At 71.7% G+C, this 458,494-nt stretch carries 401 protein-coding genes, 1 tRNA gene, 2 pseudogenes and 3 riboswitches (2 of these 407 cut by a window edge); of the genes and pseudogenes, 169 read left to right on the top strand and 235 right to left on the bottom strand.

Annotated elements, in window-relative coordinates; genetic code table 11:
• Positions 1–487, top strand: partial view of an MFS transporter gene (locus HC362_RS25735; protein WP_243086525.1) — the 3' end only. The gene continues 1,217 nt to the left of window position 1, outside the view; the window shows 487 of its 1,704 coding nt (coding positions 1,218–1,704); the start codon falls outside the window, past its left edge; it ends in the stop codon at positions 485–487.
• Between the two features lie 116 nt (positions 488–603).
• On the opposite strand, the gene accC is transcribed toward HC362_RS25735, so the two are convergent.
• From accC to HC362_RS25680, 11 genes are all read right to left on the bottom strand, one after another.
• On the bottom strand, positions 604–1,947 hold the full coding sequence (gene accC, locus HC362_RS25730) for an acetyl-CoA carboxylase biotin carboxylase subunit (protein WP_279240137.1): 1,344 nt from the start codon (positions 1,945–1,947) through the stop codon (positions 604–606).
• A gap of 3 nt (positions 1,948–1,950) precedes the next feature.
• Positions 1,951–2,490, bottom strand: a complete 540-nt coding sequence (locus tag HC362_RS25725; RefSeq protein WP_243086524.1) for a biotin/lipoyl-containing protein — start codon at positions 2,488–2,490, stop codon at positions 1,951–1,953.
• 114 nt (positions 2,491–2,604) lie between these two features.
• Positions 2,605–4,275: an acetyl-CoA carboxylase carboxyl transferase subunit alpha gene (gene accA, locus HC362_RS25720; protein ID WP_243086523.1), complete on the bottom strand. Its 1,671-nt coding sequence runs from the start codon at positions 4,273–4,275 to the stop codon at positions 2,605–2,607.
• An 89-nt stretch (positions 4,276–4,364) separates the two neighbouring features.
• Positions 4,365–4,676 (bottom strand): antibiotic biosynthesis monooxygenase family protein, encoded by a 312-nt coding sequence (locus HC362_RS25715; protein ID WP_209266912.1) that lies wholly within the window; start codon positions 4,674–4,676, stop codon positions 4,365–4,367.
• Positions 4,666–5,010 (bottom strand): antibiotic biosynthesis monooxygenase family protein, encoded by a 345-nt coding sequence (locus HC362_RS25710; protein ID WP_243086522.1) that lies wholly within the window; start codon positions 5,008–5,010, stop codon positions 4,666–4,668. Before HC362_RS25710 ends, HC362_RS25715 begins: the two co-directional genes overlap by 11 nt.
• Complete coding sequence (locus tag HC362_RS25705) at positions 5,007–5,759, bottom strand: SDR family oxidoreductase (RefSeq protein WP_243086521.1); 753 nt, start codon at positions 5,757–5,759, stop codon at positions 5,007–5,009. Before HC362_RS25705 ends, HC362_RS25710 begins: the two co-directional genes overlap by 4 nt.
• Before the next feature lie 45 nt (positions 5,760–5,804).
• Positions 5,805–6,266, bottom strand: a complete 462-nt coding sequence (locus HC362_RS25700; RefSeq protein WP_243086520.1) for a DUF1772 domain-containing protein — start codon at positions 6,264–6,266, stop codon at positions 5,805–5,807.
• Positions 6,263–6,739, bottom strand: a complete 477-nt coding sequence (locus HC362_RS25695; protein ID WP_243086519.1) for an SRPBCC family protein — start codon at positions 6,737–6,739, stop codon at positions 6,263–6,265. Before HC362_RS25695 ends, HC362_RS25700 begins: the two co-directional genes overlap by 4 nt.
• A gap of 13 nt (positions 6,740–6,752) precedes the next feature.
• Entirely contained in the window at positions 6,753–8,042 is a 1,290-nt protein-coding gene (locus tag HC362_RS25690) for a ketosynthase chain-length factor (RefSeq protein WP_243086518.1), read from the bottom strand.
• Positions 8,039–9,340, bottom strand: coding sequence for a beta-ketoacyl-[acyl-carrier-protein] synthase family protein (locus tag HC362_RS25685; RefSeq protein ID WP_243086517.1), 1,302 nt, complete (start codon positions 9,338–9,340; stop codon positions 8,039–8,041). Before HC362_RS25685 ends, HC362_RS25690 begins: the two co-directional genes overlap by 4 nt.
• Positions 9,337–9,771 (bottom strand): cupin domain-containing protein, encoded by a 435-nt coding sequence (locus HC362_RS25680; protein ID WP_243086516.1) that lies wholly within the window; start codon positions 9,769–9,771, stop codon positions 9,337–9,339. Before HC362_RS25680 ends, HC362_RS25685 begins: the two co-directional genes overlap by 4 nt.
• A gap of 285 nt (positions 9,772–10,056) precedes the next feature.
• On the opposite strand from HC362_RS25680, the gene HC362_RS25675 reads away from it, so the two are divergent.
• Complete coding sequence (locus HC362_RS25675) at positions 10,057–10,428, top strand: SchA/CurD-like domain-containing protein (protein WP_243086515.1); 372 nt, start codon at positions 10,057–10,059, stop codon at positions 10,426–10,428.
• A 69-nt stretch (positions 10,429–10,497) separates the two neighbouring features.
• Here the strand turns inward: HC362_RS25675 and HC362_RS25670 are convergent, their stop codons facing one another.
• Positions 10,498–11,190: a GntR family transcriptional regulator gene (locus tag HC362_RS25670; RefSeq protein WP_243086514.1), complete on the bottom strand. Its 693-nt coding sequence runs from the start codon at positions 11,188–11,190 to the stop codon at positions 10,498–10,500.
• A 143-nt stretch (positions 11,191–11,333) separates the two neighbouring features.
• Between HC362_RS25670 and HC362_RS25665 the strand changes: the two genes are divergently transcribed.
• The 3 genes from HC362_RS25665 (at position 11,334) to madM (ending at position 15,529) form a co-directional block, all read left to right on the top strand.
• Complete coding sequence (locus HC362_RS25665) at positions 11,334–14,267, top strand: AMP-binding protein (protein WP_243086513.1); 2,934 nt, start codon at positions 11,334–11,336, stop codon at positions 14,265–14,267.
• A gap of 94 nt (positions 14,268–14,361) precedes the next feature.
• Complete coding sequence (gene madL, locus HC362_RS25660; RefSeq protein ID WP_243086512.1) at positions 14,362–14,763, top strand: malonate transporter subunit MadL; 402 nt, start codon at positions 14,362–14,364, stop codon at positions 14,761–14,763.
• 1 nt (position 14,764) lies between these two features.
• Positions 14,765–15,529, top strand: coding sequence for a malonate transporter subunit MadM (madM, locus tag HC362_RS25655; RefSeq protein WP_243086511.1), 765 nt, complete (start codon positions 14,765–14,767; stop codon positions 15,527–15,529).
• A 29-nt stretch (positions 15,530–15,558) separates the two neighbouring features.
• Here the strand turns inward: madM and HC362_RS25650 are convergent, their stop codons facing one another.
• From HC362_RS25650 to HC362_RS25625, 6 genes are all read right to left on the bottom strand, one after another.
• Positions 15,559–16,029, bottom strand: coding sequence for a DUF1772 domain-containing protein (locus HC362_RS25650; protein ID WP_243086510.1), 471 nt, complete (start codon positions 16,027–16,029; stop codon positions 15,559–15,561).
• A 4-nt stretch (positions 16,030–16,033) separates the two neighbouring features.
• Complete coding sequence (locus HC362_RS25645) at positions 16,034–16,414, bottom strand: SchA/CurD-like domain-containing protein (protein ID WP_209266922.1); 381 nt, start codon at positions 16,412–16,414, stop codon at positions 16,034–16,036.
• Positions 16,414–17,190, bottom strand: a complete 777-nt coding sequence (locus tag HC362_RS25640) for an SDR family oxidoreductase (RefSeq protein WP_243086509.1) — start codon at positions 17,188–17,190, stop codon at positions 16,414–16,416. Before HC362_RS25640 ends, HC362_RS25645 begins: the two co-directional genes overlap by 1 nt.
• Positions 17,187–17,447 (bottom strand): acyl carrier protein, encoded by a 261-nt coding sequence (locus tag HC362_RS25635; protein WP_243086508.1) that lies wholly within the window; start codon positions 17,445–17,447, stop codon positions 17,187–17,189. The genes HC362_RS25640 and HC362_RS25635 overlap by 4 nt, the downstream gene beginning before the upstream one ends.
• Positions 17,444–17,782, bottom strand: coding sequence for a TcmI family type II polyketide cyclase (locus HC362_RS25630; protein ID WP_209266925.1), 339 nt, complete (start codon positions 17,780–17,782; stop codon positions 17,444–17,446). The genes HC362_RS25635 and HC362_RS25630 overlap by 4 nt, the downstream gene beginning before the upstream one ends.
• A 93-nt stretch (positions 17,783–17,875) precedes the next feature.
• Positions 17,876–19,129, bottom strand: a complete 1,254-nt coding sequence (locus HC362_RS25625) for an aldehyde dehydrogenase family protein (protein WP_243086507.1) — start codon at positions 19,127–19,129, stop codon at positions 17,876–17,878.
• 222 nt (positions 19,130–19,351) lie between these two features.
• Between HC362_RS25625 and HC362_RS25620 the strand changes: the two genes are divergently transcribed.
• Entirely contained in the window at positions 19,352–20,890 is a 1,539-nt protein-coding gene (locus HC362_RS25620) for a DUF6002 family protein (protein ID WP_243086506.1), read from the top strand.
• A complete protein-coding gene (locus tag HC362_RS25615) occupies positions 20,887–22,014 on the top strand; it encodes a hypothetical protein (protein ID WP_243086505.1) in 1,128 nt (375 codons plus the stop codon). The genes HC362_RS25620 and HC362_RS25615 overlap by 4 nt, the downstream gene beginning before the upstream one ends.
• On the opposite strand, the gene HC362_RS25610 is transcribed toward HC362_RS25615, so the two are convergent.
• The 3 genes from HC362_RS25610 to HC362_RS25600 all read right to left on the bottom strand — a co-directional run bounded on the left by HC362_RS25610 (position 21,971) and on the right by HC362_RS25600 (position 24,674).
• A complete protein-coding gene (locus HC362_RS25610) occupies positions 21,971–22,825 on the bottom strand; it encodes an AfsR/SARP family transcriptional regulator (protein ID WP_209266929.1) in 855 nt (284 codons plus the stop codon). The genes HC362_RS25615 and HC362_RS25610 overlap by 44 nt on opposite strands.
• 41 nt (positions 22,826–22,866) lie before the next feature.
• The gene (locus tag HC362_RS25605) at positions 22,867–23,700 is read right to left on the bottom strand and encodes a thioesterase domain-containing protein (RefSeq protein ID WP_243086504.1); all 834 of its coding nucleotides are present in this window, start codon (positions 23,698–23,700) and stop codon (positions 22,867–22,869) included.
• A 113-nt stretch (positions 23,701–23,813) separates the two neighbouring features.
• On the bottom strand, positions 23,814–24,674 hold the full coding sequence (locus HC362_RS25600) for an AfsR/SARP family transcriptional regulator (RefSeq protein ID WP_243086503.1): 861 nt from the start codon (positions 24,672–24,674) through the stop codon (positions 23,814–23,816).
• A 379-nt stretch (positions 24,675–25,053) separates the two neighbouring features.
• Here HC362_RS25600 and HC362_RS25595 point away from each other — a divergent pair, with 379 nt between their 5' ends.
• The 3 genes from HC362_RS25595 (at position 25,054) to HC362_RS25585 (ending at position 29,187) form a co-directional block, all read left to right on the top strand.
• The gene (locus HC362_RS25595) at positions 25,054–25,410 is read left to right on the top strand and encodes a hypothetical protein (protein WP_243086502.1); all 357 of its coding nucleotides are present in this window, start codon (positions 25,054–25,056) and stop codon (positions 25,408–25,410) included.
• A 36-nt stretch (positions 25,411–25,446) separates the two neighbouring features.
• Positions 25,447–27,750, top strand: a complete 2,304-nt coding sequence (locus HC362_RS25590; RefSeq protein ID WP_243086501.1) for a TOMM precursor leader peptide-binding protein — start codon at positions 25,447–25,449, stop codon at positions 27,748–27,750.
• A gap of 153 nt (positions 27,751–27,903) precedes the next feature.
• Positions 27,904–29,187, top strand: coding sequence for a histidine kinase (locus HC362_RS25585; RefSeq protein WP_243086500.1), 1,284 nt, complete (start codon positions 27,904–27,906; stop codon positions 29,185–29,187).
• Here HC362_RS25585 and HC362_RS25580 read toward each other — a convergent pair.
• The gene (locus tag HC362_RS25580) at positions 29,123–29,728 is read right to left on the bottom strand and encodes a response regulator transcription factor (RefSeq protein WP_243086499.1); all 606 of its coding nucleotides are present in this window, start codon (positions 29,726–29,728) and stop codon (positions 29,123–29,125) included. The genes HC362_RS25585 and HC362_RS25580 overlap by 65 nt on opposite strands.
• A gap of 122 nt (positions 29,729–29,850) precedes the next feature.
• Between HC362_RS25580 and HC362_RS25575 the strand changes: the two genes are divergently transcribed.
• The gene (locus HC362_RS25575; protein ID WP_243086498.1) at positions 29,851–31,083 is read left to right on the top strand and encodes a cytochrome P450; all 1,233 of its coding nucleotides are present in this window, start codon (positions 29,851–29,853) and stop codon (positions 31,081–31,083) included.
• Positions 31,084–31,119: 36 nt separating this feature from the next.
• Here HC362_RS25575 and HC362_RS25570 read toward each other — a convergent pair whose 3' ends face one another.
• Positions 31,120–32,094: a PstS family phosphate ABC transporter substrate-binding protein gene (locus HC362_RS25570; RefSeq protein WP_243086497.1), complete on the bottom strand. Its 975-nt coding sequence runs from the start codon at positions 32,092–32,094 to the stop codon at positions 31,120–31,122.
• A 297-nt stretch (positions 32,095–32,391) separates the two neighbouring features.
• A complete protein-coding gene (locus tag HC362_RS25565; protein ID WP_243086496.1) occupies positions 32,392–32,994 on the bottom strand; it encodes a TetR/AcrR family transcriptional regulator in 603 nt (200 codons plus the stop codon).
• Between the two features lie 110 nt (positions 32,995–33,104).
• Between HC362_RS25565 and HC362_RS25560 the strand changes: the two genes are divergently transcribed.
• Positions 33,105–34,124 carry an aldo/keto reductase gene (locus HC362_RS25560; protein ID WP_243086495.1) on the top strand — a complete coding sequence of 340 codons (1,020 nt, stop codon included), beginning with the start codon at positions 33,105–33,107 and terminating at the stop codon, positions 34,122–34,124.
• A 12-nt stretch (positions 34,125–34,136) separates the two neighbouring features.
• Here HC362_RS25560 and HC362_RS25555 read toward each other — a convergent pair whose 3' ends face one another.
• The 21 genes from HC362_RS25555 to HC362_RS25455 all read right to left on the bottom strand — a co-directional run bounded on the left by HC362_RS25555 (position 34,137) and on the right by HC362_RS25455 (position 64,974).
• Entirely contained in the window at positions 34,137–34,508 is a 372-nt protein-coding gene (locus HC362_RS25555) for a DUF4260 family protein (RefSeq protein WP_243086494.1), read from the bottom strand.
• Positions 34,505–35,608: an alpha/beta hydrolase gene (locus HC362_RS25550; protein WP_243086493.1), complete on the bottom strand. Its 1,104-nt coding sequence runs from the start codon at positions 35,606–35,608 to the stop codon at positions 34,505–34,507. The genes HC362_RS25555 and HC362_RS25550 overlap by 4 nt, the downstream gene beginning before the upstream one ends.
• The gene (locus HC362_RS25545) at positions 35,605–36,951 is read right to left on the bottom strand and encodes an FAD-dependent monooxygenase (RefSeq protein ID WP_243086492.1); all 1,347 of its coding nucleotides are present in this window, start codon (positions 36,949–36,951) and stop codon (positions 35,605–35,607) included. The genes HC362_RS25550 and HC362_RS25545 overlap by 4 nt, the downstream gene beginning before the upstream one ends.
• Entirely contained in the window at positions 36,941–37,813 is an 873-nt protein-coding gene (locus tag HC362_RS25540; RefSeq protein ID WP_243086491.1) for a 4'-phosphopantetheinyl transferase superfamily protein, read from the bottom strand. The genes HC362_RS25545 and HC362_RS25540 overlap by 11 nt, the downstream gene beginning before the upstream one ends.
• 114 nt (positions 37,814–37,927) lie before the next feature.
• Entirely contained in the window at positions 37,928–38,155 is a 228-nt protein-coding gene (locus HC362_RS25535) for a phosphopantetheine-binding protein (protein ID WP_243086490.1), read from the bottom strand.
• Between the two features lie 4 nt (positions 38,156–38,159).
• A complete protein-coding gene (locus HC362_RS25530; RefSeq protein ID WP_243086489.1) occupies positions 38,160–40,136 on the bottom strand; it encodes an HAD-IIIC family phosphatase in 1,977 nt (658 codons plus the stop codon).
• Positions 40,129–41,217, bottom strand: coding sequence for a 3-oxoacyl-ACP synthase III family protein (locus HC362_RS25525; RefSeq protein WP_243086488.1), 1,089 nt, complete (start codon positions 41,215–41,217; stop codon positions 40,129–40,131). Before HC362_RS25525 ends, HC362_RS25530 begins: the two co-directional genes overlap by 8 nt.
• Positions 41,217–44,219, bottom strand: coding sequence for a type I polyketide synthase (locus HC362_RS25520; RefSeq protein ID WP_243086487.1), 3,003 nt, complete (start codon positions 44,217–44,219; stop codon positions 41,217–41,219). Before HC362_RS25520 ends, HC362_RS25525 begins: the two co-directional genes overlap by 1 nt.
• A 2-nt stretch (positions 44,220–44,221) precedes the next feature.
• On the bottom strand, positions 44,222–44,560 hold the full coding sequence (locus HC362_RS25515; protein WP_243086486.1) for an acyl carrier protein: 339 nt from the start codon (positions 44,558–44,560) through the stop codon (positions 44,222–44,224).
• 35 nt (positions 44,561–44,595) lie between these two features.
• Positions 44,596–46,470, bottom strand: coding sequence for an acyl-CoA dehydrogenase family protein (locus HC362_RS25510; RefSeq protein WP_243086485.1), 1,875 nt, complete (start codon positions 46,468–46,470; stop codon positions 44,596–44,598).
• Positions 46,464–48,239 (bottom strand): acyl-CoA dehydrogenase, encoded by a 1,776-nt coding sequence (locus HC362_RS25505; protein WP_243086484.1) that lies wholly within the window; start codon positions 48,237–48,239, stop codon positions 46,464–46,466. The genes HC362_RS25510 and HC362_RS25505 overlap by 7 nt, the downstream gene beginning before the upstream one ends.
• Positions 48,236–50,035: a fatty acyl-AMP ligase gene (locus HC362_RS25500; RefSeq protein ID WP_243086483.1), complete on the bottom strand. Its 1,800-nt coding sequence runs from the start codon at positions 50,033–50,035 to the stop codon at positions 48,236–48,238. The genes HC362_RS25505 and HC362_RS25500 overlap by 4 nt, the downstream gene beginning before the upstream one ends.
• Before the next feature lie 356 nt (positions 50,036–50,391).
• A complete protein-coding gene (locus tag HC362_RS25495; RefSeq protein ID WP_243086482.1) occupies positions 50,392–52,239 on the bottom strand; it encodes a glycoside hydrolase family 15 protein in 1,848 nt (615 codons plus the stop codon).
• Between the two features lie 125 nt (positions 52,240–52,364).
• Positions 52,365–54,023, bottom strand: coding sequence for a lanthionine synthetase LanC family protein (locus HC362_RS25490; protein ID WP_243086481.1), 1,659 nt, complete (start codon positions 54,021–54,023; stop codon positions 52,365–52,367).
• Between the two features lie 101 nt (positions 54,024–54,124).
• A complete protein-coding gene (locus HC362_RS25485) occupies positions 54,125–54,349 on the bottom strand; it encodes a hypothetical protein (RefSeq protein ID WP_243086480.1) in 225 nt (74 codons plus the stop codon).
• 58 nt (positions 54,350–54,407) lie between these two features.
• On the bottom strand, positions 54,408–57,248 hold the full coding sequence (locus tag HC362_RS25480) for a lantibiotic dehydratase (RefSeq protein ID WP_243086479.1): 2,841 nt from the start codon (positions 57,246–57,248) through the stop codon (positions 54,408–54,410).
• Positions 57,249–57,636: 388 nt separating this feature from the next.
• Positions 57,637–58,626 (bottom strand): thiopeptide-type bacteriocin biosynthesis protein, encoded by a 990-nt coding sequence (locus HC362_RS25475; protein WP_243086478.1) that lies wholly within the window; start codon positions 58,624–58,626, stop codon positions 57,637–57,639.
• A gap of 164 nt (positions 58,627–58,790) precedes the next feature.
• Complete coding sequence (locus HC362_RS25470) at positions 58,791–60,224, bottom strand: tetratricopeptide repeat protein (protein WP_243088815.1); 1,434 nt, start codon at positions 60,222–60,224, stop codon at positions 58,791–58,793.
• 118 nt (positions 60,225–60,342) lie between these two features.
• Positions 60,343–61,329, bottom strand: coding sequence for a pentapeptide repeat-containing protein (locus HC362_RS25465; protein ID WP_347568485.1), 987 nt, complete (start codon positions 61,327–61,329; stop codon positions 60,343–60,345).
• Positions 61,330–61,687: 358 nt separating this feature from the next.
• On the bottom strand, positions 61,688–64,105 hold the full coding sequence (locus HC362_RS25460; protein ID WP_243086477.1) for an ABC transporter permease: 2,418 nt from the start codon (positions 64,103–64,105) through the stop codon (positions 61,688–61,690).
• The gene (locus HC362_RS25455) at positions 64,102–64,974 is read right to left on the bottom strand and encodes an ABC transporter ATP-binding protein (RefSeq protein ID WP_243086476.1); all 873 of its coding nucleotides are present in this window, start codon (positions 64,972–64,974) and stop codon (positions 64,102–64,104) included. The genes HC362_RS25460 and HC362_RS25455 overlap by 4 nt, the downstream gene beginning before the upstream one ends.
• A 110-nt stretch (positions 64,975–65,084) precedes the next feature.
• Here HC362_RS25455 and HC362_RS25450 point away from each other — a divergent pair, with 110 nt between their 5' ends.
• On the top strand, positions 65,085–66,260 hold the full coding sequence (locus HC362_RS25450) for a sensor histidine kinase (RefSeq protein ID WP_243086475.1): 1,176 nt from the start codon (positions 65,085–65,087) through the stop codon (positions 66,258–66,260).
• Entirely contained in the window at positions 66,230–66,904 is a 675-nt protein-coding gene (locus HC362_RS25445) for a response regulator transcription factor (RefSeq protein ID WP_243086474.1), read from the top strand. The genes HC362_RS25450 and HC362_RS25445 overlap by 31 nt, the downstream gene beginning before the upstream one ends.
• Before the next feature lie 28 nt (positions 66,905–66,932).
• On the opposite strand, the gene HC362_RS25440 is transcribed toward HC362_RS25445, so the two are convergent.
• Positions 66,933–67,742, bottom strand: coding sequence for an SAM-dependent methyltransferase (locus tag HC362_RS25440; RefSeq protein ID WP_243086473.1), 810 nt, complete (start codon positions 67,740–67,742; stop codon positions 66,933–66,935).
• 209 nt (positions 67,743–67,951) lie between these two features.
• On the opposite strand from HC362_RS25440, the gene HC362_RS25435 reads away from it, so the two are divergent.
• From HC362_RS25435 to HC362_RS25390, 10 genes are all read left to right on the top strand, one after another.
• On the top strand, positions 67,952–68,347 hold the full coding sequence (locus HC362_RS25435) for a helix-turn-helix transcriptional regulator (RefSeq protein ID WP_243086472.1): 396 nt from the start codon (positions 67,952–67,954) through the stop codon (positions 68,345–68,347).
• Positions 68,348–68,483: 136 nt separating this feature from the next.
• Positions 68,484–69,266: a molybdate ABC transporter substrate-binding protein gene (gene modA, locus HC362_RS25430; RefSeq protein WP_243086471.1), complete on the top strand. Its 783-nt coding sequence runs from the start codon at positions 68,484–68,486 to the stop codon at positions 69,264–69,266.
• 17 nt (positions 69,267–69,283) lie between these two features.
• Positions 69,284–71,470, top strand: coding sequence for an ABC transporter permease (locus HC362_RS25425; protein ID WP_347568483.1), 2,187 nt, complete (start codon positions 69,284–69,286; stop codon positions 71,468–71,470).
• 97 nt (positions 71,471–71,567) lie between these two features.
• Entirely contained in the window at positions 71,568–72,188 is a 621-nt protein-coding gene (locus tag HC362_RS25420; RefSeq protein ID WP_243086469.1) for an XRE family transcriptional regulator, read from the top strand.
• Positions 72,189–72,375: 187 nt separating this feature from the next.
• The gene (locus tag HC362_RS25415) at positions 72,376–73,692 is read left to right on the top strand and encodes an FAD-binding oxidoreductase (protein WP_243086468.1); all 1,317 of its coding nucleotides are present in this window, start codon (positions 72,376–72,378) and stop codon (positions 73,690–73,692) included.
• The gene (locus HC362_RS25410) at positions 73,689–74,117 is read left to right on the top strand and encodes a 2Fe-2S iron-sulfur cluster-binding protein (protein ID WP_243086467.1); all 429 of its coding nucleotides are present in this window, start codon (positions 73,689–73,691) and stop codon (positions 74,115–74,117) included. The genes HC362_RS25415 and HC362_RS25410 overlap by 4 nt, the downstream gene beginning before the upstream one ends.
• Positions 74,114–75,712 (top strand): FAD-dependent oxidoreductase, encoded by a 1,599-nt coding sequence (locus HC362_RS25405; RefSeq protein ID WP_243086466.1) that lies wholly within the window; start codon positions 74,114–74,116, stop codon positions 75,710–75,712. The genes HC362_RS25410 and HC362_RS25405 overlap by 4 nt, the downstream gene beginning before the upstream one ends.
• Positions 75,709–76,650: a dihydrodipicolinate synthase family protein gene (locus HC362_RS25400; RefSeq protein ID WP_243086465.1), complete on the top strand. Its 942-nt coding sequence runs from the start codon at positions 75,709–75,711 to the stop codon at positions 76,648–76,650. The genes HC362_RS25405 and HC362_RS25400 overlap by 4 nt, the downstream gene beginning before the upstream one ends.
• Positions 76,650–77,651 carry a proline racemase family protein gene (locus HC362_RS25395; protein ID WP_243086464.1) on the top strand — a complete coding sequence of 334 codons (1,002 nt, stop codon included), beginning with the start codon at positions 76,650–76,652 and terminating at the stop codon, positions 77,649–77,651. Before HC362_RS25400 ends, HC362_RS25395 begins: the two co-directional genes overlap by 1 nt.
• An 89-nt stretch (positions 77,652–77,740) precedes the next feature.
• A complete protein-coding gene (locus HC362_RS25390; RefSeq protein ID WP_243086463.1) occupies positions 77,741–78,493 on the top strand; it encodes a maleylpyruvate isomerase family mycothiol-dependent enzyme in 753 nt (250 codons plus the stop codon).
• On the opposite strand, the gene HC362_RS25385 is transcribed toward HC362_RS25390, so the two are convergent.
• Entirely contained in the window at positions 78,441–79,733 is a 1,293-nt protein-coding gene (locus HC362_RS25385; RefSeq protein WP_243086462.1) for a Cmx/CmrA family chloramphenicol efflux MFS transporter, read from the bottom strand. The genes HC362_RS25390 and HC362_RS25385 overlap by 53 nt on opposite strands.
• A gap of 460 nt (positions 79,734–80,193) precedes the next feature.
• Between HC362_RS25385 and HC362_RS25380 the strand changes: the two genes are divergently transcribed.
• Complete coding sequence (locus HC362_RS25380) at positions 80,194–80,793, top strand: HD domain-containing protein (protein ID WP_243086461.1); 600 nt, start codon at positions 80,194–80,196, stop codon at positions 80,791–80,793.
• A gap of 45 nt (positions 80,794–80,838) precedes the next feature.
• Here HC362_RS25380 and HC362_RS25375 read toward each other — a convergent pair whose 3' ends face one another.
• Positions 80,839–81,426, bottom strand: a complete 588-nt coding sequence (locus HC362_RS25375) for a TetR family transcriptional regulator (protein ID WP_243088814.1) — start codon at positions 81,424–81,426, stop codon at positions 80,839–80,841.
• A gap of 211 nt (positions 81,427–81,637) precedes the next feature.
• On the opposite strand from HC362_RS25375, the gene HC362_RS25370 reads away from it, so the two are divergent.
• Complete coding sequence (locus HC362_RS25370) at positions 81,638–82,477, top strand: NAD(P)H-binding protein (protein WP_243086460.1); 840 nt, start codon at positions 81,638–81,640, stop codon at positions 82,475–82,477.
• A 16-nt stretch (positions 82,478–82,493) separates the two neighbouring features.
• Here the strand turns inward: HC362_RS25370 and HC362_RS25365 are convergent, their stop codons facing one another.
• From HC362_RS25365 to HC362_RS25355, 3 genes are all read right to left on the bottom strand, one after another.
• On the bottom strand, positions 82,494–83,213 hold the full coding sequence (locus HC362_RS25365) for a maleylpyruvate isomerase family mycothiol-dependent enzyme (RefSeq protein ID WP_243086459.1): 720 nt from the start codon (positions 83,211–83,213) through the stop codon (positions 82,494–82,496).
• Positions 83,214–83,245: 32 nt separating this feature from the next.
• Positions 83,246–84,268 carry a 4-hydroxy-tetrahydrodipicolinate synthase gene (gene dapA, locus HC362_RS25360; RefSeq protein ID WP_279240136.1) on the bottom strand — a complete coding sequence of 341 codons (1,023 nt, stop codon included), beginning with the start codon at positions 84,266–84,268 and terminating at the stop codon, positions 83,246–83,248.
• Positions 84,269–85,090: 822 nt separating this feature from the next.
• Entirely contained in the window at positions 85,091–85,819 is a 729-nt protein-coding gene (locus HC362_RS25355) for an SDR family oxidoreductase (protein ID WP_243086457.1), read from the bottom strand.
• A gap of 65 nt (positions 85,820–85,884) precedes the next feature.
• Between HC362_RS25355 and HC362_RS25350 the strand changes: the two genes are divergently transcribed.
• The 6 genes from HC362_RS25350 (at position 85,885) to HC362_RS25325 (ending at position 91,677) form a co-directional block, all read left to right on the top strand.
• Positions 85,885–86,475 carry a MarR family transcriptional regulator gene (locus HC362_RS25350; RefSeq protein ID WP_243086456.1) on the top strand — a complete coding sequence of 197 codons (591 nt, stop codon included), beginning with the start codon at positions 85,885–85,887 and terminating at the stop codon, positions 86,473–86,475.
• Positions 86,476–86,578: 103 nt separating this feature from the next.
• Entirely contained in the window at positions 86,579–87,238 is a 660-nt protein-coding gene (locus HC362_RS25345; protein ID WP_243086455.1) for a hypothetical protein, read from the top strand.
• Between the two features lie 14 nt (positions 87,239–87,252).
• Entirely contained in the window at positions 87,253–88,329 is a 1,077-nt protein-coding gene (locus HC362_RS25340) for a hypothetical protein (RefSeq protein ID WP_243086454.1), read from the top strand.
• Positions 88,330–88,482: 153 nt separating this feature from the next.
• On the top strand, positions 88,483–88,989 hold the full coding sequence (locus HC362_RS25335; protein ID WP_243086453.1) for a hypothetical protein: 507 nt from the start codon (positions 88,483–88,485) through the stop codon (positions 88,987–88,989).
• Positions 88,989–91,157 carry a DUF6571 family protein gene (locus HC362_RS25330; RefSeq protein WP_243086452.1) on the top strand — a complete coding sequence of 723 codons (2,169 nt, stop codon included), beginning with the start codon at positions 88,989–88,991 and terminating at the stop codon, positions 91,155–91,157. The genes HC362_RS25335 and HC362_RS25330 overlap by 1 nt, the downstream gene beginning before the upstream one ends.
• A gap of 61 nt (positions 91,158–91,218) precedes the next feature.
• The gene (locus HC362_RS25325; RefSeq protein WP_243086451.1) at positions 91,219–91,677 is read left to right on the top strand and encodes a hypothetical protein; all 459 of its coding nucleotides are present in this window, start codon (positions 91,219–91,221) and stop codon (positions 91,675–91,677) included.
• Between the two features lie 108 nt (positions 91,678–91,785).
• Here HC362_RS25325 and HC362_RS25320 read toward each other — a convergent pair whose 3' ends face one another.
• The 21 genes from HC362_RS25320 to hisI all read right to left on the bottom strand — a co-directional run bounded on the left by HC362_RS25320 (position 91,786) and on the right by hisI (position 117,804).
• The gene (locus HC362_RS25320; RefSeq protein WP_243086450.1) at positions 91,786–93,252 is read right to left on the bottom strand and encodes a glutamate synthase subunit beta; all 1,467 of its coding nucleotides are present in this window, start codon (positions 93,250–93,252) and stop codon (positions 91,786–91,788) included.
• Entirely contained in the window at positions 93,245–97,858 is a 4,614-nt protein-coding gene (gltB, locus tag HC362_RS25315) for a glutamate synthase large subunit (RefSeq protein ID WP_243086449.1), read from the bottom strand. Before gltB ends, HC362_RS25320 begins: the two co-directional genes overlap by 8 nt.
• 535 nt (positions 97,859–98,393) lie before the next feature.
• Positions 98,394–99,734, bottom strand: coding sequence for a cytochrome P450 (locus HC362_RS25310; protein ID WP_243086448.1), 1,341 nt, complete (start codon positions 99,732–99,734; stop codon positions 98,394–98,396).
• Entirely contained in the window at positions 99,734–100,933 is a 1,200-nt protein-coding gene (locus tag HC362_RS25305) for a cytochrome P450 (protein WP_243088813.1), read from the bottom strand. The genes HC362_RS25310 and HC362_RS25305 overlap by 1 nt, the downstream gene beginning before the upstream one ends.
• 223 nt (positions 100,934–101,156) lie before the next feature.
• The gene (locus HC362_RS25300; RefSeq protein WP_243086447.1) at positions 101,157–101,888 is read right to left on the bottom strand and encodes a VIT1/CCC1 transporter family protein; all 732 of its coding nucleotides are present in this window, start codon (positions 101,886–101,888) and stop codon (positions 101,157–101,159) included.
• A 102-nt stretch (positions 101,889–101,990) separates the two neighbouring features.
• On the bottom strand, positions 101,991–102,416 hold the full coding sequence (mnhG, locus tag HC362_RS25295) for a monovalent cation/H(+) antiporter subunit G (protein ID WP_243086446.1): 426 nt from the start codon (positions 102,414–102,416) through the stop codon (positions 101,991–101,993).
• Positions 102,413–102,865, bottom strand: coding sequence for a monovalent cation/H+ antiporter complex subunit F (locus tag HC362_RS25290; protein ID WP_243086445.1), 453 nt, complete (start codon positions 102,863–102,865; stop codon positions 102,413–102,415). The genes mnhG and HC362_RS25290 overlap by 4 nt, the downstream gene beginning before the upstream one ends.
• A complete protein-coding gene (locus tag HC362_RS25285) occupies positions 102,856–103,440 on the bottom strand; it encodes a Na+/H+ antiporter subunit E (RefSeq protein WP_243086444.1) in 585 nt (194 codons plus the stop codon). The genes HC362_RS25290 and HC362_RS25285 overlap by 10 nt, the downstream gene beginning before the upstream one ends.
• Positions 103,437–105,128 (bottom strand): Na+/H+ antiporter subunit D, encoded by a 1,692-nt coding sequence (locus HC362_RS25280; RefSeq protein ID WP_243086443.1) that lies wholly within the window; start codon positions 105,126–105,128, stop codon positions 103,437–103,439. Before HC362_RS25280 ends, HC362_RS25285 begins: the two co-directional genes overlap by 4 nt.
• Before the next feature lie 70 nt (positions 105,129–105,198).
• Entirely contained in the window at positions 105,199–105,834 is a 636-nt protein-coding gene (locus tag HC362_RS25275; RefSeq protein WP_243086442.1) for a Na(+)/H(+) antiporter subunit C, read from the bottom strand.
• The gene (locus HC362_RS25270) at positions 105,831–108,953 is read right to left on the bottom strand and encodes a Na+/H+ antiporter subunit A (protein ID WP_243086441.1); all 3,123 of its coding nucleotides are present in this window, start codon (positions 108,951–108,953) and stop codon (positions 105,831–105,833) included. Before HC362_RS25270 ends, HC362_RS25275 begins: the two co-directional genes overlap by 4 nt.
• Before the next feature lie 66 nt (positions 108,954–109,019).
• Entirely contained in the window at positions 109,020–109,967 is a 948-nt protein-coding gene (gene lgt / locus HC362_RS25265; protein WP_243086440.1) for a prolipoprotein diacylglyceryl transferase, read from the bottom strand.
• Between the two features lie 160 nt (positions 109,968–110,127).
• Entirely contained in the window at positions 110,128–110,868 is a 741-nt protein-coding gene (locus HC362_RS25260) for a thioredoxin domain-containing protein (RefSeq protein WP_243086439.1), read from the bottom strand.
• Between the two features lie 117 nt (positions 110,869–110,985).
• Positions 110,986–111,804 (bottom strand): tryptophan synthase subunit alpha, encoded by an 819-nt coding sequence (gene trpA / locus HC362_RS25255; RefSeq protein WP_243086438.1) that lies wholly within the window; start codon positions 111,802–111,804, stop codon positions 110,986–110,988.
• On the bottom strand, positions 111,801–113,078 hold the full coding sequence (gene trpB, locus HC362_RS25250) for a tryptophan synthase subunit beta (RefSeq protein WP_243086437.1): 1,278 nt from the start codon (positions 113,076–113,078) through the stop codon (positions 111,801–111,803). The genes trpA and trpB overlap by 4 nt, the downstream gene beginning before the upstream one ends.
• A gap of 304 nt (positions 113,079–113,382) precedes the next feature.
• Positions 113,383–114,204 carry an indole-3-glycerol phosphate synthase TrpC gene (gene trpC, locus HC362_RS25245; protein ID WP_243086436.1) on the bottom strand — a complete coding sequence of 274 codons (822 nt, stop codon included), beginning with the start codon at positions 114,202–114,204 and terminating at the stop codon, positions 113,383–113,385.
• A 135-nt stretch (positions 114,205–114,339) separates the two neighbouring features.
• Positions 114,340–114,735 carry a DUF2752 domain-containing protein gene (locus HC362_RS25240; protein WP_243088812.1) on the bottom strand — a complete coding sequence of 132 codons (396 nt, stop codon included), beginning with the start codon at positions 114,733–114,735 and terminating at the stop codon, positions 114,340–114,342.
• A gap of 47 nt (positions 114,736–114,782) precedes the next feature.
• A complete protein-coding gene (locus tag HC362_RS25235; protein ID WP_243086435.1) occupies positions 114,783–115,058 on the bottom strand; it encodes an HGxxPAAW family protein in 276 nt (91 codons plus the stop codon).
• Between the two features lie 219 nt (positions 115,059–115,277).
• Positions 115,278–115,916 carry a TIGR02234 family membrane protein gene (locus tag HC362_RS25230; RefSeq protein WP_243086434.1) on the bottom strand — a complete coding sequence of 213 codons (639 nt, stop codon included), beginning with the start codon at positions 115,914–115,916 and terminating at the stop codon, positions 115,278–115,280.
• Complete coding sequence (locus HC362_RS25225; RefSeq protein WP_243086433.1) at positions 115,913–117,433, bottom strand: anthranilate synthase component I; 1,521 nt, start codon at positions 117,431–117,433, stop codon at positions 115,913–115,915. Before HC362_RS25225 ends, HC362_RS25230 begins: the two co-directional genes overlap by 4 nt.
• 11 nt (positions 117,434–117,444) lie before the next feature.
• A complete protein-coding gene (gene hisI, locus HC362_RS25220) occupies positions 117,445–117,804 on the bottom strand; it encodes a phosphoribosyl-AMP cyclohydrolase (RefSeq protein WP_243086432.1) in 360 nt (119 codons plus the stop codon).
• 89 nt (positions 117,805–117,893) lie between these two features.
• On the opposite strand from hisI, the gene HC362_RS25215 reads away from it, so the two are divergent.
• Complete coding sequence (locus tag HC362_RS25215; RefSeq protein ID WP_243086431.1) at positions 117,894–118,526, top strand: TIGR03085 family metal-binding protein; 633 nt, start codon at positions 117,894–117,896, stop codon at positions 118,524–118,526.
• 104 nt (positions 118,527–118,630) lie between these two features.
• Here HC362_RS25215 and HC362_RS25210 read toward each other — a convergent pair whose 3' ends face one another.
• Positions 118,631–118,993 carry a MerR family transcriptional regulator gene (locus tag HC362_RS25210; protein ID WP_243086430.1) on the bottom strand — a complete coding sequence of 121 codons (363 nt, stop codon included), beginning with the start codon at positions 118,991–118,993 and terminating at the stop codon, positions 118,631–118,633.
• A gap of 114 nt (positions 118,994–119,107) precedes the next feature.
• Between HC362_RS25210 and HC362_RS25205 the strand changes: the two genes are divergently transcribed.
• The 5 genes from HC362_RS25205 to HC362_RS25185 all read left to right on the top strand — a co-directional run bounded on the left by HC362_RS25205 (position 119,108) and on the right by HC362_RS25185 (position 122,321).
• Entirely contained in the window at positions 119,108–119,710 is a 603-nt protein-coding gene (locus tag HC362_RS25205) for a DsbA family protein (RefSeq protein WP_243086429.1), read from the top strand.
• The gene (locus tag HC362_RS25200) at positions 119,707–120,222 is read left to right on the top strand and encodes a nucleoside deaminase (RefSeq protein WP_243086428.1); all 516 of its coding nucleotides are present in this window, start codon (positions 119,707–119,709) and stop codon (positions 120,220–120,222) included. Before HC362_RS25205 ends, HC362_RS25200 begins: the two co-directional genes overlap by 4 nt.
• Positions 120,223–120,234: 12 nt before the next feature.
• Positions 120,235–120,555 carry a multidrug efflux SMR transporter gene (locus HC362_RS25195; protein ID WP_243086427.1) on the top strand — a complete coding sequence of 107 codons (321 nt, stop codon included), beginning with the start codon at positions 120,235–120,237 and terminating at the stop codon, positions 120,553–120,555.
• A 52-nt stretch (positions 120,556–120,607) separates the two neighbouring features.
• Entirely contained in the window at positions 120,608–120,976 is a 369-nt protein-coding gene (locus tag HC362_RS25190; RefSeq protein WP_243086426.1) for a multidrug efflux SMR transporter, read from the top strand.
• A gap of 118 nt (positions 120,977–121,094) precedes the next feature.
• Positions 121,095–122,321 carry a serine hydrolase domain-containing protein gene (locus HC362_RS25185; protein ID WP_243086425.1) on the top strand — a complete coding sequence of 409 codons (1,227 nt, stop codon included), beginning with the start codon at positions 121,095–121,097 and terminating at the stop codon, positions 122,319–122,321.
• Positions 122,322–122,394: 73 nt separating this feature from the next.
• On the opposite strand, the gene HC362_RS25180 is transcribed toward HC362_RS25185, so the two are convergent.
• Complete coding sequence (locus tag HC362_RS25180; RefSeq protein ID WP_243086424.1) at positions 122,395–123,300, bottom strand: LysR substrate-binding domain-containing protein; 906 nt, start codon at positions 123,298–123,300, stop codon at positions 122,395–122,397.
• A gap of 97 nt (positions 123,301–123,397) precedes the next feature.
• Between HC362_RS25180 and HC362_RS25175 the strand changes: the two genes are divergently transcribed.
• Genes HC362_RS25175 through HC362_RS25160 form a run of 4 tightly spaced genes read left to right on the top strand, consistent with a single transcriptional unit; the run spans position 123,398 to position 127,614 of the window.
• Complete coding sequence (locus tag HC362_RS25175; RefSeq protein ID WP_243086423.1) at positions 123,398–124,150, top strand: succinate dehydrogenase cytochrome b subunit; 753 nt, start codon at positions 123,398–123,400, stop codon at positions 124,148–124,150.
• Positions 124,147–126,105: a fumarate reductase/succinate dehydrogenase flavoprotein subunit gene (locus HC362_RS25170; RefSeq protein WP_243086422.1), complete on the top strand. Its 1,959-nt coding sequence runs from the start codon at positions 124,147–124,149 to the stop codon at positions 126,103–126,105. The genes HC362_RS25175 and HC362_RS25170 overlap by 4 nt, the downstream gene beginning before the upstream one ends.
• Complete coding sequence (locus tag HC362_RS25165) at positions 126,102–126,842, top strand: succinate dehydrogenase/fumarate reductase iron-sulfur subunit (RefSeq protein ID WP_243086421.1); 741 nt, start codon at positions 126,102–126,104, stop codon at positions 126,840–126,842. Before HC362_RS25170 ends, HC362_RS25165 begins: the two co-directional genes overlap by 4 nt.
• Positions 126,843–126,858: 16 nt before the next feature.
• Positions 126,859–127,614: a class I SAM-dependent methyltransferase gene (locus HC362_RS25160; RefSeq protein ID WP_243086420.1), complete on the top strand. Its 756-nt coding sequence runs from the start codon at positions 126,859–126,861 to the stop codon at positions 127,612–127,614.
• 55 nt (positions 127,615–127,669) lie between these two features.
• Here HC362_RS25160 and HC362_RS25155 read toward each other — a convergent pair whose 3' ends face one another.
• Together HC362_RS25155 and HC362_RS25150 are read right to left on the bottom strand one after the other, a co-directional pair.
• Entirely contained in the window at positions 127,670–128,026 is a 357-nt protein-coding gene (locus tag HC362_RS25155; protein WP_243086419.1) for a DoxX family protein, read from the bottom strand.
• Positions 128,027–128,139: 113 nt separating this feature from the next.
• Entirely contained in the window at positions 128,140–128,499 is a 360-nt protein-coding gene (locus HC362_RS25150; protein ID WP_243086418.1) for a DUF6463 family protein, read from the bottom strand.
• 96 nt (positions 128,500–128,595) lie between these two features.
• On the opposite strand from HC362_RS25150, the gene HC362_RS25145 reads away from it, so the two are divergent.
• On the top strand, positions 128,596–128,781 hold the full coding sequence (locus tag HC362_RS25145) for a hypothetical protein (RefSeq protein WP_243086417.1): 186 nt from the start codon (positions 128,596–128,598) through the stop codon (positions 128,779–128,781).
• A gap of 118 nt (positions 128,782–128,899) precedes the next feature.
• On the opposite strand, the gene hisF is transcribed toward HC362_RS25145, so the two are convergent.
• Genes hisF through hisD form a run of 8 tightly spaced genes read right to left on the bottom strand, consistent with a single transcriptional unit; the run spans position 128,900 to position 134,715 of the window.
• On the bottom strand, positions 128,900–129,658 hold the full coding sequence (gene hisF, locus HC362_RS25140; RefSeq protein ID WP_243086416.1) for an imidazole glycerol phosphate synthase subunit HisF: 759 nt from the start codon (positions 129,656–129,658) through the stop codon (positions 128,900–128,902).
• Positions 129,655–130,071, bottom strand: a complete 417-nt coding sequence (locus HC362_RS25135) for a RidA family protein (protein ID WP_209264898.1) — start codon at positions 130,069–130,071, stop codon at positions 129,655–129,657. Before HC362_RS25135 ends, hisF begins: the two co-directional genes overlap by 4 nt.
• Positions 130,071–130,799 (bottom strand): bifunctional 1-(5-phosphoribosyl)-5-((5-phosphoribosylamino)methylideneamino)imidazole-4-carboxamide isomerase/phosphoribosylanthranilate isomerase PriA, encoded by a 729-nt coding sequence (gene priA, locus HC362_RS25130; protein ID WP_243086415.1) that lies wholly within the window; start codon positions 130,797–130,799, stop codon positions 130,071–130,073. The genes HC362_RS25135 and priA overlap by 1 nt, the downstream gene beginning before the upstream one ends.
• A 20-nt stretch (positions 130,800–130,819) precedes the next feature.
• The gene (hisH, locus tag HC362_RS25125) at positions 130,820–131,476 is read right to left on the bottom strand and encodes an imidazole glycerol phosphate synthase subunit HisH (protein ID WP_243086414.1); all 657 of its coding nucleotides are present in this window, start codon (positions 131,474–131,476) and stop codon (positions 130,820–130,822) included.
• The gene (locus HC362_RS25120; protein ID WP_209264896.1) at positions 131,473–131,637 is read right to left on the bottom strand and encodes a hypothetical protein; all 165 of its coding nucleotides are present in this window, start codon (positions 131,635–131,637) and stop codon (positions 131,473–131,475) included. Before HC362_RS25120 ends, hisH begins: the two co-directional genes overlap by 4 nt.
• Positions 131,634–132,224 (bottom strand): imidazoleglycerol-phosphate dehydratase HisB, encoded by a 591-nt coding sequence (gene hisB, locus HC362_RS25115; RefSeq protein ID WP_209264895.1) that lies wholly within the window; start codon positions 132,222–132,224, stop codon positions 131,634–131,636. The genes HC362_RS25120 and hisB overlap by 4 nt, the downstream gene beginning before the upstream one ends.
• The gene (locus HC362_RS25110; RefSeq protein WP_243088811.1) at positions 132,224–133,357 is read right to left on the bottom strand and encodes a histidinol-phosphate transaminase; all 1,134 of its coding nucleotides are present in this window, start codon (positions 133,355–133,357) and stop codon (positions 132,224–132,226) included. Before HC362_RS25110 ends, hisB begins: the two co-directional genes overlap by 1 nt.
• A gap of 14 nt (positions 133,358–133,371) precedes the next feature.
• Positions 133,372–134,715 carry a histidinol dehydrogenase gene (gene hisD, locus HC362_RS25105; RefSeq protein WP_243086413.1) on the bottom strand — a complete coding sequence of 448 codons (1,344 nt, stop codon included), beginning with the start codon at positions 134,713–134,715 and terminating at the stop codon, positions 133,372–133,374.
• A 160-nt stretch (positions 134,716–134,875) separates the two neighbouring features.
• Between hisD and HC362_RS25100 the strand changes: the two genes are divergently transcribed.
• The 3 genes from HC362_RS25100 (at position 134,876) to ybaK (ending at position 138,027) form a co-directional block, all read left to right on the top strand.
• Positions 134,876–136,519, top strand: coding sequence for an oxidoreductase (locus HC362_RS25100; RefSeq protein ID WP_243086412.1), 1,644 nt, complete (start codon positions 134,876–134,878; stop codon positions 136,517–136,519).
• A gap of 170 nt (positions 136,520–136,689) precedes the next feature.
• The gene (locus tag HC362_RS25095; protein WP_243086411.1) at positions 136,690–137,505 is read left to right on the top strand and encodes an LON peptidase substrate-binding domain-containing protein; all 816 of its coding nucleotides are present in this window, start codon (positions 136,690–136,692) and stop codon (positions 137,503–137,505) included.
• A gap of 24 nt (positions 137,506–137,529) precedes the next feature.
• Entirely contained in the window at positions 137,530–138,027 is a 498-nt protein-coding gene (ybaK, locus tag HC362_RS25090) for a Cys-tRNA(Pro) deacylase (protein ID WP_243086410.1), read from the top strand.
• 13 nt (positions 138,028–138,040) lie between these two features.
• On the opposite strand, the gene HC362_RS25085 is transcribed toward ybaK, so the two are convergent.
• The 4 genes from HC362_RS25085 to HC362_RS25070 form a co-directional block, all read right to left on the bottom strand.
• Positions 138,041–138,751 (bottom strand): hypothetical protein, encoded by a 711-nt coding sequence (locus HC362_RS25085; protein WP_243086409.1) that lies wholly within the window; start codon positions 138,749–138,751, stop codon positions 138,041–138,043.
• 105 nt (positions 138,752–138,856) lie between these two features.
• A complete protein-coding gene (locus HC362_RS25080) occupies positions 138,857–139,642 on the bottom strand; it encodes an ABC transporter permease (RefSeq protein WP_243088810.1) in 786 nt (261 codons plus the stop codon).
• Positions 139,643–139,913: 271 nt separating this feature from the next.
• Positions 139,914–140,933 (bottom strand): ABC transporter ATP-binding protein, encoded by a 1,020-nt coding sequence (locus HC362_RS25075; protein WP_243088809.1) that lies wholly within the window; start codon positions 140,931–140,933, stop codon positions 139,914–139,916.
• Between the two features lie 163 nt (positions 140,934–141,096).
• Positions 141,097–142,551, bottom strand: a complete 1,455-nt coding sequence (locus HC362_RS25070; protein ID WP_243088808.1) for an NYN domain-containing protein — start codon at positions 142,549–142,551, stop codon at positions 141,097–141,099.
• A gap of 245 nt (positions 142,552–142,796) precedes the next feature.
• Here HC362_RS25070 and HC362_RS25065 point away from each other — a divergent pair, with 245 nt between their 5' ends.
• A complete protein-coding gene (locus tag HC362_RS25065) occupies positions 142,797–142,949 on the top strand; it encodes a hypothetical protein (protein WP_243086408.1) in 153 nt (50 codons plus the stop codon).
• Positions 142,950–143,508: 559 nt separating this feature from the next.
• Here HC362_RS25065 and dnaE read toward each other — a convergent pair.
• Positions 143,509–147,054, bottom strand: a complete 3,546-nt coding sequence (gene dnaE / locus HC362_RS25060) for a DNA polymerase III subunit alpha (protein ID WP_243086407.1) — start codon at positions 147,052–147,054, stop codon at positions 143,509–143,511.
• Between the two features lie 234 nt (positions 147,055–147,288).
• Between dnaE and HC362_RS25055 the strand changes: the two genes are divergently transcribed.
• From HC362_RS25055 to HC362_RS25040, 4 genes are all read left to right on the top strand, one after another.
• Positions 147,289–148,617, top strand: a complete 1,329-nt coding sequence (locus HC362_RS25055; protein WP_243086406.1) for a DUF2252 domain-containing protein — start codon at positions 147,289–147,291, stop codon at positions 148,615–148,617.
• Between the two features lie 103 nt (positions 148,618–148,720).
• Complete coding sequence (locus tag HC362_RS25050) at positions 148,721–149,419, top strand: hypothetical protein (protein WP_243086405.1); 699 nt, start codon at positions 148,721–148,723, stop codon at positions 149,417–149,419.
• 46 nt (positions 149,420–149,465) lie between these two features.
• Positions 149,466–150,227, top strand: coding sequence for a thioredoxin domain-containing protein (locus tag HC362_RS25045; protein ID WP_243086404.1), 762 nt, complete (start codon positions 149,466–149,468; stop codon positions 150,225–150,227).
• A gap of 313 nt (positions 150,228–150,540) precedes the next feature.
• Entirely contained in the window at positions 150,541–152,151 is a 1,611-nt protein-coding gene (locus HC362_RS25040) for an alkaline phosphatase D family protein (protein ID WP_243088807.1), read from the top strand.
• Between the two features lie 57 nt (positions 152,152–152,208).
• Here HC362_RS25040 and HC362_RS25035 read toward each other — a convergent pair whose 3' ends face one another.
• Positions 152,209–152,796 carry a dienelactone hydrolase family protein gene (locus HC362_RS25035; protein ID WP_243086403.1) on the bottom strand — a complete coding sequence of 196 codons (588 nt, stop codon included), beginning with the start codon at positions 152,794–152,796 and terminating at the stop codon, positions 152,209–152,211.
• A 178-nt stretch (positions 152,797–152,974) separates the two neighbouring features.
• Here HC362_RS25035 and HC362_RS25030 point away from each other — a divergent pair, with 178 nt between their 5' ends.
• Entirely contained in the window at positions 152,975–154,012 is a 1,038-nt protein-coding gene (locus HC362_RS25030) for a mechanosensitive ion channel family protein (protein ID WP_243086402.1), read from the top strand.
• 26 nt (positions 154,013–154,038) lie between these two features.
• Here the strand turns inward: HC362_RS25030 and HC362_RS25025 are convergent, their stop codons facing one another.
• Together HC362_RS25025 and HC362_RS25020 are read right to left on the bottom strand one after the other, a co-directional pair.
• On the bottom strand, positions 154,039–155,643 hold the full coding sequence (locus HC362_RS25025; RefSeq protein WP_243086401.1) for a Na+/H+ antiporter: 1,605 nt from the start codon (positions 155,641–155,643) through the stop codon (positions 154,039–154,041).
• Between the two features lie 3 nt (positions 155,644–155,646).
• Positions 155,647–156,588 carry an RluA family pseudouridine synthase gene (locus HC362_RS25020; RefSeq protein ID WP_209264881.1) on the bottom strand — a complete coding sequence of 314 codons (942 nt, stop codon included), beginning with the start codon at positions 156,586–156,588 and terminating at the stop codon, positions 155,647–155,649.
• 170 nt (positions 156,589–156,758) lie between these two features.
• On the opposite strand from HC362_RS25020, the gene HC362_RS25015 reads away from it, so the two are divergent.
• Complete coding sequence (locus tag HC362_RS25015) at positions 156,759–158,021, top strand: peptidase M6 (RefSeq protein ID WP_243086400.1); 1,263 nt, start codon at positions 156,759–156,761, stop codon at positions 158,019–158,021.
• Between the two features lie 28 nt (positions 158,022–158,049).
• On the opposite strand, the gene lspA is transcribed toward HC362_RS25015, so the two are convergent.
• Positions 158,050–158,700, bottom strand: coding sequence for a signal peptidase II (lspA, locus tag HC362_RS25010; protein ID WP_243088806.1), 651 nt, complete (start codon positions 158,698–158,700; stop codon positions 158,050–158,052).
• Positions 158,701–158,762: 62 nt separating this feature from the next.
• Positions 158,763–159,593: a TraR/DksA C4-type zinc finger protein gene (locus HC362_RS25005; RefSeq protein WP_243086399.1), complete on the bottom strand. Its 831-nt coding sequence runs from the start codon at positions 159,591–159,593 to the stop codon at positions 158,763–158,765.
• A gap of 481 nt (positions 159,594–160,074) precedes the next feature.
• Between HC362_RS25005 and ileS the strand changes: the two genes are divergently transcribed.
• Positions 160,075–163,212, top strand: a complete 3,138-nt coding sequence (ileS, locus tag HC362_RS25000; protein ID WP_243086398.1) for an isoleucine--tRNA ligase — start codon at positions 160,075–160,077, stop codon at positions 163,210–163,212.
• Positions 163,213–163,374: 162 nt separating this feature from the next.
• On the opposite strand, the gene HC362_RS24995 is transcribed toward ileS, so the two are convergent.
• From HC362_RS24995 to rsmH, 16 genes are all read right to left on the bottom strand, one after another.
• Positions 163,375–164,550 (bottom strand): DivIVA domain-containing protein, encoded by a 1,176-nt coding sequence (locus tag HC362_RS24995; protein ID WP_243086397.1) that lies wholly within the window; start codon positions 164,548–164,550, stop codon positions 163,375–163,377.
• Positions 164,551–164,602: 52 nt separating this feature from the next.
• Positions 164,603–164,887: a YggT family protein gene (locus HC362_RS24990; RefSeq protein WP_173869241.1), complete on the bottom strand. Its 285-nt coding sequence runs from the start codon at positions 164,885–164,887 to the stop codon at positions 164,603–164,605.
• Between the two features lie 64 nt (positions 164,888–164,951).
• Complete coding sequence (gene sepF, locus HC362_RS24985; protein ID WP_209264876.1) at positions 164,952–165,590, bottom strand: cell division protein SepF; 639 nt, start codon at positions 165,588–165,590, stop codon at positions 164,952–164,954.
• A 142-nt stretch (positions 165,591–165,732) separates the two neighbouring features.
• Positions 165,733–166,530, bottom strand: a complete 798-nt coding sequence (locus HC362_RS24980) for a YggS family pyridoxal phosphate-dependent enzyme (protein ID WP_243086396.1) — start codon at positions 166,528–166,530, stop codon at positions 165,733–165,735.
• Positions 166,531–166,533: 3 nt separating this feature from the next.
• Positions 166,534–167,265: a peptidoglycan editing factor PgeF gene (gene pgeF, locus HC362_RS24975; protein ID WP_243086395.1), complete on the bottom strand. Its 732-nt coding sequence runs from the start codon at positions 167,263–167,265 to the stop codon at positions 166,534–166,536.
• A 24-nt stretch (positions 167,266–167,289) separates the two neighbouring features.
• Positions 167,290–168,534: a cell division protein FtsZ gene (gene ftsZ, locus HC362_RS24970; RefSeq protein WP_243086394.1), complete on the bottom strand. Its 1,245-nt coding sequence runs from the start codon at positions 168,532–168,534 to the stop codon at positions 167,290–167,292.
• A gap of 715 nt (positions 168,535–169,249) precedes the next feature.
• A complete protein-coding gene (locus HC362_RS24965; protein WP_243086393.1) occupies positions 169,250–170,116 on the bottom strand; it encodes an FtsQ-type POTRA domain-containing protein in 867 nt (288 codons plus the stop codon).
• Between the two features lie 52 nt (positions 170,117–170,168).
• On the bottom strand, positions 170,169–171,263 hold the full coding sequence (gene murG / locus HC362_RS24960) for an undecaprenyldiphospho-muramoylpentapeptide beta-N-acetylglucosaminyltransferase (RefSeq protein ID WP_209264871.1): 1,095 nt from the start codon (positions 171,261–171,263) through the stop codon (positions 170,169–170,171).
• Positions 171,264–171,269: 6 nt separating this feature from the next.
• Positions 171,270–172,607, bottom strand: a complete 1,338-nt coding sequence (ftsW, locus tag HC362_RS24955) for a putative lipid II flippase FtsW (protein WP_243086392.1) — start codon at positions 172,605–172,607, stop codon at positions 171,270–171,272.
• A 107-nt stretch (positions 172,608–172,714) separates the two neighbouring features.
• Complete coding sequence (gene murD, locus HC362_RS24950) at positions 172,715–174,253, bottom strand: UDP-N-acetylmuramoyl-L-alanine--D-glutamate ligase (RefSeq protein WP_279240135.1); 1,539 nt, start codon at positions 174,251–174,253, stop codon at positions 172,715–172,717.
• Complete coding sequence (gene mraY / locus HC362_RS24945) at positions 174,250–175,314, bottom strand: phospho-N-acetylmuramoyl-pentapeptide-transferase (RefSeq protein ID WP_209264947.1); 1,065 nt, start codon at positions 175,312–175,314, stop codon at positions 174,250–174,252. The genes murD and mraY overlap by 4 nt, the downstream gene beginning before the upstream one ends.
• A gap of 2 nt (positions 175,315–175,316) precedes the next feature.
• On the bottom strand, positions 175,317–176,750 hold the full coding sequence (gene murF, locus HC362_RS24940) for a UDP-N-acetylmuramoyl-tripeptide--D-alanyl-D-alanine ligase (RefSeq protein ID WP_243086391.1): 1,434 nt from the start codon (positions 176,748–176,750) through the stop codon (positions 175,317–175,319).
• Positions 176,747–178,618: a UDP-N-acetylmuramoyl-L-alanyl-D-glutamate--2,6-diaminopimelate ligase gene (locus HC362_RS24935; RefSeq protein ID WP_243086390.1), complete on the bottom strand. Its 1,872-nt coding sequence runs from the start codon at positions 178,616–178,618 to the stop codon at positions 176,747–176,749. The genes murF and HC362_RS24935 overlap by 4 nt, the downstream gene beginning before the upstream one ends.
• A gap of 3 nt (positions 178,619–178,621) precedes the next feature.
• The gene (locus tag HC362_RS24930; RefSeq protein ID WP_243086389.1) at positions 178,622–180,655 is read right to left on the bottom strand and encodes a penicillin-binding protein 2; all 2,034 of its coding nucleotides are present in this window, start codon (positions 180,653–180,655) and stop codon (positions 178,622–178,624) included.
• On the bottom strand, positions 180,652–181,032 hold the full coding sequence (locus HC362_RS24925) for a septum formation initiator family protein (RefSeq protein ID WP_243086388.1): 381 nt from the start codon (positions 181,030–181,032) through the stop codon (positions 180,652–180,654). Before HC362_RS24925 ends, HC362_RS24930 begins: the two co-directional genes overlap by 4 nt.
• Positions 181,033–181,090: 58 nt before the next feature.
• The gene (rsmH, locus tag HC362_RS24920) at positions 181,091–182,062 is read right to left on the bottom strand and encodes a 16S rRNA (cytosine(1402)-N(4))-methyltransferase RsmH (RefSeq protein WP_279240134.1); all 972 of its coding nucleotides are present in this window, start codon (positions 182,060–182,062) and stop codon (positions 181,091–181,093) included.
• Between the two features lie 419 nt (positions 182,063–182,481).
• Between rsmH and HC362_RS24915 the strand changes: the two genes are divergently transcribed.
• From HC362_RS24915 to HC362_RS24900, 4 genes are all read left to right on the top strand, one after another.
• Entirely contained in the window at positions 182,482–183,009 is a 528-nt protein-coding gene (locus HC362_RS24915) for a carbonic anhydrase (protein WP_243086387.1), read from the top strand.
• Between the two features lie 164 nt (positions 183,010–183,173).
• On the top strand, positions 183,174–184,283 hold the full coding sequence (locus tag HC362_RS24910) for a MoxR family ATPase (RefSeq protein WP_243086386.1): 1,110 nt from the start codon (positions 183,174–183,176) through the stop codon (positions 184,281–184,283).
• Positions 184,283–185,761, top strand: a complete 1,479-nt coding sequence (locus tag HC362_RS24905) for a DUF58 domain-containing protein (RefSeq protein WP_243086385.1) — start codon at positions 184,283–184,285, stop codon at positions 185,759–185,761. Before HC362_RS24910 ends, HC362_RS24905 begins: the two co-directional genes overlap by 1 nt.
• The gene (locus HC362_RS24900) at positions 185,758–188,151 is read left to right on the top strand and encodes a DUF3488 and transglutaminase-like domain-containing protein (protein WP_243086384.1); all 2,394 of its coding nucleotides are present in this window, start codon (positions 185,758–185,760) and stop codon (positions 188,149–188,151) included. Before HC362_RS24905 ends, HC362_RS24900 begins: the two co-directional genes overlap by 4 nt.
• Positions 188,152–188,286: 135 nt before the next feature.
• On the opposite strand, the gene HC362_RS24895 is transcribed toward HC362_RS24900, so the two are convergent.
• From HC362_RS24895 to HC362_RS24885, 3 genes are all read right to left on the bottom strand, one after another.
• Entirely contained in the window at positions 188,287–188,715 is a 429-nt protein-coding gene (locus HC362_RS24895) for a DUF3040 domain-containing protein (protein WP_243086383.1), read from the bottom strand.
• 296 nt (positions 188,716–189,011) lie between these two features.
• Complete coding sequence (locus HC362_RS24890) at positions 189,012–189,788, bottom strand: methyltransferase (RefSeq protein ID WP_243086382.1); 777 nt, start codon at positions 189,786–189,788, stop codon at positions 189,012–189,014.
• A 93-nt stretch (positions 189,789–189,881) separates the two neighbouring features.
• The gene (locus tag HC362_RS24885; protein ID WP_243086381.1) at positions 189,882–190,532 is read right to left on the bottom strand and encodes an SAV_6107 family HEPN domain-containing protein; all 651 of its coding nucleotides are present in this window, start codon (positions 190,530–190,532) and stop codon (positions 189,882–189,884) included.
• Positions 190,533–190,809: 277 nt separating this feature from the next.
• Here HC362_RS24885 and HC362_RS24880 point away from each other — a divergent pair, with 277 nt between their 5' ends.
• The 4 genes from HC362_RS24880 (at position 190,810) to HC362_RS24865 (ending at position 196,225) form a co-directional block, all read left to right on the top strand.
• Positions 190,810–191,637: an ATP-binding cassette domain-containing protein gene (locus HC362_RS24880; protein ID WP_243086380.1), complete on the top strand. Its 828-nt coding sequence runs from the start codon at positions 190,810–190,812 to the stop codon at positions 191,635–191,637.
• Entirely contained in the window at positions 191,609–193,786 is a 2,178-nt protein-coding gene (locus tag HC362_RS24875; RefSeq protein ID WP_243086379.1) for a YhgE/Pip domain-containing protein, read from the top strand. Before HC362_RS24880 ends, HC362_RS24875 begins: the two co-directional genes overlap by 29 nt.
• A gap of 52 nt (positions 193,787–193,838) precedes the next feature.
• On the top strand, positions 193,839–194,468 hold the full coding sequence (locus tag HC362_RS24870) for a TetR/AcrR family transcriptional regulator (RefSeq protein WP_243086378.1): 630 nt from the start codon (positions 193,839–193,841) through the stop codon (positions 194,466–194,468).
• Positions 194,469–194,773: 305 nt separating this feature from the next.
• Entirely contained in the window at positions 194,774–196,225 is a 1,452-nt protein-coding gene (locus HC362_RS24865; protein ID WP_243086377.1) for an NAD(P)/FAD-dependent oxidoreductase, read from the top strand.
• A 145-nt stretch (positions 196,226–196,370) separates the two neighbouring features.
• On the opposite strand, the gene HC362_RS24860 is transcribed toward HC362_RS24865, so the two are convergent.
• From HC362_RS24860 to HC362_RS24840, 5 genes are all read right to left on the bottom strand, one after another.
• Positions 196,371–197,450, bottom strand: a complete 1,080-nt coding sequence (locus HC362_RS24860) for a hypothetical protein (RefSeq protein ID WP_243086376.1) — start codon at positions 197,448–197,450, stop codon at positions 196,371–196,373.
• Positions 197,451–197,497: 47 nt separating this feature from the next.
• Entirely contained in the window at positions 197,498–198,439 is a 942-nt protein-coding gene (metF, locus tag HC362_RS24855) for a methylenetetrahydrofolate reductase [NAD(P)H] (protein ID WP_243086375.1), read from the bottom strand.
• Positions 198,440–198,655: 216 nt separating this feature from the next.
• Entirely contained in the window at positions 198,656–199,402 is a 747-nt protein-coding gene (thiE, locus tag HC362_RS24850) for a thiamine phosphate synthase (RefSeq protein ID WP_243086374.1), read from the bottom strand.
• Positions 199,403–199,514: 112 nt separating this feature from the next.
• Positions 199,515–199,889, bottom strand: coding sequence for an Rv2175c family DNA-binding protein (locus HC362_RS24845; protein WP_243086373.1), 375 nt, complete (start codon positions 199,887–199,889; stop codon positions 199,515–199,517).
• A gap of 33 nt (positions 199,890–199,922) precedes the next feature.
• Positions 199,923–201,131 (bottom strand): FAD-dependent oxidoreductase, encoded by a 1,209-nt coding sequence (locus HC362_RS24840; RefSeq protein ID WP_243088803.1) that lies wholly within the window; start codon positions 201,129–201,131, stop codon positions 199,923–199,925.
• Positions 201,132–201,309: 178 nt separating this feature from the next.
• A riboswitch (TPP riboswitch) is annotated at positions 201,310–201,423 on the top strand.
• Here HC362_RS24840 and thiO point away from each other — a divergent pair.
• The 7 genes from thiO (at position 201,419) to HC362_RS24805 (ending at position 209,301) form a co-directional block, all read left to right on the top strand.
• On the top strand, positions 201,419–202,687 hold the full coding sequence (gene thiO, locus HC362_RS24835) for a glycine oxidase ThiO (protein WP_243086372.1): 1,269 nt from the start codon (positions 201,419–201,421) through the stop codon (positions 202,685–202,687). It overlaps the preceding riboswitch by 5 nt.
• Positions 202,684–202,905: a sulfur carrier protein ThiS gene (gene thiS / locus HC362_RS24830; RefSeq protein ID WP_243086371.1), complete on the top strand. Its 222-nt coding sequence runs from the start codon at positions 202,684–202,686 to the stop codon at positions 202,903–202,905. Before thiO ends, thiS begins: the two co-directional genes overlap by 4 nt.
• An 8-nt stretch (positions 202,906–202,913) precedes the next feature.
• Positions 202,914–203,711, top strand: coding sequence for a thiazole synthase (locus HC362_RS24825; protein WP_243086370.1), 798 nt, complete (start codon positions 202,914–202,916; stop codon positions 203,709–203,711).
• A gap of 653 nt (positions 203,712–204,364) precedes the next feature.
• The gene (gene pknB / locus HC362_RS24820) at positions 204,365–206,467 is read left to right on the top strand and encodes a Stk1 family PASTA domain-containing Ser/Thr kinase (protein ID WP_243086369.1); all 2,103 of its coding nucleotides are present in this window, start codon (positions 204,365–204,367) and stop codon (positions 206,465–206,467) included.
• Positions 206,468–206,975: 508 nt separating this feature from the next.
• The gene (locus tag HC362_RS24815; RefSeq protein WP_243086368.1) at positions 206,976–207,764 is read left to right on the top strand and encodes a transglycosylase SLT domain-containing protein; all 789 of its coding nucleotides are present in this window, start codon (positions 206,976–206,978) and stop codon (positions 207,762–207,764) included.
• A gap of 29 nt (positions 207,765–207,793) precedes the next feature.
• On the top strand, positions 207,794–208,648 hold the full coding sequence (locus HC362_RS24810; protein WP_243088802.1) for a deoxyribonuclease IV: 855 nt from the start codon (positions 207,794–207,796) through the stop codon (positions 208,646–208,648).
• Positions 208,649–208,752: 104 nt separating this feature from the next.
• Entirely contained in the window at positions 208,753–209,301 is a 549-nt protein-coding gene (locus HC362_RS24805; RefSeq protein ID WP_243086367.1) for a DUF4396 domain-containing protein, read from the top strand.
• Between the two features lie 24 nt (positions 209,302–209,325).
• Here the strand turns inward: HC362_RS24805 and HC362_RS24800 are convergent, their stop codons facing one another.
• Positions 209,326–209,949, bottom strand: a complete 624-nt coding sequence (locus tag HC362_RS24800; protein ID WP_243086366.1) for a sulfite oxidase-like oxidoreductase — start codon at positions 209,947–209,949, stop codon at positions 209,326–209,328.
• Positions 209,950–210,190: 241 nt separating this feature from the next.
• On the opposite strand from HC362_RS24800, the gene bfr reads away from it, so the two are divergent.
• Positions 210,191–210,679: a bacterioferritin gene (gene bfr, locus HC362_RS24795; RefSeq protein ID WP_209264942.1), complete on the top strand. Its 489-nt coding sequence runs from the start codon at positions 210,191–210,193 to the stop codon at positions 210,677–210,679.
• A gap of 73 nt (positions 210,680–210,752) precedes the next feature.
• Here bfr and HC362_RS24790 read toward each other — a convergent pair whose 3' ends face one another.
• Together HC362_RS24790 and HC362_RS24785 are read right to left on the bottom strand one after the other, a co-directional pair.
• A complete protein-coding gene (locus tag HC362_RS24790; protein WP_243086365.1) occupies positions 210,753–211,004 on the bottom strand; it encodes a (2Fe-2S)-binding protein in 252 nt (83 codons plus the stop codon).
• A 154-nt stretch (positions 211,005–211,158) separates the two neighbouring features.
• Positions 211,159–212,502 carry a 3-deoxy-7-phosphoheptulonate synthase class II gene (locus HC362_RS24785; protein WP_243088801.1) on the bottom strand — a complete coding sequence of 448 codons (1,344 nt, stop codon included), beginning with the start codon at positions 212,500–212,502 and terminating at the stop codon, positions 211,159–211,161.
• A gap of 330 nt (positions 212,503–212,832) precedes the next feature.
• On the opposite strand from HC362_RS24785, the gene HC362_RS24780 reads away from it, so the two are divergent.
• On the top strand, positions 212,833–214,806 hold the full coding sequence (locus tag HC362_RS24780) for an anthranilate synthase family protein (RefSeq protein WP_243086364.1): 1,974 nt from the start codon (positions 212,833–212,835) through the stop codon (positions 214,804–214,806).
• Between the two features lie 47 nt (positions 214,807–214,853).
• On the opposite strand, the gene HC362_RS24775 is transcribed toward HC362_RS24780, so the two are convergent.
• From HC362_RS24775 to HC362_RS24760, 4 genes are all read right to left on the bottom strand, one after another.
• Positions 214,854–215,882 carry a 6-phosphofructokinase gene (locus tag HC362_RS24775; protein WP_243086363.1) on the bottom strand — a complete coding sequence of 343 codons (1,029 nt, stop codon included), beginning with the start codon at positions 215,880–215,882 and terminating at the stop codon, positions 214,854–214,856.
• Between the two features lie 175 nt (positions 215,883–216,057).
• The gene (locus HC362_RS24770) at positions 216,058–216,756 is read right to left on the bottom strand and encodes a response regulator transcription factor (RefSeq protein ID WP_243086362.1); all 699 of its coding nucleotides are present in this window, start codon (positions 216,754–216,756) and stop codon (positions 216,058–216,060) included.
• Positions 216,746–217,978, bottom strand: a complete 1,233-nt coding sequence (locus HC362_RS24765; protein ID WP_243086361.1) for a DUF5931 domain-containing protein — start codon at positions 217,976–217,978, stop codon at positions 216,746–216,748. Before HC362_RS24765 ends, HC362_RS24770 begins: the two co-directional genes overlap by 11 nt.
• 78 nt (positions 217,979–218,056) lie before the next feature.
• Positions 218,057–218,824 (bottom strand): lysophospholipid acyltransferase family protein, encoded by a 768-nt coding sequence (locus tag HC362_RS24760; RefSeq protein WP_243086360.1) that lies wholly within the window; start codon positions 218,822–218,824, stop codon positions 218,057–218,059.
• A 247-nt stretch (positions 218,825–219,071) separates the two neighbouring features.
• Between HC362_RS24760 and HC362_RS24755 the strand changes: the two genes are divergently transcribed.
• Positions 219,072–219,866: an alpha/beta fold hydrolase gene (locus HC362_RS24755; RefSeq protein WP_243086359.1), complete on the top strand. Its 795-nt coding sequence runs from the start codon at positions 219,072–219,074 to the stop codon at positions 219,864–219,866.
• Positions 219,853–220,455: a hypothetical protein gene (locus HC362_RS24750; RefSeq protein WP_243086358.1), complete on the top strand. Its 603-nt coding sequence runs from the start codon at positions 219,853–219,855 to the stop codon at positions 220,453–220,455. Before HC362_RS24755 ends, HC362_RS24750 begins: the two co-directional genes overlap by 14 nt.
• 195 nt (positions 220,456–220,650) lie before the next feature.
• On the opposite strand, the gene HC362_RS24745 is transcribed toward HC362_RS24750, so the two are convergent.
• The 6 genes from HC362_RS24745 to HC362_RS24720 form a co-directional block, all read right to left on the bottom strand.
• On the bottom strand, positions 220,651–221,451 hold the full coding sequence (locus HC362_RS24745; protein WP_243086357.1) for an endonuclease/exonuclease/phosphatase family protein: 801 nt from the start codon (positions 221,449–221,451) through the stop codon (positions 220,651–220,653).
• An 18-nt stretch (positions 221,452–221,469) separates the two neighbouring features.
• Positions 221,470–222,411 (bottom strand): ROK family glucokinase, encoded by a 942-nt coding sequence (locus HC362_RS24740; protein ID WP_209264841.1) that lies wholly within the window; start codon positions 222,409–222,411, stop codon positions 221,470–221,472.
• Between the two features lie 109 nt (positions 222,412–222,520).
• Entirely contained in the window at positions 222,521–222,946 is a 426-nt protein-coding gene (locus HC362_RS24735; protein ID WP_243086356.1) for a DUF5304 domain-containing protein, read from the bottom strand.
• Positions 222,947–223,081: 135 nt separating this feature from the next.
• Complete coding sequence (locus tag HC362_RS24730) at positions 223,082–224,476, bottom strand: ArsA-related P-loop ATPase (RefSeq protein ID WP_279240186.1); 1,395 nt, start codon at positions 224,474–224,476, stop codon at positions 223,082–223,084.
• Positions 224,477–224,598: 122 nt separating this feature from the next.
• Positions 224,599–225,075: an SRPBCC family protein gene (locus tag HC362_RS24725; RefSeq protein ID WP_243088800.1), complete on the bottom strand. Its 477-nt coding sequence runs from the start codon at positions 225,073–225,075 to the stop codon at positions 224,599–224,601.
• A 164-nt stretch (positions 225,076–225,239) separates the two neighbouring features.
• Positions 225,240–226,001: a metallophosphoesterase gene (locus HC362_RS24720; RefSeq protein ID WP_243086353.1), complete on the bottom strand. Its 762-nt coding sequence runs from the start codon at positions 225,999–226,001 to the stop codon at positions 225,240–225,242.
• A 335-nt stretch (positions 226,002–226,336) separates the two neighbouring features.
• Here HC362_RS24720 and HC362_RS24715 point away from each other — a divergent pair, with 335 nt between their 5' ends.
• Entirely contained in the window at positions 226,337–228,151 is a 1,815-nt protein-coding gene (locus HC362_RS24715) for an AMP-dependent synthetase/ligase (RefSeq protein WP_243086351.1), read from the top strand.
• Between the two features lie 33 nt (positions 228,152–228,184).
• On the opposite strand, the gene HC362_RS24710 is transcribed toward HC362_RS24715, so the two are convergent.
• The gene (locus HC362_RS24710) at positions 228,185–228,898 is read right to left on the bottom strand and encodes an NAD(P)H-dependent oxidoreductase (protein ID WP_243086349.1); all 714 of its coding nucleotides are present in this window, start codon (positions 228,896–228,898) and stop codon (positions 228,185–228,187) included.
• 72 nt (positions 228,899–228,970) lie between these two features.
• Between HC362_RS24710 and HC362_RS24705 the strand changes: the two genes are divergently transcribed.
• Complete coding sequence (locus tag HC362_RS24705) at positions 228,971–229,897, top strand: sigma-70 family RNA polymerase sigma factor (protein ID WP_243086348.1); 927 nt, start codon at positions 228,971–228,973, stop codon at positions 229,895–229,897.
• Here HC362_RS24705 and HC362_RS24700 read toward each other — a convergent pair.
• Positions 229,880–231,022, bottom strand: a complete 1,143-nt coding sequence (locus HC362_RS24700) for a glycosyltransferase family 4 protein (RefSeq protein ID WP_243086346.1) — start codon at positions 231,020–231,022, stop codon at positions 229,880–229,882. The two genes, HC362_RS24705 and HC362_RS24700, sit on opposite strands and share 18 nt — an antisense overlap.
• An 88-nt stretch (positions 231,023–231,110) precedes the next feature.
• Here HC362_RS24700 and HC362_RS24695 point away from each other — a divergent pair, with 88 nt between their 5' ends.
• Positions 231,111–232,493 (top strand): glycosyltransferase family 87 protein, encoded by a 1,383-nt coding sequence (locus tag HC362_RS24695; RefSeq protein ID WP_243086345.1) that lies wholly within the window; start codon positions 231,111–231,113, stop codon positions 232,491–232,493.
• Here HC362_RS24695 and HC362_RS24690 read toward each other — a convergent pair.
• From HC362_RS24690 to HC362_RS24670, 5 genes are all read right to left on the bottom strand, one after another.
• Positions 232,447–233,682 (bottom strand): basic secretory family protein, encoded by a 1,236-nt coding sequence (locus tag HC362_RS24690; protein ID WP_243086343.1) that lies wholly within the window; start codon positions 233,680–233,682, stop codon positions 232,447–232,449. The two genes, HC362_RS24695 and HC362_RS24690, sit on opposite strands and share 47 nt — an antisense overlap.
• Before the next feature lie 24 nt (positions 233,683–233,706).
• The gene (locus HC362_RS24685; RefSeq protein WP_243086341.1) at positions 233,707–234,750 is read right to left on the bottom strand and encodes a C40 family peptidase; all 1,044 of its coding nucleotides are present in this window, start codon (positions 234,748–234,750) and stop codon (positions 233,707–233,709) included.
• Between the two features lie 246 nt (positions 234,751–234,996).
• A complete protein-coding gene (locus tag HC362_RS24680; protein ID WP_243086339.1) occupies positions 234,997–236,028 on the bottom strand; it encodes an NlpC/P60 family protein in 1,032 nt (343 codons plus the stop codon).
• 330 nt (positions 236,029–236,358) lie between these two features.
• The gene (locus tag HC362_RS24675) at positions 236,359–237,660 is read right to left on the bottom strand and encodes an NYN domain-containing protein (RefSeq protein ID WP_243088799.1); all 1,302 of its coding nucleotides are present in this window, start codon (positions 237,658–237,660) and stop codon (positions 236,359–236,361) included.
• A gap of 398 nt (positions 237,661–238,058) precedes the next feature.
• The gene (locus HC362_RS24670) at positions 238,059–238,298 is read right to left on the bottom strand and encodes a hypothetical protein (protein WP_243086337.1); all 240 of its coding nucleotides are present in this window, start codon (positions 238,296–238,298) and stop codon (positions 238,059–238,061) included.
• A gap of 277 nt (positions 238,299–238,575) precedes the next feature.
• Between HC362_RS24670 and HC362_RS24665 the strand changes: the two genes are divergently transcribed.
• The 3 genes from HC362_RS24665 to HC362_RS24655 all read left to right on the top strand — a co-directional run bounded on the left by HC362_RS24665 (position 238,576) and on the right by HC362_RS24655 (position 240,453).
• Positions 238,576–239,247 carry a rhomboid family intramembrane serine protease gene (locus HC362_RS24665; protein WP_243088798.1) on the top strand — a complete coding sequence of 224 codons (672 nt, stop codon included), beginning with the start codon at positions 238,576–238,578 and terminating at the stop codon, positions 239,245–239,247.
• Positions 239,244–239,525, top strand: a complete 282-nt coding sequence (locus HC362_RS24660; RefSeq protein WP_209264831.1) for an Lrp/AsnC ligand binding domain-containing protein — start codon at positions 239,244–239,246, stop codon at positions 239,523–239,525. The genes HC362_RS24665 and HC362_RS24660 overlap by 4 nt, the downstream gene beginning before the upstream one ends.
• An 88-nt stretch (positions 239,526–239,613) precedes the next feature.
• Positions 239,614–240,453 (top strand): MerR family transcriptional regulator, encoded by an 840-nt coding sequence (locus tag HC362_RS24655; RefSeq protein WP_243086336.1) that lies wholly within the window; start codon positions 239,614–239,616, stop codon positions 240,451–240,453.
• Positions 240,454–240,473: 20 nt separating this feature from the next.
• Here HC362_RS24655 and HC362_RS24650 read toward each other — a convergent pair whose 3' ends face one another.
• From HC362_RS24650 to HC362_RS24610, 9 genes are all read right to left on the bottom strand, one after another.
• Positions 240,474–241,871: an aminotransferase class V-fold PLP-dependent enzyme gene (locus HC362_RS24650; protein WP_243086334.1), complete on the bottom strand. Its 1,398-nt coding sequence runs from the start codon at positions 241,869–241,871 to the stop codon at positions 240,474–240,476.
• Between the two features lie 254 nt (positions 241,872–242,125).
• A riboswitch (SAM riboswitch) is annotated at positions 242,126–242,243 on the bottom strand.
• 250 nt (positions 242,244–242,493) lie between these two features.
• Positions 242,494–243,177 carry a CbiX/SirB N-terminal domain-containing protein gene (locus HC362_RS24645; protein ID WP_243086332.1) on the bottom strand — a complete coding sequence of 228 codons (684 nt, stop codon included), beginning with the start codon at positions 243,175–243,177 and terminating at the stop codon, positions 242,494–242,496.
• The gene (locus HC362_RS24640; protein WP_243086330.1) at positions 243,174–244,337 is read right to left on the bottom strand and encodes a uroporphyrinogen-III synthase; all 1,164 of its coding nucleotides are present in this window, start codon (positions 244,335–244,337) and stop codon (positions 243,174–243,176) included. The genes HC362_RS24645 and HC362_RS24640 overlap by 4 nt, the downstream gene beginning before the upstream one ends.
• Positions 244,338–244,377: 40 nt before the next feature.
• Positions 244,378–244,794: a nitrite reductase small subunit NirD gene (nirD, locus tag HC362_RS24635; RefSeq protein ID WP_243088797.1), complete on the bottom strand. Its 417-nt coding sequence runs from the start codon at positions 244,792–244,794 to the stop codon at positions 244,378–244,380.
• A 44-nt stretch (positions 244,795–244,838) separates the two neighbouring features.
• Positions 244,839–247,406, bottom strand: a complete 2,568-nt coding sequence (gene nirB, locus HC362_RS24630) for a nitrite reductase large subunit NirB (protein ID WP_243086328.1) — start codon at positions 247,404–247,406, stop codon at positions 244,839–244,841.
• 5 nt (positions 247,407–247,411) lie between these two features.
• Positions 247,412–248,974, bottom strand: a complete 1,563-nt coding sequence (locus HC362_RS24625; protein WP_243086320.1) for an FAD-dependent oxidoreductase — start codon at positions 248,972–248,974, stop codon at positions 247,412–247,414.
• The gene (locus HC362_RS24620) at positions 248,971–251,190 is read right to left on the bottom strand and encodes a molybdopterin oxidoreductase family protein (RefSeq protein WP_279240133.1); all 2,220 of its coding nucleotides are present in this window, start codon (positions 251,188–251,190) and stop codon (positions 248,971–248,973) included. The genes HC362_RS24625 and HC362_RS24620 overlap by 4 nt, the downstream gene beginning before the upstream one ends.
• Before the next feature lies 1 nt (position 251,191).
• Entirely contained in the window at positions 251,192–252,580 is a 1,389-nt protein-coding gene (locus HC362_RS24615; protein ID WP_243086318.1) for an MFS transporter, read from the bottom strand.
• A gap of 91 nt (positions 252,581–252,671) precedes the next feature.
• Complete coding sequence (locus HC362_RS24610; RefSeq protein ID WP_243086316.1) at positions 252,672–253,592, bottom strand: LysR family transcriptional regulator; 921 nt, start codon at positions 253,590–253,592, stop codon at positions 252,672–252,674.
• A 98-nt stretch (positions 253,593–253,690) separates the two neighbouring features.
• On the opposite strand from HC362_RS24610, the gene HC362_RS24605 reads away from it, so the two are divergent.
• The 3 genes from HC362_RS24605 (at position 253,691) to HC362_RS24595 (ending at position 255,384) form a co-directional block, all read left to right on the top strand.
• Positions 253,691–253,939, top strand: a complete 249-nt coding sequence (locus HC362_RS24605; protein ID WP_243086315.1) for a hypothetical protein — start codon at positions 253,691–253,693, stop codon at positions 253,937–253,939.
• Positions 253,923–254,831, top strand: coding sequence for an EamA family transporter (locus HC362_RS24600; protein WP_243086313.1), 909 nt, complete (start codon positions 253,923–253,925; stop codon positions 254,829–254,831). Before HC362_RS24605 ends, HC362_RS24600 begins: the two co-directional genes overlap by 17 nt.
• A 73-nt stretch (positions 254,832–254,904) precedes the next feature.
• Entirely contained in the window at positions 254,905–255,384 is a 480-nt protein-coding gene (locus HC362_RS24595; protein WP_243086312.1) for a VOC family protein, read from the top strand.
• A gap of 21 nt (positions 255,385–255,405) precedes the next feature.
• Here the strand turns inward: HC362_RS24595 and trpD are convergent, their stop codons facing one another.
• The 5 genes from trpD to HC362_RS24570 all read right to left on the bottom strand — a co-directional run bounded on the left by trpD (position 255,406) and on the right by HC362_RS24570 (position 260,922).
• Entirely contained in the window at positions 255,406–256,473 is a 1,068-nt protein-coding gene (gene trpD / locus HC362_RS24590) for an anthranilate phosphoribosyltransferase (protein ID WP_243086310.1), read from the bottom strand.
• Positions 256,474–256,678: 205 nt separating this feature from the next.
• Positions 256,679–258,325, bottom strand: a complete 1,647-nt coding sequence (locus HC362_RS24585; RefSeq protein ID WP_243086309.1) for a ubiquinol-cytochrome c reductase cytochrome b subunit — start codon at positions 258,323–258,325, stop codon at positions 256,679–256,681.
• A complete protein-coding gene (locus HC362_RS24580) occupies positions 258,322–259,392 on the bottom strand; it encodes a Rieske 2Fe-2S domain-containing protein (RefSeq protein WP_243086307.1) in 1,071 nt (356 codons plus the stop codon). The genes HC362_RS24585 and HC362_RS24580 overlap by 4 nt, the downstream gene beginning before the upstream one ends.
• Positions 259,389–260,201 carry a c-type cytochrome gene (locus HC362_RS24575; protein WP_243086305.1) on the bottom strand — a complete coding sequence of 271 codons (813 nt, stop codon included), beginning with the start codon at positions 260,199–260,201 and terminating at the stop codon, positions 259,389–259,391. Before HC362_RS24575 ends, HC362_RS24580 begins: the two co-directional genes overlap by 4 nt.
• A gap of 103 nt (positions 260,202–260,304) precedes the next feature.
• The gene (locus tag HC362_RS24570; RefSeq protein ID WP_243086304.1) at positions 260,305–260,922 is read right to left on the bottom strand and encodes a heme-copper oxidase subunit III; all 618 of its coding nucleotides are present in this window, start codon (positions 260,920–260,922) and stop codon (positions 260,305–260,307) included.
• Positions 260,923–261,164: 242 nt separating this feature from the next.
• Here HC362_RS24570 and HC362_RS24565 point away from each other — a divergent pair, with 242 nt between their 5' ends.
• Positions 261,165–261,578, top strand: coding sequence for a hypothetical protein (locus HC362_RS24565; RefSeq protein ID WP_209264816.1), 414 nt, complete (start codon positions 261,165–261,167; stop codon positions 261,576–261,578).
• Between the two features lie 88 nt (positions 261,579–261,666).
• Here the strand turns inward: HC362_RS24565 and HC362_RS24560 are convergent, their stop codons facing one another.
• From HC362_RS24560 to coxB, 4 genes are all read right to left on the bottom strand, one after another.
• Complete coding sequence (locus tag HC362_RS24560) at positions 261,667–262,962, bottom strand: Ig-like domain-containing protein (protein WP_243086302.1); 1,296 nt, start codon at positions 262,960–262,962, stop codon at positions 261,667–261,669.
• Between the two features lie 138 nt (positions 262,963–263,100).
• The gene (locus tag HC362_RS24555; RefSeq protein WP_209264814.1) at positions 263,101–263,499 is read right to left on the bottom strand and encodes a cytochrome c oxidase subunit 4; all 399 of its coding nucleotides are present in this window, start codon (positions 263,497–263,499) and stop codon (positions 263,101–263,103) included.
• On the bottom strand, positions 263,496–265,226 hold the full coding sequence (gene ctaD, locus HC362_RS24550) for a cytochrome c oxidase subunit I (protein ID WP_243086300.1): 1,731 nt from the start codon (positions 265,224–265,226) through the stop codon (positions 263,496–263,498). Before ctaD ends, HC362_RS24555 begins: the two co-directional genes overlap by 4 nt.
• Positions 265,223–266,158 carry a cytochrome c oxidase subunit II gene (gene coxB / locus HC362_RS24545; RefSeq protein ID WP_243088795.1) on the bottom strand — a complete coding sequence of 312 codons (936 nt, stop codon included), beginning with the start codon at positions 266,156–266,158 and terminating at the stop codon, positions 265,223–265,225. The genes ctaD and coxB overlap by 4 nt, the downstream gene beginning before the upstream one ends.
• Before the next feature lie 462 nt (positions 266,159–266,620).
• On the opposite strand from coxB, the gene HC362_RS24540 reads away from it, so the two are divergent.
• Positions 266,621–268,045: a cysteine desulfurase/sulfurtransferase TusA family protein gene (locus tag HC362_RS24540; protein WP_243086298.1), complete on the top strand. Its 1,425-nt coding sequence runs from the start codon at positions 266,621–266,623 to the stop codon at positions 268,043–268,045.
• Positions 268,046–268,055: 10 nt separating this feature from the next.
• On the opposite strand, the gene HC362_RS24535 is transcribed toward HC362_RS24540, so the two are convergent.
• Together HC362_RS24535 and nadA are read right to left on the bottom strand one after the other, a co-directional pair.
• Positions 268,056–268,946 carry a GNAT family N-acetyltransferase gene (locus HC362_RS24535; protein ID WP_243086296.1) on the bottom strand — a complete coding sequence of 297 codons (891 nt, stop codon included), beginning with the start codon at positions 268,944–268,946 and terminating at the stop codon, positions 268,056–268,058.
• A gap of 70 nt (positions 268,947–269,016) precedes the next feature.
• Positions 269,017–270,195: a quinolinate synthase NadA gene (gene nadA, locus HC362_RS24530; RefSeq protein ID WP_243086295.1), complete on the bottom strand. Its 1,179-nt coding sequence runs from the start codon at positions 270,193–270,195 to the stop codon at positions 269,017–269,019.
• Between the two features lie 260 nt (positions 270,196–270,455).
• Here nadA and HC362_RS24525 point away from each other — a divergent pair, with 260 nt between their 5' ends.
• Complete coding sequence (locus HC362_RS24525) at positions 270,456–270,809, top strand: iron-sulfur cluster assembly accessory protein (RefSeq protein ID WP_114017239.1); 354 nt, start codon at positions 270,456–270,458, stop codon at positions 270,807–270,809.
• A 148-nt stretch (positions 270,810–270,957) separates the two neighbouring features.
• On the opposite strand, the gene HC362_RS24520 is transcribed toward HC362_RS24525, so the two are convergent.
• Together HC362_RS24520 and HC362_RS24515 are read right to left on the bottom strand one after the other, a co-directional pair.
• Positions 270,958–272,343, bottom strand: coding sequence for a hypothetical protein (locus tag HC362_RS24520; RefSeq protein WP_243086293.1), 1,386 nt, complete (start codon positions 272,341–272,343; stop codon positions 270,958–270,960).
• Positions 272,344–272,487: 144 nt separating this feature from the next.
• Positions 272,488–272,700, bottom strand: coding sequence for a hypothetical protein (locus tag HC362_RS24515; protein WP_243086291.1), 213 nt, complete (start codon positions 272,698–272,700; stop codon positions 272,488–272,490).
• Positions 272,701–272,862: 162 nt separating this feature from the next.
• On the opposite strand from HC362_RS24515, the gene HC362_RS24510 reads away from it, so the two are divergent.
• Positions 272,863–273,837 carry a carbohydrate kinase family protein gene (locus HC362_RS24510; protein ID WP_243086289.1) on the top strand — a complete coding sequence of 325 codons (975 nt, stop codon included), beginning with the start codon at positions 272,863–272,865 and terminating at the stop codon, positions 273,835–273,837.
• 355 nt (positions 273,838–274,192) lie between these two features.
• Here HC362_RS24510 and HC362_RS24505 read toward each other — a convergent pair whose 3' ends face one another.
• The 5 genes from HC362_RS24505 to HC362_RS24485 all read right to left on the bottom strand — a co-directional run bounded on the left by HC362_RS24505 (position 274,193) and on the right by HC362_RS24485 (position 278,755).
• Complete coding sequence (locus HC362_RS24505) at positions 274,193–275,152, bottom strand: IS481 family transposase (RefSeq protein ID WP_243083959.1); 960 nt, start codon at positions 275,150–275,152, stop codon at positions 274,193–274,195.
• A gap of 272 nt (positions 275,153–275,424) precedes the next feature.
• Complete coding sequence (locus tag HC362_RS24500; RefSeq protein WP_243086287.1) at positions 275,425–276,111, bottom strand: response regulator transcription factor; 687 nt, start codon at positions 276,109–276,111, stop codon at positions 275,425–275,427.
• Positions 276,108–277,445: a histidine kinase gene (locus HC362_RS24495; RefSeq protein WP_243086286.1), complete on the bottom strand. Its 1,338-nt coding sequence runs from the start codon at positions 277,443–277,445 to the stop codon at positions 276,108–276,110. The genes HC362_RS24500 and HC362_RS24495 overlap by 4 nt, the downstream gene beginning before the upstream one ends.
• 199 nt (positions 277,446–277,644) lie before the next feature.
• On the bottom strand, positions 277,645–277,923 hold the full coding sequence (locus HC362_RS24490) for a hypothetical protein (protein WP_243086284.1): 279 nt from the start codon (positions 277,921–277,923) through the stop codon (positions 277,645–277,647).
• Positions 277,924–277,969: 46 nt separating this feature from the next.
• A complete protein-coding gene (locus tag HC362_RS24485) occupies positions 277,970–278,755 on the bottom strand; it encodes a PspA/IM30 family protein (RefSeq protein ID WP_243086283.1) in 786 nt (261 codons plus the stop codon).
• Between the two features lie 251 nt (positions 278,756–279,006).
• Here HC362_RS24485 and HC362_RS24480 point away from each other — a divergent pair, with 251 nt between their 5' ends.
• Positions 279,007–279,609: a DUF3043 domain-containing protein gene (locus HC362_RS24480; RefSeq protein ID WP_243086282.1), complete on the top strand. Its 603-nt coding sequence runs from the start codon at positions 279,007–279,009 to the stop codon at positions 279,607–279,609.
• On the top strand, positions 279,606–280,280 hold the full coding sequence (locus tag HC362_RS24475) for a methyltransferase domain-containing protein (RefSeq protein ID WP_279240185.1): 675 nt from the start codon (positions 279,606–279,608) through the stop codon (positions 280,278–280,280). Before HC362_RS24480 ends, HC362_RS24475 begins: the two co-directional genes overlap by 4 nt.
• Positions 280,281–280,322: 42 nt before the next feature.
• Here the strand turns inward: HC362_RS24475 and HC362_RS24470 are convergent, their stop codons facing one another.
• Positions 280,323–280,532, bottom strand: coding sequence for a hypothetical protein (locus HC362_RS24470; RefSeq protein ID WP_243086278.1), 210 nt, complete (start codon positions 280,530–280,532; stop codon positions 280,323–280,325).
• 84 nt (positions 280,533–280,616) lie between these two features.
• On the opposite strand from HC362_RS24470, the gene HC362_RS24465 reads away from it, so the two are divergent.
• The 6 genes from HC362_RS24465 (at position 280,617) to sucB (ending at position 289,283) form a co-directional block, all read left to right on the top strand.
• Positions 280,617–281,834, top strand: coding sequence for a bifunctional adenosylcobinamide kinase/adenosylcobinamide-phosphate guanylyltransferase (locus HC362_RS24465; RefSeq protein WP_243086276.1), 1,218 nt, complete (start codon positions 280,617–280,619; stop codon positions 281,832–281,834).
• Between the two features lie 121 nt (positions 281,835–281,955).
• Positions 281,956–283,050 carry a nicotinate-nucleotide--dimethylbenzimidazole phosphoribosyltransferase gene (locus HC362_RS24460; RefSeq protein ID WP_243086275.1) on the top strand — a complete coding sequence of 365 codons (1,095 nt, stop codon included), beginning with the start codon at positions 281,956–281,958 and terminating at the stop codon, positions 283,048–283,050.
• Between the two features lie 148 nt (positions 283,051–283,198).
• Positions 283,199–284,011: an adenosylcobinamide-GDP ribazoletransferase gene (locus HC362_RS24455; protein WP_243086273.1), complete on the top strand. Its 813-nt coding sequence runs from the start codon at positions 283,199–283,201 to the stop codon at positions 284,009–284,011.
• A gap of 169 nt (positions 284,012–284,180) precedes the next feature.
• Entirely contained in the window at positions 284,181–285,758 is a 1,578-nt protein-coding gene (locus HC362_RS24450) for a leucyl aminopeptidase (protein WP_243086271.1), read from the top strand.
• 251 nt (positions 285,759–286,009) lie between these two features.
• A complete protein-coding gene (gene lpdA / locus HC362_RS24445) occupies positions 286,010–287,398 on the top strand; it encodes a dihydrolipoyl dehydrogenase (RefSeq protein WP_243086270.1) in 1,389 nt (462 codons plus the stop codon).
• Positions 287,399–287,459: 61 nt separating this feature from the next.
• Positions 287,460–289,283 carry a 2-oxoglutarate dehydrogenase, E2 component, dihydrolipoamide succinyltransferase gene (sucB, locus tag HC362_RS24440; RefSeq protein WP_243086268.1) on the top strand — a complete coding sequence of 608 codons (1,824 nt, stop codon included), beginning with the start codon at positions 287,460–287,462 and terminating at the stop codon, positions 289,281–289,283.
• A gap of 88 nt (positions 289,284–289,371) precedes the next feature.
• On the opposite strand, the gene HC362_RS24435 is transcribed toward sucB, so the two are convergent.
• From HC362_RS24435 to HC362_RS24425, 3 genes are read right to left on the bottom strand one after another with little or no spacing between them, the layout of a single operon-like run.
• Complete coding sequence (locus tag HC362_RS24435; protein WP_243086267.1) at positions 289,372–289,944, bottom strand: hypothetical protein; 573 nt, start codon at positions 289,942–289,944, stop codon at positions 289,372–289,374.
• A 31-nt stretch (positions 289,945–289,975) separates the two neighbouring features.
• Positions 289,976–291,451 (bottom strand): hypothetical protein, encoded by a 1,476-nt coding sequence (locus HC362_RS24430; protein WP_243086265.1) that lies wholly within the window; start codon positions 291,449–291,451, stop codon positions 289,976–289,978.
• 20 nt (positions 291,452–291,471) lie between these two features.
• Positions 291,472–291,900: a hypothetical protein gene (locus tag HC362_RS24425; protein WP_243086264.1), complete on the bottom strand. Its 429-nt coding sequence runs from the start codon at positions 291,898–291,900 to the stop codon at positions 291,472–291,474.
• A 305-nt stretch (positions 291,901–292,205) separates the two neighbouring features.
• On the opposite strand from HC362_RS24425, the gene HC362_RS24420 reads away from it, so the two are divergent.
• Entirely contained in the window at positions 292,206–292,835 is a 630-nt protein-coding gene (locus HC362_RS24420; RefSeq protein WP_243086262.1) for a GntR family transcriptional regulator, read from the top strand.
• Between the two features lie 291 nt (positions 292,836–293,126).
• Positions 293,127–295,814, top strand: coding sequence for a pyruvate dehydrogenase (acetyl-transferring), homodimeric type (gene aceE, locus HC362_RS24415; RefSeq protein ID WP_243086260.1), 2,688 nt, complete (start codon positions 293,127–293,129; stop codon positions 295,812–295,814).
• Positions 295,815–295,962: 148 nt separating this feature from the next.
• Here the strand turns inward: aceE and HC362_RS24410 are convergent, their stop codons facing one another.
• A complete protein-coding gene (locus HC362_RS24410) occupies positions 295,963–296,064 on the bottom strand; it encodes a methionine/alanine import family NSS transporter small subunit (RefSeq protein ID WP_243086259.1) in 102 nt (33 codons plus the stop codon).
• Positions 296,064–297,590, bottom strand: coding sequence for a sodium-dependent transporter (locus HC362_RS24405; RefSeq protein ID WP_243086257.1), 1,527 nt, complete (start codon positions 297,588–297,590; stop codon positions 296,064–296,066). The genes HC362_RS24410 and HC362_RS24405 overlap by 1 nt, the downstream gene beginning before the upstream one ends.
• Positions 297,591–297,664: 74 nt before the next feature.
• Here HC362_RS24405 and HC362_RS24400 point away from each other — a divergent pair, with 74 nt between their 5' ends.
• The gene (locus HC362_RS24400) at positions 297,665–298,657 is read left to right on the top strand and encodes a YafY family protein (protein WP_243086256.1); all 993 of its coding nucleotides are present in this window, start codon (positions 297,665–297,667) and stop codon (positions 298,655–298,657) included.
• Between the two features lie 50 nt (positions 298,658–298,707).
• On the opposite strand, the gene HC362_RS24395 is transcribed toward HC362_RS24400, so the two are convergent.
• Entirely contained in the window at positions 298,708–299,658 is a 951-nt protein-coding gene (locus HC362_RS24395) for an SDR family oxidoreductase (protein ID WP_243086254.1), read from the bottom strand.
• A gap of 177 nt (positions 299,659–299,835) precedes the next feature.
• Here HC362_RS24395 and HC362_RS24390 point away from each other — a divergent pair, with 177 nt between their 5' ends.
• Positions 299,836–300,357 carry a DUF4240 domain-containing protein gene (locus tag HC362_RS24390; RefSeq protein WP_243088794.1) on the top strand — a complete coding sequence of 174 codons (522 nt, stop codon included), beginning with the start codon at positions 299,836–299,838 and terminating at the stop codon, positions 300,355–300,357.
• 37 nt (positions 300,358–300,394) lie between these two features.
• Here the strand turns inward: HC362_RS24390 and HC362_RS24385 are convergent, their stop codons facing one another.
• A complete protein-coding gene (locus tag HC362_RS24385; RefSeq protein WP_243086253.1) occupies positions 300,395–300,838 on the bottom strand; it encodes a MarR family transcriptional regulator in 444 nt (147 codons plus the stop codon).
• 79 nt (positions 300,839–300,917) lie between these two features.
• Between HC362_RS24385 and HC362_RS24380 the strand changes: the two genes are divergently transcribed.
• From HC362_RS24380 to HC362_RS24360, 5 genes are all read left to right on the top strand, one after another.
• Entirely contained in the window at positions 300,918–302,057 is a 1,140-nt protein-coding gene (locus HC362_RS24380; RefSeq protein ID WP_243086251.1) for an SMP-30/gluconolactonase/LRE family protein, read from the top strand.
• Between the two features lie 43 nt (positions 302,058–302,100).
• On the top strand, positions 302,101–302,988 hold the full coding sequence (locus tag HC362_RS24375) for a TIGR01777 family oxidoreductase (RefSeq protein WP_243086249.1): 888 nt from the start codon (positions 302,101–302,103) through the stop codon (positions 302,986–302,988).
• Between the two features lie 225 nt (positions 302,989–303,213).
• Complete coding sequence (locus HC362_RS24370; RefSeq protein ID WP_243086248.1) at positions 303,214–304,701, top strand: FAD-dependent oxidoreductase; 1,488 nt, start codon at positions 303,214–303,216, stop codon at positions 304,699–304,701.
• 191 nt (positions 304,702–304,892) lie between these two features.
• Positions 304,893–305,129 (top strand): hypothetical protein, encoded by a 237-nt coding sequence (locus HC362_RS24365; RefSeq protein WP_243088793.1) that lies wholly within the window; start codon positions 304,893–304,895, stop codon positions 305,127–305,129.
• A gap of 127 nt (positions 305,130–305,256) precedes the next feature.
• Entirely contained in the window at positions 305,257–306,285 is a 1,029-nt protein-coding gene (locus tag HC362_RS24360) for a DMT family transporter (protein ID WP_243086246.1), read from the top strand.
• Here the strand turns inward: HC362_RS24360 and HC362_RS24355 are convergent.
• Positions 306,200–308,545: a germacradienol/geosmin synthase gene (locus HC362_RS24355; protein ID WP_243086245.1), complete on the bottom strand. Its 2,346-nt coding sequence runs from the start codon at positions 308,543–308,545 to the stop codon at positions 306,200–306,202. The genes HC362_RS24360 and HC362_RS24355 overlap by 86 nt on opposite strands.
• A 158-nt stretch (positions 308,546–308,703) precedes the next feature.
• On the opposite strand from HC362_RS24355, the gene HC362_RS24350 reads away from it, so the two are divergent.
• From HC362_RS24350 to HC362_RS24325, 6 genes are all read left to right on the top strand, one after another.
• Positions 308,704–309,435 carry a hypothetical protein gene (locus tag HC362_RS24350; protein WP_243086243.1) on the top strand — a complete coding sequence of 244 codons (732 nt, stop codon included), beginning with the start codon at positions 308,704–308,706 and terminating at the stop codon, positions 309,433–309,435.
• Positions 309,436–309,626: 191 nt separating this feature from the next.
• Positions 309,627–309,700 (top strand) — tRNA-OTHER (locus HC362_RS24345).
• Between the two features lie 184 nt (positions 309,701–309,884).
• Positions 309,885–310,067, top strand: a riboswitch (cobalamin riboswitch).
• 65 nt (positions 310,068–310,132) lie between these two features.
• Positions 310,133–311,254, top strand: coding sequence for an ABC transporter substrate-binding protein (locus HC362_RS24340; RefSeq protein ID WP_243086242.1), 1,122 nt, complete (start codon positions 310,133–310,135; stop codon positions 311,252–311,254).
• 19 nt (positions 311,255–311,273) lie between these two features.
• Positions 311,274–312,299: an iron ABC transporter permease gene (locus HC362_RS24335; RefSeq protein ID WP_243088792.1), complete on the top strand. Its 1,026-nt coding sequence runs from the start codon at positions 311,274–311,276 to the stop codon at positions 312,297–312,299.
• Complete coding sequence (locus HC362_RS24330) at positions 312,296–313,123, top strand: ABC transporter ATP-binding protein (protein ID WP_243086240.1); 828 nt, start codon at positions 312,296–312,298, stop codon at positions 313,121–313,123. Before HC362_RS24335 ends, HC362_RS24330 begins: the two co-directional genes overlap by 4 nt.
• Positions 313,120–313,929 carry a (2Fe-2S)-binding protein gene (locus HC362_RS24325; RefSeq protein ID WP_243086238.1) on the top strand — a complete coding sequence of 270 codons (810 nt, stop codon included), beginning with the start codon at positions 313,120–313,122 and terminating at the stop codon, positions 313,927–313,929. Before HC362_RS24330 ends, HC362_RS24325 begins: the two co-directional genes overlap by 4 nt.
• An 89-nt stretch (positions 313,930–314,018) precedes the next feature.
• Here HC362_RS24325 and thrS read toward each other — a convergent pair whose 3' ends face one another.
• The 3 genes from thrS to HC362_RS24310 form a co-directional block, all read right to left on the bottom strand.
• On the bottom strand, positions 314,019–315,254 hold the full coding sequence (thrS, locus tag HC362_RS24320) for a threonine--tRNA ligase (RefSeq protein ID WP_243086237.1): 1,236 nt from the start codon (positions 315,252–315,254) through the stop codon (positions 314,019–314,021).
• Positions 315,255–315,516: 262 nt separating this feature from the next.
• Positions 315,517–315,654: a hypothetical protein gene (locus tag HC362_RS24315; RefSeq protein WP_243086235.1), complete on the bottom strand. Its 138-nt coding sequence runs from the start codon at positions 315,652–315,654 to the stop codon at positions 315,517–315,519.
• Between the two features lie 184 nt (positions 315,655–315,838).
• Complete coding sequence (locus HC362_RS24310; RefSeq protein WP_243088791.1) at positions 315,839–319,003, bottom strand: BTAD domain-containing putative transcriptional regulator; 3,165 nt, start codon at positions 319,001–319,003, stop codon at positions 315,839–315,841.
• 197 nt (positions 319,004–319,200) lie between these two features.
• On the opposite strand from HC362_RS24310, the gene HC362_RS24305 reads away from it, so the two are divergent.
• Positions 319,201–321,414, top strand: coding sequence for a tetratricopeptide repeat protein (locus HC362_RS24305; RefSeq protein WP_243086234.1), 2,214 nt, complete (start codon positions 319,201–319,203; stop codon positions 321,412–321,414).
• A gap of 546 nt (positions 321,415–321,960) precedes the next feature.
• Here HC362_RS24305 and HC362_RS24300 read toward each other — a convergent pair.
• The 4 genes from HC362_RS24300 to HC362_RS24285 all read right to left on the bottom strand — a co-directional run bounded on the left by HC362_RS24300 (position 321,961) and on the right by HC362_RS24285 (position 327,867).
• Positions 321,961–323,133 carry a hypothetical protein gene (locus tag HC362_RS24300; protein WP_243086232.1) on the bottom strand — a complete coding sequence of 391 codons (1,173 nt, stop codon included), beginning with the start codon at positions 323,131–323,133 and terminating at the stop codon, positions 321,961–321,963.
• Positions 323,134–323,595: 462 nt separating this feature from the next.
• Entirely contained in the window at positions 323,596–324,972 is a 1,377-nt protein-coding gene (locus tag HC362_RS24295; RefSeq protein WP_243086230.1) for a DUF5685 family protein, read from the bottom strand.
• 230 nt (positions 324,973–325,202) lie between these two features.
• A complete protein-coding gene (locus HC362_RS24290; RefSeq protein WP_243086228.1) occupies positions 325,203–327,422 on the bottom strand; it encodes an NADP-dependent isocitrate dehydrogenase in 2,220 nt (739 codons plus the stop codon).
• A gap of 205 nt (positions 327,423–327,627) precedes the next feature.
• Positions 327,628–327,867, bottom strand: a complete 240-nt coding sequence (locus HC362_RS24285) for a DUF6332 family protein (RefSeq protein ID WP_243086227.1) — start codon at positions 327,865–327,867, stop codon at positions 327,628–327,630.
• 288 nt (positions 327,868–328,155) lie between these two features.
• Between HC362_RS24285 and HC362_RS24280 the strand changes: the two genes are divergently transcribed.
• Positions 328,156–328,842 (top strand): hypothetical protein, encoded by a 687-nt coding sequence (locus tag HC362_RS24280; protein ID WP_243086225.1) that lies wholly within the window; start codon positions 328,156–328,158, stop codon positions 328,840–328,842.
• A 43-nt stretch (positions 328,843–328,885) separates the two neighbouring features.
• On the opposite strand, the gene HC362_RS24275 is transcribed toward HC362_RS24280, so the two are convergent.
• Complete coding sequence (locus HC362_RS24275; RefSeq protein WP_243086223.1) at positions 328,886–330,349, bottom strand: glyceraldehyde-3-phosphate dehydrogenase; 1,464 nt, start codon at positions 330,347–330,349, stop codon at positions 328,886–328,888.
• Positions 330,350–330,545: 196 nt separating this feature from the next.
• Between HC362_RS24275 and arsM the strand changes: the two genes are divergently transcribed.
• Together arsM and HC362_RS24265 are read left to right on the top strand one after the other, a co-directional pair.
• Positions 330,546–331,322 carry an arsenite methyltransferase gene (arsM, locus tag HC362_RS24270; RefSeq protein WP_243086221.1) on the top strand — a complete coding sequence of 259 codons (777 nt, stop codon included), beginning with the start codon at positions 330,546–330,548 and terminating at the stop codon, positions 331,320–331,322.
• A gap of 233 nt (positions 331,323–331,555) precedes the next feature.
• A complete protein-coding gene (locus HC362_RS24265; protein WP_243088790.1) occupies positions 331,556–331,999 on the top strand; it encodes an NUDIX domain-containing protein in 444 nt (147 codons plus the stop codon).
• 97 nt (positions 332,000–332,096) lie between these two features.
• Here the strand turns inward: HC362_RS24265 and glnA (HC362_RS24260) are convergent, their stop codons facing one another.
• Positions 332,097–333,512: a type I glutamate--ammonia ligase gene (glnA, locus tag HC362_RS24260; RefSeq protein WP_243086220.1), complete on the bottom strand. Its 1,416-nt coding sequence runs from the start codon at positions 333,510–333,512 to the stop codon at positions 332,097–332,099.
• 387 nt (positions 333,513–333,899) lie between these two features.
• Here glnA (HC362_RS24260) and HC362_RS24255 point away from each other — a divergent pair, with 387 nt between their 5' ends.
• On the top strand, positions 333,900–334,370 hold the full coding sequence (locus HC362_RS24255) for an RDD family protein (protein ID WP_243086219.1): 471 nt from the start codon (positions 333,900–333,902) through the stop codon (positions 334,368–334,370).
• Between the two features lie 98 nt (positions 334,371–334,468).
• On the opposite strand, the gene HC362_RS24250 is transcribed toward HC362_RS24255, so the two are convergent.
• The 4 genes from HC362_RS24250 to lipB all read right to left on the bottom strand — a co-directional run bounded on the left by HC362_RS24250 (position 334,469) and on the right by lipB (position 337,897).
• Positions 334,469–335,158 (bottom strand): DUF4191 domain-containing protein, encoded by a 690-nt coding sequence (locus tag HC362_RS24250; protein ID WP_209263459.1) that lies wholly within the window; start codon positions 335,156–335,158, stop codon positions 334,469–334,471.
• A gap of 159 nt (positions 335,159–335,317) precedes the next feature.
• Positions 335,318–335,506, bottom strand: a complete 189-nt coding sequence (locus HC362_RS24245; protein WP_209263458.1) for a hypothetical protein — start codon at positions 335,504–335,506, stop codon at positions 335,318–335,320.
• Between the two features lie 385 nt (positions 335,507–335,891).
• Positions 335,892–336,839, bottom strand: a complete 948-nt coding sequence (gene lipA, locus HC362_RS24240) for a lipoyl synthase (protein ID WP_209263457.1) — start codon at positions 336,837–336,839, stop codon at positions 335,892–335,894.
• A gap of 218 nt (positions 336,840–337,057) precedes the next feature.
• The gene (gene lipB, locus HC362_RS24235) at positions 337,058–337,897 is read right to left on the bottom strand and encodes a lipoyl(octanoyl) transferase LipB (RefSeq protein WP_243086217.1); all 840 of its coding nucleotides are present in this window, start codon (positions 337,895–337,897) and stop codon (positions 337,058–337,060) included.
• A 251-nt stretch (positions 337,898–338,148) separates the two neighbouring features.
• Here lipB and HC362_RS24230 point away from each other — a divergent pair, with 251 nt between their 5' ends.
• Complete coding sequence (locus HC362_RS24230) at positions 338,149–339,930, top strand: regulator (protein WP_243086215.1); 1,782 nt, start codon at positions 338,149–338,151, stop codon at positions 339,928–339,930.
• 127 nt (positions 339,931–340,057) lie between these two features.
• Here HC362_RS24230 and HC362_RS24225 read toward each other — a convergent pair whose 3' ends face one another.
• Positions 340,058–341,266, bottom strand: a complete 1,209-nt coding sequence (locus HC362_RS24225; RefSeq protein ID WP_243088789.1) for a sensor domain-containing protein — start codon at positions 341,264–341,266, stop codon at positions 340,058–340,060.
• A gap of 512 nt (positions 341,267–341,778) precedes the next feature.
• Here HC362_RS24225 and HC362_RS24220 point away from each other — a divergent pair.
• The gene (locus HC362_RS24220; protein ID WP_243086213.1) at positions 341,779–344,169 is read left to right on the top strand and encodes an MMPL family transporter; all 2,391 of its coding nucleotides are present in this window, start codon (positions 341,779–341,781) and stop codon (positions 344,167–344,169) included.
• Positions 344,170–344,290: 121 nt separating this feature from the next.
• On the opposite strand, the gene HC362_RS24215 is transcribed toward HC362_RS24220, so the two are convergent.
• Together HC362_RS24215 and HC362_RS24210 are read right to left on the bottom strand one after the other, a co-directional pair.
• Positions 344,291–345,853 carry a GMC oxidoreductase gene (locus HC362_RS24215; RefSeq protein ID WP_243086212.1) on the bottom strand — a complete coding sequence of 521 codons (1,563 nt, stop codon included), beginning with the start codon at positions 345,851–345,853 and terminating at the stop codon, positions 344,291–344,293.
• Between the two features lie 14 nt (positions 345,854–345,867).
• Complete coding sequence (locus tag HC362_RS24210) at positions 345,868–347,334, bottom strand: aldehyde dehydrogenase family protein (RefSeq protein ID WP_243086210.1); 1,467 nt, start codon at positions 347,332–347,334, stop codon at positions 345,868–345,870.
• Positions 347,335–347,562: 228 nt separating this feature from the next.
• Between HC362_RS24210 and HC362_RS24205 the strand changes: the two genes are divergently transcribed.
• Complete coding sequence (locus tag HC362_RS24205) at positions 347,563–348,447, top strand: Gfo/Idh/MocA family oxidoreductase (protein ID WP_243086202.1); 885 nt, start codon at positions 347,563–347,565, stop codon at positions 348,445–348,447.
• On the opposite strand, the pseudogene HC362_RS24200 reads toward HC362_RS24205, so the two are convergent.
• The 3 genes and pseudogenes from HC362_RS24200 to HC362_RS24190 form a co-directional block, all read right to left on the bottom strand.
• Positions 348,401–349,641, bottom strand: a pseudogene (locus HC362_RS24200) (MFS transporter). The gene HC362_RS24205 and the pseudogene HC362_RS24200 sit on opposite strands and share 47 nt — an antisense overlap.
• 46 nt (positions 349,642–349,687) lie before the next feature.
• Positions 349,688–350,113 carry a MerR family transcriptional regulator gene (locus HC362_RS24195; protein WP_243086200.1) on the bottom strand — a complete coding sequence of 142 codons (426 nt, stop codon included), beginning with the start codon at positions 350,111–350,113 and terminating at the stop codon, positions 349,688–349,690.
• Positions 350,114–350,121: 8 nt separating this feature from the next.
• The gene (locus HC362_RS24190) at positions 350,122–351,066 is read right to left on the bottom strand and encodes a putative protein N(5)-glutamine methyltransferase (RefSeq protein WP_243086198.1); all 945 of its coding nucleotides are present in this window, start codon (positions 351,064–351,066) and stop codon (positions 350,122–350,124) included.
• 291 nt (positions 351,067–351,357) lie between these two features.
• Between HC362_RS24190 and HC362_RS24185 the strand changes: the two genes are divergently transcribed.
• The 6 genes from HC362_RS24185 (at position 351,358) to HC362_RS24160 (ending at position 360,827) form a co-directional block, all read left to right on the top strand.
• Entirely contained in the window at positions 351,358–352,374 is a 1,017-nt protein-coding gene (locus tag HC362_RS24185) for a serine protease (protein WP_243086197.1), read from the top strand.
• Positions 352,375–352,543: 169 nt separating this feature from the next.
• Positions 352,544–353,191, top strand: coding sequence for a response regulator transcription factor (locus HC362_RS24180; protein ID WP_209263448.1), 648 nt, complete (start codon positions 352,544–352,546; stop codon positions 353,189–353,191).
• 77 nt (positions 353,192–353,268) lie between these two features.
• Positions 353,269–356,481 carry an alpha-N-acetylglucosaminidase gene (locus tag HC362_RS24175; RefSeq protein WP_243086196.1) on the top strand — a complete coding sequence of 1,071 codons (3,213 nt, stop codon included), beginning with the start codon at positions 353,269–353,271 and terminating at the stop codon, positions 356,479–356,481.
• Positions 356,482–356,566: 85 nt separating this feature from the next.
• Positions 356,567–357,655 (top strand): sensor histidine kinase, encoded by a 1,089-nt coding sequence (locus HC362_RS24170; protein WP_243086194.1) that lies wholly within the window; start codon positions 356,567–356,569, stop codon positions 357,653–357,655.
• A 591-nt stretch (positions 357,656–358,246) separates the two neighbouring features.
• Positions 358,247–360,094: a hypothetical protein gene (locus tag HC362_RS24165; protein ID WP_243086193.1), complete on the top strand. Its 1,848-nt coding sequence runs from the start codon at positions 358,247–358,249 to the stop codon at positions 360,092–360,094.
• Between the two features lie 76 nt (positions 360,095–360,170).
• Complete coding sequence (locus HC362_RS24160; RefSeq protein ID WP_243086191.1) at positions 360,171–360,827, top strand: response regulator transcription factor; 657 nt, start codon at positions 360,171–360,173, stop codon at positions 360,825–360,827.
• Positions 360,828–360,854: 27 nt separating this feature from the next.
• On the opposite strand, the gene HC362_RS24155 is transcribed toward HC362_RS24160, so the two are convergent.
• The 5 genes from HC362_RS24155 to HC362_RS24135 form a co-directional block, all read right to left on the bottom strand.
• Complete coding sequence (locus HC362_RS24155; RefSeq protein ID WP_243086190.1) at positions 360,855–361,868, bottom strand: LacI family DNA-binding transcriptional regulator; 1,014 nt, start codon at positions 361,866–361,868, stop codon at positions 360,855–360,857.
• Positions 361,865–363,538: a glycoside hydrolase family 13 protein gene (locus tag HC362_RS24150; RefSeq protein ID WP_243086189.1), complete on the bottom strand. Its 1,674-nt coding sequence runs from the start codon at positions 363,536–363,538 to the stop codon at positions 361,865–361,867. The genes HC362_RS24155 and HC362_RS24150 overlap by 4 nt, the downstream gene beginning before the upstream one ends.
• A gap of 146 nt (positions 363,539–363,684) precedes the next feature.
• Positions 363,685–364,515 (bottom strand): carbohydrate ABC transporter permease, encoded by an 831-nt coding sequence (locus HC362_RS24145; protein WP_243086187.1) that lies wholly within the window; start codon positions 364,513–364,515, stop codon positions 363,685–363,687.
• A 10-nt stretch (positions 364,516–364,525) separates the two neighbouring features.
• Positions 364,526–365,452 (bottom strand): sugar ABC transporter permease, encoded by a 927-nt coding sequence (locus HC362_RS24140; protein WP_243086186.1) that lies wholly within the window; start codon positions 365,450–365,452, stop codon positions 364,526–364,528.
• A 600-nt stretch (positions 365,453–366,052) separates the two neighbouring features.
• A complete protein-coding gene (locus HC362_RS24135) occupies positions 366,053–367,327 on the bottom strand; it encodes an extracellular solute-binding protein (RefSeq protein ID WP_243086184.1) in 1,275 nt (424 codons plus the stop codon).
• A 321-nt stretch (positions 367,328–367,648) separates the two neighbouring features.
• Here HC362_RS24135 and HC362_RS24130 point away from each other — a divergent pair, with 321 nt between their 5' ends.
• The 3 genes from HC362_RS24130 to HC362_RS24120 all read left to right on the top strand — a co-directional run bounded on the left by HC362_RS24130 (position 367,649) and on the right by HC362_RS24120 (position 371,300).
• On the top strand, positions 367,649–369,235 hold the full coding sequence (locus HC362_RS24130; protein ID WP_243088788.1) for a glycoside hydrolase family 13 protein: 1,587 nt from the start codon (positions 367,649–367,651) through the stop codon (positions 369,233–369,235).
• Between the two features lie 25 nt (positions 369,236–369,260).
• Entirely contained in the window at positions 369,261–370,274 is a 1,014-nt protein-coding gene (locus HC362_RS24125; protein ID WP_279240132.1) for a LacI family DNA-binding transcriptional regulator, read from the top strand.
• Positions 370,275–370,388: 114 nt separating this feature from the next.
• Entirely contained in the window at positions 370,389–371,300 is a 912-nt protein-coding gene (locus HC362_RS24120; RefSeq protein ID WP_243086183.1) for a phosphatase PAP2 family protein, read from the top strand.
• Positions 371,301–371,746: 446 nt separating this feature from the next.
• On the opposite strand, the gene HC362_RS24115 is transcribed toward HC362_RS24120, so the two are convergent.
• Together HC362_RS24115 and glnA (HC362_RS24110) are read right to left on the bottom strand one after the other, a co-directional pair.
• Positions 371,747–374,761, bottom strand: coding sequence for a bifunctional [glutamine synthetase] adenylyltransferase/[glutamine synthetase]-adenylyl-L-tyrosine phosphorylase (locus HC362_RS24115; RefSeq protein ID WP_243086181.1), 3,015 nt, complete (start codon positions 374,759–374,761; stop codon positions 371,747–371,749).
• Positions 374,762–374,981: 220 nt separating this feature from the next.
• Complete coding sequence (glnA, locus tag HC362_RS24110) at positions 374,982–376,343, bottom strand: type I glutamate--ammonia ligase (protein WP_209240726.1); 1,362 nt, start codon at positions 376,341–376,343, stop codon at positions 374,982–374,984.
• 379 nt (positions 376,344–376,722) lie between these two features.
• Here glnA (HC362_RS24110) and HC362_RS24105 point away from each other — a divergent pair, with 379 nt between their 5' ends.
• Complete coding sequence (locus HC362_RS24105; protein WP_243088786.1) at positions 376,723–377,808, top strand: LLM class flavin-dependent oxidoreductase; 1,086 nt, start codon at positions 376,723–376,725, stop codon at positions 377,806–377,808.
• Positions 377,805–378,461, top strand: a complete 657-nt coding sequence (locus HC362_RS24100) for an FMN reductase (RefSeq protein ID WP_243086179.1) — start codon at positions 377,805–377,807, stop codon at positions 378,459–378,461. The genes HC362_RS24105 and HC362_RS24100 overlap by 4 nt, the downstream gene beginning before the upstream one ends.
• A gap of 44 nt (positions 378,462–378,505) precedes the next feature.
• Here the strand turns inward: HC362_RS24100 and HC362_RS24095 are convergent, their stop codons facing one another.
• Positions 378,506–379,222 (bottom strand): hypothetical protein, encoded by a 717-nt coding sequence (locus tag HC362_RS24095; protein ID WP_243086172.1) that lies wholly within the window; start codon positions 379,220–379,222, stop codon positions 378,506–378,508.
• Between the two features lie 678 nt (positions 379,223–379,900).
• On the opposite strand from HC362_RS24095, the gene HC362_RS24090 reads away from it, so the two are divergent.
• Complete coding sequence (locus HC362_RS24090; protein ID WP_243086170.1) at positions 379,901–381,502, top strand: alpha-L-arabinofuranosidase B; 1,602 nt, start codon at positions 379,901–379,903, stop codon at positions 381,500–381,502.
• Between the two features lie 46 nt (positions 381,503–381,548).
• On the opposite strand, the gene HC362_RS24085 is transcribed toward HC362_RS24090, so the two are convergent.
• A complete protein-coding gene (locus tag HC362_RS24085) occupies positions 381,549–381,779 on the bottom strand; it encodes a DUF397 domain-containing protein (RefSeq protein WP_243086169.1) in 231 nt (76 codons plus the stop codon).
• Positions 381,780–381,847: 68 nt separating this feature from the next.
• On the opposite strand from HC362_RS24085, the gene HC362_RS24080 reads away from it, so the two are divergent.
• The 4 genes from HC362_RS24080 to HC362_RS24065 all read left to right on the top strand — a co-directional run bounded on the left by HC362_RS24080 (position 381,848) and on the right by HC362_RS24065 (position 384,848).
• On the top strand, positions 381,848–382,075 hold the full coding sequence (locus tag HC362_RS24080; RefSeq protein ID WP_243086167.1) for a hypothetical protein: 228 nt from the start codon (positions 381,848–381,850) through the stop codon (positions 382,073–382,075).
• A gap of 4 nt (positions 382,076–382,079) precedes the next feature.
• The gene (locus tag HC362_RS24075) at positions 382,080–382,562 is read left to right on the top strand and encodes a DUF6879 family protein (RefSeq protein ID WP_243088785.1); all 483 of its coding nucleotides are present in this window, start codon (positions 382,080–382,082) and stop codon (positions 382,560–382,562) included.
• A 22-nt stretch (positions 382,563–382,584) separates the two neighbouring features.
• On the top strand, positions 382,585–383,430 hold the full coding sequence (locus HC362_RS24070) for a helix-turn-helix transcriptional regulator (protein WP_243086166.1): 846 nt from the start codon (positions 382,585–382,587) through the stop codon (positions 383,428–383,430).
• A gap of 218 nt (positions 383,431–383,648) precedes the next feature.
• The gene (locus HC362_RS24065) at positions 383,649–384,848 is read left to right on the top strand and encodes a protein-L-isoaspartate(D-aspartate) O-methyltransferase (protein WP_243086164.1); all 1,200 of its coding nucleotides are present in this window, start codon (positions 383,649–383,651) and stop codon (positions 384,846–384,848) included.
• An 18-nt stretch (positions 384,849–384,866) separates the two neighbouring features.
• Here the strand turns inward: HC362_RS24065 and HC362_RS35095 are convergent.
• Both HC362_RS35095 and HC362_RS24055 read right to left on the bottom strand, forming a co-directional pair.
• Positions 384,867–384,992: pseudogene (locus HC362_RS35095) on the bottom strand (DUF397 domain-containing protein); the annotation flags it as partial.
• Positions 384,952–385,947: a helix-turn-helix transcriptional regulator gene (locus HC362_RS24055; RefSeq protein ID WP_347568473.1), complete on the bottom strand. Its 996-nt coding sequence runs from the start codon at positions 385,945–385,947 to the stop codon at positions 384,952–384,954. The gene HC362_RS24055 and the pseudogene HC362_RS35095, both read right to left, overlap by 41 nt.
• A 76-nt stretch (positions 385,948–386,023) precedes the next feature.
• On the opposite strand from HC362_RS24055, the gene HC362_RS24050 reads away from it, so the two are divergent.
• The gene (locus HC362_RS24050; RefSeq protein ID WP_243086161.1) at positions 386,024–386,218 is read left to right on the top strand and encodes a hypothetical protein; all 195 of its coding nucleotides are present in this window, start codon (positions 386,024–386,026) and stop codon (positions 386,216–386,218) included.
• Between the two features lie 19 nt (positions 386,219–386,237).
• Entirely contained in the window at positions 386,238–386,435 is a 198-nt protein-coding gene (locus tag HC362_RS24045; RefSeq protein WP_243086159.1) for a hypothetical protein, read from the top strand.
• A gap of 79 nt (positions 386,436–386,514) precedes the next feature.
• Here the strand turns inward: HC362_RS24045 and HC362_RS24040 are convergent, their stop codons facing one another.
• From HC362_RS24040 to HC362_RS24030, 3 genes are read right to left on the bottom strand one after another with little or no spacing between them, the layout of a single operon-like run.
• Positions 386,515–387,519: an ABC transporter permease subunit gene (locus tag HC362_RS24040; RefSeq protein ID WP_243086158.1), complete on the bottom strand. Its 1,005-nt coding sequence runs from the start codon at positions 387,517–387,519 to the stop codon at positions 386,515–386,517.
• Positions 387,516–388,412 (bottom strand): ABC transporter ATP-binding protein, encoded by an 897-nt coding sequence (locus tag HC362_RS24035; RefSeq protein ID WP_243086157.1) that lies wholly within the window; start codon positions 388,410–388,412, stop codon positions 387,516–387,518. Before HC362_RS24035 ends, HC362_RS24040 begins: the two co-directional genes overlap by 4 nt.
• Positions 388,409–388,813 carry a GntR family transcriptional regulator gene (locus HC362_RS24030; RefSeq protein WP_209263425.1) on the bottom strand — a complete coding sequence of 135 codons (405 nt, stop codon included), beginning with the start codon at positions 388,811–388,813 and terminating at the stop codon, positions 388,409–388,411. Before HC362_RS24030 ends, HC362_RS24035 begins: the two co-directional genes overlap by 4 nt.
• Before the next feature lie 247 nt (positions 388,814–389,060).
• On the opposite strand from HC362_RS24030, the gene HC362_RS24025 reads away from it, so the two are divergent.
• The 4 genes from HC362_RS24025 (at position 389,061) to HC362_RS24010 (ending at position 393,028) form a co-directional block, all read left to right on the top strand.
• Positions 389,061–390,257, top strand: coding sequence for an acyltransferase (locus HC362_RS24025; protein ID WP_243088784.1), 1,197 nt, complete (start codon positions 389,061–389,063; stop codon positions 390,255–390,257).
• A gap of 10 nt (positions 390,258–390,267) precedes the next feature.
• Positions 390,268–391,596: a sensor histidine kinase gene (locus HC362_RS24020; RefSeq protein ID WP_243086155.1), complete on the top strand. Its 1,329-nt coding sequence runs from the start codon at positions 390,268–390,270 to the stop codon at positions 391,594–391,596.
• Positions 391,593–392,288: a response regulator transcription factor gene (locus tag HC362_RS24015; protein ID WP_243086153.1), complete on the top strand. Its 696-nt coding sequence runs from the start codon at positions 391,593–391,595 to the stop codon at positions 392,286–392,288. Before HC362_RS24020 ends, HC362_RS24015 begins: the two co-directional genes overlap by 4 nt.
• Positions 392,289–392,410: 122 nt before the next feature.
• The gene (locus HC362_RS24010) at positions 392,411–393,028 is read left to right on the top strand and encodes a CAP domain-containing protein (protein ID WP_243086152.1); all 618 of its coding nucleotides are present in this window, start codon (positions 392,411–392,413) and stop codon (positions 393,026–393,028) included.
• 129 nt (positions 393,029–393,157) lie between these two features.
• Here the strand turns inward: HC362_RS24010 and HC362_RS24005 are convergent, their stop codons facing one another.
• Both HC362_RS24005 and HC362_RS24000 read right to left on the bottom strand, forming a co-directional pair.
• Complete coding sequence (locus HC362_RS24005) at positions 393,158–394,375, bottom strand: S8 family peptidase (protein WP_243086150.1); 1,218 nt, start codon at positions 394,373–394,375, stop codon at positions 393,158–393,160.
• Between the two features lie 119 nt (positions 394,376–394,494).
• Positions 394,495–395,553, bottom strand: coding sequence for a LuxR C-terminal-related transcriptional regulator (locus HC362_RS24000; RefSeq protein WP_243086149.1), 1,059 nt, complete (start codon positions 395,551–395,553; stop codon positions 394,495–394,497).
• Between the two features lie 132 nt (positions 395,554–395,685).
• Here HC362_RS24000 and HC362_RS23995 point away from each other — a divergent pair, with 132 nt between their 5' ends.
• From HC362_RS23995 to HC362_RS23985, 3 genes are all read left to right on the top strand, one after another.
• Positions 395,686–396,153 (top strand): DUF6153 family protein, encoded by a 468-nt coding sequence (locus HC362_RS23995; RefSeq protein ID WP_243086147.1) that lies wholly within the window; start codon positions 395,686–395,688, stop codon positions 396,151–396,153.
• 61 nt (positions 396,154–396,214) lie between these two features.
• Positions 396,215–397,858, top strand: coding sequence for a multicopper oxidase family protein (locus tag HC362_RS23990; protein WP_243086146.1), 1,644 nt, complete (start codon positions 396,215–396,217; stop codon positions 397,856–397,858).
• A gap of 68 nt (positions 397,859–397,926) precedes the next feature.
• Complete coding sequence (locus tag HC362_RS23985; protein ID WP_243086144.1) at positions 397,927–399,678, top strand: NAD+ synthase; 1,752 nt, start codon at positions 397,927–397,929, stop codon at positions 399,676–399,678.
• A 127-nt stretch (positions 399,679–399,805) separates the two neighbouring features.
• Here the strand turns inward: HC362_RS23985 and HC362_RS23980 are convergent, their stop codons facing one another.
• The 5 genes from HC362_RS23980 to HC362_RS23960 all read right to left on the bottom strand — a co-directional run bounded on the left by HC362_RS23980 (position 399,806) and on the right by HC362_RS23960 (position 405,386).
• Positions 399,806–400,084: a hypothetical protein gene (locus HC362_RS23980; RefSeq protein ID WP_243086143.1), complete on the bottom strand. Its 279-nt coding sequence runs from the start codon at positions 400,082–400,084 to the stop codon at positions 399,806–399,808.
• A 239-nt stretch (positions 400,085–400,323) separates the two neighbouring features.
• Complete coding sequence (locus HC362_RS23975) at positions 400,324–401,523, bottom strand: MFS transporter (protein ID WP_243086142.1); 1,200 nt, start codon at positions 401,521–401,523, stop codon at positions 400,324–400,326.
• Positions 401,524–401,709: 186 nt separating this feature from the next.
• Positions 401,710–402,759: an endonuclease/exonuclease/phosphatase family protein gene (locus HC362_RS23970; RefSeq protein ID WP_243086140.1), complete on the bottom strand. Its 1,050-nt coding sequence runs from the start codon at positions 402,757–402,759 to the stop codon at positions 401,710–401,712.
• A gap of 304 nt (positions 402,760–403,063) precedes the next feature.
• Positions 403,064–403,750 carry a TetR/AcrR family transcriptional regulator gene (locus HC362_RS23965; RefSeq protein WP_243086139.1) on the bottom strand — a complete coding sequence of 229 codons (687 nt, stop codon included), beginning with the start codon at positions 403,748–403,750 and terminating at the stop codon, positions 403,064–403,066.
• Between the two features lie 7 nt (positions 403,751–403,757).
• Positions 403,758–405,386 carry an MFS transporter gene (locus HC362_RS23960; RefSeq protein ID WP_243086137.1) on the bottom strand — a complete coding sequence of 543 codons (1,629 nt, stop codon included), beginning with the start codon at positions 405,384–405,386 and terminating at the stop codon, positions 403,758–403,760.
• 171 nt (positions 405,387–405,557) lie between these two features.
• On the opposite strand from HC362_RS23960, the gene panB reads away from it, so the two are divergent.
• The 3 genes from panB to HC362_RS23945 all read left to right on the top strand — a co-directional run bounded on the left by panB (position 405,558) and on the right by HC362_RS23945 (position 408,390).
• Positions 405,558–406,385 carry a 3-methyl-2-oxobutanoate hydroxymethyltransferase gene (gene panB / locus HC362_RS23955; protein ID WP_243086136.1) on the top strand — a complete coding sequence of 276 codons (828 nt, stop codon included), beginning with the start codon at positions 405,558–405,560 and terminating at the stop codon, positions 406,383–406,385.
• A gap of 119 nt (positions 406,386–406,504) precedes the next feature.
• Positions 406,505–407,506, top strand: coding sequence for an ATP-binding cassette domain-containing protein (locus HC362_RS23950; RefSeq protein WP_243086134.1), 1,002 nt, complete (start codon positions 406,505–406,507; stop codon positions 407,504–407,506).
• Entirely contained in the window at positions 407,503–408,390 is an 888-nt protein-coding gene (locus tag HC362_RS23945; RefSeq protein ID WP_243086133.1) for an ABC transporter permease, read from the top strand. Before HC362_RS23950 ends, HC362_RS23945 begins: the two co-directional genes overlap by 4 nt.
• Before the next feature lie 49 nt (positions 408,391–408,439).
• On the opposite strand, the gene HC362_RS23940 is transcribed toward HC362_RS23945, so the two are convergent.
• From HC362_RS23940 to HC362_RS23930, 3 genes are all read right to left on the bottom strand, one after another.
• Entirely contained in the window at positions 408,440–411,820 is a 3,381-nt protein-coding gene (locus HC362_RS23940; RefSeq protein ID WP_243086131.1) for a BTAD domain-containing putative transcriptional regulator, read from the bottom strand.
• A 132-nt stretch (positions 411,821–411,952) separates the two neighbouring features.
• Positions 411,953–412,321 (bottom strand): hypothetical protein, encoded by a 369-nt coding sequence (locus tag HC362_RS23935; protein WP_243086129.1) that lies wholly within the window; start codon positions 412,319–412,321, stop codon positions 411,953–411,955.
• A 170-nt stretch (positions 412,322–412,491) separates the two neighbouring features.
• Positions 412,492–413,400, bottom strand: a complete 909-nt coding sequence (locus tag HC362_RS23930; RefSeq protein ID WP_243086127.1) for a LysR family transcriptional regulator — start codon at positions 413,398–413,400, stop codon at positions 412,492–412,494.
• 159 nt (positions 413,401–413,559) lie between these two features.
• Between HC362_RS23930 and HC362_RS23925 the strand changes: the two genes are divergently transcribed.
• Both HC362_RS23925 and HC362_RS23920 read left to right on the top strand, forming a co-directional pair.
• Positions 413,560–414,504, top strand: coding sequence for an EamA family transporter (locus HC362_RS23925; protein ID WP_243088783.1), 945 nt, complete (start codon positions 413,560–413,562; stop codon positions 414,502–414,504).
• 167 nt (positions 414,505–414,671) lie between these two features.
• A complete protein-coding gene (locus HC362_RS23920) occupies positions 414,672–415,469 on the top strand; it encodes a site-2 protease family protein (RefSeq protein ID WP_243086125.1) in 798 nt (265 codons plus the stop codon).
• Positions 415,470–415,482: 13 nt separating this feature from the next.
• Here the strand turns inward: HC362_RS23920 and HC362_RS23915 are convergent, their stop codons facing one another.
• The 6 genes from HC362_RS23915 to HC362_RS23890 form a co-directional block, all read right to left on the bottom strand.
• Entirely contained in the window at positions 415,483–415,677 is a 195-nt protein-coding gene (locus HC362_RS23915) for a hypothetical protein (protein ID WP_243086124.1), read from the bottom strand.
• A 65-nt stretch (positions 415,678–415,742) separates the two neighbouring features.
• Positions 415,743–417,248, bottom strand: coding sequence for an MFS transporter (locus tag HC362_RS23910; RefSeq protein ID WP_243086122.1), 1,506 nt, complete (start codon positions 417,246–417,248; stop codon positions 415,743–415,745).
• Positions 417,249–417,401: 153 nt separating this feature from the next.
• Positions 417,402–418,043 (bottom strand): hypothetical protein, encoded by a 642-nt coding sequence (locus HC362_RS23905; protein ID WP_243086120.1) that lies wholly within the window; start codon positions 418,041–418,043, stop codon positions 417,402–417,404.
• Between the two features lie 42 nt (positions 418,044–418,085).
• Positions 418,086–418,799, bottom strand: a complete 714-nt coding sequence (npdG, locus tag HC362_RS23900; RefSeq protein WP_243086118.1) for an NADPH-dependent F420 reductase — start codon at positions 418,797–418,799, stop codon at positions 418,086–418,088.
• Between the two features lie 61 nt (positions 418,800–418,860).
• Positions 418,861–419,676 carry a TrmH family RNA methyltransferase gene (locus HC362_RS23895; protein WP_243086116.1) on the bottom strand — a complete coding sequence of 272 codons (816 nt, stop codon included), beginning with the start codon at positions 419,674–419,676 and terminating at the stop codon, positions 418,861–418,863.
• Between the two features lie 19 nt (positions 419,677–419,695).
• A complete protein-coding gene (locus tag HC362_RS23890) occupies positions 419,696–420,844 on the bottom strand; it encodes a sialidase family protein (RefSeq protein WP_243086114.1) in 1,149 nt (382 codons plus the stop codon).
• 299 nt (positions 420,845–421,143) lie between these two features.
• On the opposite strand from HC362_RS23890, the gene HC362_RS23885 reads away from it, so the two are divergent.
• The 11 genes from HC362_RS23885 (at position 421,144) to HC362_RS23835 (ending at position 436,800) form a co-directional block, all read left to right on the top strand.
• Positions 421,144–421,431, top strand: a complete 288-nt coding sequence (locus tag HC362_RS23885) for a hypothetical protein (protein WP_243086112.1) — start codon at positions 421,144–421,146, stop codon at positions 421,429–421,431.
• 202 nt (positions 421,432–421,633) lie between these two features.
• The gene (locus HC362_RS23880; protein ID WP_243086111.1) at positions 421,634–422,440 is read left to right on the top strand and encodes an HlyD family efflux transporter periplasmic adaptor subunit; all 807 of its coding nucleotides are present in this window, start codon (positions 421,634–421,636) and stop codon (positions 422,438–422,440) included.
• Between the two features lie 239 nt (positions 422,441–422,679).
• Positions 422,680–424,797: an NHLP family bacteriocin export ABC transporter peptidase/permease/ATPase subunit gene (locus HC362_RS23875; RefSeq protein WP_243088782.1), complete on the top strand. Its 2,118-nt coding sequence runs from the start codon at positions 422,680–422,682 to the stop codon at positions 424,795–424,797.
• Positions 424,794–427,817, top strand: a complete 3,024-nt coding sequence (locus HC362_RS23870) for an NHLP bacteriocin export ABC transporter permease/ATPase subunit (protein ID WP_243088781.1) — start codon at positions 424,794–424,796, stop codon at positions 427,815–427,817. The genes HC362_RS23875 and HC362_RS23870 overlap by 4 nt, the downstream gene beginning before the upstream one ends.
• Positions 427,818–427,948: 131 nt before the next feature.
• Positions 427,949–429,079, top strand: coding sequence for a substrate-binding domain-containing protein (locus tag HC362_RS23865; protein ID WP_243086109.1), 1,131 nt, complete (start codon positions 427,949–427,951; stop codon positions 429,077–429,079).
• Positions 429,080–429,264: 185 nt separating this feature from the next.
• On the top strand, positions 429,265–430,614 hold the full coding sequence (locus HC362_RS23860) for a sugar ABC transporter substrate-binding protein (protein WP_243086108.1): 1,350 nt from the start codon (positions 429,265–429,267) through the stop codon (positions 430,612–430,614).
• Positions 430,611–431,630: a sugar ABC transporter permease gene (locus HC362_RS23855; protein WP_243086100.1), complete on the top strand. Its 1,020-nt coding sequence runs from the start codon at positions 430,611–430,613 to the stop codon at positions 431,628–431,630. The genes HC362_RS23860 and HC362_RS23855 overlap by 4 nt, the downstream gene beginning before the upstream one ends.
• Positions 431,627–432,493: a carbohydrate ABC transporter permease gene (locus HC362_RS23850; protein ID WP_243086098.1), complete on the top strand. Its 867-nt coding sequence runs from the start codon at positions 431,627–431,629 to the stop codon at positions 432,491–432,493. Before HC362_RS23855 ends, HC362_RS23850 begins: the two co-directional genes overlap by 4 nt.
• A 44-nt stretch (positions 432,494–432,537) precedes the next feature.
• Positions 432,538–433,548 carry a hydroxyacid dehydrogenase gene (locus HC362_RS23845; RefSeq protein ID WP_243086096.1) on the top strand — a complete coding sequence of 337 codons (1,011 nt, stop codon included), beginning with the start codon at positions 432,538–432,540 and terminating at the stop codon, positions 433,546–433,548.
• A 38-nt stretch (positions 433,549–433,586) separates the two neighbouring features.
• Entirely contained in the window at positions 433,587–435,482 is a 1,896-nt protein-coding gene (locus tag HC362_RS23840; protein ID WP_243088780.1) for a DUF2264 domain-containing protein, read from the top strand.
• A 70-nt stretch (positions 435,483–435,552) separates the two neighbouring features.
• On the top strand, positions 435,553–436,800 hold the full coding sequence (locus tag HC362_RS23835; protein ID WP_243086095.1) for an MFS transporter: 1,248 nt from the start codon (positions 435,553–435,555) through the stop codon (positions 436,798–436,800).
• 105 nt (positions 436,801–436,905) lie between these two features.
• Here the strand turns inward: HC362_RS23835 and HC362_RS23830 are convergent, their stop codons facing one another.
• Positions 436,906–437,127, bottom strand: a complete 222-nt coding sequence (locus HC362_RS23830) for a hypothetical protein (RefSeq protein ID WP_243086093.1) — start codon at positions 437,125–437,127, stop codon at positions 436,906–436,908.
• Between the two features lie 132 nt (positions 437,128–437,259).
• On the opposite strand from HC362_RS23830, the gene map reads away from it, so the two are divergent.
• Entirely contained in the window at positions 437,260–438,117 is an 858-nt protein-coding gene (gene map, locus HC362_RS23825) for a type I methionyl aminopeptidase (RefSeq protein ID WP_243086092.1), read from the top strand.
• Positions 438,118–438,243: 126 nt separating this feature from the next.
• Positions 438,244–438,942: a biliverdin-producing heme oxygenase gene (locus tag HC362_RS23820; RefSeq protein ID WP_243086090.1), complete on the top strand. Its 699-nt coding sequence runs from the start codon at positions 438,244–438,246 to the stop codon at positions 438,940–438,942.
• A 29-nt stretch (positions 438,943–438,971) separates the two neighbouring features.
• Here HC362_RS23820 and HC362_RS23815 read toward each other — a convergent pair whose 3' ends face one another.
• From HC362_RS23815 to HC362_RS23800, 4 genes are all read right to left on the bottom strand, one after another.
• Positions 438,972–439,157, bottom strand: coding sequence for a hypothetical protein (locus tag HC362_RS23815; RefSeq protein WP_243086089.1), 186 nt, complete (start codon positions 439,155–439,157; stop codon positions 438,972–438,974).
• Positions 439,158–439,264: 107 nt separating this feature from the next.
• The gene (locus tag HC362_RS23810) at positions 439,265–439,786 is read right to left on the bottom strand and encodes a hypothetical protein (RefSeq protein ID WP_243086087.1); all 522 of its coding nucleotides are present in this window, start codon (positions 439,784–439,786) and stop codon (positions 439,265–439,267) included.
• 20 nt (positions 439,787–439,806) lie between these two features.
• Positions 439,807–441,957, bottom strand: coding sequence for a hypothetical protein (locus HC362_RS23805; protein ID WP_243086086.1), 2,151 nt, complete (start codon positions 441,955–441,957; stop codon positions 439,807–439,809).
• A 25-nt stretch (positions 441,958–441,982) separates the two neighbouring features.
• On the bottom strand, positions 441,983–442,435 hold the full coding sequence (locus HC362_RS23800; RefSeq protein WP_243086085.1) for a hypothetical protein: 453 nt from the start codon (positions 442,433–442,435) through the stop codon (positions 441,983–441,985).
• A gap of 216 nt (positions 442,436–442,651) precedes the next feature.
• Between HC362_RS23800 and HC362_RS23795 the strand changes: the two genes are divergently transcribed.
• On the top strand, positions 442,652–443,845 hold the full coding sequence (locus HC362_RS23795) for an RtcB family protein (RefSeq protein WP_243086084.1): 1,194 nt from the start codon (positions 442,652–442,654) through the stop codon (positions 443,843–443,845).
• Between the two features lie 54 nt (positions 443,846–443,899).
• Here the strand turns inward: HC362_RS23795 and HC362_RS23790 are convergent, their stop codons facing one another.
• Genes HC362_RS23790 through HC362_RS23780 form a run of 3 tightly spaced genes read right to left on the bottom strand, consistent with a single transcriptional unit; the run spans position 443,900 to position 446,069 of the window.
• Positions 443,900–444,472 (bottom strand): TetR/AcrR family transcriptional regulator, encoded by a 573-nt coding sequence (locus HC362_RS23790; protein WP_243086082.1) that lies wholly within the window; start codon positions 444,470–444,472, stop codon positions 443,900–443,902.
• Positions 444,473–444,481: 9 nt separating this feature from the next.
• Positions 444,482–445,861, bottom strand: coding sequence for an amidase (locus HC362_RS23785; protein WP_243086080.1), 1,380 nt, complete (start codon positions 445,859–445,861; stop codon positions 444,482–444,484).
• On the bottom strand, positions 445,848–446,069 hold the full coding sequence (locus tag HC362_RS23780) for a hypothetical protein (RefSeq protein WP_243086079.1): 222 nt from the start codon (positions 446,067–446,069) through the stop codon (positions 445,848–445,850). The genes HC362_RS23785 and HC362_RS23780 overlap by 14 nt, the downstream gene beginning before the upstream one ends.
• 69 nt (positions 446,070–446,138) lie before the next feature.
• On the opposite strand from HC362_RS23780, the gene HC362_RS23775 reads away from it, so the two are divergent.
• Positions 446,139–447,050, top strand: a complete 912-nt coding sequence (locus HC362_RS23775; protein ID WP_243086077.1) for an MBL fold metallo-hydrolase — start codon at positions 446,139–446,141, stop codon at positions 447,048–447,050.
• A 9-nt stretch (positions 447,051–447,059) separates the two neighbouring features.
• Here HC362_RS23775 and HC362_RS23770 read toward each other — a convergent pair whose 3' ends face one another.
• Together HC362_RS23770 and HC362_RS23765 are read right to left on the bottom strand one after the other, a co-directional pair.
• Positions 447,060–447,422, bottom strand: a complete 363-nt coding sequence (locus HC362_RS23770) for a MerR family transcriptional regulator (protein WP_243086075.1) — start codon at positions 447,420–447,422, stop codon at positions 447,060–447,062.
• 83 nt (positions 447,423–447,505) lie between these two features.
• Positions 447,506–448,279, bottom strand: a complete 774-nt coding sequence (locus HC362_RS23765) for an SDR family oxidoreductase (RefSeq protein WP_243086073.1) — start codon at positions 448,277–448,279, stop codon at positions 447,506–447,508.
• Here HC362_RS23765 and HC362_RS23760 point away from each other — a divergent pair.
• Positions 448,278–448,445, top strand: coding sequence for a hypothetical protein (locus HC362_RS23760; protein ID WP_243086065.1), 168 nt, complete (start codon positions 448,278–448,280; stop codon positions 448,443–448,445). The genes HC362_RS23765 and HC362_RS23760 overlap by 2 nt on opposite strands.
• Before the next feature lie 133 nt (positions 448,446–448,578).
• Complete coding sequence (locus HC362_RS23755; protein WP_243086064.1) at positions 448,579–450,108, top strand: sugar transferase; 1,530 nt, start codon at positions 448,579–448,581, stop codon at positions 450,106–450,108.
• A gap of 122 nt (positions 450,109–450,230) precedes the next feature.
• On the opposite strand, the gene HC362_RS23750 is transcribed toward HC362_RS23755, so the two are convergent.
• The gene (locus tag HC362_RS23750) at positions 450,231–451,223 is read right to left on the bottom strand and encodes a GDP-L-fucose synthase (protein ID WP_243086062.1); all 993 of its coding nucleotides are present in this window, start codon (positions 451,221–451,223) and stop codon (positions 450,231–450,233) included.
• Between the two features lie 98 nt (positions 451,224–451,321).
• Here HC362_RS23750 and gmd point away from each other — a divergent pair, with 98 nt between their 5' ends.
• The 4 genes from gmd (at position 451,322) to HC362_RS23730 (ending at position 455,980) form a co-directional block, all read left to right on the top strand.
• Positions 451,322–452,338, top strand: coding sequence for a GDP-mannose 4,6-dehydratase (gene gmd, locus HC362_RS23745; protein ID WP_243086061.1), 1,017 nt, complete (start codon positions 451,322–451,324; stop codon positions 452,336–452,338).
• Positions 452,339–452,502: 164 nt separating this feature from the next.
• Positions 452,503–454,593 carry a DNRLRE domain-containing protein gene (locus HC362_RS23740; protein WP_243086060.1) on the top strand — a complete coding sequence of 697 codons (2,091 nt, stop codon included), beginning with the start codon at positions 452,503–452,505 and terminating at the stop codon, positions 454,591–454,593.
• A complete protein-coding gene (locus tag HC362_RS23735; RefSeq protein ID WP_243086058.1) occupies positions 454,590–455,090 on the top strand; it encodes a hypothetical protein in 501 nt (166 codons plus the stop codon). The genes HC362_RS23740 and HC362_RS23735 overlap by 4 nt, the downstream gene beginning before the upstream one ends.
• Before the next feature lie 41 nt (positions 455,091–455,131).
• Positions 455,132–455,980 carry a glycosyltransferase family 2 protein gene (locus HC362_RS23730; protein ID WP_243086056.1) on the top strand — a complete coding sequence of 283 codons (849 nt, stop codon included), beginning with the start codon at positions 455,132–455,134 and terminating at the stop codon, positions 455,978–455,980.
• On the opposite strand, the gene HC362_RS23725 is transcribed toward HC362_RS23730, so the two are convergent.
• Positions 455,937–457,133 carry a glycosyltransferase gene (locus tag HC362_RS23725; protein ID WP_243088779.1) on the bottom strand — a complete coding sequence of 399 codons (1,197 nt, stop codon included), beginning with the start codon at positions 457,131–457,133 and terminating at the stop codon, positions 455,937–455,939. The two genes, HC362_RS23730 and HC362_RS23725, sit on opposite strands and share 44 nt — an antisense overlap.
• 84 nt (positions 457,134–457,217) lie before the next feature.
• Between HC362_RS23725 and HC362_RS23720 the strand changes: the two genes are divergently transcribed.
• Positions 457,218–458,494, top strand: partial view of an O-antigen polymerase gene (locus HC362_RS23720; RefSeq protein ID WP_243086055.1) — the 5' portion only. The gene runs 256 nt beyond the window's last position; 1,277 of the gene's 1,533 nt are visible here — the first part of the coding sequence; its start codon is at positions 457,218–457,220; its stop codon lies off the right edge, out of view.

Genomic DNA, 458,494 nt, shown 5'->3' with positions numbered 1-458,494 from the left:
GGGTGCCGCCTCCGGTTCGCTGAGCGCCGCTGTCCAGCTCGGCAACGCCACGGGTGCCGCGCTGCTGGGCGTCCTGCTGTTCACACCGCTCGCCAACGCCGCGCCCGACGCGTACGACGGTCACGACAAGCAGCTGCGGACCGAGCTGAGGGCCGCCGGTGTCCCGGCCTCCGAGGCGCGCGAGCTCTCGGCGCAGCTGCGGCCCTGCTTCGTCGACTACGCCGAGGAGGAGAACCCCGACAAACAGCCGAAGAGCTGCGCTCCGGTGTTCGAGCGGGCAGGCAGCGACCCCAGGGTGCAGCAGGCGGTGGACAAGGCGGTGGACGCGGGCCGCGCGGACATGTTCACCGACACCTTCGGCCGCTTCGTGTGGTTCACGGTCGGCGGCCTGGTCGTCGTCGCGCTGCTCGCCCAGACGATGCCGCGCGAGGTGCGGGGCTACGAGAGCTGGGGCGAGGAGAGCGAGACCCAGGAGGCCAAGGGCTGAACCGCCCGGCCCGCACACGGTGGAGCCCCGGCCCTGGGAAGAGGGCCGGGGCTCCAGCGTGTGCGGGGAGATGCCGTGCGGCGGGTCGTGCCGTACGGGTCATGCCGTACGGCGGGTCACCCGCGGGTGTCGAGGAAGGAGGTGATGTGCCGGCCCTCCCGGAAGACGGGGTCGGCGACGATCTCGCGCAGCAGCGGGATGGTGGTGTGCACCCCGGGCCCGGCGATACGGAACTCGGCCAGCGCCCGGTCCATGCGGTCCAGCGCCTCGTCGCGTTCGGGTGCCCAGCAGATGACCTTCGCCAGCAGCGAGTCGTACTGCGGCGGCACCTTCCAGCCGGCCCGGCCGTGGGTGTCCACCCGCACGAACGGGCCGCCCGGCGGGACGAACTCCTCCAGGGTGCCCGGCGCCGGCGCGAAGTCCCGCGCCGGGTCCTCCGCGTTGACGCGGCACTCCACCGCGACTCCGCGCGGCACCAGGTCCTCCTGGGCCATCCGCAGCGCCTCACCGGAGGCGACCCGGATCTGCTCGCGCACCAGATCGACCCCGTAGACCGCCTCGGTGACCGGATGCTCCACCTGGATACGGCAGTTCATCTCCATGAAGGAGAAGCCCTCGTCGTGCACCAGGAACTCGAAGGTGCCGGCGCCGGTGTAGCCGATGGCGCGGGCGCCGCGCACCGCGGCGCGGGCCATGGCCGAGCGCAGCTGCGGGTGCAGCCCGGGTCCTGGGCTCTCCTCGATGAGCTTCTGATGCCTGCGCTGCACGGAGCAGTCACGCTCGCCCAGGTGCAGCACGGTGCCGTGCCCGTCGGCGAGCACCTGCACCTCGATATGGCGGGCGCTGTCGCAGTACCGCTCCATGTAGACGCGGTTGTCGCCGAAGACGGCCTGCGCGGTCGCCCGGGTCTGCCGGTAGGCGGGCAGCAGGTCGGAGGCGTGCCGTACGACGGTCATGCCGCGGCCGCCGCCCCCGGCCGCCGCCTTGATGATGAGCGGATAGCCGATCCGGGACGCCAGATCCGAGGCCTCGGCGGCGCTGTCCACGGTGCCGGGGCTGCCGGGCAGTACCGGCAGCCCCGCGTCCGTCATCAGCGACCGGGCGACCGCCTTGTCGCCCAGCCTGGAGAGCACTTCGGGTCGCGGCCCGATGAACGTCAGCCCGTTCTCCGCACAGATCTCGGCGAAGTCGGGGTCCTCGGACAGAAAGCCGTAGCCCGGGTGCACGGCGTCGGCCCCGGTGCGCAGCGCCGCCTCGATCACGGCCGGCGCCGAGAGATACGACTTGCGGGGTGCTCCGGGGCCGATCTGCACCGCGGCGTCCGCGGCGTGCACATGGCTGCTGTCCTTGTCGGCCGTCGAGTGCACGGCCACGGTGCGGATGCCCAGTTCGCGGCAGGTCCGCATCACACGTATCGCGATCTCGCCCCGGTTGGCCACCAGGACGGTGCCGAATCCCACTGGTCAGGCCCCCTCGTCCGTGCCGTCCGTGGCCTCGTCCGGGTCGATGAGCACCAGCGGTTCGCCGTACTCGACCGGCTCGCCGTCGCCGATCAGAACCTCGACCACGCGCCCGGGCCGGGTGGCCTCCAGCGGGTTCATCAGCTTCATCGCCTCGATGATGCCGAGCTGCTGGCCCTGCTCCACGTGGTCGCCCGGCTGTACGAAGGGGGGTGCGCCGGGGGCGGGGGCGGCGTAGAAGGTGCCGACGAGGGGCGCGCATTCGCGGTGCCCCTCGAGGATCTCCTCTCCGGCGCCCCCCGCGGCGCCGGTTCCCTCCTGGGAGGCCGGGCCGACCAGGGTGGCCGGCCCTCGGTCGCCCTCCCATTCGACCTCCACGCTTGCCGCGCCGAGTGCGATGCGGACCCTGCGGGGCTTGTCCGGCCCTACCCGGACGACCTCCGCGATGCTGCGGCAGATGTCCGCGAGGGCCAGGCCGTTGTTGTCGTAGTCCAGCCCCGCGAAGGTGTCGTCGGAGCCCTGCGTCTGGGTGAGCTCACTCATGAGTGCCTCTCCGTTGGTGATACCGCGCCCCGAAGGGGCGCGGGGAACTGCGCGGGCAACCACAGCAGACCGGCGGCCCGCAAACGTCGGACAGGGCCACCCCCTCCCCGGCCCTCACGACCCCTCCGCGAGTCCGAAGGACCGGAAACGGCGTCTCCGCGCGGTCACGGACTCCTCACCCGGCGCGGAGCGCAACTCGCAAAGGGCGGCGACAACAGCCCTCCGCACGGAGTCGCTCAAAGCAGCCGTATCCGTATGCCCGCCGCCCTCGGGTTCAGGAATGACCCCGTCCACCACGCCGAGCCTCAGCAAAGAAGCCGCATCAAGTGCCAACTCATCGGCGGCGACAGCCGCCTCCGCGGCGTTCTTCCACAGGATCGCCGCGCAGCCCTCCGGGCTGATCACCGAGTAGGTCGCATTCGCGCAGATCAGCACCCGGTCGGCGACGCCCAGCGCGAGCGCGCCCCCGCTGCCGCCCTCGCCGGTCACGACGGCGACCACCGGCACCGGCAGCGAGCCCATCAGCCGCAGGTTCTCGGCGATGGCGCCGGACTGGCCGCTCTCCTCCGCGCTGAGTCCCGGGTAGGCGCCCGGCGTGTCGATCAGGGTGACGACGGGAATCCCCAGCTTGGCCGCCAGCCGCATCAGCCGGGCCGCCTTGCGGTAGCCGGCGGGCGAGGGCATCCCGAAGTTGCGGGCCACCAGTTCGGCGGTGGTGTGGCCCTTCTGGTGGCCGATGACCATCACCGGCAGGTCGTCCAGGCAGCCGATGCCGCCGACGACGGCCGGGCACTCCTCGCCGGCGCGGTCGCCGTGCAGCTCGACGAAGCCGTCCAGCCAGAACCCGATGTGCTCCAGGGTGGTGGGCCGCCCGGCCTCGCGGGCGAGCTGGACGCAGTCCCAGGCGGGCAGCTGGTCCAGCAGCTGGCTGTCGCGGACGACGGGATCCTCCTCGGCGCTGCCCCAGTCCGGTGCCGGGCGGTCGGAGACGGCGAGCAGCCGGGCGAGCCTGGCGCGCAGTTCGCCACGTTCCCACACGTCGTCCACGAGGCCGTGGTCGCGCAGGAATTCGGCGGTCTGGAAGCCGTCGGGCAGCTGCTGCCGGATGGTCTGCTCGATGACGCGCGGCCCGGCGAAGCCCATCCGGGCGCCGGGTTCGGCGACCACCACGTCGGAGAGGGTGGCGAAGGAGGCGGCGACACCGCCGTAAGTGGGGTCGGTGACCAGGGTGACGGTCAGCAGTCCGGCCTCGTCCAGCTCGGCGAGCGCGTTGCTGGTCTTGGCCATCTGCATCAGGGACAGCGCCCCCTCCTGCATCCGCGCACCCCCTGAAGCGGTGACGAGCAGCAGGGGGGTGCGGTCCCGCAGCGCGTGCTCAGCGGCTGTGGTGACCGCCTCGCCCGCCGCGACGCCGAGGCTGCCGCCGAAGAAGCGGAAGTCCATCACGGCCGCCGTGAGGGGGCGCCCTTCGATGCGGCCCCGCACCGCGAGGACCGCGTCCTGCTGGCCGGTCTTGTGGCGGGCCTGCTGGAGACGCTCCGCGTACGGCCGCTGGTCCACGAAGTCGAGGGGGTTGTGCGCGGTCGCTTGCACGGGCAGGGGTTCAACGCTGCCCTGGTCGAACAGCTGCGCTATGCGCGCGGGTGCGTCCAGGCGGGCGTGCGCCCCGCACTCGGGGCACACGTGCAGCAGCCTCTTGTACCGCTTGCCGTAGACGAGGGAGCGGCAGTTGGTGCACGAGACCCAGGAGGGCTGCTGGGTTGGCAGCACGGTCGAAGTTGTCATGGGAATCCCTTGGGGTTTCGCTGAGTTCGGCACCGCCGATTGCGTTGGTCGTGGTTGCTCGCCGTCGCGGCGGGAAGAAATCGCGGCCGTCAGTAGGTGGCGTCCACCTCGTAGATGCCGAACGGCACCTTCAGCCGGGTGTCCCGGTACGGGCGCAGGGGCGCGGTGTCGTCCTTGTGCGCTGCGCCCTCCTCCCACGCGCGGAAGGCCGCCATGTCGGACCAGCGACTGACGACGACGAGCGCGGTGGGGTCTGCCGGGGAGCGCAGCAGCTCGTTGCCGAGCATCCCGGGCACCCGCGCCATCCGCTTGCTGACCTGGTGGTACGCGTCACGCACCGCGGCCAGCTGCTCGTCGTCGTAAGCCGCCTGGTAGACCAGTACCCGGACCTCAGCGGGCATCTGTGCCCGCCTTGCCGGGTACGTGCGCGACGACCGTCATGGTGTTGAAGGAGCCCTGGGAGCGGTAGGGGTGCAGCCGCTCGCGGTGGGCGAGGTGCGCTTCGCTGGTCTCGAACTCGCGGAAGCCGGGTTCGTCCACCCAGTCGCTGACGATGTAGTACGTGGACTCCTCGTCGGCCGACTTGGACAGCCACTGGCCCAGGCAGGCGGGGTGGCCGGTGACGGCCTCGGTGCTGCCGCGCCACACCTTCTCGAAGTCTGCTTCCATGCCGGGGTTGATCTGCATCCGCAGCAGCACCCGGAACTGGCCCTCGCTCGTCGCTTCGGTGGTCACGAGATTCCTCCGTCCACGCCGATGGTGGCGCCGGTGACATAGCGGGACAGGTCGCTGGCCAGCCACAGGATGGCGCCCGCGACCTCGTCGGGGGTGCCGAGCCGGCCCAGCGCGGTCTTGGCGCTGTACCGCTCGATCATGAGTTTCTGCTGGTCCTCGGGCATCTTGTGCAGGTTCTCGGTCTCGATGACGCCGAGCGCGACGATGTTGAAGCGGATGCCCTTGCTGCCGAATTCCTTGGCCAGCGAGCGGTTCAGGCCGACCAGCGCCGCCTTGGTCGCGGTGTAGTGGGAGCGCAGCGGAATGCCCGCCTCCACCGCCTTGGAGCCGATGCTGACCACGGAGGAGCCCTCGCCCAGCAGCGGCAGCGCCGCCTGGATGACCAGGTGGACACCGGTGAGGTTGGTGTCGACGATGCGCCGCCACTCCTCCAACGGCAGCTCGGCGTAGGGGATGTGGCTGATGGCACCGGCGTTGTTGACGACCAGGTCGAGCCGGCCCCAGCGGGTGCGGGCCTCCTCGATCAGGGCGCCGACGCTGTCGGGGTCCGAGACATCGGCGCACACCACGTGGTGGTCGCCGTCGGTCTCCTTGAGGGCCGCCTCCAGCGAGGCGACGGCGTCGCTCTCCTTCTGATAGCAGGTCAGCACATCGGCGCCGGCCTCGGCCAGGGCGAGCGCGATGCCCCGGCCCACTCCCCTGGTACCGCCGGTGACCAGGGCCTTCTTGCCCTTGAGGCCGAGATCCATGAGTTCCTCCGTAAGGGGTCGTTTGTCACAGCAGGTCACAGCGGGTCACAGCAGCAGCGCGAGCGCCGCACAGTTGGCGACCAGCGCGAGGACGGTCAGCGCGCTGCGGCGCTGGTTCCAGGCGCCCCAGCGCCACCGCGGGTCCCGGTCGGCGAAGTCCGCGGGCAGGTTGTCCGGGTCGAGGGTGCGCACCCACTTGTTGACCGGGACGTTCTTGGTGAGCGAGATGACCACGGTGACCGCAGCCAGCACGGCGCCCGCGACGAACAGGCCGCGGGCCCCCGCGTGCGGGCTGACAGCCGCCAGCCAGATGTCTCCGGCCAGGGTGCCGAGCAGGCAGATCGGCATGGCCGGGTCGTAACGGGTGGCGAAGAACGCGTGCGCGTGCACGTACCGGTCGGCGGGCAGCGCCGCCAGCAGCGGCCAGCCGCCCAACTGGGTGCCGAACAGCACCCCGGCGGCCAGCCCGTTGAACAGGACGACGAGCGGGGCGAGATACGCGATCACTGTCCCGCCGCTGCCTTCGCTGCCGCCTCGACCTTCTCCTTGATGAGCTTCATCTGCACCGCGGTGTTGCGGTTCAGATGCGCGGTCATCCCGTCGTCGGTGACCGGCGCGGCTTCCTTCATATGGAAGTCCTGCACCCAGCGCATCCTGGTGCCGTCGCCCTCGGGGAGGTACTCCCAGTAGATGTTCATGTACTCGAACGGCCCGGTCTCCACGCGGTGGGCGCGCACCTGGCGCTTGGCGGGGTCGGGGACCCGCTTGGAGACCCAGCTCCAGACGTTGCCGTCCTCGTCGGGGTGCATGGTGAGCCGGAAGACGATCTCCCTGCCGTCGGCTCCGTCGTTGTCCTCCAGCACCTCGACGGCCGCGTACTCGCTGAACAGGTTCGGCCAGGACTTCAGGTCGTTGGTCATGTCCCAGACCAGATCGATCGGCGCGTCGATGACGATGCTGTTGTCGGTGTGGCCCGCCATGGCGGTTCCCTCCTCAGTTCTCGGGTTGTCCGTGCGGATGCCCCAGCACGAGCGCGGCGTTGAAGCCCCCGTGACCGCGCGCGACGACCAGCGCGGTGCGCAGTTCGGCCTGGCGCGGCTCGCCGAGTACGAGGTCGATCTCGTATCCGGGAGCGGGCGCCGCGGGTCCCGCGGTGTGCGGGACGACCTGGTCGCGCAGCGCCAGCAGCGCGGTGGCGGCGTCCAGCGCCGCTCCCCCGCCGTAGAGCCGGCCGGTCAGCGTCTTGGGCGCGGTGACCGGCACTCCGCGCGGCCCGAACACCTCGGCCAGCGCCTCGGCCTCGGCACGGTCGGCCTCCGGGACGCCGAGCGCGTCGGCGAAGACCACATCCACCTCGGCGGCGTCCAGCCGGGCGTCGGCCAGCGCGGTGCGGACCGTACGGGCCAGCACCGGGCCGCGGTCCGAGCCCGGCGGGGGGTCGAAGGCGGCGGCGTAGCCCAGCACCCGGCCGTAGATCCGGCCGGCGCCGCGGGCCTCGGCCGCCTCGGCGTCCTCGACGACGAGCAGCGCGCCGCCCTCGCCGGGCAGATAGCCGGAGGCGTCCGCGTCGAACGGCAGATAGGCGCGTTCCGGGTCCTGCACGGTGGACAGCTGCCCGGTGGTCAGCTGCGCCGTCAGCCCGTAGGGGCACAGGGAGGCGTCGGTGCCGCCGGTCATCACCAGCTTGGCGCCGGTACGGATCAGCCGCCGCGCCTGGCCGATGGCATCCAGTCCGCCTGCCTGTTCGCAGCACAGCACACCGCAGGGGCCGCGCATCCCGTGCCGGATGGAGATCTGGCCCGTGGTGGCCGCGTAGAACCAGGCGATCGACTGGTAGGCGCCCACCCAGTCGGGGGCGTGCTGGTAGAGGTTCTCCATCTCGTGCTGGCCGAACTCGGTGCCGCCCGAGGAGCTGGAGGTGACCACGGCCATCTCGTACTCGGGCAGTTCGGAGGGGACCACGCCCGCGTCGGCTATGGCGGCCTCGGCCGCGGCCAGCCCCAGGTGGGTCCAGCGGTCGGTCTGCTGGATGAGCCGGCTGGGCACCCGCCCCTTGGCCACGAAGCCGGGCACCTGGCCGGCCAGCCGCACCGGGTAGGGCGCAGGGTCGAACAGGGTGATCCGGTCGATGGCCGAGCGGCCCGCCAGCACCGAGCGCCAGTGCTCCTCGGTGCCGATGCCGGTGGGCGCCAGGACGCCGAGCCCGGTGATGACAGGGGCGCGGGTCCGGGTGGTGACGCCGGTCGCGGAGACGGGCGCGGTGCTCGTCGCGGTGGGGCTCATACGGCGGCCCCCTCGTACGCCACGGCCCCCGCGCGTGCCAGCACGGTGGCGCTCTGGAAGCCGCCGAAGCCGCTGCCGACGCTGAGCACCACGTCCATGGCGTGCTCGCGCGCGGTGCGCGGTACATAGTCCAGATCGCACTCGGGGTCGGCGTTGTGCAGATTGGCGGTGGGCGGGACGACCTGCCGGTCGAGCGCCAGGGCGCAGGCCGCCACCTCGATGGAGCCGATGGCCCCCAGCGAGTGGCCCACCATGGACTTGATGGAGCTGACCGGGACCCGGTAGGCGTGCTCGCCCAGGCTGCGTTTGAACGCGGCCGTCTCATGGCGGTCGTTCTGCTTGGTCCCCGAGCCGTGCGCGTTGATGTAGTCGACCGCTGTGGGGTCGAGCCGGGCCCGGTCCAGGCAGACCCGGATGGCCTCGGCCATCTCCCGCCCGTTGGCCTTCAGTCCGGTCATGTGGAAGGCGTTGCTGCGGCCCGCGTAGCCGACGATCTCCCCGTAGATCCGCGCCCCGCGTGCCTCGGCCGCCGCCTTCTCCTCCAGTACGAGCACGGCGGCGCCCTCGCCGAGGACGAAGCCGTCGCGCTCCGCGTCGAAGGGCCGGGAGGCATGCTCGGGGTCGTCGTTGTTGGGCGAGGTCGCCTTGATGGCGTCGAAACAGGCGGAGGTGATCGGCGAGAGCGGCGCGTCGGTGGCGCCCGCCAGCACCACGTCCGAGCTGCCCTCCTCGATGAGCTGTACGCCGTGCCCGATGGAGTCCAGGCCCGAGGTGCAGCCGGTGGAGATCAGCGCGACCGGGCCCTCGGCGCCGACCTCCCAGGCGACCTCGACTGCGAGGGTGGAGGGCACCATGTAGCCGTACAGGTGCGGCACGCCGTAGGTGTGGTCCACCAGCCAGTGCTTGCCGGCGTCGCTGAGCAGGACATACTCCTCCTCCAGGCCCATGGTGCAGCCCACCGCGCTGCCGATGCTCACACCGGTGCGGGCCGGGTCGGCGGCGGCGAAGTCGTAGCCGCTGTCCTCGACCGCCTCCCTGGCGCTGACGACGGCGAACTGCGCGGCCCGGTCCATCCGCCGGATCTGCCGCGGGGTGAGCCCGGCGGCGACCGGGTCGAAGTCGGCCTCGGCCGCCATCCGGGAGCGGAACTCGGTGGGGTCGAACAGCGAGATTCGGCGGGTGGCGGTACGGCCGTCGGACAGCAGCTTCCAGAACGCCTCCCGGCCCACTCCGCCGGGTGCGACCACGCCGACGCCGGTGACCACGGCGCGGCGCCCTGCGGCTGCCTGAGCGGTCACGAGGCACCGCCGACGGAGGGGTTGGGCTGCTCGGCCCGTGCCACCTTCTCGGTGTCCACATGGCCCAGGTCGGGGCGGGGCGCCAGCGGCGAGAGGTGGAAGGCGGCGTGCGCGGGCTCGGTGCCGGTGTTCACCAGCCGGTGCCGTACGCCGATGGGCACCAGCAGCGAGTCGCCGGGGCCGAGCTGGACGACCTGCCCGTCCATCGTCATCTCCAGCCGCCCGGTGACGATGTGCAGGAACTCCTCGGAGTAGGGGTGGTAGTGCTCGGTGACGTGCTCGCCCGGGGCCAGGCTCAGCACCCCGCCGAAACCGCTGGTGCATCCCGTGGTCTTCGGGCTGAGCGTGGTCCTGATGTCGCCGCCGCGCCGGGTGTTGGCCTCGACGTCGTCGGCGTGCACCCGGACGGTGCGCGTGATCTCGGTGGTCACTGACCCCCGCCTCCTTCGGCTTCCTTGGCTGGTGCCGCCATGTGGTTGGGCCTTCGCCCAGCGCGGGGACCTTGGCAGTCGGCCCTACAACACCGCTCGAACCGCCATCGACGGAGCACGCGCGCCCCGTCAGGGGCGCGGGGAACTGCGCGACAAGCCACAACGCGCCCGCAGCCTGCGGAGGGGAGGAAGGGGCACACCCCCTCCCCAGCGGAGCTCGAGTGCGGGGCGAGTGACATGGGGCCAGATGAGCGGCGGCCCTGTCCGCGACAGCGAGGAGCAGCCATGCCGTTCGCCGCCATCACCTACGACATCAAGGCGGGGTACGAGAAGGAGATCTCCGAGATCTTCGGCAACTTCCGGCGGGTGGGCTCGCCCGTCGTGCAGGACGAGGCGGGCGGCGAGGCGGCGCGCATCCTGTCGACCGCGGTCTTCATCCGGGACGCCACGATGGTCCGGGTCATCGAGTACGAGGGCGACCTGGACGCCATCGCCCGTCACATGGCGACCCAGCCGGGGGTGCGCGAGGTCGAGGAGAAGCTGGCCCCGTATCTGTCCCGGCCCCGCGCGACCGACACCGTCGAGGGTTTCGTCGCCACGTTCCGCCGCTCGCTGCTGACCTGCATGGCGCAGATGTCGGTCAGGGACGCCGCCTGACGCTGCTCATGAGCGGCCATCGGGCCGCGGCGCGCCCGCTCACGGGCCGCCCCTTCACGGACCGCCCCTTCAGGAGCCGACCCGCTCCCCGGCCGGCGGCACCGGACGGCTCAGATGCTTCCAGGTCCGCACCAGGTGGCTGAACTCCTTGACCTGGACGAGGACATGGTCGCGTGCGGCGTTCTCGGCGGCCTCGGCGTCGCCGTCCCTGATGGCGTCGGCGATCTGCCGGTGCTCGGCCAGGGAGCGCCGCATCCGGTCCGGCACCCGCAACTGCAGTCGGCGGTAGGGCTGCAGGACCCTTTTGAGCGCGTGGGTCTGCTGCCGCAGATAGGTGTTGCCGCACGAGTCGTAGACGATGTCGTGGAAGAGGGCGTTGGCGTAGTAGTAGCGGTCGGCGTCGCCCGCGGTCGCGTGTTCCTCGCACTCCCGCAGGGCGCGTTCGAGGTCGTCCAGCGCCTTGTGCTCGATACGGCGCGCCGAGAGCCTGGCCGCCATCCCCTCCAGTTCGGCCATCACCTCGAAGCGCTCGGCCAGCTCCGGGACGCTCAACTCGGTGACGTACGTGCCTTGTTTGGGGCGGATCTGCACCAGCCCGGAGCGCTCCAGCGCCTGCAGGGCCTCGCGGATCGGCGTACGGGAGCAGCCGAACTCCCGCGCCAGCTGCGCCGGGTCCAGGCGCTCGCCGGGCCGGTAGCGGCCGTCGACGACGGCGTTCTCGAGCGCGTCCCGCACGCGCTGGGATTCCGGGACTCGAGCCATGTGCACCTCCGATCCCCCAGGTTATCCGGCTGCTCAGGGGGTAGCGGATGCCACTCATGTGTCCTACGGTTCCGCTGTTATATACATCACGGCGCGTGTTGTATGTGAAGACAGTGGTGTGAGCCCGTGGAGAGGACCTGGAGATGGAACGCCACGACGGCCGCCTGTGGACCGATCTCCGGCAGTTCCCCGGGCGGCACGGCGGCGGACCGGCGGACGGCGGGCCGGCGGACGGCGGACCGGCGGACGGCGGACCGCTGGGCGACGAGCCGGAATCCCCGTTCGACCTCCTGCTCGTCGCCTGCGAGGTTCTGATGAGCGACGTGGGCGAGTCCTCGATGCGGGCGGTCGCGGCGCGGGCCCTGTCCGCGTACGACCGGCTGGACGACGACGGCAAGCGGGCCTTCTTCGCCCACATCACCACGGCGTACGACGTCGACGCCGACCAGGTGCGCGCCGCCTACCACCGCTGGGAGAGCGCCAGGGACGCCGGGCTGCGGGGCGAGGCCGAACTGACCGGGCTCTTCGACGTGGTCGAGCCCGCCCGCCAGCAACTGCTCCGCCGGATGAACCACGCGCCCGACGCCACGCTCGCCCTGGTCGGCATCCGCGCCGACCTGCGCAGGATGCTGCCGTACCACCCGGAGCTGCGCCCCCTCGACCACGACTTCCGCCACCTGCTCACCTCCTGGTTCAACCGCGGCTTCCTCCGGATGTCCGAGGTCACCTGGGACGCGCCCGAGGAGCTCCGCGCGCACCTGCTGCGGGGCGAGCGGGTCCACCCCATGGCGAGCAGCCACGAGCTGCGCCGCCGACTGCTGCCCGACGACCGCCTCGTCCACGCCTTCTTCCACCCGGCCACCGGTGACGTGCCGCTGATCTTCGTGGAGGTCGCGCTGGTGCGCGGCGTACCGGACCGGATCGCCCCCCTGCTGGAGCCCGGTCCGGCGCTCGACCCGGCGCAGACGGACACGGCGGTCCTCTACTCGATCAACAACGCCCTGGACGGGCTGGCCGGAATCTCCTTCGGCAGCTTCCTCATCAAGCAGGTCATCGAACAGGTGGGGGAACAGCTGCCGCACCTGGGCCGGTTCGTCACCCTCTCACCTGTGCCGGGCTTCCGGCGGTGGCTGCATGAGCAGGCCGAGCAGGACCCCGGGCTGCGCGAACTGGCCGGTGAGCTGGATGCCGTGGAGAACACCCAGGGGACGTCCGCCAGGCGGCCCGAAGCGGCCGACATCGAGCGGCTCCGCCCCCGGCTCCTGGCCGCGCTGGCCCGGTACCTCGTCGTGGAGCGGCGCGGCGACGGCTGCCCCCTCGATGCGGTCGCCCGCTTCCACCTGGGAAACGGGGCCTGTGCCTGGCGGCTGAACTGGCCGGCGAACAGCTCACCCGAGGCCTGGCGGCAGTCCTACGGCGCGATGGTCAACTACCGCTACGAGCCCGAGGAGCTGGAGCGCCGGCACGAGGACTACGTCCGGCACCGCACCGTGGCGCTCGGCGGACCGCTGCGGGCCGCTCTCGAGAAAGGAACACCACCCCCCATGCCCCCCTTCACCACCATCCACCGGTCCTTCGCCGAGCAGGCGGAGCAGCGCCCTGACAAGGTGCTGTTCGAACTGCCCGACGGCCGGGGCGTCACCTACCGGGAAACCGCACGCCTCGTGCAACGGATCGCCGCCCGGCTCGCCGCCAACGGGGTGACCCCGGGTGACCGGGTCGCCGTGCAGGTGGACAAGTCCCCGGAGGCCGTCGCGCTGTATCTGGCCACGCTGCAGCTGGGCGGCGTCTTCCTGCCGCTCAACACCGCCTACACCGCTGCGGAGATGGAGTACTTCCTGGGGGACGCCGGGCCGCGGGTGCTCGTCTGCTCCCCGGAGCGCCGGGACCGGTACCGGGACCGGTACGCGGAGCGCGCCGGGGAGGGTCTGGTCGTCGAGACCCTCGGCACGGCAGGTGACGGCAGCCTGCTGGAGGGGGACGGCCGCCACCGGGAGGTCTTCGAGGCCTCGGCCGACGCCCCGGCGGCGATCCTCTACACCTCCGGGACCACCGGGCGTTCCAAGGGCGCCGTGCTCTCCCACGGCAACCTGGCGGCCAACTGCCGGGCGCTGCTGGAGGCATGGGAGTTCACCGCCGAGGACCGGCTCATCCACGCCCTGCCGATCTTCCATATCCACGGTCTGTTCGTCGCCGTGAACATGACTCTGACGGCCGGCGCCTCCATGCACTTCCTGCCCGGGTTCGACGCCGAGGCGGTCGTCGATCTGCTGCCCCGGGCCACGGTGCTGATGGGTGTGCCCACCTTCTACACCCGGCTGCTGAACAGCGACCGGCTCACCGCGGAGGTCTGTGCCCCGATGCGGCTGTTCGTCTCCGGCTCGGCTCCCCTGCTCGCGGCCGACCACCGGGCCTTCGAGGCCCGCACCGGCCACGCCATCCTGGAGCGCTACGGGATGACCGAGACGGGGATGAACACCACCAATCCCTACCGGGACGGGCCGCGCAAGCCCGGCACCGTCGGCAGGCCGCTGCCCGGCACCGAGGTCCGGGTGGTGGACGAGACCGGCCGGACGCTGCCCGACGGCGAGGTCGGCAGCATCGAGGTGCGCGGCCCCAATGTCTTCACCGGCTACTGGCGGCTGCCCGAGAAGACCGCCTCGGAGTTCCGCGGGGACGGCTTCTTCATCACGGGCGATCTCGGCCGTATCGACGAGGACGGCCATCTGTGCATCGTCGGCCGGGACAAGGACCTGGTGATCTCCGGGGGTTACAACATCTACCCAAAGGAGATCGAGGAGCTGCTCGACGCCCATCCGGGGGTGGCGGAGTCGGCCGTGATCGGTGTCCCGCATCCCGACTTCGGGGAGACGGTGGTGGCCGTCGTCGTCCCGGCGTCCGGCCGGCGGCCGGACGAGAAGGAGCTGCTCGGCTCCGTCGCCGAGGACCTCGCCCGGTTCAAGCACCCGCGTGCCGTGCGCTTTGTCGAGGCGTTGCCCCGCAACGTCATGGGAAAGGTGCAGAAGGCCGAGCTGCGCAAGCGCTACGAGGACCTGTTCGCCGCCGCGGACGCCTGACCCCCGGGGCCGGCCACGGCGGACGAGACGACCGGCCCCCGACCCTGTCGATCCCTGATGTCCGTTACTGAAGTCTCTCAGTGTGGAGAAGACGATGGTTCTCTATGGAGTGGCAGCGCTGGCGGTGTGCCTGCTCGTGGGCACGCTCGTCGGTGAACTGCTCGGCGCCGCGGTCGGCGTCGACGCGAATGTCGGCGGAGTCGGCTTCGCCATGATCATGCTGGTGCTGGTGACCCACTGGCTCCGCGGCAGGGGGAAGTTCCCCGAACCCACCGAACAGGGCGTGCTCTTCTGGAGCGCGATGTACATCCCGATCGTCGTCGCGATGGCCGCCACCCAGGACGTGGCCAAGGCGATCACCGGCGGGCCGATGGCGCTCCTGGCGGGGCTCGCCGCGCTCACCGCAGGTGCAGCGCTGGTACCGGTCGTGGCACGGATAGGCGAGCCCGGCGAACCGCTGCCGCCGCTGACCGAGCAGGAGAGGCAGGAGGCCTGAGATGGACACGCTGGTCTCCGTCTTCGAGGAGAACGATCTGATCGTGGCCTTCGCGCTGGTCGGCGGGGTGATGCTGGTCTCCGGATGGCTGTCGAGAAAGCTCACGCGCGGCAGGCTGCAGGGCTCGGCCATCGCCATTCTGCTCGGTCTGGTGCTGGCCTGGTGGGGAGGCGTGGCGACCGGTGGCGAGGACGGGCTGGCCGACTTCGCCGTCTTTTCCGGGGTGGGCCTGATGGGCGGTGCGATGCTGCGGGACTTCGCCATCGTCTCGACCGCGTACGGCGTCGATCTGCGGGAGATCAGGCGGGCCGGGCTGTCCGGCGCGCTGTCCATCCTGCTGGGAGTGCTGGTCTCCTTCGTGGCCGGCGCCGTCGTCGCCGCGTTCTTCGGTTACACGGATGCCGCCTCGCTGGCGACCATCGGCGCCGGTGCGGCCACCTATATCGTCGGGCCTGTCACGGGCACGGCGGTGGGCGCGAGCTCGGAGGTGATCGCGCTGTCGGTGGCCGCGGGCCTGGTCAAGTCGGTGGTGGTGATGGTGGGGACGCCGCTGATCGCCCCGCTGATCGGCCTGAACAACCCGAAGTCGGCCATGGCCTTCGGCGGGCTGCTGGGCACCACCTCCGGAGTGGCCGGCGGGCTGGCGGCGACCGACAAGCGCCTGGTGCCCTACGGCGCCATGACAGCCACCTTCTACACGGGTGTGGGGTGCCTGCTGGGCCCCTCGGTGCTGTATGTGGCACTGCGGGCGCTCGTCGGCGGATGAGCCGGACGGCCGGGCGGCCCAGCCGGACATCAGCCGCCCTGCAGCGCCGCCACCGCCGCGGCGTTCACCACCAGGGCCGTCAGTGCCAGCGCCGTACGCAGCAGGTGCCAGCGGCGCCAGAGGGGGCGAGGGTCCTCCCAGTCGTCGGGCAGCGCGGCGGGGTCCGCCACCGCCTTGACCCGCCGGTTGATGGGAACGTTGCACAGGTGGGAGACGGCGGAGACGCCCAGCAGCAGGACCGCCGCAACGGCGAACAGCACGCGGGCCCAGGTGCCGTCGGCGACGAAGGCGAGGACCACGGCAAGCACGGTCGACGTCAGAACGACCACGGGCATGGTCGGATCCCAGTTGCGGCCCAGCAGTTTGTGGGCGTACACATAGGTGCCGGTCTCCATGGCGAACAGCGCCGGCAGCACGCTGAGCGCCACGGCGAAGAGGACCCCCGCCGTGACGCCGCTGCCGAGGAGAACGGCCACCCCAAGGACAGCGTCCACCCTCATCGGTTCAGCTCCCGGCGGGGTGCGTGTCCACGGTCAGCTGTGCGATGGACCGCATGGTGGCGTCGCGGAAGTAGGCGGCGAACGCCTCAGGGGATGCGGTGTCGCGCTTCTCGGCGAGGTAGGGCTGCAGCTTCTCCTCCAGGATGTGCACGCCCTTCTGCTGGGCCATGTGCTTGCCGACGGCCGCGAAGTCGCCCTCGTAGTGGATGACGCGCACCATCACGTCGTCCTTGATGAAGACGCCGGTACCCAGCAGCCGTCCGGCCTGCTCGCCGTCGTCCCCGGCGAGGTCGGGGGTGTCGACGCGCTTGAAGTTGGCGAAGATCTCCGCGATCTCGTCCTCGTGGCCGGGCTTGACCCGGTAGGTGATCGCCGCGTAGGGCATCAGATTCCTCCATCGACTGTGAGCGTGACGCCGGTGACGTAGCGGGAGGTGTCGCCCGCGAGGTAGAGGACCGCGCCGGCCACGTCGGCGCCGGTGCCCAGCCGGCCCAGCGCCGTCATCCCGGCGAGGCGTTCGACGAGCTGCGGCGGCAGGCCTGCCCCCGGCTCGTCGTCGGTCGCCGTGACCCCGGGCGCCACGGTGTTGACGCGGATGCCACGGCTGCCGACCTCCTTGCACAGCGCCCGGCCGAAGCCGACGAGCGCCGCCTTGGAGGCGGAGTAGTGGGTGCCGAGCGCGCGCCCCCGCAGGGCGACCGAGGCGCCGATGTTGACGATCGAGGCGCCGTCCACGAGCAGTTCGTCGACGGCGCGGGTGACCAGGAACGCCGAGGTGACATTGGAGTCGAGCAGCCGGTGCCACTCGCTCTCGTCCAGGTCCGCGAACTTGCTGTGGCCGTCCACGCCGACGTTGTTGACGAGCACGTCCAGACCACCCAGAGTGGCCCGGCACTCCTCGGCGAGCCGGGCCGTCTCCTGGGAGCTGGTGACATCGGCGCGTACCAGACGGTGCTCGGCGCCGGTGGCCGCCAGTTCCTCGGCCAGGGTGCGCGCGTGGTCACCGGGACTGCGGTGGGCGACGACGAGTCGGGCACCCGCCTGTGCGAAGGCCAGAGCCGTGGTGCGGCCGATGCCCCGGGTGCCGCCGGTGACCAGGACGCGCTTGCCCGCCAGCCCCGGCCCGGGCAGCACACCGGTTTCCGTGCCGGCGGGGCTCATGCCGCATCGGACAGGTTGGCGTTGATCATCTTGAGCAGGAGCCGGGGCGTCTCCGCCTCCACCACGGCGTCGTCGGACAGTTCGACGCCGTACTCGCGCTTGATGACACCGGTCACCTGGAGCAGCGCAAGCGAGTCGTAGCCGAGTTCGAGGAACGGCACATCCAGCGCCGCCTCATCGGCGATGTCCACGTCCTCCGCCTCGCCCGCACACTCGAGCAGCTTCTCGGCCAGCTCGCGCTGGGTGAACTCGCTCACTGGATCCTCCCTGAGTCCTTCGTCCATACGTAGAACGGGTTCGCCATCGCGTCCTTGGGCTCCTGCCAGTTCGGGTCGTAGGGCGACACGCACTGCGCGAGGCGGGTGTTGATGTCGTCGTAGAGGGGGTGGCTGCGGGCGCGGTACAGATTGGGGGTGATGTCCTCGTCCGCCTCGACGAGGTGGAAGTACAGGTCGTGGAAGGTGAAGAGCGTCCGCCGCGCCACGCCCACCATGTGGGGCAGTTCGGTCCCGTCCGACTCCTCGAAGATCCGCGCGATGGAGTCGGCCTTGCCCGGCTCCATGCGCGCCACTATGAGCGTCCGGTGTGCCACCGTCGGCCTCCTTCGGGAAGGTGTTCGCCTCCCGCGCACCGTGCCAGCGCCCTCTACAGCCCGACTCGACCCGCGCCCCAACTGAGCGCGGGACTACCGGAGCGGCCCGGTGATCACGGAGTACCGTTGCGCGGCCTCACGCGAGAGCAACTGCGGCCTCCCCAGCAGCACGCCCTCCCGGCGTACGCCGCTGGCAAGCGCTCCGTACCCGCCGCACGGCTGGTTGCCGTCCTCCACATCGAACGGCGTGTCGTCCCGCAGCACGACGGCGGTACCGAGGGTGCGCCCGCTCAACCGCGGCTCCCCGAAGACGGCGGCGTACATACCGCGTTCCACTTCCAGCGGGTCCCGCGCCCACTCGCGCAGCAGTTCGGGGTCCTCGTAGGGGACGACGCAGAACAGCGGCCCGGCCAACGGGGGCGGGTGGAAGCCGGGGTCCTCGTCGAAGACCAGGAGGGAGGGCTCGACCTGCATCCGCTCCAGGTCGGTACCGCCGCCGGCCACCACCCGGTCGGCGTGCGCTGAGAGGAACCGCGCCGCACCCTGCACCGCCTCCCCGTAGGTGAGCGCGGTCAGTACGGCGTCCGGCCAGCCGCGGGCGCCCACCGTCAGCACGGACAGCTCGGCACGCAACTGCTCGACCAGCGCGTTCAGCCGCAGCCGGTGGACGAACAGCACATCGGGGCAGAGCCGGTCCTGCCCTGAGTTGTGCAGTCTGGCGCGGAGTACGGCGCGGCAGGCGGCGGCCGGTTCCGCGCGGGGGCCGACGATCAGCGGGTTGGGTGCGGGCCCGGAGAGGAGGAAGAGCGGCCCGTCGCCGATCTCGGTCATCAACCCGGTGCCGGCCTCGGCGCTGCCGGTGAAGGCGACGGCGTCCGACTCGGCACACATGGGAGCGAAGTCGCGCTGTGCGGCGTCGGTGAACCGGATACGGGCCGCCAGTCGCGGGGCGAGCCCGCGGCTGATGACGTGGTGCAGCTCGTATGCGGTCTCCCGGATGCGGGGCGCGGGCCGGACCACGACCTCGTCGCAGTAGAGGGCGGGCACCAGACAGTGGCGGACGTAGGAGTAGAGCGCGGTGTGCTGCGGGAGGACGACCGAGACCCGGGCCAGCTGCGGCACTCCCGTGCGGGCCAGCTCCCAGGGCGCTCCGGCCAGCGTGCGCAGGGAGCGCAGCAGTTCGTCGCGTGCGCTGGCGTAGGTGGCGAGCCGGGTGAGGGCGCCCAGCAGTTCGGTACGGCTGCGCAGCAGTGCGGCACCGGCGCCCGCGGCGCTCTCGTGCGCCGCCTCGATGTCGGGCCACGTGCGGGTGAGGGATTCCAGCACAGGCATGGAGGGCTGGGTCATGGACGGCTCCTCGGGCGCGGGTGGGGTCGGGTCCGGCCGGCTTCGACCGGCGCTCGACCCGGCAGGGCTACCTTTCCCTGCGGCTCACCGCCGCATTTCCGAGGAATCACCGATATCGTTCATGTCATATCTGTGACGGTGATTCGAGCTTAAAGGGGGGACGGCGGGGTGTCGAGAGGGCCGTCCCGGGCAGCGGGCGGCCGGACCAGGAGGGGACCGTCCATGACTCTCACCGCGCGCACCGGCCCTGCCGCCTCCCGGCAGCGTACGGCGCCGCCGAACCACGCGGCGTCGCCGAACAGCGCGGCGCCCACCGGAAGCCGGCCGTTGACCGACCACTGGGACACCGTCCGTACCCTGGTGCGCGCCCTGCACGAACGCGCGGCCACCCCGGCGCCCCCTCCGCCGCGGGACGCCGCCGTCTTCACCCCGGACGGTGAACTCCCGCCGCTGGACGGGCCGCTGCGCGCCTACTTGTCCGCCGCCGCGGCACGGGTCGTACGGCTGCCGGACCACCGCGGCACCCGGCTGCACCTGCTCGACCTGTGTGCCGCCCCGGAAGCGCGCTCGGCGCAGTCGGCCGGTGCGCTGCTCGTCGTGGCGCGAGCGGTGCACCACGCACGGTGCACGGGAGAGCGGATCGCGCTGCTGGCGCCCTCCTCGGGCAATGCGGCGACCGCGCTGCGGGACGCGGTACTGCGCGCCCAGCGGTGCGGGCTGGCCCACCCGGACCAGGTGCGGGTGGTCGCGCTGGTGCCCGCCGGCTCCCGGCACAAGGTGGCGGACTCGGCGCTGGCCCGCCACCCCGAGCTGCGCCGCCGCAATCCGCTGGTCTTCTACCACGGTTCGGAGCCGGGCTCGGTGCACGAACTGGCCGCCGCGTACTGCCGGGAGCGCGCACACGCGCTGCGCACCGGTACGGGGGCCGCGCTGTGGTACGTACGCGACCCGGTCGACCACCGCGCTGCCGACGCGCTGCGCGCTTTCGTGGAGCGGGAGGCGCTGGGTGCGGCCGGGGCGGGCGGCCGGGCGCACGCCCAGGCGGTCGCCACCGGATCGGGGCTGCTGGGCCACCGGCTGGGCAGCACCCTGCTGGAACCGGACGGGACGGACGGGGCAGGCAGGACGGGCGAGAGGGACGGGAGGGGCGGGGCAGCCGGAAGGAACGGGACGCCCGCCGCGCGCTATCTGCTGGTGCAGCAGTTGCACACACCCGACCTGGTGCTCCACCTGCTGACCGGCTCGTTCAGCCGCGAAGGGGTACCGCCGTACGCCTACGACCGGGCCCGCCGCCTCCACCACCAGCCCGCCGGAGGCACACCCGACCCGCACTTCCCACGCACCGCCCACCACCCCCAGGAGATCCTGGATCCCACCTTCTTCACCCGCGCCCCCGCCACGGCGCCCGAACTGAGCGCACTGGTGCGCACCCACGGCGGGGACGGGATCGTCGTCTCGCGCTACGAGTGCCTGGCCCGCTATCCGTCCCTGCGGGCCATGCTGCGTCCGGCAGGCGTCGAACTCCCCGCCGATCCGGCACGGCTGGGCGAGTGGTCACTGGTGATGGCGCTGACCGGGGTGCTGAACGCGCTCGACCGGGGCCTGCTCACCGAGCCGGATGTGGTGGTGCACGGCACGGGCTCGTACGGCGTGGACGACCGCCCCCCGGTGCCGGACCCGCTGGCCCGGTACGCGGACTCCGTCGACGAACTGCACGCCGTCCTCACCCGGGCCCTCTCGCCGCGCGGACGGCGGTCATGACGGCGGCACGGGAGCGGCCCGGAGACCGGCCGCTGCCCACCCGCCCTTACGTACTGCCGCGCGGCCGCTACGACGAACTCTTCGAGACCTCGGCCGCCTTGCTCGCGCTGGTGCGCCGGGCCGTGCTGGCGCTGGGCCCCACCTGGCCCGAGCGGCTGGTCGCACTGGGCGCCGACCCCGCCGACCATCCGCCGTACTCGGGCCTGGAGAGCACCGAGACGGACTGCTGCACCATGCTGGCCACTGGCGAGTTCGTGGTCGGCGAGACGGGGCCGCGGCTCGTGGCCCTGGACGCCGGCACCTCCCTCGACAGCGCGGCGGACGTGGCGGTGTTCACCTCCGCGGTTCAGGGGCAGGCCGGTGGGACGCTGTTCGCCCACGACCCGCGGGCCGCCCGCGCCGACGCGCTCGCCGACCTGTGCACACGCCGGGGGCTGCCGCGCTCCGTGGCCCTGGTCGGCCCCGGCTTCGCCCCCGACGACGCACACGACCTACGGCAGCGCGGTTTCACCACCGACCTGCTCGACCACGACCGGCTGCCCGGCGCACTGGGCCGCCCCGGCAGGCCGCGCTACGCGCTGGGGCTGCTGAGCAGTACCCGGCCGGCAGCCGACAAGGAACGCGCACGGCTACGGGACGCGCAGCGCGCGGGGCTGTTGCTGCTGCCGCCGCTCAGCGGCTCACTGCTGGCCGACAGGCGGGCACTCGCCCTCGTCTCCGAGGGGCTGCCCTGGATGACGCACGGTGAGCGGTCCTTGGTGGAACGCCGACTGCCGTGGACGCGGCTCGCCCTGGCGGGCCGCACCTGGTGGCACGGCACCGAGCAGGAACTCCCCGGGCTGCTGCTGGCCCAGCGCGAACGGTTCGTCCTCAAGCGCGCGGTCGCGGGCGCGGGTCCGCTCGTGGCGGGCCACGAGACGGACGAGCCGACCTGGACGGCCGCGGTGCGGCGGGCCTTCCGGGACGCCGACAGCGTGGTGCAGGAGTATGTGCGCCCGGCTCCTGCCCCACTCGCCCTGAGCGCCCGCCTCTTCGCCGACCGCCCGGGCGGCTGCCGCGCCCGGTACCCCCTCGCGGGCGTCAGCCGCCGCGCAGCGCCCTCAGCGGCCCCCCGCTGCCGCTGAAGGCCGCCTCGCGCGCCGCGCCGGTCAGCTCCAGCTCAACCGCCGAGTCGAGCACGGCGCACTGCAGACGCTGGAGGTCGGGTGAGGGATCCAGGCCCAGTTCGCGGGAGAGCACGCCGCGCAGCCGCTGGTAGACCTCCAGCGCGTTGCCTCGTCTGCCGGAACGGTAGAGGGCGAGCATGAGCTGGGCCTGGATGCCCTCGTGCAGCGGATGCTGGGCCGCCAGCCCGGACAGTTCGCCGACCAGTTCGTGGTGGCGGCCCAGGCTGAGGTCCACCTCGATGCGCTGGTTGAGGATGCCCAGGCGTGACTCCTCGAGCCTGGTCGCCTCGATCTCCAGCAGCGGCCCGCACTGCACGTCCACCAGCGCCGGTCCTCGCCACAGCTCCAGTGCGCGGCGGAAGGAGGCGGAGGCGCCCACGAAGTCGCCGGCCTCCAGCGCCCGGTGCCCGGCGCCGGAGAGCCGTTCGAACTCCGAGACGTCGACCATTCCGCCCTGGGTGTCCAGCAGATAGCCGCCGGACTCGGTGACCAGCACGCTCTTGGCGCCGTGCGGCAGATCGGCGGGAAGCCGGTCGCCCAGCGCCGCCGCGATGAGGTTGCGCAGCTGCAGTACGTAGGTCTGCAGTGTGGTCTGGACGCTGCGCGGCGGGGACTCCCCCCACAGCTCCTCCACCAGTGAGGCGACGGAGACCACCTGGTCCGGGTAGAGGGCCAGCAGCGCCAGCACCTTTCTCGGTTTGACCGCGGTCGGGACGACGGAGACCCCCGATTGGACGACCCTGCAGGGTCCCAGCACGCTGATGTCCATCTCTCGCTCCCTTCGGGTGCAGTTGTATGTGATCTTCGGGACTACATGAATGGTTCGGACAGGTGCGAGGCGCGCCGCACCGGTGCGCCGCTGCGCAGTTGTGCCGCGAGCAGCTCGGGCAGCGCGGTGTCGCGTACGAAGAAGTGGCCGCCGGGGACGGAGTGCGCGGCGAACGAGCCGCGCGTCCAGTCGCGCCACTGGGCGACGGCGGCGAGCGGTGCCGCCTCGTCCCGGGTGCCGGCGAAGGCGTGCACGGGGCAGTCGAGCGGCTCGTCCCGGCCGGTGTCCGCCGCACCGCCGACCGCGCGCAGGCTGGCGGCGAGCCGCAGGTCGTCGCGCATGGTGGACAGCAGGGTGCGCAGCCAGTGCGGGCGCTCGAACAGGTAGGAGGGCAGCGTCCCGTAGCGGTTCAGCGCGGCCAGCAGCGCGGCGTCGGGCAGTTCGCTCTGGTCGGTCAGCGGCGTCGGCAGATGCGGCGGCGGACAGGCGCCCAGCCCCACCAGCACCGGCGCGGGACGGCCGGCGTGCCGGACCCGCTGTGCGAAGCGGTAGGCCACCAGGGCGCCCAGGCTGTGCCCGTACAGCGCGTAGGGCTGCTCCAGCAGCGGGCCGAGCTGCGCCTCGAGTTCGTCCAGCAGTCGGCGCGCGTCGGTGATGCGGGGCTCGCGCAGCCGCGTCTCCCGGCCGGGGAGCCGGACCGGCAGCACACATACGCCGGGTCCGAAGCCACGGCGCCAGCGCGCGAAGGTGAGTGCGCCGGCGCCCGCGTGGTGGAAGCAGAACAGCCGTAATCCGTCACCGTCGGGCACCTCGCCCGGTGCGGGCGGTGCGTCCGTCGGCCGCTTTCCGGGAGGTGCCGCGAGATACGCGTTCATCCCTCCCCCCTTCCCCCGTCCCCATGACGGGGCCGGTCGCCGAGGGCCAGATCCTCACGACCGGCACTGGACGACAGCTCGAAGTGGGGTGGACCGGGCCCGTGGAGCGCTCATCACCCCGCGAGACCGGCCGCCTGGCCCGATCCGGAGCCGCGCCAGGCGTCCAGGGCATCCTCGCCCCGGAGAATGGCCTGGTGGAGGCGGTCGATCCGGGGCGAGGGCTCCAGGCCCAACTCCTCGACGAGCGTGCCGCGCAGCCGCCGGAAGGCGATCAGCGCGTCCGAGGAGCGGCCGTCCTGGTGGAAGGCGACCATCAGCAGCGCGTGCAGATTCTCGTAGAGCGGGTAGCGGCCGCGCAGTGCGCACAGCTCGCCCAGCACCTCGCGGTGCCGCCCCATCCGCAGGTCGGCGTCGATACGCCGCTCCAGCGCGCCCAGCCTGCTCTCCTCCAGCCGAGTGGCCTCGATGGACAGGTGCTTGCCGTGCGGGAGGTCGGCCAGCGCGGGGCCGCGCCACAGGGCGAGGGCCGAGTTCAGCAGCCGCGCCGACTTGGCCATGTCGCCCGCCTCGTACGCGGCGTGCCCGGTGCGGGTCAGCCGGGCGAACTCCAGCGCGTCTACGTCGCAGTCGGCGACCTCCAGCTGGTAGCCGCCGTGCCGGGTGGCGAGGATGTCCTTGTCACTGGGCGCGTGCGGGTCGCATGGTGCCGTGGTGCCGGCGCCCGGCAGGGGGCCCGGTGCACCGAGAGCGGCGCGCAGCCTGCGGCGCAGTTGCAGGATGTAGGTCTGGAGCGTGGTGGGGGCGCTGCGCGGGGGGCCGGCCCCCCACACCTCCTCCATCAGGTCGGACACCGGCACGATGTGCCGGCTCTGGAGAGCGAGCAGGGCCAGGATCTGCCGCGGCTTGGCCGCGCTCGGTGCGATCGAGACGCCCGCCGTCTCGGCGTGCAGAGTTCCCAGCACCCTGATGCGCATCTGGGGCCTCCCCGTTGGCGGTTCTGGCTGAAGGTGCCGCTGAAGGCGACGTGCACCGTGAGCGACGTGTAGCCGGAGGCGACGTGCCGTCGAAGCCGTGCCGGAAGACATGTCACCGGATACGAGAGGGAGAATCGCACCCGTCCGCGCCGTGGAACAGTGAGCAACTCACGATCTTGGGGCGGATATCCGGCGGAGGCGGCCATGAGTTTTTCACATGCAGGGTCGTGAAGCCCCCACTGGCACCCGCACCGGGTGCCACTCACACTGCTGTCCTGCGCATCGGACCCACACGATCGGGCCACTCCCCACACCACAGCGTCGCCCCATGAGTCCACGGGGGGCCATGGGTTCCTCTCTCCAGACGGGAGACGTCACGATGTCAGGTCACGCGCTCGCCAAGGTCACCGTCAGCAGCGCGCAGGGCGCCGCGGACTCGGTGGACCAGGACTGGCGCTTCGCCGAGCTGACCGCGCAGTGCTGCCTCGACCCGGCGCTCGCGGTGCGCTACGCGGTCGAACCGCGCAGTGTGCTCGCGGAGTTCGGCATCGCAACCGACGAGCGGACGCACATCCCGGCGCTGCCCAGCGGGCCCGGCGCCGAGGTGACCATCACCAGCCTCAACCCGCGCGACACCGTGGGCCACTCCGCCGCGTGCAGCAGTTGGACGTTCGCGCACCCGGCCGAGCCGGGCCTTCCCCCCGCATCCCTCGCGCCTGCCGAGACAGCCTTCTGACGTCGCACCAGCGCGACAGAAAGCGGGGGACAGGGAATGGAGCTGAACACCGCACTGCCCCTTCTGGGGTTCCGCAAGCATCTGCGCCCGGCCGTGGTACCGGGTGATGCCACCTACTTCGTCTCCGAGCAGGGCGTCACGGCGGTCGAGGGGACCGAGGTGGCCGCGCTGGCACCGCTGCTGGACGGCAGCCGGGACATGGCCGCGCTGGCCAGGGAGACCCGCGGCGTGCTCTCGCCGGGCCGGCTGGGGCGCATCCTGGGCCAGTTGTCGAAGGCCAATCTGCTCGCCGGCTTCTCGCCGCCCTCCGGCTCCGCGGCCGAGGGCGGTGCCGCGCGGGGCCACACCACCCCGGACGCCACCGCGGCGTTCTGGGAGTCCGCCGGGCTCGACGGTGTCCGGGCCGACGCCGATCTGTCGGCGGGACGGGTGCGGCTGCTGTCCGTCGGCGGGAGCGAGGGCGTCGGCGCCGCACGGGAGGCCTTCCGGGCCGCCGGGATCGGACTCGTCGAGCCGGAGGAGTGCACCTCGCACACCCTCACCGTCGTCCTGTGCGAGGACTATCTCTCGCCTGCCCTGGCCGATATCGACGCGGCTCAGCGGCGTGCCGGCCGGCCCTGGCTGCTGGCGAAGCCGTACGGCGTCGAGCCGTGGCTCGGGCCGTTCTTCCAGCCGGGCGAGGGCGCCTGCTGGCACTGTCTGGAACACCGGCTGCGGCACAACAGGAGCGCGCACAGCTATCTGGGCCGGGCGCTGGGCCTGGCCGCGCCGATCAGCCCGCCGCGCGCCCACATCCCCGCCAGCCACGCCTGCGCGCTGCACCTGCTGGCGCTCCAGGCCGCCACTTGGCTGGGCGGGTTCCGCGACCGGCGCCAGTCGTCCGTGTGGGCCCTCGACAGCCTGCGCGGCGAGGGACGGCACCACCCGGTCGAACGCAGACCCCAGTGCCCGGCCTGTGGCGACCCCGCGCTGGTCGCGGCGCGTACGCGACAGCCCGTGGTGCTCACCTCGCGCCCCAAGGTGGCCACCGGCGGCGGTCACCGCTCGTGCTCCAGCGGCGAGATGCTTCAGCGCTACGAGCACCTGGTGGGCGAGGTCACCGGGGTGGTGCGGCTGCTGCGACGCGATCCGCGCTGTCCCGCCGACCTCAACGCATATGTCTCCGGCAGCAATCCGGCGCTGCGCGGCAACGGGGTGCACACGCTGCGGTCCGCGCTGCGCAGCCACAGCGCGGGCAAGGGCGTCACCGAGCTGGACGCCAGGGTCGGGGCGCTGTGCGAGGCGCTGGAGCGGTACTCGGGCACCTTCCAGGGCGACGAGGAGCGCGTCCCCGGGCGGTACGCCGAGCTGGGCGGGGCGGCCGTGCACCCGAACGCCTGCCAGCTGTACGACGAGCGGCAGTTCGCCCGGCGGCGGGAGTGGAACGCCTTCCACTCCCCGTTCCAGTTCGTCTGCGACCCGTTCGACGAGTCGGCGGTCATCGACTGGACCCCGGTGTGGTCGCTGACCGAGCGGCGGCACCGGCTGCTGCCCACCTCGATGCTCTACTTCGCCACCCCGCACCAGGCCGGCGCCCCGGTCTTCGCCCGTGCCGACTCCAACGGCAACGCGGCGGGCAGCAGCCTGGAGGACGCGATCCTCCAGGGCTTCCTCGAACTGGTGGAGCGGGACGCGGTGGCGCTGTGGTGGTACAACCGCACCCGGCAGCCGCAGGTGGACCCGGAGTCCTTCGGCGAGGAGTGGATCGCGCGGATGCGCTCCTCGTACGCCGCCATCGGGCGCGAGTTGTGGGTCCTGGACCTCACCTCGGACCTGGGCATCCCGGTGATGTGCGCGGTCTCCCGGCGCACCGGCGGCGCCCGCGAGGACATCGTCTTCGGTTTCGGCTGCCATCTGGACCCGGCGCTGGCGCTGCGCAGGGCGATGACCGAGATGACGCAGATGCTGCCCGCCGTGCTGGACACCCGGCACAGCTTCGAGGACCCGGTCTTCCGCGACTGGTGCACCCGGCACACCGTCACCGACCAGTCCTACCTCGCACCGGATGCGGACGCCCCCCTTCGGCGCGCCGTCGACTACGCCTACACACCCCGTACGGATCTGCGCACGGACGTGGCGGACGCGGTCGAACTGCTGCGCCGGCACGGTATGGAGCTGTTGGTGCTGGACCAGACGCGGCCCGATCTGGACATCCCGGTCGTGAAGGTTCTGGTTCCCGGGCTCAGGCACTTCTGGGCACGTTTCGCGCCCGGCAGGCTCTACGATGTGCCGGTCCGGCTCGGACGCCGCGCCGAACCCGTCGACTACGAGGGACTGAACCCCGTCCCGGTGTTCGTCTAGCCAATGGTGGCACCCGATCCCCTCGCCTATGCTGAGCAGACCTTCGGCGGGGCGAGGGGAGAGCACGCAGTGAGCTCAGGGGGAAAGCACATCTCTTTACACAGGCAACGACACCGGACGCGCCAGCCGCTGGGGTACGGAGTCGATGTCGCGATGGCTCCCCGTATCGTGCTGACGGTCTTCGTCGTGGCGCTCAGCGGAATCCTGGGCGCCGCCGTGCTGCATCTGCTCACCATCGGCGACTCGTTGAAGCAGATCCTCGTCGGCGGCACGGCCATCGCGGTGATGTTCGGCACCCAGGTGGCCCGTACCACCCAGCGGGGGATGCGGCTGAGCCGCGCCTACCAGCACTGGGTGCTGGCGGTGCAGACGATCTGCACCTTCCTGCCGATGCTGGTGCTGGGAACGGCCTGGGTCGGGCTGCCGGGGCTGCTGGCGGGGTCGCTGCTGCTCACCTTGCGGGCACCCTGGTCGTGGCTGGGGATGGCCGGGTGCCTGGCCAGCGTCGTGCTGGTCACCTCCCTCTCGGGCTGGCCCGCGCTGGAGGTGGCCTACAACGCCGTCTCCACGCTCACCACCTGCGCGGTGGTCTACGGGCTCACCAAGCTGGCCGAGATCGTCATCCAACTGCGCGCGGCACAGCAGGAGATCGCCCGGCTGGCCGTCGAGGAGGAACGGTTGCGCTTCGCACGCGACCTGCACGACCTGCTGGGATACAGCCTCTCCGCGATCACGCTGCGCAGCGAGCTGGCGCACCGGCTGGTGGACGCCGACCCGCCGCGCGCCAAGGACGAGGTGACCCACGTACTGGAGATCTCCCGGCAGGCGCTGGCCGATGTGCGTGCGGTCGCCCGCAGCTACCGCAACATCTCGCTGCCCGCCGAGATCTCCTCGGCCGTCTCGGTGTTCGAGGCGGCGGGCATCGAGGCGGAGGTCGACACGACGCTGGAGAACATCCCGGACTCGGTGGGCACGGTGCTGGCCACCGTGCTGCGCGAGGGGGTCACCAACCTCCTGCGGCACAGCAAGGTGCGGCGCTGCCAGATCACCGTGTGCGGGGACGCGGACTGCGCCGTGCTGCGGCTGGTCAACGACGGCGTCCAGCCGCTCCTGGACCCGCAGGACCCGACCACACCGCGGCCGGACAGCGACGGGGGCAGCGGCATCGGCAACCTGGCAGCGCGGGTGGCCGCGATCGGCGGCAGTCTGGAGGCCGATGTGCGGGAGGACGGCTGCTTCCACCTGGAGGCCCGGATTCCGCACCCGGCCTCCGGCCGCAAGGCTGCCTCCGGGCCCGCCTCCGGACGGCGGCGGCCGGCACCCCCGAGCGCCGGGGCCCCGGCCTCCGCCCCGGCTCCGGCCTCCGGTACGGCTACAGCCAGCCCTGTTCCCGGGCGATCCGCAGAGCGTCCACCCGGTTACGGGCCCCGAGCTTGATGACGATGGCCGTCAGATAGTTGCGAACCGTCCCCACGGACAGGAACAGCCGCCCCGCGATGTCCGCGGCCTCCGCGCCCTCGGCCGCCAGCCGCAGCACCTCCGTCTCCCGCGCCGTGAGCGGGTTCTCCCGCGCCGACCAGGCGTCCAGCGCCAGTTCGGGATCGATGACGCGCTCCCCGGCGCGCACCCGGCGGATGGCGTCGGCCAGCCTGCTCGGCGGCGCGTCCTTGAGCAGGAAACCGGAGACATGGGCTTCCAGGGCGCGGCGCAGATTACCCGGCTGGCCCAGGCTGGTGAGGATCAGCGTGCGGCAGGACGGCAGCTTCTCGTGCACCTCGGCGGCCGCGGTCAGCCCGTCCACGCCCGGCAGATCGATGTCGATGACCGCCACATCGGGGCGGTGCGCGAAGACGGTGGGCAGGATGTCGTGGCCCGAGTCGACCTCGGCGACGATCTCGATGTCCGTCTCGATGTCCAACAGCGCCACCAGAGCACCGCGCACCATGTGCATGTCCTCGGCGAGCACCACTGAGATCATCGTCGAGTTCCCCCGCGGACTCGGGCTGCCTTACGTGCTGTTGGAGACGTGAGGATACCGCGTCGCGCCCTCCACAACACCGGCTCGACCACGATTCGAGGCCAAAGTTCAACAGTGCGTACATGGCCCAGGATTCCGCCGCCCGCGTCCGCGCCCGCTCCTACCCGCCGCCGCGCACTTCGGCCACCGAGATCCCGGACGCCTACGCGCGGCTGCGCGCGGAGGAACCGGTCACCGAGGTCACGCTGCCCAGCGGCGACACCGGGCACCTGGTCAGCCGCTACGACGACGTACGCGCCGTGCTCGCCGACCCGCGCTGCTCACGGGCCGCCACCGTGCTGCCCCAGGCGCCGAAACTGACGGCCGTCCCCTTCGACGCGGGCGGCCTGTTCACCATGGACCCGCCCGAGCACACCCGGCTGCGCGGCCTGGTCTCCCGCGCCTTCACCCCACGCCGGGTCGCGGACCTGCGGCCCCGCATCACCGCACTGGCCGGTGAACTGGCCGACTCCATGGCGGCGGCAGGCAGCACCGCCGACCTGAACGCGGCGTTCGCCTTCCCCTTCCCGGTGGCCGTCATCTGCGAGCTGCTGGGCGTCCCCTACGCGGACCGCGAGCGCTTCCGCACCTGGTCGGACGCCGTACTGTCGCTGACAGCCCACACCCCGGAGGAGATGCTGCGGCACAAACAGGCGCTGCTGGGCTACCTGGGAAACCTGGTGGCCGAGAAGCGAAGGGAGCCGGGTGAGGACCTGCTCAGCGCGCTGGTCGCGGTACGCGACGAGGACTGCGGGCTCGGCGAGCGGGAACTGCTCACCCTCGCCATGACGTTGCTCATCGCGGGGCACGAGACGACGGTCGGAGTGCTGGGCACCTCCGTCTTCACCCTGCTGCGGCACCCGGGCCGGCTGGGTCTGGTACCGAAGGACGACGACGGGCGCGACGAACTCGACGAACTCGTCGAGGAGTTGCTGCGGATCAACCCGATCGGCGACGGCGGGCCGCTGCGGGTCACCACGGAACCGGTCGAGCTCGCGGGGCGGGTGCTGCCCGCCAACAGCGCGGTGATCGCCTCGATCTGCTCGGCGAACCAGGACGGTGCCCGCTTCGCCGACCCGGGCCGCTTCGCCCCGGGGCGCTCCGCCGACCCCGCCCAGCCGCCGCATCTGGCCTTCGGCCACGGCCCGCACTACTGCCTGGGAGCGCCACTGGCCCGCGCCGAACTCGCCATCGCGCTGCGTGTGCTGGCCACCCGCTTTCCCGATATGCGGCTGGCCGCGCCCGTCGAAACGATCAGCATGCACACGGGCCTCCTGGTCAACCGCCTCACGGAGCTGCCGGTGAGGTGGGACTGAGCGCTCCCCCGGACCGGGGGCCGCGGCGGCGATGGGTCACCCGGCCGCTGCCTTGAGCTTCTTGAGGTCCGACTTGAGCTTGTCCTCCTGCTCGGAGCTGAGCGGGATGAACCGGGTGCTCGCCGCTATCTGGGCGTGGTGCCCGACGAAGTACTCGACGAAGTCCTCCACCTCCGGCCGCTTGAGCGCCTTCGCGGCGGGATAGATGAACAGCGGACGGGACAGCGGCTTGTATGTGCCGTCCTGCACGCTCGAGGCGCTGGGAACGACACAGCCGTCCCCGCTGTCGATCATGAGAGATTTGACGCTGCTCTCGTTCTCCTCGGAGTAGGAGAATCCGAAGTAGCCCATCCCGCCCCGGTTTTCGGCCACGCCACGTGCCGTCTCGTTGTCGTCCACGGCGTCGCGGTAGTCGGTACGGGAGGCACCCGCTTTGCCGTTGACAGCCTCGGTGAAGTAATCGAAAGTGCCCGACTCCGTGTCCGGGCCGAAAAGCTTGAGGGGCACGTCGGGGTATTTCGGGTCGACCTGCTGCCAGCTGTCGATCTCGGAGCCCGGTTCCCAGATCTTCTTCAACTGCGCGGTCGACAGGCAGTCCACCCAGTGCACGTTCTTGTTGACCACGACGGTCAGGGCGTCATTCGCGACGGCGAGTTCGTCGTACTTGACGTCGTTCTCCTCGCACGCCGCCTTCTCCGTGTCCTTGATCACACGTGAGGCATCGGCGACGTCCGTGGCGCCCGAACAGAACTTCTTGAAACCCCCGCCGGTCCCTGAGGTCTCCACGGTGACCCGGACATCGGGCTGCTTGTAGCCGTAGAACTGCGCTGCGGCCTTGGACAGCGGAGCGACAGTGCTGGAGCCGTCCACCCGCACACTGCCCACGAGTTTCTCTTCATCAGCCGATCCGCGCCAGACATCGGTGACCCCGCATGCGCTCAGGGCGAGGGCGCCGACAAGGGCCGGCACGGTGCCTCCGATGATCGCTCTCGGCCTCCTGGATGCGTCCATGATTCCCGATCCTTGGTAATAGGCCTGCTGCGTGCGGCTGGCGAGGAGGAAGCTTCTCAGGCGATTCCGGCCAGCCACTCGATAGAAGAGTGGCCGAGCGAATTCCAGGTGCACGGAGTGTGGCCCATGAGTGAACCGCGGACATGGAGACAATCACCCGCCCTTGTCATCGCAGGCGGATCACCATCGCCGCCTGGTCGATCATTGGCCAGACGGCAGGTCGGGGAATTGTTTCCTCACCCACCGTGAAGTGATACCCAAACCTTTGATGCGCGGACCGGATGCGGTTTCCAGAATTCAGCCGCCCTGGCCGTCCTGGCGCGGGGCACCCAGCCCGTCGATGAGCAGTTCGACCATGCGCTGGTTGTACTCGGACCCTTGGCCGGGCACGGGCATGCACAGGTTGGCGACGGCGTACAGCAGGTCGTGTGCGCTGACGTCGTCGCGGATCGCTCCGACGGCCACCGCGGCGTCGAGCAGCGCGGTGAGGGCGGGACCGAGCTTGTCCAGAAAGTATCCCGGCAGGGCCTCGTAGGCCGGGTCGCCCGAGTGGAGCGCCGGAGCCAGCCCCCGTTTGGTACCCAGGAACACCGTGTACCGGCGCAGCCACTCGGCAAGCGCCTCGCGCGGCTCGTGCACGGCACCGAGTTGCGGTCCGGCCGCAGCGCAGGCGTCGATTCCGCTCTGCACCACCGCCTTGACCAGGTCCGAGCGCAGCGGAAAGTGCCGGTAGAGCGTGCCGACGCCGACGCCTGCCAGGTCGGCGATCTCCTTGGCGGGCGCGTCGACACCGGTCGTGTCGAAGACCGCGCGCGCGGCCTCGATGAGGGCTTCCACGTTGCGCTGGGCGTCCGCGCGCCTGCGGCGCGGCGCTCCGGGCTGCCCTGCCTTGCTGGTCATCGTCCCTCCTGTTGCATAACCGGAAAGCCTTTCCGTATAGTTCCGGAAAAGCTTTCCGCTTATCTCAGGTTAGGGCATCACCCGGTGCTCTGCCATGACGTGGAGGAACCATGCAGTACCGCACGCTGGGCCGTACCGGTATCAAGGTGAGCCCCCACGCGCTCGGCACCCTGATGTTCGCCACCCGCATGGGCAACGAGCCCGAGGAATCGGCACGCATCATCCACAAGGCGCTGGACGCGGGCATCAACCTCCTCGACACCGCCGACGCCTACGCCGACTCCGAGGAAGTCGTCGGCAAAGCACTCAAGGGCCGCCGTGACAACGTCGTGCTGGCGACCAAGTTCGGCCTCCCGACCGGCGAGGACCCCAACCAGCGCGGCGCCTCCCGGCGCTGGATCACAACGGCGGTCGAGAACTCGCTGCGCAGGCTGCGGACCGACTACATCGACCTCTACCAGATACACCGCCTGGACCCCGCCACCGACTTCGAGGAGACCCTTTCCGCGCTCACCGACCTGATCCGCAGCGGCAAGGTCCGCGCGATCGGCTCCTCCACCACGCCGGCCTCCGACATCGTCGAGGCGCAGTGGGTCGCCGAGCGACGGAACCTGGAGCGCCTCCGCACGGAGCAGCCTCCCTACTCGCTGCTCGACCGGGGCATCGAGCGAGAGGTCCTGCCCGTCGCGCAGCGCTACGGCATGGGTGTCATGGTGTGGGGTCCGCTCGCCCAGGGGATGCTCACCGGCCGTGTCCGCAGGAGCCAGGAGAACACTCTGATGCGCGCGGGCCTCTTCAAGCACATCACCGACGAGCGCCGCATCGACGTCGTCGAGCAGTTCGTCTCCCTCGCCGAGGAGGCGGGCATGCCGCTGACCCACCTCGCCATGGCGTTCACCCTCGCCCACCCCGGCGTCACCAGCGCCCTCGCCGGGCCGCGCACGATGGCCCACCTCGACGACATCCTCGCCGGTCTCGACGTCCGCCTCTGTGACGACCTCCTCGACCGGATCGACCAGATCGTCCCGCCCGGCACCGACGTCGGCACCCTCGACCAGAACCACATTCCGCCCGCCCTGCAGATGGCGGGTCTGCGCCGCCGCCCTCTCGACGAACGCGCGGCCGCCTGATAGTTCGCACCACTACACGCGGGAGCCGTCCGGGGCGCGGGGGCCGTAGCCGCAGGCGCGGTCGGTGGCGATGTGGGCCAGCCAGCCGCAGGCGGCCACATGGAGGTTGCGGCTGCCCAGCAGGCGGGCCGCGCCGAAGAGGGCGAGGGGGACGCCGGGCGAGTGGAGGACGTTGTAGGGGCGGACCGCGTAAGCGGGGAGCGGGTCGAAGGCGGAGGGCGCCGCTGCGATCCCGTACAGCAGGGCGACGTCGGGCAGCACGGCGCAGGTCCACAGCACGCGGCTGCGGGGCCCGCCCAGTCGGGCGCCCGCGCAGAGTGCCACCGCGCCCACGGTGCCGCTGCAGACCCGGCCCCAGGGGCTGCGCCAGCTCCAGCCGGTCATGTCCGCACCCTCCCCGGGCGGGTCCGGAGCGCTCCGGCGACAGCGCACAGGGCGGCGCGGCGCACCGGGTGGACTCCCAGGTCGCGCAGGGCCGAGCCGAGCAGCAGGGGGCGGACGCGGGCCAGCTGTGCGGGGGCGCCGTGCTCGTCGTCCACGACGAGGAACCGCCGCCGCGCTGCCGGGTCCGCGGCCAGCGCCGCCGCGTCGCTGAGCGGCACGATGTCGTCCCGCAGCGCGGCGACGTAGGTGACCGGCAGGTCCCTCAGCCGGGCCAGTTCGTCGGCCGTCAGCGCCCACTCCCCCAGTTCGGCCGAGGCGCGGCCGGTGAGCCGCCTCAGCGTGTGCGCCGTGGTCGTGGGGAGCCGGGTGTGCCAGTCGTGGTCGAGGAAGAAGTGCCGTACGGGAGCGCCCACCGTGGAGACGCCCACCAGTCGGCGGTCCTCCAGCGCGGCCCGCAGCGCGAGGTGGCCGCCGAAGCTGAGGGCGACGGCGTGGGTGCGGCGGACGTCGGCGCGGTTCGCGAGGCTGTCGAGGAGGGCGCTGATCATTGCGGGTGCCGCGGTGTCGTACGGCAGCGTGTTCTCGCCCACGCCGGGCAGTTCGGTGACCGCGAGGGCTGTACCCAGCGCGGCGGCGCGGGCCAGCAGCGGGGCCCACTGCTCCTTGACGGAGACGATGCCGCCGCACACCAGGATCAGCGGGCGGGGCGCCTGCCGGGACAGACCGGCCGTCCACACCGCGAACCTGCCGCCGCCCGAGGGGGCTTCGACCTCCAGGCGGCCGATGCCGGGCCAGGAGGCGCGCCAGCGGTCGAAGGAGCGGACGCACAGCCGTTGGGCGCGCTCGCGCGCCGGTCCGTCCACGGAGGGGAAGCGGGCCAGCGCATAGTGACGGGCCGCGTCGAGGTGGCGGCCGCGCGCCGCGAGGGCGTCTCCCGCGCGGTTCCAGACGGCGGGCCAGGAGTCGGCGTCGTCGCCGTGGGCGGTGCGGATATGGGAGAGGACGGCGCGGCAGCGGGCGGCCGGGATGCCCTGCGCGCGGGCGTGCAGCGGCGCCAGCGCGCGGAGTTCGGCCAGCGGCGGTGCTTCGATGACGCTCATACGGGCGTCACCTCCTGTGCGCGTGCCGCCTGTCTCAGCGGGGTGTGGCCCGGGAAGTAGGCGGGGGCCAGCACCCGCCTGCGCAGCGCCGGGCTGGCGTCGAGGGCGCGGTAGACGGTACGGCGCAGCGCGGTGGCCGCGGGCGCGGTCAGCGTGAACATCCGCTCCTGCCGCAGCTGGAGCGCGCGCGAGCGGCGTACGTGGGGCTCCCGGCGCCGCTGGAAGAGCTGCAGGGCCGCCAGGAGGGCGCGGCTGTGTGCCCGCCGGTCGCGGCCCAGCGCCTCGGCGACCAGCGGGGCCAACTCCACCGCGTCGGCCAGTGCGTGGTTGACGCCTTGGCCGAGGACGGGCGAGAGGGTGTGCGCGGCGTCGCCGATCAGGACGACTCCGGGTGCCGACCAGCGCGGTACCTCGGCGGTGAAGATGTCCAGCAGTGCCGTGTCCGACCAGCTGTGCAGGCTCGCGCGGGCGGCGGCCCCCGCCTGCGGGGCCAGCCGGTCGAGGCGGGCGTGCAGTCCGCCGAGGCCGCCGGAGCGCAGCGTCCGCAGCCCGCCCTTGGGGATGTTGAGGCCCACCCGGAGCGTGCCGTCCGTGCTGGGCAGGAAGAGGCCGTGGCTGTCCCCCGCGATCCGCACCCGGTAGGCGCGCCGGTCCCAGTCCGCAGGGAAGGGCAGCTTCAGCCACACCACGTCGCGCTCCAGCGGTGTGTGGCGTGCGTGTTCGGCCAATCCGCTCAGTCGGCGTACGGCGCTGTGGCGGCCGTCGGCGCCCACGGTCAGCGCCGCCGTCACCCGTACCGGGCCTGTCGGGGTGTTCGCCCGTACGCCGGTCACCGCGGGGCCGTCCACCAGTAGTCCGGTCACGGTGGCGGGCTCCAGTACGGTGCAGCCGCCCGGCTGCCTGCCGGTCTGTTCGGCGAGCGCCGCCAGCAGGGTGCGCTGTGCCAGCTCGACCGGGTGCCGGTAGCGGTAGGGGAAGTCGGCGAACCGCACGTCGAGCACCCGGTGTCCCGCGTCCTCGATCTCCAGCCGGTCCACCCGGTGTGCCGCCTGCCGTACCCGTTCCCCGACGCCGAGCAGATCCAGCAGCCGTACGCCGTCCGGGGAGACGGACTCGCCCCGGAAGGCCGGGCCCGCACCGCGCGCCGGGTCGCGCTTCTCCAGCAGGACGACGTCGCAGCCCAGCCGCGTCAGCGCCAGCGCGAGGGCCCGGCCGCCGGGTCCGCCGCCGGCCACGCACACGTCCGCGCTCAGCGCGCTCGCCTCCTCGCGCGGCGCTCTCGCTTCCGCGTGCGCTCCCGCTTCCGCACTCGGCACTTCCTCGCCGCGCCTCTCATTCCGCACGGTCTCCCGCCTCCCCCGTCTCCTCCACCAGTGCGGCGATCAGCCCCGCGTCCAGCATGGTGGCCGCCGCCGTGTCGTCCGTATCGCCGAAGCCCGCGTCGAAGAGGGCGACGCTGACGGTGTAGGCCCGGTCCACCAGGCAGGTGTGGAACGCCCATTCGGCGCCGGTGCCGGGCGCCCCGTCGGGCCGCAGCACCTGCACATTGCGGTCCTGCGGGCTGAAGCCGAACTCGGTGAAGCGGAACCGCATGCCCTGCCCGATGGCCTTGCTGTACGCCTCCTTCAGCGTCCACAGCCGCACCAGTGCCGCGTTCCGCCGGTCCTCGGCGATCTGCGCGAGGGTGCGGCGCTCGTAGGGCGTACAGACCTGGTTCTCGGTGCCCAGCCCCAGCATGGGACGGTCCTTGGCCTCCGCGTCGACGCCGATCCAGCCGCGCCGGGTGAGGCCGACGAGCAGCAGGTTCTCGGTGTGGCTGAGGCTGATGTCGATCTGGTCGAGGCCGCGCAGATAGGGCCGACCGCCGGGCTTGTAGGCCAACTCGACGCTCTCGGGCGACGCCTCGATCACGGCGCAGGCCACATGTTTGAGCAGCAGCCGGGAGGCGACGAAGCGGGACCTGACCTGGGGGTGGGTCATCGCCTGGAAACGGGCGTGGTCCCGGCCCAGCAGCGGGCGCAGCCGTGGGTCGTCCAGGTCAGCCGGCAGCCACTCCTCCAGCCGCCCGTGCACGACGACGCTGCCGTGGCGCTCCACCGCCGCACGGACCCGCTCCCAGGGTCCCTCCGGTCCGCTCATCCGCACCGGGTGGGCGAACGCCTCCGCCGTCCGGCCGTCCGTCGCGGGGCCCAAGGTGATCGCCATGCCAGCCCTCCAGGCGTGTGACCACGCCGTCGAGTACGTACGCGCGGCGGCGGCCCGGCGAGCCCACCGCGAGCGTGCCCGGCAGCGCCTGCCGGACGGTCGGGGCGCGGGCGGTCATGCGCCCACCGCCACGGCCCAGATGTCGCGCAGGCTGCGGGCCTGGAGCACGGCGTCCACCGGCACCGGGCGGCCCAACTCGTGCTCCAGCAGCGCGACCAGCCGCAGCAGGTGTACGGAGTCCCACTCGGCCAGCTCGGTCAGCTCCGCTGCCGCGTCGGCGGGCGCGAGCGCCGTTCCGAGATGGATGTTGGCCAGTTCGATCAGTTCTTCGACGGTGCGCATACCCTCACCTCCCTCCCCGCGGGACCGCCGGCTGCCGCTCGTCGGGCAGCCGCAGTCGCAGCCTGATGTGACCGGGCACCGGGGTGAGCCGCCGGAGCGAGTGCCGGAAATGGATCTCGGTGGCCGTCCCTGGGCCGTCGACGGTGGTGAAGCCGTGCCGGGTCCACAGCGTCCGCAGCGCACCGTTGGCACGGGTGGCACTCCAGCGCGCGTGCACGGCGGTGAACCCTGCCTCCCCTGCGGCCCGCAGCAGCCCGCTCACCGTGGCCTCCTCGATGCCCCGGCCCAGCACCCGGCAGCTGAGCACCAGGTTGTCCACCGACAGCCGGCCGGCTCTCGCGCGGGCGAAGACGGCACCGACCACCCCGTCGTCACCGAACCTGTCGGCCGCACGGACGGCCAGCACCACGGCGCCGGGCTCGGCGGCGCGCTGCCGCACCTGCTCGATGCTCAGCCGCTCGCCGGTCAGGTTGAACCTGTTGGTGCGCAGGCTGAGCTGCGCCAGCCTGGCCAGTTCGTGCTCGTACGGTGGAGAGATCTCCACCCGCAGGTCCAGGCTGTCGAGGAACGCGCGGTAGTCGGCGGAGCCGGCCTCGAAGCGCTCGCGGGCCGCCCGCTGGGCGTAGCGCACCGGCCGCAGCCGGTCCTCTTCGGTGAGCGCCGGGGTGTCGAACCAGCCGTCCGCGAGCAGGCGTTCGGCGTGCAGCGCGGGCTCGCCGTCCAGCGGGACCACGGCGGCACCGGGCACGCCGACCCGGACGGTCTCCCGCTCGACGGGCATGTCGTCGGCGAAGACCACCGCCTCCGGTGCGATGCCCAGCCGTTCGGCGATGGTGTGCACGCCCTCGGCCTTGGAGCCCCAGTCGGCCACGACGGTCACGAAGTCGTCGGCGCCCAGGGGGAACTCCGGGTGCTCCGCCAGGGCGCGGGCCACGTCCTGCGGGTCGTTCTTGGTGCAGACGGCGAGCAGCACGCCCTGTGAGGCGAGCTGTTTGACGGTGCGCTGGAAGGCGCCGAAGGCGGCACCGCGCAGGGAGCCGGCCGCGGTGACGCCCTCGGGCCCGTCCTCGGCCAGCACGCCGTCCCACAGGGTGCCGTCCAGATCGAGCACCAGGCACTTCTTCGCCTGGCCGCGCAGTCCGCGGATCAGGTGGGCGGCCTCGCGGGCGTAGCCGGCCAGCAGCTGCGCTGTGCAGTGTGCGTCGGCGTAGGTGCCGAGCCTCGGCTCGTCGGCGCGGACCCCGGCGCTGGTGACCGGCTCCAGATCGAGGACGGCCAACCCGTCGGAGGGGTGTGCCATGTAGAGCAGGTCGGCGTTGAACTGCCGCCACAGTCCGCCCAGTTCCGCCCGCTGCGCCAGAGAGGTGAGCTGGTGGGTGAAGCGGTGCAGCAGGGGCACGGTGTTCAGCACGAGAGTGGCGCCGGGCGGTGCGCAGGCGGCGTGCGCGGCGGCCAGTTCGCCGAGTGCCTTGCGCTGTCTCTCGGCCGCGACGCTCACGTCGATCGGCTGCCAGGGCGCCGCCACCTTGTCCCATACGGTGAGCGGGTCCAGGACGCACAGGGTGACGTCCGGCGCGTGTGCGTAGAGCGGGGAGCCCGGGTCGGCCAGGTCGCCCAGATAGCCGCCTGCCCCGCACACCCGGATACGGGCCAGGATGCCGTGCCGGGCCAGCTGGCCGGTGAGTGCGGGCACCACGTCGCCCACGGTGCCGCGTCCCGTGACGGCGATCCGGACGGTGGGCGTCTCCGGGTGGTGCGCGAGCACCTCGTCCGGGTCGAGCGGGGCGAGCACCCGGCCGGCGAAGTCGAGCTCCTCGGGGGACGCGTCGGCGAGCAGCTCCCGCAGGTCCGGGTAGCCCGTGGCGAGCCGGCCCTGGGCGTGCAGGGTACGCAGCCGGGCTCCCGGCGAGGAGCGCCGGGTTTCCGGCGAGGAGCGCCCAGCTTCCGGCGAGGAGCGCCGCACAAGGTGTCGGTCACGCATCGGGGGCCTCCTGGGGTGCCTCCACGGTGAAGCCGGCCCGGATCCACTTGCTGGACTCGACGGCGAGGGCCAGGGCTCGCTGGGTGGGGGTGAGGCGGGGTAGCAGGCGGTCGAGCTGGAGGAAGACCAGCGCGTTGCCGTTGTTGCCGGTCTCCGCGACACAGGAAACCGGCTCCCACTCGAATCCGTGACCCAGCTCGCTCGTGATCCGCTCGGTCATCCGGCCGCTGAGCTGCGGCGGCAGGAGGTAGTCGACGGTCTCGGGCCGCCAGCCCGAGGCGGTCAGCAGGGTGTCGCGCAGTTCGCGGGCCAGTACGGGCACCCGGTGCTCGACGGCCTTGTAGTCCTCGGTCACCGCAGGAGGCACGGCATCCGGCGAGCGCAGGTCGGCGGCGCCGAACCATTCGACGCGCTGGCCCGGCGGCAGCCCGAGCCCCGCCAGCCGGTGTTCGAGATGGCTGAGAACCGCCTGGGTGCCGGGGCGTCGCGTGCCGCTGACCACCGCGGCTCCCGCGCCGTCACCGAAGAGCACGTAGTTGACGAGCGCGCCGGGCGGCAGCTCGCGGAAGTCCTGGGCCAGGTCGAGGTGTTTGCTGCACACGTCGCCGCCGACCACCAGTCCAAGACCGGACGGGGCGACGGACAGCAGGGCGCGCGCCACGGCGAACGCCTGCACGGCGCCGCCGCAGCCGGACTGCAGCTGGTAGGCGGCGGCGCCCTCGATGCCGAGCCGGTCGGCGAGCAGCGCGGCGGTGGTCGGCATCAGCGCGTCCGGGGTGGCGGTCGCCAGCACGATGAAACCGACCTCGGATGGCTCGGCCCCGGCGTCGGCCAGTGCCCGGTCCGCGGCGTCGGTGCACAGGTCCTCCAGCGTCCAGCGCACCCGGCCGCTGTCCAGGTCGACGGCGAAGTGCCGGGTCCTGGTGCCGATGAACGTCTCGACCCACGCCGAGGGGATGCCCAGGCGCTGGGAGAGCCGGTCGTTGCCGACCGGCTCTCCAGGCAGTGCGGTGCCTGTGCCCAGCAGATGGACGGCTGCGGCTCCCGCCGTGGTGCCTGCCTCGGCGCCGGCGCGGGGCATCAGACGGCCGCCGGTGTCGTCAGCAGGCCGCGCAGATAGGTGGCGAGGGTGCCGATGCTCACCAGGCTGGCGAGCATCTCGGGCAGTGACAGCTCGCCCAGGTCGGGAAAGCGCACTTCCAGCCGGTGCTTGAGTTCCATGAGCATCACGGAGTCGAAGCCGAGGTCGTCGTAAAAGCGCAACTCTTCATTCAGATCGCTGGGGGCCCCACCGACGATTTCGGCGACGACGGTGCGGATGCCGGTGAGGGGCTGCCCCTGCCCGTTGGTTGCGGACTGCGGGTTGGCTGTGGCCGGTCGCGCAGTTCCCCGCGCCCCTGAATGGCTGCCCCGCGAAGCTTGGGCAGGCTGCGCCAGGGGCGCGGGGTGGGCAAGCGCAGCCCCCGTTGCGGGGGACGCAGGCTGCCAGGAGCGCCATTGGGTGGCGAAGACATGGGAGGGCATCCGAACGGTGCGGCGGTCGGCCTCCGCGTAGAGGGGCTCCCACTGCGGGTCGAGCCCGTCCTCGTACAGCCGGGCCACCACTTCGGCAAGCTGCTCGAATCCGGAGGAGACATCGCGGCAAGGCGCCAGCGCAGCTACCCCGCGTGCGGCGGTGATCCTGCGCAGCAGCCCGCACAGCACCGGCTTGGGGCCGATCTCCACGATGTGCGTGGGAGGTTCGGCGCACAGCGAGCCGACGGCCTCCTCGAAGCGCACGGTCGCCGGTATCTGCGCCGTCCAGTAGGCGGCGTCCAGCGCGGTGCCCTCCGGTAGCGGACCGCCGTGCACCGTGGAGTGGAACGGAATCCTCGGCGGCGCGGCACGCACTCCGTCGGCGGTCTCGGCGAATGCCGCGAGCACCGGCTCCATCAGCGGGGAGTGGAAGGCGTGCGAGACGGTCAGCTCGGTGCAGCCGAAGCCGCTCCGCTCCAGCTGTTCCCGGATGCGGGCAAGTCCAGCCCGGTCGCCGGAGAGCACAGTGGCGCCGGGCGCGTTGACGGCGGCGACCGCGCACAGCGGCTCCGCCTCGGCCAGCGCACGCGCCTCCCGCTCGCGGGCCCGGGTGGCGAGCATGCCGCCGCCCTCGGGCAGCGCCTCCATCAGCGCGCCGCGCCGTGCCACCAGCCGGGCGGCGTCGGACAGGTCCAGCCCACCGGCGATGACCGCGGCGGCGAACTCGCCGACGCTGTGCCCGATCACCGCTCCGGGCCGCAGCCCCAGTTCCGTCAGGGTCCTGGCCAGGGCGTACTCGACGGCGAAGAGCGCGGGCTGGGTGAGGCCCGTACGGTGCACCCGTTCGCTGCCGTCCAGGAGCAGCTCGTGCACCGGTGCGCCTGTCCACTCCAGCAGCGCGGCCGACGCGTCCTGGAGGAAACCGCGGTAGAGCGGCGAGCTCTCGTACAGCGCGGCCGTCATCCCCGGGTACTGGGCGCCCTGTCCGGTGAACGCGAAGGCCACGGTGGGCTCCTCGGCCGCCGCGACCGGTTCCGGCATCGTCTCGGCCGCCGTCGCCAGCGCTTGGGCCAGCTCCCCGGGCGTACCGGCGACGGCGGCGAAGTGGCACGGCTGCGCCGCCCGCACCCGGTTGCTCGTGCGGCACAGGGCCGCCAGGTCCCGTTCCCCGGTACGCGCGGCGGCGGCTGCCTGGACGCGGAGGTTGGCGCGCAGCGCTTCGGGCGTGTCGGCCGAGAGGGTGAACACCCCGGGCGCACCCGCGGATTCGGCCGCGGGGAGCGGGGGCGGCGGGCCCAGGACGAGGTGCGCGTTGGTGCCACCCATGCCGAAGCTGGAGACTCCCACCCGGCAGCCGGGTCCCTGCTCCGCCAGCTCCAGCGGCTCCGCGACCAGCTGCATCCGCCGCCTGTGCAGGCCGAGTTGGCTGTTCTCGGTGCCCGCGGGCGGCCCCGGCGGCACGGTGCCGTTGTGCACCGCCAGTACCGCCTTGACCAGCCCCGCCATGCCCGAGGCGCCCTCCGTGTGCCCGATGGCGGCCTTGACCGAACCCAGCGCGAGCGGCACCGCGCGCTGGCCCTGCCGGGCGCCCAGCGCGTCGTCGAGGGCGAGGACCTCGATCAGGTCGCCGAGCGCGGTGCCGGTGCCGTGTGCCTCCACATAGCGGATCTGGCCGGGCTCGGCGCCCGCGCGTACGCGCGCGGCGGTGACGACCTCCCGCTGCGCCGCGCGGTGCGGCGCCATGATGCCGTTGCTGCGCCCGTCCTGGTTGACGGCGCTGCCGTGGATGACGGCGTAGACCGGATCGCCGTGCCGCACCGCCTCGTCCAGTCTGCGCAGCGCCACCACGCCCACGCCCTCGCCTCGTCCGATGCCGTCGGCCTCCGCGGCGAACGGCTTGCACCTCCCGTCGGCTGCGGCCAGCCCGGCCTGCTGGTAGATCTGGTCCAGCGCGGTGCCGATGACCACGTTGACGCCGCAGGCCAGCGCCAGGTCGCACTCGTCGGTCAGCAGCGCGTTGCAGGCCAGGTGCACGGCCACCAGCGACGAGGAGCAGGCGGTGTCCACGGTGAGGCTCGGGCCGCGCAGGTCGAACTGGTAGGCGAGCCGGTTGGCGAGCATGGAGCGCCCGCTGCCGGTGCCGGTACGCGGGGTGATGGCGGCCGGGTCCGCCAGCGCCAGCCGCGCCCAGTCGTCCGCCATGGCGCCGACGTACGTCCCGGTGCGGCTGCCCGCCAGCTCGGGCGGCGGCACCCCGCAGTCCTCAACGGCCCGCCAGGCGCACTGCAGCAGCAGCCGCTGCTGCGGGTCCATGGCGCTCGCCTCGGCGGTGGAGATGCCCAGGAAGCCGGGGTCGAAGGCGTCGGCGTCGGCGAGGAAGGCGCCCTTGGCCCCGCCGCGGAAGCGGGACGGCGGCGGGGCGCCGACCGCGTGCTCGGTGCCGTTCAGCAGCCGCCAGAACGCGGCCGGGTCGGGCGCCCCGGGAAAGGCGCAGTCCAGGCCGACGACGGCGACGGCACGCGGACTCGCCTGCGGCGTCGAAGTGTCGGCGGCATCGGCGCTCGGCATCGTCACACCTCCGCCGGTGCGTCCGGGTCGGGCCGGCCGCCGCGGCTCGCGTACTCCTCGGCCAGGCAGCGGGCCAGCGCCTCGACGGTGGGGTGGTCCCAGGCGACGGTGGGCTCGAGGAAGAGCGCGAACTCGTCCTCGATGTCCCCGTAGAGGCTCAGCGCGGCCACGGAGTCCAGTCCGTACTCGGCGAACGGCGTGCGCGGGTCGATGTCCTCGGCCGGGCGGCCCAGGAACTCCGCCAACCGTGCTGTCAGCCACCGGGTGAACTCGCGCTCCCCCATCGGCGCGTGCGTCCCCGGCGGATCGGGGACGTGGGCTCCGGTCGGTTGCGGCACCATGGCATGCTCCTCGTCCTGCTGCTCGTCGTGGCTTCTCAGCCGGCGAGCGGGGTGTCGTAGAGGTCGTAGCTGCGGGCCTCGTGGTAGCGCGACAGCACCTCGTCCAGCAGGTGTTCCTCCCAGCCTGCGGGCAGCTTGGGCAGCGGGCGGCCGAGCCGCTTGGCGAGCCGGGTGAGGGCGACGGCCGGCCACACCGGGGAGGCGAGGAAGCCGGTCGAGGCGGCGTGCGGGTCCGCGGCACGGTCCGCGCCCTGTCCCGGGCCCGTTCCGGCGCCCTGCCCGGCGCCCTGCCCGGCGCCCTGCCCGGCGCCCTGGTTGCGCCATACGCCCAGGCAGGCGGCGGCGGCCAGCAGCAGTGCGTAGCGGTCGGCCGCCGCGTAGGAGCGCGGGCTGGCCAGTACCGTGCGGTCCTTGGCGGGCATGGCGGCGCACTCCTCCTGGAGGCCGCGCAGTTCCGCCTCCAGCTCGCCGGCCAGCGCCACCAGCGCCTCCCCGTACTCGCCGGTGCGGGCGGCAAGGCCGCTGCCGCCGTCTCCGGCCAGCTCCTCAGCTGCCCCGGCCAGGGAGCACGCCAGCCCGTCCGTCGTCGCCACCAGCTCCAGCAGCTCCGGGTCCAGCGGCGGCAGGGGGTCGCGGATGCGGAACAGCCCGTCGGGAGCGGGGGGTCCGGTGAACCAGGCCGCGCGGGCGAGCCGGGGCAGCTGCGGGATGATCGTCGCCTGGCAGGCGGCGGTGCCGGCGTGGCCGAGGCTGATCATCGGCAGGTCCCGTACGTGCTTCTGGAACGCGCCGTACTCGCCGCCGCGCACATAGAAGTTGGCGCCCAGCACCACCGAGAGGTCGTAGGTGGTATCCGTCAGCAGCTTGGGCAGCAGGTACTTCACGGCCGCCGCGTACACGCTCGTCTCGGCGGGCAGCAGATGGACGGCGCGGGTGGCCGCCAGCGCCAGGCAGTCGCAGATCAGCAGATCGGTGAAGGCGCCCACCAGGGTGGCACGGGCGTGCGGTATCTCCAGTACCGAGCGGTTGTACAGCTGCCGGTTCAGCGCGAAGCTCACGGCCGTACGAAGCGCCGTGTCGCCCCCGCCCAGGATCATCGACGGTACGACGCTGCGGGTGATCTGGAAGGAGCGCAGCGCCAGTTCCACACCGTCGCCCAGCTCACCGACGAGCGCGTCACCGGCCACCGGACAGTCGGTGAACTCGATGCCCGCGTTCTGGCAGCCGCGTACCCCGACGGTGGCATAGCGCGGCAGATAGCGCAGCCGGCCCTCGGGGAGCCGGTCCTTCTCGACCAGCAGCACCGAGTGACTGCGGCTTCCCGCGGCGTCGTCGGTACGGCTGAAGAGGACGAGCCCCTCTGCGCGTACCACGTTGTTGATGACCTGCTTGACGCCGTCGAGCCGGAAGCCGCCCCCCGGTTCCGGAGTCGCGCGGAACTCGTTGCGTACGAAGTCGTTGCCGTGCGCCAGCTCGTGGTAGGCGATGGCCAGCCTGCCGCCGCCCAGCAGCAGTTCGGCCACCCGCCGCTGCTGCTCCTGTGTCCCGGCCGCCCACACGGCCACCGCGGCGAGGAAGGAGGTGGCGCCGTACCCCAGCCCCAGACTGGCGTCCCGCCGGAAGACGGCACGCAGCACCCGGCCCATGGTGTCGACCCGGTCCAGCCTGCCGCCCAACCGGCGGGGCACGAACTCGGCGTTGAGCTGGAAGTCGGCCAGCACATCCTCTGCCTCGGCGAGCAGTTCGCCGCGCTCGTCGGCGGCCAGCAGCGCGTCGATGCCCAGCGGATTGTCCGGGTCGACCGGGTCGCCGAAACGGCGCTCCAGGTCCGCGATCCGGTACTGGATACGGAGCTCTTCTTCGGCCCCGGTGCCTTCGGTGTGCCCGGGGCCCTCGGTCGGAGTCAGCATGGCGGTCCCTCCGCTATGCGGCACGGGAGCAAGGAGAACAGCTCCCCCGCCGCGTACTGTGCGGCCATCCGTTCCAGCAGCCGCTCGTACAGCGGCTCCCGCGCCTCCTCCTCCACCCCCCAGGGCCGCGGCAGCGGCCCGGTACTGCCTGGTACAGCCTCCTCCAGACCGCTCGAGAGCCGGTCCAGCACCGCATGGAGCCACAGTTGCGGCACCTCGCTGTTGTGCCGCCACAACCCCAGGGCGCAGGCGGCGGCGAAGCAGTTGCTGTAGCCGCGCGCCAGCTCGAAGCTCTCGGCCGGCGCCCCGCCCGGCACCAGCCGCGCTGCCCCCATCCGGGCGTGCAACTCGCCGCAGGCCGCCGTCAGGGTGCGCGCCGACCGCGCCGCTGCCAGCAGCCCGGCGTCCCGCGCCGCTGCCCTCTCGAGCGCCGCCGTGTTCCCAGGCAGCGAGCCCAACAGCGTGCTGCCGTGCAGCGCCAGCAGGCTCAGCCGGTCAGGGCGCAGATCCGGCAGCCCGCGCGCGAGGCAGAAGGTGGCCGTCCGGCTGTCGGGCTGCCCGCCGGGCTCCGGATACGCGCGGGCCAGGGTGCGGAACTGCGCGGTGAGCGCGTAGAGGTTCACCATCGTGTTGCCGTCGAAGATGCCCACGATGCGGTGGTCGCGCTCCAGCTTCTGGAACCGCCCGTGCTCGTGGTAGTCGCTGAGGAACGCGCGCGCCCCCAGCACCCCGCGCAGCCGCAGCAGCACCCGGTCGACCATGGTGGGCACCAGGTACTTGGCGACGGCCGAGGTGACGCTCAGCTCGCCCGGCAGCGTGTGGATGCTGCGCGCCGCGACCGCGCTCAGCGCCTCGCCGGCCAGCAGATCGCCGTAGCACTCGGCCAGCGTCCGCCGCACCTGCGGCAGATCCAGCATCCGCCGCCCGTACAGCTCACGCGCGGCCGCGAAACCGTAGGCGAGCCGCAGCCCGTGGTCGGCCGCGCCGAGCGAGAGCGCGGTGCACAGCGAGCGGGTGATCTGCAGGGCCTTCAGTACGGTTTCGGGGCCCTCGCCCTCCCTGCCGACGAGGCAGTCCCGGCCGACCGGCGCGCCGTCGAAGGCGATACCGCTGATGTCGGCGCCCCGGATGCCCAGGGTGGGCACCTTGGGCAGGGTGCGGTACGTGCCCGGCGGCAGCTCCGCCTTGTCGACCAGCAACAGGCTGAAGCCGCGCGGTCCTCCCTCGGGCGCGGTGCGGGCCAGCAGGCAGACGAGGCGGCCACGGGTGGCGTTGTTGATGAGCCACTTCTCGCCGGTGATGCGGTAGCCCTCCGGCGCCCGTTCGGCGACGACCTCGCCGGCCATCAGATCGCTGCCGTGTGCGCGTTCGGTCAGCCCCAGCGAGACGGGCTCCCCCGCACGCACCAGACCGGCCAGCCGCTCGGCACCCGCGCCCTCCTCGGCGACCCAGATGCACACCGCGCCCAGAAAGGTCTTCCCGTGCCCGACGGCACAGGTCAGATCGCGGCGCGCCAGCGTGCGGACCAGTTCCAGCAACTGCGGCAGCCCGGTGAGCTTCCCGCCGTACTGGGCGGGCACGTAGTAGTGCTGGGCGCCGAGCGCGTCGAGCGCGGCGCAGGCTGCTGCGGGGAACTCCTCGGCCTCGTCCTGCCGTGCCGCTGTGGTGTAGGCGAGCGGGCCGCTGCCGTCCTCGGGGTCACCGAGCCGGGCGTCCAGCCGTTCGGCCAGCGGCCAGCGCGCGGCCCGCGCCCGGCCGGGCACCGTCACCCCCGCTCCCGCGCGCCTTTGCGGCTGCCCTCGCGCGCTCCGGCGCCGGCCTCAACGAGCTTGCGCACCTCCGGCGCGACCACCTCGTGCAGCGGCTGTATCTGGCCCTCCAGGAACATCTGCCGCATGGCGCGCCGCTGCAGCTTGCCGCTGGTGGTCCTGCGCACCGTGCCGGGGCGCACCAGCAGCACGTTCTCTGCGGCGACCTCGAACTCGCGGGCCACGCACTGCTGCACGTCAGCGGCGAGCGACGCCAGTTGGGTGTCGTAGTTTCGGCTGGTGCGCACCTCTTGGACGACGACCACATGGTCGCGGTCCGACTCGACCGAGAACGCCGCGCTGGAGCCGAAGAGCGCACTGACCTGCTGCACGCTGCGCTCGATGTCCTGCGGGTACAGATTGCGGCCCGCGACGATCATGATGTCCTTGAGCCGCCCTGTGACGAACAGCTCTCCGCCCTCCAGCACTCCGAGGTCCCCGGTACGCAGAAATCCGTCGGTGCCGTCGGCCATGGTGGCCTGGAAGGCGTACGCGTTGTCCAGCGGCCGGTTCCAGTAGCCGTGCGCCACGCTGTCCCCGCGCACCCACACCTCGCCGACCCGCCCGTGCGGCAGCTGCGTATGGCTCTCCGGGTCGACGATGCGCACCTCGCAGCCGCGCGGAATGCCCGAGCTGACCAGGGTGCGGCTCGGGCTGCCGGGCCGCGCCTCGGAGACCGTGTGGTGCTCCAGGTCGGCCTTGTCGACGGTGCGCTCCAGCGCGGGTGCTCCGGGCGATCCTCCGGAGACCAGCAAGGTCGCCTCGGCCAGCCCGTAGCAGGGGTAGAACGCCGAGCGGCGGAACCCGGCGGGCGCGAACCGCTCGGCGAAGGCGTCCATCGTCTCCGCGCGCACCGGCTCGGCCCCGTTGACGGCCGTCGTCCAGCCGGAGAGGTCCAGCCCGGCCAGCTGCTCGTCGGTGACGCGGCGCAGACACAGGTCGTAGCCGAGGTTGGGGCCGCCGCCCGTGGTGATGCCGTAGGTGCCGATCATGCGCAGCCAGTTGACCGGGCGTTTGACGAAGCTGATCGGCGGCATCAGTACGCCCCTGCTGCCCAGCCACAGCGGGTGCAGCAGGTGGCCCGCCAGGCCCATGTCGTGGTGGAACGGCAGCCAGCCGCCGACCACCGACTCCTGGGTCGTCCGCATCCCCTGCCGGACGGCCTCCTGGTTGGCGAGCATGTTGCGGTGCGTCACCATGACGCCCTTGGGCTCGCTGACCGACCCGGAGGTGTACTGGAGGTAGGCCACATCGTCCGGGAAGAGCCCCGGCTCGCTCCACTCCGGGGCGCCGCCCGGGCCCGCTCCGCCCGTCATCCGGTCGGTCGCCAGACAGACGACCTCGGGGTGGCCGATGGTGGCGAGCAGTTGGGAGACGGCGGAGGCGTTGGCCGAGTCCGTCATCAGATAGCTGACGGCGGCGTCCTTGATGATGTTCGCGACCCGCTCGACGTTCTGCCGGGCACCGCTGGGAGGCGGTGCGGGGACGGCCACGGCTCCGGCCAGCAGGCAGCCCAGGAAGCTGGTGACGAACTGGGTGCCGTCGGTGTGCAGGATCAGCACCCGCTGTCCGTGGCAGCCGTGCTCCTGCAGCCAGCCGGCCAGGTGCAGGGAGCGCGCGCCCAGCTCGCCGTAGCTGAGGGAATCGGCTTCGAGGCCTTCGCCGGGGCCCGGCCGGACGAACTGGTAGGCGGTCGCCTCGGGCCGCTCGTGGATCCTCCGCAGTGCGAGTTCCGTGAAGTTCCTGGGCACAGCCATCATCGCCCCCATAGCCCCGTTGGCGACCCGCCCGACGGGCGGGCCGTTGCAGACGACCGCGAACGCGTCATCTCTGGCCAGAGCTTGACTCGGCCCTCTCGAGCCCCCCTTTATTCACCGTGGACCCTTGCGGATCGGGGGCCGTCGGCTCCTCCCTCCGCACCTGCACGTGCGGCACCATCCAGAGCATTCCGTACGTGGAGAGGGCCTCCCATATCGCCGCCAGTGCTTTCCGCCACACAGTGCCCTCCGGGGTTCGCCGACTGGGCCCCCAGCGTGAGTGCGCCCACTCGTGGACGGCTCGGGTTCGGCACAGGGAGGGGCGCGGCCCTCAAGGGGTGTCATCGGCGACGGCGTCAGCCCGCATGTCCGGTGTGCCCACCCAGCCGGAGCGCCGCGTCGATCAGCGGGACATGGCTGAAGGCCTGCGGGAAGTTGCCGACCAGGCGACGGCGCCCGGTGTCCCACTCCTCCGCGAGGAGGCCCACGTCGTTGCGGAGTTCCAGAAGGCGCTCGAAGAGTCTGCGGCCCTCCGCCGCGCGGCCGATGAGGGCGAGGTCGTGCGCCAGCCAGAACGAGCAGGCGAGGAAGACGCCCTCCCCGCCGGGCAGCCCGTCACCCTCCCCGACTCCGGGGTCGTAGCGCCGTACGAACCCGTCCTCGCACAGCTCCCGCTGCACCGCCTCCACCGTGCCGACGACCCGGGGGTCGTCCGGAGGCAGAAAACCCACCTGCGGTATCAGCAGCAGCGCGGCGTCCAGCTCCCGCGAACCGTAGGACTGGGTGAACGTGTTGCGGTCCGCGTCGTACCCCTTGGCGCACACCTCGCGGTGCACGTCGTCCCGCAGGGCGCGCCACCGCGCCACCGGCGCGTCGAGGCCGAGCCGGGACAGCCGGCGCACCGTACGGTCGGCGGCCACCCATGTCATCACCTTGGAGTGGGTGAAGTGCCGGCGCGGCCCGCGTACCTCCCAGATGCCCTCGTCGGGCTCGCGCCAGTTGGACTCCAGGTAGTTCATCAGCTTCATCTGCAGGATGTGCGTACTGTCGTCACGGACGTCGGGTGTCAGCCCGGAGGTCTGGCCGAGCCACAGCGCGTCGACGACCTCCCCGTACACATCCAGTTGGAGCTGGTCCGCCGCCCCGTTGCCGATCCGGACCGGGCGCGAGCCCTCGTACCCCGGCAGCCAGGCCAGTTCCGACTCGGCCAGTTCCCGCTCACCGGCGACGCCGTACATGATCTGGAGGTTCTGCGCATCCCCGGCCACCGCGCGCAGCAGCCACTCGCGCCAGCGCCTGGCCTCCTCCCGGTATCCGGTGCGCAGCAGTGCGCCCAGGGTGATGGCGGCGTCCCGCAGCCAGGTGTAGCGGTAGTCCCAGTTGCGCACCCCGCCCAGTTCCTCGGGCAGCGATGTGGTGGGCGCGGCGACGATGCCGCCCGTGGGCGCGTAGGTGAGGGCCTTCAGGGTGATGAGGGAGCGCATCACCGCCTCCCGCCAGCGCCCAGTGTAGCTGCACTGCGCCGTCCACTCGGCCCAGAACCGCTCGGTGCCGCGCAGCAGTTCCTCCGCGTCGGGCCTGGGTGGTGCCGGCAGGTGCGAGGGCTGCCAGCTGAGGGCGAGCGCCACCCGCTGTCCTGCCGAGACGGTGAAGTCGGCGTGGGTGGTCAGATCGCTGCCGTACGTCTCGGCCTCGGTGTCCAGCCACAGCGAGTCGGGCCCGGCGACGGCCACTGTGCGGTCGGCGAGGGGCGCTGTGCGGTCGGCGAGCCCGGGGGCGCTCCGTCCGCCCTCCCGCCGCACCCACGGCACGACCCTGCCGTAGCTGAACCGCATCCGCAGCGCTGAACTCATCCGTACCCGCCCGGTCACGCCCTCCACGATCCGCACCAGGCAGGGCGCGGCATGGTGGCGGGGCGGCATGAAGTCGGTGACCCGTACGGTGCCCTCCGGGGTGTCCCACTCGGATTCCAGGATCAGCGACTCACCCCGGTAGCGGCGCCGCGCGGCGGCGGGGCGCGCGGGGCCGCGGGCGGCGGGTGCCAGCCGCCAGAACCCGTGGTCGTCGGTGCCCAGCAGACCCGCGAAGACCGCGGGTGAGTCGAACCGCGGCAGGCACAGCCAGTCCACCGAGCCGTCCCTGGCCACCAGCGCGGCCGTCTGCATGTCCCCGATCAGGGCGTAGTCCTCTATGAGCGTCGCCACCACCCTGCCTCCCCGAAAGCGCCGGCAGCCAGCACAAGTTGTCGCTGTGGAGGCCCACTAGAGCGCGGCTGGGGAGGGGGTGCGCGCCGGTACGTTTCAGCACCGGCCCAGGCAGGGGAGCCGCTTCAGCGCAGGCCCAGGCAGGGGAGCCAGGTACGGTCGCCGCCCGTCGCCGTCAGCATCGCGGCGAGCGCGCCGCCCGCACCCGAGAGGAGCCCGCAGCGCTCCTCGGCGAGCGCCGCCAACTCCTCCTCGTGCGCCACGAGATGGGCCAGCAGCCGGGCCCGCAACCGGGTCGCGGCCGGCAACCGCCCGTGCCGGTGCAGCGCGTCGGCCACCGCCAGCACGCCCGTCGCCCCGTGGCACAGGCCGAGCCGGTCGCCGGGGTGGTCACCGAAGAGGTGGTAGCCCTCGTGGAAGCCCTCGGCGAGCGAGGTGAAAGCGGAAGCGGCCCAGGCCGCCGCCACCCCGTCCCCCAGCACATCCGCCGCCTCCCACAGCGCCCACGAGACCCCGGGTGTGCCGTAGCACCAGCCTTGGCGGGCGTTCCCGGCAGGCAGCCGGGGCGCGCCGTCGGAACCGCAGCCGTTCCAGGAGCGGATGTCCCGGGCGTCGTCGAAGGACTCCCCCGCCAGCCAATGGCAGGTGTGGCTGAGCGCGGCGATCAGCTCCGGCCGCGGCCCGAGCATGCGGACGGCCGCGCTCAGCGCCGCCGTGACACCCGCGACACCGTGCCCCATACCGGTGTTGATGCGCCCGTGCAGCCAGCCCAGCAGCGGGTGGTCGGGGTAGTGGGCGCGCAGTCCAGGAAGGTCCGGGGCGTCGCAGAGGGCGGCGAGATGCGCGGCGTAGGCGAGCAGCCCGGCCTCGACGGGACGGGGCTCGGCGCCGTGCCTGGTCCCGCGGGCGGGCGGGGCGCCGGTTCCGTTGCGGGGTGCGGCGCTGATTCCGGGTGCGGCACTGGGGCCGGCTGGTGCTCCGGGTCCACTTGGTCCGGCTGCGTCCGGGCCGTGGGGGGCTGTTCCGGTTCCGCGTACGCCCGGCAACTCTCGTACGCCAGGTCCGCGTACGCCAGGTCCGCGTACGCCCTGCCCGCGTACGCCCGGAAGGGGCGCTCCTGGAGCAGGCGTTCCCGCGCCGGGTGTGCCGTCGTTCGAGCGGTCCGGGTCCAGCCCTTTTCCGAACCCCTTCGGTGCCCGCCTGACGTCGTCGGTACCGATCGCCGTGTTTCTCGGGTCGGCCACCCCACCACGCGCGTTCCCCGCCCCCGGCAGGTCGGCGATCAGTGCGAGGAGTACCCCGGAGGGGCCGATGATCAGGTCGTAGTCGGGAAAGGTGACGGCCCCGTACCGCACCCCGTCACGGACGGAACGGTCCAGCAGCCTCTCCCGCAGCCGGTCGGCCACCGGCTGCAGCGCGGGGTGCAGTACGGAGCACTGCCGCAGCCCCACCAGTGTTCCGGCGAGTCCGCCGTCGTACAGCCCCCGATGGCTGGGGCCGCGCCCGGCTCCGCGCGCCCATACGGCACCCGCGCGGGCCGCCACCTGCGCCGCCTCAGCGTCCCCCGCAGCGGCCACCAGCCGCGCCAGTACGGGAACTCCGGGGTCACCGGAGTGCTCGAACGGAGGCGCGGACGCCGCGGCGCGACCTGCCTCCTGCCGGGTGTCGGGCGGGCGTTGGCTGGCGGCTCGTCTGGCCCGGTCGGTCCAGCGGGCGAGCGCGGCGACGGCGAGCCGTACGGCCAGCGCACGGGTCCCGTCCTCGGTGAGGGTCGGATGGGCCATGGTCGTCCTCCTGGTGCGCGGGAGCGGGAAGGGCAAGCGGCCGAGCGAGCCGCCCGACCGGTGAACGGACGGCTCGCTCGGCCGAAGGATCGGCGGCCGGTTCAGCAGACGACCACGCTGTTGCAGATCACTACGGTGCACAGGCCGCTGCACGCCTCCGAGTGCATCCGGCCCTCGGGCAACTCGTCAGTGCTGATCCGGGTGTCGAGCTCGGCGATGAGAGCGTCGAGGTCGAGGTCGGCCACTTCGGCGGCGTCGGCGGCGTCGGCGGCGTCGGTGGCGTCGGTGGTCCGGATGGTTTCAACGGCTTCGGTCGTGGTGGGCATGGTTCCCTCCATTTCCTCTTCTTTCTTCTCGTTTCGTTCGTTCTTCTCGTTCTTTTCACTACGGTTGGGGCGTCCGCCCCGGCGCCGCGCAACCGTCCGGCGGGTGCGGTGCGGAGAGGCTGTGAGTGCCGCACCAAGCGGCGTACGCGCGTTCTGCCAGCTCCTCGGCCGAACGGTCACAGGGCAGGCGCAGCAGTAGCTGGGCCGCCACGCCCGACTGCCGGCCCGAGGCCAGGGGCTGCGGCGCGTCCGGAGCGGGCAGCGCCTCCTCGAACACCAGGTCCGTGCCCGGTTCGGCCTGACGCAGCCGCTCCAGCGCCTGGAGCGCGGGCAGCGCGGCGAGGTCGACGGGCAGCGGCTTGGCGCCCGGGCCGGCGCGCACATACCCGAACCGGGGCAGCCCCGCTGACCGGCGCAGCGCCGCCAGCGCCGCCACCTTGGCCGGTTCGGGGTCCGTGGGCCGCCAGAGCGCGGCGCGTGGCACCCGCCACTGCGCGGGGCTGACGACGAGCAGCCCGCCGACCGTCAGCCGTGGCACGCGTACTGCCTCGGGAAACGCCCCGGCGAGCCCGTCCAGCCGCGCCATCTGGGTGGTGGCCGGGTGCCCGGCGGAGGTCAGCAGCCGCAGCAGCCGGTCGTACGGCGGCGCGGGGGCACGGGTGGCGTGGTACACGGGGAGGACCCGTACGCCGTCGGCCTCCGCGACGAGGCCGCGGCCTTCGGCGGTGGCCACGGCTCGCAGGGTGATCCGGTCGAGAGGCAGATGCCGGACGGGCGGGAGAGGCGTGGACGGGGGTGCGGACGGGGGCGCGGACGGGGGTGCGCCGCGCCGGGCGCCGGGAAGGGAGTCGCGCTCGCGGGCAGGTCCGTAATAGAGCGGTGTGTTGCCATCGCCTGTGCACCAGCTCGTGCTGACCGGACGGCGTACGGCATTGGCCGCCACCTCGGCCAGCGGCGGAACCAGGAGCTCGACGAACCGCACCCCCGCCCGGCGCTCGAAGGCGGCGAGGAAGTCGCGGTAGACGGCCGGGTTCGGATATCCGCCGTAGCGACCGTCTCCCTCACCGCCACCGCCACCGTGACCGGCCCCCGCGTACAACTCGTCCAGCGCTTCGGCGAAGCGCGCGTCCAGCACTCCGGCGGGCGACGCCGACTCCAGTACGGCCTGCGGCCCGAAGCCGGCACGGTCGGGCGGCGGATCCGGTGGCAGCGGCCGCAACAAGCAGTCGACGGGCCAGGCGTCGAGCAGCTCGGGTACTGGAGGGGCGTCCAACTCGTCCAGCAGCGCCGCGTCGAGATCGACGCACTCCTCGTCGAGCCGCGCACCGATGTACGCGACCAGCCGTGCGTACCCGGAGCCCGGCGTCCGCACCGGCCGCCACCCCTCGTGACGGGACCGCGGCACCAGCTCAGCGGCCGCGGCGGACCCGTACTCCCGGTGGTGCGCGTCCAGCAGCCGTACGACGGATACGGGTTCCGTACCGAGGGAGGCCGCCTGGGCCAACTCCTCTCGGCCGCCGCTCCGTCCTTCCCCGTCCGCCGCGCACAGCGCCGCGACCCGCCGCGCCAGCCTCAGCCCCTCGGCCACAGCGCGCACGCCCTGGCTCCCGGCCGACAGACGCACATCCTTGGCGCAGGCCGCAGGTGGCGGGGCCGGTGGAGGAGCCGGCTTCCGGTAGGAGTCGAGGAAGGAACCGGCTGGCGCTTCGTCGGCGGCGAGCGGGAAGGTGCACTTGGGTATTTCCGCGGTCCAGGAGAGCCGGCGGGCCTCAGGTGCGGCGCATATCTGCAGGACACCGAGGCTGTGCAGGTGTGCGAGGAACGCTCGCAGCACCGGGCCGGCCGACGGAGGCCCGAGACTCGCCTCCAGAGCACCCAAGGTGCGGGGCGTCGGCCCGACGAGGTCCAGTACGGCTTCCAGGGCCCGAGTCCGGCGCAGGGTGAGCCGCCGCAGCCGCCCGCCGCCCGCGGGGCCCGGATCGACGACGTAGAAGTGCAGATCGCCCGCCCCGGCTTCACCTGTCGCACAGTGCAGCGGAACGGGGGCGAGCAGCACTTGAGGCCCCGCGCAGGTCAGATCCAGCCCGCGCAGCCGTGACCAGAGCAGATGCACGTTCTCGGTGCGCCGCGCTGCGACATCACCCAGGACCAGCCCCGGCGTCGGCAACAGGCGCCCGCAGTCGCCCGGCACTTGGCCGCTGCCACCTCCCGTCAAGGGGCCGCCGTCACCCGGCGAGGGGCCGCCGTCTCCCGGCAAGGGGCCACCATCGCCCGGCAAGGGGCCACCGTCGCCCGGCAAGGCGCGCGCGTCGCCAGGCGGGAACTCCCCGTCGTCCGGCGCGTCGGACACGGGAAGCGCGGCCAGTTGCCCGGCCCAGCCGCGCGGAGTTGTCTTCGCGGCGGCCCGTCCCAGTGCGCGCCACAGGTAGCCGACACCCTTGCGCTGCCGCTTGGCGTACCAGGACTCACCCGCCGCGGCACGCCTTGCCAGCTCCGGCACCACACGCGGCGCGGCGTCCGCGACGAAGCCACGGAACGCGGGTTCCGTACGGGCCAGCTCCAGCAGCGCCGCGCTCACCCGCTCCCGCTCGGCGGCGACCTGGCGACCGAACTCCTCGTGCGACGCGCGAAGTGCCGAGCCGTCGTCACCGAGCTCACGCAACTCCCGTGCGAGGGGCGGATCGAGTGCTGCGACGGCCGCGACGACCGTGCTCGTCACTGAGCCGTCCGGAACGTCCCCGGCGTGCAGTCGGCGCCGCAGAGCGAGCACGGCCCGCCGGTCCGGGGCCGTCAACCGCTCGTCCGGCACGATCTCGTCGCCGAGCCGTACGCTCGCCTCCCGGGCCCGCGCGGCGAGCCGCGCCTGCCGCCCGGCCAGCTCGTCCGCCCGCCGGAACACCGCCGGGCTCCCCACCCCGCACCAGCTCTCGGCCGGGGCCCCCGCTACCCGCAGCAGAGCCATGGAACCGAGGGCCGTTCGGGAGCCGAGCGGCGCCCGGGGGCCGGGCGATGTCGGGTGGCCGAGCGACGCTTGGGAGCCGAGCGACGCTTGGGAGCCGGGCGGCGTTCGGGGACCGCGCGACGGTTGGGAGCCGTGCGACGTCCAGGGGCCGGGCGACGGTTGGGAGCCCATGGACGCCGTGGTGTCGTGCGGCACCGTGGAGCCGGGTGACAGCGCGGTGGTTCCCCCCGAGCGCGGGGCTTCAGGAGGGCCCCCGAACGACGGGCCGCGGCCACGGCCGCGCTCGGGCTCGCGCTCCCGTTCGCGCCTGGGGACGGCCTCAGCCTCAAGACTGCGTGGTGGCCGCACGCGGGAGACCTCCCTCGGCTGCCAGCGCGTCGGTCAGCAGGCTCTGACGGGCCCAGGACAGCCGTCCCCGGTTCCAGTGGAAGACGGTGAAGAAGGCGGCGGCCGTGCGCGGGCCGACGGTCGCCTCTCCCCCCTCGAAATATCCCTTCCGCCAGCGGACGGCCGCCTGGTGGACCGCCTCGGCGTGCCGGGTCAGGGCGGTGCGGCGCTCCTCGGGGAAGGCGCGCAGGGCCTCTTCGCGAGGTGTACGCCAGTACGCGACGATGCCCGCGGCCGCCTGCTCCCGTGCCGCCGGGTCGATCTTCGCCGTCGCGCCCCTGAGGCCCCGTCCGGCCTCCCGGCGCATGGCGTGCCACACCCCACGGTGCTCCCAGCCGACGATGCCCAGCCCGGCGAACAGTTCCCGCAGCAGCATCAGCGAGAAGCGCCACCCCAGCAACTGGCCATCACGGCCCGGGTGGTGCACATGGTGGTCCAGCCAGGCGAAGGAATCGAGGGTGAACAGGTCGTGCACGTACGGCATCGACGCCGGACCCCCGAAAAGGTAGTGCTCGGGCTCGTACACCACACACACCGGCCGCATCCGCGCCCCCTCGCACCGCGCGAACCGGCGCAGCAACTCGGCGCGCAACTCGGTGTCGCCGTCCGGGCCGGACGCCTGAAAACGCACCCGCATTCCGGGGTTCTTGTGCATGAAGAAGAAATTCCGCGCCCGGTCGGCTCCGAGGAATTCCCGGGCCACGACGCCCAGTTCGGCGCAGAAGCCCGCGCGTGCCCGCTCCTCCTGCTCCACCACCAGATTGACCTGGGCCCAGGGCGTCTCCGTCCGTGCATCCCGCGCGGCGGCGAGTCCCGCGGCTACGCCCGCCGCCAGGGCCGCCCGGCCACGCGACCGCATCTCCCGCAACCGCTCCGCGACGGCGGGCCGGGCATACGGCGGGCGCAGCAAATACCAACCCTCGGGCAATTCACGCCCCTTTCGCCGGTGATTACGCTGCCCGCAATCACGTCATGAAGAGGGCTTGCCCGTCATTCGTTCGCCCAACAACCGACCTGGATTCTTCATACAACCGGCAGTTGTGCGCCGGTGCACAATCGGAGGCCCCCCCGAGCACCGGGCGGAGAGCAGGTTCACAAGGGGGCGCGGGCGCCGTCCAGTGCGCTCTTACCGGGGGCGGCGAGTGCTGTGGCCTTCTCGCGGGCGGTGGCTGCGAGGGCCGCCTGCCCCAGCTCGTCGGCGAGGCGAGCGTGCGTGAGCCAGTTGTACGGACTGGTGGGACGCAGGCTCAGCCGCTCACTCAGCAACGTACGGGCCAACTCGTACCGTCGAGCGCGCAGCGCCGCCTCCACCAGCGTGCGCTGCACCGCGTCGCGCTGCGCATGGCTGCCGCCGAAGGTCTGCAGCCGCCCGCGCAACGGCAACAGCAGATCGACCGTCTCCCCGTACCGCCCTTGAGCGAAAGCGATCAGCGCCCGGCAGACGGGCAGCCCGATCTCCGCCGTCATGATGTGGTTGGTGACGCCGGGGTGCGGGCGCGCAGCCCACTCCGCCCGGTCGGCCACCAGCGCCTCCGCCTCGCGCACCCGTCCGGCACCGAGGTAGGCCATCACGGCGTGCGTGTCGTTGAACGCATAGTGCGGGCCGTCGTCGCGCGCCGCCCAGGCATCGGCGAGCGGTTCCCAGCGGTCCCCGACCACCCGCAGGGCCTCCTCACCGTCCAGATACAGCCGCCACAGCAGTGCGGCCGCGTCCAGCAGTTCGAGGGCCAGGCCGGAGGACGAAGCGGGGTCGAGGGTCGCGTCGTAGATCTCCAGCACCCGGCCCGTGTCCCCGGCTTCCAGCGCGTAGAGGCCGTAGTGCCACCAGTTGTGCACCGCCATCATGTTGTTGGCGCCCCAGTCCCGAGTGCGCGCGTCGAGGTAGCGGATACCGTCCGCGAACCTGCCCCGCATCTCCAGGGTGTGCACCACCGCGTGAATGCCCCATACGTCGCACGGCTGCCGCTCAACCGCTGCCCGGGCGACCTCTTCGGCACGCGCATAGTCGCCCGACTCCTCCAAGCCGAAGCCGAACATCCCCAGCAGCGGCCCGTAATGCGGATCGTCCTCGTCCCAGGCCGTCAACGCCCCGGCGATCCGGTCGCGCAGCGAGTCGGCGTTCCCCGTGAAGAAGTCGATCTGGTGCCCGACGACCAGCGCCAGGGTGTCGCGCGGCCAGCCGACATTGATCTCGCGCAGCAATGCACCGGCCCGCTCGATGTCACCGCCCAGCCAGACGGACGCGGCGCACAGATGCGCCCGCTCGCGCTCGGTGAACGCGGAGTGATCCGCCTCTGTCCGGAAACGCGCGAACTCCTCGCCGGCCGCCACCGCCTGAGCCCGCTCGGTACCCAGCAGACCCAGGTACACCGCGAACGCCTGCCCCAGCGGCGCCCCCGGCGCCACCCGCCGCATCGCACCCAACGACTCGGCCACATCGCACCGGAAGAAGAGCATCGAGTCGACCGCGCTCTCATACCACGCCGCCGCCTCCGCACCCCCCTCGTCGCCACCGAGCCCGCTCATCTCCAGCCCGTGCCGGTCCCGCCGCCGACGTCCCGCACCTCGCGCGGCCCCCGTCGCCGCCTCTCGGCTCGACGCGGCCCCACCGCCGGAGGCGGTCTCATGGGCTCGGGAGGCGGTCTCATGGGCTGCGCCGCCCCCGTCGGCCGGTGTCCTTACGGGCGCCCGCACCGCCCCCGTTCCGTTTGCCGCGTCCTCCACGCCCGGTGCGCTGCTCATTGCCGCTCCTCCCACCGACGCCGCCGCCACCGCCGACCGGGGCGGCCTTCCCACGCGGCTCACCCCGCGCCTGCCGCGCCGCCTCATGCTGCCCGGACGAGGCCCCGGTCAGCCAGTGAGCGGGGCGGCTCAGCGTGTCGGGAACAGTGGTGGTCGCATCACCATGAGCGGCGTTCAGCTGCGGCTGGGTCACAAAGAGCGAGCCCGACAGGTCGGCTCCCCGCAGATCCGCATCCCGCAGGTCCGCTCCGAGCAGATCCGCCTGGCGCAGATCGGCACCCCGCAGATCAGCCGCGATCAGCAACGCTCCCCGCAACGTGGCCCCCCGCAACCGCTCCCCTCGCAGCCGTGCGCCCATCAGATCGGCACGCCGCAGATCGCGCCCGCCAAGACCCCGCCGCACCCGCTCGCTGACCCCCTCCAACAAGGGCCCCACCCGCGCCCTCCACTCGGCCACATCCACGCCGCGCAGCACATCGGCATCGCTGTCGACCAGCGCATCGATCTGACCACTCAGGGCGCGAGCCTCCCCGCCATGTCCGGTGGCATCGGCCTCCGCCAGCAGCCACAGCAGTTCGTGCAGTTGTCTGGTCACCTGGAAGACGGCGAACATCTCCGGCCCCGGCGTCAACCCGTCCCTCGCTGTCACCCGCTGACCGGCCCCGAAGCAGTCGAAGACCGAGCATCCCGTGTAGCCGCTCTCCCGCAACCTCGCGTGGATCGAGCACCGATTGTCGGCGGTCAGATTCCCGCACCGCTTCCCAGCCGGCTTGTCGACGGGGAAGTCCGCGGAGGCCGTGAACGGCAGAGCCACACAGCACAGCCCCGCACAGTTCCCGCAGTCGGCCCGCAGCCGCTCCGCACTCCCCCGCCCTCTCGTCTCACTCACCCACCCAACCTAACCCGCCCCGAAACCGCCCCCGCTCTTCCGCTCCCACGCCCGTACCCGAACTCACCACTCTCTTCTGCCCCTCCGCCATTGCCTCTCCCCCATCCGCCCTCTCCCCCATCCGCCCTCGCCCCCATCCGCCCTCGCCCCCATCCGCCCTCGCCCCGGTTCCTGCACGCTCCGGCTTCCCGGCAACCGTCGGCCCGACCCGCCTCCCCGGCCCGGCCCGCACCGCCTGTCCTGTCTGCCCGCCAGCCCTGGCCTCCCGCCTCGGGAGGGCTCCTACCGGCCGCACGCTCCCGACCGGGGCGGAGATCCTTGGCGGGCGGTCCATCGGGGGAGGGGAGGCGCTAGGGAGCTATGCCATACGCGCCTCCGGTCTCCCGGCCGGCCCCCGCAGCAGGGTGTAGGCCGGAACGACGCTGGCCACCAGTCCCAGGACCAGGCAGCCGCCCACGGCACCCGCCACCCACGGCCAGGCGACGGCTGCCTCCACCGGTACGCCCAGGCTTTCCCTCAGCCCATGGACCATCCCCAGCAGCGCAGGCACGACCACTACCATCCCCAGCGCGGCCCCCAGAGCGACCGCACAGACCGCCTCCCCGGCGACCGCCCGCACCGCCTGACGGCACGTGGCCCCCGAGAGCCGCAGGATCCGCAAATCCCGGGCCCGGTCAGCGGTTGCCGTCAGCAGAGTGGAGGCCACCGCTATCGCGGTGTATCCAGCCGTCATCGCCACCAGCATCAGCGTGAAGATCCATACCAGCCGCTCCTCCTCGTCGGCCGACGAGACATAGCTCGCCACCGAGACCTCCCGCGCCCCCAGCACACTGCCGAGCTGCGGCAACTCCTTCCCGTCCGTGCGGTAGGCGACATCCGCGAGAGCCGACGGATCGTGCGCCCGTACCACCGCTTGTGGGAGAACCAGTTGGTACGGCACCTCCTCATCGCCCAGCACCGCCGTCACCCGCAGCCGCTCCTTACGACCGTCCTCGAAGATCACCGTCGCGCTCCGCCCCGGCCGCCACCCATGCGCAGCGGCGACCGACTGCGTCACCACCACACTGCCCGCCCGTGGCGCAGGGTGGCTGTACAGCTGTGCGAAGCCCGCTCCGACCCCCACCGCTCTCAACGCCGACTTCCCGCGCCCCTCGTAGACCGTGGTGGACAGCATCGCGTTCCGCGTCAGACCGGCTCTCCCCGTCGCGGCGCCGCTGAGGCCGGGAGTGTCCTCCGGGGCCAGTGCGGATCGCGCCTGCACAGTGGCCGCCTGGCGGTCGGTGTCCGCGGTCTGCGTCGTCTGCACCGTGCTGGTGATGAGCACGGCGAAGGCAACGGTGGCCAGCACGGGGGCGACCGTGGCAGAGGTGCGGCGCACCGCTGTCCGCATGTTCTCGCGTACGAGCAACGGCGTGGCTCCCGGACGGCGGGCCAGGGGACGGGTGAGCGCTCCGACGACAGGCCGCACCAGCGCCGGGATGAGCAGCGTGAGCCCGGCCGTCAGTCCTGTGGCCGTGCCCAGCCCGAGCAGCACCATGGTGTCGCTGTCGGCAAAGGCCGTGCCGACAGCGCAGCCCAGCCCGACCGCGGTCACCACCAGCCCGGCCGCCCAGCGTCGGCGGGTCATGGGCCGCTCATCGACCGCCGCCTCCCGCATCGCCTCAAGCGGTGTCACCCGCGCCGCGCGCCGGGAGGCCGTCCACGCCCCCGCCAGGGCGACAGCGGTGCCCAGGGCGAGCGCGGCGCACGGTATCCACCAGCGGGACCGCACCACGAAGCCCTCCGGCTGCAGACCCGCGTCCACCAGCACCCCGGCCACCGAGGGCGCGAGCGCCAGCCCCAACGCCGCCCCCAGGGCGGCGCCGAGCGCCCCCACGGTCGTCGCCTCGGCACACACCGTGCGACGCACCTGTTTCGGTGTGGCGCCGATGGTCCGCAGCAGCCCGAACTCACGACGCCGCTGCGCCACGGTGAACGCGAATGTGGAGGAGACGATGAAGACGGTCACAAAAGCCGAGAGCGCGGCCATGGCGGTGAGCACCTGCGCGCCGATCCACCGCGTCATCTCGTCCTGCTGCGGAGCCAGGGAGTCACGGGCCGCTCCGGTGAGGACCTCTCCTCCGCCGCCCGTGCCCGTCACCGCCCGCTCGGCGGCGGACGCCACCTGGCCGACGGAGGAGCCGCGCTCGAGGCTGAGTCCGATGACACGTATCCCGCCTGCGAGTTCTGCCGCACGCTCATCGGTGGTGTAGAAGCCGGGCCCGTCCAGTGTGCCGGAGACGGTGAAGCGGTGAGGACCGTCGGCCGTGAGCACGGTGACCCGGTCTCCGGGCCGGTGCCCATAGGCCCGGTCGAGAGCGAGGTCGTCATGTCTTGCGGGCGCCCGCCCCTCGTGCAGGCCGTATGAAGCGAGGGCCACCGAGGACCAGCCGTGCCCTTGTCGTTCCCCTTTCTTCTGCTCGGTACCGGACAGTTGCGCGTAGAAGGAGCGGTCGGCGACAGCGGCGCGCACCCCGGGAAGCCGCGCCAACTGGTCTCTCAGTTCCGCGGCGCGCCCCGGCGCCCAGGGTGGCGGTTCCGCGAACTGGCCACCCACCTGTTCCCCCGTCGGCGCCCGCACCACCACTGGTGCTCCGGCCAGCCGTTCGGGTACGCCGGTGCCGCCGGACAACAGCATCAGTGCGCTCATCGTCACGACGGCGACGCCGAGCGCCACAGCGACGAACGATCCGAAGAACGCCGGCCAGCGGCTGCGCACGGTCGCAAGGCTGATCACGGCCGCACCGCCCCTCGCCCCTCGTCAACCGGCCCGGAGGCGGCTTGGGGAGACGTGGCGCTCCCGATCGTGGACGTCTCCAGCGCGGCCATGCGTGCCGCGATCGCCTCCGGCCCCTCTCGACCGGGCAGTTCGCTTGCAGGCCTGCCATCAGCGAGCAGCACCACCCGGTCCGCGTACGAGGCGGCCGCGGGATCGTGGGTGACCATGACGATCGTCTGCCCGTGCTCGTCGACCAGTTGGCGCAGCAGTCGAAGGACACCTTGTGAGGTGAGGGTGTCCAGCGCGCCGGTCGGTTCGTCGGCGAACAGCACTGCCGGCCGGGTGATGACCGCCCGGGCCAGCGCGACCCGCTGCTGCTGGCCACCCGACAGCTCACCGGGCCGGTGTCCGGTCCGCTCGCCGAGGCCGAACCGTCTCAGAGCGGCGGCCACTTCTCCCGGCGCGGCACGACGACCGGCCAGCCGCAAGGGCAGTTCGACGTTCTGGGCAGCTGTCAGCGCGGAGACGAGGTTGAAGGACTGGAAGACGAAGCCGATTCGCTCGCGGCGGAGCACCGTCAACGCATTCTCGTCCAGGGCGCCCAGCTCCACGCCGTCGATCAGCACGTTTCCCCGGGTCGGCCGCTCTATACCGGCCGCGCAGTGCAGCAACGTGGACTTGCCCGAGCCGGACGGGCCCATGACAGCGGTCATCGTGCCGCTCTCGAAGCTGAGGGTGACGCCGCGCAGGGCGGTGACGGCCCTTTCCCCTTCTCCGTACCGCTTCTCCACCGCGCGCAGTTCTACCGGCGTCTGCGTCTGGGTACGCCCGGCAAGTGCCCGGTCCACCGGGCCGGTGGCCGACGATGTGGTCTGTTCCGTGGTCATGGCTCAAGGGAACGCCGCGGGGAGCCTCCATCGCAGCAGTGCCTGGGCGAGTATCAGGACTACACCTGGCACTACTGCCCGGGCCCATGCCGCCCGGCTACGGTCGTTCCGTGATCTCTCGAACCGTCCTGGAATCTCTCGGTCGGGCGCCGTTGCGGTTTCCACTCACTGCCTGGCCATGGCGTTCGCTGGCCTATCTGCTGTCCGGCGGCGGGCTGGCGGCCGTAGTGTATCTGACCGTCGCGGCCGCGCTGGCCGCGCCGATCGGAAGAGTGGCGGGCGTGCTGTGCTCGGTGCTGGCCATAGCCTTCGGTGCCGCGCTGGCCGGCCCGCTGGAGCGGTGGCGTCTCGGCCTGGTGGAGCCCGAGTCTCCACTCCCGCCAGCGGACCGTAGGTCGTACGGGTACGGCGCGGTCTCGGTTCTGGCGGTGGCGTGGGCCGACCTGGCAGTGGCGCTGGTCTCGCTCGGTATCCCCGGGGTGCTGCTGCTCTCTCCGCTCCAGCCGACGGCGACGAGCTGGGAGAAGGTCGCCGGTCCGATAGCCGGGGCGGCGCTGCTGATCGTGGCGACCTATCCGATAGGCGCCTGGGCGGGCGTCCGGGGCGCGGTCACACGCTCGGTGCTGGCGCCTGTGGAGGGGGAGCTGCGTGAGGTGGTCCGCTCCCGGGCCCGGCTGGTGGACGCTTTCGAGACCGAGCGCCGCCGCATCGAACGCGACCTGCACGACGGGGCGCAGCAGCGGCTGGTGGCGCTCAACGTGCGGCTGGGGCTGGCCGCCTTGGAAGTGCCGGCGGGCAGCGTCGCCGCCAAAGAGGTCGGCGAGGCGCATGCACTGGCGAAGGAGGCTCTGGCCGAATTGCGGGAGTTGATCCACAACGTGCACCCCCAGGTCCTCAGCGAACGGGGCCTGCACGCGGCGGTACGGGACATAGCGGGCCGCTCTCCCATACCTGTTGACCTGGACATCGAACTGCCGGGCCGTCTGTCGGAGACAGCGGAGACCACCGCGTTCTTCGTGACGTCCGAGGCGCTGACCAACGCGGCGAAGCACAGCGGGGCGGAGCACTGCCGGGTGAGGGCGCGAGTGAAGGAGGGGGTGTTGCATATGGAGGTGATGGACGACGGCGTCGGCGGTGCCGATATCGAGGCAGGCTCGGGCCTCACAGGGCTGGCCGACCGGGTCGCCGCGGCCGACGGAAGAATGTTCCTGTCCAGCCCACAGGGTGGACCCACTCGGGTGAGAGCGGAGATCCCATGCAGGCCGAGCGTCCTCTCCGGATCGTGATCGCTGAGGACGGGGTGCTGCTGCGCGAGGGGATGGTTCAACTGCTCCAGCGTTTCGGCCACTCCGTGGTGGCGGCGGTGGGCGACGGGGACTCACTGCTCGCGGCGGTACGGGAGCACCGGCCCGAACTGGTGGTGGCGGATGTGCGGATGCCGCCGGACTTCACCGACGAGGGCCTGCGTGCGGCGCGTTCCCTGCAGTCGGAGCAGCCGGAGCTCGCGGTGCTGGTGCTGAGCCAGTACGTGGAGCAGACCTTCGCCGAGGAGTTGATGGAGCACGGCGGGAAGCGGGCGGGCATGGGGTATCTGCTCAAGGAACGGGTGGGTGATGTCGGGGAGTTCATGGATGCCCTCGATCGCGTCGCCAGGGGCACCACGGTGGTGGACCCGCATGTGGTGGGTCAGCTCCTCGCCCGTCGCCGCGGGCCGCTGGAACGGCTCACCCCCCGGGAACGGGAGGTGCTGGCGTTGATGGCGGAGGGGCATTCCAACACCGCCATCGCCCGGCGTCTGGTGGTGACGGAGGCGGCCGTCGCCAAGCACATCGCGGGGATCCTGCTCAAGCTGGACCTACCGGCTGACAATCCGGACGTCAATCGCCGGGTGGTCGCCGTGCTGACGTACCTGCGAGGGGAGGACTCATGAGGAAATGGAAGCGGAGAGGGAGAGGAGGTCAGGGCTTGCGGGCCACGGCGCCGAACTGGGCCACTGTCTTCTCCTCCTCCGCCTCGTATCCCGGCCGCCAGCGGGCGCAGGAGACGATGCCGGGCTCCAGCAGTTCCAGCCCTCGGAAGAAGCGGGCGACCTCGGCGCCGGTGCGGGCGGTGATGGGCGGGGCGGCGTTCTCGTTCCAGAAGCGCATCGCCTCGATGTTGCCGTCGCCGCCGAGTTCGAGAGTGGGGTGGGTGAGTACCAGATAGCTGCCGGAGGGCGCGGCCGCCATCAGGGTTTCCACGATCTCGGTCGCCTCGCCCGTATCGGCGATGAAGTTGAGGATGCCGAGCAGTATGACGGCGACGGGCTCGGTGAAGTCGAGGGTGTCGGCGGCGGCGTCGAGGATGGCTTGGGGCTGGTGGGCGTCTGCGTCGATGTAGTCCGTCTCCCCCTCCGGGGAGCCGGCGAGGAGGGCTCGGGCGTGGGCCAGGACGGTTGGGTCGTTGTCGACGTAGACGATCCGCGAGGTGGGGGCCACCCGCTGGGCCACCTGATGGGTGTTCTCGACGGTGGGCAGCCCGGTGCCGATGTCGAGGAACTGCCGGACTCCGGCCTCGCCCGCCAGGAACCGCACCGCGTGGCCGAGGAATGTGCGATCCGCGCGGGCGACCTCGCGGATGCTGGGGAACATGCTGGTGACGTGGTCGCCGACCTGCTGGTCGATGTCGTAGTAGTCCTTGCCGCCGAGCCAGTAGTTCCACACCCTGGCGTTGTGTGCGACGTGGGCGACCGGGGGCGTCTCCCCTGGGGGATCGCTGCGCTCGCTCACATTGGTGCCCTCTCCACTCGAAGCCGCGCCCAGGAACTGGGGGCCGAGTTTAGGCGGCGTGGTCGCTGCTCAGGCAGTGCAGCGCCGCGTACGGCCCCGCGTGGGGGAGAGGGGCAGCTTGGCGCTTCCTCCAGGTCGCCCTGGCAGATGCTATAGAAGGAGCGGTAGAGCGTTGCAGATGCGAGGTTATACCTCATACGTTGTCGCACATGCAGTCGTACACCATCGGGCAGGCCGCGCGGTTGCTCGGCGTCAGTCCGGACACGGCCAGGCGTTGGGCCGACGCCGGCCGGGTCGCCACCCACCGCGATGAGAGCGGGCGCCGACTGATCGACGGGCGGGCTCTGGCCGCCTTCTCGGTCGAGCTCGGTCAGCACGCCGCCGACGACGAGGAGACCTCCTACACCTCGGCGCGCAACGCGTTCCCCGGCATCGTCACGGCGGTCAAGCTCGGCGATGTTGCAGCGCAGGTGGAGATTCAGGCGGGTCCGCACCGGCTGGTCTCGCTGCTGACCCGGGAGGCCGTGGAGGAGCTGGGGCTGGAGGTCGGGATGCAGGCCACAGCCCGAGTGAAGTCGACAAACGTCCATATCGATCGAACATGAGCCATTGACCGGACTCGGGTGCGGCCCCCCGTCTGAGTCGCCCACCTTCCGTCCCGTCTCGCACATCCTGCCCCTGCTCGTTCCGCACCGCCCATGTTCCGCCCTGCCTCTCGTCTCTGCTCAGGAGTTTCGCCCCATGTCAACGCACCTTCTGACCGCTCGCCGGGGGCTTGCCGCGCTTGCGGCCGTTGCCGTTCTCGTGCCGCTGGCCGCTTGTGGAAGTGACGGTGGGGGCAGTGCGGGCAAGGGGGGAAAGACCGAGCTGACCGTGCTCGGGGCCGCTTCCCTCACCGATGTCTTCCAGGCGGCGGGCAAGGCGTACGAGAAGGATCACCCGGAGACGAAGGTGAAGTTCTCCTTCGCCGGGTCGCAAGCGGTGGCCGCACAGGTGGAACAGGGGGTGCCCGCTGATGTGGTCGCCACGGCGGACACCAAGACCATGGACGGCCTCAAGGCAGAGACGGGCAAGCCGACCGTCATAGCCAAGAACCGGCTGGTGATCGCCGTCGGCAAGGGCAACCCGAAGCATGTCGACGGGCTGGAGGACCTGACCGACAGCGAGCTCAAGGTGGTGCTGGCCGCTCCACAGGTGCCGGTCGGGCGCTACGGCAAGCAGGTGCTGGAAGCCCGGAAGCTGAAGGTCAAGCCTGTCTCGCAGGAGCCGAACGTACGAGCGGTGCTCAGCAAGGTGGAGCTGGGCGAGGCGGATGCGGGTCTCGTGTACAAGACCGACGCCGCCACGGTGCCCGACAAGGTCGACGCCGTGAAGATCCCGGACGATCAGAATGCCGTCGCCTCCTATCCGGCTGCCACCCTCAAGCAGTCCGCGCATCAGCAGGAGGCAGCCTCGTTCGTGAAGTGGCTCAGCAGCCCGAAGGCGCAGAAGTTGCTGCGCAAGGCCGGTTTCCAGCACCCATGACGCGTCGGTACCGCACTGTGAGGAACCGCACCCGGCTCGGTACACCGCTCGCGCTGGCGGTGCCGGCTCTGCTCGCAATCGCGTTTCTGCTGGTGCCGTTGCTCGGTGTCCTGGCGCGTACGGAGTGGGGAGAGCTGGGCGCGCATCTGGGCAGTGAGGGTGTCACCGAGTCGGTGAAGCTCTCGCTGCTGGTGTCCTTCGGCGCACTCGCGCTCTCGCTCGTCCTCGGTGTGCCGCTGGCCTGGCTGCTGGCGCGGGTGAGCTTTCCGGGCAAGGCGGTGGTGCGCTCCCTGGTGCTGCTGCCGATGGTGCTGCCGCCCACCGTGGGGGGCGTGGCACTGCTGTTGGGCTTCGGGCGGCGGGGCCTGCTGGGGCCATGGCTGGAGGACACCTTCGGCATCGTGCTGCCTTTCCACACCTCGGGCGCGGTGGTCGCGGCCACGTTCGTGGCGATGCCGTTCCTGGTGATCAGCCTCGAGGGAACGCTGGCCGGGCTGCGGCCCGCCTACGAGGAGACGGCGGCCTCGCTCGGCGCCGGGCCGCTTCGGGTGTTCTGGACGGTGACGTTGCCGCTGGTCGCGCCCGGGTTGGCAGCGGGCGCGGCGCTCACCTGGGCCCGGGCACTGGGCGAGTTCGGGGCGACGATCACCTTTGCGGGAAACCTGCCAGGCACGACCCAGACCTTGCCGCTCCAGGTGTATCTGCTGCTCCAGGACCAGCCGGAGGCGGCGACATCGGTCTCGCTGCTGCTGCTCGTCATCGCCATGGCGGTGCTGGTCGGGCTGCGCGGCCGGTGGACGGGCAGCGGGCGCACCCGGGACCGGGTGGCCCCGGCCAGCGGCGCCGCTGAGCCGGTCCCACCGGCAGAAGCCGCCGGAGCCGCCGCTTCGGCCGCCCCGGTGGCTCCGGTGGCTCCGGCCGCCCCGGTGGCTCGGGCGGCTCCAACCGCCACACCCGCTCCAACCGCTCCAACCGCTCCAACCGCTCCAACCGCTCCGGCGAAAGTGCCCGCGAAAGCTCCCGCCGACGCGCCCGGAGCGGACATCGCCAGCTCCTTCACCGCCCCCGCCCCCGTCCCTGCCCCAACCTCCGGCGACAAATGGCCGCTGCACGCCCGTGTCACCGGGGCCACCGAGCTCGCCCTGGAGGTCGCGCCCGGCACCACGGTGGCCGTCGTCGGCCCCAACGGGGCGGGTAAGACGACTCTGCTGCGCGCCCTTCTCGGCCTCACCCCACGCGCTCGCGCCGAAGTGCTGCTCGGTGACGAGGAGGTCGGCTCGCTGCCGCCGCACCGGCGCGGTGTCGCGTGGGTCCCTCAGGACGGCGCCCTCTTTCCCCATCTGAGCGCCCTGGCGAACACGGCTTACGGGCTGCGCGCGCAGGGCGTGGGCCGTACCGAGGCGCGCCGGCAGGCCGGGGAATGGCTGGCCCGGCTGGGAGTCGGGCACCTGGCCCACCGCAGACCAGGGCAGCTCTCCGGCGGCCAGGCCGGGCGAGTGGCGCTGGCCCGGGCGCTGGCGGTGCGGCCCCGGCTGCTGCTGCTCGACGAGCCGCTGGCGGCGCTCGACCAGACGACACGCGCGCAGGTACGGCACACGCTGCGCGGCCATCTTTCCGGGTTCGGCGGTGTGTGTCTGCTGGTCACGCACGACCCGGTGGAGGCGGTTTCGCTGGCCGACCGGGTTCTGGTGCTGGAGGACGGCCGGACGCTGCAGGACGCTCCGCCCGCCGAGGTCACCCGGCATCCCCGCTCCCCATGGGTGGCGCGGATGCTCGGGCGCAACGCGCTCGCGGGAACGGCGACGGGGACGGGGACCCGGACCCGGACCCGGACCGGGGCCGAGGCCGGGGCCGGGGCCGGGACGACGGGGAACGGCGTACTCGTCCTCGACGACGGGGGCAGTCTGGTGGTCGCCGACCCGGTGGCGGAGGGGACCGCCGTGCTGGCGGTCATCGCTCCGGAGGCGGTCGCCGTCCACCGCGAACGCCCGCACGGCAGTCCGCGCAACGTGTGGCCGGGAACGATACGGGAGATCGCGGCGGTGGGGAGCCGACTGCGGGTACTCGTCACCTCCCGGGACGGGAAGGGTCCGGACCTGGTCGCCGAGATCACCACGGAGGCCGCCGCCGAGCTCGGGCTGGCGGACGGCGCCGAGGTGTTCACCAGCGTCAAGGCCACGGAGATCACCCTCGTGGAGAGATGAGCAGCCGTGCCGCTCGGACCGTTCGGGATAATGAGCCAGCACACCATCACATCGTTCGCTATATCGAACGAGACGTCGCGCGGGGAAGGGAGGGGCCGTGAGCGGTCCTGAGGGGTCGATCCGGGGGATGCTGGCACTCAATCTGAAGCGGGTGCGGTCCCGGCGCGGGCTGTCGATCTCCGAGCTGTCCCGTCGCTCGAAGATCGGCAAGGCGACACTGTCCCAGTTGGAGTCCGGGGCGGGGAACCCCACCATCGAGACGGTCTTCAGCCTCTCGCGCGTCCTGGAGGTACCGATCTCCGACCTGCTGGACGCCCAGCAGCCGACGGGCCTACGTGTGGTGCGGGCCAGGGACGTCGAAGCGCTCAGCGGCGAGGGCATCGACCTGCGCCCGCTGCGCCGGATCGAGTCGGGGCAGGCGGTCTTCGAGGTGTACGACCAGCAGGTCAGGGCCGGTGAGCGGCGCGACTCACTGGGCCATGTGGGCATCGAGCACACCGTTGTGCAAGCCGGGCGGCTGGCAGTGACGGTGGACGGCCACGAGGTGGAGCTGGAGGCCGGGGACTACGTGGGTTTCGACGCCACGCTGCCGCACAGCTATGCCGCCCCGGAGGGAACCGTGCGCTCGGTCCTGCTCCTCCAGTACCGGTCCGACCAGCGGCTGGACGCCGGTTCTCCGCACCAGGTCCCCGGCGAGGGCGCCCCCTGCGGTGAATGAACGGCCCACCGGAGCCGGCCGCCCGGACAGCCGGCCGCCCGGAACCGTCAACCGTGCGCACCGTCGGCCGCCCGCAACCGCCGACCGCACGGCACCACCCGCCGCGCGGAACCATTGACACTCCCCAAGCCCTCGCATAGCGTCCCCAACGTTCGCTTCACCGAACGAGTGGCGCGAGGGGAGTTCGATGAACGGAACGCGGGTCGTCGTACTCGGCGCCGGTATCGTCGGAGCGGCCTGCGCTCGCGAACTGGCCCTGGCGGGACTGGAAGTGACCGTCCTCGACCGCGGCGGCCCGGGTGCGGCCACCACCTCGCACGGCGAGGGCAACGTCCTGCTCTCCGACAAGGCCCCCGGGCCCGAACTCCGGCTCGCCCAGCTCTCCCGGCGCCTTTGGCCCGAGGTGCTGTCCGCGATCGCCGACCGCTCCCCCACCGCAGCGCGGCGCGTCGAAGCCGTCGAGTGGCACGCCAAGGGCGGCATCGTCGTCGCCACCACGGAGGAGGGGGCGCACGGGCTCACGGAGTTCGCCGCCGCCCAGCGCGAGGTCCAGGTGCGGGCCGAGGCCCTGACGACGGAAGCCCTCCGCGCGGCGGAGCCCTTCGTCACCCCCGCGCACACCGCGGCCGTCCACTACCCGGAGGACGCCCAGGTGCAGCCCGCCGGTGCGGCCGCAGCGCTGCTGACCGACGCGCTGGCGGCCGGCGCCGCGCTGCGCACCGGCGAGGAGGTACTGGCCGGGGTCGTCCGGGCCGGCCGGCTGACCGGTGTCCGCACGCCCCTCGGACTGGTGGAGGCCGACCTGTTCGTCAACGCGGCCGGCCCCTGGTCCGGCGCGCTCGCCGCCCGGCTCGGCGCGCCCGTCGCCGTCGAACCCCGTCGAGGCGACGTCCTGGTGACGACGCCGCTCCCGCCGACGGTCTTCCACAAGGTCTACGACGCGGACTATGTCGGCGCCGTCGGCAGCAGCGAGGAGGAGTTGCAGACCTCCGCCGTGGTCGAGTCCACCCGGGCGGGCAGCGTGCTGATCGGCTCCTCGCGGCGCCGGGTCGGCTTCGACGACCGGCTGCGCCCTGAGGTCCTGTCGGCCGTCGCCGCCAAGGCGCTGCGGCTCTTCCCCTCCCTGGCCGGTGTGCCGGTGATGCGGGCGTACGGCGGATTCCGGCCGTACGTACCCGACCATCTGCCGGTCATCGGGCCGGACCCCCGGCTGGCCGGGCTGTGGCACGCGAGCGGTCACGAAGGGGCCGGAATCGGGCTGTCGGTCGGCACCGGGCGGCTGCTGCGGAATCTCGTGTTGGACGAGCCGCCCGAGATCGACACCCATCCGTTCCGGGTGGACCGCCCAGCCGTGCTCGGACCCGGCTCGGAGCACGGCTGGGCACCCCGCCCCACGGCCGAACCCCGACAGCAGGACACCGGATCCCGGCAACAGGCCACCGGGCCCCGGGAGCCGCACCAGGGCGAGGAGCAGGAGCCGGAGCAGAACCAGGAGGGGACATGAGCCCGAGACTCGTACCCGCCGGAAGCGATTCCACCGGGCGCCGGGACCGGCCGCTGCGGATCACCGTCGACGGCGAACCGGCCGACGGTATCGAGGGGCAGACGCTGGCCGGTGTGCTGCTCGCCTCCGGGCGGACGGCCTGGCGCACCGGCCCGTCCGGCGCCGCACGGGGGGTGTTCTGCGGTATCGGTGTGTGCTTCGACTGTCTGGTGACCGTCAATGAGGACCCGGACGTACGGGCCTGCCGACGCCGGGCGGTGGACGGCGACGTGGTTCGCACCCAGTCACGCGCCCACCCCGGTACGACTGGCCCCCAATCCGACACCGAATCCGGGCACGACTCCGACCCCGACCCCGGGCACGCCCGCAACCCCGGGCACGGCTCCGGCTCCCGGTCCGAAGCCCGGGCCGAGGGGGAGAAATGACCGCCGACCGCCATGTCGCCGTCGTCGGCGCGGGGCCTGCCGGGCTGGCCGCCGCGCACGCAGCGCTCGCGGCGGGCGCCCGGGTGACGCTGATCGACTCCGCCGAGCAGCCCGGGGGCCAGTACCACCGCATGCTGCCCGAGGCGTACGCCGCCGAGCACCCCGGTGAACTCCAGCACGGCTGGCCCGCGTTCGAGCAGCGCCGCCGTCAAGTGCTGACGCACCAGCGCTGCACCTGGCTCCCGGAGACTTCCGTCTGGGCCCTGGAGCACCCCGACCAGCACGGAAAGGGTGCCGAGCGTCCCGACCGGGCCCGGAAGCGCTCCGTCGAAGCTCCGCCGCGGCTGCATCTGCTCTGCGGCGGACCGGTGGACGGCTCCGGCCGTACGCGGCGCACGCTGGACGCGGACGCGCTGGTGCTGGCGACCGGGGCGCACGACCGGGTGCTCCCCTTCCCCGGCTGGCAGTTGCCGGGCGTCTACTCCGCGGGAGCCGCTCAGGCGCTGGCGAAAGGCGAGCGGGTGGTCGTCGGAGACAGCGTGGTGGTGGCGGGCAGCGGTCCGTTCCTGCTGCCGGTTGCGGCCTCGCTGCTGGAGGCGGGTTCCGGGGTACGGGAGGTGCTGGAGGCCGGCACCCCCGGCACCGTGGCCCGTGGCTGGAGCGGCCGCCCGTGGGAGCTGGCCTCGCAGCTGGGCAAGGCAGCCGAACTCAAGGACTGCGCAGCCGCGTTGGCGCGCCACCGGGTGCCCTACCAGCTGGGCTGCGCCGTCGTCGAGGCGCGGGGTGCGGGTCGGGTGGAGGAGATCGTCACCGCGCGGCTGCGCCCGGACTGGTCGGTGGTACCGGGGACGGAGCGCACCGTCGCGGTGGACGCGCTGTGCGTCGGCCACGGCTTCAGCCCTCAGCTGGAACTTCCGGTGGCGGCGGGATGCGCGCTGCGCGGCGAACAGCCCGGCCGCGGTGGCAGCGGGGAGTTCGTCGCCGTCGACGACGAGCAGCGCACCAGTGTGCCGGGCGTCTTCGCCGCCGGGGAGATCACCGGGATCGCCGGGGCTCCGGCCGCGCGCGCCGAGGGCGCCGTCGCGGGCTGGACCGCTGCCGGAGGCGACCCTTCCGTACGGCCGCTGCGGGTACTGCGGCGCAGCCGGGACCAGGGGCGTGCCTTCGCGCGGCGACTCGCCCGGGCGCACCCCGTCGGCGCTGGATGGCCGGGCTGGCTGCGCCCGGACACGGTCGTCTGCCGCTGCGAGGAGACCGATTACCGGGCGCTGTGCGAGGCGTTCGACAGTGCGGCGGACTCGGCGCCGCGCGTCACCAAGCTCGGCACCCGGGCCGGGCTCGGGCCGTGCCAGGCCCGGATCTGTGGCCCGACCGTCACCGAACTCCGCGACCGGCTCGCGGACCGGGCCGCAGCCGGACCGGCCGAGCGGCCCGCCGAGGGCCTGCCCGCCGCCACCCCGCACCGCAGGCCGATCGCCCAGCCGATCCGGCTGGGCGAACTGGCGTCCCCCGCCACGGCCCTCACCGACGACGAACAACATCTGACCGAAGGCGAACAGACCCGCGCCAACAGCGAACAGGAGAGCGATTCATGAGCGAGAGCAATCAGGCCGCCCCCGGCCTCGGCGGCGTGGTGGTGGCGACAGCGCTCCCGTACCGCGAGGATCCCTCCGCGCCCGCGGGCCTGGCCGTGGACTACGACCGCTACGCCGAGCACTGCCGCTGGCTGGTGGACAGCGGCTGCGACGGGGTGGGACCCAACGGCTCGCTGGGCGAGTACTCGTCGCTGACGGACGACGAGCGCCGCGCCGTGGCCCGTACGGCGATCGAGGCGGTGGGCGACGCGGGCACGGTCGTCGTCGGCGTGCACGGGGTCGGCTCGCACCAGGCACGGCACTGGGCCGAGGCGGCGGCCGAGGACGGCGCGGACGGGGTGCTGTGTCTGCCGCCGACGATGTACCGCGCCAACAGGGGCGAGATACTGGCGCACTTCACCGCCGTCGCCTCCGTCGGTCTTCCGGTGATGGTCTACAACAACCCGCTGGACACCAAGGTCGATCTGACGCCGGACCTGCTCGCGGAGATCGCGCAGATCGACAATGTCGTGGCCGTCAAGGAGTTCTCGGGCGATGTGCGCCGGGTGCTGGAGATCAAGGAGCGGACCGCCGGAAGCGGTCTGGAGGTCATCAGCGGCGCCGACGATGTGGTGCTGGAGAGTCTGCTGATGGGCGCGACCGGCTGGTTCGCCGGGTTCCCCAACGTCTTCCCCGCCGAGTCGGCACTCCTGTTCAAGCTGGCGACTGCGGGGAAGACTGCCGAGGCGCGGGCGCTGTACGAGCCGCTGGTGGCGGCCTTCCGCTGGGACTCGCGCACCGAGTTCGTACAGGCGATCAAGCTCGGTATGGAGCAGGTCGGCCGGTTCGGCGGCCCCTGCCGACCGCCACGCGGGCCGCTGACTCCGGCGATGCGGGAGCAGGTCGAGGCCGATATGGCGCGGGCGATCTCCGCCCTCGCGGAGCGGAGGGCCGCCTGATGCGCTCGGTCCGCTCGCTCAGCGCCGTCGACTCGCACACCGAGGGCATGCCGACCCGGGTGGTCACCGGGGGCGTGCCGCCGATCCCCGGCGAAACGATGGCCGAGCGCCGCCGCCACGCCGTCGAGCACCTGGACGAGCTGCGCAGGTTCCTGGTGGACGAGCCGCGCGGGCACCCGGCGATGAGCGGGGCCCTCCTGCAGCCGCCGACCCGCCCTGACGCCGACTGGGGTGTGATCTACGTCGAGGTGAGCGGGTTCCTGCCGATGTGCGGGCACGGCACTGTCGGGGTGGCGACCGTGCTGGTGGAGACGGGCATGGTGGAGGTGACCGAGCCGGAGACCACGGTACGGCTGGACACCCCGGCAGGCCTGGTGGAGGCCCGGGTCACCGTACGGGACGGGCTGGCTGAAAAGGTCACGCTGCGGAACGTGGACGCGTTCGCGCTGGAGCTCGGTGCCAGCGTCGAGGTCCCGGGTCTGGGCAAGGTCGGCTACGACATGGCGTACGGCGGCAACTTCTACGCGATCGTCGAACTGAACCAGCTGGGGCTGCCGTTCGACCGGGCCCGCAAGGACGACATCCTCGCCGCCGGACTCGCGATCATGGATGCCGTCAACGAGCGGAACCGGCCCGTCCACCCGGCCGATCCGGCCATCGGAGGCTGCAAGCATGTGCAGTTCCTGGCCCCGGGCTCGGACGGGCGGCACTCGCGCAACGCCATGGCGATCCACCCCGGCTGGTTCGACCGCTCGCCCTGCGGCACCGGCACCTGCGCCCGGATGGCACAGCTGCACGCGCGCGGCGAACTGCCGCTGCGTACGGAGTTCGTCAACGAGTCGTTCATCGGCACCCGGTTCACCGGCCGGCTGCTGGAGGCCAGCGAGGTGGGCGGGTTGCCGGCGGTGGTGCCCGAGTTCTCCGGGCGCGCCTGGATCACCGGCATGGCCACCTATCTGCTCGATCCCCGGGACCCGTTCCCGCACGGCTTCACCCTCTGACTCCGTTCTCTGGCGCCGCCGGCCGTGGTGTCTGGGTGGCCGCCGAATTGCGCTGGGAGGGGCGCCACCTGCACCGTAGGCTCCCTGTCATGGAGATCTCCGAGTTCATCGATGCCCTGCGCCGTGAAGGCGGCCTCTTCGCCGACGCCGTCGAACAGTGCGATGCCGCCGCGCCCGTGCCCTCCTGCCCCGGCTGGACCGTACGCGACCTGGGCACCCACCTCGGCACGGTGCACCGCTGGGCGGCCGAGTTCGTACGGGAGGCCCGCAAGGAGCCGGTCAGGCCCCCTGAGCGCCCCGGGGTGGCACAGCTGCCCGACAAGGAACTCGGTCCCTGGCTGCGGGAGGGGCACGGGCTGCTGGTCGAGGCGCTGGAGTCGGCGCCCGAGGACCTGTCCGCCTGGACGTTCATATCCGCACCCTCACCACTCGCCTTCTGGGCCCGGCGGCAGGCGCACGAGACGGCGGTGCACCGGGTGGACGCCGAGCTGGCGCTGGGTGGCCCGCTCTCGCCGCCGGATCCCGCGTTCGCCGCCGACGGTGTCGACGAATTGCTGCGCGGCTTCTACCCGCGCCGGGGCACCCCGGAGGGCTTCGCCGCCGAGCCCCGTACGGTGCACATCAGGGCCACGGATGTGCCCGGCGCGGCCTGGACCGTCTTCCTCGGTGACCCGGCGCGGGCCGAGCCCGCCGCCGAGCCGCCGGCCGCCCCCGACTGCGGGTACGAGGGGACGGCCGGCGCTCTCTATCTCGTGCTGTGGAACCGGCTGCCGCTGACGGAGCTGACTCTCACCGGCGACGCGACGGTGGCACACCGGTGGCGGGAGGTGTTCCACCCGTGACCATGGCTGTGGCAGGTGTCCGGCGGGCGGCGCGGCGCGCTGCGACGGCCCGTGCCGTCCCGCCCACCGCCAGGGCGAGTGCCACCAGCAGCGCGCTCACCCACAGCGGGGCGCGGTAGCCGAGCCCCGCGCTGAGGGCGACGCCACCGGCCCACGGCCCCAGCGCGGCACCGACGTTGAGTGCGGCCGTCGCGTATCCGCCGGACAGGGTCGGCGCGCCGGTCGCCGCGTACAGGGCCTGGGAGATCAGTGTCGACCCGACGGCGAAGGACAGGGTGCCCTGGACGAGGACCAACAGGACGGCCGCGATCTGGTTGTCCGCCGTCAGCGCGAAGAGCACCCAGCCGCCGAGCAGCGCGCTGCCACCCACGGTCAGCAGCCGCAGCGGGTGGCTGTCCGCCACCCGGCCCGCCGCCGTGACGCCGAGGAAGGAGCCGAGGCCGAACAGTGCCAGCAGCACCGGCACCCAGCCGTCGGGGAAGCCCGCGACGTCCGTGATCAGCGGGGCGAGGTAGGTGAACGTGCAGAAGGTGGCGCCGTTGACCAGGGCGCCCAGCAGGAGCGTCACCAGCAGCCGGGGTGCGCGCAGCGCACTCAACTCGCCGCGTACGCCGACCGGTTCCGGGTCGGTGTGCCGCGCCTGCTCCCGCGGGTGCTGTCGTCGTGCCTGCGCCCGCGCTCGCGCCCGCGCGTCCTGCGGGCCGGGCAGCGATCGGAGGAGGGCGAGGAGGGCCGGCAGCGACACCAGTGCCACCGCCCAGAACGCCGAGCGCCAGCCCCACGCCTGTCCCAGCAGGGCCCCGGCGGGCACCCCGGCCACACAGGCGAGGGTGACCCCGCCCAGCAGCACGGAGGTGGCCCGCCCCTTGGCGTCGGGCGGCACCATTCCGGCGGCGGCGGTCAGCGCGACGGCGAGGAACCCGGCGTTGGCCAGCGCGCCCGCCACGCGCGTGGCGACCAGCACCGTGAAACTCGTGGTCACCGCGCCCACCGCGTGCACCAGCACAAACGCACACAGGAACCCCAGCAGCGCCCGCCGTCTGTTCCAGCGCCGGCTCAGTACCGCCATCAGCGGCGCTCCCACGATCATCCCCACGGCGAACGCCGAGGTCAGCGACCCGGCTGCCGAGACGGACACCCCCAGCTCCGCGGCGAGGTCCGGGACGAGCCCGGACAGCATGAACTCCGACGTCCCCTGCGCGAACACCGCCAGCGCGAGGACGTACAGCACAAATGGCATCAAAAACTCCGCAATCCTACTCGGAAAGGACAGCGGCAGGCGCGCGAGCAGCGCACGGCGACGGGGCAGGCCCGAGGGCCCCAACGGGAAGTTGCGGGGCATACGTCAGGCGGAGAATCCGTCCAGCCGGGCGCGCGGCAGCACTACCGCGAACGGCCCGTGGCACGGCGCTTCGATGGCGATCGGCGCAGGCGGGAAAGAGCCCCCGGAAGGGGCAGTGAGCGCGAAACAGCCACCGGGCGGCCGGTGGCTAGAGTCTGGATGCCTCGGGGCTGGACATCCGGGCACTGTAACCGGGCCGAGCCGCCGGGGTCCAAGCAATTACGGCCTCCGGCCGGTTACCGCCTTCCCTGCCGAGTACAGAGTTCGCCACCGGTTACGGTCCCTCACCGGCCGATGACGCCGATGACGCTCCTTCACAACAAGGACAAGAGACGAGAGACGAGAGACGAGAACAGCCATGCCGGACACCCGCGCCCTGTTCGACTTCATCTCCTACACCGCCCGCCTCCGCAAGGTGGAACGGCACAACCGGGCCACCCCCACCCGGCCCGAATCGGTGGCCGAGCACTCCTGGCACCTGGCGATGGTGTGCTGGGTGCTGCACGCGGAGTTCGAACGGGAGAGCGGGCTGCGGCTCGACCTGGGCCGGATGCTGAAGCTGTGCCTGATGCACGACGTGGTGGAGATCGACGCGGGCGACCCGTCGGCCTGGCAGACGGCCGGCGCCGACGCCGCCACCGCGAAGGCCCGCGCGGAGGACGCGGTAGCACGCGAGCGGTTCGGAGCCCTGCCCGAACCGCTCGGCCCCGAACTTCTCGCACTGTGGCGGGAGTACGAGGAGGGCGCCACCCCCGAGGCCCGGCTGGTACGCGGCGTGGACCGCCTCAACCCGGCACTGATGCGGCTGCTCACCGGCCAGGGCTGGTCCGACGTGGACGCCGACACCGCGGCACTCGACCGCCTCCAACTCCCCAGGGTGAGCGCCAGCCCGACGCTCACGGCGCTGTACGAGGAGGTCAAACAGGCCGCCGTCGCCCGCGGCCTGCTCCGCCCCTGAGACGTCCCGATGTCCCGACGTCCCGGCAGGACGGCCGTCGGCCGCTCAGCCCTGACCCAGCACCCTGGCGGTGAAGCCCGCCAGCCGGGCCCTCGCCTGCTCGCGTTCCGCCCTCTCGTGGCGTACGAGGTGTTCCACCAGATCGGCGCGGGTGGCCGCGAGCAGCGCGTGCGCGATGAAGTCGGTGTCACCGCCGTCGAATCCGGGGATCTGCCCCAACAGGCCCGCGAGGGTGCGGTGGAAGCTCTCGTAGTGCTCCCCCTGGTAGGGGCTCTCGCTGCCGGTTCCCTCCAGGGCCAGGGCGAGGTGGCGGTTGTCGAACTTGAAGCAGAGCACGGCGTCCAGCAGCGCCGGTACGCGTTCCAGCGGCGGGGTGGCCGGGCCCAGCGGCGGTTCGCCCTGCTCCGTGGCGTTCCTGAGCGGTTCCAGGCGCGCTTCGTAGAGCGCGTGGATCAGCCCGGTGCGGTCGCCGAAGGCGCGGAACAGCGTCGCTTTGCCTACGCCTGCCGCGGCTGCGACGTCGGCCATGGTGATGTCCTCCGGGCTCTCGCAGCGGGAGAAGAGCTCGTCGGCTGCCGCCAGGACGGCTGCCCTGTTGCGGGCTGCGTCCTTGCGCGGTCTGCGCTCGGGCATGCGGTGACTCACGTGCCACTCCTGATTGCGAAACGGACCCGGGGTCCGTATCGTCCAACCGTGAAACGGACCCAGGGTCCGCATCGTACGGGACAGGAGTACCCATGCCCATGCCCATGCCCATACGCGCGGCACGCACCGCACCCACGGCACACACCGCACACGCTGCGTCGGCGGAGAACCCGGGGAACGACTCCACCCGGAGCAGCCGATGACCACGACCGGCACCACCCTTGTCGTCGGGGCGACCGGCACCACCGGCAGCCGCGTCGCCGCCCGGCTCGCCGCCGGCGGGCACCGCGTCAAAGCCGCCTCCCGGAGTTCCACCCCCGTCCCGGACACCGAGCCCGTCCGCTTCGACTGGTACGACCCCGCAAGCCATGGCGAGGCGCTGCGCGACACGGACCGCGTCTATCTGGTCCCGCCGATCGGCCACCCGGACCCGGCCGACGTCATGCTGCCCTTCCTCGAACAGGCCCGCGCCGTGGGAGTGCGCCGCGCGGTACTGCTCAGCTCTTCGGCGGTCCCGGCAGGCGGCCCGGCCACGGGGCGGGTGCACCAGGCGCTGCCCGGCCTGTTCGAGGAGTGGGCCGTGCTGCGCCCCTCCTGGTTCATGCAGAACTTCACCGGCGAGCACCCGCACGCCAGGAGCATCCGGGAGAACGGGACCATCCTGACCGCCACGGACGAGGGCCGAGTCGCCTTCGTTGACGCCGACGACATCGCGGCCGTTGCCGCGCACGCGCTCACCGGCACGCGGGCCCCGAACACGGACCTCGTCCTCACCGGCCCCCAGGCCCTGAGCCACGACGACGTGGCGGCCGTCCTCAGCCAGGTGACGGGCCGCGCGGTGACCCATCGGCGACTGACCTACGAGCAGTTGCGCGACCGGCTGACCACCGCCATGCCCGCCGAGTTCGCCGCGCTGCTGGCCGGGCTGGACCGGGACATCGCCGGTGGCGCCGAGGACCGCACCACCGGCACCGTTCAGCGGATCACCGGCCGCCAGCCGCGCGGCTTCCGCGCCTTCGTGGAGCGGGAACTGACCTGAAAGCTCACGGTCAGAGCTATCCGCTCGAGGCCGGGCGCCGGGTGGTCGGATGGGGCGGATGCGGCGGATGCGGCGGCCACGGGCCGAGTTCTGGCAGGCCGTCCGGCGAGGTGGGCGGGGCGCCGGGGGTGCGGCCGGCCAGCCACGCCGCCAGGTCCCGTACCTCTCCGCGCACTTCGCGGACCGGCACTGAGACCGCCGTTCCGGTCGGCCAGCGCCGGTCGAGGTCGGTGGCGACCAGGCAGGTGCCGTCCGGGAGCCGGCTCAGCAGGAAGTCCAGCGCATGACCGGCCAGCCCCTCGGGCCAGGCCGCAGCGCTTACCCCGAGGTCCAGATCGACCAAGTGGATCCACACCTCGCGCCAGCGGGCGAAGACGGTCGCGGCGATGTCCGCGTTGCGGAAGGAGACGGGCCGTTCCCAGTCCTCGGCCGTCGCCCGGGACCATACGGACATCAGAGCCTCGGTGTGCTCCGCAAGCGCGGCCCGGTGTTCGGCGGCCGTCCGTCCTGCCGAGTCCTCGATGATCGCGTCGCGCTCCGCCTGACCGCCGTCGTAGGCGGGCACCCGCTCCCCGCGCAGCGCGTGCTCGGCGAGACGGGCGAACATCCGGGCGTTGTCGGTCAGATGGGCCAGCACATGCCCCCGGGACCAGCCGGGCAGCAGGGACGGCGCCCGGACCTGCTCGTCGTCCACCTCAGCGAGTACGCCCCGGAGGACCCGTTGCGCCTCGGCCACTTCAGCAACAGGAGGTATCACGGGCACCGACACTAACCCCTCACCCCAACTTCGGCTCCGGCCCCAGCCCCGACCCCGGCCTCCGGTTCCGTCTCGCCGTGGGCCTCGCCCTCGCCCTCGCCCTTGCCCTCGCTCTCGGTCTCGGTCTCGGTCTCGGTCTCGGTCTCGGTCTCGGTCTCGGCCAGGAGCTTCAGCAGCCGCGCCGTCAGCGCGGGGTCCGCGTCCAGGAGCGGTCCGCGCACCGGGCCCGCCGGCAGACCGCGCGCGCTGAGCAGGGCCTTCGCGGCGACTGTTCCCGGCTGGCCGGTCATCACCGCCTCGATCAGCGGGGCGAGCGCGAGATGGCGACGCGCCGCCAGGTCGCCCTCCCCCGCGTCGTACGCGTCGAGCACCCCGCGCACCTGCCGTGCCGCGACATTGGCAACAGTGCTGATACACCCAGCCCCACCGATCGCCCGCAGCGGCAGCGCGAACTCGTCACAGCCCGCGTAGTACGCCAGCCCCGTCCGAGCCATCACCTGGGAGGACTTGAGCAGGTCGTACGCACAGTCCTTGACGCCCGCGATCCGCGGGTGCCCGGCCAGCCGCAACAGCGTCTCGGTACTCAGCGCGGTTCCGGTACGGCCCGGGATGTCGTAGAGCAGCACGGGGAGCCCGGTCGCGTCGGCCACCGTACGCAGATGATGCGCCACCGCCTCCTGGGTGGGGCGCGAATAGTACGGCGTCACCACCAGCAGCCCGTCCGCGCCGGCCGCTTCGGCGTCCCGGGCCAGCGCGACGGTGTGGCGGGTGTCGCTGGAGCCGACACCCGCCACCACGCACGCCCGGTCCCCCACCTCCGCCACCACGGCACGCACCAGCGCTCTCTTCTCGTCGTCCGAGGTGGTCGGTGACTCGCCCGTCGTCCCACTGAGGACGAGGGCGTCACACCCGCCCTCGTCCACCAGGTGCGCGGCAAGCCACCGGGCACCCTCGATATCGAGCTCCCCGGCGGAATCGAACGGGGTGACCATTGCTACTGCGATACGGCCCAACGGCCCTGCGGTGATCGGCATGGCCGGAGTGTGCGGTGCGGCGGGCTGGTGCGCCATTTAATTGCCGTGACGGCGACACGTAAGCAGCGCTTCATGGCCAGGGCGGCGCTCCATCGCAGGGGTAGCGCTCCATGTCCGGGGCAACGCTTCATGGTTAGGGCAGTGCTTCACCGCAGGGGCGATGCTTCGTGGTTAGGGCAGTGCTTCACGGCTGGGACAGCGCTCCATGTCCGGAGCAGCGCTTCACCGCCGGGGCGGCGCTCCGCGATGAGAGCAGTGCTCCGGCACGGCAACAGCCGTCTCCGAGAGGAGCAGCACTCCATGGCGGGAGCAGTGCTCGGCGGCCAGAGCAGTGCTCCGTGATGAGAGCCGTGCTGCGCGGCGGGGGCTGTGCTCTGCGGAGGGAGCAGTGCTCCGCAGCGGGTGCAACGGTCCGCGCCCGGAGCACCACCGCCTGGCAAGAAGCCCGCCCGGGGCGGGGCCCCCAGCGAGACCAGCACTTCACGAGGTGAGCAGCGCTCCGCCTCGGGAACAGCGCTCCGCGCCGGAGGCAGCGCTCCGCGACGAGAGCGGTATACGCAACGAGAGCAGTGCTCCGACGCAGGGACGCCGCTTCACGCCGGAGACAGTGCTCCACAGCGAGCGCGGTACTCCGTAGCGAGAGCACCGCTCCGAGACGCAGGGACGGCGCTCCACGCCTGAGGCAGCACTCCGCGACGAGAGCGGAACACCGCAACGAGAGCAGTGCTCCGCGGCGGGGACAGCGCTCCGCGCAGGGAGCGGCGCTCCCTGCGCGGACGGGCGGACAGGCGGAGGGGGGCGGACCGGACAGGCGACGGCCGGTCAGCGCGTGCCGTGTTCCCCGCCGTTGACGTTGAGCACCTGCGCCGTGATGTCACGCGCCGCCGGAGACGCCAGGAAGGCGACGGCGCCCGCGATGTCCTCCGGAACACCAGGGCGGCCCAGCGCGGTGGAGGCGATGAGGTGGTCGCGCCGTTCGGGCGTGAGCTGGTCGCGGAAGAACTCGGTGTCGGCGACATAGCCCGGCGCGACGACGTTCGCCGTGATGTCGCGGGGCCCCAGTTCCCGCGCCAGCCCCAGGTTCCATGAGGCGAGGCCCGCCTTGGCCGCGCCGTAGGCGCCGGAGCCCTTGTCGGCCGCGATGGAGCCGATGCTGATCACGGCGCCGCCCCCAGCCAGCCGGTCCTCCACCGCCTTGGTGGTCAATGCGGCGCTGAGCAGGTTGGCGTCCAGGTTGGCGCGGAACCGGTGCGCGAACGCCTCCAGCGCGGTGAGCGCCTCGTCCGCTGGTACGTCCCAGTCGGTGTTGCCGCCCGCGTTGTTGACCAGCACGTCGAGCGGGTCGGGCAGTTGTGGCAGCAGCCGCTCCACTGCCTGCGGGTCGGTGTGGTCGCAGACGACTGCGCGTCCGCCGATCTCCTTGGCCGCCGTCTCCAGCGCGCCCTGTCGCCGCCCTGTGATGACGACTGTGTCCCCCTGCTCCGCGAAGTGCCGCGCCACGGCCAGCCCGATGCCTGTCGCACCGCCGGTGACCAGGATGCCGCGTGCCATACAGTGTCCTCCATGCTCATTCAGACCTAAATTTAGACCTAAACATAACACTGGAAGAAGGGGCCATGGCAAGCGATCAGTACCCGCTGGACAGCGCGACCGACTACCCCGTGGCGGACATCGCCGCCGCATGGCAGCGCGAGCGCCCCGGCACACCCGTCTCCTCGATCGGCATCGTCACCCCACTGTGGCGGCTGGCGAAGCTGTTCGGCGACGACCGCCGCCGCGTGCTCTCCCGCGCGGGCGTGGACGCCGCCACCCTCGACCTGCTCAGCGTGCTGCGGCGCGCGGGTGAGCCGTACGCGCTCACCACCCGCGAGCTGACCGCGCGCACGATGATCACCGCGGGCGCCATCTCCCAGCGGGTGGCCCGCGCCGAACGCGAGGGCCTGGTCACGCGCAGCCCCGGGAGTGCCGCCCGGACCACGTCGGGGGGAGAGAGCCGCCGCCGCTCGGTCGTGGTCGAACTGACCACGGCCGGACACGAACTGGTCGAATCCACCGTCGACCAGGTCCTCACCCGAGAAGCCGACCTGCTGACGGGTCTCACCACGGAACAGCAGAACCAGCTTGCCGACTTGCTGCGTGTCCTTCTTCAGGACGTTCAACGACGGTTGAACGATCACCGATTGACTCAAGTGGGAGAACCGGAGTGAGGGACTGTCGACCCTCCTTTCACTGTAGTAACTTTAAGTGATCAAAACTGCGGGTGATTCGTACCGCCGTCGCCCACGGACAGAGAGCTGAGAGAACTTGCGCATGAAAAAGCAGGCCAGCACAGCGATGTGGACCGCAGCAGCCCTGGCCGCGTCCCTCCTCCTGGGCGCGTGCGGGGGCGACGGCGACTCGGACGACAAGATCGACGGCGCCAAGGACGGGGCCAAGCCGAGCGCCAAGTCCTCCTCGCCGTCGGCCAGTTCGAGCACCTCCGACCGCAAGGCGCCGGACGAGATCAAGCTGGCGAAGGACGCGAAGAACGTGTTCGAGGCCGCCGAGACGGGCGACCCGAAAAAGGACGAGGTCCTGGCGGACAACCAGCGCCGGATCAACGCGATCGACCGTGTCATCACCACGGGAAAAGACGTCGATCAAGTGACGGTCTACACAACGGGAAAGGCCGCCATCTCCGCCAACGAGTACATCCGGAGCTTCGTCAAGTACGGGAAGAGCTGGGCAGGCGTCACCCGCTACTACAACCAGACCGTCAAGCTGGACGGAGACAAGGTCGCCAATCTGACCTTCTGCGCCGACGAGAGCAAGGCGAAGAACAAGATCCTCAAGACGGGGAAGCTCGAACCCAACAACGGCGGCGACAAGAACTACATCTTCAGCACACTGCGAATGGTGCGCAACAAGGAAGGTGTCTGGCAAGCGACATCGGGTTCTGAGACAGCGGGGGCTGCAAAGTGTATGAGTTGACACGTAAAGGTTCGGTGGCCGGTCTCGCAGCAGTTCTCCTGCTCACCGCTTCGGGCGGTGCGCATGCTGCCGAACCAGGAGGGAAGGGCTCAGGAACAGGGTCGCTCTCGGACAACGCCGGAAACCCGAAAGTGACGTCCGAGGTGTCCCATGTCCAGATCGTCGGCGGTGGGGGCAAGGCCAAGAACACCGTCAAGCTGAACCCCAAGGACCCCAACTGGGAAGCTCCTGCGTGCTGGTACGAGCCCAAGACGACACCCAAGGAGCTCAAGGAGAGGATGGACGAACTGAAGCCTGAGAAGCCGAAGAAGGAGGACAAGGAGGAGAAACCGATCCTCGATCCCGGCGCCGATGCAACGGATCTCTCCAACGCTCTCCTCGGCCAGGCCAAGAACATCCTCGACAACTACTACCAGACCGACAAGTACGACGACTACAACCTCGACCAGCAAGGCAAGGGCATGTTCTGGGAGGGGGTCCGGAACCCCAATAAGGCGGACGACCCCGCCGCGGACGCCTGTAGCGAGCACGCCATCTGGGTGCCGAAGGGCAAGCCGCCCAAGGACATGCCCCTCGCGGTCAGCCCGAAGATCCTCGCGGAGTACGCGTACGAGGAATTGCCGATTCCTGAGACGGATATATCGCTGAACCCGGACGGCAAGCAGACGGTCAACCTCGACACCTGGGTCTGGATGGATGAGACGAGGTTCAAGCCGGTGAGCGTCACCGCTCGACTCGACCTCGCCGACGGCACCACTCTCTCGGCGACCACTACTGCGACACCCACCTCGCTCACCCTTGAACCCGGCACGGACGACGCCAAAACCCATCCGGCGTCCGGGAAATGCGTGTACAAGAACGGCAAGATCGGTGAGGAGTACAAGGCCGGCAAGAAGGATCGGACACCACCCTGCGGGGTGAGGTATCTGCGGGCCACCAGCGGAAACGGCTCCTACCCGCTGAAGGCGACTCTCACCTGGAAGGCTGAGTGGACGAGCACCGACGGCGAGGGCGGCCCCCTCCCGACGGGTACCTTCAGCACCACCAGGAACCTCACCGTGAAGGAGATCCAGTCCATCGTCCGCGACTGACGGGTCCGACACGGACGACGGGAGGGGCTGCCGGGCAACCGGCAGCCCCTTTTGCCTTCTCGCTCCGCCCCTCGCACCGCGAGCCGCAGCGCCTGTTACCGTTCCAGCCCAGTCGGTGACTGTGGGTAGTCAGGTAGTCAGGGGGCGGGGACGATGTCGTTTGCGAGCGAGTGGGAGCAGCTCAAGCGCGGCTCGCAACAGGGCTCGACGCGTATACGGCTCAACGGGGCGCCGGACGGCGCGTACCGCCCCGGTACGGTCGGCTCCTCCCCCGCGGGTGACCTCCAGGTCAGTCAGCGGGATCTGGCCGCTGTGGGCGACGAGGCGTACAAGGTGTACCGGCGGCTGAAGAGCGACGGCGGCCACGCGCGGGCGAGCACCCAGGCTGCCGAGAGGTCTCTTTCGGGTGACTTCGAGCTGGCAGCGGCACTCGGCCACATCGTCGAACGCTGGGACGAGCAGCTGCAGACCGTGCTGGACGCCTGCGCCCATATCTCCAACCACCTGGATTTCACCAGGAAGGCGCACGCGGGTGACGAGCGGTGGATCCGGGTCCAGATCAGCAAAATCGCGGAGCTGGGCAGAGGGTTCGACGAACGGACCCAGCCGCAGCCGCCCGCCTCCAAGGCGGCTGCGAAGCCGCCGGAAGGTGCCGGCTGATGGAACTCGAAGCGCTGCTCGGAGCGGAATTCACCAGCCTCGGGAATGCGGTCGCCGACTGGCGGCAGATGAGGAACAAGCTCGAAACGCTGGCCGCCGACGCGCGCTCACAGCTGCGTGGCCGGGCGGAGAAGGCGGACTGGGCGGGCGTCAACTCCGAGGTCACCCGCTCCTTCATCCGCAAGACGGTCGGGGAGATCGAAGACGCGCACACCCAGGCGGAGAGCATCTACAGCATTCTCAAGGACACGTGCGCGGAACTGGCCCACTACCGTGATTCCCTCGAATTCAAGGTCGCCGAAGCCGACTGGTGCCACATCCGGGTCAAGGCCACCGGCGGCGGGTCGTTCGAAGTCTCGGCCAAGGACGGAGCACAGGTCCCGCAACCGACCCTCGACCGGTTCCGGGACGACGTCGCCGCTCTGCTCAAGAGGGCGACCGAGTCGGACAGTTCCGCGAAAGAAGCGCTCTGCGCCCTGGTGGACCAGAGCAAGTACGGATTCTCCGACGCGCGCTACAGGGACCGGGACGAGGCGGCAAAGGCCCTCGATGACGCCGAGCGCGCCGCGGCGCTGGCCGAGGACCCCGCGAAGGCCGCCGAATTGAACCGTCTCCTCAAGAGACACAGAGGCGACAGCCTCTTCGCCGAACGCTTCGCGACGGAACTGGGCCCCGAAGGTACGCTCGCCTACTGGCTCGCCGTCAACGACCCCGGCCGGCTGCAGCCGGCCGATCTCGGAGAACTCCAGAAGAATCTGAGCACGACGCTCGCCCTGGCCACCCACTCCGACAGCGCGGCAATGGACCGCTGGGAGCGCGCGCTCATCGCGGCGGGACCGGGCGCGGTTGGCAAGGAGCCGGGCGGGCCGGTCGGCTTCCAGGTCATGAGCAATCTGATGCGGTACGGGGACTACGACGACTCGTTTCTGACGGAGTACGGCGCCCAGTTGGTCGCCGAGGACAGGCGGCGCAGCGACGGCGGAGAAGACCCCGGCTGGGACACGGACGGCTCCTACGGCCTCAACCCGAACGGTCCCGACGGCGGTCTCGACCCGATGACCGGCTACCTGAAGGGCCTGGCCCGAAACCCGGAAGCCGCGACGGATTTCCTTACCGAGGGCCCTTCCGGGAAGACGAACTTCCACTATCTGTTCAACGACCGGGTGTGGCCCAAGGAGTACGACGTCGGTGGGGAGGAGCTCCCCACCGGCAAGAATCACCTGGCCCAAGCGATCGCCGCGGGCGCCACCGGGACGCCCGTGGGGGAGCCGATCCCCCGTGACCTGCCGCCCCACAACGAGCGGCAGGTGAAGCTCTTCGAGGACGTGGTGCACACCATCGCCAAGGACGGCGGGAAGCTCACCGACAACGGATACATGTCCGACAGCCTCGGCAAGATGACGGCGCACTATCTGCCCGACATCAACCGCGCCATCTCCGACGACACCTATGGCGACACCCCCAAGCTCTACCCCCTCACCGGCGCCCAGGCCAGCCCCTCCCACCTGGACATCACCCGCTTCCTGGTGAGCTTGGGCCAGAACCCCGAGGGCTACGCAACGGTCGAACTCGGACAGAAGCAATACGCGGCCAATCTGATGGATTACCATTTGAATCCCGACCTCCCTGAGGGCGAGCGTTATATCGAGACCTCCGAATCTCCGGAGTCAGCAATCCGCAGAATCGCGGAGCAGTCCGGGGAGGTCGCAGCAACTTTGGCCATCGGCAGGCAGGAGGCCGTCCTGGGCCCCGCCAATCAGAAGGACGAAGATTTCATCCAGTCCATGGCCCAGGGCAAGAACCTCGCATCGGGCGCCATCGGCGTCGGGATCGGAGTGGGCACCTCCTTCGTGGCGAGTCCCCTCGCCGCAGCCGTCAGCGCAGAAGCCGCATCGACGGCCAGCAGCATGGTCCTGGAAGAGGTCTTCCAGGCGAATGAGGCCAAGAACCAGGAGGGTTCCGCCTATGCGGCCGGAGAAAAGTGGCAGGACAGCAGAAACACCAACATCGCTCTGCATCAGAAGGCCGCATTCCTGGCTGCGAAAGCGCAGGACTCGCCTTACCGAGGAGACGTTGCCGACTGGGCTCAGGAAGGAACCAATAAGGGCTTCAGCAACGCCGGAACCAACGCCGAGAAGATGGCAGGAGATCTTGAGACTGACATCTAGAACAGTCGCGCTGCCCGCCTTGTCGACTCTTCTTTCGGCGACAGCAGCCCTTTCGGCGTGCGTGAAGGAGAAGAAGGAATACGCAACCCCGAACTCACTGTGCGGAACCCCGGTGGAAGCACGCCTGCTCGATCCCCTGTTGCCGTCGGGAAAAGAACTGAGTCTCAAAAAAGTTGACGTCTTGCTGAATCACGGGATTGTCCACTGCGAGTTGAGTGTCGACGGTGATGTTGTCTTCGTAGCCACTCAGGAGTGGCGGGGACGGGGAACTCACGCCCTCTCGGTCGCCGAGCTGCAACCGGAGCTGGAGCCGGAAAACGTCGAAGGAGGCAAGGACTTTCAGTACGGGCAGCAGGGCGCCGCCAAGCGCGTTGCATGCGCGGACCCCAAGAAGAAAGGCTGGGACCTCTTCGCCATCACCCGTATCCCCGGTCCGCAGAAACCCGACCTTCGGGCCGTGAAGGCGTTCACCGAGAATTACAGCAAGGCAGTGGCAGCGTCACCGCAATGTTCGCGGTGAAGCCGCACGCAGCGCGCACGCGCGCGGCGCCTGCCGTGGCCCGGTCGGGGACTGGCAGGCGCCGCGTCGTCCGTACGCCCTTGTACGGAAGTTGAAAGGGATCAGGGCTTACACCGTCAGCGCGCGGTCCGTGGGGCGGATCGGCGCGGGGAGGGTGCTGGCCTCGCCGGTGAGGTAGCGGTCGACGGCCTTGGCCGCGGAGCGGCCCTCGGCGATGGCCCAGACGATCAGCGACTGGCCCCGGCCGGCGTCGCCGGCGACGTAGACGCCGGGGACGTTCGTGGCGTAGTCGCCGTCCCGCGCGACGTTGCCCCGCGCGTCCAGCTCGACGCCGAACTGCTCGACCAGGCCGTTCTCCCGGTCGATGCCGGTGAAGCCCATGGCGAGGGTGACCAACTGGGCGGGGATCTTCCGCTCCGTGCCCGGCTTGGGCTCCAGCTTGCCGTCCACCATCTCGACCTCCACCAGGTGGAGCCACTGGACGTTGCCGTCCTCGTCGCCCTCGAAGTGGGTGGTGTTGACGGAGTAGACGCGCTCGCCGCCCTCCTCGTGCGCGGAGGTCACCTTGTAGAGCATGGGGAAGGTGGGCCACGGCTGGCGGGCCGGGTCCCGCTCCTCGCCCGGCTTGGGCATGATCTCCAGCTGGGTGACGGAGGCCGCGCCCTGCCGGTGTGCGGTGCCGACGCAGTCGGCGCCGGTGTCGCCGCCGCCGATGACGACGACGTGCTTGTCCTTGGCGGTGATGGGCGGCTCGACGTAGTCGCCCTCCTGCACCTTGTTGGACAGCGGCAGGTACTCCATCGCCTGGTGGATGCCGTTCAGCTCGCGGCCCGGGACGGGCAGGTCGCGGGCCGTGGTCGCGCCGGCCGCGATGACGACCGCGTCGTACCGCTTGCGCAGCTTCCGCGCGTCGATGTCGCGGCCGATCTCCACGCCGGTGCGGAACTTGGTGCCCTCCGCGCGCATCTGCTCGATACGGCGGTTGATGTGCCGCTTCTCCATCTTGAACTCGGGGATGCCGTAGCGCAGCAGCCCGCCGATGCGGTCGGCGCGCTCGTAGACGGCGACCGTGTGGCCCGCGCGGGTGAGCTGCTGGGCGGCGGCCAGCCCGGAGGGGCCCGAGCCGATGACGGCGACCGTCTTGCCGCTCAGCCGCTCCGGGGGCTGCGGGGTGACGTTCCCGGTCTCCCACGCCTTGTCGATGATGGAGACCTCGACGTTCTTGATGGTGACGGCCGGCTGGTTGATGCCCAGCACGCACGCCGACTCGCACGGGGCCGGGCACAGCCGCCCGGTGAACTCCGGGAAGTTGTTCGTGGCGTGGAGACGCTCCGACGCTGCCTCCCAGTCCTCGCGGTAGGCGTAGTCGTTCCACTCGGGGATGAGGTTCCCCAGCGGGCAGCCGTTGTGGCAGAAGGGGATGCCGCAGTCCATGCAGCGCCCGGCCTGCTTGCTGATGATGGGCAGCAGGGAGCCGGGTACGTAGACCTCGTTCCAGTCCTTGACCCGTTCCTCGACGGGACGGGTCTCGGCGACCTCGCGGTCGGTGTTCAGGAAGCCCTTGGGGTCAGCCATTGGTCGCCGCCTCCATCATCTTCTCGTGGGTCTCGGACTCACTGAGCCCCGCTCGCTCGGCGGCGTCCTTGGCGGCGAGCACAGCCTTGTACGTGGCGGGCAGGACCTTGCTGAAGCGGCTGAGCGCTCCGTTCGGTCCGTCCCAGTCGGCGAGGAGCTTGGCGGCCACGGTGGAGCCGGTCTCCTCCTGGTGGCGTCGCACGGCCTCGTGCAGCCACGCCTTGTCGTCGTCGGTCAGCTCTTCGACGGCGCCGCGCAGCCCGGCGTTGACGTTGGCCAGGTCCAGGTCGATGACGTAGGCCGTGCCGCCGGACATCCCGGCGCCGAAGTTGCGCCCCGTACCGCCGAGGACGACGGCCGTGCCGCCGGTCATGTACTCGCAGCCGTGGTCGCCCACGCCTTCGGAGACGACCAGCGCGCCGGAGTTGCGGACGCAGAAGCGTTCGCCGACCCGGCCGCGCAGGAAGATCTCGCCGCCGGTGGCGCCATAGGCGAGGGTGTTGCCCGCGATGGTGGAGTACTCGGCGAGGTGGTCGGCGCCCCGGTCGGGGCGTACGACGATGCGGCCGCCGGAGAGGCCCTTGCCGACGTAGTCGTTGGCGTCGCCCTCCAGCCGCAGCGTGATGCCGCGCGGTACGAAGGCGCCGAACGACTGGCCGGCGGAGCCGGTGAAGGTGATGTCGATGGTGTCGTCGGGCAGTCCGGCGCCGCCGAACTTCTTGGTGACCTCGTGCCCGAGCATCGTGCCGACGGTCCGGTTGACGTTGCGGATCGCGACCTGGGCGCGGACGGGTTCGGCCTGCTCGGCGGTGTCGGCCTGCAGCGCGTCGGCGGCCAGCTTGACGAGCTGGTTGTCGAGCGCCTTCTCCAGGCCGTGGTCCTGCGGGATCGCCTGGTGCAGCACCGCACCGTCGGGCAGTTCGGGTACGTGCAGCAGCGGCGCCAGGTCGAAGCCCTGGGCCTTCCAGTGGTCGACGGCCCGGGAGGTGTCGAGCAGTTCGGCGTGCCCGATGGCCTCGTCCAGGGTGCGGAAGCCCAGCTCGGCGAGGAGTTCGCGGACCTCTTCTGCGATGAACTCGAAGAAGTTGACGACGTACTCGGCCTTGCCGCTGTAGCGCTCGCGCAGCGTCGGGTTCTGGGTGGCGATACCGACCGGGCAGGTGTCCAGGTGGCAGACGCGCATCATCACGCAGCCGGAGACGACCAGCGGCGCGGTGGCGAAGCCGAACTCCTCGGCGCCGAGCAGCGCTGCGATGACCACGTCGCGGCCGGTCTTGAGCTGGCCGTCGGTCTGTACGACGATCCGGTCGCGCAGCCCGTTGAGCAGCAGCGTCTGCTGGGTCTCGGCCAGGCCCAGCTCCCAGGGGCCGCCCGCGTGCTTGAGCGAGGTGAGCGGCGAGGCGCCGGTGCCGCCGTCGTGCCCGGAGATGAGCACCACGTCCGCGTGGGCCTTGGAGACACCCGCCGCGACCGTGCCGACGCCGACCTCGGAGACCAGCTTCACATGGACGCGGGCCTTGGGGTTGGCGTTCTTCAGGTCGTGGATGAGCTGGGCGAGGTCCTCGATGGAGTAGATGTCGTGGTGCGGCGGCGGCGAGATCAGGCCGACGCCGGGCGTGGAGTGCCGGGTCTTCGCCACCCACGGGTAGACCTTGTGGCCCGGGAGCTGGCCGCCCTCGCCGGGCTTGGCGCCCTGGGCCATCTTGATCTGGATGTCGTCGGAGTTGACGAGGTACTCGGAGGTGACGCCGAACCGTCCTGAGGCGACCTGCTTGATCGCGGAGCGCCGGGCCGGGTCGTAGAGCCGCTCGGGGTCCTCGCCGCCCTCGCCGGTGTTGGACTTGCCGCCGAGCTGGTTCATGGCGATGGCCAGCGTCTCGTGGGCCTCCTGCGAGATGGAGCCGTAGGACATGGCACCGGTGGAGAACCGCTTGACGATCTCGCTCGCGGGCTCGACCTCCTCGATCGGGATCGAGGGCCGGTCGTTCTTGAGGGAGAACAGGCCGCGCAGCGTCATCAGCCGCTCGGACTGCTCGTCCACCCGCTGGGTGTACTGCTTGAAGATGTCGTAGCGGCGCTGCCGGGTGGAGTGCTGGAGGCGGAAGACCGTCTCCGGGTCGAACAGGTGCGGCTCGCCCTCGCGGCGCCACTGGTACTCGCCGCCGATGTCGAGCAGCCGGTGCGCGGGCGCGATCCCGGAGGACGGGTACGCCTTGGCGTGCCGCGCTGCGACCTCCTGGGCGATGACGTCGAGCCCGGCGCCGCCGATCTTGGTGGTGGTGCCGTGGAAGTAGCGGTCGACGAACTCCTCGTCCAGGCCGACGGCCTCGAAGACCTGCGCGCCGCGGTAGGAGGCGACGGTGGAGATGCCCATCTTGGACATCACCTTCAGCACGCCCTTGCCGAGCGCGTAGATCAGGTTGCGGATGGCCTGCTCGGGCGGCAGTTCCTCGGCACCGGGCAGGAAGGTGCCGGCGCGCACCAGGTCCTCGACGGACTCCATTGCCAGGTAGGGGTTGACCGCGGCGGCGCCGTAGCCGATGAGCAGCGCGACGTGGTGCACCTCGCGCACGTCGCCGGCCTCCACCAGCAGCCCGACCTGGGTGCGCTGCTTGGTGCGGATGAGGTGGTGGTGCACTGCGGAGGTGAGCAGCAGCGACGGGATCGGTGCGTGCTCGGCGTCCGAGTGGCGGTCGGACAGGACGATGAGCCGGGCCCCCGACTCGATCGCCGTGTCGGCCTCCGCACAGATCTGCTCGATACGGGCCGCGAGGCCGTCCCCTCCTTCGGCGACGCGGTAGAGCCCGGAGAGCGTGGCGGACTTGAAGCCCGGCAGGTCGCCGTCGGCGTTGATGTGGATGAGCTTGGCCAGCTCGTCGTTGTCGATGACGGGGAACGGCAGGGTGACGCTGCGGCAGGAGGCGGCCGTCGGCTCCAGCAGGTTGCCCTGCGGGCCCAGCGGCGAGTGCAGCGAGGTGACCAGTTCCTCGCGGATCGCGTCCAGCGGCGGGTTGGTGACCTGCGCGAACAGCTGGGTGAAGTAGTCGAAGATCAGCCGGGGCCGCTCGGAGAGCGCCGCGATGGGCGAGTCGGTGCCCATCGAGCCGATCGGCTCGGCGCCGCTGCGGGCCATCGGCGCGAGCAGGACGCGCAGCTCCTCCTCGGTGTAGCCGAAGGTCTGCTGGCGGCGGGTGACCGAGGCGTGGGTGTGCACGATGTGCTCGCGCTCGGGCAGGTCGGCCAGTTCGATCAGCCCCGCGTCCAGCCAGTCCTGGTAGGGGTGCTCGGCGGCGAGCTGGGACTTGATCTCGTCGTCCTCGATGATCCGCTTCTCGGCGGTGTCCACCAGGAACATCCGGCCGGGCTGGAGGCGGCCCTTGCGCACGACCTTGGCCGGGTCGATGTCGAGCACGCCGACCTCGGAGGCGAGGACGACGAGCCCGTCGTCGGTGACCCAGTACCGGCCCGGGCGCAGTCCGTTGCGGTCGAGAACGGCGCCGACCTGGGTGCCGTCGGTGAAGGTGACGCAGGCGGGGCCGTCCCAGGGCTCCATCATGTTGGAGTGGTACTGGTAGAAGGCGCGCCGCGCGGGATCCATGGAGTCCTGCGACTCGGCGCTCTCCCAGGCCTCGGGCACCATCATCAGCACCGAGTGCGGCAGCGAACGCCCGCCCAGGTGCAGCAGCTCGAGGACCTCGTCGAACGTCGCCGAGTCGGAGGCGCCCTCGGTGCAGACGGGGAAGATCCGCTCCAGCTTCTCCTTGTCACCGAACAGCTCCGAGGCGAGCTGGGACTCGCGGGCCCGCATCCAGTTGCGGTTGCCCTGCACGGTGTTGATCTCACCGTTGTGCGCCACGAACCGGTACGGGTGGGCCAGCGGCCAGCTCGGGAAGGTGTTGGTGGAGAAGCGCGAGTGCACCAGCGCGATGGCGGTGGCGAAGCGGCGGTCCGACAGGTCGGGGAAGAACGGCTCCAGCTGCCCGGTGGTCAGCATGCCCTTGTAGACCAGGGTGCGTGCCGAGAGGGAGGGGAAGTACACGCCGGCCTCGCGCTCGGCGCGCTTGCGCAGGACGAACGCCAGCCGGTCGAGGGCGACGTCGCTGCGCTTGCCCTCCGGGTCGGCGACGAACAGCTGGCGGAAGGTGGGCATGGTGGCGCGGGCGCCGGGGCCCAGCAGTTCGGGAGCGACGGGGACCTCGCGCCAGCCGAGCACCGTCAGCTCCTCCTCGGACGCCAGCGTCTCGATGTGCGAGACGGCAGCCGAGGTGGCCTCGGGGTCCTCGTCCTCGTTGGGCAGAAAGGCGATGCCCACCGCGTAGGAGCCCTGCTCGGGCAGCGCGAACGGGACGCTCTCGCGGAGGAAGGCGTCGGGGACCTGCAGCAGGATGCCGGCGCCGTCGCCGGTGTCCGGGTCGGAGCCGGTGGCGCCCCGGTGCTCGAGGTTGCGGAGCACGGTCAGCGCCTTTTCGACCAGCTCGTGGCTGGGCTCACCGGTCAGGGTCGCCACGAAGCCGACACCACAGGCGTCGTGCTCATATCGGGGGTCGTACATGCCCTGCTTGGCAGGGCGGTGGGCGGCCCAATCCGCTGTCGGCACAGCACGCATCGGCTCTCCCGTCGTCTCGTGGCAGTGGTACGTACCGAGGGACGACGTTGGCCCTCACATGGCAAAAAGGTGGTGCAGAAATTTTCGTGCAGGTTACATGGTGGCGGACTTCCCGGAAAGTGGAAGACTCATCTCACCATGCGAACGCGGGCGCGGCTGTGTCAGCGCGCCGACGCGGCGTGGTCCTTATGGGACCGGAAGGGACCTGCACAGAGGGTTCGGGGTGGGTGGCCCCGGGTGAACGAGCGGCTTTCTCCTGCGCGCAGGCGTCGTTGCCGGCGGCGTTACGGACTACTGCCCAGCGCGACCCGAGCTGAAACCGCCGGGTAACACAACGATCATGGGGCCGCCCTTTTCGGAGCGCCATGAACCAGGTCACAGCGCCGATCCCCCGGGCGCAGACTGCCCAAGCTTGCGGGGCAGCCATTCAGGGGCGCGGGGAACTGCGCGACCAGCCATGAACACAGCCGCAGCCCGCAAACGGCAGCAAGGGGCAGCAAGGGGCAGCCCCTCATCGGCGCAGCGGCTACCGCGGCTACCGCACCCGTACGGGCAGCGAATCCAACTCGTTCTGCGTGAGCACCGGACGGTTGCGGATCTCCGTGACCGGGACGGCCAGCGAGAGCGCCGGAAACCGCTCGAACAGCGCCGGGAGGGCAACCAATGCCTCGAGCCGGGACAGCCCCGCGCCGGGGCAGATGTGCGGGCCGTGCCCGAAGGCGAGGTGCCGGACGGGCGCGGGGCGCCGTACATCGAAGCGGTCCGCATCCTGACCGTGCTGGGCCCGATCCCGCCCAATGGCCCGGTAGGACATCACCACGCCCTCGCCCTCCCGCACCACCACACCCCCGACCTCGATGTCCGAGGTCGCGAACCGCATCAGCAGGTGGGTGGAGGGCGACTCCCAGCGCAGCGTCTCCTCGATGACGGCCTCCCAGCCGACCTCGCCGTCGAGGACGGGACGCAGCTGCTCCGGATGGGTGAGCAGCGCCCGTACCGCGCACAGGATCAGGGTCACCGTGGTCTCGTGCCCCGCGGCGACCATGGCTTCCAGATTTCCCCGTACCTCCTCGGCGGTCAGCGGCTCGCCGCCCTCGTCGGCGAGGATGAGGGCGCTGGTGAGGTCGTCCCCGGGGGCCAGTGACTTCTCCCGGACCATCTCCGCGTAGAGCTCGTCCAGCTCCTGGATGACGGCGAGCCGCTCGTCCTGCGGCGTCAGCATGGAGAAGAACGCCTCGTAGAGGCGGTGCAGCCGGGGCTCGAGCGCGGGGTCGACGCCCATCAGGGAGCAGACGACCGACATCGGCAGCGGCTGTGCGAAGGCGGATTTCAGGTCGACGGGCTCTTCGGGCGCCTCGGCGGCGCGTGCCTCGATCGCGTCCAGCAGCCGGCCGGTGATCCGTTCGATGTCGGGCCGTATCCCCTCCAGCCTGCGCGGGGTGAGGGCCTGTGCCGTCTTGACGCGCAGCCGCCGGTGCTCGGCGCCGTCGACGGTGAACATGGAGCGGCCCGCGTCGACCATGCCGATCAGCGGCCAGCTCTCGTCGATCTCGCCGCTGCGCCACAGGGTCCAGCGGCTGATGTCCTTCACCAGCCGGGTGTCGGTGAGCAGCTTGCGGGCCTCGGCGTGCGTGGTGACCGTCCAGGCCGGGGCGCCCATGAGGTCGATACGGGCCAGGGGTCCTGCGGTCCGCAGCGCTTCGGTCTCCTCGGCGAGGCCGCCGACCAGCGGGTCGATGACGATCGGGCATTCCGCGGAGCCGGTTTCCGCGGAGCCGGGCGTGGTGGGGCCACCGCCGACGCAGGGGCCGCTGCCAACGCCGAGGCCGCCCACCTCGCGGGGCTCACTCTCCGTGCTGGGGCCGTTCCCGGTCATCAGCGTCCTCCGTACGGGGGTGTGGTGGCGAAGCGGACGGGGAGCACCGTCATACCGCGCAGAAACGGCGAGGGACGGCGGGCGAGCGTGCGGGGCGCCACGGCCAGTTCGAGGTCGGGCAGCCGGTCCAGCAGCACCTCGATGCCGGTCCTGGCGATGACCTCGGCGATCTCCTGCGCCGGGAAGGGGCACTGGTACTCGCCGTGGCTGAAGGCGAAGTGCGCGTAGTTGCTGTGGTGCGGGCCGTCCGGGCCGCGTGTGGCGTGCGCCGCCGGGTCCCTGTTGGCCCCGGCGAGGCCGAGCAGCAGCATGTCACCCCGGGCGATCGCATGGCCGCCCAGCCGGGTGTCGCGCGCGGCCCAGCGGCCGGCGAGTATCTGCGTGGGGGTGTCCTCCCACAGCACTTCGTTCATGGCCTCGGGCACGGTGTGGCGGCCTCCGGTCAGCGAGGCGGCGAACCGCTCGTCGGTGAGCATGAGGCGCACCGAGTTGCCGATCCAGTCGGCCGTGGGCAGGAAGCCGGCGGAGGTGACGGCCATCAGGTTGAGGACGTAGGCCTCGTCGGTGAACTCGTCGGGGTGGGCCAGCATGGCGGAGACCATGTCGACGCCCGGGGCCGCGTGTTTGCGGGCGACCAGCCGCGACATCAGGGCCAGCGCGTGCTCGAACCCGGCCAGCGCGTCGGGGCCGCCGTCGGCCATGTCGGTCAGGGAGCGGATCAGCTCGGGCCCGTCGGAGTCGGGGAAGCCCAGAAGCCGCGCGAGGGTGAGGAGCGGCAGCGGTTTGGCGTAGGCGGAGACGATCTCCGACTCGCCGGTGGAGCAGAAGCTGTCGATGAGGCGGTCGGCTATCTCCTCGGTGGTACGGCGCAGCCCGACGTGGTCGACGCTCTCCAGCGCGTGCTGGACCATGGCCAGGTGGCGGCGGTGCTCGTCGCCCACGGTGAAGTACACCGAGGGCTGCCGGGTGCCGATCATGGGGCGCAGCGGCCAGTCCTCGGGGAGGGTCTCCCACTGGTTCCACAGGCCCTGGTCGCGGGGGAAGAGCACCGGGTCGGCGGTGACCCGGCAGAGCTCGTGGTAGCCGATGACCAGCCAGGCGGGTACGTCGCCGGGGAGGGTCACCGGGACGACGGGGCCGTGGTCGCGGCGCATGTCCCGGTAGACCGCCTCCAGGTCGGTGTGGAACCGGGGGCCCATGAGCGGCACGGGACCGGGAGCGGTCCGGCTGCTGCCCGGGTGGGCCGGGCACCCGGCCGCGGCGGGCTGGGGCTGACTGGTCACGGTCACAACTCCCCTGGGGGTGGCGGCAGTTGGCTGTCACTCGTGCCCGCCCAGCCTATGCACCTTCACCACGATCGGCACCCCCGCCCCGGGAATCACGCCGTCGCCGGTCACCCGAACGTTCCCAGCGGGCCCCCGGCTACCCCACCGCGACCCCGAACAGCGCGCCCAGCCCGTAGGTGACGGCGGCAGCGGCCGCGCCGAGGAACAGCTGGCGGGTTCCGCTGAACCACCACGAGCGCGCGGTGACCCGCGCGACGACCGCTCCGCACACGAACAGCCCCAGCAGGGCGAGCAGCACGGCGGGCCACAGCGCGGTGGCGCCGAAGAGGTAGGGCAGCACGGGCAGTACGGCGCCCAGCGCGAAGGACAGGAACGAGGAGACGGCCGCGACGGTGGGTGAGGGCAGCTCGGCGGGGTCGACGCCCAGCTCCTCCCTGGCGTGTATCTCCAGCGCCTGTTCGGGGTCGCGGTGCAGCTGCTCGGAGACCTTCCTGGCCAGGCGGCGGTCCACCCCGCGGGACTCGTAGAGCGCCGCCAGTTCCTCGACCTCCTCGCCGGGGCTGCGCCGCAGCTCCCGCCGTTCGATCTCCAGTTCGGCCTGGACGAGTTCCCGCTGCGAGGCGACGGAGGTGTACTCGCCCGCCGCCATCGAGAAGGCGCCCGCCGCCAGCCCGGCGAGACCGGCGATGACGATGGTCTGCGAGGAGGCGGAACTGCCTGCCACGCCGGTCATCAGACCGAGGTTGGAGACCAGCCCGTCCATCGCGCCGAAGACGGCCGGCCGCAGCCAACCGCCGTTGACGTCACGGTGGGTGTGGTTGTCGCGGTGTGCGACGTGGGTCGGGTCGGTGACTCCGGCTGGGGACATGGCCGGTACGGCTCCTTCGCTTCGAACTGCAGGCGCGGGAAGCGCCCACTGTTCGAAGCGTAGGCACCAAGGCCGCTGCGCTGCCAGCAAGGAAGGCCGTACTTACCCCGCTGACCTGGGATTTCCTTCCGGGCCTTCCGCATCGCCCGGCCCCTGCCCGCTCTCGGCACCCCGCCCCGAGGACGCCGTCCGCAGCACGTCCGCCAACTCGTCGCGGACCAGCCCCTCCCGGTCCAGCCGACCGGTCCGGTAGGCGGCGCGGCCCACCATGTGCGCTGCCACCGGAGAGGTCAGCAGCTGGAAGAGGCCGACGAGCAGCAGGGTGCACAGGTCGATGGGGCTGCGCAGCCACAGCCCAGCGCCGAACAGGACGAGCAGCAGGCCGAAGGACTGGGGCTTGGTCGCGGCGTGCATCCGGCTGAGGACGTCCGGCAGCCGCAGCAGACCGATCCCGGCCAGCAGACAGAGCAGGGCGCCCACCAGCATGCAGCCTGCCCCTGCCACATCGGCCACTCCGTTCCAGCTCATCGCGGCTCCTCAGGGCGCGTGCCGGGCTCTCCGGTGCCCTCGCTCTCGTCCACGTTCTCGGTCCCGGCCTCGTCGCGCAGCGCCATGAAGCGGGCGACACCGACCGAGCCGGTGAAGCCGAGGAAGGAGAGGACGAGGAGAACCGGCAGGTAGAAGGGGTTGCTGCGGACCGCGGACTGCAGGCCGATCCCGGCCATCACCACGGCGACCAGCGCGTCGAGGGCGACAGCGCGGTCCAGCGTCGAGGGCCCCCGCACCAGCCGGAGGGTCACCATCAGCCCGGCGGCCAGCAGCAGTCCCGCGATCACCGCCGCGGCCACCTCGAAGGCCGGCCCCTGGACCGCGGCGACGTCGAAGTCCGGCGCCGTGCCTGCGGCCACCTCGAAGTCCGGCGTCCTGACCGCGGCCGCCTCGAAGGCCAACGCGTGGGACGCAGCCGTCACCGCCACCGGCCGAACACCTCCTCGGCCGCCTCGGAAGCGCGGATCGCGGTGACGTCGGCCGCGGTGCCGAACGCCTCCACCACCCGTGTCTCCAGTCGCAGCGCGTCCCGCCGGGCCCGCGCCAGATCCTCCTCCCGGTCGCCGCCGAGCACATGCAGATAGAGGGTTCCCGACCGGCGGTCGACCTCCAGGACGGTGCTGCCGGGTACGGCGGTGACGGCCACGGCCGTGACGGTCAGCATCAGATCGCCGGGACAGCGCATCTCCACCGCGAGCACGGCGCAGCGCGGGCGGCCGGGCGCGAGGATGGACAGGGCGATCCGCCAGCTGGAGACCACCATGTCCAGCCCGAAGGTGCCGATGAACCGTACGAGGCCCAGCGGGTGGAGGCGGGCCTGCTTCTCGATGGGCGGCAGCGGGAAGACGAGCACCACCAGCAGCGCGACCAGCACCCCCGTCACGACGTTGGCCGGGGTGGGAGTGCCCCACAGCAGCAGCCACAGCAGGGTCAGGCCCAGCACCATGGGCCACTGGGTGGCCCGCAGCCGGCTGGCCTCGGGGAGCCGCTGAGGGGCCGTCATCTGTCCATCACCGCCTCCACGTAGGGGGTGCGCGACAGCATTTCGCCGGCCGCGCGGTCGGTCAGTCCGAACAGGGGCCCCGCCAGCACGGTGAAGGCCAGTCCGAAGAGCACCAGGGCCGCGGTGGCACCGGCCATGCTGACGGGGAGCGAGCTGGTGGTGGTGATCTCCTGGCCGCCGAAGGTGGCCGTCACCCGGCGCGGCACCAGCACCCTGAGCCCTCCGGCGGGCCAGTCACCGACGTCCGGCTGCGGCGTTCCCCGGGTCGCGTCGGCGCCCTGGGCACCCGCTCCGGACGGCTCCTGGGAGCTGTCCTCCTCCGTCGACTCCAGCACCGTGCCCGCCGCGCACATCTCCGGCGTGGCGGAGCGCCAGAACGCCAGGTTCCACGCCTTGGCCAGGGCGTACAGGGTGAGCAGGCTGGTGACGGTGCCGCCCGCCACCAGTACGTAGGCGAGCACCCCGCCGTCGTCCACCCCGGCCCGCAGCAGCCCGAACTTGCCCAGGAAGCCGGAGAGCGGCGGGATACCGGCGAGGTTCAGGGCCGGCACGAAGAACAGCACGGCCAGCAGCGGGGAGAGGCGCGCCAGACCGCCCAGGCTCTGCAGGTCCGTGGTCCCGCTGCGGCGTTCGATCAGCCCGGCGACGAGGAAGAGGGTGGTCTGGACGGTGATGTGGTGGGCGACATAGAACATCGCGCCCGAGACACCGCCAAGGGTGCCGAGGCCGATACCGAAGACCATGTACCCCATGTGGCTGACCAGGGTGAAGGACAGCAGCCGCTTCAGGTCGGTCTGTGCGACGGCGCCCAGGATGCCGACGAGCAGCGACAGCAGCGCCAGGACCATCAGCACGCCGCCGATGCGCTGCCCGGGGAAGAGCAGCGTCTGGGTGCGCAGCATGGCGTAGATGCCGACCTTGGTCAGCAGCCCGGCGAAGACGGCGGTCACCGGTGCCGGGGCCGTGGGGTAGGAGTCGGGCAGCCAGGCGGCCAGTGGGAAGACGGCGGCCTTGATCGCGAAGACGCCGAGCAGCGCGATCTGGATGACCATGCCCACGCTCTGCGGCAGCGCGTCCAGCCGGGCGGGCAGCTGGGCCATGGTGACGGTCCCGGCCGCCGCGTAGACCATGGCCACGGCCGCCAGGAACAGCATGGACGACAGCAGCGAGACGATCGCGTACGTGGCGCCCGCGCGGATGCGCGCCAGCGTGCCGCCGATGGTCATCAGCACATAGCTGGCCGTCAGCATCAGCTCGAAGCCGACGTAGAGGTTGAACAGGTCCCCGGCCAGGAAGGTGTCCGAGACCCCGGCGACCAGCACCAGATAGGAGGGGTGGAAGACGGACAGCGGGGTGGTGTCGTCGTTGTCGGCCATGCCCTGGCCCACGGAATAGACGAGCACGCTCAGCGTCACGGAGGAGGAGATCACCAGCATCAGCGCGGAGAGCCGGTCGGCGACCAGCACGATCCCCACCGGGGGCGCCCAGCCGCCCGCGTCCATCACCTGCGGGCCGTGCCGGTCGGCGGCGATCAGCAGCAGCAGCGAGGCGACCAGGACGGCGAGCAGCACGGCAGCGCTGATGAACCGCTGTACGCGTTCCAGCCTTGCTCCGATGGCCAGTTTCAGCCCCGCCGCGCACAGGGGCAGGATCACCGGGAGCGGCACCAGTGTCGCGGCCCCACTCATGAGCGCCCTCCCTCGGCGGCAACGGGTCCCCGCCGCGACGGCGAGGTGCCCGGCCGAAGCGCGCCCGCTCTCATCGGTCGGCGCCCAGGATGGTCTGCCACGGGTCGTCCTCCCCCACGATCTCCTCCGCCGTCTCCTCGGCCCGCGCCTGCCGGGCGCGGAAGGCGCGCGCGTCGGCGCGGGCGCGCCGACGCAGCTCGCGGTACCGGTCGCGCGCCGTTCCCAGCCGCTCGTAGGCGGCGTGCTCCCGTGCTTCGCGCTCCTCCTCGTCGTGTGCCAGGGCTCGGTAGGCATGGCGCTGCTTGCGGTAGGCGGCGCGCAGCCGTTCGCGCTCCTCGGCGTAGGTGGCGCGGCGTACGACGCGGATGTCCTCGGTGTCGTCGGGCACGTCGTCGTTGCCGGAGTGCTGCCAGGCGCGGTAGGCCATGGTCGCCAGGAAGGCGGTCAGCGCCAGGGTGATGACGATGGCGGTGAGGATGAACGCCTGTGGCAGCGGGTCGGCGATCGTCTTCCGCTCCGTGCCGGGGTAGAGCAGCGCGGCATTGCCGTCGGGCCCCGAGGTGGCGAGCACCAGGATGTTGACGCCGTTGCCGATGAGGACGGCGCCCAGCAGGATGCGGGTCAGCGGCCGGGCCAGCAGCAGCGCCGTACCGCAGGCGAACAGCACGCCACCGCAGCCCACCAGCGCGACCGTTCCCGTCGTCATGGCCGCCCCTGAGCCGTACCGCCCCCGCCGCCCGTGCTGCCGGAGGCGTCCACGCCGCGGGCGCGCTCGCGCTCCAGACGGCGGTCGATCTCCGAGCCGAGGCTGCGCAGCACATCGAGGACGACGCCGAGGACGAGCAGATAGACACCGGTGTCGAAGAGCACGGGGCTGGCCGCGTGCCACGGGCCGACCAGCCACATCTCGCCGGTCACCTTCCCGGAGGCCAGCACGCTGCCGCCCAGCCACAGACCGGCAAGACCGGTACCGGTGAGGGTCAGCAGGCCCAGGCCGAGCAGGAAGCCGGGGTCCACGGGCGCCGCCGCCGCCAACTCCAGGCGCCCGCCCGCCAGATAGCGCACCGCCAGCGCGAGCCCGGCGACCAGCCCCGCTGTGAAGCCGCCACCGGGCTGGTTCTCGGCGGAGAAGAGGAGGTAGAGGGAGAGCACCAGGATGGGGTGGAAGACCAGCCGGGCCATCACCTCGAACATCACCGAGCGGCCCTCGGGGGCGAGCGAGGAGCTGGCGGTCAGCCAGGTGCGGCGGGGGGCGACGGGCGAGCCGCCGTGCGGTGCGCGCGCACCGGGCCGTACGGGCTGCTTCCAGGCGTCCAGGCGCCCGCCCGGTGCGCGGTGCGAACCGGTGTCCGGCGGCCCGGCACCGGCCGGCCCGGCGCCCGCGGAGCGGTCCGGTGCGACGCTCGCCGAGCCGGGCGCCCCGGCCCCTGGCGGTGCTCCGGGACCGGCGACCGGCGGCCCGCCCGGCTGCCCTGCGCCGGGTTCCTCGGCTCCTGGCAGGGGGTGTGCGACGGGCTCCCGGACGCGGCGCCGCAGATAGACGAGGCTGGTGACGCCGATGGCGGCGACGGCGAGTACGGCCGACTCGCCCATGGTGTCCCAGGCGCGCAGGTCCACCAGAGTGGTGGCCACCACGTTGCGGACACCCTCGTGCGCCGTCGCGTCGAGCAGTTCGGGGCCGGAGGGCGGGCCGGTACGGGCCGCCAGCGCGAGGTGGACGAGCCCGGCGATCAGCCCTCCGGCGGCGACGGAGAAGACGAGCTGCGTACCACGCCGGGTCCGCCACATCCGGCTGCCGTCCGGGAAGCGCGCGGGCATCCTGCGCAGCACCAGGACGAAGACGGTCAGCGAGACGGTCTCGACGGCGAACTGCGTCAGCGCCAGGTCGGGCGCGCCGTGCAGGACGTACAGGAGCCCGGCGCCGTATCCGGTGATGCCGGCGAGTACGGCCGCGGTCAGCCGCTGCCGTGCCGCCACGCACAGCACCGACACGCCCGCGACCCCGGCGGCGACGACGAGCTGCGGTACCGAGTCGTACCAGCGCGCCGGGGCGAGATCGGGCCACGGCTGTCCGGCCACCAGCTGCGCGGTCTGGAAGCCGAACAGCACGACGAGGGCCGTGCCCAGGTACACGGGCAGCGAGCCGCGCTGGACGAGGCCGGTGATCTGGAGCGAGATCCGCTCCAGCGCCCACAGCGCCCGGGCGAACACCTGGTCGCCGTCGAGGCGTGCGAGCCGGTCGCCGAGCACCGCCAGCGGCCGCCCGGCGAGGAAGACGGCGGCGCCCAGCACCCAGGAGAGGGCCGAGAGGCCCAGGGCTGCGCCCCAGCCGTGCCACAGCGCGAGGTGGTAGGGGGCGCCCTCGGCGGGGAAGAGGTCGGCGTACCGGCTCAGCAGCGGGTCGAGCCACCGCACGCCGGGTCCCAGCGCGAGCCCGGCCAGGACGCACACCAGGGGCGGCCACAGGAGCAGCCCTCCGGTGCGGGTGCCTGGGGGCACGGTCACCGGCTCCAGCGGGGGCGCTCCGCACTCCTTGCGGGCGAAGGCGCCCCACAGGAAGCGCAGCGTGTAGGCGGTGGTGAGGGCCGACCCGGCGACGACGGCCGCCAGCGCCCAGGTCTCGGCCGTGCCGACCTGCGGCAGCGCGGAGACGGCCGCCTCCTTGCCGACGAACCCGAGCAGCGGCGGCAGCCCCGCCATCGACAGCCCGGCGAGTACGGCGACGGCGCACAGCCCCGGCAGCGACCGGCCGACGCCGGAGAGCCGGTCGAGATCCCGGGTGCCGGTGAGGTGGTCGATGGCGCCGACGACCAGGAAGAGCGGCGCCTTGAACAGCGCGTGCGCCAGGATCACATCGACCCCGGCCAGCGCGGCGTCCCGGGTGCCGTCGCCGACCAGCACGGTGAGGAAGCCGAGCTGGCTGACCGTCCCGAAGGCCAGCAGCCGCTTCAGGTCCGTCTCGCGCAGCGCACGCCAGCCGCCCAGCAGCATGGTGACGCTGCCCAGTACGAGCACCAGCGCCCGCCAGGGCACCACGTCGGCGAAGCCGGGTGCGAGCCGCGCGATCAGATAGACCCCGGCCTTGACCATGGCCGCGGCGTGCAGATAGGCGGAGACCGGCGTGGCGGCGGCCATGGCTCCGGGCAGCCAGAAGCTGAACGGCCAGATGGCGGACTTGGACAGCGCGCCCACCAGAATCAGCACCAGCGCGCCCGCCACCAGCGCTCCCCCGCCCGGCGGGTCGGCGAGCAGCCGGGAGAGGCGGTAGGTGCCCGCGGCCTGCCCCAGCATCAGGAAGCCGACGAACATCACCAGTCCGCCGAGCGTGGTGACCAGCAGCGCCTGGAGCGCGGCCCGGCGGTTGGTCCGGTGCGCCGAGCTGTGCCCGATGAGCAGGAAGGAGAAGACGGAGGTCAGCTCCCACAACACGTACAGCACGATCAGGTCGTCGGCGAGTACCAGGCCGAGCATCGCCCCGGCGAACGCGGTCAGCGATCCGGCGAAGCTTCCGAGCTGTGGGGTGCCGCGGTCGAAGTAAGCCGCGCAGTAGATCATCACCAGGGCGCCGATGCCCCCGGCGATCAGCACCATCAGCAGCGCGAGCGCGTCACACCGCAGCGCGATCCCGACGCCGAGCGCCGGGATCCAGCTGGTGTGCTCACTGAGCGTGCCGCCGTCCGCGATGTGGGCGTAGTGTGCCGCCGCCCATGCCGTCGCGCCGGCGGGGGCCAGCGCGAGCGGCAGGAACGCGCGCGGCCCGAGCCACCGCACCAGGGGCCCGGCACAGCACGCGGCCGCGAAGTGGACGACGATCAACCACAGCACTCACCGAGAATTGCATACATAACCATGCAATTCGGACAGGCCGCCTGTCCCGCGCCCTTTACGGGGCTAGGAAGCCGGTCCGTCGGCTGTCTTTCGGCCCGACTCCGGCTCCGCCAGCGACTCCGCCTTCTCCGCGGAGGCACCCTCCCCCTCGGAGGCGGCGTCCGGGCCGACGGCATCCGGTCCCGGCTCCGGCTCGACGACCTCCTCGCGGCCCGGCCGCTTCTTCGCGGAGACGACGATGTAGGCCACCGCGGCGAGGAAGACGATCAGCGCCGTCCAGTTGTTCAGCCGCATGCCGAGCACATGGTGCGCGTCGTCCACCCGCAGGTACTCGGTCCAGAAGCGCCCCGCCGTGTAGCCGGCCACGTAGACCGCGAACGCCCTGCCGTGCCCCAGCTTGAACCGCCGGTCCGCCCAGATCACCAGCAGCGCGACGGCGACGCACCACAGCGACTCGTACAGGAACGTCGGGTGGTACGTCGCCACGTCGGGGGTGTCGACCGGCCGGTGCTCCGGGTCGATCTTGAGCGCCCACGGCAGATCGGTGGGCCGCCCGTACAGCTCCTGGTTGAACCAGTTGCCCCAGCGGCCCAGCGCCTGCGCCAGCACGATGCCCGGCGCCACGGCGTCCGCGTAGGCGGGCAGCGCGATGCCACGGCGGCGGCAGCCGATCCAGGCACCGAGCGCGCCCAGCGCGATCGCGCCCCAGATGCCGAGCCCGCCGTCCCAGATCCGGAAGGCGTCGACGGGGTTGCGGCCCTCGCCGAAGTAGAGCTGGTAGTCGGTGATGACGTGGTACAGCCTGCCGCCGACCAGGCCGAAGGGGACGGCCCATACGGCGATGTCGGCGACCGTCCCCGGCTGCCCGCCCCGAGCGACCCACCGGCGCCCGCCGAGCCAGACCGCGACGAAGACGCCGAGGATGATGCAGAGCGCGTAGCCGCGCAGCGGGAGCGGCCCGAGGTGAATCTCACCGGCCGAGGGACTGGGAATAAAGGCAAGGGTCTCCATGGCCCCCCCGACGCTACCGTGCCGGGCGGCGCGCCGGTGAATCAGCCCGCACAACGGCTGGATAACAGCCGCTGAGGAGGGGGTGCCCCTTGTCCGCCGTCGCAGACTGCGGCTGCCCTGTGGCCGCTCGCGCCGTTCCCCGCGCCCCTGACGGGGCGCGCTAGCTCTTGGCCTCGACCAGCTTGCGGAGCCGGTCCGGCGTCAGAGGGTTCGACTGATCGCCGTAGACGTTCTTGCCGTCCAGCAGAACGGTGGGCGTCCCCTGGTGCCCGGACTCGCGGAACGCCTCGTCGGAGCGTTTCACCTGCGCTTCGTGCCGGCCACTGGTCACGCACTCCTTGAAGGGGGCGTCCACCAGCCCGTCCACCTTCCCGGCCAGCCGGATCAGCCGGCCGGTGTCGGCGAAAGCGTCCTTCTGCTCGCTGGGCTGGTTCTGGTACAGCACGTCGTGGTACTCGGCGAACTTCCCCTTGTCCCTGGCGCACAGTGCCGCGTTGGCCGCCTCCCGGGAGCCACGGCCGCCCATGTTCCCGTCGATGAGCGTCACCAGGTGGTACTCGGCCTTGAGCTTGCCGGCGCGCTGGAGGCTCTTGACCGTGGAGCGGAAGGCGTTCTCGAACTGCCCGCACGCCGGGCAGCGGAAGTCCTCGTAGACGGTGAGCTTCGCCGGGGCGCTGCGCTGCCCGACCGTGACCGGCTTCGCCGACTGGCTGCCCGCCTCCTCGCGGCCCAGCCCCGCCACGGTGGCGCCCACGGCGGTGGCCACGGCCAGCACGCCGACCACCACTGCTCCGACCTTGAACTGGCGCCGCCTGCGCTCGGCGGCCTTGTCCCGCTCCCGCTCGGCCCGCAGGCGCTCGCGGGCAGAGCGCTTGTCGCCGTCGTTGCTGTTCTGGCTCATCACGACCGACCCAACGAGAGGGCTCAGCCTCGATGAGCGCACAGCGCCCTTTTTCCCTCAAAAGGGATGTTCCCTCGAAAGGGATGACCCCCCGGCCGGGCCGGGGGGCCACAGCCGCTATCGGCGTACGCCCTCCGCGAGGGCCGCGGCGAGCTCCCGGACGCCGGCGAGGCCCGCCTCCAGGTCGTCAGCGGCCAGCAGCCGCTTGACGAACGCCGAGCCGACGATCACGCCGTCCGCGAAGGCGGCGACCTCCGCCGCCTGCTCGGGGTTGGAGACGCCGAGCCCGACACAGACCGGCAGCGAGGTGGTGGACCGCACCCGGGCCACCAGGTCCCTGGCCTCGTTGCCCACCGACTCCCGCGTCCCGGTGACGCCCATCAGCGACGCGGCGTACACGAAGCCGCTGCCCGCCGCGGTGATCCGGGCCAAGCGTGCGTCCTGGCTGCTGGGCGCGACGACGAAGACCGTGCCGAGCCCGGCCTGCTCGGCGGCCTTCCGCCAGCCCTCGGACTCCTCGACCGGCAGGTCGGGCAGGATGCAGCCCGCGCCGCCCGCCGCCGCCAGCTCCTCGGCGAAGCGCTCGGCTCCGTACCGGTCGACGGGGTTCCAGTACGTCATGACCAGCACCGGCTTGCCGGTGGCCGCGTGCGCCTCGCGGACCGTACGCAGCACGTCCGCGATCCGCACCCCGCCCTGCAGCGCGATGGTGTCCGCCGTCTGGATGACCGGGCCGTCCATCACCGGGTCGCTGTGCGGCAGCCCCACCTCGACCACGTCGCAGCCGCTCTCCAGCAGCGCCGTGCAGGCGGCGATGCCACCGTCGACGGTGGGGAAGCCGGCCGGGAGGTAGCCGACGAGCGCGGCCCGGTTCTCGGCCTTGGCCCGGGCCAGGGTCTGCTCCAGCAGTGCGACGTTTCCGCTTGCCCCGCTCATGCCTGCTCCCCCTGCTTCTCGTCCGTACCGCCGGTCCCGTCCGTCCCGTCCGTCCCGTCCAGCAGGCCGAAGTAGCGCGCGGCCGTGTCCATGTCCTTGTCGCCGCGGCCGGAGAGGTTCACCAGCACGATGCCCTCACCGCCCAGCTCCTTGCCCAGGTCGAGGGCGCCCGCCAGGGCGTGCGCGCTCTCGATGGCCGGGATGATGCCTTCCGTCTCGGAGAGCAGCCGCAGCGCCCGCATCGCCGCCTCGTCGGTGACCGGGCGGTACTCGCCTCGCCCGCTGTCCTTGAGGAAGGCGTGCTCGGGACCGATACCCGGGTAGTCGAGCCCGGCCGAGATCGAGTACGGCTCGGTGATCTGGCCCTCGTCGTCCTGGAGGACGTAGGAGCGCGAGCCGTGCAGGATGCCCGGCTCACCGGCGGTCAGCGTGGCCGCGTGCTCGCCGGAGTCCACACCGTGCCCGGCCGCCTCGAAGCCGACCAGCCGCACGTCCGTGTCGGGCAGGAAGGCGTGGAAGAGGCCGATCGCGTTGGAGCCGCCGCCCACGCAGGCGGCGACCGCGTCCGGAAGCCGCCCGGTCCGCTCAAGGATCTGCCGCCGTGCCTCGACGCCGATCACGCGGTGGAAGTCGCGCACGATCTGCGGGAAGGGGTGCGGCCCCGCGACCGTGCCGAACAGGTAGTGGGTGCGGTCCACGTTGGCCACCCAGTCGCGGAAGGCCTCGTTGATGGCGTCCTTGAGCGTGCGGCTGCCCGAGGTGACGGGCACGACCTCGGCGCCGAGCATCCGCATCCGGGCGACGTTCAGCGCCTGCCGCTCGGTGTCGATCTCGCCCATGTAGATGGTGCATTCGAGCCCGAAGAGGGCGCACGCTGTGGCGGTTGCCACGCCGTGCTGGCCCGCGCCGGTCTCCGCGATGACGCGGGGCTTGCCCATGCGCTTGGTGAGCAGGGCCTGGCCCAGCACGTTGTTGATCTTGTGGGAGCCGGTGTGGTTGAGGTCCTCGCGCTTGAGGAAGACCCGGGCGCCGCCCGCGTGCTTCGCGAACCGCTTCACCTCGGTCAGGGCGCTGGGCCGGCCGGTGTAGTTGACCAGCAGCTCGTCCAGCTCGGCTGCGAAGGCCGGGTCGGCCTTCGCCTTCTCGTACTCGGCGGCCACCTCGTCGACGGCGGCCACCAGGGCCTCGGGGATGAACTTGCCGCCGAACGCGCCGAAGTAACCGGCGACGCTGGGGCTCTGACCCTCCGGGTCGGGGATGAAGAAGTCGGACATACCGACAGTGCTCCTTGGTTCGGACTGACGTGACGGCTCTGTCCCCGGCCCTCCGGGTGCCTCCGGTACGTGGAGGCACCCCGCTGCGGGGAAGGGCAGCCGGAGTGGGCAGCCCTTCAACCCGGAGCGGAAGGCAGGGGGGAGGTCAGCGCCATCGCCGACCGCGGATCACACCCGGTTCGCACCCGATGTGATAGCGGACCGACCGCCCCCGCACCCGCCGCGCGGGCGCCCGACAGCCACGGGGCCGGCACCCGCGCGCCAGCGCGAGGGAGCACAGGGAGACGACGGCGGTCATCGGGCTTCAGCCCCTGCCACCGTGCCGGAGCGCCGGGTGGGCACCGGCTGCGACGAGATCGGAGACCGCGGTCTGCGGGTCCTTGCCGGTCACCAGCGACTCCCCGACGAGTACGGCGTCGGCCCCCTCGTTCGCGTACGCGATCAGGTCGTGCGGGCCCCGGACGCCGGACTCGGCGACCTTGACGATGTGGTCGGGGATCTCGGGGGCGATCCGGGTGAAGTTGCCGCGGTCCACCTCGAGCGTCTTCAGGTTCCGCGCGTTGATGCCGATGATCTTTGCGCCCGCCTCCAGCGCCCGCTCGGCCTCGTCCTCGTCGTGCACCTCGACCAGCGGGGTGAGGCCGATGGACTCGGCGCGCTCGATCAGGGAGACCAGCGCCTCCTGCTCCAGCGCCGCGACGATCAGCAGCACCACATCGGCGCCGTAGGCGCGGGCCTCCCACAGCTGGTAGGAGGAGAAGATGAAGTCCTTGCGCAGCACGGGGATGTCCACCCGGGCGCGTACGGCCTCCAGGTCGGCCAGCGAACCGCCGAAGCGGCGGCGCTCGGTGAGGACGGAGATGACGGCGGCGCCGCCCGCCTCGTAGTCGGCGGCGAGCCCTGCCGGGTCGGCGATGGCCGCCAGCGCGCCCTTGGACGGGCTGGAGCGCTTGACCTCGCAGATCACCCTGACACCGGCCGTGCTGTCGCCCTTGAGGGCCGCCAGTCCGTCCTTGGCCTGGGGCGCCCGGGCCGCGCGCTCCTTGAGCTCCTCGAGGCTGACGCGGGCCTGCCGCTCGGCGAGGTCCTCACGCACGCCTTCGATGATCTCGTCGAGCACACTCACCGAGCGGCCTCCTTGCTGGCTTGGGGTGGGGCACTGCGATGGTATCCGCCACGGCGCGGAGGTCCCGCATCCGGTTGCATACGGTCCCATATAGCGGACAAATCACCGCCCTGGTGGCCGTCCGGACGGGTCCGGTCAGGGGGCAAGCCCCGTGCCGATGGGCGTATTCCGGACAACCGTGAAGACCACCAGCAGCGCCCCGGCGGCCCACCAGTGCCAGGCCCGCAGCCGTACCGGGAAGGAGTACGCACGGCCCCGCGCCAGGCGGGTGACCCAGTGGAGCCAGCCGAGCGCGAAACCGGTGACGAGCAGGACGGCGAACAGGTTCGCGCCCAGCGCGGCGACCGGATCGCCGTGTGCCAGGGCGTGGGCGCTGCGCAGCCCACCGCAGCCGGGGCAGTACAGGCCGGTGACGGTCAGGAAGGGGCAGGCCGGGTAGTGACCGGGCTGATTGGGGTCGACGGCGGCCACATAGGCGAAGGCCGCGCCCGCCGCGGCCAGGGTGCCGAGGGGCGCGGCCACACGCGGCACCGCTCGGGTGAGGCGGTGCCGCACTGTCGCGGCGTGCTGCCGGTCGCTCAGGAGTGCGCCTCGGTCCGGGTCTGGTGCGCCTGCTGGTGCGCCAGCTTGTGGGCCCGCGCCTGCTCGGCCGTCAGACCGGCGGACTTCGACTGGCCGAGCCCCGCGGCCCGCATGATGCCGCCGATCACAGCGCCCGCTCCGATGATGACCAGCCCCGCGATCACACCGGCGGGCTGCGCCATCACCGTGAACGCGGAGGCGACGCAGAAACCGACGAAGGCGATGATCGAGCCGGTCCAGGCGGCCGGGGTGTGTCCGTGGCTGTGCGCCATGAATGCTCCTTGAGTCACAACATGTGGTGGGGCCACCCGGCCCGTTCGCCGCCTATTGTCTCTCTTCGCCGGTCACCCGCGACCGCGGGGGTCACCGTGCCGCGCCCCGTCAGGACGGCGCCCCCTCAGGGGCGCGGGGAACTGCGCGCCCAGCCAGGGACTCAGCCGCACCCCGCGCACAACAGCCAGGGGCACCCCCTACCCGGAAAGGCGAACGCCTCAGGCGGTGCCGTGCGTGGGGTCCTCCCCCCGGTCCAGCGCCTTCCACAGGTCCTCAGGGCGATCCGGATCAACGCGCGGCACGCGCGAAGCGCGCGAGGCGCGTTGCCGCAACGGCACCCGCTCGTACCGCGCGCTGCCCGACATCGACGGCCACCCACTGCCGTACCGCAGCGCCAACACCCCAGCGACCAGCAGCAGCCCGCCACCGACGGCCGACACATACGGCCAAGCAGTGACATCGACGGCGCCGATCCCACTGTGCGCCAACCCACTGGTCTCGGCCGCGGCAGCGCGCAGCGCCCCGGTGTCGTCGGCACTCAGCAGCGCGGAGGCCAGGACGGCGGCGCCGCACAGGGCGAGCAGGCCCGCGACGACGCGGCGCCCGTTGCGCCGAACGGCGAAGACGGCGACGAGCGCGGCGAGACCGACCAGCGCCAGCGCGCTGGGCAGGCCGGTGACGTCACCGCCCTCGGCGCTGACGGGCACCTCGCCCTGGGCGAACTTGGCCGTCGACTCGCTCCATGTCTGCCCAGCGGAGACCAGCGCGAGGGCCGCGCCCACCGCGCCGCTCAGCAGTGCGGCCGCCAGCGCGGCGCGTCCGGCGCGTCCGGCGCGTGCGGGGGTTGTAGAAGTCACCCCTCCACGCTACCCCCGAGCCGCTCGGCCATCCGGACCGCCCTGAGCACCGCGGCTGCCTTGTTGGCGCACTCGGTGTCCTCGGCCTCGGGGTCGGAGTCGGCGACCACACCGGCGCCTGCCTGGACGTACGCGGTCCCGTCGCGCAGCAGCGCGGTCCGGATGGCGATGGCGGTGTCGGAGTCGCCCGCGAAGTCGAGATATCCGACACAGCCGCCGTAGACCCCGCGCCTGGTCGGCTCCAGCTCCTCGATGATCTGCAGCGCACGCGGCTTGGGTGCCCCGGAGAGGGTGCCGGCCGGGAAGCAGGCCGTCAGCGCGTCGAACGCCGTGCGGCCCTCGGCCAGTTGCCCGGTCACGGTGGAGACGATGTGCATCACGTGGCTGTAGCGCTCGACGGACATGAAGTCGACCACCTCGACGCTGCCGGGCTCGCAGACCCGCCCCAGGTCGTTGCGGCCCAGGTCGACCAGCATCAGGTGCTCGGCGCGTTCCTTCGGGTCGGCCAGCAGCTCCTCGGCCAGCGCGGTGTCCTCGCCCGGGGTGGCCCCGCGCGCCCGGGTGCCGGCGATGGGGTGCATCATCGCGCGGCCGTCCTCCACCTTGACCAGCGCCTCGGGGCTGGAGCCGACGATGTCGAAGCCTTCGAGGCGCAGCAGATACATGTACGGGCTCGGGTTGGTGGCCCGCAGCACCCGGTAGACGTCCAGCGCGCTCGCCTCGCAGCGGGCCTCGAACCGCTGCGAGGGCACCACCTGGAACGCCTCGCCGCCGCGGATGCGCTCCTTGATGTCCTCGACCCAGCCCCGGTAGGTGGCACCGCCCGACCTGGCCTCGAAGTCGGGGAGTTCGGACGGCGGCAGCGCCACCGGCTCGAGAGGCGCCGGCTGGGCCAGGTCGGCGGCCATCGCGTCGAGCCGCCGTACGGCGTCCGCGTGCGCCTCGTCCACGCCGGTGTCCAGGTCGTTGTGGTTGATCGCGTTGGCGATCAAGAGCACCGTGCCGTCGCGGTGGTCCAGGACGGCCAGGTCGGAGGTGAGCAGCATCGTCAGCTCGGGCAGCGCGAGGTCGTCCACCGTGTCCGGATGGTGGCCGACCTTCTCGAGACGCTGGACGATGTCGTAGCCGAGGTAGCCGACCATTCCGCCGGTGAACGGCGGCAGGTCTCCGCTCTGGTGCAGGTCGCGGGGGGTGTGCAGGGCTGCCACCGTCTCGCGGAGCGCGGCGAGCGGGTCGCCGTCGGTGGGTACGCCGACGGGCGGAGTGCCCTGCCAGTGGGCCTGGCCGTCGCTGCCCACGGTGAGCGCGGCGTCGCTGCGTACGCCGATGAAGGAGTAGCGCGACCAGGTGCGGCCGTTCTCCGCCGACTCCAGCAGGAAGGTCCCCGGGCGTTCCGCGGCCAGCTTGCGGTACAGGGCGATGGGGGTGTCGCCGTCCGCCAGCAGGCGGCGGGTCACCGGGATGACCCGCCGGTCCTTGGCGAGCGTCCGGAAGGTTGCGAGGTCAGGCGCCGTCATGGGCCCTCACCCTACTGGTCCGACGGCAGCAGCACGTCCGCGTCGAAGCAGGTCCGCCTACCCGTGTGACAGGCCGCGCCGATCTGGTCGACCTGCACCAGCACCGTGTCCGCGTCGCAGTCGAGCGCCACGGACTTGACCCACTGCACATGCCCCGAGGTGTCGCCCTTGACCCAGTACTCGCCCCGGCTGCGGCTCCAGTAGGTGGCCCGCCCCGAGGTGAGGGTGCGGCGCAGCGCCTCGTCGTCCATCCACCCCAGCATCAGCACCTCTTTGGTGTCGTACTGCTGGGCGATGGCGGGCACCAGCCCGTCCGCGTTGCGCTTGAGCCGGGCGGCGACGGCAGGGTCGAGAGCGATCTCCTGGGACATGCGTCCCATTGTCCCCCACGCCGGAACCGACACACCTCGCACACGCACGGGCACCCACAGCTCCTGCCTCCCGCCGTACGCTTGCAGTCATGTCGACCCATGCCAAGCGTGAACGCCTGTTGCTCGCTGATCTCTTGGAGACGCACGGCCCGGATGCGCCCACCCTGTGCGAGGGGTGGAAGACCCGGGACCTGGCCGCGCACACCGTCGTGCGGGAGCGCCGCGGCGACGCGGCCGGTGGACTGCTGATCAAGCAGCTCGCGCCCCGACTCGAGCGGGTGCAGAGCGAGTTCGCCGCCAAGCCGTACGACGAACTCATCCAGCTCATCCGCACCGGACCGCCGCGGATCTCCCCCTTCGCGCTCAAGCAGGTGGACGAGGCGGCCAACACGGTCGAGTTCTTCATCCACGCCGAGGATGTGCGCCGCGCGCAGCCCGACTGGTCACCCCGTCAGCTCGATCCCGTCTTCGAGGACGCGCTGTGGCGCCGCCTGGAGACGGCGGCCCGGATGTACGGGCGCAAGTCGCCGGTCGGCATGGTGCTGCGGCGGCCCAACGGGCAGACGGCCGTCGCCAACCGGGGCACCCCTGTTGTCACCGCCGTCGGTGCGCCCTCGGAGCTGCTGCTGTTCGCCTCCGGCCGGCAGGAGCACGCGGATGTCGAGCTGGACGGCGACAAGGACGCCATCGGGCGCTTGAGGCAGGCGAATCTGGGCCTGTAGGGGCCGGAGAGGGGGTGCCCCTGGCTGTGCGTTGCGGGCTGCGGGTTTGTTGTGGCTTGTCGCGCAGTTCCCCGCGCCCCTGAATGCTGCCCCGCGCGGGGGAGCTACGACTCCCCCGCCGGTCGCTCATCGACGTCCCGCCTCAGCGCCTGCAGCACCTCCGGCTCGCGGTCGATGTCGCGTCGCTTGGCCTCGAGCCTTCGCACCTCCTGGGCCAGGAGCGCCTCCATGACCCCGGTGCGCTCTTCAGGGGGCGCCTCCAGGCAGGGCAGCAGTTCACCGATGGTGGCGCTGCACAGGCCCGCGGCCAGCAGATGCTGGATCAGCACGACGCGCTCGGTCATCGACGCGTCGAAGTCCCGCCATCCTCCCACTGTGCGGTTGGAGCGGATGAGACCTTGCTCTTCGTAGTAGCGCAAGGACCGAGCGCTGACACCGGTGGCCTGCGCGAGTTCTCCGATGCGCACCTTGCCTCCTGCTCATGACCTGGCTTCGCGCCCAGTCTTGCACCTGACACCGGTGTGAAGTCCGACCCTCATGTGGCCGCGCCGAACCGTGTGCGGCCTCATGAGGAGGTCTCCATGAAGCAGATCCATGTGTGGTCGGACTATGTGTGCCCGTTCTGCCTGATCGCCGACGAGCTCATCGAGCGCACCATCGCCGGCCGGGCCGATGTCGAAGTCGTCCATCACGCGCATGAGCTCCGGCCGCACCCGACGCCGACCCTGCGGCCGGAGGATGCGTACCTGCCGGACATCTGGACCCGAGCCGTCCATCCGATGGCCCGGCGCCACCAGGTGCCGATGACGCTGCCGAGCATCTCACCCCAGCCGTACACCGCCCTGGCCTTCCAAGGGGCTCAGTACGCCGCCGCTCATGGTGCGGCTCGCGCCTATCACCGGCGGGTGATGACGGCCTTCTTCCGGGAGAACCGCGACATCGGCGACAGGGACGCGCTGGCCGACCTCGCCACCGATGTCGGTCTGGACCGCGCCGGCTATCTCGACGCGCTGGACGACGACGCCTACGCCCAGCGGCACCGGCTGGCCCTGGACGAGTCCGCCGCGATGGGGATCACGGTCGTGCCCACCCTCGTCATCGGGCGACGACGCATCGAGGGAGTGGCCGCCGAAGGCGTGATCGCACGCGCCCTCGACGAAGACGCCGCCGAGGACGCGGCATGAGCGGCGACGACACTCTCACCGAACTCCTCACCGAGGCCGTGGCCCATTCCCGCCACCACGTCGAGAACGGCGGACTCCCGTTCGTCGGTGTGGTCGTCGGCCCCGACGGTCTCGTCTCGCCACCCGGGTTCAACCAGGTGCGGGAGACAGGAGATCCGACCGCACACGCCGAGACAGTCGCCATCCGCGCCGTGGCGGCACGCCACGGCCCGAGCGCCCTCATCGGCGCGACGCTGCTCGCCACCGGCGAACCTTGCAGCCTGTGCTATCGGTTCGCCGCCGACCACGGAATCGAGCGCGTCATCTACGCGGTCGATCAAGACACGGCCGCCACCTGGGGATTCGACTACCGCACCCGGGTCGGGCGACTGACCCCGGCCGAGCGAGCCCTGGTGGGAGGAGCCGAGCACCGACCGGTGCCCGGCCGCCTCGATCCGTTCGCCACCTACCTGCGAATGCGCGGCCTCCCCTCACCGGACACCGCACCCTCCGCCCTTTCCAAGGACTCCTGAAAGGACTCCCTCGTGCACTGGCTCGACCTCGCCATCGCCACCGTCTTCGAGATCGCAGTCGCGATCAGCGCGGGCAAGGCCCAAGGCTTCGCCCACCGTGGCTGGACCGCCGCGACGCTCGTCACCGGCGGCCTGGGCACCTACTTCCTCAGCCGAGCGCTGCTCACCTTCGACGTCGGGGTCGGCTATGCGCTGTGGACCTCGCTCGCCGGGGTCGGCATCGCTGTGCTCGGCGCGCTGCTCTTCGGGGAGCGCCTCACCTGGCGCAAGGCCATCGGCATCGTTCTCGTCATCGGCGGAGTCGTCGGTCTCCAGCTCACCGGCACCGCCTGACTCCTCCCCCGGTACACCTCCCATACCCACGCACCCGCAGAAAGAAAGCCTCATGTCTGCACAGCCGCGCTTCTCCCGTACCGCTTGGCTCACACTGCTCCTCGCCGGAGTCTTCGAGGTCGGATATGCCCTCTCCGTCGGAGGCAGTCACGGTTTCACCGTCTGGTCGTGGTCGATCGTGGCCGTCGTGTTCTTCCTGCTCACGCTCTGGGCCCTCAGCCTCGCTCTGCGCAGCATCGAGGTCGGCATCGGCTACGCCGTCTGGGCGGGCATCGGCGCCGCCGGAGCCGCGCTGCTGGGCCCCGCGTTCTTCGATGAAACCCTCACCCCGGCCAAGGCCGGATGGCTCGCCGTCATCATCGCCGGCGTCGTCTGGCTCAAGCTCGCGGACCGCCCCAGCACCGGCGAACCATCCAAGTGAACTCCTGGGCCCCGTGGGCGCCCCCGAGTCCACCCCGCAGGGTGCCCGGTGACGGGTACAGGGACGGGTCAGGGTGTTCCCGGATGGAGGCGGGGCGCCCGGCCGCGAAGGTGGAAGCATGACTCCTTCGCCGCTCCCCCGCATCCGGACCTCCGCCTCCCGACGCCGCCCCTCCCGCCGGGCCCTCCTCGCAGGGGTGGCCTCCGGCACGGCGGTCGCCACCCTCGGTACCCCGGTGCCGGTGGCCGTCGCCGACAGCAAGGGTGAGACCGGTCGCCCCACGCTGCGCCCGCCCGACGCCGGAGCGCTGCGCGCCGCCATCGACGATCTGGACCACCCCCGCTCGTCCGGCGCCCAGCTCAGGGTCAGCGGCTCGGCCGGCCGCTGGTACGGCACCTCGGGGGTGGCGGACCCGGCGACGGGGCGGCCCGTCGGGCTCAACGACAAGATCCGCGCGGGCAGCGTCACCAAGGCGTTCGTGGCCACGGCAGCCCTCCAACTCGCCGACGAGGGGCGGCTGCGCCTGGAGTCCCCCGTACGGCACTACCTCCCAGCCCTCCTCCCGGAGCGCTTCGGCGCGATCACCGTGGCGCAGCTCCTCGACCACACCAGTGGGCTGCCCGACCACGTCGGACTGCCGGAGATGAGCACTCCGGAGGCGGTACTGCGGCACCGGTTCGACCGGTGGACCCCGCAGGAGCTCGTGGCGACTGTCACCGGCGGCGAGCTGAAGTTCCGTCCGGGCACCAGGCAGGAGTACCGCGGCATCAACTACGTACTGGCGGCGCTGGTCATCGAGCAGGTGACGGGGCGGCCGTACGGCATCGAGATACGCGAGCGCATCCTGCGGCCGCTGCGGCTGGGACACACCTCGGTCCCGTCGGCCGAAGGCAGCCCCCGCCGCATCCGCGGCCCGCACATGCACGGCTGCCTGGAGCTGAGTAACGGCACGCTCGCGGACGTCACCGAGTTCGACATGTCCGTCGCGCACGCGGACGGCGAGATCGTCACCAGCACCGGCGACATGCACCGCTTCCTTTCTGCCCTCTTCTCCGGCTCACTGCTGCCCCAACGGCAGCTGCGGAGGATGTTCACGCTGCCGCCCAAGCACGTACGGATGCTGGACGGCAGCCCCGCGCGGTACAGCACCGGGCTTCAGACGGTCACGGTCAACGGCGTCACCCTGTGGGGCAAGACCGGCGAGCAGTACGGCTACGCCTCCGGCATGTTCGCCACCCGCGACCAACAGCGCCGCCTCGTCTGGGCGTTCACCCCCGTACAGCTGGGAGCCGACCCGTCGCCGATGAGCCAACGGATCGCCGAGGCGGCGACGGCAAACCGCTGAGCGGCGCCCCTGAGTGCCGTCCGTGGACTGTCCGTCGTAGTGGCTGGTCGCGCCCACGCAGCAGAGCCGCACATCAGACACCGCCGCGCGCCCCCTCGGGGCGCAGCCGCTCCGCGAGGATGAGTTGGAGTTCCCGCGCCGCACGCGGCGGGGAGACGTCGGCGCGGTGGGCCACCGAAATGGTGCGGTGCAGGCCCGGCGCCGCGAAGCGGGTGACCCGCAGGCCGGAGCGGTCCGCGACCATCCGGGGGACGACGGCCACCCCGAGACCCGCGCGGACGAAGCCGAGGACGGCGTCCATCTCGCCGCCCTCCACGCCGAAGACGGGCTCGAAGCCCGCTTCGCGGCACGCGGCCACGGTCAGCTCCCGCAGGTCGTAGCCGCGCCGGAACATCGCCAGCGGGCGGTCGCGCAGGTCCTCGACCGTGAGGCGGGAGCGGCGCACCGGCGCCGGCGCGTCCGGGGACGAGACGACGACCAGTTCTTCACTGAGCAGCTCGGCCGTGGCCAGCACCGGGCCCTGCGCCGCGAGCGGGGTGATGATCAGGGCCAGGTCGAGCTCGCCCGCCGCCAGTACCCGCACCAGGTCCTGGGAGCCGTCCTCGTGCACGACGAGTTCCACTCCCGGGTACCGCTCGTGGAAGGCGCGCAGGACGTCCGGGACGAGGCTGGCGCACAGGCTCGGGGTGGCTCCCAGCCGTACCCGCCCGCGCCGCAGCTGTGCCACCTCCTGCACCTCGCGGCGTGCCGTCTCGGTGTCGGCCAGGATCCGGCGGGCCAGCGGCAGCAGGGCCTCACCTGCGTCGGTGAGCGAGATGTGGCCGCGTGCGCGGTGGAACAGCTCGGCTCCCAGTTCCCGCTCCAGGGAGCGGATCTGCTGGGAGAGGGAGGGCTGTGCGACGTGCTCGCGCTGCGCTGCCCGGGTGAAGTGGCGGGTGTCGGCGACCGCGGCGAAGTAGCGGAGCTGCTGGAGCTGCATACGGCAAGCATACGGATCCGCGATAGGCAATGGCTATCGTTCGCAGCCGTACTATGTCTTGGACTGATGCCGGGCTCCGTACCTACCTTTCATGGCCATGGCGACGGTTACGCGCACTCCCACCGCACAGCAGTCCGGCACCCGCCCGCCGGGCGGCCCGGCACGAAGCCCGCGGGGCGGCTTTCTGCGCACCCTGTGGGGCTCCACGATCGGCAAGAAGACGGTCATGGCGGTCACCGGGCTGCTGATGCTGGCCTATCTGCTCGTGCACATGTTCGCGAACCTGAAGGTCTTCTTCGGCCCCGAGGAGATGAACGGCTACGCGCACTGGCTGCGCACCCTCGGTGAGCCGCTGCTGCGGCACGGCTGGTTCCTGTGGATCGCGCGCGTGGTGCTGCTCGCGGCCGTCGTACTGCACGGCGTCAGCGCGTACCAGCTCAGCAGGCGGGACATCGCGGCCCGCCCGGTCAAGTACCACCACCAGCGGCGGCAGGCGAGCTACGCCACCCGCACCATGCGCTGGGGCGGGATCATCCTGGCGCTGTTCATCGTCTGGCACGTCCTCGACCTGACGACCGGCACGGTGAATCCGCGCGGCCAGGAGGGCCACCCGTACGAGAACATCGTCGCCGGCTTCCAGAACTGGTACGCGAACGTCATCTACATCGTCGCCATGCTCGCCGTCGGGCTCCACATCCGGCACGGCTTCTGGAGCGCGGCGCAGACCCTCGGGGTGACCCGGCCGGGCGCCGCACGGCTGCTCAAGGCCGGCGCCACTCTCCTCGCGCTGGTGATCACCGCCGGCTTCCTCTCCGTACCGATCGGCGTCATGACGGGAGTGGTGAAATGAGCACCCCTTACGAGGACTACCAGGACTACCGGACCGGCGAGGCGATCGCCGACACCAAGGCGCCGGAGGGTCCCATCGAGAAGCGCTGGAACCGGCGCCGCTTCGAGGCGAGGCTGGTCAACCCGGCCAACCGCCGCAAGTACACCGTGATCGTCGTCGGCACAGGGCTGGCGGGCGGCTCGGCCGGGGCCACCCTGGCGGAGGCCGGGTACCACGTCGTCCAGTTCTGCTACCAGGACTCCCCGCGCCGGGCGCACTCGGTCGCCGCACAGGGCGGTATCAACGCGGCGAAGAACTACCGCAACGACGGCGACTCGGTGCAGCGCCTCTTCTACGACACCGTCAAGGGCGGCGACTTCCGCTCCCGCGAGTCCAATGTGCACCGGCTGGCGGAGATCTCCACCGAGATCATCGACCAGTGCGTGGCACAGGGCGTGCCGTTCGCCCGCGAGTACGGCGGGCTGCTGGACACCCGCTCCTTCGGCGGCGTGCAGGTCTCCCGCACCTTCTACGCGCGCGGCCAGACAGGGCAGCAGTTGCTGCTCGGCGCCTACCAGGCGCTCTCGCGGCAGATCGCCGCCGGGAACGTGGAAATGCACCCGCGTACGGAGATGCTGGATCTGATCGTCATCGACGGGCGGGCCCGCGGCATCGTGGCGCGCGATCTGCTGACCGGCCGTATCGACACCTACTTCGCCGACGCGGTGGTGCTGGCCACCGGCGGTTACGGCAACGTCTTCTATCTGTCCACCAACGCCAAGAACTCCAACGCGACGGCCGTTTGGCGCGCGCACCGCAGGGGCGCCTACTTCGCCAACCCCTGCTTCACCCAGATCCACCCCACCTGCATTCCGCGCTCCGGCGACCACCAGTCCAAGCTGACGCTGATGAGCGAGTCGCTGCGCAACGACGGCCGCATCTGGGTGCCCAGGGCGGCCGGCGACGACCGGCCGCCGCAGGACATCCCCGAGGACGAGCGCGACTACTACCTGGAGCGGCTCTACCCCTCCTTCGGCAACCTCGTCCCCCGCGACATCGCCTCGCGCGCCGCGAAGAACGTCTGCGACGAGGGACGCGGCGTGGGCCCCGGCGGTCAGGGGGTCTATCTGGACTTCGCCGACGCCATCGCGCGGATGGGCCGAGCGGCCGTCGAGGAGAAGTACGGCAACCTCTTCGAGATGTACGCGCGGATCACCGCCGAGGACCCGTACACCCGCCCCATGCGGATCTATCCCGCCATCCACTACACGATGGGCGGGCTGTGGGTCGACTACGACCTGATGACCACGGTCCCCGGCCTCTTCGCCATCGGGGAGGCCAACTTCTCCGACCACGGCGCCAACCGGCTCGGCGCCTCCGCGCTGATGCAGGGCTTGGCGGACGGCTACTTCGTACTGCCCGCGACACTGGGCGACTATCTGGCACGTCACCCACACGAAGACGTCGATCCCGACCATCCGGCCGTCCACGAGGCGGTGTTCGCCGTCACCGACCGGCTCTACGCCCTGCTGTCCAACAACGGCGACCGCTCCCCCGACTCCTTCCACCGCGAACTGGGCGAGCTGATGTGGGACGAGTGCGGGATGTCCCGTACGGAGGAAGGGCTGCGCAAGGCGCTGGAGCGGATCCCCGAACTGCGGGCCGAGTTCTGGCAGCGGATCAGGGTGCCGGGGACCGGCGAAGCGCTCAACCAGTCGCTGGAGAAGGCCAACCGGGTCGCCGACCACCTGGAGCTGGCCGAGCTGATGTGCCTGGACGCGCTGCACCGCACCGAGTCCTGCGGCGGCCACTTCCGCGAGGAGTCCCGTACGGCGGACGGCGAGGCGGCCCGCAAGGACGAGGAGTTCTGCTACGCCGCCGCCTGGGAGTTCACCGGCGTCGGCCAGGCCCCCGTGCTGCACAAGGAGGCCCTCGACTTCGAGTACGTCCACCCCACCCAGCGGAGCTACACGTGAACCTGACCCTTAGGATCTGGCGCCAGCAGGACGCCTCGGCGGACGGCGAGATGCGCACCTACCAGGTGTCCGGCATCTCCCCCGACATGTCGTTCCTGGAGATGCTCGACACCCTCAACGAGACGCTGATCGAGCGCGGCGAGGAGCCGGTCGCCTTCGACCACGACTGCCGCGAAGGCATCTGCGGCGCCTGCGGAATGGTCATCAACGGCCAGGCGCACGGGCCCGAGCGCACCACCACCTGCCAGCTGCACATGCGGCACTTCGCCGACGGCGACACCATCGACATCGAGCCCTGGCGGGCAGCGGCCTTCCCCGTCGTACGGGATCTGGTCGTGGACCGGTCCGCGTTCGACCGGGTGATCGGCGCGGGAGGCTACATCACGGCGCCGACCGGTTCCGCGCCCGAGGCCCATGCCACGCCGGTGCCCAAGCCGGCCGCCGACGCCGCCTTCACGCACGCCGAGTGCATCGGCTGCGGAGCCTGCGTCGCCGCCTGCCCGAACGGCTCGGCCATGCTGTTCACCTCGGCCAAGGTGAACCACCTCAACGTGCTGCCGCAGGGCGCCCCCGAGCGGGAGAGCAGGGTGCTGGGGATGGTGGAGCAGATGGACGCCGAGGGCTTCGGCGGCTGCACCCTGACCGGCGAGTGCGCCACGGCCTGCCCCAAGGGCATCCCGATGCCGTCCATCGCCGCGATGAACCGCGAGTACGTACGGGCCGCGGCCAAACGGTGACCTCTGCCCGCCTACAGTGGGGCGGGTGACCACCCAGCGGCCCACCCTCCCCGAGCTGGCGCGCCAAGCGCTCTCGTCCGTACAGCGTGGCTACGACCTGCTGGCCCCGAAGTTCGACCACACCTCCTACCGCACCCACGACGACATCCTGGCCGCGACCACCCGCGCCCTGAGGCAGCACGGCTCGTACGCCGACGGCCTCGACCTGTGCTGCGGTACGGGCGCGGGCACCCAGGTACTCCGCGAGGTGTGCACGGGCCGCACGGTGGGTGTGGACTTCAGCAGCGGCATGCTGGCGGAAGCCAGATACACATACGCCACCACCCCGCCGCCCGCCCCGCACTGGGTGCGGGGCGACGCGCACGCGCTGCCGTTCCGGCCCGGAACCTTCGACCTGGTGGTCAGCTTCGGTGCGTTCGGCCACTTCCTCCCCGCCGAACGCCCGCAGCTGTTCTCGCAGGTGCGCTCGGCCCTGCGGGAGGGCGGCACGTTCGCGTTCCCGATGACGGCGCCGCCCCGCCCCGGCACGGCGGCGTACTGGGCACTGCTCGGGTTCGACGCCGCTATGCGGGTACGGAACGCTCTCTGGCGGCCCCGCTTCGTGATGTACTACCGCACCTGGCCACTGGCCGCAGTCCACCGCGATCTACTAGAGGCGGGCTTCGATGTGGCCTTGCGGCCGCTCCCTGAACTGGGCCGCCGCGACGACGGCTCCCCGCGCTGCCGGCTGGTGGTCGCGACCGCGCGCGGGGATGCGCCCCGCGACCGCTGACCCGGCGCGCCCCTTGCCGGGCGGAGCCTGAGAGGGACTGATCCACCCCACCGGATCACCAGGACCCGTAGTGGGCCAGGTTCAGGACCAGGGCGGCCACCGCCAGGCAGAAGTACACGGCCCACGGTCCCAGCTGCCGGTCGTGGACCCGCACATGGGCGCAGCACGCACCGGCGAAGTACAGCACGAGGCCGGCGGCGGCGGCCACGCCCAGCACCGGCACGGCGAACCCGGCCAACAGCCCCAGCGCCCCCGCGGCCAGCAGCGCGCCCAGGGGAAGCAGCCAGGACCGTGGCACGCGCAACCTGTCCGCCTGGCTCTTGGGGTAGTCGTGTCCGATGAGGTTGGCGATGGCGACCGAACCGTTGGCGACGGAAGTGAGAAGGGTGACGACGAGGTAGGCGGTGAACACGGAAGTCTCCTTCTTGCCGGAGCGAGGATCGGGTCTCCCTCTCTTTGACGAGGAGGAGCACCCGAAGGTGACGTCCGCTGTCCGGGCTGAAGAAGTCTCCCCCGCCGCGCCGCCTAACCCCGCCGGGCCCTCCGCAGCAGCAGGCCGCCGATGCCGAGGAGGGCGGGGAAGCCGCCCTTGGGCATGGCGGCGGTTCCCACCGCGCCGACCCCGGCCAGTACGGCCCCCGTGGCGCGCTGGGCGGCGGCGTCATCGTTCCGCTCGGCCGAGTGGACCAGTCGGCCGACCGCCCACAGGGCCGGCGCTGCGGTCATGAACCAGAAGGCGGCGGCCCGGTCACCGCGCTCGGGCACGGTGTTGAGGACTCCGTCGCGTGCCAGCTGTGCCAGTTCCTCGCGGTAGAGCACCGCACCGATGGCGCCGTGGCCGACCGCGACCGCCTGGATGAGCCGTCCCGTCGAAGGTCGCATCATGGGGCGAGGGTATCGTCATCACCCTCCGGCGGAAGGGAAGTTGTGACCAGCGAACGGGCGGATCGATCGGCAGAGGGCGGACCCTGGTGGGCGGGGATGAACGCCGTCGGCGGCCTCGTCCTCGTCCTGCTCGGGATCGGTGCGGCCGCATTGCTGTTCCTGGGCCCCTGGGAGCCGCAGGAGCATCTGGGCAGCCTGTACGGGGCCGCCAAGGTGGTGGCCGTCGGGCTGGTGGTCGCGGGCACCACGCTGCTGGCCCGCCGCCGCGGCGCCGACGACTGATCGCCCCGAAGGGGCGCGGGGAACGGCGCGAGCAACCACGACACACCCGCGGCCCGCAACCGGCAGCCAGGGGCACCCTCTCCCCGGCGTCCACGCCCTTCCCCCGCCTCCGCACCTCTCAGCGGACCGGGTGCCCGGCCTCCCGCAGGGTCTCCTTCACCTCGCCGATCCGCAGATCGCCGAAGTGGAAGACGGAGGCGGCGAGTACGGCGTCGGCCCCGGCGCCGATGGCGGGCGGGAAGTGGTCGAGGCGGCCGGCGCCGCCGGAGGCGATCACCGGGATGGTGACGTGCTTGCGGACGGCGGCGATCATCTCCGTGTCGTAGCCGTCCTTGGTGCCGTCCGCGTCCATGGAGTTGAGGAGGATCTCCCCAGCGCCGAGCTCGGCGGCGCGGTGGGCCCACTCGACGGCGTCGATGCCGGTGCCGCGGCGGCCGCCGTGCGTGGTGACCTCGAAGCCGGTGCCCTCGGCGCGGCGGCGGGCGTCCACGGACAGGACGAGGACCTGGCTGCCGAACCGTTCGGAGATCTCCCGGATCAGCTCGGGGCGTGCGATGGCCGCCGTGTTGACGCCCACCTTGTCGGCCCCGGCGCGCAGCAGTTTGTCCACGTCCTCGGGGGTGCGTACCCCGCCGCCGACGGTCAGCGGGATGAACACCTGCTCGGCGGTGCGGCGGACCACGTCGTAGGTGGTCTCCCGGTCGCCGGAGGAGGCGGTGATGTCCAGGAACGTCAGCTCGTCGGCACCCTCGGCGTCGTAGACCTTGGCCATCTCGACCGGGTCGCCCGCGTCGCGGAGGTTCTGGAAGTTGACGCCCTTGACGACCCGGCCGCCGTCCACGTCCAGGCAGGGGATGACTCGGACCGCGAGGGTCATGCCTCTTGTGCTCCTTGTGCGCCTTGCTGGTCCCGGTACGCCTCGACCTCCACCTCGACGACGAGGCTGGGGTCGATGAACCCGGAGACGACGATCATCGAGGCCGCTGGGCGGACCTCGCCGAACAGTTCCTTGTGAGCCCGCCCGACCTCGTCCACGTCCCGGGTGTGGGTGACGTACATGCGGGTGCGCACGACGTCGGCAGCGCCGAGGCCGAACTCCTCGAGTGCTTCGAGAGCGACGCCGAACGCGTTGACCGTCTGCTCGTACGGGCCGCCTTCAGTGATCACCCCGTCGACCACCGAGGTGCAACCGGCAACCAGCACCAGGCCGTTGGGCAGTGCTACAGCGCGGGAGTACCCGAACTGCTCCTCCCAGGGACCGCCGGACGCGACCCGGTGTATTCCGGCCATCAGGCAACCGCCTCCAACGCTTCTTCAAGGGTGAACGCCTTGGCGTAGAGGGCCTTCCCCACGATCGCGCCCTCGACGCCCTCGGGCACAAGGCCCGCGATGGCCCGCAGGTCGTCGAGGGAGGAGACGCCGCCGCTGGCGATGACCGGCCGGTCGGTACGCGCGCACACGTTGCGCAGCAGCTCCAGGTTGGGCCCCTTGAGGGTGCCGTCCTTGGCGATGTCGGTGACGACATAGCGGGCGCAGCCCTCGGAGTCGAGGCGGGCCAGCGTCTCGTACAGGTCACCGCCGTCCCGGGTCCAGCCGCGGCCGCGCAGCGTGGTGCCCCGCACATCGAGGCCGACGGCGATCTTGTCGCCGTGCTCGGCGATGACCTCGGCCACCCACTCGGGCGCCTCCAGCGCCGCCGTGCCCAGGTTGACGCGGCGGCAGCCGGTGGCCAGCGCCGCCTCGAGGGAGGCGTCGTCGCGGATGCCACCGGACAGCTCGACCTTGATGTCCATGGCGCGGGCGACCTCGGCGATCTGCTTCCGGTTGTCGCCGGTACCGAAGGCGGCGTCCAGGTCGACCAGGTGCAGCCACTCGGCGCCAGCCGCCTGCCAGGCCAGTGCCGCCTCCAGCGGGTCGCCGTAGGAGGTCTCGGAGCCGGACTCGCCGTGCACGAGGCGGACGGCCTGTCCGTCGCGTACGTCCACGGCGGGCAGCAGCTCAAGCCGGTTGGTGCTCACGGCGCTCTCGCTCTCCAGGGTCACAGGGTTTCGATCCAGTTCTTCAGCAGCTGGGCTCCGGCGTCGCCGGACTTCTCGGGGTGGAACTGGGTGGCCCACAGCGGGCCGTTCTCCACCGCGGCGACGAAGCGGTCGGCGTGCGTCGTCCAGCTCACCAGCGGGGGCTTGAGGGCCGGGCTGGTGGCCTCCAGCTCCCAGTCGTGCACAGCGTAGGAGTGTACGAAGTAGTAGCGCTCGTCAGCCGGCAGCCCGGCGAACAGCCGCGAGTCTGCGGGGGCCTCGACGGTGTTCCAGCCCATGTGCGGTACCGGGTGGGCCGCGTCGTTCTTGAGCGGGCCGACGGTGCCGGGCCACTCGTCCATCCCCTCGGCCTCCTGGCCGTGCTCGATACCGCGGGAGAAGAGGATCTGCATTCCGACGCAGATCCCCAGCACGGGCCTGCCACCCGCCAGCCGCCGTCCGATCACCCAGTGACCGCGCGCCTCGACCAGGCCCTCCATACAGGAGGCGAAGGCGCCCACCCCTGGCACCAGCAGACCGTCGGCGTTCATCGCCTTGTCGTAGTCGCGGGTGATCTCGACCCGCGCCCCGGCCCGCTCCAGCGCGCGCTCGGCGGAGCGGACGTTGCCGAAGCCGTAGTCGAAGACCACGACGTCCTTCACGTTGTCCGTCGTCATGACCACCACTCCAACCGCAGGATTCCGGCCACCAGGCACATGGCGGACGCCAGGGAGAGCAGCACGATCACGCCCTTGGGCAGCTGCTGCTTCCAGAACGAGATCGCCCCGCCGGCCAGAAACAGCCCGACGAAGATCAGCAGCGCCGCCAACCCGGTCATAGGGCGCCCTTGGTGGACGGAATCCCCGTCTGCCGCGGGTCCAGCTCGCTGGCGTAGCGCAGGGCGCGGGCCAGGGCCTTGAACTGGCACTCCACGATGTGGTGCGCGTTGCGCCCGTACGGCACGTGGACGTGCAGCGCGATCTGCGCCTGGGCGACGAAGGACTCCAGGATGTGCCGGGTCATCGTGGTGTCGTAGCTGCCGATCATCGGTGCCATGCCCTCGGGCTCGGTGTGCACCAGGTAGGGGCGGCCCGACAGGTCGACGGTCACCTGCGCCAGCGACTCGTCCAGCGGCACCGAGGCGTTGGCGAACCGTACGATGCCGCGCTTGTCGCCGAGCGCCTGCTTGAAGGCGGCGCCCAGCGCCAGCGAGGTGTCCTCGATGGTGTGGTGGCTGTCGATGTGCAGATCGCCCTCGGTCTTGACCGTGAGGTCGAACAGGCCATGGCGGCCGAGCTGGTCGAGCATGTGGTCGTAGAAGCCCACGCCCGTGGAGATGTCCACATCGCCCTTGCCGTCGAGGTCGATCTCGACCACGACAGAGGTCTCCTTGGTGGTGCGCTCCACCCGGCCCTTGCGCGTCATCAGTCGCTCTTCTCCTTCAGCTCCTTCGTCACGGCTCGCACCGCGTCGAGGAACGCGTCGTTCTCCTCCGGCGTGCCCGCCGTGACCCGCAGCCAGCCGGGGACCCCGTTGTCCCGGACCAGTACGCCGCGGGCCAGCAGCGCCTCCCACACGGCGTGCGATCCCGCCGCGCCGTCGAAGCGGCCGAACTGCACGAAGTTGGCGTCCGAGGCGGTGACCTCGCAGCCGATGGCCCGCAGCTCGCTCACCAGCCGGTCGCGTTCGGCCTTCAGCTGCTCGACGTAGCCGAGCAGGGTGTCGGTGTGCTCCAGCGCCGCCAGCGCCGTGGCCTGGGTGACCGCCGAGAGGTGGTAGGGCAGCCGCACCAGCTGGACGGCGTCCACCACGGCGGGCGCGGCGGCCAGATAGCCCAGCCGCAGCCCGGCGGCGCCGAACGCCTTGGACATGGTGCGCGAGAGCACCAGCGTCGGGCGGCCCTCGATCAGCGGCAGCAGCGAGGGGTGGTGCGAGAACTCGCCGTACGCCTCGTCCACCACCACCAGCGCCCCGCGTTCGGGGCGCGCCGCCTGCGCGGCCTCGTACAGCGCCAGCACCGTCTCCTGGGAGACGGCCGTGCCGGTGGGGTTGTTGGGCGAGCAGATGAAGACGATGTCCGGCTTGTGCTCGGCGATGGTGGCGACGGCGGCCTCGGTGTCGATGGTGAAGTCGTCGTTGCGCGGCCCCGACAGCCAGCCGGTGCCGGTGCCGCGGGAGATCAGCGCGTGCATCGAGTACGACGGCTCGAAGCCCAGCGCCGTCCTGCCCGGGCCGCCGAACGCCTGGAGGAGTTGCTGGAGCACCTCGTTGGAGCCGTTGGCCGCCCACACCTGCTCGAGGCCGACGGTGTGGCCCGCCGTACGGGTCAGATAGCGGGCGAGCTCGGTGCGCAGCTCGACCGCGTCCCGGTCGGGGTAGCGGTTGAGCTCGCGCGCCGCCTCGGCGACCCGCTCGGCGATCCGCGCCACCAACTCCTCGGGGAGCGGGTAGGGGTTCTCGTTGGTGTTCAGCCGTACGGGCACGTCCAGCTGGGGCGCGCCGTAGGGGGACTTGCCGCGCAGCTCGTCCCGGATGGGGAGCTCGTCCAGACGGGACACAGACGGGTTGCCGGTCACGGTGCCTCGGGGACCTTCCACTCGAACCTTGCCTTCAGTGCCGCACCGTGCGCGGGCAGATCCTCCGCCTCCGCCAGCGCGACGACATGGTGGGTGACCTCGGCCAGCGCGTCCCGCGTGTAGTCCACGACGTGGATGCCGCGCAGGAAGGACTGGACCGACAGGCCCGAGGAGTGGCAGGCGCAGCCGCCGGTGGGCAGCACGTGGTTGGAGCCCGCGGCGTAGTCGCCCAGCGAGACGGGAGCGTACGGGCCGACGAAGACCGCGCCCGCGTTGCGCACCCGTGCCGCCCAGTCCGCGGCCTGCGCGGTCTGGATCTCCAGGTGTTCGGCGGCGTAGGCGTTGACGACGGCGAGCCCCGCTTCGAGGGAGTCGACGAGCACGATGCCGGACTGCCGCCCGGACAGCGCCTCGGCGATGCGTTCGCTGTGCTTGGTGGCGGGCACCTGCGTCTTCAGCTCGGCCTCGACGGCCTCGGCCAGCGCCTCCGAGGGCGTGACCAGGACGGCGGCGGCCACCACGTCGTGCTCGGCCTGGCTGATCAGGTCGGCGGCGACGTGGGCCGCTTCCGCGGTGTCGTCGGCGAGGATCGCGATCTCGGTCGGGCCCGCCTCGGAGTCGATCCCGATGACGCCCTTGAGGAGCCGCTTGGCGGCGGCCACATAGATGTTGCCGGGGCCTGTGACCAGCTGCGCGGGGGCGCACTCCGCGGTGCCGTACGCGAACATCGCCACGGCCTGCGCGCCGCCCACCGCGTAGACCTCCGTCACGCCCAGCAGCGCGCAGGCGGCGAGGATGGTGGGGTGCGGCAGCCCGTCGAACTCGTGCTGGGCCGGTGAGGCCACGGCCAGCGAGCCGACGCCGGCCTCCTGCGCGGGCACCACGTTCATCACCACGGACGACGGGTAGACGGCACGACCGCCCGGTACGTACAGCCCCACGCGCTCCACCGGCACCCACCGCTCGGTGACGGTGCCGCCGGGTACCACCTGGACCGTGGAGTCGGTGCGCCGCTGGTCGCGGTGGACGATCCTGGCCCGCCGGATGGACTCCTCCAGAGCCGCGCGAACGGCCGGATCCAGCTCCTCCAGGGCCTTGCCCAGCGCCTCCGCTGGAACCCGGGTCCGCTCCAGGCGCACCCCGTCGAACTTCTCCGTGTACTCGATCACCGCCGCCGCGCCACGATGCCGCACGTCGTCGCAGATGGGCCGCACCTTCTCCAGGGCGGCCTCGACGTCGAGCTCGGCACGGGGCAGCAGGTCACGGTCGAGCACGCCGTCCGCCGGGCCGGAGGCCGGTCCGGAGAAGGCTGTGCCACGCAGATCGATTCGGGAGATCACGTACTCAAGTCTCTCAGACCCTCGGAGCGCCCCGGTCGTCCGTATCAGAGGCTGATACAAGTCACACGGGACGATCGTCGCCTCCCGCGTTCATCCGGTCACGGAGCGGGAATGGGAGCGGTACGACCACCACGTTCGAAAACCGAGGGGGAGACAACGCGTGAGCGAGCCAGCGGACTCGGGCGAGCCGCCTGCGGGACTGCGGCTGACGACTGCCGAGTGGGGGCTCTGGCAGGCGTTCCGCAACGGTACCGAACACGATCTGCGCCACGGCGAGGCCGAGCTCGACGACCCGAACGGGGACCACAACTGGGGCCCGGAGCGCACCGTACGCGCCCGGGTGATAGCCCTGCTGCTGCTGCACGGGCCGCCGCCGCTGCTGGGCCGGGTGGCCTCGCTGCACCTGGTCGGCGCGTATGTCACCGGCTGCCTGGACCTGGCGGGCGGCAGCGTCGAGCCGTACTTCGAGCTGCGGCAGTGCCGCTTCGAGGCAGAGGTGCGGATGCCCGAGGCCCGGGTGAACACCGCGCGCTTCGTCGACTGCTACCTGCCCCGCTTCGAGGGGGCCCGGCTGACCACCGAGGGCGATCTGCACCTGCCCCGGTGCAGCATCCCGGAAGGCGTCAAGCTGACGGACGCCTCGATCGGTACCGACCTGCTGCTCAACGAGGCCACCGTGGGCAGCGGCCGGCGCACCCGCGCCATAGCGGCGGACGGCATCAGTGTCTCCCAGGAGTTCCAGGCCAGTCTGCTGGTCACCGACGGACAGGTCAGCATGCGCGGCGCCTCCGTCGGCAGCTCGCTGCACATGTTCGGCTCCGTGCTGCGCAATCCGCGCGGCCGGTACGCGCTGTACGCGCCGCAGATGACCGTCGAACAGGTGGCGAGCTTCGCCGACGCCGGCCGCGGCAGCGCGCCCCACCTCTACACCGCGACCCCGCCCACCGGCACCAGCTTCGACTACGCCCACCCCGCGGGCCTGCGCCCCGACGCCGGGGGCGGCGCCCGCTGGCGCACCAAGCACTTCCAGTGCACCGGCGGCATGGTGCTGGACGACGGGCGGTTCGGCTCCTCGCTGGTGATCGAGAACGCCCGTCTGGAGATGCAGCGCGACCAGGAGCTCTCGCTGCGCCGGATCAGCACCCCGGAGCTGACCTTCACCCCGCAGCTGCCCGAGCGGGGGCTGGTGGTGCTGTCCGGGGCCAGCGTGGAGAAGCTGATGGACCGCGCCTCCAGTTGGCCGGGCGACCACCGGCTGTGGATGGCGGGCTTCACCTACCAGCACGCCATCCCCAAGGAGGGGCACTTCAACGTCCGCGAGCGGCTCCAGTGGGTCAACGCCGCGACCGCGGAGTACGCGCCCGAGCCGTACGAGCAGCTCGCCGCGATGTACCGGAACAGCGGCGACGACACCAACGCACGCCTCGTCCTGCTGGCCAAGCAGCGCCGCCGCCGCGAGACGCTGCCGCTGCCCGGCAAGCTGTGGGGCGTACTCCAGGACTGGACGGTGGCGTACGGCTACCGGCCGGCGCAGGCCGCGCTGTGGATGGCGCTGCTGTGGCTGAGCGGCGCGCTGCTGTTCGAGGCGCACCGGCCGCCCGCGCTCAAGGGCGACGAGGCGCCGCACTGGAACTCCGTGCTGTACACGCTGGACCTGCTGCTGCCCGTGATCACCTTCGGGCAGGACACGGCGTGGGACCCGGCCGGCGGCTACCAGTGGATCGCTGCCGGCATGATCATGGCGGGCTGGGTGCTGGCCACGACGGTGGCCGCCGGTGCCACCCGGCTGCTGCGGCGGCAGTAGCCGCAGGGGCGGCAGGAGGACGGGGCGCCGGGAGGACGGGGTGCCCGGTGGACGGGGTGCCCGGTGGACGGGGTGGCAGGGGCGGCGGGAGGGGCGGGACGGTTTCGGGTGGGATTCGTAAGGCGCACCGGGCCCCGCGGTGGGGGCCGGAGGCTTTAGGCTTACCGGTTGTGACAACCGCGCTTCCGCTCTTCCCGCTCAACTCGGTGCTGTTCCCGGGGCTGGTGCTGCCGCTGAACATCTTCGAGCCGCGGTACCGCGCGCTGATGCGGGACCTGCTCGCGCTGCCCGAGGACGCGCCGCGCCGCTTCGGTGTCGTCGCCATCCGGGACGGCCGCGAGGTCGCGCCCGCGGCCACCGGCATGCCCGACTCGGCGCCGCCGCAGGGCACCGACCCGACGGCCGGTTTCGGCCCCGACCCGATCAAGTCGTTCTACACGGTCGGCTGCATCGCCGACGCCTCCACCATCCGGGAGCGTGTCGCGGGCCTGGGCGCCGCCGAGGAGGCCGACGCGCCCGAGGAGACGGCGCCCGGCACCGACCCGCGCACCAGCACCACCGGCTACGAGGTGCTGGCGACCGGCACCACCCGGTTCCGGCTGCTGTCGGTGGACACCTCGGGGCCGTATCTGACCGGCGAGATCGAGGAGTTGCCCGAGGAGGAGGGCGACGAGGCGGGCGCTCTCGCCTCCGGGGTGCTGCGCGCCTTCCGCGCGTACCAGAAGCGGCTGGCCAGCGCCCGCGAGCGGACCCTGGCCGCCGGTCAGGAACAGGACCTGCCGGACGACCCCTCGGTCGTCTCCTATCTGGTCGCGGCGGCCACCGTGCTGGACACCCCGGCCAAGCAGCGGCTGCTCCAGGCCCCGGACACCGCGACCCGGCTGGCCGACGAGCTCAAGCTGCTGCGCCGGGAGACAGCCGTCATCGGCAAACTGCCGTCGCTGCCGGCGGCCGACCTGACCCGGAACCCGACCAGCCAGAACTGAAGGACCCACCCGGGGGCGGAGCACATGGCAAAGAAGAACAAGCGGCAGGGGTCGGCGACCCCCGCCATCGTCGCCGCCACCGAGGCGGGCATCGCGTTCGAGACCCATGCCTACGAGCACGATCCGGCGGCGCCCTCCTACGGCGAGGAGGCCGCCGAGGCGATGGGGGTGCCGCCCGAGCGGGTCTTCAAGACGCTGGTGGCCGAGGTCGACGGCGCCCTGACGGTCGCCGTCGTGCCCGTCTCCGCCTCGCTGGACCTCAAGGCCCTGGCCTCGGCGGTCGGCGGCAAGCGCGCCGCGATGGCCGATCCGGCGGCGGCCGAGCGTACGACGGGCTATGTGCGCGGCGGGATCTCCCCGCTGGGGCAGCGCAAACAGCTCCCCACCGTGCTGGACGCTTCCGCTGAGGAGTACGCCACCATCTGCGTCTCCGCCGGGCGCCGAGGGCTGGAGATCGAGCTGGCCCCCTCGGACCTGGCCAAGTTGACGGGAGCCGTCGTCGCTCCGGTGGCCCGCAGCTGAGCTGCCCGCGGAGTCAGCTCTTCCAGGGTTGCGGGGCGGGGGCGACGGAGCCCGGGCCACCGGCAGTCGCGCCGGGGAGATCGTCGCGGGGCCCGAAGAAGGCCGTCACCAGCAAATGGACCAGCACGGCGGCGAACGGCCAGGCGAGCAGCACTCCGTAGGCGTGCAGCTCCAGCGGAGCGTCGAAGGTGGCGCCCTTGCCGGCGGCCTGCGCCGCCTTGGACAGGTCGGTCTCGGGGCCGAGCCAGACGCCGGTGCGCCACCCCAGCAGCGAGCCCAGCAGCCCGCCCACACCGAGGCCGACGACGAGCCCGACGCCGCCGCTCTTGCGGAGCAGGAAGACCACGACGCCCGTCACCAGGCCGAAGGCCAGGCCGAGCAGCGTGAAGACGCCCTCGGCGCCGATGGCCTCCTCGCCCTCCGGGTGCTTGGGAACGGCGATCTTGCCGTACGCGTACATCGGCACCCGGGGCGCGAGCCAGAGCCACAACAGTCCCAGCAGCACCCCGACGACGGCGACGGCGGCGCCCCAGAGGGCGGCGTCACGCAGTTCGCGGAGGACGAGCGGTCCGCCCTCACCGCCGCCGTAGCCGGCGCTCACCGCGTGCGGCGGAGCGGACTGCGGGGCCGCGCCGTCGGGGCCGGGCTGGTGACCCGGTCCGGCCTGGGGCGCGGCGGGGTGGGAGTGGTCCGGGTCGGGAGAGGAGGGCGTCGGTACGGTCACCCCGCCATCGTGCCAGGCCGCCGCCCAGGCGGTGCCGCCACCCCGGGGAGGGGCGCGCCGTCCGGCACGCGCCACCCTGGGAGGGGCGCGCCGTACCGGTACAGCTCAGCGGGTGGCCGCCCAGCGGTAGGCGCGGGTGGCGACAGCCAGCGACAGCACGCCGACGGCCGCGCACACGCCCAGGTCGGTCACCACCCGCGCCCAGTCCGGGTGCGGCTCGAACGTACGGGCGAACGCCTCGACGCCGTACGTGGACGGCAGCAGGTCCCGCGCCCACTGGACCACCAGCGGCAGCCCACCCGCCGGCAGCACCCCCAGCAGCAGCGCTGCCGACATACCCAGCTGGCCGCCCAGGGTGGCCAGCTCCGGACGTGGGGCGAGCAGCCCCAGCGCGGCGCCCAGCCCGGCGAGTGCCGCCCCGGCGAGCGGCACGACGGCCACCAGCACCCACAGCCCGCCCAGTGGAAGCTGGAAGAGCACACTGCCCGCAACCGCCGTCACCACTACGCCGGGCACGGTGAACGAGGCGTACGCCGCCGCGGCGCCCAGCACGACGGAGGCCGCCGGCACCGGCAGCGTCGCGTAGTGGTCGAGCCCGCCGCCCGCGCGGAGCTGCCCGAAGTACTGCGCCAGCAGATTGAGCGCCACAAAGGCGACGACCAGCACGCTGGACCCGGCCACCACGGCCCGCGCCTCCGCACCGTCGTCCACCACACCGCGCATCAGAACCATGATTCCCAGCGACTGGAACGTCGCCACGAACAGCAGCGGAATCCGCGCCACCCGGGCCCGGGAGAGCTGCGCCCGGTATACGGCGCCCAGCGCGGGCCACAGCCGCGCCCGCGGTGCGAGCGGCACGGCCCCGCCACCGTCGTGTACGTCGGCGCCGATCCTCTCCGGGACCTCCGCCACGTCGGGCCTGGCGCCCTCGCGGGGGGCCGTGCCCTCGGTGGAGGGAGCCGGGTCCTGGGTGGAGGGGGCCGCTTCGGGGTCCGGCCGGGGGGTGTCGGGCGGCGCCGTTTCGTCGTCGGTCCTCGAACGGCTCCCCGCCGTTGTCACCGTCGTCCTCACCCGAGCCTGCCCCTCACGTCGCGCACGGTCCGCACCACCCGCGCGTCCGGCGCGCGATCCGGTGTGCCGCATCCTCGTCCCAGTGCCGCTCTCACGCCCTCACCAGGCCCTCAACGCCGTCCGCTCCCACGGCGCGGCCGCCGAGCGCCACATAGACGTCCTCCAGGCTCGGGGTGGCGAGCCGGAAGTCGTCGAGCGCGGCGAAGGCCTCGCCCGTGGTGACCAGTGTGACCGCCTCACGTGCGGCCTCCGGCGGCAGCCGCAGTGTCCAGCGGCGCCCTGTGACGACGGCCGCGGCGGCGAGCGCGGCGACGTCCGGGATCTCCACAGGCGCCCGGTCGCGCCACACCAGCTCCAGCCGTACCTCGTCACCGACCGCCGCCTTGAGGCCGCCCGGCGTGTCGCAGGCGATCACCCGGCCCCGGTCCAGCACCGCGACCCGGTCCAGCACGGTCTCGGCCTCGATCACGTTGTGGGTGACCAGCAGCACGGTCACGCCGCGCTCGGCGCGGCGCCGGTCGACGGCCGCCCACACCGCGCGCCGTGCGTGCGGGTCCATGCCGGTGGTCGGCTCGTCCAGCACCAGCAGCGGCCGGTCCCCGACCAGCGCCGCCGCCACACACGCCAGCCGCCGCTGCCCGCCGGACAGCTTCTTCAGCGGCCGTCCCGCCAACGGGGTCAGCCCCAGCTCGGCCAGCACCTCGTCCCGCGCGGTCCGCGCCGCCGCGGTCTCCATGCCGCGCAGCCGCGCGGTGGTCTCGGCGGCGAGGCCCACCGTGAGCTCGTCCAGCGCGGTGGACTCCTGGCCCAGATACGCGAGGAGGCGCGCGGCCCGCTCCGGGTGGCGCACCAGGTCGTGCCCCAGCACCTCCACCTCGCCCGCGTCCGGCCGCAGCAGGCCGGTCAGCTGCCGGACCAGGGTGGACTTCCCCGCTCCGTTGGGTCCCAGCAGGCCGAAGATCTCGCCCTGGTGCACGCGCAGGCAGACTCCGTCGGTGGCCCGCACGGCGGGCGCTGCCGGCGTGCCGCGCCTGGAGCGCACCGAGGGATAGGTCTTGACCAGGTCCTCGACGCGCACGGCGGCCCGGGTCGGCGTCGTTTCGCTTCCCACCGAGCTGTCCACCGCCTGCCGAGTGCCCGTTCTCACGACCTATGAGGGTACGCGTCCCGGTTCCCCCACCCCGCTTCGGGCCCTTGCGCCCCGGTCGATTCCGGACGGGGCGGGTGTTTGCGGCCGGGTCACTCCCCGGCGGGCCCGCCCTTGTGCTCGGGGGTCACTCCCCGGCGGGGGCGTGCTCGGGGGAGGCGCCGGAGCGGGCGTCGACCTCGCGCCAGAAGCCCGCGCGGATCGCATAGCGGTCGTGCTCGTCGATCTGGTCGTCCTTGTGCGCGAGCAGCCCGAACCTGGCCGCGTACCGCAGCAGTTCGCCGTCGATCCGGTGCGGAATGCGCGGGTATTCGCCGGAGAGCTGTTCCAGATGGCTCTCGTTGGTCAGCCGCTCGATCCAGCGGCGGGCAAAGACCTGACCGACCTCGTACGGGTCGCCGCTGACCGCGGTGATGTCCTCCTCGCGGTCGGCCCAGCGCTGCTCGGCCGTGGTGAGCTGGGCGAGCATCGGCAGCGCCGCCGTCTCGGGCGCCTCACCGGGCGCGGTCCGCTCGACCCAGCCGCGGTCGGACGACCAGCGCAGCGTCGCTCCCGGGGGTCCTGCCGGAGCCGCCTGCTGCCCCTGGCGGCCGAGATCCGCCAGATCCTTGGGCGTGGGCACCCCCTCGGTGCGGTTCGTCTCGGTACGGTTCGACGCCGTGCCGCCGGACGCGGCGGGCTGCTTGCCCTCCGCGGCTTCCGTGTGCGCGGAGTCCGGCCGCGCACAGGGCTCGGCCGCCGCTGCTCGCGTCGCCTCGGCGGCGGCTGCGGGGTCCGCGGCGTCCGCCTGGCCCCCGGCCTCCGCGGGGTGCGCCGGATGAACCGGGTCTGCTTCGCCTGGTTGCTCCGCGGGGCCGGAGGAGCTCAGCGGTACGGGCGCGGACGGCCGGGCCGGTGCCCCCGGCGGCATGACGGGGGCGGTCGGATGACGGTCGACCGCGTCACCGTTCTTGCCCGTCTCCGGCAGCGGCGCGGAGAGAATCGCGGCGATCTCCGGACGGGGCGCCGGCTGGGGTGCGCAGGGTGCGGTGAGATCCTTGGCCCGGACGACGGGCGTGATCCACGAGCGGTCCAGCACCCGCCGCTCGTCCGCCTCGGCGACCAGGTCCTCGGACTGGTTGTAGTCCCCGTCCGCGGCCTGTACCGCCCACAGATGGACGGCGACCCCGTGCTCCTTCGCCGACATCAGCCCCGGCAGCAGATCGCCGTCGCCGGTCACCAGCACGATGTCGGAGCAGGCGCGGTTACGGGCGAGTTCGGTCAGCTCCGCGTGCATCGCGGCGTCGACGCCCTTCTGCGCCCACCGCCCGTCACTCCGGGTGAGAGCTCCCAGCCGTACGGTCACCCGGGGCATCACGCGCAGCCTGCGGTGCTCGGGCTGCGGTACGCGGTCCGGTGCGCCGTCGAACCAGTAGATCCGCAGCAGCGCACACTGCGTGTCGGCCTCGGCCTGCTGACGGAGCGCCTGGATGAGGCCCGCGTGGTCGACGGTGATCCGCGAGCGAGTGGGCTCCCGCGCCAGGAGACTGGCGGCGGCGCCCAGCAGATAACCGGCGTCCACCAGGACGACGCAGCGGTCCACGACGTTCCACCCACTCTCGGTCATGACGTACAGCCGAGGCTGTGCCTTCGCGACGCGGCGCGTGCCGGCCGGTCCCCCGTGTCCTTCGAGTCTGCCCGACCCTACGAGGGTTAACAGCCGGAACTCGATCATCGGCGTGGCGCAATTGTCCGACATGCGGGGCATTTCAGGTCATGCAACTCTGAGAGGGAGGACCCCTTGGCGCCCTCCCTCAGGGCTCAGCTCTCCCGTCGCAGGAGGCGATCATGGCAAAGAACAAGCAGCGTCAACAGCCTCGGCAGTCCCGGACGGCGGAGGAACAGCGGCGGGAGAGGGAGCGGGCGAGGGCCGTCGCAGCGGAGCGCTCCGCTGCGGAACTCCCCCGAAAAGGGAGGGAGCGCCGCTTCGGCCACAACTAATTGCGACCGCCGCCTTCGGTACCCCCTCTCTTCGGGGCCCCGCGGTTGTGGACGCGTGCCCCTCACGGGGTGGCCCGCCGGTTGTGGACGCACGCCCCGTTTGCGTCCCGGCTTGCGCCGACAGGTCGTGTCGGGGGGCTCCGCCCCCCAACAGCCCCCCCGCTAGGTGGGCTTCGCCCCCCTAGGACCCCCCTGCCGCCTGGTGCCTCGCCATCGACGCAAAGAGCATCCCCTCACTGGTGCGTGGCCCTTGGACCGGCCGGTGACGACCCTGCGGGAGTCACCGGCACAAGCCAAGGGCATCCGCCATCAGCCGGGACAAGGGAACGTGAACAGGGGTGCCCTTTTGCGGAAGGGGGCTCCTAGGGGGGCGAAGCCCCCGTAGCGGGGGGCCGTTGGGGGGCGGAGCCCCCCAACGCCCGTCCGGCGAGGACCCGGGGGTATGGGGGCGGAGCCCCCATAAACGAGAGACGGTCAGAGGGCTGGGCCCTCAGCCATCCGCCTCCCCCACCCACCCAAAGCTGAGCCCTCAGCCATTGGAGGCGGCTTTCCGCGGGGGTTACCCCGCAAGGCAGGAGGGGCCCAAGAGTTCCTTGAGGTCGCCGAAAAGGGCGGGGTCCGGAGTGACCCGGTGCCGATCAAGGCGAAGCACCGTCGTCTTGCGCGCCCCCTCCAGACGGACCCGCACCTCGCTGGTCCCCCGATGCTGGGTGAGCACATCGCCGAGCTTCTCCACCAGCGGCGGCGTCACCTTGAGACTCGGAATCGTGATGGTGACCGGCGCGGACGCGGACGCCTCGCTCAGATCGGGGACCTGGAGTTCCATGGCGACCAGCCGCGGCACGTCTTCCCGCTTGTCGAGGCGGCCCTTGACGAAGACGATCGCGTCCTCCACCAACTGCGTGGAGACCAACTGATACGTGGCGGGGAAGAACATGCAGTCGATGGAGCCGGCCAGGTCCTCCACGGTGGCGATCGCCCATGCGTTGCCCTGCTTGGTCATCTTCCGCTGGAGCCCGGAGATGATCCCGCCGATCGTCACAATGGAGCCGTCCGAGTAGTCGCCCCCGGTCAGCTGCGCGATAGCCGCGTCCGCCTTCTCGTTCAGCACGTGTTCCAGGCCGAAGAGCGGATGGTCGGAGACATAGAGCCCCAGCATTTCGCGCTCCTGCGCGAGCAGATACGTCTTGTCCCATTCGTCCTCGGAGAACTGGACGTCCAGGCCGAAGCCGGGGCCGGAGTCGGCCGCGTCGTCGCCGCCCAGGTCGCCGAAGAGGTCGAACTGCCCTTCGGCCTCCTTCCGCTTCACCTGCACCACGTTGTCGATCATCGGCTCGAACTGCGCGGTGAGGCCCTTGCGGGTGTGTCCCATCTCGTCGAAGGCTCCGGCCTTGATCAACGACTCGATGGTCCGCTTGTTGCAGACGACGGCCTCGACCTTGTCGAGGAAGTCGGGGAAGGAACTGTACTTCCCCTTCGCCTTGCGGCACTTCACGATCGAGTCGACGACGTTCTGGCCCACGTTCCGGACGGCCGTGAGGCCGAAGACGATGGTGGAGTCGTCCTTCGAGGTGAAGTTCGCCTCCGACTCGTTGACGTTCGGCGGGAGCACCTTGATGCCCATCTTGCGGCACTCGTTCAGATAGACCGCCGACTTGTCCTTGTCGTCCCGCACCGAGGTGAGCAGCGCCGACATGTACTCGGCGGGGTAGTTGGCCTTGAGGTAGGCCGTCCAGTAGGTGACCAGCCCATAAGCAGAAGAATGCGCCTTGTTGAACGCGTATCCGGCAAAGGGCACCAGGACGTCCCAGACGGCCTGGATGGCGCCGTCGGAGTAGCCGTTGTCCCGCATGCCCTTCTGGAAGTTCACGAACTCCTTGTCGAGAACCTCCTTCTTCTTCTTGCCCATGGCGCGGCGCAGCAGGTCGGCCTGTCCGAGCGAGTAGCCGGCCAGGACCTGTGCTGCCTTCTGCACCTGCTCCTGGTAGACGATCAGGCCGTAGGTGATGTCGAGGACCTCCTTGAGAGGCTCCTCCAGCTCCGGGTGGATCGGAGTGATCTCCTGCTGGCCGTTCTTCCGCAGCGCGTAGTTGATGTGGGAGTTCATCCCCATCGGGCCCGGGCGGTACAGCGCCGAGACGGCGGAGATGTCCTCGAAGTGGTCGGGCTTCATCATGCGCAGCAGGGAGCGCATGGGGCCGCCGTCGAACTGGAAGACGCCGAGGGTGTCGCCGCGGCACAGCAGCTCGAAGGTCTTGGGGTCGTCGAGCGGGAGGTCGAGGAGTTTGAGGTCGACGCCCTTGTTCTTGCGGATCATCTTGACCGCGTCGTCCATGATGGTGAGGTTGCGCAGCCCCAGGAAGTCCATCTTCAGCAGGCCCAGCGCCTCACAGCTGGGGTAGTCCCACTGGGTGACGACCGTGCCGTCGTTCTTCGGGGAGAAGATCGGCGCGTGGTCGATGACCGGCTCGCTGGACATGATCACGCCGGCGGCGTGCATGCCCATCTGCCGCACCAGGCCCTCGATGCCCATGGCGGCGTCGATGACCTTCTTGACGTCCGGCTCGTTCTCGTACATCGACCGCACCTCGCCCGCCTCGCTGTAGCGGGGGTGGTTGGGGTCGGTGATGCCGGAGAGCGGGATGCCCTTACCGAGGACGTCGGCGGGCATCGCCTTGGTGATGCGGTCGCCCATGGCGTACGGATAGCCCAGCACGCGGGAGGCGTCCTTGATGGCGGCCTTGGCTTTAATGGTGCCGTAGGTGCCGATCATGGCGACCTTGTCGGCCCCGTACTTCTCCGTGACGTACCTGATGACATCGCCGCGCCTGCGCTCGTCGAAGTCGATGTCGACGTCGGGCATGGTGACGCGCTCCGGGTTGAGGAACCGCTCGAAGATCAGCCCGTGGGTCACCGGGTCGAGGTCGGTGATGCCCATGGCGTACGAGACGATCGAGCCCGCCGCCGAGCCGCGGCCCGGGCCGACCGCGATGCCGTTGTCCTTGGCCCAGTTGATGAAGTCGGCGACCACCAGGAAGTACCCGGGGAAGCCCATGTCGATGATGACCTTCATCTCGTACTCCGCCAGTTCCTGGCGGTCCTGGGGGACGCCGTCCGGGTAGCGGCGGGCCATGCCGCGCCGGACCTCCTCGCGGAACCAGGAGACCTCGTCGTACCCCTCGGGCACATCGAACCTGGGCATCAGGTTCTTGGGCTCGAACATGCCCTCGGTCTCGATGCGCTCGGCGACCAGCAGCTGGGTGTTGCGGCAGCCGGACTGCCAGGCGTCCGAGGAGTCGATGGCGTACATCTCCTCGGCGGATTTGATGTAGTAGCCGGCGCCGTCGAAGCTGAAGCGGTCCGGGTCGGAGAGGTTGCTGCCGGTCTGGATGCACAGCAGGGTGTCGTGCGCCGCGGCCTCGTGCTCGTAGGTGTAGTGCGAGTCGTTGGTGACGATGAAGGGCGCGTTGATCTTCTTCGCGATGCGCTCCAGGCCGTCCCTGGCGCGCTTGTCGATGTCGATGCCGTGGTCCATCAACTCGACGAAGAAGTTCTCCTTGCCGAAGATGTCCTGGTACTCCCCGGCGGCCTTGAGGGCCTCGTCCTCCATGTCGAGCCGGATCTTCGTGCTCACCTCGCCCGAGGGGCAGCCGGTGGTGGCCATCAGGCCCTCGGCGTACTCGGCGAGCAGTTCGCGGTCCATCCTGGGCTTGCGGAAGAAGCCCTCCAGGCTGGCCCGTGACTGGGCGCGGAAGAGGTTGTGCAGTCCCGTGGCGTTCCTGGCCCACATCGTCATATGGGTGTAGGCGCCGTTACCGGAGACGTCGTCCCGCTTCTGGTGCGGGGTGCCCCACTTGACCGGGCGGGTGTTCCTGCGGTGGTCGGGAGCCAGATACGCCTCGATGCCGATGATCGGGGTGACTCCGGCGTCCTTCGCGGAGTGGAAGAAGTCGTAGGCGCCGTGGAGGTTCCCGTGGTCGGTCATCGCGATATGCGACATGCCCATCTCATTGCAGGCGTTGAACATGTCCTTCAGCCGGGCTGCGCCGTCGAGGAGCGAGTACTGCGTGTGCACATGCAGATGAGTGAAGGGCTTGTCGGTCACGACGAGGCCACCTCCGGGCGCGGGTCTTGTGGGGCGGCCTAGGAGTCTACGACCCGGCACCGACAGCCCGCGGACGTACCGGCGGGGACCCCGAACAGTTCTGACCCCTGGGGGGCGGAACAGTTTCCCGCTGCCCTCCGGGAGAACCGCCGGGCACCCAGCCGCGTCCGCGTACGTTGGACACTCGATTCGTCATACAACGGTCCAGTCCCCTACCGATCACGGAGTGCACCCATGACCACGGCAGGCCAGGCAGCAGCGCGCGGCGAGACCATTCTGGAGGTCTTCGACATCGCCTTCGGCGACCTCCTCGCCGCGGATCCGGCTGCCTTCAAGACGAAGTTCCGCAAGATGGCCGCCTCGGCCTTCGCCTTCTACCGCGGCACGGCCTGCCTGTTCTACGCCGACCTCCACGACGAGCGGGACAGCGGCCCCTTCCTCGACGAGCGCACCAGCAGGGTGTGGATACACGGAGATCTGCACGCCGAGAACTTCGGCACCTATATGAACGCCAACGGCCGGCTGCTGTTCAACGTCAACGACTTCGACGAGGCGTACGTCGGCCCCTTCACCTGGGACCTCAAGCGCTTCGCGGCCTCCGTGGCGCTGCTGGGCTACAGCAAGGCGCTCAGCGACGAGCAGATCACCGCGCTGGTGACCACCTACGCCGACGCCTACCGGGAGCGCATCCGCACCATGGCCGAGGGCGCCTCCGAGAGCGAGCCGCCCACCCTCACCCTGGAGACCGCGCGGGGCCCTGTGCTGGAGGCGCTGCACGCGGCCCGGGCCAACACGCGCTTCGGGCTGCTGGGCACCATGACCGAGATCCGTGACTGGGAGCGCCGCTTCAGTCCGGGCGGCGGCTCCATCGAGCTGGACAAGGAGACCAGGGACGCGGTGCTGGAGGCGTTCGACACCTATCTGGGCACCCTCCCGCCGCACGAGGGCCGTGAGCGGCACGGGGCGCACCGGGTCAAGGACGTGGTGGGCCAACGGGGCATCGGCATCGGCAGCGCGGGGCTGCCCTCGTACAACATCCTGCTGGAGGGGCACAGCGACGCGCTGGAGAACGACCTGGTCATCTATATGAAGCAGGCGCAGACCCCGGCCGTCTCGCGGCACATCACCGACCAGGCGGTGCGCGACTACTTCCGGCACGAGGGGCACCGCACCGTCATCTCGCAGCGGGCCCTGCAGGCGCACGCCGACCCGTGGCTGGGCTGGACGGAGCTGAACGGCACCGGACAGCTGGTGGCGGAGGTCTCGCCCTACGCGGTCGACCTGGACTGGTCGGAGCTTTCGGACCCGGAGGAGATCGCGCAGGTCACAGCGGACCTCGCCCGTGCGACGGCCACGATGCACGCGGCCGCCGACGAGGCGGAGAGCGGGCACAGCCTGGTGCCGTTCTGCACCGAGCGCGCCATCGACGAGGTGATCTCGGCGGACGAGAAGGGCTTCCGCGAGATGCTGGTGGACTTCGCCCACACATACGGCGCGCAGGCCCGCCGTGACCACCAGATCTTCGTGGACCTCTTCCGCAACGGACGCATTCCGGGGGTCTGAGACCACCGTGGGTGACGGGGCGGGCGGGGCCGTTGATTCCGAGGCTCTTAGGGACTGCTTACCCGCTCCCATGGCACACTCGGACATCGTGACGGCAGCAGGTATGAGGACAGCACGCGCGGGGCTCTTCACCGCGCTCTGCCTCACGCTGTCCTCGGGCGCCCACGTGCTGCTGTCCGGCTCCCCCGTTCCGCTGCGCCCCTTCCTCGTCGTCTCGGCGGGGATCTTCGCCCTGGCGTTCGCGCTGGCCGGGCGGGAGCGGAGCTTCGCCCGGATCGCGGCGCTGCTGATACCGCTGGAACTGGCGGCCGACACCGTCTTCACCACCGGCCGCCACGCCTGCTACGGACAGGCGGGCGGGCCGGTGACCGGGCCGCTGCGCTGGGCCGGTGTCGATCTGCTGTGCGGCGGCGGGAGCGTCGGTACGCCGCTGGCGCGGATGGCCGCGCGGGGCGACGGGGCCGGCGCGTACCCGTTGGGCTTCCACGGGGTACCGGGCCCTGCGCTGCCGTGGCTGCTGCTGGCGGCGCACATCGGCGCCGGCCTGCTGGCCGCGCTGTGGCTGCGCCGCGGTGAGGCGGCTCTGGCCCGGCTGCTGCGCGCCGCGGCCACCTCCGCCTTCCGTCCGCTGCGGGCCGCTGTGGCCGTCTGCCGTACCTTCCGCGGCAGCGGTACGGGCACCGGCCCGACCTCACGGCGGCGCGCCCCGAGCCCCGCGCGGCCACCCGCGCTGCCCCTGCTGACCCACTCCGTGCACCGTCGCGGGCCACCCGCGCTCGCCGCCGCCAGGCCGGCGGTCTGAGCAGGGTTTTCCTTTCGCGTACGGAACATCGGAGACAGAAACAGACATGAGCAAGCGCAACAGCCAGGAAGCCAAGCGCGCGGCCCGCGAGCGGCTGCGTATCGAGCGGGAGAAGCAGGCCAAGAAGGAGCGGACGCGGCGGCAGCTGCTGGTCGCGCTCTCGGTGGTCGCGGTGCTGGGCGTGGTGGCCGGTATCGGCATCTTCATCGCCAAGCTGAACAGCCAGGACTCCAGCGGCGACGACATGGCCGTCACCACCGCGGGTGCCAAGGCCGAGAAGACCATCGACGTCTACGAGGACCTGCGCTGCCCGGCCTGCGCCAGCTTCGAGCAGGCGGTCGGCGAGCAGCTGCAGAAGGGCGCCGACGACGGCAAGTACAAGCTGCGCATCCACCTCGGCGCCATCATCGACGGCAACATGGGCGGCTCCGGCTCCAAGAACGCGGCGCGTGCGCTGGGCGCCGCCAAGGCCGTGAGCACCAAGGCGTTCGTGGACTACAAGGCGAAGCTGTACTCGGCCAAGTGGCACCCCGACGAGCGGGAGGACAAGTTCGCCGACAACAACTACCTCCTCAAGGTGTCGGACACGGTGCCGGAGCTGAAGGACAACAAGGCGTTCGAGAAGGCCGTCAAGGGCAAGAAGTACAACAAGTGGGCCAAGGACATGATCGCCAGCTTCAACGGCGCCGAGATCCAGTCCACTCCCACCATCAAGATCGACGGTGAGCAGGTGCAGCCGCAGGACGTGCCCGCCAAGCTCAAGGACATGGGCGTCGACCTGAAGTCCGGCAAGGACGAGAAGAAGTAGGCCCGGCGCACTGCCGTGCGCGCCGAGGGGCAGACCGCGTCCGCGCGGTCTGCCCCTCGTTCGTGTGCGCCCGGCCGATGTGTGTACGGCCGATGTGTGTACGGCCGATGTGTGTACGGCCGATGTGCGCCCGGCCGACGGTCGCCTCCACGCCCCGGTTCGGGCCCTGTTGGGGCTCACGCGGTCTGCCGCTGCTGGCTACTGCTGCGTAACATGACCGCTCGTGACTTCTACTGACTCCTCGGGAACCGACTCCGAAAGAATCCGCCAGGTCCTGCCCGCGGGCCGGGCCCCCGCTCCCCGACGCCGGACCGTGGTCGCCGCCGGAGCAGCCGGTGGTGCCGCGCTGCTGCCCCTGGCGGGCGCCCTGCCCAGCGCGCGGGCTGCCGAGGCCGGGCCCTCGTTCGAGCACGGTGTCGCCTCCGGCGACCCGCTCCCGGACGGGGTGCTGCTGTGGACCAGGGTCACCCCCGAGCCCGGCGCCGGCCCCGGCTCCGGCAAGGGAGCACCCGTCGAGGTGGGCTGGGAGGTGGCCGAGGACCGCGCCTTCACCAGGCCGGTGGCCCACGGCACAGTACGGGCCGAGGCCGCCTCCGACCACACCGTCAAGGCCGATGTGCGCGGACTGCGCCCGGCCACCACGTACTTCTTCCGCTTCACGGCGGGGAAGACGCACTCCCCCACCGGGCGCACCCGCACCGCGCCCGCCGAGGGCGCGAATGTGGCCGCCCTGCGCCTCGGGGTGGTCTCCTGCGCCAACTACGAGGGCGGCTACTTCGCCTCCTACCGGCACCTGGCGGCCCGTGAGGACCTGGACGCGGTGCTGCACCTGGGCGACTACCTCTACGAGTACGGGCACGGCGAGTACCCCACGGGGGACGCCGTCGTACGGACCGTGCAGCCCACCCACGAGATCGTCTCCTCGGCCGACTACCGCATCCGGCACGGCCACTACAAGTCCGACCCGGACTTGCAGGCCATGCACGCGGCGCACCCGCTCATCGCCATCTGGGACGACCACGAGTTCGCCGACAACGCCTGGTCGGGCGGGGCCGCCAACCACGATCCGGCGGCCGAGGGCGACTGGGCGCGTCGGATGGCCGCGGCGAAGCAGGCGTACTTCGAGTGGCTTCCGGTGCGGCCCTCGACCGCGGGCAGCACCTTCCGGAAGCTGCGCTTCGGGAATCTGGCCGAGCTGCACCTGCTGGACCTGCGCTCCTTCCGGGACGCCCAGGCCCAGGTGGGCGACGGCAAGGACATCGACGACCCGGACCGTACGCTGACCGGCCGCCGGCAGCTGGACTGGCTCAAGCAGGGCCTGGCCCGCTCGACGGCCCGCTGGAAGCTGGTCGGCAACCCGGTGATGATCTCCCAGGTGGCCTTCGGCTCCGTTCCCGCCAAGTTCCTCGGTCCGCTGGCCGAGTGCCTGGGCGTGCCCAGGGAGGGGCTGGCCGTCAACACCGACCAGTGGGACGGCTATACGGACGACCGCCACGAACTCCTCGCCCACCTGCGCGACAGCCGGGTCACCGACACCGTCTTCCTGACCGGCGACATCCATATGAACTGGGCCAACGAGGTGCCGCTGCGCGCGGCCGACTACCCCGAAGAGCCGCCGGTCGCCACCGAGTTCGTCATCACCTCGGTGACCTCCGACAACCTCGACGACACCCTGCATGTCGCACCCGACACCCTCTCGGGCATCGCCGAGGCGGCCGTACGCGCCGCCAACCGCCATGTGCGCTGGGTGGACATGGACTCGCACGGCTTCGGGGTGCTGGAGGTGACCTCGGCGCGGGCGCAGATGGATTACTTCATCCTCTCCGACAAGACCGACCCGGACGCCACCGCCACCCTGCGCCGCTCCTATCGCACCCTCTCCGGCTCACAGCGGGTCGAGCGGACGTACCAGCCCATCCGCTGAGCCGGACCGCACGGCGGGCCGGGCGCTGGGGCAGCTCCGGCTCCCCCGGGGCCGCTCCTACAGCGTCTCCAGGAACCCCAGCGCCGTCCGCCAGGTGCGCTCGGCCGCGTCCTTGTCGTAGTCGTCCAGCTCCGCGTGGGTGTACAGGTGGCCCACCCCCGGGTAGCGGTGCACCTCCACGTCGGCGCCGGCCCGCTGCATCCGCAGGTACCAGGCGGTCAGCCAGTCGTGCGGCTCGAAGGCGTCGGGGTCGGCGACGTGCAGCTGCACGGGGAGCTCGTCGACGGCGGCGTCCTGAGGGATGTCCGACGTTCCGGAGAACAGCAGCAGCCCGCGCGCCTTCTCGTCGGCCAGTGCGAGGGTCTGGGCGATGGAGCCGCCGATCGAGAAGCCCGCGTAGACCAGGCCCTTCTCGGAGTGGGGCGCCGTCGCGGTCACGGCCCGCCGCAGCAGCTCGTCGCGGTCGGGGCTGCCCTCCTGCTCGCGCATCCGCATCCCCTCCTCCAGCGAGGGTGCGGTCTTCCCCTCGAAGAGGTCCGGGGTGATCACCTCGTGCCCGGCGGCGCTGAGCCGGTCCGCCGCGGCGCGCACATCGGCGGTGAGGCCGCACACGGAGTGCAGGAGAACGATCGATACGGGTGCCACAGGTGTCACTTCCTTCACAAAGAGCCCCTGCTGGGAGCCCTGGAGCCGGGTACTCCACATGGTGCCAGGTACGGTCGTCCGTGGTCCTCGGGCGCCGCCGCACGGCCGCCCGCGCCGGTCCACCGACCGGTGCCGGGACCGGTGTCCCTGCCCGGCAGAGCTAGGAGATAAGGCGACCATGGAGAACGTGCTCCGGCCCGTCATCGTCTTCGGTGGCGCGATCGTGCTCTCGTACGTCCTCGCCTGGGCCGTCGACCGGCTGATGGTGCGCCTCGACGTCCGCCACCCGGAGACGCCGATGTGGGGGCTGCTGCGCAGCGGGCGCTTCCCGTTCCAGGCAGTCCTCTTCGTCGCGCTGGTCAGCGCCTTCTTCGACAGCACCCAGCTGGCCAAGGACCACAGAGGCGCCGTCGATCTCTGGCTGACCATCGTGCTGATCGCGGCCTCGGCCTGGCTGATCCTGCGGATCGTGGCCGCGATAACCGAGACGATCGCCACCCGGTACGCGGGCGCCACCCACGACCCGGCGCGCGGCCGCCGGGTGCGCACCCAGCTCACCCTGATCCGGCGGCTGATCACCGCGGTGGTGACGGTGATCGCGGTGGCGGCGGTGCTGCTCCAGTTCCCCGGCATGAAGACGTTCGGCACCTCGATGCTGGCCTCGGCCGGTGTGCTGGGGATCGTCGCCGGTATCGCCGCCCAGTCGACGCTGGGCAACCTGTTCGCCGGGCTGTCGATCGCCTTCGGCGACATGGTGCGGATCGGCGACGAGGTCGTGGTGGAGGGCGAGCTGGGCACCGTGGAGGAGATCACCGTCTCCTATCTGGTGATCCTCACCTGGGACGAGCGCCGGATCACGATGCCGGTCTCCTACTTCACCAACAAGCCGTTCGAGAACTGGTCGCGCGGCGGCCCGCAGATGACCGGCACCGTCTACCTCCACCTGGACCACTCCACCCCCCTCGAGGAGCTGCGCGCCAAGACGGAGGAGCTGGTGCGGGACAGCGACGAGTGGGACGGGCGGAGCTGGAACCTGTTGGTCACCGACACCACTCCCACCACCATCCAGGTGCGGGTCGCCGTGACGGCACGCACCTCCGGCGACCTGTGGACACTGCGGTGTTCGCTCCGCGAACAGCTGATCACCTGGCTGAAGACCTACCACCCCGAGGCGCTGCCGGGCATTCGCCACATCCAGCAGGACAAGCTGATCTGAGCTTCCGGCAAGAGGGCGCCGCCTCCTCACAGCCCCCGGAAGCTGCGCACGTCCAGCTGGTGCAGCACCCGGTCGACGACCTCCGGGTCCACACCGGCCTCGCCGCGCGCCGCGATCACCTCGTGCCGCGCGGCGGACAGCAGTTCGCCCTGGAGCCGCCGCAGCTTCTGGGCCCGGGCCACCCGCTTGCTGTGCGCGGACCTGCGCTCCTCCCCGACGATCTCGGGCGAGATCCGCGCGCCCACGTCCCAGGCCCGCCGCAGCAGCGCCTCGGAGACCTCCTCGGGCAGTTCCTCGACCTCTTCGATCTCCTTGAGCCGCTTGCGTGCCGCCTTGGCGACCCGCAGCGCCAGCTGCCGCTCCAGCTCGCGCTCGGCGGCGCTGTCGGACTGGACGTTCAGCCGCCCCACCAGCCGGGGCAGGGTCAGGCCCTGGAAGACCAGGGTGACGATGACCACCGCGAAGGCGATGAAGATGATCGCCTCCCGTCCGGGGAAGGCGCCGCCCCCGGCCTCCGGCTCGACGGACAGCGGAACGGCCAGTGCCAGCGCGACCGAGGCCACCCCGCGCATCCCCGCCCACCAGATCACGACGGTCTCGCGCCAGTTGCGGGGGATGTCCTCGTCCAGGTCCTTGCGCTGGTGCAGCCGCTGCGCCAGCCACGCGGAGGGCAGCAGCCACAGCAGCCGCAGGACGACCACGACTCCGACGACGGCGAGGGCCGCGGGCAGCAGCTGCCGCCAGTCCTCCTGGACGGTGCCGAAGACGGTGTGCAGCTCCAGCCCGATCAGCCCGAAGGCGATGCCGGTCACCAGCGTGTCCACGATCTGCCAGAACGTCTGCCCGGCCAGCCTGCCCTGGACGTCGTCCGCGTCCACGGCGTGCCCGGAGGCGAGGTAGAGCGCCGTCGTGAGCACGGCCAGCACGCCGGAGCCCATCAGCTCCTCGGCGAGCACATAGGAGGCGAACGGCACCAGCAGGGTCAGCCCGGTCTGCAGTGTGGCGTCCCCGAGGTAGCCCATCAGCTGCCCGGTGAGCCAGCCGAGCGCGAGCCCCACCGCGACGGCCACCACACCGGAGAGCACCAGTTCGCCGGCCGCGACGGGCAGCGAGAAGGAGCCCGTCACGGCGGCGGCGATGGCCACGTGGTAGAGGGTGATCGCCGTCACATCGTTGAAGAGGCCCTCGCCCTCCAGTGCGGAGACCAGCCGGCGCGGCAGTCCGAGGTTTCCGGCCACCGCTGTGGCGGCGACCGGGTCCGGCGGGGCGACCAGCGCGCCCAGCGCCACGGCCCCGGCGACGCCGAGCCCGGGCACCAGCGCGTTGGCCACGGTGGCGACCGCCGCGGTGGTGGCGAAGACCAGCGCGACCGCCATCAGGAAGATCGGCCGCTTGTTCGCCGCGAACTGCCGCCAGGAGGTGCGCTGGGCAGCGGCGTAGATCAGCGGTGGCAGCACCAGCGGCAGGATGAACTCGGGCGGCAGTGAGACGTTCGGGATGGACGGGATCAGCGCCAGCACTCCGCCGAAGATCGTCATCAGGACGGGTGAGGGCACCCCGAGCTTGTCCCCGAGCGGGACCATGAGGACGGCGGCGAGCAGCAGAGCGAAGAAGAGGGCGAGCTGATCCATGGATCAGGAGCTCTCGGCGCGCACCTTGTCCAGCGCGGCCTGCAGGTCTGCCGGGTAGGCGCTGGCGTACTCGACCCAGCTCCCGTCGCCCGGGTGTTCGAAGCCGAGCCGTACGGCGTGCAGCCACTGGCGCTCCAGCCGCAGCCGCTTGGCCAGCGTCGGGTCGGCGCCGTAGGTGAGGTCGCCGACACAGGGGTGCCGGTGGGCGGCCATGTGCACCCGGATCTGGTGGGTGCGGCCCGTCTCCAGCTTGATGTCGAGCAGGCTGGCGGCGCGGAACGCCTCGATCAGGTCGTAGTGGGTCACCGAGGGCTTGCCGTCGGAGGTGACGGCCCACTTGTAGTCGTGCTGCGGGTGGCGGCCGATGGGCGCGTCGATGGTGCCGCTGAGCGGGTCGGGGTGGCCCTGGACCAGCGCGTGGTAGCGCTTGTCGACGGTGCGCTCCTTGAACTGCCGCTTGAGCAGCGTGTAGGCCCGCTCGGACTTGGCCACGACCATCAGCCCCGAGGTGCCCACATCCAGCCGGTGCACGATGCCCTGCCGCTCGGCGGCGCCGGAGGTGGCGATGGTGTACCCGGCGGCCGCCAGTCCGCCGATGACGGTGGGGCCGCTCCAGCCGGGACTGGGGTGCGCCGCGACGCCCACCGGCTTGACGATCACCACGATGTCGTCGTCGTCATGGACGATCTCCATGCCCTCGACGGGCTCGGCGACGATCCGCACCGGCTGCGCCTGCTGGGGCATCTCGACCTCGATCCAGGCCCCGCCCTGCACCCGGTCGGACTTGCCCGCCGGCGCGCCGTCCAGCAGCACCTTCCCGCCTGCGGCCAGCTCCGCCGCCTTGGTCCGCGAGAAGCCGAACATCCGGGCGAGTGCGGCATCGACGCGCTCGCCTTCGAGGCCGTCGGGTACGGGCAGGGTGCGGGTCTCAGGAAGCGTGCTCACCTGATCGAGTATGCCGGACGCCGCCATCCGCCTTGCGGGCCGCCGGACATCCGGTCTGGGCCGGGCCCCTCACCCGCGCGGCGCAGCCGGGGGTGCGGCGGCACCTCACCGGCCCGACGGTGTGACATGAGCCTCGGGACACCGGCGAGCACCCCCGGAGGGAACAGCCGATGACGCCGCGCAGGACACCGAAGCACTCCGCGCCGGACGCCGGCGCGGAGCCCGGCATACGCCGCAGCCCCGCACACCGCCGCGCGCTGGCGGCGGCCACGGCGCTGGCCACCGCCTGTCTCACCGTCGCCCCGGTCCAGGGCGTGACGGCCGAGGGGATGACGGGCCCGTGCGCCATAGCGTCCGGCAGCGGCACCGACGAGGGCCCGCTCGGTTCCGCCTTCGTACGCCCCCGCGGGCACAAGCGGGCGCTGATGCTGATGGTCGACTTCAGCGACCACCCCGCGGTCACCCCGGCCCGCGAGCGCGCCCGCTTCTTCTCCCGCTACGGCGACCGCTTCTGGGACCGGGCCTCGTTCGGGAAGTACCAACTGGAGGCCGAGCCCAGCTCCGACTGGATACGTATGCCGCGGCCGTGGTCCTCCTACGGGATCACCCGCGGCATCCCGACCGGCGTGATGCGCCGCTACGTCCAGGACGCGCTGGAGGCCGCAGCCCGCCAGGGCACCGACGTGCACGGGGCCGACCTCGTCTTCGTCGTCGCCGACAGCAACCTACCGGCCCCGCCGACCGTCTCCCAGGCGCACACCTTCGCCGGGCTCGAAGCGGCCGGGACCCAGGTGCGCGGGGCGGCCCTCGTCTTCGGCCGCGCGTCCGACTCGGCGCTGTGGCAGCGCGGCAACTTCGTCCATGAGGCCCACCACCTCTACGGCCTGCCCGACCTCTACAACGTCTCGGAGGACGCCTCCGTCGAGTACGTGGGCGGCTGGGACACCATGAGCATGGCCGGCATCTCGGACCTGCTGGGCTGGCACAAATGGAAGTTCGGCTGGCTGCGGGGCTCCCGGGTCGGCTGTGTCACCTCCCCCGGCACCACCGAGCACGAGCTGGCCCCGGTCAGCTCCAGCGACGCGGGCCTGGCCGTCGTGCGGACCGGGCGGCACAGCGCCATCGTCGCCGAGGCACGCGCCCGCTCCGGGCTGGACCGGGACATCTGTGCGGAGGGGGTGCTCCTCTACACCGTCGACTCGCGCAGGCCGACCGGGCAGGGCCCGGTCCGCGTCGTCGACTCGCGGCCCCGCAGCCACGGCGGCGCGGCCTGCGCCGACCGGCTGCCCACAGAGCTCGCCGAGATGTCGGACGCCCCCTTCCGGCCCGGCGAGAGCCACACCTTCCCCGGCGGGATACGGATCACCGTCACCGACGCCGGCGACGAAGGCGGCTACGGCATACGCGTCCATGTGCCCCGCGAGGGCGACTGAGCGCTCCGGCACCCGCGACGGCGGCGGCTCAGTCCCGGTGCACGGTCCCGTCCGGGTCCAGACCGCGGAAGGAGAGCAGCACGATCAGGATGCCGCCGCACACGATCGCCGAGTCGGCGAGGTTGAAGACGGCGAAGTGCTTGGGCGCGATGAAGTCCACGACGGCACCCTGGAAGACGCCTGGCGCGCGGAAGATCCGGTCGGTCAGGTTGCCGCAGGCGCCGCCCAGCAGCAGGCCGAGCGCGATGGCCCACGGGGTGCTGTACAGCTTCCGGGCGATCCGTGCGATCACCACCACAACGGCGACGGCGATGGCGGTCAGCAGGAGAGTCAGCGCCTCCCCCAGGCCGAAGGCGGCGCCGGGGTTGCGGATGACGTTCAGCTGGAGCCAGGTGCCGAGCAGCTCGACCGGCGCGTGGTTCTCCAGCTTCGCGACCACCGCCAGCTTGCTGACCAGGTCCAGCACGAAGGCGAGCGCGGCCACGGCGATCAGCACGGTGATCCGGCGCCTGCCACGCCGGGGAGCGGCCGGCTCGTCGTCGGTCTGGTCCGCCTCGAGGCGCTCCGTTCCGGCGTCCTCGGCCTCGGGGCGCTCTTCCCCGGCGCGCTCCCCTTCCGTGCGCTCCTCGTCGCCGCCACCGGCCGCGCTGTCGTCGGGGCCCTCGACAGGCCGCTCCACCTCAGTCACGCCTTGAGGGTACGACACACGCGGACGGCGGCGTCCACGGCGTTGTCCGGCTGTCAGCGGCGCTCCTGCTTCTGCTTGCACTCCACACACAGCGTGGCCCGCGGAAACGCCTGCATCCTGGCCTTGCCGATGGGCTTGCCGCAGTTCTCGCACAGCCCGTAGGTGCCCGCGTCCAGCCGTTCCAGCGCCCGCTCGCTCTGGTAGAGCATCTCGCGCGCGTTGGCGGCCAGCGCCATCTCGTGCTCGCGGGTGATGTTCTTGGTCCCGGTGTCGGCGTCGTCGTCACCGGCGCCGTCGCCCGAGTCCCGCATCAGCCCGGTGAGCGCCTCGTCCGCCGAGATGATCTCCTGGCGCAGCCGCTCGGCCTCGTCCCGCAGGCCCGAGCGCGCCTCCTCCACCTCTTCCGGGGTCCAGGGGTCCTCGTCGGGGCGTACCGGCAGTTCGCCGGGGGCCGCCGCGCCCTCCCCGTTCCGCGCCAAGGGCACCGCCTCGGCCTCCGTCATCGCCGGAGTCTTCTTCGCAGCCACCGTCCCTGCTCCCGTCGTCGTCTGCGCGGCCTGCCCGGCCGGCGCCTGTGCGGCGCCCTCCGGGCGGTCCGCTGCCGCTTCGGCCGCCGTCACTTCCGCCGCGGCCGTGCCGGCCGCCGCCTGTTCCCCCGCGGTCCTCTTCGCCGCGGCTTTCTTCGCCGGAGCCTTCTTCGCCGGTGTCTTCTTCGCCCCCGCCTTCTTCGCAGATGCCTTCTTCGCCGGTACCTTCTTTGCGGCCGGCTTCTTCGCCGCGGCCGCCTTGCCGGGAACCTTCTTCGCTGCCGCGGCCCGCTCCCCGGCGGCTGTGGCCTTCTTCGATGCTGCCGTCTTCTTCGCGGCGCTCTCCTCCGCCACCATGACCGCGGCCCCTTCACATTTTGTGATCTTGCTCGCGAAACGTGACCGGAACGATAAATCGACTTCAAGCACACGGCAACGGGCCACGCCGGTCTGCAACCTTTGTGCCCCGCCCGGGCGCTCGAAAACCGCTCCGTACCCGCGCGTGAATCCCCGTACACTGGGGGCGGCGAGAGGCGTTGATGGGGACGAGTAGCGTCCGTGAGCGGCCCAGAGCGATCCGGGGACGGTGGGAGCCCGGAGGCGAGCGCGGCGTGAAGATCACCCCGGAGCCGCCGGAAGAAAACCCGGAGGGGGGCGCCCCCTCCGAGCCAGTAGAACCGGCAGCGCTGTCCCAATGAGGGGGCGGTGGGCACGGCCCGCCGTCAAGGAGGGTGGTACCGCGGGTCCGCCGCCGGCCAGGCAGGCGAGCTCGTCCCTCCGACGGAAGTGAAGACGCGCGGCGTCTTCCCGATGTCCGCCGGAGGAAGTAGACCCGCCGATGCAATACAACCAGGTGCCCGCCCAGGTCGACCTGCCGGCGCTGGAGCGCGCCGTGCTCGACTTCTGGCGCGAGAACAAGGTCTTCGCCCGCAGCCTCGAGATGTCCGAGGGCCGCCCCGAGTGGGTCTTCTACGAGGGCCCGCCCACCGCGAACGGCATGCCCGGCGCGCACCACATCGAGGCCCGCGTCTTCAAGGACGTCTTCCCCCGCTTCCGCACCATGCGCGGCTACCACGTGGCCCGCAAGGCCGGCTGGGACTGCCACGGCCTGCCGGTCGAGCTGGCCGTCGAGACGGAGCTGGGCTTCAGCGGCAAGCAGGACATCGAGGACTACGGCATCGCCGAGTTCAACGCCAAGTGCCGCGAGTCGGTCACCCGCCACACGGACGCCTTCGCCGAGCTGACGACCCGGATGGGCTACTGGGTCGACCTGGACGAGGCGTACCGCACGATGAACCCCGAGTACATCGAGTCGGTCTGGTGGTCGCTCAAGCAGATCTTCGACAAGGGGCTGCTGGTCCAGGACCACCGCGTCGCCCCCTGGTGCCCCCGCTGCGGCACCGGCCTGTCCGACCACGAGCTGGCGCAGGGGTACGAGACGGTGGTCGACCCCTCGGTCACCGTCCGGATGCCGCTGACCTCCGGCCCGCTGGCCGACGAGGCATCGCTGCTGGTGTGGACGACGACCCCGTGGACGCTGGTCTCCAACCTGGCCGTGGCAGCACACCCGGACGTCACCTACGTCGTGGCCTCCGATGGCAACGAGAAGGTAGTCGTCGCGGAGCCGCTGCTGGAGTCCGCGCTCGGCGAGGGCTGGCACATCACCGGCGAGCGCTACACGGGCCGCGAGATGAACGGCTGGCGCTACCGGCGCCCGTTCGAGCTGGTCGACATCCCGGATGCGCACTTCGTCGTCAACGACACCTATGTCACCACCGAGGACGGCACCGGCATGGTGCACCTGGCGCCCTTCGGTGAGGACGACTTCCGGGTGGCCCGCGCCAACGGGATCTCCCCGGTGGTGCCCGTACGCGCCGACGGCACGTTCGAGCCCGAGCTGGACCTGGTCGGCGGCCAGTTCTTCAAGAAGGCCGACGAGGCCCTGGTCGCGGACATGGAGGCCCGCGGCATCCTGTTCCGGCACGTGGCCTACGAGCACAGCTACCCCCACTGCTGGCGGTGCCATACGGCCCTCATCTACTACCCGCAGCCGTCCTGGTACATCCGCACGACCCAGGTCAAGGAAGCGCTGCTGCGGGAGAACGAGGCGACCAACTGGTTCCCCGAGTCGGTCAAGCACGGCCGCTTCGGCGACTGGCTCGACAACAACATCGACTGGGCGCTCTCCCGCAACCGCTACTGGGGCACCCCGCTGCCCATCTGGCGCTGCGAGGAGGGCCACCTCACCTGCGTCGGCTCGCTGGCCGAGCTGACCGAACTGTCCGGCAGCGACCAGTCGGGGCTCGACCCGCACCGCCCCTACGTGGACGCGGTCACCTTCGGCTGCCCCACCGAGGGCTGCACCCTCGAGGCCACCCGGGTCCCGGAGGTCATCGACGCCTGGTACGACTCGGGCTCCATGCCCTTCGCGCAGTGGGGCTACCCGTACAAGAACAAGGAGCTGTTCGAGAAGCGCTACCCGGCGCAGTTCATCTCGGAGGCCATCGACCAGACCCGCGGCTGGTTCTACACGCTGATGGCCGTCGGCACCCTCGTCTTCGACAAGTCGTCCTACGAGAACGTCGTCTGCCTCGGCCACATCCTCGCCGAGGACGGCCGCAAGATGTCCAAGCACCTGGGCAACACCCTGGAGCCCATCCCGCTGATGGACCAGCACGGCGCCGACGCGGTGCGCTGGTTCATGGCCGCGGGCGGCTCCCCCTGGGCCGCGCGCCGGGTCGGCCACGGCACCATCCAGGAAGTCGTCCGCAAGACGCTGCTGACCTACTGGAACACCGTCGCCTTCCAGGCCCTCTACGCCCGTACGACCGGCTGGGCGCCCTCCGAGGCCGATCCGGAGCCGCATCTGCGCCCGCTGCTGGACCGCTGGCTGCTGAGCGAGCTGCACGCCCTGGTCGACCAGGTCACCATCGCCATGGACAGCTACGACACCCAGCGCGCAGGCAAGCTGCTGTCCACCTTCGTGGACGACCTGTCCAACTGGTACGTGCGCCGCTCCCGCCGCCGCTTCTGGCAGGGCGACGCCGCTGCGCTGCGCACGCTGCACGACGTGATCGAGACGGTCACCAGGCTGATGGCGCCGATCACCCCGTTCGTGACCGAGCGCGTCTGGCAGGACCTGGTCGTCCCGGTCACCCCCGGCGCCCCCGACTCGGTCCACCTGGCCTCCTGGCCGCAGGCCGACCTGAGCCGTATCGACCCCGAGCTGTCCCAGGACATGCTGCTGGTCCGCAGGCTGGTGGAGCTGGGCCGCGCCTCGCGCGCCGAGTCCGGCGTCAAGACGCGGCAGCCGCTGTCCCGGGCGCTGATCGCGGCGCAGGGCTTCGAGACCCTCTCCCCCGAGATGCGCACCCAGATCACCGAGGAGCTGAACGTCGAGCAGCTCGCCTCCCTCTCGGATGTCGGCGGCTCGCTGGTGGACACCACGGCCAAGGCGAACTTCCGGGCGCTGGGACGCAGGTTCGGCAAGGAGACCCAGACCGTCGCCAAGGCCATCGCCGAGGCGGAAGCGGCGGCCCTCTCGGTGGCCCTGCGCGAGGGCACCGCCACCGTGCAGGTGAACGGCGAGACGGTCGCGCTCAGCCCCGAGGAGGTCATCATCACCGAGACGCCCCGCGAGGGCTGGTCGGTGGCCTCCGACTCCGGCGCCACCGTGGCGCTCGATCTGGAGATCTCCCCCGAGCTGCGCCGCACCGGGCTGGCCCGCGACGCCATCCGGCTCATCCAGGAGGCCCGCAAGAACTCCGGTCTCGATGTCGCCGACCGGATCGAGCTGCGCTGGCAGTCCGGCGACGAGGAGGTCTCCCGCGCTCTGGCGGAGCACACCTTCCTCATCGCGGAAGAGGTCCTGGCCGAGGAGTTCGCACAGGGCGACCCGACCGACATCGCCGGGCCCACTTTCGAGGACGAGGCGCTGAGCCTGACGTTCCGGCTGCGTAAGACTCCCGCCAGCTAGAGGAACACCGCCCGCGAGGGGTCCCACCGGCCAGTGGGGCCTCTCAAGGGCGGCGGGCCGGTCCCGCGGGTGCGGGCCGGCTCGGAGAGTGGCGAAAGGGCCGGGCCCCCGAGAGCGGAAGTGCTCTCGGGGGCCCGGCCCTGCTACGCGAACTGCTCGGCGTCAGCTCTCGTCCTCGTCGATGAGGAAGCCCCGCATCGGCGAGGGCGCCTGCTGCGCGGCCTGGGGGCCGCCCTGCGGGCGCACCGGCGCCATCGGCTGCGTCATGGCGGGCGACATCTGCTGCTGTCCGCCATAGGACTGGCCGGCACCGCCCTGGGTGTGCGGACCACCGCCGGGGCCGCCACCGTGGCCGCCCATCGAGTGGCCGTTGCCGCCCATCGACTGGTGACCTCCGCCGCCGCCGGCGCCCGCGGGGGCACCGGCTCCGGCCGACGCCATCGACGGCGAGGGCGCGGGCAGCGAAGCGGTCGCCGGTGTCCGCGGCGGGGCCAGCGAGTCGTCGGCCTGGTTCTCCAGCTGCCGCAGCTGGCTCTCCAGGTACGACTTCAGCCGCGTGCGGTACTCGCGTTCGAAGCCGCGCAGGTCCTCGACCTTGCGCTCCAGGGTGGCGCGGGCCGACTCCAGCGAGCCCATCGCGACCCGGTGCTTCTCCTGCGCGTCACGCTCCAGCGCGTCGGCCTTGGCGCGGGCGTCCCGCTCCAGGCCCTCGGCGCGGCTGCGTGCCTCACCGACGATCTTGTTGGCCTCGGAACGGGCCTCCGCGATCGCCTGGTCCGCGGTCTGCTGGGCCAGCGACAGCACGCGGGCCGCGCTGTCGTTGTTCTGGCCGCCGCCACCGGGCATCTGCGGGCCGCCCTGCGGGCCACCGGGACCCATGGGGCCGCCCTGCTGCGGGCCGGGGCCACCTGGACCCATCGGACCGCCCTGCGGACCCGGGCCACCGGGACCGCCGTGTCCACCGGGGCCGCCGGGGCCCGCGGGGAGCTGTGCCTGTCCGCCGGGAAGCTGCGGCGGGCCGCCCATGCCCTGCTGTTGGGGCGGGACGGGCTGCGGTCCGGATATGGCGGCGGGGACGGGCCCCTGTCCTTGCTGCTGCTGCCTGTCCTGAGGTTCAGGAGGCTTTCGCATACCGCCCTGTTGCTGTTGCTGGTTCTGCGCTGCCGCGCGCGTGGCGGCGGCCAGCTTGGCGCGCAGGTCCTCGTTCTCCCGCAGCAGCCGGGTCAGCTCGGCTTCGACCTCATCGAGGAAGGCATCGACCTCGTCCTCGTCATAGCCTTCACGCAGACGGACGGTCGTGAACTGCTTGTTCCGCACGTCCTCGGGGGTCAGGGGCATCTCTTCACCTCAACGTAAGTCGTCGGCATATCGGCAAGACCATTCCGATCGTTCACAGCCTGGCCACGACGTTGATCAGGATGTAGACGATGATCATGAGTACGAAGAAGGACAGGTCGAGCGCCACGCCCCCGAAGCGCAGCGGTGGGATGAACCGCCGCAAAAGCTTGAGTGGCGGATCGGTGACAGTGTAGGCGGCCTCCAGAACGACCACCATCGCCTTGCCGGGTTGCCATGAGCGGGCGAACTGGAAGACGTAGTCCATCACCAGCCGGAAGATCAGCACGAGCAGGAAGCAGTACAGCGCGATTTGGACCACGTCCAGTGCGGTTCTCATCTGCGCGTCCCTCTCCCCTGGGGCTCTCGTGCCGCCTTGGCGGCCTGTTCCTGGTCCTGCCGTCTCAGCTCTGGTTGAAGAACCCGCCCTCTGCGATGCGGGCCTTGTCCTCCGCCGTGACATCGACGTTAGCAGGAGACAGCAGGAACACCTTCTGCGTCACTCGCTCGATACTGCCGTGCAGACCGAAGACCAGACCAGCCGCAAAGTCGACAAGTCGCTTCGCGTCGGTATCGTCCATCTCCGTCAGATTCATGATCACCGGAGTGCCCTCACGGAAGTGTTCCCCGATGGTACGGGCCTCGTTGTAGGTCCGGGGGTGCAACGTGGTGATCCGGTACGGCTCACGTTCGGACACGACCTTGGGCATGATCACCGGGGCACTCTTCTCGACATTCTGGCGTTCAGGTGTGATGGATGACACCGGAGCAATTCTCCCGGCTCGTCCGCTTTCAGCCGCAACCACCGGGGGTGTCTCCGGCTCCCGCTCCCGCTGCGCCGGAGGGTGAGCCACCCTCACCGGCTCCTCGGGTTCGGTCTTTTGGAGGGAATGGTGTGATTGTTCCGACTCGTACCGCCGACGGTCGCGTTCGGGCTCGGGCTCGGGCTCGAACTCGTCGTCGGGGTCGAATCCCCGGCCGTCGTACCCATCGTCCTCCACGAGGCCGAGGTAGACCGCCATCTTGCGCATCGCGCCGGCCATTCTCTGCGTCCTCCGCTCTGTGGTGGATCGACTCCGCCCCCGTCACCGGTGGCCCTGGGATGATCCACGCAGCCTCTCCGACCGGCCTTTTCCGGCGGAAATGACCATATATTCTGCTGTGGCCCAACTCCGCTTCGCGACGTTACCGGAGCCGGGGTCGGTCTCCGAGTACCGCACTGCCGACGCGCACATGTGTCGCACCGGCAAGCACCGCCTCTTCGAGATCCGAACTCATTCCCGCCGACACCATCGTGGCAGCAGGATGGGCCCCTCGCAGGGCGGTTGAGATTTCCGACAGCCGGTCGAAGGCCGCCCGCGGACGGCCGGCCAGCGGCCCGGTCAGCGGTGCGACGGTCATCACTCCGTCGAGCCGGAGCCCTTGGGCGTCGGCCACCGCCTGAGCGAGATCCATCACACCGTCGGGTGCCACACCGCCCCGCTCGCCGACCGAGCCTGACTCGGCATCAAGGGCGACCTGGATCAGACATCCGATCTCCCGTTCAGCCCGCACAGCGGCGTTCGAGAGCGCGGTCACCAGCCGGGCGCGGTCCACGGAGTGGACACGGTCGGCATAACCGGCAACCGACCGCGCCTTGTTGGTCTGCAGCTGGCCGACGAAATGCCAGGTGAGCCCGGCATCGGCACAGGCAGCCGCCTTGGGTGCGGCCTCCTGGTCGCGGTTCTCGGCCACGTCCCGCACCCCGAGCCCGGCCAGCAGCCGCACATCGTCGGCGGGATGGGTCTTGGTCACCACGATGAGAGTGACGTCCTCGCGCTTACGCCCCGCCGCGAAACAAGCGCCCGCGATGCGCTCCTCCACCCGGGCGAGATTCGCGGCCAGCTCCGCCCTGCGCGCCTCCTGGGCGTCCTGAGAGGCCGCGGAGCGCCCAGAAGCCGCAGAGCGGGACTCGGAGGGCTCGGAGGACATCTCTTCCGTCATTTCTCAGCTCGCCTCGATCCAGACATAACTCGCAAGCCTCCCCGTCGTCTTGTCCCGGCGGTAGGAGAAATGATCGTCGGACTCCAGCGTGCACACGGGAGACTGGTCGCACTGTGTGACCCCCGCGCGGGCGAGCTGGGCCCGCACCCCGGCGGCCATGTCGACGGCCGGCGTCCCCTGCCGGGTGGTGGCGTACGCCTCGGGGACCGCGGCCGCGACCTCGGCCCGCATCTGCTCGGGCACCTCGTAGCAGGCACCGCAGACGGCGGGCCCTGTGCGGGCGATGATCCGCTCCGGCTCCGCGCCGAGCGCGGCCATCTTCGCGACCGTCGCACCCACCACTCCGGCCAGCACACCGGGCCGCCCCGCGTGCGCCGCGCCCGCGACCCCCGCGACCGGGTCGGCCAGCAGCACCGGAGTGCAGTCGGCGGTGAGCACCGCGAGCGCGAGCCCCCTGCGCGCCGTCACCACCCCGTCGACGGGAGGCGCCTCCGCGCCGAACGGGCGGTCCACGACGGCGACGTCGCGCCCGTGCACCTGATGCATCCAGACCACCTCGTCGGGCGACAGCCCGAGCGCACGCGCGGCCCGCTCCCGGTTGGCGCGTACCGCCTCCGGGTCGTCACCGACCGCGCCGCCGAGATTGAGCTCCTCATACGGAGCGGCGCTCACCCCGCCCCACCTGTCGGTGAAGGCGAAGTGCGCGCCGCTGACCGTCTCTTGTCCAGCTATCACTTCAGGCAGCTATCTTCGGGCTGTTCACTTCAAGAAATCCGGTACATCCAGCTCTTCCGCCTGGCTGTCGTGGTACGGGCGCGCCGGCGGCACCTGCGGGGTGGCGGCCGGAGGCGGCGGTACCTCGCTGACCGGAGCGGGCTCCGGGCGGGGCGGGGTGTCCTCCTCGCGCGGCGGTGCGACCGAACCGAGACCGCTGAACGAGGGCCGCTCGGGCTCCGGGTCGGGCGAGGCGGCCGACGGCTCGTCCTTGTAGGAGGGCGCGGCGGAGGAGGCGGACGACGACTGGCCGAGCGCCTTCTCCCCCTTCTTGGAGGGCGGCTGTCCGCCGTCGAACCCGGCGGCGATGACGGTGACCCGCACTTCGTCGCCGAGCGCGTCGTCGATGACGGCGCCGAAGATGATGTTCGCCTCGGGGTGCGCGGCCTCGCTCACCAGCTGGGCCGCCTCGTTGATCTCGAACAGCCCGAGGTCCGAGCCGCCGGAGATGGACAGCAGTACGCCGCGCGCCCCGTCGATGGACGCCTCCAGCAGCGGCGAGGAGATGGCCATCTCGGCGGCGGCCACCGCGCGGTCGTCCCCGCGCGCCGAGCCGATGCCCATCAGGGCCGATCCGGCCTCGGACATCACGGACTTGACGTCGGCGAAGTCGAGGTTGATCAGGCCAGGGGTGGTGATGAGGTCGGTGATGCCCTGGACACCGGAGAGCAGCACCTGGTCCGCCGACTTGAAGGCGTCCAGCACGCTGACCTGGCGGTCCGAGATGGACAGCAGTCGGTCGTTGGGAATGACGATCAGGGTGTCGACCTCGTCGCGCAGCCCCGCGATGCCGTCCTCGGCCTGGTTGGCCCGGCGGCGGCCCTCGAAGGTGAAGGGACGGGTGACGACACCGATGGTGAGGGCGCCGAGCGAGCGGGCGATGTTCGCCACGACGGGCGCGCCGCCGGTGCCGGTGCCGCCGCCCTCGCCCGCGGTCACGAAGACCATGTCGGCCCCCTTGAGGACCTCCTCGATCTCCTCGCGGTGGTCCTCGGCTGCCTTGCGGCCGACGTCCGGGTTGGCGCCGGCGCCGAGGCCGCGAGTCAGCTCGCGGCCCACATCGAGCTTGACGTCGGCGTCGCTCATCAACAGGGCTTGCGCGTCAGTGTTGATCGCGATGAACTCGACGCCCTTGAGACCGACCTCGATCATCCGGTTGATGGCGTTCACGCCACCGCCGCCAATACCGACGACCTTGATGACTGCGAGGTAGTTCTGCGGTGCTGCCACGTCGAAGGCCTCTCGCCTCGAGTTACGTATCCCTGTGGGGCGGTTCGAACGCCGACCCGAACCCTAAGTGTGAAGTTTAGGGTTACCAGTGCCTGTCTTACTTGGACTCTTCGCAACGGACACTAAGTCGACAAGTGCTGGGTGTTCAACGAACACGCCGAACCTCCCGTTTTTCTTTTCACCCTATGTGATCAGACCGAGCAGTAGCCATCCAGGGTGCTCACCAGCGGCGATACGCGTCAACTGACACGGCCACAGGCGAAGGAGGCTCCAGCCGTTCGCCGAACCCCGGCCACAACGCCGTCCACCGCACGGGATGCCCGCGCCCCTTCGCCGATCCCGGCCGGGGCCGCGGGGGTTGCCCCCCCGCGGAACGCAGGACCCTGCACGGAAGACCGAGCAGCGGCCGTCCAGGGTGCTCACCAGCAGCGATGCCCGTCAACTGGGACAGTCGGCTCCCGGCGAGAACATCAGCCTGATCATGACGAGCAGCCCGGGTCAACCGACGCGGCCATGGAACGGTGGAGTCCAGCCGTTCGCCGAACCCGGCTGGAGGTACGGCGGTTAGCAACCGGTACAACGCGGCGGAGGCGAGGACGGAACGGTGCGGAAGGGTCCGGCTCACGAATCCGTCCGGACCGCACGGGGGTTGTCCGGCTGCGCGGCCGCTCGCGGAACGTGTCCGGAAGCGGTACGGCAGGCGGGCCAGCCGCGGCTAACTGCCCGAAGCCGCCGGGGCGCTGGGCGCCGAGACGTCGAAGTGGTCGGCGTCCTTTGCCGCTTTCATCAGTGCCACGAGCGCTTCGGCCTTCGCCTTGCGGTGCTCCGCGCTTCCCCACCGCACCGTGCGATCGCCCGTCAGCTCCAGGCTGATGTCGTCGTAGGAGCGGACCCGTACGGAGCGGGTGGCCCGGTGGACGGAATCGGGGAGGGCGTCTGTGACCCTTGCCGCCTCCCGGCGCAGCCGGGTCGCCGAGAAGTAGCGCTTGCCCGCCGGTTTCCGCGGCTCCAGGACGAGAAGCGGAACGCCTTTCGGCGGCTTGCCGACTGTGGCGAATCGCACGCCTTGGGAGTCCACTTCCACGTAATTCCCGGCCGACTCCATGACGAGTTGAGGACGTCTTTCGGTCACGGTCAGCGCAATGCCGTGCGGCCACGACCGTTCGGCCGTCACCTGGCGCACGCGGGGCAGTTCCTGGCGTACGCGGCGCTGTACGGCCGCCTTGTCCACGGAGATGAGCGGCTCGCCGGTGGGGACCGCCGCCGCGCGGGAGACCTCGGAGTCGGTCAGCACCCGGTTGCCGGTGACGGACACGCTCTCCACGCGCAGCCACGGTGAGCCGTACAGCGCCCAGCTGCCGAAGCCGCACAGCACCACCGCGATCAGGAGCAGCAGGGCCAGCAGACGTCTGCGGCGCAGCCGCGGTCCGGACGGTCCCGGCTGGACCGGCTCCCGGCGGTCACGGCCACCGGCTCCGGCGCGCGGCCGGGGCCGGGGCCGGGTGCCGACCGTGACGCCGGCACCCCTGCCCCGCTCGGCGGTCCGGTTCGTCGCCCTGACGGCTCTGGCAGCTCTGACCACAAGGACCACCCTGCTTTCCGGTTCTCGGCGCCGCTGCCGCTGCCGCGCCGGGTCAGCCCCGGCGGCCCGCGGCGATCGCCTCGTACACCATGCCGACGAGCAGTTCATCGGCGTCCGGACGGCCGAACTCGGCCGCCGCGCGCGACATCGCGGTGAGCCGCTGCGGGTCGGCGAGGACCGGGAGCACATTCTCCTTGATCCACTCCGGGGTCAGCTCCGCGTCGTCGACGAGGAGTCCACCGCCCGCCTTGACGACCGGCTGGGCGTTCAGCCGCTGTTCGCCGTTGCCGATCGGCAGCGGGACATAGGCGGCCGGCAGCCCGACGGCCGACAGCTCCGCCACGGTCATCGCGCCCGCGCGGCAGAGCATCATGTCGGCCGCGGCGTACGCGAGGTCCATCCGGTCCACATACGGTACCGGCACATAGGGCGGCATTCCGGGCATGTGGTCCACGTGGGGGAGTTCGTTCTTGGGGCCGACCGCGTGCAGGACCTGGATGCCCGCGCGCTGCAGGGGCGGAACGACCTGCTGGACGACCTCGTTGAGCCGGCGCGCGCCCTGCGAGCCGCCGGAGACCAGCAGCGTGGGCAGGTTGGGAGCCAGCCCGAAGGCGGCCCGCGCCTCGGGCCGTACGGCGGCGCGGTTGAGGGTCGCGATGGAGCGGCGCAGCGGAATCCCGACGTAGCGCGCGCCCCGCAGCTTGCTGTCGGGCGTGGAGACGGCCACGCCGTGCGCGTAACGGGAGCCGATCTTGTTGGCGAGCCCCGGGCGGGCGTTGGCCTCGTGCACGACGATCGGCACACCGGCCCGCTTGGCGGCCAGATAGCCGGGCAGCGCCACATAGCCGCCGAAGCCCACGACGCAGTCGGCCTTGTTGCGCTCCAGGATCTGCTCGGCTGCCTTGATGGTGCCGCGCAGCCGCCCGGGCACGGTGATCAGCTCGGGTGTGGGTTTGCGCGGCAGCGGAACGGCCGGAATGAGCTCGAGTTGGTAACCGCGCTCCGGCACGAGCCGCGTCTCCAGGCCGCGCTCGGTACCGAGGGCCGTGATTCCCACGGTCGGGTCCTGCCTGCGCAGGGCGTCCGCGAGGGCGAGCGCGGGCTCGATGTGGCCGGCGGTCCCCCCACCGGCGAGTACGACGTGCACGCTGTTTCACCGCTCTCCGGACGGCGGCCTTCCGGCGCGCCGTCTCATCGTCTTCTCTCTCTTCCGGCCGGGGGCACTCCCCTTCCGCAGCACCCCTGCCAGCCCTCCCCGGGACGTGCGCTGCCACAGGGCGGGCTGTCGCACGGCCAGGGCAGCGCGTGCCGCCGGGTCGCTGCGCGCAAAGGCGATCAGCAGTCCGACAGCGAACATCGTCGGCAGCAGGGCTGACCCACCGTAGGAGAACAGCGGGAGGGGGACCCCGGCGATCGGCAGCAGACCGAGCACCGCACCCACGTTGATCACCGCCTGCGCGATGATCCACGTCGTCACACCTCCCGCGGCATACCTCACGAAGGGTTCCTCCGTGCGTCCGGCCACGCGGATACCCGCATAGCCTAGAGCCGCGAAGAGGGCGAGTACCGACAGCGTCCCCGCCAGTCCGAGTTCCTCCCCGGTCACGGCGAAGATGAAATCGGTATGGGGTTCGGGGAGTTGGCCCCATTTTTCCATACTCGCCCCCAGTCCGGAACCGAACCAGCCGCCGGAGGCCAGCGCGTAGATTCCGTGCACGGCCTGCCAGCACTGGTCGTCGGGGCCCGGATCGGTCGCGCCGATGCAGCGGAGCCGCGACATCCGGTTCGCACTCGAGGTGACCAGCAGCGCGGCGGCCGTGAGCGCGGCCACCAGCACCCCGGTGAACAGCCGGGTGGGGGCGCCGGCCAGCCACAGCAGCCCGAACAGCACGGCGGCGATGATCAGGGCCGTGCCCATGTCGCCGCCGAGCATGATGAGCGCGAGCAGCAGCAGCGTGACGGGTACCAGCGGCACCAGCAGATGCTTCCACTGGGTCAGCAGCTTCTTGTCGCCCTTGCGCGCGAGCAGGTCCGCGCCCCACAGCACGAGGGCCAGCTTGGCGAACTCGCTGGGCTGGAGCTGGAACGGGCCGCCCAGATGGATCCAGTTCTGGTTGCCGTTCACCTCCTGCCCTACACCGGGCACCTGCACCAGGCACATCAGGAAGATCGAGACGACCAGCAGCGGGTAGGCCAGCGCCCGGTGCAGCCGTACCGGCATCCGGGAGGCGGCCAGCAGCAGCCCGGCCCCCAGGACCGCGGCCACCAACTGCTTGCGGAAGTAGTAGGTGGAGGCCAGCCCGGACTGGAGGGCCTGGATCTGCGAGGCGGAGAAGACCATCACCAGGCCCAGGACGGTGATGAGCGCGCTGCCGCCCAAAATCAGGTAATACGCCGTCAACGGGCGGTCCCACGCGCGCTTGGCGCGGGCGTAGAGCCGCTGGGGCGCCGAGGTGCCCCCGGGGCTGCCGAGGCGCCTTGGCGGACGCATGGGCGCGGGTTGGCTGCGCGCGCGCCGGGGCGTGGGCGGTTTGGCGGGTCGCGCCGTCATCCGTATCCCCTCCGTCTCGCCCGCGTCCTCGGCCGGCGGGGACGGGGTCAGTGCTCGCTGTTGCCTTCGGCGGGCTCGCTGTGGCCTGCTCGGCCGCTGTGCGGCCCGTCGGCGGCGAGGGCCCGGACCGCCTCGGCGAACGCGTCGCCTCGCGCGTTGTAGTTGACGAACATGTCCATCGAGGCGCACGCGGGGGCCAGCAGTACGGTATCGCCGGGCCGCGCCAGCGATGTCGCCTCCCGGACGGCTTCCGCCATCGCCCCAGTGTCCGTGCGGTCGAGGTCGGCCACCGGCACCTGGGGGGCGTGTCGCGCCAGGGCTTGCCTGATCAGCTCCCGGTCGGCGCCCATCAGCACGACGCCGCGCAGCCGGGGCGCGGACGCGGCGACCAGTTCGTCGAACGTCGCGCCCTTGGCCAGTCCGCCCGCGATCCACACGATCGACTCGTAGGCGGCCAGCGAGGCCTCGGCCGCGTGCGTGTTGGTGGCCTTGGAGTCGTCGACGTAGGAGACGCCGCCCACCTCGGCGACGTGGGTGATGCGGTGCGCGTCCGGGCTGAAGGCGCGCAGTCCGTCGCGTACGGCCACGGGCGGTACGCCGAAGGCGCGGGCCAGCGCCGCGGCGGCGAGCGCGTTGGCGATGTTGTGCGGCGCTGCGGGGGTGATGTCGCCCGTCTCGGCCAGCTCCTGTGCCTGCTGCTGCCGGTCGGCGACGAAGGCCCGGTCGACCAGTACGCCCTCGACCACACCGAGTTGGGAGGGCGCGGGGGTGCCGAGGGTGAAGCCGATGGCACGCGCTCCCTCGACCACGTCGGCCGCCCGCACCAGGTCCTCGGTGCGGGGCACGCCGGGCTCGCAGCCCCGGTCGTCGGCGTTGTAGACGCAGGCGACCTGGTTGCCCTCGTAGATGCGGCCCTTGGCGGCGGCGTACGCCTCCATCGAGCCGTGCCAGTCGAGGTGGTCGGGGGCGAGGTTGAGGACCGCGCCGGAGTGCGGGCGCAGGCTGGGCGCCCAGTGCAGCTGGTAGCTGGACAGTTCGACGGCGAGCACATCGAGGCCGTCGTAGGGCTCCTGCTCCAGGACGACGTCGATGAGGGAGACCCCGATGTTGCCGACCGCGGCCGTCCGCAGTCCCGCGGCGCGCAGGATGCAGGCGAGCATCTGCACGGTGGTGGTCTTGCCGTTGGTGCCGGTGACCGCCAGCCACGGCGGCGCTTCCGGCCCGCGCAGCCGCCAGGCCAGCTCCACATCTCCCCACACCGGTACGCCGGCCTCGGCCGCGGCCTGGAAGAGCGGACTGGTGGGCTTGAAGCCGGGGGTGGTGACGATCAGCTCGGTGCCCTCGGGGAGCGTGCGGTCGTCACCGAGCCGGACGCCGATCCCGAGCGCTTCCAGCTCGGCCGCCTGGCGGCGCGGCCCCTCGCCGTCGCCGCCGTTGACCGCCGTGACCCGGGCACCGAGGCGGTGCAGCACCTTGGCGGCCGGCATACCGCTGACGCCGAGCCCGGCGACGGTGACGTGCTTGCCGGACAGCTCCTCGGAGAGCTTCGTCAGGTTCGTACGGTTCGTCGCGTCCTCGGTGCTCACTTGCTCGCCGCCCAGCCCGCGTAGAAGATGCCGACGCCGACGATGGCGCACATGCCCTGGATGATCCAGAACCGGACCACCACAAGGACCTCGGACCACCCCTTGAGTTCGAAGTGGTGCTGGAGCGGGGCCATCTTGAAGACCCGCTTCCCGGTGAGCCGGAAGGAGCCGACCTGGATCACCACGGACATGGTGATCAGCACGAACAGACCGCCGAGGATCGCCAGCAGCAGCTCGGTGCGCGAGCAGATGGCCAGGCCGGCCAGCGCGCCGCCCAGGGCGAGGGAGCCGGTGTCCCCCATGAAGATCTTCGCGGGCGAGGTGTTCCACCACAGGAAGCCGAAGCAGGCGCCCATCAGCGCCGCCGCGACGACGGCCAGGTCGAGTGGGTCCCGTACCTCGTAACAGCCGGGTCCCGCCGTGGCGATGTGCGCACAGGACTCCTGGTACTCCCATACGCAGATGAACACATAGGCGCCGAAGACCATCACCGAGGCGCCGGTCGCCAGACCGTCGAGGCCGTCGGTGAGGTTCACGCCGTTGGACATCGCCAGGATCATGAACAGCGCCCAGACCACGAACAGCACCGGTGGCAGGGCCCAGCCGAAGTCCTGGGTGAAGGAGAGCTTGGTGGAGGCGGGGGTGAGCTGGCGCGCGTCCTCGAAGCTGAGCGCCAGCAGCGCGAAGGCGATGCCGACGATGAGCTGTCCGGCCATCTTCGCCTTGGCCCGCAGGCCCAGACTGCGCTGTTTGACGATCTTGATGTAGTCGTCCAGGAAGCCGACCAGGCCCATACCTGCGAACAGGAAGAGCACCAGCACGCCGGAGAAGGTGGGCTGCTCGCCCGTGATGAGCTTGGTGAGGACGTAGGCCAGGACGGTGGCCAGGATGAAGGCGATACCACCCATGGTGGGGGTACCGCGCTTGCTGTGGTGGTTGCGCGGGCCGTCGTCCCGGATGAACTGGCCGTAGCCGCGCCGGGCGAGCAGTTTGATCAGCAGGGGGGTCCCGATCAGGGACAGGAAGAGTCCGATGACCCCGGAGAAGAGGATCTGCTTCATCGTCATCGGGCGGAGCCCTCACCCTCCCCGGAGCCGTCCTCCAGAAGGGCGGCAGCCACCTTCTCCAACCCCACCGACCGGGAGGCCTTCACCAGTACGACATCTCCCGCGCGCAGCTGACCGCGCAGCAGGTCGACGGCCGCCTCAGTGCCGGACACATGCACCGACTCCTCACCCCACGAACCCTCGTTCTTGGCACCCATGTCGAGCCAGGCGGCCTCCCGGCCTCCGACTGCCACGAGCTTGCTGACGTTGAGCCGGACGGCGAGCCGTCCGATCGCGTCGTGCTCGGCGAGCGCATCGTCGCCGAGCTCGGCCATCTCGCCCAGCACCGCCCAGGTCCGGCCCCCCCGGGCCTTCGCCGCCTCCCCCATGGCGGACAGCGCCCTGAGCGCTGCCCGCATGGAGTCGGGGTTGGCGTTGTAGGCGTCGTTGACGACCGTGACGCCGTCGGCGCGCTCGGTGACCTCCATCCGCCAACGGGAGAGCGAGCTCGCGGAGGAGAGCGCGTCGGCGATGTCCCCAGCGGGCATGCCCAGTTGGTGGGCGACGGCCGCCGCGGCGAGCGCGTTCGACACGTGGTGCTCACCGTACAGGCGCATGGTCACATCACCGCACCCGGTAGGTGTGTGAAGGGTGAAAGCTGGTGTGCCGCGTTCCGACAACCGCACGTTTTCCGCCCGTACGTCCGCTTCCGGCGCCTCGCCGAAGAACAGCACCCGGGCCCGGGTGCGCTCGGCCATGGCGCGTACGTACGGATCGTCGGCGTTGAGGACCGCCACTCCCCCCTCGTCGGCGGTCGGCAGGTTCTCGACCAGTTCGCCCTTGGCCCGGGCGATCTGCTCGCGGCCGCCGAACTCGCCGATGTGGGCCGTGCCGACGTTGAGGACGACGCCGATCCGGGGCGGGGTGAGCTCGGTGAGGTAGCGGATGTGGCCGATGCCGCGGGCGCCCATCTCCAGCACCAGGTGCCGGGTGGCCGTATCCGCGCGCAGGGCCGTCAGCGGCAGGCCGATCTCGTTGTTCTGCGAGCCTTCCGGCCACACCGTGGGACCCAGCCGGCCCAGCAACTGGGCGATCAGGTCCTTGGTGCTGGTCTTGCCGCTGGACCCGGTCAGCGCGACGACCTGGGTGCCCAGCTCCCGCACCGTGTGCCGGGCCAGGGCGCCCAGGGCGCGGGTGACGTCGTCGACGACGATCGCCGGGACACCGACGGGGCGGGTGGCGAGCACGGCGACGGCGCCCGAGGAGACGGCGCCGGCGGCGAAGTCGTGACCGTCGGCACGCTCACCGGCGAACGCCGCGAACAGCGCGCCGGGGCCCGCCTCCCGGGAGTCGATCACCACCGGCCCGGTGATCCGCGCTTCCGGGTCCGTTATGTCGTGCTGCCGTCCGCCGGTCAGGGCGGCGATCTCTGCGAGGGAGAGGGGGATCATCGGTTCTGGTTGTCTGTCCGGTGGTTCTCGACGGAAGTGGGCGAGGAGGACGAGGAGGACGGGGAGTAGGAGGGAGACGACAGGGACTCGGCCGCCGGTGCGGCGGCAGCGGATGAAGCCTGGGGTCGGTCGGCCGCGCGGACGCGGATGGCCTCGTGCAGGACCTGGACGTCGTCGAAGGGGCGCACCACACCGGCGATGTTCTGCCCCTGCTCGTGGCCCTTGCCCAGCACCAGGACGGTGTCGCCGGGTTCGGCGCGGGCGACGGCGGCGCGGATCGCGGCGGCCCTGTCCTCCTCCAGCAGCACGGTGCCACGCTCGTGGGCCGGCACCTCCGCGGCCCCGCCGAGCATGGCGGCGAGGATCGCGAGGGGGTCCTCGGAGCGCGGGTTGTCGGAGGTGAGCACCGCGGTGTCGGCCAGCCGCGCCAGCGCTGCGCCCATCGCGGGCCGCTTGTGCGGATCGCGGTCCCCGCCGCAGCCCAGGACGGCGTGCACGGCGCCCTCGGTGACCTTGCGGACGGCGTAGAGCACGGATTCGACGGCGTCCGGTTTGTGCGCGTAGTCGACGATGGCGAGGTAGTCCTGGCCTGCGTCCACCCGCTGGAGGCGCCCTGGCACGCCGGGGACGGCGGCGATGCCCTCGGCCGCCGTGTGCGCGTCGATACCGGCGGCGACCAGCGCGGTGAGCGCGGCCAGCGCGTTGGCGACGTTGAAGGGCCCGGCGATCGGGGCGCCGGCGGGCACCTTCTGGCCGTCGGGCCCCACCGCCGTGAACGTCGAGCCCAGCGGGCCGACCTCCACGTCCTCGGCCCGCCAGTCCGCGTCGGGGTGGCCCTCGGCGGAGAAGCTGGTGACGGGGAAACCTTCGTCCTTCAGCTCGCCCAGCAGCCGGAAGCCGTGGTCGTCGTCGAAGTTGACCACCGCGGCCCGCGACCGCTCGGGGGTGAACAGCTGCCGCTTGGCCTGGAAGTAGTCCTCCAGGTCACGGTGGAAGTCCAGGTGCTCGGGGCTGAGGTTGTTGAAGACCGCGACGTCGAAGACGCAGCCGTCCACCCGGCCGAGGACCAGCGCGTGGCTGGAGACCTCCATGGCCACCGAGCTGACGCCGCGCTCGCGCATCACCGCGAACAGTGCCTGAAGATCGGTGGCTTCCGGCGTGGTGCGCTCGGACTTGATCCGCTCGTCGCCGATCCGCGACTCGACGGTGCCGATCAGCCCCGTCAGTCCGCCGTCCTTCTCGGCGGCTTTGCGAAGCCCGCCGTCCACCAGATAGGCGGTGGTCGTCTTGCCCGAGGTGCCGGTGATGCCGATCTGGAGCAGGTCCGCGCCGGGCGTCCCGTAGATGGCGGCGGCCAGCTTCCCCATCCGGCCGCGCGGGTCGGGCACCGTCAGCACCGGCAGCCCGGTGGCCGCCGCGCGCTCGGTGCCGCCCGGATCGGTCAGCACGGCGGCGGCGCCCAGGCTGTGGGCCTGGTCCACGAAGTCGGCGCCGTGCAGCCGGGCGCCGGGCAGCGCGGCGTAGATGTCGCCGGGGCGCACGGCTCGCGAGTCGTGGGTGATGCCGGTGACGGACACGCCGGACAGCCCGGCTTCCGGCGCGGCGTCGCCTTCCGGTGCGCCCGCGGGGCCGGTCACCGCAGCGCCGGCGTCCTCGGCATCCAGCAGTCGGGCCAGCTCCGCGAGCGGGACGGGCTCGACCCGCAGGGGGCGGGGCGGCCCCGGGAAGGACTCGGGGGAGGTCTGATCAGCTTGTGGCACGGCGGTGAGCGTACCGGGCGCCGCCCCCGCCCCGCGAAGCGAGGGGCGCGGCGGAACCGATCCCGAGGGGTTGTACTCGCTGTCAGTGATCGTTCTCACGTGGTGCATGGCTCAGTCGTTCCGGCCCTTCCCCGCGAGCACGGGAAGCCGCGCGGGCTCGGCCCCGGTCGGGGGGATCTGCAGGGTCTTGAGGGAGAACTTCATGACCTTCTTGTAGACGGGGCCGCACACGTCACTGCCGAAATAGCTGCCCTTCTTGGGGTTCTGGACAGCGCAGTAGACGGTGATCCTGGGCTTGTCTGCGGGGGCGAAGCCGGCGAAGGAGGCGGTGTAGCCGTGGTAGCGGCCCGTCTTCGGGTCCACCCGGTTGGCCGTACCGGTCTTCCCCGCGACGCGGTACCCGGGGATCTTGGCCGTGGTTCCGGTGCCCTCCATGTCGGAGACCACGGACTCCAGCATCCGGGCGAGCGTCCTGGCGGTCTTCTCGCTGACGACCCGGCGCTTCTCGGGCGGCTCGGCGGGCCGGTAGCGCCCGTCGGGGCCCGTGGTGCCGCGTACGACGGTGGGTTCGATCCGTTCGCCGCCGTTGGCGATGGTGGAGTAGATGGAGGCGGCCTGGACGGCGTTGAGGGACAGGCCCTGGCCGAAGGGGATCGTGTACTGCTGGGAGGCGCTCCACTTCCCCGGCCTGGCCAGCAGGCCGTTGGTCTCCCCCGGGAAGCCGAGCCCGGTGGGCCGGCCGATGCCGAACTTGCGCAGATAGCGGTAGAGCACCTTGTTGGCCTGCTTCTGCGTCTTGCCGAGCTGCTCGGTGGCGAGGATGGTGCCGATGTTGCTGGACTTGGCCAGGACGCCGTTGAGGGTCAGGTGCCAGGTGGGGTGGTCGATGTCGTCGGCGAAGGCGCGGTCGGCCCGCTTGAGCCGGTTGGGGACGGTGACCGCCGTGGTCGGGGTGGCCTTGCCCTCCTCCAGGACCGCGGCCATCGACATCACCTTGCTGGTGGAACCGGGTTCGTAGACGTCCTGCACCGCCGGGTTGCCGAAGGAGTCGACCTTGGCGCCGCGGATGTCGTTCGGGTCGAAGCCGGGCGCGCTGGCCATCGCCAGGAGCTGGCCGGTCCTGGTGTCCTGGACGATGACGTAACCGCTGTCGGCGTGCGACTTGCGCACCTGGTCGGAGATCGCCCGCTGCGCCGACCACTGGATGTCGCGGTCCAGGGTGAGCTCCACGTCGGAGCCCGGCCTGGCCGGCTGTTCGCGGACGCCCGCGGTGGGGACCTGACGGCCGCCCGACTGGGCGTAGGTGATCTTGCCGTTCTCGCCGTCGAGCTTGTCGTTCAGCATCGCCTCGAGCCCGGCGCCGCCCTTGCCGTCGGAGTTGACGAAGCCGAGCACGGGAGCGGCCAGTTCCTTGTTCGGGTAGACGCGCTTGGCGTGCTTCTCCTGGTAGATCCCGGCGAGGACGTCGGGCTTGCTGCCCTTGAGCTTCTTGATCTTGCGCCAGGTCTGCGGGGTCTGCTGGCGGGCGAGGACCACATAGCGGGTGTCCGGCTCGGAGAGCTTCTCGGCCAGCTCGGCCCGGTCCTTGTGCAGCAGGGGGGCGAGAAGTTCGGCGGCCCGCTCGGGTGCGTCCTTGCTCTTCGTCTGCTCCGGGGTGAGCAGATACGGGTCGGCGGTGATGTCGTAGGCGTCCACCGTGCTGGCCAGCGCTGAGCCGTCCCTGGCCGTGATGGTGCCGCGCTCGGCGGCGAGGGGCACGGTGATGTAGCGGTTGACGGCCGCCTTGTCCGCGTACGCGCTCGCGTCGACGGCCTGCACCTGGAGCAGCCGCGCGGTGAACGCCAGCATCACCAGCGTCAGCGCGACGGCGACCAGCCGCAGCCGGGGGCGGGGGTTCACCAGCCGCAGCGGTGCAGGACCGCCGCCGCGCGGGGGCCCCGAGCCACCGCCGCGCCGCGCCGCCGACGGCCGCGCGCTCTGGGACGTACCGGAGCGGGACGTACGGGAAGAGGAGCCCTGCCGGCCCGGACGGGGCACGCGGCGGGCACCGGTGGCCCGGCCCCGCTCGGCCGTCCGGCCCTTGTCCGCCGCCGGCCGTCCGGTCCTGCGCGCTCCGGGGTCCGGCTCGCGGGAGCGCTCGGTCACGGGTCCACCTGCCCGGTGCCGTCGGTGCTGTCGCTGTCCGGCTTGCCGCGCACGGTGCCGTCCGGGCTGAGGAAGACGGGGTTGCCGCCGGGGACCATGCCCTGCTCGCGGGCGCGCTTGGCCAGCCGTTCGGGGGCCGAATAGCTGTCGACCTCCTGCTGGAGTGCCTGTTGCTGGTCCGTCAGCTCCTCGGTCTCCTTCTGCAGCCTGTCCAGCTGGAAGGAGCCCTTGTTGAGGGACGCGTTCAGCAGCAGCAGCGTCAGCATGCCGCTGCCCAGCAGCAGGACCACCAGCAGGACGAACGGGGCGCGTGCCGCCGGGGAGCCCCCGGCGGGCATCAGTCTGGCCAGCCGCGCGATGCGCTGCTGTGCGGTCATGTCGCCTCCCTCGTCTCCCTAGTCCGGCGGGCGGTCATGTCCTGGGTGCGGCGGGCGGTCACGGTGCCTCCCTGATGCGCTGGACGGCCCGCAGCCTGGCCGGTGCGGCGCGGCGGTTGCGGGCGATCTCCTCGTCGGTGGGCAGCTCGGCGCCCCGGGTCAGCAGCCGCAGCCTGGGCTGGTACTGCTCGGGTACGACCGGCAGCCCCGCCGGGGCCGTGTTGCGGGAGCCGGCGGCGAACAGCTGTTTGACCAGCCGGTCTTCCAGCGAGTGGTACGCCAGGACGGCCATCCGGCCCCCGACCGCCAGCGCGTCCAGCGCGGCGGGCAGCGCCCGCTCCAGCACCGTGAGCTCCCCGTTCACCTCGATGCGCAGCGCCTGGAACGTCCGCTTGGCCGGGTTGCCACCGGTGCGCTTGGCGGCCTGCGGCAGGGCCTCTCGGATCACCTCGACCAGCCGGGCGCTGCGGGTGAACGGTTCCTTCTCGCGTTCCCGCACGACGGCCTCGACGATGCGGCGGGCCTGCTTCTCCTCGCCGTAGGAGCGCAGGATGCGGACCAGGTCACCGGGTGCGTAGGTGTTGAGCACCTCGGCAGCGCTGAGGCCCTTCGTCTGGTCCATGCGCATGTCCAGCGGCGCGTCCTGCGCATAGGCGAAGCCCCGGTCGGCCTCGTCCAGCTGGAGGGAGGAGACGCCGAGGTCGAACAGCACGCCCTGGACCCGGGGGACCTCCAGCCGGGCCAGCACCTGCGGCAGCTCGTCGTAGACGGCGTGCACCAAGGTGGCCCGGTCGGCGTAGCGGGCGAGCCGCTCACCGGCGAGTTCGAGCGCGGCGGTGTCCCGGTCCAGGCCGATCAGCCGCACCGAGGGGAAGGTGGCCAGCAGCGCCTCGCTGTGGCCGCCGAGGCCGAGCGTGCAGTCGACGACGGTCGCGCCGGGTTCGGCGAGGGCGGGGGCGAGCAGTTCCAGGGTGCGCCCGAGCATCACCGGGTTGTGGAGTTCGCCGACGGGCCGCTCGTTGGTGGTCACTGTGCCCTCTCAGATCTGGCGGGCACCTTGCACATGCTCCTTGGTCCCCGCCCGCTCGAAGGGGAGCGGCCACCCGCGCCGAACGGGCGCCGGAGGCCGGGAGCGGGAGGAGGCCGAGCCGCACGTGCGCGCCCGCGCACGCGAGGGGATTCGGGGGTCCTTGGGGAGAATGTGTCGCCTCCCACTTCGCGTCACTTTAGTCCACTCGTCCTCGCGGTCAACTACGGGACCAGGCGCGTCCACCTACGGGACCAGGCGCATTCCGGCGGTGGCCGGAGCGCCGGGCCGGGACGGCGGTGGACGGGTGGGACCAGGGAGGCCGCCGGGTGGGCTGTGGGGTACTTCACACCGCTGTGAGCCGCCGGTTTTCCCCGCTCCCGGACGGGCCGGCCGTTACGGAAGCGTCTAACGTCGTACACATGTCGATATCCGAACCCCGTCCCGGGCCCGCACCGTCCGTGATCGACGAGCTCGTCGCCGCGAACCGGGAGTACGCGGGCGGCTTCGCCGACCCCGGAATGGACGCCCGCCCGGTCCGCGAGGTCGCCGTTGTCGCCTGCATGGACGCCCGGCTCGATCTGCACGCCGCACTCGGCCTGGAGCTGGGCGACTGCCACACCATCCGCAACGCGGGCGGCGTCGTCACCGACGACATCATCCGCTCACTGACCATCAGCCAGCGCGCGCTGGGCACCCGCTCCGTGGTGCTGATCCACCACACCGGCTGCGGACTGCTCGACCTCACCGAGGATTTCCGGCACGAACTGGAACTGGAAGTGGGTCAGCGGCCGTCCTGGGCTGTCGAGTCCTTCAAGGACTTGGACCAGGACGTGCGCCAGTCGATCGAGCGCGTACGGACCTCGCCGTTCCTGCCCCACCGGGACGACATCCGCGGCTTCGTCTTCGACGTGACGACGGGCCGGCTGCGTGAGGTCGACCCGGCCTGACGCCGCGGGGCAGCCTGCTCCCGGCCACCCGGGAGAGTGACGGGAGGCCCCGTCGCCGTGAAGAATACGCAACAGCGCACAACGCGGGGCCCGGTCGAACGGATGTGGACTCCTACGCGGCGGGCGCGTACGGACGGGCACGGGGATGGGGCCGAGGAGGGCCGGTGACGACCTATGACGAGCGGACGAACCTGAGCGAGCTGAGCGCTACCGCGGGGGAGGTACGCCGCTGTGTCGAGTCGGTGATCGAGGGAAAGCCCGAAGTCGTCCGGCTCTCGCTGACGGTGCTGCTGGCCGAGGGGCACCTGCTGATCGAGGACGTGCCCGGAGTCGGCAAGACGATGCTGGCCAAGGCGCTGGCCAAGACCATCGACTGCTCGGTGCGCCGCATCCAGTTCACCCCCGACCTGCTGCCCTCCGACATCACCGGGGTGAGCGTCTACGACCAGCAGCGCAAGGACTTCGAGTTCAAGCCCGGTGCCGTCTTCGCACAGATAGTCATCGGCGACGAGATCAACCGTGCCTCGCCCAAGACGCAGTCCGCGCTGCTGGAGTCGATGGAGGAGCGCCAGGTCACCATCGACGGGCAGACCCATGAGCTGCCCGACCCGTTCATGGTGGTCGCCACCCAGAACCCGGTGGAGATGGAGGGCACCTATCCGCTGCCCGAGGCGCAGCGGGACCGGTTCATGGTGCGCGTCTCCATCGGCTACCCCAGCCCGGCCGCCGAGCTGGAGATGCTCGATGTGCACGGGAGCACCTCCCCGCTGGACGACCTCCAGCCGGTGGCGCACGCCCACGACATCGCCAAGCTGATCGAGACGGTGCGGGGCGTGCACGTCTCGGACGCGGTACGGCGCTACGCGGTCGAACTGGTGGCCGCCACCCGGTCGCACGCCGATCTGCGGCTGGGCGCCTCGCCGCGCGCGACGCTGCATCTGCTGCGGGCCGCCAAGGCGTCCGCGGCGCTGGCCGGGCGCGAGTTCGCGCTGCCCGACGATGTGCAGTCGCTGGCCGTTCCGGTGCTGGCGCACCGTCTGCTGCCCACGGCGCAGGCGCAGTTGAACCGCCGTACGGCCGAGCAGGTGGTCACCGAGATCCTCCAGCGGGTGCCGGTACCCGCCGTCGGGCCCGGCCCCACGCCACCCGGAACAGCCCCGGGCGCGCCCGGTGGCATGACCGGCCCCTACGGTCAGCCGCAGGCACCCGGACACCAGGCGCCCGGGCACCCACCGGCGGGCCGGCCGCAGCCCGGGCAGGCCCGGGGCTACTGATGGCCTACGGACCGGCCCCCGGCGCCCCGCCACCACCGTCGTCGCCACCGCCGTCGCCACCTGCCACTACGCAGCCGTACGGGAGCGGGGAGGCGCACCGGCGCGGTGGTGGCCGCTCCGGTGGCGCGGGCCCCGAGGAGGACCGGGAGAGCCTGGGTTCGCTGCGCCGGGCATTCGGCGGACTGACCACGCGCGGCCGCTCCTTCCTGGCGGCCGGGGTGGCGGCGGCCCTGTGCGCGTACGTACTGGGCCAGGACGAACTGCTGCGGGTCGGCGTGCTGCTGGCCGTGCTGCCGCTGGTGTGCGTACTGGTGCTGCACCGCACCCGCTACCGGGTGGCCGGCTACCGCAGGCTGTCGCCCTCCCGGGTGCCGGCCCGCTCGGAGGCCCGGGTGCACCTGCGGATCGACAACGTCTCGCGGCTGCCCACCGGGCTGTTGATGCTGCAGGACCGGGTGCCCTACGTACTCGGCCCCCGCCCCCGGTTCGTGCTGGACCGGGTGGAGCCGGGCGGGCGGCGTGAGGTCTCCTACCGCGTCCGCTCCGACCTGCGTGGACGCTATCCGCTGGGCCCGCTGCAACTGCGGCTGACGGACCCGTTCGGGATGTGCGAGCTGACCCGCTCCTTCAGTACGTACGACACCCTCACCGTCGTACCGCCCGTCGAAGCCCTGCCGCCCGTCCGGCTGACGGGCGAGACCAGCGGCTACGGGGAGGGACGGCAGCGCGCGCTGGCCCTTGCCGGGGACGACGATGTGATCCCGCGCGGCTACCGGCACGGCGACGACCTGCGGCGGGTCCACTGGCGGTCCACCGCGCGCTACGGCGAGCTGATGGTGCGCCGCGAGGAGCAGCCGCAGCAGGCCCGCTGCACCGTGGTGCTGGACACCCGCCGCTGCGCCTACCCCGGCGCGGGGCCCGACTCCCCGTTCGAGTGGGCCGTCGCGGCCGCCGCCTCCGTCTGCCTGCACCTGCTGGAGCGGGGCTGGTCGGTGCGGCTGCTGACCGACACCGGGGCCGCGGCGCCCGGACCGGAGAGCGGGGGGTTCCTCTCGGAGACCTCGGACACGGCGGGGCTGCTGCTGGACACCCTCGCCGTCGTCGAACATTCACCCGAACAGGGGCTGGCGGGCGCCTATGACGCGCTGCGCGGCGGAACGGCCGGGAACGAGGGACTGCTGATCGCGTTCCTCGGGGCCCTGGACGAGGAACAGGCCGGCACGGTCGGCCGGATGCGGCAGCGCTCCCACCGCGCCGTGGCGTTCGTCGTCGGCCCGGGCCCCGGCCCCGCCGTCCGGCAGCCGACGGACGGCGCCGCTCCGGCAGCCGCGCCCCGGCCCGTGGACAGGACTGCGGAAGCGCCGCTGCGTGCCCTGCGCGAGGCCGGGTGGACGGCGCTGCCCGGCGGCCCCGGAACGCCGCTGGCCGCGCTGTGGCAGGAAGCCGACAACATGAGCGCGAGGGGGCTGGAACGATGAGCGGACGGGGACGGCTCGCATGCTGCGCCGCGCTGGCGACCCTGACCGCGGCCTGCGCGCTGCTGCCGCTGGTCGATCCGGCGACCTGGCTGCTCCAGGCCGCGCTGCTGATCGCCGTACAGACCGGGGTGGGCGCGGCCACCCGCCGGGTGCCGCTCGCCCGCCCGGTGACCGTGCTGACGCAGGCCGTCGTCTCGGCGCTGCTGCTGACCGTGGTCTTCGCACGGGAGTACGCGCTGGGCGGGTTCCTGCCCAGCCCCGCGGGGTTCGAACGCTTCGGCACGCTGTTCCAGCAGGGCATCGACGACGTGAGCCGGTACGCGATACCCGCGCCGCTCACCGACGGCATACGGCTGATGCTCGTCGGCGGTGTGCTGGTCATCGGCCTGCTGGTGGACACCGTCGCCGTGACCTACCGCAGCGCGGCCCCCGCCGGGCTGCCGCTGCTCGCCCTGTACTCGGTGGCCGCCGGGCTCTCCCAGGGCGGCGCCCGCTGGCTGTGGTTCCTGTGTGCCGCGGGCGGCTATCTGCTGCTCCTGCTGGCCGAGGGGCGCGAGCGGCTCTCGCAGTGGGGCCGCGTCTTCGCCGACCGGGCCAGACCGGGCGCGCCCCCGCACCAGCCGGGCAGCGTCGGCGGACCCGCCATGGCGCCGGTGCGCACCGGTCGGCGGATCGGCGTGCTGGCGCTGGGCATCGCTCTGGTGGTGCCCGCCGCGCTGCCCTCGCTCAGTGGCGGACTGCTGGAGGACGTGGGCACCGGCGGCCGGGGCGGCGGCGACAAGGGCGGCGGCACCGTCTCCGCCGTCAACCCGGTCGTGGCCCTCAAGAACAGCCTCAACCAGCCGCAGGACCGCACCGCGCTCGTCTACTCCACCGAGGGCGACGACGACCAGGAGCTCTACCTGCGCATCGTCGCCCTCGACAAGTTCGACGGCGCCCAGTGGAAGCCCTCCGAGCGGCGCATCGGCGAGATCCCCGACCCGCTGCCGACACCACGCGGCCTGGCGCCCGGCGTACGCACCAGCACGGTCCGCGCCACCGTCCAGGCCAGCGACTCCTACGCCCAGGACTGGCTGCCCATGCCGTACCCGGCCCAGCGGGTACGCGTCGACGGCAAGTGGCGGTTCGAGCCGGAGGGCCGCACCCTGGTCGGCTACGACCGGCAGACCACCCGCGGCCTGCGCTACACCGTCGAGAGCCTCCGCGTGCGGCCGACCGCCGAGCAGCTGCGCAACGCCCCCGCACCGCCGCCCGCGCTCAAGCGCGAGTACACCGCGGTCCCCGGCTCGCTCCCCGACGTCGTACCCGAGACCGCGCGCAAGGTCACCCGCGGCGCCAAGGACAACTACGACCGCGCGGTGCTGCTCCAGGACTGGTTCGCCAGCAAAGGCGGCTTCACCTACGACACCGAGGTGTCCGCCGGCACCGGCGTCAACGCCATCGCCGACTTCCTGAAGCAGAAGGAGGGCTTCTGCATCCACTTCTCCTTCGCCATGGCCTCGATGGCCCGCACCCTCGGTATCCCGGCCCGCGTCGCGGTCGGCTTCACCCCCGGTACGGCCCGCGGCGACGGCAAGATGGAGGTCGGCTTCCAGGACGCACACGCCTGGCCCGAGCTGTACTTCGAAGGCGTCGGCTGGACCCGGTTCGAGCCCACCCCCACACGGGGCACCACCCCGCCCTACGCCCAGCCCGACGCGCCCGACTCCGACCTCGACCCCGGCGAGGAGCTGCCCGACCGCAGCCGGAACGACCAGCCCTCCGCCGATCCGTCGCCGTCCGACCGGTGCACCGCACAGCAGAAGCAGGCCGACCCCGAGTGCGGGCTCGCGGCCCCGCTCCCCGGCTCGCGCGACTCCGGCCAGGGGCCGCCCCTGGCCGCCGTCGCCGGGCTCGGCGCCGGTGGGCTGGCGGTGCTCGCGCTGCTGCTGGCCCCGATGCTGTCGCGGATGCGCAGACGCTCCCGGCGGCTACGTGACCCGGCCCCGGGAACCGGCGGTCCTGAGGCGGTGCTGAGCGCCTGGCAGGAGCTCATCGACACCGGCTGGGACTACGGGATCGTCCCCCAGGACTCCGCGACACCACGGACCGTCGCAGCGCGGCTGGCCCGGGTCGGTGAACTGCGGGAGGAAGACGCCGAGGCGGCGCAACGGGTCGCTCTCGCGGTCGAACAGGTGCTGTACGCGCCCGTCCCGCGGGCGGCGCCGGGGATCGCGGGTGAGGTGCGGCGCATCCGGGCGGGGCTGCGCTCCGCAGCGCCGCGTTCCGTACGGATACGGGCGCTGCTGCTGCCGCCCTCCACGGTGCGGCTCCTGTGGTCGGCGACCCGCAGGGTGCGGCGGTTGCGGGGCGCGTTCCGGAAGCCGGTGAGGGGTGCCTTGTCCCGGTGAAGAAGCCGGGAGGGGTGCCCCCGTTCGGGTGAGGGGTGCCCTTGACTGCGGGCTGCGGGTGCTCCCCCAGCCTTCGGCCGGGAGGTGCCCCAGGGGAGCAGTTCCCCGCGCCCCTTCGGGCGCGGGTCCAGCGTCTCAGTGGTGGCCGTGGCCCTCGTCGCGGCGGCGCTGCCAGCGCTCCTCGATGCGGGCCATCATCGACTTGCGGCTGCGTGGCTGCTGACGGCGGCCGGACCCGGATGGCGAGCCGGAGCCCTGCGCAGCCTGGCCCTGGGCCTGTCCTTCGCCCCGCTTGGGGGCCTTCTTCCACCCGGTGACCGCGAGGACCGCGCAGCCCAGCATCACCAGGAAGCCGACAACGCTGACCCAGATCTGCTGAGCGACCATTCCGGCCATGAGGAGCGCGATACCCACCAGAAAGCCCGCAACCGCTTGGTAGACCCGCTTGCGGGTGTACCGGCGCAGCTCACTTCCCTCGAGCGCTGTCGCGAACTTGGGATCTTCGGCGTACAGCGCTCGCTCCATCTGCTCGAGCATCCGCTGCTCGTGCTCAGAGAGCGGCACGGAGTCCTCCTACTCGTCGGTCGCGGGGGCGACCGGATGCGACTCTTTCAGGATAGGCAGGGAATCGCCCCCGTGAAACCCGCCCCTCTACGCCAATTCCTCCCACCACACCCGATATAACGGACGGGGTGCCCACGGCGTGTTCCGTTCATTCCCGCACCACCTTTCCGCCATGCCGGACGGTGTGCCTCGATCATACGGCGCGCAGCGGGTGATCGGGCGGTCGCGAAGAGACAGCCCCTGGCCGCGCGGTACGAGCCGGCTGTGACCGCCCGGTACGAGCGGCGTCGGCGGCGTCAGCGGCCGGCGGCCCGGACCGCGCGGGGCGGGACCTCGGCGAGCACATGGAGCTGACTGGCGACCGACTGGAAGTCGGGCAGCTCGGCGGCGGCCGCCTCCAGCCTGGCCAGCGCCTCCAGCGCGTCGGGCTCGGTGTCCACGAGCGCGCCGGGCACCAGGTCGGCGAAGATCCGTACGCCGTGCACGGAGATCACCTCCAACCCTGTGCTGGTCACCAGTGCGGTGAGCTGCTCGGGGGTGAACCTGCGGGGCATCGGGTCGGTCTCGCCCCAGCGCCCGCCGGGTGAGGTGAGCGCATGCCGCGCCTCGGTGAAGTGCCCGGCCAGCGCCCGCGCCAGCACGGCTCCGCCCAGCCCCGAGGCGAGCACACTGAGCGTGCCGCCTCCTTCGCGCAGCGCCGCGACGGCGTTGCCCAGACCCTCCGCGGGGTCGTCCACGTACTCCAGGACGCCGTGGCAGAGCACCACGTCGTAGCCGCCGCGCTCGGCCACGTCGAAGAGGCCGCGCACATCGCCCTGGACGCCGGTGACCCGCTCGGCGACGCCCGCCTCGGCGGCGCGGCGCTCCAGCGCGAAAAGGGCGTCGGGGCTCGGGTCGACGACGGTGACGCGGTGTCCGAGGCGCGCCACGGGCACGGCGAAGTTGCCGGTGCCGCCACCGGTGTCGAGCACCTCCAACTCGGCGCGGTCCGCCAGTTTGGCGCGCTGGTCGAGGGCTCCCCTGAGGACGTCCCAGACCACTGCGGTCCGGAGGGTTGCGCTGGGGCGGGACATGGACTGCTCCTCGGCTCAGGGACGGGCGTGTCCCACCCTATTGCCTCCCGGGCCCGCTGATCCGCCCGGCGGGCCTCTCGTCCGCACGGCGTCTCATCCCGCCCGCCGGTCGCGGGGGTGCGACGGGCGGTGGTGCTCGGTGTGGCGCTCGGTGTGCTGCTCCTCGCCGGTGACCGTGCGGGGCCTGGGCAGGGCCGGCTGCGCGACGAGCATCCGCTCGACGAGCCGGAGGAACATCCCGGCGTAGTGGACCAGGTCGTCGGCGTCCCGCCAGCTCGCGGCGCCGGCTATGCCCGCCTCCGCGCGGGCGCGACGGGGAGCACCTGAGGCGAAGAGGTCCGCCCACTCGGTGAGTTCCGGTGCGACTTCCGGCAGCACTTCCCAGGCGCTGCGGATGCCGGGGCGCCGCGCCCGGCGCGAGGGGGCGCCGCGCCTGCGGGGCGGTGCCGGCTCCGGGCGGCCCCGGACGGCCAGCACGGCGGCGGCCGTGCGCAGCGCGGCGAGATGCGCTGTGGCATACCGCTCGTTGGCCGTCTGCATGGCGGCCGCCTCGTCGAGCCCGTGCTGGGCCTGCGCCAGCAGGTCGAGCGCGGCGGGCGGGGCGGTGGCCCGGCGGAGCACCGGGTGGATGTCGTGGGCGTCGGGGGCCGGGCGCGGGTCGGGGGTCGGGCGCGTTTCGGGGTGGCTGGCGGGTGGCGCTGTCGGCTGCGGGGGCGCGGGGCGCGCTCCCGGAGAAGGTCGCATCACGTGAATCAACCTCCCGTCGGCTGATGCCGGTTCGAGAACCGGTCGTATGGGCACATCGTGTCGCATGCCACTGACAATCGACCCGACCTGGGCAAACGCCGTACGGGGCAGCGAAGTGCCGGGCGTGCGGCGCCGCGGGGACGGCCCGGTTGGCGTCCCGGCCGCCGCCTGCTGCATACTTTGAACTGACCAGTCAGTTCAAAAGCGCCGTGCCCGGCGCCGGGGACCGGGCACGGCGCGCCCAGCGGGACGCGACGACACATCGGGAGGGGCCGTGGCAGACGTGCGAGGAGCCGCCGTCTCGGCGGAGGACTTCGGGCTCGACGGGCCGCGCGGCCCCGTCTTCGAAGGGGTGAGCTTCACCGCCGATGCGGGCTCGCTGATCGCGCTGGTCGGGCCCTCGGGCTCCGGACGCACCTGTCTGCTGCTGGCGCTGACCGGCCGGATGAAGGCGAGCCGCGGCCACGCGAAGGTCGCGGGTCACCCGCTGCCCAAGCGGCTCGCGCCCGTACGCCGCATCAGCGCCCTGGGCCCGGTCCCCGGCGTCAACGACCTGGACCCGGCGCTGACCGTCACCGAGCAGCTGCGCGAGCGGGTGCTGCTCCAGCGGCGGTTCGACAGCCCGCTGCGCGCCCTGCTGCGCCCCCGCAAGGAGCGGGCCGCGGCGAGCCGGGCACGGCTGGAGGCCGCGCTGGAGACCGCCGGGCTCGACCTGGACGCGCTGCCCAGGGGCGGGCGCACGGCCGTACGGGACCTGGAGCGGCTCGATGTGCTGCGGCTCTCCGTGGCGCTGGCGCTGCTGGGCGAGCCGCGGCTGCTGGCGGTCGACGACTGGGACCAGAAGCTGGCTCCGAGCGAACGCGAGGCGGCGTGGGGGCTGTTGCGCACGGTGGCTGAGCGGGGCACCACCGTGCTCGCGGTGTGCAGCGAGCCGCCCGCCGAGGGCGCCGTGGTGGTCCGTACGGACAGGACGCGCTCCGGCGGTGCACACGGCGACGGGCACGACGGCGCGCGAGGGCGCGACGGCGCACAGGGCGACCAGGACGACGACACGGAGAAGGAGGGGGCGGAGGATGCGCTCGCCGAGGCTAGCCGCGCTTGAGCTGAAGCGGTTCGGCAGGGGACGGCTGCCGCGAGCGGCGATGGCGGCGATGCTGCTGCTTCCGCTGCTGTACGGGGCGCTGTACCTGTGGTCGTTCTGGAACCCCTACGAGCGCCTGGACAAGGTCCCGGTGGCGCTGGTGAACGAGGACCGGGGCGCCACGGTCAAGGGCGAGCGGATCGACGCGGGCGACGACATCGTCAAGGGCCTGCACGACAGCGACTCGTTCGACTGGCAGGAGACCAGCGCCGCGGACGCCCGCAAGGGGGTCGAGGACGGGCGGTACTACCTGTCGCTGACGGTGCCCGCCGACTTCAGCAAGCGGGTCTCCTCCAGCTCGGGCGACTCCCCCGAGACGGGCGCGCTCGAGGTGCGCACCAACGACGCCAACAACTACATCGTCGGGCAGATCTCCCGCACCGTCTTCTCCGAGCTCCGCGCCGGGGCCTCCAGCAAGGTCTCGCGCGGCTTCTTCGACAAGATCTACGTCTCCTTCTCCACTCTGCACGGCAAGACGGCGAAGGCCGCCGAGGGCGCCGACGACCTGGGCGCCGGCATCGGCAAGGCGAAGAAGGGCGCGGGCAGGCTCAAGAGCGGCCTGGGCGACGCGGAGACCGGCAGCGGCGATCTCAAGAGCGGCGCGGGCAAGGTCGCCGCGGGCACCCAGAAGCTGGCCGACAAGGTGAACGGCGCCGCCGACGAGGTACGGCCGTTCCTCAAGGCGCACAGCGGTGAAGTGGGCGAGGCCGCGCGGGGAGTGGCCCGTACCAGCAAGACGCTCAAGAAGAACCTCGGCAAGCTGCCGGCCGACGCGCAGCGTGCCCAGACCGACTCGCGCAAGGCCGCCGACGCGCTCTCGAAGCTGTACTCGGCACGCTGCGGCAAGGGCGGGCCGTCCGGACCCGGCCCGGACCTGCCCGCCCCCAGCAGCCCCGGCCCGAGCACCCCAGCACCGGACAAGCCCACCCCCGACCTGCCTCTCCCGAACCCGTCCACGAACCCGTCCACGAGCGGCTCCCCGAGCGGGCCCACGAGCGGCTCCCCGAGCGGGTCGGGGGCCGCCAAGGGCAAGGCAGCGGCCGACTCCTGCGCGGAGTTGAAGAAGGCCGTCGACGCGGCGGAACGCTCGGCGAAGGTCGCAGCGAAGCTCAACGGCTACGTCCAGAACGAGAAGAACCTCGACGAACTCGGCCGCCACCTCGACCAGCTGAACCGGGCCGCGAACAAGGTCGCAGCCCGGGCCCCGCACCTCCAGCAGGACGTGGACAGCGCCGTACGGCAGATCAACGCCCTCAACAAGGGCGCTCACAAGGTCGCCAAGGGCGCCGGGAAGCTCCACTCGGGCCTCGGCGAACTCTCCGGCGGCGCCGCCACGCTCGACGGTGGCCTGTTCAAACTGGCCGACGGCTCGGGAAAGCTGGCACACGGCCTGCACGCGGGCGCGAAGCAGATACCGGACTACGACAAGAAGGAGCGGCAGGACCGCACCGGCGTGATGGCCGACCCGGTTGACCTGGCCTCGCACAAGGCCCACACGGCGCCCAACTACGGCACCGGTTTCGCGCCGTACTTCATCCCGCTCTCCCTCTGGGTCGGCGCGATGATCGCCTACATGCTGCTGCAGCCGCTCAACAAGCGGGCGCTGGCGGCGGGCGCCACGAGCTGGCGGATCGCGCTGGCGGGCTGGCTGCCGGTGGCCGCGATCGGGGTGGCCCAGGTGGCCGCGCTGATGAGCGTGCTGCACTGGGGGCTCGGACTCCAGATGGCGCGCGGCCTGGCGACGGTGGGCTTCCTGGTGCTGGTCACGGCGTGCTTCACGGCGATCGTCCAGTTCCTCAACGCGCGCTTCGGGCCCGCAGGGCGCATCCTCGTCCTGGCGATGCTGATGCTGCAGCTGACCTCGGCCGGCGGTACGTACCCGATCCAGACCAGCCCCGGCTTCTTCAACGCGCTCCACCCGCTGCTGCCCATGAGTTACGTGGTGGAGGGGCTGCGGCACCTGATCACCGGGGGCGAGCTGTGGCCGGTGTGGCGGGCGTGCCTGGTGCTGCTGGCCTTCACCGCGGGCGCCCTCGCGCTGACGGCCGTCACAGCGCGCCGCAAGCAGGTGTGGACGCTGGACAGGCTGCGCCCGGAGATCTCGCTGTGAGGCCGGGAGCACACCGCGCCGACCCGGCCGGTCCCGAGGGGAGAATGGCCGCATGACGAGTGCCCGCACCACCACGCCACGCAGCCGCAGCGCCACCAGGGACAAGCTCTTCCAGGCGGCGGTCACCCTCATCGCCGAACAGGGGTTCTCCTCGACGACCGTCGAGGAGATCGCCGAACGGGCGGGGGTGGCCAAGGGCACGGTCTACTACAACTTCGCCAGCAAGACCGAACTGTTCGAGGAGCTGCTGCGGCACGGTGTGGCACTGCTGACCGCCGATCTGCGGCAGGCCGCCGAGGAGACGGCCGACCGGGGCGGCAGCCGGGTGGACGCACTGGACTCGATGGTCCGCGCGGGGCTCCAGTTCATCGACCGCTACCCCGCCTTCACCCAGCTCTACGTCGCCGAACTCTGGCGCACCGGACGGGCCTGGAACGACACGCTGCTGGTGGTACGCAAGGAGGCGGTCGCCGTCGTCGAGGGCGTCCTGCGTGCCGGGGTCGCCGAGGGTGAGCTCAGCGAGGACATCGACATCCAGCTCACCGCCGCGGCCCTGGTGGGGATGGTGCTGGTCGCCGCGCTCGACTGGAAGGCGTTCCAGCCGGAGCGCTCCCTCGAGGACGTACACGGCGCACTGTCCCTGCTGCTCCAGGGCCGGGTCGGCGGAAGCCGGCCCCGCTGACCGCGGAACCGGCCGCCTGAGCGAGGCGGCCCCGTCCCCACCGGGGCCGCCCCACCTGTGCGGGGGGTGGCTCGCGGAAGGGCGCCGCACCGTTCCGCGGCCCCGTGTCAGCGGTCCGGCCCGTCCCCTTCCGTCACCCCCCCACTCTGCCGCCCACCCGGCTGGCACCCCATCCGCGCGCATACTCAAGATCCCCCCTGAGTACGAGTACCTACTGCTGCCCGAACGCCGTCGCGGCGGGCAAAGGGGCCTCCCGCCGCGACGGCGGAGAGTGGGCGGGGGCGGGGGCTCGATAAGGTCGGGGCATGCGGGTTGTGGTGGTCGGCGCTGGGATGGGTGGGATGGCGGCGGCGGCTCGGTTGGCTGTCGCCGGGCACGAGGTCGTGGTGCACGAGCGGGGCGGGACCCATGGGGGCGCCGTGCGGCGGTATGTGCGGGACGGTTTCGGGTTCGACACCGGGCCGGGGCTGCTGCAACTGCCCGCCGTCTACCGGGATCTGTTCGTCAAGACCGGCCGCGATCGGCTGGAGGACCGGGTGGAGCTGGTCCAGGTGCCGGTCACCGCGCGGCATGTGTTCGCCGACGGGACGTCCGTGACGCTGCCGAACGCCTCCCGGGGCAAGGTGATCGCCGCGCTGGACGACGCGCTGGGCACCGGCGCGGGTGAGCGGTGGGCCGGGATGCTGACGCGGGCCCGCGAGGCGTGGGAGGTCACGCGCCGCCCGCTGTTGGAGGAGCCGCTGCGGGACGAGCCCTCCTCGCGGGGTGCGCTGGTCCGGGACGGGGCCTATCCGGCGCTGCGGAAGAAGGGGCTGCTGGGCCGCTTGCGTACTCGCCGGGCGGGAGGTGCCGCCGGTCCTGCGCTGGCCGAGATCGCGCGGGACGAGCTGGGCGATCCGCGGCTGGCCGCGATGCTGTGCGGCTGCGCCTGGGCGCATGGCCTGGACCCGGCGGAGGCTCCGGCGAGCGCCGCCGTACTGGCGTATGTCGAGGACACCTTCGGCACCTGGTACGTGCGCGGCGGTATGCGGGCGCTCGCCGACGCACTGTACGAGCGGTGCCGCGAGCGGAAGGTGACCTTCCACTTCGACAGCGCCGTGACGGGCGTACGCGAGAAGGACGGGCGAGCAGCCGGGGTGGAGCTGGCGGACGGCTCGACGGTGGACGCGGACGTGGTCGTCGCGGGGGCCGGTCCGGGCGCGCCCGGTGGCCAGGGCGGCGCCGGGCGCGGCATGGCCCGGTTCACGGTGCTGCTCGCGCTGCGGGGCGCCCGCCCCGAGGGCACCCCGCACCGGACGCTGGTGCACCGCGCGGAGGCGCCGGGGCAGCCGCTGACCCTGCTGCGGCCTGACGATCCGGCACTGCGCCCCGACGACCAGCACGAGGCGGCGGTGCTCACGCTGCCGGTGCCCCCGGGAACAGGGACCGAGTCCGGTACGGCCGGGGAACTCGTCGAGCGGCTGCTGGCGCTGACGGACGCCGCGGGGCTGGGACTGAGCGAGCGGCTGCTGTGGCACGAGGTGCGCACCCCCGCCGACCACGAGGCGGAGACCGGCGCCCCGGGCGGCCTGGTGCCGCCGCCCGCGCTACCCGGTGCCGGTGGCGCTTTCCTGCACCCGGCCAACTCGGCCCCACTGCCGGGGCTCTACGCGGCGGGCGGCTGGTCCCACCCGGGCGGCGGCCTGCCCGCAGCCGGGATGAGCGGAGCCATGGTGGCGGGGCTGGTGCAGGACCCTGAATGGCGCGGCTCGGTCTGACCGACCGGCCCCACGCGGGGTACGTCTCCGGCAAGTCGCGCCCGACACCGGGCTGGTGCGCCCGCCTCCTGGCCGGTGGCCGTCGGCGGGCGCGGCGACCGGCAGTGGTCACCGTCGCGCCGGTGGCCCGGTGTCCGCAGGTGGCTCAGTACTGGCCGCTGCCGTAGTAGTCCGGTGGGTACTGCGGTGCCTGCTGCGGGTACGGCTGGGGCTGGGGCTGCTGGTGGGACGTCTCGGGGGCGTAGTAGTCGCCGTACTCGCTGCCGCCGTAGTCGCTTCCGTACTCGTTTCCGTGCCCGCTCCCGTAGCCGCCGTAGGGCGGCGGTTCGGCCGGGGGGAGGGGTGCGCCGGAGTCGCGCTGTTGGGGGACCCAGACGCCGCCCGGCGGGGTCTCGGGCACATCGGGGTAGTACGGCTGCTGCTGGGCGGGCTCCTGGGGCGGCGCGGGGTAGCCGTACTCGTCCGCGTAGCCGCCGCCGTAGCCGCCGTAGGGGTCCGGGTACTCCTGGTACGCGGGGTAGTTCTGGTACGCGGCGGAGTCCCCGGCGCCGGGGGCTTCCGGGTAACCGGTGTACTGGCCGGCGTACTGCTCGCCGATACCTGCCGCCTCCCCGTAGGCGTACACCTGCGTCTCGTCCGCCGCGGGCCCGGCGCCGGGTACCGGCGCCGAGGGGGGCATCGCTCCCGGGTGCCCGCCGAAGACGGAGGTCTCTTCCTCGTAGTCGTCGGGGCCGCTGTAGGCGCCGTATCCGGCGTACGCGTAGTCACTACCGGCTTCCTGCCCGTACGGCGCTGCGGGCTCCTGGCCTCCGTAGCCCTGCGGGCCGTAGTCGTCGACCGGGTCGGGAACCGGCATCGTGCCGGGGGCCGGTACCGCGTCCGGGCCGTGCGTCTCCAGCCCGGTGACCTCCAGGGACGCGGTGTCCCGGCCGGTCGCCGTACCCGCGCGGCGGCGTCGGCTGGAGCCGGGGCCACCGCCGAGCGACCACCCGGCGGTGAACCCGCTCCGTACCGAGAGCGTGACGAACGTCTGGCCGACGGCGAAGGCCGCGATGCCGACGCCGATCACGATGATCGACGGCAGCACCGTGCCCACCACCACGCCCAGGAACCCGGCGAAGGCCAGCGCCCGCCAGCGCAGCCGGGCCTTGTACTGGAGCAGGACCTCGCCCAGCAGCCACAGTGCGACGACGCCGAACGCGATATAGAGGACCGTCCAGCCCATCTACGCCCCTCTTCCCGCTCCCGCCGCCCCATGGGCGGCTCCGTGACTCAAGCCCCCTTGCGGAGGCCCAGGTTAGCCCTCTCCCGAAGGCCGAGATTCTGGTGGATCTCAAGCGTCGCCGTGGAGTGGTTGAGCGTGATGAAGTGCAGCCCCGGGACGCCTTCGGCCATCAGCCTCGCACACAAGTCTGTGGCGTACTCGATTCCGACCGAGCGTACCGCCGCCGGATCGTCCTGGACCGCGTGGAGCCGCTCGATCATCTCGGTCGGCAGGGTGGCGTTGCTCAACTGCGCGAACCGCTCGATCTGCTTCACGTTCGTGACGGGCATGATCTCCGGGATGATGGGCGTGTGGCAGCCGGCCGCCGCGACCTTGTCCCGCAGCCGCAGATAGTCCTCGGCCCGGAAGAACATCTGGGTGATCGCGTAGTCCGCACCGGCCTTGCACTTGTTCACGAAGTGCCGGATGTCGCTCTCCCAGTCGGTGGAGCGCGGGTGCATCTCGGGGAAGGCCGCGACACCGACGCAGAAGTCGCCGGATTCCTTGATCAGCTCGACGAGCTCGGAGGCGTAGTTGATCCCGTTGGGGTGCTTGACCCACTCCCCCAGCGGGTCGCCGGGAGGGTCGCCGCGCAGCGCGAGCACATTGCGGATGCCCGCGTCCGCGTACTGCCCGATGACGTTGCGCAACTCGGCCCGCGAGTGGTTGACCGCGGTCAGATGCGCGACCGGGGTCAGCGTGGTCTCGTTGGCGATGCGCTCGGTGTTGCGGACCGTGCCCTCACGCGAGGAACCGCCCGCTCCATAGGTGACGGACACGAAGGTCGGGGACACCGCCTCGATGCGGCGCAGCGCGTCCCACAGGGTCCGCACCCCTTTTTCGGTCTTCGGCGCGAAGAACTCGAAGGAGAAGGACTGCTCTCCGCTCGCGAGCAGATCACGCACAGTCGGCGGACGGTCTGTCCTGGGAGCTGAGATACCGATGGCCATAGCTGCAGGTTAGTGGCCTGGCCTGCAGAACGACTCGACACTGCCATATTTAGGGATGATCTGTCCGGTTCCCGGATGGCCGATGTCCACCTGTTGGACGGAAGGGCCACCCCGTGTTAAGGGAACGGCCACGTCAGGGCACCGGTGGCCGCGGCGGGGCGGCGGCACGGATGACCGCGGCGGGGGCGGCCGCGACGGTCGCGACGGCCGCCGGACCTACCGGTCGACCTCGGCCGCCTCCCGCAGCCGCCGCGCCAGCGAGGCCGCGGCAGCCCCCGGATCGTCCGCCCGGGTGAGCGCGCGGACGACCACCACCCGGCGGGCACCGGCCTGAAGCACCTGGCCGAGATTGTCCGCATCGATACCGCCGATGGCGAACCACGGCCGGGACGCCGGATCCGTGCCGGTACGGGCGGCAGTGTGACGGACGAGATCCAGCCCCGGTGCGGGACGGCCCGGCTTGGTGGGGGTCGGCCAGCACGGACCGGTGCAGAAGTAGTCGACGCCCGGCTCGGCCAGCGCCGCGTCCGCCTCCGCGGCCGAGTGGGTGGAACGGCCGATCAGCACCTGTTCGCCGAGCAGCGCGCGGGCCGCGGGCACCGGCAGATCACCTTGGCCGAGATGGAGCACGTCGGAGCCGGCGGCGTGGGCCACATCAGCGCGGTCGTTGACGGCCAGCAGCGCGCCGTGCCGACTGCAGGCGTCGGCGAAGACGGCCAGGTGCTCCAGCTCCTCGGCCGCCTCCATGCCCTTGTCGCGCAGCTGGACGATGTCCACCCCGTTCGCCAGCACGGCGTCCAGGAACTCGGGCAGGTCGCCCTGCACCTTGCGGGCGTCGGTGCACAGGTACAGCCGCGCGTCGGCGAGCCGCTGCCGGGCCCCGCCGGACGCGGCGGAGTCGGCGGCCGTGGCATAGCCGGCGGCGCCGGGCGCGGTGCCGGGCGTGGTGGTGCTGCGGGACATGGCGCGGTGGTTCCCCCCGTGCGGGGGTGCGCGGGCCCACGAGCGGGCCCACGCACCCGGTGGTGTCGGTGTTCTCGTGCTGTGCCCGGGCCGGCCGGCCCGGGCGGCGGCGTCAGACGGCGAGCGCCTGGGCGCGGCGCTTGACCTCCGTGCCCCGGTTCTCCCGCAGGGCCGTCACCGGCGAGCCGGGCAGGGACTCGTCCTCGGTGAACAGCCACTCGAGCATCTCTTCGTCGCTGAAGCCGTCGTCCTTCAGGAGCGTGATGGTGCCCGCCAGGCCCTTCACGATCCGGCCTTCGCCGATGAAGGCGGCCGGAACCTGGAGCACCCTGTTGCCGGACTCCGCTTCCCGCCGCACCGCGATCAGCTGGCCTTCCTTCACGAGCTGCCGTACCCGGGTCACTTCGACGCCGAGCTTTTCGGCGACGTCGGGAAGGGTGAGCCAGGCGGGGACGAGAGCCTCGGTCTTTGCGTCAATCTCGGTCACGGGTTCCAGACTGCCATCTGGTGCCGACAGTCACTACCGCGCCGCCTGCTTCAGGGCCACGGCCGCGTCGCGCACCAGCGTCCGTTCCACGGCCGTACCCTGCTGAATCAGCTTCCGGCCCTGCGCGAGATCGCGCGGACGGCCGACGGCCAGCAGCGCGGCCAGCCGCTCCCCGCGCAGCCAGCACACGCTCCAAGCGGCGCCGTCCGGGGAGCCGCGCCACACCAGCTCGTCCCCCTCCGCGTGGTGCCCGATGTACTGCACGAAACGGCCGAACTGCTCGGACCAGAAGTAGGGCACCGGGTCGTAGACGACGGTGTCGGCCTCGCCGTCGGCGTGCCCCTCGGCCAGCAGGTTCGCCGCGACCGTACGGGGGCCCTGCAGCGCGTTGTCCCAGTGGTGGATCAGCAGCCGCTCGCCGTAGCGGGCCGACGGGAAGGAGGCGCAGTCGCCCACCGCGTAGACACCGGCGTCGTGGCCGCCCGGGACAGCGGCGCGCAGCCGGGCGTCGGCGAGCACGGCACCGTCGGGGCCCAGCTCGACGCCGGAGCCGCGCAGCCAGCCGGTCGCCGGGCGGGCCCCGATGCCGACCAGCACCGCGTCCGCCGCCAGCCGTGTGCCGTCGGCGAGCAGCACCCCGCCGCGTTCGACCGACTCGACGGCGACCCCGGTGCGCAGCGTCGCCCCGGCCTCCGCGTACCAGGCCCGCATCGGCTCGGTCACCTGCGTCGGGAGCGCGCCCGGCAGCGGGGTGTCCGCTGCCTCGACGACGGTGACCTCGCAGCCGCGCTCGCGCGCCGCCGTGGCGAACTCCGCGCCGATCCAGCCGGCGCCGACCACCACGATCCTGCCCCGCGCCGCCAGCACCGGGCGCAGCCGCTGCGCGTCGTCCAGAGTGCGCAGCAGGTGGACACCGGGCACGCCCTCGCTTCCCGGCAGGGCGACCGGTTCGGCCCCCGTGGCCAGAACCAGACGGTCGTAGTGGACCGGCCCCGCGTCGGTGACCAGCAGCCGCTCGTCGGCGCGCAGCCCGGTGACGGTCCTGCCCAGTTCGAGCTCGATGTCCAGATTCGCGAAGTCGATCTCGAAGAGCGGCGCCTGGGCCTCCTCGCCCTTGCCGAGCAGCACGGCCTTGGACAGCGGCGGCCTGTCGTACGGCGCGTGCGGCTCGGCCCCGATCAGTCGAACGGAGCCGGGCCAGCCCTGTTCGCGCAGTTGTACGGCGGTCTGCACACCGGCCATACCCGCGCCCACGATCACGACCCGCTGCTGTTTCTGACTGTCACTCACGCGATCACTGTATGCCGGTCGGCTCGCACGGCCATCCGCCGGCGGTCGTAGGCCCCCGGCGAGGCGCCCGGTCCCACCCGGTGGCCTTACCCGGCTCACCCGCACCGCAGTAGGGTGGGTGCGGTAGACACACGGCATACGCGGGAGCCCGGACGCACCGGGCTGAGAGGGAGGCTGCGACGGCCTCCGACCGTCCGAACCTGATCCGGGTCATTCCGGCGAAGGGAGCAGCAGCGCCCATGCGCGGCACGACAGGTCCTGCGGAGCACCCGGCGAACGAGGGGATTCCTGCCGAGAAGGGGACCGCCGCCCCGCTCGGACCCGGCGCGAGCCCCGATGTGCTCGTGCTCGGTGGCGGGCTCATCGGCCTGGTCACCGCCTGGCGAGCGGCCGGGCGCGGTCTGAAGGTCACCGTCGTCGACCCCGGGCCCGGCGGCGGCGCGGCGCAGGTGGCGGCGGGCATGCTGGCGGCCGTCACCGAGCTGCACTACGGCGAGGAGACGCTGCTGCGCCTCAACCTCGCCTCGGCGGCGCGCTATCCGGACTTCGTCGCCGAACTGGAGGACGCCACCGGGCTGGAGACCGGCCACCGCGCCTGCGGCACCCTCGCGGTCGCGCTCGACGCCGACGACCGCGCCCACCTGCGCGAGCTGCACGCGCTCCAGCAGCGCTGCGGACTGGAATCGCAGTGGCTGACCGGCCGCGAGTGCCGCCGTCTGGAGCCGATGCTGGCGCCCTCCGTACGCGGCGGAGCCCGCGTGGACGGCGACCACCAGATCGACCCCCGCCGGCTGGCCGCGGCACTGCTGCGCGCCTGCGAACGCTCGGGCGTCGCCTTCCGCCGCGCCCGAGCGCTGCGGCTGCTCACCTCCCGGGACCGCGCCGTGGGCGCCGCCCTGGAGGACGGCACGGAACTGCACGCCGGGCAGACGGTCCTCGCGCTCGGCTCCCGCAGCTCCGCTCTGGAGGGCCTGCCACCCGAGGTGGCGCCCCCGGTACGCCCGGTGAAGGGCCAGGTCCTGCGGCTGCGGATGCCGCCAGCGCGACACGGCGCCTTCCTCTCCCGCACGGTGCGTGCCGTGGTGCGCGGCGCTCCCCTCTATCTGGTGCCCCGCGAGGACGGCGAGCTGGTCGTCGGCGCCACCAGCGAAGAGCTCGGCTGGGACACGACGGTCACCGCCGGCGGCGTGTACGAGCTGCTGCGGGACGCGCACGAACTCGTACCCGGCGTCACCGAGCTGCCGCTGGCCGAGACCCGCGCCGGGCTGCGCCCCGGCTCCCCCGACAACGCACCCCTGCTCGGCCCCACCGAACTGGCCGGGCTCCACCTGGCCACCGGCCACTACCGGCACGGGGTCCTGCTCACCCCCGTCACCGGCGAGGTGCTTGCCGAAGTGCTGACCACCGGCGAGCTGCCCGAGCCGGCGCTGCCGTTCACCCCACGCCGCTTCGCCTCTTCCGCCGCCACCCCCGCTCCCTCCCGTGCGCTCCAGGAGCAGCCCGTATGACCTCCACCGCCGGCACACTGACCCTCTCCGTCAACGGTGAGCCCCGCCAGGTGGCCGCCGGACTCACCCTCGACCAGCTCGTGGCCACCCTCACCACCGCGCCCTCCGGCGTGGCAGCAGCGCTCAACGAGGACGTCGTCCCCCGCAGCCGCTGGGCCGCCACCACGCTCGGGGAAGGCGACCGCGTCGAAGTTCTCACCGCAGTCCAGGGAGGCTGAGCACAGCGATGGCCGACGATCCGCTGACCATTGGCGACACCACCTTCACCTCGCGCCTGATCATGGGCACCGGCGGCGCGCCCAGCCTCGACATCCTGGAACGCGCCCTGCTGGCCTCCGGCACGGAACTGACGACCGTCGCCATGCGGCGGCTGGACCCCTCCGTGAGCGGCTCCGTGCTGTCCCTGCTCGACAAGCACGGCATCCGCGTACTGCCGAACACCGCCGGGTGCTACACCGCAGGTGAAGCGGTGCTCACCGCCCGGCTCGCCCGCGAAGCGCTCGGCACCGACTGGGTGAAGCTGGAGGTCATCGCCGACGAGCGCACCCTGCTGCCCGACCCCGTCGAGTTGCTCGACGCCGCCGAGACCCTGGTCGACGACGGCTTCACCGTGCTGCCGTACACCAACGACGACCCCGTACTCGCCCGGAAGCTGGAGGACGTGGGGTGCGCCGCCGTCATGCCGCTCGGCTCCCCCATCGGCTCCGGGCTCGGTATCCGCAACCCGCACAACTTTCAGCTCATCACCGAGAGGGCGGGGGTACCCGTGGTGCTCGACGCCGGGGCCGGCACCGCCTCCGATGTGGCCCTCGCGATGGAGTTGGGGTGCGCCGCCGTGATGCTGGCTTCCGCCGTTACGCGGGCTCAGGAGCCCGTGCTCATGGCTGAGGGCATGCGGCATGCCGTTGAGGGTGGGCGCCTCGCATTCCGCGCGGGGCGCATTCCGCGGCGCCACTTCGCTGAGGCCTCCTCCCCCTCCGAGGGGGTCCCCCTCTTGGACCCCGAACGCCCCGCCTTTCGCTGAGGCCGCCACCCTTGGCTGAGGGCCCATTCTTGGGCCCCCTCCCATTCATGGGGGCTCCGCCCCCCAACCCCCGGGTCCTCGCCGGACGGGCGTTGGGGCGGCTCCGCCCCCCAACAGCCCCCCGCTACGGGGGCTTCGCCCCCCTAGGAGCCCCCTTCCGCAAAAGGGCACCCCTGTTCACGTTCCCTTGTCCCGGCTTATGACTGAGGCCCTTGGTCCGGCCGGTGACTCCCGCAGGGTCGTCACCGGCCGGTCCAAGGACCCGCACCACTGAGGGGACGCTCTTTACGGCAATGGGGTAGTCCCAGGCGGCAGGGGGGTCCTAGGGGGGCGAAGCCCACCTAGCGGGGGGCGTTGGGGGGCGGAGCCCCCCGACACGACCACTTGGCGGCGAGCCGGGACACAAACGGGGCGTGCGTCCACAAGCGGGGACCACCTCGTGAGGGGCTCGCCCCCCCGACACGACCACTCGGCGGCAAGCCGAAGCAACAAACGGGGCGTGCGTCCACAAGCGGGGGGGCCACCCCGTGAGGGGTCCGGGTCCACAACGCGGCGGGCCACCCCGTGAGGGGTTGTCACTGTTCGGCTCCGAAACAGCCGCAACCCGCAACCAAGCGGCAAAGCCAGCGCAGCGCCCTCGTACACTCTGCGCAATGGACACCACCCTCAAGGACCCCCTGGTGGGCCAGGTTCTCGACGGCCGGTACCGCATCGACGCCCGCGTAGCCGTCGGCGGCATGGCGACGGTGTACCGCGCCATGGACACCCGCCTGGACCGCGTGCTGGCCCTGAAGGTGATGCACACCTCCCTCTCGGCGGACGACACGTTCGTGACCCGCTTCATCAGGGAGGCGAAGTCGGCCGCGCGGCTCGCGCACCAGAACGTGGTCGGGGTCTTCGACCAGGGGACGGACGGCACGTACGTCTATCTCGCGATGGAGTACGTGGAGGGCTGCACGCTCCGTGACGTGCTGCGCGACAGAGGCGCGCTGCGCCCCCGCGCGGCGCTCGACATCCTGGAACCGGTGCTCGCCGCGCTGGGCGCGGCACACCGCGCCGGGCTCGTACACCGGGATGTGAAGCCGGAGAACGTGCTGATAGGGGACGACGGCCGGGTCAAGGTCGCCGACTTCGGGCTGGTCCGGGCCGTGGACAGCCAGACCTCGGCGACGACGGACTCCATCCTGGGCACGGTCTCGTATCTGGCGCCGGAGCAGATCGAGGACGGCACGGCGACGCCGCGTACGGATCTGTACTCGTGCGGTGTGATGCTCTACGAGATGCTGACCGGCACCAAGCCGCACTCGGGGGCCTCTCCCGCGCAGGTGCTCTACCAGCATCTGAACAAGGACATGCCGGCCCCCTCGGCGGCGGTGCCGGGGATGGCGGCGGCGCTGGACGCCGTGGTCGCGCGGGCGACGGCGCGGTCGCCCGAGGGGCGGCCCGAGGACGCGGTCGCGCTGCTGGCGGAGGTCCGCTCGGCCAGGGCGGGGCTGACCGACGAGGAGCTGGACGCGGTACCGCCGCAGGCCAAGGACGGCGGCACGGGCCCGGCGAGCCGCACAGACCCGGCCGCCGCCGCCGACGCCGACGCCGCACACCCCGCGGCCGCGACCCCGGTCGGCGCCACCTCGGCGAGCGAGGCCGAAACCTCCGTGATCCCCCGCCCAACGGAGGCCGCCCACCTCGCGGAGGCCGCCCACCTCGCGGACGCCACCGACACCGCGACAATCCCCCCGGTGCCTGCACCGGCGCCGGACGCCGAGCCGATGGACCGTACGGCGATTCTCTCGGCGCCCCCCGCCTCCCCGCCCACCGCTCCGCCGGGCGGCGCCGGCGGCGAGGCGGAAGGTCCCACCCCCGGCGGACCCCGGCGGCGGGTACTGCAACCGCGCTGGTGGCTGGTGACGCTGGGCGTGCTGCTGGTGGCCCTGGTGGCCACCGGCATCTGGTACGTCAATTCCGGGCAGTTCGTCCAGACCCCCGCCGTGCTGGACAAGACCCAGTCGGAGGCGACGGAGAAGCTCTCGGACGCCGGGCTGGATGTGAAGGTCGAGCGCGACTACAGCGAGCGGGTCGAGCGCGGCCATGTGATCAGCACCGATCCGAAGCCGGGCGAGCGCGTACGCAAGACGGGCAGCGTCACGCTGACCGTCTCCCGCGGCCCCCATGTGGTGAAGGTCCCCGAGCTGAAGGGCACTCCCCTCTCGGACGCCCGCCGTCAGCTCAAGGACGCCGGGCTGGAGCCGGGGACGGTCAAGCGGCGGTTCGACGAGGAGACCGCGCAGGGCTCGGTCATCACCACCGATCCCCGGCCGGGCAGCAAGCGCAGGCCGGGTGCCGCGGTGGCGCTGACGGTCTCCAAGGGCGCTCCGATCGAGGTGCCCGATGTGGTGGGTGACGAGCAGAGTGACGCGGTGAAGGAGCTGAAGGAGGCAGGCCTGAAGGTCCGCATCGCCTCCGAGCGGATCCACTCCGAGCACGACAAGGGCGCCATCGCCCGTCAGTCCCCCACCGACGGCAGCTCGCTCGCCAAGGGCGACACCGTGACGCTGACGGTCTCCAAGGGGCCCGACATGGTCGAGGTCCCGGATGTGGAGGGCCGCAGCGAGGACGAGGCCACCACGAAGCTGGAGCAGGCGGGCTTCGAGGTGACGGTGCGCCGCATCTTCTTCGGGGACACCGTCTTCAACCAGTCCCCCGACAGCGGCGAGAAGGCGCCCCGGGGCTCGGAGGTCACCATCTGGCTCCGTTGAGCGGCTGCTGACCCGCCACCCCCGAGCGGCGGGCAGGGCGGCGGTTCGCATGACACAGCCCCGCGAGAAAGACGGTTCGCCGACTTCTCGCGGGGCTTCTTCATGCAGCGGGGCTTCTTCATGCAGCGGGGCTTCTTCATGCAGCGGGGCTTCTTCGTGTAGCGCGCCGGACACACACCGTACGGAGATGTCCGGCTTGGTGCGCATGTCCGGCCACGGTCAGTGTTGGGCGACTTGTCGCCGTGTGACCCCACCCATAGGACGCACGTCACCTACGAAACAACCTAGTGGAAAGAAACCAACCGCTCGACCTGGAATGCAGTCGCCTTACGGACCTCCAGGTTCGGCCCCCGGCAACGAATTCAGGTAGTACGTCACACCTTTGATTTCGTAAAACGGGCCCTTTAACAATTGCGGTCGTCGCACGGCGCCGAAACAGCACTCGGCGTTTCTCCCCGGCTCCCCGCCTCTGCGACGACGCCAGCGATGAAAGGTTCCGTACTTCCTCATGCCCAACATCTCCAGCCTCAGTCTCAGCCCCAAGGCCAAGAAGTTCTCCGCCCTCGGTCTCGGTGCCGCCGGCGCCGCGACCCTGGCCGTGACCGTGCTGCCCGGTACGGCGGCGCACGGTGACTCCGGCCAGGCCGCGGCCAAGAAGGTCACCGCCGAGAGCGTCGCCTTCAGCTCCCACTCCTCCGTACTGCCCGACCAGGGCAAGGACCTGGTCTCCCAGCAGCAGTCGCTGGCCGCAGCGCCGGCCGACACCAAGGAGGTGGCGAGCGTCAAGGACGCCACCACCACCGCGAAGAGCTTCACCGGCACCGACGAGGTGGCAGCGGCGATAAAGGCCGACGCCAAGGAGCGGGCCGCCAAGGCAGCGGCGCGGAAGAAGGCGGAGGCGGCCGCGGCCAAGGAGCGTGCGGCCAAGGCGGCGGCCAACCGCGCCAAGCAGCGGGCCGCTGCCAAGCCCACGTACCCGAACAACCTGGACGGCTGGATCCGCGAGGCCCGCGCCATCATGGCCAAGCACGGCATCCCCGGCTCCTACGAGGGCATCAAGCGCAACATCATCCGTGAGTCCGGCGGCAACCCGCGCGCGATCAACAACTGGGACATCAACGCCATCAACGGCGTGCCGTCCAAGGGTCTGCTCCAGGTGATCAAGCCGACCTTCGACGCCTACCACGTCGAGGGCACCTCCTGGGACCAGTACGACCCGGTGGCGAACATCGTGGCCGCCTGCAACTACGCGGCCGACCGCTACGGTTCGATGGACAACGTCAACTCGGCATACTGAGTGGTGTGACCACGAACGAGACGCAGCGCATGCGCAATCCCATTGGCGGCCATGTCCCCGTAGCCGGGGGGCTGGCCGCCACTGGTATTTCCTATGCCGCGGATATCGGCGCCGAAGCACTTCAGGTCTTTGTCGCGAATCCGCGCGGCTGGGCGATGCCGACGGGAAATGCGGACCAGGACGCCGAATTCCGTACCGCATGCGAGGAGCGTGGACTCCCCGCTTATGTGCACGCTCCTTATCTGATCAATTTCGGCTCGCACACCGAGGAGACGGCCACCAAGTCCGTGCTCTCGCTGCGGCATTCACTGCGACGCGGGCGTGCCATCGGCGCGCTGGGGGTCGTCGTGCACACCGGCGCCGCGACCGGGGGCCGGTCCCCGGCGACCGCGCTCGCCCAGGCGCGCGAGCTGATGATGCCGCTGCTGGACGAGCTGACCCACGACGACGACCCGTGGCTGCTGCTGGAGCCGACGGCCGGGCAGGGCGCCTCGCTCTGCTCCCAAGTGCACGAGCTGGGCCCTTACTTCGAGGCGCTGGAGCACCATCCGAGGCTCGGCGTCTGCCTCGACACCTGCCATGTCTTCGCCGCCGGGCACGACCTGGCCGCTCCCGGCGGGGTGGACCGCACGCTCGAGGAGCTGGTGTCGGTGACGGGGCCCGGCCGGCTGAAGCTGATCCACGCCAACGACTCCAAGGACGTGGCCGGTGCGCACAAGGACCGGCACGCGAACATCGGCGGCGGTCACATCGGGACGGAACCGTTCGAAGAGCTGCTGGCCCACCCGCTGACGGCTGGCGTACCGCTGGTGATCGAGACCCCGGGCCGCAAGGAAGGCCATACGACGGATGTGGCACTGCTGAAGAAGCTGCGGGACGGCTGACACTCGTCGGCGCCTGGCATGAAGCATGGCGGAATACCCCTAGGGGGTATAACGTTGTGGCCGTGCGACGGCACGATCCGCTCTGCTTCCCAACGAGGTGTCCCATGACCCAGCACGTCCAGCACGACTCCGGAGCCCACCCGCACGGCGAGCCCGACCACGGCCACGATCACGGCCACGGCCACGGCCACGGCCACGGCGACAGTCACGGCCGCGGCCCCGTCTCCTGGTCCATGGCCGCCCGGGCCACCCTGCACTGCCTGCTGGGCTGCGCACTGGGCGAGATACTCGGCATGGTGATCGGGACCGCGCTGGCCTGGCACAACGCGCCGACCATGGCGCTGGCGATCGTCCTGGCGTTCGTCTTCGGCTACAGCTTCACGATGTACGCCGTCGTACGCGCCGGCCTCGACTTCCGTACGGCGCTCAAGGTCGCCCTCGCCGCGGACACGGTCTCCATCCTGGTCATGGAGCTGGTCGACAACGGCGTGATCCTGCTGGTCCCGGGTGCGATGGACGCCCAGCTGGACACAGCGCTGTTCTGGGGCGCCCTCACGGTCGCCTTCGCCATCGCCTTCCTGATCACCACGCCGGTCAACCGCCTGCTCATCGGCGCGGGCAAGGGCCACGCCGTGGTGCACCAATACCACTGACGCGACGGGGGGCGGGCGGGGCGGCTACAGCTCCGGGCCGTCCCCCGGCTCCTCCTGGTAGGAGTAGCGCTGCTCCTTCCAGGGGTCGCCGATGTTGTGGTAACCCCGCTCCTCCCAGAAGCCCCGGCGGTCCGCCGTCATGTACTCGATACCGCGGACCCACTTGGGGCCCTTCCAGGCGTACAGGTGCGGAACGACCAGGCGTACGGGGAAGCCGTGCTCGGCGGTCAGCAGCTCGCCGGCCCGGTGCGTGGCGAACATCGTCTTCTCAGCTGTGAAGTCCGACAGTCGCAGGTTCGAGCTGAAGCCGTACTCGGCCCACACCATCACATGGGTGACATCGGGCGCGGGCGGCGCCAGTTCGAGGATCGTACGCGCGGGCACGCCGCCCCACTCGGCACCCAGCATGCTGAACTTGGCGACACAGTGCAGATCGGCAACGACGGTCCGGTACGGCAGCGCGGAGAACTCCTCGTGGTTCCAGCAGTGCTTCTCGCCGTCCGCTGTGGCGCCGAAGACCCGGAAGTCCCAGCGCTCGCGGCGGAACTTCGGTACCGGGCCGTAGTGGGTGACCGGCCACCCACGCTGGAGCCGCTGCCCGGGCGGAAGCTCCGGTTGCTCCCCTTCGCGGCTTTGCGGCTGACCCATGCCATCCATGGTGACAGACCCCGGCCCGTGGTCTTGACCACCCCCGAGCGGGCGGTCGGGCGCCGGGCGGGCGGGTACTCGTCCGAGGTGGAATCGCAGCTCACAACCGCAAACACCGGCACACTCGGTAAGCGTGCACTTACTGGACCATGCCGTTGGGCGGTGACAGGATGCGCGATTGCGCGCCACGCGCGCACTCTGCCCGGTACACGCGTCATGCCCGTGGAAGGAGCCCGCCACCATGCAGGGCGACCCCGAGGTCATCGAATTCCTCAACGAGCAGCTCACCGCCGAGCTGACCGCCATCAACCAATACTTCCTGCACGCGAAGATGCAGGAGCACTTCGGCTGGACCAAGCTCGCCGAGTACACCCGCTCCGAGTCGTTCGACGAGATGCGGCACGCGGAGCGGCTCACCGACCGCATCCTCTTCCTGGAGGGGCTGCCGAACTACCAGCGGCTCTTCCATGTGCGGGTGGGTCAGACCGTCACCGAGATGTTCCGGGCCGACCGGCAGATCGAGGTGGAGGCGATCGACCGGCTCAAGCGCGGTATCGAGCTGATGCGCAACAAGGGTGACATCACCTCGGCCAACATCTTCGAGGACATCCTCGCGGACGAGGAGCACCACATCGACTACCTGGACACCCAGCTCGACCTGGTCGACAAGCTGGGCGAGTCGCTCTACCTCTCACGGCAGATCGAGCAGAAGGCCGCGGACGAGACCTGAGACCGCCAACGGCACGGGAGGGGTGTCTCCCTGCTGTGCTTGGAAGGGGTTCGCGGGAACCGCGGGGCAAGCCCTACGCGGCGACCGCGGATGAGGTCGCAGGAGCGGGAGCCGGCTGCGCCGTAAGGGGCTGCTCGCCGCGGTCCAGCGCCGCACGGCGCGGGCACTCACCACGGCCGAGGATGCCCTGGATACGGCGGACGCAGGACCCGCAGTCCGTGCCCGCCTTGCTGGCCGAGGCTATCTGGCGCGGGGTGCACGCCCCCGCCGCCGCGTGCTCTTGCACCTGCTCTTCGGTGATGCCGAAGCACGAGCAGACGTACACGCGGTCACCTCCGCCTCGGGTCGGTCCGGTCGGTCTCAGCCTTCTGAGGTTAACCTAACCTTACCCGCCTGGGCCTGTCCACATACACCGCTGGGGCCCGCGTCACACGAGTGAAGCGGGCCCCAGCGGCGGGGACCGGGCGCTCAGGCCGCGCTCACTGGTCCCGGTACATCTCCGCGACCAGGAAGGCCAGGTCGAGCGACTGGCTGCGGTTGAGCCTGGGGTCGCAGGCCGTCTCGTAGCGCTGGTGCAGATCGTCGACGAAGATCTCGTCGCCGCCGCCCACGCACTCGGTGACGTCGTCACCGGTCAGCTCCATATGGATGCCGCCGGGGTGGGTGCCCAGGCCCTTGTGGACCTCGAAGAAGCCCTTGACCTCGTCCAGCACATCGTCGAAGCGGCGCGTCTTGTGGCCGCTGGCCGCCTCGAAGGTGTTGCCGTGCATCGGGTCGCAGACCCAGGCGACGGTGGCACCGGAGGCCGTGACCTTCTCCACCAGCTCGGGGAGCCGGTCGCGGATCTTGTCCGCACCCATCCGGGTGATGAAGGTGAGGCGGCCCGGCTCGCGGTCCGGGTCGAGCCGCTCGATGAGGGCGAGCGCCTCCTCGGAGGTCGTCGTCGGGCCCAGCTTCACCCCGATCGGGTTCCGCACCCGGGAGGCGAACTCGATGTGCGCACCGTCGAGCTGCCGGGTGCGCTCGCCGATCCAGACCATGTGCCCGGACACGTCGTAGAGCTTGCCGCTGCGCGAGTCGACCCGGGTGAGGGCCGACTCGTAGTCGAGCAGCAGCGCCTCGTGCGAGGAGTAGAACTCGACCGTCTTCAGCTCTTCGGGATCCGTGCCGCAGGCGTGCATGAACTTCATGGCCTGGTCGATCTCGCGCGCCAGCGCCTCGTACCGCTGCCCGGAGGGGCTGGACTTGACGAAGTCCTGGTTCCAGGCGTGCACCTGGCGCAGATCGGCGTAGCCGCCGGTGGTGAAGGCACGGACCAGGTTCAGCGTGGCGGACGAGGCGTGATACATCCGCTTCAGCCGCTCCGGGTCGGGCCTGCGGGCCTCGGGAGTGAACTCGAAGCCGTTGACCGAGTCACCGCGGTAGGAGGGCAGCGTCACCCCGTCCCGGGTCTCGGTCGGCTTGGAGCGCGGCTTGCTGTACTGGCCCGCGATCCGCCCGACCTTCACCACGGGAACCGATCCCGCGTAGGTGAGGACGGCGCCCATCTGGAGCAGCGTCTTGAGCTTGTTGCGGATGTGCTCGGCGCTGACCTGGTCGAACGCCTCGGCGCAGTCCCCGCCCTGGAGCAGGAACGCCTCACCGCGCGCGACAGAGCCCAGCCGCTCGCGAAGCTGGTCGCACTCGCCGGCGAAGACGAGCGGCGGATAGGACTCGAGCTCGGCGAGTACGGTACGCAGAGCCTCGTGGTCCGGCCACTCGGGCTGCTGTGCTGCGGGCAGGTCCCGCCAGGTGTGGGCACCGGCATCGGTGTGGGCGTTCACAGTCACGGGGACAAGGTTACGGCCTTCCGGGGGGAACCCATCCGGCTGCCCGCCATCCGAGACCGCGATCACCAGGCGAGCACGGCGCGCCCATGAGCGCGCTCGTGGGCTATGGTGTCGGCATGCATACGCACTCGACCATGAACTGGTGGTGGCCCGCCCGCACGGCGGCCCGCCACAACGCGCGTATGCACTGAAGAACCCAGTCAACGTGCCAGGCCGCCCGAGGGGCGGCCTTTTTGCGTTCCGCGGCCGTTCCTCCCGTACTCCGCGTACACCGCGCACTCCACGTGCGCCGCGTACACCTCGTACTCCGCGAAGGGACTCCGCATGCACCGCACCGGCACCGCCGCACCGACCGCCGCCCCCGCACCCTCCTCCTGCCCCTCACCTGCCGCCCTCGTCGAGCGTCTGACCAGCGACGACGCGCCGCCGTTCGCCATGCTGCGCAGGCGGACGCCCGGCCGGGACGCCGACCTGGTCGAGGTGCTGATCGGCGGCGTCCGCGAGGTGGAGCACCTCGCCGATCTGCCGGTACGCCCGAACGGCGAAGGGGGCGCGCTCGCGCTCGTACCGTTCCGGCAGATCCGCGAGCGCGGCTTCGACGTGCGGGACGACGGCACCCCGCTGTCCGTGCTGCTGCCCGACGAGCGGTACGAGCTGCCCCTAGCCGGCACCCTCGACGCGCTCCCCGGCCACGCCGTACGGGTCGAGGAGGGCGCGTTCGATGTGACCGACGGCGCATACGAGGAGATCGTGCGCCGGGTGGTCACGGAGGAGATCGGCGCCGGTGAGGGCGCCAACTTCGTCATCCACCGCAACTATCGGGGCCGCATCCCGGACTTCTCCCGAGCCGACGCGCTGGCTCTCTTCGCGCGGCTGCTCCGCGGCGAGCAGGGCGCCTACTGGACGTTCGTCGTCCACACCGGCGACCGCGTGCTGGTGGGCGCCAGCCCCGAGGTACACGTACGGATGAGCGGGGGGACCGTGGTGATGAACCCCATCAGCGGCACCTACCGCTATCCCCCGCAGGGCCCGGACGTGGCGGGGCTGCTGGACTTCCTGGCCGACCGCAAGGAGAGCGAGGAGCTGTCCATGGTCGTCGACGAGGAGCTGAAGATGATGTGCACCGTCGGCGACGCGGGAGGAGTCGTCGTCGGGCCGCGGCTGAAGGAGATGGCGCACCTGGCGCACACCGAGTACGAACTGCGCGGCCGCAGCACCCTGGACGTGCGCGACGTGCTGCGCGAGACGATGTTCGCCGCCACGGTGACCGGCTCCCCCGTCGAGAACGCCTGCCGGGTCATCGAACGGCACGAGCCCGCAGGACGCGGCTACTACTCCGGGGCCCTGGCGCTGCTCGGCCACAGCGCGGCCGGAGACCAGACGCTGGACTCCCCCATCCTCATCCGTACCGCCGACATCGACGCGCGCAGCGGACGGCTGCGGGTACCGGTCGGCGCCACGCTGGTGCGCGCCTCCGACCCGGCGAGCGAAGTGGCCGAGACACACGCCAAGGCGGCCGGTGTCCTGGCGGCGCTGGGCGTGCGCGAGGCGCCGGACCCCGCACCGCGCTTCCCCCGGCCACGGCTGGCGGACGACCCCAGGGTGCGGGCCGCGCTCGAGGGGCGGCGCGCCTCCCTGGCACCGTTCTGGCTGCGGATGCGCGTGGGGCAGCCGGAGCGTACCGGCGCCGGGCAGGTGCTGGTCGTGGACGGCGAGGACACCTTCACCTCGATGCTGGCGCACCTGCTGCGCTCCACCGGGCACCCGGTGGAGGTGCGGCGCTACGACGAGCCGGGGCTGGCGCAGGCCGCGCTGGAACACCAGGGACCCGTGGTGCTGGGGCCCGGTCCCGGCGACCCGCGCGATACCGGCGATCCGAAGATGCGGCTGCTGCGCGGTCTGGCCGCCGAGCTGGTGCGCGCCCGGCGGCAGCCGCTGCTGGGCGTCTGCCTCGGGCACGAACTGCTCGCCGCCGAACTGGGCCTGGAGCTGGTACGCAAGGAACGCCCGCACCAGGGTGCGCAGGAGACGATCGACCTGTTCGGACGGCGGGAGACGGTCGGCTTCTACAACTCCTACACGGCCCGCTGCGACGACGAGGCCGCCGCCGAACTCGCCCTGCACGGGGTCGAGCTCAGCCGCGATCCGGCAAACGGTGACGTGCACGCGCTGCGCGGGCCGGGCTTCGCGGGCGTGCAGTTCCACCCGGAGTCGGTGCTGACGCTGGACGGGGTCACGGTGACGGCGCAGCTGCTGGCGGCGGTGAGCGAGACCGCAGCGCGCGCGGGCCACGCCTGAACACCGGACGGGAGGGGGAGCCCGGGAAGGGCTCCCCCGCTCCGGCGTCAGCCGAAGAAGACGCCCGCCTCCTCGTAGAGCGCCGGATCCACCGTCTTGAGCTTCTCGGTGGCCTTGGCGAGCGGGACGCGGACGATGTCCGTACCGCGCAGCGCCACCATGCTGCCCCACTCCTCGTCGCGCACCGCGTCGATGGCGTGCAACCCGAACCGGGTGGCCAGCCAGCGGTCGAAGGCGGTGGGCGTACCGCCGCGCTGGATGTGACCGAGGACCGTGGTGCGGGCCTCCTTGCCGGTGCGCGACTCGATTTCCTTGGCCAGCCACTCGCCGACACCCGAGAGCCTGACGTGTCCGAAGGAGTCCGTGGAGCCGTCCTTGAGCACCATCTCGCCGCCCTTGGGCATCGCCCCCTCGGCCACGACGACGATCGGTGCGTAACTCGCCTTGAAGCGGGAGGTCACCCACTCGCAGACCTGGTCGACGTCGAAGCGCTGCTCGGGGATGAGGATGCAGTTGGCTCCGCCCGCCAGCCCCGAGTGGAGGGCGATCCAGCCGGCGTGCCGGCCCATGACCTCCACCACCAGCACCCTCATATGGGACTCGGCCGTGGTGTGCAGCCGGTCGATGGCCTCGGTGGCGACGGTGACGGCCGTGTTGAAGCCGAAAGTGTAGTCGGTCGCTGACAGGTCGTTGTCGATGGTCTTGGGCACGCCCACGCAGCGGATTCCGTACTCGTCCGTCAGCCGGGCCGCCACGCCCAGGGTGTCCTCGCCGCCGATCGCGATCAGCGCGTCGACCTCGTACTTGGCGAGGTTCTCCTTGATGCGCCGGACGCCGTCCTCCTCCTTGAAGGGGTTGGTGCGCGAGGAGCCGAGGATGGTCCCGCCGCGCGGCAGCATGCCGCGCACCGCCGGGATGTCGAGCCGGACCGTCTCCCCCTCCAGCGGCCCCCGCCAGCCGTCGCGGAACCCGGTGAAGTCATAGCCGTAACGCTGGACTCCCTTACGGACGACAGCCCGCATGACCGCGTTGAGACCGGGGCAGTCGCCGCCACCGGTCAGCACTCCGACCCGCATGGGATCTCCCTTCGCCGCATGAACGCCTGGACGTGAGTCACGCTAGCGGTGACTCACGTCACACGGGATGCGGCGAGCGGCGCTTTTCCTTGCGCGCCACGGGATTTGAGGGCTCGGCAATCACTCGTACGAAGGACCGCGCCCCCCTCCCCCGGAACAGCCGGCACGGGGCGACCTAGTCGTCCAGCCCGCGCTCGATCGCGTACCGCACCAGCTCAACCCGGTTGTGCAACTGGAGCTTGCCCAGCGTGTTCTGGACATGGTTCTGCACGGTGCGGTGCGAGATGACGAGCCGCTCGGCGATCTGCTTGTAGCCGAGCCCCTTGGCCACCAGCCGCAGAACCTCCGTCTCGCGCTCGGTCAGCTTCGGCACGGCCGGTGCGTCCTCGGCGGCGGGCGCGTCCTCGGCGGCCAGCCTGCGGTACTCACCCAGCACCAGCCCGGCCAGCCCCGGTGTGAAGACGGGGTCGCCCAGCGCCGTGCGGCGCACCGCGTCCAGCAGCTCCTGCGGACCTGCCGACTTGACCAGGTAGCCGGTGGCCCCGGACTTGACGGCCTCCAGCACATCGGCGTGCTCGCCGCTGGCCGAGAGCACCAGCACCCGCGGCGTCGCCTCCGGGCCGACCAGCTCGCGGCAGACCTCCACTCCGGGCCTGTCCGGCAGGTTCAGATCCAGTACCAGCACATCGGGGGATGTGGCACGGGCGCGGCGGACCGCCTGCTCGCCGTCGCCCGCCGTGGCCACGACCTCGAACCCGGCCTCGGACAGGTCCCGGGCGACGGCCTCACGCCACATCGGATGGTCGTCGACGACCATCACCTTCACCGGCGCCGGGTCCTCGCCCGGTCCGGCCGGCCGCTGCTCAGTTGTCATCCCTGGGAACCCTCATCTCCACTTCCGTGCCCTGCCCCGGCACCGACGTCAGCTCCGCCGTGCCGCCCAAGTCCCGTATCCGGCCCCGGATGGAGAGCGCGACACCCATCCGGCCCTCCGCCTCGGCGTCGGCCAGCCGTCCCGCGGGGATGCCGGGCCCGTCGTCCCGCACGGTCACGATGACCGCATCCGGCTCGTCCTCCAGCAGGATCCACGCGTGCGCCTCCCCGCCGGAACCGGGACCGGCGTGCCTGTCGACGTTGTCCAGCGCGGCACCGACGGCCGCGGCCAGTTCGGTGGCCGCCCGCGCGGGCAGCAGCACCGGCGCTCCCGGTTCGGAGAAGGTGACCCGGGACCCGGCGTAGGAGGCGAGCAGCGCGCGTACGTCGCACGGGGCCGTGCCGGGGTCGTCGGTCCCGGCCTGCGCGGCCTGCGCGGACGGTCCCGCGTCGGTCGGTCCGCCGCCGTCCGCGGTGAGCGCGGGACGGTGAGCGCGGCCCGTACCGGGGTCGGGGGCCACGCCGCTGGAGACCAGGGCGCGCAGAGCCACCTCCTGCTCCCCTGCCATCCGGCCCAGCTCGGCCGCCTCGCCGCCGAGCGCCGTCCCGCGCCGCTGCACCATGGCCAGTACCTGGAGGACGCTGTCGTGGATGTCCCTCGCCAGCCGCTCCCTCTCCCGGGTCGCCGCCTCGATCTGGAGGGCACGCGCCAGGGTGCGTTCGCTGGCGCGGGCCACCTCGATGACATAGCCGATGGCGACGCTGGCGACGCACACGAGCAGCACGTTGTGAAAGGTGGAGCGGGTGATCGCGCCGCTCTCGACGATGTTGGCGATCCCCACCAGCACGGAGGCGCCGGCCGCCCACCGCCAGCCGCCCTTGAGCGCGAACGCGAGGACGGGCCCGGCCACCCAGATGGACGGCAGCGTCGGCCCCACCACGTCGTCACCGTCCACGACCGGGGAGAGGAGGATGCCGACGACGCCCAGCGCGATGTCCGTGACCAGGAACGGCAGGGTGCAGCGCTCGGCCGAGGCGACGTTGCGCAGCGTGCCGAACGTCCAGCAGGCGAGCACCAGGAGGTAGCCACCGCCCGGCACCGGAGTGCTGTACTGCGGATAGCTCCAGAAGAAGACGCCGAGGACGTACAGGACGGCGAGGATGCGGTAGCCCGTCAGCGCCCGCCACAGCGGCTGCTCCACGGACATCAGCTTCGGCGCCATGGCTCTCCCCAAGAATTCTTTCCGCCGCAACGGCGAGCACTCCGACGGCGAGGGTCCGGCGGTCCGAAGACCACCGGACTAGGCAGCCTTGTGACCGCCACCGTCGTGGTGCTCGGCGGCGTTCTCTCCCCGCGCGGCCTCGGCGATCTTCGCCGCCTTCGCTGCCTCCGCGATCTGCCGCTTGGCCGCCGTCGCGTACATGTCCACGTACTCCTGGCCCGAGAGCTTCAGGATGGCGTACATGACCTCGTCGGTGACAGCGCGCTGGATGAACCGGTCGTTGTCCATGCCCTGGTACCGGCTGAAGTCCAGCGGGGCGCCGATCCGGATGCCCGGGCGCATCAGCTTGGGCACGACCTTGCCGGGCGGCTGGATCTTCTCCGTATCGATCATCGCCACGGGGATCACCGGAGCGCCCGAGCGCAGCGCTACCCGCGCCAGACCGCCCGGCTTGCCCCGGTAGAGGCGGCCGTCGGGCGAGCGGGTGCCCTCCGGGTAGATACCGAAGAGTTCGTCCCGCTCCAGCACTTCGAGTCCGCTCCTGATCGCCGCCTCACCCGCGCCACGCACCCCGGAGCGGTCGACGGGGAGCTGGCCGACGCCCTTGAAGAACGCGGCAGTCAGCTTGCCCTTGATCCCGGGAGAGGTGAAGTACTCGGCTTTCGCGATGAAGGTGACCTTGCGGTCGAGTACGGCAGGCAGGAAGAAGGAGTCGGAGAACGAGAGGTGGTTGCTCGCCAGAATGGCGGGCCCCTCAGCGGGCACGTTCTCCAGGCCCTCGACCCAGGGCCGGAAAGCGAGCTTCAGCGTGCTGCCGACCGACAGCTTCATCGCGCTGTAGAACAACCTCGACCTCCTAGACGGGACCCACCGACCCTATCCCGCCACCGCGGCGCCGGACCCCCGCCGTCGCCCCCGCCGTCCACCGTGGACCACCGGGTACCCGCCGCGCGCGGGGTGACCACACGGGGTGACCCGTGGGACCTGAGGACACTGCCGGAGTGCCTGGCGACGAATTAGGGTGGCAGCACTCCTTGCCGAGTTGCCGAGCCCGACAGCCGAGCACCGACCGCTGAGCCTATGGAGGCCCACCGTGCCGCCCATCCTCCCCGGAGCCGAGCCATTCCGCCGTGACGGATCAGCGACCGGTGTGCTGCTCTGTCACGGCTTCACCGGGTCCCCGCAGTCCCTGCGCCCCTGGGCGGAGAACCTGGCCGGGCACGGCCTGACCGTCTCCCTGCCGCTGCTGCCCGGGCACGGCACCCGCTGGGAGGACCTGGCGATGACCAGCTGGGAGGACTGGTACGCGACCGTGGACCGTGAGCTGCGGCTGCTGCGCGAGCGCTGCGACCAGGTCTTCGTCTGCGGCCTCTCGATGGGCGGCGCGCTGGCGCTGCGGCTGGCCGCGCTGCACGGGAACGGGGTGCGCGGGGTCGTCGTCGTCAACCCGGCAATGACCTTCCCCCGGGTGCAGGGGTACGCCCTGCCCGTCGGCCGCTTCCTGGTCCGGTCGGCGCCGGGGATCGCGAACGACATCGCCAAGGGCGGGCAGCACGAGCTGGGCTACGACCGGGTGCCCACCCGGGCCGCGTACGCGCTGCGCAACTTCTTCCGCGTCGCCCAGCGCGACCTGCCGAAGGTGACGCAGCCGATGCTGCTGCTGCGCAGCCGGACCGACCATGTGGTGCCCGCCAGTGACTCGGCCCTCGTGCTGGGCCGCGTCTCCTCCACCGATGTGACCGAGACGGTGCTGGAGCGCAGCTTCCACGTCGCCACCCTCGACCACGACGCGGAGCGGATCTTCGCCGACACCCGCGGCTTCATCGACCGCCTCACCCCCGGTCACGAACCCCTCACCACCGCACGGAGCGCCCGTGACGGCGCGTGACCCGGACGAGGGCGAGCCCCGCGACTCCGGCGAGAGCAAGTCGTCGCTGCCGCCCGAGGAGGAGGCCGCCTGGGCGGCGATCGTCGCCGCGTACGGGGAAGAGCCCGCGGAGCCGCCGGGGGCGGACGGGTCCTTGGAGGCCCGCCGCCCTGACGTGGACGGTGACGGTGAGGGTGACCATGACCGTGACGGCGAGGGCGCCGGGGAGCCGGACGGGGACATGCTCACCAAGCCCCGGCCGGCGCCGGACGCCCAGCCGCCCGTGCGGAGCTTCACCGTCTATGCCGCCGGGACCGGGCCCCGCGACTGGGAGCCGGCCGAGGACGAGGACGGAGAGGGCCATTTCGAGCCGCCGGAGCCGCCGCCGCTGCCGGAGACGGACACCACGACGAAGTTCGCCTGGCTGGCCGCGCTGGGCGGGCCGCTGCTGCTGCTCGGCACCGTGCTGCTGCAGGCGGACATGACGTGGTGGATCGTGACCCTGGGGGTCGGCGGCTTCCTCGGCGGCTTCGCCACGCTGCTGACCCGGCTGCGGGACGGACGCGACGACGATGACTGGGACGATCCGGGGCGGGGTGCGGTTGTGTGAGGGCGCCGCCCCGATGAGAGGGTGCCCCTTCCCCACCGTCGCGGGCTGCGGCTTGTCTGTGGCTGGGCGCGCAGTTCCCCGCGCCCCTGAAGGGGCACCCTTCTGCGCTTGGGCAGTCTGCGCCATGGGGGTACCTCCCGGACGGAGTCCGGGGGAGCAGAGCTGGCAAGCGCAGCCCCCCACGCCGGGTACGCGCTACGGGACCGGAACCCGCAATGCGGCCAGCACCGGGAGGTGGTCGGTGGCGGCCCTCAGGTCGGCGTCGGTCACACCCGGCAGCCCGCGCGGCACCCCCGCGCCCAGCACCTCGACGCCCTCTCCAGCAAAGACCGCATCGATGCGCTGCACCGGTTCGGACGCGGGCGAGGTGTGCTCCGCGCCCCACGGCTTGAGCCCCCACGCATCCCGCAGGCCCTCCCCCAGCAGACCGAACGCCGGGCCGCCGGGCCGCTCATTGACGTCACCCGCGGCCACCACCGGGGCGACGCCCGGCGCAGCGACCCGGTCCAGCAGTGCCCGCGCCTGCTGCCGCCGCTCCCTCCCCTGGAGGCTGAGGTGGAAGCTGACGACACCCAGCCGCGCAGCCGTCCCGAACCGCAGCTCAGCCATGGCGAACCCGCGCTGATGCAGCCCGGGGGTGCGCGGCAGCAGCACATCCTCGGCGCGCTCCACATGGGCCCGGAGCGAGGCCAGGATCATCGGTCCGGCGGCCGTCGCACCGCCGGTGACGTACGTCAGGCCGGTGCGCCGCGCCAGCCAGGCCGCCCGCTTGCGCCAGCGGAAGAACCGCGGCGCCTCCTGTACGCAGACGACGTCGGGGGCGCACGCCCGGATGACCCGGACGAGCGCCTCCCGGTCGTCCCGCAGGGAGCGGATGTTGTAGCTGAGCAGCCGGACGACGGCCGAGCCGTCGGGCTCGGTACGGGACGGCGGCAGGTCCGCGGCCTGCGCGGCCCCCTGCTCCTGCGGCGTCCCTCCGCTCGACTCCCCCCTCATCGCCGCGGTCCCGCTCCCTCAGCCCTGGCGGGCCAGGTCGGCGACGCCCACCATCCCCGCCTTGTTGCCCAGTTGGGCCGCGAGAACCTCGGCGTGCGGCCGCCAGCGGCTGCCGACCAGCCAGCGGCGGTAGGACTTGCGGATCGGGTCCAGCACCAGCTCGCCCTCGTCGGAGACTCCGCCGCCGACGATGAAGGCCCCCGGGTCGAAGAGGGAGGCCAGGTCCGCGAGGCCGGCGCCCGCCCAGCGGGCGAGCTCGCGGAAGGAGTCGATGGCGACCGGGTCGCCCTGCCTGGCCGCCTCGCTGATGTGCTTGCCCCGGATGCCCTCGGTGGTGCCGTCACCCAGCCCCAGCAGGATCGTGGCGTTGTCCGGGGTGGCGGTGGCGCGCTGCTGGGCGTAGCGGAGCAGCGCACGGCCCGAGGCGTACTGCTCCCAGCAGCCCTGGTTGCCGCAGCCGCACAGCAGCCCGTCGGGGACCATCCGGATGTGGCCGAACTCGGCGGCCACTCCGTACCGGCCGCGGTGCAGCTTGCCGCCGATGATGGTGCCGCCGCCCAGGCCGGTGCCGATGGTGATGCAGACGACGTCCTCGTGGCCCGTGCCGACGCCGAACTTGTACTCGCCCCAGGCGGCGGCGTTCGCGTCGTTCTCGATCACCACGGGCAGGTCGATGCGCTGCTCGACCTTGTCCTTGAGCGGCTCGTGCCGCCAGCTGAGGTTGGGGGTGAACAGCACGGTGGCACGCTTGTCGTCCACGTATCCGGGAGCGCCGATGCCGACGGCCTCCACCTGGTGCTCGGCGCTGGCCTGACGTACGGCGTCCGCGATGGCGTCGATCACGGCGTCAGGGGTGTCGGGTGTGGGCACCGTGCTCGTCTCGAGAATGGTGCCTTTCTCGTCCACAACGCCAGCCGCGATCTTGGTGCCGCCGATGTCGACCCCGATTGTGAGTCCCATGTGTCCCTCGGTCATCCGAATGTGATCCCCGCCGGGGCCAACGGTACCGGAGCCCCTCCGGTGCCGGGCCCCGTCCGGGAGGGACCGCACCCCGCCAGGGGCGCGTCCCCTATTCGTCGCCCTCGACGTCGATGCGCTCGGCGTCCGCGCCTGGTGGCGTGCTCCAGCGGCGTTCCGCTTCCTGGACCGCGGAGCGGTAGGCGGCCAGCAGTTCGCTGCCCGCCGCCGCCAGGTGGTCGAAGACCTGCGGGTTGCGCTCGACGACGGGCTCGACAGCCGCCTTGGCCTGCTTGAACAGCTGCTCGGCCATACCCTGGGCCGCTGCCGACCCGGCGGCGCCCATCAGGGGCTTGCCGAACTCGGCCACCTTCTCGGTGACCGCGTCCGCCAGCCGGCGCAGCTCCTCGGCCGCGCTGGTGGGCGGCGGGCCGTACTGGGCGCGGCGGCGGGCCCGCTCGGCGTCCAGGTCCTCCTCGCACGCGGTGGCCCAGGCGTCGGGGTCCGGGGCGGCAGGGCGCTCGGCGTCATCGCTCATGGCGGGGCTCCTACGGGCGGAAAACGGTGGCGTCATACGGGCCGTACGCCCTTTGACGTTACCCGAACGGCGGCACGGGGTCGCGGGTGAGCGGCGACGGCCCGCGGCCGGATCTCCGCGCGGCTGACCGCGCGGTCAGCCGCGCCGTCCGGCGGGTGCCGAGCGCGCCCGCTGCTCGGGCCACAGCTCGGGGTCCGGGGTGAAGCGGACCCCCAGCACCCCGCCCTTGAGGCCCGCGCCGGAAACGCGGCAGCGGCGCAGCGCCGAGGGGAGCGGCAGCACCCGGCGGTAGGGGCCGACGCCGACGGTCAACTCGTCGCCCAGGCGTACCAGTTCCAACTCGTCCCGCTCGGCGCCGGGCATCGGCAGGTGCCACACCAGGTGGCCGTCGCCGGCGAGCCGGTCCTCCAGCCAGCCGTAGGCGATGTCGGTGCCGGGACCGCTCTCCGCGCCGGCGGGCGGGCGCAGCCCCTCGCCGGCCGCCTGGTCGGCGGCCACGGCGGTGCGCGCGGCGGCGGCGAGCGCCGTGAGGTCCTCGGGGCCGCGCGGGTCGCGGCCCAGGTGCGGCAGCTCGCACAGCGGCACGGACTCGGCCTCGCACTTCTCGCGCAGCGCGGCGAGCGCGGTCTGCTGCTGTCCGGCCAGCGCGGCCAGCCAGGCGTCCGAGGAGCCCGTGGGCAGCAGCCGGTTGGCGACGACGGACTCCAGCGCGAGCCCGTGCAGCCGCAGTCCGGCTCCGGCGGTGCGCAGGGACTCGGCGGCGAGGGGGCCGGGCTCGGTGACGAGCCGGACTACCGTGGCGGGCGACTCGATGATCCGCTGCACTCCGGCCAGCTCTTCCGACCAGCGCTTGGCGGCCGCGTAGAGCCACTCGGCGGGCATGGGCGCGCCCGCGAGCTGGGCCAGTACGGGGCGCAGGGCGCGGGCCGTGCGGCGCTCGGCGGGTACCAGGCAGCGCAGGTAGCGGCGGAGCTGTTCGGGCAGTGCGAGCAGGTTGAGGCCCTCGGGTGCGGCAGGCATGTCGGCGACGACGATGTCCCAACCGCCGTCGGCGCCCTGGGCCGTACCGTACGCGGAGTGCCCGGCAGCCTGGCCGGTGTGCCCGGCCTGCCCGGCCTGCCCGGTGTGCGCGGCGTGCAGGGCGCGCAGCAGGGCGAACGCCCCGGCTCCGGGGAGCTCGGTCAGCTCGTCCTCGTCCAGGGCCGCGGCACCGAGCAGGTCGAGTACGGTCTTGCCGCGTGACTGGAGGGCGACGGCCTGCCTGCGGAACTCCGCGCCGGAGTCGATCCGCAGCAGCCACAGCCCGTCGGCACCCGCGACGGGTGCGGGCCGCCCGGGGCCGGGCTCGGCGGGCGGGTGAGCGTCCGAGGGCGTGCCGTCCGCGTCCTGCGGTTCCGTACCCAGCAGCGCGGCCAGCCGGCCGGCGGGCTCGGCGCTCAGCAGCAGGGTGCGGTGCCCCTGGGCCGCGGCGGCGCACGCTGTGGCGGCGGCCACCGTGGTCCGACCCGCACCGCCCGCGCCGGTGACCAGTACCGTCTGCGGACCGGTGTGCCGGGCGGCGTGGCCGTGGGGGCCGGGGCTGTCGGTTCCGGGGCTGTCGGTTCCAGGGGTGTGGGGGCCGGAGCGCCGGCGTCCGGGGCCCGCCGCGCCGGTCAGTTCCCGTCCTCGGACGCCTTGGCGCCACCCGACTCGACGCGCTTCTTCAACCCGTCGAGCGCCCGGTCGATGATGACCTTCTCGGCCTTGCGCTTGATCATGCCGAGCATCGGGATCTTGACGTCCACGGTGAGCTGGTACATGACCTCCGTACGCGCGCCGCCGGCGAGCGGGGTGAGGCGGTAGACACCGTCCAGTGAGCGCAGCATCTGGGACTTGACCAGGGACCAGCGCACCTCGGTGACCTCGGGGTCGCCGATCCACTCGTAGGACAGGGTGTGCTCGTCCTTGATGGCTCCGGCGTCCAGCAGCAGGCGCACCTGCTCGGCGCGGCCCTCCTCGTCCCGGCCGAGGACCTCGGCCTCCTTCACCTCGCCTGCCCACTCCGGGTAGCGGGGGAAGTCGGAGATCACGTTCATCACGGCCTCGGGTGCCGCGTCAACGGTGATGCTCGAGCTGGTGTGTTCCGCCATCGCCATGGCCCTCCGATGTGCCCAGGTCTGAAATGTCTGCGACGAAATGCCCGCCGTGAGATGCCCGCCGCGAGTGCAGTGACGTGCGGAGTGCCCGCCGTGGCGCGGGAGAGCGTCTGCGAGGGAAGGCTACCGCGCGGCTGCCGGGACGGGGGCCCTGCGGGTCACCACTCCAGCACCCAGGGCGTCCCGGTCGCGTTGAAATGGCCGACGTTGACGCACTCGGTGCTCCCGATCCGCATGCGCTGGGCCAGCGGCTGATGGACGTGGCCGAAAAGGTGGTAGCGCGGCCGCAGCGTGTGCAGGGCCTCCAGCAGATGCGAGCTGCCCCGCTCGAAGCGGCGTGCGACGGTGTCGTAGCACAACTCGGGTACGTCGGGCGGGATATGGGTGCACAGCACGTCGACCTCGCCCAGCGCCGCCACCTTGGCCGCGTAGGTCTCGTCGTCGATCTCGTAGGGCGTGCGCATCGGTGTGCGCAGCCCGCCGCCGACGAAGCCGAAGCGCCGGCCGCCGATCACCACCGTCTCCCCGTCCAGGACGGTGACACCGTCACCCGCGTACTCGGGCCACAGGGGCGGCATGTCGACGTTGCCGTATGTGGCGTAGGTGGGCGTGGGGAAGGCCGCGAACAGTTCGGCGTACTGCTTGCGTACGGCCGCCTCCATCGCCACCTCGCGGTCCAGCCCGGCCCACAACTGGCGGGAGAAGGCGCGGGCCTCGGTGAAGCGGCGTGCCGTGCGCAGGGCGACGATGCGGTGCGCGTTCTCGACGCCGAACAGGTCGGGGAAGATGCCGCGCGAGTGATCGGCGTAGTCGAGGAAGAGGATGAGGTCTCCCAGGCACAGGAGCGCGTCGGCGCCCTCGCCCGCCTTCGCGAGATCCGCACTGTTGCCGTGTACGTCGCTGACCACGTGGACTCGCATGGCCCCACCCTAGATCGCCCGGCGGAGGGCGAGGAGGGGAGCGGGCACCTCGGGGTCCACTCGGCCACACCGGCTGAAAAGTGCGGCATGTCCGCTCTTTCCGCTCCCTCCCTCTCCCGGCTTCCGTGTCCCCGAACGCCTCGACTAGGCTGCTATCGGCCATCTCCACTTGTGACGCACAAGACATCTCCGCGTCACCCCCTACCCCGGCCCCCATACCGATGGGTAACGTCCGGGCCGTCATTCTTCCGGGATCGGTCGCCGACCCTGGACCGAGCCAATGGAGGCCGACCCCCCGCGGCCCCCGTTCGGCGCGCCGACGAGGAGTAGCAGTCTTGCGCGAGTACAGCCTTCCGGCTCTCTACGAAGTCCCCGCAGACGGAAACCTGACGGACCTCATCCGCCGGAACGCGGCTCAGCACCCCGACCTCCCCGTCCTGGGGCGCAAGCGCGACGGCCGGTGGGAGGACGTCACCGCCACCGCGTTCCTCGCCGAGGTACGGGAGGCCGCCAAGGGCCTGATCGCGGCAGGCGTGGAGCCCGGCGACCGGGTCGGCCTGATGTCCCGCACCCGGTACGAGTGGACGCTGCTGGACTTCGCCATCTGGAGCGCGGGCGGCGTCACCGTGCCCATCTTCGAGACCAGCTCCCCCGAGCAGATCGCCTGGATCCTCGGCGACTCGGACGCCGTCGCCTGCCTGGTGGAGACCGGGGCGCACGCCGCCGCCGTCGACTCCGTCCGCGACCGGCTGCCCGGGCTGCGCGACGTCTGGCAGATCGAGCCCGGTCCTGGCGGCCCGGACGAGGCCGCAGTCGCACAACTCGCCGCACTCGGCGCCGGGATCAGCGACGAGAAGGTGGAGGAGCGCAGCTCGGTCGCCGACGCGGACTCGCCCGCCACCATCGTCTACACCTCCGGCACCACCGGACGCCCCAAGGGCTGTGTGCTCACCCACCGCAGCTTCTTCGCGGAGTGCGGGAACGTGGTCGAACGGCTGCGCCCGATGTTCCGGCCCGGCGAGGGCTCGGTGCTGCTGTTCCTGCCGGTCGCCCACGTCTTCGGGCGGCTGGTGCAGGTGGCCGCCGTGATGGCGCCGATCAAGCTGGGGCACGTCTCGGACATCAAGGACCTCACCACCGAACTCGGCGCCTTCCGCCCGACGATGGTGCTGGGCGTGCCCCGCGTCTTCGAGAAGGTCTTCAACTCCGCGCGGGCCCAGGCCGTCGCCGGCGGCAAGGGCAAGATCTTCGACCGGGCCGCCCGGGTGGCCGGTGCCTACAGCCGCGCCCTGGACGACCCGGCGGGCCCCTCCCTCAAGCTGCGCTTCCAGCACAAGGTCTTCGACAAGCTGGTCTACAGCAAGCTGCGCGCCGTCCTCGGCGGCCGGGCCACCCACGCCATCTCCGGCGGCGCACCGCTGGGTGAACGGCTGGGCCACTTCTTCCGGGGCGTCGGCTTCACCGTGCTGGAGGGGTACGGACTCACCGAGTCCTGCGCGGCGACCGCCTTCAACCCCTACGACCGGCCCAAGATCGGCACCGTGGGCCAGCCGCTGCCCGGCTCGGTCGTCCGGATCGCCGACGACGGCGAGGTCCTGCTGCACGGCGAGCACCTGTTCACCGGCTACTGGAACAACCAGCAGGCCAGCGAGGAGGCCCTGGCCGACGGCTGGTTCCACACCGGTGACCTGGGCACCCTGGACGTGGACGGCTATCTGAGCATCACCGGGCGCAAGAAGGAGATCCTGGTGACCGCGGGCGGCAAGAACGTGGCGCCCGCCGTGATCGAGGACCGCATCCGCGCCCACGCGCTGGTCGCCGAGTGCATGGTCGTCGGCGACGGCCGGCCCTTCGTCGGCGCACTGCTGACCGTGGACGAGGAGTTCCTGCCCCGCTGGGCCGCCGAGCACGGCAAGCAGGACCTCGGCCACGAGCAGCTGCTGGAGGACCCGGACCTGCTCGCCGAGCTGCAGACCGCCGTGGACGAGGGCAACAAGGCCGTCTCCAGGGCCGAGTCGGTACGCAAGTTCCGGGTGCTGCGCGCCCAGTTCACCGAGGACTCCGGCCATGTCACCCCCTCCCTGAAGCTCAAACGGGGCGTGGTCGCCAAGGACTTCGCCGACGAGATCGAAGCCCTCTACACGGCGTAGCCGCGCCCCGTCAGGACAGGAGAGGGGCATGCCTCAGGCCCCGGCCTCCACACGGGCCGCCAGTTCGATGACCCCCTCGCGTGCCGCGGTCATCGAGTCGGCGGCCAGCGGCTGGAGGGGGGCCATCGCGGGCACGTCCCAGGCGCGGGTCAGCTCGGCGGTCACGAAGTGCAGGCTCTCCTCGGGCACTCCGCGGTCGGTGAAGTAGCCGCGCAGATACGGCACCTGGAAGTCGAGTCCCTCACGCGGGGCGCCGGGTCCGTAGCCGCCGCCCCGGGCGCCGGCGACCACGACCTGCTTCTCCCGCAGTCTGCTGCGGCCCGTCTCCGGGTCGAGGAGCGCGCCCGGAAAGCTGATGCGGTCGATCCACGCCATCAGCGCCGCGGGCACCGTCAGGTTGTACATCGGCACGCCCAGCAGCAGTACGTCGGCCGCCAGCACCTCCTTCACCAGCGGCCGCGTCGCTCGCCAGGCGCCCTCGTCGGCGGCGTCCCTGACCAGCGTGGACACCTCGTCCACCGGTACGGTGCCGTGGCGCTCCACCCAGTACCCGAACCGGACGTAGTCGGCGTCGACCAGCGGCACCGGCTCGGCTGCCAGGTCCCGGTGGCGGTAGCCGGCGTCCCCGTACCGCTGCCGCCACTTGTCGGCGAACAGCGAGGTCAGCTGCCTGCTGACGGAGGTGTCCGCCGGGCTCACGCTGGCGTCGATGTGCAGCAGTGCGGGCCTCGTCGCATCGTGTTCCATGGTTCTCCTGTCACTTCCCGCGCGTGGGATACGTCGAGGTAGGTGACGGACCGCGCGGAGGAAAGGTGACCGATGGACGAGCTGACCGGGCTGGCCGAGCGCTTCGAGGCCGGCCGTGGCCCGATGCTGGCCGTCGCCTACCGGATGCTGGGCTCGCTCAGCGAGGCGGAGGACGCCGTGCAGGAGACATGGCTGCGGTTGAGCCGCACCGACGCCGAGTCCATCGACAACCTGCCCGCCTGGCTGCGTACGGTTGTCTCCCGTATCTGTCTCGACATGCTGCGGGCCCGCGCCGCCCGTCCCGAGGAGCCAGTGGGCCAGCAGGTGCCCGACCCCCTGCCACAGGGGGAGGACGACGGGCCCGAGGACGAGGTGCTGCTGGCCGACTCGGTGGGCCGGGCCCTGCTCGTCGTACTGGACCGGCTGGGACCGGCCGAGCGGGTCGCGTTCGTGCTGCACGACATGTTCGCCGTCCCCTTCGAGCAGATCGCGCCGCTGGTGGAGCGCTCCCCCGTCGCCACCAAGAAGCTCGCCAGCCGGGCCCGCAGCCGCGTACGCGGGACCCCGGCCGTGCCCGCGGCACAGCTGGCTCAGCAGCGGACAGCGGTCGAGGCGTTCCTGTCCGCCGCGCGCAAGGGGGAGTTGGCCGGGCTGCTCACCGTTCTCGCGCCCGATGTGGTGCGCCGCGCCGATCCGGCGGCTCTTCCGGCGGGCGCCGCGGCGCTCGTACGCGGCGCCGACGCCGTGGCCCGGGGCACGGTGCTGCTGTCCCAGCGGTCCCGGTACGCGCAGGCCGCGCTGGTGGACGGGGCCGTGGGGGCGGTCCTCGCGCCGCGCGGCAGACTGCTCGCGGCGCTCACCTTCGCCGTGGAGGGCGGCCGGATCGCGGCGTACGAGGTGATCGCGGACCCGGCGCGACTGGCCGGTCTCGAGGTGGCGCTGCTCGACCCGGTGCCGCCGGAGGCTGTACCTGGGCCCGGCTCACAGCAGCTCGCGTAGCCGCTCCGCGAGCAGGTCCCAGCGCCAGCGCTCCTCGACCCACTGGCGGCCCCTGGTGCCCATCCGGGTGCGCAGCGCCGGGTCGCGGAGGAGTTCGACCAGGCGGTCGGCGGTCTGCCGGGGGCTGCCGCCGGGGACCACCCAGCCGGTCTCGCCGTCCAGTACGGCGTCCGGGGCGCCCCCGGAGTCGCCCGCGACGACGGGCAGCCGGGTGGCGGAAGCCTCCAGGTAGACGATGCCGAGCCCCTCCACGTCCAGCCCGCCGCGCCGGGTGCGGCACGGCATGGCGAACACGTCACCGGCGCCGTAGTGCGCCGGCAGCTCCTCCCAGGAGACGGGCCCGGTGAAGCGGACGGCGTCGGACAGGCCCCGGGAGGCGGCAAGCCGCTCCAGGTCGGTGCGGTAGGGTCCGCCGCCGACGATCAGCAGCACCGCGTCCGGCACCGCATCGCGCACCAGGGGCATCGCCTCGATCAGGGTGTCCTGGCCCTTGCGGCGGACGAGACGCGAGACGCACACGACCACGGGGCGCTCGGTCAGCCCCAGCCGGGCGCGGACCGCGTCGCCGCCCGAGCCGGGGTTGAAGGTCTTCTCGTCCACACCGGGCGGGAGTTGCACCATCCGCGCGGCGGCCCCCGGGGTGAGCGCGGCAGCGATGCGGCGACGCGTGTACTCGCCGAGATAGGTGAGGGTGTCGGTCTCCTCACCGATCCGCCGCAGCAGGCTCCGGGCCGCGGGGAGCTGCGCCCAGCCCGCCTCATGGCCGTGCGTGGTGGCCACGATCTGCTCGGCGCCCGCCCTGCGCAGCGCGGGCGCCATCAGACCCAGCGGCGCTGCCGCGCCGAACCACACGGCGCGGCAGCCGTGCTCCCGCAGCAGCGAGACGGCACGCTTGGTCACGCGCGGAGTGGGCAGCAGCATCGTGGCACGGTCGCGTACGACCGTGAACGGCTGCTCGGCGTCGAACGCCGCCGTGGCCTGCGTGCCCTCCCGGCCCCGCTTCCAGGTCGACGCGTAGACGACGACCTGGGACGGGTCCAGACGTAGCGCCATGCTGTGCAGGAACGCCTGGATGCCGCCGGGGCGGGGCGGAAAGTCGTTGGTGACGATCAGGGTCTTGCGCATCGCCGCCGACAGTACCGGGTGCCGGCACGCTGCGGTGCGGGCGGCAGCCGGCCGGCCGATACGAGGAAGGACGAAGGTGCGGGGCGAGGTGAGAAGGGCCCGGCGCGGTGCGGTGGCGCCCGGGCTGGTGTGGGCGGTCACCCGGGCCGTACTGCTGCTGTACGTCTTCAAGGTCCTCACCGTGCCCGGGGGCATGGACATCACCTCGGACGTCTCGGTGATCTACCACGGCTGGTTCGACAGGCTGAGCGCCGGAACGTTTCCCTCCGGGGATGTGACATGGCAGTACCCGCCCGCCGCCGCGCTGGTGATCCTCTCCCCCGGACTGCTCACCGGTCTCGGCCTGCTCAGCTACGCCTCGGCGTTCTTCGTGCTGGCCTGCGTCGCCGACGCGGTGGTCTTCGGGCTGCTGCTGTACGCGGTGCGGCAACGCGGAGCGCGCGACCCGGAGGCCGGCTCGCGCAGCCCGGCCGGGGTGTGGGCGTGGGTCGTCGGCGTACCGCTGCTGGGGCCGACCGCGTACGCGCGCTACGACCTGATGGTGACCGCGCTCGCCGTCGCCGCGCTGCTGGCCGCCGCCCGGCATCCCCGGACGGCGGGGGTGCTGGCCGGGGTGGGCGCGCTGGTGAAGGTGTGGCCCGTGCTGTTGCTGCTCGGTACGCCCCGGGGGCGGGCGACCCGGGTGACCTGGCTGAGCGCGCTGGTGACCGCGGTCGTGGTGACGGCCGGCTTCGCCGCCGCCATGCCGGGCGCGCTGGACTTCCTGTCCGCGCAGGGCGGCCGGGGCACCGAGGTGGAGTCCGTCTCCTCGCTGGTGCTGCACGCGGCGCGGCAGTTCGGCTGGGAGGGGCAGGTGCTGCTGCGGTACGGCTCCATGGAGTTCGTGGGGCCGGGCGTGCGGACCGTGAGCAATGTGGCCGTCGTACTGACCGGTGCGGGGTTCGGGTGGCTGGTGCTGTGGCGATGGCGGGCCCGCGCTGCCGCGTGGACGCCCGCGACACCGGCGGACACCGCGCTGGCCGCTGTGCTGGTGTTCGTGGTGACGAGCCGGGTGCTGAGCCCTCAGTACCTGGTGTGGCTGGTGGGGCTGGCCGCGGTGTGCCTGACCCTGCGGGCCGGCCGCCAGACGCTGGCGGCCTGGCTGGTGGTGGCCGCTGCCGGCCTCACCCAGCTGGAGTTCCCCGTCTGGTTCGCGGATGTGGTCGCCAGCGAGGGGAAGGGGGTGCTGGTGCTGGCACTCCGCAACGCGTTGCTGGTGGCTGCCGCCGTGGCCGCCTGCGTCCAACTGTGGCGCTCCACGGTGCCCCGCGCAGCGGGAGGGACGCGCCCCCTCAGGGGCGCGGGGAACGGCGCGACAAGCCACGACGTCCCCGCGGCCCGCAAACCACAGCAAGCGGCACCCCCTCCCCGGAGCACCGCGAGGGTCACTGCTCCAACTGCCGACTCGCATAGGCACGCCAGCGAGCGGTGAACTGGTGGATGTCGACACCGAGGACGGCTTTCAGGGCTGCGTCGGTGTCGGGGCGGCGGCCCCCGTTCTCCCGCCCGGCGCGCTCGTACAGGGCGAGGAGGGCGTCAGACCCCCACTGGTCGGCGACCATCCGGCAGGCCAGCCAGCCGGATTCATAGGCACGGGCAAGAGCAGCGGGCTCGTTCCCGAAGCGGAAGTCACCATCGGCGGGGAGCCCGCGCGGCGCCCTCCCCTCGGCGACGGCGCGGGCCAGCTCCGGGGCGGCCTGGCGGGGCCTCAGCCGCGACCCGCGGTAGCCGGCCCAGTCGGCTATGCCCTCGGAGAGCCACAGCGGGGTGGCGGGGGTGGTCCAGCGGCGGGTGGCCACATGGGTGGTCTCGTGGGTGAGGACGACCTGCCGGCCTTCCTCGCTGAGCAGCCCGTAGGCGCGGGGGTTGACGACGATACGGTCGGCGTCGGCGTCGTTTCCGGCTCCGTGCGAGCCGGTCGCCTCGCCGGTGGTGACGGCCGCTATGCCCTCGTAGGTCCGGGAGGCGGCGGCGGGCGAGCCCAGCAGCCGGGCCATCTGCCGGGTGGAGGCGGGCGCTTCCAGTACGGTCCTGCGGGTCCAGTGCTCGGGCCAGGTCGCCGAGACGGCGGGGACGGCGCGGTCGGCGGCGTCGGCGAGGTCCCTTAGTCGGGAGCGCTCGCGGCCGACGCCCAGCACCAGGCTGTGCTCGCCCCGTACGACGGTCATGGCGCCCTGTTCCCAGACCTGGGTGGCGCTGCCGGACGCCTCGTCGGCGAGCCGCCAGGTGCCGTCCTGCCGTATGAAGCGCAGCCGTTCGGCGGCGGTGGTGGCGGTTCTGTCGTAGCCCGCGAGGCGGTAGCGGAGGGTCGCCTCGACGGTGGCACGCCGGTCCCGCGCCTTGACCTCGCGCACGGCGTAGGACCACTCGGCGAGCGGAAGCCGCCGCAGGTTGTGGAAGATCTGCCGCTGGTGGCCGGCGGCGCGCGGGGCGACGGCGGACAGATAGCCGTGTTCGTCACCGGCGCGCAGTGCGGCGGACTGCCGATCGAGAAGGCGCTGGAAGGGGGCACGGTCCTGGTCGTGCGCGTCGGTGCGCAGACAGCCGCCGAGACCGCACAGCAGGGCGAGCGCCGCCGTACCGCTCAGCGCTCGCCCGTACCGCATTCGTTGCCGCCGCACCCCATCGAGGGTACGGGCAGCGGTTCAGGGTCTGGTGACCGAGGAGACCGGCATCATGCCGACCGGGTCGTAGCGCACCGGGGCGCCCGGGTGGGGCGCGTGCACGACTTGGCCGCCGCCCACGTACATGCCCACGTGGCTGGCGTCGTCGCGGTAGATCACCAGGTCGCCGGGGCGGGCCTGGCTCAGTGGCACCTGCCGGCCCGCCGAGCGCTGGGCCTGCGAGGTGCGCGGGATGGAGGTGCCCGCCTGCTTGTAGGCCCACTGGGTCAGCCCGGAGCAGTCGAAGGAGCCCGGCCCGGCCGCTCCCCAGGCGTACGGGCGTCCGACCGCCGACTTGACGGCGGCGACAGCGGCGGCGGCGCGCTCCGAGGACGGCTTGGCGCCGCCGAGGTCGACTCCGGCGGCGCTCTTGGCCCGGTGGCCGTCGCGGTTGGCGCGCTGTTCGGGGGTCAGCCGGTCGAGCAGCCGTCGGGCCGCCGCGAGCTTCTTCTGGATGTCCTTCTTCTGCTGTTCGAGGGACCTTTGCAGTCCGTCGAGCCGCTCGAGCTTCGCGGCCGCCTCGTTGCGCTGCTGTGCGAGGTGGCGCTGGGCCGACTGGAGCTGGCGCAGCCTGGCCGCCTGGCGGCTGCCGATGCGGTCGAGAGTGGCGGCCTTGTCGAGGTAGCTGTCGGGGTCCTCGGTGAGCATCAGGGCCACGGCCGGGTCGAGGCCGCCCGAGCGGTACTGGGCGCCCGCGAGGGAGCCGAGGGAGTCGCGCAGCCGGTTGACCTTGGCCTGGCCGCGCGCGACGCCGTCCTGGGCGTTGGCCACCTGCTCGCGCAGCTTCCCGGCACGCTCCGCCACCCCGTTGTACTTCTCCGTCGCGACCTCCGCCTCCTCGTAGAGCCGGTCGATGCGGGAGTTGAGGCCGGCGGCGGACGGCTGGTCGTCGGGCTTGGCGCCCGCCGGCGCCGCGGGGACGAGCGCGGCGGCCGCGCCCGCGGCGGCGGCCGACAGCACGGTGACCCGCGCTGGCCAGCCCTGCCCGGGCTGAGGGGTACGTCGAGGGGACCGGTGCGATGCCACTGGAGGAGGCGTTCCTTCCGCTAGGCGACTTGCGCCCGCAGAATGTAGCCGTGCCCATACAGGGGACAAAGGACCGTGGGAGCCTTGTAAGTCCTGCTCCGCGCCTCGGCGTTCGCCGATCGCGCAGGTCACCGGCCGGGTGCGGGGGTCATCCGCACCCGGGTGGGTTCACTCGGACGAAGGACGTTTAGCGGTCATCACACTGGCTGCTGATCGGGGGGGGGGAGCCCGTGACCCGGTGGCGGGTCAGCCCACCCGGACGCCGAACTGGAAGGGCATGTTGCCCATCGACTCGTAGCGCACGTTGGCACCGGGCTTGGGGGCGTGCAGCACCTGGCCGTTCCCCGCGTAGAGGCCGATGTGGTGCAGGTCGCTGTAGAACAGCACCAGGTCGCCCGGCTTGAGCTGGCTCTGACTGCCGATGCGGGTACCGGCGTTGGCCTGCGCCTGGGAGGTGCGCGGCAGCGAGACACCCGCCTGCTTGTACGCCCACGAGGTCAGCCCGGAGCAGTCGAAGGAGCTGGGTCCTGTGGCGCCCCACACGTACGGGCTGCCTATCTTGCCCTTGGCGGCGGCCAGCGCGGCGGCCGCACGGCCCGAGCCGGGCGGGAGCTTGCCCAGGTCGGCGCGGTCGCTGGAGGCGCGGTCGGCGCGCTCCTGCTTCTCGGCGAGCTTCGCCTTCTCCTTGGCGGTCAGCGTGTTGAGCAGCCGCTGGGCCTCGGCGAGCTTGCCCTGGATCTCCTTCTTCTTCTCGCCGAGCTCCTTGCGGGTGCTGGAGAGGTCCTTCAGCTTGCCCGCGGCCTCCTTGCGCTGCTGCGCGAGGCTGCGCTGCTTGGCCTGGATCTTCTTGAGCGCGCTGGCCTGCTTGGTGCTCAACTGGTCCATGGCCGAGGCCTTGTCCAGGTAGTTGTCCGGGTCGGACGAGAGGAAGAGCTGCAGCGAGGGGTCGATGCCGCCGGAGCGGTACTGCGCCGTGGCCATCGAACCGAGCTTGTCGCGCATGCTGTTGAGTTCGCCCTGGCCCCGCGCGACGCTGTCCTGGAGGTGCTCGACCTCCTTGGAGAGCTTGGACTGCTTCTCCTTGGCGCCGTTGTACTTCTCGGTGGCCGCCTCGGCGTCCTCGTAGAGCTTGTCGACCTTCTCCTTGACGTCCTTCTTGGAGGTCTGCGGGTCGGCGTGCGCCGCCTGGGAGGTGAGAGCGACAGCCGCTGCAGCGGTCATGGTGAAGACGCTGACACGTGCGCGACTCGGCTGCTTGGGACGACGGTGGGACGCCACTGGGGCGAGCTCCTTCTTCCTCAGCCGCCTGCCGGTCTGGTCATCTCCGGCTCCGCGTCACGGGACTGGGCGATCCCGGTCGGGCAGAACGAGGCGGGCCTCCGCTGTCACCCCGGATAGGTGATCAACCGAGCGAAGGTTCGGGCCTGAGATTAGCCACGCGTAGTGATCCGATCAAATCCCTCAGGAAAAAAGGCGTCTCACAGCCGCATTCTTTACCCGGCGTCAACGCACGGCGAGCGTTGCCTCACACATCGCTACCTCTCCCGGGGCACCACGACCCGGATGTCCTTTATGTGCAGAGGAGTTGAGGTCAAGCGCGGAGACGGGTCAGCTCCGGGCGAGCCGCTTGAGGAGGAGCGTGGAGGCCACGGGCCTGGCCCCGGCCGCCGCACAGCCGTCGGCGACCTCGCGGTCGCTGGAGACCACCACCACCGCACGGCCCGGCGGTTCGGCGCGCACCAGGCGGCGGATCAACTCGTCCGCGGTCTGGCCCGGTTTGGAGAAGAGCACCCGCACTCCGCGCGGCGGCGCCAGCAGAACGGGCGCGGCGAGTTCAGCACCGTCGAACACACAGGTGACCTCGGCGCCCGACTGCGCCGCCAGCACCGCGAGCCCGCCCAGCAGCCGCAGCCGCTGCTTCTCCAGCGGCAGCGCGGGATAGCCGGTCTTGGTGACGTTGTAGCCGTCCACCACCAGATGGGCCTGGGGCAGCGCCAGCAGTTGGTCCAGCAGCGCCGGATCGGTCTCCGAAAGCGCCCGCGCCGCCACGTCCTTGGCCGACATCCGGCCCGGCTCCACCGCGTCGACGGTGTCGGCGGGACGGGTCTCGGACGGCGGCAGCGCCAGTTCCCTGCGCAGCCCCTGGGCCGCGTCCAGCACCGTGTCGAGGAGGAGACGCACCCGCATGTCCTCCACGCTGCGGCCCTCGCGTGCCGCGCGCCGCCCGGCCTCCAGGGCCGACTCGGTCTCGGCGAGGCGGGATTTGAGCCGCCGCACCTCGCTGTCCAGCGCCGCCTTCTCCGTACCGGCAGCGGACCGTACCGCGTCCAGCTCCTCCTGGAGCTTGCGCAGTGACGCCTCGCGGCGGCGTACATCGGCCTGCGCGCTGCGCAGCTTGCGCTGGGTGCCGTCCAGCTCCTTGCGCAGCGACTCCAGCTCGCGGCGCCCCCGCTCGGCCTCGTCCCGGGCCGCGCCCTTGGCGTGCGAGAGCTCCTCACGCAGCCGGGCCAGCTCCCGCTGGGCCTCTTCACCGGCCCGCTCGGCCTGGGCGCGCTGGGCCTCCTCGCCCGCCGCCGCGACCAGCTTCGCCCAGCCGGACGGGCGCAGGATGTAGGCGGCTGCCGCCACGTCCACGGGATCGGCTGCCGGGGGCGGGGAGCCCTCGTCGAGCGCGCCGGCCAGTTCGGGGAGCTGTTCGCGCACCCGGGAGGCGATGCGCTGCCGGAAGACCGCGTCGCTCTCCAATGCGGCCGCCATGGCGTTGCCGCCGAACTTGGCGCGGCGCTGCGGGGTGAAACGGGCATACTGCCGCAATGGCGGGGGAAGTTCGGCGATGGTCAGTCCGCCGAGGGCGTCCCCGGTGACGGCGACCACCCGCCGCCGCACCTTCTCCGGCAGCGGCCGCTCCAGGCTCTCGCCCTCGTCGTCCGGCGCCTGGTCGTCCGGCGCCTGCTCGTCCGGTGCCTCGGTGCTCGGCGCCTCGCCGTCGCGCGGTGCCTCGGCGTCCGGTGTCTCGGCGCCCGCGTGCTCCGCGCCGGAATCCGCGGCGCCCGGTCCCGCAGCGCCCGGTCCCGCAGCGTCCCGGCCCTCCGTGCCGGAGTCCGGGCCCTGGTCCGGTTCCGGGGCGTGGTGCGGCCCGGCGGAGGGGTGTCCCTCGGCGCTGCCGGGGTCCGGCCGGGCCGCCGGGCCCTCAGCCGCCGCGCGGGCAGCGGGCCCGGTTTCCTTCCCGGCAGCCGGTTCCGGCTGCCGAGGGTCGCCGCCCGTCCGTTCCTCCACCGGTCACACCTGCCGTCTCTGAGCCCTGAGCCCTACACCTGAGCGCTGGGCCGGTCCACCAGTTCGACCTGGTCCACGGCGTTGCACCATCTGCAGCGCACGGACTCGATGCTCTCACTGAGCACCTCCCGCTCCTCGACCGTCGGCGCTCCCGCCAGGTCCAGATGGACGTACTCGACCACCTTGCTGGAACGTGTCACGTCGAACCGGGTGAGATTGCCGCACAGGGTGCAGCGCCAGCGGGTCTCGGCCGTCGGCGTGGGGACCGCCATCGTCTCGTCCTCGTTTCCTGAAGGTCGAAGGGTCTCGGTGTCGAAGGGTCTCGGTCTGTCGCTGCCGCGGACACGTCACAGACACGCGGCGCGGGGTCACGTCCCGTAAACCCTACGGCCTGGGACCGTCCGCCCGCCTCCACGTGTGTCGAGGAGCATGCCCTGGGGCCGGACGGTCCATGATCCGGTCATGGACGGCACCGACGCCCAGCGCCCCGGCCGCGCCGACGCCCCGTCTCGGGACCCCGGCGGGCATCCGCACCCGGCCCGGCCCCTGATGACGTACGCCCTGATCGGCTGCTGCTGCCTGGTCTTCCTGATCGGCCCGGCCTCCGGCCTCGTCCCCTCCTACGGTACGGGGCGGGCTCTCCAGGAGGCCAGGTCGGCCTACTTCAACCAGTGGGGCGTGGTGCCCCGCACGCTGCTGAGCGGTGCCGTACGCCCGCTCGCGGCACCGCTGACCGCGCTGTTCCTGCACGGCAACTGGCTGCATCTGCTCGGAAACCTGCTCTTCCTGTTCGTCTTCGGCGGACCGGTCGAGCAGCGCATGGGCCCGGTGCGCTTCGCCCTCTTCTATCTGGGCACCGGATATGTGGCCATGCTCTGCTACGCGGCGGCGCACCCGGCCTCCGGTGAGACGCTGGTCGGCGCCTCCGGTGCGATCTCCGCGGTGCTGGGCGCCTTCCTCTATCTGCACCCGCACGCCCGGGTGACCAGTGTCTTCCCCTTCCTCTACTTCCTCCCGCTGCGCTTCCCCGCCTGGGTGGTGCTCCTGTTCTGGCTGACCGTGCAGTGGCTGGCCGCCCGGCAGGACGGCGACGGGCCGGGCGTCGCCTACCTGGCCCATGTGGTGGGTTTCACGCTGGGCTTCCTGTATGCCTGGCTGTGCTACCGCCGGGCTAAAGTGACCGGGCCAACCCCGGCGTCAGAGGGAGAGACCCCACCGTGATCACTTCCATCGTCCTCATCCGGACGAGCACCGACCGCATCCCCGAGATCGCCGAGCAGATCGCCGCCATCGAGGGCGTCAGCGAGGTCTACTCCGTCACCGGTGCGCACGATCTGATCGCCATGGTCCGCGTCGCCCAGCACGACGACCTCGCCGACATCATCCCGGGCCGCATCAGCAAGGTGCCGGGCGTCGAGTCCACCGAGACCCATATCGCCTTCCGCACCTACTCCCAGCACGACCTGGAATCCGCCTTCGCCATCGGCCTCGACTCCTGAGGCGTTTCGCCGGAACGGCGCGGAATTCCGCCGGAACGGCGCGGAAGGGAGGATGACTCTCCCGGTGGGAGGGTCCATCGTTGTCCGCGTGACCGACGAACCCCTGCTGTCCATCGGGCAGTTCGCCCGCCTGGCCCGGCTCAGCGTCAAACAGCTGCGGCACTATGCCGACCTCGGCGTGCTGCCTCCCGCCCGGGTGGACCCGGCCACCGGATACCGCTACTACCGCGCCGGGCAGGCCCCCGACGCGCTGACCATCGGCCTGCTGCGCTCCCTGGACGTGCCGCTGCCCGTCGTGGCCGAAGTGCTGCGCGGGGAGCCGACCGCCCCCGGCGCGCTGGCCGCCGTACGCGACCGGCTCGAGGGCGAGCTCGCCCGGCGCCGGCACAGCCTCACCGCGCTGGAGCACATCCTGGAGCGGGGGCTGCCCAGCGCCGAGACCGCACACGTCGCCCTCCACGAGGAGGGTCCACAGCGCGTCGCCCTGGTACGGGAGGTCGCCACCTCGCCGTACGACATCGCGCGGGCCACCTCCCGCTGTGTGGCCCGGCTCCTGCCGCTGCTCTCAGGGGACGGCCCGCCCCAGCTCACCGGGCTGTTCCCGCTCGACATGGAGGAGCACGTTCCGATCTCGGTCGGGGCGGCGCTGGAGGACGGCGCCACCCTGGAAGACGGCGGCGCCGCTGTGTCCGAGTCCGTGACCGCCGAGCTGCTGCCGGGCGGGACGTTCGCCCGCGCGACGCATGTGGGCCCGTACGCGCAGATCCCGCTGACCGCACACGCGCTGCTGGCGTGGTGCGCCGAGCGCGGGCACGCCCCGGCCGGGCCGCTGCGGGAGGTCTACGTCGACGACCCCGCCACCACCCCACCCGACCGGCTCGTCACCCATCTGATGGTGCCGGTACGGGAGCGGGAGGCCGCCGGCTGACCGGGGCGAGGGACGACGGCTCAGTTCGCCGCGCCCCTGCGGGGGTCCGGGACGCAGCGGCCGTTCTCCGTACGGTAGGTCCAGCTCGCTCCGTCCCGCACCAACTGCCTGACGGCGCCGAGGAACCGGTCCACGTGCTCGTCCGGCGTCCCGGCGCCGAAGCTGACGCGGATCGCGTTGAGCGCGCGGGTCCCCCCGGACGCCCCCTCGGGAGCTCCGCACTCCCCCGGGGCGTCGCCCTGCTGCCCGAGGAGCGCGCGCAGCAGCGGATGGGCGCAGAAGAGGCCGTCGCGTACCCCGATCCCGTACTCGGCCGAGAGCGCCGCCGCGAAGTGGGAGCTGTTCCAGCCCTCCACGACGAAGGAGACCACGCCGACCTGGTCCGCGTCCTCGCCGAAGAGGGAGAGGACCCGCACCTCGGGGAGTTCGGCCAGTCCCTTGCGCAGCCGGGCCAGCAGCTCCTCCTCGCGGGCCACGAGGCGGTCGAACCCGGCCTCGGTCAGGGCCCGGCAGGCGGAGGCGACCGCGTACGCGCCGATCACGTTCGGCGAGCCCGCCTCGTGGCGGGCCGCGGTGGTGTGCCACTCCGCCTCCACGGTGCCGTCCGTGGTACGGGACACCCGACGGCTGGCGCCGCCGCCCGCCAGGTACGGCTCCGCCGCGCGCAGCCAGTCGGCGCGGCCCGCCAGCACTCCGGCGCCGAAGGGCGCGTACAGCTTGTGCCCGGAGAACGCCACCCAGTCCGCCTCCAGTTCCGACAGGCTGACCGGCCGGTGCGGGGCGAGCTGCGCGGCGTCCAGCACCAGGCGGGCGCCGTGCCGGTGCGCGGCGCGGGCCAGCTCACGCACCGGCCACACCTCCCCTGTGACGTTGGAGGCGCCCGTCACACAGACCAGCTTCGGCCCGGCGGGCGCCGCGTGCAGGGCCGACTCCAGCGTTGCGACGGCCTGTTCGGGCGACCGGGGCGCGTCCAGATAGGTCACGTCGCTGCCGCGGGCCTGCCACGGCAGGAGGGCGGCGTGGTGCTCGGTCTCGAACACGAACACCCTGGTGCCGGGCGGCAGCGCGGCGGCAAGAAGGTTGAGGGAGTCGGTCGTCGACCGGGTGAAGACGACCTGGTCGTCTGCACGGCAGCCGAGGAACTCGGCCACCGTCTGCCTGCTCTGTTCGAACAGGTCCGTCGACAGCTGGGAGAGGTAACCGGCGCCGCGGTGCACGCTGCCGTAGTACGGCGCGTACGCCGCCACGTCGTCCCACACCCGCTGCAACGCGGGGGCGCTCGCCGCGTAGTCCAGCGCCGCGTACGGGGTTTCGCCGCCGGTGACGAGCGGGACGTGCACCTCGCGGCCCAGCACGGGGAGCGGCTCGTCGGCGCGGGAGAGGGTACAGATGGGGGCAAATGTGGTGGTTGCAGACATGAGGGTACTCCGGCGAGGGGGTGGTATGGAGGCTCACGGCATCGCGGCGTCGTGGCAACGCGGCATCGCGGCGCCGTTGCATCGCGGCATGGCAATGCCGTACGTGCGCTGTTGCCTGACGGCGTGACAGGGGGAGCGTGACGGTGGCGGTGGGAGGCGGGCCCGGGCGCGGAAGAGTGCTGCTGCCCTTGGCCCTAGCGCATTCGCTTGCTCACAGAAGGCTCCCTCGTAGACCAGGACCCCTGGCGATGAGGGATCCGCGCTTGCCGTAGACCTCGCTGTCCTACGGCCTGGTCATCACCCGGGGCACCCCGCCACGGACGGAGGGTTGCCGGACAGCGGGCCGGGGCCTGGTCGCTGTCGCTCGTGACCTGGGCAGGAGTATGCCACACCATTCGCGGCCCCACCATTGCCCCATCCACCATGTGGACCTCCCCCTCACGGGGTGGCCCGCCGCGTTGTGGACGCACGCCCCCTTTGTGTCCCGGCTCACCGCCGAGTGGTCGTGTCGGGGGGCTCCTCCCCCAGCGCCCGTCCGGCGAGGACCCGGGGGTTTGGGGGCGGGAGCCCCCATGAACGGGAGGGAGTCAGAGGGCTGGGCCCTCAGCCATTGGAGGCGGCCTCAACCAATGGCGGCCGCGAGGCAAGGGTGGGCCCGCGAGGTGAGGGTGGAGGTGACCGAGGGGTGCGCCCCCAGGGGCGCAGCCACCACATCGGCGCCGGCCGCCCCAAGGCGGTCGGCGAAAAGGCCGGGCGCCAACAACCAGGCGGCGACGGCAACTCGGCGAGCGCCAGCACTCCGCAACCGCGCAACCTCCTCCGCGACAGCGGGCTCCGCGGTGGCGGCCCACGCCACCGGCACGGGCGCCCGCAGAAGGCGACCGAGCCGCCGAGCCATGGCGTGCGCCTCGGCCCGGGCACCGGCATCGGAGGACCCGGCGGCGGCAAGCACAACGGCGTCGCCCTCCCGGACCCCTGCCTCGGCGAGCCGGTCGACGAGCGCGGGCAGCAACGCGGGGTCGGCCCCCAGCGCGGGGGTCACCAGCACATCGTCGGCCCGCCCGGCGGCAGCCACCTGCGCGGGGATGTCGACCCGCACGTGGTAGCCGGAGGCGAGAAACGCGGGTATCAGGGTGACGGGACCGGGCAACCGGGAGAGGGCCTCGGCCACGGTCGGCCCCCGTACGTCCGCGTAGGCCACAGCGACCGGCTGCCCCAGCCGGGCCGCGACGCCGTCGGCCAGCTCCCGCACGGTGCGGACGCCGGCGAGGTGCCGGGTGCCATGGGCGACGAGGAGGACGGTCATGCGTCGCCCTCACACACGGCGGCGGGATCGAGGGCGATGCGGTAGCCGCGTTTGGTGACGGTCTGCACGACTGACGAGACCCCCAGCGAGGTGCGCAGCCGGGCGACGGCGGCCTCGACGGCGTGTTCGTCGGTGCCGCCGCCGGGCAGATAAGGCAGCAGGTCGGCGCAGGACATCACCTGGCCGGGGTGCCGGGTCAGGGCGCGGAGGATGGCCATGGGGCCGGGGCTGACGGGCCGCAGCTCGCCGTCGAGCAGCGCGGCGGAGCCGCGTACCTCCAGCGTGTGGCCTGCGGCGGGCAGCGTGGGCGCGGTGGCGGGGAGCCGTTCGCCGAGCAGGCGGACGAGAGCTCCGACGCGGAAGCGGTCCGGCCAGTACGCGGGGATGTCCCGGGCGAGCAGGGGCGCGGCCGTGACGGGGCCGACGCAGGCGGCCTGGGTGCGGTCGCGCAGCGCCCGGGTCAGTTCCTCGGCGGCGCCCTGTTCCTCGGCACGGGCGTAGAGCCCGGCGGCGGCCAGCGCACTGGTGAAGGTGACGGCGTCCACGCCGCCTGCCAGGACGCTGTCGATCAGGCGGTCGAGAGGGGCGGGGTCGAGGGGGCCCGTCCACCGGTAGACGGGCACCGGCACCACCTCGGCGCCGGCGCCCCGCAGCGCGTCGATGAAGTCGCGCAGCGGTTCACCGTGCAGTTGGACGGCGATCCGCAATCCGTCCAGGTCGTCCCGGGCGAGCAGGCGTTCGAGGACTTCGGTGGAGGACTCCGAGGCCGGGGACCAGGCCTCGCGGAGCCCGGCGGCGCGCAGCGCCCCGCACGCCTTGGGGCCGCGCGCCAGCACCTCGCTCCGGGCGAGGGCGGCGCGCAGGGCCTCGCCCTCGCCCCAGCCGTCGGCGGCCTCCATCCAGCCGCGGAAGCCAATACCGGTGGTGGCGACGGCCACGTCCGGCGGCCGGGCCACCAGCTCCTTGGTGGCGTCGCGCAGTTCCTCGTCGTCGGCGAGCGGGACGATGCGCAGCGCGGGCGCGTGGACGACCTCGGCGCCGCGCCGCTCCAGCAGCGCGCCCAGCTCCTCGGCCCGGCGCGCGGCCGTGACCGCGACGGTGAACCCCGCCAGCGGGGGAACGGTTCCCGTGCGGCTGAGCGACGGGTCAGGTGCCGACACTGCGTCTCCTCTCAGTGCTCTCGTGGGTGCTGCGTGTTGTTCATCCTCGCCCGACCAGCGTTTCGACCGTGTTTCGCCGGGCCGTAACCTCGATCACCCGGCCGGTCAGCCGGACCTCGTGGACGGGGAGCAGGACGGTCTCGTCGTCCAGGCAGCGGCCGGTCGCCAGCTCGAAGGTCTCCTTGCCGAGCGGTCCGGTCACGACGGGGACGCCGTCGCGGTCGCCGACGATGCCGTGACAGATCACGGGTGCCCCGCTGAAGGGGTCCAGATTCCCGACCGCGTGGATCTCGCCGGTGTGCAGCCGGAAGAGGGCGACGGCGGTGCCGTCCGGCAGCAGCGCGGCGCGGCCCTGCTCGACGGGGAGGGCGTCCAGCGGGCAGACGGCGGCCCACTCGTCGGCGGCGCCGGTGGCGGGGCCGGTGGAGTCGGCGGGAGCGGTGGAGCTGGTGGTCATGGTGGTCACGGAGGTCACCTTTCGGCTCGCGGGGACAGATGTCTTCATCGGGCGCTCGTGCCCTCGGCGGCGGGCAGGCCCGGCATGCCGAGGGAGACCGGCCCCGGCACCGGTACCGGCTGCTCCCGCTCGACGGCGAAGGAGATCGCCGGGTCGGGGGTCTCCGGGGCGTTGACGAAGGAGGTGAAGCGGGCCAGCTTCGCGGGGTCCTCCAGGACGCCGCGCCACTCGTCGTGGTAGTCGGCGACGTGCCGTTCCATGGCGGCGTCCAGCTCGGCGCAGATGCCGAGCGAGTCGTCCATGACGACGGCCCGCAGGTGGTCGAGGCCGCCTTCCAGGTTCTCCAGCCAGGCGGCGGTGCGCTGGAGGCGGTCGGCGGTGCGGATGTAGAACATCAGGAACCGGTCGATGGTGCGCACCAGCGTCTCGTGGTCCAGGTCGGACGCGAGGAGTTCGGCGTGCCGGGGGGTGAAGCCACCGTTGCCGCCGACGTAGAGGTTCCAGCCCTGCTCGGTGGCGATGATGCCGAAGTCCTTGCTGCGGGCCTCGGCGCACTCACGGGCGCAGCCGGAGACGCCCGCCTTGAGCTTGTGCGGGGCGCGCAGCCCGCGGTAGCGCAGCTCCAGTTCGATGGCGAGGCCGACGGAGTCCTGGACGCCGTAGCGGCACCAGGTGGAGCCCACGCAGGACTTCACCGTACGGACGGCCTTGCCGTAGGCGTGCCCGGACTCGAAGCCGGCGTCGGTGAGCCGGCGCCAGATGGCGGGGAGCTGCTCGAGGCGGGCGCCGAGCAGGTCGATGCGCTGACCGCCGGTGATCTTGGTGTAGAGGCCGAAGTCGCGGGCGACCTCACCCAGCACGATGAGCTTGGCCGGGGTGATCTCGCCGCCGGGGACGCGGGGCACGACCGAATAGGTCCCGTTGCGCTGCATATTGGCCAGGTGGCGGTCGTTGGTGTCCTGGAGGCCGCCGCGTTCGCCGTCCAGGATATGGGTGCCGCTGTCGCGGGAGGCGAGGATCGCGGCGACGGCCGGCTTGCACACGTCGCAGCCCCGGCCGCGCCCGTGCTCGGCCACCAGCTGCGAGAAGGTGGTGATGCCGGTGGCCGCGACGATCTCGAACAGCTCGGCCCGCGAGTGGTCGAAGTGCTCGCACAGCGCCTTGGACTGCTCGACACCGGCGGCCTCCAGGAGCTGCTTGAGCGCGGGGACGCACGAGCCGCAGCCGGTGCCCGCCTTGGTGCAGGACTTCAGCGCGGGCACGTCGGCGCAGCCCTGCTCGGTGATGGCCTCGGTCAGCGCGCCCTTGGTGACGGCGTGACAGCTGCAGATCTGCGCGCTGTCCGGGAGTCCGGCGACACCGACTCCCGCGGCGCCGCCCTCGGACTGCGGCGCCAGCAGCACGGACGGGTCGGCGGGCAGGGCGCTGCCCACCAGCGGACGCAGCAGCGGGTAGCCGGAGGTGTCGCCGACCAGGATGCCGCCGAGCAGGGTCTTGGCGTCGTCGGAGACGACCAGCTTGCCGTAGGTGGCCGCGACCGGGTCGTTGAGGACGACTTCCAGGGCCCCGGGGGTGGTGGCGTGTGCGTCGCCGAAGGAGGCCACGCCGACACCGAGCAGCTTGAGCTGGGTTGCGGTGTCGGCGCCGGGGAAGCCGGCCTCGCCGCCCAGCAGCCGGTCGGCGACCGTCTCCGCCATGGCGTAGCCGGGCGCGACCAGGCCGAGGGTGCGCCCCTCGATGCAGGCGACCTCGCCCACCGCCCAGACAGCCGGGTCGGTGACGGACCGGCAGGTCTCGTCCACGACGACGCCGCCGCGCTCTCCCACCTGAAGGCCCGCCTCGCGGGCGAGTTCGTCGCGCGGCCGCACCCCGGCGGCGAAGACCACCAGGTCGGTCTCCAGGAGGGTGCCGTCGCTCAACTCCACGCCGGTGACCGCGCCGGTCTCCGGGTTGGTGAGGACCTGCTGGGTGCCGGTTCCGGTGTGCACGGCCACGCCCAGTTCGCCCACCATGCGGCCGAGCAGCGCGCCGCCGCCCGTATCGAGCTGGACTGCCATCAGGTGCGGTGCCATCTCCACCACGTGGGTGGTCAGCCCCAGCAGCCGCAGCGCGTTGGCGGCCTCCAGGCCGAGCAGTCCGCCGCCGACGACGACTCCGCGCCCGGTGGCGGACTCCTTGGCCGCCGCGCGGATGGCGTCGATGTCGTCGAGGGTGCGGTAGACCAGGCAGCCGGGCGCCGTGGAGCCGGGCAGCGGCGGTACGAACGGCCGCGATCCGGTGGCCAGGACCAGCGCGTCGTAGGGCACCCGCTCGCCGGACGCGGTGAGTACGGCGTTGGCGTCCCGGTCGAGTGCGGTGACCGGGTCGCCGAGCCTGAGGTCGATCCGCTCGGGGTCGTGCTCGGGCAGCCGCAGCGCGCTCTCGTCGGCGCCGTCGAAGCAGGAGGAGAGGGCCACCCTGTCGTAGGCGGGGCGGTGCTCCTCGGCGAGTACGGTGATCTCCCACTGCCGGTCCGTATCGCGGGAGTCGAGGGCCTCGACCAGCCGGTGGCCGACCATGCCGTGTCCGACGACGACGAGCTTGCGCGGGGTTTCGGATCGTGAGTTGGTCATGGGGTTCACCTCGGGGCGGTCGTGGCAGGGGTGTCACGGCTGGAGAGCGGGTCGGTCTCGGCGAGCCAGGCGGCGATCTTCTCGACGGCGCCGCGGCAGCCGCCGCAGCCGGTGGTGGCGCGGGTGGCGTCGGCCAGTTCGCGGGCCGAGCGGGCGCCGTCGTACCAGGCGGAGCGCAGGGCGCCCTTGGTGACGCTGTTGCAGCGGCACACCATGGCGTGGTCGGGCAGCGACTCGCCCGTCTCACCGGCGGTCTCGGGCGGCAGTGCCCGGCCGAGCATCAGGGCCAGCCGGTCGGAAGGGGCGGGGGCGCCCTTGTCGTAGAGCTGGACGAGGCCGGCGGCCGCGTCGGGCACCCCGAGCAGGATGGCGCCGGTGACCCGGTCGCCGTGCAGCACGAGTTTGGCGTAGCGCTCCCGGGTCGGGTCCTCCAGCCGCAGCACCTCGGGGCCGCCGTCGTCCGGGAAGTCGCCTGCGGCGGGCCCTTGCCCGCCCGGGCCGCCGCCTGCCGGGGCGTGCCCGGCGAAGCCGTCGTCGGCCACGAACGGGTCGCCCAGGCAGGCCAGTTCGATACCGGCCGCCTTCAGCCGGGTCACCCGCGGGCTGCCCAGGTAGCGCGCGTACGGGTCCTCGCCGGTGAGCCGGTCGGCCAGCACGGCGGCCTGCTCCCAGCCGGGCTGTACGAGCCCGGGCTCGGCGTCGGCGCAGTCGCCCAGCGCGTGGATGTCCGGGTCGGAGGTGGTGAGGGTGTCGTCGACGGCGATACCGGCCGGACCGGTCTCCAGGCCGCAGCCCTGGGCGAGCCCGGTCTCGGGCCGTGCGCCGGTGCACAGCAGCAGCCCGGCGGCGGGCAGCACGCTGCCGTCGTCCAGATGCAGCCCACGGGCCGGCTCCCAGCGCACCGCCATCACGCCCAGCCGCTGCTCTATGCCGGTACGCCGCAGCGCGCGGCCCAGTACCCGCCCGGCGGGCGCGTCCAGTTGCCGGTCCATCACATGCGGCGCCGGGTGTACGACGGTCACGGCCACCCCGCGGGCGACCAGGGCCCGTGCCGCCTCCAGGCCGAGGACGCCGCCACCGAGCACGGCGATCCGCGCGCCGACGGCGCGTGCCCGGTCGGCGAGGCGGCGCAGCCTGCGGGCGTCGGCGAGCGTGCGCAGCGCGGTGACGCCGCGTGCCAGTACCCCGCTCCCCTCGTCGGTGTCCTCGCGCAGCCCGGGCAGCGGGGGTATGACGGTACTGGCGCCGGTGGCCAGCACCAGCCTGTCGTACGGGAGTTGCCGTCCGTCGGCGGTGCTGACGGTGCGCGCGTCGCGGTCGATTCCGGTGACGGTCGTGCCGGTGGCCGGTGAGCCCTCGCCCGGCGGCTCCGGGGTCAGGTCGGCCTCCGTGAGCGAGCCGGACAGCAGCCCGGGCAGCAGTACCCGGTTGTAGCCGCCGACCGGTTCTGCGCCCAGTACGGTCATCCGCACCCGCCTGCTGGTCGGGTCGCGCCGCAGCGTCTCCTCGTACAGCCGCGCGCCGACCATGCCGTTGCCGACGACCACGACGTTCAGGGCCCGGTTCACACGGCCTCCTCGGGACTCATGACGCCTCCCCCGTCGGCACGCTCCAGCCGTACGGCGCTCAGCTTGAACTCCGGCATCCGGCTGACCGGGTCGAGTGCGGGGTTGGTCAGTGCGTTGGCCGCTCCCTCGCCCGGGAAGTGGAAGGGCAGGAAGACGGTGTCGGGGCGCAGGCTCGGCACACAGCGGGTGCGGGCCAGTACGGCTCCGCGCCGCGAGACGACCCGTGCGGCGTCCCCGTCGGCGAGCCCGGCGCGGCGTGCCGTGTCGGGGTGCACCTCGACGTACGGTCCGGGCGCCGCGGCCAGCAGTTCGGGCACCCGGCGGGTCTGCGCGCCGGACTGGTAGTGCTGCAACTGCCGCCCGGTGGTGGCGTACAGCGGGTGCTCGGCGTCGGGCAGCTCGGCGGCTTCCCGGTGTTCGACGGGCAGGAACCGGGCCCGCCCGTCGGGGTGCGCGAACCGGTCGAGGAAGAGCCTCGGGGTGCCGAGGGCTTCCGCGCCGTCGCGGGTGGCCTCCGGCTCGGGACCTCCGGCGGCCTCGCGTACGGAACCGCCGGTGCCCTCCCGTACGGGCCAGTACAAGGCCTCGCCCGCGTCCAGCAGCTCCGGTGCGGCGCCCGCGTAGTCGGCGGTGCCGCCTGCCGAGGCGCGGCGCAGCTCGTCGAAGACCGGCGCCGGGTCGGCGGGGAACTCGTGCGCGGAGCGGCCCAGCCGCACGGCCAGCCCGTGCAGCACCTCCAGATCGGTCCGCACGCCCGGCGGCGGGGCCTGGGCAGCGCGGCGCCGCAGTACGCGGCCCTCCAGATTGGTCATGGTGCCGGACTCCTCGGCCCACATGGTCACCGGCAGCACCACGTCGGCGAGTTCGGCTGTCTCCGAGCGCAGGAAGTCGGCGACGACGAGGAGGTCGAGCGCCCGCAGCCGCTCGACGGCGCGGCGCGCACGCGGCGCGGAGACGGCCGGGTTGGAGCCCATCACCAGCAGCGCGGCGGGGCCTTCCGGGGTGCCGAGCGCGTCCAGCAGCTCCCAGGCGCTGCGCCCGGCGCCGGGCAGCGACTCAGGGGTGACGCCCCAGATCCCGGCGATGTGTTCGCGGGCCGTCGGGTCCTCGATGTGCCGGTAGCCGGGCAGCTGGTCGGCCTTCTGGCCGTGCTCGCGGCCGCCCTGCCCGTTGCCCTGCCCGGTCAGACAGCCGTATCCGGAGCCGGGCGTGCCGGGCAGACCCAGGGCGAGGGCCAGATCGATCCAGGCGGAGACGGTGTCCACGCCCTTGCTGTGCTGTTCGGCGCCGCGACCGGTGAGGATGTGGGCGCGGCGGGCGCGGGCCAGCGCGGCGGCGGCGCGGCGCAGATCGGCGGCGGCCACCCCGGTCAGCCGCTCGGTCCGCTCCGGCCACCAGCGGGCCGCGCACTGCCGCACGTCCTCCCAGCCGACGGTGCGCTCCGCGCGGTAGGCGGTACGGTGCGGCGTGTCCAGGTGGCCCTCCACCAGCGCGACATGGAGCAGTCCGAGCGCCAGCGCGAGGTCCGTGCCCGGCGCCGGCTGGAGGTGGAGGCCCCCGCCGTCCAGCGCCGCCTGGGCCGTGGCCGTGCGGCGCGGGTCGACGACGATCAGCCGGGCCGGGTCGAAGTGGCCCATCAGCGGCGGCATCGTCTCGGCGGGATTGGCGCCGACCAGTACCACGGCCTCGGAGTCGTCCAGGTCGGTGACGGGGAAAGGGAGCCCGCGGTCGAGCCCGAACGCCTTGTTCCCGGCCGCGGCCGCCGACGACATGCAGAACCGGCCGTTGTAGTCGATCTGCGAGGTGCCCAGCGCGACCCGGGCGAACTTCCCCAGCGCGTACGCCTTCTCGTTCGTCAGGCCACCGCTGCCGAAGACCGCGACACTGTCCGCGCCCCGCTCCTCGCGCAGCGCCAGGAACCGCCGGGCCACCAGGTCCAAGGCCTCGTCCCAGGAGGCCCCGCGCAGCGGCGCGCCCTTGGTGTCCCGTACCAGCGGGGTGGTCAGGCGCTCGGGCGAGTCCAGCAGCTGCGCCGAGGTCCAGCCCTTCTGGCACAGGCCGCCCCGGTTGGTGGGGAACTCGCGCGGGGTGACGCTCAGCCGGGCCGGGCCGGACTCGGTCTCCGGGGTCAGGGTCATGGCGCACTGGAGGGCGCAGTACGGGCAGTGGGTGGCGGTACCGGTCGCGGTAGCGGCGCGGACGGGGGCCTCGGTCACCTCAGGCTCCTCGCTCGGCGGGCTCGGGCTGCGGCTCGGGCTTCGGCTGCTGTGCCCCGGTCGCCCGCCCCGCGCGTTCGGCCGCGGGGCGTCGTACGTAGACGGCCCAGGTCACGGCCAGGCACAGCAGGTAGAAGGCGAGGAAGCCGACGAGGGCCGGGGCCGCGTCGCCCGTCTGCCGGTACGCCTCGCGGAAGGCGAGGTTGATCGCGACGCCGCCCAGCGCGCCCACCGCGCCGGAGATGGCGATGACGGCACCGGACAACCGGCGTCCCTGGGTGCGGGCCTCGGCGGGATCGGCGCCCGCCTCCACGGCGCTCTCGGCCCGCGCGGCGTAGATGGCGGGGATCATCTTGTACGTCGACCCGTTGCCCAGCCCCGTCAGGACGAACACCGCCGCGAAGACCGCGACGAAGACGGGGAACGACCCGGCGTCGGAGGCGGCCAGCGCGGCCGCGGCACCGCACGCCAGCGCGAGGAACGACCACGCCGTCACCCGCGCCCCGCCGAACCGGTCGGCCAGGGCCCCGCCCAGCGGCCGGAACAGCGACCCCAGCAGGGGTCCGAGGAAGGTGAAGGCCGCCGCCTGCATGGGGCTCTTCCCGAACTGGTTCTGCAGCAGAAGACCGAAGCCGAAGCCGAAGCCGATGAAGGAGCCGAACGTCCCGATGTACAGCAGCGAGATGGTCCAGCAGTGCCGGTCCCGCACGGCGCCGCGGTAGGCACCGTAGTCGGTCCGGTTGGTGGCCAGGTTGTCCATGCCGCGCCACGCCAGCAGCGAGGCCAGCAGCAGAGCCGGGACGAACAGCAGCGTCAGCAGTTCCGGATGGGCGACCCCGGCGGTGGCCAGCACCGCCAGTCCGAGCAGCTGCACCGTGGCGACCCCGAGGTTGCCGCCGCCGGCGTTCAGGCCCAGCGCCCACCCCTTCTCACGCTCGGGGAAGAACCCGTTGATGTTCACCATCGAAGAGGCGAAGTTGCCGCCTCCGATACCGGAGACCGCCGCGCACAGCAGCAGCGCCCACAGCGGCGTCTGCGGCCGCTGCACCAGCACCGTCGCCAGCACGACCGGAACCAGCAGCGCCAGCGCCGAGCAGACCGTCCAGGTGCGTCCCCCGAAGCGGGTGACGGCGAACCCGTACGGCAGCCGCAGCAGCGCGCCCACCAGCGACACCAAGGAGACCAGCAGGAACTTGTCGTCCGGGGAGAGCTGGAAGCCCGCCTTCGGTGTCATGAACAACAGGAGCACCGACCACAGGCTCCACACCGAGAACCCGATGTGCTCGGCGAACACGGAGATCCACAGATTCCGCCGCGCGGTGCGCCGTCCCTCTCGCTCCCAGAACTCCGGGTCCTCGGGTTCCCATCGGGTGATCCACCGTGCGCTCACGTCGCCTCCTGTCCGCTGGAAGGAACTCCGACGCTAGGAGCGTGCTGTTTCCGCCTCCGTGTCCGCGCGTAACGCCCACGAAAGCGTCTGCTCACTTCCCCGCAGCGCGCTGTGTGAGCACTTCGGCCCTGGCCCGCAGCGCCGCGAGCCCGGCGGCGACGACGGCCTGCCCCGCGCTGCCCCGCCGCACCACGGTCAGCACCCGGCGGAGCGGCGGCGGACTCCCCTGCACAGGGACCCGCACCACCTGCGGGAATCCGTCCAGCGACATCAGCCTGGGCACCAGGCACACGCCCAGCCCGTGCCCGATCATCGAGAGCACGGCCGGCCACTCGTTGGAGTGGTGCGACCGCCGTGGTGCGAAGCCGGCGGCCGCGCACAGCGCCTGGATGAGGCGGTCCTGGTCGTGGTGCGGGATGATCCAGTCCTCCTCCGCCGCAGCCGCCAGGTCGACCGGCCCCCGCCCGGCCAGCGGGTGCCCGGCCGGCACCACCAGGTCGAGGAAGTCGTCCATCAGCGGCCGCTGCTCGAAGCGCGGGTCGTCGGCCGTGGGGCTGTCGGGGTGCGGGGTCACCACCGAGATGTCCGACTGGTCGGCGAGCAGCCGCTGATAACCGAGCCGCGTGTCCGCCTCATGGATCACGACCCGGACCGGCGGCCGGGCGCGCAGCAGCTCGCTCGCCATCGGCGCCAGCAGCGAGGCCATGGTGGTGACGAACCCCTCCACGCGCAGCGTCCGTTCGGTGCCGTTGCCCTGCTCGCTCAGCTCGGCGCGTGCCTGCTCCCACTGGGCGAGCAGCACATCCGCGTGGCGCAGCAGCACCCGCCCGGCCGGGGTGAGGCGCAGCACCCGCCCCTCGGGACGCAGCAGCTCGGCCCCGGTCTGCTGGGCGAGCTGCCGCAGCTGCTGGGACACGGCCGAAGGCGACAGATGGAGCGCTCGCGCCGTCGCGGTCACCGTGCCCTCGGAGCGAAGCACGCGGAGTGTGTGCAGGAGCCGCAGATCGATCATGCGGCAATGGTGCGGCATCAACTGTGCGGCGTCACTGAAAGATCATGTGCGCAAAGTTGCGATGGACGCGCACGTTGTGTGCGCGTGACGCTGAACTCATGGACACTCACCGCAACCACGGCGGCGACCGGTGCGCCCTGTGCGGCTGGCCGCTGCACGACCCGTACGAGATCGTCTCCCGGCACCCGGTCACCGAAGGCACCGTGGTCTACGCACGCTGCGCCTGCGGCACCCTCCGCGTCTGGCTGGCCCGCGCCTCGGGCGGCGAGCGGCTGGTGGCCGGGGCCCGTCACACCGTGCGGGGCGACACCTGCCCGCCTCAGGAGCCCGGTGGCCTCGCCGGCTGAACGGGCGGACAGACCCGCCTCCCCCGCGGTGCCCGCGCCGCTGCTGGTCGTCGGCAGCGTCCTGTGCGTCCAGACCGGGCAGGCGCTCGGCAAGGGCCTCTTCGGCACCGTGGGCGGCCCGCTCGGCGTGGTGGCGCTGCGGCTCGGGCTGGCCGGGCTGGTGCTGCTGGCGCTCCGACGCCCAAGGCTGCCCACCGACCGCCGCTCCCTGCTGCTGATACTCGCCTTCGGTACGGCCATCGCCGGGATGAACCTCTCCTATCTGGCCATGGCCCAGCTGCCGTTCGGCGTCGCCATGACGATCCAGCTCTCGGGCCCGCTCGCCGTCTCCCTGCTGGCCTCCCGCCGCTGGACCGACGCCGCCTGGGGCCTGCTGGCGGTGGGCGGAACGGCGCTCTTCGCCCTCCCCGGCACCGGAGGGCAGCCGCTCTCCCCGGTGGGGGTCGGCTGGGCGGTGGCCTCGGCGCTCTCGATGGGCGCCTATCTGCTGCTGAGCCGGCGCACCGGCACCACCTTGGACGGCGGCGGCCCGCTGGCCCTGGCGGTGTGCTGGGCCGCCGTACTGTCGCTGCCGTTCGGGCTGGCCCAGTCCGGTACCCGCCTGGCCGAGCCCCCTGTGCTGCTGGCCGGACTGGGCGTGGCCCTGCTGTCCGCCGCGCTCCCCTACTCCCTCGAACTGGCCGCGCTGCGCCGGCTCCCCGCCCGGGTCGTCGGCGTCCTGCAGTCCCTGGAGCCGGTGGCGGCCGGCGGCGCTGGGCTGGTGCTGCTGGGCGAGCGGCTGACGGCTGTGCAGTGGCTGGCCATCTCCTGCATCACGCTGGCCTCGGCCGGGACGGTCCTGGGGCACTGGGCCGGTGGGGTGGGACGCGACGGGCCCGGTGCGGGCCGATGAGTTTCCGCGCCGGGCCGGGTCTGTACTGGCAGGACCGACAGACCGCCTACCACCCACACCGGGAGGGTCTCCCATGCAGCAGCCCCAGAAGATCAAGACGTTCCTCTGGTACGACGGGAAGGCGCAGGAAGCCGCGGAGTTCTATGTGTCGCTCTTCGACGACTCCCGCATCCGGAACGTCACCCACTACAACGAGGCGGCACCCGGCCGGACGGGCTCGGTGATGACCGTCGACTTCGAGCTGGCCGGGGTGCAGTTCGTGGCGCTCAACGGCGGCCCGGAGTTCCAGTTCACCGAGGCGATGTCGCTCCAGGTCGACTGTGACTCGCAGGAGGAGGTGGACACCCTCTGGGAGAAGCTGACGGCCGACGGCGGCCAGCCGGGGCCGTGCGGCTGGCTCAAGGACAAGTACGGCGTCTCCTGGCAGATCGTGCCCCGCCGGCTGTTCGAGCTCCTGGAGGAGGGGGCCCCGGCACAGGCCGAGGCCGTCACCAAGGCGATGCTCGGCATGCACAAGCTGGACATCGCCGAGCTGGAGGCCGCCGCCGGCTGACGGCGGCGGCCCGCTGGGCCCTCAGGGACGGTTGCTCGCGGCCACCCAGCGCTCCAGTACCGCGTGGGCCGCGCCGGAGTCGATGGACACGGCGGCCTGCTCCATGGCCGCCGCGATCTGCTCGGGCAGCGAACCGGTACCAGGCGAGAGCGCCACCAGCGCGGCGGCGGCGTTCAGCAGCACGGCGTCCCGTACCGGCCCGCGCTCCCCCTCCAGCAGCCGCCGCGCCACATCCGCGTTGTAGGCGGCGTCCGCACCGCGCAGCGCCTCGACGGGCACCAGCTCGATGCCCACCTCGCGCGGGTCGAAGCTCTCCTCCCGTACGAGACCGTCGCGTACGACCCACACGGTGGAGGTCGCCGTGGTCGTCAGCTCGTCGAGTCCGTCGTCGCCACGGAAGACCAGCGCCGACGAGCCGCGCGAGGCCAGCACCCCGGCGATGATCGGCGCCATCCGCGCGTCGGCCACGCCGGTGGCCTGCGCGCCGACCCGGGCCGGGTTGGTGAGCGGGCCCAGGAAGTTGAACGGGGTCGGCACCCCCAGCTCCTTGCGGGCCACGGCCACATGGCGCAGCGAGGGGTGGAACTTGACCGCGAAGCAGAAGGTGATGCCGGCCTCGTCGGCCATCTCGGCGACCCGCCGGGGCGACAGCTCCAGGTTGACGCCCAGCTTCTCCAGGACGTCGGAGGCGCCGCTGGCGCTGCTGGAGGCCCGGTTGCCGTGCTTGACGACCTTGACCCCGGTGCCCGCGACGACGATCGCCGACATGGTGGAGATGTTGACGGTCTTGGCGCGGTCGCCGCCCGTGCCGACGATGTCGACGGTGGGTCCGGGGACCTCGATGGTCCTGGCGTGCTCGTACATCGCCCGGACCAGGCCGGAGATCTCCCCGACGGTCTCGCCCTTGGCGCGGAGCGCGACCGCGAAACCCGCGATCTGCACATCGCTGGCCTCGCCCCGCATGATCCGGTCCATCGCCCAGGCGGTCGCCTCCGAGCTCAGGTCCTCGCCGGCGAGCAGTGTGCTCAGTACGTCGGGCCAGGTGTGCGCCGCCATGGTGTCGCCTCCGGCGGGGGTAGCAGCGCTCATGGTGACCACTTCCTGGCAATAGACCGACGCGTTGGTGCGGCCACCCTACCGAGTCCGGGCAGCACGCCGGCGCGGTGTTCAGCCCCTGAACAGGGGCCCGGAAGCGGCCGGGGCCAGACAGCGGGGAGGGGTCCACGGGACGTGCCCGTGGACCCCTCCCCTGTGGCGGATCCAGCTGTGTGAACCGGTCAGCGGTGCGATCGGGTCAGTGGTGCCCGCTCTCCAGCTCGTGGTACTCCTCGCGGGTGGGCTTGGGGATCTGACCCGACTCCCCGTAGTAGCCCTTGGACAGCTTGGCCCGCAGCTTCTGACCGCGCGAGACCTTCCGCTCGACGCCGTTCTCGTCCTTGAGCGGCCCGATCTCCACCGGCTCGTACTGGTCGTGCGCGGTGAGCGTGTGCAGCTGCTCCTGCGAGAGCGGCTCGTGGATCTCGACGAACTCACCGTGCGGCAGCCGCTTGATGGTGCCGGTCTCGCGGCCGTGCAGCACCTTCTCCCTGTCCTTGCGCTGCAGCCCGAGGCAGATGCGCCGGGTGACCCAGAAGACCAGGACGGGCAGGACGAAGAAGGCGATCCGTACGAACCAGGTGATGGCGTTGATCGACAGGTGGAAGTGCGTCGCCCACAGGTCGTTGCCGCCGCCGACGAGCAGCACGAAGTACCAGGCGATCCACGCCGCGCCGAAGGCCGTACGCGTCGGCGCGTTCCGCGGCCGGTCCGCGATGTGGTGTTCCCGCTTGTCGCCGGTCACCCATGCCTCGATGAACGGGTAGACGGCGATGGCGACGAGCACCAGCGGGAAGACGATCATCAGCGGGATGGCCACACCGAGCACCAGCGTGTGCCCCAGGAAGTTGACCTCCCAGCCAGGCATCACCCGGATGAGACCCTCGGAGAAGCCCATGTACCAGTCGGGCTGCGCGTTGGTCGACACCTGGTCGGGCCGGTAGGGGCCGAGCACCCAGATCGGGTTGATGGTGAACAGCGCCGCGATGGCCGCGATCACACCGAAGACCAGGAAGAAGAAGCCTCCGGCCTTGGCCATGTAGACCGGCAGCAGCGGCATGCCGACCACGTTGGAGTTCTTCCGGCCGGGGCCCGCGAACTGGGTGTGCTTGTGGTAGAAGACCAGGATCAGGTGCGCCACCAGCAGCCCGAGCATGATGCCCGGCAGCAGCAGGATGTGGATCGAGTAGAACCTGGCCACGAAGTCGTCGCCGGGGAACTCGCCGCCGAACAGGAACATCGACAGGTACGTACCGACGATCGGCACCGAGAGGACCGCGCCCTCCATGAACCGCACACCGGTGCCGGAGAGCAGGTCGTCCGGGAGCGAGTAGCCGGTGAAGCCGGTGAACATGCCCAGCACGAAGAGCAGGAACCCGAAGACCCAGTTGATCTCGCGCGGCTTGCGGAAGGCACCGGTGAAGAAGACGCGCATCATGTGCACGAACATCGCACCGAGGAAGATCAGCGCCGCCCAGTGGTGGATCTGCCGTACCAGCAGACCGCCGCGCACGTCGAAGCTGATATCCAGGGTCGACTTGAACGCCTCGGACATCTGGACGCCCTGCATCGGCGTGTACGGGCCGTGGTACTCCACCTCGTTCATCGACGGGTGGAAGAACAGCGTCAGGTAGACACCGGTCAGGATGATGATGATGAAGCTGTAGAGCGCGACCTCACCCAGCATGAAGGACCAGTGGTCCGGGAAGATCTTGCGCATGTTGGCCTTGGCGAGGCTGTAGATCCCCAGCCGCCCGTCGGCCCAGTCGGCGACCCGCTCTCCCGCGGGTGCCTTCTTCTTGCCCTCGGCAGCAGCGCTGCCCCGGGTCTCGGTTGCAGTACTCATCCGCGCTCCCAGAAGGCCGGACCGACGGGCTCCGCGAAGTCGCCCTGCGCTTCGAGGTAGCCGTCCTTGTTGACGCTGATGTTCAGCTGCGGCAGCGGGTGGCCGGCGGGTCCGAAGAGCACGCGCGCACCGTCGGTGAGGTCGAACGTCGACTGGTGGCACGGGCACAGGACGTGGTGGGTCTGCTGCTCGTAGAGGCTGACGGGGCAGCCGACGTGCGTGCAGATCTTCGAGAAGGCGACGATCCCCTCGTGCGACCAGTCCAGCTCGCGCTTGTCCTTGATGTCGTTCGGCTCCAGCCGCACGATCATCAGGGCCGCCTTGGCGATCTCCTGCTGGAAGTCGTGGTCCTCCTCCTCCAGGCCCTCGGGCTTGGCGAAGGTGAGCGAACCCACGGCGATGTCCTCGGGACGCAGCGGCTCGTTGGTGTTCTCGTTGACGAGCAGCTTGCCCTTCTTCCAGGCGGTGTGCCGCAGCTTGTCCTTCGGCAGCGGGCCCAGGTCGCGCAGCAGGACGACGCCGGAGAGCGGCACCAGGGCCACGGCACCGAACATCGTGTTGCGGATGAGCTTCCGGCGGCCGAGGGCCGACTCCTTGGCTCCCTGCTTGAAGTCGGAGATGACCTTCTCGCGCACCTCGGGGGAGGCGGCGATGGGGTGCCGCTCGTCGACCATCTCCTCGTCGGACATCAGCGTGCGGGCCCAGTGGACCGCGCCGGCGCCGATGCAGAAGAGCGCGACGCCCAGGGTGAGGCCGAGTGCCAGGTTCAGCGAGCTGACGTGCCCGATCGGCCAGACATAGATGATCTCGTCGATCGGGAAGGCCACGAAGGAGGCGATGAAGCCCACCGTGGCCAGCATGGACAGCGTGAAGAGGAAGGCGACGGTGCGCTCGGAGCGCTTGGCCGCCCGCTCGTCGATGTCCTGGATGCGGTGCTCGTGCGGCGGCAGACCGGGGTCCGCGAAGGGGTCGGCCTCGACCACCTCCGCACCGTGGGATTCTTCCTGCGCGGCGGGCAGGTTCTCGTCGTCTGACACGTTCTCGTCTGGTCCAGTCTGGCTACTCATGACTTCTTGGCCTTTGCGGTCCGAGCGGCGACCCAGACGGCGACGGCGATCAGCGCGCCGAGACCGAAGATCCAGGCGAACATGCCCTCGGCGACGGGGCCGAAGCCACCGAGCTTGAACCCGCCGGGGCTCTCCGACTTGTCGCTGTTGACCGTCTTCACGTACGCGACGATGTCCCGCTTGTCCTTCTCGGGAAGCGCGCCGTCGGTGAAGGACGGCATGTTCTGGGGGCCGGTCTGCATGGCCTCGTAGATGTGCTTGGGATCGACATCACCGAGGTCGGGCGCGAACTTGCCGTGCGTGAGGGCGCCGCCCTCACCGGTGAAGTTGTGGCACTGCGCGCAGTTGGTGCGGAACAGTTCCCCACCCCTGGCGACGTCGGCGCCGGCCGGGTCGTACATGTCCTTGGTCGGCTTGGCCGGCCCGCTGCCGAGCGAGGCGACATATGCGGCGAGCTGGTTGATCTCGTCCTGGCTGTAGACCTTCGGCTTCTTCGGCACCTGGGCGCCGGGCTGCTGGGCGGGCATCCGGCCGGTGCCGACCTGGAAGTCCACCGCCGCGGCCCCCACACCGACCAGGCTGGGACCGTCGCTGGTCCCCTGGCCGCCTGTTCCGTGGCAGCTGGAGCACCCGGTGGCGAAGAGCTTCTTGCCCTCCTCGATGGCGAGGGACTTACTCGACTCCTGCTCGGCCTTGGCCTCACCCGCGGGAGCGAACGCGGTGTACAGCCCCCCGGTGGCCGCCAGCGCGAAGAGTAGAACGACAAGCGCCGCCAGCGGATGGCGCCGTCGTGCGGAGAGCTTTTTCACGGATTACCCCGGTGTCAGGATCTTCTCGTCGATGCGGTGTCTGTCCGTCTGTTCCCGTAGTCCGCCTGCGCGGTACGGCGCGCGGCTGTGCCGCGCCGCTCGCTTACCGGATCAGGTAGATGGTGGCGAAGAGGCCGATCCAGACGACATCGACGAAGTGCCAGTAGTAGGACACGACGATGGCGGCGGTGGCCTGGTGGTGAGTGAACCGCCTGGCCGCATAGGTGCGCCCCAGGACGAACAGGAAGGCGATGAGTCCGCCTGTCACGTGCATCCCGTGGAAACCGGTGGTCAGGTAGAACACCGATCCGTACGGACTCGAGGAGAGTGAGGTGCCCTCCTTGACCAGCTCCGTGTACTCGAAGACCTGGCCGCCGATAAAGATCGCACCCATGATGAAGGTGACGATGAACCACGCCCGGAGCTTCTTCACGTCACCGCGCTCGGCAGCGAAGACGCCGAGCTGGCAGGTGAGCGAGGAGAGCACCAGGATCGTGGTGTTCGTCGCCGAGAACGGAAGGTTCAGCGCATCGGCATGCTCCTTCCAGTACTCGGCTCCGGTCACCGACCGAAGGGTGAAGTACATCGCGAAGAGGGCCGCGAAGAACATCAGCTCGGAACTCAGCCAGATGATGGTTCCGACGCTGGTGAGGTTCGGCCGGTTGACCGACGGGTGCGCGTGCCCGGTTTCTACTGCTGTTGCTGTCGCCACGACCGACATTATGTCGGTCGCTTATCCCGGCCTCACTTCGGGGGGTCCCGTTCGGTGTGTCCGTACCCGGCACTGCTGCCCTGTCCAGCGACGACGCCCCCGGCGCACCCCCTTACGGCCCAGTATCGAGGCGTGCTGACCGGTGTTGACGGTGCATGAGAGGGAGTAGCATCCGAGCGGCGCCACCGTGGAATACGGCTTCGCTCAGCGCGGTGCGCCAGCGGTTCACCCGATACGGACGCGGAGGAACGATGCAGCCGACCGCCACGGTGCTGGTCTACAGCGACAACGCCACCACCCGCGAGCAGGTGCGGCTCGCAGCGGGCCGCAGGCCCGCGCCCGATGTGCCCGAGATCCGGTATGTGGAGTGCGCCACGCTGCCCGCCGTGCTGTCGGCCCTGGAGGAGCTGCACGTGGACGCGTGCGTGCTGGACGGGGAGACGGCGCCGGCCGGGGGCATGGGCGTATGCCGGCAGATCAAGGACGAGATCTTCGACTGCCCGCCGGTGCTGCTGCTGATCGGCAGGCCGCAGGACGCCTGGCTGGCGACCTGGAGCCGCGCCGAGGCGACCGTCTCGCACCCGGTGGACCCGGTGGCGCTGGCCGACGCGCTGGCCGGGCTGCTGCGGGAGCGCACGGCCGACGGGGACCTCGCCCCGGCCTGAGGCCGCACGGACAAGGCCGCGCCCCCGCTTCCCTCGATCGAGGGAAGCGGGGGCGCGGCCTTGTGCGGGTGGTGGATCACACCCTGGGTCATATCTGGGGGCGCAGCCGCGCGGCGTCCGCGGGGCCGCTGCCGAGGGGTTGGCCGTGGTGCACGGCGCTGCCGGCGCGCCATTTCTTCCAGCCCAGGTTCCAGTCCCCGAAGCCGTTGCCGAAGGGTGCCATCTTCTCGCCCGCCGAATTGATGTGCTGGACGATGTCGCCCTGGCGGACGTGGTTGAAGAACCACTTGGCGTTGGCACTGCTCATGCCGGTGCAGCCATGGCTGGTGTTCGAGACGCCCTGGGAGCCGACCGACCAGGGCGCGCCGTGCACGTACTCACCGCTGTCGGTGAGCCGCGTTGCCCAGTAGACGCCCAGGTCGTAGAAGTCCGAGGCGCCGATGCTGGCGCTGGTCATCCGCACGTACGGCTCCTTGGTGAGGATCACCTTGATGCCATTACGGGTCTCGTAGCCCGCTTTGCCCGTGGTGACGGGTATGGAACGGATCGTCTTGCCGTTCTTCTTGACCCTCATCACCAGCGAGGAGGCATCGGTGATCGCTTCTATTCGATCACCGGTCTTCATCCGTACGGGTTCGGCCTTGCCGCCGTACAGCCCGTCGCGGATCTTCAGACCCTTGAGATAGGAGCGGAGGGTGATGGTGGCGTGCGCCGGCCAGTAGGAGCGGGGCCGGTAGTGCAGCTCCTTGCTGTCCACCCAGTGCCAGGCTCCCTCCACATGGGGGGAGGACTTCACTCTCAGTGCCCGTTCGACGAGCTCTCGCTGTTCGCGGCCCTTGATCGGGCGGCTCAGCTTCGCCGTGAGGGGCTGTCCGACGCCGTATGTGCCGTTGTCCGGGCCCAGCTTGACCTTCAGGTGCTTGGATGCGGACTTGGTTCCGAAACGCAGTGTGCGCCGCCCTGGGGCTCCCTCGTCGTTCTCCGTGCTGACCTTGAGGGTGTAGCGCGCACCGGCGGCCAGCGATCCGGTGCTGTGCCAGCGCTTGCCGTCGGCGGACAGTTCGCCCGCCACCACCCGGCCCGAGGCGTCGGTGGCGACCACATCGGTAAGGGTGTCGCCGTGCTGGGCCGTGACTTCGAGGGGCTTGTCCGGGTCGACGTTCGTGCTGTCGGCGTCGGCGTTGACGGCCACGGCGTCCGTGGCGTCGTACGGGGCGGAGGCCAGCGAGTTGCCGCTGCTCCCGCCGCTGCACGCTGCGAGCCCCACGGAGAGGGGCGCCAGCAGCAGGGCGCAGCTCTTGACCATCCGGCGCTTGTTCTTACGGGACAGGATTCGGGGGGTCAGGACCCCCTCCGCTATCGCGGTGCGTGGGCTGTGACTCATGGCCCCAAAATATGAAGAATCGTCATTTCGGGCGCGCTGAGTGCGTACAAACGGGTCGGCCCCCCGGAGTGTCGGGGGGCCGGTCCTTGCGTTTTTCGGTTGTGTGCGGCCTGGGCCGCTGTGTGCTGCCGCGTCCTGCTACTGGGTGCGGTTCTGCCCGTGGTAGTACTCGAACACCCAGCCGAACAGGCCGATCAGCAGCACCGGCGCCGAGACGTACACCAGCCACCAGCCCAGGGCCACGCCCAGGAAGGCGAAGGCGCCACCGAGGCCCAGCACCAGCGGCTGCCAGCTCCACGGGCTGAAGAAGCCCAGCTCGCCGGCGTCGTCCGCGACATCGGCCTCCTTGTTGTCCTGGGCTCCGGTGTCGACCCGGCGCGCGGTGAACGCCAGGTAGTAGCCGATCATGATCGACAGACCGAAGGCCAGGAAGAGGCCCGTGGTGCCCACCGGCTCCTTCGACCAGAGCCCGTAGGTGATGGCGACCGCCAGCAGGAAGACCGACAGCCACAGGAACATCTTGCCCTGGATCTTCACTTCCCGGCCTCCTTGCTGCCGGCGAGCGCTTTGTCTTCCCTGTCCACGTTCTCCAGCTCATCGAGCGCGGAGATCTCCGGGTGGTGCAGGTCGAAGGCCGGGGATTCGGAGCGGATACGGGGCAGGGTGAGGAAGTTGTGCCGCGGGGGCGGGCAGCTCGTCGCCCATTCGAGCGAACGGCCGTAGCCCCACGGGTCGTCGACCTCGACCTTCTCGCCGTACTTGTGCGTCTTCCAGACGTTGTAGAAGAACGGCAGCAGCGACATGCCCAGCAGGAACGAGCTGATCGTGGAGAGGGTGTTCAGCGCGGTGAAGCCGTCCTGGGCCAGGTAGTCGGCGTACCGGCGCGGCATGCCCTCGGCGCCCAGCCAGTGCTGCACCAGGAAGGTGCCGTGGAATCCGATGAACAGCGTCCAGAAGGTGATCTTGCCGAGCCGCTCGTCCAGCATCTTGCCGGTGAACTTCGGCCACCAGAAGTGGAATCCGGCGAACATCGCGAAGACCACGGTGCCGAAGACGACGTAGTGGAAGTGCGCCACGACGAAGTACGAGTCGGAGACGTGGAAGTCCATCGGGGGCGAGGCCAGGATGACACCGGTCAGACCACCGAAGGTGAAGGTGATCAGGAAGCCGATGGTCCACAGCATCGGTGTCTCGAAGGACAGCGATCCCTTCCACATCGTGCCGATCCAGTTGAAGAACTTCACACCTGTCGGCACGGCGATCAGGAAGGTCATGAACGAGAAGAACGGCAACAGCACGCCGCCCGTGACGTACATGTGGTGGGCCCAGACCGTCACCGACAGACCGGCGATGGCGATGGTGGCGCCGATCAGACCGATGTAGCCGAACATCGGCTTACGGCTGAAGACCGGGATGACCTCGGAGACGATACCGAAGAACGGCAGCGCGATGATGTAGACCTCTGGATGGCCGAAGAACCAGAACAGATGCTGCCACAACAGCGCTCCGCCGTTGGCCGCGTCGAAGACGTGCGCCCCGAATTTGCGGTCCGCCTCCAGGGCGAACAGCGCGGCGGCCAGCACCGGGAAGGCCAGCAGCACCAGCACACCGGTGAGCAGTACGTTCCAGGTGAAGATCGGCATCCGGAACATCGTCATGCCCGGCGCGCGCATGCAGATGATCGTGGTGATGAAGTTGACCGAGCCGAGGATGGTGCCGAAGCCGGAGAGGGCCAGGCCCATGATCCACATGTCGGCGCCGACGCTCGGCGAGCGGACCGCGTCCGAGAGCGGCGAGTAGGCGAACCACCCGAAGTCGGCCGCGCCCTGCGGGGTGAGGAAGCCACCCACCGCGATCAGCGAACCGAAGAGGTAGAGCCAGTAGGCGAACATGTTCAGCCGCGGGAAGGCCACATCGGGCGAGCCGATCTGCAGCGGCATGATCCAGTTCGCGAAGCCGGCGAACAGCGGGGTGGCGAACATCAGCAGCATGACCGTGCCATGCATGGTGAACGCCTGGTTGAACTGCTCGTTCGACATGATCTGCATGCCGGGGCGGGCGAGCTCGGCGCGCATGAAGAGCGCCATGACGCCGCCGATGCAGAAGAAGGCGAACGACGTGATCAGGTACAGGCTCCCGATCTTCTTGTGGTCCGTCGTCGTCATCCAGTCGACAACCACCTGACCGGGCCGCTTACGGCGTCCAGGGGTTGTCGCCGGACCTGTCGCGGCGGCGGCACCCTGGGGTTCGTTGAGGATGCTCACGGGTTATTCGTCTCCGCATTCTTGGCGCCGCCCGTGGTGGCGGTACCCGCCGGGATGTAGCCGGTCTGGCCCTTCTTCGCCAGATCCTCCAGGTGCTTTTGGTAGCGCTCCGGGGAGACGACCTTCACGTTGAAGAGCATCCGGGAGTGGTCGACGCCGCACAGCTCGGCACACTTGCCCCTGAAGGTGCCCTCCTTGTTGGGGGTCACCTCGAAGCGGTTGACGTGCCCCGGGATGACGTCCTGCTTCATCAGGAACGGCAGCACCCAGAAGGAGTGGATGACGTCGCGGGAGGTCAGGATGAACTGGACCTTCTCACCCTTCGGCAGCCACAGGGTCGGACCCGGGTTGCCGTTCTGCGGGTTCTTGTCCGCCGGAGTGCCGGCCGTGAAGACGCCCTCGGCACCCTTGGGGAAGCCCTTGGTCATCCGGTCCGGGATGGCGCTCAGCTCCTTGTCCAGCGCCTTGTGCGTGTTGACGTCCGTCTTGGGATCGCCGTCCACGTCCTCGATGTAGTTGAAGCCCCAGCTCCACTGGTAACCAACGACGTTGATGACGTGGGTGGGCTTCTTCGAGGTCGCCAGAAGCTTGGTCTCATCCCGCGCGGTGAAGTAGAACAACACCGAGATGATGATGATCGGGACCACCGTGTACAGAGCCTCGATGGGCATGTTGTACCGGGTCTGCGGGGGAATCTCGACCTTGGACCGCGAGCGCCGGTGGAAGATGACGCTCCACAGGATCAACCCCCACACCAGCACGCCCACGGCGAGCGCGGCCGCCCAGGAGCCCTGCCACAGGGAGAGGATCCGCGGCGCCTCGTCCGTTACCGGGGTGGGCATTCCGAGGCGGGGGAAGTCCTTTGATGTGCAACCGGTCGCGGTCGCCAGGACCAGGCCCGCGGCCAGCGCCTGCTGCAGCTTCCGCCGCATCGGGCGCCGCGACGTGGGGGTGCCGCCCACCGCGCCCGAAGGGCGCCCGTGGGGGAGGTCGGAGCCGTTGGGACTCACGTAGCGCCTTCCCGAGAGTCTCGCCCGCGTCGGTCGGGCGCGGCCCTCTTACGTGGTCGGGCGCCGGCCCAGGCGCGGGCAGGGGTTTGGATGTTTATGCGGACCAAACCCTAGCCGACGCCATTTGGGGTCGCGCGGGGAGGGGGCGTAACGCGCCGCGCCGCGCCCCGAAGGGGCCCGGGGTCCGCCCCGAAGGGGCGCGGGGCCGTGCCGATATACGGCTCCGCCGCGCGGGCGCGCAACGCGGGAGCGCGCCCCGAAGGGGCGCGGGGAACTGCGCGACCAGCCACAAAGCACCCGCAGCCCGCGGCAAACGGGCAGGGGCAGACGCAACCCGTAAAGGCGACGGACCGCCCACCGCACAGCGCCCGGTAGCGTAAAAGTGTGTCCTATTTCGATGCCGCCTCCTCCCTCCCCCTCCACCCCGTCGCGCGGCAGGCGCTACTCGCGTCGGTGGACGAGGGATGGGCCGATCCCGCTCGCCCGCACCGCGAGGGCAGGCGGGCGCGGATGCTGCTGGACGCCGCGCGGGAGACCGCGGCCGAGGCCGTCGGATGCCGCCCCGACGAGCTGCGATTCACCTCTTCGGGTACGCACGCGCTGCACACCGGGATCACCGGGGCCCTCGCCGGACGGCGCCGGGCCGGGCGGCGGCTGGTCGTCTCGGCCGTCGAACACTCGGCCGTACTGCACACCGCCGAGGCCCACGAGCGGGCCGGGGGCCTGGTGCGGGAGGTCGGCGTCGACCGTTCGGGACGGGTGGACGCACAGGAGTGGGCCCGGGCGCTCGGCGAGGACAGTGCGCTGGCCTGTCTGCAGTCGGCCAACCACGAGGTGGGCACCGTCCAGCCGGTGACGGAAGTGGCCGAGATCTGCGCCGAGGCGGGCGTGCCGCTGCTGGTGGACGCGGCGCAGTCGCTGCCCTGGGGCCCGGTGGCCGGCCCCTGGTCACTGCTGGCCGGGAGCGCCCACAAGTGGGGCGGTCCGGCGGGCGTCGGGCTGCTCGCCATCCGTAAAGGTGTGCGCTTCGCTCCGCCCGGACCGGTGGACGAGCGGGAGTCCGGGGCAGCGCCCGGGTTCGAGAACATCCCCGCCGTCGTCGCCGCCGCTGCGGCGCTGCGGGCCGTACGGGCCGAGGCGGACGCCGAGGCGGACCGGCTGCGCGCACTCGTCGACCGTATCCGGGCGCGGGTGCCCGAACTGGTGCCGGACACCGAGGTCGTCGGCGATCCGGTACGGCGACTGCCGCACCTGGTGACCTTCTCCTGTCTGTACGTGGACGGCGAGGCGCTGCTGCACGCGCTGGACGCCGCCGGCTACTCGGTCTCCAGCGGCTCCTCCTGCACCTCCAGCACACTGACGCCGAGCCATGTGCTACGCGCCATGGGCGTGCTGTCCGAGGGCAACGTCCGGGTCTCGCTGCCGCCGGGGACGGCCGAGGAGGAGGTGGACCGCTTCCTGGAGGCGTTGCCCGGGGCCGTCGAAGGCGTACGGGCGCACTTGGGCGCCGGAGCCGCCGCGGGGGCGGGGGCCGCCGCGGGGGCGGGGGCCGGCACCGCCGCGGCACCCTCGCCGTCGGGTGCCACCGCGGAGGTCACCGTCGACGCGCTGGGCAAGCTGTGCCCGCTGCCGGTGATCGAGCTGGCCAAGGTCATCGAGGACGTACCCGCCGGGGGCGTGGTCCGCGTCCTCGCCGACGACGAGGCGGCACGGCTCGACATCCCCGCCTGGTGCGAGATGACGGGGCACGCCTTCGAAGGGGTGGAGGGCGTCGAGTACCGGGTGCGGCGACAGGCTGCCGACAGCTGAGCCTCACCCCTCACAGGAAGGCGCCGGAAGGGATGTACGGCGACGGGGGCCGCAGGCCGCGGAAGCAGACGAACCCCTCGGAGCGAAGCTCCAGTCCCGCCCGGAGTCCGACGTCCACCGCCCACTGCTGCTCCGCCGTGACGTCCTGGACCTCCACCGCGACTCCTTCCCCTACGCCGTGCAGTGCCGCGCTCAGCACCCGGGTGGCGAGCCGCCGCGAGGTGGCGCCCAGCAGTTCGACCTTCGCCTTCTCGTCGTCGTGGCTGATGTAGCAGTAGCCGCTGCCGGCCAGGTCGTCCGCGACGACCAGCCGGCTGTGCCGCATCAGGAACTCGTGGTCGGGCCCGTGGGCCCCGCCCCGCAGCCGCCGGTCGACGGAGTCGAGCAGATCGCGGTCGCGGGGGCCGCCCTCGACGGCGGCGCCCTCCACGGGGCCCAGCCGCGCCCGGTCCACGACGCCGCGCATCCGGATCGTGGGGTGCAGTGCGAATCCGGCCTGCCGGTAGACCCGGGCGGCGGCAGGGTGCCGGGAGCAGCAGATGATGCCCCGCAGACAGCCGCGCCCGTACTCCAGCGTGCGCTCCAGCAGCGCCCGTCCGACGCCCTTGCCCTGGGTGCCGGGCAGCACGACCAGCAGGGCCAGGCCCCAGGTGCCCTCCCGGATGTGGGACTGGGCAGCACCGATCGCCTGCCCGCTCTCGTCCTCGGCGAGCCAGCTGCCCGCGGGGTCGTGCCGGACGAGGTGCAGGATCTTTTCGCGACCGCGGGCCGCGCGGGCGGCGGAGGGCGGGCTCTGCCGGGTGTCGCCCTTGAGGGCGTGCGAGGCTCCGAACGCCGCCTCGGCCAGCGTCCTTACTGTCTCCGCGTCTTCTTGGTTCTCTCTGACAGGGCGCAGCAGCATTCTGGGCACGCTAGCCTGCGGCGCCCTTTCACGGGAGGGCCCTCCCTCGGGCCCTGACGGGGCGCGTCTCTTACGGCAGGGCCAGCATCCGCTCCAGGGCCAGCTTGGCGTACTTCTCCGTCTCCGCGTCGACCTCGATCCGGTTGACGACCGTGCCGTCGGCCAGTGACTCCAGCGCCCACACCAGGTGCGGCAGGTCGATGCGGTTCATCGTCGAGCAGAAGCAGACGGTGCGGTCGAGGAAGACGATCTCCTTGTCCTCGGCCGCGAAGCGGTTGGCCAGCCGCCGTACGAGGTTGAGTTCGGTGCCGATCGCCCACTTGGAGCCGCGGGGCGCCGCTTCCAGGGTCTTGATGATGTATTCGGTCGAGCCGACCTGGTCGGCGGCCGCGACCACCTCGTGCTTGCACTCGGGGTGCACCAGCACGTTGACGCCGGGGATGCGCTCGCGCACCTCGCGCACCGAGTCCAGCGAGAAGCGGCCGTGCACGGAGCAGTGGCCGCGCCACAGGATCATCTTGGCGTCGCGGAGCTGCTGGGCGGTCAGGCCGCCGTTGGGCTTGTGCGGGTTGTAGACGACGCAGTCGTCCAGCGTCAGGCCCATGTCGCGGACAGCGGTGTTGCGGCCGAGGTGCTGGTCGGGGAGGAACAGCACCTTCTCCCTCTCGCTGAAGGCCCACTCCAGGGCGCGCTTGGCGTTGGAGGAGGTGCATATGGTGCCGCCGTGCCGGCCGGTGAAGGCCTTGATGTCGGCGGAGGAGTTCATGTACGAGACGGGCACGGTCGCCTCGGCGACACCGGCCTCGGTGAGAACGTCCCAGCACTCGGCCACCTGTTCGGCGCTGGCCATGTCCGCCATCGAACAGCCGGCCGCCAGGTCGGGCAGCACGACCTGCTGGGCCTCAGAGGTGAGGATGTCGGCGGACTCGGCCATGAAGTGCACGCCGCAGAAGACGATGTACTCGGCCTCCGGGCGGGCCGCGGCGTCCCGGGCCAGCTTGAAGGAGTCACCGGTCACATCGGCGAACTCGATGACCTCGTCGCGCTGGTAGTGGTGGCCGAGCACGAAGACGCGGTCGCCGAGCTTCTCCTTCGCGGCGCGCGCACGAGCCACCAGGTCCGGGTCGGAGGGGGCGGGAAGGTCGCCGGGGCACTCGACTCCGCGCTCGCTCTTCGGGTCGGCCTCGCGGCCGAGCAGCAGCAGAGCGAGCGGGGTCGGCTGTACGTCCAGCGGCTGGGCGGCACTCACAGGACCAGCCCTTTCTCTAGCTCGGTCGACGCTCGGAGGCTGCTTGGCGAGGCGGCTCCGCGTCGGATTCTCGTCTAAGTGACGTTATCTATCATAACCGCTTCACGTCAGTTTGACGATGGCCATCGCGTCGATGTGACGCATTCCCACCCGCTTCGGCGGTGTGCGAGCATGAAGTGACTACTCCTGGAATGAATCCGGGATGCCGTCGGTTGAGCTGACGGTAAGAGAGCAGTCCGTACAACCCGGGAGAGAAGCAGATGTCCGTTTCGGACGAGACCGCTGTAAGCGAGGGCATCATCCTGTCCGACGCCGCCGCCGCGAAGGTCAAGAGCCTGCTGGAGCAGGAGGGCCGCGACGACCTGGCGTTGCGCGTCGCCGTCCAGCCGGGTGGCTGCTCCGGCCTGCGGTACCAGCTCTTCTTCGACGAGCGCTCGCTCGACGGCGACGTGGTCAAGGACTTCGACGGCGTCAAGGTCGTCACCGACCGGATGAGCGCCCCCTACCTCGGCGGTGCGTCGATCGACTTCGTCGACACCATCGAGAAGCAGGGCTTCACCATTGACAACCCGAACGCCACGGGGTCGTGTGCGTGCGGTGACTCCTTCAACTGAGTCGCCGACCCCGTTGCGGGTTCCCGCCGTAGCGGGATGAGGTCATTGCGCCGGCACATGACAAGGGCGGCGGACTCCCCCCACCAGGAGTCCGCCGCCCTTGTCGTTCCAGGGGCGGCGCCACAGCGTCACGCGGCGGCGGCCCGGATCACTTGCGGGGCAGCTTCTCGCCGTCCCGCGCGTCGACCACCTTGCGGTCGCCCAGCTTCTCGTCGAGCTTCACCTCGGCGGTCTGCCGCTTGGCGATCTTGACGCAGATGTTCTTGCCCTTGCCGTCCTTCGGCTTGGCGTCGATCTTGACCTTCACCTTGGAGCCGGACTCCTCGGCCGTGGCCTTGTAGGTGTCGCACACCCCGCCCCAGAAGGACAGCTTCAGCGTGCGGCCCTCCACCTGGTACGACTCGATGGCCTGGGTGGACTTCCTGCCGCCCGCACCCACGTCGCCGCTGCCCGGCTTCGCGGGGTGCCCCGAGGTCTTCGAGGGCTTGAGGTACTCCGGCTTCACGGCCGGATGGGTGATCTTCATATCGCCGCCGCCGGGCCGCTCGACCTCGTATATCCACGCCGGGACGAGCAGCGGCCTGCCGTGCGAGCGCTCCAGCGAGAGCCCGAAGGCCGCGTCGCCGATCTTCGTCGGCTCGTTGTCCCGCTCCCCCTCGCGCCCGTGGCCGCCGCGCGACTGGCTCGCCTTGTTCAGCTGGTCGAGCGTCGCGGTGGCGCTCTGCACCGGGTAGACCTCGCCCTTGCGGGTCTTGTTCCAGCTCCCCTGCGCCCGGGTGACGGAGCCCCTGTCGTCCACCACGAAGGTGCTGTCCCAGCCGTGTGTGGGCACCCCGTCCACCCTGGGGGAGGCGGTGACGGTGCGGGTGCCGCCGACCGGCGACCCGGCGTCCAGCTCGGCGTCCTGGAGCCCCAGAGCGCGCAGCGCGGGGCGTACGGCGTCCTTCGCCTTCTCGGCGGACAGCGGCTTGCCGCCCGGTGCCGGGTCGGGGTCGGCGTCCAGCGGGACGGTCTCGCCGCTCTGGTACGTCCACGCGCCGCCCGCGGCCCCGCGCTCGGCGGTCAGCCTGGGGCCCTTGCCCTGGCCGCCGCCCGCCTGCCAGCGGCCCTCCCGGGCCTTGACCGGACCCTCGACCTTCAGCGCCTCGGCGAGCTTCGCCGCCTGCGCCCGGCTCACATCGTGCCCGGGGATGCGGACAGCCGCCGACTTCGGCCCGTCCGGGAGGTCCCCGTCGGCGCGGTAGCCGCGCGGCCCCATGGGCTCACCGGGCGCGATGCCCTTGCCGCTGTCCCGCGCCGAGGTGGCGGTGCCGTCCAGCGCCAGCTTCGACGGGCTGTCGCCCTGCCCTTCGCCGGCCGCGCTGCCGGTGTCGCCCGACTCGGACCCACCATCGGAAGAGGCGACGGAGGCCCAGTACGCGCCGCCCCCGCCGGCCAGCAGGACCGCGGCGGCCACGGCGGCGACGGAGAGCTGCCGCCGCCTGCTCCGGGGCGCCGGTGGGCCCTCGGTCTCGGGGGACTGGTCTGTACTCACCGAAAACTCCTTTGGCTCCGCGTCCACGAGACCCCTGCGGGAGGGATTCTTCTCCTGCCCCTCCCCCGCCGGGGGACATCAGTGGGACGGGGCCCGGAAGCGGACGGTTCCCGCGCGACGCGCTCCGTGACAGAAGCGGGCCGCTCAGTCGCCGTACTCGGACATCCCGTCCAGGAGCCGTGCGGACCGAACCGGAACCCGCACGCCGTGCAGCACGGCCGGGCGCGCCGGGTGCCGCTCCTCGGACTTTCCGGACGGAACCGTCCAGTGCGGGACCATCCGCGCGCAGTCGCCGAGCAGTTGCTCCATCGACTCGGGCTCGGCGTACTCGGCTCGGAAAGGCGCTGTTTTCCCCATGAGGATCACGCTACGCATCGGATGAGCTGCCCGGAAGACCCTACTATGAGGTAGTTGTGTCCTGTTCGACTCCGCGGGCCCAGCGGGTAGCGTGGCGCACGCCTTTCCCTCGTGCGCTGGACGTACGGGGGTACCCGATGTCTCTCAGGAGCAGAATTCGTCGTGCGTATCGCAGTCTGCGGGTCCATCGCAAACGACCACCTGATGACCTTTCCGGGGCGCTTCTCCGACCAACTGGTCGCCGACCAGTTGCACACGGTCTCGCTCTCCTTCCTCGTCGACCGCCTCGACATCCGCCGCGGCGGAGTCGGCGCCAACATCGCCTTCGGCATGGGCCAACTCGGCGCCCGGCCCATCCTCGTCGGCGCGGCGGGAGAGGACTTCGACGAGTACCGAGTCTGGCTCGAACGGCACGGAGTCGACACCGAGTCCGTGCACATCTCCGAGGTCGCACACACCGCACGATTCGTCTGCACCACGGACGCGGACAACAACCAGATCGGCTCCTTCTACACCGGAGCCATGAGCGAGGCGCGGAACATCGAGATCCAGCACGTCGCCGACCGCGTCGGCCGGCTCGACCTCGTGCTCATCGGAGCCGACGACCCCGAAGGCATGCTCCGCCACACCGAGGAGTGCCGCACCAGGGGCATCCCGTTCGCCGCCGACTACTCCCAGCAGATCGCCCGCATGGACGGCGAGGGCATCCGCGAGCTGACCGACGGCGCCGCCTACCTCTTCTCGAACGAGTACGAGAAGGAGCTGATCGAGAACAAGACCGGCTGGAGCGACGAGGAGGTGCTCCAGCGCGTCGGCACCCGCGTCACCACCCTCGGCAAGAAGGGAGCCCGGATCGACCGGGCCGGTGAGGAGTCGATCTTTGTCGGCGTCGCCGAGGAGAAGCAGAAGGCCGACCCCACCGGGGTCGGTGACGCCTTCCGCGCGGGGTTCCTCTCCGGTCTGGCCTGGGGGGTCAGCCTGGAGCGGGCCGCGCAGGTCGGGTGCATGCTGGCGACTCTGGTCGTCGAGACCGTCGGGACCCAGGAGTACGAGTTGAAGCGGGTCCATTTCATGGAGCGCTTCACGAAGGCCTACGGCCATGATGCCGCCACCGAAGTTCAGGCCCACCTGAACTGAGGCCTCTGGGGTGGGGGCCGCTTCCATTGGCTGAGGGCTCAGCCCTCTGACCCTCTTCCGTTTATGGGGGCTCCGCCCCCAAACCCCCGGGTCCTCGCCGGACGGGCGTTGGGGGGCTCCGCCCCCCAACAGCCCCCCGCTACGGGGGCTTCGCCCCCCTAGGAGCCCCCTTCCGCAACAGCACAATCCGGTAGACGTTCCCTGGTTCCGGCTCACGCCCCAGGCCCTTGGACCTGTCGGTGACTCCCGCAGGGTCGTCACCGGCCGGTCCAAGGACCCGCACCACTGAGGGGGTGCTCTTTGCGTCGATGGGGTGATCCCAGGGGGCAGGGGGGTCCTAGGGGGCGAAGCCCACCTAGCTGTGTTGTTCGGGGAGGTTGGTGACGCGGCTGGCGGGGGTTTGGCCTTTGATGCCGGTGTGGGGTCGGTGGTGGTTGTACCAGTCGAGCCAGCCGGGAAACGCTGCTTGTCGTTCGGTTTCTGAGGTGTAGGGCCGCTGGTAGGCCCATTCTTCGAGCAGGGTGCGGTGGAAGCGTTCGACTTTGCCGTTGGTCTGGGGGCGCCAGGGGCGGGTGTAGCGGGGGCGGATGCCCAGGTCGTGGCAGGTGGTCTTCCAGGTTTTCTGGGTGTAGGCCCAGGCGTTGTCGGTCAGGACCCGTTCGATGGTGATGCCGTGGCGTGCGAACCAGGCGGTGGCCCGTCGGAGGAAGGCGGCGCAGGTGGGGGCCTTCTCATCGGGCAGGTTCTCGGTGTAGGCGAGGCGGGAGTGGTCGTCCAGGGCGGTGTGGAGGCAGGCGTATCCCTTTCCGTGGCGGCGGTCCTTGTTCGGGCTGTCGGCCCGGCCGTGGACCTTGTGGCCGCCGCCGTCGGGGATACGGCCGAGTTTCTTGACATCGATATGGACGAGTTCGCCGGGGCGGGAGCGTTCGTAGCGGCGGACGGGCTCGCCGGTGGCCCGGTCCAGGGCGGCCAGGGGAGGCATGCCGCAGCGGGCCAGGATGCGGTGGCAGGTGGAGGCGGCCGGCCCGGTGCGGGCGGCCAGGCGCAGGGGCCCGATACGGTGCTCGCGGCGCATGCGCACCACCTGCGCTTCTGTGGCGGGCGGGGTCTGTCCAGGGCAGTGACGCGGACGGCTGGAGCGGTCGTACAAGCCGGCCTCTCCCCGCTGCCGGTAGCGGGAAGCCCACCGGGCAGCGGTGGTGTGACTGACCTGGAAACGTTCGGCAGCCTGGCGCAGCGGCCAGCCCTCCTCCACGACACAGCGAGCCAGACGCAGACGCCCGGTCGGGGTCAGCGGGGCATTACGGTGGATCACGAGGGCCTCCTGCACTCGGCGGTAGATGTCGCAATCCACACCGAGCCAGAAGGCCCTCACCCCGTTCAAGGACCACCCACAGCGTGTCACCTGTCACCAACCTCCCCGAACAACACACCTAGCGGGGGCCGTTGGGTGGGGGTCCCCCGGACGGAGTCTGGGGGAGGAGCCCCCCGACACGACCACTCGGCGGCGAGCCGGGACACAAACGGGGCGTGCGTCCACAACCGGGGGCACCCCGAAGCGGCGTCAGCGCGCAGAATGTACGCCGCTCAGAGAGCCGGCCGCACCAGGCCGCTCTCGTAGGCGGCCACCACCAACTGCGCCCGGTCGCGGGCGCCGAGCTTGGCCATGGTGCGGTTGACGTGTGTCTTTATGGTGAGCGGGCTGACGTCGAGCCGTTCGCCTATCTCGTCGTTGGAGAGTCCGGCGGCCACCTGGGTGAGCACCTCGCGCTCGCGCGCTGTCAGCGCCTCCAGCCGGGCCGGGCCGCTCCCCTTGACTCCGGCACCCTCCGGGTCCGAACTGCCGCCCTGGGCGAGGAACCTGGCTATCAGGCCCTTGGTCGCGAGCGGGGACAGCAGGGCCTCGCCCTTGGCGGCCGTCCGGATCGCGGAGAGGAGTTCGCCGGGCTCTGCGCCCTTGCCGAGGAACCCGGAGGCACCGGCGCGCAGCGCGCCGACCACGTACTCGTCCACCTCGAAGGTGGTGAGGATGACGACCTTGACGTCGGCCAGCGCGGGGTCGGCGCTGATGGCGCGGGTGGCGGCCAGCCCGTCGGTGCCCGGCATCCGGATGTCCATCAGGACCACGTCGGCGCCCTTCTCCCGCACCAGGGCCACGGCCTCCTGCCCGTCGGCCGCCTCGCCCACGACCTCCATATCGGCCTCGGAGTCGACCAGCACCCGGAACGCGCTGCGCAGCAACGCCTGGTCGTCGGCGAGTACGACACGGATCATGCGGGGGTCTCCTTCCGGGGCGCCGAGCTCTCCAGCGGCAACCGTACGCGGACCCGGAACCCGCCGCCGGGGAGCGGCCCCGTCTCGCAGGCGCCGTGCAGCGCGGCGGCCCGCTCCCGCATCCCGACCAGGCCGTGGCCGCCGTTGCCGCCGCCCTCGCCGCGCCGCGCTCCGTCGTCCCCTTCGGGACCGGATTCCGTGGGGCCCTCGGCGAGGGTGTCGGCGTCGTCCGGGACGGTGTGGGTGGTGCCCGCGCCGTCGTCGATGACGACGATCTCCAGCGCCCGCGCGTCCCGGCGTATCCGCACCTCGGCGTGGGCGCCGATGCCCGCGTGCTTCTGCACGTTGGTGAGGGCTTCCTGGACGACGCGGTAGGCGGTCAGGTCCACGGCCGAGGACAGCGGCGGCGCCCCGCCGGGCGGCGGCGCCTCCACGTCGACGGACATCCCGGCGTGCCGGAAGCCGTCCACCAGGTCGTCCAGCACCTCCAGGCCGGGCGCGGGCTCGGTGGGTGCGGTGCTCTCCCCGGACTGGCGCAGCAGTCCCACGGTGGTCTGCAGCTCGGCCAGGGCGTGCCTGCTGGCTTCCCGGACGTGCGCGAGGGCCTGTTTGGCCTGGTCGGGGCGTTGGTCCATGACGTGGGACGCCACTCCGGCCTGGACGTTGACCAGCGCGATGTGGTGGGCGACGACATCGTGCAGTTCGCGGGCGATGCGCATACGCTCCTCCGCGACGCGGCGCCTGGCCTCCTCCTCGCGGGTGCGTTCGGCGCGCTCGGCCCGCTCCCGGATGGCGTCGACGAAGGCCCGCCGGTTGCGTACGGCCTCGCCGACGGCGGCGGCCAGCGCGGTCCAGGCGAAGATGCCGAGGTTCTCCTGCGCGTACCAGGGGCGGGCCCCGAAGAGCATGCCGGCGCCGGTGAGCACTCCGACGGCCAGGGCGCCGACCCGCCAGCTGGTGCGGCGGTCGGTGGTGTTGCTGACGGTGTAGAGCGCGATGACGGCGGCCGAGACGAGCGGCGCCTCCGGCGCCGAGCCCGCGCGGGGCGTGTCCCCCGCGACGAGGGCGACGACGGAGATCAGGCCGGTCACCAGCAGTACCGGCATCGGAGCGCGGCGGCGCAGCGCCAGCACCCCGCAGGAGAGCGCGGCCAGCAGCACGGTCTGGCCGGTGATCTCACGCTCGGCGAACTGCGGCTGACCGTCCGGCCCGTGCGGCTCCGTGGCGGCGCCGAGGAGGATGCAGCAGAACGTCCCCGCGGCGATGAGGGCGTCGACCGCATGGGGATGCGCGCGGAGTCGCTCGCGGATGTCGCGGAGTGTCACGGCAGGCACCGTATGCCCGGCTCTCCTGGGATGTGTGCGTCGTGATCTGCTCTCGCAGGTCGCGTTGGGCGGGTCGTGCGGTCGTGCGGGGCGTTCGGTCGTGCGGGCTGTGTCGTTCGGTCGTGCGGGGCTGTGCGTACGGGTGGTGCCCGCCGGGGGTGCGGGTGGGGGGTGGCGAGGAGCGCGCTGTCCGGGGCGCGGGGCCGGGCTAGCCGGGGATGAGTCCGTCGTCGCCGAGCATCTCCCGTACCTCGTCCAGGCTCGCGTCGGGCGCGGGCAGGATCAGCTCGGAGGGTTCGAGCGCGTCGTCGGGCAGTGGCCTGCCCATCCTGCGGACGGCTTCCAGCAGCGCGTAGAGGGTACGGCGGAAGCCGGCCTCGTCGCCGCTCTCCATCTCCTGGAGCAGTTCGTCGTCGAGCTTGTTGAGCTCGACGACGTGGCTGTCGTCCAGTTCGACCTGGCCTTCGCCCATGATCCGTACGATCATGCCGTTCTCCTCCTCCGGCTGCGGGGGGATACCGCTGCGGCCCCGTTCACTCCTTGTTGAACTTGGGCGCTTCCTGCTGGCCGTTCGCCTGGCCTTCCTGACCCTGGCCCCCCTCGATGGCCTGCTGGCCACCGCCGCTGCCGCCGGCCAGCTCCGCCTTCATCCGCTGAAGCTCCAGCTCCACGTCGCTGCCGCCCGAGAGGCGGTCGAGCTCGGCGGTGATGTCGTCCTTGGCCATGCCGGAGGGGTCGTCCAGCGCGCCGGAGGCCAGCAGCTCGTCGATGGCACCGGAGCGGGCCTGGAGCTGGGCCGTCTTGTCCTCCGCCCGCTGGATGGCCATACCGACGTCGCCCATCTCCTCCGAGATGCCGGAGAACGCCTCGCCGATCCGGGTCTGTGCCTGGGCCGCCGTGTAGGTGGCCTTGATGGTCTCCTTCTTGGTGCGGAACGCGTCCACCTTGGCCTGGAGGCGCTGCGCCGCCAGCGTCAGCTTCTCCTCCTCGCCCTGCAGGGTCTGGTGCTGCCCCTCCAGGTCGGTGACCTGCTGCTGGAGCGCCGCCCTGCGGGAGAGCGCCTCGCGGGCCAGGTCCTCCCGGCCCAGCGCGAGCGCCTTCTTGCCCTGTTCCTCCAGTTTCGAGGACTGCCCCTGCAGCTGGGTCATCTGCAGCTCCAGGCGCTTCCGGGAGGTCGCGACGTCCGCGACGCCCCTGCGCACCTTCTGCAACAGCTCCAGCTGCTTCTGGTAGGAGTAGTCGAGCGTCTCACGCGGGTCCTCAGCCCGGTCCAGGGCCTTGTTGGCCTTCGCGCGGAAGATCATCCCCATACGCTTCATGACACCGCTCATGGGCCTCGCGCGCCCCCTTCGTAACGGACTCAAGCCCTCGGCAACCTACAGACCCCAGAGTACGGGGCTGTCTTCCATTACCGCACCGTTCGGGCACGGATGCGCTCCTCCTCGAGGACGATCAGCCGCCCGCCCTCTCCGGCGCAGGGAGTAGGCATCCGGTCACCGTTGGGATCGGTGCTCCGGCCCATTCCCCTGGGGGCTGGGGCCCACTCTCCCGCACACCGTACTCTTGAGATGTGTTCCGTAGCCGTTCGACGAAATCAGGGCAGGCCGACTCACCTCAGGTGACGGCGGCCGAGCCCAGGCAGCCGCGCGACCCGCAAGCCCCCAAGGGTCGCCCCACCCCCAAGCGCAACGAGGCACGCGGCCCGCGCCGCCCGATGGCCGCCACAGGCCCGCAGAGCCGCAAGGACGCGGCCAAGCGGCAGCGGGAGGCCCGCAGGGCCGCGCTGGCCAAGCAGCGCGAGGCGCTGGCCAGCGGGGACGAGCGCCACCTGCCCGCACGGGACAAGGGCCCGGTGCGGCGGCTGGCGCGCGACTTCGTGGACTCGCGCTTCAGCGTCGCGGAGTTCTTCCTGCCGCTCGCCGTGATCATCCTTGTGCTGAGCATGCTGCCCTCGCTCCAGCTGAAGAACATCTCGCTGCTGCTGTGGCTCGTGGTGATCCTGCTGATCGTCGTCGACTCGATCGGCATCTCGGTACGGCTCAAGAAGAAGATCCGCGAGCGCTACCCGGACGAGAACCGCCGGGGCGCCATCGCCTACGCGCTGATGCGGACTCTTCAGATGCGCCGCATGCGCCTGCCCAAGCCGCAGGTGGCGCGCGGCGAGAAGCCCTGACCCGGCAGGAGCTGGTCGCCCGGCAGCTCGAGGAGCGGATCTCCGCGCACTTCGAGGTGGGGCGCCGGCTCCGAGTACTGGACGCCGGGATGGGCGACGGCGCGCAGGCGCTGCGGCTGGCCCGGGCCGGCCACGAGGTGACGGGCCTGGAGGCCGAGCCCGCGCGGCTGGCCGCGGTGGAGGCGGCGCTGGGCCACGAGCCCGAGGGCATCCGCGCGCGCTTCCGCACCATGGCCGGCGGCGGCCAGGACACCGGGGCGCACTTCCTGCCCGGCACCTTCGACGTGGTGCTCGGCCACGACGTGCTCGACCGGACACCTGACCCGGACAGCACGCTCGCCGGGCTCGCCCGGGTGCTGGACGCGGGAGGGCTGCTCTCGCTGGTGGTGCCCAATGTGGCGGCACGCGCGATGCGCCCCGGGCTGGCCGGCGACTGGGACGGCGCGCACGCCGCCCTGGTGACGGAACCGGCCGAGGGCGACCGCTTCCTGCGGCTGGAGTCGCTGACCTCGTTCCTCGCCCGGATCGGGGTGCCCATGGAGCGCTGGTACGGCGTGGGCGTCTTCGCCGGTGAGGGCGAGGAAGCACTGGACGTGGAGGAGAGGGCCTGCCGCATGGACCCCTACCGGGGCGTGGCCGAGTCGCTGCACCTGTTCGGGGTACGGGGGTAACGCCCGCCCCGCACGGCAAGGGGCACCCTCTCCCCCAGGAAGTCACTCCGTGGCGGAGTGCAGGCTCATCGGCCCGTAGACGGTGCTCCCGTCCTCCTGGAGGGTCACCTGATCGGTTCCGCCCTCCAGGAGCTCCCGCCACACCTCTCCGAGCCATGACTCGGCGTCCGACTGGGTGGGGAACTCCTCGGGCTGTACGGCCGGTTCCGTCTCGGTGCCGTCGGCCTTCTCGAACCGCCACGTCCACGCCATCAGTGCCTCCGTAAGATCGCCGGTTGCTCCCGGAAGCGTAGTCCCCTGTGCGCACCCGGTGGCAGGTCACGAGACGATCAGAGGGTGGAACTGACACTGCTCGGCACCGGCGAGCCCGCCGGTCTCCCCCGTCCCGACTGCCCCTGCGCGCGCTGCGCCGCCGCGAGCGGCCCGGAGGCGCGGGCCGCCACGGCACTGCTGGTGGACAGCACCCTGCTGCTCGACCTGACCCCCGGGCCCGCCTTCGCCGCAGCGCGGGCGGGCCAGTCGCTCAGCGGCGTACGGCAGGTGCTGCTCACCCATCCGCACGACGGGCCCGCGCTGGAGGTGCCCGCGGGGCTGCCTGCACCCGTTCGGGTGCCGGAGCGGCAGGAGCTGGCGCTGATCAGCGGGCACCGGGTGCGGGCGCTGGCGCTGGACTCGCCCGGCACCGGCTATCTGGTGGCCGGACCGGGCGGCGAGCGGCTGCTGTACCTGCCGCCGGGCGCCGCGCTCGCCGGGGCGGGCGAGCGTGGGGCCGGGCACGGCGGCCCCTACGACGTGGCGCTGCTGGACGTCGCCGGGCGGCCCGACGCGCTGGCCCGGCTGCGGGAGGCCGGCCTGGTGGGCGCGGCCACCGATGTGCTCGCCGTCCACCTCGGGCACGACGTGCCACCGGGTCCCGAGCTGCACCGGCGGCTGGCGGCGGCCGGTGCGCGGGCCGTTCCGGACGGTACGACGCTCACCGTCGGCGAGTTCCACGGCGGGGTGGACGTCTCCGAGCCCCCGCGCCGCACGCTGGTGCTGGGCGGGGCCCGCTCGGGCAAGTCCGTCGAGGCCGAGCGGCGGCTGGCCGCGTTCCCCGGGGTGGTCTACGTGGCCACCGGCGGCACCCGCGACGGTGACCCCGAGTGGGCGGCGCGGGTGGCCGAGCACCGTGAGCGGCGGCCCGCCTCCTGGCGTACCGAGGAGACCTGCGACCTGGTGCCGCTGCTGGAGCAGGAAGGGCCGCCGCTGCTGATCGACTGTCTGGCGCTGTGGCTGACCCACGCCATGGACGAGGTGGGCGCCTGGGACGACGAGCGGTGGGAGCGGGGCGGTGCCGCCGAGCTGGCCGCGCGGGTGCGGGCGCTCGTGGCGGCCGTACGAGGCACGCGGCGGCGGCTGGTCGCGGTCAGCAACGAGGTGGGCTCCGGGGTGGTGCCCGCCACCCCCGCCGGGCGGCGCTTCCGCGACGAACTGGGCCGCCTGAACGCGGCGTTCGCCGCTGAGTGCGAGCATGTGCTGCTGACGGTCGCGGGCGTGGCGGTACCACTGCGGTGAGAGGGTGCGGGCCCTTCAGGGGCGCGGGGCTTCCTCCCATGTGCGGCTCCGCCGCGCGGGCGTGGCCTCATCAGCAAGGCGCCCCACACGGGCGCAAGCCGCTCACGTAATCTCAGCGGGCATGAGCGACCGCACCCTGGATCTGGACGACTTCTCCGACCTCATCGAGCGCCCGCACGGCGGCCTGCGCCGGGAAGCCGAGGAGCGGCGTGCGCTGACCGGGCTGCCCCCGCGCGCCCTGGGACGGCTGGAGGACGTGGGCGAATGGCTCAGCTCCGCACAGGCACGCGTGCCTGTGCGGCCGGTGGTCAACCCGCGCCTGGTGGTCTTCGCCGGCGACCACGGCGTCGCCGAACTCGGCGTCTCCACCCGGCAACCGGGCACCGCCAAGGAGCTCGTACGTGAGCTGCTGGACGGCGTCTCGCCCGCTGCCGTCCTGGCGCGGCAGTTCGAGGTTCCGGTCCGCGTGGTCGACATGGCGCTCGACTGCGAAGCGGACGAGCTGCCGGCCGAGGTGACGCGGCACCGGGTGCGCCGTTCGTCCGGACGGCTGGACAGTGAAGACACGTTGACGCCCCAGGAGGCCGAGGCGGCGTTCCGCGCGGGGATGGCCGTCGCCGACGAGGAGGCGGACGCCGGTACCGACCTGGTGGTCCTCGGCGACCTGAGCGTCGGCGGCACCACGGCGGCCGGAACGCTGGTCGCCGCGCTGTGCGGAACCGACGCCTCGGTGGTCACCGGCCGGGGCGGGGGCGGCATCGACGACCTGACGTGGATGCGCAAGTGTGCCGCCATCCGCGACGGACTGCGCCGGGCCCGGCCGGTCCTGGGCGACCAGCTCCAACTGCTGGCGACGGTGGGCGGCGCCGACCTGACGGCCATGACCGGGTTCCTGCTCCAGTCGGCGGTCCGGCACACGCCAGTCATCCTCGACGGCGTCGTCTCGGCGGCGTGCGCGCTGGTCGGCCAGCGGGTGGCCTTCCGGGCCCCGGACTGGTGGCTGGCGGGCCAGGCCGGCAGCGAACCGGCCCAGGCCAAGGCGCTGGACAGGCTGGCCGCCGATCCGCTCTTGGAGCAGGGCGTCGAGGTGGGGGGTGGCACCGGAGCGCTGTTGGCGCTGCCCCTGGTGCGGGCCGCGGCGGCACTGGCCGCGGAACTTCCCGTACGGGAACGGGAGGGGGCGCCCCACTCCGCGGAGGCTGTGGACATCACCTGAGCCGGCCGCCCTCGCGTGTGTGCTGGGAAGGGGCTGCCTCTCCCTGTGCGTTGCAGACTGCGGGTGATTCGTTGGCTGGTCGCGCAGTTCCCCGCGCCCCTCGGGGGCGCGTCCCTCCCTTTGCGCTCGGGCAGTAGCCTGCTCGGCCATGGATTCCTCGTCATCCGCGGAGACCGACAGAGCCTCGGCGGCCCAGGGACTGCGATTCGCCTTCGGAACGCTGACCGTGCTGCCCGTCGGCGTCGAGCGGTGGGACAGGCCCGCCGCGCGCGTGGGCATGGTGTGCGCCCCGGCGGTCGGGCTCGTGGTGGGGCTGGTCGCCGCCGCCGTGGGCGCCGTACTGCTGGCGTGCGGCGCCTCGGCACTGCTCGCCGCCGTGGCGACCGTGGCGGTGCCCGCGGTACTGACCCGGGGGCTGCACCTGGACGGCCTCGCCGACGTCGCCGACGGCCTGGGCAGCGGCAAGCCGGCCGAGGACGCGCTGCGGGTGATGAAGCAGTCCGACATCGGGCCGTTCGGCGTCATCACGCTGGTGTTCGTACTGCTGGGACAGGTGGCCGCGCTCGCCGCGCTGTACGGCCAGGGGTGGGCCACCGGTACCGCCGGTGCCGTCGCCTCCGCCGTCGCCGCACGCGGCGCCCTCACCCTCGCCTCCCGCGAGGGCGTACCCGCCGCGCGGCCCGACGGGCTGGGGGCAGCCGTCGCCGGGACGGTGCCGCGCGGGGCCGCGCTGGGGGTGGCCGGGCTGTGTGTGGCGGTGGCCGTCGGTCTGGGAGCCGTCTGCCCGGGACCGGTGGGGCGGATCGCCGGCTTCGCGGTCGCCGCCGCGCTCGGACTGTGCGCCGCCGAGGCCCTGTTGCGGCGCTGCACGGCCCGATTCGGCGGCGTGACGGGGGATGTCTTCGGCGCGGTGGCCGAGGCCGCGGGCTGCTGCACGCTCGTCGTGGCCGCGGTGCTGTGACGGGATTGCCGCGAACCTCCGCTTCCACCCCCACCCGTAACTCCCCCGGCGTTCCCGGGGGCACGGGCATACGATGCCCGGAACGTCCGAAGCCGGAGCCGATGCGCTCCGAACCGACCGGAGGCGACACGCACTCCGAAGCCATGTTCAGGAAGAAGGTCTCTCCCACGTGTCTGCACTGACTCTCAGCTCCTCGTCCGCCGCGACGCTGCGCGCGGACGCCGTCGTCGTCGGTATCGCCAAGAACGGCTCCTCCGGCAAGGGCCGCGCTGCCAAGGCGGCCGTCGTCCTCGCCCCCGGCGCGGAGGCCGTGGACAAGGCGTACGGCGGCAAGCTGGCCGCGACGCTCGAGACGCTCGGCGCGAGCGGCGGCGAGGGCGAGGTCACCAAGCTGCCGGCCCCCGCGACCGGCGTGAAGGCCCCCGTCGTCGTGGCGGTCGGGCTGGGCGAGGCGGCCGGCAAGCAGGAGTCGTACGACGCCGAGGTGCTGCGCCGCGCCGCCGGTGCCGCCGCACGGGCGCTGGCCGGCAGCAAGAAGGCCGCGTTCGCGCTGCCGGTCGAGGACGCCGAGGCCGTCTCCGCCGTCGCCGAGGGCGCGCTGCTTGGCGCCTACTCCTTCACCGCCTACCGGGGCAAGGAGAAGAACGCCCAGAACAAGGGCGACAAGAGCGGCAAGGAGGCCAAGGACAGCTCGGCGCCGCTCGCGGAGATCGCGCTGGTCGGCGCCAAGCCGCGGGACAAGGCGCACAAGGCGGCCGTGGAGCGCGCGCAGGTGGTGGCCGAGGAGGTGCACCGGGCGCGTGACCTGATCAACACCCCGGCCAACGGGCTCGACCCCAAGACCTTCGCCGCCGAGGCCCGCGCCGCGGCCAAGTCCTTCGGCCTCACCTTCGAGGTGCTGGACGAGAAGGCGCTGGCCAAGGGCGGCTACGGCGGCATCCTGGGGGTCGGCAACGGCTCGGCACAGCCGCCGCGGCTGGTCCGTATCGGCTGGTCGCACCCGAAGGCGAAGCAGTCCCTCGCGCTGGTCGGCAAGGGCATCACCTACGACTCGGGCGGCATCTCGCTCAAGCCCGCGGGTCACAACGAGACGATGAAGTGCGACATGAGCGGCGCTGCCGCCGTCTTCGCCGCCGTCGTGGCCGCCGCCCGGCTGGGGCTCCAGGCCAATGTCACCGGCTGGCTGGCGCTGGCGGAGAACATGCCCTCCGGCTCGGCCACTCGTCCGGGTGATGTGCTGACCATGTACAGCGGCAAGACGGTGGAGGTGCTCAACACCGACGCCGAGGGCCGGCTGGTGCTGGCGGACGCGCTGACCCGCGCGAGCGAGGAGGAGCCGGACGCGATCGTGGACGTCGCGACGCTGACCGGCGCGATGGTGCTGGCCCTGGGCAACCGCACCTTCGGGATCATGGCGAACGACGACGAGTTCCGCACCGCGCTGCACGAGGCGTCCGAGGAGGCGGGCGAGGACGCCTGGCCGATGCCGCTGCCCGGACACCTGCGCAAGAGCTTCGACTCCCCGGTCGCCGACATCGCCAACATCGGTGAGCGGATGGGCGGCGGCCTGCTGGCCGGGCTCTTCCTGAAGGAGTTCGTCCCCGAGTCCACGCCCTGGGCGCACCTGGACATCGCGGGCCCGGCCTTCAACGAGTCCGGCCCGTTCGGCTACACCCCCAAGGGCGGCACGGGCTCGGCGGTGCGGACGCTGGTCCGGCTCGTGGAGCGCACGGCCGAGGGCGACTGACCGGACCGACCGGGAGGGGTGTGGGGCTTCGCCTCGCGAAGCCCCACACCCCCGTGCCGACCGCCGGAGGCACCCCGCTCCCCGCTTTCCGGCAACAAGTGCAAAGATGGGTCACTGGCAGGACAGGGCCCCGCACGGCTTGACAGAAGCCGGAAGCGATGAAAAGGGCCGAGCAGACAAAAGCGGCCGAACCTCAAGCCGCCCGGTCACACGAGACCGGCTACGGCGTACCCATGCATGGAGGACGTGACGTGGCGAACGACGCCAGCACCGTTTTCGACCTAGTGATCCTCGGAGGCGGTAGCGGCGGTTATGCCGCTGCCCTTCGCGCCGCGCAGCTCGGTCTGGATGTCGCCCTTATCGAGAAGGACAAGCTGGGCGGTACCTGCCTGCACCGGGGCTGCATCCCGACCAAGGCGCTGCTGCACGCCGGCGAGGTGGCCGACCAGTCCCGCGAGAGTGCCGAGTTCGGTGTCAAGACCTCGTTCGAGGGCATCGACATGGCCGGCGTCCACAAGTACAAGGACGGCGTGATCTCCGGGCTCTACAAGGGCCTGCAGGGGCTGGTCGCCTCGCGCAAGGTCACCTACGTGGAGGGCGAGGGCCGGCTGTCCTCGCCCACTTCCGTCGATGTCAACGGCCAGCGCTACGAGGGCCGCCACATCCTGCTGGCGACCGGCTCGGTGCCCAAGTCGCTGCCGGGTCTGACCATCGACCACGAGCGCATCATCAGCTCCGACGACGCGCTGGTCATGGACCGGGTCCCGAAGTCCGCGATCATCCTGGGCGGCGGCGTCATCGGCGTCGAGTTCGCCTCCGTGTGGAAGTCCTTCGGCGCGGACGTGACCGTCGTCGAGGGCCTCAAGCACCTGGTCCCTGCCGAGGACGAGAACAGCTCCAAGCTGCTGGAGCGGGCCTTCCGCAAGCGCGGTATCAAGTTCAACCTGGGCACCTTCTTCGACAAGGCCGAGTACACCGCCGACGGCGTCAAGGTCACGCTGGCGGACGGCAAGGAGTTCGAGGCCGAGGTGCTGCTGGTCGCCATCGGCCGCGGCCCGGTCTCCGAGGGCCTGGGCTACGAGGAGGCCGGGGTCACCATGGACCGCGGCTTCGTCACGGTGGACGAGTACTGCCGCACCAGCGTCCCGACGATCTCCGCCGTCGGCGACCTCATCCCCACCCTCCAGCTCGCGCACGTGGGCTTCGCCGAGGGCATCCTGGTCGCGGAGCGGCTGGCCGGGCTCAACCCGGTGCCGGTCGACTACGCCGGTGTGCCGCGCGTCACGTACTGCAACCCGGAGGTGGCCTCGGTCGGCCTCACCGAGGAGCAGGCCAAGGAGCGGTACGGTGCCGACAAGGTGGTCACGCTCAAGTACAACCTCGCGGGCAACGGCAAGAGCAAGATCCTGAAGACGGCGGGCGAGGTCAAGCTCGTCCAGGTGCGCGACGGTGCCGTGGTCGGCGTCCACATGGTCGGAGACCGCATGGGTGAGCAGGTCGCCGAGGCCCAGCTCATCTACAACTGGGAGGCGCTGCCCGCAGAGGTGGCCCAGCTCATCCACGCCCACCCGACCCAGACCGAGGCGCTCGGCGAGGCGCACCTGGCGCTGGCCGGCAAGCCGCTGCACTCCCACGACTGACCGCCGGGTTCCAGTCAGGGCGCGACCCATCCGCACAGTTTTGTAAGGAGCAACAGAAACCATGGCGGTTTCCGTAACCCTGCCGGCGCTCGGCGAGAGCGTGACCGAGGGCACCGTCACCCGCTGGCTGAAGGCCGAGGGTGAGCACATCGAGGCCGACGAGCCGCTGCTCGAGGTCTCCACCGACAAGGTCGACACCGAGATCCCGGCCCCCGCTTCCGGGACCATCGCCTCCATCAAGGTCGCCGAGGACGAGACGGTGGAGGTCGGCGCCGAGCTGGCCGTCATCGACGACGGCTCCGGCGCTCCGGCCCCGGCCGCACCGGCCGCCGAGCCCGCGCAGGCCGAGGCCCCGGCTCCGGCCCCGGCCGCCGCCGAGCAGCCGGCGCCCGCCGCGCAGCCCGAGCCCGCTGCCGCAGCGCCGTCCGGTGGCGGCGCGGCCGAGGGCACCGACGTGGTGCTGCCCGCGCTGGGCGAGTCCGTCACCGAGGGCACCGTCACCCGCTGGCTCAAGCAGGTGGGCGACGAGGTCGAGGCGGACGAGCCGCTGCTGGAGGTCTCCACCGACAAGGTCGACACCGAGATCCCCGCGCCGACCTCCGGCACCCTGCTGGAGATCGCCGTCGGTGAGGACGAGACGGCGGAGGTCGGCGCCAAGCTGGCCGTCATCGGCGCCGCCGGTGCCGCTCCGGCCGCCGCGGCCCCCGCCCCCTCGGCTCCGGCCAAGCCCGCCGAGGCGGCGCCGCAGCCCGCGCAGGAGGCCCCGCAGGCCCCCGCGGCACCGGCGCAGCCCGCCGCACCGCAGACGCCTCCGGAGCCCTCGCAGGCCCAGCCGGCGCCCGCGCAGCCGGCGCCGCCGGCCCAGCCCGCTCCGGCTCAGCCCGCACCCGCCGCACAGGCTCCGGCGGCCCCGGCCGCCCCGGCTCCGGCCGCGGCGCCGGAGAGCGACGGCGCCTATGTGACCCCGCTGGTGCGCAAGCTGGCGTCCGAGCAGGGCGTGGACCTGAGCACGGTGCGCGGCACCGGTGTGGGTGGCCGCATCCGCAAGCAGGACGTCATCCAGGCCGCCGAGGCGGCCAAGGCCCAGGCCCCGGCCCCGGCGGCCCCCGCTGCCGCCCCCGCGGCGGCCGGCCGTCCCACCTCGCCGAAGCTGGAGCCGTCGCCGCTGCGCGGCCAGACGGTGAAGATGCCGCGCATCCGCAAGCTGATCGCGGACAACATGATGAAGGCGCTGCACAGCCAGGCGCAGCTGTCCACGGTCGTCGAGGTGGACGTCACCCGCATCATGCAGCTGCGGGCCCGCGCGAAGGACGCCTTCGCGGCGCGCGAGGGCGTCAAGCTCTCCCCGATGCCGTTCTTCGTGCAGGCGGCGGCCGAGGCGCTGAAGGCCCACCCGTCCGTCAACGCGCGGCTGAACGACGACGGCACCATCACCTACCACGACGTCGAGAACATCGGCATCGCGGTGGACTCCGAGAAGGGTCTGATGGTCCCGGTCATCAAGGAGGCCGGAAACCTCAACCTGGCGGGGATCGCCCGCAAGACCGCCGAGCTGGCCAAGAAGGTCCGCGAGGGCGGTCTGGGCCCGGACGACATGTCCGGCGGCACGTTCACGATCAGCAACACCGGTTCGCGGGGCGCGCTCTTCGACACCATCATCGTGAACTACCCGCAGGTCGCGGAGCTGGGCATCGGCGCCACCGTGCGCCGCCCGATGGTCGTCAACCACCCGGACCTGGGCGAGACCATCGCCGTCCGCGACATGGTCTACCTGACCCTGTCCTACGACCACCAGCTCGTGGACGGCGCCGACGCCGCCCGCTACCTCAACGACGTCAAGGCCCGCCTGGAGGCCGGCGAATTCGAGGGCGAACTGGGCCTGTAACCCTTCCGCTCAACTGAAAACGGTGCCCCCGCCACATCCGTGTGGCGGGGGCACCGTCGTCCAGGGCCCCCTCTTGCGCGATGGCCGGCTACTCGATGTCCGACTTGATGTAGAGGCGGGTGGCTCCCGGCTCGTATTCGTGCGTGAAGAGGCGGATGCAGTGGTTGAGGCGTTTGAGCCCCGGGGGCTCTTGGCCGACCTCCCCCAACGGTGCGCTGTCCGGACAGAGAGAAGCCATCCGCAGTCCCTTGGTCAGGGTCTCGGGCTCCGGCAGATGCAACCGGCTGAAGGGTGCCATGGGCCGGTAGTCGGCCTTCTCGGGGTGCTGATTGGTGATCAACTCTTCATCCGAGGGCTTCATGGTCGCGACGTACTTCTTCGCCTCCCCGGTAGGAAGAGTGAAGGACAGCAGCGCCGTGTCGTACCGCGATCCGATCTTGAAGGCAGCACGCCTGTCAGAGGCCTCATCCGGTAGCCGCACCCCCAGTTCCCGGCTCAGCGACGCCGCAGTCACCCCCTTCTTCCAGCAGCACTTCTTCTCCTGCTCGCTCAGATCCGACTCCGTCGCGTCGGCGAGCAGGGACATCGCAACGACCAGGGCGGCGACACCGCTCACGACTGCGGTGCCGATGATGAGAGCCAGGCGCGAAGTCCGCGACATGAGGGGTCTCCCAGGGTTCTTACCAGCGTTTTCACGGTTTCCTGTCAGGGTCTGCCCTTCCGCCGTCCCGGCCCAGGCCAGGACCATCAGGCTCCGGGAATTTCCCGCCCCCCTCTGCGCCGTTCAATTCTCGATGCATTACCGAACTACTGCCAGACATGGCGAATTCTTTAGCGAGACCGGTCTCGTGAAGGCTGGCAGGCTGCCCATCGGGGATGGAGAATTTTCCGATATTCACCCCCTTCCCCTTGTCCCAGTTGTACTGGTCCCATGCATTCACCTGGTAATCGAGAGCAACCTTGGGGTCGCCGTTGGCATCGGCCTTCACTGTAACCACACCGGTAACATTGGTGTCCATCGAACCGACGGCGAAGTACCAGTTCGGATCGTTCTCCTCGAAGAAACTGAAACCCTTGCTGCGGGTCTCTACAGGTATGGCCACCGGCATGTTGCCGTTCTCTCTAAATGCTTTCAGTGCCTCATTTCGCCAGGCACTCTCCTTCCCTCTGACCAGTTCCTGAGTGTGATTATTGAAGCGTTCATCGTCATCCATCATCTTGTCCACCGACAGCTCCATGGGGCTGCCGTCGTTCGACAAGTAATGGTCCATGTGCCGGGAGGCGTCCGACCACCCTCGCCAGCCGCCGCCGCTGGCGAGGGCCAACATCTTGGCCTTCGTCAAGCGCTCCTGCATTCCGGGCTCCCGGGACCCGTGCGGTCCTGATCCGGCATCCGGCGGGACCTGTTTGACGGTCGGACCGAAGATGCCGGCATCCTTCAACCCGTCCTTGTGCTTCTCCCACAATTCGGCGCGAGCCCCCGGACTCAGGGACTGCCACAGTCGCCGCAGCTCCGCCTTTTCCTCCTTGCTAGCGCCGTCGCCCTGCCCGGCCAGCTTCATCGCCCGAGGCAGTTGCGCTCCGTCCAAGGAGGTGTAAGTCCCGTGGCCCGCGTTGTGCGGCGAACTTCCATGGCTCTTACGCAGCAGATCCCGCGTCGCCTCATCGATCTCAGCGGCGTGGGTGACAAGACCGGTCAGAGCCTCGGCGTAGTAGTCGATCAGCCCCTTTGTGCGTGCCGGGAGGTACCCGTCCGCCCTGCACTCCATTGCGGAAACCCGTACCGTCCCGTCTTTGCCGTCGATGACCAGAAGGGCGGGCTTTCTGGCTTCGATGTCCGGGTCTCCCGCCTTCGCCTCGCGCGTCAGCTCCTTGGCCCGTTCCTGTAGCCGGTGCAGCTCCGAGTGCGCGTCATCGAGGACAGCGTGAATGCTCATCGCTTCCGCGTGCAGATCCCAGACCTCGTTGGCCGTGGCGGTGACGAACTTCTTCGTCACCGTGGCGTTGGCGCCCTTCCAGACCGCCGCGTCCGACTTGGCCCGCAATCCGTCGGTGGCCATCGTCCTCATGTCATCGAGGGCGTCCACCATGTCCTTCCAGTCGTCGACCGCGGATTTGAGCTTGCCGAGGTCCAGTTCGATCAGGTCCGTGTAGGTGAATGCAGCCATCGGTCCCCCTGCGCGCTGCGCTACTTCACGTGTTTGAGGATCTCGGACGGACTCATCGGGGTTCCGTCCCGGTGGCGCATCGAGGCGGCGATCTCCCGGTCGTCGTGCATATGGGCCTTCTTGGAGTAGTCCAGGTGGTTGGAGATGTGGGCGCACATCTGAAGCACCGTCTTGACCTGGGAGCTCCACGTGGCGAGCGTGGTGTCGAGTTCGTCGCCGGTGAGAAGGTGGTGCGAGGACATCTCCTTGGCCGCGCTCGCGGTCGAAGACAGCTCTTTGCCGTCCCGGCCGGCGTTCCCGATGTCCGCCTTCTTCCGCAGCATCCCGTGCAGCTTGAACGCTTCGTGTCCGACGGCACCGAGGTCGTCCTGGTGCACGACCAGACTCGGCTCGTCCGAGGCCGCTCCGGTCCCGGCACCGTCCGGCGAGGGCGCGTGATTCAGCTGCATTCGGGCCTCCTGCGGTTTGTGGCCCGCCTTGAGCTGGGTCCATTCCTGCTCGAAGCCCACCTTTCCCCCTGTCGCCAGACGCAATTTGCCCGCTGTCCCCCGGTCCTCGGACGCCGCTGGCAGACCAGGGCTTCACGGCCGTGTAAGAGTACGGCGAGGGGGCGTAACCACGCCGCCGTTTTCGGTGACCGGTACGGTCCGCACGGTCACCCGGTGATGGCCGTCGCGACCACGGAGTGGCACGGAGTGCCGTGGTTGGTCGTATCGTCTAGGAGCCCCACCACCTCGTTGCGAGGAGCCTCTTCATGACCCCGCCCGTCGTCCAGTCGCTGCGCGAGCAGATCCGCGAGCACCTCGTGGAGGGGATCGTCAGTGGGCGGTGGAAGCCCGGGGAGCGGATCGTGGAGCGGCGGATCGCGGTGGAACTGGAGGTCAGCCAGACCCCCGTGCGGGAGGCGCTGCGGGAGCTGGAGGCGCTGCGGCTGATCGAGTCGTCGCCGAACAAGGGCGTGCGGGTGCGGGAGCTGTCGGCGGCGGATCTGGAGGAGATCTATCCGGTCCGGGCCGGTCTGGAGCAGATCGCCGCGGAGCTGGCGGTGCCCCGGCTGGCGGGGGACGTCACGGGGCTGCGGCCGCATGTGGAAGCGCTGTACGAGGCGGACCGGCGCGGGGACGGGGAGGCGCAGGTGCGGCACACCGTGGCCTTCCACCGGGAGCTGGTGCGCGCAGCGGGCAACAGCGTGCTGCTGCACACCTGGGAGGGCCTGGGCATCGAGGTGTGGACGGCGCTGTCGATCCGCTGGCTGGGTACGGTGCAGGAGTCGTACGCGGAGGAGCACGAGGCCGTGATGGCCGCCATCGAGCGCTGTGACCCGAACATCGGGGCGCTGGTGAAGGAGCACGTGCTGGGTTGCGCCCCGGCGCCACGGGACTGAGGAGGAAACCCGCCGTTGCGGATGGCGTCGTCGCCCGGGTGCGGGTCCGTTGTGGCTGGTCGCGCAGTTCCCCGCGCCCCTTCGGGGCGCGGCCTCACCTGACATCGCGTGCCGACTTTCACGGCACGGAATGCCAATTTCGCGGGAAGCTTTGATCGATCATCGATCACAGGCGTACAGTCCCTTCGTTGGGGTGCCCCCTGTCCTGCCCGTCAGGGTTCACAACACCCACCCGCACAACCGCCCTCCCGACCCGTTTGGAGGGGCCTACACGTCCGGAAGGTGGCCACCATGCCCGATCCCGTACGCCCGTATCCGAGCGAGCTGGACCAGCTCCCGGACCGTGATCCGCAGGAGACCGGCGAGTGGCGCGAGTCGCTCGACGCCGTCGCGGCACACGCGGGCGACGAACGAGCCGCGTACCTGGTGCGCCGTACCGTCGAGCACGCGCAGCACAGCGGTCTGGCCGTACCGGCCCTGCTGGAGACGGAGTACGTCAACACCATCCCGACCTCGGCCGAGCCGGCTTTCCCGGGCGACGAGGCGATGGAGTCCCGCATCACCGCGTGGAACCGCTGGAACGCGGCGGCCATGGTCACCCGCGGCAGCCGCTACGGCCTCGGCGGCCACATAGCCACGTTCGCCTCGGCGGCCTGGCTGTACGAGACGGGCTTCCAGCACTTCTTCAGGGGGAAGGAGGGCGACGGCAGTGGTGACCAGCTGTACGTCCAGGGCCACGCCTCCCCCGGCGTCTACGCCCGCGCCTTCCTCGACGGGCGGCTCACCGAGGCGCACCTGGACCGGTTCCGGCAGGAGGCGGGCGGCGACGGGCTGCCGTCCTACCCGCACCCGCGCCGGCTGCCGTGGCTGTGGGAGTTCCCCACGGTCTCCATGGGCCTGGGGCCGATCTCCGCGATCTACCAGGCGCGGTTCAACCGCTATCTGACCCACCGCGGCATCAAGGACACCTCCGCCTCGCACGTATGGGCCTTTCTCGGTGACGGCGAGATGGACGAGCCCGAGTCGACAGCGGCGCTCGCCCTGGCCGGGCGGGAGCAGCTGGACAACCTCACGTTCGTCATCAACTGCAACCTCCAGCGGCTGGACGGCCCGGTCCGCGCCAACTTCAAGATCGTGCAGGAGCTGGAGACCCAGTTCCGCGCGGCCGGCTGGAACGTCATCAAGTCGCTGTGGGGCTCCGCCTGGGACGAGGTGTTCGCGCTGGACACCACAGGCGCGCTCACCCGGCGGCTGCGCGAGGTGCCGGACGCGCAGTTCCAGACGTACGCCACCCGCGACGCGGCCTACATCCGCGAGCACTTCTTCGGCGCCTCCCCGGCCCTCGTCGAGCTCGGCAAGCTGCTGTCGGACGACAAGATCACCGAGCTGTTCAAGACCTCACGCGCCGGCCACGAGCCGCGCAAGGTGTACGCGGCGTACAAGGCGGCCGTCGAGCACAAGGGCGCGCCGACGGTGATCCTGGCGCAGACCGTCAAGGGCTGGACGCTGGGCCCGGGCTTCGAGTCCCGCAACGCCAACCACCAGATGAAGAAGCTCACCGGCAAGGAGTTCCGTGCCATGCGGGACCTGCTGGAGCTGCCCATCCCGGACAGCAAGCTGGACGACGAGCTGGTGCCGTATGTGCACCCGGGCCCCGACTCGCCCGAGGTGCGCTACCTCCAGGAGCGGCGCGCCGCACTCGGCGGCCCGGCGCCGGCCCGCAAGGTGCACCCGGTCGGCCTGCCCTCCCCCGCCGAGAAGCCCTTCGATGTGCTGAAGAAGGGCTCGGGCTCGCAGGAGATCGCCACCACCATGGCGTTCGTGCGACTGGTCAAGGACCTGATGCGGGAGAAGGAGACCGGCAAGCGCTGGGTGCCGATCGTCCCGGACGAGGCCCGTACGTTCGGTATGGAATCGCTGTTCCCGTCGGCCGGTATCTACTCGCCGCTCGGCCAGAACTACGATCCGGTCGACCGCGACCAGCTCCTGTACTACAAGGAGGCCAAGGACGGCCAGATCCTCAACGAGGGGATCACCGAGGCCGGTTCGCTGGCGGACTTCACCGCGGCTGCCACGTCGTACGCCACGCACGGCGAGCCGATGATCCCGTTCTACATCTTCTACTCGATGTTCGGGTTCCAGCGCACCGCCGACCAGTTCTGGGCGCTCGCCGACCAGCTCGGCCGCGGCTTCGTCATCGGCGCCACGGCAGGCCGTACGACGATGACCGGTGAGGGCCTCCAGCACGCCGACGGCCACTCGCACCTGCTGGCCTCCACCAACCCGGCGGTCATCTCCTACGACCCGGCGTTCGCCTACGAGGTGGGCGTCATCGTCAAGGAGGGCCTGCGCCGGATGTACGGCCCGGACACGGCCGCGCAGGAGAACATCTTCTACTACCTGACGGTCTACAACGAGACCAAGGTGCAGCCGCCCATGCCCGAGGGCGAGGGCGTCGAGGAGGGCATCCTCAAGGGCCTCTACCGCTTCAAGGAGGCGGAGGCCGCCTCCGCTGACACCCCCCGTATCCAGCTGCTGTCCTCCGGAACGGCGATCCACTGGGTGCTGGAGGCCCAGCGCATCCTCGCCGAGGAGTGGGGCGTGGCCGCCGATGTGTGGTCGGCACCGTCCTGGACGGAGCTGCGGCGTGAGGCCATGGAGTGCGACGCGGCGGCGCTGCGCGGTGAGGAGCGGGTGCCGTATGTGACCCGTGCGCTGGAGGGGGCACCGGGTCCGGTGCTGGCCGTCAGCGACTGGATGCGTGCCGTGCCGGACCAGATCAGCCAGTGGGTCGAGCAGGACTGGGCCTCGCTGGGCACGGACGGCTTCGGCCTCTCCGACACCCGCGAGGCGGCACGGCGGTACTTCGGCGTCGACGCGGAGTCCGTCGTGGTCGCCGCCCTGTCGCGGCTCGCGCGGCGGGGCGAGGTCAAGGCGGAGGACGTCCGCCGGGCCGCCGAGAAGTACGGCCTCGCGTAGGCGGGGCGCCTACGCTTCGCGGGGTTCGTCTTCGCGGAGACGCGCCATCCGGGGCCCGGGTCGTTGCCCGAGCGCCGGTGGGTTGTGGCTGAGCGCAAAGTTCCCCGCGCCCCTTTGGGGCGCGGGGAACTTTGCTTGTGCGGGTCGGCTACTCCGACGGGTGCTTGCGCAAGCGCAAGATGGCGGCGATCAGGCCGCCCCAGACGATCAGCACGGCCACGGCCATCATCACGAGGGCTCCTGCGGACATCAGCGCACCTCCTCCCGTTCAGCGTCGCCCTCGACGGGCGCTCCGCGCCAGGGGATGAGGGAGATCAGGATGCCCACGACCAGGGCGCCGGCCGCGACACCCCAGCCCGCCCAGGCGAGGAAGGAGGTGGGGTAGCCGCCGTAGTTCTCGTCGAACTCCTTGCGCAGGCTGTCGACCATCATCCAGCCGAGCACCAGCGGGGTGATCACCCCGAGGCAGACCCGCCACCAGACGCCCAGCCGCACCGCTGAGGTCTCGTCGGCGTTGGCCTGGAAGGGCCGCAGGCGGCGCAGGATCCAGGCCATCACGACGAGGAAGAACAGCGCGGCCAGCGCGATGCCGTACTGGTTGATGAAGTGGTCGGCCGCGTCCAGCAGCGAGAGGCCCGCGTCCGTGGGGAAGAGGGCGAGGGAGACGACGGCGACCAGGCCGCCGACGAGCCACACGGCGGGCACGCGGCGCATGCCGGTGCGGTCCTGGACGGCGGAGATGACCACCTGGACGATGCTGACCAGCGAGGAGAGGCCCGCGATGGCCAGCGAGACGAAGAAGATGACGCCGAAGGCCGCGCCGAGCGGCATCTGGGAGATGACGGCAGGGAAGGCGATGAAGGCCAGGCCCACCCCTTCGCTGACCACGTCGCCGACGGCCGCGCCGTTGGCCTGCGCCATGAAGCCGAGGGTGGCGAAGACGCCGATGCCCGCGAGGATCTCGAAGGAGCTGTTGGCGAAGCCGGCCACCAGTGCCGAGCCGGTCAGGTCGGCGCGGCGCCCCAGGTAGGAGGCGTAGGTGACCATGATGCCGAAGCCGATGGAGAGCGAGAAGAAGATCTGCCCGTAGGCGGCGACCCAGACGCTGCCGTCGGTCAGCGCGCTCCAGTCGGGGGAGAAGAGCGCGTCCAGGCCCTTGGCGGCGCCGTCGAGCGTGACGGCGCGGACGACCAGGATCAGGAAGAAGAACACCAGGGCCGGGATGAAGATCTTGTTGGCCCGTTCGATACCGCGCCGTACACCCAGCGCGAGAATGGCCAGCACGATGATCCACACGGCCAGCAGGGGCCAGAAGACGTTTCCGACGAGGGAGCTGGGCAGCCCGGGCTCGCTCCCGGTCTGCAGGAAGTCCCCCATGAAGAACTTCTCGGGATCCTTGCCCCAGTCCTTGCCGAAGGAGAACCCGGCGTACCGCACGGCCCAGGCGACGATCACCGCGTAGTAGGAGGCGATGACGAAGCAGATCACGACCTGCCACCAGCCGATGGCCTCGGCGGGACGGGAGATCTGCCGGAACGCCGCAGGCGGCGACTTCCGGTACTTGCGGCCGACCGTGTATTCGAGAATGAGCAGCGGGAGCCCCGCCGTGAGCAGCGCGACGAGATAGGGCAGCAGGAAGGCCCCGCCGCCGTTCTTGTACGCCTCGGCGGGGAAGCGCCAGATGTTGCCCAACCCGATGGCGGAGCCGATGGCCGCCATCAGGAAGCCGGCTCGCGAGCCCCACTGTTCGCGCTGTTCGCGAGTTTGCTGAGACATGACCGTTTCCTTGTTCGCTGTATAACGGGCGGAACGGTAACAGCGGGACACGGCCCACGGGAGGAGTATTCAGCATGCGGGCAGCCCGGCTGATCAGGATGGTCCTGCTGCTCCAGGCACGGCGGGAGATGACGGCCGCACAGCTGGCGGAGGAGCTGGAGGTCTCCGAGCGTACGGTCTCGCGGGACATGCTGGCCCTCTCCGAGGCGGGCGTGCCGGTGTACGCGGACCGGGGCCGCGCGGGCGGCTACCGGCTGATCGGCGGCTACCGTACGCGGCTGACCGGCATGGGCCGCACCGAGGCGGAGGCGCTGTTCCTGTCGGGCGTGCCCTCGGCGCTGCGGGACCTGGGGCTGGACGACGCGGCCTCGGCGGCGAAGCTGAAGGTCTCGGCGGCGCTGGACCCCGCGCTGCGCGATGTGCACGCCAGCACGGCGCAGCGTTTTCACCTGGATGCCCCGGGCTGGTGGCAGGCGCCCGAGACACCGCCGCTGCTGCCCACGCTGGCCGACGCCGTCTGGTCGGACCGGAGGGTGGCCGTCCGCTACCAGGGGAAGAGCGGCCAGGTCGAGCGGCAGCTGGAGCCGTACGGGCTGGTGCTGAAGGCGGGCCGGTGGTATCTGGCGGCCCGTGTCCCGGCGGATGCCGACCGCCGGGGCCGGGACCCCTGGAGGGTGTACCGCGTCGACCGGTTCACCGAGGTGGCCGTCCACGACGAGCGCTTCGACCGGGACGCCGATTTCGACCTCGCCGCCTTCTGGACGGAGCAGGCGGCCGCGTTCGCGCGCGCCATCCTGCGTGAGCAGGTGACGCTGCGGCTGACCGGGCCGGGCGCCCGCCGGCTGCGGTACGTCACCGACCGGGCCGCCGCCGAGGAGGCGCTGGCGCGCGGCACCGTCGACGACCAGGGCCGTACGACGGTGACGCTGCCGGTGGAGAGCGAGGAGGTGGCCTACGAGCAGCTCCTCGCTCTCGGCCCGGAGTGCGAGGTACTGGCGCCCGGCTCCTTGCGGCGCCGTTTTGTGGGGGCGGCGCGCGCCATGGGCGCCCTCTACTTGGCGGAGTAGCCCCCGGGGGCGCTGGGCGCGCAGCTCCCCGCGCCCCCGGGAGGGGCCGTCTAACGGTAGGTGCCGGCGTCCAGCGGTTCCTCGGCGGTGTCGAGGTCCATCAGATACCGCCAGGCGTCCGGTGCCGAGCCGTCCACATCCGTGAAGCCGTAGATCTTGGCGAGGCCGCCGCTGGAGACGGACCGGCCGTTCCAGCGGGCCACGTCCGGGTCGGCGGCGAGCGCGGCCACGGCACGGCCGACGAAGACGGGGCTCTCGGAGATCGCGAAGTTCGGGTCCTTGGCGCACCCGTCGCGCCACTGGTCCTCCGACACCTCGAAGTGGGTGTCGAGCATCGTCTCCGAGCGCAGCCAGCCGGGGGTCAGACAGACGGCGGTGGTGCCGTGCTCCTTGGTCTCCTCGGCGAGCGCGCGGGCGATCCGCAGGGGTGCGGTCTTGGCCAGGTCGTAGTAGACGGGCTGCCGGTAGCGCTGGTTGAACTCCTCGGTGCCGTCGGTGACCTCGATCAGCAGCCCGCCCGGCCGCCGGGTCAGCAGCGGCAGCGCGTACGTACTGGTGATGAGGTGGCTGTCGATGCCGAGCCGCAGTACGCGCAGCCCGTCGGCCAGGTCGTGCTCCCACAGCTTCTTGTCGAAGCCGACCAGGTGGTCGCCGCCCCACAGGTCGTTGACGAGGATGTCGAGGGCGCCCTGTTCGCGGTCGATACGTGCGATGAGTTCGCGCACCTGTTCGGGGTCGAGGTGGTCGACGGCGACGGCGTGCCCGCTGCCCCCTCCCCCGCCGGCACCCGCCTCGCTCGCCAGTTCGGCCGTCTCCTCGATGGTCTCGCTCGTCCGGCCGACCTCGCTGGCCCGCTCCCGGGTGGTGCGGCCCGTCGCGTAGACGGTCGCTCCGGCGCGGCACAGCTCGACTGCCATGGCGCGTCCCGCCCCTCTGGTGGCGCCCGCCACGAGAGCGACCTTGCCGGCCAGCGGCCCGTGGGAGCTGCTCGGTTCCTTCACTGTTCCTCCTTCGCTGCTGCGCTGGTTCGCAGGGGGAAGACGCTGGCAGCGATACCGGACAACCTCTGTCGGATATCGAATACGGAATGCCGTGTGGTTCATGTCTCATAACGACACAGCCGCATCTGGCGCACTCCGCGTGCGCCGCGCGCTTTCAGGCCCGATGCTGAGGGCGTGATGGACGAGACGGAGTTCTGGGAGCTGATCGACTCCACCCGCCAGGAGGCCGACGGCGACCCCCAGGAACAGGCGGATCTGCTGGTCGAGCAGCTCACCCAGCTCGACCCCGACGCGGTGACGTACTTCGCCCGCCACTTCGAGTCGCGCTACAACCGCTCCTACCAGTGGGACCTGTGGGCCGCCGCCTGGATCCTGCTGGACGGCGCGAGCGACGACGTGTTCGACTCCTTCCGCTGCTGGCTGATCGGCCAGGGCCGGGAGGTCTTCGAGGGAGCGGCGCACGACGCCGACGCGCTCGCCGAGCTGCTGGACGACTTCGACGAGGAGCTCGACGGAGACGGCGAGGAGCTGGGCTTCGCTGCCGACGAGGCGTACGAACAGCTGACCGGTACCGTCCTGCCCGACCTGGGCCTGCCGGAGGCACCGGCCGACCCGGACGGCGTGCCCCTCAACATGGAGGACCCGGTGGCGCTGGCCGACCGACTGCCCCGGCTGTGGGACCGCTTCCGGGGGGAGTGAGCCCGCGCGGGGCCGCGCCCGCCGCACGGCGCCCGGTTCACCCGGGCCGTACCGACTCCAGGTAGTCGGAGCACCGCGCCAGCAGGGAGATCAGCTGGGCGCGCTCCTCGTCGGTGAACTGGGCCGCCAGTCCCCGCTCGACCCGTACGGCGTTCTCGTCGGCTTCGGCCATCACCTGTGTCCCGAGCTCCGTCAGCCGGGTCTCCAGCACATTGCGGTGCCAGGGGTGGGGGGTGCGGGTGATCAGACCGCGCTGCTGGAGGTTCTTGAGGACCGTGTTCATCGTCGGCGCCGTCACCCGGCAGGCCCGGGCGAGGGCAGCGGCCGGGATGCCGGGGTTCTCGGCGAGCTGGAGCAGCGCCGCGTACTGAGGGACCGTCAGCCCGGCAGGCTTGAGCACGGCGTGCTTGGTCGCGTTGAGCGCGTGCTCGGCTTCCTTGATGTGCGAGCCCAGGCGCTCGGAGGCGGGCATGGAGGTCATCCACGCATCGTAGCCACCAGCCCAGAGGGAAGAGCCTTGACGAAGATTAGAGCTCTAATAGACTTGTGCATACGTTCCGATGAGAGGGCTCTCATTGTCGTGGTGGTTCTTCACCGCTGCCCTGGGCCCCTTCTGTCACTGGAGGCACACCATTTCCCGTCAGCTCTCCCCCTCCCGGCGCCGTTTCGCGCTGACCGCGCTCGCCGTGGCCACAACAGCCACCGCGCTCACGGCGTTCACCACGCCGCCCGCCACCCCGGCGACGGCCTCGCACACCGCGCACACCGCACCCGCCGGCCACTCCGCACCCGCACCCCGGCTGCGGATCTCGACCGCGTACGAGCTGCCCGGCGACCGCGTCTACCCGGAGGGGATCGCCGCCGACCCGTGCTCCGGCCGGCTGTACGCGGCCTCCTTCGAGACCGGCGCCGTCTACCGGATGACGCCAGGACACCGCGTGGCCGAGACCTTCCTGCCCGCCGGCACCGACGGACGGCACACCGCCAACGGCCTCAAGGCCGACCGCGCGGGGCGGCTGTGGGTCACCGACTCCACGAAGGGCGTCTTCGTCTACGACCTGCGCACCCGGCGGCTGCTCGCCCGGTTCGACGTCACCGGCGACGACCCCTTCTTCGTCAACGACCTCGTGCTGACCCCGGACGGCTCGGCCTATGTGACCGACAGCGTGCGCAACGTCGTCTACCGCGTCACGCCGGCGCAGCTGGCCCGCGCCCAGGCGACAGGCGGACGCGGGCAGCTGGTCACCCGCTTCGACCTGGCCGAAGTGGTGCCCCCACCCACCGACCAGGTGCCCTACACCCTCAACGGCATCGCGGCCGGGCCCGGCGGCCGCTATCTGGTCACGGCGGACATGACCGGCGGCGGCCTCTACCGCCTCGACCCGGTCACCGGCAAGGTCTCCCGCGTCCGGCTGCACGGCGCCGACCTGCGCAACGCCGACGGCCTGGAGACGGCGGGCAACAGGCTGTGGGTCGTCCACAACACCGACAACGCGCTGAGCCGCTGGCGGCTGAACCACGACGGCACCGAAGCCCGCCAGGAGGCCCGCGCGAGCGACCCCGGCCTCCAGATACCGACCACCCTGGTGCGGGAGCGCGGCACGCTGTTCGTGGTCCGCTCGCAATTCGACAAGGGCGGACCGATGGGCCCCGGTACCCCGCAGACGCCGTTCACCATCGCCGCCGTACGGGGGCTGTGAGGCACCGCCTCCGGGTTCGCTGCGGATACGTCAGGATGGGCGTATGCGCATCGCGGTCACCGGCTCCACCGGACTCATCGGCTCGGCCCTCACCCGCTCCCTGCGGGCCGAGGGGCACGAGGTGCTGCGGCTGGTACGGCGCCCGGCCGCGGCCGACGACGAGCTGCGCTGGGACCCCACGGGCGGCCGGGTGGACGCTGCCGGACTCGCCGGCTGCGAGGCCGTCGTCCACCTCGCGGGCGCACCCGTGGGCGCGCGCCGCTGGACGGACAGCTACAAGCGCGAACTGCGCGACAGCCGGGTCCTGGGCACCCGCACCCTCGCCGGTGCCCTCGCCGCGCTGGATGCCCCGCCCCGCACCCTGATCGTCGGCACGGCCATCGGCTACTACGGCGACACCGGGGACCGTGCCGTCGACGAGAGCGCCGGGCCCGGCAGCGGCTTCCTGGCCGAGCTGTGCCAGGACTGGGAGGCCGCTGCGGAGCCCGCGCAGGACGCCGGTATCCGTACCGTCCTCGGCCGTACCGGGCTGGTCGTCGCGCGCGGGGGCGGGGCGTGGGGGCGGCTGTTCCCGCTCTTCAAGGCGGGGCTCGGCGGGCGGCTGGGCAGCGGCCGCCAGTTCTGGAGCCATATCGCGCTGCACGACCACGTGGCGGCGCTGCGGTTCCTGCTGGAGGAGGAGTCGCTGTCGGGCCCTGTGAACCTCACCGCGCCGGAACCGGCGACCAACCGTGAGGTCACCGCCGCCATGGGCCGCGCCCTCCACCGCCCCACCCCCTTCGCCGTCCCCGCGCCCGTGCTCCGCGTCGCGCTGGGCGAGTTCGCCGCAGACGTGCTGGGCAGCCAGCGGGTGCTCCCCCGCAGGCTGCTGGGCGCCGGTTTCCGCTTCGCCTTCCCGACGGTCACGGACGCCATTCGCGCCGCCCTCTGAGCCCGGGTATGCATCCGGGCGCCCCCCGCGCGACGTACCGGAGAGGGGATCACACACCAACGCTCGAACACGGGTATGAGGTGGGCGCGCCGGGGCATCAGGACGAGAGCCGGATGCCCCACTTGGGCACAAGAACGCACGTACAGCACCAACGCGACAGCAGCGAGAAGGCCGAACCGACCAGCCCCCATCAGACCCGCACGCGCGTCGACGTCGGGAGGAAATGTGCTGACCAGCAGCGCACACGCAGACACCCGCACCGGGACCGGCCACGAGGAGGTGGAAGGCGCCGGCAGAGAGCGGACAGCGGACGTGGTGATCGTCGGCGCGGGACTGGCCGGTCTGGCTGCCGCGCACCGGCTGACCGCGGCGGGCCTGCGTGTCCTCGTTCTGGAGGCGGCACCCGCGGCCGGGGGACGGCTGCGCACCGATCAGCTGGAGGGGTACCGCCTCGACCGCAGCCCGGGGGTGCTCAGCCTGGACCGGGACGCCGACGCGTTCACCCGGCTGCCCGCGCTGGAGGCGCTCTCACTGCGCCCGTTCACGCCGGGGGCGCTGCTGCACGCGGAGGGCCGCAGGCACCGGGTGGCGGCCCGCAGGACGGAGCGCGGCTCCCAGCCGGTGCGGGCCGGCCGTACGGCCCTGCTCGACCGGCGCATGAGGGGCGCAGGAAGCACGCGGGGCGCATCGACCGCGTTGACGACGGCGCGCGCGCTCACCGGCGCGCGCACCCGCGCCGACATGTCCGACGCGCTGGGGCTCGTCCGGCTGCGCGTCTCCCTGGCGCGGTTCGCCTCGGTGCCGCCCCAGGGGCTGCTGTCCCGGCCCGAGGTGCCCACCTGCCAGGCGCTGACGGATCGCGGTCTGCCCTCGCGCCCGGCGGAGACGCTGGTGCGCCCGCTGCTGACCGCGCTGCTGTCGGACCCGGCGCTGACGACCTCCAGCCGCGTCGCCGACCTGACCCTGCGCGGCTTCGCCCGCGGTGGACTCGGCGTACCCGCGGGCGGCCAGGCGACCGTTACGGAGCTGCTGGCGGCGGCGCTGCCTCCGGGCACGGTGCGTACCGGCGTACGGGTCACCTCCGTCAGCACACACGCCGTACGGACCGAGGAGCACGGCACCTTCGGCTGCGCCGCCGTGCTGGTGGCGACCGGTGCCCGCTCGGCCGCCACGCTGCTGCCGGGGCTGCGGGTGCCCCAGTTCCACCCGGTGACCGTGCTGCACCACGCTGCGGAAGAGCCGCTGCCGCCGAGCGTGAGCGGCCCCTCCTTCACCGTCTGCGCCGAGCGGGACGGCACGGAACCCGACCCCGTCAGCCACACCTGGGTGGCCTCGTCGGTCGACCCCTCGCGCGCCGCGCCCGGCCGGACGCTGATCACCTCGGTCGTCCTGGGTGAGCGCGCTGCCGAGCCGCCCACGGCGCTGGACAAGGCGGCGCGGCTGCAGCTCGCGGGCGTCTACGGCACCTCGACGGACCGCTGGGAGCTGCTGGCGGCCTACCACGACCCGGACGCGGTGCCCGCGATGCCGGCCCCGCACGACCCCCGGCGGCCGGTGCGGGTGCTGTCCGGGCTGTACGTGTGCGGGGAGCACCGGGACACCAGTACCCCGCGCGGGGCGCTGAGTTCGGCGGAGCGTGCCACGGAGCAGATCCTGCGGGACTTCGGGCGTCCCGCAGCGTGCGCAGAGCCTGTGCGGGAGACCGCCGCCTAATCGAACAAAGATCCCGAACTCCCTGATGACCAGCGGGTTTTGTCAGTGGGGGCGGGTAGAATCGAGGTAGTTCCAGCAAGCGCACCGACGTCGTGAGGAGACCGTCGATGACTGCTGTCCGTTCCCGTACCTCTCGTTCGCACTCCCGCCCCACCACCCGCACCCAGCACCAGCAGCAGCACCTGCCGAAGATGTCCACCCTGCCCGTCCTGCCCAAGAAGCCGCTCCCGGCCGGCCGGCCGCGCGAGTGGTACGAGACGCACAACCGCCAACTGAAGGCGATGCGGATCGCCATAGCCCTGCTCGACACCGGCGTCTACACCGCCGAGCAGGCACGCAACCACACCATCCGGGCGACGGCCCACCGCATCGGCGTGCACCCGCCGTCGCTCACCACCTGCCGTCTGGTGCGGTCGCTGCTGCCCTGACACCGGGGCTCGAAGCCGGGAAAGGAGCACCGGAAAAACCCGTAGCGTCATGAGCATGAGTGCCCTACGGTCCTGACTGTCATATGCGGTCCGGCATGTGCGGTCGGTGAACCACGAAGGAGCCCTCATGACGGCAGGGGCAGGCAGAAAGCGCGCCGAGGGCACGGCGCTGGCGGCAGCCGGAGTCACGGTCGTGCTGTGGGCCTCGGCATTCGTCTCCATACGCAGCGCGGGCGCGCACTACTCACCGGGCGCCCTGGCACTGGGCAGGCTCGGTGCCGGGGCGCTCGTCCTGTGCGCGGTGCTGCTCGTCCGGCGCGAAGGGCTCCCGCCCAGGGCAGCCTGGCCCGGCATCATCACCTCGGGCGTCCTGTGGTTCGGCGGCTACATGGTCGCGCTCAACTGGGGCGAGCGGCTGGTGGACGCGGGCACGGCGGCCATGGTCGTCAACATCGGCCCCCTGCTGATGGCGTTGCTGGGCGGCTGGCTGCTCAAGGAGGGCTTCCCACGCCGGCTGCTCGCCGGGATGGCCGTCTCCTTCGCGGGCGCCGTCGTCGTCGGCCTGTCGGTCTCCGAGGGCAGCGGTTCCTCGCCCCTGGGAGTGGCGCTGTGCGTGCTGGCCGCCATCTCGTACGCCGTCGGGGTCGTCAGCCAGAAGCCGGCGCTGCGGCACGCCTCGCCGCTGCAGGTCACCGCGTTCGGCTGCCTGATCGGCTTCGTGGCCTGCCTCCCGTTCAGCGGGCAGCTGGTCGCCGAGGTGGCCGACGCGCCCGCTTCGGCCACCCTCAACACCGTCTACCTGGGCGTGTTCCCGACCGCCCTCGCCTTCTCCACCTGGGCCTACGCCCTCTCCCGCACCACCGCGGGGCGCATGGGCTCCACCACGTACGTCGTCCCGTTCCTGGTCGTACTGATGTCCTGGCTCTTCCTGGACGAGGTCCCCGGCCGGCTGGCCCTGGCGGGCGGCCTGCTGTGCCTGGCCGGGGTGGCCGTCTCCCGCTCGCGCGGCCGCACCCCGCGCCCGCCGCGGCCCGTGACCGGGGCCGACTCCGCTACCGCGGCACCGTCCACTACCGCGGCACCCGACCCGCAGCAGTCCTCCCCAGCCGGGCAGCCGACGTCCCCAGTCCCGCAGGGCCGTCGAACGGCCACGTAGGCAGGAAGTGGCGGCGCAGATCCGCCTCGGTGTACCGGCGGCAGCCGTGGTGCCAGGCCAGGATGCCCGCCATCCAGTTCTCCAGCTCCCGCACATAGCCGTCCAGCGCCGCGCGCTCGGCCTTCCCCAGCGCGAAGTCGTCGTAGAGCACGGGGAACTCGTTGGCGGCCACGTGCCGGAACTGCCGCATCCGGGACTTCATCAGATCGTCGACGATGCGCAGCGCCGTCGGATAGTCGCAGTCGAAGAAGTCGCGGACGACCAGCAGCCCGTTGTGCAGTTCGCCCTCGAACTCGATCTCCTTCTGGTACGAGAAGACGTCGTTGAGCAGACAGGCGTAGTCCGCCGCCGCGTTCTCCAGCGACTTCATCGGACCGCTGCGGTAGATCTCCTCCGGGATGGTGTCGGGCTGGGTGAGCCGGCACAGGCTCATGGTCAGGTCCGAGCCGAAGGTACTCCGCCGCATCTCCACGTAGTCGACCGGGTCGGGGATGCGGTTCTGCGTCTGGTTGTCGAGCTCCCACAGCCAGCTGGCTGCCATGGTCTCGATGGCGGCACGGAAGCGGCGGCGCTTCGCGGGGCTCATCGGACCGGCGGTGCGCATCCACAGATCCGCCAGCGAGCGCTCGAACGGGCTCGCCGGGGGTGTGCCGGGCGCCCCCGCTTCGAGCGCTCCGGCTTCGGGCGCTCCGGCTCCGGGTGCTCCGGCTCCGGGTGCTCCGGCTCCGGGTGCTCCCGCGTCGAGCGCTCCCGCTCCGGGCACCTCGTCGACGGGCATGAACAGCGACAGCCGCTCCGTGCACGCCTTGGCCCCCGCCAGATCGCGGGTGCGGCCGAAGCGCGCCGGGTAGTAGTCGTCCCCCCACGTGCCCCAGGCCAGCCAGGCGGAGGCCAGGTCGAGCTCGTCGGCGGTCGCGTCCGGGTGGATTCCCGCGGCACACAGCGGCAGATCGTAGTCCCGCATCAGCTCCTCGTCCCACACCCGGCCGCCCGGCACGTCCGGTTGCGGCTCCAGCAGACCCATCGCGTGGGCCCAGGCGATCACCCGCTCCCGTGCGCCGTCCAGGTGCGGGCTGAGCCGGTGCTCGAACGGCATCTCGAAGTCGGGCAGCACCGAGGGACCGGTGCGCTCGTGCGGCACATGGCTGAAGGAGCGGACGCGCCGGGCCTGTGCGCGGGTGTGCGGGCGCAGCAGGTCGGCGGCCGAGGTCCCCAGCCCGGCCGGGACGAACGGGAGCCGCGCCGGGCCGCTGCCGCCCGCTCCGCCCCCGTTCATATAGCGGCTGGAGCGCATGTGCCACTCGTGGCCGCCGGACTGCCAGTCCTGGAGTCCCTTGGTGTAGGCGGCGATATCGGCGCACTGGGCGGGATCGAGGCCCTTCTCGGCGCAGAGCGCGGGCACTTCACCCAGCGCGGTGTGCTCGAACTGCTGGAGCCGGGAGGTGAGCAGGTCGTTGACGGCGTCGGCGGCCTCCTGCGTCGAACACCCCAGGAACGTCTCCAGGACGAGTACGCCGTTGGACAGCTCGCCCTCGTCCCGCGTCTCCCGCTCGTAGGAGAACAGGTCGTTGCGCAGGTGCACGGCGTCGGAGAAGGTGTCGCGCAGTACGCACAGCGGGCGCGAGGCGGCGACCGCCGCGGGCACCTCGGCGTGTGCCGCGAACTCCACAAGCCCGGCCGACCACGGCGCACCGCCGACCTTGCGCCGCATCTCGATGTACTCGACCGGGTTCGGCACCCGGCCGATGTTGATGTTGGACAGCTCCCACAGCGACTCGTTGAGCAGGTTCTCGGTGCTGACGGCGAACCGCGCCCGCCAGTCGGCCGACATGGCGGGCACCGTCCTGGCCCACAGGTCGGCCAGCCCCGCCTCGACCGGGTTGACCGGCTCGGGCACCGGCGCCGCCGAGTCGTCCTCCAGCGGCATGAACAGCGGCAGCCGGTCGAGATACGCCTTGCCGCCGGCCCGGTCCTGGGTGCGCTTGAACTCCTCCAGGAAGTGGTCGTCGAAGAAGAAGACCCACACGTACCAGTCGGTGACCAGCGCCAGGTCCTCGGCGCTCGCGTCGGGGTGGGTGTAGGCGCACAGCAGCGCGTAGTCGTGCGCGTCCAGGTCGGCGGTCTCCCAGATCCCGGAGCCCTCCAGCATCCCCATCTTCCCGGCCCACTCCCGCGAATGGGCCCTGGCCTGGTCGACGTGCGGGTTGAGCCGGGCGGGGTAGGGCACGTAGAAGTCGGGCAGTTCGAAGGGTTGCGACAACGTGACTGTCCCCCAGCTCGTCGGATCGGTGCTGACTTGGCCTACCCGCGCTGGAATGACGACCATCCTTTTTCACTCGTACGTGGGAAGCCGCTGTTACCGATCCGTCGAACAAATTACGTGGTCCGACTCGGTGTTGGGCTGCTAGCTTCGCAGTCGTGGCGAAGCTGAATCAGATCATCGCAGTCGAGAAGGGCGTCAAGTCCAAGGTGGCCCAGGACCTGGCGCAGGCGCAGCACGGGCTGACGAAGCCGCAGATGCTGGCCGGTATCTCGCGTACGTACCAGCCCAAGGACGAAGAGGGCGAGCAGCTTCCGCCGGAGTCGACACGGGTCCAGGTCAAGGCCGAGGATGTGCTGAAGGAAACGGCGAAGATCCTCACCCGGCTGTTCGATGTGACGGCGACGAAGGACTGGGCGAACCTCACGGCTCGCGCGGATGTCGTCGTCGACGGCCGCACCGTCCTGTCCGAGGTGCCCGTCTCCTATCTGCTCTTCCTGGAGAAGCAGTTGGGAGAGCTCGGCTCCTTCCTGCGCAAGCTGCCCGTCCTGGACGGCGCCGAGGCGTGGGAGAAGGACCCCTCCACGGACTGGTGGAAGACCGAGCAGGTCCGTACGGTGCGCACCAAGAAGGTGCCGCGCAACCATGTGAAGGCGGAGGCCACCGAGAAGCACCCGGCCCAGGTCGAGGTGTACTACGAGGACATCCCCGTCGGCTACTGGACCACGGTCAAGTACTCCGGCGCACTGCCCGCGCGCCGGGTCAACGAACTGCTGGAGCGGCTGGACAAGCTGGCGGCGGCGGTGAAGTTCGCCCGCGAGGAGGCCAACAGCACGGAGGCCACCGACCAGCGCGTCGGGGACGCCGTCTTCGGCTACCTGTTCGCGTAGGCGGCGGCACAAGACGCAAGACGCAAGACGCGGAACACAACTACAGACTCCCCGGGCCATGGGGTTCGACGCCCTTTCGGCCCGGGGTGCGCCAGGAGCGCAAAGCTGAAGCTGAAGCTGATGTGTGAACCCCCGGCGACCTGCCCTCATGCAGGCGCCGGTCAAGCTCAACCTCTCGCTCCAAGCTCAGCATCGCCGTTCATCGCCCGGCAACCGGGGTGGTGACGACCTCGAGACGCCGGTTCGAACCCGGCCGGCGGTTCCACATGCCGCCGTGGTGGAGTGGCTCCACGCGAGGACATCGCCGAACGATCCGCCCATGAACCGTCAGGGCGTGCGAACGAGCGGCACCCAGGACCCCGGGGCCGGGCAAAGCCCCGGGGTCCTTTTTGCCGTTTCTCCCCCGCTCTCCCCCACTCTCCCTCGCTTCCTGCGGTCTGCCGCCCGCGTGGTACGTTTCAGCCGCCAGTCAAACCCTTGATCGGGTCAGGGAATCCGGTGCGAATCCGGAGCTGACGCGCAGCGGTGTGGGACTGGGGCGCGCACAAGGCCACTGGGGACACGAACCCCGGGAAGGCGCGACGCCCCCGCAGTCCCGAGCCCGAAGACCTGCTGGCATCCGCGTCCGGAAGGCCCCGGGCGCGGTGGCACGCCGGGCCCCGCGACTGGGCTCACGACGGAGAAGGATCACCTGGCCATGCGCCGACCGCGCCGTATCCGCGCACTCCTGCCGGGGCTCGCCCCGGCACTCGACCCGACCGCCCGCCGCCGTCCCGCCCGGGTGGCGCTCGCCTCGCTGCTGCTGATACCCGCCACCGCCTGCGCGGGCGGCTCCGGCGGGGACCGGGCACAGGAAGGCGCCTCCGCCGAGGGCTTCCCTTACACGGTCACCAACTGTGGTGTGAAGACGACCTTCACCGCCCCACCGCGGCGTGCCGTAACCATGAACCAGCACGTCACCGAGATCATGCTGGCCCTCGGCCTGCGGGACCGGATGGCCGGCACCGCCTATCTCGACGACCGCATCCTGCCCCGTTACGCCAAGGCGTACCACCGCGTCAAGGTGCTCGCGAAGAAGTACCCCTCGAAGGAGACGCTGCTGGCGGCCAACCCCGACTTCGTCTACGGCGGTTACGCCAGCGCCTTCGACAAGTCGGAGGGGCGCGAGCGCGCCGCCCTCGCCGAGTCCGGCGTCAAGACCCGTCTCAATCTGGAGAACTGCACCGAGGACGTCGGGATCTCCACACTGCACCGGGAGATTGGTCAGGTCGGCCGTACGTTCGGCGTCCCCGACCGGGCGGAAGCGCTGATCAAGAAGCAGGACCGGCAGCTCGCGGCCACCGCCGAGCGGCTGAAGGGGGCCGAGCGCACCCGGGTGTTCGTCTACGACAGCGGCGACAGCTCCGCGTTCACGGCGGGCGGCAAGGGCATCGGCAACGAGATCGTACGCCGCGCCGGGGGCCGCAACGTCTTCGCCGGCATTCGGAAGAACTTCGCAGACGTCTCCTGGGAGAAGGTCGTCCAGCGCAAGCCGGAGGTCGTGGTGATCTACGACTACGGCGGGACGACCGTGGCGCAGAAGAAGAAGCGGCTGCTGGACGACCCGGCGCTGGCGGACGTGCCCGCCATCAAGAACCGGCGGTTCGCGGTGCTGCCGCTCTCCTCGGCGGTGCTGGGGCCGCGCGTGCCGGACGCGGTGGACGCGCTGGCCCGCCAACTCCACCCGGAACGGGCGGCGGACAGCCAGGGCAAGGACGGCCACGGCAAGGGCGGCCCTGGTGAGGACCGCCACGCCAAGGACGGCCGTGGGGCGGAGTAGCGCGGTGCGCAGCGGTGCCATGCCGGTCGGCTCCAAGGCGCGGTGGACGCTGGTGGCCGCCGCGCTCGTCGCCGTACTCGTCGCCGGGGCGCTCGCCGGGCTGGCCCTCGGTTCGGCGCGGATACCGCCCGGCCAGGTGCTGGCCGCGCTGACGGGCCGCTCGGGGCCCGGCCCGTTCACCACCATCGTCCTCGATGTGCGGCTGCCGCGCGTGCTGCTGGCCGCCGTGGTCGGAGCCGGTCTGGCCCTGGTGGGCACGGTGCTGCAGGCGCTGGTACGCAACCCGCTGGCCGACCCGTATCTGCTGGGGATCTCCTCCGGAGCCTCGACCGGAGCCGTGCTGGTCGTCGTCCTGGGTGTCGGCGCCGTCTCGATGCAGGCGGGCGCCTTCGCCGGGGCGATGCTCGCGCTGGTCGTCGTCTACGCGATGGCGCGGGGCGGCGGGACGCTGACCGCGCTGCCGACGGGACGGCTGGTGCTGGCGGGTGTGGCGGTGCAGTACGTGCTCTCCGCGCTGACGAGCCTGGTGCTGGTGACCTCCTCCGAGAACGAGCATCTGCGGGCCATCCTCTTCTGGACCCTGGGCGGGCTCGGCCAGGCCCGGTGGCACACGCTGCTGCTGCCCGCGCTGGTGCTGGCCGCCGGATCGGTGCTGCTGCTGGCGCTGGCCAGGCCGCTCGACCTGCTGCTGGCCGGTGAGGAGGGCGCCACCGTGCTCGGCCTGGACACCGGACGCTTCCGTGCCGCCGTCTTCGTCCTCGCCTCGCTGGTGACGGCGGTGCTGGTGACGGTGAGCGGCGCGATCGGCTTCGTGGGGCTGATGGTGCCGCACGCGGCGCGGATGGCGGTCGGCGCCGGGCACCGTGCGCTGCTCCCGGTCGCGGCACTGGGCGGAGCGGCGTTCCTCGTACTGGCCGACCTGGCGGCACGTACCGTCGCGGCGCCCGAGGAGATCCCGGTCGGTGTGCTGACGGCGCTCACCGGCGGGCCGTTCTTCCTGTGGATGCTGCGCCGCTCGCACCGCACCGAGGGGGTGACGGCGTGACCGGTCCGGGTGCGCTGCGCGCCGAGGAGGTCTCCTACGAGACGGCCGGCGGGCGCCCCCTGCTCGACAGGGTGACGCTCCAGGCCCGGCCCGGCGAGACCGTCGGTGTCGTCGGGCCCAACGGCAGCGGCAAGACGACACTGCTGCGCTGCGTCTACGGGACGCTGCGGCCCACCGGCGGGCGGATCACGCTCGACGGCGACGACGCGGTGGCACTGGGCGCCAAGGCGCGGGCCCGCCGGGTGGCGGCCGTACCGCAGGACGCGAGCGGCGGTTTCGGGCTGACCGTACGGCAGGTGGTGGCGATGGGCCGCTCCCCGCACAAGCGGTTCTGGGAGGGCGACACGGCACGGGACGCCGAACTGGTGACCGAGGCGCTGGAGCGGACGGGAGCGGCCGCGCTGGCCGCGCGGCCCTTCGACGAGTTGTCCGGGGGCGAGCGGCAGCGGGTCGTGGTGGCCCGCGCGCTGGTGCAGGACGCGGCGCTGCTCGTCCTGGACGAACCGACCAACCATCTGGACGTGCGCTACCAGTGGGAGCTGCTGACGCTGGTGCGGGAACTCCCCGCCACCGGCCTGCTCGCACTGCACGACCTCAACCTCGCCGCGTACTTCTGCGACCGGCTGTATGTGCTGCGGGACGGGCGCGTGGTGGCGGACGGCACGCCGGAAGAGGTGCTGACGGCCGGGCTGCTGGCCGAGGTGTACGGGGTACGGGCGGAGGTCAGCGTCCATCCGCGGACGGGTGCGCCGACCGTGGTGTACCTGCCGCCGGCCGGCCTGTCGTCGGCCGGCCTCCCACGGACCAAGGGGGTGCCGGGATGAGCGGGTCGTACGCACACGCGCCCGTACCCCTGGACGAGTTGACGGCGCTGGTCGAGCTTACCGACCTCGCCTCGGCGTACGGCCCCCGTTACCACATGCTGCCGGGCGACCCGCCGGCCGCCGAAGCGGACGCGGGCGAGTGGCTGCCCGCGGACCGGCTGGCGACCGCGGGCTCGGCCGAGCTGAGCCGGCTGCTGGACGCCGAGTGGCGGGGCAGCGGCCACCGCACTGCGCACGCGGCGGCGCTGACCCTGATGGCCGTGTACGCGGGCCGGGTGACGGCGGCGGCGATGCTCGGCTGGGTGCTCGACGGCCGCGTATGGGACGTACGGCCGCCCAACCTCCTGGTACGGCCGGGCAGCCACGGGATCGCGGGCGTCCGGCTGCGGGCCCCACGGCTGCTCGCGGCACCCTGCCGGGACCATGCTGCCACCGTGGCCGCCCTCCACGAGGCCGTGCTGAACAGCCATCTGCTGCCGCTCGCCGCCGCGCTGCACCGGGCCACCCGCGCCGGGCTGCGGCAGCTGCACGGCGGAGTGGCACACGGCTGCGCCACCGCGCTGAGCGCTGCCGCACCCCGCCCCACCGCCGAACTGGCCCACCGCTGGGCGCAGTTCACCACTCCGGTACCCCGGCTGGCCCGGCTCGGCGAGCTCGCCGAGGTCACCGGCGCCGACGGCAGCAGCCGCCTCCACTACCTGCGCAACACCTGCTGCCTGTACTACACCAGCGCGGAGGCGGTCCGCTGCGCGAGCTGCTGTCTGACACCGCGCGCGGACCGGCTGCGGGCGTACGCGGCTCGCTGAGACCGCGCCGGGGCGGGGCGGGGCATCGTCCTATCAGCTCGCTCTCTACCCCTTCCCGGCCTTCCGGCGCCTGGCCTTCCGGGGCGCGTTCACCACAGCTCGGTGCTGTGCCGGGCCACGAGTGCGGCGATCCGGTCGACGGCCTCGCTCCCGGGGAACGGTCCGAGGCGGCGGCCGTCGCGCAGCCGCAGCGCGAGCAGCCCGTCGGCGGCCTCGCGGGGACCGATCACCACCTGGTACGGCACGAGCCGCGCCTCCCGTACGCGGGCGCCCAGGCTGCCACGCCCGGGAGGGACCAGTTCGGCGCGGAGTCCTGCCCGGGCGCAGCGCCGCTCGAACGCCTCACCCTCGGGCACCTGCGCCTCCGATACCGGCAACACGGTGACCTGGGTCGGCGCCAGCCACGCCGGGAAAGCGCCGCCGTGCACCTCGATCAGCTGAGCCACGGCACGCTCCACGCTGCCGATCACCGCTCGGTGCACCATGACGGGCCGGTGTTTGCCGCCGTCCGCGCCGATGTAGCGCAGATCGAAGCGTGCGGGCTGGTGGAGGTCGACCTGGACGGTGGAGAGGGTCGCCTCCCTGCCCGCCGCGTCGGCGATCTGCACATCGATCTTCGGCCCGTAGAAGGCCGCCTCGCCCTCCGCCGCCTCGTACGGCAGCCCGGACTCCTCGAGTACCCCGGTCAGCAACGCGGTGGCCTGCCGCCAGGCGTCCGGGTCCGCCGCGTACCCGCCGCCGGGGGCCGGGAGGGACAGCCGGTAGCGGGCCGCCTCGATACCGAGTGCCCGGTAGGCGGCCCGGATCAGCTCCAGCGCCGCCCGCGCCTCGGCGGCGACCTGGTCGAGGGCGCAGAAGATGTGCGCGTCGTTGAGCTGGATGGCCCGCACTCTGGTCAGCCCGCCGAGCACGCCGGAGCGCTCGGCGCGGTACATGGCGCCCAGCTCCGCGATCCGCAGCGGCAGTTCACGGTAGCTGCGCGCACGGGACCGGTAGATGAGCGCGTGATGCGGGCACAGGCTGGGCCTGAGCACCAGCTGTTCGCCGTCGCCGCCCTCGCCCGCCTCCAGCGGCGGGAACATGTCGTCGGCGTAGTGCGCCCAGTGTCCGGAGAGCTCGTACAGCTCCCTCTTCCCCAGCGCGGGCGAGTACACATGCTGGTACCCCGCGCGGCGCTCGACTGCGCGCACGTACTCCTCCAGCGCGTGCCGGACGGTGGCCCCGTCCGGCAGCCAGTACGGCAACCCGGCACCGATCAGCGGATCGGTGCCGAACAGGCCCAGTTCGCGACCGAGCGAACGGTGATCGTGGTGTGCGGTACTCATACGGCTCTCCCTGGTGCTCATGGCGGCGGGCGGGCACCCGGGAGAGCGGAACGACGAAGCCCCGGGCGCTCGGCCCGGGGCTTCGGTGATACGTCTGTGACGTGGCTCAGCGCGCCGGGACCTGGTCCGGCGTCGTCGTCCTGGCGATACATGCGGCACGCTGTGGCATGCCGGGCAAGGTAGCAGAGCTCCCCCTCGCCGGTCGCCAGGTTTTACTACGGCGGCCCCGGCGCACCTGCCGCGAGGTGCGCCGGAGCGCAGGTCACGTCGGGTTGCAGATCCCGTACCGAGCCGTCTGGACGGATATGGCAGCAGCCGACGGGGCCGCCGCGGCAACGACGGCGAGGGAGAGGAGCACGATGGTGCCGTAGGTCGCCGCTCTGCGTAGTGCGCTGGTCAATTCAGGCCTCTCGGGGTGTGGGCGATCTTGCAGAGGGGAATGTTTAGCACACATGGCTGAGCAACCGCAAAAGCGTGCGAGATGCCTTTGGCAGTTGCCAGTCGCCGCCCGACGCCACATTCCGAGAGGGCGTGGATTTTCGATTTCCTACGAACGTATCTTTCCCGCTTCGTAGTTGTCGTGTTCACTCAGAGCTTGTACCGCGAACGGCACGGCGCCGGGCCTCGGCCAAGACCTCCTCGGTCCTGGACACCTCTTCGGAGGAGCCGGTGCACCTGGCCACGGCGAGGGCGGAGGTAAGATGGTCGACGGCCAACCCCGACCGGCCACGGGCGAGTTCGACCTGCCCGGTCAGCCGCAACGCCTGCGTCTCCTCGTCGGTGGCGCCGATCTCCCTGGCGATGCCGAGAGCGCGACGGGCATGGCTCAGTGCCGTATCCAGAGCGCCGGAGGAGAAAGCGGCGCGCCCCAGCCCGCACAGTGCGGCCGCCTCGTTCTTCTTGTCGCCCAGCTTTTGAAAGGTCTCCAGGGCGAGGGTGTATTTTTCCCTGCCTTCGCCGTTCTCGCCCAGGGCGAGGAGGAGTTCCGCAATATTTGCATGGGTTATGGCGACGTCCGCGCGACTCCCGGTGTTCTCGGCTAGGTGCAGGGCCTCCTCGTATGCCTGTCGGGCGGAATTGAACGCGCCAGTCACCCGGTACAAGTCTCCAAGGTTGTTCAGCGTTTTCCCGAAATTTCGCGGGTCGCCGGAGGCAGAAAATCCATTGAGGGCTCCCTGGAAGTTTCGCAGCGCGAGCTCGTGCTCTCCGAGGTAGAGCTGAGCAATGGCTGTGTTGTTCCGGCATCTGGCTTCCGTCCAAGGGTCCTGCAGGACGGCACACAGTTCCAGGGAACGCTTGTTGAAGGTCAGGGCCATCCGGTTCTCGCCCGTGTGCCAGTGGAGGATGCCGAGAATACGCAAGGCTCCGATCTCGCTGGGAACGTCACCGTCTTCCCGGGCCAGCTCCAGCGCTGAGCGGGCCGCGTCATCGGCAGCCTGATAGCGGGCGGTGCTGGAGAGGACGGAGCTGAGATCGAGCAGGGACCGGCACAGGGCCCGCCGGTCACCGGTGCTCCGCCAGTACTGGACGGCGTGCTCGTGCATCCGGGCCGCCTCGGCCCACTGGGCCTCAGCGTCGAGGTAGTCGGCCAGCGCGTCGGCGAGCAGTGCGGCACGTTCGGGCATACCGTGCTCGCGTGCGTACTGGTGCGCCGACAGCAGGTTGAGCAGTTCGGTGGCCAGCCACCGACGGGCTCCCTCAGTGGTATCGATCCCAGGCGGAGGCGAAATGGCTGGTAGGGCGTGCGGGGTCCGACTGCTCTCTGCCGCAGCAACGTCCACCGGGGTACGCGGGGCTCTGGAGGGGTACAGCAGGCGGTCACAACCACCGGCAGTGCGCACATAGAAGTCGATCAGCCGCGCGACCGACGCCTCGTACGTGCCGCCGTCCTCTCCGTCTTCCCCGCCCTCCCCACCCTCCGTGCTCTCCTCTTCCCGGTGTACGGAGCACAACGTGCGGGCGTACTCGCCGAGGAGGTCGTGATAGCGGAACCGATGCGGGGACGGTTCCTGGATCAGGTGGCCCCTCAGCAGGTCCTCCAGGACGCGTTCGGTCTCGGCCACGGGCCGACCGAGCAGGACGGCCGCCGCGTGAAGACCGAACTCCGGCCCGGTGTGCAGACTCAGCCGCCGGAAAGCGGAGCGCTGCTGTGGGGCGAGTGTCTGGTACGACATCGCGAAGGCGCTCGCGATCTCCCGGTATCCGTCGCGTATCTCGACCAGTCGTCCAGGTGCCCGCGCCAGCCGTTCACTCAGTTCGCGTAATGTCCATGAGGGGTGTGCTGTCAGCCGACTGGCAGCGATCTCGATGGCCAGCGGAAGGTAACCGCACTGGTGGACGATGCCGGCCAGTTCGGCGTCCTCGGCCGAGTCTGCGCCCGGCAGACCGAACTCCTGGTCGGCTCCGCTGGTGAGCTGCCGGAAGAGGGCGATGGCATCGTCCCGCGGCAGAACGTCCAGGGCGAGCGAGCGGACAGCGCCCAGCCCCACCATCCGGGATCGGCTGGTGATCAGGGCCAACGAGGGTGGGGCCGCCGGGAGCAGCGGCTGGATCTGCTCCGGACCGGCGGCGTCGTCGAGGATGACCAGGGTCCGGCTCTCCGCCAGGTGTCTGCGCCACATCGCGGCGCGCTCCGCCAGGTCACCCGGTATCCGCGCGGCGGGCACCCCGGCCAGTCGCAGCAGGGCGCCGAGGGCGGTCCGAGGACTCATCGGCTGCTGAGCCGCGGCGTGCGCGTGGAGGTCGAGGTAAATGCGGCCGTCCGGGAAGTGCTCCTGTAGCTCCTGGGCGGCATGCAGGGCCAGACAACTCTTGCCGACGCCTGCCATTCCGGAGATGGATTCGACCGCGATGGCCGGACTGCGCTCGCCGTCCGCCAGGGCCGCGCCCCGCAGTCTGCGCATTTCGCGCTGCCTGCCGATCAGTGGTGAGTGCCGGGGCAGATTGTCCGGCGGATTCGCAGTCCGTACCGGTTCGGCGGCCGGTTCGGGGCGGGAGAGCTGCCGTACCGGGGCCCGGCGGAGTATGTGCTGGTGGATACGGGCGAGTTCGTCCCCCACATCGGCTCCGCAGGTTTCCCGGAGCGTCTGCCGGGCCCGTTGATAGACGTTCAATGCCTCGGCGTGCCGTCCGCTGCCGTAACAGGCGATCATGAATTGCCCGATGAGGGTTTCATCCTCCGGGTGCTGCTCGACGATGGAGGCCAGTTCTCCCGCGAGCTCCGCGTACCGCTCCAGCCGCAGTTCCATGGCGATGCGAGAGGCGGTGACGCTCCGGTGCTGCGCCTCGATGGCCAGCCGCGTCGAGGCGGCCCAGGAGCCGGGAAGCCCGGCCAGTGGTGCGCCCCTCCACAGTTCCTCCGCGGCGTGGATTCCGGCCACGGCTCGGATGTCGTCACCACCGTGGGCGAGCTCCGTGGCGGCGGAGGCGAGGCGGCGGTACCGATGCCAGTCGACGTGGTCCGGGTCGGCCTCCAGCGTGTAGGTGTGGGCGTGCTGGGTGATGGTGGCGGGGGCGGCGGGATGGATCTCGCGGAGTGCCTTGCGGATCCGGGAGATGTAGACGTGCAGATTCTCCCGGGGGCTGTTGGGCGGATAGTCCTCCCAGAGCCGGTGCACCAGGGTGTCGAGAGAGACCGGGTGGCCGAGTTCGGCGGCGAGTGAGGCCAGCACGAGGCGGGCCTTGTCAGACCCAAGGCGAGGTGTCCGCCCCCGGCCGGAGAGTTCGACCGGGCCGAGCAGATGGATCATCACCAGCGTTTCCTCTCGCCGGCACCTACGCGGAGGTGAGCATGACACCGAGCGCGCCCCAACACCAGTACGCGTCGAACTTTTGGCCTAATCGCACCTCGTTGGTGGGTCATTGCCGGGGTAAAGCACAGAAAGCCGGAGAGGTGCAGTGTCATATGCCAAATGCATCAACAAGGGCACGTCGAACGGGGTGGCGGATGGACACGGGCAGCGGTGCCGATGACCACGAGGACGACGGCCGGGCCGACAGCGGCGTCAACGCCGGACGGAACGTCATCGGCGGAAACACCACCCTGCACGGTGTCACAGTCCAGGCCGACCAGGTGCACGGCGGCATTCACGCCCACCTGCCAGCGGCGCCAAGGCCGGTGCCTCGGCAACTTCCGCCTGCTTCCCGGAACTTCACCGACCGCGAGGCGGATCTGCGGGCGCTGGAGGAGCGCCGCGCCCGATCGGCGGATACCGCGCCTCCGCTGATCGTGGTCACCGGACCGGGCGGAGTCGGCAAGACAGCGGTGGCGACGCACTGGCTACGGCACTTGGCCGACCAGTACCCGGACGGCCAGTTCTATGCCGACCTCCGCGGCCATACGGCGCAGGACGCGGCGGCCCCCGGCGAAGTGCTGGGACAGTTCCTCCGCGCGCTCGGCGCACCGACGGCGCGCGGGCTGGCGGAGCAGGCGGCGACGTGGCGCTCCGCGACGGCCGGACTGCGCATCGCCGTACTGCTGGACAACGCGTTCACAGCGGCCCAGGTGCGGCCGCTGCTGCCGAGCGGCGACGGCAGTCTGGCCGTCGTCACCGGCAGGCAGCGACTGACCGGTCTGGGCACGGACGGCGCCGACTTCCACGAACTGCGCTCCCTCCCGCCCGCCGCCGCGAAAGAACTGCTCCAGCGTGGAGTGGGCGCCGAGCGCATCGGACAGGAGGCGGCAGCCGCCGGGCGCGTGGTGGCGTTGTGCGCGGGGCTGCCGCTGGCGCTCTGCCTGGTCTCGGCGCGCTTGGCGGCCCGCCCGGGGCAGCCGGTGCGAGCCATGGCCGACGCCCTGGCGAGCGATCAAAGACGCCTGGCGGCGCTCGACGTGGAAGGAGAGAGAGCGGTGCGGGGAGTACTGGAAGAGTCGTACGCCGCCCTGAGTCCGCCTGCGGCTGAGCTCTACCGGGGACTCGGGCTGCTACCCATGACGACGTTCGATCTACGGCTGGCCGCCGCTGTGTGCGATGTACCGTTGGCCGAGGCCGAGGCGCGCCTGGACGCGCTGGTGGAGGCCAATCTGCTGGAGGACCACGGCGAGGTGGGCCACCGCTTCCACGACCTCGTTCGGTTGCACGCCGGGGAACGCGCGTACGCCGTCGAGGACACGGCCGCCCGTGCGGCACGGGTGCGGCGTGCTTTCGACGTACGGCTGGCGGCCGTGGCCCGGGCCGAGCGACTACTGGTGCCGACGCGGCGGCCGATGGCACGGGACCATGCGGCGCCGACGGAACGTATCCCGGACTTCCACGACGAGCCCGCCGCCCTCGCCTGGCTGGAGTCCCAGCGACTCGACCTGATGCGGCTGCTGCGCGAGGTCGCCGAACGCGGCTGGCACGCCGCCACCTGGCAACTTGTGGATGCCATGTGGCCGCTCTTTCTGCGGCTGCGCCACTACGACGACTGGATCGAGGCACATCGCATCGGGCTGGCAGCGGCACGCCGCGCACAGGACACCGCCGCCGAGCGGCAGATGCTCACCTCCGGCGCGGCCGGCCTGAGCAGCGCCGGCCGGCTCACGGAGGCCGTCGAGTGGTACCGCCTTGCCCGTGACTCGGCACGCGCCGCCGGTGCCGAACGTCCGTACGGCCAGGCTTTGCTGGGACTCGGTGCCTGTCTGTACGAGTCCGGGCGCGGGGCCGAGGCCGTGCCGCATCTGGAGAAGGCCATCGAGGTATGGGAGAGGATCGGGTATCTGCGGGGCACCGCACTGGCCCACATCGTGCTCGGCGAGATCGCCCTGGAGCGGGAAGCCTTCGGAGAGGCGGTGGACCGCTTCGCCCACGCCCACCGCACGCTCGGCACCGTCGAGGATCCGCACGACGAGGCCCGCGCGCTGGCCTTCCTCGGCTTCGCCCACAGCTGGGCCGGGCAGGTGCGCCTCGGTACCCGCGAACTGGGCCGGGCACTGGAGGTGTTCGTCCACGCGGGCTCGGCCCACTGGCAGGCAAGGACACTGGAGATGCTGGGCCTCGTCGCCGAGGCCCAGCGCGACCCGGGGACCGCGGACGCCCACTACCGGCGAGCCATCGCGGTGTGGTCGCCGATCAGCCCGCGTGACGCGAACCGGTTGCAGGCCAGACTGAAAGCTCTGGCGGACCGGATGCCCCCCGGCGAGAACAGGGACGAGGACGGGGCCGGGACCGGGGACGGCTGAGCGGCGTCACCGTGACCCCGGCCAGTGCCCCGCGCGGACATCCGGCCTCCTCCCACCCGTACAGCAGCGACGGCAGCAATGGCACTGCCCCTGTCGTGGTGCACCACATCGGCTGCCCCGGCCGGGAAGCTCCCACCCACGCGCCGGGTGCCGCGGGCAGCGCCACCAGGGCACACCCCGGGTGCTGCGTCAACAGCCGCCGAAACAGCTCCGGAAGCTGACCGAGGGGCCTCAGTCGGTGCCCGTACAGCACATCGGCACAGTCCAGTAGCCCGGCAGGAGGACGGGTGTCGACGTCCAGGGCCAGATGCCGCCCCCAACGCACGGCCGACCGGCCCGGTACGTCACCGGACGGCAGCGGACGAACCGCACCGTGCCGCGGCAGGGAGACGACGGCCGTATGGACGAATCCGTCGGGCAGCGGGCGTGCGACGGCCACAGCCGTGCCCGTGCCGCCCCGATCGCCGTGGACGGCGCTACCGGCGTGCAGTCGTGCGACCACGGAGCCGCGCCCCCATGCGGCTTCCAGGCCGTACGCGGTGGCGGTCACGCGGAGGCCTCCCTGCCCTCTTCGGTACCGTCGTCCGCCAGCGGCGGCGGCAGCGGCAGCGGCCTGGTCTCGGCCGGGTAGGCGGGCTGGCCGAGACCGAGGTGCCGGTACATCAGTCCCCGCATGTTCCGGCTGAACCGTCCTGGCTGCGAGCTGATGCGGTGCGCGATCGGCGCGTACGCCTCCGGCCGGTACTCCTCCTCCGCATAAGCGAGTTGTTCCAGCAGCGGCCGCGACGGGGTGAGGGCCGGTGCGACGCACGCCAGGTCGGCGGCGGGCGAGTGCGGGTTGATCTCCTGCTCCGGAGTGGCCGCCAGGAGGATGGGCGCCCCCGTCAGGGTCGAATACAGCGTGGCCGAGCCGTGGTCTCCGACGATCCAGTCCGCGCTGAGCACGAAGGGACGCCAGTCGGCGTCCGGCGGCACGAGATGGACACCCGCGTCCTGGCACCGGGCCAGCCACGCGCGTACCTGCCAGGGTCCGTGCCCTGACCACACATTGGTGTGGATCAGCACCGCCACCCGTATACCCGCTCCGCGTGCTTGCTCGGCGAGCCAAGGCAGCACGGCCTCGAAGCGGGTGAAGAACGACCGCGGGCCCCAGGTGCTCGTCAGGGCCAGGAGCCGCTGTCCCGGCCTGAGCCCGAGCGCGCTGCGATAGCGGTCCCGCGCGGGCAGGCTGGCGACCATCCGGTCCCGTACCGGGTCTCCCGCCACGACCACCCGGGGCAGCGCCGCGGGAAACGTACGGGCCAGCTCCTGCGAGTCCGCATGGTGGGCGAGGACCACGGCGGCCGGCAGCCTGCCACCGTCGGGCGCCAGATCGCTGGGCCGGAGCCCGGGGATCCGGGACTCGGTCTCGCCCACCATCCGTTTCAGGAAGTTCGCACCGTGCGGCACCGTGATCACCGGCGCCCGTAATTCCGCCAGCCCGCGCGGCCCGGCGGCCAGCGCAAGATCGAAGCGCATCCGCACCGCCTTGCGCCACGGCACCACGGCGCTCCCCAGCCCCCGGAGGAACTCCTTCACCCCGTCCCGGAACGCGTGCGGCGGTGCCGTGAACAACACCTGCACTCGGAAGTCCCCACCCAGCAAGGGGACGATGTCGAGCAGCCGCCGCCCGTACACCACGGTGTGCACGACGACCAGCACAGTCTTACGGGCCCTCATCGTGAGCCACTGGCGTGGCGCTGCCTTGCGGTCCCCCGAACGCCGGAAACCCTTCCCTACCGAGCCCACCGGCTCGCTGTGGGCCCAGCTCTGCGCCTCTTCCCGCGCAGACAATTCGTACGCAGACAAATGGATACCCCCGACTCCGCGAGTTTCTTGTCCGGCTTCTCTGCCTGACTTCGCGGAGAGGACATGCCCGGTCCGGCTGACGGATTCCTTGCCATGCCCTTGCACAAACCTGGCCATCGTCGACCGATTACTTGCCGAACCGGACCGTTCGTGCCCGTTCGCCCGTGGCCGCCGTGGTCGAGCTGGCATCAGTGGCCTGTCACCCGAACCCTGCCATCCGAGCTCGCCCGACGACGGTGGTTTTCCGCTTCTTTTGCCACACTTCTTCGGCCGCGCCCCGTGGGCCGCACCTCTCGGGTCACATCCCGTGGACCGCGAGCCGTACGGCTCGCGTCAGCAGTCGCAGCCGCAGTCGCAGCAATCGCAGCCGTCGCAGTTGCAGCAGTCGCAGTTGCAGTTGCAGTTGCTGCAGCAGTCGCAGGCGTCGCAGCAGTCCGAGCAGAGGCCCTCGCGCTTCTTGCGGGACCAGGGGCCCTCGTACTCGGAGGCGCAGCACAGCTGGCAGGTGCAGCAGAGGCCGACGAATGCGGCACAGCCGGCCAGGAGACCGCGCGGAGGCCGCTGGTTGGGCGGGTGTGGGCTGTGGCCGCCGGAGCCGTCACCGCCCCAGCCGCCCCAGCCGTCGCCTCCGGTCCCGGGTGGCACCTGGCCACCGCCGTCGGGACCCGCGTAGGGGTTCGCAGGGCCGTTGAGATTCTGCGGGGCCTGCCCGTAGGGCGGCCGTCCGTGGGGCGGCTGGCCGTACGGCGGCTGCTGCCCGTACGGGGGTTGGCTGTGGGGCTGCTGTTGGTACGGGTTGTCCGGGGTGTGGGCATCCGCGAGGCCGACAACGTCGCCCTCCGTGTGGGCGCATGTCGTGGTGCCGAACGCGCGGTCCACGGCGCGTGGCAGCTCGTGCACCAGCAGGACGTGTGCGAGACGCGGGTCGGCGAAGTCGACGTCGCGCAGGGCCAGTCGGATGCCGCGGACCGCGTCGTCGCACAGTCGGCGGGTCTCGGCGCGGGTGGCGCCGGTGGCGGTTATGGGGTTCCAGGCGCCCTCGGCGGCGTCCTGGGCGCGGTCCTCGACCGCGTCCAGCAGGTGTGCGAGGCGCCCGAAGAGGCGGCCGGCCTCGGCGAGGGGTGCCGCGTTACCTGGCTTTCCCGCGAGTGTCGCCGTATGTGCGAAAGCCGCTGCCGTCGCCGTCTCGGTCGGCTCGGTGACGGCGGTGAGCGGGGTGCCGGGCCCCGCGGCGCGCTCCACGTCCGTCTGCCGGTCCACGGCGTCGACCAGGACGGCGGTGTCGAAGCCCAGCGTGCCGCCCGTACGGGCGCCGGCCCGGTCCCAGCCCGCGGCTATCCGGCGCGCCGCAGCCGCGACCGGGCGGCGGCGCAGCATGCCGTCGCGGTCGGCTATGTGGTCCCGCACCTTCGCCGAGGCGAGGACCAGCGAGACCGAGGCCGCCAGCCGCGCTCCCTCGCCCTGCGCGACGGACGCGGTCCGCATGCCGCGCAGCGGGCACGGCCCAGCGGTGCGGCGCCGGGCGGCGGCGACACCGGTCTGCGCGTCGGTCAGTACGGAGATGAGCAGCCCGTCATAGTTCGTCACCACCCGTGCGAACTGGCCGTGGTCGCCCCGCAGCGCGAGGCAGAGCCCGCACAGATGCGCCATCCACTCGGTCCTGAGCCCTTCCGAAAGCCGGTGCTTGCAGGGCCTGACTATTCCGAACACGAGCTCCCCCGTACGTGACTCGACTGCTGCTGTTCCATGGGCAGTGCCGCTGTTCCACGGGCAGTGCCGCCGCGATGCTATCCACCGCCCCGACCAGCACTGTTGGGGGCTCATGGAGAGGCCCCGGCCGCAAAAGACAGGGCCCGGAGCGGTCGGTCGGCACCGCTCCGGGCCCTGTCGCACGGGCCTGTCACACAGACCTGTCACACAAAGGGCACTGCATCAGCACGTCAGCTCAGCGAGGACAGGGCCTCGTTGAACGTCTTCGACGGGCGCATGACGGCCGCGGCCTTCTGAGGGGAGGGCTGGTAGTAGCCGCCGATGTCCACGGGCGAGCCCTGGACGGCCAGCAGTTCCTCGACGATCGTCTGCTCCTGCTCGGCCAGCGTCTTGGCCAGGCCGGCGAACGCCTGCGCGAGCTGGGTGTCCTCGGTCTGCCCGGCCAGCTCCTGCGCCCAGTAGAGGGCCAGGTAGAAGTGGCTGCCGCGGTTGTCGATGCTGCCGAGCTTGCGGCTGGGCGACTTGTTCTCGTTCAGCAGCGTGCCGGTGGCGCGGTCGAGGGTGTCCGCGAGGATCTGGGCGCGCGCGTTGCCCGTCTTGTGGGCGAGGTGTTCGAAGCTGACGGCCAGCGCGAGGAACTCGCCCAGGCTGTCCCAGCGCAGGTAGTTCTCCTTGACGAGCTGCTGCACGTGCTTGGGGGCCGAGCCGCCCGCGCCCGTCTCGAACAGCCCGCCGCCGTTGATCAGCGGCACCACGGAGAGCATCTTGGCGCTGGTGCCCAGCTCCATGATGGGGAACAGGTCGGTGAGGTAGTCGCGCAGCACGTTGCCGGTGACGGAGATGGTGTTCTCGCCGCGGCGGATGCGCTCCAGCGAGAACTTCATCGCCTCGGCCGGCGACATGATCTCGATCCGCAGGCCCTCGGTGTTGTGCAGCGGCAGGTACTCGCGGACCTTGGCGATCAGGTTCCGGTCGTGCGCGCGGGTCTCGTCCAGCCAGAAGACGGCCGGGTCGCCGGTGGCGCGGGCGCGGGTGACGGCCAGCTTGACCCAGTCCTGGATCGGCACGTCCTTGGTCTGGCACATCCGGAAGATGTCGCCCTCGCCGACGGCCTGCTCCAGCACCAGCTCGCCCTCGTCGTCCAGGACGCGGACCGTGCCGGTCGCCGGGATCTCGAAGGTCTTGTCGTGGCTGCCGTACTCCTCGGCCTTCTGCGCCATCAGGCCCACGTTCGGTACGGAGCCCATGGTGGACGGGTCGAAGGCGCCGTTGGCGCGGCAGTCGTCGATGACGGCCTGGTAGATGCCCGCGTAGCTGCTGTCGGGGATGACCGCGAGGGCGTCCTGCTCCTGGTCGTCCTTGTTCCACATGTGGCCCGAGGTGCGGATCATCGCGGGCATGGAGGCGTCCACGATGACATCGCTGGGCACGTGCAGGTTGCTGATGCCGCGGTGCGAGTCGACCATCGCCAGGTCCGGGCCCTGGGCCAGCTCCGCGTCGAAGGAGGCCTTGATCTTGTCGCCCTCCGGCAGCGACTCCAGGCCCTTGTAGATGCCGCCCAGACCGTCGTTCGGCGTCAGACCGGCGGCGGCCAGCTTGTCACCGTAGGAGGCGAACGTCTTCGGGAAGAAGGCGCGCACGGTGTGACCGAAGATGATCGGGTCGGACACCTTCATCATCGTCGCCTTCAGGTGCACCGAGAAGAGCACACCCTCCTTCTTGGCCCGCTCGACCTGCGCGGAGAGGAACTCGCGCAGCGCGGCCACCCGCAGCACGGCAGCGTCGACGACCTCGCCGGCCTGCACCGGTACCGACTCGCGCAGCACCGTGGTGGAGCCGTCGTCACCGTGCAGCTCGATCTTGAGGGAACCCTCCTTGGCCAGCACGACCGACTTCTCGGTGGAGCGGAAGTCGTCACCGTCCATGTGCGCGACGTTCGTCTTCGAGTCGGCACGCCACTCGCCCATGCGGTGCGGGTTGGCCTTGGCGTAGTTCTTGACGGAGGACGGGGCGCGGCGGTCGGAGTTGCCCTCGCGCAGGACCGGGTTGACGGCGCTGCCCTTGACCTTGTCGTAGCGGGCGCGCACCTCCCGCTCCTCGTCGGTCTGCGGGTCGTCCGGGTAGTCCGGCAGCGCGTACCCCTTCTCCTGCAGCTCCGCGATGGCGGCCTTGAGCTGCGGGATGGACGCCGAGATGTTCGGCAGCTTGATGATGTTGGCCTGCGGGGTCTTGGCAAGCTCACCGAGCTGCGCGAGGGCGTCCTCGATGCGCTGGTCCTCCGCCAGGCGCTCGGGGAAGCTGGCGATGATCCGGCCGGCCAGGGAGATGTCGCGGCTCTCGACGGCGACACCGGCCGTCGAGGCGTACGCCTCGACCACGGGCAGGAACGAATACGTCGCCAGGGCCGGGGCCTCGTCGGTTTGCGTATAGATGATGGTCGAGTCAGTCACCGCTACTCCGCTTCGCGTCTACATCGTCTCGATATCAAGATATCCCGTGGACTGCCCTCACGGTAAAGCGGCCCGCGCTTGCGCATGCGGGGCGGGGTGGAGGTGAAGTAGGGGGTGGGTGGGTGGGCTGGGGCGGGCCGGGCTGGGGCCTTCGCGGAGGTCTCGCACGAAGCCCTGCTCGTCGATCTCGTTCGCCGTACGGCGGCTACCGCCTGCCGCTGTCGTACCGGATCAGGACACTGGCCAGCCGCCAGACGAGTACGCCGCCGGCGCAGACGAGGGAGAGGCGGCTCACGATCTCCTTGGCCGAGCCCTCCAGGTGCAGGAACCACACCGGACTGGCCACTGCGAGCCCCGCGACGACGGCCAGTACCACCGCCGTCACGAGCGCGTAGCCGATCTCCACCGTGACCGCGTCCCGCTCGGCCTGACTGCGCATCGTCATGCTGCCCCGCCCCCTTGGTGCTCCCCCTGCCCATGGCCATGCCCTGAGGCGGACCGTTCCGGGCGACCCCAGGGGACAACCACTGTACGCACCGGCCCTGACACCCCGGCCCGCGAACGGACCGGCGTCCTCTGCTCCCCCTCTGCTGCTACTGCTCCCCTACTGCGTACGCGGTAACGCACCGCTCCTTCCTCCGGGCGATGCCGCGGATACCTCCCCTCCGTATCGTGTGCGGCATTCCGTGCAGGGCAGGACACAGCAGGCAAGGACGCAGGAGGGGACGGACGGATGCTGCTGATCGAGGTCTTCACACCCAAGGGCGCCTTGAGCGAGGAGGAGCAGCAGGCGCTGGGGAAGCGGCTCATCGACACGCTCATGGTGGAGGACGACAGCCACGCCATCGAGGTGATCGAAGCCCAGCGCAGGCTCACCCAGGTGCTGGTGCACGAGCCCGCCACCTGGGTGCTGGGCGAGCGTCCGGCGGCGGATGCGGCCGCTCCGCCGCGTTATCTGGTACGGGTCACCGTTCCGGCGTCGTGGCGCAAGGAGATGAGCGAGTACACCGTACGGATCGTCTCCGAGGTGCTGGCCGAGACCGAGCGAGCGGCGGGACGCGACCCGGAGCGCATCCGGCGCGAGCCGCACGCCGTGGTTCTCGTGGACGGGATCTCCGAGGGCGGTGTGGGGCTGTACGGCCGGGCGATGAGCAGCCTGGATCTCACGGAGCTCGTCTCCCGGCCGTACCGCGACAGGGCAGCCGCCGCCGGTCCCGGCGCCGCCAGCGGTCCCCCTGAGCCGAACCCGCCCGGGGGAAAGCTGACCGACCCCGTCTGCGGGATGAGCGTGGACCTGGAGGAGTCCACGCTCACGCTCGTACACCAAGGCGCCCTCTACGCCTTCTGCCACGGCCTGTGCCGGCGCGCGTTCGCCGACGAGCACGGGCTGTCGCTCAGCAGGCAGGGAGGCAGCGAGTAAGCGTCCGCTACCTACCCCAGGAGGCGCATCACGGGGCGTGAGGTCACATCGCCGGGTTGGGGAAGGTGGGGTACTCGGCGCCGGAGACGTACTGGAGCACGCGGACGACCTGGCAGGAGTAGCCGAACTCGTTGTCGTACCACAGGTACAGAATCGCGTTGTCGCCGTCGACCTTGGTGGCACCGGCGTCGACGATCGAGGCATGGCGCGAGCCGATGAAGTCGTTGGAGACCGCGTCGGGTGCGCTGGTGAAGTCGATCTGACGCTTGAGCGGGGAGGTCAGCGAGACGTCGCGGAGGTAGTCGAGGACTTCCTCACGGTTCGTCTCGCGGGCGAGCTGCAGATTGAGAATGGCGATCGAGACGTCCGGCACCGGGACCCGGATCGAGCTGCCGGTGATCTTCGCCTCGAGGTCCGGCAGCGCCTTGGCCACGGCGGAGGCGGCCCCCGTCTCGGTGATGACCATGTTGAGCGGCGCGGAGCGGCCACGGCGCTCGGACTTGTGGTAGTTGTCCAGCAGGTTCTGGTCGTTGGTGAACGAGTGGACGGTCTCCACGTGCCCGCGTACCACCCCGTACTCGTCCGCCATGGCCTTCAGCGGCGGCACGATCGCGTTGGTGGTGCAGGACGCGCAGGAGATGATCCGCTCGTCCGGCTTGATCATGTCGTGGTTGACCCCGTGCACCACGTTGGGCACATCGCCCTTGCCCGACGCGGTCAGGATCACCTTGTCGACACCGGGGCGCAGGTGCTTGGAGAGCCCCTCGCGGTCCCGCCACCTGCCGGTGTTGTCGATGAGGACGGCGTCCTTGATGCCGTACGCCGTGTAGTCCACCGACGTCGGGTCGTCGGAGTAGATCACCTTGATCTCGTTGCCGTTGGCGACGATCGTGCTGTTCGCCTCGTCGACGGTGATGGTGCCCTGGAACTGGCCGTGGATGGAGTCACGGCGCAGCAGCGAGGCCCGCTTGACCAAGTCCTTGGCGGCCCGGCCGGCCTCCCCGGCGCCCTGGCGTACGACGATCGCGCGCAGCCGCAGCCCGTTGCCGGAACCGGCCTTCTCTATGAGCAGGCGGGCGAGGAGACGGCCGATACGGCCGAAGCCGTACAGCACGACATCCCGCGGCTCGCAGCGGTCGATCTTGTTGGCACCCGTCGCACCGGCCACGGCCTGCGCGGTGAACTCCTCGACCGACAGGCCCCGGTCGTCGCTGCGGTACATCGCGGCGAGCATGCCGAGGTCGATCTGGGAGGGGCCGAGATCCAGCGTGGTGAGCGTCCGCAGGAACGGCAGCGTCTCGGTGACCGACAGCTCAGCGCCGGCGATCTGCCGGGCGAACCGGTGGGTCTTGAGGATGCTGACCACCGACTTGTTCACCAGGGAGCGGCTGTGCAGCAGGACGGTGACGTCCCGTTCGCGGTGCAGCTTCCCGATGAGCGGGATCATCGACTCCGCGATCTCCTCGCGGTGCTTCCAGTTGGTGAACACGTCGTCGTTGACAGTCACAGATCTATCTTTCGAGCTAGGCGGTGCTCACATGTTAACCCCTGGCCGGAGCGGCGCTGCGCACGCCCTTGCGAATGAGGATTCCTTTCTATTTCGACACCCCTCTATCTTGACGCCTGTCGATACAGAGACCATCCTTGCATTCAAGGACATCGAAACAGGCATTCCGGGTGCCGTGACCCCTTGGGGGCCAGTCATGAGCGAGACCGAAGAACTGCGAGAGACCGAAGAACTGCGGGAGACCGTCCGGCGTCGATACGCGGCAGCGGCCGTGCAGGTGACCGAAGGGGGAACAGGCTGCTGCGGCCCAGGCGGGGCCGAGGTGACCGAGGAGGGCTTCGGATCTGCCCTCTACCGGGCCGAACAGCGCGAGGACCTGCCCCCCGAGGCCGTCGCCGCCTCGCTGGGCTGCGGCAACCCCACGGCCGTCGCCGAACTCCGCGAGGGCGAACACGTCCTCGACCTCGGCAGCGGAGGCGGCATCGACGTCCTCCTCTCCGCCCGCCGCGTCGGCCCGACCGGCAAGGCGTACGGCCTGGACATGACCGAGGAGATGCTCGCCCTCGCCCTGGCCAACAAGGCGAAGTCCGGCGCGGACAACGTGGAGTTCCTCAAGGGCACCATCGAGGCGATCCCGCTGCCCGCGAACACCATCGACGCCGTCATCTCCAACTGCGTCGTCAACCTCTCCACCGACAAGCCCGCGGTCTTCGCCGAGACATTCCGGGTCCTGCGCCCCGGAGGCCGTATCGGCATCGCCGACATCGTCGCCGACAACCACCTCACCGCCGCGCAACGAGCCGAACGAGGCGACTACACCGGCTGCATCGCCGGAGCACTGTCCTTCGCCGAGTACCAACAGGGCCTGGAGACGGCCGGTTTCACCAACGTCCGGATCACCCCGACCCACCCGGTCACCGACGGCATGCACTCCGCCATCGTCCGGGCCACCAAACCGACTGCCGTCCCCTGACATGACGCCATGCCCGGGCGGGCATGGGTACGCGCAGGGCAAGCCCGCCGGCCAGCCCAGCTCCTGCGGCGCCGGCCCCACCGCCCCAGGCCGACGCCGACGGCGGCCCGCACTCGCCTGCCACGCTCGCCGGCCCTCCTCCAGCATCAGACCGCCCGGCGAACGAAGGGAACCGCCCCGTGGCCGATCCGCGGACCGACCAGCCCGACGCCCTGCCGCCCGCGCTGGACTCCATGACGCTGCTCGTCGCCGCCGTCATCGTTCACGACAAGGCCACCAACCGCGTCCTGCTCCTCCAACGCGGACCCCGCGCCAAGTTCGCCCAAGGCAAATGGGACCTCCCGGTCGGCAAGAACGAACCCGGGGAGCCCATCACCATCACGGCGGTCCGCGAACTGTACGAGGAGACCGGCGTCGCCGTGCGGCCGGAAGACCTCCGTGTCGCGCACATCATCCACAGCGCCCGGGGCGTCGAATCCCCCAACGGCTTCCTGACCGTCGTCTTCGTCACCCACGAATGGTCGGGCACGCCGGAGAACCGGGAGCCGGACAAACACACCCAGGTCCGTTGGGCCGACGCCGACAGCTTCCCCGAGGCGTTCGTGCCCACCACGGCGACCGCTCTGCACCACTACTTCAATGACGGCCCCGAGCTCTCGCTGAAAGGGTGGCAGTAGGTCAGCCGGAGGTCCGGCCGAGCCCAACGCGCGAGGGCCGCCACCCGGAGGGGTGGCGGCCCTCAGCACGACTGCTGATCCAGCAGATTCCCGGCCTTTAGATGTCGAAGTACAGCTCGAACTCGTGGGGGTGGGGGCGGAGCTGCATGGGGGCGATTTCGTTGGTGCGCTTGTAGTCGATCCAGGTCTCGATCAGGTCGGAGGTGAAGACACCGCCGGCCTGGAGGTACTCGTTGTCGTTCTCGAGGGCGTCGAGGACGGCGGGGAGGGAGGTGGGGACCTGGGGGACGTCGGCGTGCTCTTCGGGGGCGAGCTCGTAGAGGTCCTTGTCGATCGGCTCGGCGGGCTCGATCTTGTTCTTGATGCCGTCCAGACCCGCGAGGAGCAGGGCGGAGAAGGCCAGGTAGGGGTTGGACGAGGGGTCCGGGGCGCGGAACTCGACGCGCTTGGCCTTCGGGTTGGAGCCGGTGATCGGGATGCGCATGGCCGCCGAGCGGTTGCGCTGCGAGTAGACCAGGTTGACCGGGGCCTCGAAGCCGGGGACCAGGCGGTGGTAGGAGTTCACCGTCGGGTTGGTGAAGGCCAGCAGCGAGGGGGCGTGGCGCAGGATGCCGCCGATGTAGTAGCGGGCGGTGTCCGAGAGACCCGCGTAGCCCTGCTCGTCGTAGAAGAGGGGGTCGCCGCCCGCCCACAGGGACTGGTGGACGTGCATGCCGGAGCCGTTGTCACCGAAGATCGGCTTGGGCATGAAGGTGGCGGTCTTGCCGTTGCGCCAGGCCGTGTTCTTGACGATGTACTTGAACAGCATCAGGTCGTCGGCCGCGGCCAGCAGCGTGTTGAACTTGTAGTTGATCTCCGCCTGGCCCGCGGTGCCCACCTCGTGGTGCTGGCGCTCGACCTGCAGACCGGCGCGGCTCAGCTCGAGGGAGATCTCGGCACGCAGGTCGGCGAAGTGGTCGATGGGCGGGGCCGGGAAGTAGCCGCCCTTGTAGCGGACCTTGTAGCCGCGGTTGCCGCCGACCTCGACGGCGCCGGTGTTCCAGGCGCCGGCCTCGGAGTCGATGTGGTAGTAGCCGGCGTTCGCCTTGGTCTCGAAGCGGACGTCGTCGAAGACGTAGAACTCCGCCTCCGGGCCGAAGAACGCGGTGTCGGCGATGCCGGAGGAGGCGAGGTAGGCCTCGGCCTTCTTGGCCACGTTCCGCGGGTCACGGCTGTACTGCTCGCCGGTGATCGGGTCGTGGATGAAGAAGTTGATGTTGAGGTGCTTCTCGGAGCGGAACGGGTCCAGCCGGGCGGTCGACAGGTCCGGGACCAGAGCCATGTCGGACTCGTGGATGGCCTGGAAGCCGCGGATCGAGGAGCCGTCGAACATCAGGCTCTCGGCCGGGTCGAAGGACTCCGCCGGAACGGCGAAGTGCTGCATGACGCCGGGCAGGTCGCAGAACCGGACGTCGATGAATTTGACGTCGTTGTCCGCGATGTACTTCTTGGCCTCGTCGGCGTTCTGGAACATCCATCCTCCTAGTCCCGCCGCGTCGGGACGGGCTTGCTCCGGCTCCGGGTGCGGGCACGAGGGCTCCGCACGCCTGAGGGCCGACCTTAGGCAGGGGCCATTTCTCCAGCATGACCCATCTGTTTCGCCGATGTTAACCACCAGGCAGGGCGGGTGGCGCGTAACCGTGCGGAACACAGTTGTTACGGTCGGTTTGCGGAGCTGCGGTTCGTCGGCGGGAGTGAGGGGCGAGGTGCTGTGCCCGTACGGCGTACAGGGTTTGACGTACGGCGTATGGCGTACGGCGTACGGCGAGCGACCTCGCCCGGGCCCCGGGGGGCGAGGGCCGTGAGGGCGAGGGCCGTGGGGTCCGGTCCCCCCGGAAAATCAGCGCGATACCGTTGTCGGGTGGACAACAGGGAAGCAATCGGGTCGTGGCTGTCAGGACCGCGCGCCGCGGCGGAGGAGATGGGCGCCGACTTCGGCCACCGCGGCAAGCGGCTCGGCCTCCCCGAGGACGGCCCCGGAGCCATCGCGCCGGTCGGGCGCCGGGTCGGCGCCCTTTTCATCGACTGGGCGCTCTCGGCCCTCATCGCCTTCGGGCTGCTGGCGGGGCGCCACCTGGAGGGCACCAACAACTGGGCCCTCGTCGTGTTCCTCGTCATGAGCCTGCTGACCGTCGGTACGGTCGGCTCGACGCCGGGCAAGCGGCTGCTGCGGCTGCGCGTCGTCTCGCTGGACGGGCTGGGCAAGCTGCCGGTGTGGCGCGCGGCGGTACGTACGGTGCTGCTGGGGCTCGCCATTCCCGCGCTCATCTGGGACCGCGACAACCGCGGACTGCACGACCGGCTCTCGGGCTCCGTGCAGATTCGCACCTGAGCGGTACGGATTCCTGAGCGGTACGGATTCCGACCTGAGGGCGACGCGCGGCAGGGTGGGCCCCGGGAGTCCGGGAGCCCACCCTGTTTCGTGCGGCGTCAGCGGCCCTGCGGGCCCTTGGGGAGCTTCATGCCCTTGGGCATCGGCCCCTTCGGGATCGGCATATTGCTCATGAGGTCGCCGAGCGCGCGGAGCCGGTCGTTGATCTGAGTCACCTCGGCGCCCTGCAGCGTACGAGGCAGCTTCATGATCTTGACGCGCAGCTTCTTCAGCTCCACCTGGCCCTCGTCGGAGCCGACGACCAGGGTGTGCACCGGTACGTCGCCGACGACGCGGTTCATCTTCTTCTTCTCGGACGCCAGCAGCCCACGCAGCCGGTTGGGGTTGCCCTCACCCACGAGCACGATGCCCGCCTTGCCGACCGCGCGGTGCACGACGTCCTGGCTACGGTTCATCGCCACGGCCGGAGTGACCTGCCAGCCGCGCCCGATGTTCTCCAGCACGGCGGCCGCCGCCCCCGGCTGTCCCTCCATCTGCCCGAACGCGGCACGCTCCGCGCGGCGCCCGAAGACGATCGCGCACGCCAGCAGGGCCAGCAGTACGCCCAGAATCCCCACGTAGACGGGGTGACCGATCAGAAAGCCGATCGCGAGGAGTACACCGAAGGTGACAAGCCCCACGCCGGCCAGGATCCAACCGATCTTCCGGTCCACGCGCCGGGTCATCTTGTACGTCTGAGCGATCTGCTTGAGCCGCCCAGGGTTCTCGGTGTTGTCCTTCCTCGCCATGCGGTGAAGTTTACGTGGGAGGGCGGGGGCACTGCCGCGCGGCCGGGGGTACGTGGGTCGCCGCAGGAAGACAGCAGCACGGGGGGGGGGGGGGGGGGGGGGGGGGGGAACGCTGGTGAGCGGGCAGGTGGGGCCCTTCCGTGGAAGGGCCCCGGTGGTTCAGCCTCGGGACGTCAGCAGCGTGCGGCGGTCCGCTGCCGCGTTCAGCACGGTTTCCGCCTCGTGCCGGGCGCGGGCGCGGCGGCGGTCCTCGAGGACCGCCGTCCACGCGTTGCGCCGGGCGACCCGCTGGCCGTTCCCGAAGAAAAGATGTTCCAGGCCTTCCAGTGCCCACAGGGTGGTTCGCACTGTCGTCCCCTCCGTCGGTGATGCGTCTGAACCGGACACTCATCCGCACAGCCGGGCGGCTGTGCGTGCGCGGTGTGTGGTTTCAGCGTTACGCATTGGTGTTACCAGGCGATGACCGGAGGGTCAAAGCCAACGAAAGGCTGTGCGGCGAAGCTCACTCTCCGCCGCCCGCCCCGATGGGTGCTCGTCCCCTGGTCTCGTCCCCCTGGTCTCGGCACCGGAGCACCGGACCCGGCGCAGCGCCCGAAGCCGCCCGGCGGGCACTGGCCGGGCGGCAGGCACCGGGCGGCGAGGGCCTCAGCCGTCACGCAGGCCTCAGGCCGCGACAGGCCCCAGCTCACAGCAGGCCTCAGCCCAGCCGCAGGCCTCAGCTCAGCCGCAGGCGTCAGGCTGCGGAGGTCGTGCCCGTCCGGCGGGCTTCGACGGCCTGCTGGTAGAGGCGGCCGGCGCGGTAGGAGGAGCGGACGAGCGGGCCCGACATGACGCCCGCGTAGCCGATCTCGTCGGCCTCCTGCTTGAGCTCGACGAACTCCTGGGGCTTCACCCAGCGCTCGACGGGGTGGTGGCGCGGGGTGGGGCGCAGGTACTGGGTGATGGTGATCAGCTCGGCACCGGCCTCGTGCAGGTCGCGCAGCGCCTCGCTGACCTCCTCGCGGGTCTCGCCCAGGCCCAGGATCAGGTTGGACTTGACGACGAGGCCGGCCTCGCGGGCGCGGGTGAGGACCTCCAGGGACCGCTCGTAGCGGAAGCCGGGGCGGATGCGCTTGAAGATGCGCGGCACCGTCTCGACGTTGTGCGCCAGCACCTCGGGGCGGGAGGAGAAGACCTCCGCGAGCTGGTCGGGCTCGGCGTTGAAGTCGGGGATCAGCAGCTCGACACCGGTGTCGGGCATCAGGCCGTGGATCTGGCGCACGGTCTCCGCGTAGAGCCAGGCGCCGCCGTCCTCGAGGTCGTCGCGGGCCACGCCGGTGATCGTCGCGTAGCGGAGCTCCATCGTGCGGACCGATTCGGCCACCCGGCGCGGCTCGTCGCGGTCGAGCTCGGCGGGCTTGCCGGTGTCGATCTGGCAGAAGTCACAGCGGCGGGTGCACTGCTCGCCGCCGATCAGGAAGGTCGCCTCGCGGTCCTCCCAGCACTCGAAGATGTTGGGGCAGCCCGCCTCCTGGCAGACCGTGTGCAGCCCCTCGCTCTTGACCAGGTTCTGGAGGGCGTTGTACTCGGGGCCCATTTTCGCCCGAGTCTTGATCCACTCGGGCTTGCGCTCGATGGGGGTCTGGCTGTTGCGGACCTCCAGGCGGAGCATCTTGCGACCGTCGGGTGCGACAGCGGACACGTCCGGCTCCCTACGTACTTTCGATTCAGCGGCGGCTATCAGCCTACGCCTGCGGTTTCTGGCTTTCGTACGGGCCGGAGCCCAGGAAACATCCTGACCCGAAGGACCCCGGGGCCCGGCCCCGGGCGGCAGCGCCCCGGCCCGGCGCCCTCACCTGGCGGCGCCGGGCCGGCAGCTCCGTGCCCGTGACCGTCGTCGGACCGCGCGGGGCAGTGTCGTCAGACCGCGCGGGGCAGTGGGGTCGAGGACTCCAGGACCTCGCGCAGGTGTTTCTCCATGAGAGGAAGCACCTCGGAGACCGGAACATTCCTGCCGAGCTCCTGCGAGATGGAGGTGACGCCCGCGTCGCGGATACCGCAGGGGACGATCCGGTCGAAACCGGTCGTGTCCGGGTTGCAGTTCAGCGAGAAGCCGTGCATGGTCACGCCCTTGGCGACCCGGATGCCGATCTGTGCCAGCTTGCGGTCCTCCCCGCGCTGGCCCGCGTTGGAGGGCGCGTACTCCGGGCCCATCAGGCGCGGGTCGTAGTCCTCCTGGTTCATCCGCGGGTCGAGATCCAGCGCCAGGCCGCCGGTGGTGCCCTGCCCGGCGGGGGACGGCTTCTCGACGGCGTCGCCGAGCACCCACACGCCGCTGCGGCCCTCCACCCGCGTCGTCTCCAGGCCGAGCTCGGCACAGGCGCGGATCATGGCCTCTTCGAGGCGGCGGACATGGGCGACGACGTCGACGGGGCGCGGCAGTTTCAGGATCGGGTAGCCGACGAGCTGCCCCGGGCCGTGCCAGGTGATCTTGCCGCCGCGGTCGACGTCCACCACCGGGGTGCCGTCAAGCGGGCGTTCGCTGTCCTCGGTGCGCCGCCCGGCCGTGTAGACCGGGAGGTGCTCCAGCATCAGACAGGTGTCGGGGATCTCGTCGGCGAAGCGTGCGGCGTGCACTCGCTTCTGCTCCTGCCAGGCGTCCAGGTAGTCGACGGCGTTGTCGCCGAATCCCAGGTGGACGAAGCGGAGTTCGCCCTCCACAGGACCGTCCGCCGGACCCTCCAGCCGGGGTTCTCCCATGCCTTCTCTCCTTCGTAAGCCCGCGTGAGCCCGCTTCGCACGCCCTCAGTGGCAGGCCGCTCGGCGCTCGCGCCCCCCGCCACTGTACGGCCGTCACGCACCGTCCCCGCAGGTGGCCGCCCCCTCACACGTATGGATGAATGCACGACGAAGGGGGCGAACGTTGTACGAGGGACCGTTACATTCGCGCCGTTCCAGCAGGGCGCCCCGGCGTCTGACACAAGCCGTGAGGGCAGGAGACCGTAGACCTGATGACGATGGAACGACCTGGGGAGTCCGTGAACGACGCGGCCCAGCCATCCCAGCAGCGAATCCCCAACCGCCAGCTCGCCGCCCTGATCGCCGAGGCGGGCTTCTCGAACGCGGGCCTGGCCAGGCGCGTGGATCAGCTCGGCCTCGAACACGGTCTTGACCTGCGCTACGACAAGACATCGGTGACCCGGTGGCTGCGCGGCCAGCAGCCCAGGGGCACCACGCCGGCGCTGATCGCCGAGGTCTTCACCCGGCGCCTCGGCCGGCGGCTGACGGCGCAGGATCTCGGGCTCGACGCCTGCGCGCCGGTGTACGCGGGGCTGGAGTTCGCGGCGACGCCCGCCGAGGCGGTGGACATCGTCAGCGGTCTGTGGCGCAAGGACTCCGGCAGCCACGCGGAGCTGCGGAAGATCGCCTTCACTCCGGCGGGGCTGGTGGTGCCGAGCCGGGACTGGCTGATCGGCCGGGCGGACGAGCGGGTGGCGCGCGGCCCCGAGCCTGACGGCTCGGGCGGCCACGCGGGCCCTGGCGGCCCGGCCGGCGGACACAGTGGCGGCGGACACGGTGGCGGGCCGACCGGCTCGGGGCCGGGACCGGCAGGCGGACCCGGGGCGGGGCCAGGACAGCCCGGCACCGGGGTGGGCGCGGCCCGCGGACAGGGTCTCGGCGCCCACGGACCCGGAACCGGTCACGCCCACGGACACGGCCATGGGCACGGGGGTGCCCCCGGCCACCCCGGTGCGGGCGGCCCCGGCGGTGCGGGGCACGGCACCGGACTGCGGGTCCCGGCGCAGTCCCGGCTCGGCGGCGGGGCCGGAGGGGCGAACCGGCCGCCGTCGCTGGCCGCACGGCTGGACCGGGTCGAGCGCGGTCCCGGCCAGCGGGTCTCCGGCGGCGATGTGGCGGCCCTGCGCTCGGTGTGCGAGCTGTTCCGCGCGCTGGACAACGCCTACGGCGGCGGGCACGCGCGGCAGGCCCTGGTGCGGTATCTGGAGCACGAGGCCGAGCCGATGCTGCGCGGCGTCTACGGTGAGCAGCTCGGCAGGCGGCTGTTCGCGGCCGCTGCCGATCTGACCCGGCTGGCGGGCTGGACCTCCTACGACATCGCCGCGCACGGCCTGGCCCAGCGCTACTTCGTCCAGGCGCTGCGGCTCACCCAGGCCGCGGGTGACCGGGCGTTCGGCGCCTATGTGCTGGTGACGATGAGCAGGCAGGCCGTCTATCTGGGGCACGGACGGGAGGCGGTGCAGCTGGCGCGGGTCGCCCAGCAGGGCGTGGGCACCTCCGTGCCACCGGTGATCCAGGCACTGCTGCACGCGGCGGAGGCACGCGGCCACGGGGTGCTGGGCGAGGTGCGGGCCTGCACGGCTTCGCTGGCCCGCGCCGAGCGGGCGCTGGAGGCCGCCCGGCCCAGCGAGGACGTGCCCGCCTGGGCTCGGTTCTTCGACGAGGCGCAGCTGGCCGACGAGTTCGGGCACTGCCACCGCGACCTTCAGCAGTACCGTGCCGCCGCGCAGCACGCCGAGCGCTCGCTCCAGCTGCGCGGCGCCGGGTTCGCCCGCAGCCGGCTGTTCTGCCGGGTGGTGCTGGCCACCGCCCGGCTGGGGCTGGGCGAGATCGAGCAGGCCTGCGCGCTGGGTGCCGAGGCGGCGCACCAGGCGGCTGAGATGCGGTCCGTACGTGCTCATGAGTACGTACGGGATTTCGAGCGGCGGTTGGAGCCGTATCGGGACGCGGCGGCCGTTCGGCAGTACCGGGAGAAGGTCTCGGCGCTGGTGTGAGGCGGCTGTGCCGGGGAGGGGCTGCCCCTGGTTGGCCGTTGCGGACTGCGGGTGGGGGTGGTTGCTCGCGCCCACCCGGCGGAGCCGCAGATCAGCACAGCCACCGCGCCCCCTTTCGGGGCGCGGCTCAGATGGGGCGGCAGGGGATCTCCAGGGTGACCATCGTGGGGCCGCCCGGCGGGCTGTTGAGGGCCAGAACGCCGTCGAACGGCCCCAGCCGGCGCTCGATACCGGCGATCCCCGACCCCTTGGAGATGTCGGCGCCGCCCCGGCCGTCGTCGGTGACGGATATCCGCAGCATGCCGCCCGCGTCGTAGGTGTAGTGGATGTCCAGCCAGATGCGATCGGCCCCGGAGTGCTTGGCCGCGTTGGTGAGGACCTCGCTGACCGCGAAGTAGGCGGCCGACTCGACGGGCTCGGCGAACCGGCCGGGAAGTTCGACGTCGACCTCGACGGGCGTCTGCATCCGCAGGGCGAGGGCCTGGGCCGCATCGCCCAGGCCGCGTTCGGCCAGCACCGGGGGGTGGATGCCGCGTACCAGGTCCCGTAGTTCGGTGAGCGCCTCGGCCGAGGACTCCCGGGCCTGGGCGATGAGCTGTTTGGCCTTGGCGGGGTCGTGCTCGATCAGGGCCTCCACGGTGCCGAGGCTCATTCCCATGGCGACCAGCCGCGCCTGGGCGCCGTCGTGCAGGTCGCGTTCGATGCGGCGCAGTTCGGCGGCCGAGGTGTCCACGGCGTCGTGCCGCGTCTCGTAGAGGTGCTCGACGCGCTGGGCGAGCCGCGCGCCCCGGGTGGGGGCCAGCAGGGCGCGGGCGAGCTGGAAGTGGGCGGTGATCAGATGCGGGTTGGCGTAGAGGCCGAGCAGCAGCACGAAGCTGCCGAGCGCCGCGCACTGTACCGCGTCGCCGAAGGTGTCCACGTGGATGAAGCCGTACCAGTAGTCGCCCGCGACGGCGCGCCACAGACCGGCGAACATCACCCAGCCCTCCACGGCGTAGGCGATCAGCGCGACCGGCAGCAGGGCGAGGACGAAGCCGAAGATCGCGTCGCTGATCAGCCAGGCGAAGTCCCGCCAGGTCGCGGGGTCCTTGAGCATCAGGACGCACCACTCCACATGTCCGGTCACTCCGCGCGGTCCCGGCGGCAGCAGCCGGTAGGGGGCTCCCATGGGCAGGCCCGCCCACTCGCCGGCCAGCGCACGGCGCTGATTGGCGTGCACCCGTACGACGTGCAGCAGCCACGGGGTGGTCAGCACGCCGACGCCGAGCAGCATCAGCACCATCGAGAGCAGCGTCATCAGGAACAGGGCCAGGGAGACGCCGAGGGAGAGGACCATCAGCACGAGGCCGCGCCCGGCTGCCAGCAGAGCGGCCACCGGGCTTCCCGGCCGGCGCCGCTGCCGGGCCGGGGCCGGCCGCCGCAGGGCGTCCGTCCACCGCGCCGCCGCTTGCCCGGTCCCGGCTGTCTTCGTCCCGCTCACCGCGCGTCCTCCCTCACTGCCTGCTCCCCACCACACCGCTCCCGCCCGCATGTCTCCGCCACATCGTCCTCCGATGCCCGCCCTGGTGCCGTTTCGGGGGCACCGTGCCAGTCTGCGCCCGCTGCCGGGGCCCGCGCACTCGTCCGGGCTGCCGTCCCACGGGTAGACCTAGCACCACCCCCAGGCTCTCCATTTGCTTCCCCGGCAAGGGGGTACCGCGCCTCCTCGGTACGGGTGCTCGGCGGCTGTGGCCGCGGCGCCGCCGTTTCTAGCGTCGTCACTGCCCGGCACAGCAGGCCCGGCCGCCGAAAGCGGACACCGCGGCACACCGGCGAAACGCGGCACACCGACGAAACGGGGAGAGCCCGATGCACAGACCACCCGCACCTTCCGTCCCACACGGCGCAGAGGAAGCGTCAGCACTTCCCGGGAGCCCTCCGGGGCGAGGCTCCGGAAACCCCCCGGGGCGGGGCCGCACGCCCCGGCAGGGGCTGGCCGCCAGGCTCGGCGGCTGGAGCACCCGGCACCGCAGGACGGCGGTCTTCGGCTGGCTGTTGTTCGTCGTGCTGGCCACGGTCCTGGGCGGGATGGCCGGGCTGACGGAGCCCGCCGACAGCGAGCAGTCCGTACGGGACTCGGCGCGGGCCACCGCCATCCTGGAGGAGGCCTCGATCGACGAGCCCCCGGCCGAGTCGGTGATGGTCACCAGCGCCGGCAAGGGCGGCTGGCGGGCGACGGCCGAGGAGGTCACCCGGGCCGTGGAGAAGACCGGCCGGGTCAAGAACGTCCAGGAGCCGCTGCCCTCCCGGGACAACCGCGCGGGGCTGATCGGTTTCGAGATGCGGGGCGACCCCGACTCGACGGACGAGAAGCCGATCGACGAGGTGATCGAGGCGGTCGGCGAGGTCCGGAAGGCGCACAGCGGTGACGGGATCGAGATCCACCAGTACGGCGAAGCCAGCGCCAAGAAGTGGCTGAACCAGATACTCGGTGACGACTTCGCCAAGGCCGAGTGGACGGCCGTTCCGCTGGCGCTGGGCATTCTCCTGGTCGCCTTCGGCGCACTGGTGGCCGCGCTGCTGCCGGTGGCGCTCGCGCTGACCGCCTTCCTCGCCGCGAACGGCATCCTCGCGCTGACTTCCGGCCTGCTGCACATCGACGAGACGACCAACTCGGTGATGCTGCTGATGGGGCTCGCCGTCGGAGTCGACTACTGCCTGTTCTACCTGCGGCGGGAGCGGGACGAGCGGGCCGCGGGGCGGGACGCGGAGACGGCTCTGCGGATCGCCGCGGCCACCAGCGGCCGTGCGGTGCTGGTGTCGGGTGTGACGGTGATGGTGGCGATGGCGGGCATGTTCCTGTCGGGGCTGCTGCTGTTCAAGGGCTTCGCCGTGGCCACCATCCTGGTCGTCTTCATCGCGATGCTCGGCTCGGTGACGATCCTGCCCGCGCTGCTCTCCTGGCTGGGCGACCGCGTCGACAAGGGCAAGGTCCCCTTCCTCGGGGGCCGCAGGCGGGACCGCTCCGCCGGGCGGCGCAAGCCGGCCGGTCGGATCTCCGGGGCGCTGCTGCGCCCGGTGCTGGCAGCCCCCGGGCTGTTCGCCGCTGTCGCCGCCGTGGTGATGCTGGCGCTGGCCGCGCCCGCGCTCGGGATGAAGACCGAACAGCTCCCCCTCGACAAGCAGATGCCCAAGGGTGCCGAACTGCGGGTGAACGCCGAGAAGATCAGCGAGACCTTCCCGGGCGGTCCGGCACCTGCCCGCGTCGTCCTCAAGGCCGACGACATCCGTTCGGACGAGGCCCGCGCCGCGCTCGCGGACTTCGGCAGGACGGTCCGCCAGGACACCGAGCACTTCGGCCGAGGTGTGAAGACCGCCGTGCACCCCGAGAAGAACGTCGCCGTCATCGATGTCCCGCTGGCGGGCAACGGCACCGACGACACCTCCCTCGCCGCGCTGGACACCCTGCGCCACACGGTCGTGCCGGACACGCTGGCACCGGCCGCTGCCGACGGGCAGGTCTATGTCGCCGGGGAGCTCGCGGGCTCGCAGGACTTCAACGACCAGCTCGAGGAGGGGATCGTGCCGGTGCTCGTCTTCATCACGGTCGTCACCTTCCTGCTGATGCTCGTCTGCTTCCGCTCGGCACCCATCGCGCTCGCCTCGATCGTCCTCAACCTGCTGTCGGTCGGCGCCGCCTACGGCGTGATGACGGCGGTCTTCCAGCACGGCTGGGGCGCCTCGCTGTTCGGCACGGAAGCGGTCGGTGCCATCGAGTCGTGGATGCCGCTGTTCGTCCTGGTCGTCCTGTTCGGGCTGTCGATGGACTACCACGTCTTCGTCGTCTCGCGGATCCGGGAGGCCAAGGACCGGGGCATGAGCACCCGGGAAGCCATCCGTGACGGTATCCGGGCCACCGCCTCGGCCGTGACCGGTGCCGCGCTCATCATGGTGGCCGTCTTCGCGGTCTTCGCGACGCTGTCCATGCAGGACATGAAGCAGATGGGGGTCGGCCTGTCGGTGGCCGTCTTCCTGGACGCCACAGTGGTGCGGATGGTGCTGCTGCCCGCCGTGATGATGCTGCTGGGCGAGCGGAACTGGTATCTGCCGCGGTGGCTGCGGTGGCTGCCGCGGATGGAGCACGGGGAGGCCGCGCCCGCTGGTGCGGGGCACTCCGTGCCGGGGCCGGGCGATTGGGGCGCGGGGCCTTACGGGCAGCCGCCGCAGGTGAACGACCGGTCCCCGGAGCGGGTCCGGTAACCCGAAGAACTTCCCTCTGCCGGACCGCCACTCCGCCCCGTCGGCGTCCCGCCCCGTCAGCCTCGCGGAATCGCGTCGCTGACGGGGCGTCGCCGCGGCCGTGGCAGCAAGAACCGGGCCATCAGCGCTCGCCGCCCTCGGGCTGCGGGCCGGGCCGCCCGGTGATCAGGTCGGCGGCGCGTTCGGCGACCAGCAGTACGGTCACCATGGGGTTGATGGTCGGCATCGTGGGGAAGACGGACGCGTCGATCACCCGCACGCCCTCCTGGCCGCGCAGCCGCAGCAGCGGGTCGACGACGGCCATCGGGTCCTCGGCCGCGCCCATCCGGCAGGTGCCCGCCGGGTGGTAGACGGTGTGGGCGACGCGCCGCCCGTACTCCGACAGTTCGGCGTCCGTGCTCACCCTCGGGCCCGGGGCGATCTCCTGCTTGAGCCAGTCGCGCAGCGGCGCTGTCGCGGCCACCTCGCGGGCCAGGCGCAGCCCGTCGACGATGGTCTGCTCGTCGTGCCCGTCCGGGTCGGTGAAGTAGCGGAAGTCCAGCGCCGGGTGCTCGGCCGGGTCGGGGCTGCGCAGCCACAGCCGTCCCACCGAGCGGGCACGGGGCACGTTGGGCGTCATGCACACGCCGTGCGGGGGTGTGGGGTAGCCGAGACGTTCGGTGTTGACGGTGAAGGGCACCTGGTAGAAGTGCCACATCAGGTCGGGGCGCGGCTGGCCGGTGTCGCGCCGTACGAACAGGCCGGCGTCGGAGTCCATGGCGGAGTTCGGCGGCAGCGGCTCGTGCGTCTCCCAGACGATCACCGACTCGGGGTGGTCGAGCAGGTTCTCGCCCACGCCCGGCAGGTCGGCCCGTACGTCGATGCCGAGCGCGCGCAGCTCGTCGGCCGGGCCGATACCGGACAGGAGCAGCAGCCGCGGGGTGTCGACGGCACCGGCGCACAGCAGCACTTCGCGCTCGGCGCGCACGGTGCCGGTGGAGCCGTCGGCGTACCGCACCTGGACGCGGGTGAGCCGCCCCGCCTCGTCGGGCAGCAGCCGGTACGCCCAGGTCTGCAACGTCAGCGTCAGATTGGGCCGCCTGCCCATGACGGGGTGGAGGTAGGCGACGGAGGCCGAGGAGCGCTTGCCCGTCTCCGGGTCGTAGGCGAGGGAGAAGAAGCCGGCGCCGTCGGGGAAGGGGCGGCGGTTGAAGTCCTCGATGACCGGCACGTGCAGCGCTTCGGCGGCAGCGGTCACGAAGTCGCGGGCGATGGGGTTACGGTCCTGCTCGCCGACGGGGACGATGTTGTTGCGCAGCCGCTTGCGGTACGGCAGCACGGTGACCGGGTCCCAGCCGGCGCAGCCCATTCCCACCCACTCGTCCAGGTCCTCGGGGAAGGGCAGAAAGCTGATGAGCGTGTTGTGCGAGGAGCAGCCGCCCAGCACCTTGGCCCGGGAGTGGACGATGTGCGAGTTGCCGCGGGGCTGTTCGGTGGTGGTGTAGCCGTAGTCGTACTCGGACTCCAGCAGGTTGATCCAGTTGCGCAGCCGCAGCACGTTCTCGTCGCCGACGTCGCTGGGTCCGCCCTCGATGACGCACACCCGGCAGTCCGGGTCCTCGCTCAGCCGGGCCGCCAGCACGGAGCCGGCCGTGCCGCCGCCGACGATGACGTAGTCGTAGCTGTTCTCGTCGTTCGCATTCATACCGGTCCGCTTCCTCAGCCCTTGAACCAGCCGGAGGGGGCCGGTGAGAGGTTCTGGTAGATGTGCTTGGCCTCCTGGTACTCGCGCAGCCCGGTCGGCCCCAGCTCGCGGCCGATGCCCGAGCGGCCGAAGCCGCCCCACTCGGCCTGCGGTACGTACGGGTGGAAGTCGTTGATCCAGACCGTGCCGTGCCGCAGCCTGTTCGCGACCCGCTGGGCGCGGCCCGCTTCGCTCGTCCACACGCCGCCGGCCAGCCCGTAGCGGGTGTCGTTGGCCAGCTCCACCGCCTCGTCCTCGGTGCGGAACCGCTCCACGGTGACCACCGGGCCGAAGATCTCCTCCTGGACGATGCGCATGGAGCGGTCGCAGTCGGCGTAGACGGTCGGCAGCAGGAAGTAGCCGTTGGCCAGTTCGGGGTCGTCGGGGCGGCGTCCGCCGGTGACCAGCCGGGCGCCCTCCTCGCGGGCGATCTCCAGATAGCCCTCCACCTTCGCGCGGTGCTCGGCCGAGCTGAGCGGGCCCGATTCGGTCATCGGCTCCAGGCCGTTGCCGAGCCGGATGGCGCTCGCCCGGGCGCCGAGCGCTTCGACGAACTCGTCGTGCACGCCCTCCTGCACCAGCAGCCGGGAGCCGGCCGAACACACCTGCCCGGAGTGCAGGAAGGCGGCGTCCAGCGCGTAGTCGACGGCGGCGGCGAAGTCCGCGTCGTCGAAGACCACATTGGGGTTCTTGCCGCCCAGCTCCAGGGCGAGGTTCCGCACGCCGGGCGCGACGCTCTCCATGATCTTCCGCCCGGTCGACAGCCCGCCGGTGAAGGAGACCAGGTCCACCTCGGGGTGGGTGGTCATGGCCGAGCCGACCGTCGTGCCGGAGCCGAGCACCAGGTTGGCGACCCCGGGCGGCGCCCCGGCTTCCGCGATCAGCCGGATCATGGCGACGGTGGACAGCGGCGTGGTCTCGCTGGGTTTGAGCACGAAGGTGTTGCCGGCGGCCAGCGCGGGGGCGACCTTCCAGGACGCCTGGAGCAGCGGATAGTTCCACGGTGCGATCAGACAGCAGACCCCGACGGGGTTGTAGACGACGCGGCTGAGCACGTCGGGGCCGACGTCCACCACCCGGCCGCCGTCCTTGCCCGCGAGTTCGGCGTAGTAGCGGAAGGCGTTCGCCACGTCCTCGATGTCGATCCGGGCCTCGGTGAGGGTCTTGCCCGTGTCGAGGGTCTCGGTGCGGGCGATCTCCTCCTGGTCCCGCAGGAGCAGTTCGTGTACGCGCCAGAGGACGTCGGCGCGCTCCCGGGTGGGCGCCGAGGACCAGTCGGCCCGCTCGAAGGCGCGCTTGGCGGCGCGTACGGCCATGTCGACGTCGGTCTCGTCGGCCTCGTCGACCGTGGTGATCACGGAGGCGTCGAAGGGGTTGATCACATCGCGCCGCCCGCCCGCGACGGCCTGCCGCCACTCCCCGTCGATGAACAGCTCCGCCATCGCCCGCCTCCCTCGTTCGCACCGACCGGCGCCAAGATTGCGCCCGAGTACCACCGCTGGCTACGGGGCGCACCGGTCACTTGCGCCTCCGGCGGAATATTCGGCACCGATGGGGCAATCCCGGCCCGCACCGACCGGCACCCGCCCGCACCGCCCAGCGCCGCCCAGCGCCAGCGCAGCGCGGGGACGCCCTCGGCGTACGCGCCCGGACCTCGTACGCTGCCCGGTATGAAGTTCGGACTGCTGGGGACAGGGCCCTGGGCGGAGCGCACCCACGGACCCGCGCTGGCCGCGCACGACGAGGTGGAACTGGTCGGGGTGTGGGGGCGGCGCCCCGAGCCCACGGGAGCGCTCGCCGAACGGCTGGGAACCCGGCCCTGGGCCGAGGTGGACGCGCTCTTCGACGCCTGCGACGCGGTCGCCGTCGCACTCCCGCCGGATGTCCAGGCGCCGCTCGCCGTGCGCGCCGCCGAGGCCGGGTGCCATCTGCTCCTGGACAAGCCCGTCGCCACCACGCCGCAGGCGGCCCGCGGCGTCGCCGAGGCCGTCGAGCGGGCCGGGGTCGGCTGCGTCGTCTTCTTCACGCTGCACTTCTGCGAGTCGACCGGCGGCTGGCTGCGCGAGCAGGCCGCGGCGGACGGTTGGCAGGTCGGAAGAGCGGACTGGCTCTCCCCCGTCTTCGGCGGCGCCGACTCGCCCTACACCGCGTCGCCCTGGCGGCGCGAGAAGGGAGCGCTGTGGGACGTGGGTCCGCACGCGCTGTCCGTGCTGCTGCCGCTGCTCGGCCCGGTCGAGCAGGTCTCGGCAGCGCCCGGCGGCATCGGTGACACCGTGCACCTGGTGCTGCGGCACACCTCGGGCGCCTCCAGCACCTGCACGCTCAGCCACTCGGTGACCCCCGCGGCGGCCGGGGTGACCGCACAGGTGCGGGGCGCCCCGGGCGTCACCGAGCTGCCGCTGCGCGACGAGGCTCCCGCCGACTCCTTCGGGCGCGCCGTCGAAGCGCTGCTGACGGCGGCCCGCACCGGCGAACAGCACCTGTGCGACGCCCGCTTCGCGGAGACGGTCACCGGCCTGCTGCACACGGCTCAGCAGCAGTTGCCGACCGGGTGATCCGGCCCGCTGTGCGGACGGGCGGCAGCGCCAGGGCGAACGAGCAGAGCATCAGCGCCGCCGCCGCCAGCGGTACGTACCGCACCCCGGCGGCGCCGACCACCGCCCCGCCAAGAGCCCCGGCCACCCCGGTGCCCAGGTAGAGGCCGCAGATGTTCAGCGCCGGCGCCGTCATCCCCGCCTCGGGGCCCGCCGCCGCCAGCACGCTGCCCTGCACCGGCGGGTTGAGCCCCCAGGCGAAGACCGCCCAGCAGCCGACGACCAGGGACAGCAGCACGGTGCTGTGCACGCCGCTGAGAGCCTGCGTGGCGGCGGCCGCCAGCATCAGCGCGTGCCCGCCCAGCACCAGGCACAGGGCACGGCGCGGCCCCCTGGCGTCCGTGACCCGCCCGGCCAGCAGTGCGCCGGCCAGCCCTGCCACGCCGACGAGGAACAGCAGGAAGGGCAGCAGGCCCCCGGAGCCGGAGGCGACCTCGGCCGTGTAGGCGCCCAGATAGGTGTAGAACATCAGGCCGCCGCTCGCCGCCAGGAACGTCACCGCGACGACCCGCAGCACGGCCGCCTGTCGCAGCGGTGCGAGACGCCGGCGCAGCGGCGCGGGCTCACCGCCCGGTACGGCCGGTGCCGTGGCCAGCACACCGAGCGCGGCGACGGCCGCCACGGCGGCGATCAGCCAGAAGGTGGCCCGCCAGCCGAACGCGCCGCCGAGCCAGGAGCCCACCGGAACGCCGGTGAACAGCGCCGCCGTCATTCCGGCGGTGACAACGCCGAGATAGCGGCCCTGCGCGTTCTCGGGCGCCCCGGCCGCCGCGGTGGCGAACGCGGCGGCCGTGACGACGGCGCGCACAGCGCCGCCAGCATCCGGGCCGCCATCAGCCACCAGTAGCCGGGCGCGAGTGCTGCCGCGACGTTGGCGACGACGAAGAGGGCGAGCCCGGCCACCGTCACCGTGCGGCGCGGGAAGCGTTCGCACAGGACGGCGAGTGTCGGGGCGCCGAGCGCGTAGACCACGGCGAAGACGGTCACCAGCTGGCCCGCGGCAGGGACGCCGACCCCCAGGTCGTCGGCCACCTGCGGGAGCAGGCCCGCGATGATGAACTCGTCGGTGGCGGTGGCCAGCAGGGTGAGGAAGAGGACGTGGAGCCAGCCGGGCAGGCGGTCGCTGCCACGGGACCCCGTGTGTGCGGTATCCATGCGGCGCACGGTAGGTAGTGACACCGGTGTCACCTGCAAGCGCGGATCAGCCTGCCCGATCGGTCTCCTCCGCGCGGCGCAGCACCTCCCCCAGCTCGGTGTCCGGGTCCGCGGCACGCAGCTGGGCGATACGGGCGACCAGCCGGGAGCGGTACCGGTCGAGTTCGGCCGCCTTCTCCTCCACCACGGCGAGCCGCCTCTCGTACATCGCCAGTGTCTCGGCCGGACTGTCCTGGCAGGCCATGAATTCCTGGGTCTTCATGTCCAGACAGGGCGCCACCTGGAGGATGTCCTGGGTACCGAGCCCCGCGGCCAGCAGCTCCTGGACATTGCGGACCCGGTTGACGGCGCTCTCGTCGTACGCCCGCCACCCCTTGGCCGTCCGGCTGGTGACGAGCAGCCCCTGCTGCTCGTAGTAACGCAGGGAGCGCCGGCTCACACCCGTACGCTCCGCCAGCTCACCGATCAACATGCTCCCCTTCAACGCCGCGTCGGGGCTCCCTCTTCCACGCCGCCTCCCTTGACGGAGCCGGGGGGCCTTCCCGGGCCGGGGCCGGGGCGGTGGGCGGTCAGGGTGGTGGCGTTCAGGTCGGGGTCGGTGGTGACCGTGACCTCGAGACCGGCGGCCGACAGCAGGTCGGCCGCCGGTTGGGCCTGGTGGGAGCTGGTCTCCGTGAGCAGTGCGCCGCCCGGCGCCAGCCAGGCGGCGGCGTCGGTGGCGACCCGCCGCAGGAGGGACAGGCCGTCGGGGCCGCCGTCCAGCGCGGGGCGCGGTTCGTGGTCACGGGCCTCGGGCGGCAGGAGCGGTATGTCCGCCGTGGGAACGTAGGGAACGTTGGCCGTCAGTACGTCGATCCGGCCCCGCAGCGAGCCGGGCAGCGCGGCGAACAGGTCGCCCTCGTGCACATGGCCGCCCGCCTGGGCGAGGTTGCGCCGGGCACACCGTACAGCGGCGGGGTCGAGATCGGCGGCGTGCAGTTCGCCCCGCCCTCCCAGCGCGGCCAGCAGTGCCACGCCGACCGCTCCGGTGCCGCAGCACAGGTCGACGAGGACGGGGGTGCCCGCGCCCGGGGCGCAGGCCGCGGCGCACCGTACCAAGGACTCGGTGCGGCGCCGGGGGACGAAGACGCCGGGGTCGACGGCGATCCGCAGCCCGGCGAACTCCGCCCAGCCCAGTACGTGTTCGAGGGGGTGACCGGCGACGCGGCGCGCCGTCATCGCACGGAGCTCATCCGGGCCGCTCGCGGTCTCCCACAGCAGCTGTGCCTCGTCCTCGGCGAAGACGCAGCCCGCCGCGCGGAGCCGCCCGACCAGATCGGCCGGCGGACAGGGCGGGGACTGAGGGGACTGCCGGGAGAGCTGGGAGAGCTGGGAGGAAGCCTGAGTGGAGGAAGAAGAGGGGGAGGGAGGGGTGGTGTGGTGCATGGAAGCCTTTCCCGTGCTGGAGCGCTCCCGTTCGCCCGCGGCCCGCCCGGGTCAGCTGCTGCCGGGCCGTTCACCGCGAGGCGAGAACGCGTTGTCTTCCGGAGCGGAAATGCGTCTCACCTCCCTCTGCCACCGCATCGCTCGAACATCCGTTGCTGTCGCCGCACCTTATCCCGGCCGCAGCCCGGACGCACCCGAAGGGCCCGGGACGCACCCCCTCGGAGTCGTTCAAAAAGCCCTGGACAAGCGGGAGTTGAGAAGGTGGGATGGACGCGTCGCGAGTAACGGCAGATGTTTGTGTCATCTGGTGGTGCGGCCGACGCCGCGCCCGCAGCCGCCCCGGCGGCCGGGCGCCGCCGGGGCGGGAAGAGAAAGGACAGGCTCATCAGAACCAGCCAGCACTCCCTCGGAAACCGCCTCACCCGCCGCACCGCCTGGGGCGCCGCCAGGGGCACCGGCAGGGCCGCGCGTGCGGTGTTCGTCTCGGCTCTCTCCCTGGGGCTCGCCACGGCGGGCACGGTCGCCTACGCGGCCCAGGAGTCGGGCACGGCCGGGGACTCCGGGTACGAGACGAAGATCATCGGCGGTGAGGAGTCCACCGAGAACTACTCCTTCATCGTCTCCCTGCAGAAGCAGCGCGGCGACGACCCCGACGGCCACACCTGCGGCGGCACCCTGATAGCGGCCGACTGGGTGCTGACGGCGGGGCACTGTGTCACCACCACGGCGGGCACCAACGACCCGGCCGCCTACCATGTGCGGGTCGGCTCCCTGGACCGCACCCAGGGCGGCGAGGTCGCCGGGGTGAAGAAGATCGTGGTCCACCCGGGCTACGACTACACGGACGCGAACCGGGGCAGCGCCGCCGACCTGGCGCTGCTCAAGCTGTCCTCCAAGGTCTCGAAGAAGCCCGCGCCGCTGGCGTGGCGGACCCCCGCAGCCGGGGAGACCGTCAAGGCGACGGGCTGGGGCTACACCAAGGCGACCGGCAACGACCCCTCGCAGCTGCCCGTCGAGCACCGCGAGGTCGACCTGCCGGTGCTGGCTCCGGACACTCCCAAGTGCGTCTCGAACGAGACGGACGGGGACGCCTGGGGCATCCGCGAGGGCGACTTCTGCACGGACAACCCGGACGGCTACGCCGGTACGTGCGGTGGCGACTCGGGTGCTCCCGCGCTGACGAAGGTGCACGGCCGCTGGCGGCTGGCCGGTGTCACCAGCCGGTCGGTCGGCGACTGCGGCACGACGCCCGACATCTACCCGAGCGTGGCCGAGCACCGCGGCTGGATACACAAGGTCATCGGCTAGGCCCTTGGCTTCTGGCGTCGACATCGACATTGACGCCGAAGCCGACGTCGACGCCGTCGCAGCACCGCTGCGCGAGGGAGCGTAGCGGTGCTGCGGCGGTGTGTTCACCGGTAGATTCATGGCGTCGTGCCGCCATCCGGGCCAAGCCGCTGTCAATGGGGAGCTTTCCGTGCGTGTCGTGATCGCCGAGGACCTTTTCCTGCTCAGGGACGGGCTCGTACGGATGCTGGAGGCGTTCGACTTCGAGATCGCCGCGGCCGTCGACAACGGTCCTGAGCTGAGCCGGGCGCTGCTGGAGCTGGAGCCGGACGTGGCCGTTGTGGACGTACGGCTGCCGCCCTCGTTCACCGACGAGGGCCTGCAGTGCGCGCTGGAGGCCCGCCGCAAGCGGCCGGGGCTGCCGGTGCTGGTGCTCTCGCAGCACGTCGAGCAGTTGTACGCGCGCGAACTGCTGGCCGACGGCAACGGCGGGGTGGGCTATCTGCTCAAGGACCGGGTCTTCGACGCGGACCAGTTCGTGGACGCCGTGCGCCGGGTGTCCGAGGGCGGTACGGCGATGGACCCGCAGGTCATCCAGCAGTTGCTGACGCGGCGCGCCCAGGACGAGCCGATGGGCAATCTGACCTCCAGGGAGAAGGAGGTCATGGAGCTGATGGCGCAGGGCCGGTCGAACGCGGCGATCGCGGCCCAGCTGTTCGTCACCGAGCGGGCCGTCGCCAAGCACACCTCCAACATCTTCGGAAAGCTGGGACTGCCGCCCTCGGACGACGACAACAGGCGGGTACTCGCCGTGCTCGCGTACCTCGACCGAGGCTGACCGCTTCGTTACCGTGCCTCCCCGTACGTGTCTTTGGTCACATACGGCAGGACATCCGTCATCTGGAGGCGCCCACCATGCACGAGCCGGTCAATGAGCGGGAAAGATACGACAAGTCCGATCAACGCTCGGTGCCCCCGGCACGCTCCCCCCTCAACAGACGCGCCGTGCTGGGCACCACGGGGGCGCTCGGCGCGGGTCTCGCGCTGGGGAGCGGGTACGTCCCCGCCATGGCAGCGGACAGATCGGGCGCGGCCCACGGCGCACTCGGCGCCCAGGCCCCGGCCACCGCGCAGGGGAAGGCGTCCACGGCTGCCGCCCGCGCCGCGCTGCGGCGGCTGCTCCCTGGGCACGCCGACCAGATCACCCTCCAGCACATCGGCGGCCCCGAACGCTTCAAGGTCACAGGCCGCGCGGGCCGTATCAACGTGGCGGGCACCGGCCCTGTGGCACTGCTGACCGGCGTGCACTGGTACCTCAAGTACAGCTGCGACGCGCACATCTCCTGGGCCGGCAGCCAACTCGACCTGCCCGCCACCCTGCCCGCGCCCCGCAAGCAGCACGCGCAGCGGGCCACCGTGCCCAACCGGTTCGCGCTCAACGACACGCACGACGGCTACACCGCCCCCTACGCCGACTGGGGGCACTGGGAGCACTTCCTCGACGTCCTCGCGCTGCACGGCTTCAACGAGGTGCTGGTCACCGCCGGCCAGGAAGCCGTCTACCACCGGATGCTCCAGGACTTCGGCTACAGCGACCAGGAGGCGCGCTCCTGGATTCCGGCGCCCACCCACCAGCCCTGGTGGCTGCTGCAGAACATGGCCGAGTACGGCGGTCCCCTCAGCACCGAGCTGCTGAAGCGGCGTACGGCGCTGGGCAAGCGGATCGTGGACCGGATGCGCGAGCTGGGCATGAAGCCGGTGCTGCCGGGCTACTTCGGCACCGTCCCCGCCGACTTCGCCAAGCGCAACAAGGGCAGCCGCACCGTTCCGCAGGGCAAGTGGGCCGGGCTGGATCGGCCGCCGTGGCTGGACCCGCGTACGGCGGCCTTCCGCAAGGTCGCGGCCTCCTTCTACCGGCACCAGAAACAACTGTTCGGTGAGGCCGACCACTTCAAGATGGACCTGTTGCACGAGGGCGGCGACCCCGGGGACGTGCCGGTGCCGCAGGCGGCGCGGGCCGTGGAGAAGGCGCTGCACACCGCACGGCCCGGCGCCACCTGGGTGATTCTCGGCTGGCAGAACAACCCGCGCCGCGACCTGCTGGACGGGCTCGCGGCCAAGGACAAGATGCTCATCGTCGACGGCCTCTCCGACCTGGACCGGGTCACCGACCGGGAGAAGGACTGGGGCGGGGTGCCGTACGCGTTCGGCACCATCCCCAACTTCGGCGGCCGCACCACCATGGGCGCCAAGACCCACATGTGGACGGAGCGGTTCACCGCCTGGCGCGACAAGCGGGGCAGCAAGCTGACCGGCACCTGCTACATGCCCGAGGCCACCCACCGCGACGCGGCGGCGCTGGAGCTGTTCAGCGAACTGGCCTGGCGGCAGCGCCCGGTCGACCGCGGCACCTGGTTCGACACCTGGGCGAAGATCCGGTACGGCGGCACGGACGCGCAGGCCAAGAAGGCGATGCGGGCGCTGCGCGAGACGGCGTACCGCATCAACAGCAAGGACGGGCGGCCGCACGACAGCATCTTCGCGGCCCGTCCCAGCCTGACGGCCCGCTCCGGCGCCTACTACGCCACCCACACACCGGCCTTCGACCTGCCCGCCTTCGACGCCGCCTTCGACGCGCTGCTGGGCGTCGGCAAACAGCTGCGGGGCAGCGACGCCTACCGCTACGACCTGACCGACACCGGGCGGCAGATCCTGGCCAACCGCTCCTGGTCGCTCATCCCCCAGCTGAGGGCGGCCCACAAGAAGAAGGACGTCGCCACCTTCAAGAAGCTGGCCGCGCTGTGGCTGAAGCTGATGGAGCTGGCCGACGACATGTCCGGCGGCCACCGCGCCTTCCTGCTGGGCCCCTGGCTGGCCGCTGCCCGCGCCTCGGCCGCCTCCGGCCCGGAGCGCGCCGCACTGGAGCGCACCGCACGCGTGCTGGTCACCACCTGGGGCGACCGCCCCACAGCCGACGGCGGCCACCTGGCCAACTACGCCAACCGCGACTGGCAGGGCCTCATCCGGGACTTCCACCTGCCGCAGTGGAAGGCGTTCCTCGACGACCTCGTGGACGCGCTCGAACAGCGGCGCGCACCGAAGAAGTTCGACTGGTACGCCGAGGAGGAGCCCTGGACCAAGAAGACGAACGACTACCCCACCCGGCCCCTCACCGACCCGTACACCACCGCGACCCGGGTCCGTGACGTCCTGGTCAAGGCGCCCTACCAGGGCTCGCTGAAGGTGTCGGCCGAGCCGCGCGCCGTCCCGGCCGGTGAGACCAGCACCGTCCAGGCGGTCTTCCGCAACGAGAACGGGCTGGTCCCCACCGGCACCGTCGACCTCGCGCTGCACGGCCTGGACGGCGCCAAGGCACAGGACCCGACCCGGCACCGTGCCATCAGCCCCGGCGGCACGGCGACCGTGCGCTGGCGCTACACCACGCCCGGACAGCAGCCGACCCGGCCGCTGGAGCCGCTGGAGTACACCGTCGAGGCCGAGAACGGCCCCGAGGGCCAGGAGCGGATCACCCTCGGCGAGGACAGCCGGATCTACCGCGCGGGGGCGCTCCCCGACGGCGTACGGACGGTGACGACCAACGAAGCCGTCTTCGGTCACGTGGCGGGCCGGTGGGCGATCGACGGTGCCGGCGCGGACCTGTGGAAGGCCACCGCCGAGTTCGGCACCGTCTACCGCCCGCAGGCGCTGGCCGACGGGGGCAGCGTGACGCTGAAGGTCGTCTCCCAGGAGGACAGCGGCCCGTGGGCCCGCGCGGGCATCGTGGTGCGCAACAGCCTCGCCGAGGCGGGCTCGGCCGGTTTCGTCAACCTGGCGGTGACCCCCGCGCACGGCGTCGTCCTGTCGTACGACAGCGACGGCGACGGCACCCTCGACTCCTACCGGGCGGCTCCCGGGGTCAAGGCCCCCGTCCTGCTGCGGCTCTCCCGCTCCGGCACCTCCTACAAGGGGGAGCTGTCCACCGACGACGGCAAGTCGTGGCGTACCGTCTCAACCGTCGAGGCGCCCGGCGCGTCAGGCAGACAGGACACCGGACTGTTCATGTCGGCGACCAACGGCGGCAGCGGCGACCGCGCACTGGTCGAGTTCGCGGACTGGCAGACCGAGTAGGACCGACCGGCCGGGACGGAGAAGCGGGGGAACGGCAGACGTGACGGAGGACAGACCGCGGGCCGCGGTACAGACACACGAGCTGATGTTGGCTCTCGTGCGAGGACCCGCGCTCGCGGTCGTCACCCTCCCGCTCTCCATCCTGCTGTTCACGCTCTGCGTCGTCTCGATCGTGCTGCTGCCGATCGGGGTGGGCGTCTTCACCACGCCGCCCACCCAGCAGGCCCTCCGCTGGTACGCCGACCAGCGGAGGCGGCTCGTCCGCGACTGGGGCGGCCTGGAGGTGCCCCGGCCCTACCGCCCCTGGCCGCGTGAGCTGCGCAGCGGCGTCGTCGGCCAGGTCGAGCGGTGCGTACTGCTGCTCAAGGACCCGGCGACCTGGCGGGACCTGGCCTGGCTGCCCGCCGATATGACCGCGGGCTTCACCACGGCCCTGCTGCCGCCGCTGCTGCCGGTCAACCACCAGATCACCAAGGCGATGCTGGAACCCACCCGCGAGATGCTGCTGGCGCAGCGCGTCGAGCAGCTGTACGAGACGCGGCACGACGCGGTGGACGCCTCCGCGGCTGAGCTGCGGCGGATCGAGCGCGATCTGCACGACGGCGCGCAGGCGCGGCTCGTCGCCATGGGCATGAGCCTGGGCACCATCGAGGCGCTCGTCGAGCGGGACCCCGCGCGGGCGAAGAAGATGATCGCGCAGGCGCGGGAGAACTCCGCCGAGGCGTTGACCGAGCTGCGGGATCTGGTGCGGGGCATCCACCCGCCGGTGCTCGCCGAGCGGGGGCTCCCCGACGCGCTGCGCGCGCTGGCGCTGCGGATGCCGGTCCCTGTCGAGGACGACATCGAACTGCCGGGCCGCTTCGACGAGCCCGTGGAGACGGCGGTGTACTTCGCGGTGAGCGAGCTGCTCACGAATGCGGCGAAGCACGCGGAGCCGAAAAAGGTGTGGCTCGACGTTCTGTTCGCCGCCGACGCCTCGGGTGCCTCCTCCGTCATCCGGGTGACGGTCACCGATGACGGCAAAGGCGGTGCAGCGTTGGAGGGCGCCGGCTCGGGGTTGGGCGGCGTTCAGCGGCGGCTCGCCCAGTTCGACGGTGTCCTCGCCGTGAGCAGCCCCGAGGGCGGCCCCACCATGATCACCCTAGAACTCCCCGCCACCCCCCTCCGGGGGTAACCCCACTGGTACCCCCTCCCTTGGGTCCCCCGGTTGTGGACGCACGCCCCGTTTGCGTCCCGGCTTGCGCCGACAGGTCGTGTCGGGGGGCGAGCCCCTCACGGGGTGGCCCGCCGCTTGTGGACGCACGCCCCGTTTCTATCCCGGCTTGCGCCGACAGGTCGTGTCGGGGGGCTCCGCCCCCCAACAGCCCCCCGCCAGGTGGGCTTCGCCCCCCTAGAACCCCCCTGCCCCCTGGGACCACCCCGTTACCTTTCAAGTCCACCCCCATCGGTGCGGGTCCTTGGACCTGCCGGTGACGACCCTGCGGGAGTCACCGACAGGTCCAAGGGCATCAGGCATGAGCCGGGATGAGTGAACGTCTACCGGATTGTGCTGTTGCGGAAGGGGGCTCCTAGGGGGGCGAAGCCCCCGTAGCGGGGGGCTGTTGGGGGGCGGAGCCCCCCAACGCCCGTCCGGCGAGGACCCGGGGGTTTGGGGGCGGAGCCCCCATGAACGGGAGGGGGCCCAAGAATGGGCCCTCAGCCATGGGAGGCGGCCCTCAGCCAATGGTGGCGGTGACTCTTGGGGGGCGGGGATCGTTCTGAGGGTGTGAGTGAGGGGACGCTGGACGTCGAGCAGGCCGAACTCGCCCTCGTCGAGCACTACACACGCCTGGTCCGACTCGCATACTGCGTACTGGGCGACAGCCCTCGCCGAGCGCACGCGCTCACCCGCAGAGCGCTCCCCCGCCGGTGCACGTCGACATCGGTACTGCCCCGGCCACAGCCGAAGCCCGCAAAGGGCGAGGGAGAAGGAAAAGGAAAGGGAGAGGGAGAGGGAGAGGGCCAGACCGAGGACCCCGCCTACGCATGGCTGCGACTCCGCGTACTACGCGCGGCGCTCGCCCGCCCCGCGGACCCGCGAGCGCCCGCCCGCGCCGCGTACGCCCTCCGGCATCTGGAACGGATGGCGGACCCGGACATCCGGTGCCTGCTGCGGGCCGCCCGGGTCCGGGACCCGGACGAAGCGCTGGCCCAGGCGGAGGTCCAGCCCACCTGGGCCCTGCCGGGGCCTGAGTGCCACCTGTGTACGGCACAGCCCCCGTACGCCCGCGATCTGGTGCGCCGCCGCAGGCACTGGCGGACGGCGGGGGCCGCACTCGTGGCGGCGCTGCTGTGCGGCGCGCTGCTGGGCGTGCCCGGCGACTCCTGGGGCCCGGACGCCGCCGCGCGGCCCCCGCTGGTGCGGGGCACGGACGGGGAACGGGCGCTGGAACCGGGCGCGTTGGTCCGCGTGAGCGACACAGCGTGGCGGCGGGCTTCCCGGGTGGACTTCGCCGTGTGGCCGGCGCGGGGGGCTCTGACCCACGATGAATCGTTGCTGCGCCGGGCGCTGGTGACATGGGCGCGGCCGCGCGCGGATGTGCGGGTGAGCGCGGCGCCGGGTACGCCGAAGGGGCCGCCGCCGGGGCCGCCGCACCTGCTGTACGCGGGGCGGCTGGAGGGACGCGCTGTGGTGCTGCTGTACGACGGGCTGCGGGTGGCGCGGTACGCCGAGCCGCTGCATCCGCACGGCGGTTCGGCGGCGGCGAAGGACGGTGTGTCGTTGGAGCTGTCCCGTACGGCGGGCGCTGGGACGGTGGCTTCCGGGGCGCTGGTTCTCACGCGGAGTGAGGAGGAGGTGCGGTTTCTGACGGCGCCCTGGATCCGGCAGGCCGCCGAGGTGGATCTGCTGGACCCGGCGGATACCGCTGGCCGGCCGCTGGCCCGCGACGAGGACGGGGTCACCGAGCCGGTGCCGCTGCCGGTGACGCTGCCGCGCCGGTGCGAGAGCTGGCCAGGTCTGGCGCTGCGCGGCAGCCCCGGTGCCGCGCGGCACGCGCAGCTGTACACGGATCTGGGCGAGTTGACCCCGGCCCGGCTGACGGACGGCGCCGGGCGGGCGCCCGCCACCGGCCGCGCAGCACGGAAGCGGCTGGCGCGTACGGTCTGCCATCTTCCGGCGGTGCTCGACCGGGGGGTCAAGGCGGTCAACTCCTGGCAGTTCGCGCGGCAGCGGCTGCCGGACGGGGACGGGGAGGCGGTGTGGGTGTGCACCAGGGCGGGGACCTGGCGGGGTGCGGGTGCCCGGGTGATGACGCAGTTCCAGCCGCCTGCCGTGGCTCCGGGGCGCCCGGGGGCCGTCACGTCCCGCGCTGAGGACACCCGCCTGTGCGGCCCGCGTGCCGGCCGGCTGCTGACGGGGCTGCTGTGGAAGTCGACCGAGGGCAACTGGTACGTGCTGGCCGCCGCCGACGAGAGCGCCACCCGCCTGCGGGCACGCGGCAGCGGCCTGGTGGACGGTCCGGCGGAGGAGAGCGGCAACACCCTGGCCGTACGCGCCGAGCGGGACGCCTCGGTCCGGCTGTCGGCGCAGCGCGCGGACGGCACCCGGGCACACCCGCGCGACCTGCCCTGAGGCGGCCTGCCCCGCCGGTGTGCGCTCTGGGTTAACGTGCTGCCGTGGACGGGGCGGAAGTGGGGGCGGGAAGACGATGATCCGGGTGCTGCTGGCGGACGACGAGGCGATGATCCGGGCCGGGGTGCGGGCGATCCTGGCGTCGGCGCCGGACATCGAGGTCGTCGCGGAGGCGTCCGACGGGCTCGAGGCCGTCGAGCTGGCGCAGCGGCACCGCCCCGATGTGTGCCTGCTCGACATCCGGATGCCGAGGCTGGACGGGCTGCGGGCCGCGGCCGAGGTGCGGCGCACGTGCCAGGACAGCGCGGTGATGATGCTGACCACCTTCAGCGAGGACGAGTACATCTCCACCGCGCTCGGCTCGGGCGCCGCCGGGTTCGTCCTCAAGTCGGGCGATCCGCACGAGTTGCTGTCGGGCGTACGCGCCGTCCACGAGGGCGGCGCCTACCTCTCCCCCGTCGTGGCACGGCACGTCCTCACCCAGATGGCCGCCGGGCAGCTGAGCCGCCGGGCGACCGCGCAGGCCCGCACCGGCGCCCTGACCCCGCGCGAGCGCGAGGTGCTGGGCCTGGTCGGCGCCGGCCTGTCCAACGCGGAGATCGCCAAACGGCTGCACGTGGTCGAGGGCACGGTGAAGACGTACGTCAGCCAGATCCTCGCCCGTCTGGAGATGAAGAACCGCGTCCAGGCCGCGATCCTCGCCTACGAGGCGGGGCTGGTGCCGTCCTCGTAGACGAGCGCCCGGGGCCCGCGGGCCGGTTCAGTCCGCCGGCGCGTGTCCCGTTGAGCCCCGTACGACCAGCTCGGGCTGGAAGACGAACTCCGTCTCGGCCATCGGGCTGCCGCCCATCGGCTCCAGCAGGGCGTGCACGGCGGCGTTGGCCATGGCGCGCACCGGCTGGCGCACGGTGGTCAGCGGCGGATCGGTGAAGGCGTTGAGCTCGGAGTCGTCGTAGCCGACCACCGATATCTGCCCCGGTACCGCCAGCCCGCGCTGGCGTGCGGCGCGGATGGCGCCGAGGGCCATCATGTCGCTGGCGCACACGATGCCCGTGCAGCCCTCGTCGATCAGCGCCCCGGCGGCGGCGTGGCCGCCCTCGACGGTGAAGAGGGTGTGCTGGATACGGGGTTCGGCCCCGGCCTGCTCCATCGCGCTGGTGAAGCCCGCGACCTTGCGCCGGCTGGGTACGAACCGCTCGGGGCCGACGGCCAGTCCGATCCGCCGGTGTCCCAGCTGGCGCAGGTGGTCGACGGCCATCGCGGCGGCTGCCCGGTCGTCAGGGGAGACGAACGGCGCGTGGATACGGTCGTTGTAGCCGTTGATCAGGACGAACGGCACGCCCCGCTCGGCCAGCCGGGCGTAGCGGGCGGGGTCGGCCGTCAGGTCGGCGTGCAGTCCGGAGAGGAAGATGATCCCGGACACATCGCGCTCGACGAGCTGGCCGACCAACTCGTCCTCGGTCGCACCGCCCAGCATCCGGGTGCCCAGCACGGGTGTGAAGCCGTATCCCGACAGGCACTGCTCGATGACCTGGGCGAAGGCCGGGAAGATCGGGTTCGTCAGCTCGGGGATGACCAACCCGACCAGCCCGGCGCTGCGCTGCCGGGCGCGCGCCGGGCGCTCGTAGCCGAGCACGTCCACCGCGGCCAGCACCCGCTGCCGGGTGGCGGCGGCCACGCCCGGCTTGCCGTTCAGTACGCGGCTGGCCGTGGCCTCGCTGACCTCGGCCTGTGCGGCGATGTCGGCGAGGCGCGCGGTGAGGGAGGTGGTCATCCGGCGGCCCACCAGGCGGTCGTGTCCCCGGGCAGTACCGGTCGGCCGGATGCCCCGTGCCCGGTCAGCGGGCCGCTGGCCAGCAGCAGTTCGCCCGGCTGGAAGTCCAGCTCCACCGGCTCGGTGCGGGTGTTGGCCGCGCAGACGAACGCGCCGCGCCGGAAGGCCAGCACGCCCTCGGGGGCAGGCAGCCACTCCAGTGGTGCGCCGTCGCCCAGTTCGGGCCGCTCCCGGCGCAGCCGCAGCGCGGTGCGGTAGAGCTCCAGGGTGGACGTTGCGTCACCTGTCTGGGCGGTGACGGAAAGCGCACCCCAGCCGGGCGGCTGCGGCAGCCAGCTGCCTCCGCTGCCGAAGCCGTAGGAGCTGCCGCCGTCCGCGTCCTTCTCCTCGGCCCAGGGCAGCGGCACCCGGCAGCCGTCGCGGAGCCCGTCCTGGCCGTTGTCCCGGAAGAAGGAGGGATCCTGGCGCGCCTCGTCGGGCAGTTCGGTCACCTCCGGCAGCCCCAGCTCCTCGCCCTGGTAGAGGTACGCGGAGCCGGGCAGCGCCAGCATCAGCAGCGAGGCGGCCCGGCCCCGGGCGTGGCCGCCGCCGAGCCGGGTGCGGTGGCGTACGACGTCGTGGTTGGACAGCACCCAGGTGGCGGGCGCGCCGACGGCGCCGAGCGAGCTGAGCGAGGCGTCGATGACCTCGCGCAGCGCCGCCGCTTCCCAGCCGGTGTTCAGATAGTGGAAGTTGAACGCCTGGTGGAGCTCGTCGGGGCGTACGTACAGCGCGGTGCGCTCGGCGCTGGGCGTCCACGCCTCGGCGACACCGACGCGCTCGCCCGGGTACTCGTCGAGCACCTGCCGCCAGGAGCGGTAGATCTCGTGCACACCGTCCTGGTCGAAGAACGGCAGCTCGGCCGAGCCCAGCAGCTTCAGCTGCCCGGGGCTGCCCATGTCGGGCAGCCCGGCCGCCTTGACCAGCCCGTGCGCCACATCGATCCGGAAGCCGTCCACGCCCATGTCGAGCCAGAACCGCAGCACGGACCGGAACTCGTCGCGGACGGCGGGGTGGTCCCAGTTGAAGTCGGGCTGCTCCGGCGCGAACAGGTGCAGATACCACAGCCCCGGCGAGCCGGGCACCGGGCTCCAGGCGGGGCCGCCGAAGACGGACTCCCAGTCGTTGGGCGGCAGTTCGCCCCCCGGCCCCTTGCCGGCGGCGAAGTGGTAGCGCTCCCGGGCCGCCTCGTCCCCGGCGAGGGCGCGCTTGAACCACTCGTGCTGGTCGGAGGAGTGGTTGGGGACGATGTCGATGATCACGCGCAGCCCCAGCGCGTGCGCCTCCCCGATGAGGGCGCCGGCATCGTCCAGGGTTCCGAACATCGGGTCGATGGCCCGGTAGTCGGCGACGTCGTATCCGGCGTCCGCCTGCGGTGACGCGTAGAAGGGGCTGAGCCAGACGGCGTCGACGCCGAGCTCGGCCAGGTGCGGCAGCCGCTGCCGTATCCCCGGCAGGTCGCCCATGCCGTCGCCGTTGCCGTCGGCGAAGGAGCGCGGGTACACCTGGTAGATCACCGCGTCCCGCCACCAGCCGGCTGCGCCGGGCGACGCCGACGACACGGTCCGGGCCACCTCTTCCGTGGTGCCTTCGGCACCTTCGGCCTGAGGTGCGCTGCTGTGCTGAGTCATGTTGTCCCTGAAGAGTTGAGGTTTCTCGTCCGGAGGGGGAGGTGGCTTCCCGTCGGTGGACGCCCCGAAGGGGCGCGGGCCTGTCTCGATATGCGGCTCCGCCGCGTGGGCGCGAGCGGCCGACGACAAGCCGCAGCAAAGGCGCCCTACGACTTGGTCGCTCCAGCTGTCAGCCCGCCGACCAGATGCCGCTGGGCGAAGCCGAAGACAACGGCCGCCGGTACCGCGATGACGACGGCGGCAGCCGTCATGGAGCCCCAGTCGGAGCCGTACCGGTTGACGAAGGTCTGCAGACCGCCCGCCAGCGTGAGGTTCTCCTCACCGGTCATGAAGGCCGTCGCATAGGCGACCTCCGCCCAGGCGGTCACGAACGTGTAGAACCCGGTGACGGCGATACCGGGCTTGGCCAGCGGCAGGATCAGCCGCCAGAACGTGCCGAACGGGTTGAGCCCGTCCACCCGGCCCGACTCGTCGATGTCGACGGGGATCGTGTCGAAGAACCCCTTCATCATCCACGCGCAGAACGGCACCGCGATCGTCAGATACGTGATGATCAGCCCCACCGGCTGGTTGAGCAGCCCCAGCTTGGCCATCGTGTTGTACAGCGGGACGATCAGCACGGCCATCGGGAACATCTGCGTGATCAGCAGCACCCACATCAGCGGCCGCATCCCCGGGAAACGGAACCGGCTGAGCGCGTACCCGGTGGTGGCCGCGATCAGCACGCCGGTGACGGTGGTGCCGACGACGACGATCAGCGAGTTCCCGAACCAGGTGAGGAAGTGGGTGTCGGCGATGACATGCCGGTAGTTGGCGAAGGTGAAGTTCTTCACCAGCGCCGTCGTGAACGACTCGCTCTTCGGCTTGAAGGAGGTCACCAGCAACCAGAGGGGCGGGAAGAGCGCGCACACCGTGCCCAGCAGGAGGCCCGCGTGGAGACCGACGGAGGCGAGGGGACTTCTCTTGGTTGTTCTCATGGCTTCGTTGTCACCACGCCTCTCCCTGGCGGCGCAGCGCCCGCCGGTAGACCATCGTGAACAGGCAGAGCAGCAGCAGAATGAGCACGCCCCAGGCCGCCGACGTGGCGAAGTCGCGCGGGCTGTTGACGAACGACAGCCGGAACGCGTACGTCACCAGGATCTCCGTCGAGTCCTCTGGGCCGCCCCGGGTGAGCAGGAAGATCACCGGGAACATGTTGAACGTCCAGATGGTGCTGAGCAGGATCACCGTGCTGCTGACGGAACGCACCCCAGGCAGCGTGATGTTGCGGAACCGCTGCCAGGGCCCGGCCCCGTCCATCTCGGCCGCCTCGTACAGCTCGCCGGGTATCGACTGGAGCGCGCCCAGCATCGCGACGATCATGAACGGAACGCCGAGCCAGACGTTCACCGCGATCACGGAGACCTTCGCCCACGTCGGGTCCCCCAGCCACGGCACCCCCTCGATGCCGCCGCCGTCCAGCACCTTGTTGAGCAAGCCGTTCTTCTCGTTGAACAGCATCTTCCAGGCGAAGACGGAGACGAAGGCGGGAATGCCCCAGGGCACGATCATCGCCACCCGGTAGAAGGAGCGGCCCCTCACCTTGCGGTTGAGCATCACCGCGAGCGTCAGGCCCAGGGTGAAGGTCACACCGACGCACGCGGTCGTCCACATCGCGGTCCAGCCCAGCCGGTCCCAGAAGACGCTGTCGGACAGGATCGCCTTGTAGTTGTCCAGGCCGACGAACTCATAGGTCGCCGGGATGTGGTTCACACCGATGGTGCGTTCGACGTTGGCCTCGTCGGCGTCGGTGAGGGAGAGGTAGATCCCGCGGGTGAGGGGGTAGCCGATGATCAGCCCGATGACCAGGGTCACCGGGGCGATCATGGCCCATGCGTACCAATGTCTCGCCGCCCACGTTCTGACCCGCCTCATGTTGAAGCCTTTCACTCGTCTCCGGGGCTCCGCCCCTGAGCCCCCGCTTGCTTGTGGACGCGAGCCCCTCACGGGGTGGCCCGCCGCTTGTGGACGCACGCCCCGTTTGTTGCTTCGGCTTGCCGCCGAGTGGTCGTGTCGGGGGGCGAGTCCCTCACGGGGTGGCCCGCCGCGTTGTGGACGCACGCCCCGTTTGTGTCCCGGCTCGCCGCCGAGTGGTCGTGTTGGGGGGCTCCGCCCCCCAACGCCCCCCGCTAGGTGGGCTTCGCCCCCCTAGGACCCCCCTGCCGCATGGGACCACCCCATTGCCTTCAAGGCCACCCTCATTGGTGCGGGTCCTTGGACCGGCCGGTGACGACCCTGCGGGAGTCACCGACAGGTCCAAGGGCCTGGGCATGAGCCGGGACGAGGGAACGTGAACAGGGGCGCCCTTTTGCGGAAGGGGGCTCCTAGGGGGGCGAAGCCCCCGTAGCGGGGGGCTGTTGGGGGGCGGAGCCCCCCAACGCCCGTCCGGCGAGGACCCGGGGGTTTGGGGGCGGGAGCCCCCATCAACGGGAGCGGGCCCAAGAATGGGCCCTCAGCCATTGGAGGCGGCGCCCGTTACTTGTAGTCCTTCAAGAGCTTGCGGAACTTCTCCCCCATCGTGGAGGCCGCCTCATCAGGCGACTTGCCCCCGGCAAGGACCCCGTCGACACCCACCCGAATCGGCTCGAAGAGCGAATTGCCCTCGGCGATCCAAGGCCGCTGCACCGCCTTCTCCACGGCGGGCCGGAAGAACTTGACCATCTCGTTGCGGCGCACAGACGGCTGATCGTAAACAGACTTCCGCGTGGGCAGGAGCGACAGCTCCTCCGTGGTGCGGGCCTGCACCTTGGCGCTGCTCATGTACTTGACGAACTCCTGCGCGGCCCGCATGTTCTTGGTGCCCGCGTAGACGGACAGGTTCCAGCCGCCCTGGGGCGAGCCCTGCGCCTTGCTCCCTGCCGGTACGGGGGCAACCCCCAGGTTGTCCCCGTTGGCTCCCTTGAACTCCTTGCCCTCGCGGGCGAGCGCGATGTCCCAGGGGCCGTCGATGATCATGGCGACCTTGCCCTCCTGGAAGGCCTTGATGCCGTTCTCCTGGCCGTCGCTGGAGTCGGTGATCGCCGCCTTGGAGTCGACGAGGTCCTTCATGGTGGCGAGGGCCCGTACGCCGGGCTTCTCGTCGACGGTGACCTTCTTGTGCTCGGTGTCGATCAGGTCGCCGCCCTCGCCGTAGAGGTAGGGCAGGAACCAGTAGGGGTCGTCGCCGCGCAGATACAGCGCGGTGGCGCCGGTCTTGTCCTTGATCTTCTTGGCGTTCTTCTTCAGTTCGGCGAAGGAGGTGGGCACCTCGACGCCGGCCTTCTTCAGCAGCCGCTTGTTGTAGAAGAGGCCGAGGGTGTCGGTGACCTGCGGCGCCGCGTACGTCTTGCCCTTGAACTTCGTCGAGCCGGCCGCCGTGGCAAGGTAGTCCGACTCGTTGTCGAGAGCGGGGGTGCCGTCCAGCGGGGCGAGGTAGCCGAGGTTGGCGAAGTCGGCGACCCAGGCGACCTCGGTGCGCATCACATCGGGGGCTCCGGAGTTGCCGCCGGCCGCGTTCTTGAACTTCTGGTTGGCGTCGCCGAAGTTGACGTGCACGTACTTGACGTTCACCTTCGGGTGCTTCTTCTCGAAGTCCTCGGCGATCTTCTTGTAGGTGCCCTTCTCGCCGTCGTTCGAGGTGTCCCAGTAGGTGACGGTGCCCTCGATCTTGCCGTTCGCGTTGTTGTCGGCGCCGTCCGAACCACCGCCGCAAGCCGTTGCCGCAAGTGCCAGCCCCGCTACCAGCGCGGTGGCGCCTATGCCACGCCGCATGTCCGATCCCTCCGCAAGGTGAAGGGGCGCGCCTCGACTTCTGTAGGCCTGTGGCGGCGCCCGACTGCGGAGGAACGTAACAGCGGTGACATCCGAAGGAAAGACCTTGCCGCAAATTTCTGCAAGGATGCGAGGGCTCCCGGCGGGGTACGTAACTCCACGACCGTGTCCGCGTTGTGACCGTTGACACCGGCTTGCCGCATTTAGCGACCCGTACCGGGTCCCGCCCGATAGGGAAGACTTGTGACCCAGCACGTCACGACCCAGCACACCGCCGACTCCGACCCGGCCCCGGCCGGTCACCGTCCACCGCAGTCCCCGCTGGGCTGGTGGCGGGACGCCGTCATCTACCAGATCTACGTCCGCTCCTTCGCCGACAGCGACGGCGACGGCGTGGGCGATCTGCCCGGTGTGCGGCAGCGGTTGCCCTACCTGGCCGAACTCGGCGTCGACGCCGTGTGGCTGACGCCGTTCTACGCCTCCCCGCAGGCCGACGGCGGCTACGACGTCTCCGACTACCGCGCGGTCGACCCCCGCTTCGGCGATCTGGCCGAAGCGCGGGTGCTGGTGGACGAGGCGCACGCGCTCGGGCTGCGCGTCATCCTCGACATCGTCCCCAACCACACCTCCGACCAGCACCCCTGGTTCCGGCGGGCGCTGGCAGGCGACCCCGAGGCGCAGGCCCGCTACTACTTCGGCGACGGCCGCGGCGCACGGGGTGAGGTGCCGCCCAACGACTGGCAGTCCGTCTTCGGCGGCCCGGCCTGGAGCCAGGTGCCCGGCGTCCCGGGGCTGTGGTATCTGCATCTGTTCGCACCCCAGCAGCCGGACCTGAACTGGCAGCACCCACGTGTGCACCAGGAGTTCGACTCCGTCCTGCGGTTCTGGCTGAACCTGGGCGTGGACGGCTTCCGGATCGATGTGGCGCACGGCATGGTCAAGGCCGAGGGACTGCCCGACATCGGCTCGCGCGAGCAGGCCCGGCTGATCGGCGCACAGCAGCTTCCGTTCTTCGACCAGGACGGCGTGCACGAGATCCACCGCTCGTGGCGCCGACTGCTGGAGAGCTACGGGCCCGACCGGATCGGCGTCGCCGAGGCATGGGCACCGACCCCGGAGCGGCTGGCCCTCTACGTGCGCCCGGACGAGCTGCACCAGGCGTTCAACTTCCACTTCCTGCAGGCCGGATGGGACGTCGGCGAGCTGCGCAGGGTGATCGAGGAGTCGATGGCGGCCACCACCTCCGTCGGCGCCCCGACCACCTGGGTGCTCTCCAACCACGATGTCGTACGCCACCGCACCCGGCTCGGCTCGCTGGCCAGGGCCCGTGCCGCCGCGCTGCTGATGCTGGCGCTGCCCGGCTCGGTCTACCTCTACCAGGGCGAGGAGCTGGGGCTGCCCGAGGTGACCGAACTGCCCGACGAGGCCCGCCAGGACCCCGCCTTCCACCGGGCACCGGGCACGGCAGCCGAGGGCCGGCAAGGGCTGCGCGACGGCTGCCGGGTGCCGATGCCGTGGCGGACCGACGGCCCCTCCATGGGCTTCGGACCCGCGGGGAGCTGGCTGCCGCAGCCGGCCGGCTGGCGGAAGCTGTCCGTACAGGCGCAGACCGGTGACCCGCTCTCCACCCTGGAGCTGTACCGCACGGCGCTGCGGCTGCGCCGGCTGCTGCCAGGGCTCGGGGACAGCGCGATGGAGTGGCTGCGGGCGCCCGACGGGGTGCTCGCGCTCTCCCGCCCCGGGTTGGTCTGTCTCCTCAACACCCGCGACGAGGCAGTGCTGACGGCCGCACCCGGCGAACTGCTGCTGTGCTCCGTCCCCGAGGAGTCCCGGGATTCCATGGAGGCCGGGGCGCCCCCGGGACAGCTGCGTATCCCGGCGAATTCCTGCACGTGGTGGGCAGCGTGATCCAGGGCCGGTAAGGTCCAGTCCTGTGACCGCGCGGCTGGCTGACATCGCAGCACAAGCGGGGGTCAGCGAAGCCACCGTCAGCCGGGTGCTCAACGGCAAGGCGGGAGTGGCGGCGACCACCCGCGAATCAGTGCTGGCCGCGCTCGACGTGCTCGGGTACGAGCGCCCCGTCAAGCTGCGCCGCCGCAGCGAGGGCCTGGTGGGGCTGATCATCCCCGAGCTGGAGAACCCGATTTTCCCGGCCTTCGCGCAGGTCATCGCCCAGGGCCTCACCAGGCAGGGCTACACCCCGGTACTCGCCACCCAGACCCCGGGCGGCTCCACCGAGGACGAGCTGACGGAGATGCTGGTGGACCGGGGCGTCGCCGGGATCATCTTCGTCTCCGGGCTGCACGCCGACACCACGGCCGACGTCGGACGGTACGAGCGGCTGCACGGCCAGGGTGTCCCCTTCGTCCTGGTCAACGGCTTCTCCGAGGGGGTGCGGGCGCCGTTCGTCTCGCCCGACGACCGCGCCGCCATGCGACTGGCCGTCACCCACCTCGTCTCACTCGGCCACGAACGGATCGGCCTCGCGCTCGGTCCCGAACGCTTCGTGCCCGTCCAGCGCAAGATCGAGGGGTTCACCCGCACCATGCGGGAACACTTCCCCACCGACCCCGCGGAGTTGATCGAGCACTCCCTCTACACCCTGGAGGGCGGCCAGGCAGCCGCCACCACGCTGCTGGGCAAGGACTGCACGGCCGTCGTCTGCGCCAGCGACATGATGGCCCTCGGCGCCATTCGCGCCGCGCGGCAGCGCGGACTGACGGTACCCGGCGATGTTTCGGTCATCGGGTTCGACGACTCCCCGCTGATCGCCTTCACCGACCCGCCCCTGACCACCATCCGGCAGCCGGTCACCGCGATGGGGCAGGCCGCCGTACGGGCGCTGCTGGAGGAGATCGGCGGCACCCCGGCGCCGCACAGCGAGTTCGTCTTCCTGCCGGAGCTGGTGGTACGCGGCTCCACCGCATCCCGTAGGAGAAACCCGTAGGCAACCCGTAGGCGACGTAGTCACCGGTCCTCCCCCGGGGGGACGACGGCGGAGGCACAAGACCCGACCGCAGGATGATCGAGCGGCACCCCCCGTCTGGCAGACTGTCGCCCTATGGGGGTACCGACGACGAGGACCGAAGACGGCAGCCGGCAGGACGCGACCGAAGCCCCGGCGGAGTCGGCCGCTGCGCGTGCGGCGCATGCTGCGCATGCGGCGACAGCCGCGGACGACCAGGCGGCCGTCGATGCGCCGCGCCCGGAACGTCGCTGGACCCTGGCCCGGTTCCGTTCCCCCCGGCATCCCCGGCTCTGGTTCGAGATCGTGCTGATCGCGGTCAGCTACTGGACATACTCCCTGATCCGCAACGCCGTCCCGGAACAGCGCGCCGACGCGCTGCGCAACGCGGACTGGATCTGGCGGGCCGAACACACGCTGGGCATCGCCGTCGAGCAGTCGATCAACCACGCGGTCGGCGGTGTGACGTGGCTGATCGTCTCGATGAACTACTACTACGCCACGCTGCACTTCGTTGTGACCATCGGCGTGCTGGTGTGGCTCTACCGCGCGCATCCGGGGCGGTACGCCGCAACCCGGCTGGTGCTGTTCGCCACGACCGGGATCGCGCTGCTGGGCTACTACCTCTTCCCCCTGGCGCCGCCCCGGCTGATGGACGGCGGCCACTTCATCGACACCGTCCAGGTTCATCAGACCTGGGGCTCCATGGCCTCCGGCAACCTCGCGCAGATGTCCAACCAGTACGCGGCCATGCCCTCCATGCACATAGGGTGGTCCGTCTGGTGCGGGATCACCATTGCGATGCTGGCCCGCCCTGTGTGGGCGAAGGTGCTGGGAGTGCTGTATCCGCTGGCCACGCTGACCGTCATCGTGAGCACGGCCAACCATTTCTGGCTCGACGCCGTGGGAGGGCTCCTCTGCCTCGCGTTCGGCTTCGCGCTGTCCTACGCCTGGTACGCGTGCCTTCCGTATCGTCTCCCCCGAGTGGCTGAGGGCGCAGCCCTCTGACCCTCTTTCGTTTATGGGGGCTCCCGCCCCCAAACCCCCGGGTCCTCGCCGGACGGGCGCTGGGGGGCTCCTCCCCCAGACTCCGTCCGGGGGGACCCCCACCCAACCACCCCCCGCTACGGGGGCTTCGCCCCCCTAGGAGCCCCCTTCCGCAAAAGGGCACCCCTGTAGACGTTCCCTGGTCCCGGCTCATGGATGGGGCCCTTGGTTTGTGCCGGTGACTCCCGCAGGGTCGTCACCGGCCGGTCCAAGGACCCGCACCACTGAGGGTGGCCTTGAAGGCAATGGGGTGGTCCCATGCGGCAGGGGGGTCCTAGGGGGGCGAAGCCCACCTAACGGGGGGCCGTTGGGGGGCAGAGCCCCCCGACACGACCACTCGGCGGCGAGCCGGGACACAAACGGGGCGTGCGTCCACAACCGGGGGCGCCCCAAGAAAGAGGTCTCAACTATTCGGCGTCATAAAAGAGGCGGTCGACAACGGCGCGGGCCCGCCGCGTAACCCGACGGTAGTCATCCAGCATCTCCCCCACGTGCCCCGGCTCATACCCGAGGTACCGCCCCACAGCGGCGAGCTCCCTCGACTCGGAGGGGAACGTGTCCCCCGGCCGCCCCCTCACAAGCATCACGGCGTTGCGCACCCGCGAAGCCAGCACCCACGCCTCATCGAGCACATCCGCGTCATCGGCGCTGATCAGCGAAGCGTCCCGCGCGGCGGCGAGCGCGGCCCGCGTACGGGTGGTCCGCAAGGAAGAGACCTCGGCCCCGTGCCTGAGCTGCATCAATTGCACGGTCCACTCGACGTCGGTGAGCCCTCCACGGCCCAGCTTGGCGTGGGTCGTGGGGTCGGCACCGCGCGGCAGCCGTTCGCTCTCCATCCGGGCCTTCAGCCGGCGGATCTCGCGCTCGGCGTCATCGCTCAGGCCGCCCGCGGGGTACCGCAGGGGATCGATCAGCTCGATGAACCGCTCCGCGAGCCCCGCGTCGCCGGCGACGTATTCGGCGCGCAGCAGGGCCTGGCTCTCCCAGACCACGGACCAGCGCTCGTAGTAGGCGGCGTACGAGCTCAGCGAGCGCGCCAGCGCGCCGGACTTGCCCTCGGGGCGCAGGTCGGCGTCGATGATCAGCGGCGGGTCGGAGGTCGGCAGCTGCAGCAGCCGCCGCATCTCGGTGGCGACCGCGAAGGCGGCCTTGCCCGCCTCGTGTTCGCTGACGCCCTCCCGGGGCTCGTGCACGAACAGGACATCGGCGTCGGAGCCGTAGCCCATCTCGCGGCCGCCGAACCGGCCGACGCCGATGACGGCGAACCGGGTGGGCAGCTCGTCGCCCCACTGCTGGCGGACGGCGGCGCGCAGCGCGCCCGCCAGTGTGGCGGCGTTGAGGTCGGTGAGCGCGTTGCCGACCCGGTCCAGTGCCTCGCCCGGCTCCTGCTGGGCGACGTCCTCGGTGCCGTACGCGCCGATCAGGTCGGCAGCGGCGGTGCGGAACAGCTCCCGGCGGCGCACTCCACGCGCCGCAGCGACGGCGGCTTCGGCACCGTCGGCGCGGCCCACGGCGGCCAGCGTCTCCTGGGTGAGCGCGGCCCGCGAACGGGGCCGCAGCCCGTTCTCGTCACCGAGCAGTGCGACGGCCTCGGGGGCGCGCAGCAGCAGGTCGGGCGCGAGCCGTCCGGCCGACAGCACGCGGGCGAGGTTCTCGGCGGCGGCGCCCTCGTCGCGCAGCAGCCGCAGGTACCAGGGCGACTTGCCGAGCGCGTCGGAGACCTTCCGGAAGCCGAGGAGGCCGGCGTCCGGGTCGGCGGAGTCGGCGAACCAGCCGAGCAGTACGGGCAACAGGGTGCGCTGGATGGCGGCCTTGCGGCTGACGCCGGAGGCCAGTGCCTCCAGGTGGCGCAGCGCGGACGCTGGGTCGGCGTAGCCGAGGGCTTCCAGGCGCTGCCGGGCCGCCTGTGGCGAGAGGCGTTCGTGTCCGGCCTCCAGCTGGGCCACGGCGTCCAGCAGCGGCCGGTAGAACAGCTTCTCGTGGAGCCGCCGTACGGCCGAGGCGTGCCGCCGCCAGGCCTTGTGCAGTTCGGTGACGGGCTCGCTGCGGTAGCCCAGCGAGCGGCCGAGGCGGCGCTGGTCGGCCTCGGCCTCGGGCATCAGATGGGTGCGGCGCAGCTGGTGGAGCTGGATGCGGTGCTCCATGGTGCGCAGGAAGCGGTAGGCGGCGTCCAGGGCTGCCGCGTCCTGGCGGCCGACGTAGCCGCCCGCGGCCAGCGCGTCCAGGGCTTCCAGGGTGGTGGGGCTGCGCAGCGAGGTGTCGCTGCGGCCGTGTACGAGCTGGAGGAGCTGGACGGCGAATTCGACGTCGCGCAGCCCGCCGGGGCCCAGCTTCAGTTCGCGGTCGAGCTGGGCTGCGGGGATGCTGGCGACCACGCGGCGGCGCATCTGCTGGACGTCGGTGACGAAGTTCTCGCGTTCGGCGGCCTGCCAGACCATCGGTGCGACGGCGTCCACGTACTCGTACCCCAGCACGGCGTCGCCCGCGACCGGACGGGCCTTGAGCAGCGCCTGGAACTCCCAGGTCTTGGCCCAGCGCTGGTAGTAGGCGAGGTGGCTGCTGAGGGTGCGGACGAGGGGGCCGTTGCGGCCCTCGGGGCGCAGGTTGGCGTCGACGGGCCAGATGGTGCCCTCGGCGGTGGTGTCGGAGCAGATCCGCATCATGTGCGCGGCCAGCCGGGTGGCGGCCTTGACGGCCCGCTCGTGCCCGTCGGCGGATTCGGTGCTCTGGCCGGTGGCGGCGGGTTCGGCGACGAAGATGACGTCCACGTCGGAGACGTAGTTGAGTTCGTGGCCGCCCGCCTTGCCCATGGCGACGACGGCGAGCCGGCACGCGGCCGCGTCCTCGGGTGCCTCCTTCTCGGCGATGGCCAGCGCCCGGCGCAGGGTGGCCGTCGCCAGGTCGGCGAGCTCGGCCGCGGTCTGGGAGACGTCGCTGGTGCCGCAGACATCGCGGGCCGCGATGGACAGCAGGGCCCTGCGGTAGGCGACGCGCAGCGCGTCGGGACTGTCGGCGTCGGCCAGGGCCGCCTCGAACTCTTCCACTCCAGGGTGCAGATCGGCCGACTCGTAGGTGACCAGCGCCTCCCAGTCGTGCGGGTGGCCGGCGAGGTGGTCGGCCAGCGCGTCGGAGGCGCCGAGCACGCCGAGCAGCCGGTCGCGCAGCGGCTTGGCCGTCAGGAGGGTGTCGAGGAGCGGCTGGGCTTCCTTGTCGAGCGCTTCGAGGGCTTCGGTGAGCCGGACGAGGCCGAGGAGCGCGAGGTCGGGGTCCGCGGTGGCGCCGAGCGCGTCGAGGAAGAGGGCGTCGTCGCGGACGGGGGCGAGTGGGGGGCTGTCGAGGAGGCGCGCGGCGGTCTCCGGGTCCGTGAAACCGTGCCGCAACAGTCGCCCGTACCGGGTGCCCCGCCGCCCGTCTGGTGTCACGCTCACTCCTCTTGTTCCTCCCTCCCCGGGGGTCCCGGAGTCCCGGGGACCCGGGTTCCCGGCGGTCCCGACGTTCCCGGCGTTCCCCGCCCGGCGCCGCCCGTCTCCCCGGGTGAGGCCCCGCGCCCCGGGAGGGGCTACAACGTAGCCCCTCCGGAACGTACGGAGCCCGGGGTCGGGGGCCGAGCCCCGCGAAACGGTGAAGGCGCAGGGCAGGGGCTTACAGCACCGGCAGGCTCTTGCGCAACTCGAAGGCGGTGACCTCGCTGCGGTACTCCTCCCACTCCTGCTTCTTGTTCCGCAGGAAGAAGTCGAAAACGTGCTCGCCCAGGGTCTGGGCGACCAGTTCGCTGCGCTCCATGAGGTGGATGGCCTCGCCGAGGTTCTGCGGGAGCGGCTCGATGCCCATGGCGCGCCGCTCCGCGTCGGAGAGGGCCCATACGTCGTCGTCGGCCCCGGCCGGCAGCTCGTACCCCTCCTCGATGCCCTTGAGCCCTGCGGCGAGCAGCACGGCGTAGGCGAGGTAGGGGTTGGCGCCGGAGTCGAGGGAGCGCATCTCGATGCGCGTCGAGCCGGTCTTGCCGGGCTTGTACATCGGTACCCGGACGAGTGCGGAGCGGTTGTTGTGGCCCCAGCAGATGTACGAGGGGGATTCGCCTCCCTCTCCCGCCGTGCGGTTGGCGCCACCCCAGATGCGCTTGTAGGAGTTGACCCACTGGTTGGTGACGGCGGAGATCTCACCGGCGTGGGTGAGCAGCCCGGCGATGAAGGAGCGGCCGACCTTGGAGAGCTGGTACTCGGCGCCGGACTCGTAGAAGGCGTTGCGGTCGCCCTCGAAGAGGGAGAGGTGGGTGTGCATGCCGGAGCCGGGGTATTCGGAGAACGGCTTGGGCATGAAGGTGGCCTGGACCCCCTGCTCCAGCGCGACCTGCTTCATGACCAGGCGGAAGGTCATGATGTTGTCGGCCGTGGACAGCGCGTCGGCGTAGCGCAGGTCGATCTCCTGCTGTCCCGGGGCTCCCTCGTGGTGGGAGAACTCCACGGAGATGCCCATGGACTCCAGCATGGTGATCGCCTGGCGGCGGAAGTCCATGCCGACGTTCTGCGGGGTGTGGTCGAAGTATCCGGAGGAGTCGGCCGGGACGGGGCGGGTGCCGTCCACCGGCTTGTCCTTGAGCAGGTAGAACTCGATCTCCGGGTGGGTGTAGAAGGTGAACCCGAGGTCGGACGCCTTGGCCAGGGCGCGCTTGAGGACGTAGCGCGGGTCGGCGTAGGAGGGGGAGCCGTCCGGCATCAGGATGTCGCAGAACATCCGCGCCGTTCCGGGGGCCTCGGCCCGCCACGGCAGTATCTGGAAGGTGCCGGGGTCGGGCTTGGCGATCATGTCGGACTCGTAGACGCGGGCGAAGCCCTCGATGGCCGAGCCGTCGAAACCCATGCCCTCGTCGAAGGCCTGCTCGAGTTCGGCGGGGGCGACAGCGACCGATTTCAGGAAGCCGAGGACATCGGTGAACCAGAGCCGGACGAACCGGATGTCGCGCTCCTCCAGAGTGCGGAGGACGAATTCCTGTTGCTTGTCCATGGGGCCTATCCTTGCAGGTCAGAGGGGTTCGCTCGGGTCCCCCGGCGCACGGGGCCATATCAGCATTCCACCACAGGGTTTCCGGGGTATTGCGCGCCCCGATCCGATCGTTTCACAGCGGGCGAAAGGGAGCAGCGCAGCACCCGAACGAGCACGCTGTGTGACGGGGATGTAACGCGCGGGGTGACCAAGGGGTGGGTGCGCGGGGCAGGGCACGGACCCAGGTGCGGCTGGCGGAATTTCCGGGAACCCTCGCGCATTGAGAGGGGTGGAAGGTAGTTCAATAGTCAACTACTTCGACCGAGGCACCACCCGAAGACACCACCCGAGGACGGCGAGCACCATGACGGCCACGGCCACCCCGACCCCGACGGCCCCCATCCAGTTCGGGATCTTCACCGTCGGCGACGTGACCCCCGACCCCACCACCGGGCGGACGCCGACCGAGCACGAGCGGATCAAGGCGATGCTGGCCATCGCCCTCAAGGCGGAGGAGGTGGGACTGGACGTCTTCGCCACCGGCGAGCACCACAACCCGCCGTTCGTACCGTCCTCACCCACGACCATGCTCGGCTATCTGGCGGCCAGGACCGAACGGCTGCTCCTCTCCACCTCCACCACCCTGATCACCACCAACGATCCAGTGAAGATCGCCGAGGACTTCGCGATGCTGCAGCACATCGCGGACGGCCGTGTCGATCTGATGATGGGCCGCGGCAACACCGGGCCCGTCTACCCCTGGTTCGGCCAGGACATCCGCCAGGGCATCCCGCTGGCCATCGAGAACTACGCGCTGCTGCGCAGGCTGTGGACCGAGGACGTCGTCGACTGGGAGGGCCGCTTCCGCACCCCGCTGCAGGGCTTCACTTCAACCCCGCGCCCGCTGGACGGCGTGCCGCCGTTCGTCTGGCACGGCTCGATCCGCAGCCCCGAGATCGCCGAGCAGGCCGCCTACTACGGCGACGGCTTCTTCGCCAACAACATCTTCTGGCCCAAGGACCACTTCAAGCGGCTGATCAACCTCTACCGCGACCGCTTCGAGCACTACGGCCACGGCACCCGCGCCCAGGCCCTGGTCGGCCTGGGCGGGCAGGTCTTCATGCGCCGCAGGTCCCAGGACGCGGTGCGGGAATTCCGCCCCTACTTCGACAACGCGCCGGTCTACGGGCACGGCCCCAGCCTGGAGGAGTTCACCGACCAGACCCCGCTGACCGTCGGCAGCCCCCAGGAGGTCATCGACAAGACGCTGACCTTCCGCGAGTCCTTCGGCGACTACCAGCGCCAGCTCTTCCTCATGGACCACGCGGGGCTGCCGCTGAAGACCGTCCTCGAGCAGCTCGACATGCTCGGCGAGGAAGTCGTGCCGGTACTGCGCGAGGAGATGGCGGCCCGGCGCCCCGCGGGGACGGCCGCAGCACCGACCCACGCCGCGCGGGTCGCCGAGCAGGAGGGAGCCGCCGTATGACATCCGCCGAGGGAAACAGCACCGTACGGCTGGCCGTCGTCTCGGCCGGACTGAGCGACCCGTCCTCCACCCGCATGCTGGCCGACCGCCTCGCCGAGGCGACACGGGTCGCCCTGCGCGAGGAGGGCGTCGATGCCGAGGCCACCACGGTCGAACTGCGCGATCTCGCCACCGAGATCGCCCACAACTTCACCACCGGCTTCCCCGGCACCGCGCTGCGCGCAGCCATGGAGCAGGTCACCGAGGCTGACGGCCTGATCGCCGTCACCCCGGTCTTCAGCGCCTCCTACAGCGGGCTGTTCAAGTCGTTCTTCGACGTCCTGGACAAGGACGCGCTCGCGGGCAAGCCGACCCTGCTGGGCGCCACCGGCGGCACCCCGCGCCACTCACTGGTGCTGGAGCACGCCATGCGACCGCTGTTCACCTACCTGCGCGCGGTGGCGGCACCGACCGCCGTCTACGCCGCCACCGACGACTGGGCCGCACCGGACGACGGGGTCACCCCGTCCCTCCCCCACCGCATCGCCCGCGCGGGCGGCGAGCTGGCGGGACTGGTCGCCCCACGCGCCACCACTGGAACCGCACGTCCGGCCGAGGAGCCTGCCGTGGTGCCGTTCGAACAGCAACTGGCCGCGCTGCGGGTGAAGGAGTGACGGGGTGCCTCTCAGTCCGCTGGGAGCCCGGCCGTCCCGACCCGTCACGATGAGGTGCGGGAGGAGGATGCGAGGCCCCAGTCGTTGGGTGGGACCGGCACGCGCCAGTACTCCTCGTTCGTACCCTTGGACGTCTCCAAGCTCAACGCGTTCCAGTGGTTCGGGCCTTCGCCGTTCGGAGTGGTTCGCCGGAGTACGGTCCCCATGGCGTCCCGCGGATGGATGCTGACGGTTCCGCGCGGCGCGCCACGGGGCGCCGCGCGCAGTGAGAACTGCTGGTTCGTGGCGGACGCACTGCACGGCGACAGCGTGACGACCCAGGGGCCATAGCGGTCCCAGTCACCACCGGACGCCGGCTTCGGACTGTAGGTCCAGCAGGTCCCCTTGGTGGTGCTCCGGATGTTGTAGTACCTGCCGTACGCCCGTGGCGTGAACGTCCAGCTCTTGTCGGCCGAGGCCGGCCAGTACGCATCAGTGAAGGCGGCAAGTACCTGCCCGTAGTTGCCGTAGGTACCGATGTGCCGGTCGGTGCTCGCGTTCCGGATCTCGCCGGTGCCGTCGGCGCTGTCGGCGGTGGCGGACGGCGCAGTGCTCAGGACGCCGCCCAGCGCCACGCATGCCGTGGCCGCGGCGATGGCCGTACGGCGCCATGACCGATGACGTGGGAGGCCGCCGGCGGGCGACGGTTCGCGATGCCGAGAAGAAGAGCGCATAGAACCCCTTTCGGATTCCTTTTCGTTGTTGTGGCAGAACAGACGCACACCTGCCTGCCCACGCCGGGCACGACATAGGCTGGTCTTATCTCAACAAGAGGCAGTATTTAGCCACTTAATCATTCCGACTGTTCCCTTTGTTCGAACAGTCGGCGCTCGCCCCGGGAGGCGCCCGCAGGCACGTCTGCCGCAGATCTGCACCGCCCGTCCGCCTCGTCCTGCCCTGGGGAGAAGTGCAGGCCAGGGGCTGTTCCGGTGTCCTCTCAGCGAAATCTGGAATCGGCGTGGATCGCTTCTGAGGTGAACTGGGCGCCTATCGCATCGCGTTGGCCGATGAACGCCGGGAAGCCACTGATCAGCGAATGAAGGGCCAGCCGTGCGGCTGCCCGAGGTGACGGTCGAACAGTCCAGGACGTCTCGTTCCGCCTCACTCGATCGAATGACTGAACTTCCGTTCACCTCCAAGTTTTTCACGTGCCAATTCCGGCACCGCGCATCGGAGGCGGGCACCTCGAATGGTGACCAAGGGCAGGGCACCGAAGGATGCGCGGGGGTGGGCGGATTCGGTGTGTGTGAGAAGTGTTGACAGCTTGCAACGGCTTCTTAACATCAGGAGGGTCGGTGAGTCGGTCAACGTTCGATATATCGGACGGCTGGATGACATGTTCGCGACATGCAGCCCGCCCGCCGACCGTGCCCCCCACCTCCACTCCAAGGAGTTCATCGATGTCTCTGACACCGGGCCGCCGCCGCCCAGGACGAGCAAGGCCACTCGCCCTACTGCTCCTGGCGCTCGCCATGGCCACCGCCCTCTTCAGCGGTCAGGCGACCGCCACCGGTTCCCCCGCGCTCTCCCCCACCGCAGCAGGCCGGCAGGCTGCCGCCGCGCTCCCCTGCGACATCTACGCCGACGGCGGCACACCCTGCGTGGCCGCGCACAGCACGACCCGGGCGCTGTACGCCGGCTACAACGGCCCGCTCTACCAGGTCCAACGCGCCTCGGACGGCGCGACCCGGGACATCGGCGTGCTCAGCACCGGCGGCTACGCCGACGCCGCCGCACAGGACTCGTTCTGCTCGCGAACCAGTTGCCTCATCACCGTCCTCTACGACCAGTCCGGCCGGGGCAACCACCTCACGCAGGCACCCCCCGGTCAGTTCCCCGGCCCGGCCGAGGGCGGGTACGACAACCTCGCCGACGCCGCAGCCGCACCGGTCACCGTGAACGGTCACAAGGCGTACGGCGTCTTCATCGCCCCCGGCACCGGCTACCGCGACAACGACACCAACGGCATCGCCACCGGCGACCAGCCCGAAGGGATGTACGCGGTACTGGACGGCACCCACTACAACAGCGGCTGCTGCTTCGACTACGGCAACGCCGAGACCAACAGCCGCAACAACGGCAACGGCACCATGGAGGCCATCTACTTCGGCGACAGCAAGACCTGGGGCTACGGCACCGGAGACGGGCCGTGGATCATGTCCGATCTGGAGAACGGCCTGTTCTCCGGAGTCAACCGCGGCTACAACGCCAACGATCCCAGCATCAGCCACCGCTTCCTCACCGCCACCCTCAAGGGCGGGCCGAACCGCTGGGCGATCCGGGGCGGCAACGCGCAGTCCGGCGGCCTGTCCACCTTCTACGACGGACCGCGCCCCAACGCCGCGGGCTACGACCCGATGAAGAAGGAAGGGGCCATCATCCTGGGCACCGGCGGCGACAACAGCAACGGCTCCGCCGGCACCTTCTACGAAGGCGTCATGACGTCCGGCTACCCCTCGGAAGCCACCGAGAACGCCGTCCAGTCCAGCATCGACGCCGCCGACTACGCGGAGGCCCCGCCGGCCTCCGACGCCCTCAAGCCGGGCGCGAAGGTCTCATTGCGGGCCACCACCTCGTGCTGCACCAAGCAGTACCTCCGGCACGACGGCAGCGATGTCGGCATCGCGGAGGTCTCGGGCTCCAGCTCCTCCGCCGCGAGGGCCGCCGCCACGTGGACCGTACGCAAGGGTCTGGGTGACGCCTCGTGTGTCTCCTTCGAGTCCGTCGACAAGCCCGGCCAGTACCTGCGGCACTCCGACTTCCAGCTGCACCTGAACGCCGCGGACGGCTCCTCGCTGTTCAGGAACGACGCCACGTTCTGCCCACAGGCCGGGCACAGTGGGGAGGGCGTCTCCCTACGCTCCCTCAACTTCCCCGGCGACTTCCTGCGCCACTACAAGTACGACGCCTATATCGCCAGTGACGGCGGCTCCCACGACTGGGACGCCACCGCCGCCTGGAGCGACGACACCAGCTGGGCCGTCGCCGAGCCCTTGTCCTGACCGACCGGTGGGTGCTCCGGTCGTTGGCCGGAGCACCCTCGGCTCGTCACTGCGGAGTACGCTTCACGCCCTCGGTGAACATCCGCCAGGCAGCCGATGAAAGCGACAGCGGCGCGCGGGTGGTGTCCTTGCTGTCTCGCACCGGGACCACCCCGTCGCCGCACACGAGAGCCGGGGCCCACTCGACGCAGTTGCCCCCTTGGCCGTCGCTGTAGCTGGACTTGATCCACTGCGCTTCGGGGTCCCATGAACGGGGCGCAAATTCGTGCAAGTTCATGGCGCGGCGGCGACGAATCGGCGCAGGCTCGTCCTTGCTGATCCGCCCTTGAGGAACCGGAGGAGACCATGGCCCTGCACCGGTTGGGCAAGGACCCCGAGAGCCCGAACAACGGCTCCCCGACCGTGTATCTGGACGACAAGAGCGGGAATTACGTCCTGCAAGGCTGGCGCGTGACCGACCCCGAGCGGCTTGCGCAGATGGACGTACCGCCGCATGAGACGGTGATCGAATTCCCGCCCCGCATGATGCAGTTCTTCCCGGAGGTGAACGGCGGCAGTGACGGCGACGTTTGAGGAGATGTTCCGCGCCGCTCGGTGCAGCGCGTACCACCTGGAGACGCGCGACGGCTACGAGCAGGACGAAGCGTATGCCGAGTGGCAGGCGGGCGACCGGTTCGATCCGGCGGAGCGCTGGCCGTGGTGGGTGGATCTGGTGTCGGCGGCTGTCGCCCGGGGGGTGGAAGTCCGCCGCGCGCGCGTCGTCTCCGAGCCGGTGAGCGCCTACATCCGGTACGAGTACGACCTGACCACCGGACACAACGTCAAGGCAGGCGAACGGGTGCGCTGGCTGCCGCGCCGACAAGCGAACGCGCTGTTGCTGCCGGGTAACGACCTGTGGCTGTTCGACGGGTCACAGGTGCTCTTCAACCACTTCGACGGCGACGGACGCATGACCGGCGAAGAACTGGTGACCGACCCGGGCATCGTTTCCCGCTGCGTGACCGCCTTCGACGCCGTCTGGGACGCTGCTACCCCGCACGAGGAGTACAGGCCCGCCTGAGTCAGCGACACCGGATTGGAATGTGACGTCTTCATCGAGCGTCCGACAGGCCCGGGAAGCCCTCGGCAACCGTCTGCGCGAGATCCGGATGGATGCCGGACTGACCGCACGGGAGCTGGCTGCTCGGGCCGGTTGGCATGAAAGCAAGTGCAGCCGGATCGAGCACGGGCGCACCGCCCCGGCAGATGACGACCTGCGGATCTGGGCACGGCTGTGCGGCGCAGAGGATCAGGTTGCCGACCTGATCGCCACGGTCCGCAACATCGAGGGTGCGTACGTCGAATGGCGACGCATGGAGCGCTCCGGACTCAAGCGCGCCCAAGAGTCCGTTCTCCCGCTGTGGGAGCGGACGAGAAATTTCCGCGCCTACTCATCGTGGCTGATCCCAGGGCCGTTTCAGACCCGGGCGTACGTCGAATCCCTACTCAGCGCCATCCGTGACCGGCGTGCCGTTCCCGACGACGTAGCGGCAGCCGTGCAAGTACGCGTGCACAAGCAGCGCATTTTGCACGAGGGACGGCACCGCTTCGCAGTCGTGCTGGAAGAGAGCACCCTCCGCCACCGTATCGGCGGAGCGGAAACCATGTCCGGGCAGCTCGGCCACCTGCTGGCGCTGGCCACGCTGCCGAACATCAGTCTCGGCGTGATCCCTATGGACGCCGACCGCTCCGCACTCTGGCCGGTCGAGGACTTCTGGATTTTCGACGACACGCAGGTGAACGTGGAACTGGTCTCCGCGTTCCTCACCATCACGCAACCGAACGAGGTCCGCGCATATGACGAAACTTTTGCCAGGATGGTCGAGTTGGCCGTCTACGGCGCCCAGGCACGTGGGCTGATCACCAGGGCGATCGACTCTCTGGGGTGACCGCATGCAAGTCCCCGCACATTCGTTGAGGCTCCTCACCGCGCGCTCCTAGCTTCGAAGGCTCACACGTGCAGCGAGACTGGAGGTCCCGCAATGGGTGGACACGAGAGGCCCAAGGACAACCCCGACGACAAGCTTCCGGGACAGCCATGGTCCCCACCGCAGGATCCGCCGTCCCCGGACGGCGGCACGCCGGAAGGCGACGGAGACCACCGGAAGTGAGCCGAGACCATGAAACGGAGAACCGCACCAGCCCCCACGCGGAGCTGGCGCGGTTCCTCCTCGATGCCGGTGCCCTGACGATCGATTGGAACTCGGCATTCGACACCGCCCCGAGAAGCGCGTTCCTGCCGGACCTCATGTGGCCGTACGACATGGACACGGGCAGCAGCCGTGCCGTGGACCGTCGCACGGACCCGGAGGGCTGGGAGCAAGAGGCGTACGCGAACGCCCCACTCACCATCCAGTGGGACGACGGGCACCATGTCGGCCCCGAACCAGGCCGCGTGCCGACCAGTTCGGCGAGCATGCCGTCCGTCGTCACGCGCATGCTGGCCGACCTGGATGTGTTTCCGGGTGCCCATGTGCTGGAGATCGGGACAGGCACCGGGTGGAACGCAGGTCTGCTGTCCGCCCGGCTGGGAGGCCACAACGTCGTCACGGTCGAGGTGGACAGGAGCGTCGCGGCGTGGGCGCGCTCGGCCCTCGGTAGCGTCGGGCTGTCCCCTGATGTGGTCTGCCAGGATGGCAGATTCGGCCGGTCGGAAGGGGCCCCATATGACCGCGTGATCGTTACAGCAGGTGTGCGGGAGCTCCCTGCCGCATGGGTGGAGCAGACCCGCCCGGGCGGGCTCATCCTGGCCCCCTGGGGAACCCACTACTCCGACGGGGACGCGCTGGTGCGGCTGACCGTTGCCGACGACGGGAGCGCAAGCGGGCGGTTCCTCCGGCCGCTGGAGTTCATGAAGCTCCGAGCTCAGCGTCTCGACTGGAACCGGTTCGGCCGGCACGTCGGGGAGTACCCCGGGAACGCTGCCGTGTCGGCAACGTCGGTGAGCCTGTCCGACCTGGGCGAGGGCCGGCGATTCGAAGGAATCCAGTTCGTCCTGGGGCTATGCGTACCGCGATGCGCCCATGTCCTCAACGCCGGCGAGAGTGAGTCCGTGCTCTGGTTCTTCGATATGACCGAGGGCTCCCGCGCATGGGCGTCGGTCACCTTCCCCGCAGGCGAGTCCCAGGCCACGGTCCGCCAGTCAGGCTCCCGCAAGCTCTGGGACGAGGTTTGCCGGGCACTGGAGTGGTGGCGTGGTGAGGGAGCGCCACGACTGGACTGCTTCGGCCTCACCGTCACCCCGGACGGCGACCACCGGCCCTGGCTGGCGGACCCGGCGAACCCTGTTCCGTCGTTCGCCGGGTGACCGCCCGGAGCGGCAGCGTCATCGCCCGGAGTGCTTCACGCCTTCGACGAAGGTCTGCCATGCGGCCGGGGAGAACGAGAGGGACCGGCCGGTGTCTTTGCTGTCACGCACCGGGACCACCCCGTTGCCGCACACGAGCGCCGGGGCCCACTCGACGCAGTTGCCCCCTTGGCCGTCGCTGTAGCTGGACTTGATCCACTGCGCTTCGCTCATGGCCATCCTTTAAGGAGCTGATGTATTCCAATGAATGATCAGGGCTCAGCGCACAGGCGCGCAAGCGATCGAAGATGTCCACAGCCTCCCGTACAGCTTTCGGGCCGTCGTAGCACTGTCCGACCTGCGGACCCTCTACGTAGACGCGAGTAGCGTCACTCGGAAGTTCCAGGATCGCGAATGGGGTGCTGATGGCCACCTCTGCTTGGGTGTAGGGGAGCACCTGCAGTGTCAGCGTCTGTCGCCGCCGCATCTCGGCAATGATGTAGCGGAGTTGCTCCGCCATCACACGTGCTGAGCCCACCTGCACGCGCAGGCACGCCTCGTGCAGCACTACCGAGATCCGCGGCGGGTCATCCCTCTCCAGGATCTCCCGTCGGCGCAGACGACTCACCGTTTTCGCTTCCAGGTCACGGTCGGTAACCGAAGTCCGCCCTTGCCGCAGAACAGCACGCGCGTACGCCTCCGTTTGAAGCAGCCCCACGATGAACGTCGTAGAGAAGTCCCGAATCGTCACCGCCTCCCGCTCCGCATCCATATGCGGAGCAAACCACGCCGGGTATTCCCCATCGATCACGCGCCGCAGTTGGCCGACGAAGAGATCTCCCGTGCCGAAGGTGCGGTCGCACGCTTCGGCGAACTTCATGGAGGGCATGAACTCGCCCGACTCCACGCGGCTCACATAGCTCTGCGTGTAACCGGTGGCGGAGGCGAACGCCGTCTGGGAGATGCGGCGAGCCTGTCTGACGCGACGGACATCTTCGCCGAGGCTCGGCGGGATGCTCATTCCTGCTGGCCGCTTCTGTTTGCCACCCATGCCGACCTGCCCAATCTCCAAGCGCCACAAGGACCTTGAAAGGCGCCATTCATGAGAATGGGCGCTCATACCGCGACATCGTAGCGCCGTACGTGTTCTTCTCACCACAGAACGTCACAATCAACTACCGCAGCAGGTGGGGAGCATGGAGCAAGAGAGCCCTCCGCAGGAGCAGTCGGCGTCCTGCGAGGACTGTGCGTGGTTCCGCACGATGATCGCGCGGGCGGTGTTCGATCCCAAGCCCCGAGCGGATCTCGAAGTGCTCTTCGGCGCGCATCTGCACCGCAAGCATGCGCCGGACCAGTCAGGCGGCGGCGCCCAAAGGCTGCGCGGTGTGTGAGATGTGGGCAGTCGGCGACATGGCGCAGGACCGGAAGACGGGGAAGACCGCCGAGATCGTCCGGGTGACGGGGCCCGCACCGTTCATCTACCGGCTCAGAGTCGAGGAGGACGGCGGGGCACCCATCCTCATCTACCGGTACGGCGACCAGCTCCGCCGCGTGCCACCCCAGGTCGGGGGCGAACGGTGCCGCCTCTGCGCTCTGCGGCCCACGTAAGAGGTGCCGACTTCCGCGGGGCAGCCGGGGCTCGGCTGCCCCGCACGCACGGGGGGTCCCAGGCGGGAACCAGCGTCCGTCAGGTCAGGCGGCGGCGGAGCCACCAGGCGCAGAATCCGGCCAAGGCCAGCGCGAGGCCGAGGTAGAGCCCGGTCTCGGCCCACTGAAGGGGCCAGAAGTTGCCGGCGGGGTGGTAGGTCAGCCGTTGCTGGTAGCCGCGTTCGCCGAGGTCCGCGACGCAGCGGTCGATCCGCTCCATGCTGGGCGGGCCCGACGTGGGCTGCAGGCAGTCGGCGAAGGACGCCGGCGGGGAGGACGGCCGGCCGGCGGCGTTCAGCGTCTGTTCGGACGTCAGCCAGGCACCGGGCTGGTCGAGCGGCACGGCGATCTCCCTGCCTTCCTCGCGGATGCCGATGGGGGTACCGTCCCCGATCGGCACGGTTGTAGTGCTCGATGCGGCCAGATGGGATCGGACCCACATCGGCACGGCAACCTGTATCGCCGTGTAGACGGCGAGGGTGGTGGCCATCGCGGGCAGGGTGCGGTGGATGACGAGGCCCAGGGTGACACCGAGGACGAAGGCGAAGGCGGCGTAGCCGACGGGGACGATGCCGCGGGCGGCGAAGGCCAACGGGTCGAGGCGTGCCAGATATGTCTCGGTGCCGCCACCGTTGTCGACGGCGCGGTCGATGGGGCCGCTCCACCAGGTGACCGCAAGACTGACCAGCCCGGTCGCGGTCATGGCGGCCAGCGCGCCGACGCCGAGTTTGGTCGCGAACCAGCGAGTACGGGTGATGCTCTGGTTCCACACAAGGCGGTGGGTGCCGGTCTCCAGTTCACGGGAGATCAGCGGCGCGCCCCAGAACATACCGATGACGGCCGGCACGGCGAACACGACCGTCAGCCCGGTGTAGTAGAGTGTCTGATCGCTGCTGGAGAGCTGGTCCACGAGGCTGCTTCCAGCAGACTCGTACAGGTCGGCGAGCTGCGGGCCGGTGACCGCGAGGAGCACTGCGAAGCCCGCGACCACGGCGAACATCACCGCGGCCTGGGTGCGGAACTGGCGCCAGGTCAGCCAGATCATCGAAGAACCTCCAGCGCGGGCCGGGAGTCACGGACCGCATCGGCGGGCCGGGTCATATGAGCGAGGATGATGTCCTCCAGGCCGAGCGGACTCACCGTCCAGCTCGGGTCGTGGACCGCGGTGTCGGTGCGCACCAGGAGCGTGGTCTGCCGCTCGGTGTGGCTGGCGGAGAGGATGTGCAGGCCGGCCGGCAGGGTGTCCGGGTCGCGACGCGGCCCGGTGAGGCGGTGGTGGGAGGCGACCAGGTCGTCGATGTCGCCGGTCACCCGCACCCGGGAGTCGACCAGGACGATGACGTGGTCGCAGGCCCGCTCCACATCGGAGACCAGGTGGGAGGAGAGCACGACGCTCATCTCGTGCTCGGCGACGGCCTCCATCAGATCCTGCATGAACTCCCGTCGGGCGAGGGGGTCGAGGGCGGCGACGGGCTCGTCGAGGAGGAGCAGCTCCGGACGCTTGGCGATGCCCAGGGTGAGGGCGAGCTGTGCGCGCTGACCGCCGGACAGCTTTCCTGCCCGCTGCTTGGGGTCCAGACCGAGCCGACGGATGCGGTCCCGCGCCAGGGCGTCGTCCCACGTCGGGTTGAGGTGCCTGCCGAGGTCGAGGTGGTCGGCGACGCTCAGGGAGGCGTAGGTCGGGGTGTCCTGAGCGACGAAGCCGACCTTCGCCAACTGGTCGACGCCCGCGGCGGGACGGCCGCCGCACACCTCGATGGTGCCGGCCGTCGGGGTCAGCAGCCCGGAGGCCAGGTTCAGCAGGGTGGACTTGCCCGCCCCGTTGGGACCGACCAGGCCCACCACCCGACCGGCCGGGATGTCCAGGTCGCAGTCCCGCAGCGCCCAGCGCTGCTTGTACTTCTTGCCCAGTGCCTGGGCCCGCAAGACGGCGCTCACGCCACGTCCTCCCCTGCTTCGTTACGCAAAGTGTTCATGAACAGCGCCTCGATGCTCTCCTCGTCGAGCCCGGCCAGCCGGGCCTTGGTCAGCCAGCGCCGCAGGTCCTGACGGAGCGGGCCGTGCGCGGCGAGTGTGCCGTCGGCCAGCGTCCGGGTCACGAACGTCCCGACGCCGGGACGGGCGGCCACCAGGCCGTCGTGCTCCAACTCGCGGTACGCCTTGAGCACGGTGTTCGGGTTGATCGCCAACTGCCGCGCCACGTCCTTGACCGTCGGGAGCCGGTCCCCCTGCTCCAGCAGGCCCAGCCGCAGAGCGTGCCGCACCTGCCGCACCACCTGCTGGTACGGCGACAAGCCGGAACGGTCGTTCAGGTGAAACTCGATCACCAGTTCCTCCATTTACCTAGCTGCCTAGTACTTTAGCTTCCTGGTCCGCTGCTCGGTCAAGGCGAGGACGATGACAACAGGTGAAGGGGGCCGAGCTGCACAGAAGTTGAGGCGAAGAAGCGAGGCGGATGCCCCGGAAGGCTCGCGTCGTACCTAAGAGGTACGTCGCAGGTGCGCTCTGCGGAGGGACGTGGATGAGGGTGCCCGGTTCATAGCGTCCGCGGGTGTCCTGTTCCGCTTCATGGAAGGCACCCTCACCATGGTGTTCGGCTCCTCGTACGCTCTGTCGGGCACGCGCGGCCTCGCACGGCGCATCGCCGATGCCACCCCTCCCGACCGGGACCGGGGCGCCGATGCGCTGCGGGCCTTGGCCATAGGTGGGGTGGTGCTCGGGCACTGGCTGGTGACCGCGCTGGTGGTCGATGACGGCACCGTTCGCGGGGCGAGTCCGCTGGAGTTCCTGCCTCAACTGACGCCCGTCTCGTGGCTGTTGCAGACGCTTGCTGTCTTCTTTCTGGTGGGCGGGCAGCTGGCGGCCAAGGGGTGGGCCTCGGCGCGGGTGAGAGGGGCCGGGTACCGGGAGTGGGTGGGGGCCCGGCTGGTGCGGCTGGTCCGGCCGGTGGCGGCGCTGCTGGGCGTATGGGCCCTGGTGGTGGGGGTGATGGTCGGCTGCGGGGTCGACGGCGCGACCGTGCGGACGCTGGTCAAGCTGGTCGTCTCGCCGCTGTGGTTCCTGGCGGTGTACGCCGTGCTGACGGCGGCGACGCCGCTGGTGGCGCGGCTGCATCCGCTGTGGCCGTTGGCAATCGTGGTGCATGTGGACCTGGTGCGGCTGGGGTTGGGCGGACCGCAGTGGCTGGGGTGGGTCAATCTGGGCGCCGGGTGGCTGGTGCCCTACTGTCTGGGCACTGCCTGGGCGCGCGGCGAGCTGCGGGACCGTATGACGGGGTGGGTGCTGCTGGTGGGCGGGGCCGGTGCCACCGGGTTGCTCGTCGCAGGAGGGGGCTATCCGGCGTCCATGGTCGGAGTGCCGGGCGCCGCGCTGTCCAATCTGAATCCGCCCAGCCTCGCCGCCGTCACCTTCGGACTCGCCCAGTGCGGGGGCGCGCTGCTGCTGCACGGGCGGCTGCGGCTGTGGTGCGCGCGGCCCGGCGCGTGGGCTGCCGTGGCGCTGGTCAACCTCTCGGCGATGACGGTCTTTCTGTGGCACCAGACCGCGATGATGGCCGTCACCCTGGCCGGGACGTGGGCGGGCGACCCGCTGCCGGGGCTGCACACCGTGCCCGACGGCGCCGGGTGGGTGCCGGCCCGGCTGCTGTGGCTGCCGGTGTTCGCGGTGGCGCTGCTGGTGTGCTGGGCCGCTTTCCACCCGTGTGAGCGAGGGCGGCGGAAGGGCGCGAGCAGGGTCGTACGCAGGGCGCCCACCGCCCGGTCGGAGACGGCGGAGCGCATTTAGGGTGACGTTCATGACAACGATGGGGCGGGGACTGGCACGGCGGTTGCGGGGGATGCCCCGTGCGCTGCGCGAAGACCTGTTCATGCTGGAGCGGGGGACGCCGCCTCAGGCGACTGGTCCCGGCGCCGGGGGCGCGACGAGTTGGCGTATCTGGCAGCCGACCGTCGTCCTGCTGGTGTCCCTGGCCGCCCTCGTCATCGGCCTGTTCAACATCGGCGTCCTCACCTCGGACGGGTACGGGACCATGAGCCAGCCGACGGCGGTGCTGCTCGGTGCGGGCCAGGCGGCCGCGCTGGTTCTCGCCGTTTTCCGGCCGGTCACCGCCTGGTGGGTGATGACGGGCATCATGCTCGTGATCACCGTACGGCTCGGTGCGGCCCCGCCGCCTCCCTGGTCCCGGCAGTCCCCCTGGCTGGTCCCGGAGGTGGCCTGCCTGGCGGGGGCGCTGCTGTTGATCGCCGTACGCCGACGGCCCCGGGCCGCGGTCGGCGCGTTGCTGGTCACCGTGGTGAGCGGGCTGGTCTGCGGCATGGCCACGCGCCAGTTGCTGGGCCCGCCCGCCTTCCGCGACGTTCCCGGGGACGTCCTCGTCCTCATCATGGCCGTGGTCGTCGGCACCGCCCTGCACAGCCGGCAGGCGGCCCGCAGCGAGCTGGTCGTCCAGGAGGAGCTGGCCACCGAGGAGCGCACCCGGCGCACGCTGCTGGAGGAGCGCAACCGGATCGCGCGGGAGCTGCACGACGTGGTGGCCCACCACATGTCGGTCATCTCCATCCAGGCGCAGGCGGCTCCGCACCTGGTGGACAACCCGTCCCCGGAGCTGAGGGAGAGTCTGGCGGGCATCCGGGAGAACGCCGTGGAGGCGCTGGCCGAACTGCGCCGCGTACTGGGCGTGCTGCGGTCCGAGGACGCGCCGGGCGACCGGCACGCACCCCAGCCCACCCTGGAGGGGCTGCCGGAGCTGATTGCGAACGTGGGGGCCGCGGGGCTCACCGTCCACACACGGGTGACGGGTGACCCCTCCCCGCTCGCCCCCGGCATGGAGGTGTCGGCCTACCGCATCGTTCAGGAGGCCCTCAGCAATGTGCTGCGGCACGCGCCGGGTGCCGAGGCGCACGTGGAGATCGGCTACCACCCCACCGAGCTCACCGTGCGGGTCACCAACACCGCCCCGGACCGGCCCATGCCCCCTGCCACCGGTGCGGGGCACGGTCTGCCCGGCATGCGGGAGCGCGCCGCGATGCTGAACGGCACACTGTGGTGCGGAAACACCCCCGACGGCGGCTGGAGCGTGACGGCCACGCTGCCCTACCCCGAGAGCGCCCAGGACCCCTCGTGACGAGAGCCCGGACCATCCGCGTACTGCTCGCCGACGACCAGAAGCTGGTCCGTCAGGGCTTCACCGTGCTGCTCGACGCGGAACCCGACATCACGGTGACCGGCCAGGCCGTGGACGGTATGGAGGCGGTGGAGCGGGCCGCGGAACTCGCCCCGGACGTCGTTCTGATGGACATCCGGATGCCACGGCTCGGCGGTATCGAGGCCACCCGCAGAATCACCGAGGCGAACACGGCGGGCGACGGCCCGAAGGTACTCGTGCTGACCACCTTCGACCTGGACGAGTACGTCTTCGAAGCGCTGCGCGCCGGAGCCTCCGGCTTTCTGCTCAAGGACGCCTCAGCCGCCGAACTGGCCGAGGGGGTGCGGGTGGTGGCCCGGGGCGAGGCACTGCTGGCGCCGGGGCTGACCAAGCGGCTCATCGAGAAATTCGCGGGAATGCGGGACGAGAACGGTCCGGGTGGCGCGCGGCTCATGGAGCGCGTCGCCGGTCTCACCGAGCGCGAGACCGAGGTGCTCGCGCTGGTGGCGCGGGGCCTGTCGAATCTGGAGATCGCCGAGCAGCTCGTGGTCGCCGAGCAGACGGTGAAGACCCATGTGAGCCGCATTCTGGTCAAGCTGGGGCTGCGCGACCGTACCCAGGCCGCGGTCTTCGCCTACGAGACCGGGCTGGTGCGGCCGGGTGGGGCTTGAGTCCGGAATGCACGGTTTTCGGGTTGTTTCACCGTAAAATCTGACAGCCGATCGACCAGTGGTTTCCGACTTCGACGAGCGCGGAGTCCGACTTCGTCGAGCGCGAAGAATGAGAGGGAGAGATGGGATCCGCGATCCGCCGGCGCGCCCGGCGCGGTGCGGCCGTGTGGCTCGCGCTGACGCTGGCGGCCGGCACCGGCTGGACAGCCGGGGCCGCACCGGCGCATGCCGAACCACCACCGGTACCGCCCTTCAGACTGCCGCTGCCCCTGCTGTGGCATTCGTCCGGCGCCGCGTCACCGCCACCGCACATGGGGAAGTGGGACACGGGGAAGCCGCACACCGGAAGACCCAGCACCGGGAGCGCCAAGGTGCTCCGGCTGGTCAACGTGGAGCGCACACGGGCGCGCTGTCCCCGGGTGAGGGAGCACAGTGCGCTGCGCCGGGCAGCGCAGCGGCACAGCGCGCGGATGGCCCGAGCCCGGCAGCTCTCGCACACCCGCCCGGAGCACGCGGGTCCGGGGCGGCGCCTGGCCCGCGAGGGATACCGGTTCCGCCGTGTGGGGGAGAACATCGCGCGAGGCCAGCGGAGCGCCGCGGCGGTGGTGCGCGCGTGGATGCGCAGCCCGAAGCACCGCGCCACGCTGACCAACTGTGCCTTCCGGGAGGCCGGGGTGGGCGTGAGCGGGGGACCCGGGGGCCCGTGGTGGGCACTGATGCTGGCCACCAAGCGCAAATGAGCTCCCAGCCGGGCGCCGGACGCCCCCGGCGCCGGTACGCGCACGACCGCGGCCCGGTGTGTGGGGCACCGGGCCGCGGAAGGTGGGGGTTGTCCGCGCGCCGCCGTCAGCCGGCGGCGCGCGGGGGTGTCACTTGACGACGTTCAGCAGCAGATTGGGCGAGCCCTTGCCCGGGTTGCCGACGACGTCCTTGGAGGCGCCCTCCGTCAGGGCCTTGGAGACGGCCTCGGGCGTGGCGTCCTTGTGGCCGGAGAGGTAGACCGCCGCGGCGCCCGCGACGTGCGGGGAGGCCATGGAGGTGCCGGAGATGGTGTCGGTGGCGTCGTCACCGGTGTTCCAGGCGCCGGTGATGTCGACGCCGGGCGCGTACAGGTCCAGCGCCTCGCCGTAGTTGGAGAAGGTGGCCTGCGCGTCCTTGTTGTCGGTGGCACCGACGGTGAGGGCTTCCTTCACCCGCGCGGGCGAGCTGTTGCCGGCGTCCGAGGACTCGTTGCCCGCGGCCACCGCGAAGGTGACGCCCGCCTTGATGGAGTTCTGCACCGCCTTGTCCAGCGCCTCGTCGGCGCCGCCGCCCAGCGACATGTTGGCGACCGAGGGTGCCTTGGCGTTCTTGGTGACCCAGTCGATGCCCTCGACGACCTGCTCGGTGGTGCCCGAGCCCTGGTCGTCGAGAACGCGGACGGCGACCACGTTCGCCTTCTTGGCGACGCCGTGCGCCTTGCCCGCGACCGTGCTGGCGACGTGGGTGCCGTGGCCGTTGCCGTCCGAGGCGTCGTCGTCACCGTCGACGGCGTCGAAGCCGCTCTTGGCGCGGTCGCCGAAGTCCTGGTGCGTGGTGCGGACACCGGTGTCGATGATGTAGGCGGTCACGCCCTCGCCCGCGCCGTCCGGGTAGACGTACTTCTTGTCGAGCTTCAGCTCGGGCGTATCGATGCGGTCCAGGCCCCAGGAGGGCGGGTCGGCCTGCTCGCCGGTGATGGAGTGCCGCTGGTTCGCGTAGACCTTGTCGACCGCCGGGTCGGCGGCCAGCTCCTTGGCCTCGCTCGCGGACATCTTGGCGGAGTAGCCGTTGAGAGCCTTGGTGAAGGTCTTGCGCACCTTGCCGCCGTGGTCGGCGATGACCGACTTGCCCTTCGCGGCGGACGACTTGGTGCTCACGGCCGACTTCTTCATCGTGACGATGTAGCTGCCCTTGACGGCCTTCGCGGAGTGCGCACCGACGACGGTGCCCTGTGCGGGCGCCGCCTCCGGGGACGCGTTCGCGGGGAGCGCCGTGACGGTGCCGATGGCCGCCGCGGCGACCGCGGCCGATATGCCGAGCGCAGCTTTCTTACGCGTCACTGCCATGGGGAGGGTTCCTCCTCGTGTGGGGGGATGCGCATGTGGGGTGCGCGATCGGCACGCTAAGCGCTTTGTCACGAGCAGGACAAGGGGTTCGGTGTGACGCGGGTAGACGGTCAATTGCCTTACTGCGGGCCATTCTTAGCGGTTCGGGCGGGGCTCGAAGGCGCCGGCGGAAGCCAGCCGAGACTCGCCGCGCGCACCCCCAGCTGGAACCGGGTCGTCGCCCCCAGGCGCTCCATCAGCCCGTGCAGCCGCCGTTGGAAGGTCCGGTAGCTGACGCCGAGCTGGCGGGCCATCACCTGGTCGGTCATCCCGGTCGTCAGCAGCGCCAGCAGCTTGGCCTCCTGCGGACTCGGCCCGTCGGGAGCGCCCGGACGGCGGCCCGAGAGGTACTCCGAGATCGGCAGCGCCCTCCCCCAGAGCACCTCGAAGAACTCGCACAGCACCTCCAGCAGCCCGGAGGGGTGGACGACGACGCTACTGGCCAGCTCGTTCGGCGCGGCGCGCAGCGGAATCAGCGCGATACGGTCGTCGGCGATCAGCATCTTCGTCGGGGTGTCCGCCATCACCCGTGCGTCCTCGCCGAGTTCGGCGGCGGCGCCGATGTCGGTGTCGAACCGGTGGGAGGTGGTGAGCCCCTCGGTGTCGTAGATCACCCGGTATCTGATCCCGCGCCGCATCATCTGCGCCTGCACCGGCATCATGCCCGTCTTCGGGTCGAGGCGGTCGGGGTCGCTGTTGGCGTACGGCGGCCGGTCGATGCCCCGTATCTCGCCGCGTGCGCTGCGCTGGAGCTGGTCGACCTGGCGGATGACGGCAGCGCGTCCGGTCACGATCTCCACCAGCTCCAGCGGGTCGCGCCCGGCCGTGTGCGCCCGGAACCGCGCCGCCAGGTGCTGGATGTGCCGGCGCGTGCGGTGGATCTCCTCCTCGCGGGCCAGCAGCAGCGACTCGAAGGCGATCTCGGGTGCCACGGGCAGATAGCGCTCGGCCCCCTTGCCGCCCCCGTCCGCCGAGAAGCGTCCCACCAGGTTGAGCTTCTCCAGGGAGACCAGCGCCGCCCGCACCCGGGCGGCGCTCACCCCGGCGGCGGTCCGCAGCTCGTCGACGGTCACCGCACCGTCCACCAACGCCTCGTAGACCTGCTGCTGGACGGGGTCGAGATCAAGAGCCTCCAACATGGTGCGCATCCTGTGCGCGGTGGCGAGTTCACGTCAATGACCGAACGTCGCCAGTCCACCGGTCAAATCCCCAGGAGCGACGCGAACCGGCCCACGGCATACCCCCAGTGGGCATCGGGTTAGGGTGATCCCATGCTGTCGGGCGAGCGCACCCCCACCGCCACCTGGTGCGTGCGCGCGCTGCTGCTCGCGGCGCTGCTGCTGGGGCTCGTCACCATGCACACGCTCGGCCACACGGCGTCCGAGCCTGCACCACCCACGGCAGCGCACCTCTCCCACGGACCGGCATCCGGTCCGGGTACGGCGTCGGGCACAGATACGGGCGATGCGCCCGCCCCCGCCCATCACCACATGATGCCGCCCCCGGCACACGACGACGGCCACGGCCACGGCACAGCGGGGGACCCGCTCTCGGTCTGCCTGGCCGTGCTGGGCATATGGACGGCCGCCGCGCTGCTGGGCGCGGCCGTCAGGCCGGCGCTGCGCGGACGCGGCACCGCCCTGTCCCCGTTCCGCTCCCGCACACTGCGTGCGCTGTGGCCGCTGCCGCCGCCGAGAACAGCACTGAGACTCGCCCAGTTGTCGATCCTGCGGACCTGACAGGGCCGCGCCCCTGCGGCGCATCCGCACCGCAACCATCGACAACACCGAAGGCACACATATGCGTTCCCACTTCACACGCCGAGCCGTGCTCGGCACCGGCGCCGCGCTCGCCGGGGCCGGTTTCCTGACCGCCTGCTCGGACACCGCACGGCGCTCCGACGCCAAGGCCCCCGCCGGCTATGTCGAGCCCGACGGCCCCGAGGTCCGCGCCGCCGAGGCCCGCCGCTCCCGTGGCCGTACCGAGCGGGTCCGGCTCACCGCCACCCGCACCAGCCTGGAGCTGGGGGCCGAGGGCACCGTCCCCACCTGGGCCTACGGCGACCGGGTGCCCGGCAAGGAGATCCGCGTCAGCGCGGGCAGCACCCTCGACGTCACCCTCGCCAACCACCTCTCGGCACCCACCTCTGTGCACTGGCACGGTCTCGCCCTCCGCAACGACATGGACGGCGTGCCCGGTCTCACCCAGCGGGAGATCCGGCCGGGCGCCGACTTCACCTACCGCTTCGCGGTGCCGGACCCGGGCACCTACTGGTTCCATCCGCACTCCGGCGGCCAGCGGGACCGCGGGCTCTACGCGCCGCTGATCGTGGAGGACCCCAGGGAGCCGCTGCGGTACGACAAGGAGTGGGTGGTCGTCCTCGACGACTGGCTGGACGGCGTCGAGGGCTCCACCCCCGACGGCGTCCTGGCCGAACTGCGCCGGGGCATGGAGCACGGCGCCGGGCACGGCGGCGAGAACAGCAAAGACGGCAAGAACGGCGAGCACGGCGGCAAGAGCGACGGCGAGGAGAGCGGCGACAGCGGCGGCCATGACATGCACGGCATGACGGGGATCCACGGCATGGGCGGGAGCCGTCCGGCCGGCAAGGGCCCCTCCCGGATGCTGATGGGTGCCACCAGCGAGCTGCTCGGCGGCGACGCGGGCGATGTGAAGTACCCGTACTACCTGGTCAACGGGCGTACCGCCACGAACCCCGAGACGTTCAGGGCCGAGCCGGGCGACCGTATCCGCATCCGCTTCATCAACGCGGGCGGTGACACGGCTTTCCGGGTGGCGCTCGGCGGCCACCGGATGACCGTCACCCACACCGACGGCTACCCGGTCGAGCACAAGGACACCGACGCGCTGCTGCTGGGCATGGGCGAGCGCTACGACGTGCTCGTCACGGCCGGGGACGGCGTCTTCCCGCTCACCGCGCTGGCCGAGGGCAAGAAGGCGACGGCCCGGGCACTGCTGCGCACGGCGCCGGGCGCGGCGCCCGCGGCCTCCGTCCGCCCGGAGGAGCTGGAGCGCGGCAGGCCGCTGACCGCCGGGCAGCTCGAGGCGGCGGAGTCGGCCCGGCTGTCCCCCGGCCGGCCCGACCGCACGGTCACGCTGCGGCTGACGGGTTCCATGGCCGCGTACGACTGGGGCTTCAACGGCAAGCAGTACACCCCGGATCAGCGGCACCCCGTCACAGCGGGTGAGCGGGTGCGGCTGCGCTTCGTGAACATGACGGAGATGTGGCACCCGCTGCACCTGCACGGCCACACGTTCGCCCTACCGGACGACGGACCCCGCAAGGACACCGCGATCGTGCTGCCGGGGAAGACCCTGGAGGCGGACTTCGAGGCCGACAACCCGGGCCTGTGGCTGGTCCATTGCCACAACGTCTACCACAGCCAGGCAGGCATGATGACCGTGCTCGGCTACCGTAAGTAGTGGTGCGGAGGAGGTCTCACAGGACCTCCTCCGCCCATAACGTCAGCCCGACGATTACACTCGGCCTCGTGCCTCAACTACGTCTCGCGCTGAACCAGGTCGATTCCACCGTCGGCGATCTGGAGGGGAACGCCGCCTCCGTCGTCCAGTGGACCCGGCACTCCGTCGAACACGGCGCCCATCTGGTCGCGTTCCCGGAGATGATGCTGACCGGCTATCCGGTCGAGGACCTGGCGCTGCGGCGCTCGTTCGTCGAGGCGAGCCGCACCGCCGTGCGGGACCTCGCCGTGCGGCTGGCCGACGAGGGGCTGGGCGAGGTACCCGTCGTCGTCGGCTACCTGGACCGCTGCGAACAGGTGCAGCCCCGCTACGGCCAGCCCGCCGGGGCTCCGCAGAACGCGGCGGCCGTGCTGCACCGCGGCGAGATCGTGCTGACCTTCGCCAAGCACCACCTGCCCAACTACGGCGTCTTCGACGAGTTCCGCTACTTCGTGCCCGGCGACACCATGCCGGTGATCCGGGTGCACGGCGTCGATGTGGCGCTCGCCATCTGCGAGGACCTGTGGCAGGAGGGCGGCCGGGTCCCGGCAGCGCGCACCGTGGGCGCCGGGCTGCTGCTCTCGGTCAACGCCTCCCCCTACGAGCGGGACAAGGACGACACCCGGCTGGAGCTGGTGCGCAAGCGCGCGCAGGAGGCCGGGTGCACCACGGCGTATCTGGCGGAGATCGGCGGCCAGGACGAGCTGGTCTTCGACGGCGACTCGATCGTCGTCGGCCCCGGGGGAGAGGTGCTGGCACGCGCCCCGCAGTTCGAGGAGAGCTGCCTGGTCCTCGACCTGGAGCTGCCCGCCGCCGCACCGACGGCCCCTTCGGGGACCGTGGACGACGGGCTGCGCGTGGAGCACCGCGTCATCTCGTCCGAGCCGCTGCCCGGCTACCCGGCGGAGCACACCGGCGGTGAGGCGCCGCGGATGGACGACGACGAGGAGACCTACCACGCACTGGTCGTCGGGCTGCGCGCGTATGCGGCCAAGAACGGCTTCCGCTCGGTGCTGATCGGCCTGTCCGGCGGCATCGACTCGGCGCTGACGGCCGCGATCGCCTGCGACGCGGTCGGGGCCGGGAACGTGTACGGGATCTCGATGCCCTCGCGGTACTCCTCGGAGCACTCCAAGGAGGACGCCGCCGAGCTGGCGGAGCGCACCGGGCTCAACTTCCGCACCGTCGGAATCGAGCCGATGTTCGCCGCCTACATGGACTCGCTCGGCCTCACCGGGCTCGCCGAGGAGAACCTCCAGGCACGGCTGCGCGGCACGCTGCTGATGGCCGTCTCCAACCAGGAGGGCCACATCGTGCTGGCCCCGGGCAACAAGTCCGAGCTGGCGGTGGGCTATTCGACGCTGTACGGCGACGCGGTGGGCGCCTACGGGCCGATCAAGGATGTCTACAAGACGAACGTCTTCCGCCTCGCGAAGTGGCGCAACCGCGCCGCCGAGGAGCGCGGCGAGACCCCGCCCATCCCCGAGCGCTCCATCACCAAGCCGCCCAGCGCCGAGCTGGCACCCGGCCAGGTGGACACCGACTCGCTGCCCGACTACGAGGTCCTCGACCGCATCCTGAAGCGGTACGTGGACGGCGACCAGGGCGCGGCCGCCATCGTGGAGGCGGGCTTCGACGCGCAGACCGTGGTCCGGGTGCTGCGGATGACGGACCGCGCCGAGTACAAGCGCCGCCAGTACCCTCCGGGCACCAAGATCTCCCCCAAGGGCTTCGGCAAGGACCGCCGGCTGCCGATCACCAGCCTCTGGCGCGAGGGCTGACGGTCAACGGCGGGGCGCGAGCAGGGCGGCCCGGAGTGGCCCGGAGTGGGTCAGGGCCCGCCCGCGGGGGAGCCGGGCGGGCCCTGAGTTCAGATGCGCCGAACGGGGAGCGCGTGCGCTCGCGGTGTCACTCCTGGACGTAGAGCGCCCAGCCGCGCAGCGGGTCGAGCTGGCAGATGTAGGCGCTGTAGCCGTGCCTCTTGTAGTACTCGCCGCCCGACTGGCACTGCGTCTTGTTGGGGTACCAGGCGACGAACTCCCAGGCGGCGGCCTGCTGCGTGGTGGACGCGGCGACGGGTGCGGCGTTGTCGGCGGGGGCGGCCACGGCCGGTGCGGCGGCGGCCAGGGTGCCGAGGAGCGCCACCGATGCGGCGGTGACGGCGATACGGGCCGAACGGGATCTCACAGGAGTTCCTCCCTCTAGGACACGAACGGACCTCACGGGAGTGCCAAGCCCCACCAACTTCCTTGCTGTGCAAGCAAGTTGGTGGCCCCCGTGTGACGCGAAGAGCGTATGCACAGGCCGGGGCAACTGCCACTGGCATTCGTAGTGACACAGGTCACATATTTCCCCTGCGACACAAACGCCCCATGGTGAGCTCTGCTCACCATGGGGCGGAAGGCCACGGACCACAGGGGCGCGTCCTAGTGCGCGGAAGGCGCCCCCACCGGGACATCGCTCGCCCGGGCCACCACCCGCGAGTCGCCGCGGTCGAGCATCCCCGCCGTCACGGCGATGGCGAGTCCGGCCAGGGCGAGGGCCGCGCCGACCAGGGTGGGGGACATCCAGCCCCAGCCTGCGGCGATGACGACACCGCCGAGCCAGGCCCCGCCCGCGTTGGCGAGGTTGAACGCGGAGTGGTTGGAGGCCGAGGCGATGGTGGGCGCCTGCGCGGCGGCCCGCATCACCAGCATCTGGACCGGCGTGGTGATCAGGAAGCCCACGGCTCCCAGCAGCCCCACCAGCGTCAGCGCGGCCCACTTCACGGGCGCCGCGAAGTGGAAGGTGACCATCAGCACGGCCATCAGCCCCAGTGCCGCGTACAGAGTGCGGCGCGGGGCCCGGTCGGTGAGCGGCCCGGCAACCAGGGTGCCCAGCGTCATGCCGATGCCGAAGAGGGCGAGCACCCAGGTCACCGAGGTCTCGGCGAGCCCGGTGACCTCGGTCATCATCGAGGCGAGGTAGCTGTAGACGGCGAAGACGCCGCCGAAGCCGAAGACGGCGGTCAGCAGCCCGAGGACGACCTGGCGGTTGCCCAGGGCGCGCAGTTCGTGGCGTACGCCGCCCTGGTGCTCCAGCGGCATCCGGGGAACCAGCAGCGCGAGTGCCGTCATGGCGGCCAGGCCGATGAGGGTGACGACCACGAAGGTGGCGCGCCAGCCGAGCTGCTGGCCCAGCGCGGTGCCGCCGGGTACGCCGACGATGTTGGCGACGGTCAGCCCCAGGAACATCGTGGCAACGGCGCGGGCCGCGCGGCCCTCGCGCACCAGCCGGGCCGCGACCACGGCGCCGACGCCGAAGAACGCGCCGTGCGGCAGGCCCGCCAGCACCCGGCCCGCCAGCAGGGTGCCGAACCCGGGAGCGAGCGCTGAGGCGAGGTTGCCGAGGGTGAACAGCCCCATCAACAGCAGCAGCATCAGCTTGCGCGGGACGCGGGCGCCGAGGGTGGTCAGCAGGGGGGCTCCGAGCACGACCCCGAGGGCGTAGGCGGAGACCAGGTACCCCGCGGTCGGAACGGATGTGCCGAGATCGTCGGCGACGTTCGGCAGCAGGCCCATCATCACGAACTCGGTGGTGCCGATACCGAAGGCGCCCACGGCGAGTGCGAGCAGAGCCAGAGGCATGCGCAGACCTTTCTTACGCGTAAGAGTGAGGTAATCGATTACATTGCTGAGCACCCGCCGGTGCGGGTCTATGTTTGGGACTGCAACAAAGTCTCGCAGCCAGATGTTCCACGGCGCAAAACGCGACGTTACGGGCCGTGGAAACCCGGCCGGCCTGGCGGTACGGGGCTGCCCCCGGCCGTGCCCCTACTCCGTCAAGTCGATCTTCGCGGCGATCGGCAGGTGGTCGCTGTCGGTCGCCGGCAGCGTCCACGCGGAGACCGGGTCGGCGCCCTTGACCATGATCTGGTCGATCCGTGCCATCGGGAACGAGGCGGGCCAGGTGAAGCCGAAGCCGTCGCCCGCCGCGCCCTGCGCGGACCGCATCTGGGAGGTGATGGGCGCCAGCGCGCGGTCGTTCATGGTGCCGTTGAGGTCGCCGAGGAGCAGGACCTTGTCCGCCGGGTCGTGGGCGATCGCCTCACCGAGCGCCTCGGCGCTGCCGTCCCGCTTGCCGGCCGTGAAGCCGGAGCGGAACTGCACCCGGACCGAGGGCAGATGCGCGGCGTACACGGCGACCTCGCCCTTGGGGGTGCGCACCGTGGCGCGCATGGCACGCGGCCAGCCCATCTTGATGTCGACGGTCCTGATGTCGCTCATCGGGTACTTGGACCAGATCCCGACCGTGCCGGTGAGCTTGTGGAACCGGTATGTCCTGCCGAGTTCGGACCGGTAGGAGGCGGCCTGGGCCGGGGAGACCTCCTCCAGCGCGAGGATGTCGGCCCCCGAGCCGGCCAGCGACTTGGCGGTGCCCCGGGGGTCGGCGTTGTCCGCGTTGACGTTGTGGGTGACGACGGTGAGGTCGGCCGGGCCGCTGCCGGTCTTGTCGTTGAACAGGCCGCCGAAGAGGTTCACCCACATCAGCGTCGGCACCAGCAGCGCGACCAGCGCCGTCGCCGAGCGGCGCAGCACGGCGGCGACGAGCAGGACGACGATCAGCAGTCCGCCCCAGGGCAGGAACGTCTCCCACAGCGAGCCGAGGTTGCCGATGGCGTTGGGAACCTCGGCGTGCAGGAAGAAGGCCAGTCCCAGCAGCAGGGCCAGCGCCGCGAGCAGCATCCCTCGCCGCCATTTGCCAGACCCCGACCACCCCGCGAAGCCGCCGCGGGAGCGGTTGCCGGTGTAGCGGGACCACAGTCCCTGTCGTTCGCCGCCGTTCTCGCTGTACGCGGCCTCCGACGTGTACGCGCGCGCCATCCGCCGTCCTCACTTGCCTGTGCTGGTGCCCGATGAACGATAGGCGATGCCCGTTTTTATGCAGTTAAACCTTTCCGTTCAACTGCCGCTTTCGCCCTGAAGTCCGTTGTGGAGTCCGAGAGGAGGACGAGACGCGGCCGCGCGCGGGTTCCAGCAGGTCGGGGCGGGATCGGGACTGTGACACAACCAGCACATCAGCCGCACGCGGCGGCCACGGACTCCCGCACTCCCCCGCCGTGCCGTCCCTCCACCGGACTCCCCTCCGTCGGCGGGCCGTCACCGCAGCACGGCGCCGGCCCGGTGCTCACGTCCGAGGGCGCAGGCCGTCCAGGAAGGCGTCGACGATCTGACGGGGCATCTCCTCGGGGAGTTCCTCGCCCTCCCGCAGCAGGATGCGGGCGAGTATCGGCGCGGTCAGCAGGTCGATGAGCACATCGACCCCGATGTCGTCCCGCAGCTCGCCGTGGTCGATGCCCCGCCGCAGCACGGCGGCCAGCCGCTCGCGCCGGGCGCCGACGACGGTCTCCCGGTAGCGCTGCCACAGCCCGGGATGCGAGTGCACCTGGCCGGCCACCACCCGCAGCAGCGCGGAACGCCGCTTGGCGAGCCCGACCTCGCGCAGCCACTCCAGCGCCCCGACGAGCACCTCGCGCAGCGGCCCCTCCCTCGGGCCCTCGTACGGCAGCTCCTCCAGCTCCCTGACGACGTACAGGAACAGTTCGTCCTTGCCGGACCAGCGCCGGTAGACGGCGGCCTTGCCGACGCCCGCGGTGCGCGCGATCCGCTCGATGGAGAGCGCTTCGTAGGAGACGCCTTCCTCCAGCAGCCGTGTCACCGCTTCGACGATGGCACGCTCGACGGCCTCGCTGCGCGGCCGCCCGCGGGGCTTCCCGGCCGGGAGGGGCACACCCCCTTCCCGCTCGGGCGCCGCTGCCCCGGCGCCGCTGCCGCCGCCCGTTGCCCCGACGCCGCTGTCACCCTCGCGCTTCACCGCAGGCTCACCGCTCCGTCCCCACTCGCTCCGTCTCCTCTTCCCCGCCGGTCTCATCCTCTCGCGCGTCTTCCTCGGCGGGCTTGCCCGGCAGCCAGACGGCGACGACCAGCGCGCCCAGCAGCGCGACGGCGCCGGAGGCGAGCACGGTGGTGTGCATGGCGTCGACGAAGGCCGACTTGGCGGGGGCCACCAGCGCCCGCCCCGCGGGGCCGAGCCGGTCGGCGAGCGCGAGGGTGGCCTCGATGGACTCGCCCGCCTCGTGCCGCGCGCCCGCGGGCAGCTGCGGCGTGGCCTCGAGGGCGCCGCCGATGCCGTCCCGGTAGCGGGTGGAGAGCAGCGAGCCGAGGACGGCGACCCCGAGCGCCCCGCCGACCTGGCGGAAGGTGTTGTTGACGGCCGATCCGGAGCCCGCCTTCTCGCGCGGCATCGACTGCATGATGGAGACGGTGGCGGGCGGCATCACATGGGCCATGGCGCTGCCCATCACGAAGAAGATCACTTCCAGCACCCACAGCGGCGTCGTCTCGTCCAGCGTGGTGAAGGCGAACATGCCCGCGGCAACCAGCAGCAGCCCCGTGGTGCACACCGCCTTGGCGCCGAAGCGGGCGACGGCCTTGGCGGCACGGGGCGCGAAGATCATCTGGGCCGCGGCCAGCGGGAGCAGCAGCAGTCCGGCCTCCAGCGGGCTGAAGCCGCGCACGCTCTGGATGTAGAAGACGCTGAAGAACATCGCGCCCATGAGGGCGAAGAAGACCAGCGCGATCGCAGCGACGGCGGCCGAGAAGGCGGGCTTGCGGAAGTAGCGCACATCGAGCGCGGGGTGCGTGGTGCGCCTCTCGTGCAGCAGGAACAGCAGCAGCAACAGGACGCCGCCGCCCGCCGTTGCCAGTACCTTCGGCTCGGTGAAGTCGGCGAGCTGCCCGCCCTCGATGATCCCGTAGACCAGCAGCACCAGCCCGGCGACCGAGAGCAGCACGCCCAGTGGGTCCAGCCGACCGGGCGCGGGGTCGCGGGAGTCGGGCACCAGCAGCAGGATCGCCACCAGCGCGAGGCACACGACGGGCGCGTTGACCAGGAAGACCGAGCCCCACCAGAAGTGGTCGAGCAGCACCCCGCCGGTGATGGGTCCTGCCGCGATGCCGAGCCCGACGGCGCCCGCCCAGATACCGATGGCCCTGGGCTGTTCCTCGCGGGGGAAGACGTTCATCAGGATGGCGAGGGTGGCCGGCATGACGAAGGCCGCGCCGAGCCCCATCAGGGCGCGGTAGAAGATCAGTTCGCCGGGGCTCTGGGAGAAGGCGGCGAGCAGGGAGCCGAGCCCGAAGACCAGCAGCCCGGACAAGAGCACCTTCTTGCGGCCGAGCCGGTCGCCGAGGAGCCCGGCGGTGAACAGGAAGCCGGCGAAGACGAGCGTGTAGGAGTTGATGGCCCACTCGAGCTCGCTCTGGGTGGCGCCGATCCCGGTGGGCGCGGGCTGGGCGAGGGTCTTCATCGCCACGTTGAGGATGCTGTTGTCCAGGACGACGGCCAGCAGGCTGAGCATCAGCACACCGAGGACCGTCCAGCGGCGCCGATGAGCCGGCGCGGCTTGCTCACTCGCCCCGGCCGGTGCCGGGGAACTGGGGGTACTCATGACGGGAAGCGTAGTCCGATTTACGAAACGGGGCCGTTCCGTTTCGTAAAAACTCGGTCATGAGTGCCGGCGGCCGGGCCCTCTACCGGGCAGCGGAGGGGCGTGCCAGCATGGACAGCGGATCCGGAGACGCCGTTGGGGCGCTTCGAGACGACCACAGGAGTCAATGCCATGCCGCAGACGCTCTACGGGGGAACCCGTAATCGCCGTGTGACCGTGCGCGACCTCGCACTCGCCAAGGAGCGAGGCGAGAAGTGGCCCATGCTCACCGCTTACGACGCGATGACCGCCTCGGTCTTCGACGAGGCCGGCATTCCCGTCATGCTCGTCGGCGACTCGATGGGCAACTGTCACCTCGGCTACGAGACGACGGTGCCCGTCACCATGGACGAGGTGACCATGCTGACCGCCGCCGTCGTACGGGGCAGCAGCCGCGCCCTGATCGTCGCCGACCTGCCGTTCGGCTCGTACCAGGAAGGAGAGGTCCAGGCGCTGCGCAGCGCCACCCGGCTCGTCAAGGAGGCGGGGGCGCAGGCCGTCAAGCTGGAGGGCGGCGAGCGCTCCGCCGACCAGATCGGGCGGCTGGTCAGCTCCGGCATCCCGGTGATGGCCCATGTCGGGCTGACACCGCAGTCCGTGCACACCATGGGCTACCGGGTGCAGGGCCGCGGCGAGGAGGCGGCCGACCAGCTGATGCGCGACGCCAAGGCCGTCCAGGACGCCGGGGCCTTCGCCGTCGTCCTGGAGATGGTGCCCGCGCCGCTGGCCGCCGAGGTCACCCGGGCGCTGCACGTGCCCACGGTCGGCATCGGCGCGGGGCCGGAGTGCGACGCCCAGGTGCTGGTGTGGACCGACATGGCGGGCCTCACCCCCGGCAAGCTGCCGCGCTTCGTGAAGCAGTACGCACAGCTGCGCTCCGCGCTCGGGGACGCGGCCCGCGCCTTCGCCGAGGACGTCACTGCGGGCGCGTACCCGGCGGCGGAGCACTCCTTCGAGTAAGGCGGAGGGCTCGGCGGACACCCGCTGACGACGGCCCACCGACAGAGCAGGGCTCGACTGTCGGTGGGCTGTCGGTCGGCTGTCGGTCGTTTGTCAGTGGCGGCTGTCATATTGACGACATGACGCGAGAGAAGACGACGAACGCGGTCGAGGTCCGCGGACTGGTCAAGCACTTCGGGGAGACGAAGGCCGTCGACGGCATCGACCTCGATGTGCGCGAGGGCACCGTGATGGGTGTGCTGGGCCCCAACGGCGCGGGCAAGACGACGCTCGTCCGGATGCTCTCCACCCTGCTGCAGCCCGACGGCGGCACGGCGAAGGTCGCCGGGTTCGACGTGGTGCGCCAGCCGCGCGAGCTCCGCCGCACCATCGGCCTGACCGGCCAGTACGCCTCGGTGGACGAGAAGCTGGCCGGCTGGGAGAACCTCTACATGATCGGGCGGCTGCTCGACCTGCCCCGCAGCGAGGCCCGCAAGCGCGCCGACGAGCTGCTGGAGCGGTTCTCCCTCACCGACGCGGCCCGGCGCCCCGTGATGAAGTACAGCGGTGGGATGCGCCGCCGGCTCGACCTGGCGGCCTCCATGATCGGCCGCCCCAAGGTGCTGTATCTGGACGAGCCCACCACGGGCCTGGACCCGCGTACCCGCAACGAGGTGTGGGACGAGGTCAAGAACATCGTGGCCGACGGCAACACCGTGCTGCTCACCACCCAGTACATGGAGGAGGCCGAGCAGCTGGCCGGCGAGCTGACGGTCATCGACCGCGGCCGGGTCATCGCCGAGGGCAGGGTTCCGGAGCTGAAGGCGAAGGTCGGCGGCCGCACCCTGGAGATCCGCCCGGCCGACCCGGGCGAGCTGACGCGCATGGTCGGGGCCATCGCCCAGGCGGGCCTGGACGGGGTGGCCGGCGCCACCGGCGACGAGGAGTCCGGCATCGTCAGCGTCCCGATCGTCAGCGACGAACAGCTGACGGCCGTGGTCGCGCTGCTGGGCGAACGCGGCTTCGCGATAGCCGACATCGCCACCCACCTGCCCAGCCTGGACGAGGTGTTCCTCGCCCTCACCGGCCAGAAGGCCACCCACCAGGACGAAGAGAACGAACTCGAGGAGGTCGCGGCGTGAGTACCGCCACCGTCAAAGCGCCCGGATCCCAGCAGGCCCCCTCCGGGTCCGGGGCCGGGACGAACCCCGCGCCCGGCAAGCCCGCCTCGGTGGAGGGCCGGATCGGGCTGCAGGCCAACCTGCGGCACATCGGCGCGCTCGTCCGCCGCAACGCCCTGCAGATCAAGCAGGACCCCGAGTCGATGATGGACGCGCTGCTGATGCCCGTCATCTTCACGCTGCTGTTCGTCTACGTCTTCGGTGGCGCCATCGGCGGCAGCGGTGGCGGCGGTGACCGGGACCAGTATGTGCAGTATCTGATCCCCGGCATGATGGGCATGATGGGCATGTCCATCGCGATGGCCGTGGGCACCGGCATCAACGAGGACTTCCGCAAGGGCGTGATGGACCGCTTCCGGTCCATGCCGATCGCCCGCTCCTCGGTGCTGATAGCCAAGTCGGTCGTCGAGATCGGCCGCATGCTGGTCGCCGTCACGGTGCTGCTGACCGTGGGCTTCCTGGTCGGCTTCGACATCAACGGGCACTGGCTGGGCATGCTGGCCGCCATCGGGCTGACCGCGCTGTTCGGCGCCTCGCTGCTGTGGATCTTCATCCTGCTGGGGCTGACGATGAACACGGCCCAGGCCGTGCAGGGCGTCTCGTTCCTGGTGTTGATGCCGCTCCAGTTCGGCTCCTCGGTCTTCGTGCCGACCGGCACCATGCCGGGCTGGCTGAAGGCGTTCACGGACGTCAACCCGCTCACCCATCTCGCGGACGCCGCCCGGGGGCTGATGCTGGGCCAGGGCGAGGTCGGCAACCCGGTGATGTGGACGGTGATCTGGTCGGCGGGGCTGACGCTGTTGACGGCGCCGATCGCCATCTCGAAGTTCCGCAAGAAGACCTGAGACCGGCCGCCGGCGGGAGAGCTGGGCCGGCCGGCACCCGGCCGGCCGCTCAGCTCTCCCGCACCAGGGACACGGCCTCGTCGGTGGTCAGGCCGTGGCCCGAGGCGTAAGCGCCCGCATACGCCTGATCGGACAGCACTTCCCGCACAGCCGCCTCGGCGGCCGCCCGCGACTCGCGCTCGACGGGGTGCGGGAAGTGCCCTTGTGGCAGCTTGGACAAACCGTCGTAGGCGCCCACCAGCCGCCCCGCCTGCTCACCGCGGCCCAACTGGGCCAGGGCACGCGCGGCGGTCAGCAGCTGACTGAGAGTCAGGTGCGGGGCGACCGCCTCCGCCATCACATCGCGGGTCTTGACAATGGACTGCCGGACCTTGGCCAGCGACTCGGCGGACCGGCCGTCGACGACGTACGTCCAGGCCAGGATCCCCTCGATCATCCCCGCGAACAGCTGCGGCACCCGGTCGGCGAACTCGGCCTCCAGCGGTATCAGCAGCTCCCTGGCCTCCTCGGCCAGCCCCTGCCGGGTGAGGAAGACGGCGTACTGGATGGCCGCGAAGTTGGGGCCGTCCCCTCCGATGTGGTCGGAGTCCTCGACGGCCTCCCGCATCAGCCGCTCGCCCTCGGCAGCCTGCTCCGGGTCGCCCAGCTCCACCAGCACCGAGCCGAGGCGGGACTTGAGCTGCGGTACCTGGCTGTGCGCACCCAGCTGCTCGGCCCGGGTGATGGCCAGCCGGCAGGACGCGGCGGCCTGGGCGAACTCCCCGCGTGCCGTGGCGGCTTCGGCCCGGCTGGAGAGCGCCTCGGCCTCTCCCCAGGCGTCCCCCACCCGGCGGAAGATCTCCAGGCTCTCCACCGCGTCCGCCGCCGACTGCTCCCAGGAGGCGGGGTGGTCGCTGGTCAGCTTGGCCCGCAGCTGCAGCGCGAAGGCCAGCTCCCACTCGTAGCCCAGCTCGCGGCAGCCGGCCACGAAGGCGTCGGACAGCTCGGCCAGCTTCCCGAAGTCACCGGTCATCAGCCAGGCGAAGAACCACATGCAGCCGGGAATCCGGCACACTTGCGGCATTCCGGGCGAGTAGACCTGGGTGATGTTGCGCAGCTCGGCCTGGCGTTCGGGGGCCTGGAACTTCTCGATTCCCTCGTCCGCGTCGGCCAGCGCCATCAGCCGCACCCCGCGCCTGGCCTCCCACAGCTGCTCCTCGTCCATCGGCGGCGGGGTGGCGGTGCACGACTCGTACAGCGGCTGCGCGGGGCGCGGTGGGGAGCCGAAGGGGTCGGGGCCGAGCCGGAGCACCGCCTGGGCCCAGGTGCGTACGTCACCGCGGTGGCCGCGCAGCTGCCAGAACCAGCCCATCGACAGGACCAGGCACAGCGCCTCGTGCTCGTCGCCCGCGGCGACGGCCCGGCGCAGCGCGGTGCGGATGTTGTCGTGCTCGCGCTCCAGCCGGTCGAGCCACACCACCTGCCGGGGTCCGCGCAGCAGCGGGTCGGCGGTGCGGGCCAGCTCCCGGTAGACGGTCAGATGGCGGCGCTCGGCGCGCTCGCGTTCGCCGGGCACCTCGTCCAGCTTCTCGGCCGCGTACTCCGCGACGGTCTCCAGCAGCCGGTAGCGCATCCCGGCCGTGCCCTCGCCGGGCACCGCCACCACCAGCGACTTGTCGACAAGCGAGCTGAGCAGCGCCGCCACGTCCCCGTCGGACCCCTCGACCAGGTCCGCGCACACCTCCTCGGCCTGCTCCAGCTCGCAGCCACCGGCGAAGACCGCCAGCCGCCGCAGCACCGCACGCTCGGCAGCGTCCAGCAGCTCCCAGGACCAGTCGACCACTGCGCGCAGCGTCTGCTGACGGGGCAGCACCGTACGGTTGCCGCTGGTCAGCAGCCGGAAGCGGTGGTCGAGGCGGCGGGCGAGCTGGCCGGGGGTGAGCGAGCGCAGCCGCGCTGCGGCCAGCTCGATGGCCAGCGGCAGCCCGTCGAGCCTGCGGCAGATCTCCGCGCACGCCTCCGGGTCGTCCGCTGTCCGGAAGCCGGGGCGCGCCGCGGCTCCCCGCTCCGCCAGGAGCCGGAGCGCCACCGGGTCGGGCAGCGGCTCGACGGGCCGTACGACCTCGCCGGGCACCCCGAGGGGCTCGCGGCTGGTCGCGAGCACGGTCACTCCGGGGCACTCCACCAGCAGCGTCTCCACGACCCGGGCCGCTGCGTCGATCAGGTGCTCGCAGTTGTCCAGCACCAGCAGCATCCGGCGGGTCGCGCAGCGCTCGGCGAGCTGGGCGAGGGGGTCGCCGAGAGTGGGGTCGGTGGCGGCACGCAGCCCCTCGGCAGTGGTGCCGGTCAGCACGGTCTCGCGGCCGCCGAGCGCGGTGAGCACCGCTTCGGCCGTGGCGCCCTGGTCGTCCGGGTCGCGTACGGCCGCCAGTTCGGCCACCCATACGCCGTCCGCCCACTCCTCGTCGTACTCGGCACGCGCCCGGGCCGCCGCCTCCAGCGACAGCCGCGTCTTGCCCGCGCCGCCGGGCCCGGTGAGGGTGACCAGCCGCGCCGTCCCCAGCCGGCGGCCCAGCTGCCCCAGCTCGGCTTCCCGGCCGACGAACGAGTTCAGCCCGGTGCGGAGATTGCCCGCCGCCCGTCTGAGCGGCCGCCGCGCGGCGGGGGTGAGGGTCGTCTCCGCCGGGGCCTGTGCGGGGGCCGCGACCGGCTCGGCGGCCAGCAACTCGGTGTGCAGAGCGCGCAGTTCCGGGCTCGGGTCGGTGCCGAGCTGCTCGGCGAGGCGGCCTCTGACCGCGTCGTAGGCGGCCAGCGCCTCGGCGGCGCGGCCCGCGTCCCGCAGGGCGCGCAGCAGCAGCGCCTGCAGCGGTTCGTTCAGCGGGTGCTCGGCCGCGAGCTGACGCACCGTGGGCAGAACGGTTTCGGCGTGCCCGAGGGCGAGTGCCGCCTCGGCCCGGTGGCGGCGCGCCGCCAGCAGACGGTCGGCGGCCCGGACACCGGCGGCCCCTCCCCCGTCGGGAAGGTCGGCCAGCGCGGGGCCGCGCCACAGCGCGAGGGCGTCGTCGAGCAGGTCGGCCGCCTTGGCCGGGTCACCGTCGGCAAGAGCCGCCGCGCCCTCGGACGCCAGCCGCTCGAAGCGGTGCAGATCGATGTCCTCGCGTGCCGCCACCAGCCGGTAGCCGCCCTCGACGGAGCCGACCGCCTCCCGCCCGAGGGACCTGCGCAGCCGCCCGACGAGGGCCTGGAGCGCCGCCGTCTCGTCGGCGGGCGGGTCCTCCTGCTCGCCCCACACCCAGGAGACGAGCTCGCCGGTGTGTACGGCGCGGCCTCCCGCGAGGGCGAGCGCGGTCAGCAGAGCGCGCAGCCTGGCTCCGCCGATCGGCACGCTGGTGCCGTCCTCGCGGAGGGCCTGCGTGGTGCCCAGAACGCGGTAGAGGTAACGCACCCCCACATACTGCCACCGGCCCGGGACCGTTCGGCCCCGGGCCGGTTCCGGCACCCACGCCCCGCGCGGCTGCTCAGTGCGCACCCGCCGCTTGTCGGCAGGCGTCACGCGGTGCGGGGCGGGGCACCGGGTGGAGCGTCAGCCGTGGTGGTGGAAGCAGTGCTTGCCGCGCACCCACTTGGGGGTGTTGGCGTAGCCGGAGCTGCCGTGCTTGTCCACGCAGACCACCTTCTTGTGGTGGTGGTGACCCTTGCGGTTCTCGATGGTGAAGGTGCCACGGATGTGGCCGTGACGCGGCGCGTTGATGGCGCGGCAGTGGCCGCTGCCGACGGCGGCCTTGCCGTCGTGCTCCAGCCGGTCGCAGACGTAACCGCGCTTGTGGTGGTGGCCGCCGCCCGGGCCGTCACCGGCTACCGCAGCGACCGGCGCCATGCCGACGAGAGCGGTCGCCATCGCCGCGACCACCGTCAGCGACCGTACGCGGCGGGTTGTTGCCGACTTCCTCATACTCTGTCCTTTCGCTGTCCCGGTCTGCTCCGCCCCCATCGGCGGGAGTTCGGGGAATGTGCACTCGCACAGCATCAGGAGAGCAGGCGTATCGGCCTGTGGCGCAGATCCCCAGGGGAAGGTCACCCGTTGGGTGAGTCCACACCACCCTGTCGGTCGCACTCGCAGCGTTACGGAAGCGGTCCGCCGCCCGTCGCGTCGCGCAAGGCGCGCAGCGCCACCCCGACCGCCGGGCGGCGCAGCAGGCAGTCGCGGGTGACGGCGAACAGGCGGCGGGTGGGGACGGGGTCCAGCGGACGCAGCACCACCCCGTCCGGCAGCGGCCCCCGCCCGAGCCGGGGCAGCAGCGCGATGCCAAGACCCGCCGCCACGAGGGCGATCTGGGTCTGGAACTCCGCGACGTAGTGGGCGACATCCGGCTCCTGGCCGGCGCCGCGCAGCGTGGTGTGCAGCCAGTCGTGACAGACGGTGCCGGGCGGCTGGCTGATCCAGCGCCGCCCGGCCAGGTCGGCCGTGTGCAGCGTGTCGCGTTCGGCGAGCGGATGCCCGGCCGGTACCAGTACCTCGCAGCGGTCCTCGCCCAGCCGGATGGCGCGTACCCCCTCGGGCGCGGGCATCGGCGCGATGTCCCAGTCGTGGGCGAGGGCCAGGTCGATCTCGCCCCTGGCGACCAGGCCCACCGACAGGTGCGGGTCGACCTCCGTCATCCGCAGGTCCAGTTCCGGGTGGGCGGCGGCGAGTTCGGCCAGTACCCCGGGCATCAGGCCGCGGGCGCCGCTGGGGAAGGCGGCGAGCCGCAGCCGGCCCGCGGGGCGGCCCTTGCGCTCCTCCAGCGCGACCTCGGCCTGCTCGGCCAGTTCGAGCATCTGCCCGGCGGTGCGGACGAGCATCAGCGCGTCGTCCGTCAGCGCGATGCCGCGCCCCTGCCGCTCCAGCAGGGTGGTGCCGGTCTCCCGCTCCAGTTTGGCGATCTGCTGCGAGACGGCGGAGGGTGTGTAGCCGAGCGCCTGTGCGGCGCCGCCCACCGAGCCGTGCAGCTGGACGGCGTGCAGGGCCCGGAGCCTGGACAGATCGAGCATGGTCTGGGTGCCTCCCTCCGTGTGCGGGTGACTCCCTCCGTGCGCGGGTGCTCCCGCTGGGACTGTCCCCGCCAAGACAGTTCAGTATTGCTGAATCCAACCATGCACGAATCCGTGCTGGTGCTGAACAGTGCGGGCGGTGACGATCGGGGCATGCGTCTGAGTCCTCTCCACTGCGCCCTCGCGGTGCTGGTGGCCGCCCTCTGGGGCGTCAACTTCGTCGTCATCGACATCGGGCTGCGGCACTTTCCACCGCTGCTCTTCTCCGGGCTGCGGTTCCTGATCGCCGCGCTGCCCGCCGTCTTCTTCGTCCGCCGTCCCCGGGTGGCGCTGCGCTGGGTCCTGGGAGTGGGACTGGCGCTGGGAGTCGCGAAGTTCGGGCTGCTGTTCCTCGGCATGCGGCAGGGCATGCCCGCCGGGCTCTCCTCGCTCGTCCTCCAGGTGCAGGCGGTCTTCACCGCCGTCTTCGCCGCCGTGGCGCTGGGCGAACGGCTCGGCCGCGTACGGCTGGCGGGGATGGCCGTGGCGCTGGCCGGGATAGCGGTGGCCGCCGTCGGCCAGGGCGCCTCGGGGCCGCTGGGCGCCTTCCTCCTGGTGATCGCCGCCGCCGCGGCCTGGGGCGTGGCCAATGTGCTGACCCGCAAGGCCGCGCCGCCGGACGCGCTGTCGTGGATGGTGTGGGTCAGTCTCGTCCCGCCGCTTCCGCTGTTCGCCCTCTCGCTGCTGTTCGAGGGGCCGGACGCCGATCTCGCCGCGCTCCGCTCCTTCGACCTGGCCGGGCTGGGCGCCCTGTGCTTCGTCGCCTGGGCCGCCACCCTGTTCGGCTTCGGCGTATGGGGCTTTCTGCTGCGACGGTACGACGCCTCGTCCGTCGCACCCTTCACGCTGCTGGTGCCGGTCTTCGGGATGACCTCGGCCGCGCTGCTGCTCGACGAGGGCATCACCGCACTGGACGCCCTCGCCGCCGCGCTGCTCATCGGGGGCGTCACGCTGGTTTCCCTGGTGGGCGGGCGCCGGGCGGGCAGGGAGCAGGGGCCCACGCCGGCGCCCGCGCCCGCGGCGGAGCCGGGAGCGGCTCCTGTCGCGGCCGGCTCACGGAGCTGACCGCGGCCGGCTCCCTGAGCTGACCGCGGGCGGCCGATACGCGCGACGGCGGCGGCCGATACGGGCCACGGCGGCCACTACGGGCCAATGGCGCGCTCGCGTACCAACGGCCCGTATCGTGCGCGCGGTTCGCGGCGCGTGCCCGGCTGCCGGTACGGTCTGGCCCCATGACCAGCGCAGCCACCCACCCGGACCACCACCGGATCAGCCCGGTCTTCCTCGGACTGGTCGCCGTCATGGCGCTCTCCGGCTGGGGCGTCTGGGCCGGCTGGGCCGACGTCACGGGCGTCGCCGTGTTCTTCTTCGTCGTCTCCGGCTGGATCGTCTCGCTGTGCCTGCACGAGTACGCGCACGCGCGCTCCGCGCTCGGCGCCGGGGATGTGTCGGTGGGCGCGAAGGGATATCTGACGCTGAACCCGCTGCACTACACCCACGCGATGCTCAGCATCGTGCTGCCGGTGATCTTCGTGATCCTCGGCGGCATCGGGCTGCCCGGCGGCGCCGTCTACATCGAGCGTGGCAGGATCGCGGGGCGGTGGAAGCACAGCGTGATCTCGGCGGCGGGTCCGCTGACGAACGCGCTGTTCGCGGCCGTGCTCACCGCACCCTTCTGGCTCGACGCGATGCGTGACGTACCCGTCGCCTTCCGCAGCGCCCTCGCCTTCCTCGCGCTGCTCCAGGTGACGGCCGCGCTGCTGAACCTGCTGCCCGTGCCCGGGCTGGACGGCTTCGGCATCATCGAGCCCTGGCTGTCCCCGCGGGCCCGGCAGCAGGCGGAGCCCTTCGCCCCGTTCGGCCTGCTGATCGTCTTCGGCTGCCTGTGGATTCCGCAGGTCAACGAGGTCTTCTGGGACTTCGTCGACGGCCTGCTGCGCGGAATGAACGTCTCCGACTTCGATACCTTCCTCGGCCTGGAGTACTTCCGCTTCTGGGAGGGCGAACCCCAGAACGTGCTGCTTCCGTAACCGCAACGTTCGGCTACTCGGCACCCCGCGCCGTCCGGCGGTGGTAGTACCAGGCCATGTTCGAGGTCAGGCCCGCCAGCAGGACCCAGACGATGCCGAGCCAGCTGCCCTTCGCGAAGGAGACCACGGCTGCGGCGACGGCGAGGACGCAGATGACGGTCGCGTAGAGGGCGAGGCCCTGGGGGATGCGGCGGGTGGGGGCTGACATGGCTCGGTCTCCATCGAGAGGACGGCGCGCCGGGGGTGCGCGGGGTGTGCACCGGCCATTCTCCCTCACCCCTCCCGGCCGGCCGCATTCCGGGCGGCGGCGCGGGCGGCGCGGCGCCCGTACCCGATGTCCGCGACGGCCACGGCCAGCGCGCCCGCGACGAAGCAGACGGCCGTGAGCAGTCCGTAGTCCAGCGCTGTCGCCCAGTTGTGGCTGCTGGCCAGCCAGGCGAAGAAGACGGCGCCCACGGCGGCGATCCCGGCGGCCGAGCCGATCCGCTGGCCGGTCTGGATCACCCCGCCCGCGGCGCCGCCCTTGGCGACGGGCACCGAGCGCAGGGCGAGGGTCTGGTTGGGCGAGATGACCAGCCCGGAGCCGAGCCCCCCACAGAGCATGGGTGCGATCAGCGCCCAGCCCACGCTGCTGTTCCGCACCTCGTGCACGACCAGCGCCGCGCCGCCCAGCCCGAGCAGGACGAGCACCAGACCGGCGGCGATCAACGGCCTGCCCACCCGGGTGATGAACCGGCCGCCGACGGCCGACGAGATCGCGGAGCCGACGGCGAAGGGGGTCAGCGTCAGCCCGGCCTGCAGCGCGGAGTAGCGCATCCCGTTCTGCAGGAAGAGGGTGAAGATGAAGAAGATCGTGGTGAATCCGGCGAAGTAGACCAGCCCCAGCAGCGCCCCGAGCGAGTAGGAGCGGTCCTGGAAGAGCCGTAGGTCCACCAGGGGTTCTTTGCCGCGCCTCTGGTAGCTCCGCTCCCACCACACGAAGGCGAGGATCAGCAGCGCGCCCAGGAGCACCAGCAGCCACTTGGCCTGGCTGTGCCACTGCCGCTCCTGCACCAGCGGCAGCATCACGGCGAGCACGCCCGCGCCCAGCAGCAGCACGCCGAACGGGTCGAGCGTGTGGCGGTGCGCGGTGTCGCGCTCGGCGCAGGCGTGCGGCACCAGGCGAAGGGCGAGGAGGAAGGCGATGATGCCGATGGGCAGGTTGACGAAGAACACCCAGCGCCAACCCTCGTCGGCGCCGAAGACCGCGATGAGCAGCCCGCCCAGCAGCGGGCCGACCGCGGTGGACAGGCCGATGGTGGAGCCGAGCATGCCGAAGGCCTTGCCGCGTTCGGCGCCCCGGAAGAGCTGCTGGATCATTCCGGAGATCTGCGGCATCAGCAGTCCGCCGCCCACGCCCTGCACCAGTCTGGCCAGCACCAGCCAGCCGGCGCCCTGGGCGAAGCCGCAGGCCATCGAGGCGACGGTGAACAGGGTCAGGCCGCCCAGGAAGGCGGTGCGCCTGCCGAGCGCGTCACCGATCCGCCCGGAGGGTACGAGGACGAGTCCGAAGGTGAGGGCGTAGCCGGAGACCACCCAGGAGAGGGCGGACTCCGAGGCGCCCAGCCCCTTCTCGATGGCGGGCAGGGCGACGTTCACGATCGAGACGTCCAGCAGGGACATGAAGCCGACGAGCAGGCAGACCGACAGCGCCTTCCAGCGCCGCGGGTCCGGCGTGTAGGACTGTTCGTCGCTCGTCGTCCCGGCCCGTCCGGCGGCGGGTACGGGCTGCTGTGCCATCCGTGCCTCCTGGCGGGCGCGCCGCGTGGCCGGTCGCCGCTCCACCCATGATGTGCGGGGTGTGCGCGGCCCGCATGTCCGAGGGGCGGGGTGCCCGGAGGGACGGAGGATTACACGGCGGCGGCCGACCGGCACCGCCCCGGCGTGGGCGACCTAGCGCCGGGCCTGGGCCGCCAGCCGCGTCGTCAGCTCGGTGAGCTGCGTACGGGAGAGCCGGGCGCCGTACTCGGCGCTGACGACCAGGGCGAGGTCGCCCTCACCGGCTGCCGGCAGCCGGACGGCGGCGACGTTCCCGCTGGGCGTCAGCCGCACCTCGCCGCGCCGGTCCCGCTGGAGCCGGCCGGCGTAGTCGAGCAACTCGTCCATCCCGATCCGCGCGTCGTGCTGGATCTGGGGCAGCAGCACGGTGACGGCGCGGCCCTTCCGTACGCCGACCGTGAAGAGGCGCAGCCGCTCCTTGCCCAGCCGGTATCCGCAGTCGACGAGGGCGCCGTCGGACCGGGCCAGCGGGGAGTCGGCACCGTCGGGCAGCTCCCCCTCGACGGAGCCGGCCTCGACTGCGCCGTCAAGGCCGGCGGACCGCGCGGCCCGAGCCACGTCGTAGCGGACGGGGCAGCTCGCACCCGGCCCGTCGGCCATCCGCTCCACGGCGGCGACGCTCAGCGGCGCGGACGCCTGCCGCGCGCTGCTGCCGCCGTCGGACCCCCTCTTGTCCTCGCCCTGCTGGGAGCAGCTGGCGAGCACCGCCGCCACCACGACGGCGACCGTCCAACCGCCCCCGGGGATTCTCCGCACCCCCACCGCACCCTGCCTGCCCGTCTGTCGGTCTTCCGCCTTTCAGATGTCGGTGAGGCGGATGCCCGCGTGAGCCTTGTAGCGGCGGTTGACGGAGATGAGGTTGGCGACCAGCGACTCGACCTGGTGCGCGTTGCGCAGCCGCCCGGCGAACACACCGCGCATCCCGGGGATGCGGGCCGCCAGCGCCTGCACGATCTCGCAGTCGGCTCGCACCTCGCCCAGCACCATCACGTCCGTCTCGATCTCCTCGACCTCCGGGTCGGAGAGCAGCACGGCCGACAGGTGGTGGAAGGCGGCCGTGACCCGCGAGTCCGGCAGCAGCGCGGCGGCCTGCTCGGCGGCGCTGCCCTCCTCGGGCACCAGCGCGTAGGCGCCCTTTTTGTCGAAGCCCAGCGGGTTGACGCAGTCCACGACCAGCTTGCCGGTCAACTCCTCGCGCAGCGACTCGATCGTCTTGGCGTGCCCCTCCCAGGGGACGGCCACGATCACGATGTCGGAGTCGCGGGCGCACTCGGCGTTGTCCGCGCCGCGCACCCCGTGCCCGATCTCCTCCGCGGCCTGCCGCGCCCGCTCGGCGGCACGCGACCCGATGGTCACGGCCATCCCGCTCCGCGCGAGCCGGTACGCCAGCCCCCGTCCCTGGTCCCCGGTCCCACCGAGCACCCCGACGCGCATCCCGGAGACATCGGGCAGCTCCCAGGGATCCTTCTTGGGCGCACGGCCATCGGCAGTCGAAGAGGCAACAGAAGTCATACGCCGCATCCTGCCACCTGGCGGCGCCCCTCGGCGCTGCCGAACGGCGTGAAGGCGATCACTACCGGCCGGTCAGGTGCCGTTGCCGCGCGGCTTCGTAGAGGGCTGTCGTGGCGGCGTTCGCGGCGTTGAGGGAGGAGGCGGAGCCCTGCATGGGGATGTGGACGGTGCGGTCGCAGCGGTTGCGCCAGGTGGTGCTCAGGCCTGTGGTCTCGTTGCCGACCAGGAGGAGGACGGGGCCGGTCAGCTCGGCGTCGAACAGGGCCGTCTCACCGTGTTCGTCGGTGCCGACGACGGTGATGTCGTGGGCCGAGAGCCAGTCGTCGACCTGGCGCGGGGAGGGGACGCGGACGGCGGGGAGGGAGAAGAGGGAGCCGGTGGAGGCGCGGACGGACTTGGGGTCGTAGACGTCGGCGGCGTGCCCGGTGACGATCAGCCCGTCGGCGCCGAAGGCGTCGGCGGAGCGGATGAGGGTGCCGATGTTGCCGGGGCTGGTGGGACGGTCGAAGAGAACGCCGAGGAAGGCCGGGCCCACGGGGATGCGGTCCAGATCGTCCGGTGGCATCCGTACGACGGCGACCAGCTCGGCGTCGCCCTCCGTGCGCTCGCTCAGCTCGGCGAGCAGCTCGGGCGCCATGGCGATGCGCTCGCCGGGCGCGGGCGAGTCGAGCAGTTCGCGGGCCCAGTCGGAGAGCCGGCGGCCCTCGGCGTACAGCAGGGCCGTGGTCGGCCACCCGGCCCCGACCGCGAGGGTGATCGGCCGTACGCCCTGGACCAGGAACTCTCCGGCGCGCTGCCGCTTGGTGCGGTTGGTCAGCAGGGCCTGCCACTGCTGGAAGCGGGCGTTACGGGTGGTGATGCGGTGAAGGCGGGGCACCCGTCGAGCGTAGTGGCGGTCAGGCCAGGTCCGTCACCGGGATACGGCGGAAGGTGATCGTCTCGTAGGCGCTGTCGCCGCCGGTCTCGTAGAGGAGGCCGACGGTCTCCTGGTCGGCCCGGACCAGATCGGAGTACGCGGCCCGCCGCTCGTCCACGGTGTGGACCTCGCGCCAGGTGACGCCGCCGTCCGTGCTGGCGCGTACGGACATCCGGTAGCGGGTGTCGGGGCGCGAGGGTGCGGAGAAGAGGAGCACATCCGGGTCGCGGAGCTGGAGGACGGAGGCCTCGACGACGGGGGTCGTGAGGTGCGGTTGGGGCGCGAAGGGTGCGGTCAGGGTCTCGCCGCCGTCGGTGGAACGCGCTTCGGCGCGGTGTTCGGGTACCTCGGAGTCGTTGCGGGTGTTGAAGTAGACCGTGCCGTCGGTCAGTTCGGCGGCCGTGGTCTCGTTGACGTTGATCCGGCCGTCGGGGTTGTCGTCCACGTAGCCGATCCGCCAGGTGGCGCCCCCGTCGTCGCTGAGGAGGTCGTGGCCGCCGTTGTAGCGGCCCTCGGTGCCGTCGTCGCCGGAGAGGGTGGGCGGCGTGGAGTGGTTGGCGGGGACAAGGACCCGTCCGGAGCTCAGCTGGAGGGCGTGGCCCGGGGTGGTGGCGTACCAGCGCCAGTCGGGGTGCTTGGCGGTGCCGGTGATCTCGCGGGGCGCGGCCCAGCCGAGGCCGTGGTCCTCGCTGAACCGCACCCATACGCGGCGCCCTTGCCCGGCGTCGATTTCGCCGCGCCGGATGCGCTCCTCGGTGGCGTCGGCCGCGCTGGTGACGAAGACGAGGAGGACGCGCCCGTCGTCGAGGACGACGGGCGCCGGGTTGCCGGCGGTGCCTTCGGCCGGGTCGTCGCCGGAGTCCCGGCCCCGGCGGCCGGCGCCCGGCGAGCCGCCCGCGCTGTCGCCGTAGCGGGCCACGGCGGCCAGCCGGCCCCAGGTGCGGCCGCCGTCCGTGGAGCGTTTGAGGACGATGTCGATGTTCCCGCTGTCCTTGGCCGAGTCGACCCGGCCCTCGGCGAAGGCGAGCAGGGCGCCGTCGGCCGCGCGGACGACGGCGGGGATGCGGAAGCTGGCGTAGCCCTCGCTCCCGGCGCGGAAGGGTACGGAACTGACGTACTCGTGCGGCATCGAGCGATTCCCAACTGCCGGAGGTAGAACGTCCCTTGTCCTGGGGCGAACGGTAGGCAGCCCGCACAGAGCCGTCAAGAACGAACGGCGCGGACAAGCCGCAGAACCGGACGGCACAAAAGAGGCGGGGGTGTGCTGACTCTTCACCAGGCGGTGCACCATGTGGAGATCTTGAGACGAGTGGACCCTCAAGTGGCGGATGGCTGCACCGGCGTGTTTCGCTCTTCGAGCAGTCGGGCGGAACGACCGCTACCGGTTCCGAATTCGTCCGGTTTTCCGGGTGTGACCACGCCCGACTGATGAGCGCCCTGATCGGCATTTTCTGCCGCGAGGGGCGAGTCCCCCTCATAAACCCGAAAGCAATGAAGGGAAGCGCATTCATGCGTCACCAGATCGAGACCGCCGAGCTTGCCGACGCCGAGCTGGACGCCGTTTCCGGCGGCCTGCTGAACGAGACCCTCGGCGCGGCCGGCGGGACCGTCGACGGCGTTGAGGGCCTGGTCGGCAACACCGTCAGCGGCGTTTCCAGCAACGGCCTCCCGAGCGTCGGCGTCTCCCTCGGCGCCGGTGCCGACGCCCAGGCCTGAGCATTCGCCAGGACTTCAGGTGTCATTGACTGACACCTTTCCCGCGCCACGGAGTGTCCGCTCGGAATTTCCGTAGCGATTCCCGGCACGGGCAGGAGCCATAAGCCCCGGAACAGCGTTCCGGGGCTTATGTGTTACGGTCATGCGCCGTTGCCGCCACTTCGGTGACCGACCGTAGAAACAAACGTGAAGGAAAGGTGACGTGGAGTTCCGGCAAAAGGCGCTTGCCAAGCTGCAATCGCCCGAAGAACTCGACGTTCCGGTACGTTTCGCGCGGCCGCAGGGACTTCTCGTACTCGTCGTCACCCTTGTGGTGATGGCGGCGGGTTCCGTCTGGGCCGTCACCGGCACGGTCTCCTCCAAACTCACCGCCGCCGGCGTCCTCACCCACACCGAGGGCAGCTACCTGCTCCAGAGCCCGGTCGCGGGCCAGGTGACCGCCGTGCACGTCAAGGCGGGGCAACTGGTGGAGAAGGACGCACCGGTGCTGAGTGTGCGCACGGACGACGGCGTACGCGCTGTACGCGCGGTGGCCCGCGGCAGAGTCACCTCGCTGGCCGCCGAGGTCGGCGCCGTGGTCACCACCGGAGCGGACGTGGCGACCGTCGAACGCGTCAAGAGCTCCGGCGACCCGCTGGTGGCCATGCTCTATGTCCCCGCCGACAAGGCGGCGACGGTACCGGTGGGCGCCAAGGTCGACCTGACCGTCGGCTCCGTGCCCACGGACCGGTACGGGATGCTGCGCGGCACGGTGCAGGCCATCGGACGGACCCCGCAGACCCGGCAGCAGATCAGCGGCTTCCTGGGAGACAAGGACTTGGCACAGCAGTTCACCCGAGAGGGCCGTCCGCTGGCCGTCCGGATACGGCTGAAGCGCTCCTCGGCGACGAAGTCGGGGTACGCCTGGTCCCGCGGCGGCGGTCCCCCCTCGGCGCCCGACTCGGCGACACCCGTCAGCGGCGCCGTCCACCTCGCCTCCCAGCGCCCCGTCGACTGGCTGCTGCCGTGAGCACACCGCAGCACGACCGGCCCCCGCAACAGCGTCAACAGCGCCGCCGGCACGGCGGCCGCCAGGCACCCGGCCCGACCGGACGGGCGCAGCGGCGCGGCGCCCCCGGCGGCAAGACCCGCACGGCCGCCGCCGGGAAGCCCCGCGCGGGCGGCGGCGCGAAACCACGCGCGGGCGGCGGCGCGAAACCGCAGACCCCGCGCCGCACCAGGAGCGTGCGCACCCCCACGGTGCTCCAGATGGAGGCCGTCGAATGCGGTGCGGCCGCGCTCGCCATGGTGCTGGGCCACTACGGGCGGCACATACCGCTGGAAGAGCTGCGCATCGCCTGCGGCATCTCCCGGGACGGCTCGCGGGCCAGCAGTCTCCTGAAAGCCGCGCGCGGCTACGGACTGACGGCCAAGGGCATGCAGATGGAACCGGCCGGACTGGCCGAGGTGCGCGCGCCCGCCATCCTGTTCTGGGAGTTCAACCACTACGTCGTCTTCGACGGGATGGGCCGCCGCTTCGGCCGCCGCGGTGTGCACATCAACGACCCGGCGCGCGGGCGCAGGTTCGTCTCCATGGAGGAGTTCGACACCTCGTTCACCGGTGTGGTGCTGACCTTCGCACCGTCCGACGACTTCCGGCGCGGCGGCCGCAAACCGAGCGTCACCGGCGCCCTCCCGGCGCGGCTGCGCGGCACCTCGGGCGCCATGCTGGCGGCGCTGGTGGCCAGCTTCCTGCTGGTCGTCGTCGGTGCCTCGGTGCCCGCGCTGAGCCGTACCTACATCGACACCTTCGTCTTCGGCGGGCAGGACTCGCTGCTGGACGTGCTGTTCGCAGCGATGGGCGCCGCCGTCCTGCTCACCGGCGTACTGACCGCGCTCCAGCAGGGCAATCTGCTGCGCGCCCGGCTCATCTCCTCCACCCTCAGCAGCGCCCGCTTCCTGCGGCATCTGCTGCGGCTGCCGGTCACCTTCTTCGCGCAGCGCAACCCGGCCGACCTGGTCCAGCGTCTGCAATCCAACGACACGGTGGCCGAGACCCTGGCCAGGGACCTGGCGGCGGCGGGCGTGGACGCCGTGGTCGTCGTCGGCTACGCGGTGCTGCTGTGGACCTACGACCCGCAACTCACCCTCGTCGGCGTGGGGATCGCGCTGCTGAACGTGGTGGCGATGCGGGTGGTCGTAAGGCTGCGGGCCACCGGGACGCAGAAGCTGCGCGCCGACCGGGCCAAGCTCACCAACACCTCCTACAGCGGCCTCCAGCTCATCGAGACGATGAAGGCGACCGGCGGCGAGGCCGGTTACTTCCGCCGCTGGGCCGGCCAGCACGCCACCACGCTCGACACCCAGCAGCGGCTCGGGGTGCCCAGCGCCGCGCTGGCCGTGGTCGCGCCCACGCTGGCCACGCTCAACAGCGCCCTGATCCTGCTGATCGGCGGGATGCGCGCCGTGGAGGGCGCCATCACGGCGGGGCTGCTGGTCGCCTTCCAGGCGCTGGTCACCAGCTTCACCGCGCCGCTGACCCGGCTGAACTCGGTGGCGGGCCGCATCCAGGACTTCGCGGCCGACGTCGCCCGGCTCAAGGACGTGGAGGCCTTCCCCGCCGACCCGCTCTACACCCGCCGCGAACCACCCGCCAGCACCCGGCGGCTGGCCGGCCATGTGACGCTGGAGAACGTCACCTTCGGCTACAACCCGCTGGACAAGCCGCTGCTGACGGGGCTGTCGCTGGCCGTGGGGCCTGGGCAGCAGATCGCGCTGGTCGGCGGCTCGGGCAGCGGCAAGTCCACGGTCTCGCGGCTGATCGCGGGCCTGTACACGCCGTGGGAGGGGATCATCAGGATCGACGGGCAGCGGCTGGAGGACCTGCCGCGCGGGGCGCTGGCCGCCTCGGTCTCGTTCGTCGACCAGGACGTGTTCCTCTTCGAGGGCACGGTGCGGGACAACGTGGCGCTGTGGGACCCCTCCCTCACCGACGACGCGGTCGAGGAGGCGCTGCGGGACGCCGCACTGCACGAGGACGTGGCGCGCCGCCCCGGCGGTCTGCACAGCCGCGTCGAGCAGGACGGCCGCAACTTCTCCGGCGGCCAGCGGCAGCGGCTGGAGATCGCCCGGGCGCTGGTGCGGCGCCCCAGCATCCTCGTACTGGACGAGGTGACCAGCGCACTGGACGCCGAGACCGAGGCGGTCATCATCGACAACCTGCGGCGGCGCGGCTGCGCCTGTGTGGTGATCGCGCACCGGCTGAGCACCGTCCGGGACAGCGACGAGATCGTGGTGCTGGACCGCGGCAGCGTCGTGGAGCGGGGACGGCACGAGCAACTGCTCGCGGCGCAGGGCGCGTACGCCCGCCTCGTCAAGGAGCACTGAGGTACTTGTATCCGACCGCAGACCCGCAGCACCACTCCGCGGCGCCCGACGTGGTGGTCGCGCACTTCGGCCCGCTCGGCGAAGCGGTACCGCACACGCCCGGCAGCGGCCTGGCGCTGGAAGGGCCGCATGTGCTGTGGCTGGTGGCCGAGGGCGCGATGGACGTGTTCGCGGTGGACGCCGCCGGGCAGGGCCACTGGCACTTCCTGGGCCGGCTGGAGGCCGGCACGCTGCTGCTCGGCCCCGTCCAGGGACCGCGGCACACCCTGGTGGGCCGTCCGGTGCGCGGCGGAGTGCTGCGCCGGATACCGCTGATGGAGCTGTTCCACCAGCCTGCCGCGCAGGGCGGCTACGGCGGGTACGGCAACGCGGATCCGTACGACACAGGGAGCCACGCGGTGTACGACACGGGCCAGTACCCGGCGTACGACACGGGCGGACACCCGGTGTACGACACCGGCGAACACCCCGCGTACGACACCGGCTCCTACCCCGCCTACGACACCGGCGGATACCCGGCGTACGGCGGCCAGGCCGGAGCCTGGGACCAGGGCGGTGTGCTCGGGCCGCTGGAGGACGCGTTCGCGCGGGGGGTCGGGCGCGGCCTGCGCGTGCTGTTCGAGGCGCCGCTGGACGGGCAGCCGGGCCACGAGCCGCACGCGGACCAGCAGGCGCCCGCCACCGACGACGACATCCTGTGGATGCCCGTGGCGCCCGGCAGCGTGCGGTACGGCAGCTCGACCGAACTGCTGATCGACGGTACGACCTGGCAGCTCATGGTCGACCAGCTCTCCCGGCTGCTGCTGACCCTGGACCGCTGGATCGAACGGCTGGAGCGCGCGCACGAGGACCGTACGGCAGCCGGTATGGAGGCGGGCGAGAACGTCCGCGCCGAGGCCGACGAGGCGCTGCTCGCCGCGATCGACAAGTCGGCGGGCGGCAGTCGGGGCAGCCGGCAGACCGACGACAGCACGGTGGCCGTCTGCAGGGCGGTCGCCGAAGCGGCAGGAGTCACCCTGCGGCTGCCACCCGAAGGACTCTCCGCCGACGACCGGATGGACCCGGTCGAACGCCTGGCGCTCACCTCGGGGCTGCGCACCCGCGCGGTGAAGCTCTCCGGCGACTGGTGGAAGGAGAACACCGGTCCGCTGGTCGGCTTCCGGGCCGCGAGCAGCGCGCCCGTGGCACTGCTGTGGCGGCGCGGCCGGTACGAGGCGGTACAGCCCGGCAGCGGCAGCCGCTGGCGGCTCGGCAGGGAGAACGCGGCCACCCTCGCGTCCCGCGCCGTGATGTTCTACCGGCCGCTGCCCGAAAAGCCGCTGCCCGCACGGCGGCTGCTCCGCTTCGCGTTGCACGGCGCCCGCGGCGACCTGCTCACCCTCGTGCTGAGCGGACTGGTCGCGGTCGGCCTCGGCGCGCTGGTGCCGGTGGCCACCGGGCAGGTGCTGGGCGAGTACGTGCCCAACGCCGAGAAGGGCCTGATCGTGCAGGCAGCGGCGGCGCTGGTGGGCACCGCCGTGGTCGCGGCCGCTTTCATGCTGCTGCAGAACACCGCGCTGCTGAGGCTGGAAGGCCGCATCGAGGCCAGCCTGCAGCCGGCCGTATGGGACCGGTTGCTGCGGCTGCCGACCCGGTTCTTCGCCGAACGCTCCACCGGGGAACTGGCCAGCGCCGCCATGGGCGTCAGCGCCATCCGGCGGGTGCTCTCGGGCATCAGCTCGATCGTCGTACAGTCCGGCACCATCGCCGCGGTCAACCTCGTACTGCTGCTGGCCTACAGCGTGCAGCTCGCCCTCGCCGCGCTCGGCGTCCTCGCGGTGGTCGCGACCGTGTTCGCCGCCACCGGGCTGTGGCAGCTGCGCTGGCAGCGCCGCCTGGTGAAGCTCAACAACAAGCTGAACAACCAGGCGTTCCAGACCCTGCGCGGCCTGCCGAAACTGCGCGTGGCCGCGGCCGAGTCCTTCGCGTACGCGGCGTGGGCCAAGGAGTTCGCGCGCAGCCGGGAACTCCAGCGCCGGGCAGGACGCATCCGCAACCTGAGCACCGTCGTCAACGCGGTCTATCTGCCGCTCGCCACGCTGCTGCTGTTCGTCCTGCTGAGCGGCCCGGCGCGGGGCGCGCTCTCCCCCAGCGGGTTCCTCACCTTCACCACGTCCATGACGATGCTGCTGACGTCGGTCACCCAGCTGACCAACGCGCTGATCTCCTGCGCCGCAGTGCTGCCGATGTACGAGCAGATCAAGCCGGTGCTGCACGAACTGCCCGAGGTGCGGGGCGGCAGCGTACAACCGGGCACCCTGTCGGGAGCCGTCGAGGCGCGGGAGCTGACCTTCCGCTACTCCGAGGACGGCCCGCTCGTCCTGGACGGCGTCTCCTTCCGCGCCGAGCCCGGCGAGTTCGTCGCCATCGTCGGGGCCAGTGGCTGCGGCAAGTCGACGCTGCTGCGGCTGCTGATCGGCTTCGACCGGCCCACCTCGGGGGAGGTCCGCTACGACGGGCAGGATCTGGCGGCGCTCGACCAGTCGGCCGTACGCCGCCAGTGCGGCGTCGTCCTGCAGAACGCCCAGCCGCACGCCGGCTCCATCCTGGAGTGCATCTGCGGCGCCGAGACCTTCCCCCTGGAAGAGGTGTGGGAAGCCGCCCGGATGGCCGGGGTCGCCGACGACATCAAGGCAATGCCGATGGGGCTGCACACCATGCTCTCCGACGGCGGCAGCACCGTATCCGGCGGCCAGCGGCAACGCCTGATGATCGCCCAGGCTCTGGTACGCCGCCCCCGGCTCCTCTTCTTCGACGAGGCGACCAGCGCGCTCGACAACGAGACCCAGCGGGTGGTCACCGAGGCCACGAGCCGGCTGCGCGCCACCCGCATCGTGATCGCCCACCGGCTGTCCACCGTGCTGGACGCGGACCGCGTGATCGTCATGGACCAGGGCCGCGTGGTCCAGGAGGGCACGCCTGCCGCGCTGCTCGCCGACGCGGGAGGCCTCTTCCACGAACTGGTGCGGCGCCAACGGTGATCGCGGCGAACGCTGTGGTTGCGCGCCTTTACCTTTCCGCCGGAAGGGGCGACGGCCTCAGCCCCCACGTTCGACGGCCCCGCAACGGCGCATATCGTAGGGAGAAACGGTCAAACGAAAGGGATACCGCCGTGCGCGAGGGGGCCGCCGCCAGGCGGGAGAGGGTGCTGGAGGCGGTCCGTACGCGCGGGGAGGTGCGGGTGACCCAACTCGCCGCGGAGCTCGACGTCTCCGTCGTCACCCTGCGGCGGGACGTGGAAGAGCTGGCGCGGCGTGGGCAGTTGCGGCGGGGGCACGGGGTGGCGCGTTCCCTCTCCCCGGTGCCGGCGCAGCACGACGCCTCGGCCCCGGCGGTGGGACTGATCGTCCCGGAGAACCACTCATATCTGTTCGAGGCGGTGCGCGGCGCCCGGGACGCGTTGGAGGCGGCGGGTGTGCGGATGTCCCTGCACATCGCCCCGCACCGGGCCGACGCGGAGCGGTCGATGGCCCGGCAGGCGGTGCAGCAGGGGGTGCGGGGGCTGCTGGTGTCGCCGCGCTGGCAGACCGCCGCCAGCGCTGTGCGGGACGAGGAGTGGCTGGCCGAACTGCCGGTACCGTCCGTCCTGATGGAGCGCCGGCCGTCGCCGGGCTCGCCGCTGCACGCTCATGACTCGGTGCGAAGCGACCACTGGTACGGCGCTCATCTGGCGCTGGAGCACCTGGTGTCGCTGGGGCACCGCCGTATCGTGCTGGCGGCTCGGGACGACAGCCCGACGGCCCGCACGCTGCGCGCCGCGTTCGCGCAGATCGCGAGCGAGCGCGCGGACGTGGCCGAGTGGGCCGTGGTGCTCAGCGCGGGCGTGGGAGACAGCGCGGACCGGCGTCCCGCCGCGCTGGTGGATCTGCCCGCTGTGCTGCGCGAGCACGAGGCGACGGCGGCCGTGCTGCACGCGGACGTGGACGCGCTGATGCTGGTTCAGCAGTTGCGCGAACAGGGCTTGCGGGTGCCCGAGGACTGTTCGGTGGTGGCGTACGACGACGTGGTGGCGGCACTGGGCAGTCCGCCGCTGACCGCGGTGGCACCGCCGAAGGAGGAGATCGGCCGGGCGGCCGCCGAGCTGCTGCTGCGCCGACTGCGCCATCCCCGTGGTGAGGCCCCGGAGGCGGTGCGCAGGATCGAGCTGCTGCCCCAGCTCAAGGTGCGGGGCTCGACGGCGCCGGTCGCGTCGGTGGCCCCCGAGGCGGACCCGGAGGCGACGGCGGAGGGTGCCGCCGGCTAGCGGGGCCGGAGCCGAGCCCGGGGTCAGTGCCGGGGCCGGGCCCCCAGTCGTGCACCGGAGCGGCCAACTCCCGTGCTCGCACGATCGTTTGACCGCTTTATTTTCTCCTGATCGATCCATTGACCCCCTTTCTTCGAGCGCTCAGGATGCGGATGTCCCCTCCTCCCACGAAGGAGGCCTCCACCGTGCACCGCCGTATCCCACGGAGTGCCCGCACCGCCCTGACCGCCCTGGCCGCACTCCCCCTCCTGCTGACCACCGCATGTACCGGCGACGGCTCAGCGGCGGCCGGGGCCGCGGCGGGAGGGTCCGGCAAGGGCCCCGTCCACATCACGTTCTGGTCCGCACTGCGCGGCAGCCAGGAAGTGGTGGACGCCTACAACAAGAGCCAGAGCCGCATCCACGTCGACTTCCAGCAGATCCCCTCCGGCAACCAGGGCGGGTACGCGAAGCTGAGCAACGCGGCCCGCGCAGGCAACGCGCCCGACGTCGCCACCCTGGAGTACCCGCAGGTACCCGGGTTCGCCATCGACGGGGTGGCCCGCGACATCACGCCCCTGGTCGGCGAGCGGCTGCGGAAGAAGCTGTTGCCGCAGGCGCTGGCGCTCACCACGTTCGAAGGCCGCACGTTCAGCGTGCCGTTGGACGTGGAGCCGATGGTCTTCCTCTACCGCCGGGACCTGTTCGAGAGGTACGACATCGCCGTACCGCGCACCTGGGCGCAGTTCGAGCAGGCGGCGCGGAAGATCAAGCGCGCGGCGCCCGGTTCGCGTATCGCCACCTTCCCCGCCGACGGCGGCACCCAGCTGGCGGGCTGGGCCTGGCAGGCGGGTGCGCGCTGGTTCGACACCCGCGGCGGGGCCTGGACGGTCTCCATGACGGACGAGCCCACCAGGAAGGTGGCGGCGTACTGGCAGCGGCTGATCGACGAGAAGCTGGTGTTCGTCAACTCGGTCGACACCCAGGAGGGTTCGGCGCAGGTGGGCAGGGGCGCGGTGTTCGGCAAGCTGGCCGGCGCCTGGGACGCGGGCGGGACGATGTCCTCCCAGCCCGGCCAGAAGGGCAAGTGGCGGGTGGCCCCGATGCCCCGGTGGGACCTGGCGCACCCGCGCGTCGGCACCCATGGCGGCTCCACGTTCGCCGTCACCAAGGACAGCCGGCACCCCGAGGAGGCCATGGACTTCATCGAGTGGCAGGTCTCCAGCCCCGAGTCGCTCAAGGCCCGGCTCTCCAGCGGGACGAGCAGCGCGTATCCGGCGGCCACCGGGCTGGTTCCGGTCGCCCGGAAGGCGATGGACACCAGCTACTTCGGCGGCCAGGACATCTATCCCCTCTTCCGGCGGGAGGCCGAGCGCATCTCCGGGCAGTGGAAGTGGGGTCCACGCATGACGGCCACGCTCAAGACCGTCCAGGACCGGCTGGCGCGGGTGGGCGAGGGGCAGGGCACCGTGCTGGACGCGCTGCGCGCGGGCCAGCGCGGGACGATGCCGGATCTGAAGTCCCTCGGGCTGAACGCGCGGGAGGGCTCCCGGTGACCACGACCACGACCACCACCACGCAGACCGGCGCGGCAGGCGCGCCCGGGAGGGCGGGCGCCGGCGCCCGGCCGGCCGCCGTCCCGCGGAGCGGGGCACGGGACACCGCGCGTCGGCGCAGACTGGGCGCCTGTGCGGCGCTGATGGCCCCGTTCTTCGTCCTACTGGTCGTCGTCTTCCTGGTTCCGGTGGGCGGCGCGGTGTGGCTGAGCTTCTTCAGCGACGACCAGCCGGGGCTCGGTTTCGGCCCCGAGCGCACCGTCTTCGCCGGGCTGCGCAGCTACCGGGCCGTACTGTCCGACCCCACCTTCCTGGCGGGGCTGGGGACGACGGCGCTCTACTGTCTCGTCTACATCCCGCTGATGGTGCTGCTGGCCCTCGCGCTGGCGCTGCTGCTGGACTCGGGCGCGGTGCGGCTGCGGCGTACGGCGCAGCTGGGGCTGTTCCTGCCGCACGCGGTGCCGGGCCTGATCGCCGCCGTCATCTGGCTGTATCTGTACACGCCGGGGCTCAGCCCGGTCGTCGAGGCGCTGGCCGGGGCCGACATCAGCGTCGACTTCCTCGGCGTGGACACCGTGCTGCCGTCCATCGTGAACGTCGCGATGTGGAGCAACCTCGGCTACAACGTCGTCATCTTCTACGCCGCCTTGCAGGCAGTGCCGCGGGAGCTGACGGAGGCCGCGCTGGTGGACGGCGCGGGTCCGGTCCGTACGGCGCTGCAGATCAAGGTGCCGCTGGTGCGGGCCTCCGGCGTGCTGGTCGCGATGTTCACGCTGATCTGGTCCCTGCAGCTGTTCACCGAGCCGATGCTGCTCAGCCAGGCCACACCGATCGTCGGCAGCCGCTTCACGCCGAACATGTACATCTACGACGCCGCCTTCACCCGCAACAACTACGGCCTGGCCGCGGCCGCCTCGGTGGTGCTGCTCGCCGTCACCGTCGCGCTGTCCTACGGGCTGAGCCGGTGGAGCAACCGCACGGGCGCGGCACACGCCGCTCAGGAGGGTTCCCGATGAGCGCCTTCGCTCCGCCGCGCGCGGCGCGGCCCCGGCTGCTGGGCCGGACCGCCGTCAACGCCGTCGTGGGCCTGTCCGTCCTCTACACCCTGCTGCCGGTGCTGTGGCTGGTGCTTGCCGCGGCCAAGAACCGGGACGCGCTCTTCAGCAGCGATCTGCTCTCGCTCGGCGACTTCTCCCTCGCCGACAACATCTCCACGCTGTTCGCCACCCAGGACGGCATCTACGGGCGCTGGTACGTCAACAGTCTGCTGTACGCCGTGCTGGGCGCGGCGCTGGGCTCCATGGTGAGCGTCGCGTGCGGGTACGCCTTCGACAAGTACCGCTTCCGGGGCAAGGAGAAGCTGTTCGGGCTGGTGCTCGCGGGCGTCATGGTGCCGCCCACCGTGTTGGCGCTCCCGCTGTATCTGATGGCCTCCGAGGTGGGGGTGGTCAACACCTTCTGGTCGGTGTTCGTCCCCGTGCTGTTCAACCCGTTCGGGGTGTATCTGGGGCGGGTCTTCAGCCAGGGCTATGTGCCCGACGAGGTGCTCGAGGCCGCCCGGGTGGACGGCGCGGGCGAGCTGGCGTCCTACTTCCGGGTGGCGCTGCGGATGCTGGGCCCCGGCCTGGTGACGGTGTTCCTCTTCCAGCTCACCGCGATCTGGAACAACTTCTTCCTGCCCATGGTGATGCTGTCCGACCAGTCGCTCTTCCCTGTCAGCCTGGGCCTGTACATCTGGAACAGCTCCGCCGTCGTGACGCCCGACTACTACCCCGTCGTCATCACCGGCTCGCTGCTCGCCGTCCTCCCGCTGATCGCCGCCTTCGTGCTGCTGCAGCGCTACTGGAAGTCCGGCCTGACAGCGGGCAGCGTGAAGTGAGCCGGTCCGCACCACGCGCACTCATCCACACCACCAGGAGCCGAATGCCCCGCAGCAAGCCTCTCGCCGCTCTCGCCATGGACGTCCGGGCGGCGGACGCCGTTCTGAAGCCCGCCGTACGGCGCCGCCTCGCCGAGATGGTCGAGCTCGCCGAGCCGGTGCTGTCCGACTTCACCTCCCGGGCCGCAGGCGGAGTCCTGCCCCAGGTGGAGCTGCTCATCACCGGCTGGGGCTGTCCACAACTGGACGAGGCCGCGCTCGCGCGGGCCCCTCGGCTGCGCGCCGTCGCGCACACGGCGGGCAGCGTGCGGGGGCACCTCACTGACGCGTGCTGGGCGCGCGGTATCGAGGTCTCCACGGCGGCGGCCGCCAACGCGGCACCTGTCGCCGAGTACACCCTGGCCATGGTCCTGCTGGCGAACAAGCGGGTGCTGCCGGTGGCCCGCGCCTACCAGCGGCAGCGCAGCCGTGCGGACTGGCTCTTCCCCGATCCGCTGCTGGGCAACTACCGCCGCACCGTGGGCATTGTGAGCGCCTCCCTGGTCGGGCGCCGCGTCATCGAGCTGCTGGGCGCGCACGATCTGCGGGTGCTGCTGTACGACCCGTACGTGGACGTGGCCGGGGCGGCGCAGCTCGGTGCGGCCAAGGTCGAGTTGGCCGAGCTGTTCGCGTCGTCGGACGTGGTGAGCGTGCACACCCCGCTGCTGCCCGAGACGCGCGGGCTGGTGAGCGGCGAGCTGCTGGCCCTGCTACGGGACGGCGGCACGCTGATCAACACCGCGCGCGGCGCGGTCGTCGACCAGGAGGCGCTCACCGAGGAGCTGCTGGACGGCCGTATCCACGCGGTGCTGGATGTCACGGAGCCCGAGGTGCTGCCCGCCGGCCATCCGCTGTGGGAGTGCGAGAACGCGCTGCTCACCCCGCACCTGGCCGGATCGCAGGGCAACGAGCTGGACCGGCTGGCGGAGCTGACACTGGACGAGGTGCGCCGCTGGGCGGCCGGTGAGGGCTTCGCCCATGCCGTACGCCCCGAGCGGAAGGAGCTGTTGGCGTGAGGGAGCACAGCGCCGCAGGCGGCCCCGGCATCGTCGGCATACCGGAGCCCGACCACGTACGCAGCCCCCGTACCGGCTACACCCGCGCCCACTGGGAGGCCGCCGCCGACGGGCTGCTGCGCGCCGCGTGGCGCTGGGCCACCCCGCACGGCGCGCTGCTGGACCTGCCCGGACGTGCCTCCCGCTCCGGCACCCGCTCGGACGGGCTCGAAGGGTACGCGCGCACCTTCCTGGCCGCCGCCTTCCGTGCGGCCGGCGCCGACGGTGCCGATCCCGCGGGGCTGCTGGAGCGCTACGCGGACGGGCTGACGGCCGGCACCCGCACCCCGGGGCGCGATGACGCCGAATCCTGGCCGCTGATCGGCGACTACACCACGGCGGGGCAGCCGATGGTGGAGGCAGCGTCCGTGGCGCTGGCGCTGCGGCTGACCCGGCCGTGGCTGTGGGACCGGCTGGACGACGACACCCGGGCCAGGGCCGAGGAGTGGCTGCGCGGCGCGCTGCGGCACACCCCGGCGCCGAACAACTGGTATCTCTTCCCGCTCAGTGTCGCGGGCTTCCTGGAGTCGGCGGGGCGCGGTGACGCCGAGACGCGGGCGGCGATCGAGCGGGGGCTGGAGCTGCTGGAGTGCTGGTGGCGCGGCGAGGGGTGGTACGCCGACGGTGACGGCCGCGCCTTCGACCACTACAACGGCTGGGCGCTGCACCTCCATCCGCTGCTGCACGCCCATCTCGCGGGCGACGAGGCGCTGTCGGCGCGCTACGGGCCTCGGCTGCGCGAGCATCTCGCGGGCTACGCGCCGACGTTCGGCGGCGACGGCGCCCCGCTCCACTTCGGCCGCTCGCTCACCTACCGCTTCGCCGCGTGCGCGGCCGTCGGGCTCGGCGCGCTGACCGGGTACACGCCGCTGGCGCCCGGCGTCTCCCGGCGGCTGCTGAGCGGCACGCTGCGCTACTTCCTGGAACGGGGCGCCGTCGACGCCGAAGGGCTGCTGACCCTCGGCTGGCACGGCCCGCACGACGCGACGCTGCAGACGTACTCGGGACCGGCTTCCCCGTACTGGGCTTCGAAGGGGTTCGTGGCGCTGCTCGTACCGCCCGACGACCCGCTGTGGACGGCGACCGAGGAAGCCGCGCCGAGCGAGGGACCCGACCGGGCGCTGGCCATGACCGCGCCGGGGCTGCTGGTCCACAGCACCGGCGGCGACGGTCTTGTGCGGCTGCACAACCACGGCAGCGACACCCTGCGGCCCTGGCAGGCCGAGGTCTTCGAGGAGGAGGACCCGCTGTACGCGCGCTTCGCGTACTCCACCGCCACGGGGCCCACGGCCCGCGACAACCCGCCCGACAACCACCTGGCGCTCCGGCTCACGGGCCGGCCCGGCGCACCGGCGGCCTGGAGCGTACGGCGGCGGGTCCACCCGCTGGGGGCGGCCTCGGCCCCGGGCGGGGAGTGGGGCTGGGCGGCGTCCTGGCACCGGCCCGTCTTCCCCGCTGTCGTACCGGCGCCGCCGTCGCTGCGGGTGGAGAGCGTGACGGTGGTGTGCGGGCGCTGGGAGGTGCGGGCGCACCGGGTGGTGGGCGCACCCACCGGTACCCGCGTGCGGCTGACCGGCTGGGCGGCCGGCGAGGACCTGGCGGCGGAGCTGATACCGCTGCACGGCCTGGCGGCCACCGCCCCGCTGCGGGCCCCGCACGGGACCGCGTACGCGCGGTGGGTGCGGGTCCCGGCGACGGAGGGAGAGGTGAGCGGTACGGGGGTGTATGTGGCGGCTGCTGCGCTGGGGGGTGGTGCTGGGCGGGACGCAGCGCCCGGGGTCACCGTGTCCGAGGGAGCGGAGCAGGCAGTGGTGATCGAGTGGGACGGCGGGGCGGGCCGCGGGGTGCGGGTCGCGTTCGATCCGCTGACGGTCGAGGAGACGGCGGGCGGCTGAGGGGCCGGGGGCTGCGGGTGGGGCGAAATCCGGTTGCCGTCCTCCGGGGGCGGCGGAAGGATGCCCCCTCGTGCTTCCGGACCTCTCCCCCTGGCGGGAGTCACGCGACTTCCGCACCCTGTGGACCGCGGGGCTGATCACCACCTTCGGCAGCTTCCTCACCTTCGTGGCGCTGCCCCTCCAGCTCAAGGAGCTGACCGGCTCGGCGGCCGCCGTGGGCGCGCTGGGGGCCGTGGAACTGGTGCCGATGATCGTCTTCGGGCTCTACGGCGGGGCGCTCGCCGACGCCTTCGACCGGCGCACCCTGATCCTGGGCAGCGAGGCCGCGCTGAGCGTGGTGGCGCTGGGTCTGCTGCTCAACACGCTGCTGCCGCACCCGATGGTGTGGCCGCTGTACCTCGCAGCGGCACTCAGCAGCGCCCTGACCGGTATCCAGCAGCCCGCGCTGTCCGCGGTGCTGCCGAGGATCGTCGAGCACCGGCACCTGAGCGCCGCTGCGGCGCTCAACTCCCTGCGCTGGCAGGTGGGCGGCGTGGCCGGACCCGCGCTCGCGGGCTTCCTGATCGCCTACGCGGGGCTGGAGACCGCCTACGCGCTCGACCTGGCCACCTATGTGCTCTCGCTGCTGCTGGCGGTGCGGCTCGCGCCCTCGCCGCCCGCTCACGACGCGGCCAAACCCTCGCTGCGCGGCATCTGGGAGGGTGCGCGGTACGCGGTCGGCCGCAAGGATCTGCTGGGCACCTACGCGGTGGACATCGTGGCGATGCTGTTCGCGTTCCCGCTCGCCCTCTTCCCCTTCCTGGCCGACCAGTTGGACGCCCAGTGGTCGCTGGGGCTGATGTACGCGGCGCTGCCGTTCGGCTCGATGCTGGTGAGCGCCACCAGCGGCTGGACCTCGCGGGTGCACCGGCACGGGCTGGCGGTGCTGCTGGCCGCCGCCGGCTGGGGCGCCGCGATGACGGTGGCCGGGGTGGTGGGGAACGTGTGGCTGGTGCTGTTCTTCCTCGTGCTGTCCGGAGCCTTCGACATGATCAGCGGGATCTTCCGCTCCACGATGTGGAACCAGACCATCCCGGACGAGCTGCGCGGCAGGCTGGCCGGGATCGAGCTGCTCTCCTTCTCGGCCGGACCGCAGCTGGGGCAGGTCCGCTCAGGCTCGGTGGCCTCGCTCACCTCCGTCCGTACCTCCGTGTGGTCGGGCGGCCTGGCGTGTGTGGCGGGCGTGGCGCTGCTGGCGGCGGCCCTGCCGAAGCTGCTGGCGTACGACGCGCGCACCAGCGAGCACGCGCGTGCGGTGCGGGAGGCCAGGGAGGGATAGCGGGCGCGCCGTGCAGGGGCGCAGGGAACTCCGCGACAAGCCACCACCGACCGGCAGCCTGCGACGCACCGCGAGCGGCACCCCGTACCCGGCCCGCTCCACCAGCTACCGCGGGCGGTCGCCGCCCTCATGCCAGCGTGGATCGTTCTCCCACTCGGAGGTGCGCTCCCGCGCCGTCTCCAGCGCCCGGGCCGCCTCCTCGCGGCTGGCGTAGGGGCCCATCCGGTTCTTGCCCGCCGACTGGGGGCCCTCCTCGACGGTGCCCGTCTCGACGTTGAAGAACCACTCTCCGGGCTTGCCGACCGTCTTGCGCTTGAACAGAGCCATACGCACATGGTCCCGCACCGGTCCACGGGACGCAGCCCCCGTGGAGGGCCCGCGAACGTGCCCAGCGGAGGGTCGCCGCGAAGGGTCCCCGCGCCCGGAGGGGAGTCCGGGTCCCGGATTAGACTCGCAGACATGTCTGGCCAGTCACTCCTCGTCCCCGGCACGATCTCCCCGCCGCGCGCCGTGCCCGCCTCGATCCCGCGCCCCGAGTACGTCGGCAAGCCCGCGCCCACCCCGTACGAGGGGCCCGAGGTGCAGGACGCCGAAACGATCGAGAAGATGCGCGTCGCCGGGCGGATCGCCGCGCGCGCCATGGAAGAGGCCGCAAGGCACATCGCCCCGGGCGTCACCACCGACAAGCTGGACGAGGTGGCGCACCAGTACATGATCGACCACGGTGCCTACCCCTCCACGCTGGGCTACCGCGAGTTCCCCAAGTCGCTGTGCACCTCCGTCAACGAGGTGATCTGCCACGGCATCCCCGACTCCACGGTGCTGCGCGACGGCGACATCGTGAACCTGGACGTGACGGCGTACATCGACGGCGTGCACGGCGACAACAACGCCACCTATCTGTGCGGGGACGTGGACGAGGAGTCACGGCTGCTGGTGGAGCGGACGCGCGAGGCGCTGAACCGCGCGATCAAGGCCGTCAAGCCGGGCCGGCAGCTCAACATCGTCGGCCGCGTCATCGAGTCGTACGCGAAACGGTTCGGCTACGGCGTGGTGCGCGACTTCACCGGGCACGGCATCAACACCTCCTTCCACTCCGGGCTGATCGTCCCGCACTACGACGACCCGCGCGCCACCACCGTGATGAAGCCGGGGATGACCTTCACCATCGAGCCGATGCTGACGCTGGGCACCTACGAGTGGGACATGTGGGAGGACGGCTGGACAGTCGTCACCAAGGACCGCAAGCGCACCGCGCAGTTCGAGCACACGCTGGTGGTGACGGACAGCGGCGCGGAGATTCTCACGCTTCCCTAGCGGCTCGGCGGGGTACGGGTTTTCCGACAGAGTGTCGGCAAATGCTTGACTTAGGTAAGCCTAAGTAGCAGGATCGCACCGTGTCGGAGCCCCGCACGCCCCTGTCGTCCACCCTGGGAGCCAGTCTTGCCGTCTGCCGCATCCCCCTCGCAGGACACCTCGACGGACCACACCACGGCCTTCTCCACACTGATCCGCACCGCGTCGCACCAGCAGCACACCGAGGCCGAGAACTCCTCCTTCATGAGCGAGATGCTCGGCGGCAGGCTCGGGGTCGAGGCCTACACCCGCTACACCGAGCAGCTCTGGTTCATCTACAGCGCGCTCGAAGGGGCCGCCGACGACCTGGCACCCGACCCGGTGGCCGGCCCCTTCGTCCGCGGCGAGCTCTTCCGCCTGCCCGCGCTGGAGCGAGACCTGGCACATCTGCACGGCGGCTCGGCCGACTGGCGCAAAGGCGTCGCGCCCCTGCCCGCCACGGCCGCGTACGCGGACCGGATCGCCGAGGTCGCCCGCACCTGGCCCGGCGGCTACGTCGCCCACCACTACACCCGCTACCTCGGCGACCTCTCCGGCGGCCAGATCATCCGCGGCACCGCCGAGAAGACCTGGGGCTTCACCCGCAAGGGAGACGGCGTCCGGTTCTACGTCTTCGACGCCATCGACAACCCCGCCGCCTTCAAACGCGAGTACCGCGCCCTGCTGGACGCGCTCCCCTGCGACGAGCTGGAAAAGCGCCGCATCGTGGAAGAGTGCAAGCACGCTTTCGCTTTGAACACGGCCGTCTTCCAAGAACTGGGCACCCACTTCCGCCTGACCGCCTGAGACCCGCTCTTTCCCGGAGAGGGCCCCCCTCAGTGTGCGGGGCAGCCCTTCTCCTTCTTCTCGCCGGGGACGAACTCCTCCGCGAAACGGAGGGTGTTGCGGCGGGTGACTTCGGTGCCCTTCTCACCCCTGGCGAAGGTGAACCGGAAGGACAGCGAGTCGGCCCAGTCGAGCCCGCACGGGGTGGACAGGTGGATCTGGTTGTCCCCCTGCACCGTCCAATGTGTGCCCGCGAGGTGCACGCTCTTCGCATGCTTCAACGACTTCAAGGACACCCGCTTGTCATCAGCAGTGGGGTTCGGGGCGAGGCTGCCCGCTCACTTCAGTGTGCGGTGCAGTCTTCCTTCTTCTTCTCGTGGTGCACGAATTCCTTCATGAAGCGCACCATGGCTTCACGCCGCTGTTTCACGCTTCCACCATCCTGGTGGCGCAGTTCCAAGAAAAAGACGAACCAATTGGTCCTGCCCTTGCCGCACTTGACGCCGGACAGCACTCGATCGTCGGACACAGCGCCCCAGCCGGAGAACGGCAAGTTCTTGATCGCCTTGTCGTGGTCGGACGATTCAGGACCCTCTTCGCCGATGTGAGGCTCCGGGCGTTCGTCCTTGTGCCAGACCTCCGCAACGAACGCCTTCTTGTCGTCCACTTTCGCAGTACAGCGGAACTGAGGCCCCGTCTCGCGGTGCGCCCGCAGCAGCCGAACCTTCTCCCCGTCCGGCAGCAGCGGCTCTACAGCCTTTCTCGTCATCTGTACGCCACAGATGTCACGGGGCACGGCGTAGTGGCCGCCGTCAGCGGAACAACCGGCAAGGAGGAGGGCGATGGCGGGAACGACGGCCACCACCCGTCGGCGGCACCTGGTGCTCACTGATCCCCCCATTCATCGCGGGCGTTGTCCTTACCGTCGTTCGCGGCGCCATCGATCTTGCTCCAGGCGCCTTGATCCGCGGAGAACCCGGTATGACTGCTCGCCCATTCGGAGTTGGTTCTGTGCCACTCGTTCTTGAGCGCCACGAGCCGGTCCTGCTGATACTTGGAGACGGCCTTGTTGTCGTCGGTGGCCCCATCCTCGATACGAGCGTTTTCCTCCTCGGTGAAGAATTTGCTGACGCCGAAGGCAGCGTTGGCGATATGGCCGCCCCCGGGAAGGAACGACGCTCCCTCGGCGACAACCAGATAGGTGCCCGTGCCTGCGTGTCCCCAGCCCGCCGCCCTGAGGTCGTCGGCCTTCTTGTCGCCGATCGCCTGGTAGCGGGCCTCCTCCAGGAAGCCCACCGTACGGCCCGCACGGCTGAGGCTGTCCTCCGGGCGATCCTTCTCGGAGTGGATGTCCTGGACCATCGCGGCGTTCATGGACTCGTTCAGCACCTGGTAGCTCTCTCTGTCGCGCGAGATCTGCTTGGAGACCTCCAGCAGGTCGCCCCGATCCAGTACCCGCAGATCCGGCGAGCCGCCCATCGTCATATGAGCATCCGTCCCGTGGTTGCCGATCAGTTTGGCCATGTCGTCGCGGAGTTCGGGCGGCATGTCGTCCTTCTGGTCGGCGAGCCGTTCCAGAGCGCCCCGGAAGACGCTGTCCTGCTCGGGTGTGTGCTTGACATAGGTGGCCGTCGGGTCGTCGGGGTTCATGCCGCTGCCCGCGGCGAAGAGGGCGTCGCCCAGGGCTTCGCGGGAGGGGAGCTTGACGCCGTCGCGGGGGCCCATGCTGCTGGGCCGCTCCTCGTCGAAGTAGACGCGGTCCTTCAGCAGGTAGTCGGCCCTCTCGGGATCGTCGAAGACCTTCGTCGCGGCGTCCGGGTTGTGGCTCAGCGCCTTGAAGTAGCCGGTCATGGGGTCGGCGCCGGTGGACTTGTCGCCGGGGTCGAGGTCGGTGAACTGACCCACCAGGCCCCAGGCGGAGGGCGCGTCCGGCTTGCTGCGTTCGAACTTGTACATCGCGTCGCCGTACCGGTCGAGGAAGCCCTGGTCGAAGGTGCCCTTGCCCATGAGGCTGCTCATGATCTGGAAGCCGTACGGCTTGGCCAGGGGGCCCAGGCCCTCGTGGCCGAACTGCTTGGTGCCGGCCTTGATGACCTCGTTCTCCCAGGCGTTCATCGCCGGGGTGTCCTGGCGGGTGGCGTTGGCCAGGCTCATGCTCAGGTTGCCCTGGATGTGGTCGAGCAGCTCGGCGCGGGCCCCCTCGGGGGTGTCGCCGTGGCCGGGGTCGGCCAGGTCGCGCCAGAACTGGAGTGTTCCCTCGCCGCCCATCCTGGTGGCGAAGGTCTCGGTGAAGGCGGGGTTGTCCCGCTGGTTCTCCAGCGCCGTGTTGAAGGCCTTGAGCTGTTTGTCGTCCAGCTCCCAGACCTTGACGTCGCCGTCCTTGAGCTTCTTCGCCCAGTACTCCGCGGCCGCCTTGCCCTGGCGCTTGTCGGCTCCCTTGACGCTGCCCGCCCAGGCACCGGAGAAGTCGTACTTGCGGCGCGCGATGTACCGCAGCTCCTCGGCGATGATGCGGTCGGTCTCCCCCGCGTTGAACAGCACCCGCTCGACGCGCTTCTCCGCCGCACGGATCTGCGCCTCGGTCGGCGGCTTGATGTCGGCGTCGCCGGCGACCATCGGCGGGGGCACCTCGCCGGTGCCCGACCCGTCGTCGTGGATGTAGATGTTGTCCTTGGCGACATCCTCGACGATCTTCTCCAGATCGCTCTTGTGGTCGAGGAACGCCTTGCGCGCCGACTTCAGCAGTCCCAGCACGTCTTCGGCCTCTCTGCGGAGCTCCCCGAACTGCCTGGCGGTCTTGCCGACGAACTGCTGTGTCACGAGGGCGTTCTGTCCGGTCCAGTCCGCCTTGGCCACGGCCGACTGGAAGTGGGCGGCTGTGGTGGGTCCTTCCTTGGCCGCGCCGCCCTCGCCGCTGCCGTCGTGCAGGTCCCTCAGGCGCTCGACCAGTTCCTTCCAGTCGGTTATCGCGGTGTGCAGCTTGCCCAGGCGCAGGTCGCGGAGCTGGGCCACCGTCATCTTCTCCGTTTCGGCCATGTCCTCGTCTCCCCCCGTTGGCCGCCTACTTGATCCGGTCGTCGAGCGTCGCGATGGACGACATGGCCGTGGTGATGTCGTCTTCGTCCTTGCCGTGGGCCGCGCGGGTGTAGTCGAGGTGGTTGGAGATCTGGCCGCAGGCGTCCTCGACCGTCTTGAGCTTGGTGTCCCAGGCGTCGCACAGCTCGCTGAGGGCCTGGCCCATGTCGCAGCCGTCGTGCGAGAGCGATCCGGCCGCCTCGTAGGACGCGGTGCGCGCGTGCTTTCCGTCGACGGTGAGGCGGTGGCGCAGGCCGTAGGCCATGTTGCCGAGCTTGCCCAGTTCGTCGTCGTGCACCACCAGGTCCGACTTGCCGTCGTGCGGCCCCGGGTGGTCGGCGGCCGGGTAGCCGTTGAGTTGCATGCTGGTGCCACCGCGCCCCGGTCCCGCCGTGTTCGCCTTCGCCTTCTCCCACTCGGCGAAAGTCACTGCTGACACCCCCGTCTCATCCGTGCATGGTGAAAACATTCAACCTAGGTGCCCGTCCGGTGTGCAGCAACCCGGGTCCGGAGGCCGTCCGGCGGAAAATCCTTTGCCGTCACGGGGGCGGGGCGGCCCACAATGACGTGCGGGGAAGCCCGGTGACGGGGGGCGGACTTCCCTGCTCATCGCCTCGATTTCATCGACGTTCCGTTACGGGGGAGTTGAACGACCATGACTCATGTGGAGATGCCCGGCGCCCGGGTGCCGATCCGGATGTGGGCGGACCCGGGCACCGTGGAGGACGCGGCGCTGCGGCAGCTCCAGAACGTCGCGACGCTGCCCTGGATCAAGGGCCTCGCGGTGATGCCCGACGTGCACTACGGGAAGGGCGCGACGGTCGGCTCCGTCATCGCGATGCACGGCGCGGTCTGCCCGGCGGCCGTGGGCGTGGACATCGGGTGCGGGATGTCGGCGGTGCGTACGTCGCTGACGGCGAGCCACCTGCCCGGCGACCTGTCCCGGCTCCGTTCGCGGATCGAGCAGGCCATCCCGGTGGGGCGCGGTATGCACGACGAGCCGGTGGAGCCGGGTGCCGTGCACGGGCTGCCGACCTCGGGCTGGGACGACTTCTGGGCGCGCTTCGGCGGCGTCGCCGAGTCGGTGCGGTTCCGGCAGGAGCGGGCCACCAAGCAGATGGGCACGCTGGGCGGGGGCAACCACTTCATCGAGGTGTGCCTGGACACCACGGACCGGGTGTGGCTGATGCTGCACTCCGGTTCGCGGAACATCGGCAAGGAGCTCGCGGACTTCCACATCGGCGAGGCGCAGAAGCTGCCGCACAACCAGGGCCTGGTCGACCGCGACCTGGCCGTCTTCGTCAAGGACACCCCGCAGATGGCGGCCTACCGGCACGACCTGTTCTGGGCGCAGGAGTACGCCAAGTACAACCGGGCGCTGATGATGGGGCTGCTCAAGGACGTGGTGCGCAAGGAGTTCAAGAAGGCGAAGCCGGTCTTCGAGGAGACCATCTCCTGCCACCACAACTATGTGGCGGAGGAGCGGTACGACGGCCTGGACCTGCTCGTCACCCGCAAGGGCGCGATCCGCGCGGGCAGCGGCGAGTTCGGGATCATCCCGGGCTCGATGGGCACCGGCTCGTACATCGTCAAGGGCCTGGGCAACGCTGCCTCGTTCAACTCCGCCTCGCACGGCGCCGGCCGGCGGATGAGCCGGAACGCGGCGAAGCGGCGCTTCACCGAGCGGGATCTCGCGGAGCAGACGCGCGGGGTGGAGTGCCGTAAGGACGCGGGTGTGGTGGACGAGATTCCGGGCGCCTACAAGCCGATCGAGCGCGTCATCGAGGCGCAGCGCGACCTGGTCGAGGTCGTCGCCAAGCTGCGCCAGGTGGTGTGTGTGAAGGGCTGACCGGTCGTGCGTGTGACGGGCCGACCGGTGCCCTGCGGCCGGCGAGGGGGTGACTCATCGCCGGTCCCGCTCCGCCGCCAGGCAGTCCGCCACCAGGCGGCGCGCGTAGGCGGCGTCGAGCCCGCCAGGCCTGAAGAGGATGCGGTACATCATGGGTGCCACGACGCGGTCGAGCACCGTCTCCGCGTCGGGCACCCGCTGCTCGCCGCGGTCGGCCGCGCGCCGGAGCACGGTGCCGATCTGTTCGGCGGCGTAGGCGGAGCACTGGCCGGCGTTGGCTCCCTCCGGGTCGCCGAGCAGGGCGTCCCGGATGTAGGCGCGGCCCGAGGGTGAGGCCATCTCGTCCAGGAACTGTTCGGCCCATACGGTCAGGTCGGCCGCCAGTTCCCCGGTGTCCTCGGGTTCGGCCTCCGGGCGCAGGTGCTCGACGGCGACGTCCGAGAGCAGTTCCCGCAGGTCGCCCCAGCGCCGGTAGACGGTGGACGGGGTGACCCCGGCGCGGGCGGCGATCAGCGGGACGGTCAGCGCGTCCCGGCCCACCTCGGCTTCGAGCTCGTGCACGGCGGCGTGCACGGCCTGCTGCACCCGGGCGCTGCGCCCGCCGGGGCGCGCCATCGTTCTGGCCATGGCCCCATGCTAATGCGAAATCATTGCGTCAGCGCCGCCCGGTGTCGGGGCGAGGGAACGGGGCGGCTGAGTCCGTTCCAAGGCGCGTCCGGCCCGCAGGAGCACCGCCTCGTCCAGCGGCCGTCCCATCAGCTGCATACCGATCGGCATACCGGCCCGGTCGTGGCCGACCGGGAGGGTCAGGGCCGGCACTCCGGTGATGTCGGCGGGCGCGCAGAGGCGTACATAGGCGTCGGAGACGCTCTCGACCGTGCCGTCGGGCCAGGTGAGGGTGGGCCGGCCGGCCCGGGCAGCCGTGGTGGGAACGGTCGGCGCCGCGATGACGTCGACCTGCTCCAGCATCTCCAGCCAGCTCTGCCGCATCAGGGTGCGGGCCCGCTGGGCGCGCAGATAGTCTCCCGCGGGCAGCAGCTCACCGGCTTCGAGGAGGATGCGCACGTCCGCCGCGTAGCGCTCGGGCACTGATCTGAGTGTCCGTTCGTGGTAGGCCGTGGCCTCGGGGACCATCAGTCCCCACTGGACGGCCTGGATGTAGCGGGTCATGGGGATCTCGACGTCGACGAGGTGCGCGCCGAGCGCTTCGAGCCGGGCGATCGCCTGCCGGACCGCTGCCTCGACGTCGGGGTCGACGTGGTCGAAGTAGTAGTTGGCCGGTACACCGACGCGCAGTCCGGTCAGATCGGCGTCGTCGGCTGCTCCGGCTGCATGTCCGGTCAGGACGGCGAGGACGGGCGCGATGTCCCGCACGGTGCGGGCGAGCGGGCCGACGTGGTCGAGGGACCAGGACAACGAGGTCACGCCATGCCGGGGCACGAGGTCGTAGGTCGGCTTGAGGCCGACGACTCCGTTCAGCGCGGCGGGCACCCGGATCGAGCCGCCGGTGTCGGTGCCCAGCGCGAAGGTGGCGGCACCGGCGGCCACGGCGACGGCCGATCCGCCGCTCGACCCTCCGGCGACGCGCCCGGGGTCCCAGGCGTTCCTGGTCTGGGGTGTGGTGAGGCCGTAGGCGAACTCGTGCGTGTGGGTCTTGCCCAGCAGCGCGGCACCGGCCGCCGTCAGACGCGCGGCGACCGTGCTGTCGGTGCGGGCCCGATGGCCTTCGCGCACCCGGGAGCTGCCGGTGGTCGCCACACCGGCCACGTCGATCATGTCCTTCAGCCCCATGGGGATGCCGTGCAGGGGCCCGGCGGCGTGGCCGGCCGCCAGTTCCCGCTCGGCCCGGCGCGCCGAGCGGCGTGCGCGCTCGGCCGTCACCGTGACATAGGCCCGCAGGTGGGGTTCGGTCTGCTCGATCCGGTCGAGCACCGAGTCGACCAGTTCGACGGGTGACATCCGCCGGGCCCGTATCTCCTGCGCCGCCGCGGTCAGCGAGAGCTCATACGGCTGCATCGTCCGCCTCCTCCCCTGCCGGGTCGTCCGCACGGTAGGCAGCCGCGGGTGGCGTGTCGCCGAAGTCCAGCTCGCGGAGGACGGAGACGACGGTGTGGATGTGGTCGGCGGTGGCCGCGACCTCCGCGTGGCGGTCGGCGGGCAGCGGAAGGCCGGTACGGGCGGCCCACCTGGCCGCTTCGGGCGGCGTGAGTCCGGCAACTGTCATGAGGCTCTCTCCGGTAAGGCAAAAGCTATTCTTTTGCGTTAGCTGCACCGTAAGAGCTACGGTGGCTTAATGCAAACTGTTAGCTTTAGCTCTCCGGAAGTAGCCCCCTCCTGGACCGTGGGAGACCTCACGGTCCACCGCGTGGACGAGGTGTCCCTGCCGGCGCCGACGGGGCGTTGGCTGCTGCCCGGCGCCACGGCCGATGTCGTCGCGCGGCACGGCTGGCTGCGGCCCGACTTCGCCGACCAGGACGGCACCCTCCGGCTGGCCAGCCACAGCTTCGCGTTCTCGGCCGGCGGGCTGCGGGTCGTCGTCGACACCGGCATCGGCAACGGCAAGCCGCGCGCGAACCCCGCCTGGCACGACCTGCGCACCGACTACCTGGAGCGCCTGACAGCGGCCGGATTCCCCCCGGAGTCGGTCGACCTGGTGATCCTGACCCATCTGCACACCGACCACGTCGGCTGGAACACCCGCGCGACAGCCGACGGCTGGGTCCCCACCTTCCCCAACGCCCGCTATCTGACCTCACGGACCGAGCGGGAGTTCTGGGCCGGATACGCCATGGACGAGGCGCGGACGCAGATGTTCCGCGACTCCGTGCACCCGGTCGAGGACGCCGGACTGCTCGACCTCGTCCACCTCCCGGCCGAGGGCCATCAGATCGCCCCCGGCCTGCGCCTGCTCCCCACCCCCGGGCACACCCCCGGCCACCTCGCGGTCGAGCTGACCAGCCGCGGCGCGCGGGCGCTGATCACGGGCGACTGCGTCCACCACCCGGTCCAGCTGCCGGAGCCCGGCATCGGCAGCTGCGTCGACATCGACCCCGGACAGTCGGAGGCCACCCGGCGCAGCCTTTTCGCCTCGCTCGCCGGCACCGGGACGCTGGTGCTGGGCACGCACTTCCCGCCGCCCACCGCCGGGCACATCCACGTCCGAGCGGACGGCGGCTACGGGCTGGCTCCGGTTCCCCCGGCCTGAGCGGCGCCCTCAGGCCACCGTCCGCACCTTCGCCCCCCGCAGGGCGTGCCGCAGCCGGTCGCGGATCTCGGTCTGGGCCGCGATCCGCGCCTCCAGGACGGCGAGCCGCTCCTCCGCGATGCGCAGGCCCTCGGGTGAGGGCTGGACGGTGGTCATGTCACCGTCCAGACAGGGGGCGAAGAAGCCGACGTCCTCCAGGGTCAGCCCGGCGTCGAGGAGATAGCGGATGTTGCGGACCCGCACCTCGGCGCCCGCGTCGTAGACGCGGTATCCGTTGGGCGCCCGCTCGGAGGTGAGCAGCCCGGCCTGCTCGTAGTGCCTCAGCGCCCGCGCCGTCGTCCCCGTGCGCCGTGCCAGCTCGCCGATCCGCATGCTGCCACCACCTCCCGGAGGGAGTGATACCACAGCGGTCCGGACGGTCCCCGCGGACTGCGCCATCGGCCCGGCGCCGCCCCTCACGCCAGCACCGCGCCGCCGTCCACCGGCAGCACGGCGCCGGTGACGAACGACGCCTCGGGCGCGGCCAGCTGGACGATGGCCCAGGCCACCTCCTCGGGCCTGCCGACGCGGCCGAGCGGGGTGTGGGCGATCTGCCACTCGCGGACCGACCGGAGCTGCTCGGGGGTGAGTCCGCGGTGCTCCCCGATGGGGGTGTCCACGGCGCCCGGCGCGACGGCGGCCACCCGCACCCCGTGCGGCGCCAGCTCCACGGCCCAGCTCCGGGTGAGGAGTTCGAGGGCCGTCTTGCTCGCGGCGTAGAGGGAGTTGCCCGGCCAGGCACGCTGGCCGACGGACGTGGAGACGTTGACGACCACGCCGCCCGCCGGGGCCTCCTTCAGGGCGGTGAGCGCGGCCTGGGTCAGCAGGACGGGAGCGGCCAGGTTGGTGGCGAGCTGGGCCTCGATGCCCGCCCGGGTGTAGTCGCCCAGGGTTTCGCCGCCGACCACACCGGCGTTGTTGACGAGGACGTCGAGCCGTCCGGTCGCCTCCAGCGCGGCAACCACGATGCGCCCGGGTGCGTCCTCATCGGTGACATCGGCCGGGTACGGGGTGATGGTGCCGGGACCCGGCCGGGCCGCGGTCTCCTCCAGCGGCGCCGCGCGCCGGCCGACGGCGAGCACATGTGCCCCGCATGCGGCGAAGGCCCGCGCGGTGGCACGGCCGATCCCGGTTCCGGCACCGGTGACGACGACGGTACGGGGCTGTGGCGAGGTGGTGTTCTCGTTCATGCCCGCATCCTCGAACCCTGACGCCTGCGTCAAGGTCAAGCCCGTGGCCGAGCACACGGTCGAGCACCGTTCTCCGGTGGGGATTCTGTGCGGCGAATCACCCGGAATCTACGCGCACTGCCTGACAACCCCCACCGCACTCGCCGCACTTCTCATGCGGAAGTGAACACTTGGGCACGCAGAGTGCTCATATGACTTAAGGTCTGGGAAGTCGGCGCATCCCCACAAAGGGGGCGGGATCGGTGCGCCGTGGGGGTTCCGCGTACCTGGGGGGGTTCATGCGGCGCGACTCTGCGTTCGTGTCCGAGGTGGGGAGGCCAGCCGAGCCGGCACCGGGGAGAGGCAGGAGGGGTGAGGGGTCGGCACAGTCCGGCACGCGCCCCGCCGACAGGGACAAGTCCGGCTGGCATCGGCCCGTCGGCAAGGACAAGTCCGGCTGGTACCGGCCCGTGGCGCTGGCCGTGGACATCCTCGGCGTCGCGCTTCCGGTGGCGTTCTTCTACCACCGGGCCGGGCAGCCGCACGCCGCCGCTGCCACCGTGACGGCCACCCTGGCGTGGTCAGGGATCATGGTCGTACACCAGAGGTACGGGAAGCGCTGGCTCGGTGAGACGCGCGGGGTGCTCAACACCCTGCGGGACTGGCTGACGCTTCTCGGCATGCTGGCCGTCGTCCGCGTACTGACGGGCGAGAACTCCCCGCCCGCCCTCGCGCTGCTGGCGCTCGCTCCGGCTCCTCTGCTCACCACGGCCTGCCGGTCGCTGACCTACCGCCATCTGACGGGCCAGCGCCGCGAGGCACACGTCGTACGGCGGGCGCTGGTGGTCGGCGAGGGCGCCGCCGTCGACGGGGTCGTGGAGCAACTGGCCAGCCGTACCGACCATCCGTACGTCGTCATCGGCGCCGTCGCGGTCGGCCCGACGGCCAACAGCAGCGGAGTCCCGGGGGCCGGGCGGCTCGACGCGGCGCCGCTGGGACCGGAGAGCGGCGGCGCGGACGGCACCGCCGTGGTGGCGGCAGCGCGGCAGCACGGCGCCGACACCGTGCTGGTGGCCCCCGGCTCGCTGCTGTGCGGGGAGCGGCTGCGCACGCTGACCTGGGCGGTGCACGACGCGGGGCTGCCACTGGTGATCGCCTCCGGGCTGGCCGAGGTCGCACTGCGCCGGGTGCGCCCGTCCACCGCCGCCGGGCTGCATCTGCTCCATGTGGACCCGCCGGTACGGCGCGGCCCGCAGCTCGTCCTCAAATCGCTGCTCGACCGGGCGGGCGCAGCGCTGGGACTGCTCCTGCTCGCACCGCTGTTCGGGGTCATCGCGCTGGTGATACGGCTCGACTCGGCCGGCCCCGCGCTCTACCGGCAGACCCGCATAGGCCACCGCGGCACGCCCTTCACCATGTGGAAGTTCCGCTCGATGGCCGTGGACGCCGACCGGCTGCGGCCCCAGCTCGCCGCCGCGAACGAGGTGGACGGCCCGCTGTTCAAGATGCGGGCCGACCCGCGGATCACCCGGGTGGGACGCGTACTGCGCCGCTCCTCACTCGACGAGCTGCCGCAGTTGGTCAACGTGGTGCGCGGCGAGATGTCGCTGGTGGGACCCCGGCCCCCGCTGCCCGAAGAGGTCGCGGCGTACGGTTCAGCGGCGCTGCGGCGGCTGCTGGTCAAGCCGGGGCTGACCGGGCCGTGGCAGGTCAGCGGGCGCTCCGACCTGTCCTGGGACGAGAGCCTGGCCCTCGACCTGCGCTACGCGGACAACTGGTCCCTGACCATGGATCTGGACCTGCTGGCCCGCACGGTGAGAGCTGTCGTCGACGGGCGGGGGGCGTACTGATGGGTGCGGCGGGTGCGGGGTGCCGCTTGTTGCCGGGGAGGGGCTGCCCCTCTGGGCACGTGGCGGGCCGCGGGTGTGCGGGGGTTGAGCGCGCAGTTCCCCGCGCCCCTTCGGGGCACCCCTTACGACGACGTCAGCCACCATTCGTAAGTCGTACGTATCCCCTCCCGCAAGGAAATCTCGGGACGGAAGCCCAGCTTCGACAGCCGGGAGACGTCCAGCAGCTTGCGCGGGGTGCCGTCCGGGCGGCTGGTGTCCCATTCGATGCCACCGTCGAAGCCGACCACGTCCCGCACTATTTCGGCGAGCGCGCGGATCGTCAGATCCTCACCACAACCCACATTGACCGGCGCGGAGTCGTCGTACGCGCGCAGCAACAGCACGCACGCCCGTGCCAGATCGTCGACGTGCAGGAACTCGCGGCGCGGGGTGCCGCTCCCCCACAGCACGACCCGCTCCGCACCGTCCCGCTCGGCCTCATGGAAGCGGCGGACGAGCGCGGGCAGGACGTGCGAGGTCTCCAGGTCGAAGTTGTCGCCGGGGCCGTAGAGGTTGGTGGGCATGGCGGAGATGTAGGAGGCACCGTACTGCTCGCGGTACGCGCGGATCTGGGTGATGCCCGCGATCTTCGCCAGCGCGTACGGCTCGTTCGTCGGCTCCAGGGCGCCGGTGAGCAGCGCCTCTTCGGTGATCGGCTGCGGCGCGTGCTTGGGGTAGATGCACGACGAGCCCAGGAACAGCAGCCGGGGCACGCCCGCCGCGTACGCACCCGCTATGACGCTGAGCTGGATGCGGAGGTTGTCCTCCAGGAACGGCACAGGCTGCGTCTTGTTCGCCATGATGCCGCCGACCTTGGCAGCGGCCAGCACCACCGCGTCCGGCCGCGCCTCGCGCAGCCAGCCGGCGGTGCGCTCCGCGTCGCGCAGGTCGAGCGCCGCGCGGTCCCGGGTCAGCACCTGGTACCCCTCCGCGGTCAGCCGGCGCGCCACGGCCGAGCCCACCAGTCCGCGGTGGCCCGCGACGAAGACCCGTGCTCCGGGCGGCAGAAGGGTGCGGTCCGCGGCGGCGGGGGCGGACTCGGGCCCGGCTGTGTGCGGGTGCGGCTTCGGCGTCATGCTGCGGGATTCTGCCAGCAGCACCCCCCATTCGGGGAGGTAGCCGACAAAGAGAACGTAACGATGACCACCCTCGATCACCACCAGGACGGCGGCACATGGGCAAGAGCGCACTGATCACCGGGATCACGGGCCAGGACGGGTCGTATCTGACCGAACTCCTGCTCGGGAAGGGCTACACGGTGCACGGCCTGCTACGCCGTTCCTCGTCCTTCAACACCGGACGGATAGACCACCTGTACCAGGACCCGCACGACGAGGGCCGCTCCCTCGTCCTCCACCACGCCGACCTCAGCGACGGCGTCGCCCTGGTCAACCTGCTGCGCGACCTGCGCCCCGACGAGGTCTACAACCTCGGCGCCCAGTCCCATGTGCGGGTCTCCTTCGACTCCCCCCTCTACACCGGGGACGTGACCGGGATGGGCACCATCCGGTTACTCGAGGCCATCCGCGCCAGCGGCATCGACACCCGCATCTACCAGGCCTCGTCCTCGGAGATGTTCGGCGCGGCGCCGCCCCCGCAGCACGAGGCGACGCCGTTCCACCCGCGCAGCCCCTACGGCTGCGCCAAGGTGTTCAGCTACTGGTCGACGGTCAACTACCGCGAGGCCTATGACCTGTTCGCGGTGAACGGCATCCTGTTCAACCACGAGTCCCCACGGCGCGGCGAGACCTTTGTGACCCGCAAGATCACCCGGGCCGTCGCCCGCATCCGCGCCGGGCTGCAGCGCCACCTCTACCTGGGCAACCTGGAGGCCGTACGCGACTGGGGCTACGCGCCCGAGTACGTCGAGGCGATGTGGCTGATGCTGCAGGCCGACGAGCCCAGCGACTATGTCGTGGCGACCGGGGTCGCCACGACGGTGCGCGAGTTCCTGCACGAGGCGTTCCGGGCCGGCGGGCTCGACTGGCGGGAGCATGTGCGGTTCGACCCCAAGTACGAGCGGCCCGCCGAGGTCGACGCGCTGATCGGTGACGCGGCGAAGGCGGAGGCCCGGCTGGGCTGGAAGCCGCGCGTGATGTGGCACGAACTGGCGCGGATCATGGTCGAGGCCGACATCTCCGCCCTCGAAGCGGAACTGTCGGGTGCGACGGTCCGCATTGATCACGGCTGAAGCTCCGACCATCCGTACCCCGCATGGGGGCTGCGCCCCGTCAGGGGCGCGGGGAACTGCGCGACCAACCACAAACGAACCCGCACCCCGCAACGCAACAAGCAGGGGCAACCCCTCACTGGAACAAACTGAGTCAGTACCAAACCCTGGGGACAGGACAGCACATGAAACGCAGAAAGAGCTCGCGACAAGCCATGGCAGCCGTGACAGCGGTAACCGCGCTGACCGCAACCGCCCTCGTAGCCCCGGCCCTCACACAAGGCGGTGTCCCCAGGGCGCAAGCCCTCACCGCTCCGGTTGCCATGACGGCCGACGACTTACCGACATGGCAGACGAACGGCGTCGTCTGGGCGATGGCCCAGTCCGACGGAGTCGTCTTCGCGGGCGGCACGTTCTCCGCGATCCGCCCGCCCGGTGCCGACCCCGGCACCGGCGAACAGCAGGCGGTCAACTTCGCGGCGTTCGACGCCGCGACGGGCGCGCCGACCGACTGCCGGCTCAACTTCACGGTGGGCAGCGGCACCGCGACGGTCCGGGCGCTGACGGTCTCCCCGGACGGCAAGACCCTCTACGCGGGCGGCAACTTCGCCGCCGTCAACGGCACCCACGTCAGCCGCGTCGCCGCCATCGACATCGCGACGTGCAAGGTGAAGCCGGACTTCAGTGTGTCGGTCTCCTCGACCGTGCACGCGCTGACGGCCACCGACGACACCGTCTATCTGGGCGGTGACTTCACCTCGGTGGAGGGCCAGAGCCGGGGCAAGTTCGCGGCGCTGAGCACCAGCGGCCAGCTGCGCTCCTGGAAGGCGGACGCGGATCTGACCGGGCGCGCCGTGGAGGTCACCCCGGACGGGAAGAGCGTGGTGCTCGGCGGGGACTTCACCCGCGTACGCGGTACGTCGTCACGCGCGCTGGCCGTGGTCGAGGCGTCCTCCGGAGCCATCAAGCGGGCTTACGGGAGCACCTTCGTGCCCCGTAACTCCGTGGTCAAGGGCCTGTACGTGGACGAGACCGGGATCTACACCGCCAACGAGGGGACCGGCGGCGGGGTGTTCGACGGGCGCATCGCGCTGAACCTGAGCGACTTCTCCCAGCGCTGGCGGGACACCTGTCTGGGGGCCACCCAGGATGTGACCGTCTACAAGAATGTGCTCTACAGCAGCTCGCACGCGCACAACTGCTCCAGCATGGGTCAGTTCGGTGAGCTGTACGAGCGCCAGCATCTGCTGGCCGAGTCGGTGAACGACCCCACTCCGCTGCTGTCCTGGTTCCCCGACACCGACGACGGGCCGTTGAACGTGGAGCAGGTGGGGCCGCGCGCGATGGTGGTCTCCTCCCGCGGTGGCACCGACTACATGTGGGTGGGCGGCGCGTTCTCCCGGATCACCAGCAACGGCAACCGGCCGCAGCAGGGGCTGGTGCGCTTCGCCAACGGGCCCGACACCCGGGACCCGACCGTGCCCAGCGGGGTGAACGCGGCCAACGTCACCTCGGGTGTACGGGTGACCTGGCCGGCCAGCACCGATCTGGACGACCGCACGCTCACCTACCGCGTCTACCGCAACGGCGGCTCCGAGCCGGTGGGCACCGTGCGGGCCAACTCCACCTTCTGGGACCGGCCCACGGTCGGCTTCACCGACACCACCGTCAAGCCGGGCACGGACTACACCTACCGGATCACCGCGAGTGACGCGGACGACGCCAACACCAGCGCCCGCTCCGAGGGCGCGACGGTACGCACGCCGGGTACGCCGACGGAGACGACGGTGGAGCGGGAGGCGACCGCCGACGCGTATGTGAACGGGGCTTCGACCGGCTCCACCTACGGCACCCATCAGCAACTGGCCGTGCGCGGCTCCTCGCCGTACGAGAGCTATGTGCGCTTCAACGTGCCCTCGGCGCCCAGCGGCATGGTGCTGGACAGCGCCCGGCTCACCGTCACCACCAGCAACGACAGCTATGCGGCGACGTCGGATGCGATCAGCGTGAGGCCCGTCACCGGATCGTGGTCGGAGTCCTCGGTGACCTACGCGAGCCGGCCCTCGCTGGGGTCGACGACGCTGGGCACGTTGAACGGCGCGCCGGAGCGCAACACCGCCTATGACATCCCGCTGAGCAAGAGCGCGGTCGGCGACGCGGCGGGCGGCAGCTTCGATGTGGCGCTCACCAGCACCGGCAGCGACAGCCTGTGGCTGCTGGCGCGCGAGTCCGGGGGCACCGGCCCCAAGCTCACGCTGACCTTCAGGAAGCCGTGAGCGTCCGTAAGGCCGCGGGAGCCTCGGTGGCCGCCCTGGTGGCGGCCACCCTGGCGCTGACGGCCGGCTGCGGCGCGGGTGGGGACGAACCCGCGAAGTCGAAGGAGCGCGACAAGAGCGGGCGGCCCACCGCGAGTTCCCCCGCGACACCGGGTGAGGAGCCGCCTCCACGCGAGGACGGCAGGGAGCGGAAGCCGAAGGGGCCGAAGCGCGAGGCCACACCGGTGGTTCCGCGCGCCTCGCTCACCCCCGCCACCGGCTCGTTCACCAAGAAGGAGAAGAAGTACCTGGTCGGCCGGGTGCCCGAGGGGCTGGAGCCCGCCGCCGTGCTGGAGGCGGGCCGCACCGCCTGTGCCCGGCTGCGGACTACGGCGAAGGCGAGCCGGAAGGACGCGATCAGCGCACTGAAGGCGGGCGAGATCGACAACGCCGAGCCCGCGATCGAGCACCTGTGCCCGAAGTTCGAGCCGCTGCTGAAGGCGGCGGGCAAGAAGTGACACCACCCATCGGAAGCATCGGAAGCCAGGAGAGAACCCCCGTGGAGAAGCTGCCCGTCGTCGTCGCGATACCGACGAAGAACGAGGCCGAGAACATCGCCACGACCGTGCGGTCCGTGATCGACCACTTCGCACACGTCGTCGTGGTCGACTCGGACAGCACGGACGACACCCGCGCGCTCGCCAAGGCCGAGGGCGCCGAAGTGCTGCCCTACACCTGGGACGGGCGGTATCCGAAGAAGAAGCAGTGGTGCCTGGAGAACGTCCACCCCGAGCTCGACTGGGTCTTCTTCCTCGACGGCGACGAGCGGCCCAGCCCCGAACTGCTGGCCGAGATGCGGCACATCTTCGACCCGCCGCCGGGGCACACCGTGCGCCCCGCCGCTTTCGACGTCCCGCTCGGCTACTGGTTCGCGGGGCGCAGGCTGCGGCACGGGTACACCATCGTCAAGCGGGTGCTGCTGGACCGCACCCGCTGCCGCTTCCCCGAACCCGCCGACCTGTCGGCGCCCGGCATGGGCGAGCAGGAGGGCCACTACCAGCCGCTGGCCGACCCGGTGGTCCGGCTGCGCTCCCCCATCGAGCACCAGGACCTGGATCCGGTGCGCACCTGGTTCGAGCGGCACAACCGCTACTCGGACTGGGAGGCGTGGCTGGAGCGGCACCCGGCCGTACGGGAGCAGATCCGGCAGGCCAAGACCCGGCAGGGCCGTCTCTTCCACCGCGCCCCGCTCAAGCCGCTGGTCTCCTTCGCCTACGCCTACGGCTGGAAGAGGGGCTTCCTCGACGGCCGCGCCGGGCTCGACTACGCGCTGGCGATGAGCTTCTACCGCTGGCAGATCGGGCTCAAGGCACGCGAGTCGGCGTCGGGCGGACCGGCCCGGCGGTGAAGCGCTCCCGCAGCACCGTCGCATAGGTCTCCCGCAGGCTGCCGACCACAGCGTCGAGCGTGAAGCTGTCCCGCGCCAGCCGCCAGGCGGCCCGCGAGGCGGCGGCGTTGGCCGCCGGGTCCAGCAGTTCGAGCACAGCGCGGCCGATCCGGACCGCGTTCTCCGGGTCGTCCGGCGCGCTGTCCACCAGCCGACCGGCACCGGCCGCTGCCACATCGGGAGCCAGCCCGCTGGTGCGGGTGACGACGACGGGCAGTCCCACCGACAGTGCCTCCAGCACGGAGACGGAGAAGGCGTCCTTGATGGACGGCAGTACATATACGTCGCAGGAGCGCAGCCGCTCCAGCACCCCGGCATGGTCCAGCGCCCCGATGTACTCCAGCGCGTGTCCGACCCCAAGCGACCTGGCCAGCGCCAGCATGTCGCCGGCCAGCGCGCCGGTGTCGGGACCGGCGAGCACGAACCGCGCGTCGGGGTACTTCTCCAGCACCGTGGGTATCGCCCCGACGAAGTCCTGCGGGCGCTTGCCCTCCTGCACGCGGGCGCAGTACAGCACCGTCGGGGGCCTGCCGTCGCCCGGGGCGCGCATGGGCTGCGGCGCCACCCCGTTCACCAGCCGGTACGCCGGGCCCATCGGTTCGGGGGCCACCACCGCCTCGGTCAGCTCCCGCTCGCGCGGGGTGAGGTGGAGCACGGCGTCGGCCTTCTTCAGCACCCGGCGCAGGCCCAGCACGTCCACGGCCTGTGCCACCCGGTTGTGCGTCGGGTCGATCATGCCGTGCGTCTGGAGCACGAGGGGGCGGCCCATCCGCGCTGCCAGCATCGCGACGGGGAGGGTGACCAGGTCCCGCATGAGATGGACATGGACGACGTCTGCCGAGCGCAGCATGCGGGGCGCCGCCGCGAGGAGCGCCGGTGAGGTGATGCCGCTGACCTCGAAGCGCGGCAGCACGTGGCGGGCCTGGAAGAGCCGGGCCGGAACGCCGTCGACGCTGCGGGGCAGTCGCTTCTCCGGAAAACCGTCGCCCAACGCCACCAGCACCGCCTGGTCGCCCTGCGCCCGCAGGCCCCGGCACAGATTGAGGGCGACCCTGGTCGGCCCACCGAAATCGTGGGTGGGCGTGTGCAGCGTGACGATGTGCAGCGCCTTCAATGGGGCTCCCTCGGTGGATGCTTCGGCCGACATTAACCCTTTTATCGTCTCCAGTCCCTACTTTTCACTGTTTTTCGAGGGGCGATGAACACCAGCATCCATCCGGACACCCGCGCCCCGGCACCGCACCACCCGCACGCCACCGCGCCGCGCGCCGTACTCTCCCGCGCGCTGGCCATCCCGCTGGTGGCTGCCCTGGTCGCCGTACTCCCGGTGACGGTGGCCACCCAGCCGGGACCGGGCCCCCACGACGCCGCCTACTGGCTCCAACTGGCGACCTGCGCCTACTCCGGAACCCGCCTCGCGGCCATGGTGCTGACCGCGCGGCGCCGCCTCATCCAGGGCGCCTTCTGGCTGTTCTGCTACATCGCCATGGGCATCGCGCCGCTGGCGCAGACCGTGCTGGACAGCACACCCACCCCGGTGGTCGGCCCCCGCTCGGACACCGTGCTGGCCTCGGCGCTGGTCCTGGCGGGCGTCGTCGCTTTCGACGTGGGCGCGCTGCTGGCCCGGCACCGGCCGCCGCTGCGCAGCCGGATGCACGAGCGCAACCGGCGGCCCGCGACCGTGCACCCGCGGCGGCTGTACGTGCTGTGCGTCCTGGCGGCGGTGGGCAGCGGAGTGCTGGTGGTCCAACTCGGCGGTCCAGCCGTCTTCTTCAGCAACCGGCAGGAGATCAGCGAGTCGATCGCGGGCGCGGCGGGAGCGGAGGCCGGTTCGCAGGCCGGGTCTGCGTTCCTGCGCGGCTTCGGCACCGTACCGGCGCTGCTGGCGCTGCTGTTCCTCACCCGCTGGCTGGTGGTCTCCCGCGCGGCGCGGCGCCGTCCGCTGGTCCCGGTGCTGTGGCTGGCGATGCTGGGGCTCAACGTCGTCGTCAACAACCCCGTGTCCAACCCCCGCTACTGGTTTCTGACGGTGCTGTTCTCGCTGCTGTTCACCGCGTTCCCGCGCAGCCCTGTGATGTACCGGGCCGCGCTGGCGACGGGCGTCGCGGTGGCCCTGGTGGTCTTCCCGTTCGCCGACCGGTTCCGCTACGAGGAGGGCGCAGACCGGCCCCGGCAGTCCACGGGCTCCCTGCTGGAACCGCTGACGATGAAGGACTACGACCAGACCGGCATGCTCGCCAACACCGTCACCTTCGTCGACTCCGGTGAGGGACACAGCTACGGGCGCCAACTGACCGGCACCGCGCTGTTCTTCGTACCCCGCACGGTCTGGACCGGCAAACCCCACGACCCCGGCACCCGGGTGGGCGAGTGGATGGGCATGCCCTACCCGAACCTCTCCTCACCCCTGTGGGCCGAGCTGTGGCTGGACTTCGGCCCACTGGGCATGGCACTGGGCTTCGCCGCCGTCGGCTA

The sequence above is a fragment of the Streptomyces sp. 891-h genome (assembly GCF_022760275.1).
Lineage (GTDB): Bacteria > Actinomycetota > Actinomycetes > Streptomycetales > Streptomycetaceae > Streptomyces > Streptomyces spirodelae.
This window is presented reverse-complemented; position numbering and strand designations above follow the sequence as displayed.

What these genes read in the sequence shown, in the direction of transcription:
- madM (WP_243086511.1), top strand. Translation starts at nt 14,765, where the DNA reads ATGGACACGCTGGTCTCCGTCTTCGAGGAGAACGATCTGATCGTGGCC.
- HC362_RS23950 (WP_243086134.1), top strand. Translation starts at nt 406,505, where the DNA reads ATGACGCGAGAGAAGACGACGAACGCGGTCGAGGTCCGCGGACTGGTC.
- HC362_RS25400 (WP_243086465.1), top strand. Translation starts at nt 75,709, where the DNA reads ATGAGCGAGAGCAATCAGGCCGCCCCCGGCCTCGGCGGCGTGGTGGTG.
- HC362_RS24155 (WP_243086190.1), bottom strand. Translation starts at nt 361,868, where the DNA reads ATGACCACCTCCCTCACCGCGCGCCTCGCCGACATCGCCGCACAGGCC.
- HC362_RS24085 (WP_243086169.1), bottom strand. Translation starts at nt 381,779, where the DNA reads ATGAACTTGCACGAATTTGCGCCCCGTTCATGGGACCCCGAAGCGCAG.
- HC362_RS25705 (WP_243086521.1), bottom strand. Translation starts at nt 5,759, where the DNA reads ATGGATCTCGGCCTCAAGGGCAAGAAGGCCCTGGTCACCGGCGGTACC.
- HC362_RS24810 (WP_243088802.1), top strand. Translation starts at nt 207,794, where the DNA reads ATGCGCAATCCCATTGGCGGCCATGTCCCCGTAGCCGGGGGGCTGGCC.
- HC362_RS24860 (WP_243086376.1), bottom strand. Translation starts at nt 197,450, where the DNA reads ATGGGCTGGACGGTCCTCTATATCGCGTTCGGCGTCGTCGCACTGTGG.
- HC362_RS24460 (WP_243086275.1), top strand. Translation starts at nt 281,956, where the DNA reads ATGAGCGACCGCACCCTGGATCTGGACGACTTCTCCGACCTCATCGAG.
- HC362_RS24195 (WP_243086200.1), bottom strand. Translation starts at nt 350,113, where the DNA reads ATGTTGATCGGTGAGCTGGCGGAGCGTACGGGTGTGAGCCGGCGCTCC.
- HC362_RS25485 (WP_243086480.1), bottom strand. Translation starts at nt 54,349, where the DNA reads ATGCCCACCACGACCGAAGCCGTTGAAACCATCCGGACCACCGACGCC.
- HC362_RS24145 (WP_243086187.1), bottom strand. Translation starts at nt 364,515, where the DNA reads ATGAGAACAACCAAGAGAAGTCCCCTCGCCTCCGTCGGTCTCCACGCG.
- HC362_RS24020 (WP_243086155.1), top strand. Translation starts at nt 390,268, where the DNA reads ATGACAACGATGGGGCGGGGACTGGCACGGCGGTTGCGGGGGATGCCC.
- HC362_RS25170 (WP_243086422.1), top strand. Translation starts at nt 124,147, where the DNA reads ATGAGCACCCCTTACGAGGACTACCAGGACTACCGGACCGGCGAGGCG.
- HC362_RS24265 (WP_243088790.1), top strand. Translation starts at nt 331,556, where the DNA reads ATGACGCTGCTCGTCGCCGCCGTCATCGTTCACGACAAGGCCACCAAC.
- nirD (WP_243088797.1), bottom strand. Translation starts at nt 244,794, where the DNA reads ATGACCACCAGCTCCACCGCTCCCGCCGACTCCACCGGCCCCGCCACC.
- npdG (WP_243086118.1), bottom strand. Translation starts at nt 418,799, where the DNA reads ATGACTTCTGTTGCCTCTTCGACTGCCGATGGCCGTGCGCCCAAGAAG.
- HC362_RS24645 (WP_243086332.1), bottom strand. Translation starts at nt 243,177, where the DNA reads ATGACCGTCCTCCTCGTCGCCCATGGCACCCGGCACCTCGCCGGCGTC.
- HC362_RS24430 (WP_243086265.1), bottom strand. Translation starts at nt 291,451, where the DNA reads ATGGCTGCATTCACCTACACGGACCTGATCGAACTGGACCTCGGCAAG.
- HC362_RS25375 (WP_243088814.1), bottom strand. Translation starts at nt 81,426, where the DNA reads ATGCCCGAGCGCAGACCGCGCAAGGACGCAGCCCGCAACAGGGCAGCC.
- HC362_RS25435 (WP_243086472.1), top strand. Translation starts at nt 67,952, where the DNA reads ATGCAGTCGTACACCATCGGGCAGGCCGCGCGGTTGCTCGGCGTCAGT.
- HC362_RS24425 (WP_243086264.1), bottom strand. Translation starts at nt 291,900, where the DNA reads ATGCAGCTGAATCACGCGCCCTCGCCGGACGGTGCCGGGACCGGAGCG.
- HC362_RS24135 (WP_243086184.1), bottom strand. Translation starts at nt 367,327, where the DNA reads ATGCGGCGTGGCATAGGCGCCACCGCGCTGGTAGCGGGGCTGGCACTT.
- HC362_RS24580 (WP_243086307.1), bottom strand. Translation starts at nt 259,392, where the DNA reads ATGAGTAGCCAGACTGGACCAGACGAGAACGTGTCAGACGACGAGAAC.
- HC362_RS25580 (WP_243086499.1), bottom strand. Translation starts at nt 29,728, where the DNA reads ATGATCTCAGTGGTGCTCGCCGAGGACATGCACATGGTGCGCGGTGCT.
- HC362_RS24335 (WP_243088792.1), top strand. Translation starts at nt 311,274, where the DNA reads ATGCCGGTCGGCTCCAAGGCGCGGTGGACGCTGGTGGCCGCCGCGCTC.
- bfr (WP_209264942.1), top strand. Translation starts at nt 210,191, where the DNA reads ATGCAGGGCGACCCCGAGGTCATCGAATTCCTCAACGAGCAGCTCACC.
- HC362_RS24170 (WP_243086194.1), top strand. Translation starts at nt 356,567, where the DNA reads ATGTTGGCTCTCGTGCGAGGACCCGCGCTCGCGGTCGTCACCCTCCCG.
- glnA (WP_243086220.1), bottom strand. Translation starts at nt 333,512, where the DNA reads ATGTTCCAGAACGCCGACGAGGCCAAGAAGTACATCGCGGACAACGAC.
- ybaK (WP_243086410.1), top strand. Translation starts at nt 137,530, where the DNA reads ATGGCAAAGAAGAACAAGCGGCAGGGGTCGGCGACCCCCGCCATCGTC.
- HC362_RS25650 (WP_243086510.1), bottom strand. Translation starts at nt 16,029, where the DNA reads ATGAGGGTGGACGCTGTCCTTGGGGTGGCCGTTCTCCTCGGCAGCGGC.
- HC362_RS25330 (WP_243086452.1), top strand. Translation starts at nt 88,989, where the DNA reads ATGGAACTCGAAGCGCTGCTCGGAGCGGAATTCACCAGCCTCGGGAAT.
- HC362_RS24780 (WP_243086364.1), top strand. Translation starts at nt 212,833, where the DNA reads ATGCACCGCACCGGCACCGCCGCACCGACCGCCGCCCCCGCACCCTCC.
- HC362_RS24935 (WP_243086390.1), bottom strand. Translation starts at nt 178,618, where the DNA reads ATGCACCACGTGAGAACGATCACTGACAGCGAGTACAACCCCTCGGGA.
- sucB (WP_243086268.1), top strand. Translation starts at nt 287,460, where the DNA reads ATGGCGGTTTCCGTAACCCTGCCGGCGCTCGGCGAGAGCGTGACCGAG.
- gltB (WP_243086449.1), bottom strand. Translation starts at nt 97,858, where the DNA reads ATGCGTGCTGTGCCGACAGCGGATTGGGCCGCCCACCGCCCTGCCAAG.
- madL (WP_243086512.1), top strand. Translation starts at nt 14,362, where the DNA reads ATGGTTCTCTATGGAGTGGCAGCGCTGGCGGTGTGCCTGCTCGTGGGC.
- hisF (WP_243086416.1), bottom strand. Translation starts at nt 129,658, where the DNA reads ATGACCCTCGCGGTCCGAGTCATCCCCTGCCTGGACGTGGACGGCGGC.
- aceE (WP_243086260.1), top strand. Translation starts at nt 293,127, where the DNA reads ATGCCCGATCCCGTACGCCCGTATCCGAGCGAGCTGGACCAGCTCCCG.
- HC362_RS24610 (WP_243086316.1), bottom strand. Translation starts at nt 253,592, where the DNA reads ATGATCGATCTGCGGCTCCTGCACACACTCCGCGTGCTTCGCTCCGAG.
- thiE (WP_243086374.1), bottom strand. Translation starts at nt 199,402, where the DNA reads ATGTCCCGCAGCACCACCACGCCCGGCACCGCGCCCGGCGCCGCCGGC.
- HC362_RS23915 (WP_243086124.1), bottom strand. Translation starts at nt 415,677, where the DNA reads ATGTCAGCCCCCACCCGCCGCATCCCCCAGGGCCTCGCCCTCTACGCG.
- accA (WP_243086523.1), bottom strand. Translation starts at nt 4,275, where the DNA reads ATGACAACTTCGACCGTGCTGCCAACCCAGCAGCCCTCCTGGGTCTCG.
- HC362_RS25355 (WP_243086457.1), bottom strand. Translation starts at nt 85,819, where the DNA reads ATGGCACGCGGCATCCTGGTCACCGGCGGTGCGACAGGCATCGGGCTG.
- HC362_RS23850 (WP_243086098.1), top strand. Translation starts at nt 431,627, where the DNA reads ATGAGCGCCTTCGCTCCGCCGCGCGCGGCGCGGCCCCGGCTGCTGGGC.
- HC362_RS25390 (WP_243086463.1), top strand. Translation starts at nt 77,741, where the DNA reads ATGGAGATCTCCGAGTTCATCGATGCCCTGCGCCGTGAAGGCGGCCTC.
- HC362_RS23805 (WP_243086086.1), bottom strand. Translation starts at nt 441,957, where the DNA reads ATGGCCGAAACGGAGAAGATGACGGTGGCCCAGCTCCGCGACCTGCGC.
- HC362_RS24230 (WP_243086215.1), top strand. Translation starts at nt 338,149, where the DNA reads ATGACGATGGAACGACCTGGGGAGTCCGTGAACGACGCGGCCCAGCCA.
- HC362_RS24700 (WP_243086346.1), bottom strand. Translation starts at nt 231,022, where the DNA reads ATGCGCAAGACCCTGATCGTCACCAACGACTTTCCGCCCCGCCCCGGC.
- HC362_RS24765 (WP_243086361.1), bottom strand. Translation starts at nt 217,978, where the DNA reads ATGGCGCCGAAGCTGATGTCCGTGGAGCAGCCGCTGTGGCGGGCGCTG.
- HC362_RS24205 (WP_243086202.1), top strand. Translation starts at nt 347,563, where the DNA reads ATGAAGTTCGGACTGCTGGGGACAGGGCCCTGGGCGGAGCGCACCCAC.
- HC362_RS24310 (WP_243088791.1), bottom strand. Translation starts at nt 319,003, where the DNA reads ATGATCCATCTGCTCGGCCCGGTCGAACTCTCCGGCCGGGGGCGGACA.
- HC362_RS24670 (WP_243086337.1), bottom strand. Translation starts at nt 238,298, where the DNA reads ATGGCGGTCCCCACGCCGACGGCCGAGACCCGCTGGCGCTGCACCCTG.
- HC362_RS24410 (WP_243086259.1), bottom strand. Translation starts at nt 296,064, where the DNA reads ATGTCCGCAGGAGCCCTCGTGATGATGGCCGTGGCCGTGCTGATCGTC.
- HC362_RS23740 (WP_243086060.1), top strand. Translation starts at nt 452,503, where the DNA reads ATGAAACGCAGAAAGAGCTCGCGACAAGCCATGGCAGCCGTGACAGCG.
- HC362_RS24650 (WP_243086334.1), bottom strand. Translation starts at nt 241,871, where the DNA reads ATGTCTGCAACCACCACATTTGCCCCCATCTGTACCCTCTCCCGCGCC.
- HC362_RS25640 (WP_243086509.1), bottom strand. Translation starts at nt 17,190, where the DNA reads ATGAGCCCCGCCGGCACGGAAACCGGTGTGCTGCCCGGGCCGGGGCTG.
- HC362_RS25600 (WP_243086503.1), bottom strand. Translation starts at nt 24,674, where the DNA reads ATGCGCATCAGGGTGCTGGGAACTCTGCACGCCGAGACGGCGGGCGTC.
- mraY (WP_209264947.1), bottom strand. Translation starts at nt 175,314, where the DNA reads ATGAAGCAGATCCTCTTCTCCGGGGTCATCGGACTCTTCCTGTCCCTG.
- HC362_RS24400 (WP_243086256.1), top strand. Translation starts at nt 297,665, where the DNA reads ATGCGGGCAGCCCGGCTGATCAGGATGGTCCTGCTGCTCCAGGCACGG.
- trpD (WP_243086310.1), bottom strand. Translation starts at nt 256,473, where the DNA reads ATGAGCGCTGCTACCCCCGCCGGAGGCGACACCATGGCGGCGCACACC.
- HC362_RS23960 (WP_243086137.1), bottom strand. Translation starts at nt 405,386, where the DNA reads ATGAGTACCCCCAGTTCCCCGGCACCGGCCGGGGCGAGTGAGCAAGCC.
- HC362_RS24340 (WP_243086242.1), top strand. Translation starts at nt 310,133, where the DNA reads ATGCGCCGACCGCGCCGTATCCGCGCACTCCTGCCGGGGCTCGCCCCG.
- gmd (WP_243086061.1), top strand. Translation starts at nt 451,322, where the DNA reads ATGGGCAAGAGCGCACTGATCACCGGGATCACGGGCCAGGACGGGTCG.
- HC362_RS24800 (WP_243086366.1), bottom strand. Translation starts at nt 209,949, where the DNA reads ATGGGTCAGCCGCAAAGCCGCGAAGGGGAGCAACCGGAGCTTCCGCCC.
- HC362_RS25605 (WP_243086504.1), bottom strand. Translation starts at nt 23,700, where the DNA reads ATGAACGCGTATCTCGCGGCACCTCCCGGAAAGCGGCCGACGGACGCA.
- trpA (WP_243086438.1), bottom strand. Translation starts at nt 111,804, where the DNA reads ATGAGCGGGGCAAGCGGAAACGTCGCACTGCTGGAGCAGACCCTGGCC.
- HC362_RS24010 (WP_243086152.1), top strand. Translation starts at nt 392,411, where the DNA reads ATGGGATCCGCGATCCGCCGGCGCGCCCGGCGCGGTGCGGCCGTGTGG.
- HC362_RS24560 (WP_243086302.1), bottom strand. Translation starts at nt 262,962, where the DNA reads ATGAGTCACAGCCCACGCACCGCGATAGCGGAGGGGGTCCTGACCCCC.
- mnhG (WP_243086446.1), bottom strand. Translation starts at nt 102,416, where the DNA reads ATGAGCTGGAACGGAGTGGCCGATGTGGCAGGGGCAGGCTGCATGCTG.
- HC362_RS23995 (WP_243086147.1), top strand. Translation starts at nt 395,686, where the DNA reads ATGCTGTCGGGCGAGCGCACCCCCACCGCCACCTGGTGCGTGCGCGCG.
- HC362_RS25625 (WP_243086507.1), bottom strand. Translation starts at nt 19,129, where the DNA reads ATGACCCAGCCCTCCATGCCTGTGCTGGAATCCCTCACCCGCACGTGG.
- HC362_RS24815 (WP_243086368.1), top strand. Translation starts at nt 206,976, where the DNA reads ATGCCCAACATCTCCAGCCTCAGTCTCAGCCCCAAGGCCAAGAAGTTC.
- HC362_RS25180 (WP_243086424.1), bottom strand. Translation starts at nt 123,300, where the DNA reads ATGCAGCTCCAGCAGCTCCGCTACTTCGCCGCGGTCGCCGACACCCGC.
- HC362_RS24140 (WP_243086186.1), bottom strand. Translation starts at nt 365,452, where the DNA reads ATGAGGCGGGTCAGAACGTGGGCGGCGAGACATTGGTACGCATGGGCC.
- HC362_RS24905 (WP_243086385.1), top strand. Translation starts at nt 184,283, where the DNA reads ATGGCCTACGGACCGGCCCCCGGCGCCCCGCCACCACCGTCGTCGCCA.
- HC362_RS23780 (WP_243086079.1), bottom strand. Translation starts at nt 446,069, where the DNA reads ATGACAGTTGCCGGACTCACGCCGCCCGAAGCGGCCAGGTGGGCCGCC.
- HC362_RS23990 (WP_243086146.1), top strand. Translation starts at nt 396,215, where the DNA reads ATGCGTTCCCACTTCACACGCCGAGCCGTGCTCGGCACCGGCGCCGCG.
- HC362_RS25610 (WP_209266929.1), bottom strand. Translation starts at nt 22,825, where the DNA reads ATGGACATCAGCGTGCTGGGACCCTGCAGGGTCGTCCAATCGGGGGTC.
- HC362_RS23795 (WP_243086084.1), top strand. Translation starts at nt 442,652, where the DNA reads ATGACTCATGTGGAGATGCCCGGCGCCCGGGTGCCGATCCGGATGTGG.
- HC362_RS25175 (WP_243086423.1), top strand. Translation starts at nt 123,398, where the DNA reads ATGGCGACGGTTACGCGCACTCCCACCGCACAGCAGTCCGGCACCCGC.
- HC362_RS23765 (WP_243086073.1), bottom strand. Translation starts at nt 448,279, where the DNA reads ATGAACGAGAACACCACCTCGCCACAGCCCCGTACCGTCGTCGTCACC.
- HC362_RS24515 (WP_243086291.1), bottom strand. Translation starts at nt 272,700, where the DNA reads ATGGGGAAAACAGCGCCTTTCCGAGCCGAGTACGCCGAGCCCGAGTCG.
- HC362_RS24455 (WP_243086273.1), top strand. Translation starts at nt 283,199, where the DNA reads ATGGATTCCTCGTCATCCGCGGAGACCGACAGAGCCTCGGCGGCCCAG.
- HC362_RS24925 (WP_243086388.1), bottom strand. Translation starts at nt 181,032, where the DNA reads ATGACCGCACAGCAGCGCATCGCGCGGCTGGCCAGACTGATGCCCGCC.
- HC362_RS24875 (WP_243086379.1), top strand. Translation starts at nt 191,609, where the DNA reads ATGCGCTCGCCGAGGCTAGCCGCGCTTGAGCTGAAGCGGTTCGGCAGG.
- HC362_RS25065 (WP_243086408.1), top strand. Translation starts at nt 142,797, where the DNA reads ATGGCAAAGAACAAGCAGCGTCAACAGCCTCGGCAGTCCCGGACGGCG.
- HC362_RS25550 (WP_243086493.1), bottom strand. Translation starts at nt 35,608, where the DNA reads ATGAGCGTCATCGAAGCACCGCCGCTGGCCGAACTCCGCGCGCTGGCG.
- HC362_RS24885 (WP_243086381.1), bottom strand. Translation starts at nt 190,532, where the DNA reads ATGCGACCTTCTCCGGGAGCGCGCCCCGCGCCCCCGCAGCCGACAGCG.
- HC362_RS25150 (WP_243086418.1), bottom strand. Translation starts at nt 128,499, where the DNA reads ATGATGCGACCTTCGACGGGACGGCTCATCCAGGCGGTCGCGGTCGGC.
- HC362_RS25525 (WP_243086488.1), bottom strand. Translation starts at nt 41,217, where the DNA reads ATGCCCCGCGCCGGCGCCGAGGCAGGCACCACGGCGGGAGCCGCAGCC.
- HC362_RS24375 (WP_243086249.1), top strand. Translation starts at nt 302,101, where the DNA reads ATGCGCATCGCGGTCACCGGCTCCACCGGACTCATCGGCTCGGCCCTC.
- HC362_RS25590 (WP_243086501.1), top strand. Translation starts at nt 25,447, where the DNA reads ATGGAGCTGAACACCGCACTGCCCCTTCTGGGGTTCCGCAAGCATCTG.
- modA (WP_243086471.1), top strand. Translation starts at nt 68,484, where the DNA reads ATGTCAACGCACCTTCTGACCGCTCGCCGGGGGCTTGCCGCGCTTGCG.
- HC362_RS24385 (WP_243086253.1), bottom strand. Translation starts at nt 300,838, where the DNA reads ATGACCTCCATGCCCGCCTCCGAGCGCCTGGGCTCGCACATCAAGGAA.
- HC362_RS24215 (WP_243086212.1), bottom strand. Translation starts at nt 345,853, where the DNA reads ATGAATGCGAACGACGAGAACAGCTACGACTACGTCATCGTCGGCGGC.
- HC362_RS24390 (WP_243088794.1), top strand. Translation starts at nt 299,836, where the DNA reads ATGGACGAGACGGAGTTCTGGGAGCTGATCGACTCCACCCGCCAGGAG.
- HC362_RS24100 (WP_243086179.1), top strand. Translation starts at nt 377,805, where the DNA reads ATGACATCCGCCGAGGGAAACAGCACCGTACGGCTGGCCGTCGTCTCG.
- HC362_RS25615 (WP_243086505.1), top strand. Translation starts at nt 20,887, where the DNA reads ATGACGGCGGCACGGGAGCGGCCCGGAGACCGGCCGCTGCCCACCCGC.
- metF (WP_243086375.1), bottom strand. Translation starts at nt 198,439, where the DNA reads ATGGCCATCGGTATCTCAGCTCCCAGGACAGACCGTCCGCCGACTGTG.
- HC362_RS25285 (WP_243086444.1), bottom strand. Translation starts at nt 103,440, where the DNA reads ATGACGGCCCCTCAGCGGCTCCCCGAGGCCAGCCGGCTGCGGGCCACC.
- HC362_RS24525 (WP_114017239.1), top strand. Translation starts at nt 270,456, where the DNA reads ATGTCCGTTTCGGACGAGACCGCTGTAAGCGAGGGCATCATCCTGTCC.
- HC362_RS25520 (WP_243086487.1), bottom strand. Translation starts at nt 44,219, where the DNA reads ATGCCGAGCGCCGATGCCGCCGACACTTCGACGCCGCAGGCGAGTCCG.
- nirB (WP_243086328.1), bottom strand. Translation starts at nt 247,406, where the DNA reads ATGACCAACTCACGATCCGAAACCCCGCGCAAGCTCGTCGTCGTCGGA.
- HC362_RS24055 (WP_347568473.1), bottom strand. Translation starts at nt 385,947, where the DNA reads ATGAGCGCCCATTCTCATGAATGGCGCCTTTCAAGGTCCTTGTGGCGC.
- HC362_RS25015 (WP_243086400.1), top strand. Translation starts at nt 156,759, where the DNA reads ATGACGCCGCGCAGGACACCGAAGCACTCCGCGCCGGACGCCGGCGCG.
- HC362_RS25470 (WP_243088815.1), bottom strand. Translation starts at nt 60,224, where the DNA reads ATGAGCGGGCTCGGTGGCGACGAGGGGGGTGCGGAGGCGGCGGCGTGG.
- HC362_RS23935 (WP_243086129.1), bottom strand. Translation starts at nt 412,321, where the DNA reads ATGAGGAAGTCGGCAACAACCCGCCGCGTACGGTCGCTGACGGTGGTC.
- HC362_RS24585 (WP_243086309.1), bottom strand. Translation starts at nt 258,325, where the DNA reads ATGAGTACTGCAACCGAGACCCGGGGCAGCGCTGCTGCCGAGGGCAAG.
- arsM (WP_243086221.1), top strand. Translation starts at nt 330,546, where the DNA reads ATGAGCGAGACCGAAGAACTGCGAGAGACCGAAGAACTGCGGGAGACC.
- thiS (WP_243086371.1), top strand. Translation starts at nt 202,684, where the DNA reads ATGACCTCCACCGCCGGCACACTGACCCTCTCCGTCAACGGTGAGCCC.
- hisB (WP_209264895.1), bottom strand. Translation starts at nt 132,224, where the DNA reads ATGACGCGCAAGGGCCGGGTGGAGCGCACCACCAAGGAGACCTCTGTC.
- HC362_RS24565 (WP_209264816.1), top strand. Translation starts at nt 261,165, where the DNA reads ATGCAGCCGACCGCCACGGTGCTGGTCTACAGCGACAACGCCACCACC.
- HC362_RS25410 (WP_243086467.1), top strand. Translation starts at nt 73,689, where the DNA reads ATGAGCCCGAGACTCGTACCCGCCGGAAGCGATTCCACCGGGCGCCGG.
- ileS (WP_243086398.1), top strand. Translation starts at nt 160,075, where the DNA reads ATGCAATACAACCAGGTGCCCGCCCAGGTCGACCTGCCGGCGCTGGAG.
- HC362_RS24090 (WP_243086170.1), top strand. Translation starts at nt 379,901, where the DNA reads ATGTCTCTGACACCGGGCCGCCGCCGCCCAGGACGAGCAAGGCCACTC.
- coxB (WP_243088795.1), bottom strand. Translation starts at nt 266,158, where the DNA reads ATGCGGCGGAAGCTGCAGCAGGCGCTGGCCGCGGGCCTGGTCCTGGCG.
- HC362_RS24045 (WP_243086159.1), top strand. Translation starts at nt 386,238, where the DNA reads ATGGCGCAGGACCGGAAGACGGGGAAGACCGCCGAGATCGTCCGGGTG.
- HC362_RS25530 (WP_243086489.1), bottom strand. Translation starts at nt 40,136, where the DNA reads ATGCGTGACCGACACCTTGTGCGGCGCTCCTCGCCGGAAGCTGGGCGC.
- HC362_RS25725 (WP_243086524.1), bottom strand. Translation starts at nt 2,490, where the DNA reads ATGAGTGAGCTCACCCAGACGCAGGGCTCCGACGACACCTTCGCGGGG.
- HC362_RS24865 (WP_243086377.1), top strand. Translation starts at nt 194,774, where the DNA reads ATGCGGGTTGTGGTGGTCGGCGCTGGGATGGGTGGGATGGCGGCGGCG.
- HC362_RS23975 (WP_243086142.1), bottom strand. Translation starts at nt 401,523, where the DNA reads ATGCCTCTGGCTCTGCTCGCACTCGCCGTGGGCGCCTTCGGTATCGGC.
- HC362_RS24805 (WP_243086367.1), top strand. Translation starts at nt 208,753, where the DNA reads ATGACCCAGCACGTCCAGCACGACTCCGGAGCCCACCCGCACGGCGAG.
- HC362_RS25540 (WP_243086491.1), bottom strand. Translation starts at nt 37,813, where the DNA reads ATGGCGATCACCTTGGGCCCCGCGACGGACGGCCGGACGGCGGAGGCG.
- HC362_RS25695 (WP_243086519.1), bottom strand. Translation starts at nt 6,739, where the DNA reads ATGGCGGGCCACACCGACAACAGCATCGTCATCGACGCGCCGATCGAT.
- HC362_RS24990 (WP_173869241.1), bottom strand. Translation starts at nt 164,887, where the DNA reads ATGAGAACCGCACTGGACGTGGTCCAAATCGCGCTGTACTGCTTCCTG.
- HC362_RS24025 (WP_243088784.1), top strand. Translation starts at nt 389,061, where the DNA reads ATGGTGTTCGGCTCCTCGTACGCTCTGTCGGGCACGCGCGGCCTCGCA.
- HC362_RS25560 (WP_243086495.1), top strand. Translation starts at nt 33,105, where the DNA reads ATGCAGTACCGCACGCTGGGCCGTACCGGTATCAAGGTGAGCCCCCAC.
- HC362_RS24435 (WP_243086267.1), bottom strand. Translation starts at nt 289,944, where the DNA reads ATGTCGCGGACTTCGCGCCTGGCTCTCATCATCGGCACCGCAGTCGTG.
- HC362_RS25570 (WP_243086497.1), bottom strand. Translation starts at nt 32,094, where the DNA reads ATGGACGCATCCAGGAGGCCGAGAGCGATCATCGGAGGCACCGTGCCG.
- HC362_RS25575 (WP_243086498.1), top strand. Translation starts at nt 29,851, where the DNA reads ATGGCCCAGGATTCCGCCGCCCGCGTCCGCGCCCGCTCCTACCCGCCG.
- HC362_RS25565 (WP_243086496.1), bottom strand. Translation starts at nt 32,994, where the DNA reads ATGACCAGCAAGGCAGGGCAGCCCGGAGCGCCGCGCCGCAGGCGCGCG.
- HC362_RS25005 (WP_243086399.1), bottom strand. Translation starts at nt 159,593, where the DNA reads ATGGTGGCGGAGGAGAGCGCCGCGAAGAAGACGGCAGCATCGAAGAAG.
- HC362_RS25595 (WP_243086502.1), top strand. Translation starts at nt 25,054, where the DNA reads ATGTCAGGTCACGCGCTCGCCAAGGTCACCGTCAGCAGCGCGCAGGGC.
- HC362_RS24175 (WP_243086196.1), top strand. Translation starts at nt 353,269, where the DNA reads ATGCACGAGCCGGTCAATGAGCGGGAAAGATACGACAAGTCCGATCAA.
- HC362_RS25675 (WP_243086515.1), top strand. Translation starts at nt 10,057, where the DNA reads ATGCCGTTCGCCGCCATCACCTACGACATCAAGGCGGGGTACGAGAAG.
- HC362_RS25215 (WP_243086431.1), top strand. Translation starts at nt 117,894, where the DNA reads ATGTCGACCCATGCCAAGCGTGAACGCCTGTTGCTCGCTGATCTCTTG.
- HC362_RS25585 (WP_243086500.1), top strand. Translation starts at nt 27,904, where the DNA reads ATGGCTCCCCGTATCGTGCTGACGGTCTTCGTCGTGGCGCTCAGCGGA.
- HC362_RS24210 (WP_243086210.1), bottom strand. Translation starts at nt 347,334, where the DNA reads ATGGCGGAGCTGTTCATCGACGGGGAGTGGCGGCAGGCCGTCGCGGGC.
- HC362_RS25380 (WP_243086461.1), top strand. Translation starts at nt 80,194, where the DNA reads ATGCCGGACACCCGCGCCCTGTTCGACTTCATCTCCTACACCGCCCGC.
- map (WP_243086092.1), top strand. Translation starts at nt 437,260, where the DNA reads ATGTCTGGCCAGTCACTCCTCGTCCCCGGCACGATCTCCCCGCCGCGC.
- HC362_RS23930 (WP_243086127.1), bottom strand. Translation starts at nt 413,400, where the DNA reads ATGCTCGATCTGTCCAGGCTCCGGGCCCTGCACGCCGTCCAGCTGCAC.
- HC362_RS25370 (WP_243086460.1), top strand. Translation starts at nt 81,638, where the DNA reads ATGACCACGACCGGCACCACCCTTGTCGTCGGGGCGACCGGCACCACC.
- HC362_RS24870 (WP_243086378.1), top strand. Translation starts at nt 193,839, where the DNA reads ATGACGAGTGCCCGCACCACCACGCCACGCAGCCGCAGCGCCACCAGG.
- HC362_RS23750 (WP_243086062.1), bottom strand. Translation starts at nt 451,223, where the DNA reads ATGACGCCGAAGCCGCACCCGCACACAGCCGGGCCCGAGTCCGCCCCC.
- HC362_RS25345 (WP_243086455.1), top strand. Translation starts at nt 86,579, where the DNA reads ATGAAAAAGCAGGCCAGCACAGCGATGTGGACCGCAGCAGCCCTGGCC.
- HC362_RS23875 (WP_243088782.1), top strand. Translation starts at nt 422,680, where the DNA reads ATGGAGGCCGTCGAATGCGGTGCGGCCGCGCTCGCCATGGTGCTGGGC.
- HC362_RS24030 (WP_209263425.1), bottom strand. Translation starts at nt 388,813, where the DNA reads ATGGAGGAACTGGTGATCGAGTTTCACCTGAACGACCGTTCCGGCTTG.
- HC362_RS25415 (WP_243086468.1), top strand. Translation starts at nt 72,376, where the DNA reads ATGAACGGAACGCGGGTCGTCGTACTCGGCGCCGGTATCGTCGGAGCG.
- HC362_RS24745 (WP_243086357.1), bottom strand. Translation starts at nt 221,451, where the DNA reads ATGAGGGGGGAGTCGAGCGGAGGGACGCCGCAGGAGCAGGGGGCCGCG.
- HC362_RS24380 (WP_243086251.1), top strand. Translation starts at nt 300,918, where the DNA reads ATGAGAGGGCTCTCATTGTCGTGGTGGTTCTTCACCGCTGCCCTGGGC.
- HC362_RS24250 (WP_209263459.1), bottom strand. Translation starts at nt 335,158, where the DNA reads ATGGCGAGGAAGGACAACACCGAGAACCCTGGGCGGCTCAAGCAGATC.
- HC362_RS25405 (WP_243086466.1), top strand. Translation starts at nt 74,114, where the DNA reads ATGACCGCCGACCGCCATGTCGCCGTCGTCGGCGCGGGGCCTGCCGGG.
- HC362_RS25200 (WP_243086428.1), top strand. Translation starts at nt 119,707, where the DNA reads ATGAGCGGCGACGACACTCTCACCGAACTCCTCACCGAGGCCGTGGCC.
- HC362_RS25715 (WP_209266912.1), bottom strand. Translation starts at nt 4,676, where the DNA reads ATGCCCGCTGAGGTCCGGGTACTGGTCTACCAGGCGGCTTACGACGAC.
- lipB (WP_243086217.1), bottom strand. Translation starts at nt 337,897, where the DNA reads ATGGGAGAACCCCGGCTGGAGGGTCCGGCGGACGGTCCTGTGGAGGGC.
- HC362_RS25555 (WP_243086494.1), bottom strand. Translation starts at nt 34,508, where the DNA reads ATGACCGGCTGGAGCTGGCGCAGCCCCTGGGGCCGGGTCTGCAGCGGC.
- HC362_RS23830 (WP_243086093.1), bottom strand. Translation starts at nt 437,127, where the DNA reads ATGGCTCTGTTCAAGCGCAAGACGGTCGGCAAGCCCGGAGAGTGGTTC.
- HC362_RS24305 (WP_243086234.1), top strand. Translation starts at nt 319,201, where the DNA reads ATGGACACGGGCAGCGGTGCCGATGACCACGAGGACGACGGCCGGGCC.
- ftsW (WP_243086392.1), bottom strand. Translation starts at nt 172,607, where the DNA reads ATGCGTCCGCCAAGGCGCCTCGGCAGCCCCGGGGGCACCTCGGCGCCC.
- HC362_RS24225 (WP_243088789.1), bottom strand. Translation starts at nt 341,266, where the DNA reads ATGGTCCTCTCCCTCGGCGTCTCCCTGGCCCTGTTCCTGATGACGCTG.
- HC362_RS25300 (WP_243086447.1), bottom strand. Translation starts at nt 101,888, where the DNA reads ATGTCCCCAGCCGGAGTCACCGACCCGACCCACGTCGCACACCGCGAC.
- trpB (WP_243086437.1), bottom strand. Translation starts at nt 113,078, where the DNA reads ATGTCCGACTTCTTCATCCCCGACCCGGAGGGTCAGAGCCCCAGCGTC.
- HC362_RS24160 (WP_243086191.1), top strand. Translation starts at nt 360,171, where the DNA reads ATGATCCGGGTGCTGCTGGCGGACGACGAGGCGATGATCCGGGCCGGG.
- HC362_RS24005 (WP_243086150.1), bottom strand. Translation starts at nt 394,375, where the DNA reads ATGGCAGTGACGCGTAAGAAAGCTGCGCTCGGCATATCGGCCGCGGTC.
- HC362_RS24220 (WP_243086213.1), top strand. Translation starts at nt 341,779, where the DNA reads ATGCACAGACCACCCGCACCTTCCGTCCCACACGGCGCAGAGGAAGCG.
- HC362_RS25225 (WP_243086433.1), bottom strand. Translation starts at nt 117,433, where the DNA reads ATGACGGCGCCTGACCTCGCAACCTTCCGGACGCTCGCCAAGGACCGG.
- HC362_RS25350 (WP_243086456.1), top strand. Translation starts at nt 85,885, where the DNA reads ATGGCAAGCGATCAGTACCCGCTGGACAGCGCGACCGACTACCCCGTG.
- HC362_RS24185 (WP_243086197.1), top strand. Translation starts at nt 351,358, where the DNA reads ATGTTTGTGTCATCTGGTGGTGCGGCCGACGCCGCGCCCGCAGCCGCC.
- HC362_RS24365 (WP_243088793.1), top strand. Translation starts at nt 304,893, where the DNA reads ATGTCCACCCTGCCCGTCCTGCCCAAGAAGCCGCTCCCGGCCGGCCGG.
- HC362_RS24285 (WP_243086227.1), bottom strand. Translation starts at nt 327,867, where the DNA reads ATGACGATGCGCAGTCAGGCCGAGCGGGACGCGGTCACGGTGGAGATC.
- lgt (WP_243086440.1), bottom strand. Translation starts at nt 109,967, where the DNA reads ATGGAGACCCTTGCCTTTATTCCCAGTCCCTCGGCCGGTGAGATTCAC.
- hisI (WP_243086432.1), bottom strand. Translation starts at nt 117,804, where the DNA reads ATGTCCCAGGAGATCGCTCTCGACCCTGCCGTCGCCGCCCGGCTCAAG.
- HC362_RS24490 (WP_243086284.1), bottom strand. Translation starts at nt 277,923, where the DNA reads ATGATCGTACGGATCATGGGCGAAGGCCAGGTCGAACTGGACGACAGC.
- HC362_RS24405 (WP_243086257.1), bottom strand. Translation starts at nt 297,590, where the DNA reads ATGTCTCAGCAAACTCGCGAACAGCGCGAACAGTGGGGCTCGCGAGCC.
- HC362_RS25320 (WP_243086450.1), bottom strand. Translation starts at nt 93,252, where the DNA reads ATGGCTGACCCCAAGGGCTTCCTGAACACCGACCGCGAGGTCGCCGAG.
- HC362_RS24280 (WP_243086225.1), top strand. Translation starts at nt 328,156, where the DNA reads ATGCTGCTGATCGAGGTCTTCACACCCAAGGGCGCCTTGAGCGAGGAG.
- HC362_RS25135 (WP_209264898.1), bottom strand. Translation starts at nt 130,071, where the DNA reads ATGGCCGGAATACACCGGGTCGCGTCCGGCGGTCCCTGGGAGGAGCAG.
- HC362_RS24120 (WP_243086183.1), top strand. Translation starts at nt 370,389, where the DNA reads ATGGGGGTACCGACGACGAGGACCGAAGACGGCAGCCGGCAGGACGCG.
- HC362_RS24605 (WP_243086315.1), top strand. Translation starts at nt 253,691, where the DNA reads ATGGACACTCACCGCAACCACGGCGGCGACCGGTGCGCCCTGTGCGGC.
- panB (WP_243086136.1), top strand. Translation starts at nt 405,558, where the DNA reads ATGCCGCAGACGCTCTACGGGGGAACCCGTAATCGCCGTGTGACCGTG.
- HC362_RS24080 (WP_243086167.1), top strand. Translation starts at nt 381,848, where the DNA reads ATGGCCCTGCACCGGTTGGGCAAGGACCCCGAGAGCCCGAACAACGGC.
- HC362_RS25455 (WP_243086476.1), bottom strand. Translation starts at nt 64,974, where the DNA reads ATGACCACGGAACAGACCACATCGTCGGCCACCGGCCCGGTGGACCGG.
- thrS (WP_243086237.1), bottom strand. Translation starts at nt 315,254, where the DNA reads ATGAGTACCGCACACCACGATCACCGTTCGCTCGGTCGCGAACTGGGC.
- pknB (WP_243086369.1), top strand. Translation starts at nt 204,365, where the DNA reads ATGGACACCACCCTCAAGGACCCCCTGGTGGGCCAGGTTCTCGACGGC.
- HC362_RS25280 (WP_243086443.1), bottom strand. Translation starts at nt 105,128, where the DNA reads ATGAGTGGGGCCGCGACACTGGTGCCGCTCCCGGTGATCCTGCCCCTG.
- HC362_RS25055 (WP_243086406.1), top strand. Translation starts at nt 147,289, where the DNA reads ATGACCACGGCAGGCCAGGCAGCAGCGCGCGGCGAGACCATTCTGGAG.
- HC362_RS25515 (WP_243086486.1), bottom strand. Translation starts at nt 44,560, where the DNA reads ATGGTGCCGCAACCGACCGGAGCCCACGTCCCCGATCCGCCGGGGACG.
- HC362_RS25445 (WP_243086474.1), top strand. Translation starts at nt 66,230, where the DNA reads ATGCAGGCCGAGCGTCCTCTCCGGATCGTGATCGCTGAGGACGGGGTG.
- sepF (WP_209264876.1), bottom strand. Translation starts at nt 165,590, where the DNA reads ATGGCCGGCGCGATGCGCAAGATGGCGGTCTACCTCGGCCTCGTGGAG.
- HC362_RS23890 (WP_243086114.1), bottom strand. Translation starts at nt 420,844, where the DNA reads ATGCCGCACGAGTACGTCAGTTCCGTACCCTTCCGCGCCGGGAGCGAG.
- HC362_RS25690 (WP_243086518.1), bottom strand. Translation starts at nt 8,042, where the DNA reads ATGAGCCCCACCGCGACGAGCACCGCGCCCGTCTCCGCGACCGGCGTC.
- HC362_RS25120 (WP_209264896.1), bottom strand. Translation starts at nt 131,637, where the DNA reads ATGACCGGGTTGGCGGCGCTGCTGATCTTCGTCGGGCTGTTTCTGGCC.
- HC362_RS25030 (WP_243086402.1), top strand. Translation starts at nt 152,975, where the DNA reads ATGGAGAACGTGCTCCGGCCCGTCATCGTCTTCGGTGGCGCGATCGTG.
- HC362_RS25395 (WP_243086464.1), top strand. Translation starts at nt 76,650, where the DNA reads ATGCGCTCGGTCCGCTCGCTCAGCGCCGTCGACTCGCACACCGAGGGC.
- HC362_RS23910 (WP_243086122.1), bottom strand. Translation starts at nt 417,248, where the DNA reads ATGGCACAGCAGCCCGTACCCGCCGCCGGACGGGCCGGGACGACGAGC.
- HC362_RS25620 (WP_243086506.1), top strand. Translation starts at nt 19,352, where the DNA reads ATGACTCTCACCGCGCGCACCGGCCCTGCCGCCTCCCGGCAGCGTACG.
- HC362_RS24890 (WP_243086382.1), bottom strand. Translation starts at nt 189,788, where the DNA reads ATGTCCCGCCCCAGCGCAACCCTCCGGACCGCAGTGGTCTGGGACGTC.
- HC362_RS24325 (WP_243086238.1), top strand. Translation starts at nt 313,120, where the DNA reads ATGAGCGGGTCGTACGCACACGCGCCCGTACCCCTGGACGAGTTGACG.
- HC362_RS25490 (WP_243086481.1), bottom strand. Translation starts at nt 54,023, where the DNA reads ATGGCCCATCCGACCCTCACCGAGGACGGGACCCGTGCGCTGGCCGTA.
- HC362_RS25535 (WP_243086490.1), bottom strand. Translation starts at nt 38,155, where the DNA reads ATGCGCACCGTCGAAGAACTGATCGAACTGGCCAACATCCATCTCGGA.
- HC362_RS23845 (WP_243086096.1), top strand. Translation starts at nt 432,538, where the DNA reads ATGCCCCGCAGCAAGCCTCTCGCCGCTCTCGCCATGGACGTCCGGGCG.
- thiO (WP_243086372.1), top strand. Translation starts at nt 201,419, where the DNA reads ATGCGCGGCACGACAGGTCCTGCGGAGCACCCGGCGAACGAGGGGATT.
- HC362_RS24710 (WP_243086349.1), bottom strand. Translation starts at nt 228,898, where the DNA reads ATGGAACACGATGCGACGAGGCCCGCACTGCTGCACATCGACGCCAGC.
- hisH (WP_243086414.1), bottom strand. Translation starts at nt 131,476, where the DNA reads ATGACGACGGACAACGTGAAGGACGTCGTGGTCTTCGACTACGGCTTC.
- HC362_RS24725 (WP_243088800.1), bottom strand. Translation starts at nt 225,075, where the DNA reads ATGGCGGAACACACCAGCTCGAGCATCACCGTTGACGCGGCACCCGAG.
- HC362_RS24595 (WP_243086312.1), top strand. Translation starts at nt 254,905, where the DNA reads ATGCAGCAGCCCCAGAAGATCAAGACGTTCCTCTGGTACGACGGGAAG.
- HC362_RS23760 (WP_243086065.1), top strand. Translation starts at nt 448,278, where the DNA reads ATGCCCGCATCCTCGAACCCTGACGCCTGCGTCAAGGTCAAGCCCGTG.
- HC362_RS25190 (WP_243086426.1), top strand. Translation starts at nt 120,608, where the DNA reads ATGTCTGCACAGCCGCGCTTCTCCCGTACCGCTTGGCTCACACTGCTC.
- HC362_RS24040 (WP_243086158.1), bottom strand. Translation starts at nt 387,519, where the DNA reads ATGATCTGGCTGACCTGGCGCCAGTTCCGCACCCAGGCCGCGGTGATG.
- murF (WP_243086391.1), bottom strand. Translation starts at nt 176,750, where the DNA reads ATGATCCCCCTCTCCCTCGCAGAGATCGCCGCCCTGACCGGCGGACGG.
- HC362_RS24000 (WP_243086149.1), bottom strand. Translation starts at nt 395,553, where the DNA reads ATGTTGGAGGCTCTTGATCTCGACCCCGTCCAGCAGCAGGTCTACGAG.
- glnA (WP_209240726.1), bottom strand. Translation starts at nt 376,343, where the DNA reads ATGGACAAGCAACAGGAATTCGTCCTCCGCACTCTGGAGGAGCGCGAC.
- HC362_RS24485 (WP_243086283.1), bottom strand. Translation starts at nt 278,755, where the DNA reads ATGAAGCGTATGGGGATGATCTTCCGCGCGAAGGCCAACAAGGCCCTG.
- HC362_RS25305 (WP_243088813.1), bottom strand. Translation starts at nt 100,933, where the DNA reads ATGGGCCCCCGGTTCCACACCGACCTGGAGGCGGTCTACCGGGACATG.
- HC362_RS24735 (WP_243086356.1), bottom strand. Translation starts at nt 222,946, where the DNA reads ATGAGCGATGACGCCGAGCGCCCTGCCGCCCCGGACCCCGACGCCTGG.
- HC362_RS23775 (WP_243086077.1), top strand. Translation starts at nt 446,139, where the DNA reads ATGCAAACTGTTAGCTTTAGCTCTCCGGAAGTAGCCCCCTCCTGGACC.
- HC362_RS23790 (WP_243086082.1), bottom strand. Translation starts at nt 444,472, where the DNA reads ATGGCCAGAACGATGGCGCGCCCCGGCGGGCGCAGCGCCCGGGTGCAG.
- HC362_RS24470 (WP_243086278.1), bottom strand. Translation starts at nt 280,532, where the DNA reads ATGGCGTGGACGTGGCGGTTCGAGAAGGCCGACGGCACCGAGACGGAA.
- HC362_RS23920 (WP_243086125.1), top strand. Translation starts at nt 414,672, where the DNA reads ATGACCAGCGCAGCCACCCACCCGGACCACCACCGGATCAGCCCGGTC.
- HC362_RS24980 (WP_243086396.1), bottom strand. Translation starts at nt 166,530, where the DNA reads ATGACGGAAGAGATGTCCTCCGAGCCCTCCGAGTCCCGCTCTGCGGCT.
- HC362_RS25670 (WP_243086514.1), bottom strand. Translation starts at nt 11,190, where the DNA reads ATGGCTCGAGTCCCGGAATCCCAGCGCGTGCGGGACGCGCTCGAGAAC.
- HC362_RS23885 (WP_243086112.1), top strand. Translation starts at nt 421,144, where the DNA reads ATGAGCGCCCTGATCGGCATTTTCTGCCGCGAGGGGCGAGTCCCCCTC.
- HC362_RS25050 (WP_243086405.1), top strand. Translation starts at nt 148,721, where the DNA reads ATGAGGACAGCACGCGCGGGGCTCTTCACCGCGCTCTGCCTCACGCTG.
- HC362_RS24150 (WP_243086189.1), bottom strand. Translation starts at nt 363,538, where the DNA reads ATGACTCAGCACAGCAGCGCACCTCAGGCCGAAGGTGCCGAAGGCACC.
- HC362_RS25235 (WP_243086435.1), bottom strand. Translation starts at nt 115,058, where the DNA reads ATGGCGCACAGCCACGGACACACCCCGGCCGCCTGGACCGGCTCGATC.
- HC362_RS23770 (WP_243086075.1), bottom strand. Translation starts at nt 447,422, where the DNA reads ATGCGGATCGGCGAGCTGGCACGGCGCACGGGGACGACGGCGCGGGCG.
- HC362_RS25665 (WP_243086513.1), top strand. Translation starts at nt 11,334, where the DNA reads ATGGAACGCCACGACGGCCGCCTGTGGACCGATCTCCGGCAGTTCCCC.
- HC362_RS25145 (WP_243086417.1), top strand. Translation starts at nt 128,596, where the DNA reads ATGAACGCCGTCGGCGGCCTCGTCCTCGTCCTGCTCGGGATCGGTGCG.
- HC362_RS24915 (WP_243086387.1), top strand. Translation starts at nt 182,482, where the DNA reads ATGTCGATATCCGAACCCCGTCCCGGGCCCGCACCGTCCGTGATCGAC.
- HC362_RS25510 (WP_243086485.1), bottom strand. Translation starts at nt 46,470, where the DNA reads ATGCTGACTCCGACCGAGGGCCCCGGGCACACCGAAGGCACCGGGGCC.
- HC362_RS24995 (WP_243086397.1), bottom strand. Translation starts at nt 164,550, where the DNA reads ATGCCCCTGACCCCCGAGGACGTGCGGAACAAGCAGTTCACGACCGTC.
- HC362_RS24740 (WP_209264841.1), bottom strand. Translation starts at nt 222,411, where the DNA reads ATGGGACTCACAATCGGGGTCGACATCGGCGGCACCAAGATCGCGGCT.
- HC362_RS23785 (WP_243086080.1), bottom strand. Translation starts at nt 445,861, where the DNA reads ATGCAGCCGTATGAGCTCTCGCTGACCGCGGCGGCGCAGGAGATACGG.
- HC362_RS25185 (WP_243086425.1), top strand. Translation starts at nt 121,095, where the DNA reads ATGACTCCTTCGCCGCTCCCCCGCATCCGGACCTCCGCCTCCCGACGC.
- HC362_RS25025 (WP_243086401.1), bottom strand. Translation starts at nt 155,643, where the DNA reads ATGGATCAGCTCGCCCTCTTCTTCGCTCTGCTGCTCGCCGCCGTCCTC.
- HC362_RS25335 (WP_243086453.1), top strand. Translation starts at nt 88,483, where the DNA reads ATGTCGTTTGCGAGCGAGTGGGAGCAGCTCAAGCGCGGCTCGCAACAG.
- HC362_RS24720 (WP_243086353.1), bottom strand. Translation starts at nt 226,001, where the DNA reads ATGCGAGTCCACGTGGTCAGCGACGTACACGGCAACAGTGCGGATCTC.
- HC362_RS25645 (WP_209266922.1), bottom strand. Translation starts at nt 16,414, where the DNA reads ATGCCCTACGCGGCGATCACCTACCGGGTCAAGCCCGGCCACGAGGAC.
- HC362_RS24705 (WP_243086348.1), top strand. Translation starts at nt 228,971, where the DNA reads ATGGACGAGCTGACCGGGCTGGCCGAGCGCTTCGAGGCCGGCCGTGGC.
- HC362_RS25260 (WP_243086439.1), bottom strand. Translation starts at nt 110,868, where the DNA reads ATGAGCCAGAACAGCAACGACGGCGACAAGCGCTCTGCCCGCGAGCGC.
- HC362_RS24500 (WP_243086287.1), bottom strand. Translation starts at nt 276,111, where the DNA reads ATGATCCGTGTCGTACTCGCCGACGACCAGGCGTTGCTGCGCAGCGCG.
- HC362_RS25275 (WP_243086442.1), bottom strand. Translation starts at nt 105,834, where the DNA reads ATGACGACGGGAACGGTCGCGCTGGTGGGCTGCGGTGGCGTGCTGTTC.
- HC362_RS24570 (WP_243086304.1), bottom strand. Translation starts at nt 260,922, where the DNA reads ATGTCGGTCGTGGCGACAGCAACAGCAGTAGAAACCGGGCACGCGCAC.
- HC362_RS24900 (WP_243086384.1), top strand. Translation starts at nt 185,758, where the DNA reads ATGAGCGGACGGGGACGGCTCGCATGCTGCGCCGCGCTGGCGACCCTG.
- HC362_RS23970 (WP_243086140.1), bottom strand. Translation starts at nt 402,759, where the DNA reads ATGGCGCGCGCGTACACGTCGGAGGCCGCGTACAGCGAGAACGGCGGC.
- HC362_RS25205 (WP_243086429.1), top strand. Translation starts at nt 119,108, where the DNA reads ATGAAGCAGATCCATGTGTGGTCGGACTATGTGTGCCCGTTCTGCCTG.
- HC362_RS24840 (WP_243088803.1), bottom strand. Translation starts at nt 201,131, where the DNA reads ATGGCCGGTGTGCAGACCGCCGTACAACTGCGCGAACAGGGCTGGCCC.
- HC362_RS24770 (WP_243086362.1), bottom strand. Translation starts at nt 216,756, where the DNA reads ATGACAACTGAGCAGCGGCCGGCCGGACCGGGCGAGGACCCGGCGCCG.
- HC362_RS24075 (WP_243088785.1), top strand. Translation starts at nt 382,080, where the DNA reads ATGTTCCGCGCCGCTCGGTGCAGCGCGTACCACCTGGAGACGCGCGAC.
- HC362_RS24825 (WP_243086370.1), top strand. Translation starts at nt 202,914, where the DNA reads ATGGCCGACGATCCGCTGACCATTGGCGACACCACCTTCACCTCGCGC.
- HC362_RS24360 (WP_243086246.1), top strand. Translation starts at nt 305,257, where the DNA reads ATGACGGCAGGGGCAGGCAGAAAGCGCGCCGAGGGCACGGCGCTGGCG.
- HC362_RS24665 (WP_243088798.1), top strand. Translation starts at nt 238,576, where the DNA reads ATGACGTACGCCCTGATCGGCTGCTGCTGCCTGGTCTTCCTGATCGGC.
- HC362_RS24420 (WP_243086262.1), top strand. Translation starts at nt 292,206, where the DNA reads ATGACCCCGCCCGTCGTCCAGTCGCTGCGCGAGCAGATCCGCGAGCAC.
- HC362_RS25045 (WP_243086404.1), top strand. Translation starts at nt 149,466, where the DNA reads ATGAGCAAGCGCAACAGCCAGGAAGCCAAGCGCGCGGCCCGCGAGCGG.
- HC362_RS25310 (WP_243086448.1), bottom strand. Translation starts at nt 99,734, where the DNA reads ATGACCGGGAACGGCCCCAGCACGGAGAGTGAGCCCCGCGAGGTGGGC.
- dapA (WP_279240136.1), bottom strand. Translation starts at nt 84,268, where the DNA reads ATGCCGATCACCGCAGGGCCGTTGGGCCGTATCGCAGTAGCAATGGTC.
- HC362_RS24300 (WP_243086232.1), bottom strand. Translation starts at nt 323,133, where the DNA reads ATGAGGGCCCGTAAGACTGTGCTGGTCGTCGTGCACACCGTGGTGTAC.
- HC362_RS25385 (WP_243086462.1), bottom strand. Translation starts at nt 79,733, where the DNA reads ATGCCATTTGTGCTGTACGTCCTCGCGCTGGCGGTGTTCGCGCAGGGG.
- HC362_RS24050 (WP_243086161.1), top strand. Translation starts at nt 386,024, where the DNA reads ATGGAGCAAGAGAGCCCTCCGCAGGAGCAGTCGGCGTCCTGCGAGGAC.
- HC362_RS24535 (WP_243086296.1), bottom strand. Translation starts at nt 268,946, where the DNA reads ATGCTGCTGCGCCCTGTCAGAGAGAACCAAGAAGACGCGGAGACAGTA.
- HC362_RS24190 (WP_243086198.1), bottom strand. Translation starts at nt 351,066, where the DNA reads ATGCACCACACCACCCCTCCCTCCCCCTCTTCTTCCTCCACTCAGGCT.
- HC362_RS25500 (WP_243086483.1), bottom strand. Translation starts at nt 50,035, where the DNA reads ATGGCTGTGCCCAGGAACTTCACGGAACTCGCACTGCGGAGGATCCAC.
- HC362_RS24775 (WP_243086363.1), bottom strand. Translation starts at nt 215,882, where the DNA reads ATGCGGGTCGGAGTGCTGACCGGTGGCGGCGACTGCCCCGGTCTCAAC.